Origin of the sequence: Bradyrhizobium huanghuaihaiense, assembly GCF_025200885.1 — a bacterium.
GTDB classification, from domain to species: Bacteria; Pseudomonadota; Alphaproteobacteria; order Rhizobiales; family Xanthobacteraceae; genus Bradyrhizobium; species Bradyrhizobium huanghuaihaiense.
This window is the reverse complement of record NZ_CP104172.1, coordinates 4,589,812-5,040,036: the sequence shown is the minus strand read 5'-3', so window position 1 is coordinate 5,040,036 and position 450,225 is coordinate 4,589,812. Positions and strand designations below refer to the sequence as shown.

At 64.6% G+C, this 450,225-nt stretch carries 436 protein-coding genes, 7 tRNA genes and 4 pseudogenes (2 of these 447 cut by a window edge); 246 read left to right on the top strand and 201 right to left on the bottom strand.

Annotated elements, in window-relative coordinates; translation table 11 throughout:
- Positions 1–1,251 carry the 5' portion of an MFS transporter gene (locus tag N2603_RS24160; protein WP_260384122.1) on the bottom strand. Its footprint begins 6 nt before the window's first position, so 1,251 of the gene's 1,257 nt are visible here — the first part of the coding sequence; the start codon lies at positions 1,249–1,251; its stop codon lies beyond the left edge, outside the window.
- A 56-nt stretch (positions 1,252–1,307) separates the two neighbouring features.
- Positions 1,308–2,561 (bottom strand): tyrosine--tRNA ligase, encoded by a 1,254-nt coding sequence (gene tyrS, locus N2603_RS24155; protein WP_260384121.1) that lies wholly within the window; start codon positions 2,559–2,561, stop codon positions 1,308–1,310.
- Between the two features lie 165 nt (positions 2,562–2,726).
- On the opposite strand from tyrS, the gene N2603_RS24150 reads away from it, so the two are divergent.
- The 3 genes from N2603_RS24150 (at position 2,727) to N2603_RS24140 (ending at position 4,930) form a co-directional block, all read left to right on the top strand.
- Complete coding sequence (locus tag N2603_RS24150; RefSeq protein WP_260384120.1) at positions 2,727–3,830, top strand: anhydro-N-acetylmuramic acid kinase; 1,104 nt, start codon at positions 2,727–2,729, stop codon at positions 3,828–3,830.
- A 90-nt stretch (positions 3,831–3,920) separates the two neighbouring features.
- The gene (locus N2603_RS24145; protein ID WP_260384119.1) at positions 3,921–4,598 is read left to right on the top strand and encodes a glutathione S-transferase family protein; all 678 of its coding nucleotides are present in this window, start codon (positions 3,921–3,923) and stop codon (positions 4,596–4,598) included.
- A gap of 8 nt (positions 4,599–4,606) precedes the next feature.
- Positions 4,607–4,930, top strand: a complete 324-nt coding sequence (locus tag N2603_RS24140) for a DMT family transporter (protein WP_260384118.1) — start codon at positions 4,607–4,609, stop codon at positions 4,928–4,930.
- A gap of 115 nt (positions 4,931–5,045) precedes the next feature.
- Here N2603_RS24140 and N2603_RS24135 read toward each other — a convergent pair whose 3' ends face one another.
- Positions 5,046–5,693, bottom strand: coding sequence for an alpha/beta hydrolase (locus N2603_RS24135; protein WP_018641706.1), 648 nt, complete (start codon positions 5,691–5,693; stop codon positions 5,046–5,048).
- Between the two features lie 340 nt (positions 5,694–6,033).
- Here N2603_RS24135 and N2603_RS24130 point away from each other — a divergent pair, with 340 nt between their 5' ends.
- From N2603_RS24130 to N2603_RS24095, 8 genes are all read left to right on the top strand, one after another.
- Positions 6,034–7,173 carry a cysteine desulfurase family protein gene (locus N2603_RS24130; protein ID WP_260384117.1) on the top strand — a complete coding sequence of 380 codons (1,140 nt, stop codon included), beginning with the start codon at positions 6,034–6,036 and terminating at the stop codon, positions 7,171–7,173.
- Positions 7,174–7,286: 113 nt separating this feature from the next.
- Positions 7,287–8,783, top strand: a complete 1,497-nt coding sequence (gene sufB / locus N2603_RS24125) for a Fe-S cluster assembly protein SufB (protein WP_260384116.1) — start codon at positions 7,287–7,289, stop codon at positions 8,781–8,783.
- Between the two features lie 61 nt (positions 8,784–8,844).
- Positions 8,845–9,597 (top strand): Fe-S cluster assembly ATPase SufC, encoded by a 753-nt coding sequence (sufC, locus tag N2603_RS24120; RefSeq protein WP_018641709.1) that lies wholly within the window; start codon positions 8,845–8,847, stop codon positions 9,595–9,597.
- 11 nt (positions 9,598–9,608) lie between these two features.
- Positions 9,609–10,931 (top strand): Fe-S cluster assembly protein SufD, encoded by a 1,323-nt coding sequence (gene sufD, locus N2603_RS24115; protein WP_260384115.1) that lies wholly within the window; start codon positions 9,609–9,611, stop codon positions 10,929–10,931.
- Positions 10,928–12,175 (top strand): cysteine desulfurase, encoded by a 1,248-nt coding sequence (locus N2603_RS24110; protein WP_260384114.1) that lies wholly within the window; start codon positions 10,928–10,930, stop codon positions 12,173–12,175. Before sufD ends, N2603_RS24110 begins: the two co-directional genes overlap by 4 nt.
- Positions 12,172–12,543: an SUF system Fe-S cluster assembly protein gene (locus N2603_RS24105; RefSeq protein ID WP_018641712.1), complete on the top strand. Its 372-nt coding sequence runs from the start codon at positions 12,172–12,174 to the stop codon at positions 12,541–12,543. Before N2603_RS24110 ends, N2603_RS24105 begins: the two co-directional genes overlap by 4 nt.
- Positions 12,544–12,592: 49 nt before the next feature.
- Positions 12,593–12,991, top strand: a complete 399-nt coding sequence (locus tag N2603_RS24100; protein ID WP_026311794.1) for a HesB/IscA family protein — start codon at positions 12,593–12,595, stop codon at positions 12,989–12,991.
- 201 nt (positions 12,992–13,192) lie between these two features.
- A complete protein-coding gene (locus tag N2603_RS24095) occupies positions 13,193–13,627 on the top strand; it encodes a TfoX/Sxy family protein (RefSeq protein WP_260384113.1) in 435 nt (144 codons plus the stop codon).
- Positions 13,628–13,760: 133 nt separating this feature from the next.
- Here N2603_RS24095 and N2603_RS24090 read toward each other — a convergent pair whose 3' ends face one another.
- The 3 genes from N2603_RS24090 to N2603_RS24080 form a co-directional block, all read right to left on the bottom strand.
- Positions 13,761–14,828 carry a GGDEF domain-containing protein gene (locus N2603_RS24090; protein WP_260384112.1) on the bottom strand — a complete coding sequence of 356 codons (1,068 nt, stop codon included), beginning with the start codon at positions 14,826–14,828 and terminating at the stop codon, positions 13,761–13,763.
- Between the two features lie 163 nt (positions 14,829–14,991).
- Positions 14,992–16,509, bottom strand: a complete 1,518-nt coding sequence (locus N2603_RS24085) for a DEAD/DEAH box helicase (RefSeq protein ID WP_260384111.1) — start codon at positions 16,507–16,509, stop codon at positions 14,992–14,994.
- Positions 16,510–16,809: 300 nt separating this feature from the next.
- A complete protein-coding gene (locus N2603_RS24080; RefSeq protein WP_260384110.1) occupies positions 16,810–17,796 on the bottom strand; it encodes a helix-turn-helix transcriptional regulator in 987 nt (328 codons plus the stop codon).
- Between the two features lie 188 nt (positions 17,797–17,984).
- On the opposite strand from N2603_RS24080, the gene N2603_RS24075 reads away from it, so the two are divergent.
- On the top strand, positions 17,985–19,499 hold the full coding sequence (locus N2603_RS24075; RefSeq protein ID WP_260384109.1) for a caspase family protein: 1,515 nt from the start codon (positions 17,985–17,987) through the stop codon (positions 19,497–19,499).
- A gap of 69 nt (positions 19,500–19,568) precedes the next feature.
- Here the strand turns inward: N2603_RS24075 and N2603_RS24070 are convergent, their stop codons facing one another.
- The 3 genes from N2603_RS24070 to N2603_RS24060 all read right to left on the bottom strand — a co-directional run bounded on the left by N2603_RS24070 (position 19,569) and on the right by N2603_RS24060 (position 23,388).
- Positions 19,569–20,456: a carbon-nitrogen hydrolase family protein gene (locus N2603_RS24070; RefSeq protein WP_260384108.1), complete on the bottom strand. Its 888-nt coding sequence runs from the start codon at positions 20,454–20,456 to the stop codon at positions 19,569–19,571.
- A gap of 70 nt (positions 20,457–20,526) precedes the next feature.
- A complete protein-coding gene (locus tag N2603_RS24065; protein WP_260384107.1) occupies positions 20,527–22,068 on the bottom strand; it encodes a M81 family metallopeptidase in 1,542 nt (513 codons plus the stop codon).
- Between the two features lie 9 nt (positions 22,069–22,077).
- Positions 22,078–23,388, bottom strand: coding sequence for an MFS transporter (locus N2603_RS24060; protein ID WP_260384106.1), 1,311 nt, complete (start codon positions 23,386–23,388; stop codon positions 22,078–22,080).
- Positions 23,389–23,520: 132 nt separating this feature from the next.
- Between N2603_RS24060 and N2603_RS24055 the strand changes: the two genes are divergently transcribed.
- Positions 23,521–23,856 (top strand): LysR family transcriptional regulator, encoded by a 336-nt coding sequence (locus tag N2603_RS24055; RefSeq protein ID WP_260384105.1) that lies wholly within the window; start codon positions 23,521–23,523, stop codon positions 23,854–23,856.
- Positions 23,757–24,434 (top strand): LysR substrate-binding domain-containing protein, encoded by a 678-nt coding sequence (locus N2603_RS24050; protein WP_260384104.1) that lies wholly within the window; start codon positions 23,757–23,759, stop codon positions 24,432–24,434. The genes N2603_RS24055 and N2603_RS24050 overlap by 100 nt, the downstream gene beginning before the upstream one ends.
- Before the next feature lie 80 nt (positions 24,435–24,514).
- Here N2603_RS24050 and N2603_RS24045 read toward each other — a convergent pair whose 3' ends face one another.
- Positions 24,515–24,799 carry a hypothetical protein gene (locus N2603_RS24045; protein WP_260384103.1) on the bottom strand — a complete coding sequence of 95 codons (285 nt, stop codon included), beginning with the start codon at positions 24,797–24,799 and terminating at the stop codon, positions 24,515–24,517.
- 179 nt (positions 24,800–24,978) lie between these two features.
- Here N2603_RS24045 and N2603_RS24040 point away from each other — a divergent pair, with 179 nt between their 5' ends.
- A complete protein-coding gene (locus N2603_RS24040; RefSeq protein ID WP_260384102.1) occupies positions 24,979–26,154 on the top strand; it encodes an FAD-dependent oxidoreductase in 1,176 nt (391 codons plus the stop codon).
- Between the two features lie 180 nt (positions 26,155–26,334).
- Positions 26,335–27,105 carry an outer membrane protein gene (locus tag N2603_RS24035; RefSeq protein ID WP_260384101.1) on the top strand — a complete coding sequence of 257 codons (771 nt, stop codon included), beginning with the start codon at positions 26,335–26,337 and terminating at the stop codon, positions 27,103–27,105.
- 102 nt (positions 27,106–27,207) lie between these two features.
- Here the strand turns inward: N2603_RS24035 and N2603_RS24030 are convergent, their stop codons facing one another.
- The 4 genes from N2603_RS24030 to parE form a co-directional block, all read right to left on the bottom strand.
- On the bottom strand, positions 27,208–27,978 hold the full coding sequence (locus N2603_RS24030) for an SDR family NAD(P)-dependent oxidoreductase (RefSeq protein ID WP_260384100.1): 771 nt from the start codon (positions 27,976–27,978) through the stop codon (positions 27,208–27,210).
- A gap of 20 nt (positions 27,979–27,998) precedes the next feature.
- Positions 27,999–28,184, bottom strand: a complete 186-nt coding sequence (locus N2603_RS24025) for a hypothetical protein (protein ID WP_018641722.1) — start codon at positions 28,182–28,184, stop codon at positions 27,999–28,001.
- Between the two features lie 216 nt (positions 28,185–28,400).
- Positions 28,401–29,183 carry an outer membrane protein gene (locus tag N2603_RS24020; RefSeq protein ID WP_260384099.1) on the bottom strand — a complete coding sequence of 261 codons (783 nt, stop codon included), beginning with the start codon at positions 29,181–29,183 and terminating at the stop codon, positions 28,401–28,403.
- A 402-nt stretch (positions 29,184–29,585) separates the two neighbouring features.
- A complete protein-coding gene (parE, locus tag N2603_RS24015) occupies positions 29,586–31,631 on the bottom strand; it encodes a DNA topoisomerase IV subunit B (protein ID WP_260384098.1) in 2,046 nt (681 codons plus the stop codon).
- A 274-nt stretch (positions 31,632–31,905) separates the two neighbouring features.
- On the opposite strand from parE, the gene N2603_RS24010 reads away from it, so the two are divergent.
- Entirely contained in the window at positions 31,906–32,436 is a 531-nt protein-coding gene (locus N2603_RS24010) for a DedA family protein (protein ID WP_018641725.1), read from the top strand.
- A gap of 37 nt (positions 32,437–32,473) precedes the next feature.
- On the opposite strand, the gene N2603_RS24005 is transcribed toward N2603_RS24010, so the two are convergent.
- Positions 32,474–33,475, bottom strand: coding sequence for an MBL fold metallo-hydrolase (locus N2603_RS24005; protein WP_018641726.1), 1,002 nt, complete (start codon positions 33,473–33,475; stop codon positions 32,474–32,476).
- 391 nt (positions 33,476–33,866) lie between these two features.
- On the opposite strand from N2603_RS24005, the gene N2603_RS24000 reads away from it, so the two are divergent.
- A complete protein-coding gene (locus N2603_RS24000) occupies positions 33,867–34,535 on the top strand; it encodes an FMN-binding negative transcriptional regulator (RefSeq protein ID WP_260384097.1) in 669 nt (222 codons plus the stop codon).
- Positions 34,532–35,515, top strand: coding sequence for an N-acetyl-gamma-glutamyl-phosphate reductase (gene argC / locus N2603_RS23995; protein WP_260384096.1), 984 nt, complete (start codon positions 34,532–34,534; stop codon positions 35,513–35,515). The genes N2603_RS24000 and argC overlap by 4 nt, the downstream gene beginning before the upstream one ends.
- Positions 35,516–35,628: 113 nt before the next feature.
- Here the strand turns inward: argC and N2603_RS23990 are convergent, their stop codons facing one another.
- On the bottom strand, positions 35,629–36,027 hold the full coding sequence (locus N2603_RS23990) for an MAPEG family protein (protein ID WP_018641729.1): 399 nt from the start codon (positions 36,025–36,027) through the stop codon (positions 35,629–35,631).
- Positions 36,028–36,168: 141 nt separating this feature from the next.
- Complete coding sequence (locus N2603_RS23985) at positions 36,169–37,992, bottom strand: PHA/PHB synthase family protein (protein ID WP_018641730.1); 1,824 nt, start codon at positions 37,990–37,992, stop codon at positions 36,169–36,171.
- On the opposite strand from N2603_RS23985, the gene N2603_RS23980 reads away from it, so the two are divergent.
- The 8 genes and pseudogenes from N2603_RS23980 to N2603_RS23945 form a co-directional block, all read left to right on the top strand.
- Complete coding sequence (locus tag N2603_RS23980) at positions 37,991–38,179, top strand: hypothetical protein (RefSeq protein ID WP_145831987.1); 189 nt, start codon at positions 37,991–37,993, stop codon at positions 38,177–38,179. The genes N2603_RS23985 and N2603_RS23980 overlap by 2 nt on opposite strands.
- Positions 38,180–38,244: 65 nt before the next feature.
- The gene (locus N2603_RS23975) at positions 38,245–38,520 is read left to right on the top strand and encodes a hypothetical protein (protein WP_026311798.1); all 276 of its coding nucleotides are present in this window, start codon (positions 38,245–38,247) and stop codon (positions 38,518–38,520) included.
- A gap of 214 nt (positions 38,521–38,734) precedes the next feature.
- Entirely contained in the window at positions 38,735–39,955 is a 1,221-nt protein-coding gene (locus N2603_RS23970; RefSeq protein WP_026311799.1) for an LL-diaminopimelate aminotransferase, read from the top strand.
- Between the two features lie 29 nt (positions 39,956–39,984).
- Positions 39,985–41,301: a homoserine dehydrogenase gene (locus N2603_RS23965; RefSeq protein ID WP_260384095.1), complete on the top strand. Its 1,317-nt coding sequence runs from the start codon at positions 39,985–39,987 to the stop codon at positions 41,299–41,301.
- An 81-nt stretch (positions 41,302–41,382) separates the two neighbouring features.
- Positions 41,383–42,384, top strand: a complete 1,002-nt coding sequence (gene glpX / locus N2603_RS23960; protein ID WP_018641734.1) for a class II fructose-bisphosphatase — start codon at positions 41,383–41,385, stop codon at positions 42,382–42,384.
- A 139-nt stretch (positions 42,385–42,523) separates the two neighbouring features.
- A complete protein-coding gene (locus tag N2603_RS23955; protein WP_260384094.1) occupies positions 42,524–43,243 on the top strand; it encodes a haloacid dehalogenase type II in 720 nt (239 codons plus the stop codon).
- A 33-nt stretch (positions 43,244–43,276) separates the two neighbouring features.
- On the top strand, positions 43,277–43,828 hold the full coding sequence (locus N2603_RS23950) for a hypothetical protein (protein ID WP_260384093.1): 552 nt from the start codon (positions 43,277–43,279) through the stop codon (positions 43,826–43,828).
- Between the two features lie 402 nt (positions 43,829–44,230).
- Positions 44,231–44,374, top strand: a pseudogene (locus tag N2603_RS23945) (sulfite exporter TauE/SafE family protein); the annotation flags it as partial.
- A 35-nt stretch (positions 44,375–44,409) separates the two neighbouring features.
- On the opposite strand, the gene N2603_RS23940 reads toward N2603_RS23945, so the two are convergent.
- Positions 44,410–45,072, bottom strand: a complete 663-nt coding sequence (locus N2603_RS23940; protein WP_260384092.1) for a TetR/AcrR family transcriptional regulator — start codon at positions 45,070–45,072, stop codon at positions 44,410–44,412.
- Positions 45,073–45,269: 197 nt separating this feature from the next.
- On the opposite strand from N2603_RS23940, the gene N2603_RS23935 reads away from it, so the two are divergent.
- Positions 45,270–46,475, top strand: a complete 1,206-nt coding sequence (locus N2603_RS23935) for an efflux RND transporter periplasmic adaptor subunit (protein WP_260384091.1) — start codon at positions 45,270–45,272, stop codon at positions 46,473–46,475.
- 5 nt (positions 46,476–46,480) lie between these two features.
- Positions 46,481–49,624: an efflux RND transporter permease subunit gene (locus N2603_RS23930; protein WP_260384090.1), complete on the top strand. Its 3,144-nt coding sequence runs from the start codon at positions 46,481–46,483 to the stop codon at positions 49,622–49,624.
- Between the two features lie 41 nt (positions 49,625–49,665).
- Here the strand turns inward: N2603_RS23930 and N2603_RS23925 are convergent, their stop codons facing one another.
- The 5 genes from N2603_RS23925 to N2603_RS23905 form a co-directional block, all read right to left on the bottom strand.
- The gene (locus N2603_RS23925; protein ID WP_260384089.1) at positions 49,666–50,352 is read right to left on the bottom strand and encodes an alpha/beta fold hydrolase; all 687 of its coding nucleotides are present in this window, start codon (positions 50,350–50,352) and stop codon (positions 49,666–49,668) included.
- Between the two features lie 166 nt (positions 50,353–50,518).
- On the bottom strand, positions 50,519–50,941 hold the full coding sequence (locus tag N2603_RS23920) for a cupin domain-containing protein (protein ID WP_260384088.1): 423 nt from the start codon (positions 50,939–50,941) through the stop codon (positions 50,519–50,521).
- Between the two features lie 31 nt (positions 50,942–50,972).
- Positions 50,973–51,716, bottom strand: a complete 744-nt coding sequence (locus tag N2603_RS23915; RefSeq protein WP_260384087.1) for an SDR family oxidoreductase — start codon at positions 51,714–51,716, stop codon at positions 50,973–50,975.
- 252 nt (positions 51,717–51,968) lie between these two features.
- Positions 51,969–52,940 carry an MBL fold metallo-hydrolase gene (locus N2603_RS23910; protein WP_260384086.1) on the bottom strand — a complete coding sequence of 324 codons (972 nt, stop codon included), beginning with the start codon at positions 52,938–52,940 and terminating at the stop codon, positions 51,969–51,971.
- 189 nt (positions 52,941–53,129) lie between these two features.
- Positions 53,130–53,795 (bottom strand): GntR family transcriptional regulator, encoded by a 666-nt coding sequence (locus tag N2603_RS23905; protein WP_026311802.1) that lies wholly within the window; start codon positions 53,793–53,795, stop codon positions 53,130–53,132.
- A 119-nt stretch (positions 53,796–53,914) separates the two neighbouring features.
- Here N2603_RS23905 and N2603_RS23900 point away from each other — a divergent pair, with 119 nt between their 5' ends.
- From N2603_RS23900 to N2603_RS23860, 9 genes are all read left to right on the top strand, one after another.
- Positions 53,915–54,709: an enoyl-CoA hydratase/isomerase family protein gene (locus N2603_RS23900; protein ID WP_260384085.1), complete on the top strand. Its 795-nt coding sequence runs from the start codon at positions 53,915–53,917 to the stop codon at positions 54,707–54,709.
- A gap of 10 nt (positions 54,710–54,719) precedes the next feature.
- Positions 54,720–55,973: a CaiB/BaiF CoA transferase family protein gene (locus tag N2603_RS23895; protein WP_260384084.1), complete on the top strand. Its 1,254-nt coding sequence runs from the start codon at positions 54,720–54,722 to the stop codon at positions 55,971–55,973.
- Between the two features lie 51 nt (positions 55,974–56,024).
- Positions 56,025–57,017 (top strand): Bug family tripartite tricarboxylate transporter substrate binding protein, encoded by a 993-nt coding sequence (locus N2603_RS23890; protein ID WP_260384083.1) that lies wholly within the window; start codon positions 56,025–56,027, stop codon positions 57,015–57,017.
- 193 nt (positions 57,018–57,210) lie between these two features.
- A complete protein-coding gene (locus N2603_RS23885) occupies positions 57,211–57,693 on the top strand; it encodes a tripartite tricarboxylate transporter TctB family protein (protein WP_260384082.1) in 483 nt (160 codons plus the stop codon).
- 11 nt (positions 57,694–57,704) lie between these two features.
- The gene (locus N2603_RS23880) at positions 57,705–59,243 is read left to right on the top strand and encodes a tripartite tricarboxylate transporter permease (RefSeq protein ID WP_260384081.1); all 1,539 of its coding nucleotides are present in this window, start codon (positions 57,705–57,707) and stop codon (positions 59,241–59,243) included.
- Positions 59,240–60,244 (top strand): 4-hydroxythreonine-4-phosphate dehydrogenase PdxA, encoded by a 1,005-nt coding sequence (locus tag N2603_RS23875; RefSeq protein ID WP_260384080.1) that lies wholly within the window; start codon positions 59,240–59,242, stop codon positions 60,242–60,244. The genes N2603_RS23880 and N2603_RS23875 overlap by 4 nt, the downstream gene beginning before the upstream one ends.
- A 135-nt stretch (positions 60,245–60,379) precedes the next feature.
- Positions 60,380–60,595, top strand: coding sequence for a hypothetical protein (locus N2603_RS23870; protein WP_080648038.1), 216 nt, complete (start codon positions 60,380–60,382; stop codon positions 60,593–60,595).
- Between the two features lie 131 nt (positions 60,596–60,726).
- Positions 60,727–61,788: a glycosyltransferase family 4 protein gene (locus N2603_RS23865; protein ID WP_260384079.1), complete on the top strand. Its 1,062-nt coding sequence runs from the start codon at positions 60,727–60,729 to the stop codon at positions 61,786–61,788.
- Between the two features lie 12 nt (positions 61,789–61,800).
- Positions 61,801–62,799, top strand: a complete 999-nt coding sequence (locus N2603_RS23860; protein ID WP_260384078.1) for a L,D-transpeptidase family protein — start codon at positions 61,801–61,803, stop codon at positions 62,797–62,799.
- A 29-nt stretch (positions 62,800–62,828) separates the two neighbouring features.
- Here the strand turns inward: N2603_RS23860 and N2603_RS23855 are convergent, their stop codons facing one another.
- A complete protein-coding gene (locus N2603_RS23855; protein WP_260384077.1) occupies positions 62,829–64,196 on the bottom strand; it encodes a TAXI family TRAP transporter solute-binding subunit in 1,368 nt (455 codons plus the stop codon).
- A 219-nt stretch (positions 64,197–64,415) separates the two neighbouring features.
- Entirely contained in the window at positions 64,416–65,492 is a 1,077-nt protein-coding gene (locus tag N2603_RS23850) for a methyl-accepting chemotaxis protein (protein ID WP_260384076.1), read from the bottom strand.
- Between the two features lie 285 nt (positions 65,493–65,777).
- Here N2603_RS23850 and recJ point away from each other — a divergent pair, with 285 nt between their 5' ends.
- The 3 genes from recJ to N2603_RS23835 all read left to right on the top strand — a co-directional run bounded on the left by recJ (position 65,778) and on the right by N2603_RS23835 (position 69,389).
- On the top strand, positions 65,778–67,619 hold the full coding sequence (gene recJ / locus N2603_RS23845) for a single-stranded-DNA-specific exonuclease RecJ (protein WP_260384075.1): 1,842 nt from the start codon (positions 65,778–65,780) through the stop codon (positions 67,617–67,619).
- 66 nt (positions 67,620–67,685) lie between these two features.
- Positions 67,686–68,495, top strand: a complete 810-nt coding sequence (locus tag N2603_RS23840) for an SDR family NAD(P)-dependent oxidoreductase (protein WP_018641756.1) — start codon at positions 67,686–67,688, stop codon at positions 68,493–68,495.
- Positions 68,496–68,591: 96 nt separating this feature from the next.
- The gene (locus tag N2603_RS23835) at positions 68,592–69,389 is read left to right on the top strand and encodes an aldolase (RefSeq protein WP_260384074.1); all 798 of its coding nucleotides are present in this window, start codon (positions 68,592–68,594) and stop codon (positions 69,387–69,389) included.
- A gap of 104 nt (positions 69,390–69,493) precedes the next feature.
- Here the strand turns inward: N2603_RS23835 and N2603_RS23830 are convergent, their stop codons facing one another.
- Positions 69,494–70,723, bottom strand: a complete 1,230-nt coding sequence (locus tag N2603_RS23830; protein ID WP_260384073.1) for a lytic murein transglycosylase — start codon at positions 70,721–70,723, stop codon at positions 69,494–69,496.
- A gap of 141 nt (positions 70,724–70,864) precedes the next feature.
- Between N2603_RS23830 and N2603_RS23825 the strand changes: the two genes are divergently transcribed.
- Complete coding sequence (locus N2603_RS23825; RefSeq protein ID WP_018641759.1) at positions 70,865–71,116, top strand: hypothetical protein; 252 nt, start codon at positions 70,865–70,867, stop codon at positions 71,114–71,116.
- An 84-nt stretch (positions 71,117–71,200) separates the two neighbouring features.
- Positions 71,201–71,383, top strand: coding sequence for a hypothetical protein (locus tag N2603_RS23820; RefSeq protein ID WP_026311804.1), 183 nt, complete (start codon positions 71,201–71,203; stop codon positions 71,381–71,383).
- Between the two features lie 6 nt (positions 71,384–71,389).
- Here N2603_RS23820 and N2603_RS23815 read toward each other — a convergent pair whose 3' ends face one another.
- The gene (locus N2603_RS23815) at positions 71,390–71,920 is read right to left on the bottom strand and encodes a MarR family winged helix-turn-helix transcriptional regulator (protein ID WP_018641761.1); all 531 of its coding nucleotides are present in this window, start codon (positions 71,918–71,920) and stop codon (positions 71,390–71,392) included.
- Positions 71,921–71,974: 54 nt separating this feature from the next.
- Here N2603_RS23815 and N2603_RS23810 point away from each other — a divergent pair, with 54 nt between their 5' ends.
- Positions 71,975–72,454, top strand: a complete 480-nt coding sequence (locus N2603_RS23810; protein WP_260384072.1) for a carboxymuconolactone decarboxylase family protein — start codon at positions 71,975–71,977, stop codon at positions 72,452–72,454.
- 20 nt (positions 72,455–72,474) lie between these two features.
- Entirely contained in the window at positions 72,475–72,978 is a 504-nt protein-coding gene (locus tag N2603_RS23805) for a cupin domain-containing protein (RefSeq protein WP_260384071.1), read from the top strand.
- A gap of 42 nt (positions 72,979–73,020) precedes the next feature.
- Here N2603_RS23805 and N2603_RS23800 read toward each other — a convergent pair whose 3' ends face one another.
- The 3 genes from N2603_RS23800 to efp all read right to left on the bottom strand — a co-directional run bounded on the left by N2603_RS23800 (position 73,021) and on the right by efp (position 76,299).
- The gene (locus N2603_RS23800; protein WP_260384070.1) at positions 73,021–74,007 is read right to left on the bottom strand and encodes a DUF808 domain-containing protein; all 987 of its coding nucleotides are present in this window, start codon (positions 74,005–74,007) and stop codon (positions 73,021–73,023) included.
- Positions 74,008–74,085: 78 nt separating this feature from the next.
- Positions 74,086–75,708: a M23 family peptidase gene (locus N2603_RS23795; protein WP_260384069.1), complete on the bottom strand. Its 1,623-nt coding sequence runs from the start codon at positions 75,706–75,708 to the stop codon at positions 74,086–74,088.
- A gap of 24 nt (positions 75,709–75,732) precedes the next feature.
- A complete protein-coding gene (gene efp / locus N2603_RS23790) occupies positions 75,733–76,299 on the bottom strand; it encodes an elongation factor P (RefSeq protein ID WP_260384068.1) in 567 nt (188 codons plus the stop codon).
- Between the two features lie 162 nt (positions 76,300–76,461).
- Here efp and epmA point away from each other — a divergent pair, with 162 nt between their 5' ends.
- From epmA to N2603_RS23775, 3 genes are read left to right on the top strand one after another with little or no spacing between them, the layout of a single operon-like run.
- Positions 76,462–77,526 (top strand): EF-P lysine aminoacylase EpmA, encoded by a 1,065-nt coding sequence (gene epmA / locus N2603_RS23785; RefSeq protein WP_018641767.1) that lies wholly within the window; start codon positions 76,462–76,464, stop codon positions 77,524–77,526.
- A complete protein-coding gene (locus tag N2603_RS23780; protein WP_260384067.1) occupies positions 77,523–78,617 on the top strand; it encodes a lysine-2,3-aminomutase-like protein in 1,095 nt (364 codons plus the stop codon). The genes epmA and N2603_RS23780 overlap by 4 nt, the downstream gene beginning before the upstream one ends.
- A 43-nt stretch (positions 78,618–78,660) precedes the next feature.
- On the top strand, positions 78,661–78,915 hold the full coding sequence (locus tag N2603_RS23775) for a hypothetical protein (protein ID WP_018641769.1): 255 nt from the start codon (positions 78,661–78,663) through the stop codon (positions 78,913–78,915).
- Positions 78,916–78,969: 54 nt separating this feature from the next.
- On the opposite strand, the gene N2603_RS23770 is transcribed toward N2603_RS23775, so the two are convergent.
- The 9 genes from N2603_RS23770 to N2603_RS23730 form a co-directional block, all read right to left on the bottom strand.
- Entirely contained in the window at positions 78,970–80,055 is a 1,086-nt protein-coding gene (locus tag N2603_RS23770) for a 3-deoxy-7-phosphoheptulonate synthase (RefSeq protein WP_311740411.1), read from the bottom strand.
- Positions 80,056–80,288: 233 nt separating this feature from the next.
- Positions 80,289–80,867 carry an HdeD family acid-resistance protein gene (locus N2603_RS23765; RefSeq protein WP_018641771.1) on the bottom strand — a complete coding sequence of 193 codons (579 nt, stop codon included), beginning with the start codon at positions 80,865–80,867 and terminating at the stop codon, positions 80,289–80,291.
- A gap of 70 nt (positions 80,868–80,937) precedes the next feature.
- Entirely contained in the window at positions 80,938–81,978 is a 1,041-nt protein-coding gene (locus tag N2603_RS23760; RefSeq protein ID WP_028151012.1) for a PrsW family glutamic-type intramembrane protease, read from the bottom strand.
- 313 nt (positions 81,979–82,291) lie between these two features.
- Complete coding sequence (locus tag N2603_RS23755) at positions 82,292–82,447, bottom strand: hypothetical protein (RefSeq protein ID WP_260384066.1); 156 nt, start codon at positions 82,445–82,447, stop codon at positions 82,292–82,294.
- A gap of 100 nt (positions 82,448–82,547) precedes the next feature.
- Complete coding sequence (locus tag N2603_RS23750; protein WP_260384065.1) at positions 82,548–82,790, bottom strand: hypothetical protein; 243 nt, start codon at positions 82,788–82,790, stop codon at positions 82,548–82,550.
- A gap of 135 nt (positions 82,791–82,925) precedes the next feature.
- Positions 82,926–83,924, bottom strand: coding sequence for an acyl-CoA desaturase (locus N2603_RS23745; protein WP_018641775.1), 999 nt, complete (start codon positions 83,922–83,924; stop codon positions 82,926–82,928).
- A 122-nt stretch (positions 83,925–84,046) separates the two neighbouring features.
- Positions 84,047–84,676 (bottom strand): PilZ domain-containing protein, encoded by a 630-nt coding sequence (locus tag N2603_RS23740; protein WP_260384064.1) that lies wholly within the window; start codon positions 84,674–84,676, stop codon positions 84,047–84,049.
- A 181-nt stretch (positions 84,677–84,857) separates the two neighbouring features.
- Entirely contained in the window at positions 84,858–85,502 is a 645-nt protein-coding gene (locus tag N2603_RS23735; protein ID WP_260384063.1) for a hypothetical protein, read from the bottom strand.
- Between the two features lie 1,744 nt (positions 85,503–87,246).
- Positions 87,247–87,321 (bottom strand) — tRNA-Glu (locus N2603_RS23730).
- A 224-nt stretch (positions 87,322–87,545) separates the two neighbouring features.
- Between N2603_RS23730 and N2603_RS23725 the strand changes: the two genes are divergently transcribed.
- From N2603_RS23725 to N2603_RS23715, 3 genes are read left to right on the top strand one after another with little or no spacing between them, the layout of a single operon-like run.
- Positions 87,546–87,800 (top strand): PilZ domain-containing protein, encoded by a 255-nt coding sequence (locus N2603_RS23725; protein ID WP_018641780.1) that lies wholly within the window; start codon positions 87,546–87,548, stop codon positions 87,798–87,800.
- 55 nt (positions 87,801–87,855) lie between these two features.
- The gene (locus tag N2603_RS23720; RefSeq protein ID WP_260384062.1) at positions 87,856–88,101 is read left to right on the top strand and encodes a porin; all 246 of its coding nucleotides are present in this window, start codon (positions 87,856–87,858) and stop codon (positions 88,099–88,101) included.
- 5 nt (positions 88,102–88,106) lie between these two features.
- Positions 88,107–88,268, top strand: a complete 162-nt coding sequence (locus tag N2603_RS23715) for a hypothetical protein (protein ID WP_212336736.1) — start codon at positions 88,107–88,109, stop codon at positions 88,266–88,268.
- Between the two features lie 135 nt (positions 88,269–88,403).
- Here the strand turns inward: N2603_RS23715 and N2603_RS23710 are convergent, their stop codons facing one another.
- From N2603_RS23710 to N2603_RS23700, 3 genes are all read right to left on the bottom strand, one after another.
- Entirely contained in the window at positions 88,404–89,042 is a 639-nt protein-coding gene (locus N2603_RS23710; protein WP_260384061.1) for a glutathione S-transferase family protein, read from the bottom strand.
- Positions 89,043–89,429: 387 nt separating this feature from the next.
- Complete coding sequence (locus N2603_RS23705) at positions 89,430–89,882, bottom strand: VOC family protein (RefSeq protein WP_018641785.1); 453 nt, start codon at positions 89,880–89,882, stop codon at positions 89,430–89,432.
- 136 nt (positions 89,883–90,018) lie between these two features.
- On the bottom strand, positions 90,019–90,678 hold the full coding sequence (locus N2603_RS23700; RefSeq protein WP_260384060.1) for an oxidoreductase: 660 nt from the start codon (positions 90,676–90,678) through the stop codon (positions 90,019–90,021).
- A gap of 220 nt (positions 90,679–90,898) precedes the next feature.
- On the opposite strand from N2603_RS23700, the gene N2603_RS23695 reads away from it, so the two are divergent.
- Positions 90,899–91,513 (top strand): hypothetical protein, encoded by a 615-nt coding sequence (locus tag N2603_RS23695; protein ID WP_260384059.1) that lies wholly within the window; start codon positions 90,899–90,901, stop codon positions 91,511–91,513.
- Positions 91,514–91,997: 484 nt separating this feature from the next.
- Here N2603_RS23695 and N2603_RS23690 read toward each other — a convergent pair whose 3' ends face one another.
- Together N2603_RS23690 and N2603_RS23685 are read right to left on the bottom strand one after the other, a co-directional pair.
- Complete coding sequence (locus tag N2603_RS23690) at positions 91,998–92,552, bottom strand: hypothetical protein (RefSeq protein ID WP_026311809.1); 555 nt, start codon at positions 92,550–92,552, stop codon at positions 91,998–92,000.
- A gap of 114 nt (positions 92,553–92,666) precedes the next feature.
- Positions 92,667–93,134 (bottom strand): cupin domain-containing protein, encoded by a 468-nt coding sequence (locus tag N2603_RS23685; RefSeq protein ID WP_260384058.1) that lies wholly within the window; start codon positions 93,132–93,134, stop codon positions 92,667–92,669.
- Between the two features lie 236 nt (positions 93,135–93,370).
- Between N2603_RS23685 and N2603_RS23680 the strand changes: the two genes are divergently transcribed.
- The 3 genes from N2603_RS23680 to N2603_RS23670 are packed head-to-tail and all read left to right on the top strand — an operon-like array spanning position 93,371 to position 94,397.
- Positions 93,371–93,880 carry a site-2 protease family protein gene (locus tag N2603_RS23680; protein ID WP_260384057.1) on the top strand — a complete coding sequence of 170 codons (510 nt, stop codon included), beginning with the start codon at positions 93,371–93,373 and terminating at the stop codon, positions 93,878–93,880.
- 53 nt (positions 93,881–93,933) lie between these two features.
- The gene (locus N2603_RS23675) at positions 93,934–94,134 is read left to right on the top strand and encodes a hypothetical protein (protein WP_260384056.1); all 201 of its coding nucleotides are present in this window, start codon (positions 93,934–93,936) and stop codon (positions 94,132–94,134) included.
- Positions 94,134–94,397, top strand: coding sequence for a hypothetical protein (locus N2603_RS23670; RefSeq protein WP_260384055.1), 264 nt, complete (start codon positions 94,134–94,136; stop codon positions 94,395–94,397). Before N2603_RS23675 ends, N2603_RS23670 begins: the two co-directional genes overlap by 1 nt.
- Positions 94,398–94,679: 282 nt before the next feature.
- On the opposite strand, the gene N2603_RS23665 is transcribed toward N2603_RS23670, so the two are convergent.
- Both N2603_RS23665 and N2603_RS23660 read right to left on the bottom strand, forming a co-directional pair.
- On the bottom strand, positions 94,680–95,174 hold the full coding sequence (locus tag N2603_RS23665; protein ID WP_260384054.1) for a hypothetical protein: 495 nt from the start codon (positions 95,172–95,174) through the stop codon (positions 94,680–94,682).
- A 169-nt stretch (positions 95,175–95,343) separates the two neighbouring features.
- A complete protein-coding gene (locus N2603_RS23660; protein ID WP_260384053.1) occupies positions 95,344–95,616 on the bottom strand; it encodes a hypothetical protein in 273 nt (90 codons plus the stop codon).
- Between the two features lie 313 nt (positions 95,617–95,929).
- Here N2603_RS23660 and N2603_RS23655 point away from each other — a divergent pair, with 313 nt between their 5' ends.
- Positions 95,930–96,265 (top strand): GYD domain-containing protein, encoded by a 336-nt coding sequence (locus tag N2603_RS23655; protein WP_018641796.1) that lies wholly within the window; start codon positions 95,930–95,932, stop codon positions 96,263–96,265.
- 77 nt (positions 96,266–96,342) lie between these two features.
- On the opposite strand, the gene N2603_RS23650 is transcribed toward N2603_RS23655, so the two are convergent.
- Positions 96,343–96,645 carry a hypothetical protein gene (locus N2603_RS23650; RefSeq protein WP_018641797.1) on the bottom strand — a complete coding sequence of 101 codons (303 nt, stop codon included), beginning with the start codon at positions 96,643–96,645 and terminating at the stop codon, positions 96,343–96,345.
- A gap of 190 nt (positions 96,646–96,835) precedes the next feature.
- Between N2603_RS23650 and N2603_RS23645 the strand changes: the two genes are divergently transcribed.
- Positions 96,836–97,027: a hypothetical protein gene (locus tag N2603_RS23645; RefSeq protein ID WP_018641798.1), complete on the top strand. Its 192-nt coding sequence runs from the start codon at positions 96,836–96,838 to the stop codon at positions 97,025–97,027.
- Between the two features lie 7 nt (positions 97,028–97,034).
- On the opposite strand, the pseudogene N2603_RS23640 reads toward N2603_RS23645, so the two are convergent.
- Positions 97,035–98,488, bottom strand: a pseudogene (locus N2603_RS23640) (carboxylesterase/lipase family protein).
- A gap of 192 nt (positions 98,489–98,680) precedes the next feature.
- Here N2603_RS23640 and N2603_RS23635 point away from each other — a divergent pair.
- From N2603_RS23635 to N2603_RS23625, 3 genes are all read left to right on the top strand, one after another.
- Positions 98,681–99,475, top strand: a complete 795-nt coding sequence (locus N2603_RS23635; RefSeq protein ID WP_260384052.1) for an AraC family transcriptional regulator — start codon at positions 98,681–98,683, stop codon at positions 99,473–99,475.
- 166 nt (positions 99,476–99,641) lie between these two features.
- Positions 99,642–99,938, top strand: coding sequence for an HU family DNA-binding protein (locus N2603_RS23630; RefSeq protein ID WP_018323108.1), 297 nt, complete (start codon positions 99,642–99,644; stop codon positions 99,936–99,938).
- 534 nt (positions 99,939–100,472) lie between these two features.
- Complete coding sequence (locus N2603_RS23625) at positions 100,473–100,610, top strand: hypothetical protein (protein WP_167533099.1); 138 nt, start codon at positions 100,473–100,475, stop codon at positions 100,608–100,610.
- 312 nt (positions 100,611–100,922) lie between these two features.
- Here N2603_RS23625 and N2603_RS23620 read toward each other — a convergent pair whose 3' ends face one another.
- Positions 100,923–101,237 carry a hypothetical protein gene (locus N2603_RS23620; protein WP_260384051.1) on the bottom strand — a complete coding sequence of 105 codons (315 nt, stop codon included), beginning with the start codon at positions 101,235–101,237 and terminating at the stop codon, positions 100,923–100,925.
- Positions 101,238–101,451: 214 nt separating this feature from the next.
- Here N2603_RS23620 and N2603_RS23615 point away from each other — a divergent pair, with 214 nt between their 5' ends.
- Positions 101,452–101,649, top strand: a complete 198-nt coding sequence (locus N2603_RS23615) for a hypothetical protein (protein ID WP_018641804.1) — start codon at positions 101,452–101,454, stop codon at positions 101,647–101,649.
- On the opposite strand, the gene N2603_RS23610 is transcribed toward N2603_RS23615, so the two are convergent.
- Together N2603_RS23610 and N2603_RS23605 are read right to left on the bottom strand one after the other, a co-directional pair.
- Positions 101,646–101,771: a hypothetical protein gene (locus N2603_RS23610; protein ID WP_018641805.1), complete on the bottom strand. Its 126-nt coding sequence runs from the start codon at positions 101,769–101,771 to the stop codon at positions 101,646–101,648. The genes N2603_RS23615 and N2603_RS23610 overlap by 4 nt on opposite strands.
- 78 nt (positions 101,772–101,849) lie before the next feature.
- Entirely contained in the window at positions 101,850–102,065 is a 216-nt protein-coding gene (locus N2603_RS23605) for a hypothetical protein (protein ID WP_260384050.1), read from the bottom strand.
- Between the two features lie 294 nt (positions 102,066–102,359).
- Between N2603_RS23605 and N2603_RS23600 the strand changes: the two genes are divergently transcribed.
- Complete coding sequence (locus tag N2603_RS23600; RefSeq protein WP_260384049.1) at positions 102,360–102,644, top strand: hypothetical protein; 285 nt, start codon at positions 102,360–102,362, stop codon at positions 102,642–102,644.
- 68 nt (positions 102,645–102,712) lie between these two features.
- On the opposite strand, the gene N2603_RS23595 is transcribed toward N2603_RS23600, so the two are convergent.
- Positions 102,713–102,883 (bottom strand): hypothetical protein, encoded by a 171-nt coding sequence (locus N2603_RS23595; RefSeq protein ID WP_018641808.1) that lies wholly within the window; start codon positions 102,881–102,883, stop codon positions 102,713–102,715.
- A gap of 366 nt (positions 102,884–103,249) precedes the next feature.
- Between N2603_RS23595 and N2603_RS23590 the strand changes: the two genes are divergently transcribed.
- The 4 genes from N2603_RS23590 to N2603_RS23575 all read left to right on the top strand — a co-directional run bounded on the left by N2603_RS23590 (position 103,250) and on the right by N2603_RS23575 (position 105,645).
- A complete protein-coding gene (locus N2603_RS23590; protein ID WP_260384048.1) occupies positions 103,250–104,011 on the top strand; it encodes an SIR2 family NAD-dependent protein deacylase in 762 nt (253 codons plus the stop codon).
- 198 nt (positions 104,012–104,209) lie between these two features.
- On the top strand, positions 104,210–104,872 hold the full coding sequence (locus tag N2603_RS23585) for a cold-shock protein (protein WP_260384047.1): 663 nt from the start codon (positions 104,210–104,212) through the stop codon (positions 104,870–104,872).
- Between the two features lie 117 nt (positions 104,873–104,989).
- Positions 104,990–105,472: a DUF192 domain-containing protein gene (locus N2603_RS23580; protein WP_018641811.1), complete on the top strand. Its 483-nt coding sequence runs from the start codon at positions 104,990–104,992 to the stop codon at positions 105,470–105,472.
- 96 nt (positions 105,473–105,568) lie between these two features.
- Positions 105,569–105,645, top strand: a tRNA-Pro gene (locus N2603_RS23575).
- A 52-nt stretch (positions 105,646–105,697) separates the two neighbouring features.
- Here N2603_RS23575 and N2603_RS23570 read toward each other — a convergent pair.
- A complete protein-coding gene (locus N2603_RS23570; protein ID WP_260384046.1) occupies positions 105,698–105,919 on the bottom strand; it encodes an RNA-binding protein in 222 nt (73 codons plus the stop codon).
- 151 nt (positions 105,920–106,070) lie between these two features.
- On the opposite strand from N2603_RS23570, the gene N2603_RS23565 reads away from it, so the two are divergent.
- A complete protein-coding gene (locus N2603_RS23565; protein ID WP_260384045.1) occupies positions 106,071–106,595 on the top strand; it encodes a hypothetical protein in 525 nt (174 codons plus the stop codon).
- A 770-nt stretch (positions 106,596–107,365) separates the two neighbouring features.
- On the top strand, positions 107,366–107,560 hold the full coding sequence (locus N2603_RS23560) for a hypothetical protein (protein ID WP_018641814.1): 195 nt from the start codon (positions 107,366–107,368) through the stop codon (positions 107,558–107,560).
- A gap of 12 nt (positions 107,561–107,572) precedes the next feature.
- On the opposite strand, the gene N2603_RS23555 is transcribed toward N2603_RS23560, so the two are convergent.
- The gene (locus tag N2603_RS23555) at positions 107,573–108,745 is read right to left on the bottom strand and encodes an OpgC domain-containing protein (RefSeq protein ID WP_260384044.1); all 1,173 of its coding nucleotides are present in this window, start codon (positions 108,743–108,745) and stop codon (positions 107,573–107,575) included.
- A gap of 251 nt (positions 108,746–108,996) precedes the next feature.
- Between N2603_RS23555 and N2603_RS23550 the strand changes: the two genes are divergently transcribed.
- The 3 genes from N2603_RS23550 (at position 108,997) to N2603_RS23540 (ending at position 110,654) form a co-directional block, all read left to right on the top strand.
- Positions 108,997–109,302: an ETC complex I subunit gene (locus N2603_RS23550; protein ID WP_018641816.1), complete on the top strand. Its 306-nt coding sequence runs from the start codon at positions 108,997–108,999 to the stop codon at positions 109,300–109,302.
- A 348-nt stretch (positions 109,303–109,650) separates the two neighbouring features.
- The gene (locus N2603_RS23545; RefSeq protein ID WP_260384043.1) at positions 109,651–110,142 is read left to right on the top strand and encodes an Lrp/AsnC family transcriptional regulator; all 492 of its coding nucleotides are present in this window, start codon (positions 109,651–109,653) and stop codon (positions 110,140–110,142) included.
- 224 nt (positions 110,143–110,366) lie between these two features.
- Positions 110,367–110,654: a DUF3551 domain-containing protein gene (locus N2603_RS23540; RefSeq protein ID WP_260384042.1), complete on the top strand. Its 288-nt coding sequence runs from the start codon at positions 110,367–110,369 to the stop codon at positions 110,652–110,654.
- Between the two features lie 91 nt (positions 110,655–110,745).
- Here the strand turns inward: N2603_RS23540 and N2603_RS23535 are convergent, their stop codons facing one another.
- A complete protein-coding gene (locus N2603_RS23535; RefSeq protein ID WP_260384041.1) occupies positions 110,746–111,774 on the bottom strand; it encodes an AraC family transcriptional regulator in 1,029 nt (342 codons plus the stop codon).
- 154 nt (positions 111,775–111,928) lie between these two features.
- Here N2603_RS23535 and N2603_RS23530 point away from each other — a divergent pair, with 154 nt between their 5' ends.
- The 4 genes from N2603_RS23530 (at position 111,929) to N2603_RS23515 (ending at position 117,664) form a co-directional block, all read left to right on the top strand.
- Positions 111,929–113,056 (top strand): isovaleryl-CoA dehydrogenase, encoded by a 1,128-nt coding sequence (locus N2603_RS23530; protein WP_311741559.1) that lies wholly within the window; start codon positions 111,929–111,931, stop codon positions 113,054–113,056.
- An 82-nt stretch (positions 113,057–113,138) separates the two neighbouring features.
- On the top strand, positions 113,139–114,743 hold the full coding sequence (locus N2603_RS23525; protein WP_260384039.1) for a carboxyl transferase domain-containing protein: 1,605 nt from the start codon (positions 113,139–113,141) through the stop codon (positions 114,741–114,743).
- 4 nt (positions 114,744–114,747) lie between these two features.
- Positions 114,748–116,751, top strand: a complete 2,004-nt coding sequence (locus tag N2603_RS23520; protein WP_260384038.1) for an acetyl/propionyl/methylcrotonyl-CoA carboxylase subunit alpha — start codon at positions 114,748–114,750, stop codon at positions 116,749–116,751.
- A 1-nt stretch (position 116,752) separates the two neighbouring features.
- Positions 116,753–117,664, top strand: a complete 912-nt coding sequence (locus N2603_RS23515; protein ID WP_260384037.1) for a hydroxymethylglutaryl-CoA lyase — start codon at positions 116,753–116,755, stop codon at positions 117,662–117,664.
- A gap of 207 nt (positions 117,665–117,871) precedes the next feature.
- Here N2603_RS23515 and N2603_RS23510 read toward each other — a convergent pair whose 3' ends face one another.
- From N2603_RS23510 to N2603_RS23495, 4 genes are all read right to left on the bottom strand, one after another.
- Positions 117,872–118,798: a dihydrodipicolinate synthase family protein gene (locus N2603_RS23510; protein WP_260384036.1), complete on the bottom strand. Its 927-nt coding sequence runs from the start codon at positions 118,796–118,798 to the stop codon at positions 117,872–117,874.
- A 73-nt stretch (positions 118,799–118,871) separates the two neighbouring features.
- Positions 118,872–119,855 (bottom strand): TRAP transporter substrate-binding protein, encoded by a 984-nt coding sequence (locus tag N2603_RS23505; protein WP_260384035.1) that lies wholly within the window; start codon positions 119,853–119,855, stop codon positions 118,872–118,874.
- 24 nt (positions 119,856–119,879) lie between these two features.
- Positions 119,880–121,145: a TRAP transporter large permease gene (locus N2603_RS23500; RefSeq protein WP_260384034.1), complete on the bottom strand. Its 1,266-nt coding sequence runs from the start codon at positions 121,143–121,145 to the stop codon at positions 119,880–119,882.
- Complete coding sequence (locus N2603_RS23495; RefSeq protein WP_425248926.1) at positions 121,145–121,768, bottom strand: TRAP transporter small permease; 624 nt, start codon at positions 121,766–121,768, stop codon at positions 121,145–121,147. Before N2603_RS23495 ends, N2603_RS23500 begins: the two co-directional genes overlap by 1 nt.
- 198 nt (positions 121,769–121,966) lie before the next feature.
- Between N2603_RS23495 and N2603_RS23490 the strand changes: the two genes are divergently transcribed.
- On the top strand, positions 121,967–122,644 hold the full coding sequence (locus N2603_RS23490; RefSeq protein WP_260384033.1) for a GntR family transcriptional regulator: 678 nt from the start codon (positions 121,967–121,969) through the stop codon (positions 122,642–122,644).
- Between the two features lie 121 nt (positions 122,645–122,765).
- Here N2603_RS23490 and N2603_RS23485 read toward each other — a convergent pair whose 3' ends face one another.
- From N2603_RS23485 to N2603_RS23475, 3 genes are read right to left on the bottom strand one after another with little or no spacing between them, the layout of a single operon-like run.
- Complete coding sequence (locus tag N2603_RS23485) at positions 122,766–124,124, bottom strand: TRAP transporter large permease (RefSeq protein WP_260384032.1); 1,359 nt, start codon at positions 124,122–124,124, stop codon at positions 122,766–122,768.
- Positions 124,121–124,675, bottom strand: a complete 555-nt coding sequence (locus N2603_RS23480) for a TRAP transporter small permease (RefSeq protein ID WP_018641829.1) — start codon at positions 124,673–124,675, stop codon at positions 124,121–124,123. Before N2603_RS23480 ends, N2603_RS23485 begins: the two co-directional genes overlap by 4 nt.
- Positions 124,672–125,694 carry a TRAP transporter substrate-binding protein gene (locus tag N2603_RS23475; protein ID WP_026311817.1) on the bottom strand — a complete coding sequence of 341 codons (1,023 nt, stop codon included), beginning with the start codon at positions 125,692–125,694 and terminating at the stop codon, positions 124,672–124,674. The genes N2603_RS23480 and N2603_RS23475 overlap by 4 nt, the downstream gene beginning before the upstream one ends.
- Positions 125,695–126,030: 336 nt before the next feature.
- On the opposite strand from N2603_RS23475, the gene N2603_RS23470 reads away from it, so the two are divergent.
- Positions 126,031–126,273: a pentapeptide MXKDX repeat protein gene (locus tag N2603_RS23470; protein WP_260384031.1), complete on the top strand. Its 243-nt coding sequence runs from the start codon at positions 126,031–126,033 to the stop codon at positions 126,271–126,273.
- A gap of 125 nt (positions 126,274–126,398) precedes the next feature.
- Here the strand turns inward: N2603_RS23470 and N2603_RS23465 are convergent, their stop codons facing one another.
- Positions 126,399–126,746: a DUF6481 family protein gene (locus tag N2603_RS23465; RefSeq protein WP_018641832.1), complete on the bottom strand. Its 348-nt coding sequence runs from the start codon at positions 126,744–126,746 to the stop codon at positions 126,399–126,401.
- A gap of 267 nt (positions 126,747–127,013) precedes the next feature.
- Here N2603_RS23465 and N2603_RS23460 point away from each other — a divergent pair, with 267 nt between their 5' ends.
- The 3 genes from N2603_RS23460 to N2603_RS23450 all read left to right on the top strand — a co-directional run bounded on the left by N2603_RS23460 (position 127,014) and on the right by N2603_RS23450 (position 128,544).
- On the top strand, positions 127,014–127,250 hold the full coding sequence (locus N2603_RS23460; RefSeq protein WP_018641833.1) for a hypothetical protein: 237 nt from the start codon (positions 127,014–127,016) through the stop codon (positions 127,248–127,250).
- 77 nt (positions 127,251–127,327) lie between these two features.
- Entirely contained in the window at positions 127,328–127,567 is a 240-nt protein-coding gene (locus N2603_RS23455) for a hypothetical protein (RefSeq protein WP_260384030.1), read from the top strand.
- 194 nt (positions 127,568–127,761) lie between these two features.
- On the top strand, positions 127,762–128,544 hold the full coding sequence (locus N2603_RS23450; protein WP_260384029.1) for a hypothetical protein: 783 nt from the start codon (positions 127,762–127,764) through the stop codon (positions 128,542–128,544).
- A 108-nt stretch (positions 128,545–128,652) separates the two neighbouring features.
- Here N2603_RS23450 and N2603_RS23445 read toward each other — a convergent pair whose 3' ends face one another.
- Positions 128,653–128,814, bottom strand: coding sequence for a hypothetical protein (locus tag N2603_RS23445; RefSeq protein ID WP_260384028.1), 162 nt, complete (start codon positions 128,812–128,814; stop codon positions 128,653–128,655).
- A gap of 287 nt (positions 128,815–129,101) precedes the next feature.
- Between N2603_RS23445 and N2603_RS23440 the strand changes: the two genes are divergently transcribed.
- Positions 129,102–129,254, top strand: a complete 153-nt coding sequence (locus N2603_RS23440; RefSeq protein ID WP_018641837.1) for a hypothetical protein — start codon at positions 129,102–129,104, stop codon at positions 129,252–129,254.
- A gap of 199 nt (positions 129,255–129,453) precedes the next feature.
- On the opposite strand, the gene N2603_RS23435 is transcribed toward N2603_RS23440, so the two are convergent.
- The gene (locus N2603_RS23435; protein ID WP_018641838.1) at positions 129,454–129,681 is read right to left on the bottom strand and encodes a DUF2171 domain-containing protein; all 228 of its coding nucleotides are present in this window, start codon (positions 129,679–129,681) and stop codon (positions 129,454–129,456) included.
- Between the two features lie 123 nt (positions 129,682–129,804).
- Between N2603_RS23435 and N2603_RS23430 the strand changes: the two genes are divergently transcribed.
- Positions 129,805–131,085, top strand: coding sequence for a hypothetical protein (locus N2603_RS23430; RefSeq protein WP_260384027.1), 1,281 nt, complete (start codon positions 129,805–129,807; stop codon positions 131,083–131,085).
- 40 nt (positions 131,086–131,125) lie between these two features.
- Here N2603_RS23430 and N2603_RS23425 read toward each other — a convergent pair whose 3' ends face one another.
- The 3 genes from N2603_RS23425 to N2603_RS23415 all read right to left on the bottom strand — a co-directional run bounded on the left by N2603_RS23425 (position 131,126) and on the right by N2603_RS23415 (position 132,859).
- Positions 131,126–131,347, bottom strand: a complete 222-nt coding sequence (locus N2603_RS23425; protein WP_026311818.1) for a hypothetical protein — start codon at positions 131,345–131,347, stop codon at positions 131,126–131,128.
- Positions 131,348–131,664: 317 nt separating this feature from the next.
- Entirely contained in the window at positions 131,665–131,883 is a 219-nt protein-coding gene (locus tag N2603_RS23420) for a hypothetical protein (RefSeq protein WP_020607815.1), read from the bottom strand.
- 304 nt (positions 131,884–132,187) lie between these two features.
- Positions 132,188–132,859, bottom strand: coding sequence for a hypothetical protein (locus N2603_RS23415; protein ID WP_260384026.1), 672 nt, complete (start codon positions 132,857–132,859; stop codon positions 132,188–132,190).
- Between the two features lie 101 nt (positions 132,860–132,960).
- Between N2603_RS23415 and N2603_RS23410 the strand changes: the two genes are divergently transcribed.
- Positions 132,961–133,083, top strand: a complete 123-nt coding sequence (locus N2603_RS23410) for a hypothetical protein (protein WP_260384025.1) — start codon at positions 132,961–132,963, stop codon at positions 133,081–133,083.
- A 164-nt stretch (positions 133,084–133,247) separates the two neighbouring features.
- On the opposite strand, the gene N2603_RS23405 is transcribed toward N2603_RS23410, so the two are convergent.
- From N2603_RS23405 to N2603_RS23395, 3 genes are all read right to left on the bottom strand, one after another.
- Entirely contained in the window at positions 133,248–133,544 is a 297-nt protein-coding gene (locus N2603_RS23405) for a helix-turn-helix domain-containing protein (RefSeq protein WP_260384024.1), read from the bottom strand.
- A 681-nt stretch (positions 133,545–134,225) separates the two neighbouring features.
- Positions 134,226–135,437 (bottom strand): tyrosine-type recombinase/integrase, encoded by a 1,212-nt coding sequence (locus N2603_RS23400; protein ID WP_260384023.1) that lies wholly within the window; start codon positions 135,435–135,437, stop codon positions 134,226–134,228.
- On the bottom strand, positions 135,421–135,876 hold the full coding sequence (locus tag N2603_RS23395) for a hypothetical protein (RefSeq protein ID WP_260384022.1): 456 nt from the start codon (positions 135,874–135,876) through the stop codon (positions 135,421–135,423). Before N2603_RS23395 ends, N2603_RS23400 begins: the two co-directional genes overlap by 17 nt.
- Positions 135,877–135,996: 120 nt before the next feature.
- Between N2603_RS23395 and N2603_RS23390 the strand changes: the two genes are divergently transcribed.
- From N2603_RS23390 to N2603_RS23315, 16 genes are all read left to right on the top strand, one after another.
- Complete coding sequence (locus N2603_RS23390) at positions 135,997–136,194, top strand: hypothetical protein (RefSeq protein ID WP_260384021.1); 198 nt, start codon at positions 135,997–135,999, stop codon at positions 136,192–136,194.
- Entirely contained in the window at positions 136,194–136,385 is a 192-nt protein-coding gene (locus N2603_RS23385; protein ID WP_260384020.1) for a hypothetical protein, read from the top strand. Before N2603_RS23390 ends, N2603_RS23385 begins: the two co-directional genes overlap by 1 nt.
- A gap of 200 nt (positions 136,386–136,585) precedes the next feature.
- Positions 136,586–137,935, top strand: coding sequence for an AAA family ATPase (locus N2603_RS23380; protein ID WP_260384019.1), 1,350 nt, complete (start codon positions 136,586–136,588; stop codon positions 137,933–137,935).
- A 196-nt stretch (positions 137,936–138,131) separates the two neighbouring features.
- On the top strand, positions 138,132–138,872 hold the full coding sequence (locus N2603_RS23375) for a hypothetical protein (RefSeq protein ID WP_260384018.1): 741 nt from the start codon (positions 138,132–138,134) through the stop codon (positions 138,870–138,872).
- Positions 138,873–138,877: 5 nt separating this feature from the next.
- Positions 138,878–139,822, top strand: a complete 945-nt coding sequence (locus tag N2603_RS23370) for a hypothetical protein (RefSeq protein WP_260384017.1) — start codon at positions 138,878–138,880, stop codon at positions 139,820–139,822.
- 36 nt (positions 139,823–139,858) lie between these two features.
- The gene (locus tag N2603_RS23365; protein WP_260384016.1) at positions 139,859–140,032 is read left to right on the top strand and encodes a hypothetical protein; all 174 of its coding nucleotides are present in this window, start codon (positions 139,859–139,861) and stop codon (positions 140,030–140,032) included.
- A gap of 12 nt (positions 140,033–140,044) precedes the next feature.
- The gene (locus tag N2603_RS23360; protein WP_260384015.1) at positions 140,045–140,419 is read left to right on the top strand and encodes a hypothetical protein; all 375 of its coding nucleotides are present in this window, start codon (positions 140,045–140,047) and stop codon (positions 140,417–140,419) included.
- A gap of 2 nt (positions 140,420–140,421) precedes the next feature.
- Positions 140,422–140,634, top strand: a complete 213-nt coding sequence (locus N2603_RS23355) for a hypothetical protein (protein ID WP_260384014.1) — start codon at positions 140,422–140,424, stop codon at positions 140,632–140,634.
- 91 nt (positions 140,635–140,725) lie between these two features.
- Positions 140,726–141,352: a hypothetical protein gene (locus N2603_RS23350; RefSeq protein ID WP_260384013.1), complete on the top strand. Its 627-nt coding sequence runs from the start codon at positions 140,726–140,728 to the stop codon at positions 141,350–141,352.
- A gap of 32 nt (positions 141,353–141,384) precedes the next feature.
- Positions 141,385–141,609 carry a hypothetical protein gene (locus N2603_RS23345; RefSeq protein WP_260384012.1) on the top strand — a complete coding sequence of 75 codons (225 nt, stop codon included), beginning with the start codon at positions 141,385–141,387 and terminating at the stop codon, positions 141,607–141,609.
- Between the two features lie 12 nt (positions 141,610–141,621).
- The gene (locus N2603_RS23340; protein WP_260384011.1) at positions 141,622–143,913 is read left to right on the top strand and encodes a hypothetical protein; all 2,292 of its coding nucleotides are present in this window, start codon (positions 141,622–141,624) and stop codon (positions 143,911–143,913) included.
- 58 nt (positions 143,914–143,971) lie between these two features.
- Positions 143,972–144,178 carry a hypothetical protein gene (locus N2603_RS23335; protein ID WP_260384010.1) on the top strand — a complete coding sequence of 69 codons (207 nt, stop codon included), beginning with the start codon at positions 143,972–143,974 and terminating at the stop codon, positions 144,176–144,178.
- Positions 144,179–144,182: 4 nt separating this feature from the next.
- The gene (locus N2603_RS23330) at positions 144,183–144,386 is read left to right on the top strand and encodes a hypothetical protein (RefSeq protein WP_260384009.1); all 204 of its coding nucleotides are present in this window, start codon (positions 144,183–144,185) and stop codon (positions 144,384–144,386) included.
- A complete protein-coding gene (locus N2603_RS23325; RefSeq protein WP_260384008.1) occupies positions 144,386–146,638 on the top strand; it encodes a hypothetical protein in 2,253 nt (750 codons plus the stop codon). Before N2603_RS23330 ends, N2603_RS23325 begins: the two co-directional genes overlap by 1 nt.
- 574 nt (positions 146,639–147,212) lie before the next feature.
- Positions 147,213–147,425: a hypothetical protein gene (locus N2603_RS23320; RefSeq protein WP_260384007.1), complete on the top strand. Its 213-nt coding sequence runs from the start codon at positions 147,213–147,215 to the stop codon at positions 147,423–147,425.
- Between the two features lie 416 nt (positions 147,426–147,841).
- The gene (locus N2603_RS23315; RefSeq protein WP_260384006.1) at positions 147,842–148,024 is read left to right on the top strand and encodes a hypothetical protein; all 183 of its coding nucleotides are present in this window, start codon (positions 147,842–147,844) and stop codon (positions 148,022–148,024) included.
- 847 nt (positions 148,025–148,871) lie between these two features.
- Here the strand turns inward: N2603_RS23315 and N2603_RS23310 are convergent.
- Positions 148,872–149,051: a hypothetical protein gene (locus tag N2603_RS23310; protein WP_260384005.1), complete on the bottom strand. Its 180-nt coding sequence runs from the start codon at positions 149,049–149,051 to the stop codon at positions 148,872–148,874.
- A gap of 213 nt (positions 149,052–149,264) precedes the next feature.
- On the opposite strand from N2603_RS23310, the gene N2603_RS23305 reads away from it, so the two are divergent.
- Positions 149,265–149,465 (top strand): hypothetical protein, encoded by a 201-nt coding sequence (locus N2603_RS23305; protein ID WP_260384004.1) that lies wholly within the window; start codon positions 149,265–149,267, stop codon positions 149,463–149,465.
- Positions 149,466–150,431: 966 nt separating this feature from the next.
- Here N2603_RS23305 and N2603_RS44755 read toward each other — a convergent pair.
- Positions 150,432–150,878, bottom strand: coding sequence for a hypothetical protein (locus tag N2603_RS44755; protein ID WP_311740396.1), 447 nt, complete (start codon positions 150,876–150,878; stop codon positions 150,432–150,434).
- Positions 150,879–150,884: 6 nt separating this feature from the next.
- Positions 150,885–151,308: pseudogene (locus tag N2603_RS23295) on the bottom strand (hypothetical protein).
- 265 nt (positions 151,309–151,573) lie between these two features.
- Between N2603_RS23295 and N2603_RS23290 the strand changes: the two are divergent.
- A complete protein-coding gene (locus N2603_RS23290; RefSeq protein WP_260384003.1) occupies positions 151,574–151,714 on the top strand; it encodes a hypothetical protein in 141 nt (46 codons plus the stop codon).
- Between the two features lie 830 nt (positions 151,715–152,544).
- Here N2603_RS23290 and N2603_RS23285 read toward each other — a convergent pair.
- A pseudogene (locus tag N2603_RS23285) lies at positions 152,545–152,710 on the bottom strand (30S ribosomal protein S6); the annotation flags it as partial.
- A gap of 763 nt (positions 152,711–153,473) precedes the next feature.
- Here N2603_RS23285 and N2603_RS23280 point away from each other — a divergent pair.
- The 3 genes from N2603_RS23280 to N2603_RS23270 all read left to right on the top strand — a co-directional run bounded on the left by N2603_RS23280 (position 153,474) and on the right by N2603_RS23270 (position 155,143).
- Positions 153,474–154,295, top strand: coding sequence for a hypothetical protein (locus tag N2603_RS23280; RefSeq protein WP_260384002.1), 822 nt, complete (start codon positions 153,474–153,476; stop codon positions 154,293–154,295).
- A 311-nt stretch (positions 154,296–154,606) separates the two neighbouring features.
- Positions 154,607–154,789: a hypothetical protein gene (locus N2603_RS23275; RefSeq protein WP_260384001.1), complete on the top strand. Its 183-nt coding sequence runs from the start codon at positions 154,607–154,609 to the stop codon at positions 154,787–154,789.
- A 72-nt stretch (positions 154,790–154,861) separates the two neighbouring features.
- Positions 154,862–155,143: a hypothetical protein gene (locus N2603_RS23270; RefSeq protein WP_260384000.1), complete on the top strand. Its 282-nt coding sequence runs from the start codon at positions 154,862–154,864 to the stop codon at positions 155,141–155,143.
- Positions 155,144–155,709: 566 nt separating this feature from the next.
- On the opposite strand, the gene N2603_RS23265 is transcribed toward N2603_RS23270, so the two are convergent.
- Positions 155,710–155,786: transfer RNA gene (locus tag N2603_RS23265), tRNA-Arg, on the bottom strand.
- Between the two features lie 404 nt (positions 155,787–156,190).
- On the opposite strand from N2603_RS23265, the gene N2603_RS23260 reads away from it, so the two are divergent.
- The 6 genes from N2603_RS23260 (at position 156,191) to N2603_RS23235 (ending at position 167,369) form a co-directional block, all read left to right on the top strand.
- Positions 156,191–161,395, top strand: coding sequence for an alpha-2-macroglobulin family protein (locus tag N2603_RS23260; protein ID WP_260383999.1), 5,205 nt, complete (start codon positions 156,191–156,193; stop codon positions 161,393–161,395).
- Between the two features lie 5 nt (positions 161,396–161,400).
- Positions 161,401–163,590, top strand: a complete 2,190-nt coding sequence (gene pbpC, locus N2603_RS23255) for a penicillin-binding protein 1C (protein ID WP_260383998.1) — start codon at positions 161,401–161,403, stop codon at positions 163,588–163,590.
- A gap of 50 nt (positions 163,591–163,640) precedes the next feature.
- Complete coding sequence (locus N2603_RS23250) at positions 163,641–165,383, top strand: ArnT family glycosyltransferase (RefSeq protein ID WP_018641847.1); 1,743 nt, start codon at positions 163,641–163,643, stop codon at positions 165,381–165,383.
- Position 165,384: 1 nt separating this feature from the next.
- Complete coding sequence (locus tag N2603_RS23245; RefSeq protein WP_260383997.1) at positions 165,385–166,230, top strand: phosphatase PAP2 family protein; 846 nt, start codon at positions 165,385–165,387, stop codon at positions 166,228–166,230.
- Between the two features lie 66 nt (positions 166,231–166,296).
- Positions 166,297–167,034 (top strand): glycosyltransferase family 2 protein, encoded by a 738-nt coding sequence (locus N2603_RS23240; protein WP_018641849.1) that lies wholly within the window; start codon positions 166,297–166,299, stop codon positions 167,032–167,034.
- Positions 167,031–167,369 (top strand): lipid-A-disaccharide synthase N-terminal domain-containing protein, encoded by a 339-nt coding sequence (locus N2603_RS23235; protein WP_018641850.1) that lies wholly within the window; start codon positions 167,031–167,033, stop codon positions 167,367–167,369. Before N2603_RS23240 ends, N2603_RS23235 begins: the two co-directional genes overlap by 4 nt.
- Before the next feature lie 9 nt (positions 167,370–167,378).
- Here the strand turns inward: N2603_RS23235 and N2603_RS23230 are convergent, their stop codons facing one another.
- Positions 167,379–169,070: a Na/Pi cotransporter family protein gene (locus N2603_RS23230; RefSeq protein WP_260383996.1), complete on the bottom strand. Its 1,692-nt coding sequence runs from the start codon at positions 169,068–169,070 to the stop codon at positions 167,379–167,381.
- Positions 169,071–169,202: 132 nt separating this feature from the next.
- The gene (metC, locus tag N2603_RS23225) at positions 169,203–170,387 is read right to left on the bottom strand and encodes a cystathionine beta-lyase (RefSeq protein ID WP_260383995.1); all 1,185 of its coding nucleotides are present in this window, start codon (positions 170,385–170,387) and stop codon (positions 169,203–169,205) included.
- A gap of 381 nt (positions 170,388–170,768) precedes the next feature.
- On the opposite strand from metC, the gene N2603_RS23220 reads away from it, so the two are divergent.
- The 8 genes from N2603_RS23220 (at position 170,769) to N2603_RS23185 (ending at position 183,022) form a co-directional block, all read left to right on the top strand.
- Complete coding sequence (locus tag N2603_RS23220; protein WP_260383994.1) at positions 170,769–171,785, top strand: amino acid ABC transporter substrate-binding protein; 1,017 nt, start codon at positions 170,769–170,771, stop codon at positions 171,783–171,785.
- A gap of 21 nt (positions 171,786–171,806) precedes the next feature.
- Positions 171,807–173,012 (top strand): amino acid ABC transporter permease, encoded by a 1,206-nt coding sequence (locus tag N2603_RS23215; protein WP_260383993.1) that lies wholly within the window; start codon positions 171,807–171,809, stop codon positions 173,010–173,012.
- The gene (locus N2603_RS23210) at positions 173,009–174,529 is read left to right on the top strand and encodes an amino acid ABC transporter permease (RefSeq protein WP_260383992.1); all 1,521 of its coding nucleotides are present in this window, start codon (positions 173,009–173,011) and stop codon (positions 174,527–174,529) included. Before N2603_RS23215 ends, N2603_RS23210 begins: the two co-directional genes overlap by 4 nt.
- An 11-nt stretch (positions 174,530–174,540) precedes the next feature.
- Positions 174,541–175,278, top strand: coding sequence for an amino acid ABC transporter ATP-binding protein (locus N2603_RS23205; protein ID WP_018641857.1), 738 nt, complete (start codon positions 174,541–174,543; stop codon positions 175,276–175,278).
- Between the two features lie 100 nt (positions 175,279–175,378).
- Complete coding sequence (locus N2603_RS23200; RefSeq protein ID WP_260383991.1) at positions 175,379–177,619, top strand: O-linked N-acetylglucosamine transferase, SPINDLY family protein; 2,241 nt, start codon at positions 175,379–175,381, stop codon at positions 177,617–177,619.
- A 125-nt stretch (positions 177,620–177,744) separates the two neighbouring features.
- Positions 177,745–179,988, top strand: a complete 2,244-nt coding sequence (locus N2603_RS23195) for an O-linked N-acetylglucosamine transferase, SPINDLY family protein (RefSeq protein WP_260383990.1) — start codon at positions 177,745–177,747, stop codon at positions 179,986–179,988.
- Between the two features lie 125 nt (positions 179,989–180,113).
- On the top strand, positions 180,114–182,351 hold the full coding sequence (locus N2603_RS23190) for an O-linked N-acetylglucosamine transferase, SPINDLY family protein (RefSeq protein ID WP_260383989.1): 2,238 nt from the start codon (positions 180,114–180,116) through the stop codon (positions 182,349–182,351).
- Between the two features lie 137 nt (positions 182,352–182,488).
- Complete coding sequence (locus tag N2603_RS23185; RefSeq protein ID WP_260383988.1) at positions 182,489–183,022, top strand: DUF805 domain-containing protein; 534 nt, start codon at positions 182,489–182,491, stop codon at positions 183,020–183,022.
- Between the two features lie 13 nt (positions 183,023–183,035).
- Here the strand turns inward: N2603_RS23185 and N2603_RS23180 are convergent, their stop codons facing one another.
- The gene (locus N2603_RS23180) at positions 183,036–184,070 is read right to left on the bottom strand and encodes a cysteine synthase A (protein ID WP_018641862.1); all 1,035 of its coding nucleotides are present in this window, start codon (positions 184,068–184,070) and stop codon (positions 183,036–183,038) included.
- Between the two features lie 765 nt (positions 184,071–184,835).
- Between N2603_RS23180 and N2603_RS23175 the strand changes: the two genes are divergently transcribed.
- From N2603_RS23175 to N2603_RS23145, 7 genes are all read left to right on the top strand, one after another.
- Entirely contained in the window at positions 184,836–186,320 is a 1,485-nt protein-coding gene (locus tag N2603_RS23175; protein ID WP_260383987.1) for an efflux transporter outer membrane subunit, read from the top strand.
- Positions 186,310–187,713: an efflux RND transporter periplasmic adaptor subunit gene (locus N2603_RS23170; RefSeq protein WP_260383986.1), complete on the top strand. Its 1,404-nt coding sequence runs from the start codon at positions 186,310–186,312 to the stop codon at positions 187,711–187,713. The genes N2603_RS23175 and N2603_RS23170 overlap by 11 nt, the downstream gene beginning before the upstream one ends.
- A 36-nt stretch (positions 187,714–187,749) precedes the next feature.
- Positions 187,750–190,899, top strand: coding sequence for an efflux RND transporter permease subunit (locus N2603_RS23165; protein WP_260383985.1), 3,150 nt, complete (start codon positions 187,750–187,752; stop codon positions 190,897–190,899).
- On the top strand, positions 190,899–194,006 hold the full coding sequence (locus N2603_RS23160; protein WP_018641866.1) for an efflux RND transporter permease subunit: 3,108 nt from the start codon (positions 190,899–190,901) through the stop codon (positions 194,004–194,006). The genes N2603_RS23165 and N2603_RS23160 overlap by 1 nt, the downstream gene beginning before the upstream one ends.
- Before the next feature lie 37 nt (positions 194,007–194,043).
- Positions 194,044–194,787: a tRNA-uridine aminocarboxypropyltransferase gene (locus N2603_RS23155; RefSeq protein ID WP_260383984.1), complete on the top strand. Its 744-nt coding sequence runs from the start codon at positions 194,044–194,046 to the stop codon at positions 194,785–194,787.
- 93 nt (positions 194,788–194,880) lie between these two features.
- Positions 194,881–194,954 (top strand) — tRNA-Cys (locus N2603_RS23150).
- A 176-nt stretch (positions 194,955–195,130) separates the two neighbouring features.
- Positions 195,131–195,277, top strand: a complete 147-nt coding sequence (locus N2603_RS23145; RefSeq protein ID WP_260383983.1) for a hypothetical protein — start codon at positions 195,131–195,133, stop codon at positions 195,275–195,277.
- A gap of 82 nt (positions 195,278–195,359) precedes the next feature.
- Here N2603_RS23145 and N2603_RS23140 read toward each other — a convergent pair whose 3' ends face one another.
- On the bottom strand, positions 195,360–195,554 hold the full coding sequence (locus N2603_RS23140) for a hypothetical protein (protein ID WP_018641869.1): 195 nt from the start codon (positions 195,552–195,554) through the stop codon (positions 195,360–195,362).
- A gap of 263 nt (positions 195,555–195,817) precedes the next feature.
- On the opposite strand from N2603_RS23140, the gene N2603_RS23135 reads away from it, so the two are divergent.
- From N2603_RS23135 to N2603_RS23060, 16 genes are all read left to right on the top strand, one after another.
- On the top strand, positions 195,818–196,081 hold the full coding sequence (locus N2603_RS23135) for a hypothetical protein (protein WP_260383982.1): 264 nt from the start codon (positions 195,818–195,820) through the stop codon (positions 196,079–196,081).
- A 432-nt stretch (positions 196,082–196,513) separates the two neighbouring features.
- Positions 196,514–197,428: an ABC transporter substrate-binding protein gene (locus N2603_RS23130; RefSeq protein WP_018641870.1), complete on the top strand. Its 915-nt coding sequence runs from the start codon at positions 196,514–196,516 to the stop codon at positions 197,426–197,428.
- Entirely contained in the window at positions 197,428–199,050 is a 1,623-nt protein-coding gene (locus N2603_RS23125) for an amino acid ABC transporter permease/ATP-binding protein (protein ID WP_260383981.1), read from the top strand. The genes N2603_RS23130 and N2603_RS23125 overlap by 1 nt, the downstream gene beginning before the upstream one ends.
- 43 nt (positions 199,051–199,093) lie before the next feature.
- Positions 199,094–200,335: an acetamidase/formamidase family protein gene (locus N2603_RS23120; RefSeq protein ID WP_260383980.1), complete on the top strand. Its 1,242-nt coding sequence runs from the start codon at positions 199,094–199,096 to the stop codon at positions 200,333–200,335.
- A gap of 262 nt (positions 200,336–200,597) precedes the next feature.
- Positions 200,598–202,928 (top strand): acetamidase/formamidase family protein, encoded by a 2,331-nt coding sequence (locus tag N2603_RS23115; RefSeq protein WP_260424238.1) that lies wholly within the window; start codon positions 200,598–200,600, stop codon positions 202,926–202,928.
- Positions 202,929–202,942: 14 nt separating this feature from the next.
- On the top strand, positions 202,943–203,326 hold the full coding sequence (locus tag N2603_RS23110; RefSeq protein ID WP_260383979.1) for a RidA family protein: 384 nt from the start codon (positions 202,943–202,945) through the stop codon (positions 203,324–203,326).
- Between the two features lie 401 nt (positions 203,327–203,727).
- Entirely contained in the window at positions 203,728–204,891 is a 1,164-nt protein-coding gene (locus N2603_RS23105) for a PspA/IM30 family protein (protein WP_018641875.1), read from the top strand.
- 10 nt (positions 204,892–204,901) lie between these two features.
- Positions 204,902–205,564: a YqiJ family protein gene (locus N2603_RS23100; protein WP_260383978.1), complete on the top strand. Its 663-nt coding sequence runs from the start codon at positions 204,902–204,904 to the stop codon at positions 205,562–205,564.
- A gap of 20 nt (positions 205,565–205,584) precedes the next feature.
- On the top strand, positions 205,585–207,279 hold the full coding sequence (locus tag N2603_RS23095) for a flotillin family protein (protein WP_260383977.1): 1,695 nt from the start codon (positions 205,585–205,587) through the stop codon (positions 207,277–207,279).
- 213 nt (positions 207,280–207,492) lie between these two features.
- A complete protein-coding gene (locus N2603_RS23090) occupies positions 207,493–207,861 on the top strand; it encodes a hypothetical protein (RefSeq protein WP_018641878.1) in 369 nt (122 codons plus the stop codon).
- A 133-nt stretch (positions 207,862–207,994) separates the two neighbouring features.
- Positions 207,995–208,069: transfer RNA gene (locus N2603_RS23085), tRNA-Asn, on the top strand.
- A 224-nt stretch (positions 208,070–208,293) separates the two neighbouring features.
- Entirely contained in the window at positions 208,294–208,473 is a 180-nt protein-coding gene (locus tag N2603_RS23080) for a hypothetical protein (RefSeq protein WP_018641879.1), read from the top strand.
- 141 nt (positions 208,474–208,614) lie between these two features.
- Complete coding sequence (locus N2603_RS23075; RefSeq protein WP_260383976.1) at positions 208,615–209,277, top strand: protein-L-isoaspartate O-methyltransferase family protein; 663 nt, start codon at positions 208,615–208,617, stop codon at positions 209,275–209,277.
- 207 nt (positions 209,278–209,484) lie between these two features.
- Positions 209,485–210,870: a TolC family outer membrane protein gene (locus tag N2603_RS23070; RefSeq protein WP_018641881.1), complete on the top strand. Its 1,386-nt coding sequence runs from the start codon at positions 209,485–209,487 to the stop codon at positions 210,868–210,870.
- Positions 210,871–211,173: 303 nt separating this feature from the next.
- Positions 211,174–211,956 carry a PopZ family protein gene (locus N2603_RS23065; RefSeq protein ID WP_260383975.1) on the top strand — a complete coding sequence of 261 codons (783 nt, stop codon included), beginning with the start codon at positions 211,174–211,176 and terminating at the stop codon, positions 211,954–211,956.
- Between the two features lie 140 nt (positions 211,957–212,096).
- Entirely contained in the window at positions 212,097–214,973 is a 2,877-nt protein-coding gene (locus N2603_RS23060) for a valine--tRNA ligase (RefSeq protein ID WP_260383974.1), read from the top strand.
- Positions 214,974–214,975: 2 nt separating this feature from the next.
- Here the strand turns inward: N2603_RS23060 and N2603_RS23055 are convergent, their stop codons facing one another.
- Positions 214,976–215,578, bottom strand: coding sequence for a DNA-3-methyladenine glycosylase (locus N2603_RS23055; RefSeq protein WP_260383973.1), 603 nt, complete (start codon positions 215,576–215,578; stop codon positions 214,976–214,978).
- 130 nt (positions 215,579–215,708) lie between these two features.
- On the opposite strand from N2603_RS23055, the gene lipA reads away from it, so the two are divergent.
- Positions 215,709–216,665: a lipoyl synthase gene (gene lipA, locus N2603_RS23050; RefSeq protein ID WP_018641885.1), complete on the top strand. Its 957-nt coding sequence runs from the start codon at positions 215,709–215,711 to the stop codon at positions 216,663–216,665.
- A gap of 6 nt (positions 216,666–216,671) precedes the next feature.
- Positions 216,672–217,154 (top strand): type II toxin-antitoxin system RatA family toxin, encoded by a 483-nt coding sequence (locus tag N2603_RS23045; RefSeq protein ID WP_260383972.1) that lies wholly within the window; start codon positions 216,672–216,674, stop codon positions 217,152–217,154.
- 127 nt (positions 217,155–217,281) lie between these two features.
- On the opposite strand, the gene N2603_RS23040 is transcribed toward N2603_RS23045, so the two are convergent.
- Genes N2603_RS23040 through N2603_RS23015 form a run of 6 tightly spaced genes read right to left on the bottom strand, consistent with a single transcriptional unit; the run spans position 217,282 to position 222,432 of the window.
- A complete protein-coding gene (locus N2603_RS23040) occupies positions 217,282–218,097 on the bottom strand; it encodes a c-type cytochrome (protein WP_260383971.1) in 816 nt (271 codons plus the stop codon).
- Positions 218,097–219,719 (bottom strand): b(o/a)3-type cytochrome-c oxidase subunit 1, encoded by a 1,623-nt coding sequence (locus N2603_RS23035; RefSeq protein ID WP_260383970.1) that lies wholly within the window; start codon positions 219,717–219,719, stop codon positions 218,097–218,099. The genes N2603_RS23040 and N2603_RS23035 overlap by 1 nt, the downstream gene beginning before the upstream one ends.
- A complete protein-coding gene (locus N2603_RS23030) occupies positions 219,706–220,281 on the bottom strand; it encodes a cupredoxin domain-containing protein (protein WP_260383969.1) in 576 nt (191 codons plus the stop codon). The genes N2603_RS23035 and N2603_RS23030 overlap by 14 nt, the downstream gene beginning before the upstream one ends.
- On the bottom strand, positions 220,278–220,454 hold the full coding sequence (locus N2603_RS23025) for a hypothetical protein (protein ID WP_018641890.1): 177 nt from the start codon (positions 220,452–220,454) through the stop codon (positions 220,278–220,280). The genes N2603_RS23030 and N2603_RS23025 overlap by 4 nt, the downstream gene beginning before the upstream one ends.
- An 8-nt stretch (positions 220,455–220,462) precedes the next feature.
- The gene (locus N2603_RS23020) at positions 220,463–221,713 is read right to left on the bottom strand and encodes a cytochrome c (protein WP_260383968.1); all 1,251 of its coding nucleotides are present in this window, start codon (positions 221,711–221,713) and stop codon (positions 220,463–220,465) included.
- 11 nt (positions 221,714–221,724) lie between these two features.
- A complete protein-coding gene (locus N2603_RS23015; RefSeq protein WP_018641892.1) occupies positions 221,725–222,432 on the bottom strand; it encodes a c-type cytochrome in 708 nt (235 codons plus the stop codon).
- Positions 222,433–223,326: 894 nt separating this feature from the next.
- Between N2603_RS23015 and N2603_RS23010 the strand changes: the two genes are divergently transcribed.
- Both N2603_RS23010 and N2603_RS23005 read left to right on the top strand, forming a co-directional pair.
- Positions 223,327–223,893 (top strand): SRPBCC family protein, encoded by a 567-nt coding sequence (locus tag N2603_RS23010; protein ID WP_260383967.1) that lies wholly within the window; start codon positions 223,327–223,329, stop codon positions 223,891–223,893.
- 2 nt (positions 223,894–223,895) lie between these two features.
- Positions 223,896–224,834, top strand: coding sequence for a YVTN family beta-propeller repeat protein (locus N2603_RS23005; protein WP_260383966.1), 939 nt, complete (start codon positions 223,896–223,898; stop codon positions 224,832–224,834).
- A gap of 93 nt (positions 224,835–224,927) precedes the next feature.
- On the opposite strand, the gene N2603_RS23000 is transcribed toward N2603_RS23005, so the two are convergent.
- Positions 224,928–225,854, bottom strand: a complete 927-nt coding sequence (locus N2603_RS23000; protein WP_260383965.1) for a nucleoside hydrolase — start codon at positions 225,852–225,854, stop codon at positions 224,928–224,930.
- Between the two features lie 34 nt (positions 225,855–225,888).
- A complete protein-coding gene (locus N2603_RS22995) occupies positions 225,889–226,530 on the bottom strand; it encodes an HAD-IA family hydrolase (RefSeq protein ID WP_260424237.1) in 642 nt (213 codons plus the stop codon).
- A gap of 100 nt (positions 226,531–226,630) precedes the next feature.
- On the opposite strand from N2603_RS22995, the gene N2603_RS22990 reads away from it, so the two are divergent.
- Together N2603_RS22990 and N2603_RS22985 are read left to right on the top strand one after the other, a co-directional pair.
- A complete protein-coding gene (locus N2603_RS22990) occupies positions 226,631–226,858 on the top strand; it encodes a DUF433 domain-containing protein (RefSeq protein ID WP_260383964.1) in 228 nt (75 codons plus the stop codon).
- Positions 226,859–226,868: 10 nt separating this feature from the next.
- The gene (locus N2603_RS22985; protein WP_260383963.1) at positions 226,869–227,195 is read left to right on the top strand and encodes a DUF5615 family PIN-like protein; all 327 of its coding nucleotides are present in this window, start codon (positions 226,869–226,871) and stop codon (positions 227,193–227,195) included.
- Positions 227,196–227,338: 143 nt separating this feature from the next.
- On the opposite strand, the gene N2603_RS22980 is transcribed toward N2603_RS22985, so the two are convergent.
- Positions 227,339–227,521, bottom strand: coding sequence for a hypothetical protein (locus N2603_RS22980; RefSeq protein WP_260383962.1), 183 nt, complete (start codon positions 227,519–227,521; stop codon positions 227,339–227,341).
- Positions 227,522–227,593: 72 nt separating this feature from the next.
- Between N2603_RS22980 and N2603_RS22975 the strand changes: the two genes are divergently transcribed.
- A complete protein-coding gene (locus tag N2603_RS22975) occupies positions 227,594–228,130 on the top strand; it encodes an RNA 2'-phosphotransferase (protein ID WP_260383961.1) in 537 nt (178 codons plus the stop codon).
- Position 228,131: 1 nt separating this feature from the next.
- Here N2603_RS22975 and N2603_RS22970 read toward each other — a convergent pair whose 3' ends face one another.
- Together N2603_RS22970 and uvrA are read right to left on the bottom strand one after the other, a co-directional pair.
- Entirely contained in the window at positions 228,132–228,701 is a 570-nt protein-coding gene (locus tag N2603_RS22970; RefSeq protein WP_260383960.1) for a DinB family protein, read from the bottom strand.
- Positions 228,702–228,827: 126 nt separating this feature from the next.
- Positions 228,828–231,803, bottom strand: coding sequence for an excinuclease ABC subunit UvrA (uvrA, locus tag N2603_RS22965; protein ID WP_260383959.1), 2,976 nt, complete (start codon positions 231,801–231,803; stop codon positions 228,828–228,830).
- A gap of 27 nt (positions 231,804–231,830) precedes the next feature.
- On the opposite strand from uvrA, the gene N2603_RS22960 reads away from it, so the two are divergent.
- Positions 231,831–232,058 (top strand): hypothetical protein, encoded by a 228-nt coding sequence (locus tag N2603_RS22960; RefSeq protein WP_145832241.1) that lies wholly within the window; start codon positions 231,831–231,833, stop codon positions 232,056–232,058.
- Between the two features lie 21 nt (positions 232,059–232,079).
- On the opposite strand, the gene N2603_RS22955 is transcribed toward N2603_RS22960, so the two are convergent.
- The 3 genes from N2603_RS22955 to N2603_RS22945 form a co-directional block, all read right to left on the bottom strand.
- Positions 232,080–232,826, bottom strand: coding sequence for an outer membrane protein (locus tag N2603_RS22955; protein WP_018642154.1), 747 nt, complete (start codon positions 232,824–232,826; stop codon positions 232,080–232,082).
- A gap of 234 nt (positions 232,827–233,060) precedes the next feature.
- Positions 233,061–233,729, bottom strand: a complete 669-nt coding sequence (locus N2603_RS22950) for an outer membrane protein (protein ID WP_260424135.1) — start codon at positions 233,727–233,729, stop codon at positions 233,061–233,063.
- Between the two features lie 231 nt (positions 233,730–233,960).
- Positions 233,961–234,722 (bottom strand): outer membrane protein, encoded by a 762-nt coding sequence (locus N2603_RS22945; RefSeq protein WP_260424134.1) that lies wholly within the window; start codon positions 234,720–234,722, stop codon positions 233,961–233,963.
- A 466-nt stretch (positions 234,723–235,188) separates the two neighbouring features.
- On the opposite strand from N2603_RS22945, the gene N2603_RS22940 reads away from it, so the two are divergent.
- The gene (locus N2603_RS22940) at positions 235,189–235,683 is read left to right on the top strand and encodes a single-stranded DNA-binding protein (RefSeq protein ID WP_018642151.1); all 495 of its coding nucleotides are present in this window, start codon (positions 235,189–235,191) and stop codon (positions 235,681–235,683) included.
- Between the two features lie 18 nt (positions 235,684–235,701).
- Here N2603_RS22940 and N2603_RS22935 read toward each other — a convergent pair whose 3' ends face one another.
- Positions 235,702–236,031, bottom strand: a complete 330-nt coding sequence (locus tag N2603_RS22935; protein WP_018642150.1) for a low molecular weight protein tyrosine phosphatase family protein — start codon at positions 236,029–236,031, stop codon at positions 235,702–235,704.
- Between the two features lie 329 nt (positions 236,032–236,360).
- Here N2603_RS22935 and N2603_RS22930 point away from each other — a divergent pair, with 329 nt between their 5' ends.
- Both N2603_RS22930 and gyrA read left to right on the top strand, forming a co-directional pair.
- A complete protein-coding gene (locus tag N2603_RS22930) occupies positions 236,361–236,759 on the top strand; it encodes a DUF2306 domain-containing protein (RefSeq protein WP_018642149.1) in 399 nt (132 codons plus the stop codon).
- A gap of 168 nt (positions 236,760–236,927) precedes the next feature.
- Positions 236,928–239,666 (top strand): DNA gyrase subunit A, encoded by a 2,739-nt coding sequence (gene gyrA, locus N2603_RS22925; protein ID WP_260424133.1) that lies wholly within the window; start codon positions 236,928–236,930, stop codon positions 239,664–239,666.
- A gap of 9 nt (positions 239,667–239,675) precedes the next feature.
- On the opposite strand, the gene N2603_RS22920 is transcribed toward gyrA, so the two are convergent.
- The 3 genes from N2603_RS22920 to N2603_RS22910 all read right to left on the bottom strand — a co-directional run bounded on the left by N2603_RS22920 (position 239,676) and on the right by N2603_RS22910 (position 242,969).
- Positions 239,676–240,617, bottom strand: coding sequence for a phosphotransferase family protein (locus N2603_RS22920; RefSeq protein WP_260424132.1), 942 nt, complete (start codon positions 240,615–240,617; stop codon positions 239,676–239,678).
- A 47-nt stretch (positions 240,618–240,664) separates the two neighbouring features.
- Positions 240,665–242,518 (bottom strand): potassium transporter Kup, encoded by a 1,854-nt coding sequence (locus N2603_RS22915; protein ID WP_018642146.1) that lies wholly within the window; start codon positions 242,516–242,518, stop codon positions 240,665–240,667.
- A gap of 193 nt (positions 242,519–242,711) precedes the next feature.
- Entirely contained in the window at positions 242,712–242,969 is a 258-nt protein-coding gene (locus N2603_RS22910; RefSeq protein ID WP_260424131.1) for a hypothetical protein, read from the bottom strand.
- A 268-nt stretch (positions 242,970–243,237) separates the two neighbouring features.
- On the opposite strand from N2603_RS22910, the gene coaD reads away from it, so the two are divergent.
- The 6 genes from coaD (at position 243,238) to queA (ending at position 246,840) form a co-directional block, all read left to right on the top strand.
- Entirely contained in the window at positions 243,238–243,735 is a 498-nt protein-coding gene (coaD, locus tag N2603_RS22905) for a pantetheine-phosphate adenylyltransferase (RefSeq protein ID WP_018642144.1), read from the top strand.
- Positions 243,736–243,772: 37 nt separating this feature from the next.
- Complete coding sequence (locus N2603_RS22900; protein ID WP_018642143.1) at positions 243,773–244,348, top strand: peptidylprolyl isomerase; 576 nt, start codon at positions 243,773–243,775, stop codon at positions 244,346–244,348.
- Between the two features lie 9 nt (positions 244,349–244,357).
- Complete coding sequence (locus tag N2603_RS22895) at positions 244,358–244,768, top strand: hypothetical protein (RefSeq protein WP_018642142.1); 411 nt, start codon at positions 244,358–244,360, stop codon at positions 244,766–244,768.
- A complete protein-coding gene (locus N2603_RS22890) occupies positions 244,765–245,229 on the top strand; it encodes a peptidylprolyl isomerase (RefSeq protein ID WP_018642141.1) in 465 nt (154 codons plus the stop codon). The genes N2603_RS22895 and N2603_RS22890 overlap by 4 nt, the downstream gene beginning before the upstream one ends.
- A gap of 140 nt (positions 245,230–245,369) precedes the next feature.
- The gene (locus N2603_RS22885; RefSeq protein ID WP_260424130.1) at positions 245,370–245,711 is read left to right on the top strand and encodes a DUF2185 domain-containing protein; all 342 of its coding nucleotides are present in this window, start codon (positions 245,370–245,372) and stop codon (positions 245,709–245,711) included.
- Between the two features lie 55 nt (positions 245,712–245,766).
- On the top strand, positions 245,767–246,840 hold the full coding sequence (queA, locus tag N2603_RS22880) for a tRNA preQ1(34) S-adenosylmethionine ribosyltransferase-isomerase QueA (protein ID WP_260424129.1): 1,074 nt from the start codon (positions 245,767–245,769) through the stop codon (positions 246,838–246,840).
- Between the two features lie 106 nt (positions 246,841–246,946).
- Here the strand turns inward: queA and N2603_RS22875 are convergent, their stop codons facing one another.
- The 4 genes from N2603_RS22875 to N2603_RS22860 form a co-directional block, all read right to left on the bottom strand.
- Entirely contained in the window at positions 246,947–247,984 is a 1,038-nt protein-coding gene (locus N2603_RS22875; protein ID WP_260424128.1) for an aspartate-semialdehyde dehydrogenase, read from the bottom strand.
- A 233-nt stretch (positions 247,985–248,217) separates the two neighbouring features.
- A complete protein-coding gene (locus N2603_RS22870; RefSeq protein ID WP_260424127.1) occupies positions 248,218–248,823 on the bottom strand; it encodes a PepSY domain-containing protein in 606 nt (201 codons plus the stop codon).
- Positions 248,824–249,072: 249 nt separating this feature from the next.
- Positions 249,073–249,819, bottom strand: coding sequence for a TetR/AcrR family transcriptional regulator (locus N2603_RS22865; RefSeq protein ID WP_260424126.1), 747 nt, complete (start codon positions 249,817–249,819; stop codon positions 249,073–249,075).
- Between the two features lie 130 nt (positions 249,820–249,949).
- Positions 249,950–251,107, bottom strand: a complete 1,158-nt coding sequence (locus N2603_RS22860; protein ID WP_260424125.1) for a patatin-like phospholipase family protein — start codon at positions 251,105–251,107, stop codon at positions 249,950–249,952.
- A gap of 232 nt (positions 251,108–251,339) precedes the next feature.
- Here N2603_RS22860 and tgt point away from each other — a divergent pair, with 232 nt between their 5' ends.
- Positions 251,340–252,488, top strand: a complete 1,149-nt coding sequence (gene tgt / locus N2603_RS22855; RefSeq protein ID WP_260424124.1) for a tRNA guanosine(34) transglycosylase Tgt — start codon at positions 251,340–251,342, stop codon at positions 252,486–252,488.
- 6 nt (positions 252,489–252,494) lie between these two features.
- Here the strand turns inward: tgt and N2603_RS22850 are convergent, their stop codons facing one another.
- Positions 252,495–252,713 (bottom strand): hypothetical protein, encoded by a 219-nt coding sequence (locus tag N2603_RS22850; protein ID WP_018642135.1) that lies wholly within the window; start codon positions 252,711–252,713, stop codon positions 252,495–252,497.
- 206 nt (positions 252,714–252,919) lie between these two features.
- Positions 252,920–254,026, bottom strand: a complete 1,107-nt coding sequence (locus tag N2603_RS22845) for an acyltransferase family protein (RefSeq protein ID WP_260424123.1) — start codon at positions 254,024–254,026, stop codon at positions 252,920–252,922.
- Between the two features lie 283 nt (positions 254,027–254,309).
- Here N2603_RS22845 and cysK point away from each other — a divergent pair, with 283 nt between their 5' ends.
- Both cysK and N2603_RS22835 read left to right on the top strand, forming a co-directional pair.
- The gene (cysK, locus tag N2603_RS22840; protein ID WP_260424122.1) at positions 254,310–255,287 is read left to right on the top strand and encodes a cysteine synthase A; all 978 of its coding nucleotides are present in this window, start codon (positions 254,310–254,312) and stop codon (positions 255,285–255,287) included.
- Positions 255,288–255,290: 3 nt separating this feature from the next.
- A complete protein-coding gene (locus tag N2603_RS22835) occupies positions 255,291–255,530 on the top strand; it encodes a BrnA antitoxin family protein (RefSeq protein ID WP_260424121.1) in 240 nt (79 codons plus the stop codon).
- A 174-nt stretch (positions 255,531–255,704) separates the two neighbouring features.
- Here the strand turns inward: N2603_RS22835 and N2603_RS22830 are convergent, their stop codons facing one another.
- The gene (locus tag N2603_RS22830) at positions 255,705–257,144 is read right to left on the bottom strand and encodes a caspase family protein (RefSeq protein WP_260424120.1); all 1,440 of its coding nucleotides are present in this window, start codon (positions 257,142–257,144) and stop codon (positions 255,705–255,707) included.
- A 201-nt stretch (positions 257,145–257,345) separates the two neighbouring features.
- On the bottom strand, positions 257,346–258,218 hold the full coding sequence (locus N2603_RS22825; RefSeq protein ID WP_018642130.1) for a DMT family transporter: 873 nt from the start codon (positions 258,216–258,218) through the stop codon (positions 257,346–257,348).
- A gap of 151 nt (positions 258,219–258,369) precedes the next feature.
- Between N2603_RS22825 and N2603_RS22820 the strand changes: the two genes are divergently transcribed.
- Positions 258,370–258,768 carry a RidA family protein gene (locus N2603_RS22820; RefSeq protein ID WP_260424119.1) on the top strand — a complete coding sequence of 133 codons (399 nt, stop codon included), beginning with the start codon at positions 258,370–258,372 and terminating at the stop codon, positions 258,766–258,768.
- Positions 258,769–258,818: 50 nt separating this feature from the next.
- On the opposite strand, the gene N2603_RS22815 is transcribed toward N2603_RS22820, so the two are convergent.
- From N2603_RS22815 to N2603_RS22805, 3 genes are all read right to left on the bottom strand, one after another.
- Positions 258,819–259,364, bottom strand: a complete 546-nt coding sequence (locus N2603_RS22815) for a hypothetical protein (protein WP_260424118.1) — start codon at positions 259,362–259,364, stop codon at positions 258,819–258,821.
- A complete protein-coding gene (locus tag N2603_RS22810) occupies positions 259,309–259,659 on the bottom strand; it encodes a hypothetical protein (protein WP_080648034.1) in 351 nt (116 codons plus the stop codon). The genes N2603_RS22815 and N2603_RS22810 overlap by 56 nt, the downstream gene beginning before the upstream one ends.
- A gap of 183 nt (positions 259,660–259,842) precedes the next feature.
- Positions 259,843–260,430 (bottom strand): formyltransferase family protein, encoded by a 588-nt coding sequence (locus tag N2603_RS22805; protein ID WP_260424117.1) that lies wholly within the window; start codon positions 260,428–260,430, stop codon positions 259,843–259,845.
- Between the two features lie 190 nt (positions 260,431–260,620).
- Here N2603_RS22805 and N2603_RS22800 point away from each other — a divergent pair, with 190 nt between their 5' ends.
- The 3 genes from N2603_RS22800 (at position 260,621) to N2603_RS22790 (ending at position 262,030) form a co-directional block, all read left to right on the top strand.
- On the top strand, positions 260,621–260,905 hold the full coding sequence (locus N2603_RS22800; RefSeq protein ID WP_018642125.1) for a hypothetical protein: 285 nt from the start codon (positions 260,621–260,623) through the stop codon (positions 260,903–260,905).
- A 335-nt stretch (positions 260,906–261,240) separates the two neighbouring features.
- Positions 261,241–261,459 (top strand): hypothetical protein, encoded by a 219-nt coding sequence (locus N2603_RS22795; protein ID WP_026311856.1) that lies wholly within the window; start codon positions 261,241–261,243, stop codon positions 261,457–261,459.
- Between the two features lie 163 nt (positions 261,460–261,622).
- Positions 261,623–262,030, top strand: a complete 408-nt coding sequence (locus N2603_RS22790) for a hypothetical protein (RefSeq protein WP_018642124.1) — start codon at positions 261,623–261,625, stop codon at positions 262,028–262,030.
- Here the strand turns inward: N2603_RS22790 and N2603_RS22785 are convergent.
- Complete coding sequence (locus N2603_RS22785; protein ID WP_018642123.1) at positions 262,027–262,326, bottom strand: hypothetical protein; 300 nt, start codon at positions 262,324–262,326, stop codon at positions 262,027–262,029. The two genes, N2603_RS22790 and N2603_RS22785, sit on opposite strands and share 4 nt — an antisense overlap.
- Before the next feature lie 199 nt (positions 262,327–262,525).
- Between N2603_RS22785 and N2603_RS22780 the strand changes: the two genes are divergently transcribed.
- A complete protein-coding gene (locus tag N2603_RS22780; protein WP_260424116.1) occupies positions 262,526–262,738 on the top strand; it encodes a hypothetical protein in 213 nt (70 codons plus the stop codon).
- 6 nt (positions 262,739–262,744) lie between these two features.
- Here N2603_RS22780 and N2603_RS22775 read toward each other — a convergent pair whose 3' ends face one another.
- The 3 genes from N2603_RS22775 to N2603_RS22765 form a co-directional block, all read right to left on the bottom strand.
- Complete coding sequence (locus N2603_RS22775) at positions 262,745–264,793, bottom strand: acetoacetate--CoA ligase (protein WP_260424115.1); 2,049 nt, start codon at positions 264,791–264,793, stop codon at positions 262,745–262,747.
- Positions 264,794–264,888: 95 nt separating this feature from the next.
- A complete protein-coding gene (locus N2603_RS22770) occupies positions 264,889–265,116 on the bottom strand; it encodes a hypothetical protein (RefSeq protein ID WP_260424114.1) in 228 nt (75 codons plus the stop codon).
- A 122-nt stretch (positions 265,117–265,238) separates the two neighbouring features.
- Positions 265,239–265,460 carry a hypothetical protein gene (locus tag N2603_RS22765; RefSeq protein WP_260424113.1) on the bottom strand — a complete coding sequence of 74 codons (222 nt, stop codon included), beginning with the start codon at positions 265,458–265,460 and terminating at the stop codon, positions 265,239–265,241.
- Positions 265,461–265,615: 155 nt separating this feature from the next.
- Here N2603_RS22765 and N2603_RS22760 point away from each other — a divergent pair, with 155 nt between their 5' ends.
- Both N2603_RS22760 and N2603_RS22755 read left to right on the top strand, forming a co-directional pair.
- Positions 265,616–266,707 (top strand): AI-2E family transporter, encoded by a 1,092-nt coding sequence (locus tag N2603_RS22760; RefSeq protein ID WP_260424112.1) that lies wholly within the window; start codon positions 265,616–265,618, stop codon positions 266,705–266,707.
- A gap of 92 nt (positions 266,708–266,799) precedes the next feature.
- A complete protein-coding gene (locus tag N2603_RS22755) occupies positions 266,800–267,192 on the top strand; it encodes an NUDIX hydrolase (protein WP_018642119.1) in 393 nt (130 codons plus the stop codon).
- Here the strand turns inward: N2603_RS22755 and N2603_RS22750 are convergent.
- Positions 267,189–267,473, bottom strand: coding sequence for a hypothetical protein (locus N2603_RS22750; protein WP_018642118.1), 285 nt, complete (start codon positions 267,471–267,473; stop codon positions 267,189–267,191). The two genes, N2603_RS22755 and N2603_RS22750, sit on opposite strands and share 4 nt — an antisense overlap.
- Before the next feature lie 156 nt (positions 267,474–267,629).
- Positions 267,630–267,869, bottom strand: coding sequence for a hypothetical protein (locus N2603_RS22745; protein WP_026311855.1), 240 nt, complete (start codon positions 267,867–267,869; stop codon positions 267,630–267,632).
- A gap of 644 nt (positions 267,870–268,513) precedes the next feature.
- Here N2603_RS22745 and N2603_RS22740 point away from each other — a divergent pair.
- Positions 268,514–271,618, top strand: a complete 3,105-nt coding sequence (locus N2603_RS22740; protein WP_260424236.1) for a DEAD/DEAH box helicase — start codon at positions 268,514–268,516, stop codon at positions 271,616–271,618.
- Between the two features lie 468 nt (positions 271,619–272,086).
- On the top strand, positions 272,087–272,788 hold the full coding sequence (locus N2603_RS22735; protein ID WP_260424111.1) for a hypothetical protein: 702 nt from the start codon (positions 272,087–272,089) through the stop codon (positions 272,786–272,788).
- A gap of 45 nt (positions 272,789–272,833) precedes the next feature.
- Here the strand turns inward: N2603_RS22735 and N2603_RS22730 are convergent, their stop codons facing one another.
- Entirely contained in the window at positions 272,834–273,076 is a 243-nt protein-coding gene (locus tag N2603_RS22730) for a hypothetical protein (RefSeq protein WP_260424110.1), read from the bottom strand.
- A 511-nt stretch (positions 273,077–273,587) separates the two neighbouring features.
- Positions 273,588–273,758, bottom strand: a complete 171-nt coding sequence (locus N2603_RS22725; RefSeq protein ID WP_260424109.1) for a hypothetical protein — start codon at positions 273,756–273,758, stop codon at positions 273,588–273,590.
- Between the two features lie 146 nt (positions 273,759–273,904).
- On the opposite strand from N2603_RS22725, the gene N2603_RS22720 reads away from it, so the two are divergent.
- Positions 273,905–274,090 carry a hypothetical protein gene (locus tag N2603_RS22720; protein ID WP_260424108.1) on the top strand — a complete coding sequence of 62 codons (186 nt, stop codon included), beginning with the start codon at positions 273,905–273,907 and terminating at the stop codon, positions 274,088–274,090.
- A 43-nt stretch (positions 274,091–274,133) separates the two neighbouring features.
- Here N2603_RS22720 and N2603_RS22715 read toward each other — a convergent pair whose 3' ends face one another.
- The 5 genes from N2603_RS22715 to N2603_RS22695 all read right to left on the bottom strand — a co-directional run bounded on the left by N2603_RS22715 (position 274,134) and on the right by N2603_RS22695 (position 279,013).
- A complete protein-coding gene (locus tag N2603_RS22715; RefSeq protein WP_260424107.1) occupies positions 274,134–274,292 on the bottom strand; it encodes a hypothetical protein in 159 nt (52 codons plus the stop codon).
- Positions 274,293–274,389: 97 nt separating this feature from the next.
- A complete protein-coding gene (locus N2603_RS22710) occupies positions 274,390–274,548 on the bottom strand; it encodes a hypothetical protein (protein WP_018642108.1) in 159 nt (52 codons plus the stop codon).
- A 584-nt stretch (positions 274,549–275,132) separates the two neighbouring features.
- Positions 275,133–275,208, bottom strand: a tRNA-Lys gene (locus N2603_RS22705).
- Positions 275,209–275,533: 325 nt separating this feature from the next.
- Positions 275,534–278,203 (bottom strand): glycosyltransferase, encoded by a 2,670-nt coding sequence (locus N2603_RS22700; protein WP_260424106.1) that lies wholly within the window; start codon positions 278,201–278,203, stop codon positions 275,534–275,536.
- A 216-nt stretch (positions 278,204–278,419) separates the two neighbouring features.
- Positions 278,420–279,013: a beta-1-3, beta-1-6-glucan biosynthesis protein gene (locus N2603_RS22695; protein WP_260424105.1), complete on the bottom strand. Its 594-nt coding sequence runs from the start codon at positions 279,011–279,013 to the stop codon at positions 278,420–278,422.
- Between the two features lie 326 nt (positions 279,014–279,339).
- Between N2603_RS22695 and N2603_RS22690 the strand changes: the two genes are divergently transcribed.
- Positions 279,340–280,899 (top strand): glycoside hydrolase family 17 protein, encoded by a 1,560-nt coding sequence (locus N2603_RS22690; RefSeq protein ID WP_260424104.1) that lies wholly within the window; start codon positions 279,340–279,342, stop codon positions 280,897–280,899.
- On the opposite strand, the gene N2603_RS22685 is transcribed toward N2603_RS22690, so the two are convergent.
- From N2603_RS22685 to N2603_RS22675, 3 genes are all read right to left on the bottom strand, one after another.
- Positions 280,859–281,239: a hypothetical protein gene (locus N2603_RS22685; RefSeq protein ID WP_260424103.1), complete on the bottom strand. Its 381-nt coding sequence runs from the start codon at positions 281,237–281,239 to the stop codon at positions 280,859–280,861. The two genes, N2603_RS22690 and N2603_RS22685, sit on opposite strands and share 41 nt — an antisense overlap.
- 153 nt (positions 281,240–281,392) lie before the next feature.
- Positions 281,393–282,529 (bottom strand): HNH endonuclease, encoded by a 1,137-nt coding sequence (locus tag N2603_RS22680; protein WP_260424102.1) that lies wholly within the window; start codon positions 282,527–282,529, stop codon positions 281,393–281,395.
- A 140-nt stretch (positions 282,530–282,669) separates the two neighbouring features.
- Entirely contained in the window at positions 282,670–284,025 is a 1,356-nt protein-coding gene (locus tag N2603_RS22675; protein WP_260424101.1) for a hypothetical protein, read from the bottom strand.
- A 174-nt stretch (positions 284,026–284,199) separates the two neighbouring features.
- Here N2603_RS22675 and glmU point away from each other — a divergent pair, with 174 nt between their 5' ends.
- Entirely contained in the window at positions 284,200–285,567 is a 1,368-nt protein-coding gene (gene glmU, locus N2603_RS22670) for a bifunctional UDP-N-acetylglucosamine diphosphorylase/glucosamine-1-phosphate N-acetyltransferase GlmU (protein WP_260424100.1), read from the top strand.
- Positions 285,568–285,612: 45 nt separating this feature from the next.
- Positions 285,613–285,798 (top strand): hypothetical protein, encoded by a 186-nt coding sequence (locus N2603_RS22665; RefSeq protein WP_260424099.1) that lies wholly within the window; start codon positions 285,613–285,615, stop codon positions 285,796–285,798.
- 9 nt (positions 285,799–285,807) lie between these two features.
- Here the strand turns inward: N2603_RS22665 and N2603_RS22660 are convergent, their stop codons facing one another.
- Positions 285,808–286,026: a hypothetical protein gene (locus N2603_RS22660; protein ID WP_260424098.1), complete on the bottom strand. Its 219-nt coding sequence runs from the start codon at positions 286,024–286,026 to the stop codon at positions 285,808–285,810.
- 221 nt (positions 286,027–286,247) lie between these two features.
- Here N2603_RS22660 and glmS point away from each other — a divergent pair, with 221 nt between their 5' ends.
- From glmS to panE, 4 genes are all read left to right on the top strand, one after another.
- Complete coding sequence (glmS, locus tag N2603_RS22655) at positions 286,248–288,074, top strand: glutamine--fructose-6-phosphate transaminase (isomerizing) (RefSeq protein WP_260424097.1); 1,827 nt, start codon at positions 286,248–286,250, stop codon at positions 288,072–288,074.
- 79 nt (positions 288,075–288,153) lie between these two features.
- Complete coding sequence (locus N2603_RS22650) at positions 288,154–288,924, top strand: DUF502 domain-containing protein (RefSeq protein ID WP_018642068.1); 771 nt, start codon at positions 288,154–288,156, stop codon at positions 288,922–288,924.
- Between the two features lie 104 nt (positions 288,925–289,028).
- Entirely contained in the window at positions 289,029–289,886 is an 858-nt protein-coding gene (locus N2603_RS22645) for an NAD(P)-dependent oxidoreductase (RefSeq protein ID WP_260424096.1), read from the top strand.
- A gap of 235 nt (positions 289,887–290,121) precedes the next feature.
- Positions 290,122–291,051, top strand: coding sequence for a 2-dehydropantoate 2-reductase (gene panE, locus N2603_RS22640; protein WP_260424095.1), 930 nt, complete (start codon positions 290,122–290,124; stop codon positions 291,049–291,051).
- Here panE and recG read toward each other — a convergent pair.
- The gene (gene recG, locus N2603_RS22635) at positions 291,048–293,156 is read right to left on the bottom strand and encodes an ATP-dependent DNA helicase RecG (RefSeq protein WP_260424094.1); all 2,109 of its coding nucleotides are present in this window, start codon (positions 293,154–293,156) and stop codon (positions 291,048–291,050) included. The genes panE and recG overlap by 4 nt on opposite strands.
- A 193-nt stretch (positions 293,157–293,349) precedes the next feature.
- Here recG and N2603_RS22630 point away from each other — a divergent pair, with 193 nt between their 5' ends.
- Together N2603_RS22630 and mfd are read left to right on the top strand one after the other, a co-directional pair.
- Positions 293,350–293,640, top strand: a complete 291-nt coding sequence (locus tag N2603_RS22630) for an FAD assembly factor SdhE (RefSeq protein ID WP_260424093.1) — start codon at positions 293,350–293,352, stop codon at positions 293,638–293,640.
- Positions 293,637–297,155, top strand: coding sequence for a transcription-repair coupling factor (gene mfd / locus N2603_RS22625; RefSeq protein WP_260424092.1), 3,519 nt, complete (start codon positions 293,637–293,639; stop codon positions 297,153–297,155). The genes N2603_RS22630 and mfd overlap by 4 nt, the downstream gene beginning before the upstream one ends.
- 131 nt (positions 297,156–297,286) lie before the next feature.
- Here the strand turns inward: mfd and N2603_RS22620 are convergent, their stop codons facing one another.
- The 3 genes from N2603_RS22620 to N2603_RS22610 form a co-directional block, all read right to left on the bottom strand.
- A complete protein-coding gene (locus N2603_RS22620; protein ID WP_260424091.1) occupies positions 297,287–298,510 on the bottom strand; it encodes a GGDEF domain-containing protein in 1,224 nt (407 codons plus the stop codon).
- 85 nt (positions 298,511–298,595) lie between these two features.
- On the bottom strand, positions 298,596–300,098 hold the full coding sequence (locus N2603_RS22615) for a class I adenylate-forming enzyme family protein (RefSeq protein WP_026311849.1): 1,503 nt from the start codon (positions 300,096–300,098) through the stop codon (positions 298,596–298,598).
- Positions 300,099–300,102: 4 nt separating this feature from the next.
- The gene (locus tag N2603_RS22610) at positions 300,103–301,959 is read right to left on the bottom strand and encodes an extracellular solute-binding protein (RefSeq protein WP_260424235.1); all 1,857 of its coding nucleotides are present in this window, start codon (positions 301,957–301,959) and stop codon (positions 300,103–300,105) included.
- A 259-nt stretch (positions 301,960–302,218) separates the two neighbouring features.
- On the opposite strand from N2603_RS22610, the gene N2603_RS22605 reads away from it, so the two are divergent.
- On the top strand, positions 302,219–303,046 hold the full coding sequence (locus N2603_RS22605; protein WP_260424090.1) for an invasion associated locus B family protein: 828 nt from the start codon (positions 302,219–302,221) through the stop codon (positions 303,044–303,046).
- Positions 303,047–303,123: 77 nt separating this feature from the next.
- Here N2603_RS22605 and hspQ read toward each other — a convergent pair whose 3' ends face one another.
- Entirely contained in the window at positions 303,124–303,456 is a 333-nt protein-coding gene (hspQ, locus tag N2603_RS22600; protein ID WP_018642057.1) for a heat shock protein HspQ, read from the bottom strand.
- 106 nt (positions 303,457–303,562) lie between these two features.
- Here hspQ and N2603_RS22595 point away from each other — a divergent pair, with 106 nt between their 5' ends.
- On the top strand, positions 303,563–304,516 hold the full coding sequence (locus N2603_RS22595; protein WP_260424089.1) for an AEC family transporter: 954 nt from the start codon (positions 303,563–303,565) through the stop codon (positions 304,514–304,516).
- 247 nt (positions 304,517–304,763) lie between these two features.
- Here N2603_RS22595 and N2603_RS22590 read toward each other — a convergent pair whose 3' ends face one another.
- Positions 304,764–305,948, bottom strand: coding sequence for a UbiH/UbiF family hydroxylase (locus N2603_RS22590; protein WP_260424088.1), 1,185 nt, complete (start codon positions 305,946–305,948; stop codon positions 304,764–304,766).
- 87 nt (positions 305,949–306,035) lie between these two features.
- On the opposite strand from N2603_RS22590, the gene pcsA reads away from it, so the two are divergent.
- The 3 genes from pcsA to N2603_RS22575 all read left to right on the top strand — a co-directional run bounded on the left by pcsA (position 306,036) and on the right by N2603_RS22575 (position 308,585).
- Positions 306,036–306,803: a phosphatidylcholine synthase gene (gene pcsA, locus N2603_RS22585; RefSeq protein WP_260424087.1), complete on the top strand. Its 768-nt coding sequence runs from the start codon at positions 306,036–306,038 to the stop codon at positions 306,801–306,803.
- Positions 306,800–307,534: a TerC family protein gene (locus N2603_RS22580; RefSeq protein WP_018642053.1), complete on the top strand. Its 735-nt coding sequence runs from the start codon at positions 306,800–306,802 to the stop codon at positions 307,532–307,534. The genes pcsA and N2603_RS22580 overlap by 4 nt, the downstream gene beginning before the upstream one ends.
- Before the next feature lie 76 nt (positions 307,535–307,610).
- Positions 307,611–308,585: a quinone oxidoreductase family protein gene (locus N2603_RS22575; protein WP_018642052.1), complete on the top strand. Its 975-nt coding sequence runs from the start codon at positions 307,611–307,613 to the stop codon at positions 308,583–308,585.
- A gap of 106 nt (positions 308,586–308,691) precedes the next feature.
- Here the strand turns inward: N2603_RS22575 and N2603_RS22570 are convergent, their stop codons facing one another.
- Both N2603_RS22570 and N2603_RS22565 read right to left on the bottom strand, forming a co-directional pair.
- Positions 308,692–309,888 carry an acetylornithine transaminase gene (locus N2603_RS22570; protein ID WP_260424086.1) on the bottom strand — a complete coding sequence of 399 codons (1,197 nt, stop codon included), beginning with the start codon at positions 309,886–309,888 and terminating at the stop codon, positions 308,692–308,694.
- Positions 309,889–310,170: 282 nt separating this feature from the next.
- Positions 310,171–311,319, bottom strand: a complete 1,149-nt coding sequence (locus tag N2603_RS22565; protein ID WP_260424085.1) for a tetratricopeptide repeat protein — start codon at positions 311,317–311,319, stop codon at positions 310,171–310,173.
- Positions 311,320–311,443: 124 nt separating this feature from the next.
- Between N2603_RS22565 and N2603_RS22560 the strand changes: the two genes are divergently transcribed.
- The 3 genes from N2603_RS22560 to N2603_RS22550 all read left to right on the top strand — a co-directional run bounded on the left by N2603_RS22560 (position 311,444) and on the right by N2603_RS22550 (position 313,331).
- Positions 311,444–312,391, top strand: coding sequence for a hypothetical protein (locus tag N2603_RS22560; protein WP_260424084.1), 948 nt, complete (start codon positions 311,444–311,446; stop codon positions 312,389–312,391).
- Between the two features lie 156 nt (positions 312,392–312,547).
- Positions 312,548–312,979, top strand: coding sequence for a MerR family transcriptional regulator (locus N2603_RS22555; RefSeq protein WP_212336369.1), 432 nt, complete (start codon positions 312,548–312,550; stop codon positions 312,977–312,979).
- Complete coding sequence (locus N2603_RS22550; RefSeq protein WP_260424083.1) at positions 312,912–313,331, top strand: carboxymuconolactone decarboxylase family protein; 420 nt, start codon at positions 312,912–312,914, stop codon at positions 313,329–313,331. Before N2603_RS22555 ends, N2603_RS22550 begins: the two co-directional genes overlap by 68 nt.
- 275 nt (positions 313,332–313,606) lie before the next feature.
- Here N2603_RS22550 and rimO read toward each other — a convergent pair whose 3' ends face one another.
- The gene (gene rimO, locus N2603_RS22545) at positions 313,607–314,926 is read right to left on the bottom strand and encodes a 30S ribosomal protein S12 methylthiotransferase RimO (RefSeq protein ID WP_260424082.1); all 1,320 of its coding nucleotides are present in this window, start codon (positions 314,924–314,926) and stop codon (positions 313,607–313,609) included.
- Between the two features lie 189 nt (positions 314,927–315,115).
- Here rimO and N2603_RS22540 point away from each other — a divergent pair, with 189 nt between their 5' ends.
- The 6 genes from N2603_RS22540 to N2603_RS22515 all read left to right on the top strand — a co-directional run bounded on the left by N2603_RS22540 (position 315,116) and on the right by N2603_RS22515 (position 321,858).
- Positions 315,116–315,679, top strand: a complete 564-nt coding sequence (locus N2603_RS22540) for a hypothetical protein (RefSeq protein ID WP_260424081.1) — start codon at positions 315,116–315,118, stop codon at positions 315,677–315,679.
- Positions 315,680–315,895: 216 nt separating this feature from the next.
- Positions 315,896–316,486: an ANTAR domain-containing response regulator gene (locus N2603_RS22535; RefSeq protein WP_008564898.1), complete on the top strand. Its 591-nt coding sequence runs from the start codon at positions 315,896–315,898 to the stop codon at positions 316,484–316,486.
- Positions 316,483–317,646, top strand: a complete 1,164-nt coding sequence (locus tag N2603_RS22530) for a CmpA/NrtA family ABC transporter substrate-binding protein (protein ID WP_260424080.1) — start codon at positions 316,483–316,485, stop codon at positions 317,644–317,646. Before N2603_RS22535 ends, N2603_RS22530 begins: the two co-directional genes overlap by 4 nt.
- A gap of 337 nt (positions 317,647–317,983) precedes the next feature.
- Positions 317,984–319,765, top strand: a complete 1,782-nt coding sequence (locus N2603_RS22525) for a NirA family protein (RefSeq protein WP_260424079.1) — start codon at positions 317,984–317,986, stop codon at positions 319,763–319,765.
- Entirely contained in the window at positions 319,762–321,369 is a 1,608-nt protein-coding gene (locus N2603_RS22520; RefSeq protein WP_260424078.1) for a sulfite reductase subunit alpha, read from the top strand. The genes N2603_RS22525 and N2603_RS22520 overlap by 4 nt, the downstream gene beginning before the upstream one ends.
- Positions 321,370–321,705: 336 nt before the next feature.
- The gene (locus N2603_RS22515) at positions 321,706–321,858 is read left to right on the top strand and encodes a hypothetical protein (protein WP_035666020.1); all 153 of its coding nucleotides are present in this window, start codon (positions 321,706–321,708) and stop codon (positions 321,856–321,858) included.
- 120 nt (positions 321,859–321,978) lie between these two features.
- Here the strand turns inward: N2603_RS22515 and N2603_RS22510 are convergent, their stop codons facing one another.
- Genes N2603_RS22510 through pxpB form a run of 3 tightly spaced genes read right to left on the bottom strand, consistent with a single transcriptional unit; the run spans position 321,979 to position 324,547 of the window.
- Positions 321,979–322,749, bottom strand: a complete 771-nt coding sequence (locus N2603_RS22510; protein WP_260424077.1) for a LamB/YcsF family protein — start codon at positions 322,747–322,749, stop codon at positions 321,979–321,981.
- 32 nt (positions 322,750–322,781) lie between these two features.
- Positions 322,782–323,819: a 5-oxoprolinase subunit C family protein gene (locus N2603_RS22505; protein WP_260424076.1), complete on the bottom strand. Its 1,038-nt coding sequence runs from the start codon at positions 323,817–323,819 to the stop codon at positions 322,782–322,784.
- Positions 323,816–324,547, bottom strand: a complete 732-nt coding sequence (pxpB, locus tag N2603_RS22500; RefSeq protein WP_260424075.1) for a 5-oxoprolinase subunit PxpB — start codon at positions 324,545–324,547, stop codon at positions 323,816–323,818. Before pxpB ends, N2603_RS22505 begins: the two co-directional genes overlap by 4 nt.
- A gap of 259 nt (positions 324,548–324,806) precedes the next feature.
- On the opposite strand from pxpB, the gene N2603_RS22495 reads away from it, so the two are divergent.
- Positions 324,807–325,505, top strand: coding sequence for a ribonuclease activity regulator RraA (locus N2603_RS22495; RefSeq protein ID WP_011087336.1), 699 nt, complete (start codon positions 324,807–324,809; stop codon positions 325,503–325,505).
- 17 nt (positions 325,506–325,522) lie between these two features.
- Positions 325,523–325,927 (top strand): (R)-mandelonitrile lyase, encoded by a 405-nt coding sequence (locus tag N2603_RS22490; protein WP_260424074.1) that lies wholly within the window; start codon positions 325,523–325,525, stop codon positions 325,925–325,927.
- A gap of 139 nt (positions 325,928–326,066) precedes the next feature.
- Here the strand turns inward: N2603_RS22490 and N2603_RS22485 are convergent, their stop codons facing one another.
- The 4 genes from N2603_RS22485 to N2603_RS22470 all read right to left on the bottom strand — a co-directional run bounded on the left by N2603_RS22485 (position 326,067) and on the right by N2603_RS22470 (position 329,016).
- A complete protein-coding gene (locus N2603_RS22485; protein WP_260424073.1) occupies positions 326,067–326,423 on the bottom strand; it encodes a hypothetical protein in 357 nt (118 codons plus the stop codon).
- 179 nt (positions 326,424–326,602) lie between these two features.
- Entirely contained in the window at positions 326,603–327,520 is a 918-nt protein-coding gene (locus N2603_RS22480) for a DUF2147 domain-containing protein (protein ID WP_260424072.1), read from the bottom strand.
- Positions 327,521–327,719: 199 nt separating this feature from the next.
- Positions 327,720–328,220, bottom strand: a complete 501-nt coding sequence (locus tag N2603_RS22475; RefSeq protein ID WP_063710344.1) for a hypothetical protein — start codon at positions 328,218–328,220, stop codon at positions 327,720–327,722.
- A 1-nt stretch (position 328,221) separates the two neighbouring features.
- The gene (locus tag N2603_RS22470; RefSeq protein WP_260424071.1) at positions 328,222–329,016 is read right to left on the bottom strand and encodes a transporter substrate-binding domain-containing protein; all 795 of its coding nucleotides are present in this window, start codon (positions 329,014–329,016) and stop codon (positions 328,222–328,224) included.
- Between the two features lie 114 nt (positions 329,017–329,130).
- Between N2603_RS22470 and N2603_RS22465 the strand changes: the two genes are divergently transcribed.
- Entirely contained in the window at positions 329,131–329,628 is a 498-nt protein-coding gene (locus tag N2603_RS22465; protein ID WP_260424234.1) for a DUF1993 domain-containing protein, read from the top strand.
- A 57-nt stretch (positions 329,629–329,685) separates the two neighbouring features.
- On the opposite strand, the gene N2603_RS22460 is transcribed toward N2603_RS22465, so the two are convergent.
- The 6 genes from N2603_RS22460 to N2603_RS22435 all read right to left on the bottom strand — a co-directional run bounded on the left by N2603_RS22460 (position 329,686) and on the right by N2603_RS22435 (position 335,812).
- Complete coding sequence (locus tag N2603_RS22460; RefSeq protein ID WP_260424070.1) at positions 329,686–330,177, bottom strand: hypothetical protein; 492 nt, start codon at positions 330,175–330,177, stop codon at positions 329,686–329,688.
- Positions 330,178–330,347: 170 nt separating this feature from the next.
- A complete protein-coding gene (locus N2603_RS22455; protein ID WP_260424069.1) occupies positions 330,348–331,337 on the bottom strand; it encodes a hydroxyacid dehydrogenase in 990 nt (329 codons plus the stop codon).
- A gap of 35 nt (positions 331,338–331,372) precedes the next feature.
- The gene (locus N2603_RS22450) at positions 331,373–332,473 is read right to left on the bottom strand and encodes an ABC transporter ATP-binding protein (RefSeq protein WP_260424068.1); all 1,101 of its coding nucleotides are present in this window, start codon (positions 332,471–332,473) and stop codon (positions 331,373–331,375) included.
- Between the two features lie 6 nt (positions 332,474–332,479).
- The gene (locus N2603_RS22445; RefSeq protein ID WP_260424067.1) at positions 332,480–333,391 is read right to left on the bottom strand and encodes a carbohydrate ABC transporter permease; all 912 of its coding nucleotides are present in this window, start codon (positions 333,389–333,391) and stop codon (positions 332,480–332,482) included.
- Positions 333,391–334,329, bottom strand: coding sequence for a carbohydrate ABC transporter permease (locus tag N2603_RS22440; RefSeq protein WP_260424066.1), 939 nt, complete (start codon positions 334,327–334,329; stop codon positions 333,391–333,393). The genes N2603_RS22445 and N2603_RS22440 overlap by 1 nt, the downstream gene beginning before the upstream one ends.
- A gap of 142 nt (positions 334,330–334,471) precedes the next feature.
- The gene (locus tag N2603_RS22435; protein ID WP_260424065.1) at positions 334,472–335,812 is read right to left on the bottom strand and encodes an ABC transporter substrate-binding protein; all 1,341 of its coding nucleotides are present in this window, start codon (positions 335,810–335,812) and stop codon (positions 334,472–334,474) included.
- A 504-nt stretch (positions 335,813–336,316) separates the two neighbouring features.
- Here N2603_RS22435 and N2603_RS22430 point away from each other — a divergent pair.
- On the top strand, positions 336,317–337,135 hold the full coding sequence (locus tag N2603_RS22430; protein WP_260424064.1) for a Spy/CpxP family protein refolding chaperone: 819 nt from the start codon (positions 336,317–336,319) through the stop codon (positions 337,133–337,135).
- 112 nt (positions 337,136–337,247) lie between these two features.
- Positions 337,248–337,625: a response regulator gene (locus tag N2603_RS22425; protein WP_260424063.1), complete on the top strand. Its 378-nt coding sequence runs from the start codon at positions 337,248–337,250 to the stop codon at positions 337,623–337,625.
- Between the two features lie 131 nt (positions 337,626–337,756).
- Here N2603_RS22425 and N2603_RS22420 read toward each other — a convergent pair whose 3' ends face one another.
- The 3 genes from N2603_RS22420 to glk form a co-directional block, all read right to left on the bottom strand.
- Positions 337,757–337,912: a hypothetical protein gene (locus N2603_RS22420; RefSeq protein WP_260424062.1), complete on the bottom strand. Its 156-nt coding sequence runs from the start codon at positions 337,910–337,912 to the stop codon at positions 337,757–337,759.
- Positions 337,913–338,056: 144 nt separating this feature from the next.
- On the bottom strand, positions 338,057–338,260 hold the full coding sequence (locus tag N2603_RS22415; protein ID WP_260424061.1) for a hypothetical protein: 204 nt from the start codon (positions 338,258–338,260) through the stop codon (positions 338,057–338,059).
- 150 nt (positions 338,261–338,410) lie between these two features.
- Complete coding sequence (gene glk / locus N2603_RS22410; RefSeq protein WP_260424060.1) at positions 338,411–339,388, bottom strand: glucokinase; 978 nt, start codon at positions 339,386–339,388, stop codon at positions 338,411–338,413.
- A gap of 268 nt (positions 339,389–339,656) precedes the next feature.
- On the opposite strand from glk, the gene pncA reads away from it, so the two are divergent.
- From pncA to N2603_RS22360, 10 genes are all read left to right on the top strand, one after another.
- Entirely contained in the window at positions 339,657–340,283 is a 627-nt protein-coding gene (gene pncA, locus N2603_RS22405) for a bifunctional nicotinamidase/pyrazinamidase (RefSeq protein WP_260424059.1), read from the top strand.
- A gap of 16 nt (positions 340,284–340,299) precedes the next feature.
- Positions 340,300–341,415, top strand: coding sequence for an alpha/beta fold hydrolase (locus N2603_RS22400; RefSeq protein WP_260424058.1), 1,116 nt, complete (start codon positions 340,300–340,302; stop codon positions 341,413–341,415).
- Between the two features lie 142 nt (positions 341,416–341,557).
- Positions 341,558–343,591 (top strand): NAD(+) synthase, encoded by a 2,034-nt coding sequence (locus N2603_RS22395; protein WP_260424057.1) that lies wholly within the window; start codon positions 341,558–341,560, stop codon positions 343,589–343,591.
- A gap of 36 nt (positions 343,592–343,627) precedes the next feature.
- On the top strand, positions 343,628–344,011 hold the full coding sequence (locus tag N2603_RS22390; protein ID WP_260424056.1) for a GrlR family regulatory protein: 384 nt from the start codon (positions 343,628–343,630) through the stop codon (positions 344,009–344,011).
- 459 nt (positions 344,012–344,470) lie between these two features.
- Positions 344,471–345,286: a sugar phosphate isomerase/epimerase family protein gene (locus tag N2603_RS22385; protein WP_260424055.1), complete on the top strand. Its 816-nt coding sequence runs from the start codon at positions 344,471–344,473 to the stop codon at positions 345,284–345,286.
- 29 nt (positions 345,287–345,315) lie between these two features.
- Positions 345,316–346,953 (top strand): ABC transporter substrate-binding protein, encoded by a 1,638-nt coding sequence (locus N2603_RS22380; RefSeq protein WP_260424054.1) that lies wholly within the window; start codon positions 345,316–345,318, stop codon positions 346,951–346,953.
- A gap of 2 nt (positions 346,954–346,955) precedes the next feature.
- Complete coding sequence (locus N2603_RS22375; protein ID WP_260424053.1) at positions 346,956–347,939, top strand: ABC transporter ATP-binding protein; 984 nt, start codon at positions 346,956–346,958, stop codon at positions 347,937–347,939.
- Positions 347,936–348,922, top strand: coding sequence for an ABC transporter ATP-binding protein (locus N2603_RS22370; RefSeq protein WP_260424052.1), 987 nt, complete (start codon positions 347,936–347,938; stop codon positions 348,920–348,922). Before N2603_RS22375 ends, N2603_RS22370 begins: the two co-directional genes overlap by 4 nt.
- On the top strand, positions 348,922–349,851 hold the full coding sequence (locus tag N2603_RS22365) for an ABC transporter permease (protein ID WP_260424051.1): 930 nt from the start codon (positions 348,922–348,924) through the stop codon (positions 349,849–349,851). Before N2603_RS22370 ends, N2603_RS22365 begins: the two co-directional genes overlap by 1 nt.
- The gene (locus tag N2603_RS22360) at positions 349,848–350,708 is read left to right on the top strand and encodes an ABC transporter permease (RefSeq protein WP_260424050.1); all 861 of its coding nucleotides are present in this window, start codon (positions 349,848–349,850) and stop codon (positions 350,706–350,708) included. Before N2603_RS22365 ends, N2603_RS22360 begins: the two co-directional genes overlap by 4 nt.
- Positions 350,709–350,758: 50 nt before the next feature.
- Here the strand turns inward: N2603_RS22360 and N2603_RS22355 are convergent, their stop codons facing one another.
- Both N2603_RS22355 and N2603_RS22350 read right to left on the bottom strand, forming a co-directional pair.
- The gene (locus N2603_RS22355; RefSeq protein WP_260424049.1) at positions 350,759–352,183 is read right to left on the bottom strand and encodes a SagB/ThcOx family dehydrogenase; all 1,425 of its coding nucleotides are present in this window, start codon (positions 352,181–352,183) and stop codon (positions 350,759–350,761) included.
- A 46-nt stretch (positions 352,184–352,229) separates the two neighbouring features.
- Positions 352,230–354,044 (bottom strand): TOMM precursor leader peptide-binding protein, encoded by a 1,815-nt coding sequence (locus tag N2603_RS22350; RefSeq protein ID WP_260424048.1) that lies wholly within the window; start codon positions 354,042–354,044, stop codon positions 352,230–352,232.
- Here N2603_RS22350 and N2603_RS22345 point away from each other — a divergent pair.
- From N2603_RS22345 to N2603_RS22320, 6 genes are all read left to right on the top strand, one after another.
- On the top strand, positions 354,024–354,479 hold the full coding sequence (locus tag N2603_RS22345; protein WP_260424047.1) for a hypothetical protein: 456 nt from the start codon (positions 354,024–354,026) through the stop codon (positions 354,477–354,479). The two genes, N2603_RS22350 and N2603_RS22345, sit on opposite strands and share 21 nt — an antisense overlap.
- Positions 354,480–355,381: 902 nt before the next feature.
- Positions 355,382–356,251, top strand: coding sequence for a VOC family protein (locus N2603_RS22340; protein ID WP_260424046.1), 870 nt, complete (start codon positions 355,382–355,384; stop codon positions 356,249–356,251).
- Positions 356,252–356,429: 178 nt separating this feature from the next.
- Positions 356,430–358,280: a dihydroxy-acid dehydratase gene (gene ilvD / locus N2603_RS22335; RefSeq protein WP_260424045.1), complete on the top strand. Its 1,851-nt coding sequence runs from the start codon at positions 356,430–356,432 to the stop codon at positions 358,278–358,280.
- Between the two features lie 220 nt (positions 358,281–358,500).
- Positions 358,501–358,824 carry a hypothetical protein gene (locus tag N2603_RS22330; protein ID WP_260424044.1) on the top strand — a complete coding sequence of 108 codons (324 nt, stop codon included), beginning with the start codon at positions 358,501–358,503 and terminating at the stop codon, positions 358,822–358,824.
- 525 nt (positions 358,825–359,349) lie between these two features.
- A complete protein-coding gene (locus N2603_RS22325) occupies positions 359,350–359,535 on the top strand; it encodes a hypothetical protein (protein WP_018642006.1) in 186 nt (61 codons plus the stop codon).
- Positions 359,536–359,910: 375 nt separating this feature from the next.
- Positions 359,911–360,693 (top strand): hypothetical protein, encoded by a 783-nt coding sequence (locus N2603_RS22320; protein ID WP_260424043.1) that lies wholly within the window; start codon positions 359,911–359,913, stop codon positions 360,691–360,693.
- A gap of 51 nt (positions 360,694–360,744) precedes the next feature.
- Here N2603_RS22320 and N2603_RS22315 read toward each other — a convergent pair.
- Positions 360,745–360,834: transfer RNA gene (locus tag N2603_RS22315), tRNA-Ser, on the bottom strand.
- 456 nt (positions 360,835–361,290) lie between these two features.
- A complete protein-coding gene (locus tag N2603_RS22310; RefSeq protein WP_260424042.1) occupies positions 361,291–361,797 on the bottom strand; it encodes a hypothetical protein in 507 nt (168 codons plus the stop codon).
- Between the two features lie 448 nt (positions 361,798–362,245).
- Between N2603_RS22310 and N2603_RS22305 the strand changes: the two genes are divergently transcribed.
- Both N2603_RS22305 and N2603_RS22300 read left to right on the top strand, forming a co-directional pair.
- Complete coding sequence (locus N2603_RS22305; RefSeq protein ID WP_260424041.1) at positions 362,246–362,524, top strand: hypothetical protein; 279 nt, start codon at positions 362,246–362,248, stop codon at positions 362,522–362,524.
- Positions 362,525–364,919: 2,395 nt separating this feature from the next.
- The gene (locus N2603_RS22300) at positions 364,920–365,111 is read left to right on the top strand and encodes a hypothetical protein (protein ID WP_018641976.1); all 192 of its coding nucleotides are present in this window, start codon (positions 364,920–364,922) and stop codon (positions 365,109–365,111) included.
- A 50-nt stretch (positions 365,112–365,161) separates the two neighbouring features.
- Here N2603_RS22300 and N2603_RS22295 read toward each other — a convergent pair whose 3' ends face one another.
- Positions 365,162–365,386 carry a hypothetical protein gene (locus tag N2603_RS22295; protein WP_260424040.1) on the bottom strand — a complete coding sequence of 75 codons (225 nt, stop codon included), beginning with the start codon at positions 365,384–365,386 and terminating at the stop codon, positions 365,162–365,164.
- A 253-nt stretch (positions 365,387–365,639) separates the two neighbouring features.
- Here N2603_RS22295 and N2603_RS22290 point away from each other — a divergent pair, with 253 nt between their 5' ends.
- Positions 365,640–365,960 carry a DUF1476 domain-containing protein gene (locus N2603_RS22290; RefSeq protein WP_035666119.1) on the top strand — a complete coding sequence of 107 codons (321 nt, stop codon included), beginning with the start codon at positions 365,640–365,642 and terminating at the stop codon, positions 365,958–365,960.
- A gap of 17 nt (positions 365,961–365,977) precedes the next feature.
- Here the strand turns inward: N2603_RS22290 and N2603_RS22285 are convergent, their stop codons facing one another.
- Positions 365,978–366,448, bottom strand: coding sequence for a GNAT family N-acetyltransferase (locus N2603_RS22285; protein WP_260424039.1), 471 nt, complete (start codon positions 366,446–366,448; stop codon positions 365,978–365,980).
- Positions 366,449–366,489: 41 nt separating this feature from the next.
- Positions 366,490–367,068, bottom strand: coding sequence for a TIGR00645 family protein (locus tag N2603_RS22280; protein WP_018641972.1), 579 nt, complete (start codon positions 367,066–367,068; stop codon positions 366,490–366,492).
- A gap of 217 nt (positions 367,069–367,285) precedes the next feature.
- Between N2603_RS22280 and N2603_RS22275 the strand changes: the two genes are divergently transcribed.
- Positions 367,286–367,516 carry a hypothetical protein gene (locus N2603_RS22275; protein WP_145831707.1) on the top strand — a complete coding sequence of 77 codons (231 nt, stop codon included), beginning with the start codon at positions 367,286–367,288 and terminating at the stop codon, positions 367,514–367,516.
- Positions 367,517–367,543: 27 nt separating this feature from the next.
- Here the strand turns inward: N2603_RS22275 and N2603_RS22270 are convergent, their stop codons facing one another.
- Positions 367,544–367,672, bottom strand: a complete 129-nt coding sequence (locus N2603_RS22270) for a hypothetical protein (protein WP_018641970.1) — start codon at positions 367,670–367,672, stop codon at positions 367,544–367,546.
- A gap of 807 nt (positions 367,673–368,479) precedes the next feature.
- Between N2603_RS22270 and N2603_RS22265 the strand changes: the two genes are divergently transcribed.
- A complete protein-coding gene (locus N2603_RS22265; RefSeq protein ID WP_260424038.1) occupies positions 368,480–369,415 on the top strand; it encodes a septal ring lytic transglycosylase RlpA family protein in 936 nt (311 codons plus the stop codon).
- Between the two features lie 48 nt (positions 369,416–369,463).
- Here N2603_RS22265 and N2603_RS22260 read toward each other — a convergent pair whose 3' ends face one another.
- The gene (locus tag N2603_RS22260; RefSeq protein WP_260424037.1) at positions 369,464–373,948 is read right to left on the bottom strand and encodes a beta strand repeat-containing protein; all 4,485 of its coding nucleotides are present in this window, start codon (positions 373,946–373,948) and stop codon (positions 369,464–369,466) included.
- Positions 373,949–374,467: 519 nt separating this feature from the next.
- Here N2603_RS22260 and N2603_RS22255 point away from each other — a divergent pair.
- The 4 genes from N2603_RS22255 (at position 374,468) to N2603_RS22240 (ending at position 376,772) form a co-directional block, all read left to right on the top strand.
- Positions 374,468–375,010 carry a phage tail protein gene (locus N2603_RS22255; RefSeq protein WP_018641968.1) on the top strand — a complete coding sequence of 181 codons (543 nt, stop codon included), beginning with the start codon at positions 374,468–374,470 and terminating at the stop codon, positions 375,008–375,010.
- 107 nt (positions 375,011–375,117) lie between these two features.
- Complete coding sequence (locus tag N2603_RS22250) at positions 375,118–375,645, top strand: phage tail protein (protein WP_018641967.1); 528 nt, start codon at positions 375,118–375,120, stop codon at positions 375,643–375,645.
- Positions 375,646–375,681: 36 nt separating this feature from the next.
- Complete coding sequence (locus N2603_RS22245; RefSeq protein ID WP_260424036.1) at positions 375,682–376,230, top strand: phage tail protein; 549 nt, start codon at positions 375,682–375,684, stop codon at positions 376,228–376,230.
- Between the two features lie 23 nt (positions 376,231–376,253).
- Positions 376,254–376,772, top strand: a complete 519-nt coding sequence (locus N2603_RS22240) for a GNAT family N-acetyltransferase (protein WP_260424035.1) — start codon at positions 376,254–376,256, stop codon at positions 376,770–376,772.
- Between the two features lie 77 nt (positions 376,773–376,849).
- Here the strand turns inward: N2603_RS22240 and N2603_RS22235 are convergent, their stop codons facing one another.
- Complete coding sequence (locus tag N2603_RS22235; RefSeq protein ID WP_260424034.1) at positions 376,850–377,806, bottom strand: alpha/beta fold hydrolase; 957 nt, start codon at positions 377,804–377,806, stop codon at positions 376,850–376,852.
- Between the two features lie 152 nt (positions 377,807–377,958).
- On the opposite strand from N2603_RS22235, the gene N2603_RS22230 reads away from it, so the two are divergent.
- The 6 genes from N2603_RS22230 (at position 377,959) to N2603_RS22205 (ending at position 384,668) form a co-directional block, all read left to right on the top strand.
- Positions 377,959–379,221, top strand: a complete 1,263-nt coding sequence (locus tag N2603_RS22230; protein ID WP_260424033.1) for a D-alanyl-D-alanine carboxypeptidase family protein — start codon at positions 377,959–377,961, stop codon at positions 379,219–379,221.
- Positions 379,222–379,223: 2 nt separating this feature from the next.
- Positions 379,224–379,910 (top strand): dTMP kinase, encoded by a 687-nt coding sequence (tmk, locus tag N2603_RS22225; RefSeq protein ID WP_018641962.1) that lies wholly within the window; start codon positions 379,224–379,226, stop codon positions 379,908–379,910.
- Complete coding sequence (locus N2603_RS22220; protein WP_260424032.1) at positions 379,907–380,953, top strand: DNA polymerase III subunit delta'; 1,047 nt, start codon at positions 379,907–379,909, stop codon at positions 380,951–380,953. Before tmk ends, N2603_RS22220 begins: the two co-directional genes overlap by 4 nt.
- A 111-nt stretch (positions 380,954–381,064) precedes the next feature.
- Complete coding sequence (metG, locus tag N2603_RS22215) at positions 381,065–383,068, top strand: methionine--tRNA ligase (RefSeq protein WP_260424031.1); 2,004 nt, start codon at positions 381,065–381,067, stop codon at positions 383,066–383,068.
- A 12-nt stretch (positions 383,069–383,080) separates the two neighbouring features.
- A complete protein-coding gene (locus tag N2603_RS22210; RefSeq protein ID WP_018641960.1) occupies positions 383,081–383,857 on the top strand; it encodes a TatD family hydrolase in 777 nt (258 codons plus the stop codon).
- 13 nt (positions 383,858–383,870) lie between these two features.
- Positions 383,871–384,668 (top strand): MBL fold metallo-hydrolase, encoded by a 798-nt coding sequence (locus N2603_RS22205; protein ID WP_260424030.1) that lies wholly within the window; start codon positions 383,871–383,873, stop codon positions 384,666–384,668.
- Between the two features lie 66 nt (positions 384,669–384,734).
- On the opposite strand, the gene N2603_RS22200 is transcribed toward N2603_RS22205, so the two are convergent.
- The 5 genes from N2603_RS22200 to N2603_RS22180 all read right to left on the bottom strand — a co-directional run bounded on the left by N2603_RS22200 (position 384,735) and on the right by N2603_RS22180 (position 394,224).
- The gene (locus N2603_RS22200; RefSeq protein ID WP_260424029.1) at positions 384,735–386,108 is read right to left on the bottom strand and encodes an autotransporter outer membrane beta-barrel domain-containing protein; all 1,374 of its coding nucleotides are present in this window, start codon (positions 386,106–386,108) and stop codon (positions 384,735–384,737) included.
- A gap of 241 nt (positions 386,109–386,349) precedes the next feature.
- Positions 386,350–387,999, bottom strand: coding sequence for an acyl-CoA synthetase (locus tag N2603_RS22195; RefSeq protein ID WP_260424028.1), 1,650 nt, complete (start codon positions 387,997–387,999; stop codon positions 386,350–386,352).
- A gap of 21 nt (positions 388,000–388,020) precedes the next feature.
- Positions 388,021–389,910, bottom strand: a complete 1,890-nt coding sequence (locus N2603_RS22190) for a TRAP transporter large permease (RefSeq protein ID WP_260424027.1) — start codon at positions 389,908–389,910, stop codon at positions 388,021–388,023.
- A gap of 15 nt (positions 389,911–389,925) precedes the next feature.
- Positions 389,926–390,957 carry a TRAP transporter substrate-binding protein gene (locus tag N2603_RS22185; RefSeq protein ID WP_260424026.1) on the bottom strand — a complete coding sequence of 344 codons (1,032 nt, stop codon included), beginning with the start codon at positions 390,955–390,957 and terminating at the stop codon, positions 389,926–389,928.
- Between the two features lie 375 nt (positions 390,958–391,332).
- Positions 391,333–394,224 (bottom strand): ATP-dependent Clp protease ATP-binding subunit, encoded by a 2,892-nt coding sequence (locus N2603_RS22180; RefSeq protein ID WP_260424025.1) that lies wholly within the window; start codon positions 394,222–394,224, stop codon positions 391,333–391,335.
- A 682-nt stretch (positions 394,225–394,906) separates the two neighbouring features.
- On the opposite strand from N2603_RS22180, the gene N2603_RS22175 reads away from it, so the two are divergent.
- Complete coding sequence (locus tag N2603_RS22175) at positions 394,907–395,401, top strand: phosphate-starvation-inducible PsiE family protein (protein WP_260424233.1); 495 nt, start codon at positions 394,907–394,909, stop codon at positions 395,399–395,401.
- A gap of 249 nt (positions 395,402–395,650) precedes the next feature.
- Here the strand turns inward: N2603_RS22175 and N2603_RS44955 are convergent, their stop codons facing one another.
- From N2603_RS44955 to N2603_RS22160, 4 genes are all read right to left on the bottom strand, one after another.
- Positions 395,651–395,908: a Lar family restriction alleviation protein gene (locus N2603_RS44955; RefSeq protein ID WP_080648031.1), complete on the bottom strand. Its 258-nt coding sequence runs from the start codon at positions 395,906–395,908 to the stop codon at positions 395,651–395,653.
- Positions 395,909–396,169: 261 nt separating this feature from the next.
- Entirely contained in the window at positions 396,170–396,709 is a 540-nt protein-coding gene (locus N2603_RS22170) for a DUF4863 family protein (protein ID WP_260424024.1), read from the bottom strand.
- A complete protein-coding gene (locus tag N2603_RS22165; protein WP_260424023.1) occupies positions 396,688–397,458 on the bottom strand; it encodes a nitroreductase in 771 nt (256 codons plus the stop codon). Before N2603_RS22165 ends, N2603_RS22170 begins: the two co-directional genes overlap by 22 nt.
- Positions 397,434–398,642: an ABC transporter substrate-binding protein gene (locus N2603_RS22160; RefSeq protein WP_260424022.1), complete on the bottom strand. Its 1,209-nt coding sequence runs from the start codon at positions 398,640–398,642 to the stop codon at positions 397,434–397,436. Before N2603_RS22160 ends, N2603_RS22165 begins: the two co-directional genes overlap by 25 nt.
- A 222-nt stretch (positions 398,643–398,864) precedes the next feature.
- Between N2603_RS22160 and N2603_RS22155 the strand changes: the two genes are divergently transcribed.
- Positions 398,865–399,842, top strand: a complete 978-nt coding sequence (locus N2603_RS22155; protein ID WP_260424021.1) for a LysR family transcriptional regulator — start codon at positions 398,865–398,867, stop codon at positions 399,840–399,842.
- A 29-nt stretch (positions 399,843–399,871) separates the two neighbouring features.
- On the opposite strand, the gene N2603_RS22150 is transcribed toward N2603_RS22155, so the two are convergent.
- Entirely contained in the window at positions 399,872–400,819 is a 948-nt protein-coding gene (locus N2603_RS22150) for an AraC family transcriptional regulator (protein WP_260424020.1), read from the bottom strand.
- Positions 400,820–401,016: 197 nt separating this feature from the next.
- On the opposite strand from N2603_RS22150, the gene N2603_RS22145 reads away from it, so the two are divergent.
- From N2603_RS22145 to N2603_RS22120, 6 genes are read left to right on the top strand one after another with little or no spacing between them, the layout of a single operon-like run.
- Positions 401,017–402,237: an amino acid ABC transporter substrate-binding protein gene (locus tag N2603_RS22145; RefSeq protein WP_260424019.1), complete on the top strand. Its 1,221-nt coding sequence runs from the start codon at positions 401,017–401,019 to the stop codon at positions 402,235–402,237.
- A gap of 57 nt (positions 402,238–402,294) precedes the next feature.
- Positions 402,295–403,170, top strand: coding sequence for a branched-chain amino acid ABC transporter permease (locus N2603_RS22140; protein WP_260424018.1), 876 nt, complete (start codon positions 402,295–402,297; stop codon positions 403,168–403,170).
- Complete coding sequence (locus N2603_RS22135) at positions 403,167–403,604, top strand: ABC transporter permease subunit (protein WP_260424017.1); 438 nt, start codon at positions 403,167–403,169, stop codon at positions 403,602–403,604. The genes N2603_RS22140 and N2603_RS22135 overlap by 4 nt, the downstream gene beginning before the upstream one ends.
- Positions 403,601–404,836: a branched-chain amino acid ABC transporter ATP-binding protein/permease gene (locus N2603_RS22130; RefSeq protein WP_260424016.1), complete on the top strand. Its 1,236-nt coding sequence runs from the start codon at positions 403,601–403,603 to the stop codon at positions 404,834–404,836. Before N2603_RS22135 ends, N2603_RS22130 begins: the two co-directional genes overlap by 4 nt.
- On the top strand, positions 404,829–405,560 hold the full coding sequence (locus N2603_RS22125; protein WP_260424015.1) for an ABC transporter ATP-binding protein: 732 nt from the start codon (positions 404,829–404,831) through the stop codon (positions 405,558–405,560). Before N2603_RS22130 ends, N2603_RS22125 begins: the two co-directional genes overlap by 8 nt.
- A 19-nt stretch (positions 405,561–405,579) precedes the next feature.
- Positions 405,580–407,031, top strand: coding sequence for an aldehyde dehydrogenase (locus N2603_RS22120; RefSeq protein ID WP_260424014.1), 1,452 nt, complete (start codon positions 405,580–405,582; stop codon positions 407,029–407,031).
- 19 nt (positions 407,032–407,050) lie between these two features.
- Here the strand turns inward: N2603_RS22120 and N2603_RS22115 are convergent, their stop codons facing one another.
- The 4 genes from N2603_RS22115 to N2603_RS22100 all read right to left on the bottom strand — a co-directional run bounded on the left by N2603_RS22115 (position 407,051) and on the right by N2603_RS22100 (position 412,633).
- Positions 407,051–407,866 (bottom strand): hypothetical protein, encoded by an 816-nt coding sequence (locus N2603_RS22115; RefSeq protein WP_260424013.1) that lies wholly within the window; start codon positions 407,864–407,866, stop codon positions 407,051–407,053.
- 222 nt (positions 407,867–408,088) lie between these two features.
- Positions 408,089–409,162, bottom strand: coding sequence for a hypothetical protein (locus N2603_RS22110; protein WP_260424012.1), 1,074 nt, complete (start codon positions 409,160–409,162; stop codon positions 408,089–408,091).
- 132 nt (positions 409,163–409,294) lie between these two features.
- On the bottom strand, positions 409,295–410,584 hold the full coding sequence (fsrB, locus tag N2603_RS22105) for a siderophore utilization protein FsrB (protein ID WP_260424011.1): 1,290 nt from the start codon (positions 410,582–410,584) through the stop codon (positions 409,295–409,297).
- 57 nt (positions 410,585–410,641) lie between these two features.
- Positions 410,642–412,633: a TonB-dependent siderophore receptor gene (locus tag N2603_RS22100; protein ID WP_260424232.1), complete on the bottom strand. Its 1,992-nt coding sequence runs from the start codon at positions 412,631–412,633 to the stop codon at positions 410,642–410,644.
- Positions 412,634–413,310: 677 nt separating this feature from the next.
- Between N2603_RS22100 and N2603_RS22095 the strand changes: the two genes are divergently transcribed.
- The gene (locus tag N2603_RS22095) at positions 413,311–413,868 is read left to right on the top strand and encodes a helix-turn-helix domain-containing protein (RefSeq protein WP_260424010.1); all 558 of its coding nucleotides are present in this window, start codon (positions 413,311–413,313) and stop codon (positions 413,866–413,868) included.
- A gap of 9 nt (positions 413,869–413,877) precedes the next feature.
- On the opposite strand, the gene N2603_RS22090 is transcribed toward N2603_RS22095, so the two are convergent.
- Positions 413,878–415,866 carry a primary-amine oxidase gene (locus N2603_RS22090; RefSeq protein WP_260424009.1) on the bottom strand — a complete coding sequence of 663 codons (1,989 nt, stop codon included), beginning with the start codon at positions 415,864–415,866 and terminating at the stop codon, positions 413,878–413,880.
- Positions 415,867–415,881: 15 nt separating this feature from the next.
- On the bottom strand, positions 415,882–417,072 hold the full coding sequence (locus N2603_RS22085; RefSeq protein ID WP_260424008.1) for a serine hydrolase domain-containing protein: 1,191 nt from the start codon (positions 417,070–417,072) through the stop codon (positions 415,882–415,884).
- 169 nt (positions 417,073–417,241) lie between these two features.
- On the opposite strand from N2603_RS22085, the gene N2603_RS22080 reads away from it, so the two are divergent.
- Positions 417,242–418,234, top strand: coding sequence for a helix-turn-helix domain-containing protein (locus tag N2603_RS22080; RefSeq protein ID WP_260424007.1), 993 nt, complete (start codon positions 417,242–417,244; stop codon positions 418,232–418,234).
- A 154-nt stretch (positions 418,235–418,388) separates the two neighbouring features.
- On the opposite strand, the gene N2603_RS22075 is transcribed toward N2603_RS22080, so the two are convergent.
- The 5 genes from N2603_RS22075 to N2603_RS22055 all read right to left on the bottom strand — a co-directional run bounded on the left by N2603_RS22075 (position 418,389) and on the right by N2603_RS22055 (position 423,586).
- Positions 418,389–419,162 carry a MetQ/NlpA family ABC transporter substrate-binding protein gene (locus N2603_RS22075; RefSeq protein ID WP_260424006.1) on the bottom strand — a complete coding sequence of 258 codons (774 nt, stop codon included), beginning with the start codon at positions 419,160–419,162 and terminating at the stop codon, positions 418,389–418,391.
- A 29-nt stretch (positions 419,163–419,191) separates the two neighbouring features.
- On the bottom strand, positions 419,192–419,857 hold the full coding sequence (locus N2603_RS22070; RefSeq protein ID WP_260424005.1) for a methionine ABC transporter permease: 666 nt from the start codon (positions 419,855–419,857) through the stop codon (positions 419,192–419,194).
- Positions 419,847–420,971, bottom strand: a complete 1,125-nt coding sequence (locus N2603_RS22065; protein ID WP_482151230.1) for a methionine ABC transporter ATP-binding protein — start codon at positions 420,969–420,971, stop codon at positions 419,847–419,849. Before N2603_RS22065 ends, N2603_RS22070 begins: the two co-directional genes overlap by 11 nt.
- A 242-nt stretch (positions 420,972–421,213) precedes the next feature.
- Entirely contained in the window at positions 421,214–422,686 is a 1,473-nt protein-coding gene (locus N2603_RS22060; protein WP_018641931.1) for a DASS family sodium-coupled anion symporter, read from the bottom strand.
- Between the two features lie 141 nt (positions 422,687–422,827).
- Positions 422,828–423,586, bottom strand: coding sequence for a hypothetical protein (locus N2603_RS22055; protein WP_260424003.1), 759 nt, complete (start codon positions 423,584–423,586; stop codon positions 422,828–422,830).
- Positions 423,587–423,648: 62 nt separating this feature from the next.
- Here N2603_RS22055 and nthA point away from each other — a divergent pair, with 62 nt between their 5' ends.
- From nthA to N2603_RS22040, 3 genes are read left to right on the top strand one after another with little or no spacing between them, the layout of a single operon-like run.
- Positions 423,649–424,275, top strand: a complete 627-nt coding sequence (gene nthA, locus N2603_RS22050; RefSeq protein WP_260424002.1) for a nitrile hydratase subunit alpha — start codon at positions 423,649–423,651, stop codon at positions 424,273–424,275.
- Positions 424,272–424,931, top strand: a complete 660-nt coding sequence (gene nthB, locus N2603_RS22045; RefSeq protein ID WP_018641929.1) for a nitrile hydratase subunit beta — start codon at positions 424,272–424,274, stop codon at positions 424,929–424,931. Before nthA ends, nthB begins: the two co-directional genes overlap by 4 nt.
- A complete protein-coding gene (locus N2603_RS22040) occupies positions 424,931–425,308 on the top strand; it encodes a nitrile hydratase accessory protein (protein ID WP_260424001.1) in 378 nt (125 codons plus the stop codon). Before nthB ends, N2603_RS22040 begins: the two co-directional genes overlap by 1 nt.
- A gap of 150 nt (positions 425,309–425,458) precedes the next feature.
- Here N2603_RS22040 and queC read toward each other — a convergent pair whose 3' ends face one another.
- Positions 425,459–426,196 carry a 7-cyano-7-deazaguanine synthase QueC gene (queC, locus tag N2603_RS22035; protein ID WP_260424000.1) on the bottom strand — a complete coding sequence of 246 codons (738 nt, stop codon included), beginning with the start codon at positions 426,194–426,196 and terminating at the stop codon, positions 425,459–425,461.
- A 126-nt stretch (positions 426,197–426,322) separates the two neighbouring features.
- On the opposite strand from queC, the gene mazG reads away from it, so the two are divergent.
- Positions 426,323–427,183 carry a nucleoside triphosphate pyrophosphohydrolase gene (gene mazG / locus N2603_RS22030; protein ID WP_260423999.1) on the top strand — a complete coding sequence of 287 codons (861 nt, stop codon included), beginning with the start codon at positions 426,323–426,325 and terminating at the stop codon, positions 427,181–427,183.
- A 142-nt stretch (positions 427,184–427,325) separates the two neighbouring features.
- Here the strand turns inward: mazG and hflX are convergent, their stop codons facing one another.
- The 12 genes from hflX to N2603_RS21970 all read right to left on the bottom strand — a co-directional run bounded on the left by hflX (position 427,326) and on the right by N2603_RS21970 (position 441,725).
- On the bottom strand, positions 427,326–428,705 hold the full coding sequence (hflX, locus tag N2603_RS22025) for a GTPase HflX (RefSeq protein ID WP_260423998.1): 1,380 nt from the start codon (positions 428,703–428,705) through the stop codon (positions 427,326–427,328).
- An 11-nt stretch (positions 428,706–428,716) separates the two neighbouring features.
- The gene (gene hfq, locus N2603_RS22020) at positions 428,717–428,965 is read right to left on the bottom strand and encodes an RNA chaperone Hfq (RefSeq protein WP_007591126.1); all 249 of its coding nucleotides are present in this window, start codon (positions 428,963–428,965) and stop codon (positions 428,717–428,719) included.
- A gap of 289 nt (positions 428,966–429,254) precedes the next feature.
- Positions 429,255–430,625, bottom strand: a complete 1,371-nt coding sequence (ntrX, locus tag N2603_RS22015; protein ID WP_018641924.1) for a nitrogen assimilation response regulator NtrX — start codon at positions 430,623–430,625, stop codon at positions 429,255–429,257.
- 17 nt (positions 430,626–430,642) lie between these two features.
- Positions 430,643–433,066 (bottom strand): sensor histidine kinase NtrY-like, encoded by a 2,424-nt coding sequence (locus N2603_RS22010; RefSeq protein ID WP_260423997.1) that lies wholly within the window; start codon positions 433,064–433,066, stop codon positions 430,643–430,645.
- Between the two features lie 197 nt (positions 433,067–433,263).
- Positions 433,264–433,728, bottom strand: coding sequence for a hypothetical protein (locus N2603_RS22005; protein WP_260423996.1), 465 nt, complete (start codon positions 433,726–433,728; stop codon positions 433,264–433,266).
- Positions 433,712–434,632 carry a DUF2950 domain-containing protein gene (locus N2603_RS22000; protein WP_260423995.1) on the bottom strand — a complete coding sequence of 307 codons (921 nt, stop codon included), beginning with the start codon at positions 434,630–434,632 and terminating at the stop codon, positions 433,712–433,714. The genes N2603_RS22005 and N2603_RS22000 overlap by 17 nt, the downstream gene beginning before the upstream one ends.
- Positions 434,629–436,314: a DUF3300 domain-containing protein gene (locus N2603_RS21995; protein WP_260423994.1), complete on the bottom strand. Its 1,686-nt coding sequence runs from the start codon at positions 436,312–436,314 to the stop codon at positions 434,629–434,631. The genes N2603_RS22000 and N2603_RS21995 overlap by 4 nt, the downstream gene beginning before the upstream one ends.
- Before the next feature lie 115 nt (positions 436,315–436,429).
- Positions 436,430–437,425, bottom strand: a complete 996-nt coding sequence (locus N2603_RS21990; RefSeq protein ID WP_260423993.1) for an ABC transporter substrate-binding protein — start codon at positions 437,423–437,425, stop codon at positions 436,430–436,432.
- Between the two features lie 109 nt (positions 437,426–437,534).
- Positions 437,535–439,412 carry a sensor histidine kinase gene (locus N2603_RS21985; protein ID WP_260423992.1) on the bottom strand — a complete coding sequence of 626 codons (1,878 nt, stop codon included), beginning with the start codon at positions 439,410–439,412 and terminating at the stop codon, positions 437,535–437,537.
- A gap of 228 nt (positions 439,413–439,640) precedes the next feature.
- On the bottom strand, positions 439,641–440,051 hold the full coding sequence (locus N2603_RS21980) for a hypothetical protein (RefSeq protein WP_260423991.1): 411 nt from the start codon (positions 440,049–440,051) through the stop codon (positions 439,641–439,643).
- Positions 440,052–440,074: 23 nt separating this feature from the next.
- A complete protein-coding gene (locus N2603_RS21975) occupies positions 440,075–441,307 on the bottom strand; it encodes an HlyD family secretion protein (protein WP_260423990.1) in 1,233 nt (410 codons plus the stop codon).
- Complete coding sequence (locus tag N2603_RS21970) at positions 441,300–441,725, bottom strand: hypothetical protein (protein ID WP_260424231.1); 426 nt, start codon at positions 441,723–441,725, stop codon at positions 441,300–441,302. Before N2603_RS21970 ends, N2603_RS21975 begins: the two co-directional genes overlap by 8 nt.
- Before the next feature lie 162 nt (positions 441,726–441,887).
- On the opposite strand from N2603_RS21970, the gene N2603_RS21965 reads away from it, so the two are divergent.
- A complete protein-coding gene (locus N2603_RS21965; protein WP_260423989.1) occupies positions 441,888–442,343 on the top strand; it encodes a hypothetical protein in 456 nt (151 codons plus the stop codon).
- A gap of 27 nt (positions 442,344–442,370) precedes the next feature.
- Positions 442,371–443,171: a polyphosphate kinase 2 gene (gene ppk2 / locus N2603_RS21960; RefSeq protein WP_260423988.1), complete on the top strand. Its 801-nt coding sequence runs from the start codon at positions 442,371–442,373 to the stop codon at positions 443,169–443,171.
- 70 nt (positions 443,172–443,241) lie between these two features.
- Here ppk2 and N2603_RS21955 read toward each other — a convergent pair whose 3' ends face one another.
- The 5 genes from N2603_RS21955 to N2603_RS21935 form a co-directional block, all read right to left on the bottom strand.
- A complete protein-coding gene (locus N2603_RS21955; protein WP_018641912.1) occupies positions 443,242–443,676 on the bottom strand; it encodes a hypothetical protein in 435 nt (144 codons plus the stop codon).
- A gap of 15 nt (positions 443,677–443,691) precedes the next feature.
- Positions 443,692–445,392, bottom strand: coding sequence for an aspartate:alanine exchanger family transporter (locus N2603_RS21950; protein ID WP_260423987.1), 1,701 nt, complete (start codon positions 445,390–445,392; stop codon positions 443,692–443,694).
- Positions 445,393–445,410: 18 nt separating this feature from the next.
- Positions 445,411–448,167, bottom strand: coding sequence for a decarboxylase (locus N2603_RS21945; RefSeq protein ID WP_260423986.1), 2,757 nt, complete (start codon positions 448,165–448,167; stop codon positions 445,411–445,413).
- Positions 448,168–448,315: 148 nt separating this feature from the next.
- Positions 448,316–450,019, bottom strand: a complete 1,704-nt coding sequence (locus tag N2603_RS21940) for a SulP family inorganic anion transporter (RefSeq protein ID WP_260423985.1) — start codon at positions 450,017–450,019, stop codon at positions 448,316–448,318.
- Positions 450,019–450,225 carry the final stretch of a YoaK family protein gene (locus N2603_RS21935; RefSeq protein ID WP_260423984.1) on the bottom strand. The gene runs 471 nt beyond the window's last position, so 207 of the gene's 678 nt are visible here — the last part of the coding sequence; its start codon lies beyond the right edge, outside the window; it ends in the stop codon at positions 450,019–450,021. Before N2603_RS21935 ends, N2603_RS21940 begins: the two co-directional genes overlap by 1 nt.

The window sequence follows — 450,225 nt, the reverse complement described above, 5'->3', positions numbered from 1 at the left end:
TCGCAAGGCGGGCACAATCAGGAATGGAATCATCCCGAGGATCACGCTCGCAAGTGCGAAGGCGAGCAGCGCGTTGTAGCCGTGGGTCGCGTCATGGATCAGGCCGCCGCTCCAGGAGCCGAACGCCGAGCCGAGGCCGCTGCCGATCGAGATCGTGCCGTAGATGGTGCCCATGCGCTTGCCTTGGAAGATCCGCATTGCGGTCGCGCTGATCAGCGGGCCGCGCGAGCCCATCATGCTGCCGAAGCAGATGACGAAACCGGTGAGCAGGAGAATGTTCGGCGAATACTGCAGCAGCCAGAGCAGGATGATGCCGAGGATCGAGATCGCGTAGCTCAAGAGCACGGACGGCCTTCGCCCGATCAGGCCGTCGAGCGCAGACACACCGAGCATGCCGAACACCAGCACGACGCCCGAAAAACCCCAGGCGGTCGCGGCCTGGAGCGGCGGGAAGCCGGCATCGATCAGGTAGGCCACGATCTGGGCTGCGATCGCGTACATGCCGACGGCGGTGAAGAAGAAGGTCGAGAACAGCGCCCAGAAGGCGTGGTGGCGCATCGCGCCGAGCAGCGTCCAGCCGTTGTCGACGAAATCAGGATCGGTCTTCTTCACGACATGCGGCGAGCCCGCGGCGAACAGCCGCCACGGCAGCAGCAGCAGCGGCACCAGCAGGCCCAAGGCGGCAAGGCCGAACAGCTGGTAGGTGTCGCGCCAGCCGATGTGATCGATCAGCAGCTGCGAGGCCGGCAGCAGCGCCAGCACGCCGCCGCCCATCGCCGAATACACCACCGACATCGCAGTCGGCAGGCGCGGCCCGAACCAGCGCCCGAGCAGGATCGAGTTCGGCACGATGCCGATGAAGGCGATACCGATGCCGACGCAGAGGCCGATCGAGAGCTGGAACTGCCACAGATGCTGGGCGTGCGCCGCGATCAGGAAGGCCGCGCCGAGCAGCGCTAAGCCGAGCGCATAGACGATGCGCGGTCCGGAATGATCGAACAGGCGTCCGACGAAGGGAGCGGTGAGGCCGCTCGCGAGCCAGGTGAGCGAATAGACCGAGACGATCTGCGCGCGGTCCCAGCCAAAACTTTCCGAGATCGGCTTCAGGAACACCGTAAAGCTGTCGCCGAGCCCGCGTCCCAGCACGGCCAGCGTGAAGCAGAGCGCGAGCACGGTGAGCGCGATGCGCACGGCACCTTGCGGCGCCACACTTTCGTTCTTGGACACTTCCTTGGGCGTGTTCTGGTCCATTGCCGGTCAGGGAGCGCGCATCCGTGCGCCCTGACAAGCATCAAAAGCTCATACGCCTATGCAGGCTTGATGAGGACGTGCTTCTTCTTGCCGAAGGACAGCTTGACCACGCCTTCAGGCGTCAGATTGGCCGCTGAGAGCGCCATCTTCTCGTCGGTGACCGGCGCATCGTTGACGCGCAGGCCGCCGCCCTTGATCTGGCGCCTCGCTTCGCCATTGGAGGCAACCAGGCCCGCCTTCACGAAGGCGTTGAGCACGCCGAGGCCGGCGTCGAGTTCGCCGCGCGGAATTTCCACGGTCGGAAGACTCTCTGCGAGCGCGCCTTCCTCGAAAGTGCGGCGTGCGGTTTCGGCCGCTTCGTTTGCTGCGTCGCGGCCGTGCAGCAGCGCGGTCGCCTCGGTCGCGAGCACCTTCTTGGCCTCGTTGATCTCCGAGCCGCCGAGCGCCTCGAGCTTCTTGATCTCGGCCATCGGCAGCGTCGTGAACAGTTTCAGGAACTTGCCGACGTCGGCGTCCTCGGTGTTGCGCCAGTACTGCCAGAAATCATAAGGCGAGAACTGGTCGGCATTGAGCCACACTGCGCCTTGCGCGGTCTTGCCCATCTTGGCGCCCGACGCCGTCGTCAGCAGCGGCGTCGTCAGCGCGAACAGCTGATGGGTGCCCATGCGGCGGCCGAGATCGACGCCCATGATGATGTTGCCCCACTGATCGGAGCCGCCCATCTGCAATTTGCAGCCGGTGCGCTTGGCGAGCTCGACGAAGTCGTAGGCCTGGCAGACCATGTAGTTGAACTCGATGAAGCTCATCTCCTGCTCGCGCTCGAGGCGCAAGCGCACGGAGTCCATCGTCAGCATGCGGTTGACCGAGAAGTGCCGGCCGACGTCTCGCAGCATCTCGATCCAGTTCAGCTTGGTCAGCCACTCCGCGTTGTCGAGCATGATGGCGTCGCTCTTGCCATCGCCATAGCGCAGCACCTTCGCGAACACGCCGCGGATCGATTCCTTGTTGGCCTCGATCTCGGCGACGGTGCGCATCGCGCGCGTCTCGTCCTTGCCCGAGGGATCGCCGACCATGGTGGTACCGCCGCCCATCAGGGTGATCGGCTTGTTGCCGGACTGCTGCAGCCAGTGCAGCATCATCATGGTCAGGTAGTTGCCGATGTGCAGCGAGCGGGCGGTGCAATCGTAGCCGACATAGGCGGTCGCCTCGCCCTTGGCGGCGAGGGCGTCCAGCCCCTCGAAATCGGAGCATTGGTGGATGAATCCACGTTCCTGCAGGGTGTTGAGGAAATCCGATTTAAAAGCAGTCATCTGTCGGCGTGCCTGACAATTCTTGGTTCACTGTTTCGGGAGCAATTTAAGGGTCTTCCGTGGGAACTCGGTTGCTGCCCGCCACTTGGCGCTGTGGCATTATAAGATGTGTCCCTCTGGCACAAGATCGGCATGCCGGAGGGGGTCTGTTGAGGACGCTGATCCATGATGTTGACGGCACTCGGTTTGATGAGCGGCACCTCGCTGGACGGGGTCGATGTCGCGCTGATCGAAACCGATGGAAAGCTGGTGAAGGCGTTCGGGCCGTCCGGCTACCGGCCCTATAGCCCGGCCGAGCGCGACCTGCTGCGCCAGGCGCTCTCCGAGGCGGTGCACCTGCAGCAGCGCTATGCCCGGCCGGGAATCCTGGCCGAGGCCGAGCGCGCGGTGACACTGGCGCATGCCGAGGCGGTGGCCGCCTTCGTCGCCCAGAACCGGATGCGGCCGGAGGACATCGACATCGTCGGTTTCCACGGCCAGACCGTGCTGCACCGCCCCGAGAAGCGGCTGACGGTGCAGATCGGCGATGCGCCGGCGCTGGCCAGGGCGATCCATATTCCCGTCATGCACGACTTCCGCGCCGCCGACGTCGAGGCCGGCGGGCAGGGCGCGCCGTTCGTACCGGTCTACCACCGGGCGCTTGCCAATTCGCTGGAGCGCGAGGGGCCGATCGTCGTGGTCAATATCGGCGGCGTCTCCAACATCACCTATATCGACGGCAACGATACGCTGATCGCCTGCGACACCGGGCCGGGCAACGCGCTGCTCGACGACTTCATGTACCGAACCATGAACCAGGCCTTCGACGCGGAAGGCAAGTTCGCGGCGCTCGGCAAGGCGGATGAAGCCTGGATCGCCCGTGCGCTGGAGTTGCCGTTCTTCGCAAGCCCGCCGCCGAAATCGCTCGACCGCAACGACTTTGCCGCGCTCAAGCTCGGCGACGTGGCGCCGGCCGACGGCGCGGCCACACTCACCGCCTTCACCGCTGCCGCGATCGCCCGAATCATCCCGCTGCTGCCGCGCCGGCCGCGCAGCTGGATCGTCTGCGGCGGCGGCGCCCGCAACCTCACCATGCTGCGCATGCTGCGGGACCGTGTGGGATCGGCCAGCGTCGAGGCCGCCGAGACGCTCGGCTGGGCTTCCGACGCCATCGAAGCGCAGGCCTTCGGCTTCCTGGCCGTGCGCGGCATGAAGGGCCTGCCGCTGTCCTATCCGGCGACCACGGGCGTGCCGATGCCGATGACGGGTGGGGTGATCGCGCGGCCCTGAGGTGGGGCGGTTAATGCAGATGCATGGATCTTGACATGTAAATGCATCTATGTTTGATGCAGTTGCATCTAACCGCCGGGATCGTTGCCAATGACCGCTTCACTGAAACTGATCAGCCACAAGCTTTGTCCCTACGTCCAGCGTGCCGTGATCGCGCTGAAAGAGAAGGGTGTACCGTTCGAGCGGATCGACATCGATCTCGCCAATAAGCCCGACTGGTTCTTGAAGCTCTCGCCGCTCGGCAAGGTGCCGGTGCTGGTGGTGACGACGGAGAAGGGCGAGGTCGCGCTGTTCGAGAGCAACGTGATCTGCGAGTACATCGAGGAGACGCAAGCAGGCCTCAAGCTGCATCCGGCGGATGCCCTGAAGCGGGCCGAGCACCGCGCCTGGATGGAGTTTGGCTCGGCGATCCTCGGCGATGTCTGGGGCCTGGAGACGACGACGGATCCGGCGACGTTCGACAGCAAGCGCCAGGCGCTTGCAGCGAAATTCGCCCGTGTCGAAGCGGCGCTCGGTGCAGGGCCCTATTTTGCAGGCGAGACGTTCAGCCTCGTCGATGCGGTGTTCGCGCCGATCTTCCGCTATTTCGACCTGTTCGACGAGCTGACCGAGCACGGCATTTTCCGCGATGTGCCGAAGGTCCGGGCATGGCGGACAGAACTCGCCAAACGTCCGAGCGTGCGCACCGCAGTCGGGGCGGACTATCCGCAATTGCTGCGCGCCTTCCTCGTTCGCCACGACGCGCATCTGCTCAAGCTCGCGGCCTGAGCGCGCCGATGTCGTCCTCTGTGGCCTGGCTGATGCTGGTGGTCGCCGGCGCGCTCGATGTCGGCTGGGCGATCTCGATGAAGTACGCGGAAGGCTACACGCGCGTGGGCTGGACCATCGTCTCGCTGGCGCTGCTCGTCGCCTTCGTCTTCCTGCTCGGGCGGACGCTGAAGGTGCTCGAGGTCGGTGTAGCCTATTCGGTGTGGACCGGCATTGGCGCTGCCGGCACTTTCGTCATGGGCGTCGTGCTGTTCGGCGAGAGTTTGAGCGCGATGAAGCTTGCGGGCATCGCGCTCGTCTTGATGGGGATCGTCGCGCTGAAGCTGGCTTGAGCGGCGTGCCTAGCTTCGTAGCCCGGATGGAGCGAAGCGTAATCCGGGGTCTTGCCACAAGCGGCAGGTGTCCCGGATTTCGCTTCGCTCCATCCGGGCTACAAAGCTGCGGACGTTACCGCACGTTCGCCAGGCGCATGTCGAGATACGCCGTGATGGTTTCCATCAGCGGCTCGAGCTTGGCGTCGAAGAAGTGGTTGGCGCCGGGGATGATCTGCTGGTCGATCACGATGCCCTTCTGCGTCTTCAGCTTCTCGACCAGGGTGTTGACGTCCTTCGGCGGCACCACCGCGTCCTTCTCGCCATGCACGATCAGGCCCGAGGACGGGCAGGGCGCAAGGAACGAGAAGTCGTAGAGATTGGCCGGCGGCGCGATCGAGATGAAGCCTTCGACCTCGGGGCGGCGCATCAGGAGCTGCATACCGATCCAGGCGCCGAAGGAGAAGCCGGCGACCCAGCAGGCGCGCGCTTCGGGATTGATGGTCTGCGCCCAGTCGAGCGCCGCCGCCGCATCGGACAATTCGCCGGTGCCGTGGTCGAACGAGCCCTGGCTGCGGCCGACGCCGCGGAAATTGAAGCGCAGCACCGAGAAGCCGCGATGTGCGAAGGCGTAGTAGCACTGGTACACGATCTGATGGTTCATCGTGCCGTGAAACTGCGGATGCGGATGCAGGATCATCGCGATCGGCGCGTTCTTCTGCTTGGCCGGGTGATAGCGGCCTTCGAGGCGGCCAGCGGGGCCGGCGAAAATGACTTCAGGCATCGATGATCTCTTGATTGATGTGCTGGAACGAGGATCCTCGGCAATCAACCGATTGTGGCTTCATCGGCGGATGCCGACGAAAGCGCGAATGAAGGGTGAGAAGGCGTGCGCCTCGCGGTGATGCGCAAACGGCGCACGGTGACTTGACGGCCGCGTTCTAGCATGGGCGCAGGGGCAAAAAGCAAGCATCTTGAACATCGGCCAATAGGCTCAAGGCGTTAGCGTGTCATGGGCGCGTCACCGGGACAGGCAGGTTCGGAATCAGGTTGCCAAGGGCGCGGCCGCGGCCCATGTCGGGCGGGAGGCGAGCCTCTGTGAAAGCAAGGTAATATATTACTCTATGCCGACCCGTGTGTATCTCGACTGGAACGCGACGACGCCGCTTCGCCCCGAGGCGCGCGCCGCGATGCTCGCGGCCTGGGAGCTGATTGGCAATCCCTCCTCGGTCCATGCCGAGGGACGCGAGGCGCGGCGGCTGGTCGAGGACGCCCGTGCCGCGCTCGCCGCTGCAGTCGGTGGGTTGCCGCGCAATGTCGTCTTCACCTCCGCTGGGACCGAGGCCAACGCGCTGGCGCTGTCGCCTGGACTGCGGGGACCGGCCGGCGGTCCCGTGGAGCGGCTGCTGGTCTCGGCGGTGGAGCACGCCTCGGTGCTGTCAGGCGGTCGGTTCCCGGCGGACAAGATCGGCCATGTCGGGGTGACGCGCGCCGGCGTGGTCGATCTCGACCGTCTGAAGTCGCAGCTGATGGACGGACCGCCTGCGCTGGTCTCGATCATGGCGGCCAACAACGAGACGGGCGCGCTCCAGCCGGTCGCGGAGGCGGCGCAGATCGTTCATGAGGCCTGCGGCCTCCTGCACGTCGATGCGATCCAGGCGCTTGGCAAAATGCCTTTTAATATTAACGTGATAGGCGCGGACCTTGCGACCTTTTCTGCGCACAAGATCGGCGGCCCCAAGGGCGTCGGCGCGCTGGTCGTGGCGGAGGGGATTGCCGGGCTTGAGCCCGTACTCCGGGGCGGCGGGCAGGAGCTGAACCGGCGGGCCGGAACCGAGAACGTTGCCGGCATCGCCGGCTTCGGCGCCGCTGTGGAGGCCGCGCTTCAGGCTCTGCCGGAGGATGCGGAGCGCATGGCAACCCTCAGAGACCGCTTGGAAAATGGCATCGGAGCGATCGCCGGGGCGACCGTCTACTCGAAGGACGTGGCGAGGTTACCCAATACCACTTTGTTCACGGCGCGCGGCCTCAAGGCCGAGACCGCGGTGATCGGCTTTGACCTCGAAGGGGTCGCAGTGTCCTCCGGTTCAGCGTGTTCCTCCGGCAAGGTCCAGCCGTCCCATGTGCTGTCGGCCATGGGGTACGACCCCACGGTGGCGCAGGGAGCAGTGCGCCTCAGTCTGGGCTGGTCCACGGAACCTGAGGACATCAATAGGGCGTTAGAGGCTTGGCGAAAGCTCGGTAATACCCTACTTAGAGGCTAAGCGACGAAACACGGCTCGAACGGTTCTAAGCCCGTGCTTTCTGCCAAAAAACATCGTAATACTCGTCCGAGTTTGATCCACCGCGGTCCTTGAAACCGCGAGCGGAGGATGGAATGCCAGCCGTACAAGAGACGGTCGAGCGCGTGAAGCGCATCGACGTCGACCAATATCGTTATGGGTTTGAGACCCTGATCGACTCCGAGAAGGCCCCCAAGGGGCTGTCGGAAGAGATCGTAAAGTTCATCTCACAGAAGAAGAACGAACCCGCCTGGATGCTCCAGTGGCGGCTCGAGGCGTATCGGCGTTGGCTGACCATGACCGAGCCGACCTGGGCCCGCGTCGACTATCCCAAGATCGACTTCCAGGATCTCTATTACTACGCGGCGCCGAAGCCGAAGAAGTCGGTCTCCTCGCTCGACGAGATCGATCCCGAGATTCTGAAGACCTACGAGAAGCTCGGCATCCCCTTGCGGGAAGTCGCCATGCTCGAAGGCGTCGAGCCGAAGGTGGGCGAGGAAGATCCGGCGCGCCGCAAGATCGCGGTCGATGCCGTGTTCGATTCGGTCTCGGTTGCGACCACGTTCAAGGCCGAGCTGAAGAAGGCCGGCGTGATCTTCATGCCGATCTCTGAGGCGATTCGCGAGCACCCTGAGCTCGTGCAGAAGTACCTCGGCTCGGTGGTTCCGACCTCGGACAATTTCTATGCGACGCTGAACTCGGCAGTGTTCTCCGACGGCTCGTTCGTCTACGTGCCGCCGGGCGTGCGCTGCCCGATGGAGCTGTCGACCTATTTCCGCATCAACGAGCGCAACACCGGCCAGTTCGAGCGCACGTTGATCATCGCGGACAAGGGCTCCTACGTCTCCTATCTCGAGGGCTGCACCGCGCCGCAGCGCGACGAGAACCAGCTGCACGCCGCCGTGGTCGAGCTCGTTGCGCTCGACGATGCCGAGATCAAGTACTCGACGGTGCAGAACTGGTATCCCGGCAATTCGGAAGGCAAGGGCGGCATCTACAATTTCGTCACCAAGCGTGGCGATTGCCGCGGCGCCAACTCCAAGATCTCCTGGACCCAGGTCGAGACCGGTTCGGCGATCACCTGGAAATATCCGAGCTGCATCCTGCGCGGCGACAACTCGCGTGGCGAGTTCTACTCGATCGCGATCTCGAACGGCTTCCAGCAGGTCGACTCGGGCACCAAGATGATCCATCTCGGCAAGAACACGTCGAGCCGCATCATCTCCAAGGGCATCGCCGCCGGAAAGTCGCAGAACACCTATCGCGGCCTCGTGACCGCGCACCGGAAAGCGACCGGCGCGCGCAACTTCACCGCCTGCGACTCGCTGCTGATCGGCGACAAATGCGGCGCGCACACCGTGCCGTATATCGAGGCCAAGAACTCCTCGGCGACGTTCGAGCACGAAGCGACGACCTCGAAGATCTCCGAGGACGTGCTGTTCTACTGCATCCAGCGCGGCCTTTCGCAGGAAGAGGCCGTCGGCCTTGTCGTCAACGGCTTCGTCAAGGACGTGCTGCAGCAGCTGCCGATGGAATTCGCGGTGGAAGCGCAGAAGCTGATCTCGATTTCGCTCGAAGGGTCGGTCGGCTGATCGCTGACCCCGGCGGCGCGCTCCGGCGCTCCAACATCAATTGAATAGACTGGATACCAAGATGGCTTTGCTTGAAGTGAAAGACCTGAAGGTTCGTGTCGAGGAGCGTGAGATCCTCCACGGGCTGACGCTGACCGTGAACGAGGGCGAGGTGCACGCGATCATGGGGCCGAACGGCTCCGGCAAATCGACGCTCTCGCACGTCATCGCCGGCAAGCCCGGCTACGAGGTCACCGACGGACAGATCCTGTTCAAGGGCGAGGATCTCCTCGAGATGGATCCGGACGAGCGCGCCGCCAAGGGCGTGTTCCTGGCGTTCCAGTATCCGGTCGAGATTCCCGGGGTCGCCACCATGACGTTTCTGCGCACCGCGCTGAACGCGCAGCGCAAGGCGCGCGGCGAGAGCGAATATTCGACCCCGGACTTCCTGAAGAAGGTGCGCGAGGTCTCGAAGTCGCTGAACATCCCGCAGGACATGCTCAAGCGTGGCGTGAACGTCGGCTTCTCCGGCGGCGAGAAGAAGCGCAACGAGGTGCTGCAGATGGCGCTGTTCGAGCCGAGCCTGTGCATCCTCGACGAGATGGATTCCGGCCTCGACATCGACGCGCTGCGCATTGCGGCCGACGGTGTCAACGCGCTGCGCTCGCCGGGGCGTGCGATGGTCGTCATCACCCACTATCAGCGGCTGCTGAACTACATCGTGCCCGATTTCGTGCACGTGATGTCGAAGGGCCGCGTCGTGAAGAGCGGCGGCAAGGATCTGGCGCTGGAGCTGGAAGCGTCCGGCTACGCCCAGTTCGAGGATGCCGCGTAAGGAATTTTGCGATGAACGTTGCTGTGGCAAAGACCGGGAACGGCCGCGCGGTGAGCGATCTCTTCGCCAGCGCCGAAGGCCGCCTGCCGGGTTCGCCGTCCGTGATCGCAGTGCGCCGCGAGGCGTTCGAGACCTATGAGCGTCTCGGCCTGCCGCATCGCCGGATCGAGGAATGGAAATACACCGATCTGCGCGCGCTGGTCGGCGAGGTGCTGCCGCTGGCGGCCAGCCCTGATGCAGCCGCGTTGAAGCGTGCCGCGGAGGCCGTGAAGGCCCATGCGATCGCGGGCGCCCGCAAGCTGGTGCTGGTCGACGGCGTGTTCGCGGCCGATCTGTCCGACCTGAAGGCGCTTGCCGCCGAGGTCAGCGTCGAGACGCTGCGCGAGGTTCTCACGAACGAGGCCAATCCCGCCGCCGGCGATCTCCTCCAGACTGCGTCGACCGATGCGGTCATCTCGCTCAATGCGGCCATGGCGACGGACGGCGTCGTGGTCTCGGTGGCTGACGGCACCCATTTGTCCGCGCCGATCCAGGTCATTCATGTCGCGACCGCGGCTGGTGCGTCCGCGTTCACCCGCTCGCATCTGCGGATTGGCACAGGCGTGCGCGCCACTGTCGTAGAGAGCTTCGTCGCAGCCGGAAAGGCCGGCGGCTATCAGGTCAACGATGCGGTGATCCTCTGGGTCGGCGACGACGCCGATATCGCGCATATCCGCCTGATGGACGATGCGCCCGATGCGGTGAACGTCACCTCTCAGTTCGTGACTGTCGGCGCGAACACAAAGCTCAATTTCTTCAACATGACGACCGGCGCGGCGGTCAGCCGCCTGCAGGGCTTCATTACGTTCTCGGGCGAGGGCAGCGAGCTCTCGGCCAATGGTGTGAACCTGCTGCAGAAGACCGAGCATGGCGACACCACGCTGGTGGTCGACCATGCCGTGCCGAACTGCGTCAGCCGCGAGGTCTTCCGCGCCGTGATCGACGATCGCGCCCACTCGGTGTTCCAGGGCCGCATCATCGTGCGTCCCGACGCGCAGAAGACCGACGGCAAGATGATGACCCGCGCGCTGCTGCTCTCGGACGAGGCCGAGGCCGACAACAAGCCCGAGCTGGAAATCTTTGCCGACGACGTCTCCTGCGGCCACGGCGCCACCGCCGGCGCGCTCGATGACAGCCTCTTGTTCTATCTGAAGGCGCGCGGCCTGCCGGAGAAGCAGGCCCAGGCGCTGCTGATCCAGGCCTTCGTCGGTGAAGCCATCGAGCAGATCGCCGATGACGGTTTGCGCGAGCACGTGATCGGCATTGCCGAGCGCTGGCTGGAGCGGCGGTCATGAGCACGCATCCGGCGGTCAAGAACGGCGCCTATGACGTGGCGCGTGTGCGCCAGGATTTTCCGGCGCTCGCGATGCAGGTCTACGGCAAGAAGCTGGTCTATCTCGACAACGCAGCCTCCGCGCAGAAGCCGCAGTCTGTGCTCGACCGCATGACGCAGGCCTATACGAGCGAATACGCCAACGTGCATCGCGGCCTGCATTACCTCGCCAATGCCGCAACGGAAGCCTATGAGGGCGGCCGCGCCAAGGTCGCGCAGTTCATCAATGCTGCGCGCACCGAGGAAGTTATTTTTACCCGCAACGCGACTGAGGCGATCAATCTGGTCGCCTCGTCCTGGGGCGGTCCGAACATCGGTGACGGCGACGAGATCGTCATCTCGATCATGGAGCACCACTCCAACATCGTGCCGTGGCATTTCTTGCGGGAACGCCAGGGCGCCGTGATCAAATGGGCCCCGGTCGACGACGAGGGCAATTTCCTCATCGACGAGTTCGAGAAGCTGCTGACGTCGAAGACCAAGCTGGTCGCGATCACGCAGATGTCGAACGCACTCGGCACCATCGTGCCGGTCAAGGACGTCGTGAAGATTGCCCATGCCCGCGGCATTCCCGTGCTGGTCGACGGCAGCCAGGGCGCCGTGCATATTCCGGTCGACGTCCAGGACATCGGCTGCGACTTCTACGTCTTCACCGGCCACAAGGTCTACGGTCCGACCGGCATCGGTGTGCTCTGGGCCAAGTACGATCACCTCGTCGCAATGCGTCCCTTCAACGGCGGCGGCGAGATGATCCGTGAAGTGTCGCGCGATGTGGTCACCTATGGCGACCCCCCGCACAAGTTCGAGGCGGGCACGCCCGCGATCGTCGAGGCCGTCGGCCTCGGCGCGGCCATCGACTACGTCAATTCGATCGGCAAGGAGCGCATCGCCGCGCACGAGCACGACCTCGTCACCTACGCCCAGGATCGCTTGCGCGAGATCAACTCGCTGCGTCTGATCGGCACGGCGCGCGGCAAGGGCCCGGTGATCTCGTTCGAGCTCAAGGGTGCCCACGCCCACGACGTCGCAACCGTGATCGACCGCCAGGGCATCGCGGTGCGCGCCGGCACCCATTGCGTCATGCCGCTTTTAGAGCGGTTCAACGTCACGGCCACATGCCGGGCTTCGTTCGGCATGTATAATACGCGGGAAGAAGTCGATCATCTGGCACAGGCGCTGCTGAAGGCGCGGGATTTGTTCGCATGAGTGACACGGCCGAAATCAAAGCCAATCCGATGGAGACCCATTCGGCTCTGCCGCCGGAGGAGACCGAGCGGCTGACCCGCGAGATCATTGCCGGGCTCAAGACCGTGTTCGACCCGGAAATCCCCGCCGACATCTACGAGCTTGGCCTGATCTACAAGGTCGAGATCAAGGACGACCGCTCCGTGGACGTGCAGATGACGCTGACGACGCCGAACTGTCCGGCCGCCGGCGAGCTGCCGACCATGGTCGAGAACGCAGTCGCCAGCGTCCCCGGTGTCGGCGTGGTCGACGTCAAGGTCGTCTGGGAGCCGCCGTGGTCGCCCGAGCGCATGAGCGACGAGGCCCGCCTCGTGCTCAACATGTGGTGACGGTCTCAACGCGCATTGAATTCGTTCTGCAACGGACCACATAAATAACATGACACAGGCAACACCAGCATCCTCACCAAAACCCCGGCGGCCGCGCCCGCAGGTGATGCGGCTGACGGATGCCGCGGCCCAGCGCATCACCGAGCTGACCCAGCGCGCCGATTCCGAGATCGTGGGCCTGCGCGTCGGCGTGAAGAACGGCGGCTGCGCCGGTCAGTCCTACACCGTCGAATACGCCCACGAGATCCGCCCGACCGACGAGGTCGTCGAGGACAAGGGTGTCAAGATCCTGGTCGATCCCAAGGCCGTGCTGTTCCTGCTCGGCACCGAGATGGACTACAAGGCCGACAAGATGCAGGCCCAGTTCGTCTTCAACAACCCCAACCAGGTCTCCGCCTGCGGCTGCGGCGAGTCGGTCGAGCTGCGGCCGGCGAAGATCGACGGGTAAGTCCGGCTCTCGCGTTTTACCCAGCCGTCGTTCTGGCCTAGTGCGCAATTGCGCACGGGAGCCAGGACCCATACCGCGTGATCTCTCGATGACGGGCGGTGTTAGTACCACGCTTTCTTGGCCGCCAGTCTTCGCTAAACTCCTCCCTGTGGTTATGGGTCCCCGCGTTCGCGGGGACGACGCTGGGGAGAGAGTTGGGCCATGGACCGCGAATTCCTGATCGACCTGTTCGCCGATGTCGGCCCCGTCACCATCCGAAAGATGTTCTCCGGCTACGGCATCTCCGCCGACGGCACCAATTTCGCGCTGTCGCTGCGCGCCGGCCTGTTCTTCCGCGCCGACGAGGTGACCATCCCGGATTTTGAAGCGGAAGGCTCGAAGCCGTTTCAGTACGCGACCCGTGCCAAGACCGTGGTGGTCAACTCCTACTGGGAGCTGCCCGCGCGCCTGTTCGACGATTCCACCGAGCTTGCCCAATGGGCGAGGGCGGCGCTCGCCGCCGCCCAGCGCGCCAAGGTGAAGAAGCGGCCGAAGGGGAAGAAGGCGGCGAGCAAGTCTGCGAAAAAGGCGGCGCCGAAGAAGGCTGCAGCCAAGAAGCGTTCGCCCAAGAAAGCAGCCAAGAGAACGGTGCGGTAGGGTGGGCAAAGCGACCCGTCCGCCGTACCTCGAACAGCGAAGGCGGAAGCGTGCCCACCATTCCTTGCGCCGGCCCTGCTGGTGGGCACGGCGCTGCGCGCCTTTGCCCACCCTACGGCAGTTGCTGAAAGCCTCACGCCACCCGGCTGTGGCTCTCGATCGCGAATTCAGGATCGGCTTCGCAGATCACGCGGTTGCGGCCGTTGCGCTTGGCGGCGTAGAGGCAGGCGTCTGCACGCTCGATCAGCGCGTCGGTGTCGTCGCCCTGCTTGAGCATGGAGACCCCGACGGAGATGGTGACGCGTCCGAGGATCTCGCCGGTCGATTTCTTCTTCAATTCCTTCGCCATCACCGCGCGGCGGATGTGATCGGCGACGGTGAGGGCCTGGCGCAGCGCGGTGTTGGGCAGCACCACCGCGAATTCCTCGCCGCCGTAACGGGCGGTGATGTCCTGGCCCTTGATGGTCTGCTTCAGCGACAGGCCGACGAGCCGCAGCACCTGGTCGCCGGTGAGATGGCCGTAGGAATCATTGAACGACTTGAAGTGATCGATGTCGAACAGCAGCAGCGAGAGCGGTTCGCCCGAGGCGAGCGCACTCTGCACCGCCGTGCCGATCATGCGGTCGAAATATTTGCGGTTGCCGAGGCCCGTGAGCGGGTCGGTCAGGCTTTCGGCGCGGATCGCCTCGAGGCTCTGCTGGAGATTGCTGATCTCGTTCTTCGACAGCGTCAGCCGGTCTTCGAGCGCCTTGTTGGTCTCGCGCATCTCGCTGGTCGAACGTATCAGCGTCTCGACGATCGCCTTGATCTGCTCGCGGCTCTTGGCCGACGACAGCTTCTCGGATGCGCCCGACAGGCTGGCATCGTAGGAGCCGGTCATGCCGAGCGCATCGCTGAGCACCCGCATCACGTCGTCGATCTCGCCGATGACGCGCGCGCCGACCTTGTCGATGCGATCGGTGGTCTTGATGTGGGAGAGGTAGGTTTCGTAGATCTGCTCGAGATCGGCTTCGGTCAGCTTGCCGTGGCGCGCCAGCGTCTCGTTGACGATCTTGTTGAGCGGCGCGTTGTAGCCGGTGGCATAGACGTACCAGATCTCATAATTGCGGGGGATTGCGGTCTGGCGAAGCGAGCGGATCTGGCCGAGTGCCACTTCGGCGAACGCCATCGTGCGTTCGTGTTCGTCGAGAACCTTGACCACGGAACATACCCCACAGCGGTCGGTGCGCCATCGACCGCAGCAATACTTAAATTATGTTCGTAGGCTAACGGACGATTGTGAACGCCCCGTAAATATACGTTCACGAATGCGTCTGAAAAATTGTGCGGAAGTCTGTCTCAACCAGCCGGAAGCGCGTCGCGCTTCAGGCGCCAGCGGGGGAGCGAACGGGCCGCAACAGGAACGCCGGCAGGTGCGAATGATCGCCCGGCTCGGTGTCGACCTCGCGTTGGCGGCGCGGCTCGGGACGGCCGATCGACGGCACATGCGAATTGTTGGCCTGCGCCCGCGCACCATGACGCGGCTCGGATGATGGCCTGGCTTCGCGCGGAGGCCTTGCCTCGCGTGCAGGCCTCGCCTCGGCGGCGGGCCGTGCTTCGGCTGAGTGCCTTGCCTCGCCACGCGCTTCGCGCGGCTCGTGGCTGCGCTCACGATCGCGGCCGCCGCGTTGCGGCTTGCCGCGTCCGCCGCGCGAACGCTCGCGGCCGCGCTGCTCGCGCGGACGCTCGGTCGCATCGCCGGCTTCTGCGTGCACTTCGTAATCGCCTTCGGCGCGCGGAATGCTCTGGCCGATCAGCTTCTCGATCGCCACCATCGATTTCTGGTCGAGCGGCGTCACGATCGAGATCGCGGTGCCGGTGCGGCCGGCGCGGCCGGTGCGGCCGATGCGGTGGACATAGTCGTCGGCGTGGTGGGGAACGTCGAAATTGAAGACGTGGCTGACCTCGGGAATGTCGAGGCCGCGGGCGGCGACGTCGGAGGCGACGAGGAGCGGCAGCTCGCCCTTGCGGAACTGGTCGAGCGCGGCCATGCGGGCCGGCTGGTCCATGTCGCCATGCAGCGCGCCGACGCTGAAGCCGTGCTTCTGGAGCGATTTGTGAACGATCGCGACCTCACGCTTGCGATTGCAGAAGATGATCGCGTTCTTGAGATCCTTCGCCTCGCGCAGCAGACGGCGAAGCAATTCCCGCTTCTCATGCGCTTCGCGTCCGGCGGGCACCTGGGCCTGGGTCACGGTCACGGCGGTGGTGGCGGGGCGGGAGACTTCGACCTTCTGCGGATTGTGCAGGAAGGCTTCGGTGATGCGCCGGATTTCCGGCGGCATGGTCGCGGTGAAGAACAGGGTCTGCCGGGTGAAGGGGACGAGCTTGCAGATGCGCTCGATGTCGGGGATGAAGCCCATGTCCAGCATGCGGTCGGCTTCGTCGATGACGAGCAGCTCGACGCCGGTGAGCAGGAGACCGCCGCGCTCGGTGTGGTCGAGCAGGCGGCCTGGGGTTGCGATCAGCACGTCGACGCCGCGCATCAGCTTGGCATCCTGGTCGCCGAAGGAGACGCCGCCGATCAGGAGGGCGACGTTGAGCTTCTGGCCGGCGCCGTAGCGGTCGAAGTTTTCCTTCACCTGCGCCGCGAGCTCGCGGGTCGGCTCCAGGATCAGCGTGCGCGGCATCCGCGCCCGGGCGCGGCCCTTCTCGAGGATGGTGAGCATCGGCAGCACGAAGGCCGCGGTCTTGCCGGTGCCGGTCTGGGCGATGCCGAGCACGTCCTTGCGCGCGAGGACGTGGGGGATCGCCTGTTCCTGAATGGGGGTGGGGTTGGTGTAACCGGTGGCCGCCACTGCGGCGAGGACTTTTTCGGACAGTCCGAGATCTGAAAAGGACATTGAGCCTCTGGTCGAAACCGCCGTTCGGAATCGAGGGTAATAAGGCTGGTCGCGTTCCACCCCGAAACGGCGCGCTCTCAAAGAAGCTGGGGGTGCTGACTCACGCGAACAAAGCGCAAGGCCCAGGAATCGCTCTTCGATCTGAGCCGCGTCGCCCCGGAACATAGGCGGGAATTGGCCAAAGTCAATGGAGCAGGCGCGGGAAGGCCCTAAAAACCCTGAGGTTTTTGCCCAAATCGCGGGCGCGGCTGAGGTTTTCCGCCTTAACCATGGGCCTGGGGCGGTTGCCGCAGAGACCGGCTAATGCCCTTCGGAACCCTGGGCCCGGAAGTCGCCAGGGGCCATGCCGTAGGCGGCGTTGAAGACCCGGTAATAAGTCGCCAGGCTCTCGAAGCCGCAGGACGTCGCGATGTCGGCGATCAGCCGGTCCGGCGCCTCGCGCATCAGGCGGCGGCTCTGCTGGAGGCGCTCGTCGGTCACGGTCTGCGAAAAGCTCCTCTCGGCGGCCTCGAACAGCATATGCAGGTGCCGGACGGACACACCGAGCAGATCGGCGACCATTACCGGAGCGAGATTCGGGTCTTGCAGGTTGCGCGCGATCAGGCGCCGTGCCCGAGACAGGCGGGCTGTCCGCAGGGCAGCCTGTCCGAGCCGGCTACCCGGCCGCACGATGCCGCGCTCGATCAGTGCCAGATGCGCCAGAGCCTGCACCAGGGCGGCCTGAGCCAAGGAGGAGGCCTGGGCGCCGTTGGCCCCGTCGTCAGCTGCGGCAACCTCATCGAGATCGGCAAAGCAGGCCCCGAGCAGGGGCGCCAGGCCGGGATCGTTGAACGTGCGGGGCGACAGCTCGCGCATCCGCTTGTCTTGCGCCGGGATGTTCCTCACGGGGATCTTCAGGATCCGCAGATGGAAGCCGCCCTCCCCGAGCGGGACGGTGCGATAGGGCAGGTCGGTATGGCTGGTGGCGAAGCTGCCATTGGCGATCGAAAAATCGCCGCCGCGCATGCCGCCGAACCAGCCGCCGCTGCCGAGCTGCTGGTAGACGCAGATGCTGTCGCTGGGCGCGTAGGCGATGTCGGTGGTGCTGCGCTCCACCTTGTAGTGCGAGGCCTTCAGCTCGACGAGGCCGGCGCCGCCGAGCTGGCGCAGCGAGAATTCGCCGTAGAAGTCCGCGCGTCGCTCGCGCTCCAGCTCGGCGGTGACGCCAAACAGGCCCTTGGACCGGACTTCGCGCCAATAGTCGAAGCGGTCATGCGGCTCGACCTCGTCGGTACACCAGCGATACACGGCAGCCCCTCGCGTCCGGTGCGATTGCCCGGGAAAATTAAGAAAGAGCAGATTCCGATGGAATCTGCCATAGGCCAGACGGGGGAACCGAAGACCCGGCTGTTGAACCCTCGCTGCGGCTGGGCCGACTATCACATCAACGGCAGGGGTTCCGACCAGCGAGGCCGTTCACTAACGGGATGTTTGCGATGACGCGTCGGCTTTTCAGAATTCTGGCGGCCCTCGGCCTCGTGGCCAGCCTCTGCGGCATCGCGCTGCCAGCTCACGCCGCGAAGCGCGTCGCGCTCGTCGTCGGCAACAACGATTACAAGAACGTGCCGAAGCTGCTCAAGGCGGTCAACGACGCCCGCACCATGGGCGATACCCTGAAGCAGCTCGGCTTCTCCGTGATGGTCGCCGAGAACCAGAGCCGGCAGCAATTCTCCGAGACGCTGCTCGCCTTCGACCGGACCGTCGAGCCCGGCGACACCGCGTTCTTCTTCTACGCCGGTCACGGTTTCGAGATCGCGGGCCAGAACTATCTGCTGCCGACCGACGTGCCGGCGGCGACGGAAGGACAGGAAGAGCTGGTGCGCGACGCCTCGATCCTGGCCGACCGTATCGTCGAGCGTCTCCAGAACAAGAAGGCACGGACCTCGATCCTGGTGTTCGACGCCTGCCGCAACAATCCGTTCGAACGATCAGGCACGCGCGCGGTTGCCGGCGGCGGCGGGCTCGCGCCGATGACGCAGCTGCCCGAAGGCGTGTTCTCTGTGTTCTCGGCAGGGCCCCGGCAGACCGCGCTCGATCGCCTGTCCAACGACGACGCCAATCCCAATTCGGTGTTCACGCGCACTTTCGCCAAGCAGCTGCTCGAACCTGGCGAGAACCTCGTGCAGGTGGCGCAGCGCACCCGCCGTCTCGTCAGCGAGATGGCCGACACCGTCAGGCACAAGCAGGTGCCGGTCTATTTCGACCAGATGGTCGACGACGTTTTCCTGGGCGGCATCGCCAAGGACGCGGCCGCCGCGCGCCCGGCCGACCCGCCGCCGCAGAAGGTGGCGGCGCTGCCGCCGGTGTCAGTGCCGCGCGTGAAGGAGGAAACCACCAACGCGCCGATCGCGAGCTTCTCGCGCCACAATGGCGGCTGGAGCGTGGTGTTCTCCTTCGCCGATCCGACACTCGGTATTTCCTGGCGCATGGCCGGCAACGGCGATTTCCGCGAGACCGGCTTCATCGACACGCTCGATCCGCGCACGCGCAAGCGGATGCCGAACCCGTCGATCGAGCTGCCGCCGGACGCTGTGGCGGGCACCATCGAGGTCCGCTATGTCGATCAGGCCGGCGACATGCAGGGGCCGTTCCCGATCAGGTTCGATCCCGAGGCCGCGCTGATCCGCGACCAGCGCAAGATCCTCGACATGACCGCGACGAGCTGGCTGTCGTTCCGCGAGTTCAACGGGCTATTGGTCTATTACACGCATCTCGTCTCGTATCGCTGCGCGATCCGCGAAGTGCGCATCGGCATCGACACCGCCGTGCCCAACCAGGTGCTGAAGATGCCGAATTGCGACATGCGCGATCCCAGCGCGATCAGCGCCGGCATGCCGCTCTACATGAAGCTCGCCCCGGCCACGCAGTTCGTCTCGGTGGAGCTGACCTATCGCGACGGCAGCGTCTCGGAGATCAAGAGTTTTCGGGCCGCGAACCGCAGCAACAATTGAGCGATCCGGTGGGAGTGGCGAGGCGGCTTAAATATCCGCCCACGCTCCGCCAAATCGTGCGGTCAGCTCTCAGATTGGGGCGGTCAGATATCGCGAGTAGAGATCGGTGCGCCTGTCTGTGGCGAGCCCGACATAGCTCCGGTAGCGGGCAACGTCGTCAAGATCGATTTCCGCTCGTATGACGTCCTCGTCCTCCGAGGTGGACTGCGCGAGTACCTTGCCGTCCGGTGCGACGATGACGCTTCGCCCCATGAAGGCGCAATGACCCTGCGTGCCAGCGCGGTTGCAACTGAGAAAGAAGACGCCATTCTCGGTCGCGCGGGTGTAGGCGCGGTGCGTGAATATCTGCTCATCTTCCAGGGGCTTGTCCTTGGGGCGGAACGACGCCCAGATGTTCGTGACGATCTGCGCGCCCTGCAGCATCAGCGCCCGCGTCAATTCCGGAAACCGGATATCATAGCAAATCTGCATGCCGATCGGCCCCAATGGCGTCCGCTGCACCGAGATGCTCTGGCCGGCAATGAAGTAGAGCTTCTCCAGGTGCCAGCGATGGATCTTGTGATACACGCCGAGTACGCCCTGTGGTCCAATCAGGATCGAGGCATTGAGCATGACGCCCTGCTGCACCGGATGACGAAGAGCCAGCCCGGCGACAACATGGAGCGAGTGCGCACGGGCCAGGTCGCACAGCGATGTGATGAACGGCCCGTTCACCGGTTCTGCGGCCTGAAACAATCGGAAGGCATATTGATCTGATCCGCCGGAATCTGGGCTGAACGGGGCGCCGGGCGTCAGCGGCTCCACATATCCCGTGTTCGACAGCTCCGGGAATACGATCAACTGTGCGCCTGTCTTTGCCTCCGACAGGATCGCCGCCCGCATTCGCTCGAGGTTCGTCTCCGGCTCCAGCACTTTGGCGTCGAATTGGATCAGGCTCACGCTCACCTTGCTGGTCATGACTTGTTCGTTCTCCCGTGGCCGGCCCGACGATCCGCGCGTGTCACCCTGGGCTCCTGTTCAGACGACATCAAGGGACGCTTTCGGGAGCCAGAGGAAATACGCGATGCGTATCCAGCCGCTCGTAGGGCAGGAGTCGCAAGTCGGCGACGCCGTGATCCGGTGTATCCACAATCAGAATGTCCTCCGCCAATGGCTCGTAGAACGCGCGGAAATGGGTCTTGGAACGAAGCACGATGATGTCGAAGTCTTCGGGGCGTAACCCGAACACCCCGAACGCATCGCCATCGACCGCGAAGGCAAAAGCGCTGACGACACTCACCGACATGCCATCGATGTCGAGCAACGCCGTCATTCCGAGGTCGACGGGCATGCCATGCATGTAGGAGCCCGTCACGCGGTACGATTTCGGGCCTGCCCACAGCACGCGCGCGGTGACGTCGAGCGTCGGCCCGGCCTTCTCCGAGCTGTGGCCGCCAAGCTCGAGCTTCACTATCGCACCAACGCCGGCTTCGGACGCCTTCTGCGCCGCGGCTGAATCCCAGAGAAATGGCACGGCAGCCCGCGGGACGCGGCGCTTGAGCAGCTCGGCCAGCAGGTAAGTTGAATCGTTCATTCGGTCTGCGTGCTCGACCAGGACATAGGGGCGTCCCGCCGCCTTGCGCGTCGTCAGGCCTGCGCACGCCCGCGAGACCGCCGACTCTGCGGTGTAGACGTCGAACGGCCTGTAGAGTGCATGCCGCTCGTTCCAGATCCGATCTGAAAGATGATCCGCGACCCTCTGAGCGCGGTCGGAGTCGCCGTCCGTGACGCACAACACCGAGAATCCGGCATTGTGCGCGTCTGCATAGGAAAAGCCCGCCATCAACGAAATATCGGTGTAGCGCTCGCTGTCGCGTTCGATTTGCTGTCCTTCCTCGATGATATCCGCCAGGGGGCGCAGCGCGGTCGCGCTGAAGATCGATGGGACGAGCACGCCTGGTTTCGCGATCGCCCACGCCGGCGTAATCTGTCCCCGCAGCGTGCGCAGCATGCAGGTGGCGGCGCGGCGTCCGGTGTCACCCGTATCCGTGTGCGGGGATTTTCGATAGGCGAACGCGGCGGTTGCGTTCTTCAGCGTGTCTGCGTCGATGTTGCCATGGTAGTCGAGGGCGACGATCAAGGGCTTGTCCTGCCCCAGGGCGGCGCGGACTGTGTCGATGATGAAGCGCTCGGGGTCCGGATAGGAAGCCGTCCAGCACGCGCCGTGGAGGAAGAGCAGCACGCCATCCAGGCCCGACAGAGCGCGGACACCGGCTGCCATCTCGTCCGCGTAACGTCTGACGGCCTCGTCGGTTGCGGGCCCGACGGCACCCAGGGCCGTGTACACGAGGGGAGCCAGCTCCACGCCGTCTTGTTCGCAGACCTCGATGAAGCCACCCATCACGGTGTTGGTGCCTCGGAGTTCTTCGACGATGCGGCTCCCGCGCAGGGCCACCTGCTCGAAATCGTCCCAGGTCGAGGGGGTTGGCAGGAAACTCACGGACTCGATATGAAATCCGGCGGTCGCAATCCGAAACGGTTTGTGCAGGCCATGCTTTGGGGTGGAGGGCATTGGAGCCTTGAAGGCCATGTCGCCCCCTCAGGCTGAGACGATATGCCGGGCCATCAGGTGCCGCGGAATCGCAAAGATCAGCCCAGCCGCGGCGAACAGCGCGATCGCCAGCAGCGACACACCGGCCGTCATGCTGCCCGTGAGTTGACCGAGGAGCCCGAGGACCGCCGGACCGGCAAAGCCCGCGATCGCCGCGCCGATATTGACCAGTCCGGCGCCGCTGGCTGCCGCGGTTCCGGCAAGCACGCGCGATGGCAGGCTCCAGAACATCGCAAGCGTGCACTGGATGCCGGAGATGCCGACGGTCATGCACAGGAGGGACAGCACTGGCACGTCTCGCGTGGTCACACCCGCGATCAGAGCGATGCCGCCAGCGATCAGGGGCAGCGCGGTGTGCCAGAGTCTCTCGCCGGTTTTCACCGAGTGGAACGAGTTGAGCAACATGGCGCAGGCGGCAACGAGGTACGGCACCGCAGTCACGATGCCGATCTGGAAGTTCGTCAGCCCGCCTATTGATTTGATCATGCTCGGCATCCAGAACACGAGGCCGTAATTGCCAAGGTTGTAGAGAAACGTCGTCGCGAACAGAATCCACAGCGTCGGCTCGCGCAACGCCGGCAACAAGCTCGTCTGCTTGTCCCGGGCTTCCAGGGCGAGCTCTCGCTGCACCAGGGCTTTTTCGCCGGGCGTTAACCAGGCAACATCGTCCGGCCGTTCGACGATCGCCCTGATCGCGAACAATCCAAGCAACAACGCCGGGAGTCCCTCGAGCAGGAACATCCATTGCCAGCCCTTCAGGCCGTAGCTCCCGTGCGTGACGTCCATGATCCAGCCGGACACCGGACCGCCGAGGATGACCCCGAGAGGCAGGGCAAGGAACAGCAAGGACATCACCTTGCTCAGCCTGTACGAGGGAAACCACAGGCTGAAGCAGGCAATGACGGACGGGAAGAAGGCTGCTTCGGTGACCCCAAGCAGAAAGCGAAGTGCGTAGAAGCTGGCTTCGTCCCGCGTCAGCAGGGTCGCCATAGAGACAAGCCCCCATGCGATCATCGATGCCGCGATGCAATTGCGCGGGCCGTAGAGCTGAACCAGGTAGCCGGCGGGCACCTGGAGCAGGAGATAGCCGATGAAGAACAGGCCTGCGCCGAGACCATAAGCGGCCTCGCTCAGACTGAGGTCACTGACCATGCCGAGCTTGGCGAAGCCGACGTTCACCCGATCCAAATAGCCAAAGAAATAGCAGGCGAGAATGAACGGCATGATGTGAAGCACGATCTTCCGGTACGTCGCGTCCGCTCCGGTCACATCGGGTGTTGCGGCCGCGGCGATCGGCATGGTCGGCGCAAGTTGCTGCTGGGTGGGCATCGGTGCTACCTGTTCCCTTTGGTTTGACTATCCGCCAGGATGGTAGGAACCGCCATCATTGAGGTCCAATGCGGGTTCGCTTGCGACTGATGAGACTCCCGCATGAAAGTCGAGAACGCTGAACTCGAGGCCTTCGTGGTCGCGGCAGAGCTGCTGAATTTCCAGCGTGCCGCAGAGAAACTCCATCTGACCCAGCCTGGCCTGTCGCGCCGGATCCAGAAGCTGGAGCAGACGCTGGGCGTCGAGCTGTTCAGCCGCACCACGAGGTCGGTGGTCCTCACCGGAGCTGGACGCCATTTCCTTCCAATGGCTCGCCAGAGATCAACAACCTCAACGGGATGCTGGATTCGATCCGCGAGGTCGCTGAGAAGCGCTTCGGCAAGATACGGGTGGCCAGCATTCCGACCGTCGTGTGCCAGGCCTTTCCGTCCTTGCTGAGGACGTTCACTGAGCGGCATCCGAATGTCGGTGTGCAGGTCTTCGATGGCAACCAGGACTTTGTCGTTCGCCAGGTCTTGTCGGGATTGGCCGAGTTCGGCATCGGTGTGGATCCGGGCACAGACCCGGATCTAACGTTCGCACCGTTGTTGGCAGATCGTTTCGTTCTGGCCGTGCACAAGGACGACGCGCTGGCCGCTCGTCAGGAGGTGACGCTGCAAGAGCTGCAGGCGATGGCAAAGGTTCGGCTCGTCATTGGCGGGCGCGACAGTGGCAACAGGCTCCTGCTGGAAGTGTTGCTCGGAAATGCCGCCCTAAAGCTGCGGTGGTTCTACGAAGTCGAGCACGTTTCCTGCATCCTTGGCCTTCTGGAAGCAGGCGTCGGCTGCGCCATCTTGCCGGCCATGGCCCTGCCGACAAACCCCAGCTCCAATATCCGAGCCGTTCCCGTCTCTGCCCCTGAGATCAAGCGTACCGTTGGCGTCATTCGCCACAGGTCGCTCAGCATCTCGCCGTTGGCCAGTGAGTTCCTCGACCTGGTGGCTCGGCATCTCGGCTCCGAGCCGGTGAGCCAATGAATCGTCGTGGTGCTGGCAAGCGCCGACCGTTTCCGCGATCTTTTGTATCGGGGGCCTCGAAGAGGGCGGGTATCGGTCTGCTATGCCTGTCGCTTCCGGATGAAGCGCTTGATCGACTCAATGGCTTCCATCAACGGAGGCGTCAGCGAGAAGAACGCGCCCATGGCGATCGAGATGACGACGTGGCGCAGCAGGAGCTTCTCCGGCTCCTCGAACGGATAGCCGTTCTGGTTGATGGGCACCGTCGCAAGCGTGCCGGTCGGGCCCGGGTCGGGGGTCCGCGGCTTGCGTGGTGGGATCATGATCACGACGAAAAGTACGTTGATCAGGATCCAGACGCCGAGCAGTATGAGGATCGTCTGCACTGCAATTCCCTGAAGGCAAATCGAATTTTGCAGAAACGCTAACGGGCATTCGCAATCGCGGCAAATTAAACTTGCTTGCTGCACCGCACAGAAAACTTAAGTCGTAAATGAGGACGGCCTTGAACCCGAGTTCCTCCGTAAGAGTCCGGTGTTGTGTCGTCGGCGGCGGGCCGGCCGGCATGATGCTCGGCTATCTGCTCGGGCGTGCCGGTATCGACGTCGTGGTGCTGGAGAAGCACGCGGACTTCTTCCGCGACTTTCGCGGCGACACCGTGCATCCCTCGACGCTTCAGGTGATGGACGAGCTCGGCCTGATCGACGGCTTCCTGAAGCTGCCGCATCAACGCTTGCAGAAGATGGATGGACTGTTCGGCGGTACGCCCGTGCGGATCGCCGATCTCGGCCGGCTGCACACCAAATACCCGTTCATCGCCTTCATGCCGCAATGGGACTTCCTGAGTTTCCTGCGCGAAGAGGGCCGGCGCTTCGCCTCGCTCAAGGTCATGATGAACACCGAAGCCGTCGACCTGATCCGCCGCGGCGACACCGTCGCCGGCGTGCGGGCAAGGACGCCGGACGGCATCATCGACATCGAGGCCGATCTCACCATCGCCTGCGACGGCCGGCATTCGACGGTGCGTGAGCGCGCCGGCCTCGCGGTCGAGGAGATCGGCGCGCCGATGGACGTTCTGTGGTTCCGCGCCGGCCGCAAGGCTGACGAGACCGAGAACCTGTTTGCGCGCATCGAGCCCGGCAAGATGATGATCACCTTCGATCGTGGCGACTACTGGCAATGCGCCTATGTCATCGCCAAGGGGCAGCACGATGCGGTGAAGGCGAGGGGATTGCAGGCGCTGCTCGACGACGTCGTGCGCATGGCGCCGATCCTCAGGTCCGGCATTGCCGAGGTGAAGAGCTTTGACGACGTCAAGCTGCTCACCGTCGCGATCAACCGCCTCAAGCGCTGGACGCAGCCGGGCCTGCTTCTCATCGGCGATGCCGCGCATGCGATGTCGCCGGTCGGCGGCGTCGGCGTCAATCTCGCCGTGCAGGACGCGGTCGCGACTGCCAATCTGCTCGCGGACAAGCTCCAGCGCGGCCGCCCGACCGAGGATGAGCTCGACGCCGTGCGCCGCCGGCGCGAGTTTCCGGTGAGGATGACGCAACGCATGCAGATGGTCGTGCAGAACAACATCATCAGCGGCGCCTTGCAGGGCGGCGAGCGTCCGCTGAAGGTGCCGCTGATCGTGCGCCTCATCACCGCGCTGCCGTGGCTGCAGGGCATTCCGGCGCGACTGATCGGGCTCGGCGTGCGGCCCGAGCACGTGCAGTCGAAGGCCGCGCCGGCATCCTAAGCGCTGCAATTCGGTAGGGATAATGTCGCGTTAAATCGCGCGTGATGCGTTGCGTGCGTGCAACAGCGCGCGCGGATTCACGAGCCGCAATTTGCCAATCCGGCGTCTTAACTTTCTTGATTCAAATTTGAGTAAGAGTTGCGTGTGAGCGTGCGCCCATCAAAGGACACGGGGTATACCATGCGTAACAAGTTGATTGCCGCCTTCGCCTGCACGAGCGCTCTGGTTTCGACCGGCGCTGCGTCCGCCGCCGATCTCGGTGCGCGCTACACGAAGGCGCCTGCCTATGTCGAGCCGCTGTTCAACTGGACCGGTTTCTATGTCGGCGGCAACATCGGTGGCGCATGGACCAACGAGCAGTTCATCAACAACGGAATCGGTGCGCCGTTCGGCGATCTCGTTCCGGGGCAGGGCTTTCGCCAGCGTGGCGCGGGCATCATGGGCGGCGCCCAGATCGGCTACAACTGGCAGGCCAACAACTACGTGTTCGGCATGGAGGGCACCATCTCCGGCCTCGACAACAAGGGCTCGTTCACGAACACGGTGTTCGGCGCGGGTGACGACGTGTTCTCCTGGCGCGCCAACGTGCTCGCCACCGTGGTCGGCCGCGCCGGCTTCGCCGTGCAGAACAATCTCTTCTACATCAAGGGCGGCTACGCCGGCGTGAACAACCGCCTCAGCGTCAGCGACACCGTTCCGAACCCGTCCACGGGTTCGGGCGGTCAGACCCATTGGGCCAATGGCTGGACCATCGGCGCCGGCTGGGAGTACGGCGTGACCCGCAACTGGATCGTCGGCCTCGAATACAACTACGCGGCCTTCGGCAGCCAGACCTATCAGCTCGGGGGCACCTCCGGTAACTACACCTTCGACGCCAAGCCGCGCGATATCCAGTGGGCCGTCGTTCGCGCGAGCTACAAGTTCGACGCACCGGTCATCGGGCGCTACTGAGCAACGAACGACCAATCAGCAAAAGAAGACGATCTCTGCCAAATTCAAAGCCCCGGCATTGCCGGGGCTTCTTTTTTGCGTGCAGCTTTCGTGCGGAAAGCCTCAGGCCATCACCGAGAATCCGCCATCGACGGGGATCGCGGTGCCCGTGACGAAGTTGGACGCGGGCGAGGCGAGGAACACCGCGATGCCGGCGAAATCGTCGATGGCGCCCCAGCGCCCCGCAGGCGTGCGCGCCAAAACCCGCTCGTGCAGTCCCGCCACCTGCTGTCGCGCGCCGCGGGTGAGGTCGGTGTCGATCCAGCCCGGCAGGATGGCGTTGACCTGGATGTTGTCGGGTGCCCAGGCATTGGCGCAGGCGCGCGTGTACTGCACGATGCCGCCCTTGCTCGCCGCATAGGCGGTCGCAAAGCTCGCGCCGAAGATAGACATCATCGAGCCGATGTTGATCACCTTGCCGTTGCCTGACGCCTTCAGCGCCGGATAGGCCAGCTTCGAGCACACGAAGGCGCTGGTGAGGTTGGTGTCGATCACCTTGTTCCACTCGTCGAGCTCGAGCTCGTGCGGCGGCTTGCGGATGCTCATGCCGGCGTTGTTGATGAGAATGTCGATGCGGCCGAATTCCTTGAGGACGCGGTCGATCATGGCGGCGACTGCCGCATTGTCGGTGACGTCGGTGGCGACCGCAATCGCCTTCACGCCACGCTGCCTGAGATCGGCAACGGCCGCGGCCGACTTGGCTTCGTTGCGTCCGACCACGGCGATATCCGCGCCGGCATCGGCAAGTCCGTGCGCCAGGCCAAGCCCGATGCCGCCATTGCCTCCTGTGACGACCGCGACCTTGCCGCGAAGATCGAACCGGTTGGATGTCATGTTGTATTCCCTGGTTTCTTCTATTGGTTGCTCTGCCAGATCAGCACCAGTCCGAAGCCGGCCATGGCTGCGCCATAGCCGGCCCATTGCAGCTGGTTGACCATGAAGCTCGATCGCGGCCAGGGAACGGTGCCTGTGCCCTGTCCAATCCAGAGCAGGCCGACGGCAGTCGCAAACAGGCCTGCTACAAGCAGAAATCTGCGCATGCATTCCTCCCTCGGTCTGCTTCTGTCGCGATCCACGGCGTCAACGATTGCCGCGGTCACGAAAACTTAGCCCAGACTAGCCGTAGCTTCGGTTCGGATACAATGGGCCGCGGCTGCAAGGCTGCGAGGAGGACGCATGTCCGCGCGCAAGGTGATCCCCACAACGAAAAAGCCCCGGACGATGCCGGGGCTTTGACGTCTGAATGTGAGATCAGATCAGTACTTGGCGACGACCGGACCGGTCCAGTTGAAGCGGTAGACCAGCGAGGTCGAGATCGTCTGGTTCCAGCTGTTCGCACGGATGCTGTTGGCGAGCGGCACGTTGCCGACGTCGGACAGCTCGGTCTGGGTCTTGGCGTTGTAGAAGGCCGAACGATACTCGGTCTTCATGAACCAGCCGGGCGAGGTGATGCCGAAGAAGTTCAGGCTGTTCTCGACGCCGCCGCCGATGAACCAGCCGTTGCGGTTGTAGCTGCCGAGGTGAGCACCGGCCGGCACGCCAGCCAGGGTCAGGAAGTTTGTCTGGCCGAAGTGAGCGCCGGAGTAACCGCCGTTGACGTAGGAGAGAACGTTCGGAGCGACCAGCCAGCCGAGGCGAACACCAGCGGCCCAGGAGTCTTCCAGCTTCTGGTTGCCGGTCCAGCCATTGATCGGATCCTGAACCGTGGCGCGGATGCTGCCGAACTGACCGTCAGCAAACACGCCGGCGACCCAGGTGCCGCTGAACTGCCAGTCGTAGCCGAGGCCGACGGTGCCGAACCAGCCCGAGCCACCCTGACGCTGGGTGATGGTCAGCGGAACCGCGCCGACGGTGCTCTGGACGCTCTGGTCGGCGTTCGAAAGACCGCCGCCGCCACCGCCGAAGATGTAGAAGCCGGTCCAGTTGGCGACGGGAGCCGCCATCGGAGCCTTGACGTAGGGACGGGCCGCGAGGTCGGCCGCCGAGGCCGAACCGGTCATCGCCGCAACCGCGGTCAGAGCCAGCAAAATCTTCTTCATGATAAAATCCCCAACCTTGGTAGCAGGCGCGAGCGCACTGAAGTCCGTGTCATCTGATGTCCGGACTATAGACGTTTCCGGCCGAAAAGCTGTTGCGTGGCAGGCACAGTCGTCGGAAAACGCCGGTCGGGAGGGGTTTGAGATGATGATGTCGGGTGTCAAGAAAACAACATAATATCAGTATGTTACGAAGATATCCGAGTTGCGGACCCGGGTAAGTTTTCGTTAGGAAATTCGGCTTTGTCTGAAATGGAGGCAGTCCTGCCTCAGTCTTGGGGCCGCTGAGTCGCTGGCCGAGTCGCGCTTCGGCAGGAATCGCTGGGACGAGCGATATCGTCCCCACATGAAAAAGCCCCCGGACCTGACGGAGCCGGGGGCTTTGTTGGACTGGAGCGCGTGACGTCAGACGTCGAGCAGCTCCTCGCTGGCAAATTCGGCCTTGTCCGAGATGAAGGCGAAGCGCGCTTCGGCCTTGGTGCCCATCAGCCGCTCCACCGAATCCGCCGTCGTGTCGCGGTCGTCGGCGAGCAGGACCACCTTGAGCAGCGTCCGCTTGCTCGGATCCATGGTGGTTTCCTTGAGCTGCGCCGGCATCATCTCGCCGAGGCCTTTGAAGCGGTTCACCTCGACCTTGGCGTTGGCGTTGAACGCGCTCTTGAGCAGCGCCTCCTTGTGCGCGTCGTCGCGGGCGTAGACCGATTTGGAGCCGTGGGTCAGCTTGTAGAGCGGCGGCACCGCGAGGAAGAGGTGGCCTTCGTCGATCAGCCGCGGCATCTGCCGGTAGAAGAAGGTGATCAGCAGCGAAGCGATGTGGGCGCCGTCGACGTCGGCGTCGGTCATGATGATGATGCGCTGATAGCGCAGATCCTCTTCGCGGTAATGCGCGAGCTGACCGCAGCCGATCGCCTGCACGAGGTCGGATAGCTGCGCGTTCGCGGTCAGCTTGTCCTTGCCGGCGGAGGCGACGTTGAGAATCTTGCCGCGCAGCGGCAGCACCGCCTGGTTCTTGCGGTCGCGCGCCTGCTTGGCGCTGCCGCCTGCCGAGTCGCCCTCGACGATGAAGAGCTCGGAGCCTTCGGTGCCGGCATCGGTGCAGTCGGCGAGCTTGCCGGGCAGGCGCAGCTTCTTTCCGGCGGTCTTGCGCGCCGTCTCTTTCTCCTGGCGGCGGCGCAGGCGATCCTCGGCGCGGTCGATCACGAAGTCGAGCAGGCGGTTGGCCATGTTCGGATTGCCCGACAGCCAATGGTCGAACGGATCCTTCATCGCCTGCTCGACGATGCGCTGCGCTTCGGCGGTGGCGAGGCGATCCTTGGTCTGACCCTGGAATTCGGGCTCGCGCACGAACACCGAGAGCATCACGGCCGCGCCGACCATCACGTCTTCGGAGGTGATGGAGGCGGCGCGCTTGCCCTGGCCGACGCGCTCGGCGTGATCCTTCAGGCCGCGCAAAAGGGCGCTGCGCAGGCCGGATTCGTGCGTGCCGCCATCAGGCGTCGGCACGGTGTTGGTGTAGGAGGACAGGAAGCCGTCGGCATCCGCGGTCCACGCCACGGCCCATTCGCAGGCGCCATGCGCGCCGTTGCGGCCCGACTTGCCCGAGAAGATGTCCGGGTGCACCAGCGTGTCGGCGTGGATCGCCGCGGCAAGATAATCCTTGAGGCCGCCGGGGAAGTGGAACGTGGCCTCCGCCGGCACGTCCTCGACGCCCTTGAGCAGCTCGGGCGCGCAGTTCCAGCGGATCTCGACGCCGCCGAACAGATAGGCTTTCGAGCGCGTCATCTTGAACAGGCGCTGCGGCTTGAACGCGGCCTTGGCGCCGAAGATGTCGGTGTCGGGCTTGAAGCGCACGCGCGTGCCGCGGCGGTTGTTGACCTTGCCGAGGTCTTCGAGCTTGCCCTTGGGATGGCCGCGCTCAAAGCTCATGCGATAGAGCTTCTGGCTGCGTGCGACCTCGACTTCGAGGCGCGAGGAGAGGGCGTTGACGACGGAGATGCCGACGCCGTGCAGACCACCCGAGGTCTCATAGACCTTGCTGTCGAACTTGCCGCCCGAATGCAGCGTGCACATGATGACTTCGAGCGCCGACTTCTTCGGGAATTTCGGGTGCGGATCGATCGGGATGCCGCGGCCGTTGTCGGTGACGGTCAGGAACCCGTCTGCGCTCAGCTCGACTCCGATGAAGGTCGCGTGTCCCGCCAGCGCCTCGTCCATCGAGTTGTCGATGACTTCGGCGAACAGGTGATGCAGCGCCTTCTCGTCGGTTCCGCCGATATACATGCCGGGCCGACGCCGCACCGGTTCGAGGCCTTCGAGCACCTCGATGTCGGCCGCGGTGTAGTCGGCTTCACCGCCGCTTCCGCGCGGCGCCGCCTTCGCGGCGGTGCGGGGCTTGGGCTCATCGCCGCCGAAAAAATCGTCTTTTGCTTTTGGCTTCAACTGCTTGGACATATATCTTGATGTGCTTAGGGTGCCGCATGGGCGGCGAATCGGTTAAGCGGACTATGCCACTTCTGGCTTGGAAAGGTTACCGCCGGGGGCGGCCAAGCGGCGTGGTTACGGGCCAATCCCGGCGATTTTACACCGCATTGCCATTAGTTCCCGGCAATTTGACGTCCCGGGCCGGTTTTGACGGGCTTTTGTGACTTGATGTCACACAAGCCCTTGGCTTACCAGTCGTTTTCATCGAGCAGCACCTTGAGCGAGCGGGAAGGCTATTTTCGGAATGGAGCAGTTTGCGCACGCCCTGGCCGATTTCGTGCGCGCTCACCAGGCCTGGGCGGCTCCGATCGTCTTCCTGCTGGCTTTCGGGGAGTCGCTCGCCTTCATCTCGCTGTTGGTTCCGGCCTGGGGCGCTCTGGTGGCGATCGGTGCGCTGATCGGGGTGAGCGGCATCAACTTCTATCCGGTCTGGATCGCCGGCGGCCTCGGGGCGGCACTGGGCGACTGGGTCTCCTATTGGTTCGGCTACCGCTACAAGGAGCACGTCGCCGAGATGTGGCCGCTCTCGCGCTATCCGGAACTCCTGCCGAGGGGCGAGGCCTTCGTGCGCAGCTGGGGCATACCCAGCATCTTCATCGGCCGCTTCTTCGGCCCCCTGCGGGCCTCGGTGCCGCTCGCAGCCGGTATCTTCGAGATGCCCTATTGGAGCTTCCAGATAGCCAATTTCGTCTCGGCCCTGATCTGGTCGGCGGCACTGCTGCTGTTCGGCGACGTGATCGCGAAGATCATGGAATGGATCTGGCGCCTGATCTGACCGGGCTGGACCGCCCGGTCAGGGCGTCAGGCGCAGTCTACAGCGAGGCGTTCCAGATCGAGGGGATCCAGCGATAGCCGGAGCCGTCCTTTTCCTTTTCAACGCGGACGAGGCCTGGGAAGGCGGCGTGGAAGGCCTGGATCGGCATCTTCTCGGCGATCGCCATGTCGTAGAGCTTGCGCCGCGTCTCCTGGGCGAGCGGCTTGTCGACATCAGAGGCGATGTTCCATTCGGGATGCTTGACGAACAGGAACGCTGCGCCTGCAGTGATATCGACCTGCACCAGCACCTTCTCGGCGCCGGAGGCGACGATGAAGGAATTGTGGCCCGGCGTGTGGCCGGGGCTCGCCACCGAGGTGATGCCGGGCGCGACCTCCTTGCCAGCCTCGTATTGCGTGACCTTGCGACCGAGCGCGTCGAACACGCGGCGGATGTTCTTGAAGTTGTTCTCGAGGATCGGATTGCCCATCCCCTTGCTCATCTCGCCGTCGTCCATCCAGAACTTCCATTCCACCGCCGGCACCATGATCTCGGCATTGGGGAAGGCGGGCTTGTTCTCGGCCGCCAGCAGTCCGTTGATGTGGTCGCCATGGAAGTGGGAGATGATGACGGTGTCGACCGCCGCGCGGTCGATGCTGGCGGCTGCAAGGTTGTTGTGGAACTGGCCGACCTTGCCCTTGGTCTGCGTGAACTGGTCGGGCCCGAGACCGGTGTCGATGACGACGAGCTTCGGTCCGGTGTTGACGACCACGGGGTTGAACGTGTGGGTGACCTTGTCGGTCGGCAGGTGATGTTCGGCGAAGACCTTGTTGATGTCGTCCTTGCTGGCGCCGGCCGCGTAATTGTCGGTCAGATTGACGGTGGCAACGCCGTCGCAGACCACCGTGACCTGGTGGCTACCGACATTGTAGCGATAAAAGCTCGCATTCTGAGCGGTCGCCGCGGGCGCGGCGGCGCTCGCGGGTGAGGTCTTCACGAAAGGCAGCAGCGCCGAGGCGGCGGCGCCGGCCAGCGTTGCGCGACGGGTGATCTCGGTCATGGCGATGTCCTGAGGCTGGGTTGCTCTGACGGCGCGGACCGGCGGGATTGCCGCCGTCCTTCTTCCGGAACCCCTTTCGCCAAAGGAAATTCCGCTGCAGCCGGATGACATCCTGCCGTCCCGACCTGCGGCATCCTGCCGTCAGCCCGGACCGATAGCCCGGACCGATTTGGGCTTGACCCTGGAACCCGCGGGCCTTATAGCCGCGCGCCATGATCAACGCCGCGACCATCCTGTTCGCCCGTCGCCGCCGCCGCACTTTAGCGGTTTGGGCGGTCGATCGCGTTTGAGATCATCGTCTTTGCCGCTGGATCCGATCCGCGGCATTCTCTCTCCTGTCAGCGCGATCTGATCCGGCGGCTCCCACAAGGAGGCCCAGCAGGAGACCACGATGTACACGCCACCCTTTTTCAAGCAGGACCGCGCCGCGAGCCTGAAATTCGCCGAGGAGCGCGGCTTCGGCACCATGTGCGCCTTCGACGGCAAGAGGCCGATCGCCTCGCCGTTGCCGTTCTATTTGACCTATGCGGCTGACGGCACGCCGCAGGCCGCCTTTCATGTCGCCCGTCACAATCCGCTGCTAAAGCTGGCGGACGGCGCGGCCGCCTGGATGCTCGCGGTCAACGGCCCCGATGCCTATGTATCGCCGGACTGGTACGTCTCGCCGGATCAGGTCCCGACCTGGCTCTACCAGTCGGTGCACCTGAGCGGGCCAGTACGGCCGTTGTCGGATGAGGAGCTCGCGGTGCAGGTCGACACGCTCAGCGACAAGTTCGAGAATTGGCTGCTGCCGAAGAAGCCATGGACCTCGGGCAAGATGACGGCGGGCCGGCTGGAAGCGATGAAGAAGGGAATCGTGGGTCTGGTCATGACGGTCGAAGAGATCGAGGGCAGCTTCAAGCTCAACCAGCACAAGTCCGACGCCGACTATACGGCGATCGCCAATGCGCTCGGCGCGCAGCCCGCGGCCGACGCCAGGAAAATCGCGCAACTGATGCAGGACGTGAGGCCGGAAGCCTTTGCGGCCGAGACCAACAAGCTCGAAAGGAGCGTTCCATGAGCCTCACGGAAACCACGAAAACCCCGACCACCGGCGCGGCCAAGAAGCCCGCCACCGTCTTCGTCGACGGCGGCTCCGGCACCACCGGGCTCGGCATCAACGAGCGGCTGAAGCTCCAGAGCGACGTCGCGGTGAAGACCATCGCCGACGACAAGCGCAAGGATCCCGCCGCCAAGAAGGCGCTGATGGAGGAGGTGGATCTCGTCATCCTCTGCCTGCCCGACGATGCCGCCAGGGAAACGGTGGCGCTGGTCGACAGCATGGGTTCTTCGGGGCCGAAGGTGCTGGACGCCTCGACCGCCTACCGGGTCGCACCCGACTGGGCCTATGGCTTTCCGGAGCTGACGGCGGACCAGGCCGGCAAGATCAAGGCCGCGAAGAAGGTGTCCAATCCCGGCTGCTATCCGACCGGCGGCATCGCACTGCTGCGGCCGATCGTCGATGCCGGCCTGTTGCCCCCGGATTATCCCGTCACCGTCAACGCGGTGAGCGGCTATTCCGGCGGCGGCAAGTCGATGATCGCGAGCTTCGAGGACGGCAGCGCGCCGTCCTTCGAGCTCTACGGTCTCGGCTTCGAGCACAAGCACCTGCCGGAGCTTCAGCTTTATTCGAACCTGACGCGGCGGCCGATCTTCATTCCCTCGGTCGGCAACTACCGGCAGGGCATGCTGGTCTCGGTGCCGCTCCAGCTCGACACGCTGCCGGGCAAGCCTGGCGGTGCCGACCTTCAGGCCGCGCTGGCCAAGCGGTATGCCGGCTCGAAATACGTCAAGGTGATGCCGCTCCAGAACGAGGCGACCAAGGGCGGCCGGCTCGAGCCGGAGGCGCTCAACGAGACCAACATGCTCGAGCTCTACGTCTTTGCCAGCGACAAATATCACCAGGCCCTGCTGGTCGCGCGGCTGGACAATCTCGGCAAGGGCGCCTCGGGCGCGGCCGTGCAGAACATGCGGCTGATGCTGGGCTTGCCGGAGGAGTAGGGAAGGCCTCTATCCTCCGTCATTCCGAGCGAAGCGAAGCAATCCAGAACTTCCACCGTGGAGATAGTCTGGATTGTTTCGTCGCAAGGGCTCGCAATGACGTGGAAAGTGCTTCAAACCACCTTGAAGATCGCCAGCGCCAGCACGGCCTGCGCGAGGAAGCCGACGGTGAAGGCGAGGGTGCGGAACACCGGCAGGCCGAGCGCGTACACGATCAGATGGGCGACGCGGGCCCAGAAATAGACGGCGCAGGCGAGCACGGTCCATGTCGTGGAATAGTCGATCGCGTTCAGGATCAGCACCAGCGGCGCGAAGATCACGAGGTTCTCGACCGCATTGTCATGCGCGAACATCAGCCGGTTCGCCCATTCGGCTTGCGGCTTGTCGCCGCGCGACGGATTGGCCATGGCTCCGGAAAGGCCACGAACCTGGCAGCGGTTGATGATGTAGGGAACCCAGAGGATCCCGGTCAGGATCACCGTCAGTGTCAGCCAGAACAATTCGCGCGTCATAGTCCGGTCCCCTCTGTCGTCGCCGTGGTGAGAGCGAGTCTATACAAGAGCGCAAGAATGCGCCATGCGCACGGAAGCTTTGGGCCCTTGTTGGCGCATGATCTCTTCGGAAAACCGCTGCGCACTTTTCCGGATCATGCGCTATGCGCGAACCCTGACATAGCTGCCGGGCGCGTCCTCGATCGGGGGCAGCGCCTCGCTGCCGACCACGCGCGCCGGGACTTCCTCGGGATCGAGGCTGCCGAGCCATTCGCGCCAGTCCGGCCACCACGAGCCCTTGTGCTCGACCGCGCCCTTCATCCAGTCCGCGACCGTGACGTCCTTGATGTTGTCGTTGGTCCAGTACTGGTACTTGTTCGAGGCCGGCGGATTGACCACGCCCGCGATGTGGCCCGAGCCGGACAGCACATACTTCACTGGCCCGCCGAAGAATTGCGAGCCGTACAGCACCGACTCGGCCGGAGCGATATGATCCTCGCGGGTGGCGAGGTTGTAGACGGGCACCTTGACCTTGGAGAGATCGAGCAGGGTGTTGTCGAGCACCATCGTGCCGGTCGAGAGCCGGTTCTCCAGATAGCAGTTGCGCAGGTAGTAGGAATGGTTCGCCTGCGTCATCCGCGTCGCATCGGAATTCCAGTGCAACAGGTCGAACGCGCTCGGCTGCTGGCCCTTCAGATAGTTGCTGACGACATAGGACCAGATCAGGTCGTTGGAGCGCAGCATGTTGAAGGCCATCGCCATCTTCGAGCCTTCGAGCACGCCGGCCGCCTTCATGTCGTGCTCGAGCGCGGCGATCTGCTCCTCGTCGACGAAGACAAGGAGATCGCCCGCATGGGTGAAGTCGACCTGCGCCGCGAAGAACGTCGCCGAGCTCACGCGCTGGCGGCGCTTCTCGGCAAGCCAGGCCAGCGTGGTCGCGAGCATGGTGCCGCCGACGCAATAGCCGGCGGTGTGGACCTTCATCTCGCCGGTGACCTTCTCGATCACGTCCATCGCCGTGAGCGGGCCTTCCTTCATGTAGTCTTCCCAGCTCTTTTTGCCGAGCCGCTTGTCGGGATTGACCCATGAGATCACGAACACGGTGATGCCCTGGTCGACGCACCACTTGATGTAGGATTTCTCCGGCTTGAGATCGAGGATGTAGAACTTGTTGATCCAGGGCGGCACGATCAGGAGCGGGGTGCGCAGCACCGTCTCCGTGGTCGGCGAGTACTGGATCAGCTGCATCATCTCGTTCTGGTAGATCACCTTGCCCGGCGTCGTCGCCATGTTGACGCCGACGACGAGATTGTCCGGATTGGACTGGCGGATCTTCAGCATGCCCTTGCCGGCCGAGATGTCCTCGGCCAGCATCTTCAGGCCGCGCGCCAGGTTGCCGCCGCTGCTTGCCATCGTCTCGCGCAGCACTTCCGGATTGGTCAGCACGAAGTTCGAGGGCGAGATCGCGTTGGCGACCTGCTGGACGTAGAACTCCGCCTTGCGGCGGGTGTGCGCATCGAGGCCGTCGGCGTCGCGCACCAGCTCCTGCGCCCATTTCGTCGTGAGCAGGTAGAGCTGCATCACGAAATCGAAGAACTGGTTCGACTTCCATTCCGGATCGGCGAAGCGCTTGTCGCGCGGCGAGGGCGCGATCGCCGGCTCGGCGTTCTGGCCGGCCATGCGGCGCGCTGCCGAGCCCCAGAGGTCGAGATAGTCCTTGGCGAGCTTGGTCTGCAGATCGGACGAGCGCGAGGAGTCCGACAGCCAGTATTCGGCGACCGCGGTGAAGGTCTTGACCATCTCGGTGAGCTCGGGCGGCGGGCGGTCCTGCACCTCGCCGCTCTCGCGCGGCTTGAGGTAGGCGGCCAGCGCCTTGCCACCGCTTTCCATCGCCTGCGCGACGTTCATCGCGAAGGCTTCCGCATCGAACTTCGTCTCGGACTGGTTTGCCCCGGAGCTGGGCTTGTCGGTCGTGGCGGTACTCATGGCCAGAACAGTAACGATTCATTCCGTATTCGTCACCGCGAAGCTCGCAGGTTTGGCGTTAAACACGCGCGAAGATGTGCTGCACTGCGACAAGTTTTCCTGGTTCCGTCATAATCAGGCCGCACCGCTCGGCTTGGTAGTGCCGGGCTGTTTTCTCGCTCGCACCATTTGGGCAGCAATGGTTTGAGCTTGGGCGCGGTGTCGGGTAGGCTTATCCGGGGCCGTGCTTTGGGACGAGTAGGGGATTCCCAAGTGTTGGCGTTAAGGGACCTGCAAAAGACGCTGCCGATCCGCGGCGCGCTGCTGATGGTGGCGCTCGCCCTGGGCGGCTGCTCTAGTCAGCTCGCCGATCTCACGCCTGCGGATGCGCAGGCACATCCAAAGGAGCCCGGCAGCTATTTGCCGGTGCACGATCTGCCGCCCGACCGCGATCAGGCGATCATCCCGCCGGATCAGCGCGCCAAGATCGAGGCGGAGCTTGCCGCGGCGCGCGATCGTCAGGCCGTTGCCGCAAAAGATGCCAAATGAGGCAGTGCAAGGTAATCGCTGGCGCCCCCGCCTTGCCGTGCTAAAAGACCTGAGTTCAGCCGAGAGTCAGGGCGAACGACTTCAGCTTCCGCCGTCGAAAATTGCTCTAAGTATCTGATTTTGAGCCATTTAACGGCCGGGCCGGGCGCTTTTGCGATCGGCGCTCGTGGCCAGTCGATTCTGTCCTGACCGGTTGCCCGGAGCCCAGAGAGCCATGGAAGAATTTTACCGCATCCGCCGCCTTCCGCCTTACGTGTTCGAGCAGGTCAACCGGGCCAAGGCGGCCGCGCGGAATGCCGGCGCCGACATCATCGACCTCGGCATGGGCAATCCGGATCTGCCGGCGCCGCCGCATGTGCTGGAGAAGCTCAAGGAGACGCTCGGCAAGCCGCGCACCGACCGCTATTCGGCCTCCCGCGGCATCCCCGGCCTGCGCAGGGCCCAGGCCGCCTATTACGCCCGCCGCTTCGGCGTGAAGCTCAATCCCGACACCCAGGTGGTGGCGACGCTCGGCTCCAAGGAGGGCTTTGCCAACGTGGCGCAGGCGATCACCGCGCCCGGCGACGTCATCCTCTGTCCGAACCCGAGCTACCCGATTCACGCCTTCGGCTTTTTGATGGCGGGCGGCGTGATCCGCTCGGTGCCCTCGGAGCCGACGCCGCAATTCTTCGAGGCGGTTGAGCGGGCGATCGTGCATTCGATCCCGAAGCCGCTGGCGCTGGTGGTCTGCTATCCCTCCAACCCGACCGCCTATGTCGCGAGCCTCGACTTCTACAAGGACCTCGTCGCCTTCGCGAAGAAGCACGAGATCCTGATCCTGTCCGATCTCGCCTATGCCGAGGTCTATTTCGACGAGAACAACCCGCCGCCCTCGGTGCTCCAGGTGCCGGGCGCGATGGACGTCACCGTCGAGTTCACCTCGATGTCGAAGACCTACTCGATGGCCGGCTGGCGCATGGGCTTTGCGGTCGGCAATGAGCGCGTGATCGCAGCGCTTGCCCGCGTCAAATCCTATCTCGACTACGGCGCCTTCACGCCGGTGCAGGTCGCCGCGACCGCGGCATTGAACGGCCCCGACGATTGCATCAAGGAGATGCGCGACACCTATCGCAAGCGCCGCGACGCGCTGGTGGAATCGTTCGGCCGCGCCGGCTGGGAAATTCCGCCGCCGGAGGCCTCGATGTTTGCCTGGGTGCCGCTGCCGGAAGCCTTCCGCAGCGTCGGCAGCATGCAGTTCGCGACCCTGATGGTGGAGAAATCCGGCGTCGCGGTGTCGCCCGGCGTCGGCTTCGGCGAGCACGGCGAAGGATATGTCCGCATCGCCATGGTGGAAAACGAGCAACGGATCAGGCAGGCCGCGCGCGGCGTGCGCCGCTTCCTTGAAAGCGGCATCGAAACGTTGCACAACGTCGTTCCGCTCGCCAACCGGCGCTAATTCTCTTCGACAGGTTTTCTGAAAGCATCATGGTCGCACCCCTGAAAGTGGGCATAGCGGGGCTCGGCACCGTGGGTGCCGAAGTCGTCCGTTTGATTGAAACGCAAGCGCGCGTGCTCGCGGGGCGCAGCGGCCGCGGTATTCGCGTCGTCGCAGTCACGGCGCGCTCGAAGGCCAAGAAGCGCAGCATCGACCTGCGTGGCGTCGAATGGGCCAAGGATCCGCTTGCGCTCGCCACCCATCCCGAGGTCGACTGCTTCGTCGAGCTGATGGGCGGCGCCGGAGATCCTGCGCTCTCCGCAGTCGAGGCGGCGCTCAATGCCGGCAAGTCCGTCGTCACCGCCAACAAGGCGCTGCTCGCCAAGCACGGCATCAAGCTGGCGAAGTCCGCCGAAAAGCACGGCGGCGCGCTGAATTTCGAGGCAGCCGTCGGCGCCGCGATTCCCGTCATCAAAACGTTACGCGAGGGTCTTGCCGGAACCGGCATCAACCGCGTCTACGGCATCCTCAACGGCACCTGCAATTACATCCTGACCCGGATGGAGCAGGATGGCCTCTCCTTTGCCGAGTGTCTGAAGGATGCACAGCGGCTCGGCTATGCCGAGGCCAATCCGTCCTTCGACGTCGACGGCCACGACACTGCGCAAAAACTCTCGATCCTCGCCAGCCTCGCGTTCGGCACGAAAGTTGCTCAAAGCGCGGTGTATGTCGAAGGTATCTCCTCCATCGCGCCGGAAGACCTGCGCGCCGCCGACGATCTCGGTTACCGGCTCAAGCTGCTCGGCGTTGCCGTTCGCACCGCCAAGGGCATCGAGCAGCGCGTGCATCCGACCATGGTTCCCAAATCCTCCTCGATCGCGCAGGTGATGGGTGTCACCAATGCGGTCACGATCGATGGCGAGGGCATTCCGCCGATCACGCTGGTCGGCCCCGGCGCCGGTGGTGCTGCGACGGCATCGGCCGTCGTCGCCGACATCGCCGATGTTGCGCGCGGCATCCGCGCCAATCCGTTCGGCCGGCCGATCGCGCATCTGCGCGACACCAAGAAGGCGCCGATGGAGCGGCATGAAGGCGGCTACTACATCCGCCTGCTGGCGCGCGATTTCCCGGGCACCGCGGCTGCGATCGCGACCCGGCTTGCAGAACAGAAGATTTCGATCGAGTCGATCGTGCAGCGCCATCCCAATGGCGGCGCTGCGTCCGCTGACGGCAAGGCGGTCCCCGTGCCCGTCATCCTGATCACCTATGCAACGCATGAGGATGCCGTGCGCCGCGCGCTCGCCGCCGTGCAGAAGGACAAGGTCATCAGCGGACGGCCGCAGGTCATAAGGATCGAGAAGAACTGACACGGTTCGAACGAACTGTTGGTGTTACGAGTTGATACGGACGGAGATTTCCGTCCCAAACGTCTTCGAAGGAGTTAGCCGATGTCGACCCATATTGAAGTCCCCCCGCACGCCTTGCTCGAGCGCATTCTCACGCTGGAGATCGTGCGGGTGACGGAGCGGGCGGCGGTGTCGTCGGCGCGACTGCGCGGGCACGGTAACGAGAAGGCGGCCGACCAGGCCGCGGTCGACGCCATGCGGCGCGAGCTGAACAAGCTGCCGATCCAGGGCACCATCGTGATCGGCGAAGGTGAGCGCGACGAGGCGCCGATGCTCTATATCGGCGAGCAGGTCGGCCTCAAGGCCGGCCCGCAAGTCGACATCGCGGTCGACCCGCTCGAAGGCACCACGCTGTGCGCCAAGAACATGCCGGGCTCGATCGCCACCATGGCGATGGCCGACGGCGGCACGCTGCTGCACGCGCCCGACGTCTACATGGAGAAGCTCGCGATCGGTCCCGGTTACGACAAGGGTGTTGTCGAGATTGATGCCTCGCCCGCCGACAACGTCCGCCGCCTCGCCAAGGCCAAGGGTGTCAAGCCTGATGGCATCACCGTTCTCGTGCTCGACCGTCCGCGCCATGCCGGCATCATCGAGAGCGTGCGCTCGACCGGGGCTGCCGTGCGCCTCATCACCGACGGCGACGTCGCCGGCGTGATCCACTGCGCCGACCCCGACAACACCGGCGTCGACATGTATCTCGGCACCGGCGGTGCGCCGGAAGGCGTGCTCGCTGCCGTGGCGCTGCGCTGCATCGGCGGCCAGATGCAGTGCCGCCTGATCCTCGATTCCGAGGAGAAGCGCGAGCGTGCCGCCAAGATGGGCGTCAACGATCCCAAGATGATCTACGGCATCGAGGACATGGCGCGCGGCGACTGCCTGTTCGCCGCCACCGGCGTCACCACGGGCTCGCTGCTCTCGGGCGTCAAGTTCCGCAAGGACGGCGTGATCGAGACCGAGACGGTGGTGATGCGCTCCGTCACCGGCACCGTGCGCTACATCAAGGCCGAGCACCGCGAGCTCGCGAAGTTCCACCTGGACTAAGCAATGCAATAACAACAGCCGTCATTCCGGGGCGACGCGTAGCGTCGAGCCCGGAATCCATAACCACCAGCCGGGGTTATGGATTCCGGGCATATGCCTCACGGCGCATCCCGGAATGACGAGCGTGGAGGAAGCGCACATGTCCGACCTTTCCGCCGTCAAAGCCCTCGTCTTCGACGTGTTCGGCACGGTCGTGGACTGGCGCACCAGCCTGATCACCGACTTCATGTGGTGGGCGAAGGGCCGCGGCATCAGCGCCGACTGGACCGCTCTGGTCGACGGCTGGCGCGGCATGTATGTCGCGTCGATGGACGACGTGCGCAAACATCCCGAGCGCGGCTATGTCATGCTCGACGATCTGCACCGCCGCTCGCTGGAAAAGCTGGTCGAGAAGTTCGAGATCAGGGGCCTCACCGAGGCCGACCTCGATCACCTCACCAAGGGCTGGCACCGCCTCAATCCGTGGCCCGACAGCGTCGCCGGCCTGACCCGGTTGAAGACGAAATTCGTGATCTCGCCGCTGTCGAACGGCAACGTCGCGCTCCTCACCAATATGGCGAAGTTCGCAGGGCTTCCTTGGGATCTCATCATGTCGGCCGAGCTGTTCGAGCACTACAAGCCCGATCCCGAAACCTATCTCGGCGCCGCACGGCTGCTCAGCCTCGAGCCCGAAGAAGTGATGATGGTCGCCGCCCACAACGGCGATCTCGCCGCTGCGCAGAAGTACGGTCTGAAGACAGCGTTCGTGGCGCGTCCGACGGAGTACGGTCCGCTGCAGAAGGTCGATTTCGAGGCGACCGGCAACTGGGACATCGTCGCGAAGGACTTTGGCGGGATCGCCGACAGGCTGGGGTGCTAGGCGCGGTCCGGGCGTCTTGAAGAAGGTGACCGAATGAGCCGACCCGCCGCGATCACCGCCGCCGATGCGATCAGCACCTATATCCTGGCGAAGGATGGCAACCTTCCGCAGTTGATGACGCGCGCTTTCGCTGACGATTGCGAGCTCGAAATGATCGTCAAGACCGACGCCATTTCGTTTCCAGGCGCGGCGAAGGGACTCGAGCAGGTGACCCAGGTGCTGGTTACTGGCTTCGGCGAGCAGTACGAAAATGTGCGCACATTTTGCCTGTCACGTCCCGGCGCGGACCATCTGCCGCACGTCCGTTGCGACTGGCTGGTCGGAATGTCGGCGAGGCAGGGCGGTGCCGTTCGCGTTGGTTGCGGACATTATGACTGGCATTTCGGGGCCGGCGATGGCCGCGTGGCAAAGCTGGTGATCGAGATCGAGGCCATGGTCCTGCTTCTCGCCGAGACCTCCGAGCCGGTCATGCGCTGGCTGGCGGCGTTACCATATCCATGGTGCGCGGGCGTCCAGGCCAGTGCGGCTGTTCCGGATATCGACGCGTTGCAGCCGATCGCGCGCTTCCTCGGCAGCCGGAACTGACCGCGCGACCAATCCTCTCAGAACGACGAGTGACGAACACTCACCTCCGGCCGGAGGCGAGGGCGCGTCGTGCTGCCGGCGGAAATTGCACCGAGATCAATGTTCTTATTGTACCGATATCCGGATCGGATCATATTCCGGGCAATGAGCAAATTGCACCGGGTCGCCGGTGCCAGCGGAGTGACGACGTTGCCACTGAGTTATCTCGATCTGTTTCTGGCATTCCTCGGATTGACGTTTGGACTGCCCTCTGTGCTGCCCGGTCTGTTTTTCCGAAACAAGGACGGTCGGCCCCCGAGGTCGCAAGCGGAGTGACGGCGTTGTCCGGACGCGTCTGATGCACTTGGACGCGACGGACTTGGACGCGACGGACTTGGACGAGACGGACTTGGAGGTGCGCAGATGGCACTGACGGTCACCACTGTCCTCATCGCCTTTGCCGGGCTGTTCCTGATCTGCTTCATGAAGGGCGCATTCGGCGGCGGGTTCTCGATCGTCGGCATTCCGCTGCTGTCGTTCGTGATGGACCCGGTCACGGCCGGCGGCACCGCGCTGAAGCTGTTGTGGGACGGTGTGTCCGGCTATCTCGCCTGATCCTCGGGTGCACAGAACGTCGCAATGGCAAGGTCGATCCGCCGCTCCAGCACGCGGCGGTTGAGCTTGAACCCCGTGTCGGTCAGCAGCCTGAAATGATCGTGACCGAACACCATGCCGAACAGCATTTCGGCGATGAGGCGCAGCGGCACGCTCTCGAAGCGGCGTTCCAGGCGAATCGTCTTGAGCAACTCGACGATATGCTCCGTGCCGCTCTCCATGATGACCTCGGCGAACATGCGCCCCAGCTCCGGCGAGGCCTGACGTTCGCCGATGATCAGGCGCTGCAGCGCGATCTCGCCCGGCGATAGCGCCACGTCCGCTGCCTCCCGGAGCATGTTTCGGAGCCGGGTCACCGGCGATCCTTCCGCAGGAGTGTCGGCGTAATCGGCTTCGGGCAGGCTGCGGAGCAGCATGGCGCGGAACAGCTCGGTCTTGCTCGCGAACAATTTGTAGAGCGTCTTCTTCGACATGCCGGCGGCGCCGGCGATGTCGTCCATCGTCGTCGCGGCAAAGCCCTTGCTGGTGAAGGTGTCCTTCGCCGCCGCCAGCAAATGCAACAGGCGCGCATCGGGCGCGGGAAGGGCGACGTCCCGTTCGGGGGGCGGACTGCCGCCGGCTTGTCGGCGGCTGACGGATTTCCTCGCCATGCAAAACCTGTCGTTCAGTTGGGGGCAGTTCACGACTGCTTGAGCGGACGCATCGGGGCAGCCTAGCACTTGACTTCAGAGAAGGAAACTCCCAAGTTTCCTGATGGAAACTACAGAGTTTCCAAATGTGTCAATGTAAATGGCCTCTCCTAGAGGCCCTCAACCTCACCCCAAACCTTATCCCATGGATCGACATCATGCGTCCCCCGATCGCTCGCGCCGTTCCGTTACTCGCTCTGCTGTCGCTCGCAGCCTGCGGCGAGCAGAGCCAGCAAGCGGGACCACGGCAGATGGTGCCGGAGGTCGGCGTTTTGACCTTGAAACCGCAGGAGGCGAAGATCTCGACGGTCCTGCCGGGGCGGGTCGTCGCCTACCAGGTCTCCGAGGTCCGGCCGCAGGTCACCGGCATCCTGCTCAAGCGCGATTTCGTGGAGGGCGCCGAGGTGAAGGAAGGCGATCTGCTCTATGAGATCGACCCCGTTCAGTACAAGGCCGCGCTGGCGAGCTCCGAGGCCGCGGTACAGCGGGCCGAGGCGACGCTGGTCAGCGTCAAGCTGAAGGCTGCGCGCAAGACCCAGCTTCTGCAGACCAATGCGGCGAGCCAGCAGGACGTCGACGATGCCGTTGCCGCCTACAAGCAGGGCGAGGCCGACCTGAAGGCGGCCGAAGCCAACCGCGAGACCGCCGCGATCTCGCTCGACCGCACCAAGGTCACCGCCTCGATCTCGGGCCGGATCGGCAAATCGTCGATCACGCCCGGCGCGCTGGTCACCGCAAGCCAGGCGACCGCCATGACGACGGTCCAGCAGCTCGACCCTGTCTACGTCGACCTCGACCAGTCGACCTCGGAGATGGAGCGGCTGCGCAACCAGATCGCGAGCGGAACGCTCAAGCGCCCGGCCGACGGCGTGCAGGTCGAATTGCTGATGGAGAGCGGCAAGACCTACGGCCACAAGGGCAAATACGGCTTCACCGATGCGAGCGTCAATGAGAGCACCGGCTCGGTCTCCTCGCGCGCGATCTTCGCCAACCCGGAGCGGGCGCTGCTGCCGGGCATGTATGTGCGCGCGCGCGTCGTCGCCGGCGTCGATCCGAACGCGATCCTGGTGCCGCAGCGGGCGGTGTCGCGCAATCCGCTGGGGCAGGCGGTGGCGATGTTCGTCGACAAGGACGGCAAGATCGAGCAGCGCACGCTGGATCTCGGCGAGGACGTCGACGGCAACTGGCTGGTGCGGTCGGGCGCCAGGGCGGGCGACCGCCTCGTCGTCGACGGAACGCAGAAGGCGCGTCCCGGCGCACCCGTGAAGACGGTCGAGGTCACGGTCGATCCGGCAACGGGCCTCACCGTGAATCCGACGCGGCAGGCCGATGCGCGGCCCGCACCCGCCACAACCGAGCAGTAATCGTCATGTCGCATTTCTTCATCAAGCGGCCGATCTTCGCCTGGGTCATCGCCATCCTGATCATGCTGGGCGGCGTTCTCGCGATCATGCGGCTGCCGATCGCGCAATATCCGCAGATCGCGCCGACCGTGGTCACGATCACGGCGACCTATCCCGGCGCCAATGCGGAGACGGCCGAGAACTCGGTGACCAAGGTCATCGAGCAGAACATGACGGGCCTCGACTATCTCCAATACATGTCGTCGTCGAGCACCTCGACCGGCGTCGTGCAGATCTCGCTGACTTTCACCAACGAGGCCGATGCCGACATCGCCCAGGTGCAGGTGCAGAACAAGCTCCAGCTCGCAACCCCCTTGCTGCCGCAGGTCGTGCAGCAGCAGGGCATCAAGGTGGTGAAGTCGTCGGCGAGCTTTTTGATGGTGCTCGGCTTCGTCTCCGAGGACGGAAGGCTCGCCGCCAGCGACATCGCCGATTATGTGGCGTCGTCGGTCAATGATCCCATCAGCCGCGTCGCCGGCGTCGGCCAGGTCACGCTGTTCGGTGCCGAATACGCCATGCGCATCTGGCTCGATCCCGACAAGCTGACCAAGTACAATCTGATGCCGGGCGACGTGATCGCGGCGATCCAGACCCAGAACACACAGGTCACGGCCGGCCAGCTCGGCGGACTGCCGTCGGTCGGCGGCCAGCAGCTCAATGCTACCATCACCTCGCAGAGCCGCCTGCAGACGGTCGAGCAGTTCAAGGACATCATCCTGCGCACCGCGACATCGGGCCAGACGGTCCGCATCGGCGACGTCGCGCGTGTCGAGCTCGGCTCGAAGTCCTACGATTCCGCCGCGCGCTACAACGGCAAGCCGGCCGCCGGCGTGGGCATCAGCCTTGCGACCGGCGCCAATGCGGTCGCGACCTCGGAAGCGGTGAAGGCGCGCGTGGCCCAGCTCGGTGCCACCATGCCGGAGGGGCTCCGCGTCGTCTATCCCTACGACACCACGCCCTTCGTCAAGCTGTCGATCGAGAAGGTGATCCACACGCTGTTCGAGGCGATCGCGCTCGTCTTCGTCGTGATGTTCGTGTTCCTGCAGAGCTGGCGCGCCACCATCATTCCGACCATCGCGGTGCCGGTGGTGCTGCTGGGAACGTTCGGCGTGCTCTCGCTCGCGGGCTATTCCATCAACACGCTGACGATGTTCGCGATGGTGCTGGCGATCGGCCTTCTGGTCGACGATGCCATCGTCGTGGTCGAGAACGTCGAGCGCGTCATGGTCGAGGAGCATCTCTCCCCGCGCGAGGCGACCGAGAAATCCATGCGCGAGATCACCGGCGCGCTGGTCGGTATCGGCGTCGTGCTGTCGGCGGTGTTCATCCCGATGGCGTTCTTCAACGGCTCGGTCGGCATCATCTACCGGCAGTTCGCGCTGACCATCGTCACGGCGATGCTGCTCTCGGTGCTGGTGGCGCTGGTACTGACGCCGGCCTTGTGCGCGACCATCCTGAAGCCGCCGAAGCATCACGGCACGCAAGCCGGCTTCTTCGGCCTGTTCAACCGCGGTTTTGACCGCATGGCGGACGGCTATCAGCGCACCGCAGGCGCCGCGATCAGGCGCATCGCCGGCGTGATCATCGCCTTCGTCGCGATCGTCGCCGCCATGGTCGTCCTGTTCCAGCGGCTGCCGAGCTCGTTCCTGCCCGAGGAGGATCAGGGCACGATCATGACCCTGATCCAGCTTCCGGTCGGCGCGACCTCGGCGCGCACGCTCGACGTGATCAAGCAGGTCGAGCATCAGTACCTCGACAACGAGAAGGATGCGGTGGAGGGCGTGTTTGCGGTCAGCGGTTTCAGCTTTGCCGGGCAGGGGCAGAATGTCGGCCTCGCCTTCGTCAGCCTGAAGCCTTTCGACGAGCGCAAGAGTCCTGCGACCTCGGCGCAGGCCGTGGTTGGCCGCGCCATGGGCGCGTTCATGAAGATTCGCGACGCCATGGTGTTCGCGGTGCTGCCGCCCTCGATCCCCGGCTTCGGCAATGCCGGCGGCTTCGACCTCTACCTCCAGGACACCGGCGGCAATGGTCACGAGGCGCTGATCCAGGCGCGCAACCAACTGCTCGGCCAGCTCGCGGCGGACCCGCGCGTGGCGCAGGCGCGGCCGAACGGCCAGGACGATACGCCGCAATTCAACCTCGACGTCGACCAGGCCAAGGCCACCGCACTCGGCGTGAGCCTGAGCGACCTCAACACCACGCTGTCGGCGGCGTGGGGCGGCGCCTATGTCAACGACTTCATCGACCGCGGCCGCGTCAAGCAGGTCTATGTGCAGAGCGACGCGCCGTTCCGCATGGACACCAGCGACATCGGCCGCTGGTACGTCCGCAATGCCTCAGGCTCCATGGTGCCGTTCTCGGCGCTCGCCACCGATCGCTGGAGCTTCGGCTCGCCGCGCCTCGAGCGCTACAACGGCGTTGCCGCCGTCGAGCTGCAGGGACAGGCGGGGCTGGGAATCAGCTCGGGCATCGCCATGCAGGCGGTGGAGGAACAGATCGCCAGGCTGCCGAAGGGCTACGGCCATGAATGGACCGGCCTGTCGTTCCAGGAGCGGCTGACCGGCAGCCAGACGCTGTATCTCTATTCGATCTCGCTGCTGATCGTCTTCCTCAGCCTCGCCGCGCTCTACGAGAGCTGGTCGGTTCCGTTCGCGGTGATGTTGACGGTGCCGATCGGCGTGCTCGGCGCGCTGGTGGGGGCGACGCTGTTTGGCCAAGCCAACGACGTCTATTTCCAGGTCGGCCTTTTGACCACGATCGGTCTCGCCTCGAAGAACGCGATCCTGATCGTCGAATTCGCGCTGGAGCAGATCGCCGCCGGCCGCAGCCTGGTCGAGGCGACGCTGCACGCCGCGCGCCAGCGCCTGCGCCCGATCCTGATGACCTCGCTCGCCTTCATCCTCGGCGTGCTGCCGCTGGCGGTGGCGACGGGCGCGGGCTCGGCCAGCCAGAACGCGGTCGGCATCGGCGTTGCTGGCGGCATGATCGCGGCAACCGTGCTCGGCATCTTCTTCGTGCCGGCGCTGTTCGTGCTGGTCCGCAAGATATTTCCGGGCAAGCGGACCCATGCCACCGCAAATCCCGTCGCCGCTGCGGAGCCCGCGGAATAGATCAGAGGCCCGGGTGACACGCGTCGCCGGGCCTGCCGATGTCAGCTCTTGGAGACCGCGCCCACGGCCTTGCGGATCACGTCCAGGACCACATCCGGCTTCGACAGCATGGGGACGTGGGAAGACGCGACTTCGGTCACCATGGCGTTCATGCGCTTCGAGACGGAGCGCTGCAGGTCCGGGTGAACGGTCTGGTCCTGGGTCGCAAGCACATACCAGCTCGGCTTGGATCTCCACGCCGTGCCACCGATCTTCTGGTTGAAGAGGTCTGCCACCGGCGCTCCTTGAGTCGCATAGACCAGCTTCTGCTCGGCCTCGGGCAGATCTCCCGCGAAATATTTGAGGCCGCTTGGCTTGAGCCAGATGCGCCCCTGCGGCGCATCGAGATGGCTGAACACCTCCGTCGTCGGAAACTTGGCAAGCTGGCTCTGGGAGGTTTCGTCGGCATCGGGCGCGAGCGCGGCGATGTAGACCAGCGCGGCGACCCGCGGATCGGTTCCGGCGTGCGTGATCAGCGTGCCGCCGTAGGAGTGGCCGACGAGGACCACGGGCCCCGGAACGCGGCCAAGACATGCCGTCACCGCGGCAACGTCGGTTGCGAGTGAATCGAGGCCGTGCTGGCTCGCCATGACCTCATGGCCTTCGGCCTGCAACGTCGGAATCAGCTTGCCGAAGCACGATCCGTCAGCCCAGAGGCCGTGTGCGAAAACGATGCCGGGTTTGGTCATGATGGTCTCCATTGGCTGCTTGAGGGCGAGCGCATTGCTCGTGGAACGTGAAGCAGGAGAGCTTTACGTCTAACGCGCCATCAATTCAGCCGACAGAGGACGGCAAGGATAATCGGGCGAATGCGAAATTGCACATCGAGCCCGTTTGGCGGCCCTGCAGCTGGCGCTACTTCGAGATCGGCGTCGTGAGCTCGGTGTCTGCCGTGTCCACCACGAACACTGCCAGCAGCTTCGCAGGCTCGGTGTCGCTGGCGTTGGAGCTGACGGCGTGGCGATCGCCGGGCTTCTCGAAAAAGTTCTCGCCCTTCTGATAGACTTTTGCGGGCTCGTCATTGACCTGGCTTCGGATCGCTCCCTCCAGCACCGTCGCATAGATGAACGCGGAACGCGCGTGGATGTGGGCCGGTGAGAAGCCTCCGGGACCATATTCGACCAGCACGCCCTTCATGCTCTTGCCCGGAACATTCGGCAGAGCATGGTCGAACACCACGCTCACCTTGGCCGATTTCGCTGCCGGCTGCGCCTCGGCGGCCTGTGCCGGCAGGAAGACGACGGCGCACGCGGCCGTCGCGATCAACAGTCTGCGCATGGGATGTCCTTCGTTGCCGTGACCTGAATCCTCAGACCGTCGCCAGCCATGCCGCGAGCGGCGTTTTCCCAAGCCTGGCCTCGCCGAGCGGGACCAGCGAGGTGTCCTCGATGGGGGAGCCGTAATATCCGGCCTTGGCGTCGCCCACGACGGGGCGGCTGTCGCCCGCCGCCTTCAAACGGCGCGCGACGAATTCGTTGAAGGGCGCCTTTTCAGGTCCGGCGATATCGATCGTGCCGTTGAGCGGTTGCCCCGTCGCGACCTCTGCGAGGCAAGCGGCCACGTCGTCGGATGCGATCGGCTGAAACGCCGCCGAGGGAACGACGACCCGCCCGTCAGCCGCGCCGGTCTCGGCGATGGCACCGAGGAATTCGAAGAATTGCGTGGCGCGCACGATCGAGTAGGGCACTGACGATGCCTTGACGATGCTCTCTTGCGCGAGCTTGGCCCGGAAATAGGCGATATCGGGCGAGCGATCGGTGCCGACGATCGACAGCGCGACGTGATGCTTGACGCCCGTTGCGGCCTCCGTCGCCGCGAGGTTCTTGCTCGACTTCTGGAAGAATTCGAGCACGGCGGCGGGCTCCCAGGACGGCGCGTTGGCGACGTCGACCACGACATCCGCGCCAGACAGCGCGGCCGCGAGGCCTTCTCCGGTGACGGCATTCACGCCCGATTTCGGCGAGGCGGCCACGGCCTCGTGGCCCTGCTGCTTCAGCTTCGCCACGAGCTTGGATCCGATCAAACCGGTACCGCCGATCACGACGATCTTCATGGCATGTCTCCTCGGCATTTTCGAACGCGCGTGGGTAAGGGGCCTTACGCTCTCGCGTTCATGAATGATGCGAGCAGAGTCTTAGCCGAGCAATGCGGCGGGCTCTTGCCTGGAACGGGCCTGCCTTGCCGAAAAATGCTCCAGATGTGTTCGGGGAGGGGAATTGGTCAGCGATCATTCCCCTCCGTCGCGCGCGCGGATCAGATAACGGCGCCCCGGCCGCGCACGGCGACCCGGGCGCGATGTCACTGGCTACAGCGTCATCTGCATCGGTTCGGGATAATAGTGGAAGCCGTCACCGGCCTTGGCGACGTGGCCGTAGCCGGGCCAGGCGAAGTGATAGGACATCACCGGCGTCTTGTTGGCCGCCAGCATGGTCAGCAGTTTTACGCGCGATTCCGCTGCCTGTTTCGGGTCGGTGTCGTAGGAGAATTCCATCCGCGGCCGCTCCAACAAGAGCACCGAATGGTGCGAGAGGTCGCCGAGGAAAGCGAACGACTTGCCGGCCGAGGAGACCATGAAGATGGTGTGGCCGACGGTGTGACCGGGCGCCGCGATCGCCTGCACGCCGGGCAGGAATTCCTGACCGTCCTTGAAGAACACGATGCGGTCGCGCACCGGCAGCAGGTTCTTGCGCGCGTGCACGACGAAATCCTTGGCCGCGCTCCCCATCTTGCCTTCGTCGGTCCAGAAGTCGAAATCGCTCTGGGAGATGTAGATCTGTGCGTTCGGGAACAGCGGCTTGTTGTTGGCATCCACGATGCCGCCGATATGGTCGATATGCGCGTGCGAGCAGACCACCGCATCGATGTCCTCCGGCTTGATGCCGGCCTCCATCATGCTCTTCTGCTGCCGGCCAGTGGTGGCGCCGAACATCTTGGATGAGCCCATGCCGGTGTCGAACAGGATCAGCTTGTCGCCGGTGTTCACGATCGGTGAGTTCTGCTCCAGCACGACGTTGTCGGGCGACAGGAAATTGTCCGCCAGCATCTTCTTCACCTCTTCCTTGGGAACGCCGGTGAAGGTGCCGGAGGGATCGCCGAGCGGCAGCGGTCCGTCGGATACGACGGTCACTTCGGCATCGCCGAGAACAAAGCGGTGCCAGTAGGGCGTCTGGGTGCCGAGCTTGGGCGCGCGTGCGATCGCACTGCTGCCAAGAAGCGCGCTGGCACCAAGGCCGGCACCGAGCGCGAGCAGGGACCGACGCGAGACATCAAGTGTCATCCGTTCCTCCATTTTCTGTTTTGATCCGCGCGATTTTCGCGCGTGATGCGGCCTTAGGCCGGCAGTGCGATGCTGCGCTGGTTCAGACGCGCTCGCAAGAGGAAACGGATTGGCGGTGATCGCAGGTGAGCAGGAAACAATCAATGATTGTGTCGCGATTGTGTCCGCTGAATCGTCGCTGCAAAAAGCTTACGCGATCCGCAAGCCGAGGTCGTTTGCTTCGGTCTCGGCAAAGCCGGCCTGCAAGACCTCCTCGCGCTTGTGGCGCAGATGCGCACGCAGGATGTGGGAGAGGCCGGCGCCGTCGCGGCGCTGCAGCGCGTTCAGGATCGCCTCGTGCTCCTTCACGGCGAGCGCCCAGCGCTGCGGCGTCATCGGCGTGACGTAGCGCGCGCGGCGGATGCGCGCGGTCACGGAGGCATAGAGCCCCGCGAGGACGGGATTGTCGGCCGCGGCGACGATGGCCTCGTGAATGGCACGGTTGCCGCGATAGTACTGGATCAGATCGCCCTCGCGATAATGCCGCACCATCTCGTCATGCGCGGCGGCGATCGCGCCGATCTCGGCGTCGCTGATGCGCTCGCAGGCGAGCTCGCCGGCGAGCGCTTCGAGGCCCTGGCAGACCTCGAACAGGTCGCGCATGTCCTTGTCGGTCAGCTTCGCCGCGCGCGAGCCGCGATGGGGCAGGAGCTGCACCAGACCTTCGGCGGCGAGCACCTTGAGCGCCTCGCGCAGCGGCGTGCGCGAGATCTCGAGCCGCTCGCACAGCTCGCGCTCGGGAATCCGCGCGCCCGGGGGGATCTCACCGTCGAGCAGGATGGCGCGGATGCGGCCGACGACCTCCTCGTGAAGCATGGGACGTGTGGCTCCAGTTTGAATTCAAAAATCCCGGAAAGCGTGAAAATTTGGAAGTTCCGGCTTGCTAATCGCAAATTTTGCATTCAAAAATGTAAAAAACAAGAGGACATGAGAAAATGGACCTGGCTGCGGAGGCGGACGACCTCGTTTTTGAATGCAACGACGGCATCGGGCGGATCACCTTCAACCGCCCGCAGGCGCGCAACGCCTTCACTTTCGCCATGTACGAGCGCCTCGCCGCGATCTGCGAGGAGGCCGACGGCGATCAATCGATCAAGGTGCTGGTGCTGCGCGGGGCTGGCGACAAAGCCTTCGCCTCCGGCACCGACATCAACCAGTTCCGCGAATTCAGGACGCCGCAGGACGCGATCGACTACGAGAACCGGATCGACCGTGTGCTCACGACGCTCGAGCACTGCCGGGTGCCGACCATCGCCGCGATTAACGGCTTCTGCACCGGCGGCGGCGCCGGCATCGCAGCGGCCTGCGACCTCCGCATCGGCACCAAAACAGCAAAAATCGGATTCCCCATCGCCCGGACGCTCGGCAATTGCCTGTCGATGTCCAATGTCAGCCGTCTCACCGCGCTGATCGGTGCCGCCCGTGTCAAGGATCTCATCTTCACCGCGCGCCTGGTCGACGCTGCGGAGGCCGCGAGCGTCGGACTGCTCGGCGAGGTCGTCGACGACATCGCAGCGCTCGACAGGCGCGCTGAGGAGGTCGCCCGGCTACTCGCCAGCCATGCGCCGCTGACGCTGAATGCGACCAAGCAGGCGGTCGCCCGCCTGCAACGGCGGCTGACCCCGGACGAGGGCGAAGACCTCATCCTGATGTGCTACACGAGCCAGGACTTTCGCGAAGGGCTCGATGCTTTCCTCAACAAGCGCGCGCCGCAATGGCGCGGGCAATAGGACGCCCCCGATGCAAAGTTCGCAATCCACCTCTCGCCGTCCGGGACCGCTGGCCGGCCTCAAGGTCGTCGATCTCACCCATGTGATGGCGGGGCCGACCTGCACCCTGATGCTCGCCGACATGGGCGCCGACGTCATCAAGATCGAGAAATCGCCCAACGGCGATGACACCCGTCATTCGGTGCCGCCGAAGATCGGCGAGGAGGCGGCCTCCTTCCTGATGATGAATCGCAACAAGCGCGGCATCGTGCTGGACCTCAAGACCGACGGCGGCAAACAGGTGCTGCGGCGCCTGATCGCGGATGCGGACGTGCTGGTCGAGAATTTCGCGCCCGGCGCCATGGAGCGCCTCGGCTTCGGCTACGAGGATCTGCACAAGCAGTATCCAAAGCTGATCTACTGCTCGCTGTCGGGCTTCGGCCGCACCGGCCCCTACAAGCACCGCAGGGGATTTGACCTCGTCGCGCAGGCGATGAGCGGCATCATGAGCTTTACCGGCGAGCGCCCGGATGGCCCGCCCGTCAAATGCGGCCCGCCGCTGTCCGACATCACCGCCGGTCTGCTCGCGAGCATGGGCATTTTGGCCGCCTACACCCATCGCCTCAAGACCGGCGAGGGGCAGTGGGTCGAGACCTCGCTTTACGAGGCCGCGCTGGTGCAGACCTATTGGCAATCCACCATCGCACTCGCCGCGGGTACCGCGCCGCGCGCGATGGGCTCGGCCCATCCGCTCAACGCGCCGTATCAGGCGTTCGAGGCCTCGGACGGCTGGCTCGTGGTCGGCGGCGCCAACAAGAAGCACTGGCTCTTGATGCTAGAAGCGCTCGGCGCGAGCGAGCTCGCCGCCGATCCGCGCTTCGTCAACGGTTCCGACCGCATGGCGAACTTGAAGGAGCTCGAAGCGGTCCTGAGCGAGCGCTTCCGCAACCAATCGCGGGCGCATTGGCTGGCGGCACTCGACGAGAGAGGCGTGCCGTGCGGCCCCGTCCACGACATGCTGGAGGCGCTCAGCGACCCGCAGACGCTGGCGCGCGAGATGGTGGTCGAGGTCGATCATTCCACGCTCGGCCCCGTGAAGACGATCGGGCTTCCCGTCAAGTTTTCGGAGACCCCAGGCAAAGTGCTGTCCGGCGCGCCGGTCTATGGCGAGCATACGCGCGAAGTGCTGGCCGAATACGGGTTCGACCAGACACAAATCGAAGCGCTCGAAAAAGAGGGCGCCATTGTTTCGGCCCTGGAAAGACGCGAGGAACGCGTCGCCTGACCGGACGTCGATACGACAAGAACAAAAGATAAAAATCAGCTGGAGGAAATCATGGGTCGGCCGTCAATATTTCTGCTCTCCGCAGCCGCGACCGTGCTCGCCGGCACCATGCCGGCGCTCGCCGCCTGGCAACCGCAAAAGCCGATCGAGTTCGTCGCCACCGCCGGCCCCGGCGGCGGCACCGACAATCTCGCACGTGCGGTGCAGAACATCATCACCAAGCACAAGCTGACGGAGCAGCCGATCGTCGTCGTCAACAAGGGCGGCGGCAGCGGCGCCGAAGGCTATGTCTACGGCAAGGCCTCGGCGGGCGATCCCTACAAGGTGATCTTCGGCACGTCGAATGCATGGCAGCAGCCGCTCGTCTCCAAGGTCGCCTTCAACTACACCGATCTCACCCCGATCGCGGCGATGGCGCAGGACGAGTTCCTGCTCTGGGTCAAGCAGGACGCGCCCTACAAGAACGCGGGCGACTATCTGAAGGCGGCCGCGGCGGGCGAGTTCAGGATGGGCGGTGCGCAGTCCAAGGACACCGACGAGGTGCTGACCCGCATGATCGAGAAGGCGGGCAAGGTCAAGCTGACCTACATCCCGTTCAAGAGCGGCGCCGAGACCGCCGTGCAGCTCGCCGGCGGACATCTCGATTCCCACGTCAACAATCCCAGCGAAAGCATCGGCCAATGGCGCGGCGGCACGCAGCGGCCGCTGTGCGTGTTCAGCCCGAAGCGGTTGCCGCAAGGGCCCAAGGTCACCGCGACCGAAGGCTGGAGCGATGTTCCGACCTGCGTCGAGCAGGGCCTCGACATCAAGCAATATGAGCAGCCGCGCACCGTGTGGCTGCCCGGCAAGGTCACGCCGGACCAGGCCGCGTTCTACGTCGATCTGATGAAGAAGGTGCAGGCAACGCCGGAATGGAAGGACTACATCGAGAAGACCTCCCAGGTCGACACGTTCCTGACCGGCGCCGAGTTCGACAAGTTCATCAAGGAGGACCTCGAGCACGTCAAGCAGGTCGCGGGCGAGCAGGGCTGGCTCGTCAAGTGAGGCGGGGCGCGCCTCAAACTCCTCCGTCGTCCCGGCGAACGCCGGGACCCATACCGCGTGATTTATCGAGGAGGGGTGGTCGTCGTACCGACTTGGCTTCCAGTCCTCGTCAAACTTCTCCCTGGGGTTATGGGTCCCGGCGTTCGCCGGGACGACACCCAATGCTGGGTCCGCCGCTCGCCTGGAGCCCTCGATGATCTCACGCCGCGCGCTTGAGCTTGCGACCGCCATCCTCACCGGCAGCTTCGGTGCGGCCGTCGTCGTCTCCAGCCTCGACAACGGCATCGGCTGGTCGAGCGCGGGCGTGGACGCCGGCACCTTTCCGTTCCTGACCGGCATCATCATCGTGCTCGGGAGCCTCTACAATCTGGTGCGCGGCGTGCTGCCGGCTGCCTCGCTGGCAAATGTGCCCATCGCGATCACGCCGCTCGAGTTGCGCCGGCTCGCCGGCCTGTTCGTGCCGGCCGCGATCTTCGTCGCCGCCATCCCGCTGCTCGGCATGTATCTCGCCTCGGCGGGCTATGTCTTCGCGGTGCTGGCGATCCCGAGGCACCAGTCCGTGCCGCGTGCGCTGGCCACATGTCGGGCCACGGCGCTCGCGCTCTACGTCGTGTTCGAGCGCATGTTCCAGGTCAGCCTGCCGCACGGCGCGCTCGCCGCCGCGCTCGGATTCTGAGGGGGAGGCCGATGGACAATCTCCAGGAGCTCCTCCACGGTTTCACCATCGCGGTGACGGTGCCGCATCTGGTGCTGATGGCGGTCGGTGTCCTGCTCGGCATTCTCGTCGGCGTGCTGCCGGGGCTCGGCGCGCCGAACGGCGTGTCGCTGCTTCTCCCGCTGACCTTCGGCATGCAGCCGGTCTCGGCGATCATCCTGCTCTCCAGCATGTATTGGGGCGCGCTGTTCGGCGGCTCCGTCACCTCGATCCTGTTCAACATTCCCGGCGAGCCGTCCTCGGTCGCCACCACCTTCGACGGCTATCCGATGGCGCGCGACGGCCGGCCCACCACGGCACTCGCCACCGCCTTCGGCTCGGCGGCGTTCGGCGCGCTGATCGGCGTCATCCTGATCACCTTCCTCGCATCCTGGGTGGCGCAGGTCGCGCTCGCCTTCGGACCGCCGGAGTATTTCGCGGTCTATTTCCTGGCCTTCGCCAGCTTCGTCGGCATGGGCGGTGCGGCCCCGATCAAGACCGTTGTGGCGCTTGCGATCGGCTTTGCCATCGCCGCCATCGGCATCGACACGGTGTCCGGCAGCGTGCGTCTCACCATGGGGGTCGACGAACTCGTCAAGGGCGTGAGCTTCGTCGTTGCGGTCATGGGCCTGTTCGGCATCGGCGAGCTCCTGGTCGCGGTCGAGGAGGAATTTCATGCCCGCGCCGTGTCCTCGAAGATCGATTGGCGCGAGGTGTTTCGTGCCGTCGGCCGCCTGCCCAGGCACAGCGTTGCACTGCTGCGCAGCGCCGCAATCGGCTGCTGGATGGGGATCACGCCGGGCGGCCCGACCGCGGCCTCCTTCATGAGCTACGGCCTCGCCCGCCGCTTCTCCCGCCGCGGCCGCTATTTCGGCACCGGCGAGGTCGAAGGCATCATCTCGCCGGAGACGGCTGATCATGCCGCCGGTACCAGCGCGCTCTTGCCGATGCTCTCGCTCGGCATTCCCGGCTCCGCGACCGCCGCCGTCATGATGGGCGGGCTGATGATCTGGGGCCTCAATCCCGGGCCGATGTTGTTTGTCGACCAGAAGGACTTCGTTTGGGGCCTGATCGCCTCGATGTATGTCGGCAACATCGTCGCCGTCGCGCTGGTGCTGCTGACCGTCCCGGTCTTCGCCGCCTTGATGCGGATTCCCTTCGTGGTCATCGCGCCGCTGATCGTGATCATCTGCGTCGTCGGCGCCTATTCGGTGTCGAACTCCTATCTCGACGTCGTCATGATGCTCGGCTTCGGCATCGTCGGCTATCTCTTCAAGAAGCTGTTCTATCCGCTGGCGCCGCTCGTGCTCGCGATCGTGATCGGCGACAAGGCCGAGGATGCGTTCCGTCAGTCCATGCTGCTATCCAAGGGCTCTCTGGGTATCTTCTTCGCGAACAAGCTGGTGACGTGCCTGATCGTGGGCGGGATCGCCTTGCTGCTGCTTCCGCTCGCGTTGCAGCTCGCGCGCCTGCTGCGCAAGCCCGCGCCATCCGCCAACGAGACGACAGTTCAGGAGAAGGTGATCATATGACCGCAAAGCCGCTCGTTGCACTGGCGATGGGAGATCCCGCGGGCATCAGCCCGGAGCTGACGGCGAAGCTGGTCGTGCAGGACGACATCCGCGCCCGCTGCCGCCTCGTGGTGATCGGCGACCGCCGCATCTTCGACCAGGGTGCGCGCGTGGCGGGCGTCACGCCGGAGCTGACCACGGTCGGACAGGGCACGGAATTTCGTGCGGCACATGGCGATGCGCTGTTCGTCGATCTCCGCCATCTCGATCCCACTGACGTGGAGCCGAAGACCGCGACGCTTGCCGGCGGGAAATTCGCCCTGGCGAACTACAAGCACGCGCTCGAACTCGGCCGCGACGGCCGTGTCGATGCCGTCTGCTTCACCCCCTTCAACAAGCAGGCGATGCGACTTGCCCGCGCCGAGTATGACGACGAGATCGCATTCTCGGCCGAGGTGGTCGGTCTCAAGACGCCGGCGAGCGAATTCAACGTGCTCGACCGGCTCTGGAACGCACGGGTCACCTCCCACATTCCGCTCAAAGACGTCGCTGCGAATCTGTCGAGCGAGCGCATTCATCGCGCGCTCAAGCTGACCCATGCCTGCATGCGCAATGCCGGTTTCGCGCGGCCGCGCATCGCGGTCGCCGGTCTCAACCCGCACGCCGGCGATGGCGGCAATTTCGGCCGCGAGGAGATCGATGTGATTGCGCCCGTGGTCGCAGCCGGGCAGCGCGACGGCATTGCCGCCGAGGGGCCGTTCCCGGCCGACACCGTATTCCTGCGCGCCAAGGGCGGCGCCTTCGATGCGGTGCTGACGATGTATCACGACCAGGGCCAGATCGCGATGAAGCTGATGGGGTTTGATCGCGGCGTGACCTTGCTCGGCGGCTTTCCATTCCCGATCTGCACGCCCGCGCACGGCACCGCTTACGACATCGCGGGACAAGGCATCGCATCGATCGGCGCCAGCCGCGCTGCCTTGCTGCTCGCTGCGGAGATGGCGGCGCGACGCACCGTCTGATCTGCACGCACCAAGGGAGCGCGTGCTGACTGCGCTCGCCTTGCGCGAAGGATTAGACTTTCGGGAAATACTGGAAACTTCCGCCGCCGCAACGAGTTGGCGTTCCATGAACATCTCCACCTCGGAGCTGGGAACATGGTCGACGACGGCCCGCTACGAACAGCGGTTGATACCGCATGGTGCGTGTACCGCGCCCGGCATCGCGATGTCGATGCTGCGGATGGCCGTCGCTGTCTCCTCGAGCGTCATCTGCAAGGGAGGCGGGAAGCGCGCGAGAGTAACGGTGATGCCCAGGACCTCGCGGGGTTCGGGCTGGCCTATCTCGAGCGGCTTTCCGGTGACGAATGCTAGGGATCATTGAGAGCCTTGCGAGTCGCTTGGCGAGCGGAAGCGCAAGGCCGGATTGGACATTGCTTGCGATTTCGAACCTTCTGTCCGCAGCCATCGTGCTGATCCTCCGTTCAGCGGTGTAGCAGGCTCTCATGCGCATCGCTCAGCTCGCTCCCCTCGCCGAAAGCGTCCCTCCGAAGTTCTACGGCGGCACCGAGCGGGTGGTCGCGTGGCTGGTCGATGAGCTTGTCAAGCTCGGCCACGACGTCACGCTGTTTGCGAGCGGCGACTCCCGAACGACCGGCAAGCTTCACCCGGTGTGGCCCCGTGCGCTGCGTCTTGGCCGGAAGGGCGCTGATCCCAGTGCTGCCTGCGCGATGCTGACGGAAGCGATTGCGAAGCGAGCGAGGGATTTTGACGTGATCCACGCCCACATCGATTGGCTGCACCTGCCGTTACTCAGTCGCCTCGGGGTGCCGTTCCTGACGACCCTGCACGGCCGCCTCGACTTGCCGGGACTGCCTGACGTCGTTCGGCAGTTCCCGGATGCAAGCTTCGTGTCCATTTCCGATCACCAGCGTCTGCCGCTTCCGGATGCGAAATGGAGCGAGACGATCCAGCACGGATTGCCGTCGGAGCTGTTGCGTCCCTTTGATGAGAAGGGATCCTATCTGGCGTTTCTGGGCCGCCTCACGGCAGACAAGGGTCCGGAGGACGCCATTCGTATTGCGCGCGCATCCCGCATGCCTCTCCGCATCGCCGCGAAGATTCCGCGCGCCGAGACCGCCTACTTCAAGAAACACCTCGAGCCTCAGATCGACGGCGAGACGATCCAGCTTGTCGGCGAAGTCGACGACGCGAAGAAGCAGCCCTTCCTCGCCGGAGCCGCCGCTCTGCTGTTTCCGATCGATTGGCCGGAGCCTTTCGGCTTGGCCATGATCGAGGCGATGGCCTGCGGAACTCCGGTGATCGCCTATAGCTCCGGATCGGTCCCGGAGGTCATCGAGCACGGCCTGACCGGCTTCATCGTCGAGAACGAGGAGCAGGCCGTCAAGGCGGTCGGTGAATTGGGCAAGCTGGATCGAAGGAGGGTGCGCGCCCGCTTCGAGGAGCGCTTCACCGCACGCCGAATGGCGCGACAATACGAAGACCAGTACCGCGAGCTGATCGGCACTGCAGCCGGAAGATTCGACATGCAACGGTTGGAAAGTTGAAAGGAGCCGGCGATGTCGCTGACGAAAACGGGGCAGATCTGCATCTTTCTTGTCTTCGCCCTGGCGACGTCGCCGGCGTTCGCCGCCGAGATGACCGCGGACGCCATCAATTCCGCCGAGCCGTCGAAGAAGACGCTCTCGAACGAGAAGCCGACCCCGGCGGGCGTGCGGCTGCAGGTGCTGCTGGACAGGGCGCATTTCTCGCCCGGCGAGATCGACGGCAGGTTCGGCGAGAACGCCAAGAAGGCGCTGCGCGCCTATGCGGAAGCCCGGCAATTGCCGGGTTCGGACACCCCGACAGAGGAGATCTGGAAGGCGCTGCGGGCGGATGACCGGCCGATCACGCTGACCTATGCCATCACCGAGCAGGACGTGGCGGGTCCTTTCCTGAGCAAGCTGCCCTCGAAGATGGAGGACATGAAGGACATCCCGAAGCTCGGCTACATCAGTCCGCGCGAAGCCCTGGCCGAGAAATTCCACATGAGCGAGCAGGTCCTGGCGGCGCTCAACCCCGGGCGCCGTTTCGATCGTGCCGGTGACACCATCGTCGTCGTCGACACCGCGAGCGCAGGCGAGGGGGCGCCTGCCAGGGCTGACCGGGTCGAGATCGACAAGGTCAGGCAGACCGTCAAGCTGTTCGACAAGTCGAATGCGCTGATCGGATTCTATCCGGCGACCGTCGGCAGCGAGGACAAGCCGTCGCCCTCAGGCACGCTCAAGGTCACCGAGATCAGCAAGAACCCGTTCTATCGCTACAATCCCGCTTATCACTTCAAGGGCGTCCATTCGCGCAAGCCCTTTACGATCAAGCCCGGTCCGAACAATCCGGTCGGAACGGTGTGGATCAACCTGTCTGCCGAAGGCTACGGCATTCACGGCACGCCTTCGCCGGACAAGATCTCCAAGGCGGAATCCCACGGCTGCGTGCGTCTGACCAATTGGGACGCCGAACGCGTCGCGGGCAGCGTCGCGAAAGGCACGCCGGTCGCGTTCGTTGCGAACGCGATGTGATGCTGTGACCGTCATCGGGAGACGCAGGCCTAAACTTGCGATTGGCCCTCGGCGGGAGGCGTTGACTGCAAATGGCCGGCGTTCAGCGCAGCCTTACGGTCATGGATGAGATTTTCGAGACGGTGCGCCGCCACGTTCAACGTAGCTGCATCCAGCGTGTTCTCATCCCCATCGGACTTCGCGCGCTGCGCGCGGAGCACGTTGTCGATCTGGTTTTCGATCTCCGAAAGTTCCGCCTCGTTTTGCGAGCGCCGTATTTTGCTGCCGAGCGCATAGAGCGCGTCGAGTGCCGGCTGACGCGGCCTGGCTTCGCCGGCCCTGAGAAAGTGCCAGAGTGCAGCGACGACCGACGCCAGTGCGCCCAGGGCCATCGGTGCCAGGAAGATCGCGTTGCTCCACTTGTCGAGAAAGGACTGCTGGCTGCCGTTGTAGTACTCCGCGGCGCCGGCATGAACCGGGAGATAGGCGCCCGCGTCGGTATCGGGCGCCTTGAATTGCGCGAGAATCGGCCAGTCCGGCAAAATGTCCCTGCGCGCAGCCGTGAGAGCCTGCGTGAGGTCGGCGATCGTGTCGTTGTCGAGATCTTTCTTGCCGACCACATAGTAGTTCACGCGCAAGGTGGTCACGTCATCGCTGGGGATTGGAGGCGATCCGCGCAATGTTCCCTTGGGAATGTCGAAGCTTTCATAGGCGCGCTCTTTCTCCGCGATCGCTCCGGCGTTCTCGATCGGGATCAGCACCGGCGCGGTCTTGGCGTTCTGCGGGAACAGCCCCCGCACCAGCGACAGATATTTCTCGCTCAGCGGCATGACGAACAGCACCGCACGCACCTCCTTGCTGTCGAAGGCGCGGCGGACCTCGTCCAGTGCAAGGTTTTTGAACACGACGTTGGCGCGGTCAAGATCATAGGATTTGGTGAGGACATGAACGATCCTCTGATTGGTGTCCCCGGCGACAACACCCACGGTCGCGCGCTTCAGGCCGGCGACATCCGCGATGGCTGACCCGGGGGGCGCAACGAGCATGGCCACGGCCTCGGCGAGAATGACAATGGCTTGCGCCTGCGACAGGTCGCCGACGTCGCTGCGAACCACGGCGAGATCGGTCTTGCCGGACGAGAATGCGGTCGCCGATTCGAGCGGGCCGCTGGTCTCGACCACCTTGAGCCGCACCGGCGCTTTGTTGACGACAAGGCGGCTGGCAAGCGCAGACACGATCTTGGGGGCGTCGCCATCCAGCGAGCCCACCGCAATCGACAGTGTGACCGGCTGCGCGTACCAGCGATACGCCAGCACGCCCGCGCCGGTCGTGAGCACGACGAGCGCCGCGACCGCGACGATGCGAAGCCAGATCGGCAGCCTGCCGGCATCAATGCCAAATTTCGACAGCTCGTCCATGGCGCCGCTCGTCCGGGAAGATTGCGCGTCTGAACGAGCATCATTTGCCGGACGGCAGTCCCGTGTTGATTTGCATCAAGACGCCGGCCGACCGGGGCGCGGGGGGCGGCCTCGTCAAAGCTGTTTCGACGAGCGAAAAACACGAGCAAAAACAACCCTCCGCCTACTGTGCATGGGGTTGTTTTCGTCGTTTTGTTGTGGGGCGGCGCGGCGCGCGCCTTACGCGCCGCAGACGATCACGCCGTACCAGCCAAGGCCCCGATAGGTCTCGTAGCCGGGCGTCGCATGGAAGGCGACCATCGTGCCCGAGCGGTCGTGATAGAAGCCGGAGCGCTGGCCGTTCAGCGACAGCGAGATGCGCTCGCTGAGAATGCCCTGGCCGTCGGAGGCGGCGATGACGCGGAGGTTCGAGTCGACCAGCAGCACGCGGGCCTTGTCGATGTCGCCGACGCGGACGCCCTGCACGATGGCGCGAGCCTGCGGCTCCCAGTCGAAATGGATGGCGAGCACGCCGATCGGCGCGCCGTTGGCCTGGCCGCCGGCGCGGACGCTGGCGCAATAGGTCGCGACCTGCGCGTTGCCGAGCAGCGCCTGGTTCTCGACGTCGCCGGCGACATAGTCGTCGCCGGAGCGCAAGGTGCGCGCCTCGCGAAACCATTTGGTGTGGGCGACGTTCTGGCCGACCACGCGGAAGCGGTCGGCGCGGCCGTTGGCGATGACGTTGCCGTCGAGGTCGCAGAGCCAGAGGTCGAGATAGACGGTGTAGGCGCCGAGGATCACGCCGAGGCGCTGCGAGGCATAGGAGACCGCGGCCGGTGCGGGCGAGGCCGCGCAATCGACCACGGCCGAGTCGGTCGCCCACCAGCGCACGTCGCAGGTGCGCTCATAGAGGTTGCGGTCGATCAGCTCGACCGCGTTGAGCGACAGGTCCACCATGCGCTCGCCGCGCGAGCGCTGGCTCATGCGGTCGATCGAGGCGACGAGGTCGCCGGTGCGTTTGGTCAGCTGGGTCTCGAGCTCGCGGGCGATGGTCTCGACCTGCTGGCCGACGCCGCGCACCTCCTGCGCCACCACCGCAAAGCCCGCGCCTTGTGCGCCGGCGCGCGAGCTTTCGATCAGCGCGTTCAGCGCCAGCATCTTCATCTGGTTGGTGATCTGCTGGATCGCCTTGGTCTTGTCGACCGCGATCTGATTGACCTCCGCGGTCAGGCGATTGATCAGCGCGGAGATGTCGGAATCATCATCAGTGAGTTCGGTAGCGATCGGCTTGGCTTTCAGACCCAGCGCAGCAGACATCGGGGACTTCCCTTGGCAATGAGGCCAGATCTGCAATGAACCCGGAACAAAATCACGTCAGATCGAATACGATTCTTTTTCGAGGATTCCGCCTAACGCCTGCTTAATTTGCTGTTCGGCGGAATGCCTAAATGATAGTCACTCCGGCCTGCCTGCCGGCCATCCACTGCTTTGTGCGGCCCGGCCGTTGCAAATCGCCGGGGTTTCCCGGCCAATCCCCTAAAGCCAGTACCGGGCCGCCAGCGTGATCGCCCGGACCCAAGTTCCCAACCGATAGCCCTCGTCATGACGCCGCCTGCCACAGCCTTGCCCGTCGAAGCGCCCCAGGCGTTCCTGGGCGTCGCGCGTTCGCTCACCGACAAGCTCTGGCGCGACCGGCTCGACGCCCGCGGGGCGGCCCAGGCGCTCGCCATCGTGCAGCGGCACCAGCTGCCGGAACTGCTGGCGCGGGTGCTGGCGGGACGCGGCGTCGATATCGACGCCGTCGCCGACTTTCTCGATCCGACCATCCGCAAGCTGCTGCCGGACCCCTTCACGGTGACGGAGATGGAGGCCGCCGCCAAGCGCATCGCGGATGCCGCGGTGAAGGGCGAGAAGGTCGCGATCTTCGGCGACTACGACGTCGACGGCGCGACCTCGTCGGCGCTGCTGGCCTGGCACCTGCGCCACTGCGGGCTCGATCCGCTGATCCACATCCCCGACCGGATTTTTGAGGGCTACGGCCCGAACGTCGAAGCGGTTCGCGGCCTGGCGGCGAAGGGCGCGACGCTGCTCGTCACCGTCGATTGCGGCACCACCAGCATCGAACCGCTTGCGGAAGCAAAACGGCTCGGCATGTCCGTGGTCGTGATCGACCACCACCAGGCCGGCGCCGAGCTGCCGGAGGTGGACGCACTGGTCAATCCGAACCGGCTCGATGATCTCTCGGGCCTCGGCCATCTCGCCGCCGTCGGCCTCGTGCTGGTGACGCTGGTCGCGGTCAATCGCGAGCTGCGCCAGCGCGGCTTCTGGACGAGCGAAATGCCCGAGCCGGATCTGCTCGGCATGCTGCATCACGTCGCGCTCGGCACCGTTGCCGACGTCGCGCCGCTGATCGGCCTCAACCGCGCCTTCGTCGCCAAGGGTCTGATCGCGATGCGGCGCCGCGATCATATTGGCCATACCGCGCTGATGGACGTGGCGCGGCTGAACGGTCCGCCGGAGGCCTGGCATCTCGGCTTCATGCTGGGGCCGCGCGTCAATGCCGGTGGCCGCATCGGCCGCGCCGATCTCGGCGTGCGGCTGCTGCTCGAGGGCGACAGTGTCGAGGCGGCGCGGATCGCGGCCGAGCTCGACCGTCTCAACAGCGAGCGCCGCGTCATCGAACAGGCGGCGGAAGCGCAGGCAGAAGCCGAGGCGCTGGCTTCGATCGGTCTCGAGGACAAGCTCGGCGTCATCGTCACGGCGTCCGAAGGCTGGCATCCGGGCGTGGTCGGTCTCGTTGCCTCGCGCCTGAAGGAGAAGTTTTCGCGGCCCGCTTTCGCCATTGCGCTGGAGCCCGGCGGCATCGGCACCGGCTCGGGCCGCTCGATCGCCGGCGTGGATCTCGGCAAGGCGGTGCGGCAGGCGGTCGCCGATGGTATTCTGCTCAAGGGCGGAGGCCACGCGATGGCCGCGGGCGTGACGCTGCGGAAAGAGAAGCTCGCCGAATTCCGCGCCTATCTCGAAAACGCGCTGGCCCAGGACGTCGCCGAGGCGCGTCACGTCAACGAGCTCTACATCGACGGCGCGGTCTCCGCGCGTGCGGTGACGCCGGAGCTGGCGACGACGCTCAATCGCGCAGGTCCCTTCGGCAGCGGCAATCCCGAGCCGGTGCTGGCACTGCCGGCGCACCAGCTCGTGTTTGCCGACGAGGTCGGCCAGGCGCATCTGCGCCTGCGCTTCAAGTCAGGCGACGGCGCCATCGTCAACGGCATCGCGTTCCGCTCGGTCGGTCAGAAGCTCGGCAATGCGCTGCTCGCCAATCGCGGCCAGCAGATGCATGTCGCGGGTTCATTGTCGGTCGATCGCTACCAGGGCGCCGAGCGGGTGCAGTTCCGCGTCGTCGACGTCGCGCTACCGGACCAGGGGCCATCCGTGATTAGATGACGCAAGATCCCGATAAGAACATGCGTCAGAATTAGATCGCTCAAACAACAAAAAAAGGGAGTGAACATGGCAGGGCAGGTTGAGGGCAAGATCGCGCTAGTGACGGGCGGCGCCTCGGGCATTGGCGAGGCCATCGTCGAGCTGTTCGCGCGCGAGGGCGCGACTGTCATTGCGACCGATATCGACGAGCTGCGCGGCCCCGAGCTCGCCAGGCGCGTCACAAAAGCCGGCGGCAAGGCGATCTTCCTGGAGCAGGACGTCACCAGTGAGGAGCGCTGGATCGAGGTCGTCGCCGAGATCGCAACGCGCTACGGCCGGCTCGACATCATGGTCTCCAATGCCGGCATCGGCATTGCCGTGCCTTCCATCGTCGACATGACGTTGTCTGACTGGCGCAAGCAGAACGCGATCAACCTCGATGGCGTGTTTCTCTCGGTCAAGCACTGCCTGCCCTTGATGCGCAAAACCGGCGGCGGCTCGATCGTCATGATGTCCTCGCTCGCGGGCCTCCGCGGCTCGCCGGGCCTCTCGGCCTATTCGCTGACCAAGGGCGGCGTGCGGCTGTTCGCCAAGTCGATCGCGATGGAATGCGCGGCCGCCGGCGACGGCATCCGCGTCAACTCGGTCCATCCCGGCATCATCGACACGCCGATCTGGGGCAAGATCCCGACCGGGGCGACCGGTGCCGGCCAGAACGCCCCGATCGATCCTGAGGAGCGCGCGCGGGTCGTCACGCCATTGGGCCGCGCCGGGCAGGCCGCGGAGATTGCCTCCGGCGTGCTGTATCTGGCCTCCGATGCCTCGCGCTACGTCACCGGCAGCGAGCTCGTCATCGACGGGGGCATGAACGCCGGCGGCGTGCCGCGGCGCGCCTGAGCGGCGCAGGGCAGGGCGGCGGTCGCAGGGGCTGACGCGCAGACGCGGCCCCTGTACAACGCGGGGAGCTTTCGACCGACAAAGGTGTCCTTCGCCATGGCGCACAGCCTTCATTCGCCTTCTTCCTCACCTGCGCCCTTCCGCTCCAACCGGCCGGACCTTGCCACCGACGCGATCCGCACCGCGCGCGAGGACCTCGCCGCCTGCTTCCGCATGGCCGCGCGCAACGGTTTTGAGGAGGGCATCTGCAACCACTTCTCGGCCGTCGTGCCGGGCCATGACGACCTCTTCCTGGTCAATCCCTACGGCTATGCCTTCCGTGAGATGACGGCGTCAAAGCTCCTGATCTGCGACTTCCACGGCAACGTGCTCGACGGCGAGGGCGTGCCCGAGGCGACCGCGTTCTACATCCATGCCGAGATGCACAGGCTGCTGCCGCGCGCCAAGGTCGCCTTCCACACCCACATGCCCTATGCGACGGCGCTGTCGATGACCGAAGGCGATCCGTTGATCTGGGCTGGCCAGACCGCGCTGAAATTCTACGGCCGCACGGCGGTCGACCGCGACTATAACGGCCTCGCGGTCGACAACCGCGAAGGCGCGCGCATTGCCTCCGCCGTCGGCGATGCCGACATCGTCTTCATGAAGCATCACGGCGTGATGGTGCTGGCGCCGACCATCGCGGAAGCCTGGGACGATCTCTATTATCTCGAGCGCGCCGCCGAGGTGCAGGTGCTCGCGATGTCGACGGGGCGGAAAGTGCTGCCGGTCGATCCCGCCATTGCGGCAGAGACCTACAGGCAGATGCGCGAAGGCGATTCCGAATCCGCGCGGTTGCATCTCGCCGCGATCCGGCGCCAGCTCGACGCGGAAGAGCCGCAATACAGGCATTAGTGATGGCGGCGTAGCCCGGATGGAGCGAAGCGCAATCCGGGGGCGGCAACCGCGGAAGCAAAGTCCCGGATTACGCTTCGCTCCATCCGGGCTACGGGCTCGCGCTACGACCCCTGCCGCAGCTTCGCCAGCACCTTCAGCCCGCCATAGCCGTCGGCCGGCGTGATCCCTGCGCGCTGCTGAAAATCCTTGATCGCCTTCATCGTATCGTTGCCGACGCGGCCGTCGGTGCCGCCGGTGTCGAAACCGGCCTTGGTCAGGCGTGTCTGCATCTCCTGCACCTCCGCGAGCGTCAGCGCGCGCTCGGAGCCGGGGAAGGGCTGGATGAAGGGCGGCGCGCCGAGGCAGCGGTCGCCGAGATGGCAGATCGCCAGCGCATAGTTCATCGAGGGATTGTAGCTCTTCACTGAGTAGAAGTTCGGCCCCAGCAGGAAGGTCGGTCCGCCCGCAACCGGCGTCCACATCTGCGCCGATGCATTGGGCTGCGGGAACGGCTGGCCATCGGCACGGGTGACTCCAGCCGCCTGCCATGCCGCATAGGTGCGGCTACCACTTGCCTCGCCGGAGGCGCGCACCTCGTAGCCCCAATGCTCGCCGCGATGCCACTTGCCGCGATTGACGAGATATTTTGCGGTCGAGCCCAGCGCATCGTCGGGCTTGCCGAACGGCGAGACCTTGCCGTCGCCGTCATAGTCGATGCCGACATTGAGCCAGACCTCGGGCATCCATTGCGAATGCCCCATCGCGCCGGCCCAGGAGCCCTTCATCTCCTCGGGCGTGCTCCAGCCCTTGTCGACGATGCGGAGCGCATTGATCAGCTCGGTCTCCCAATAGGCCTTGCGGCGCGGCTCGTTCCAGGCGAGCGCGGCGAGCGAGGGAAATACCGGCGTCATGTGGTTCTGCTGCACCAACGGATCGCCATAGGCGGACTCGACGCCCCACAGCGCCAGCAGCGTGCCGCGCTCGACGCCGAAATCGCGCTCGATGCGCGCGAGCAGCGCCTCGTTGTTCTTCAGCGCGATCTTGCCATTGATGATGCGCCAGTCCGAGACGCGGCGGTTGATGTACTGCCAGACCTGCTCGTGGAATTCGGGCTGGTTGCGCATCTGCTTGAACACGCTCATGTCGGGCTCGACCCGCGCCATCGCGCGTTGCCAGGTCGCAGCCGAAATGCCCTTCGCCATCGCCCGTGCGCGGAATGACTCGCGCCATTCGTCGAAGCCGGCAGGCGCGGCGAGGACACGCGTCGGCAGCGCCAGCAAAGCGGCTGCACCGAGCGTCGACTGGAGCAGGGCGCGGCGGGTGTGAGGGGGCGAGGAATCAGCTTGTTTCATGGACCCATTCTAGCGGGAAACAGGATGTCTGTGGGGCGGTTCCTGGAACACGAAGACCGGGCGCCGGGCCGGGCGGAACAAACTGTCGCACTGCTGCATTCCCTCCGAACATGGTCTGTTCAGCGAAGTATTAGAGGTGGGATGAAGATACGCGCGCATGCGGAGAGTCACGTCGTCGAACTCGACGACGGATCGCAATGGCAGATCTTCCCCGGCGACCTCGCGACCACGCTGAGCTGGAAGCCTGAGACCGATCTGCACCTGGAGCCGAGCGGCGACCGGTTGAGTTCGCACGTGCTGGTGAATGCTGCGGACCAAACCCGGGTCCGCGTGATCGCGGCAGGCGAGAGCTGGCCGGACGGCGAGGTTAAGGAATCGTTGAAGGGGGGATAGGCCGCCCTACCGCAAGCCTGCATATCCCCAAATTTGAGTCTGGCGCTTTACGGGCGGTTCGCTCTTGTCCAGCAAGATGCGCGCATGCGGGAGCTGTTCGATATCATCCGTGCCAATCCCTGGCCCTTCGGCGCCGGCTTGTTCGTCGTGATCCTGATGATCATCGCCGAGAACTTTGGCCGCGGCATTCAAGGCGATGGCGCCGCCGGCGATCTCCCGGATTTTGATGGCGGCGGGGGATGCGGCGACGGGGGCGGCGGCGACTAGGCCCGCCTAGTCCTCCTGCAAATCGGCCGCGATGCCGGCAAGCCAGCGCCGGACCGCAGTTTCCGCCTTGGCATCCAGAGTCCGGGCAAGACGCTTCTCCAGCGCGATCACCCGCTCCCTGCAGGCCTTCAACAGCGTCGCCCCGCGCGGCGTCAGCGTCCATTGCTGGATGCGGCCATGGACCGGATGGGGCGTCATCACAATCGCGCCGTCACGCTCGAGATTGCGGATGATGACACCGACGGTCTGCGGCGTCAGGAAGGTGAGGCGGGCAACATCCGCGCCCGACAGGCCTGGATAGGCGTTCAGCATCGTCAGCACCGCGAATTGCGGCGACGTCACGCCGAGATCGGCGAGCGTCCGCTCCATCGTCAGGCGAACCGCGGCATGTGCCTGACGCAAGAGATAGCCGAGATAGCCTTCTTCGCCGCGCTTGCCTTCGCCGGGAGCGGGCACGCGCACCGCGCCGTCATCGGCAGGCGCCGGCGTCTTCCGCGAGGTTTTCGATCTTGTGATGCCGGGCGTCTTGCGTAACATATAAGTGCTCTTATACAGTATCAGTGCTCTTACAATAACACGAGGTGCACGGCAATGTCACACGCCCGCAGCGAATACGAGGATTTCAAGCGGATCGCGCCGGACGCGTATGATCTGGTGCTGGCGCTGGGCCAGCTGGCGGCCAAGGCGGGCCTCGACAAGCAGCTGCTCGAGCTGGTCAAGCTGCGCGCCTCGCAGATCAATGGCTGCGCCTTCTGCGTTCAGCATCATGTCCTGCTGTCGGAGCGGATCGGCGTGCCCGTCGACAAGCTCCATCTGGTCGCGGTCTGGCGCGAGGCACCGATCTTTTCCGCACGCGAGCGGGCGGCCCTGGCCTGGGCCGAGGCGCTGACCCGTCTGCCCGATGGCGTCAGCGAGGAGGTCTACGCGGAAGCGTCTGGCGAATTCTCCGAGGCGGAGCTGACGTACCTGACCTCGGCGGTCGCATCGATCAATGTCTGGAACCGTTTTGGCGCGGCGTTCCGCTGGACGCCTGCGAAGCGGCCGGCCGCAGCGGCCACCGCTGCGTCCTGACGGAAACGAGGGAGATCACGATGACAGCCATGAGCTTTTCAGCCGTGCAACGTCCGGCGCCGTCACGTTCGGCGACGCTCGCGGTCGTCGCAGGGCTCGCCTGCGCGTTCGCGATCGGCAAAGCGCTGCCGCTGACGATCGACACGGTCTCCGGCGCACTGGCGCCGCTTTGCGCCACTGCGCCCGAGAGCTCGCCGCTCGACAAGGTCGAGCCGATCGGCTCCTACGCACTGCCGAACGTGCCGGGCAAGCGCGTCACCATCGTGCGCGTCTTCTACGGTCCCGGTGGATTTTCGCGGCCGCATCGCCACGCCGGCTCGGTGACCGCCTACATCACCAAGGGCGAGATCCGCTCCCAGCTCGGCGGCGGCCCGGTCGAGACGTTTGGTGTCGGCCAGTCCTTCTTCGAGCCGCCGGGATCGACGCATCTCGTATCGGCGAACGCGAGCGCCACGGAGCCGGCGGAATTGATCGCGGTCTTCGTGGCGGACGAAGGTGCGCAACTCACGACGTTTTTGGAGTGATATGTAGCCGGGATGGAGCGCGGCTTGTCGGCTTCGGCCCCTTCAGGCCGTCTGCGATCGCCTCAACAGTTTCCATGCCGGCGAGAGACCGTATTCGACGGCCGGAATCGCAAGTGCGCCGACGAGCAGACCAAGTGCGCCTGAGATGGCTGCCTCGACCGACCATTCGATGATGCCGGCGACGGATGGAAGGACGTGTGCGGCAGTCTCGGTTGCGGTATGGACCGTGCGGCCGATCGCGGGCGGGCCGTATTTCTCGATGCCATGCAGGATGATGCCGCCGCCGACCCAGATCATGGCGGCGGTGCCGACGGTGCTCAGCACTGTCAGGAAAGTTGGCATGCCGCGGACGAGGCTGCGTCCAAGCAAGCGGATCGCGCCGCCAACGACTGAGGCGCCGTCATAGCGCGCAAGGGCCAAGCCGACATCGTCCGCCTTCACGATCAGAGCGACCACGCCATAGACTCCGGCAGTGATGCAGAAGCCGACCAGCGCCAGCACCAGCGCCTGCGTCCAGATGCTACCCGCCGGGAGCGCCGCAAGCGTGATCGCCATGATCTCTGCCGACAGAATGAAATCCGTCTTGATGGCGCTCGCGACCTTCTCGTCCTCGACCGACCGGGCATTCAGCGCAATCGGCTGGAGCTGAGATTCGTGCTCGCGCGCATGATGCGGCATCACCGCTTCGAGCACTTTCTCGGCACCCTCGTAGCAGAGAAAGGCTCCGCCCAGCATGAGCAGCGGCGTGACCGCGGCGGGAAGGAAATAACCGAGCAGCAGCGCAACGGGCAGGAGAATGAGCAATTTATTGCGCAGCGATCCTACTGCAATCTTGCCGACGATCGGCAGTTCGCGCTTGGAGGCAAAACCGATGACGTAGTTCGGCGTAACGGCCGCGTCGTCGATGACCACGCCTGCCGCCTTTATGCCAGCTTTGGCAGCCTGGCTCGCCACATCGTCGAGCGAGGCTGCGGCGACCTTGGCAATCGCCGCGATGTCGTCGAGAAGACCGAGCAGTCCGACACTCATCAATGCAATTCCTTCTTCGTTCGAGCCGGGAGTGTGCGCGACAACGCGCTCATGCACGGCATTAGAACGAGCGAGCCGTCAATTCTCCTCGCTGCTCGATCCCTCGCGCAGGTCCGGCTTGATCACGTCCTCCGGCAGCGCATGGGCCACCGGCTGGGCCGTGACGGCGATCTCCGGGCCGATCTCGCGGCCGCGGGCACGGATCAGGCGCTCATAGGCCGAAACGAGCGTGACGTAGGGGCTGACCCAGATCCAGCCGTCGCGGGTGAACACCTGGACGTCGAAATGCAGATGCATCGACGTGCCGGCGGGGTGGTCGAGATAGTTCGAGACGACGCCGATCTTCTCGCCCTCAGCGACGAGGCGGCCGTTGAGGACGCCATCGGCATTCATCGCCTGCGGATTCATGTGCATGTAGCGGAAGCGGATGTGCTCGGTCCGGCTGTTGACCTGAAGCGTCGCGGCCTGGTCCTTGGAGGAACGGATCACGACGGCGTCGCGCACCGCGACGACGGCGCGCTGCTTGCGATCGCAGGGTTCGCGGCCTTCGCCGGGCGGCGGGCATTCGGCGGCACGGATGTCCTCGCCCTGATGGCCGTAACCGCCGGCGCATTGCCAGACTTCGAAGCTGCGGGATTCGCAGAAATTGTCGCGCCAGGGATAGGCGGTCAGGCCTTCGCTCTTGTCTCGCCTGGCGTAGGACTGCGAGCGCACGAAGGCGGGCGCCTTCTCTAGCGGAAAGCGGATTTGCGCATAGGCCATCACGTCGGGATGGCCGCTCTTGTTGCGATAGCCGGTGTTGGGAATGATGTCGCCGCTCGGACGATAGCTGAAATCGGGTGAGCGTGCCGCGGGGCGATCGAGAATGTTGGACGCAATATCCGTCAGCGGCCGCATGCGCTGGCCGCCGGCGATGTGCAGCGCCTTCAGGAAGCGCTCGGCAACCGGATAGGCTTCCTTGCAGGCAAGGCGCCTCGGCTTTGCGACGCTATCGAGGCACTGGATCGACACCACATAGACGACGCCGAAGCGCGTGAAGGCGTAGCGGACGTAACCTTCGCGGATGAATCGGCGCAGGTCCGGATAGGTTGCCGCGAGCGGCTTGACCGGCTCGCCCTTGCCGCCGGTGGGATCGGCGATGTCGTAGAGCAGCGCCGAGCCGGTGATCTGCACCTCGACCGGTCTTGCGAACACACGTGAGGGCATGCCGTCGCCGGCGCCAGGCTCGAGCGAGAAGGTCGCGCTGTAACCGGCGGGACCGGCATCGAACATGTCGACGGGACTGAAGTCGGCCTGGTAACGCGACAGCGACAGGCTCGATGGCGCGCCACTACGCCGGGCCTCGAGATAGGCGCCAGCGTCGAACGGCAGCAGCACGGGCACGGCACTGCGGGCAATGCCGGTGAAGAATTGCGAGGAAACACCGTTGAGCTGCACCAGGGCCGGCGTCGCGCGCGGATCGTAGCGCGGCACCGAGCGGCGGGGCACGAAGATGAAATCGCCGGCAACCTGGGGGTGGCTGTTGATCTCGGCGCGAAGCTGGTCCAGCGCTGCGCGCCAATCGACGCGCAAGGCCGTGAGTGAGGGGCTGCGGAACTCGTCCGCGGCGAGCGGTGGGGCAATGAGAAGCGACAGCGACGCCACGAGAAGCGAGACGAAGCGGAAACTCTTCCCAACCACTGTCTCGCCCCCCGGCGGCACCTGTTCCGATCCTCGATTGCTGGCTTAGTCCTTGGCGCGCTCGGAATAGGAGCCGTCTTCGGTCATCACCACGATGCGGGTGCCGACCGAGATGTGGGGCGGCACGGCGGTGCGGATGCCGTTGGACAGCACCGCGGGCTTGTAGGAGGACGAGGCGGTCTGCCCCTTGGTCACGGGCTCCGTTTCGACCACTTCCAGCGTCACGCGCTGCGGCAGCGCCATCGACACCACGTTGACGTCGTGGGTCGACAGCTTGACGGTCATGTCTGGCTGAAGATAGGCAGCCGCGTCGCCGACCACGTCCTTGGAGACCTGGACCTGGTCGTAGGTCTCGGGGTTCATGAAGTGGAAGCCGTCGCCGTCTTCGTACAGGAACGTGTAGTTGCGCTCTTCGATCGTGGCCTTTTCGACCTGGTCGGTGGTCTTGTAGCGTTCGGAGATCTTTACCCCGTCCGAGATTCGGCGCATTTCGATCTGGCTGACCGGGGTGCCTTTGCCGGGATGGATGTTCTCGGCGCTCACGACGACATAAAGCTTGCCGTCTTGCTCGATCACGTTGCCCTTGCGAATAGAACTGGCGATGACTCTCAAAGCTGTATTTCCTGCTTGCTTGGCCCGGCTGCGGCCAGGACGTGGTCAAATTGATGGGGGACTTGGGGCCTCAAATCGGACCTCGGCGCCCGTTTCGGGCCGCAACATACTGATTTTGCCGCTGGATGCCAGCTTTTTGCTGGACTGCGGAGCCGTCGGTTAATGGCTGGGGACAAGCCGATCTCGCCGTTCTGGTCGCCCTCCCGGCACCTCGACCGGCGGCCGTTCCTCCAGGCCAGGGGCGCCGTAACCGGGGCTCTACGGGGCTTTTTCGCCGAACAGGGGTTTATCGAGGTCGAAACCTCGGTCCTCCAGGTTTCCCCGGGCAATGAGACCCATCTGCACGCCCCCCGGACCGAGATCATGCGGCCCGACGGCAGCCGGGCCAGCCGATACTTGCGGACCTCGCCCGAATTCGCCTGCAAGAAGCTGCTGGCGGCCGGGGAGCCCCGAATCTTCGAGTTCGCCCGGGTGTTCCGCGACCGCGAGCGCGGCGACCTGCATCTGCCCGAATTCACCATGCTGGAATGGTACCGGGCCAGCGCCCCCTATGACGCCATCATAGCCGACACCGTCGCCGTCATCGCCCGTGCGGCGCAGGCGACCGGAATCGGGACGTTCTCCTTTCGGGGCCGCACCGCCGACCCCTTTGCTGAGCCGGAGCTTCTGACGGTCGCCGGTGCCTTCGAGCGGTTCGCGGGAATCGATCTGCTGTCGACAATCTCTGCCGGCGAGGGTAACCGTGCCGCGCTCGCCCAAATGGCCGCTGGCAAGGTCCGCGTCGCCGGGGACGACACCTGGTCGGACATCTTCAGCAAGGTCCTGGTCGAGCATGTCGAGCCGCATCTCGGGCAGGGACGTTTGACCATCCTGTTCGAATACCCATCTCCAGAGGCGGCGCTGGCGCGGGTGAAGGCTGACGATCCCCGGGTCGCCGAGCGGTTCGAGGTCTATGCCTGCGGCGTCGAGCTTGCCAACGGTTTTGGCGAGCTGACCGACGCCGAGGAGCAGCGCCGCCGCTTCACGGACTCGATGGCGGAAAAGCAGCGCCGCTACGGTGAGGCCTATCCGCTCGACGAGGATTTTCTCGCCGCAGTCGCCGAGATGCCGGAAGCGAGCGGTGTCGCACTTGGATTCGACCGGCTGGTGATGCTGGCGAGCGGCGCAACACGGATTGATCAGGTAGTGTGGACGCCGCCTGCAAATGAAACGTTAAGTGAGACATGACGAAGACCAACCTTGCACGCACCCTGCGCGAGCCCGCCGAGCTCGTGGCCGAGCAGCTTGCTCCCGCCGCGGCGCTGCCCGCGCTCGAGCGCGTCGCCGCGCGCTATGCGGTTGCGATCACGCCGGCGCTGGTGGAGCTGATCGACACCTCCGATCCCGACGATCCCATCGCGCGGCAATTCGTTCCGACCGCCGCGGAACTGGAGATGCGGCCCGGGGAGAACGCCGATCCGATCGGCGATCACCCGCATTCGCCGGTTCCCGGCATCGTGCATCGCTATCCCGATCGCGTGCTGTTCAAGCTGGTTCACGTCTGCGCGGTCTATTGCCGGTTCTGCTTCCGCCGCGAGATGGTTGGGCCCGGCAAGGAGAATGCGCTGTCGGAAGACGCGTATCGTGCGGCGATCGACTATATCCGCGCGCATAGCGAGATCTGGGAAGTGATCCTGACCGGCGGCGATCCCTTGATGCTGTCTCCGCGTCGCATGAGCGAGATCATGGCCGATCTCGCTGCAATCGGTCACGTCAAGATCATCCGCCTTCACACCCGCGTGCCGGTTGCCGATCCCGCGCGCATCAGCGACGAGATGGTCGCCGCACTGAAGGTTCCCGGCGCGACGACCTGGGTTGCCCTGCATGCCAATCATGCGCGCGAGCTCACGGAAAGCGCCCGTGCCGCCTGCGCGCGGCTCGTCGATGCCGGAATTCCCATGGTCAGCCAGTCCGTGCTCTTGCGCGGCGTCAACGACAATGTGGCCGCTTTGTCGGATTTGATGCGAGCTTTCGTCGAATGCCGGATCAAGCCCTATTATCTGCATCACGGCGATCTGGCGCCGGGCACAGCGCATCTGCGAACGACGCTCGCGGAGGGACAGGAATTGATGCGGCAGCTACGCGGGCGGGTGTCGGGACTGTGTCAGCCTGACTATGTCATCGATATTCCCGGCGGCGCCGGCAAGTCGCCGGTCGGGCCTAATTACGTGTTGGCGGCACAAAATACCGCACCCGACGCACGTGATGCGGAAGCCGAAACACGTTATCGTATCGTCGATTATTGCGGCGAGGTTCATCTTTATCCGCCCGAGACCTGAGCGGTGATGGTGGGAGCGCCCGTTGAGAACGGAGGATAAGGACATGAAGAAGATCATGCTGGCAGCATCGCTCGTGGTCTTGCTCGGCGGCACGGCGGTTGCACAAACCGGCGGCTCCAAGGGATCGACATCAAGCGGCGCGTCCTCCGGATCGGTGTTGCCGGCGCCCGTCGGTCATCGCCAGCCGCGCGCCAGCGATGTGCCGAGCGAGAAGAACCTGAGCGATCCGAACAATCCCGTGAACAAGGAAGACGCTCTGCTCGACAAGAAGATCAAGAGCATCTGCCGCGGCTGCTGATCACAACAGCGGGCAGGGCGCGAACAGCATCGCCCCGCCCGCCCTTGTTTGGCCTCAGGCCGACCGCTCGTGCAGTCCCGCGCGCTGGGCGTTGCGGCGGATCTCGACCGCGTCAGCGAGCTGTTCCAGCGCGGTTGCCGTGGTCGCCCAGTCGATGCAGCCGTCCGTGATGCTCTGGCCGTAGACGAGCGGCTTGCCCGGCGCGACGTCCTGGCGGCCGGCGACGAGATTGCTCTCGATCATCACGCCCATGATCCGGTTCTCGCCACCCGAAATCTGGCCGGCGATGTCCGCCATCACCAGCGGCTGGTTCTCCGGCTTCTTGCTCGAATTGGCGTGGCTCGCATCCACCATCACCAGCGGCGCGACACTGGATTTCGCCAGCTCGTTGCAGGCCGCCGCGACGCTCGCCGCATCATAGTTCGGCTCGCTGCCGCCGCGCAGGATGATGTGGCAGTCCTCGTTGCCCGCGGTCGAGGCGATCGCCGAGCGGCCGAGTTTCGTGACCGCCATGAAATGATGCGGGTGCGAAGCCGACTTCACCGCATCGGCGGCAATGCGAACATTGCCATCGGTGCCGTTCTTGAAGCCGACCGGGCAGGACAGGCCGGAGGCCAGCTCGCGGTGGATCTGGCTCTCGGTCGTGCGCGCGCCGATCGCGGCCCAGGACACGAGGTCGGCGATGTATTGCGGCGTCGTCATATCCAGGAATTCGGTGCCGGCGGGCAGGCCGAGATTGTTCACCGCCGACAGCACGTTGCGCGCCAGCCGCAGGCCCTTGTTGATGTCGAAGCTGCCGTCGAGATCGGGGTCGTTGATCAGGCCCTTCCAGCCGACGGTGGTGCGCGGCTTCTCGAAATAGACCCGCATCACGATCTCGAGCTGGTCGGCGAGGTCCTCGCGCAAGGCGGCGAGACGTTCGGCGTATTCAAGCGCGGCCTTGGGATCGTGCACCGAGCAGGGCCCGACCACGACCAGCAGGCGGTCGTCCTGGCCGGTGAGGATGGCATGGATGGCGTTGCGCGCGGCCATGACCACACGGGTCGCCGTGAGCGTGCGCGGGACCTCCCGCATCACCTCATCGGGCGTGCTCAGCTCTTTCAATTCGCGGATACGAAGATCGTCTGTCGTGCTCAGCACGGCGGGCTCCTGTCTGTTTTAGAACCTGCCGGCCAATAAAAAAGCCGCCAGGTCTGGCGGCTGTTCGGACGTTTGCTTCAATATTCTAGATTGAGCGCGATCCTCCTGCCGCCAGCAAGCTGTCGTAGCTAAAGTACCAAAAATAGCTGGTGGCGACGGTGATCATGGAGGCGATATAGCGTGCCGTTGGCGCCTTGTCACCCCCCAATCGGCCTGTCGGGCGACGAGAGCCCTCAGGTGTTGCTGTTGCGTGCCGCCAGCGCCATGCCGATCAGGGTGGCGCCGCCGAACAGCAGGTTGATACCGACGAGAACCCCGATCGCCCATTCCGCCGAGCTCGGCAGCCCCGTGATCACCATGAAGGAGATCGCGATGTCGACGAGGCCCGAGATCAGGAGCCACGACCAGCGGCTGTTGAGCTCGCGGCGGTGCTCCAGTGCGTACATGATGGTGGCGACGCCCTCGGCGAGGAAATAGGCGCCGAGCACGATGGTCAGCGTCAGCACGGCCTGCATCGGCCGGGCCAGCAGCAGCATGCCGGCGAGGCAGGCCAGCGCAGCCGAGATCAGCGACCACCAGAAGCCCGGCGTGCTGCGCGCCCAATAGGTCACGATCAGGCCGCCGATGCCGCTGATCAAGAATACCCAGCCGAGAAAGATCGCGGTCGCAAGGCTCGCGAGCGGCGGCACGATCAGCGCGGCAATGCCGAGCACGGCGAGCAGGATGCCTTCGAACAGGAAGGCCCTCCAATGCGCTTTCACCGCCTGGCTCATCGCGGATTGCAGCCGTGAAAAATCCTCGGGCGATGGCATGGGTGACCCCCAAATTGGCTGCCGATGCGTCCAATCTACCCTGTGCGCAGCGCGCTCGCCAACCCGTGCGTCAACCGCCGCCGTGCGCAGATGAAAAACCTTCGCCACTGGTACGAACGCGGTTGCGGCCAAGAATGTAGATCGCGATCGTGACGATCAGAAGTGCGAGGCCGAGCAGGATCGAGACGAAGCCAATCGGGATCAGGGCCAGCGTCAGATTGCGTTCGGGGTTGATCAGCCAGTGGTGGATCGAGGTCAGCACGAAGGCGAGGCCGAGGAAGCCGACGCCGCCACCGGCCAGCAGCAGCGCCCACATCCGGCGCAATTGGCTGAGCCGCTCCCGTGCGATGTCGGTGCGCGGCGCGTGATGGCGCGCGACGCGCCGGACCAGGCGGATGGCGAACGCGATCGAGCTGAACCCGATCAAAAGGCTCGCGCCGCCCAGCCACATCCGCAGGGTGGGATCGAGATCCGGCATTCGCTGCAAGGTCAGCAGCGGAAAGTCGAAGGCCGAATGCAGGGCGAGCGGTCCCGCAAAGATCAGGAGACGGCTGGACAGGCGGGCCCAGTCGCGATGGTGGCGGTTCGCGCCCAGCGCCGTGCCGGCCCGCGCGATCGTCAGGTAAGCGCCGGCGATGATGCCGAGCGCGCCGTGGAACGGCACCGTCAGCACGCTGCGCAAGGCGGCCAGCGAGCGCCACATCTCGGCGTGCTGGACGAGGTAGGCGAGGTTCTCGTAGGCGGCGAAGCCGAGGCCGACTGCGGCGCCATACACCACCGTGTCCATCGGATTGGCGAACGTCCGCCGCTTGGTCGAGGAGACCAGCACGATGGCGATCACCTTCACGGCTTCTTCCGGCAGTGCGACCCCGAATACCGAATGCATGGCCAGGGCCGCCCAGGGGTTGTCGGGGGCCGCGACCATCTTGGCGAAGGGGGCTCGGGCGAGGCCCAGCAGGGAAATGCTGGCTGCGCCGAGCAGGAACGCGGTCCAGACCTGAGCCGGTGGGCCAGGGCGTTCCTCGGCGGCAATGACGAGCCAGAGCATCAGCAGCGCCGGGGCGATGGCGGCAGTTCCGATGACGGTGGGTAACGCTTCAATCAGGTACATCGGCGCCGAAAATAGGTTCCCTTGATCCGCTTAGCTACTTCTACCGATGCGACCATGTGTCATGCGTAGGCTGTCGCTTCGCTTAACCAGCGCGACAGCAAACGTTCATCAGGGGCGCGATGTGTAGAATACAAGCGCAATCAATTGCATGACAAAGCCACTTCGTCATCAATGGCAATAGCGGCGCCTTGCGGCGGGGTGCGAATTGGCAAATCAGATCAAGGAAGTGCGCAGGTTTCCTCGATTCACGATGGATGTCCGTGTCCCGAGCCGGATTGCCCGCTTGGGGGAGCGCACGGCGGCGCGGGTCGGCCTAGTCGCGCTCCGTCGTGCGGCCGCGCCGTGGTGAAGCGATCCGGCGGGCCCGCACTTGCTCCAGCTCCCAGAAGGCACGCACGAGGCACGTGCCGAGGCAGAGGATGATGAGCAGCAGCAGGAAGGCCTGGTCGACGGCTGGGATGTGTATCATGACACAGATTAAGCAACGCGCATGCCATGCGTTCCCACATTGACCTGCGCTGGGTGAAGCCGGGCCTTTCGCAAACTGCCTGGAGCCCGCGTTCCCGGCTTCAGTGCGTGGTGAACGGCGGCGGCCCTTGCGGGGCGATGTCGAAGGCGCCGAGATGGAATTCCTCGCCGACAAACGAGTCCGCCTCGGCATGGTGCGCGAGCAGCGTGAATGCGGCGTCCGGGTATTGCTTCCAGATATCGAGATCGTCGGCGGTAATGGTGAGCCAGCCGAACGTGTACATGTAGCGGCCGGGCTCGGTAACCCGGCCGACCCTGTCCCAGGTGATCTTGTTGACTGGCATCCGGTCCCCCGATCGCAAGTCCGCAAAAGACGTCCGGCATGCGGCACGGACCGTCAAAAGCTGATCCCGCAATGGGGCCGCGATAGGGCGGCGATGCGGAGGCAAGACGGCCGCAACGCGGCCGCCGCCTGCCGGTCACCGCGCCGTCGAGGCCGCCTGCGCTTCGGCCCGCTCCAACTGGCGGTGCGAGGCGTGGAAGACGTCGTGGACGAGGCCGATCTTTTCCAGGCCCAGGATGATCAGGCCGTTGAGATCGATCTCCCACCAGGCGTGCGAGATATAGGCGTCCCGCGGGAAGCGGTGATGGTTGTTGTGCAGACCCTCGCCGAAGGTGAGGATCGTGGTCACGAACTCGTTGGTCGAGGCATCGTCGACCTCGAAGCGGCGATAGCCGTAGGCGTGGCAGACCGAGCCGGTGAGCTGGCTGGTGAGGATCAGCAGATAGGCGCGGAGCAGGCCGGAGAACAGCACGCAGCCGATCATGCTGTGCACGCCACCGAAGGTGTAGCCGATCACGCCGGGGATGAAGACGGCCGACATCCCGTACCAGACCCAGCGGGTGCGCACGAAGAACATGGCGATGGGGTCGGCGAGGATGTCCTTGGCGTAGTACTCGTTGTCGGTGGTTGCCTGGTCGAACACCCAGCTGCCCTGGGCATGCAAGAAGCCCTTGAGTGCGCTGACATAGCGATTGCCGAAGCCGTCGAATTGCGGGCTGTGGGGATCGCCGACGTCGTCGGCGTAGAGATGGTGGCGACGGTGGTTGGCGACCCATTTGGCGATCGAGCCCTGCACCGCCATCTGCGCAATCGCGCAGAAGAAGACGCGCATGATCGGGCCGGTGCGGAAGCTGCGATGCACGAACAGGCGGTGCATGCCGGCGCCGATGCCGAAGGTCGTCAGCGCGAACATCCAGACGAACGTAAACAGCTCGACCTTGCCGACGCCCTGCGTGACGGCCCAGATGATGCCCGCGACCGCGCCGACATAGAGGATGCCGAGCAGGAGATAGCTCTCGCGCAGCTTGGCCTGGACCAGTGGGCCCTCGGTGACGACGCCGGGCGGAAGTTGCGGCGTGGCCGCGGTGACGGCGGTCTTTGCGATTTCAGCCGGGGCGGCCTCGGCGATGGACATTCCGGGAGTTCCAATACTCAAGGCCCGCACTGATTGCGGACGTATTGGGTCACACCCTATCGCGCAGGGGCCTCCGGCTCCAGCGGTTAGTTAAGAAAGAGTTAAGATCGGCCCGGCCGGTATCAGGCTGACTGCGCCAGGGGCGCCGCGCGCACGATCAGGCGGACGAGGTCGTCGCGCGACTGCTTCTCGGCGAACTTGACCGCAAAGCCGTTGTCGAATTTGCGGATGACGCGCCCGACGCAGGCGCCGATCGCAAGCGCGGTTCCCACCGGCGGGTCGTACTCGCAGGATATGGCGACGCCGGCCGTGGAGACGTCGATGATGAAGCAGGGATGGATGCTGCCGTCGGCGAGCGTCAGCAGTGTATGCGAGACCTGCGGAACGAAGCGGGCGTCACGCCGCAGCTCCAGGACGCTGGCGTCCTTCTGCTTCTTCTCGAGCCAGGTCAGCTTTTCCGACATCCAGGCCCGCCGCGCCCGCGTCATCTCGAGCTCCATCAGGAAGCCCGCCTTCAGCGTCGCGCTGATGGTGCACTGGAATTCGCCGAAGTCCTGGAAGTAGGAGGTCACGCGCTCGCCGACCTTGCCGACGACGGGCACGTCCACGATCATGCGGAACGGCGAGACACGCTTGGTCCGGCAGGCGAAGGTCCGCAGCTTGCCTTCGCAGTCGTACCAGCGCGGCAGCGAGTAGCTGCCGCTCACGGTGACTTCCACTGCGCGCTGCCTGAGGAACTCTGCGACGGACATGAGGGCCAATCGTGGTTTCGGAGTGTTTCCGTAAATCCACGGTAGTCATCAAATTCTAAGCAAATGATACCGTCGCTCAGTAGTGGGGGTAAATTTCCGGTAAATGCGCGGGGCGTTGTGCGCCATGATGCTCTCACAACATCGTCATTGCCGAGTGCGGCAGAAGCAGCGGCTGCGGCACCTATCCGAACAGCACCACCAGAGCCAGCAGGCCGAGCGCGATCAGGAATTTGATCGTTGTCCAGATCAGACCATCTGACCGGTGCTCCAATCCGCACCACGCCACTGCGCGCCGGATCGCGAGCGAGCCGAACACTTCGAGGCAGGCGAACAGAAGGGCGATGCCGGCGATGAACGACCATGACTCGGCCGGGGGCATCCATCGCGCGACCAAGGCAGGGACCGAGCCTTTGAGAGCGCCGAGCAGTGCGAACCATCCGAACCAGGATGCAAAGCCCTTGACGATATCGGGCCCGATCGCACCGGGCTCGAACCGGATGCCCGTCGCAGCGAGGATGCGTTCGATCCGCTCGCCGTCGGTCAGGAACAGAAATGCGCCGAGGTAGAGCGGAATGCGCGACATGAAGAGGAAGGCGATGATGCCGAACAGGGTGACGTGGGCGACGACGTCGATGAGGATCTCGACGCCAATCGTGCGCGATCGCTTCGGCGCGGCCTGGCGCTGCGGCACCGATCTGGCGCGCGCCATGTGCTCCAGCATCTTGGCGCGCCGGCCCGGCGCGTAGGGGACGGCGCGATGCATCCAGGACGGCGGCTGCGCGACAAAGCCGCGCTGGCTGTCCGAAGGGGATTTGGGCTGCTCCATGGGCCTGCACCGGTTCCAATCGAGCATTGGTCGGGGGCTGGGGGCAGGGAGTTCATGCGCGGCTGCGGATCTCGCCGCGCGATGTCCGCGATCTCAGAGGCCCGTCGTACCGGGACGGTGCGGGGGCGTGGATGCAGCCTCGGATGCGGCGGCTGCGATACAGATGACGCTTATGGGTCTGCGCTTGGCCCTGGTTCGCGCGCGGACGATGCGGGAGGATTCGCAGGCAGATGAGCCGATGGCGCAGTTGGCGCCCCGGGTGCCGTGTGTTGTTGCGGCAACAATGCGGTTGGCAGCGCGGGGTCGGCTGCTCGCGACGATCCGAAGATGTATCCGATGATGGATCCGAGAAGGGCCGTTGTTGCCTCGGCGTTCAAGCGCGTGGCGACGGCTATGACCAGTATCGTGGGCAGTATGAAGGTCAGTCCGAGGATCTGGAGAGTGTATTGACCCAATCTCACACTCCAGAGATTTTCCCGTCTCGCCAGATCGGTTCTCAATATCTGCATGAGAACGAACAGGCCGCCTGCCAGGATGACCAACGCTAAGCCGCACACTGCGGCGAGATCGAATGATGTCGGGGTATACGGAGCGCCGGGTGGTGTGGAGATCGTCGGCGTGTCTGACGGGGAAGGCATGCGAGGATCCTTTCCAGGTGTTCGGGGCGCGGCTTCTGGCTTGGGCGTCTCGGTCGACGTGGGCGTCGCGCATGGTGTGGGGGACGGCGCGGGCGTGGGGCACGCCGTGGGCATTGGGGACGGCGCAGGTGTCGGGGACCGCGTGGCGGTCGGGGCCGGCTTGGGACAATCCTCTCCGGTTGCTGCGGGGACGCATCTGGTTTCGCCGTCTTTACCATCTCGCCCGTCTTTGCCGTCTCGGCCGTCCTTGCCGTCCAGACCATCTTTGCCATCCCGACCGTCCTTCCCGTCTCTGCCGTCGTGACCATCTCGACCGCTTTGATGGTCTTGGCCGTTGTCACCGGGCGGGGTGTGTTGAGCGTCCCGACCGGCTCTACCGGGGGCACCGTCTCTGCCGTCTCGACCAGGCTCGCCGTCTTTCCCGTCGCGGCCGGGTTGACCGTCCTTGCCGTCTCGCCCGGGTTGGCCGTCGCGACCGGGCGCGCCGTCTTTGCCGTCGCGACCAGGTTTGCCGTCCTGCCCATCTCGGCCGGGCTCGGAAGCCTTGCCCGACCCGCCCTCGGACTGCGGCGCGATCACGACGATCAATAGCGAGGGGGGTGGATCGGATTTCGGCGGCGGCTGGGCGCACGGTCCACTGGGCGGAGGCTTGGCGTGGATCCGTTTGGGTGGTCGGCACGAGCCATGGGCGGTGACGGTCCGGGCATAGCGTCGACGTTGCCGTGCGTCAGTCTTCGGAGCCGCCGCGATCGTGGTGCCGGTGTCGCAGCGCCTCATCTCGCAGGGTCGGGGTTTCAGGAAGTCCAGCGTTTCGAACTGGGAAGCATGCGCGCTGCCGCCGGCTGTGATCGCGATCGACACATACCCAATGAAATAGAACAAGTATCTGACGGCGTGATGCGACATTGCCGGTGACGACAAGGAGCTAAAGGCAAGCTTGGCGACCCTCAATAGCGCATAGTCGATCATCAACCAGACCGCGAATCAAGTCCGCCGTGAAACGTGGGGTAAGGAGACGTGATCGGGGGCGGACGGCGCACGGACCGCCATGGCGGTTGGCCGCAGGAGACGCTCGCAAGGCGGAGTGATGGAGGGGTTTTGGCGCGTGGCGCTCCCTAGCGGAATCGAACCGCTCTCTCCACCGTGAAAGGGTGGCGTCCTAACCGATAGACGAAGGGAGCAAACGCTAAGCCCTGCCGCTTTGGGCGGCACGGCCGCCGACCGGTCCGAGTGGGCCCGGCGGCTTGCAGCGGCGAACGTATAGTGGCCTTTGCGGCTGCGGGCAAGCCGTTCGGGAACGTCTTTTGGAACCGGTCGATAGCCTCGCCCCGGGATCATTCGGAGGCGATTTCAACGGTTTCTTAGGGTTCCCTGAGCTAGCGCTGGAGGAGGAGAGTTTTCGCCGATGCCACAACCCAAGAAGCGCGCAGCCCGCAAGCTGCTGTCGCGGCATGCCTGGATCACGCTCGACGGCGGGTTCGCGGCACGGCATTGCCTGGTCCAGGACATCTCCGACACCGGCGCGAAGATCACGATGGACGAGGACGCGAGCCAGCTGCCCGGCGTAATCCGGATGGCGTTTGCGCGCGATGCCCGCACCGGGCGGAGCTGCCAGGTGATCTGGCGCCGCGGCAAGTCGGCCGGCGTCAGGTTCATCTGACCTCGCCCGGGCCGGCCGGATGGCGCGCGGCAGCCGTCCGGGCTAGAAGGTCGGCATGCGTGCACCGTTCCTCATTCTCATCACGTTGCTCATCGCCTCCGCCGCCAAGGCCGAGGCGCTGCGGCTTCCGGCATCCGAGCCGCCGCGGGCGGGCAAGGCGTTGCCGCTGAAGGGCGCATCCACCACGGCGAAGGCGAATGCCTGCGCATCGTATGGCGCCGGCTTCCATCTGGTCGAGGCGACCGGCACCTGCGTGAAGATCGGCGGCGCGATCAGCGTCGACGCCGCGGTCAGGCGCTGACGCACATGCCGCCGGACCTGTTGCGGCTCGATATCGTCGTCCCCGTGCTGATGTACTGCGCGCTGCTGTGGTGGGTCGGCCGCGGCCTCAGCTGGACGGCCAAGCTCGCCACCGCAGCGGTGACGCTGCTGCTGATCATCTGCGTGGTGCTGGTCGAGCGGCGCTAGTTGCGGACGCCAAAATAAAAAAGTGCGAAAACAACCCCATGCACAGTAGCCGTCAAGCGTGACGGCGACGGCGAAAGTTTGCGGCCAAAGGGCGATTTCCCGTGCGCGCGTCGCGCATTAAGCCGCGCCGCCGCGTCACGACATCGGCGGTGCGACGAACTGTGCAAATCCACTTCGTTTGCCGAGCTCGGCGAGCCAGCGCGTCAGGTTCGGCTGGGCCGGCCGGCTGATGCCCTCGACGCCGAGCCAGCGCCTCGCGTAGGAGCCGATCGCGATATCGGCGAGCGTGAACTGCTCGCCCTCCATGAAGCGGCGCGTTGACAGCAGGCGGTCGGCGATCGCCCAGACCTCGGCGGCGGCATCGGCATCGCGCTGCACCTGGATCATGTCGCGCTCAGTGGGTGCCGTGCGCACGATGCCCCAGAACACCGGGCGGTCGACCGGCTGCACCGCCGACAGCGTCCAGTCGAGCCAGCGGTCGACGCTGGTGCGGCTCTTCGGCGCCTCCGGATAGAGCGGCGTGCCGCGCCCATGCGCGAGGCAGAGATAGCGCATGATGGCGTTCGACTCCCACAGCACGAAGTCGCCCTCGACCAGCGTCGGGATCCGCGCATTGGGGTTCATCGCGAGATACTCGGCCTCGCGGGTCTTGCCGTATTGCATGCCGGCGTCGATGCGCTCGTAGGCGAGGCCAAGCTCGGTGAGGCACCACAGCACCTTCTGCACGTTGACCGAATTGGCGCGGCCCCAGATCGTCAGCTTGGTCTCAGGCATGAAGCTTCTCCCGCGGCGCTTTTCGATGTCGTAGCCCGGATGGAGCGCAGCGCAATCCGGGGTCTGTTCGCGCGGCCAGACTCTCCCGGATTGCGCTTCGCTCCATCCGGGCGACGATCCACCGCCGCGCGGGTGATAGCGGAATTTCGCCGTGCCAGCATCGGCGATTGCGCCGAGCCCCTCATGCAAAAAGCTCCGCCCGAGGCGGAGCCCTTTATCGCAAACTGAGCCTGAAATCAGTGGCCGAAGAACAGCCACAGCAGGATGATCACCGGGATCGGCACGCCCAGCATCCACAACAAGATTCCGCGTCCCATCGCGTTCTCCTCCAATCGCTTTGTCTTGGGGTGAACGCAGGCCGCGAGGGCTTGTTCCTACTGAGACGGCCTACCAATGGCCGGTGTTCGGCATCGAAACCCACGGCTCCTGCGGCGGCTTCGGCTCGCCCTTCTGCAACAGCTCGATCGAGTGCAGGTCCGGCGAGCGGACGAAGGCCATGTTGCCGTCGCGCGGCGGGCGATTGATGGTGACGCCGGCCTTCTGCAGCTTCTCGCAGGTCGCGTAGATGTCGTCGACCTCATAGGCGAGATGGCCGAAGAAGCGGTCCTCGCCGTACTTCTCCTCATCCCAATTGTAGGTGAGCTCGACCAGCGGCGCGCCGCGCGTCTGCGGCTGCTTCTTCAGCGCCTCGAGATCGTCCGCCGAGCACAGGAAGAGAAGCGTGAACCGCCCCTTGTCGTTCTCGATCCGCCGCACCTCCTTCAACCCCAGCGCATCCTGGTAAAACTTCAGCGCGACATCGAGATTGCGCACGCGCAGCATGGTGTGGAGATAACGCATGGTTGTTGCTCCCTTTGACAGTCGGAGGGTTTTGCTTTGGGCCGGGACGGCGGGGATAGGAGATAGCAGGAAAAGGGGAGGAGGGGCAGGGGGAGGGGGCAAATGCGTGAAGGCGGTCCGTTCGCCTCAGGCCGCGTCACGTCCGAAGCAGTGCGGACATCTCTTTCCAATGATAGATCCGGACCTTCTCCGTTTGATGCCGCGTGGCCTTTGCGATGGCATGCGCGATCTCGTTGCCGGTGAGCCCGCGGTACCGGTTGGCCGGGCCAACGAGCAGCGGATTGAGCACGCCCCATATCGCGATGATGAGACGTTCACGCGGGCGGTCCTCGTCGCGCTCGCCGAGGATCATCGACGGGCGGAAAATATGCGTGTGCTCGAAATCGAGCGCGAGAATGTCCCGCTCCACCTCACCCTTGGTCCGGACATAGAACACGGAGGAAGCCGCATTGGCGCCGACAGCCGTGACCAGAAACACCGACCGCGCGCCGTTCGCCTTGGCGATCTCTGCCGCCAACACCGGATAATCATGATCGATCTTGTAATACTCGGCTTCGTCAGGTGTGTGCTTGCGCGTCGTTCCCAGCGCGATGAAGACTTCGTCCGCGACCAACTGCGGCTTCAGCGCGGGGAGCGAAGCGAGATCGCCGATCAGCACCGTGAGCTTCGGATGGTTGACTGCGAGCGGCTTGCGGGCCACCGCGATGACCCGCGAATAGTAGGGGCTGTTCAGGAGGTCGCTCAGCAAATGCGAACCGATGAAACCGGTCGCGCCGAAGAGGAGCGCAGCTTTCATTCAAGCCACCGTTAGTGTTGATTGCCTGATCGCTTGTTGAGGGCCGGGGGAGTGGATGCCGAAGGCGGAATTGAGGTGACAAATATGGTGACAGTGCTGTCACCGCAATACTCCGACCATGATCAGCAACAACTACCGCGACGGTCATCTTCGTATGCTGATTGCAAATATCATAGATAATGCTCTAAAGTAGAGTCATTGCCGGGGAGGAGAAATTGTCTTGTGGGATTCGGTCCTTAATTGGGTGTGCGTGATTTCGCCTGCCATTGGAGCGTCTGCACTCGGATTCATTGCGCTCGTTACATTGGTTGCGTGGCGTGGTGGCACGATAAGCAAGATCAAAATTCCAGGGCTGTTCGACGTTGATTTGTCAAAGCCGATCGTGTTCGCCGGGCGTCCATACATGCCGGTCATTGCTGTGCTAGCCGCAATCGCAGCCTCCGGGCTGGCCTATGCGCAAACTGGCGATGCTTGTACTCGTTGCCTGGGCCTGCCGGGCGAAACAGCCTGGATATATGTCGGACGTACCGACCGAACAGGGAAATTCGATCCACCATCTATCAAGGCTGAAAACGGCGCAGCCATTATCGACGTGAAGGCGGGGACGTGGATCACGCTTATTCAGTCGCGCAGGACTATGATCCTGGACTACGACACCTTGGGCACGAAGCGCGCCCTCGATAGTCCTTTCATGCTGAACGGCAAGGTGACGTACACATGTAAATCGCTGTCAGTAGGCCAGCGATTGCTTGTAGCAGATAGGAAATTGGCCGGCCCTAACCCGGATGATCAGCATCTCTGGTTCCGCATTCGAACGACACCGATCGGCGGATAAAGAAGGAGTTCCGGCGACGCTGCGCACTCAACGGGGGGACGGTGGCAGTACATCCAATTCCAGCTGGAGTGATTTGAGTGCACTGTCACCTCAATTCCAAATTAGTCGAAGCTGTTGCCGGTAGGCTCCCAAAAAGTTCGTCTCACTCCCTGCTTGTCGCCATAGAGCACGCGGAAGTTGGTTTGATACTGCTTCTGAAACGCGTCGACAAATACGAGCTGACCAAAAATGGCCAACGGTCGATTGCCGGAGTCCAAGCCTGCGATGTCGGGGGCGTCAAGTATGGGGCCTTCAAGACGAACTGAAAAATCGTTGTCGGGGAAGAGTACAAATTTCTCGGGTCGCGGTGGTTCTGTAGGCAGGTCCGCGGAAGGGTCCTCTATGAAACGCTTGGAATTGGTGCGGTCGCACGGCACTTGGCTGCTTCGGGCTCGCCATTCGTCATGCTCTACCCCTCATATATGAAAGAAGTTTCTGGAGCCTGCTAAGGGCTCTTATCGGACTCCAGCTTAGCGCGCTCCATCTGGGCTTCGATCATCACCTTGGCTATATGACCCCGGATATCATCGCAAAGCGCGCTGAGCTGCCGGACCTTTTCCGCGGTGAAGGAATGTGCAGCGCCACCCTTCGAGTCAATAAAGTCCCGCATGAAGTTGGTATTATTCTTTGGGGATCCAACTCTAAAGGTCTGTACGGGTGCTTCTCCGAATCCAAAGTGAAACGTCGTGCCGTGCACGATCAGGTTTCGTTGCGGGACTAACTCCTTAAGGCGTGCGAACTCCTTCTCCAAGATTGTGCGATGCTCTTCGCTGAATGGTTCAGCTGCACATTTCTCGATCAGAAGTTTCAAGCGCTGCCCGAACGTGAGCGGCAGGAACTCCTCCCAAGTTTGCTCGATGGTTTTTTTGTCGCGGTCACAGACGAGCAGTAAACCCGCAAGGTTGTTCTCGAGATGAGCGCATGCGGTGAGAAATTCTCCCATTGCAAGGTGTAGGACATCGAGTTGACTGCGTATGGCGTCGAGATCACTGCCGCTCAAGCGAGCCCCCTTGGTTGGTGTCGTGTGTCGCACTTGGATTAGAGCGGGTCCTCCCCGTAGCTGATTTCTATGAGCGAGGCGGCGCGAATCATCGGGATCAAGTTCACCCTTGCCCTACTTCTCCTCCGCCGCTGTCGCTGTCGCCGGGCCTTCGCCCATGATCAGCAGCACGGCGTCCTCGTCCTTGGCGCCGTCCCAATGGACCTGCTTGCCGGTGTGGGTGACGAAGCTGCCTGCGGGCATCGGCACGGTGCCGTTGTCGGGGTCGAATTTGGGGCCTGAGCCGACCCACCAGGTGCCTTGCAGCACCACGATGTAGCGGTCGTTGGGGTGGAAGTGGGGGCGGCTGAAGTGATTGCCCTTGGTCCACTTGTTGTAGACCATGTAGAAGCCGGGCTTGCTGGGATCGCCGACCACCACCGCCGTCTGCGCGCCGCGTGCATCGACCGGGCCCCAGGGGATCTGGTCCGGCAGTTTGTAGGTGACGGCGGCGGGATTGAGCTCGGCGGCGGAGGCGATGCTCAGTGTGGCGGCGAAGGTGAGGGGCAACAGCAAAAGGCGCCGGGCGCTGCTGGTCGTCATGATGACCTCCCTTTGATCGGGCGTCCGTTGCGTGCGCCCTGTGGTTGCAGGGGATGCTAGCCCGTCCAGCCGCCAGCGCAAGACGCGTGGTGCGCATGCGTGATCGTCTGCGAGGCCTTGCCGACGGGAGGCCGGGATGGCCGGCATCATGAACCCGGGTGGAGTTCGCTGCGACGAAGGCCTGAATCGAGGGTCTTGGCATCGCGTCGCATGGGGCCGATTTTTGAGAATGATTCATGAATTGGGAATCGATCGCCATCAGCCTCACGTCAACCTTGACGGTGCGGATGGCATTGGCGGCAGTTTCTGCCGTCGTGCTGCATGAGCTTGGTCACCTTCTGTTTGGTCGAATTGCCGGCGTTCCAATTCTGGGCGTTGTCATCGGGGAAGGTCGACGACTGTTCGCGTGGCGAATTGGCGCAATCACGTTCGCGGTCCACGCCATCCCATTCAGCGGCTATGTCGAGCATGACGAATATGACGGCGGCCCGTTGACGACCGCGGTGCTCGCCGCCGGGGGAATAGCCGTCAATCTCCTCGTCGGCATGTCCAGTCTCGCGTTCTACCTGTCAGGCGAGCCACATTGGGTCGACAGGATGCTTTGGGCCATCGCACTCGCCCATTTCGGGCTCGCGGCATGGAATCTCGTTCCGCGACAATTCGAGGACGGCAACAAATCCGATGGCCTGCTCATGTGGAACGCGTGGCGCTCGTCGAGGCGAGGCAAATCAGCTGCTGGACAATAGACCGTCAAACCCCCGGCAGTTGAACCCCGCCGGAGGTGAGGCGACTAAACGCCATGGCCGCTTTCCTTGCAGAACTCCTGTTTGATCTCGTCGGAAGCCTCGTCGTTAGCTGGCTGAGACAGGCCTTGGTGGCCGTTTGTGCGTGGCTGGACACGAAGATTCACGGCCGCGCGGCACGCTTTGTCGTGGGCGGCCTGCTCGGGGTCGCCGCCTATTTCCTCATTCCTGTTATCACCGGGCTGCTGGGTCTTTGATGCCCTCCGTGAAGACAAACCTCTTCATCGCATTGGCCATCGGGGCGCTCGTCTCGGGGGTGCTCCTCGCCATCGAGCCGCTGACGGACTTTGCTTATCTTTCGCTGGAGTGGCCCGGCATCACCGTCGCGTATTTCTTCTGGGGGGCGATCGGGGGACCCACCTTCCTGGGCATCGCCATTTCGTGGCTCGTGAATGCGCTCATCTACGGTCTGGGTGCTTTCGTCATTCTCAGCACTGTAAAGGTGCTGAGGGAGGCATGAAGCGCTGGCTTCAGAGGTTAGGCTGGGTTGCGAGGGTTGCAGCGATTTGCGGCACCGTCGCGTGGCTTGTGCTTCTGACGAACTCTCCGCAAGCACCTGATGCCGCGCATCCCGAGCGTTACGCCCACCGGCACGACGTCAGGTATGTGAGCGAGGGGACAGAACTGGCTCTGCGAATCCTGCTCGGCTCATCGTTCACTCTGGCCCTGGTGGCGTTTGGATGTCACTTCGCGACCAGGGACATGCGAGAGTGAAATAGCCCGGCGGATTTCGGATCATGCTCTAGCGCCTTGATCCGTCCTTGCCGCGCCGGGCCTCCTCGGCCTCGTCCACGAGCGTCAAGGCGGCGCCGTCGTAGCTCAGCCTCAAGCCACGGCCGACGGTCCATATCCATCCCTCGCGGGCGTCTTTGGTCGGCTGGGCGTTGAACTGGTCGGAGATCGACTTGACGGCGGCGTCTTGCGCCCCCGGATTGTTCAGCTCCGCATGGACGCGCCAGATCGGATGCCTGTCGTCAACTGCGTCGCTGTCGATGGTGACCTTGGCGCCATCGACCGCGCATTCGAGGGTGTAGGTGTCGCGAAGCTGGCGGCAGCGGTAGCGGCGTTGCGTGACGACCTTGTTGGTCTCCTCGAACGTCATGCCGGGCGAGAAGCCGAGGATGTCGGACTTTTTCACATTGGCGAGCGAGGCGGGCTTCAGAAAGTCCGGCTGGATCGCCACGAGGGCGGCAATGGCAACAACGATCAAGCCGGCAACAACAATGGCAATCTTCATCAGCCCCTCGCGAGAAACATCCGAACATACAACAGCCGGAGCCTTCTGCCAGTCGGGCCTGGCGTGATCATGATGGGATCGACGCAGTGACAGTGCGCGCAATTGACAATGGCCGCGCCGCCTTGTGGGGAGCGACGCGGCCGCGAAGCAAGCCGTACAGGAAACCGGCTTACTTCATGTTGCTGCGTGTCTTGGTGCCGCCCTGGTCGCTGCCGGGGCCGGAGCCGCCCTGGCCGGATGCGTCGGGCCGTACCATTCCGCTCTTGTCCATTCGGTCGCGGCTCATGCCGGTCGTGCCCGTGGTGGTCGAGCCCTTGTGCGGCTTGGTCATGCCGGGCTTCTGCATGTTGTCGGACTGCGGGGCGGGGCCCGTCTGGGTCTGGGCGAGGGCGGAGCCGCACATCAGGCCGAGCGCGGCGGCGGCAACGAGGATCTTCTTCATCTCGAACTCCTGGTTGGTTGTGTTGGCCAACGGGAATACGGAGGCCGCGTTCCTAACGGGACCTTCAGGCGGAAGAAATTCTTCGGGAGGTTTGTGGACACCATTTTGGGGCGGCTCTCGAAACCGCCTTTCACGCGCGCGCTCGCTGAGGTATGTTCCCTGCGAGCCGCCAACGAGGTGTGCCGAAACCTCGTCAGTACCTGGCGGCGTTTATGCCCACGGCGGGCGCTGTACTCCATTTATTTCAGATCCACCGTCGCGACGATCAGCATCGTCGCGATGCGCGTCTTCATTTCAGAACGGAGTAACCCACATGCATTTCTGTCTCACAGGTCAATACACGCCGCGCGCTCTCAATGCCATTTTGGAAAATCCCACGACCGATCGTCAGGAAGCGGCGCGGAAGCTGGTCGAGGCGGCCGGCGGAAAGCTGGTCTCGATGTACAGCGTCGCGGCCGACGGCCCCGGCGTTCTCGTGATCTTCGACGTCCCTGATCCCAGCGCGGCGCCGGCGATCTCCGGCCTCACCGTCACCGCGGGCACCTTGCAGAACGTGAAGCTGACGCGCCTGTTCACGCAGGACGAGATCAAGCAGGTGCGGCAGAACGCAGCCAAGTTGCGCTCGTCCTACAGCGCGCCCGGCAGCTGATCGTTCGAACTGCCTCCACACCATGCGAGGCCGCCGACCGCCGCATCGAGCGGCGGTCTCGCGAACTCATTCTCAGGCTACGCGGCCATCCGCTGCGCGACGGGTGTCGTCAGGTACTTGAGCGCTTTCGCATGCTCGAGATCGGGCACCGCGATGGCCGTGTGGCTGTAGATCGCATGGGTCCGCGATGTCGCGATCCGGTCCAGGATCTCCTTGCCCTTGATCACGTGCAGGCCCATGCCTTCCGCGGACGGGAAGATCGCCAGCACCACGTCATAGGCCGCTATCACGGCTCTCAGCGCCTCGGCCTTGTCCTCGGCGACATCGACAAAAACGCGAACATCGGCTGCGAGTTCACGCAGCTCGTCAAAATCCAGCACTGTGGGATACTCCAACGCAACGATACCTGATGGAAGCTTGGATGCGTTAGGTTACTGAAGTCTCAACAAGGCGCCTCTCATCACAAGTTTCACGGTGAGGTGACTCCCTGGAGCCCTCCGCCGGCGGCGGCGCAGATGAACCAGCCCGAAGGCCGGCGCGACCAATCGCGCATCAGAAGGTCTTGATCCCATGAGCTGGAAGAAGAAATACGCGATTGGTGCCCTGATCGCCCTGTTCGCTTTCGCGGCGATGGATTCCTACGATCGCCCCAACAGAGATGTCCGCTTTGGCGCCGTTGTTGCCATGGCGGCGGCATGGCCGGTGACGGTGTCGCTCATCCTGGGCTGCGCTGTCGGCGAGATGGTGCGCGAGGGCGTCTAACGAACGTCTATGCGATCTCCCGCCAGCGCATCGGAAGCGTGCCGTTCTCCCTGAAACTGCCGAGGAAAGCGAAGCGATCGGCTTGCGGATTGGAGCCGGGCTCGATCGTCATGCCCAGGATCTGCACGATGTCGGTCGCATCATAGGCGGGCCAGGCCGGCAGTCCGGGCCCGTTGGGATTGCCGCGGGTGGCGAAATTCACCCAATAGCTCATTATCGTCTGCGACAGCGCCCGGTCGGCCTCGGCCGGCGGCGTGGTGCTACCGACGATCTGCTGCGGTGTCAGCGTGCCGAACACGTAGGGGATCTCGGTGACGTGCGAGGCGATCGGCGTGTAGGGCGAGGTGTAATTGAAATGGTAGCCGTAGGTCGGCGCGCCGCGGCTTGCGCGATGCAGCCGCAGCCATTGCCAGCATTGCTCACCGATCACCATGTCGCCCGTGAGCGCGGCGGCGGACGCCTTGGCCTCGGCGTCGGTGTCGGCAGGATAAAGCTTTAGAAAATCCGCAAGACGGACCTTGCCGAACATCGCTTCGGCCGAGCTGCGAAAGGCTTGCGCGGATTGCGCAGGGAGAGATCGCGCCATGAACGGGAATTCCTCCGCGCCGTTCCAGCCGGCCAGCAGCGGGATGTGCACGTGTTCGCCGTGCAGGAAGCGTCGCGCGGGCACATCCGGTATCACATGACGATCGATGCTCGGTGAGAACGCGGCCGTGACATGGTCGCGCTGAAAACTCCAGGGCGCGGCGGCGATCAACTGATCGGCGGGCAGGGTACGCAAGGCTGCGATCGATGCGTCGGCTTGCCGGCGCGCGAAGGCGAGGCCGCGTGCGCGGGCTTCGTCGAAACCTTGCAGCGGCCCATGGCGGCCATCCCAGAACGCGCCGCTCTGGCCGATGGCCTTGTGAAACAGGCCATGGGCGAGCGGCGAGGCCATCAGGATGCCGACGGCCATGGCGCCCGCGGATTCGCCGAATAAGGTGACGTTGTCCGGATCGCCGCCGAACGTCGCGATGTTGGCCTTCACCCAGCGCAGCGCCGCGAGCTGATCCTGCAGGCCGTAATTGCCTGATGGCGCTTCCGCATCGAGATCGGGATGGGCGAGGAAGCCGAGGACACCGAGGCGATAGTTGAAGCTGACGACGACGACGCCCTTGGCCGCCAATAGGCGGCCATCGGTAGCGGGATTGGCCGAGGAGCCGAATTGAAAGCCGCCGCCGTGGATCCAGGCCATCACCGGCCGCTTCTCGTCCACCTCTGTCGCAGCGGTCCAGACATTCAGAGTGAGGCAGTCCTCGTTGCGCGGGCCGGGGCGAGGATCATTCTCGAGCGGGAGAGACATCCCGCGCCGAAGGTGAGCGCATCGCGCACACCCTGCCAGGGAGACGGCGGCTGCGGTGCGCGCCAGCGCAGCGGCCCAACCGGCGGGGCGGCGTAGCGGATACCCTTGAACGCCAGCACGCCGTTTGCGTCGCGCTCCCGGCCACGCACATGGCCGGCCTGGGTGCGAACGAGCGCGCCCAGGTCGGCGGCTTTGGGGACGGTGAGGGCGGGCACGGTCGCATCTCCTGTTCGGGGCGACCCTGGATTTATCGATTTTCCCGTTGGATGAATTTGCGTATTATCGCAATCGATCGTCAAAAACAGTCAAAGATGCGACAGCCGCTTCGTTATCCCTGGCTCGACCTCGATGTGGACGACCGGTCCGCGCCGGTGATTGCCGTGCGCGTCGATGCGGACGGCACGAAAGGCGAGGTGCCCGATCACAGCCATCGCAAGGGGCAGCTCGTGGTCTCGTTCGGCGGCGGCGTCACCTGCCGCGTTCCGGACGGGCTGTGGATGGTGCCGCCGCATTGCGCGGTCTGGATTCCCGGCTGCATGGCGCACAGCAATCGCGCCACGGCGAATGCGCGGCTGTTCTTCGTGTATGTCGAGCCGGAGCTGGTCGATCTGCCGGACCGCTGCTGCACCATTTCGATCTCGCCCTTGCTGCGCGAGTTGATCATTGAGTTGTCTGACGGCGCGCAGCATGACGAGGCGAGGCGGGAGCGCCTGATCGGCGTGCTGCTCGGCGAGTTGCCGCGCATGCCGGTGCAGCAGCTGCATCTGCCGTTCTCCGACGAGCCGCGGTTGAAGCGGATCGCCGCTGCGCTCGCGGACAATCCCGCAGACCGTCGCACGCTGGCGCAATGGGCGGGCCAGCTCGCGCTCAGCGAGAGCAGCCTTGCGCGTCTCGTGGCGAAGGAGACCGGGCTGACCTTCGGACGCTGGCGCCAGCAGCTGCATCTGATCGTCGCGATCCGCGAGCTCGCCGCGGGCGTGAGCGTGCAGCAGGTCTCGGCCGCGCTCGGCTATGAATCGGTCACGGCCTTCATCACGATGTTCAGGAAGGCGCTGGGCAAGCCGCCGGCGGCGTATATCAACAGCGTCGCCCGCGAGCAAAAGTGACGGGAATCACGTGAAACTGCGGCTTGCGTTTTCGGGCTCGATAGGTTCTAAGCCCGGTGACTTCCTGACCGCCGGCATGACCACGAAGCGCGCTGCGCGGTTTTGTCATGTGCCCGGCAGAGTGACCTCAACGCTCACGCCCACCCAATTCAGAAGGATTCCAGACATGGCGAAGATGACCAAGACTCAGTTGATCGATGCGATTGCCGAGGGCACGCAGCTCTCGAAGAACGACGTGAAGTCGGTCATCGAGTACATGGCCACCGTCGGCTACAAGGAGCTCAACGAGTCCGGCGAGTTCGTTATTCCCGGTTTCGTGAAGATGTCGGTCGTGAACAAGCCGGCGACCGAAGCGCGGATGGGCGTCAATCCCTTCACCAAGGAGCCGATGCAGTTTGCGGCCAAGCCGGCGAGCAAGTCGGTCAAGGCCTCGCCGCTGAAGGTGGCCAAGGACGCCGTCTGATCCGGCGCTCGCGCGCTGCCTTTGCGTGCCCGAAGCCCCGTTCCGATGGATTCGGAACGGGGCTTTCGCTTTTTGATTTGAAGCGCAGGCCGGCCTCGCGCCGTCCATAGAAAGCGAAAACCCCGCCTGGGGGAAGCGGGGCTTTCTGATGGGGGAAGCCTGGGGGAAGCTTCTAATAGTTAGACGCGCCAGCCTGCCAAAAGGTTCACGGTCTGACGAAGAGATCGTGCTCGGCTCAAAAGAAAAACCCCGCGCGATGCGCGCGGGGCTTTCCAAACTGACGGCGATGGGATTTCAGCGCCTGGCCGTCAGTCATACCCCAAACTTAAGGTTGAAAATCCAAAAATCAACAGCGCCGCGGTGACGGAGTATCTTCGTCAGGCGGCGCTGCGATGTTGACTGGGCGCTGAAATCCCCAGCTTTCATGAGTCTCCGCAGCGCCCGGAAGGTTCAAAAGAATTGCACGGAAATCTCGCGGAAGGGCTGGACTATATGTTCTCTTTTTGTTCTAGTGAGCCACCCTGGAGGTGACTCATGACCGTCGAAAAACAGCGCGAAGTGATCCGGCTCTGGAACGAGCTCAGGAAGGTCGAAGGCCCCGCCGCGGAAGAGCTCCGCATCCAGATCCTCGAATGCTTTTCCGAGAAGGGCAAGGCCAAGCGAGCGGCCTGAAGGACGTTTGCCCGACATCGACGACATCGGTCAGGCGCGGTCCCGTTCTCATGGCGCGCGTTTGATCTGATATCGCCGAGGCGCGCGCGTGCGTTGAGTCTTTGATCGCGAGGCCGGTGACGGGACGTGGCGCTGCGTTTCCGCCTGCTCGCCGCCGGTCGCTTAGGAACTATCATTCTGCACCAGCGTTCGCGCAACATGACATGCCCGCGATGCGCCAGGCCGATGACGGCGAGCTCGGCCAACAGCTTTCGATGCGAACCCTGCCGCGAGATCGTGTTCGCGGTCGTCTCGACATTCGTGCCGCCGAAGTCATCTGGCGCCGATGCAGCCGCGCCGCGCAACTTCATCGATCGTTAGGAAACGCTGCGCGCTGATTTTCTCGACTCCGATTCGTTCTTCGAGAACGAAATGGAGTCGGATGCAGAACAAGTCGCGGTTGCCCGAATCCGATGCGAAAGCCGAGACCCGCCATCGGTGCTGCATTTGGCGCAGCGAACGCGCTCGGGTGGCGATGACTTGCCATTCGCGCGCACGGTCCACATCTCTTGTTAAGAGTTGCTCCGCGCCGGTTTCTTCGATTCCGATTCGTTCTTCGAGAACGAAGTGGAGTCGAATCTGGAACAAAGCCGGACGGCGAATGCAGGTCGATCGCCAACGAGCCCACAGTGCAACAGCGCCTGCGCGAATTCCTAACGAAAGCTTGCGCGCTAGCCGATAACCCTATTCGGTTAGGTTAAAAGCCCAATCGCGTTGCGATCGCCGCGCACTGGAGTAGGTATCTTGGAAAGACAAGCAAGAAACGGCTTCGCCAAGAAGCAACTTTTCCAAGATCGACGTCATGACGCCTTTTTCAGAACCGTCCTTTTATCAAGGCGATCGGCACACCTACCGGCGGGTCGCCATCGTCGGCTCGCTGTTCTGCCTCGCTTTCGTGGTGATCAGCTTCTCGCTGCGGCCGCAAGCCGAGGACATCCGCCTCGCGGTCAAGGCCGACAGGCTGGTGCGCACGGCGGGCCAGGCGCCGCGCGCCAATTAGCGCTCGTCGGTGTGGCTCGGGTCGGTCGCTTGCGCATCGCCGCACGAAGCGCCGCGGGTCGCAAGCGCCACGAAGCCGGCGAAGCCGGACAGGTTGAGCAGAACTTCGAGCCAGGCGGGCATGTCGGGCCTCGCTTTTCGTGAAGACAACCTCAACGTGCGAAAGGGCCGCTTGTTCCGCCCGGGCGAGAAAAATCCCGGCTAGAGCCGGGATGTGGGGTCGAGCCGCCGGCCGAGGGCCGCGACGGATTCGGATGAGGGCTGGTCCTTGAGGAACTCGGCGATGGCCCGCGCGAGCTCGCCGTCGCTCATCGGCGTCGGCGGCGGGCGCAGCGCGCCGACACCGAAATTGCGCACGATCTCCTCGTAGTGCTGATCATCGGATTTGGGAACGAGCCTGCGGATACGGGCCAGCAAAGCGGATATCGGCAATCCTTCCTCCTCGGCATCCGCCCCGCTGGCAGCAATTAGCGCCTGCTGCCATTTGCTCCCGTGGAACTGAAAACCCCGCCAGCATCGCGGAGGATACTGACGGGGCTTCCGTGCTTTTGCCTCTACCGGATAGCGGAGGCTCTGCACTTGCAGTCTTAATGCGAGCGATGCGACTTCGTTCCGCCTTCGCCGCCATTTTTTTGACAGCCCTCGGTTCCGCCGCGCGCGCAACCATCGCAGGCGGCCGGCGTTGTGCTTCCTGTTGCGAAGGAGGAGATCATGAAGAAGACACTGGCAGTTCTCGCCACCGTCGCAGCCGTCGGCGTGACCGCGGTCGCGGCTCCTGCCCCTGCCGAGGCGCGCGGACGCGGCATCGGTCCGGGCCTGGCGTTCGGCCTTGCCGCCGGCGCGATCACCGCGGGCGCGGTCGCCGCGTCGCATCCGTACGGCTATTACGGACCGGGCTACGGCTACTATGACGGGCCGAGCTATTACTACGGACCGGGCCCGTACGCCTATGACGGCGGCCCGTACTATCGGCGCCACTACTATCGCCACTGGTAAGGGTTCAATAACGCGAAAAGCCCGGAGCGATGCTCCGGGCTTCTTCATGCGTATGGATCAGACGTGTCTTACGGCCAGAGCGAGGGCCGTTCCACCTTGCGGGCATTCTCGAGCGTCGACACGAAATACTCTTCGCGCTCGCGCTTGAATTTCTCCTGGGTGGCACGGAAGGCGGCGACACGGGCGGCGATCTCTTCGCGTTCGCGGATCTTGCGTTGTTCGTCTTCGGTCATGTCCATCCCCTCTGTTCGCACTTGGACTTTTTCTACGGGACTAATGTCTACGTGTTTACTCAAGCGCTGCCGCCGCATCGCGCTGAGTCGCATTCAACACATGCATTGGCGCTTCTGATTGGGGCGTCAATGGGGAGGAGGCATTGCAGGATTGTGATAAGCGACGGGCGGAAAAAATTGCCGAGCGCACTTCTTTCCGCACGTCTTGTTCGGCGTGGATAAGAGCGTCAGCAATCTTGTCGCTTGGCTGCGACGCAGCTAGCGAACGCGCGCCGAATCTGCAGCAGGGCAGGGCGCGCCTGTCGAGATGACGGCAACGTCCGGCGTGGGCCATGCTATAGAGCCATGCACGAAAGTCAGGATGGCTGGCCCATGATTGCATCAGATCTTCGCAGCGGCGTCGAACGGCTCGGCGACATGATCGCCGAAGCCAGGACCATCGTGCCGTTCACCGGCGCCGGCATCTCGACCGAATGCGGTATCCCAGACTTCCGCTCGCCGGGTGGAATTTGGACGCGCTACCGCCCGATCGAGTTCGGCGAGTTTGTCGCCAGCCAGGAGGCGCGCGACGAATCCTGGCGCCGCCGCTTCGCGATGGAGGAGGTTTTCGCGGCGGCCAAGCCCGGCCGCGGCCATCGCGCGCTGGCATCGCTCTACCGCGCCGGCAAGGTTCCCGCGATCATCACCCAGAACATCGACAATCTGCACCAGGCCTCGGGTTTCGCCAGCGAGCACGTGATTGAGCTTCACGGAAATACCACCTATGCGCGCTGCATCGGATGTGGGCAGTCCTATCAGCTCGACTGGGTGAAGCGACGATTCGACGAAGACGGCGCCGCGCCCAACTGTACCGTGTGTGACGAGCCGGTGAAGACGGCCACGATCTCGTTCGGCCAGATGATGCCTGAAGATGAAATGCAGCGCGCAACCGAGCTGTCGCAGCATTGCAACCTCTTCATCGCGATCGGTTCCTCGCTCGTCGTATGGCCGGCGGCCGGCTTTCCGATGATGGCGAAGAACTCCGGTGCACGTTTGGTGATCATCAATCGCGAGCCGACAGAGCAGGACGACATCGCCGATCTCGTCATCCGCCACGACATCGGCGAAACCCTCGGGCCCTTCGTCGGTAATTGAGGCGTTAGTTTGATTCGCGGCTGTGCAAGCTGTTCATAGGTCCCGGCGAATCTCTTTTTTGTCTATGCGTCGCAACCGGGAGTGTTATCTTTTGAGTCGAAAGATTCGCGTCGCGTCGAATTGAGAACATTCTCTTAAGACGCGTGATTCGAGCGCCGCCAATGTGGCGGGTTGCATGGCAGTGTGGGGTCCGGGGTTATGGGGTCGTCGGACGGATTTGAGTCCAAGAAGCTTGGAGTTCCTGGGCAGGGCGCTTCGCCGGGGCGGTTGACGCCGGGCGAGCACGGCGGCGCTGGCCGCGACACTGCGCTCAGTCCCTTCACCGGATTGGGCGAGGCCAGCGCCAATCTCGTCGAGGTGACCGGCGTCATCAAATGGTTCGACGCCTCCAAAGGCTACGGCTTCATCGTTCCCGACAATGGCTGGCCCGACGTCCTCCTGCACGTTACCGTGCTTAGGCGCGACGGCTTCCAGACCGCCTATGAGGGCGCACGCATCGTCGTGGAGTGCATCCAGCGCGCCAAGGGTTACCAGGCATTCCGCGTCGTCTCGATGGACGAGTCGACTGCGATCCATCCGGCGCAGATGCTGCCGCCGCGCACCCATGTCACGGTCACGCCGACCAGCGGGCTGGAACGGGCCCAGGTCAAATGGTTCAATCGGCTGCGCGGCTTCGGCTTCCTGACCTGTGGCGAGGGCACGCCCGACATCTTCGTGCACATGGAGACACTGCGCCGCTTCGGCATGACCGAATTGCGCCCCGGTCAATATGTGCTGGTCCGCTTCGGGCCCGGCTCCAAGGGCATGATGGCGGCCGAGATCCATCCCGAGACCGGATCGCCGGGCCTGCAGTCGCACTAAGGCGCCAGTTCCCGCAATCGTGAGCAGAGGCGCGCTGGCCAGCCAGCGCGCCTCTGGCTTTTGTGATGGTCGCCGCGTAAGGACTGGTTCAGTCCCACCCGCCTCGAGTACCGTCCCATGAACTTTGATCGAAAGGCCGTCTGGTCCATTGCGAGGGGCTGGCTGGTCGCCATCCTCGTCGCCACCTTTGCCGCCGCAAGCGCACCGGTCGGCGCCGCCAGCTTCCAGCCGCTCGAGATCGTCACGAAGAACGGCGTGCAGGTGTTCTCGGTGGAGATGGCGACGACCGAGGAGGAGAAGCAGACCGGCCTGATGTACCGCAAGGAGCTCGCCGACGGCAAAGGCATGCTGTTCGACTTCAATCCCGAACAGGAAATCTCGATGTGGATGAAGAACACCTATGTCCCGCTCGACATGATCTTCATCCGCGCCGACGGCCGCATCCTGCGGATTGCGGAAAACACCGAGCCGCTGTCGACCAAGATCATCTCCTCGCGGGGCCCCGCCCGGGCGGTTCTGGAGGTGGTGGCGGGAACGGCGCAGAAATACGGCATCCGCCCCGGCGACCGTGTCGGCCACCCGCTGTTCGGCAGCAAATAGGGTCGTCCAAGCGGGGCGTTGCCAGCCTTGCGGGCGCCGGTTTGTAAGCTTGCTGACGCCTTTGGAAGCGTGTATCGACGGGGCTCGCTGGACATTCGGGGTATAGCGCAGCCTGGTAGCGCGGCAGTTTTGGGTACTGCAGGTCGTTGGTTCGAATCCAGCTGCCCCGACCAGTCCCGGTGTCGATGCCTCAAAGCGAGGGCCTGACAGCCCGCTAGCGTCCCATCAGAACAGCAGCCAATCGACGAGACGCCAGGCGATCCAGGCGAGGGCACAGATCCAGCCCAGCATGACGATCGCCGCGACGCCGAGTCCGCAGAGCGCGAACAGTGAGCTTCCGCTCTCCGGTGCCTCGGAGAGTTTCTCGGTCGTATCGATCTGGCTCACTGCGCCCCCTTGCCTTGCGGCCTTCTCTTCATTGGTCTCTGCTCGGTCGAAGAAATTCACCGGCCGCGCTCCAGCTCACACGGACGTGAGACGAGATGACTATCCATCCATGAGGGCGCGCGTTGATAGCAGCCGCGCAGATCTCCCGGACAGGTGGGAAGAAGCTGCAACGCGCAGGGCGGCGTTTGGTTGCTGCGGTCGAGGCGGGAAAATGTCCGCTGCGCCGAATTTTTCACGCCTCCAGCGCCTGCTTCGCCCGCCCGCCGCGTTGAAGCAGAAGGGTGGCTACGCAACCGGCGTTGCGCCCGAGGCTCCCTGGGACGAGGTCTTCATGTCGATCAGTGCGATTGCATCGGCCAGCGCGGCGGTGACGACGACGCCGTCGACCGCTACGGCGTCGTCCTCCGCGGCATCTTCGACATCGGCGGCTTCGTCGAGTTCGGCGGCGTCATCGACGTCGGCGACATCCTCGTCGCAGTCGGCGGGCGGAAGCTCGGGATCGGGAGGCGGTGGCAGCTCGGCCAAGACCATCGTCAGCGAGGTCTCGATCACCATCGATGGCGTCACCACCACCACGATCACCTATTCCGACGGCACCACGGAGGTCGAGACGTCCGCGAGCTCGCAAGCCGGTCAAAGCGGTCAGGCCGGGCAGACCTACAACGCCCAAGGCGCACTCGGCGCCAATGCCCAGAATGCATCCGCCAGCGCGTCCAGCGCCAGCGCTGCGGTCTAGCCAGGGTTGATCGCCGACGCAGGGCAGGCGGCATTCTGATGGTGTCCTGAATCGCGCGCGAGCGGCATGTCCGAAGCTGGCCAAAGCCTTGGCGGTCATTGTCCGCATCGCACGACTTCCGCGCGATTTTTCAAGGCATTGGCGAGGGCTACGGGGCGCAGAATTAGCAAAGATTCATCGAACCTTTGGCTTGTCGCCACAGACATATCAGTGTTGGGGATTTCAGCGCCCAATGCCTAAACGGACGCCGCCAAGCGATGATATTCCGCTTGCGCGGCGTTGCGCTTTTCAGACCGAACGCGATCAGCTCGACGCGTGCCAGCCGGGCGGAAACGGTACGAGCGGCCAGACCATCTGGTTGTCGTTGGCGGGCTTTGGCGGTTCCTGAACGGACGTCCTGAGTAATGGGGCAGGCGGTACCGATCGCGCCGCCAGACGCAAACATACACAGTGCAAGCTCATCGCGGTTGTCCCCGCCAGTAAGTCATTTTTCAAAATGCAATGTCAGTTCAAAATCGCCACGCGTCCAAAACGGCGCGCTCATCTCAAATCGCGCATGCATTCTAGAAAAACCGGCGCCGACTTTCAACCGCTCCGGCCATCCGTTCACGGCAGGTAAGGTTGATCGGTTAGGTTAAGGGCGAGCGGTTGTTGCGGCCGCCTCAAGGGGCGTTATCAGATCGGTCCCGGCTCGCGATGGACTGCCTGAAATCCGTGCTCACACAAGATCACAGTTCGTCGCGGCGCGCGTATCCTGTGAGTTCTGCGTCATGTCTTTCGATCGCAACTTCAAAACCGTCAGCAAGCAGTCGAGCTGGACCGAAATCTGGCACCTCTGGACCGTGATCGTGCCACGCCGCTCGATCAACGGGCAGCTCGTCTACGGCAAGGTCTGGCGCCGGCACGACGGCCGCGACTGGATCTACAAGAAATTCACCGAGTTCGACGGCGAAGAGGCGGCGTAGCTGCCGCCTCTCTCAGGCGGCCTTCGGCTCTGCTGCCGGCTTGGCCGGCGGCGGCTTCAGCGGCTTGTCCTGCTTCTTCGACCACGAGATGTAATAGGCCACGGTCGTCATGATCGCGATGCCGGCGATGCTGACGAAGAGCTGCGCGAACAGCGAGCCCGAGCTCATCGACAGTTCGAAATGGCCGACGAAGGACAGGAACACGCCGACGCAGAACACCGCGAGCGACTGCTGGCCGCACACGATCAGCGGGTCGAACACCTTCCATTCCAGGCCCGGCCAGTCCTTCGGCACGAAGCGGATCACCAGGATCACGATCACGACGAAATGCAGGAAGCGGTAGGGCGCGAGGTTGGTCTTGTCGTTGGGGTTGAAGGCCGAGAACAGCCATTCCGGGAACATGCCGCCGAAGGTGGGGAAGCGGCCGGCCATGGTCATGATCAGCGCGAACAGCATATAACCGAGACAAAGCCACAGCGTGATCGGCGAATTGATCAGCGTCATCGAGCGCCGCGCGCCGCCCATCGCGCACCAGGCGCCGAACACGAACAGCACCTGCCAGCAATAGGGGTTGAAGTACCACTGGCCGGCCGGATAGGCGGTCAGATTCCAGCCGAACTGGCGCGCGGCGAGCCATAGTACGATCGACAGCGCCATCGTCAGGTCGGGTTTGCGCAGCATGAACCACAGCACCGGCGGGAACAGGCCCATCAGCACGATATAGAGCGGCAGTACGTCGAGATTGAGTGGCTTGAAGCGCAGGAACAGGCCCTGGCGCAGCGTCTCGGTGGCGTTGTCGACGAGGCCGGCGACGTTGAACTCGTTGATCATCTCGGAATCGCCGAAGCGCAGCGCGAGATAGCTGATCGATGCGATGTAGATCACGAACAGGATGATGTGGGCGACGTAGAGCTGCCAGACCCGCTTGGTGAGGCGGGTGGCGCCGACGATGAAGCCGCGCTCCAGCATCATCCGCGCATAGACGAAGGAGGCGGTGTAGCCGGAGATGAAGACGAACAGGTCGGCGGCGTCGGAAAAGCCGTAATTGCGCGTGGTGATCCAGTTCACCACGTTGTCGGGAATGTGGTCGAGGAAGATCGCCCAGTTGGCGACGCCGCGAAACAGGTCGAGCCTGAGGTCGCGGCCTTTCTCGGGGAGCGTTGCGCTGACGTTCAGGAAGGCCATGCGACGGGAGCTTTCGAAGGGGGCGGACAGGCTGAGGTCGGAGAGGCAGTGCCACCGGGCCGGATCCCGGCGCGGAAGGCGGGTACGCAATTGTCACGGTGCAGCATAATGACTATACCGTCGGAGAGGGTTACCGGGGCCGGAATCACCAATCAGTTCCCGATCGGTGTCTCTATACTATCCCCGAGGTTTCCACCAACTGCCACCCTGACGCATCGAAATCGAACGAAAAGACGAGGCCCGGACCACCCATGACCGCACGCATTTTCAAGCCCGCCAAGAACGCGATGCAATCCGGCCGGTCCAAGACGAAGGAATGGCAGCTCGACTACGAGCCGGAGCAGCCGCGCGCGGTCGAGCCGCTGATGGGCTGGACCTCGTCGGGCGACATGAAGCAGCAGATCACCCTGCGCTTCGACAGCAAGGAAGAGGCAGTCGCCTATTGCGAGCGCAAGGGCATCGCCTACCAGGTCATCGAGCCCCAGGATTCGATCCGCCGCCCGGTCGCCTATGCCGACAATTTCTCGTTCCGCCGCGGCGAGCCCTGGACGCATTGAGGGGCGGCACCCTCTGTCATTCCGTCATGCCCGCGCCTGTCCCGCCTGCGGGGCCGAACCCCCTTCGGCGAGGCGAAGGCCCGGGCATCTGCGTTTTTGGGACCGCATGAGCCTGGCCTGCATGGTTCGAGACGCCTGCTTTGGCGGGCTCCTCACCATGAGGGTCTGATATCTTGCCGCGAAGCGTGACCGCATCCTGAGGGGTCGCCGGAGGCGGGCGTCTCAAGGATGGGCCGCAGGTAAGCTTCCCGCCGCGCTTTTCTAGCCGCGGCGACGCTTAAGGTGGTTGGCACCAAATCCGCCCCGTGCTTCGCTGCCGCGCATGACACGACCATGGCGAGGTGGGGGATGGCGGGGCGTGACCAGCTCGACGGCGTCGACCTGAAGATACTTTCCGAGCTGCAGCAGGACGGGCGGGTCCGCAACAACGAGCTGGCGCTGCGCGTCGGCGTCTCCGCGCCCAACTGTCTGCGGCGGCTGAAATCGCTGTTCAGCCGCGGCGTGATCCGGGCGGTGCGCGCCGTGATCGACGAGCGGCTGCTCGGCTATGAGGTGGTGTCGTTCGTCTCGATCCAGCTCGGCAGCCAGGCCCAACCAGTGCTGGAGGCGTTCGAGAGCTCGATCGCCGTGATCCCGCGGATTCAGCAGTGCTGGCGGATTTCGGGCGACACCGACTATCTGCTGAAATGCGTCGCGCCGAGCGTCGAGAGCATGCGCCAGCAGCTGCTGCATTTCGCCGCGATGCCCGATGTCAAGAATGTCCGCAGCTTTCCGGTGCTGGGCGTCGCCAAGGACGTGCCGCTGCCGTTGCAGGAGATTGCGGCGGCGCCGGCGAGCTAGTCGATTCGCGCGTTCTCTCGCGCCGATCGACCGGTGATTTCACAAAAGCCGAAGTATAATGCTTAGTAACTCACCTAACTGTGACATGTGATTTGCGAAGCCCTGCAATGCGCTGAACCGTGATTGTCGGTTCCGGCAGGCGGCCTACATCCGGGGTTTGAACCCTCGCGCCTGCGTCGCATGCCGAGGATGCTTTTGTGGGACCCTAAGCAGGAAAAGACATCATGACATCGACTTCGAAGACGATCGCAGCGTCTGCTGCGACGCTGTTTGCGTCTGCGTTTCTTGTTCTGTCGGCGCCGGCCGCGAAGGCCGACGATTACTGCATCACCAACGGCGCCCAGGCCGCTCACGGCTGCGGCTATCCGACGATGGAAGCCTGCCGTCAGGCGGCGGGCGGCATTGGCGGCTCGTGCTCGCAGGCCGGCGGCTCGAAGACCAGCAACGACGCGCTCGCCTTCCAGCCGAAGCAGACGAAGCAACCCAAGGCTCGCTCGGGCGCGCAGAACTAAGGCCTGAATTCAAAGCCTGATCCAGGACATTGCGGCCTCCGAGAGTGATCTCGGGGGCCGTTGGTTTATGACAAGCAGGTAACGGGGCGCCTCAGCGATATCTTCCGCGAAACTCGCGCGGGGAGGTGCCGGTCCAGGTCCGAAACGCCCGCGAAAAACTCTTCTCGTTGCGGAAGCCGGCGATCTCCGCGATGCGCTTGATCGGCACCCGGCCGCGCATCAGCTCCTGCTTGGCCAGCTCGAACTTTGCTTCTTCCTTGAGATCGCGCAGCGAGGTCGCTTCCTCGCGCAGGCGGCGGTGCATGGTGCGGGTGGAGAGCGCGAGCTCGCTCGCGACGTCCTCGGCGCCGAGGACCCGTCCGCGCGCATTGCGCAGCACGCGGCGGACGCGCTCGACCAGCAGCCGGTCGCGCCGATAGGGCAGCACGGTCAGCCTGAGCGCGCCCTTGAGCATGTTGTCGAGATCGGCGGCGCTGCGGGTCAGCGGCAGCGAAAGATAGTGCTTGTCAAAGACGATGCGGGCATGGGCCGCGTCGAAGCGGATGGTCCGTGAGAAGATGGTCGGATAGACGGAGACGTGGCCGGGCTCGGGAAATGGAAACTCGGCGGTGCGGAGCGCGATCCTGGAATCCACCGCCCAGCAGGAGAAGCCGAGCACGTAGCGGAGCAGGGTGACGAGGCAGAATTCGCGAAAGGCTCCGAGGTCGCGCTGCTCTCGGATCGACACGATTGCGGTCTCTTCGCCGACCTCGAGATCGAGCAGCACGTCCTCGGTGAGCAGGCGGTGATGCCGGCACCAGCGCTTGAGCGCGACCTCCAGCGTCGGCGCCGTGATCGAGGCGCGGCACAGCATGCCATAGGTGCCCCATGGCAGCCGGCGCGAGAACCAGCCGAGCGCCTCGTCGTCGAGCTCGCGCATGGCGTGGCCGGCGAGGGCCTCGAACTGGAGGGCCGTGATCCGCCCATCCGGAGAATTGACAAGGTCTGGCGCTATTTGACCCCGCTGCAGCGCCTCGGCCGGGTCCAGTCCGTACCGCGCATAGGCGGCCACCACGCCGCGGACAAAGGCGGCGGGGGTCACGGCGCGGCGCGGGATCGCGGTTGCGGCTTGGAAAGGCATCGGATTCCTCTCGGAAATCCTCGCCAAGTTTGGCGGAAAATGCAACCTTTTCGACTGCAGAAGGGCCCGGTCCCCGCTAGGTTCGGTCTCAAATTAGGGAGGAATCGCCGTGAACATCCCGAGCATCGATTTCGATCTGGGCGAAGACATCGGCATGCTGCGCGACACGCTCCGCGCCTTCGTGGAGGCGGAGATCACCCCGCGCGCCGCCGACATCGAGAAGGCCAATCTGTTTCCGGCGGACCTGTGGAAACGCCTCGGCGACCTCGGCCTGCTCGGCATGACCGCGCCGGAGCAATATGGCGGATCGAACATGGGCTATCTCGCCCATATCGTCGCCATGGAGGAGATTTCGCGCGGGTCCGCCGCTGTGGGGCTGTCCTACGGTGCCCACTCCAACCTCTGCGTCAACCAGATCCGCCGCAACGGCAGCGACGCCCAGCGCCAGCGCTATCTGCCCAAGCTGATCTCCGGCGAGCATGTCGGCGCGCTGGCTATGTCCGAGCCCGGCGCCGGCTCCGACGTGGTCTCGATGAAGCTGCGCGCCGACAAGCGCGGCGACCGCTACGTGCTCAACGGCTCCAAGATGTGGATCACCAATGGCGGCGATGCCGACGTGCTCGTGGTCTACGCCAAGACCGATCCGGAGGCCGGCCCGCGCGGCATGACCGCCTTCCTGATCGAAAAGGGTTTCAAGGGCTTCACGCACGGCCAGCATCTCGACAAGCTCGGCATGCGCGGCTCCAACACCTATCCGCTGTTCTTCGACGAGTGCGACGTGCCGGAGGAGAACGTGCTCGGCAAGCTGGGCGAGGGCGTCAAGGTTCTGATGTCCGGCCTCGACTATGAGCGCGCGGTGCTGTCGGGCGGCCCGCTCGGGATCATGGCGGCCTGCATGGACGCCGTCGTGCCCTACATGCACGAGCGCAAGCAGTTCGGCCAGCCGATCGGCGATTTCCAGCTGATGCAGGGCAAGCTCGCCGACATGTATGCGACCTGGCAGGCCACCCGCGCCTATGTCTATGCGGTCGGGCGCGCCTGCGACCGCGCCGACCACGCCCGCAGCCTGCGCAAGGATGCGGCGGCTGCGATCCTCTATTCCGCGGAGAAGGCGACCTGGATGGCGGGCGAGGCGATCCAGGCGCTTGGCGGGGTCGGCTATACATCCGAATTCCCGGTCGGTCGTCTCTGGCGCGACGCAAAACTCTACGAGATCGGCGCCGGTACATCCGAGGTGCGCCGCATGCTGATCGGCCGCGAGCTGATGGCCGAGACCGCGTAAGCTCCTTGCAATTTGGAATTGCCGCGGAACTGGGCCAACCTGTCCGCGGCCCCTTAGACATCACCAGCCACGCGGGACTTGCATGCCGCTCCATTCCAGCATCGATCCGTCCTCATCAGATTTTGCGCGCAACGCCGAGGCCATGCGCGGCCTCGTCGCGAACCTGCGCGAAAAACTCAGCCAGGTCGCCGGCGGCGGCGGCGAGGCCTCGCGCAACCGCCACACCGCGCGCGGCAAGATGCTGGCACGCGAGCGCGTCGACCTCCTGGTCGATCCCGGCACCTCGTTCCTGGAGCTGTCGCCGCTTGCGGCCTACGGGCTCTATGGCGGCGACGTGCATTCGGCGAGCGTCGTCACTGGGGTCGGCCGCATCGCGGGCCGCGAGTGCGTGATCGTTGCCAACGACGCCACCATCAAGGGCGGCACCTATTACCCGATGACCGTGAAGAAGCATCTGCGCGCGCAGGACATCGCGCGGCAGAACAATCTTCCTTGCATCTACATGGTCGATTCCGGCGGCGCCTTCCTGCCGTTGCAGGACGAGATCTTTCCCGACGAGCGGCATTTCGGCCGGATCTTCTACAACCAGGCGCAGATGTCCTCACAGGGCATTCCGCAGATCGCCATCGTGATGGGCTCCTGCACCGCGGGCGGGGCCTATGTGCCGGCGATGTCGGACGAGAGCATCATCGTGCGCAACCAGGGCACCATCTTCCTCGGCGGCCCGCCGCTGGTGAAGGCCGCGACCGGCGAGGTCGTGAGCGCCGAGGAGCTCGGCGGCGCCGACGTGCATTCGCGCCAGTCGGGCGTCACCGACCACTATGCCCAGAACGATGCCCATGCGATCGGCATCGCCCGGCGCATCGTCGGCACGCTGAAGCCATCGGCGCGGCCGAACCTGAACATGCATCCGCCGCGCGATCCGCTGTTTGCGGCAGAGGAGATCTACGGCGTGGTGCCGGTGGACGGCCGCAAGCCCTTCGACGTGCGCGACATCATCGCCCGCGTCGTCGACGGCTCGGAGTTCGACGAGTTCAAGAAGCTTTACGGCACGACGCTGGTGTGCGGCTTCGCCCATATCTGGGGCCATCCGGTCGGCATCATCGCCAACAACGGCATCCTGTTCAGCGAGAGCTCGCTGAAGGGCGCGCATTTCATCGAGCTGTGCTGCCAACGCGGCATTCCCCTGGTGTTCCTGCAGAACATCACCGGCTTCATGGTCGGCAAGAAATACGAGGCCGGCGGCATCGCGCGCGACGGCGCCAAGCTGGTGACGGCGGTCGCGACCGCCTCGGTGCCGAAGTTCACCGTCGTGATCGGCGGCTCCTACGGCGCCGGCAATTACGGCATGTGCGGGCGCGCCTATTCGCCGCGCTTCCTCTGGATGTGGCCGAACGCGCGCATCTCGGTGATGGGCGGCGAGCAGGCCTCGATGGTGCTGAGCCAGGTCCGCCGCGACAACATCGAGGCCAAGGGCGATAGCTGGTCGAGGGAAGAGGAAGATAAATTCCGCGAGCCCATTCGCGCGCAATATGAGAGCCAGGGGCACCCGTATTACGCGACCGCGCGGCTCTGGGACGACGGCGTGATCGATCCCGCCGACACGCGCCTCGTGCTCGGTCTTGGCCTCTCGGCGGCATCGAATGCGCCGATCGAGCCGACGAAATTCGGCCTGTTCAGGATGTGATGCGATGGACCGCTCAATGCTTTACCGGCGTTTTCGCACCCTCCTGATCGCCAACCGCGGCGAGATCGCCTGCCGCGTCATCCGCACCGCGCGTGCCATGGGCCTGCGCACGGTCGCGGTCTATTCCGAGGCCGACCGCGACGCCATGCATGTCGCGCTCGCCGATGAAGCCGTGCTGCTCGGGCCCGCCCGCGCCCGCGACAGCTATCTCAATGTCGAGCGGCTGATCGAGGCCGCGAAAAAGACCGGCGCCGAGGCCGTGCATCCCGGCTACGGCTTCCTGTCGGAGAATGCGGAGTTCGCGCGGGCCTGCCTGGACGCCGGGCTGGTGTTCGTCGGCCCGACCGCCGGGATGATGACGGCCATGGGCTCGAAATCCGGCTCAAAGGAGCTGATGGAGAAAGCCGGGGTGCCGCTGGTGCCCGGCTATCACGGCGAAGCCCAGGATGATGCGACGCTGGCGAAGGCGGCCGAGAAGGTTGGCTTCCCCGTGCTGGTCAAGGCGTCCGCCGGCGGCGGCGGACGCGGCATGCGGATCGTTCGCTCGGCGGCCGAGCTCGGGCCCGCGATCGTCAGCGCCAAGCGCGAGGCCCTGGCCGCGTTCGGCGACGATCGCATGCTGATCGAAAAGTACGTCGACAATCCCCGCCACATCGAAGTGCAGATCATCGGCGACAGCCACGGCAATCTGCTCTCGCTGTTCGAGCGCGAATGCACGTTGCAACGCCGGCATCAGAAGGTGATCGAGGAAGCGCCGTCGCCGACGCTGAACGCTGCGCAGCGCGAGACGGTCTGCGCCGCCGCGCGAAAGGCGGCGGGCGCGGTGAGCTATGTCGGCGCCGGCACCATCGAGTTCGTCTCCGACGGCAAGGACGTGTTCTTCATCGAAATGAACACGCGCCTCCAGGTCGAGCATCCCGTGACCGAGCTGATCACCGGGATCGACCTGGTCGAATGGCAGCTGCGCGTCGCCTTCGGCGAGGCGCTGCCCTTGAGGCAGGACGAGATCAAGCTCAACGGCCACGCGATCGAAGCGCGCGTCTACGCGGAAAATCCGACCAAGAACTTCATGCCGTCGGTCGGAAAGATCTCGACCTGGCGCCTGCCGGCGGAGACCGGGGGCTTGCGCATCGATGCCGGCTATCGCGAGGGGGATACAGTCTCGCCTTACTACGATGCGATGCTGGCAAAAGCGATTGCGTGGGCGCCGACCCGGGATGTTGCGATCGATCGCCTCAACCGCGGCCTGGAAGAGTCCGATGTCCGCGGCATTATCACCAACATTCCGTTCCTGTCGGCGCTGATCACGCACCCGAAGGTGCGGACCAATGCGATCGACACCGGCTTCATCGAGCGCGAGCTGGCGATGCTGACGTCCGCGGCGCCTGCGCCCGGCGAGCTCGAGCTCTGCGCAGCGGTGGCCGCAATCGTCAACGAGGAGCGGCAAGCCGCGCAGGCCGAGGCGAACTCTCCGTGGCAGACCTTTGGCTGGCAGCCGGTCGGCCGCCGCCAGCGCAGCTTTGCCTTCCGCGTCGGACATGGTCCGGAGCAAAAGATTACGCTGAACTACGGCAGCGGGCCGTCCACCCTGATGATCGGCGAGCGCGAGCTGGCCTTCACGATCGCGGCGAAGGACAGCGGCTTCGATCTCACGCTCGACGGCGTGAAATCGTCCGTCGCGGCCGTGATCGACGGCCATGAGCTCTACCTGCGTACGCGCAACGGCCGCTTCGACCTGCACTGGGTCGATCCGTTCGGCGGCGAGAGCGAGGAGCATGTCGGAGAGGACAAGATCGCTGCCCCTTTGCCGGGCACGGTCGTCGCCGTGCTGGCCGAGGAGGGCGCCAAGCTCGACAAGGGCGCGCCGATCCTGACGCTCGAAGTGATGAAGATGGAGCAGACGCTGCGCGCGCCCTATGCCGGTCTGCTGAAGTCCATCAAGTGCAAGGTCGGCGACATCGTGCAGGAGGGCGTCGAGCTCGCCGTGGTCGAACCTTCAGGGGAATGACATGAGCGATCCTGTCCGCATCATCGAGATGGGGCCGCGCGACGGCCTCCAGAACGAGAAGACGCCCGTCACCGTCGAGGCCCGCATTGCCTTCATCGAGGCGCTGGTCGGGGCCGGTCTCGATACGGTCGAGGTCGGCGCCTTCGTCTCGCCCAAGGCGATCCCGCAGATGGCAAGCTCCGATGCCGTGCTGCGGGGCGTCAGCCACATCAAGGGCGCCGAATTCCACGTGCTGGTGCCGAGCGAGAAGGGCTATGACGCCGCGCGCGCCGCCGGCGCTAAGGTGGTCTCGGTGTTCGCGGCAGCCTCCGAAGGGTTTTCGCGTGCCAACATCAACTGCACGGTCGCGGAGTCCATCGAGCGGTTCAAGCCGGTGCTGGCGCGCGCCAAGGCCGACGGCGTGAAGGTGCGCGGCTATATCTCCTGCGTGCTCGGCTGCCCGTTCGACGGTGAGATCAAGCCGAAGGCCGTCGCCGATCTCGCGAGCACGCTGTGGGATCTCGGCTGCTACGAGATCTCGCTCGGCGATACCATCGGCGTCGGCACGCCAAGCAAGGCGAAAGAAATGTTGCGCGCAGTCAGCGCCAACGTCCCGCCCGCAAAACTCGCGATGCATTTCCACGACACCTACGGCCAGGCGCTCGCCAACCTGTACGCGGGGATGGAGGAGGGCGTCCGCGTCATCGACGCCGCCGCCGGCGGGCTCGGCGGCTGTCCCTACGCGCCGGGCGCGACCGGCAATGTCGCGACCGAGGATGTCGTCTACATGCTCGAAGGCATGGGCGTCAGGACCGGCGTGAATATGGAGAAGCTGCTGGCGGCGACGAACGCGATGAGCGGCGTGCTGGGGAAGCCGCCGGTGAGCCGCGTGGCATCTGCGCTGAATGCGAAGAAGAAGCGAGCGGCGACGTAATTCTCCGTCATTGCGAGCGCAGCGAAGCAATCCAGAGTCTTTCCATCGAGGCGGTCTGGATTGCTTCGTCGCAAGAGCTCCTCGCAATGACGACTGAGAGAGCTGCCGTAGGGTGGGCAAAGGCGCGAAGCGCCGTGCCCACGATCTTTCGCAATCATCGGCAGGTGGTGGGCACGCTACGCTTTGCCCACCCTACGAAACCTCGGCCTAGGCCGCCTTCAGCCCGACATCGGGCAGCTGCGGCCGGTTCTTCAGCGCCTTGACCATCATGGCCTCGACCTCGGCCTTCTCCTGCGGCAGCAGGGCCAGGCGCGGCGGGCGGGTCAGCGCGGTGCCGCGGCCCATGATGTGCTCGCACAGCTTGATGCACTGGACGAGGTCCGGGCGGGCATCGAGATGCAAGAGCGGCATGAACCATTCGTAGAGCGGCATCGCCTCGGCCAGGCGGCCGGCCTTGGCCAGGCGGAACAGCGTCTCGCCCTCGCGCGGGAAGGCGTTCGACATGCCGGAGACCCAGCCCACGGCGCCCATGGCGACGCTCTCGACGATGACGTCGTCGAGGCCTGCGAACAGCACGAAGCGGTCGCCGACCATGTTCCTGGTGTCGATGAAGCGCCGCGTGTCGCCGGAGGAATCCTTGAAGCACACCACGGTCTCGACATCGGCGAGCGAGGCCAGGATGTCGGGGGTGACGTCGTTCTTGTAGATCGGCGGATTGTTGTAGAGCATCACCGGAAGGTCGGTCGCACTGGCGACGGCTCGGAAATGCGCGGCGGTCTCGTGCGGCTTGGACGAGTAGACCAGGGCCGGCATCACCATCACGCCGTCGATGCCGACGCGCGCGGCTTCCTTGGCGGTCTCGACCGCAAAGGCCGTGGTGAATTCGGCGATGCCGCACAGCACTGGCACGCGGCCGGCCGCAACCGACTTCGCCGTCTCCATGATCGCGACCTTCTCCTTGCGCTCCAGCGAGGTGTTCTCGCCGACCGAGCCGCAGACGATGAGACCGGAGACGCCGTCGCGGATCAATCCGTCCATCACCTTGGCGGTGGCATTGATGTCGAGTGAGAGATCGTCGTGGAATTGGGTGGTGACGGCCGGGAAGACGCCTTCCCAGGCAACGCGGCGGCTCATGGTTTGACTCCAGGTAAATATGCCGGCGGGGGGCTGGAGCCGCCGGCAGTTGTGAAAGGGATGGCGGATGGGATCAGAGCGTCGCGCCGATCTTGCGGAGCTCGGCGAGGACGGGTGCCTTGGGCAACCAGATCTTGTCGAACTCGGCGATGACGGCTTCGGTGTCGCCGGCGGGGACCTGGCGGATCGGGATCGGCGCGTTCTTGAAGTTCTCGATCAGCGCCGGCTCGTTGCCGGCGAGTTCGTCGATCTGCGCATCCAGCGTCGTCTTGATCGTCTTGGTGATCAGCTCGCGGTCGGCTGCGGGCAGCGACTGCCAGACCCGGCCGGAGACGACCGCGGCCATCGGCATGAAGACCGCGTTCATCTGGAGAATGACCTTGGACACCTTGTCGAAGCGCTGGTTCCAGGAGAATTCGAGATCGGCCTCGAGGCCGTCGACCTGGCCGTTGGCCATGGCGTCGAACACCTGCGGCGTCGGGATTGGCGTCGGCGCAGCCCCGAGCGAGGAATAGAAATCGCGATAGACCGGCGTCGGGTTGATGCGCAGCTTCATGCCCTTGATGTCGGCGAGCGTGTTCAGGTCCTTGGAGGAGAATACCGCGCGCATGCCGGTGATGCCCCACCCGAGGCCGATCGTGCCGGTCTCCTGCGGCAACACCTCGAACAGTTTGACGGCCGCCGGATGCCGGACGAATTTCGCCACCGCCGGCGTCGAGCGGACGATGTAGGGCGCGTTGATCGCCGCGATGTGCGGCACGCGCGAGCCGAGCTCGGCGGCCTGGATGAAGCCCATGTCGAGCGCACCGGACTGCAATTGCTGCATCATCGCGGGCTCGTTGCCGAGCTGGCCGGAGTGGAACACGGTCAGGGTCAGGCGGCCGTTGGTTGCGGCCTTGAGCTCATCGCCGAATTTAAGCGCGGCCTTGTTCCAGGAATGGCCGTTGGGCGTGATCAGCCCGAGGCGAAATTCCTTGGCCTGGGCAAGCGCCAGCGAGGGCGCGAACACCGATGCGGCGGCACTGGCGGCGAGAAAGCGGCGGCGTGAAAGCGGCATGGTCGGGCTTCCTTTTGGATGGGCCTATTTGACGAGGATCAGCGAGAGCGAGGGGTAGAGCGAGAGCAGCACGAGGAGGACGCAGGAGATGACGAAGAACGGCAGCGTCACCATGAACATCTTGCCGGGCTTGGCGCCGGTGACGGCGGCCGCGACGAAGAAGCAGAGCCCGACCGGCGGCGACAGCAAGCCAAGCACGAGGTTGATCACCACCACGACGCCGAAATGCCTGGGATCAATGTGATAGACGTCGGTCGCGACCGGCAGCAGGATCGGCACCGTCATGATCAGGCCGGGAATGCCGTCGATGACCGTGCCGATGATCAGCAGGATGACGTTGCAGATCAGCATGAAGCTGACCGGATCCTTGGCAGCCGACTGAATCCAGCCGGCGGTTTCCTGCGGCACCTTGCCGAAGATCAGGACCCAGGAGAACACGGCCGCGGCGGCAACGAGGAACAGCACGATCGCCGAATAAATGCCACTGCGCAGCATCATTTGCGGCAACTGTGAGAACTCGAATTCCTTCGTCCAGTATTTGCCGACAAGCGCCGCGGCGACTGCGCCGACAGCGGCGGATTCCGTGGCGTTGGCGAGGCCGCTCAGGATCGTGCCGACGATGACGATCGGGATCAGCAGCGTCGGCGAGGTCCGCAGGATCGTCATCAGGCGCTGGCGCGGCGTCTGATAGTCGGCGCGGGGATAGTTGTACATGTATCCCATAAGCGCGATGACGAGGCAGAACATCACGGTGAGGATGACGCCCGGCACGATGCCGGCGATCAGCATGTCGCTGACCGAGACCTGCGCCAGCACGCTGTAGACCACGAACATCACCGAGGGCGGGATGATCGGGCCGAGCATGCCGCCATAGGCGGTGAGGCCAGCCGCAAAGGTCTTGTCGTAGCCCTTCTTCTCCATCTCCGGCACCATGATCTGGGCCATGATCGCGACCTGTGCGGTCGCCGACCCCAGGATGGAGGAGATGAACATGTTGGCGAGGATGTTGACGTAGGCGAGCCCGCCCTTGAGCGAGCCGACGAAGGCCATCGCCATGTCGACGATGCGCCGCGTGATGCCCCCGCCGTTCATGATCTCGCCGATCAGGATGAACAGCGGAATCGCGATCAGGCCGTAGCTGTCGACACCGCCGAACAACTGGAGCGGATAGGACTGGAACAGCACTGGATTGCCCGAGGCGGCGATGTAGACGAGGCCGGCAAGGCACAGGCAGAGCCCGATCGGCACGCCGACCAGCATGATCGCGACGAAGGCGGCGGACGTGACCATCAGTTGACCCCGTCGAGCTCGGAGAGCTGAAAACCCTTCGGCGGCGTGCGCGGGACCAGCTCGAGATCTTCGAGGAGATTGGCGAGGCCGTGCACGGTCATCGACACCGCGAAGATCGGCAGCGTCAGATAAAGCACCCAGGTCGGCCAGTTCAGAGTCTGGGTGTGCTCGGTGTAGAGGAAGTTGAAGGTTTCGGCCGCGAGCTTGCGCCCGTCGAACCCGGCGCGCGCGAGCCCGACCGGGTCCATCCAGAGCACGCAGGTGATGGTCAAGGCTACGCCGAACACGACGACGAGGCCGGTCGAGATCACCTTGGCGATCTTCTGGTGCTGCGGCGAAAGCCGCTCCGTCAGCATCGTCACCGCGAAGTCGAGCCGCAGCCGCGTCATCGCGGACGCCCCGATGAAGGTGAGCCACACCACGCAATAGACCGCGGATTCATCGATCCAGTAGACCGGGAAACGCGCGTAGCGGGTGACGACGTTCACCAGGATCAGGCCGGTGAGCAGGTACATCAGGCCCATCAGCGCCAGACGCTCGAAGGCGAGCAGGGCGCTCGACATCCGGACGACCGTACGTCGGAGGCTGAGTGCGCGCGTGGCCGGCATGGTCTGCTCGATCATGAAGAGGCCCCAACCCCCGAAGATTTGTCGTGCGATTGCCAAATGTATAATTTATACATTTGGGGTGTCAAACGGGAATTGCGGTCATTTCGGCGGCAGGACGCGCTTTTGCTGGGCTCTGGCTTTTGCCGGGCAGCTCAACATGCAAGACAGGGACCGCCTGGGACGGACGAGTCGGAAGCAGGGACGGAACGTCAGATGAAACAGCCTCTGAAGCATCGCACCCTGTCGGCTGCGATTGTCGATCAGCTCAGGCAGGCGATCCTCGACGGCACCTATCCGGCGGGATCGCAGCTGCGCCAGGACGCGCTTGGGGATGCCTATGGCGTCAGCCGCATCCCGGTGCGCGAGGCGCTGTTCCAGCTCGAGGCTGAAGGGCTGGTGCGGATCGTGCCGCAGAAGGGCGCCATCGTCTCGGAGCTGTCACTGGATGAGATCAACGACGTCTTCGACCTGCGCCGCATCCTGGAGCCGCGATTGCTGGCGCAATCGGCGCCGCGTTTCACTGCCGAGGATTTCGACGGACTCGACGACATCCACAAGAGTTTCGAGAAGGCGATCAAGGCGCGCAATGTCAGCGAATGGGGCCAGCTCAACGCCGATTTCCACATGGCGCTCTACGTTCACGCGCCGCAGCCGCGCACCCGCGCGATCGTGCTGTCACTGCTGCAGACCAGCGACCGCTACACGCGCCTGCAGCTCTCCAATACGAAAGCGATGGGCACTGCCGAGAAGGAGCACGCCCAGCTGATCGCGCTCTGCCGTGCGGAAAAGGTCGAGGAGGCCTGCCGGTTCCTGGAGCGGCACATCGAGGCCGTGCGCAAGGATCTGCTGCAGGTGGTGGCGAACGCGCCGAAGGCGCGGCGGAAAGAGTGAGTAGGTTCGTCGCTGCGCCCGTAGGATGGGTAGAGCGAAGCGAAACCCATCAATTCCGCCCGCTCGGGAAGACGATGGGTTTCGCTTCGCTCTACCCATCCTACAACAGTTGTGGTTGCCGCTACCTGCTCCCGTCCGGCCCCATCACGAGATCCGGCAGCCAGGTTGAAATCCCCGGCACGAAGCACAGCAGCAGCACCGCGAGCATCATCAGCAGCACGAACGGCAGCGTGCCCCAGATCACCTCCCGCAGGGGAATATCCGGCGCGACGTTGCGGATGACGAAGATGTTGAGGCCGACGGGTGGATGGATCAGGCCCATCTCCATCACGATGGTCATGACCACGCCGAACCAGATGATGTCGAAATTGGCGGCGCGGAGCGGCGGCAGGATGATCGGAGCCGTCATCAGGATGATCGAGACCGGCGGCAGGAAGAAGCCGAGCACGACCACCATGACCAGGATCGCGAACAGCAGCTCCCAGCGCGGCAGGTGCATCGCGACGATGGATTCGGCGACCGATTGCGAGATGTGCAGATAGCTCATCACGTAGGAATAGAGCAGCGACATGCCGATGATCATCATCAGCATGGTCGATTCCCGGATCGTCGATTTCATGATGGGCGCAAGGTCGCTCGGCCGCCACACGCTGTAGATCGCAGCGATCAGCGCCAGCGCCAGGAGGCCGCCGAGGCCGGCGGTCTCCGACGGCGTGGCATAGCCGCCATAGAGGGCGATCATGACGCCGGTCAGCAGCAGCACGAAGGGAATGACGCGCGGCAGCACGCTGAAGCGTTCGGCGAGAGTGTACTCGTCGCGCTGCAGGATCGGAGCTTCCGGGCCGCCGTTCTTGTAGATTGCTTCAGCCGCCTTGTATTCCTGGCGGAAGCGGATCACGGCATAGGCGCCGAACAGGGTGACCAGCAAGAGGCCGGGACCGATGCCGGCGAGGAAGAGCCGCCCCAGCGACTTTTCGGCGGCGACCGCGAACAGGATCATGGTGATGGACGGCGGCAGCAGGATGCCGAGCGTGCCTCCGGCGGCGATGATCCCTGCGGCAAAGCCGCCGGAGTAGCCGCGCTTGCGCATCTCGGGGATGCCGGCCGAACCGATCGCCGAGCAGGTCGCCGGCGAGGAGCCCGCCATCGCCGCGAACAGCGCGCAGGCGAACACGTTGGCGACCCCTAAGCCGCCGGGGACGCGATGCAGCCAGGCATGCAGCGCCGAGTAGAGATCCTGGCCGGCGCGCGATTTGCCGATCGCCGCGCCCTTCAGGATGAAGAGCGGGATCGACAGCAGCGTGATCGAGGCCATTTCCTCGTAGACGTTCTGCGTCACCGTATCGAGCGAGGCCGTGGGCATGTAGATGCCCATGAACACGACCGCGACCGCGCCCAAGGCAAAAGCTATGGGCATGCCCGAGAACATGATGACCAGCGTCGCGATTCCGTAGGCGAGGCCGATGCCGAAAACGCTCATGGCCGCCGGCCTCCAGTAAAGGGCAGCGCAAGCTGCACGAGAATCTGGACGCAGAGCAGGCTCATGCCGAGCGCCATCAGCGAATAGGGAATGGCGAGCGGCGGCGACCACATCGAGTTCGAGACCTGACCATCGACATAGGCCTCGTGGGCCAGCGTCCAGGACTTCCAGGTGAAAAAGGCGCAGAACAGGAACGTAGCGGCGTCGACCAGCCAGAGCCGAACCCTGTTGGCGAGCGGCGACAGCAGGCCGACAAAGGCCTCGATGCCGATGTGACCGCGGCTCTGCTGCACATAGGCGGCGGTCATGAAGGTGGCGCCGACCAAGAGGAACACGGCGGCCTCGTCCTGCCAGTAATTGGCGGCCTTGAACAGCGCGCGGCTGAGCACGCTGTAGCTCAGGATGGCGCAGGCTGCGACCAGCGCGATCGCGGCGAACACGACGATGATGCTGTTGAGGACGGCGAGACCGCGATCGATCGCCGCCGCGGGGCCCGACCCTGCGGCTGCGCTCGTCTGGTCGTCACGATCCGGAAGCGGACCGTGGCTCATGCCGCAACGTCGGTGGCAAGCTTGAGCAGGTTGGCCGAGGTTGCGGTCTTGGCGCCGTAATCCTTCCAGGCGGTGTCACGAGCGATGTCGCGCCACTTGCCGACGGTCGCGGCATCGAGCACCGAGACCTTGGCGCCGGCCTTCTCGTAGACCTTGGCAACCTCGACATCGTCGTCCTGCGCGCCCTTGCGGCCGAAGGCTTCGAGCTCCTGACCCACGGTGAGCAGGACGTCCTGCTGGTTCTTCGGCAGCTTGTCGAAGATCGCCTTCGACATCATCAAGGGCTCGAGCATGAACCAGTAGGAGGCGCCTGCGCCAGATGTCAGGCACTTTGCCACCTCTTCGAGGCGGAACGAGATCAGGCTGGTGGAGGAGGTGATGCCGGCATCGCAGGCGCCGGTCTGCATCGCCGCGTAGATCTCGTTCGACGGCACCGACAGCACCGAGGCGCCGGCGGTCTGCAGCACCATGTCCATCTCGCGCGAGCCGCCGCGCACCTTCATGCCCTTGGCATCTTCGGGGGCGACGATCGGCTTGGAGCGGCTGGCGACGCCGCCGGCCTGCCAGACCCAGGTGAGCAGGATGATGCCCTTGTCGGCGAGGAAGTCGGTCAGCGCCTTGCCGACCGGCTCCTTCTTCCAGCGCAGGCCCTGGTCGTAGGTGGTGACGAGGCCGGGCATCAGGCCGATATTGGTCTCGGGCAGCTCGCCGCCGGCATAGGGCATCGGATAGAGCGAGATGTCGAGCGCGCCCTTGCGCATCGCAGAGAACTGCGCGTTGGTCTTGATCAGCGAGGAGTTCGGATAGATCTCGGCGGCGATGTCGCCATTGCTGCGTTTGCTGACTTCAGCGGCGAACATACGGCAGAGACGGTCGCGGAAATCGCCCTTGTCGATGGTGCCTCCAGGGAATTGATGCGAGATCTTCAGCGTGGTGGCGGCATGCGCGGTCCCGGTACCGAAGCGCAAGATGGCGGGTGCAGCGACGGCGGTCGCGATCAGATGGCGGCGCGTAATCATGGTGTGATCCCCTTGAACGTTTCTGTTCTTGTTGGTGTGATTTGGGTCGGGTCTCTTCAGACCGGCGTTCGGGCCCATCCTAGCCGGTCTTCGAGGCGATGTTCTCTCATCTGATAGTTCGAGACCGAATGCCGCGGCAAGGGCCGGTCGTGCTGCGCTGCACACTTGCCGTCCTGCTGCTCCGGATGAAGGCCCGATACCGCAGATGCGATTGCGGCGAATGCGCGGCCCGGAGAAATTTATCGGCGCGGCCGTAACAACTCCGGCGGTCGATCCGTCGAGATCAATTAGCGGCGTTCGTCGCTGACAAACACCATTTCGAAGGGAAGATGATCCATGACCATTCCTACCCGTATCGCGCTCGGCGTCTCGGCTGCCGTTCTCTCGCTTGGCCTCGCGCTGTCGCCGGCCGCTTTTGCCCAGGACAAGATGGGCAAGGATGACGGCATGATGAAAAAGGACACGATGTCCAAGGACGGCATGAAGAAGGATGCCATGTCCAAGGACGACGGCATGAAGAAGGATCACATGTCCAAGGACGGGATGAAGAAAGACGACGGGATGATGAAGAAGAACTGATCTTCGCCATCGTCGCGGCGTTTGCGTCAGGCGGACGCGCGCGCCCGAAAGTTCGGGGCGGTCACGCGGACCGCCCCGAAAAGTGATGTCTCAGTTCAAATTCAAATGAACGTGAGCCGCGAAGCTTACTTGCGCTTGGCCTTGCGGGCTGCGTAGCGCGCGTCGCGCTTCGCCTTCTGCTCGGCCTCGAGTTCAGCCTGTCTGGCGACCGCTTCCTCGGCCTCGCGGGCGACGCGCGCGGCTTCCGCCGCTGCGGCTTCCTCCGCGATACGCTTCTGCTCGGCCTTTTCGGCCTCGCGCGCAGCCTTTGCCTCGGAGCGCTTGGCCGCGAGAGCCTCGCGTTCAGCACGGCGCGCGGCAACCGCCGGATCGTCGGGGCCCGGCTGCGACTTGAATTTGTTCAAAAGATTTTTGCGTGCTTCCTGCGCGGCCTTTTGCCGGTCGGAAAAGCCTGGTTCCCTGAATCCACTCATCGACGAGCCTTGTCTTCCTCGCTTTCAATCCTACATCACTGCCTGTTGGTACGTCGGCTGGGCATAGCAGGCGCAACGCGACGCAGAAGCGTGTACATCGGCGCGCGTCGCGAAGCCACCCATAATCGCAGCCGATCAGGTAGACGAAAAATCGCTCCCCCGACGATCTCTCGTAGCCCCGAAAAACTGCCGAATTGTGATGTCCCTCATAGTGGGCGTCCTGACGCAACGCCTAGCGTCCGCCCCAATTCGAGACGGAGCACGGGCATGACCATCTTTCGGCTGAGCCTCAAGGCGCTCGCGCTCATCCTCGTGGTGGCGGTGCTGGCGGGTGCCGCACTGCTGTTTGCCCGTCCGCAACCGATCGAGAACACCGTCCTGGGCGCCGACTGGGAGTGCAGCCAGACCGCCTTCGTGCTCACGACCTGCGCACCGCGGGCCCGCGAGGCAATCCCGGCTGTCGAAACCTCGCGCAAGGATGCGATCCGCCAGACCCGGGGCTGAGCCGGAAGGTCCGGCCGGGATGTGACGCCACGTCGCAGAGGTGATAAAGCGGGCTCACCCCGTGCGATCAGGTTGTCATGTCGAGCCCTGCGTCCAAGCCCGAACCGGGCGAGAAGCCCAAATCTCCGCCAAGGCCTCAACCCACAAGGCCTCAACCCGGCGACAACCGCCGCGGCGCCATTGCCGGCCTGATCATCGCGCTTCTGATCCTCGGAATCGGCTGGTGGCTCGCCCGCGATCTCACCTCGGCCAGCAAGATGCAGGATTGCCTGATGTCGGGGCGGAGCAATTGCAACGTCATCGAACCGGCGCGTTAGCGGCGCTCGACACGACCCGCCGCGGCCCCTGGGCCGAAAAATTGCCGTGATCTTAACCATTTGTAACGGGACTTGGCCGATCACTTGGCCGATCAAGCAGGTCAGTCATGTCAGCCGGCATCACCCCGGCGCGAGGCGAATCGTCTATCGCGCGCGGGACCACGGCAAGCGAGAGAGTAGGGGGTCAAGCACGCATGAGTGCGTCCAGTCGCAAGACAATCATCATTCCCTTGGTTTCGGCCATGTCATTGCTCGCAGTCTCGGCGCAGGCGCAGGAAGCCAGGCCGCCCAGGGACGCGGGCCCGCCACCGGCCGGGCAGGGCGCCGGCGCGCCGCCCCAGACCAATCAGAACATGCGCAAGGGTCCGCCGCCGCAGCAGGCCGCCCGGCCCGCGCAGCAGCCCGGCGGCCAGCCGCACGCTGGCGGCCCCGGTCCCGGCCCGCACCATGCCGGCGGCCCACCGCCCGGCCGCAACTACGCGCGTGGCCCCGCGCCGGAGCGCGACTGGGGCGGACACGCCTATCGCGGCAATCGCGCCTGGGATGGCGGGCGCTGGCGCCACGAGGTCCGCAACGGCCGCTCCGGCTGGTGGTGGGACGTCGGCGGCGTCTGGTATTATTATCCGCAGCGGATGGCCGGTCCGCCCGCCTACATCTCGGATGATTATTACGACGACGTGCCGGTGGCCTATGCCCCGGCGCCGCCTCCGGTCGCTTACGAGCCGCCACCTCCGCCGCCGCCGGCCGATCCCGGCGCAAGCGCGCTGGGCGGTGCTATTGTCGGCGGCGTGCTCGGCGGCCTGATCTCGGGTAACGCCACGGGTGCAGCCGCAGGCGCGGTGATCGGCGGCGCCACCGGCGCGATCGCCGGCGCCACGGCAGCCTCGCGCCCCGGCTACTACGTGGCCCAGGGCAATTGCTACTACCGTTATCCGAACGGCCAGTATGTGCAGGCCGATCCGCGCGCGTGCTACTGAGCTTCTGCGCAGGATCTGAAACCGAAGAGGCGGGCGAAAGGCCCGCCTCTTTTGTTTTCGTGCCGGTCGATCCAGTTGCGCGCGGACGAGGGCTGACCGCCTGCCGTGTCAGGACACCAGCCAATTGAAGAACGCCATCGCGCCCCAGACCAGGCCTGCGATCCAGGCCAGCGTCACGAGACCGATCGTCGCAAGGCACACGATGCCGAACAGGTCGGACCTCTGTCGTTGTGTCGGAACCCTGGCTTCAGCGGTTGCTTCCTGTGTCATGACGGGAGACCTCCCACGCCGTCTCGCGCTCCCTTGGCACGCTCCCTTGGCAGCGCTGAAGTGCTGTTTAGCGCGAGAGGCCGTGCGCAGGCTGTGAGGCAATTCACAGATCGGAATGAAGCCGCCTCCGTTTACCGGCGCCGGAGAGCGTCTGAAACCGCGAGTGCAACTTCTCTGGTACCACAATCAAAGCGTGCTTGAATCGCTCATAACAACGTCGGTCCTCCGCAATCATACGGACGAAATTGCCACGCACTTGTCCAGATCGAGCGGCTAAAATCGGACTCATGTGCAACAAGTACGACCCGCAGCACGAGGCCGAGGCCGCAATGAAGCGCGCCGCAGCGGCCGAAGGCGCCGACCGGCAACGACTGATCGAGCTCGCCATCGCCTGGCATCAGCTTGCCCGCGAGCGGCGCGACGATGAGCCGACGGAGTAGCGATCTCATTTCGTGATCGGCAATCTCGCGCTCGTGTTCGCCCCGGGCGCGTGACCGAGGAAGCACGCGCGATCAGCGCTACGACAATTCCATATTAACGATTGCGCAGCGCTGATTTTCGCGGTCGCGATTCGTGCTTTGCGAACGAAGCGGAGTCGGATCGTGAACAAACGAAACGTCGCCGAAGGGCTCTGTGTTGTCACGCAGCTTCCGACTTCGGGACCGCGTCGGCATTGACCGAAAGCTTGACGACATCGCCCTCGATCGCGCCGATATATTTCGTGTCGATGTAGTGGTGATGGTCCTTGTGGCCCTCCGGGCTGTCCTTGCGCGTCAGCTTGATCCGGTTGCCCTCGAGGCGGTCGACGGTGCCGACATGCACACCGTCCTTGCCGATGATCTTCATGTGTTCCCTGATTTTCGGCATGATGTCCTCCTTTCGCAGTCTCAACGATGCAGACGGCTGTTCGTTGCTCCGCGCAGCGCGCCGCAGTTTGGACCCCAAAGGCGCGCCGAACGTTGAAGGAGAGTTGCAGCCGACAAGCGTCATATGGAGACCATCAAGGCCTATCTGGAGCGGAAGCGCGATGAGCTCAGGTTGCTGAATGGCTGCCTGAGCAGCCCGCGGCCCGTGCCGTGTCCGCGCTCGGTGGACGAGGTCATCAGGGCGAAATTCCAGCTGACCGCCGCGCTGCGCGCCGAGCACGCACTGCACGACTGGAAGGCGACGGAGACCTCCTGGTCGGCCACGGCGTCTCCGACCAGCGGTCCGTTCACCTTCAGCTACGACTATCAGCGTGCGGATCTGAAGGTGAACGGTCCCTCGTTCTACGAACGCGAGCCCGGCTGCAGCAGCGAGACGATCTATACCGGCTCCGGCATGGCCGCGATCTCGGCGCTGCTGTTTGCCGCCACCCGGATCGTCGCCAGGGCTGAGATCCTGGTTCTGCCGGGCTCCTACGGCGAGACGCTGGAGCTGATCGAGCGCTTCGTCCCGGAGCTGCGGCTCGTCACGTTGAGCTTGCCGCTATCCTTGGCTGGCGCCGGCGCGCCGCGAATACTTCTGCTGGATTCCTGCGTCTCGGCCGGCGCGTTCGAAGCAGCGCTACGCTGCGATGGTTCTGGTCTCGATCTCCTGATCTTCGACACAACATGCTTTGCCGGCCGGTCGGGTCGCATCCGGCGTGTCTTGCGCTGGGCAAGGCGAAGCGGAATCCCCGTGGTGATGGTGCGAAGCCACACCAAGCTGGATTCGCTCGGGGCGGAATACGGCCGGCTCGGCTCCGCGGTATTCGTCCGCTGGAGCGAGGAGGGCGCGCCGACGAATGGCGCAATGCCCGAACGCCTCGCGGCGGAGACGCGCGATGCCGTCCGCCTTCTCGGCGGCGCGGCGCTGCCGGCACATTTCCCTCCGTTTGTTGGCACGGCGGACTATTGGGCCTTAACGAAGCGGCGCGTCGCAGCCATCTTGCGCAATGGCCGCCATGCGGCCCGACTTTTCTCGCGTGAGCTTGCCTCGCTCGCGGCCGAGCTCCACTTCACCCACGGCCTCTACGTTACGCTCCGCAGCAGGCGTCCCCTCGATGAAGCCGGCGCGCGGCAGGCCGCAGACGCGATGAGCCGAGATCTCGGCCGGGATGGCTTCCCGATCCGCCACGCCGGCAGCTTCGGTTTCGACTTCGCCGCGACCGAATGGTTTCACAATGCGACGACGGACGAGTACAGCGTCCGGGTGGCGGTCCCGGATCTGCCGACCGAGCTGTGGAATGATCTGGCGGCGGCGGTCGCCGAGTGGTGGCGGACGCACGAGCAGGCGGGTGGGGACGGATGAATGCGCGGCTAGGTCAATAGCCGCGGGCCGTGCGCCTGGATCAATCGATCGCCAGGCATTCTTCCGGGTGAGGCTTCTGGTGGTCGCGACGCGCCCACGCCTGAACGGCAAAGGCGAGCTGATGCTGACTGGCGGCCGCGTCCGTGATGGAAGCCCGCGCCGTTTCGATGCGTTTTGCAATCATGCCTGAGTTGACGTCCACGCCAGCGTCGATTGCCAGAAACGCCATAGCGATCACGGCAACCGCAGATGCGATAGCCATTCTCGTCCATTCAGTTGGCGGCATCGGAGTCCTTTTCGGGCGCACGTCGCCCGACGCGTAGATAGGGGTCGTCTGTTCAGTTGAAAGGTCTGGGCGAGGGTACCCACGCGTTCGTGAAGGTGTCGCTGCGATGAAGCCCGCGCCTTGCCTGCTTTACGAGCAGCGTGACGTCAGCGGGTGCCTGCTCGGCGTCCTGACCGCGACGTTGTCATCGCGCTGCTGTCGCTCACTCTCGGCGGTCTTTTGCTGCCGTGTTGGGATGGCAGACGACGGCGGCGAGCTTTTTCGTTCTGATCGGCGGCTGCTTTCGCTTCAGCTCACGGCGAGACCGGGCAGGGCTTGGGATGGTGCCCGAGCGCCTGCGCTTTCCAGTACGCCGCGCTGCACTGAACCGCCTTGAAGTCTTGCTTCAAAAGGTAGTAGTCGGCGCCGAATTTGATCAGACCTGCGATCATCGCGAATCCTGCAAGGTACAGCAGCGCGTACCCCCAATGGCCGACGCTTCCCCGCTCGATACTCGCTTCACGCATTCCCATGCCACAGTCTGATTCCGAGCAGGCGTCTAGCACGGCAACTGCTGGCCAAGCAACCGCGCGGCCAAATGTCTTTGATTGCCAACGGTATTTCGGTGGCGATCCCGGCAGGACTCGAACCTGCAACCCGCGGAGTAGAAACAATTTAGCCAGGCGGCAAAACCCGCTTGTGCTTCAACGGGATAAGTAGCTCGGGGCGCTCGGTTCGGGAATTTTTCGGGACCGGCTCGAGGCCGCCCTCGCGCAGCTGACCGCCAGGTCGGCGCTGCCGAGGTCGTCGGCGTTGCCGGATAGCCGGTCGGGGATTTTACCGGTGGCGGGCGAGCTCGGCTTCGGTTCCTTCGATAATGCGGTCGAACTCCACGAGCAGGGAATCTGCGATCTTCTCGACCTCGCCGCCGCGGCTGGCGATGAGTTCCGGGCCGCGGCCCGCATCGGGGAGCGTCCGGTACAGCACCGGGTCCAACGTGCCGGACAAAGCGAACAGTCTTCTCCGCAGTTCGTCGACGTCTCGCGCGAGCGTCTGTGGGAAGTATTGCAGGTTTTGCCAGAGATCGTCGAGGTGAGGCGTGTTCCTGAAGTGACGGGTGGCAGTGTCGAGCGCTCGCTGCCGAGGCTCAAATTTGGCCCCACTCATAAGGATGGTGTCGAGCTGCCTCGTGGACTTGGGGAGGTAAATGGCCATGAGGACAATCAATCTGACCTCATAACGGGCTCGCGTCAGAATGCCGAGCTTTCGGTACGCCAGTTCGCGTTCGGCAAGACGTCGATCAAGTCGAGTTTTTTGAGTTGCTGTCAGATAGGCCAGCGACGCGGCGAGCAAGGCAATCACGGCCGCAAGGGTCGGCTGGAAGTCCTTGAGAACCTCGTAGATTGGTGGGGCGCTGGCTCGGTCATAGCCTTCAGGTTGCACGTCGGCCTTTCGGTTGTCGAGAGGCCCACGTGGCCGCCGAAACAGGCCTGCAATCGGCTTTTCCACTGAATCCGGAGGCCATCCGCGCCACCTTGCGCGATCCCAGCGAAGAACGTATGCCCGAAGGGCGGCCGCGATGATTTCCTTTTATGGAGAACCTCGCGCCAATGTCCGACCACCAGCTACGTTTCAAAGGCCCTGGCTTCGACTTCGACGCAAAGGGCTGGATGGCGATCCTTGCAGCGATCGTCATTGTGGGCATGCTTGTCGCTCCGCACTTCTGGCGCTGAGCCTTTCTTGATAGCCAGTTGGCCTTGCACGGTCGGCTCTTGCTCGCCTCGAGATCCCGCGCGGCCACAAAGCCGCCGCGGCTCTATCCACCGAAAACCGTGTGCCTATTCATAGGTGAGGGGCGAATACGTTGTCCGTTGCGAGTCTTAACCACGAGTCCTGGTCAATCTCCCACGTTCCGGTTGCTTTTCTTCACGATCTTTCCCTGCAGCGTCGTAGCAAGTTCGATCGGCAGTCCGGATAGTTGGCCGCGATAGATCCAATCGAGCGAAACTCCTGTGGCCACACACACCTTGATCGCTTGATCTATGGAAATTCGATTTATCCCACGTTCGTAATTGTTCCAAGCTTGCGGCCCGATCCCGACGAAGCGGCACCAATCGGCTTGCTTAAGCTTCATCGATTCGCGGGTGCGCCTGAGACGTTCTGCGAGCAATTGAAGTTCGGAATTTCCTGACACAACACTACCCGATAATCGGAGCCCGCCAGCCGACCCACTCTGCCTATTCCGAATTTCAGAAGACAAGTTTCACGCCCCGTGTATGGCGGCAACTATAGGGGGCTGCGGCCTTGTCATCAACCAAAGGGTGCTGAAGCCTAAGTGGCTGTTTCTGCACCGTTTTATCTGCGGCAACCCACGGATGAGAACTCCGCTACTCTATCAAATGCCAAGGTGGGGGATTGACGAATCATTTCAGCATGATCCGAGCGGCTCTTACTGCAGCATCGGCGCCGGTGGAATCGGTTCGGTAATTTTTCCGGGAATTGGGCGCTCAAATACCGGCTTGCACCGGCTTACAGTTCTGATTTTTGAGAGATTTCGATTTTAGCGTAATCCAAAATATGCTTATTTCACAGGGACTTCTTGGAATTTCTTGGCGATCCCGGCAGGACTCGAACCTGCAACCCGCGGAGTAGAAATCTTTTGGAGCGCGAGCAATATCAACGGCTTGGGGCGCTCGTGTTGCCGCTGTGTTGCGCCGCGCGAATCGTGGCATAATGCAGCGATTGTAGGAGCAACGATCGGCCTGAAGGCGGTATGCCAGCCAAACTCGCCGAGCAACGCCCCGACCCCCCGCTAGAGCCAGCTACACCCGCAAGACACCAGCTTAGACCCAGAGGTCGCTCAGATTGGGCGGCCTCACGTCTTCCCGAGTAGGCGGAATTCCACGCCTTCGGCTGCGCGTTGATCGGCCTCGGCATCGGCAAACAAGTGGCCGTAGACGTCGAACGTCACCTTGATTGAGCTGTGGCCCATCAGCCGCTGGATCTGCTTCGGGTTATAGCCGTTCTCGATCCATAGAGAGGCGCAGGCGTGCCGCAGCGAGTGCATGCCGTACTTGCCCGCCGCCATGGTCTCCGCGTTACCGGCGGCGTCCAGAACGGGCTTGCCGGCCTTGTCCAGCACCGGCCTCGTTTCTGTGAGGCCGGCAGCCACCAAGATAGGGTCAAGGCCGCGCTCGAGCAGGTTTGAGTGGGATTCGACCTTCCCGAGGCCGTTGGGGAAAACAAGATCGAGCACCTTCACGGGCTCGCCGGCGGAATCCGTTTTCCCAGTATCGCGCTTCGGGCAGAGGAGCTTCCACTCGCGCAGCGCGTTGAGCACGATCGGCGGGCAGGGGATTGATCGATAGGCGGCCTTGGATTTCAATTTGCCGATCCGGTGTGACGCATCGGCGCGCTGGTTTACGTTGATCTGACGAGCCTCGAAATCAACGTCAGCCCAGCGAAGGCCGCGGAGTTCGCTCGCGCGGAGTCCACAGAAGATCGCGACCAGGATCACCGGGCGCCACCGCCCCTGCGCCTTCGCAATGATCGCCTGCAACTCGGACTTGGTCGGAATGACCGGCCTCGGATCTTCCCGATCGGGTAGATCGAGCTCGATCCCTTGAGTCGGCGCGGTGTTCGCCAACCCACGTCGGCGGGCCTCCTTGAAGATGGCACCAAGCGACCGCACAACACGCTTGATCATCTCGGCTGATCGGCCAGCCTCGCGCAGCTGATCGGCGAAGCCGTTGACGGCCGGGACCGTGATTTCCGAAAGCTTCTTGGCGCCGATAAAGGGCAAGATGTGCAAGTCTACATGCTCCTCGTATCCTTTAACGGTCATCGGCTCTAAGCGCTTCTCGCCGCAGCGCTTGATCCAGAGGGCGGCAGCTTCCTTCACTGTCGGTGAAAGGCTGCCCGGCGTGTGGATACCGCGGGAGACGTCGTGACGCGTCTCAACCAGCCATGCCTCGGCATCGGCCTTGCGGGCGAACATCCTGAACCGGCGCTCGCCGGCACCATCGACGTACCCAGCCTGCCAACGGATGAGACCGGAAGGGAGCCTGCGCTTACGGACGGTCGCCATGCAACCTCTCCCTTAGCTGTCCGAGATTGATCACAATGTGTGCGTCGACCGTGAGGCTGCCTGCAATGTACTTCCCGAGCTTCTCAGGGCTCGTCAAACTGACGTAAGCATCCCCCCGCGAATCGCGCCCGATCACGAGCAGCGTGTTGCTCTTCGATTGCGACTTAAAATATTCGCGAACGTGCCGGAACATCTCCGGAAAACCATGAACCTTCACGACCTGGAGGCCGATAGACTCGGTAAGCGCCGACAGGACGATTGCCTCAAACAAGGCAACTTCTGGATACAGACGGCTTCGACCTGTGCCCGGGTTTTTCTCCCCGATGGGTTTGAGCAGGCCCTCGCGGGTCCAATTACGGATCCTGTCGCCGACGACCCGCTGATCCTCGCCCGGCTTGCCGATCCTTTCGGCGATCTCGCTCACTGAATAGGTTGTCACTACGCCAATCCCCTTGAAAAGATTGGTAGAGGATAACGAAGCTCTTCCACTTGCACAATGAAAATTTCGGTCTTATATCGAAAATAGTGAATAAGCTTCGTTATCCAAGGAGAAGGGTAGATGAATGCAGACCTAGCCAACGACATTTTGCGCGGGGTGAAAAATATCGCGAATTTCATCAACGAAGATGCGCGGGCCACCTACCACAAATTGGCTACGGGCGCCCTGCCTGGCGGGAAAGAGGGAAACCAGTGGATCGCATCGAAGCGTGTCCTGGTCGAACATTACGCCAAGATCACCGCCGGGAAGGCCGCGTAATGGTCCCGGACTTTCAAGTTCAAGAGCGCGACGACGGCCTTTTCGAAATCGTCTCCGGCGACATCACGAAAGGCCCGTTTCCAACACGGCTGTTCGCGTCGAAGATCGCGTCCGGCGAACCTCCTGAGCCGAAAGAGGCTGTCAGGTTTCGGCATTTCAGGACGTTGAGGGAGGTGCGCATTGCCCCCTGATGCAGAACGGGCCGCCTTGGCAGGCGACCCGATCGCAATTTCAACAGTGCTCGCAAAGCCTGAAGAAATTGCCACGACCCCCGCGGAAATTCAACAGCGGCGTTTGGCAAGGTTGTTCTTTCTGCCGCCTGCGACAGCCGCGACGATTGCTCACCTCGTTTGGGGGGCGCGATGACGGGACGCGGTGTGGAGGTGCGCCGATGAACGCGCCGGGACCCATCAGCGAAGCTCAGCGAGCACTCAGGAACGTCGCCAGAGATGTGGCGATTGCCGCGCGGGATGACCGGCTATCCGCGCTCCGTAAGGCTGCTGACACCGTTCGCCCGTTCGTGGGCGATGGTTGGCTTAATGCGGCTGTGGTGGTCGACAAGATCTACGAGGTCGCCCAAATGCACGGGCTGTCCGGCGAGCCCGGTGGGGAGCGAGAAGCCGAGATTATGGATATTGCCCGGAGCGCCACCAACATCCAGGCACCTGCGGCGGAAATCGACGCTGCTCCCCCGAGCCTGATCACCGTCACTCCGGCGGCTTGGAAGGGCACGGAGCAACCTACCCAACGCTGGCTCGCCACATGCCGCATTCCATCCGGCGATCTAACTCTATTCTCCGGAAACGGCGGAGCCGGCAAAACGGAAATGATCGTCCAGCTGCTGGTCTATCTCGCGGCGGCCCTTGGCGATTGGCTTGGCTGCGTCATCGAAAGCGGTCCAGCGCTGTTTTTGTCATGTGAGGAGCCGGAAGGGAACATCAGGGAGCGCATCGAACGCATTTGCAAGCATCGCGGCATTGATCCTCATACAATCCCTGATCTTCATCTGCACTTCCCGGACCTGGAAGATACTTGGCTTGTTACGGTCGACCGTTTCGGGCGCGTGATCAAGACCGCGCTGTTTCTGGCGTTAGAAAGCTGGGTCGCTGAGAACAAGCCTCGCCTTGTCGTCATCGATTCCATCGCTGCGGTCTTCGATGGCGAGGCGGTTGCCCGCAGGCAGGTTCGCGCCTTCCTCGCGATGCTGCGAAAACTCGCAAGGGATCACGACGTCGCGATCGTGCTGCTCGACCATCCAAGCGTCCGCGGAATGTCGGACGGCTCGGGGACGGCCAACAGCGTCGATTGGCGTAACTCGGTGCGGTCCATGCTCCACCTTTCCGATCCGGACAAGGAGGACCAGGACATCCGCCAGCTCGAGGTCAAGAAGTCGAATTATGGCCGCAGCGGCGAAAAGATCACGCTGCGCTGGGGCGGGCTCACCTTCGTGACTGACACGCTCGGCGCATCGTCACCGCACCGGGCAGCGGCCGATCGGGAGGTCGACGAGCTGTTCCTGCGTCTACTCGACAAGCGTCTCGCGCAGGGACGGCCGGTTCACGCCAAGAACGCCAAGGGCAGCGCGCCGTCCGAGTTCGCTGACGATCCCGAAGCCGGCGATGTCACGGCAGAGGCTTTCCGCCGCGCGATGGAGCGCCTGTTCAGCGCTGGCAAGGTCAGGACGGTCGAAACCGGACCCGCCAGCAAGCGGCGCCAGCATATCGAAAGGGTGGAGGCATGACCCTTCCAACGCCCTTCCAACGCTCTCCGGGCCGTTCCAACGCCTATACCAACTTGTATGCCGACAATCTTCCAACAGCTTCCAACACCCCTTCCAACGGGTGTTCTCCAACCCCCTATAACCCCAGTGCGTTGGAAGCGCCCAACGCGGCCTTGGGTGGCCGCTGGCGCTTCCACCGCCCGGAAGGGGCTGCGCCATGAACTCGGTGCTGTCGGATCTGCACGCCGTGGCGATCGAGGCCGATGCCGAACTCGGGCCGCAGTGGTGCGCGGATGCTAAGGCGTCGCGGGCAGTCGACGCATTCGCTGGATTTTTCCGGGTCGACGCGGCGGCGCTGCGGCAGGATGTGGCCGCTGCTGCTGCCTATTCCAAAAACTTGCTGGTGGTCCGCCGGGAAGATCGGAAGATCGCGGCGGAAGGCAAGCGGGCTCTGAATCTCATCCGCAAAACATTGCCTTTGGCTCGGCAACTCTCTCGCTGGGACCCAGAAGGACTCGCGAGGAGCACAACATCCAGGAGCGGCGGCGAGCCGATCGGGGCTGCTATTCGAAAAGCAGGGGATTTCGCCGAGGCGCTCGAATCGTTGGAGGCCAATCTAAACTACATCCGCCGGACCGGCGGTGGCGGTTCAGAACAGGATCGGTTAGCGGCGGCACTGATCGAGCGACTTGCGCGCATTTGGACGCGGCACACGAACCGGCCGGCCCCCGGCGGCGCCAGCGGGCCGTTCGTCGACTTCGTTGCGGCGGCGTGGGCCGACCTGGGCTTTTCTGAGTTCAAGGGCCGTAGTGGGGCGCCGCTGCCGTTGGTCGACGCTATCGGTAATAGGGTGGTCAAATTCAATCGGCGGCACAATCGCGAAAAAAATAATGAGGCATTGTGCCATAAGAACCGCGGGCTGATCCATGCATCATCACGCTCAACGAAGCTGGAGTGATTTGCATGGCCGTACCGAAAACATCCATCGCCAACCTCGAAGCAAAAGCGCAGGAGACGCAGAGCGAACTTGCTGCCGCTGAGGCTGCGTTCGCCAATGCGGTCCAATCGATGGAAGCACCGCCGATCGAGTTGTCCGATGACCAGATCGGCGATCTCGTCGACATCAAGAACATCGCCGAAATCCGGCTCGTCAAAGCTCGAGCCGCGCATCGCCGCGCCGACCATGCTTTGACGGAAGCCAAAGCCGCGGCGGCGGAAAAGGAGCGGAAGGATAACCTCGCCCGCGTGCACTCAATGGGATCGGCGGCGCAGGAGCAAATGCAACGTGCCATCGCCGGGGCAACGAAGGAATTGCGCAAGGCGATGCGCATGATGGCGGAGGCGGAAATCGCCAGAGAGGTTCTGAACCAGCAGCTTCCCGAGGGCGAGCGGATATCGTCTTTCGAGATCGCCGTTTTGAGTGCTCCGACGGTTCCGCGTCGAGAGATTTCACGAAAACGCGAACTGCTCTGGGTCCACCCGAGTGGCCGACCTTACGACGAAGAGATCGCCCGTCGGATCCGAGACAATGGCGACGGCACCGCGTCTCTGTCTACCCAGGGCGGCCCGTACACCACGGCGACTACTACGCACATCACCAAGCGGCAGTACTTCGACGTCATTACGTTTGCCGACTGGATTCCTTCGAGGGGCGATTCCTCCTTGGCACAGGTGCTCTCCTTGCCGGGTCTCAAGGGCGGCCCCCGTGGTTGGACGCCGATGCGTTACGTCTCGCCTCAGGGCGTGCTCAGTGAGCTCGATCGCGTCGAGGCGTACACCAGCAACGATCCAGAACCGGACATCCGCACAGAACTGGAGATGGTCTCCCCAGTCTTCGATGACGTCGAGTCACTGAAGACTTGGGAGGCGGCGCAGCGCAGTAAGCAGCCCGCCGAGAAGGCGGCCTAAGTCAACCCATCCAAAGGATCGACGATGACCCAAACGATGCCATCCGCTTCTCAGGTCTACGCAGCCCGCCGGGCGGCCCGCGAGGCGCGCGCCACCACTCAGCCTCCCTCGGTGGCGGTAAGCCGTCCGAGCCTTGACGCGGCTGCGATCTATGCGCGGCGCCGGCAGGAAGCTCAGCAGCACGGCCGGGAAGCCGGCTACTTCAGCTAAGGGAGTTGCAGCATGACGGCGCCAGCATTTCAAATCACGAGCATGACCCGGGTGTCCCGGCCAATCTTCCTCCCAAAACTTCGGGTTAATATCGTCGCGTATTTCGATTGTGTGATCGGAGGCCTCGAGCTGTTTGGCTGTTCGCTGTGCCGAAGGATGGTCGACAACATTTTGACCATTTCTGGTCCGGTCGCGCCGCGGAAGCATTCGACGGTCCGCCGGGCCGCAGTCTTCAGGGACGAGCTCCTGAAGGAGGCGGCCACACGGGCGGCCGAAAACATTTACGCCTCTATGGGCGGCGGCAACGTCACGGAATGGACGCCTCGTCTCGTAGAGGGCGCAAGTGTTGTCCGGCTGTCTGCAGCATCCGCGCGCGCAGGGGCTTGAGCATGGTGCAAGTATCCAGCCCCGAGCAGGTCGTCGACGACCGCACGAAGGCCATCCTCAGCTCACCCTTGGCCGCGGACCAAGAGTCGCTTGCCACTCACTTGGCCACCGAGACGAACCTCTCTGTCAAGGCGGCCCTTGAGATCATGGCCATCTCGGCACGCAACATCAGGCCGGCGGTCGATCCGCAGGGCAACAGGGTTTTCCGCCGGTGAGCGGGTCCTCCATGGGCTGTGAAGCAGTGCGGAGGGACGAGGCATCCGGCTCGTCCAGCGTGACAGGCTTTTTCGAAGGTGAACAGCGACGGTGAATAACGATATCGGACTGAGCTTGAGCGCCCTGGCCAAGGTGCTACGCCGAGCGAAGAGCGGACTGCATAAACTAGCGAAAGCTGGGAAAATTCCACGGCTTGCGAACGGCAGGTTCGATTTGGCCGCCGTTCAACGCGCTCTGGAAGGCAACCTTGAACCCAGCAGGGCGAGGCGTTCTCCAAGTGAACAGTCCGGTGAACAGGTGAACGGGAGAACGACTGGCGCGATATCCGGCTCAGCCGATGCGGAGCAAGCTGTATCGTTGATCCAACAGGTGCTGGAACGCGAGAACGCCTACAAAGGTACCATCGATTTTAACGCCGCGCGGACGGCCGAAACCATCGTCAAGACCTATAGCCGGTGGCTCGACAACGAGGAGAGGTCGAGGCGACTTGTCGACGCCGATACCATGAAGGACACGGTTTCCGTGCTGGCGCGAGAAGACCGCGATCGGTGGACAAACTGGCCGAGCCAGATCGGACCACTCCTCGCTTTTGAGATCGGAAGCGACCCGGTCAAGACGATCATCGAACTCGAAAAGCATGTTCGGCAGAATCTTGCAGATATGGCGGGCGAACAAATGGTGCGCGCTGCCGTCGAGGCGAAAATTGAGGCGCTATGATGTTGGTCATCCCTCCGAATTGGCGACAGCCCTTGCTTCCGGTCGAGCGCATAATCCTTGATGGGCTCATTCGCGCTGGTGGCTCGCTTCCCCTGCCGGTCGCGGACGAAGGCACCGACATTGAAACCATCAAGCTCCTCACCATGCTGACGGCCATGGCAATCGACGGTGCCGTTGAGATCGCCCAGGGCGACGCTGTCAACACCTATACCATCACCGATGCGGGTCGAGCGTTGCTCGACATACGGCCGCAATAGGAGTCCCCCAGAATGGCTAAAGGCAAAAACGAGATCCTGCTCTCGATCGCGCTGGAAGGCGACCAGGAGATCAAGAGCAAGCTGAAGGCCGTCGGCGACGAGGGCAAGAAGTCGCTGGCGGATATCGAGCGGCAGGTTGGCCGTGCGGGCGAGAATGCCGGCCGACGATTTGCGGAGTCCGCCACGGGCCCGCTATCTAAAGTGAAGGAAGCAATCTCGCCGCTGTTCGAGGGCGGCGGCTTCGGTGGCCTGCTTAAAGGCCTCGGCGGAGCCGCGCTTGGCGCCGGCCTCCCTGCAGCACTGACTGGCCTCGCCGCGCAGCTCGCGAAAATTCGCGAAGAAACGGAATTGACTGAGAGCCGGTTCAAAGCGCTCGGCGCCAGTGGCGACGCATTCAGCAAGCTGCGCGATAGCGCTCGCAAGGTTGGCGCGGACCCGAAGGATTTGGCCGGCGCCAATGAGGACTTCCTGTCGTACAAGCGGCGACAGGAGTTGCAGTCGCCCTATGGCGTCGCCGATGTGAATGAAGAACAGTTTCGCAAGGCTCAGCGCGCGCTGATCGCCGGTGGCGTGCTGGATGGTGCCTCTACCTCGGATGCTGCGCAGCGTGCGCGCTCGTTCCTGGGTGACCTCTACGCGCCTCATGATGTCGGCAATGGCGAATTGGCGCAGGGGCTGACGGCAGGCGGGCTGAAAGCGTTGGGGCCGGTGGGTGGTAATCGCCTGGCGCGCGCCCTCGGCGGCGAGCTCGGCATCCCGATCCGCAATGCCGAAGAACTCGATTTGTTGCTCGGCCAGCGCGACGCGCAGGGCCGGACGGGGGTCATCCGTCCTGATGCTGTGTTTCGAGCGTTGCAACATGACGAGCCCTCGGCGGTCAAAGAGGCGGATAAGCGGCGCACGTTCGGCGAGCGGGTGAGCGGCAGCCTTGGCGAGCTGCAGCGCACCTTCGGCGACATCCTCGGAGGACCAAGCGGCAAGGTCGGAACCGACGCCGGCAAGACGCTAGAGACCGGCATTGATGCGCTGACGAGAGGCGTCCAGGGCATTCGGCCGACGGCGGAAGCGTTCGGAAAGTCGGGCCGCGAGCTTGGCGATCGGACCGGAATTCCCGGCTTAGGCAGCGCTGGCGAAGCGCTCGGCACTGCCGAAGGTTTGACTTACGGCATCATCCGCGACAGTGCTCGGGGCTATGGCCGCATGGGCAGCGTGATTGGAGACCTTCTCGGCAGCACGCCGATTGGCGGCTTCCTGGGCCGTGCGCTGGCTGATCCTGGCGCCTTGCAGGAACGGACCCGGCCTCCGGAGGGGCCGAGCGCATTGCAGCCCTTGCCGCCATCGCAGGCGCAACCGCAGCCGACCCAGCAGCAGACCAGCGCGTGGGATAGCTTCATCCAGAATCTGAACGCAAAACTCAACGACCTCGGGCCGCCCCAGGACACCAAGGTGCGGGAGCCGGTCGATAGCCTCGGCATCCGCGGCGACCTAGAGGACAATTCCAAGAATGTCGCCGGCACGGTCAATGAGGTGGAGGGCAGCCTTAAGCAGCTTGCCTCGGCCTTCACCGACGCCGCCGCGAGCATCTCGGCCGCTGCCAAGGGGACCGGCACCGAGGAGCCGGTGCAGGCCGCCGCAGGCGGTGGCTGGATTCGTCGCTTCATCGGTGGTGGGGGCGTCAGCGGCCCCGGCACCTCGACGTCCGACAGCATTCCGGCGATGCTCTCCGATGGCGAATATGTCATCAAGGCGGAATCGGCGCGCAAGCTCGGACGCGGCGCGCTGGATTACCTCAATGCAGGCCATTATTCCCGCGGCGGCCGGGTGGCGCATCTGCGCGGCGGTGGTTTATCGTCGGACTGGTTCGATCCCGAGCTGACTGACGAGGAATCCATCAATCTGCTGAACGAAACAGTTCTCAGCCCGCAGCAGTTGAAACTCGTCCAGTTGAACAACGCAAAGACGCCGGAAGAAAGCATCCGGCTGCTCAATCGCTTCGTCCTGGGGCGATCCGGCGGTGGCCCGGTCGGTCATTTCGCCGACGGCGGCACCGTGTCGCTGCCCGGCTTCGACGTCGGCGGCCCCGCGATGGCGCACGAGACGGCGAGCGTTGCGGATATCGGCGACGGTGGTGCTGGGCCTTGGGGCGACCTAACTCATGTCGGTACGGCCGACCTGCGCACCGACAGGGGCGATGTCCGCGTGACCGGCAAGATCTCCGCACTGAAGGAGATCTCCGACGCCGCACGCGATGCCGCCAACTTCCAGACCGGGCCGAGCCCTGGCTGGGCTTATGGCGGCCGGTAAATGGCGGCAATCGAAGTTGCGACGCTGAAGCACACAACGATACCAAGAAAGAGCACACATGAACCTTGAATCCATCGTCCGCCCGTTCCAGACGCCGGACAACGCGCCGGCCAAGCCGTTCTTCACCGCAGGAAGGGCGGCCCCGCAGAACATCATCCTGCAATTCGGCCGCGGCGGTGGCGGCAAGGTGCTGAATGGCTCCTCGAGCTACACGGCCACCTTCTACATGATGCAATACGTCAACGAAAAGAGTCAGGCGTTCTAGCACCATGACATGCATCAAGGCGAAAGCGGCATTTGATGCCGCCTGCGCGGCACAAGCAGCGCGAATCCGGGCCTCCGAGGGCCTGGGACCAGAAGTGTCCGTCGACCTCGAACTGACACCTGAAATTCTGGCGCTTTTCGAAGAATACGAGGCCGCGCTCGCCGCGGAAGGCAAACGCTCATCCTTGATCGTGTGGACCGAGGACTGATGACGGACAGGCCGCCAAGCCGAAAGACACACATTACCCGTGTCTACGGCACCAACAAGAAGGGCGAGATCCTCCCCGACATGTATGCCGACGTGGAGCGCATGGATGTCATCAAGAGTCGAACTCAAACCACGGAAGCACAGTCGCAGGGAGTCGTCCGCCGGCTGCGATGGTGCGACGATCCGACCAAGGACGATTACGACCCGAAGGGCAACAAAAACCGCAAGACTGAGGTGCTCAAGGTCTGCGATCCCGAGGCCACCGAAGACGTCAACGATCCCGACGAGTGGATTCCGATCCGCGTCATCAAGTCCGTCAAATCGACTGGCGGAAACGGCCGTGGTGAGGAATATCAGGACAATTTTCTCAACGAAGCAGTTCAGTCTGCTCGCGTAGCCAAGGTCCGACGCGTCGTCGGCTACGCGACGAACATCGACAGGGTCGCAGAGCGAGCGGTCGACGCCGATCCGGATCTTAGGGAATACGTCGTTTCGAGCGAGCAATACACGAAGGACATCGAAACCAAGGACAAGGGCCAATACGTCGAGGTCGAGATCCCGCTCAGCCTGAGGCACCGCGGGAACTCGCTGTCGGTCGACGTGCAGGCGCGAAAGACCAAACTGCTCAATGACTACCTGATCGAGGAAAGCGAGCCTGCGAAGCTGACGGTCAGGGGCAACAACGACCTCAACCCGCCGTATCGGCTCGACCCGTTCCAGAATATCGTCAACATCAACTGGGGCGGCCTAGCGGTAAAGTTCTACGAGCGAGAGAGCCACGCAACGCTTGCGACGCTCGTCCCCGACACCAGGAAGTTCACGCAGTCGATTTGGTTCCGTGCGCCGACGAAGTCGGTAGAGGCGGCAAAGGCGGAATACATCGCATGGCGGGACGGTCCAGGCGCCCCGCGTCCGCTTCTATGCGGCATCGTGCCAATCATGGTGTCCGGACCACCGACGAAGCAGAAGCAGGTCAATGCGTCTGGCGGCGAGACGCGAACAATCGGCCTCACGCATTCGCAGGATTATCTGCGCTCGTTCGGAGGAATCTATACGCCGACGGGCTCCTTGGTTGACCACGACAACACCGTCACGCTGCCAGCATTCACCGGAGAGACTGAGACTGTTGATCCGTCCTACATCGGCATCGACTGCACCGGCGACTATCCCCAACTGTCGATCAACATCGTCATGCCGCGGGGCGATGCTCCAACGTATGAGGGCACGAGCGCGTTCGGACTCGGGACCACAAACAACATTCCTGACGGAGGCCTTTATCTCGGCTCGGTCGGCGACGGTGTGCTGATCACCGACGGGCCGCTCGCTCCGAACGATGACTGGTATTCCGACGCGCTGGACACGACGGCGGATATTTACCTGGGGCAGATCCCGGAGACGTACCGAACGCTTCAGGCCAGGCGGGCCGACGCACCTTTCGACAATTCAGACCCCGACTACAACGGGCAGCGTGTGACGCCGGATCACTGGCACCACCTCCTGTTGTCGTTGGACGTGTCTGAACCTGTGAAGACGGCAGGCGCCTTCATCGTGCAGGAGGCGATCTCGCCACCGGAAGGGCCTGCCGTCGGCTACACAATCATCAGCGGCTCATTGGCGACGCGGGAAACGGTGGGCTCGCGTTCGTCGAGCGTTTCGAAAATGTACCTTGCGTTCGATGACGTGAGCCTGACCCGTGGCGAGCTGTCTTGTTATCACCCGCAGGGCCACTCCGATCCAAACGCGATCGGTCCGGTCAATGCCTATACCGTGGCGACGGACACGGCCTACGACTCGACGGCGACCAGCCCGATCAACTTCGGCCGCATCCAAACGATCCGCAGTGTCGGCGCACAGGGAAGATATGAGTACCGGCCGAGCGGGATTCCTTTTGCCGGTGGCGAGGATCAGGACGGCTTCGGTTTCCCGACGACAGGCGCTTATGTCGATGCCGTCAAGGAGATCGAGCTCGGTGAGTATCAGCTCTTCCTCGGGAGCGCGCTGGACACAGGCGTCGAGGAAAATCGTCGCGCTTTCATTACGGATGAGGGCAAGCCGGCTGCGCTGTCAAAGGCCGCCGAGCTAGTGGGCAGGAAGCCCAGCGTGCTGGTGCACGGATCTGGCAACTGGAAGAAGGCGCGCGACACTGGCGCCATCGCAGCAGCAGCAGAGCCACCGAGCCCAGAAGGCACCCACGACGGGCGCATCGAGACCTATCGGCCCAATCCGAGCTTGCACGGCGAGCAGGGGGAATGAAGCGGCCCAGTAACCGATTTTCCGGGCCGCGCCGGCCCTACTTCGGCGGCGCCGGTTGTGAACAACTGACCTCATTGCAGAGAACCGAGCGGTAGTCAGCCGTCGGCGTATCCGCAGTCATCACGTTTGAGCCGGTCTGGTTGACGATGGTGATCCCGCCCGGGCCGGTGCTCCCTATGCCGCCCTGTTGCCGGGCTGGCGGCAAATAGAGTTTGACGTCGTGTTGCTCTCTGGCGACTGTGATCGTACCCCACGTTCTCTGACTGCCGTCGTTCGCCTCGAATGTGATCTCGGACGTTCCAACCAGTCGGGGCCGTCAGGGACCGCTTTGGTCGCGGTGGGCAGGCAGAACTCGAATGTGCTGGGCATGAGAACGAGATAGTCACGCGGTCGCGAATATACGACACCTTGCGGCAAGCTTGGCGAGGACGGCCCCGGCCATGGGGGCTTTTGAGGTGTGGAGGCCGGGGCCGCTGGAGGTTGCTTGGACCTTGGGGAAGGCCAAGCGTCCCAATCTAGGAAAAACCGGCAATCAGCTCTGTTCGCTTCCGCACATTGGCTATACGTTCCTGTCGTGGAACGGAGTAGCTGCAATGAAAGACATGCAGGCTCAGTTGAAAAGTTGCGGTCGGACGCGGCTGAATGCGCCCTCATCCGCGACTTGGCCACCGATCCTAAGAAGCGAGAATTATTTACCCGGTTGGCGGATCATCTGAGCGTCCTCGCCGGCGAAGTCGAGCGCGCGCTTGCGGAGAGTGCGCAAACTCCGCTCCTCGACGATATTTAGTTTTGCGGGAACTTTCGGCAACTTGGCATACTGATCATTCCTCAAGTGAGGAGGTGGCTTTGAAGCGAGAGCTACGGGAATTTCGCAGGTTGGAACGCGCCTGCCGCGAGCACGCGGCCATCGCTCCCATGGAAATCGAGCGTGAAGCTCTTCTGAAGGTGGCTGAGGATTACCGGAGGGCTATCGAAATCCTCCAAAAAACGCGTAGCTCTCTCAAGGTCGATGGCGCACCCACACCGCAGGCTTGTCGGCCCTTCGGCTTCCGGCGATCGGTGACGACGCGCAGTAGCCCCGGCGCGGTCCGGGAGCCGGGAATAATAGGTAAGGGTTAACGATCACCATCGCTTCCCGGGCGTGCTGCGCTGATCGTAGGGCTTTAGTTAGGCACCTTGGTCGGGCGGGCGGATTGTACGCCCATGAGCGATGACGCTGCGAGATATCTGCGCCAAGCGAAGGACTGCCTCGATGAGGCTCAGAAAGCGACGAGCGAAGCGGACAAGGAGGCTTGGCTGAAGCTGGGGCAAGAGTGGTTGGTCATGGCCACGGTCCGACGAGAATTAAGCATCAATATCCCCGCGGAACGGCTCGCTTTAACATGAGTTAATTTCCCGGTTCAGGACGTGGGTGGGAACGAGTCGTTTAGGGCGCGGCATGCGGCCTCTCCACGTCCCTTATCCGGCCGCCCCAGGTACTGGCCGAAATAGGAACAACGGAGGCGATTGCCAAGTTTTCCCGGTGGCCCAGTTCGTGATCTGGGTCAGAAGGTGCCTTGGCCCCACCTCACCGATCCTTTGTGAGGCTGGGGCTTCTTTTCCCTAGTTCATCTTGCGGCGGAACTTTTTGATTTGCCGCTCACTGAGCGGCTTACTTTGCATCGATCCTATAAACGTCGCCCGGACCGAGGTTTAGTTCCTCGAATATCCTTTGCTGTTTATCCGTAAGGATCGCTGGGACAACTTCCGCCGTCCAGCCTTCGGGAACAGCGGCGAGGACCAGAGTTAGCGCCTGGCTAGGCTTGGCTAAGGCTAGCCACATCTGCCTCCTTGGCGGCGCGTCGTCTGAGGCCACCTCAACGATAGTGAACGAACTGCCGAACGACTCCGCCATCGCTGGCTAATGCAACAGCGCGTCGCTAGTTGCTGTCTGGGGGCAGTCGGACGGGGCCAACTATCAACCGATAGGTGGGCACCCAAGCGGTGTTCCACGATTCCATCGTAGCGCCGCAAACCGAGCAGTCGAAGCTGGCTATTTCCCGGGAAGGGGCCATCGCCTCAGTGCGGCTGTAAACGGCGCCGCACTGACAGGACCGATGATGAGATTCTGGCATGCGCCTTTATGCGCCTGAAAAACAAAACCGGCCACCTATCAATTCAAACTAGGCCACTGAAGCCGGAAACAGGCCGGCGCCCGTAGCAACGCCGCAATTTTGGAAATTCCAATGCGGCCTTACTCGTTCGGCGGCTCTGGATGCCAGACGACGGGCATTGAAACCCGCAGCAATTCCTCAGATCGCGCCAGCGCCTCACGCGATCTGGCAATCATCCGCTGCGTCATCTCGTGTGCAGCATCCGAGCGCTCGCGGCGCGCCCGAAGATAGCAGTCCAGTGCGGCCTTGTCGTAAGGCACGAGGGCGTCCTCCGCTGCCTGCCAGACTTTAACTTAAGTTAGATTAGGACACTCCGCGATTCAACTCAGGACTCACTGAGGGTCAAATACGGACAGTACCCAGCTTCGCGACATCCACCCTGGGTACTGTCCGTATTTGACCCCGAGTGTCCTAATTTAATTTTTGTGGTGTCCTAATTTCGCGGGGGTACGATGGCCCCCAGGGGGCCGACCATGAAAGACATGCTCGAACATCTCGCGATGTTGCGCGAGCAGATCGTTAAGTGCGAGCGGTTAAGGAACACGGCCAGGTCGCAAATAAAGCGCGCTGCCTTCGAACGTGTAGTGGCCCACTACAAGGTTCTTGCTGGCGAGCTGGAGCGGGCAATCGAGCAAGAACGGAAGAAAGCTCCGAAGCGCGAAGCCAAAAGGTAAGGCCGCCTCAGTTGGCGGCCTCTTATCCTCAGGTGTCCTAATCCGCCTGGGAGTGCGGGAAAAAGGCCCCAGCTCGCGGGGTACGGGGGGCATTGGAGCTGGGGCCACTCAGGGTTACCCTTGGGGAAGGGCATCGGGAAAACTTAGCAATAGCGCTAACGTTCCTGTCCTAATTCGGAATTGCCGCGCGATGGCCTCGCCAACGCCCGGCGGGGCGTGGCGAGGCCGCCTGCGCTCCGGGGCACCAGGGCTGGATACTGCCCGGAGGTTTGCCGATCCTATCCCTGCCACCAGACAATAACGATTGCCCGAAAGGGGCACTCATTCGGAGTGTCCTAATCTGCCAGCACGAGTGTCCTAATTAGGACAGCACCAAGTTGCTGTGGGTTGGGCTCAGCGCGTTACCTGCGCTTGTGCTTGCTTGCTGATGCTACCTGGGTATAATCTTGCGGCGTGCCGTTCTTGAGGAACCTGATATTTGAGATTTGGCACCCTGTGTGGTCGCTGTGGTTCAGTCAATTTTGAGAACTCATTTTTACAGTCGCGTTTTGGAATGCCCATGTCCTGTAAAGCAATCGTCTCAGCTTATGTGCGCTTGAGGAACCAGCGGGCCCTCGAGGATATGAGAGATCTTCGGCGCGAATTGCTCGAATCCATGTCCGCCTCCGCGACGAACTATCTTCACGATGATCTCCGATTAATCGAAGACGGGTTGGAACAGCTCCGCCGAACTTGGGAAGCGCACAGTACCGGAACCCATCGTTTGCACCGCACTGACAGCTGGCATCGCACATCTGAGGTACGCCGGTTGCTCAAGAGCTAGTTGCCCGGTAGCAACCACCCCGCCTTCAATCGAGGTTAAGATCGGGCATGAGCAGAGAACTACTAGTGCGTGTAGTTGTCATTGGCGCTGGTGCTTTCACCGTGGCTGCCGCAGCGGCGCTACTCTTTGGCCTTTGATCTATCTCAATTAGCGCACGCGAGCCGCCCGCATCCTCCCATATGGGAGGAGGCGGCGACAATGACAATTCGGCCTTGGACGTTGCATGTGCTGGCGTGGGGTGCGGCCGCTGTGGGCTTGGCAGCCATTATTTCCATGAGCCTGTAGGGGCCGAGTTTCTGCTTCCTCAGCTCGCCGGCGTGCGCCAGCAGATCCTCGCCGGCCTTCTTCAGCCGCACATAGGTGCCGCTCTCATGCAGCTCGAGCCAGCCCTGCTCGATCGCGAACCTGATGCCAGCACCGAACTCGGGGCCGGTCGCCTTGCAGCCGTCCTTTGACAGGAACGGCGCGTTGATCTTCTCGATGTGGATGCGGCCGTCCTGGACCGCCTCGATGCTCTTCGCAAGCTCCAACAGCTTACGTGCTGCAGTTTCGGGGTTAGAGTAGGGCCGTTCGGCCGCAAGTCTTGTCATTATGTTTTAGCGCTCTTCGGTCGGGTGAACCCACTTATGGCGTGATCTGCCTTGTCTCGGTAAGCTTGATCATTCGAGCAGGCGGGGCGTAGCGGGTGGTGCGGCAGGACCGACATTTGAGAGAAGCTTCGAACTTCCAGAGCGGCGTGTTCTTGGGCCGGCGGATGGCGTCGAGCGGCAGGCTGGCGCGCGTCTTACAGCGAGCGCATTCGACTTCCAGCCAGCCAAGCCCGCCATTGAGGCACTGGCCGATCGTGGGCGAGGGCTGGGCAGGGCCACCGTAGCCTTCCATGCGGACCGACCAGGCTTCGGCTTCCGCCCGATCAGCCTCGCGAACCGCTTGCTCGGCACGCTCCCGCGCTCCCTGGGCGTGGATCTTCGCGCCCATGATCCGGCCGCCCCAGATGACCTCTCGCGACTTGGTGCTCATCGCGGATAGATTCCGCGGGGAAGCAGGAGACGCAAGCCGCTAGGAATTGAAAGGAAAGCGAGGGCACGCCTATGGCTCGGTCAAGGCAAACCTTCGGATCGCATCTGGACGATTGGGGACCTGATCGACGCGGTGCTGCCGCTGGAGCCGAATCGGTCGGTGCGCGTGAATCTATCCCCGGTACACTACGGGGATTGCGTAACGTCGGCCATGATATCCTTGGTTGCGGCTCAATTCTGAGTCGTTACCAAGCGGAGTTGCTCCCATGGGAAAGAACGAGAAGACGAGCAAGAGCGTTGGATCGCTGGCATCGAAGCTCCTGAAGAAGCCTGCGACCGCCACGGCGAAGCAGGTCAAGACTCTCGCCGCGTCAGTCCTTACGCAGCGGCCTGACAAGAAGAAGTAAGTTTCTCCAACCGCACAACAGCGGCCGTCGGGATGGTGATCAATCCCGACGCCTGATCCCATTCTCCACGCGCCTCAACATCATTGATGCGCGCGATAATCGAACAGCATCACAATACGCTCGACCTCTTGAGCAAACCATTCGATCTCTTTCGTGACCGTCAGCCCCGCCAATTGAGCCGGGTTGCTGAAAGTGAGGCGATTGGTGATGCTGAATTGGCAGGGACCGTCGGGGATGAAAGCGACGACAGGCTTATCTACGTCGACTTCCAGGGGCCCGCCAGGTTTCCCAATTGCCACTTGTACAGTTCCGTTGCGGAGACCGAATCCAGAGTTGCCCGCGCCCTGTACTCCAAGCTCGATGTGTTTGCGATTGCGATCGAGGTCGTGAAAGCCAAACAGCTTCGGGTTTGCGTCGCCGTGTGGCTGGAGATCCGTGATTATCTTCTGGTCGGCCGCAGAGAGCTTCCTTATCTTTTGCAGGCCGTCTGCAGCGAAAACGCTGGCGTCTTTGGAGATCGGGAAATACACATTGGAGGTGCTCTTCCCGTTCCTAATGGCGAGTCGAGTCGCAAGCGAATCCAGACAAGATCGTAGTTCATTGATGATCTGTCCTGCCGGCGTAACGATCGAGATCGGTGGCGATTCCAGCAGTCTTGCTTTGATGACGTGCCACGGCGGTTCGCTTGTATCCTCCCACACCCGAATGCTCTTCTGCAGGTATGAGTTAACATCCTTCATCAGGGCCGCGTTTTGCTGCTTGCAATGAGCAATCCGTTCTTTGATTTGCCTTAGGTCGTCTGCCATATCACTTCCAATTTGCTCATTTAGGCCCTCGCGCTCGCCGCGGAAGCCGCCGTCACGCTCGCGGTCACGATCGGCCTTGCGCATCATCGCGGACGGGCCTTCCTCGAGCTCCTCGACGCGGACGCTGAGATAGCGGATCACGTCTTCGCTGATGCGCTCCTGGCGACTCGATCTCGGTGATCGCCGCGGAGTTATCGAAGCAAAGCGGTAGAGCTAGAAGAAAATTAGGAAAGATTGGAGCAGTGCGGCGCCTGCCGCACAGGCGGCGGCAAGAGCATTGTATCGACTTTGCTTTGCAAGACTGACGTGGATCTCGTCAAAAACATCGAACAGCGATCCCTTCAGTGGCCCGGGCGGTATACGTTCCGGTGTCCTTGTAAGGCTTGCGATGAGCCATAGAACGGCCGCTGCTAGCCCCAAGACGCCGGATAGAGCCTGTATGGCAAATGTCACGATTTCACCTTTGCCCTCAGTCCCAACTCCACCAATCTACGAATGGCCTCCGGGCGGCCGGGTAGGTCGTCCTGTCGGCGGCGCCAGTCGTCAATCTGCTTTGCCAGGTCCTTTTGGACGCGCACACCCACGAGCTCCCCGGTTTCGGCCGCGCGGGTCTTTCGTGTTTTCGTGTTAACATGAGTTGCTTTGGGCATGCTCTCATGTTATCATGAGGACAAGCCGAGGGGAAGATTGCAGCCTCCGCCTCGGCTCTAACCCAAGTCACAGAGGACCGAAATCCAATGACCCAAGCTGATCGCGTGTATAGCACGCCACCCACTAGCTCGTCCGCAATTCTGAACGCTCCGAACAGCGCCGGCGGCGCTGTTGAATTGTCCTCACGCTGCCTGATTCCAACCAGCCCCATTGGCGCATGTCAGGCCATCCCGGTGGACGACGAACCTTCGAAGCCTTCGAAAATTCTCTCTGCTGGGGCGCAGATCAGCAGGAGACTACTCATGAACATGGTCGTTAGCACGGCTGCGGTTGTCGGCGCATCGATCGTCCCCGAACCCGCGGCGCCGTTACTGCTATCTGACAATCCGGACGCGGTCGACGCCGAAGCGTCGGCAGGGGAGCCTGAAGTCCGCATGACTTTAGCCGAGCTTCGGAGGGGTCCCCTGGTTCACGAGGGGCCCTTTCCCGAATATCCGCCGGAGATCTTTGGGAAGCTGCCTGAGGGGTTCGTTCTTGAAGAACAGCTCATCGAAATCTTGTGCTTCTGGCATCGCAAGTCAATCGAGGTGGTCGACAGCATGTCACTGTCGGGCGCGGCGGACGACGAAGAGGAGTTCGCCGCCGCTTGCGCGATCAAGAACCGGATATTGCAGGCAGCCTTGTCCGCGCGCGCGACGCGATCCAGCGAGGTAGCTGCCCAGCTCGGGGCGGTGGTCGCCGAGATCGATTGCCTAGGCGCCGGGGTTGGTATCGATGAGGTCCTAGACGTTGATCATATCCAGAAGCTGTCCGCTGAACTGAGCGAGGCAACGTCGCCGATTGTTCCCAAGAAACCTGTTGGGGCTCTGCAGGAGGGCAATAAACTGACGCGCGCAGGTCTGCTTGCTCGCTATCAGAGCTTCCTTGTCCAAGAGCTGGAGACGGTAAGTTGGCATCTATACGGCGAGCGGGACTACGCCAAGCACTGCGTGATGTTCGATGACGCGGTGAATGCGCGGTGCCGTTCGCCGGACTATCCCCTCTTCGACGAGCGAGGTCTCCCGGAGCGGGCTCGCGCCGTGCTCGAAAGTCTGAAGATCGACACGGAGACGGCCGACGCCTGACGAGAGGGGCAAACCACGACGAAGGCCGCAGCGAACTCAATCGCTGCGGCCCGCGCCGTATCAAAAATTCCGGGTGAAATAGGTAAAGTGAAATATGTGGCCAGCCCCGGTAAGGAAAAATTAACCGAGATGGAGGCACGCGGCGAATCATTTCACGCCGCGGAACCGGGAAAAACAGGCAAGGGTTAACATTGCATCCGAGCGGCGCTTGGCGCTGTTCCGACCTCAACGGCCCTAGCTGAACGCCCTGGTTGGCTTGGATTTGACTTTGGTTGTTCCGAAGGGGAAGCTCCGAAGCAAGGGGGCGCGCCATGCAGGACTATCTAACCCAACTTGAAAAGCTGCGGAAGGATGCCGCCGAATGTTCGCTGATCCGCGATCTTGCAACTGATCCGGCTAAGCGCGAACTGTTCGACCGGCTCGCCAACCACCTTACGATGCTTGCCGACCAAGTCGAAATGGCGATGCTCGAGCGAAAGAGCGGAACCAAGTAAGCCCCTTCCACCGGAACCGGCCGGCTTAACATAAGTTATCCTCTCAGACCGCATTAGCGGGGAGAGGATCGGATGTCCCCAGACGACCGGGAATGGCTACACGCGTACATCAAAGCCCGCATCGAAAGGCACCGCGTCAAACAGGATTTGACGAACGACATGCTTCGTCGGTCACGCGAGGCACTTGCGCGCTCCGAGGAACTGTTGAGGGGGCCGGTGCCGGTCATCTGGCATCCCGAGCCGCCCGAAGAGACCGCCGCAGTCCGCGTCATCTCAGTAGCTCTTGCGCTGGTTCACGATCGCACGCCGCAGATTCCTCCGCTCGAAGTCGGGCCGGACGTCGGCACCGCGTGATCCGCAGCCCTGGCAGACAAACCGCGGCTCGAGATCGGATAGGCGAATATCGTCCGGCCAGCGATCCGCGCTCAGAGAGCAATATGACGGCCGCAATGGCAGTAGACCAAGACGCCGCGCAGGCCCATCCCACGCATCTCGCCGAAGGTAATCTTCAGCGGCCGGCCATCGGCGTGCGTAGGCGTATGGCGTCGAGGTAGGGGCCAGGCATGCCGCCATCGAAGCGCGACGCGGGCCAGAGTCAAATTGTCGATCTGTGGGGTAGCGGAAGGTGGGCGAGCTACTGCCGGTCGTGGGTGGGGAAAAGGTCGCTGTGACGGGCGGGGCGACGCGCGTCACGCTGGATGGAGCGACCAGGCGATCGCCAGCGACCGAGCGTTAGGGCAACGATTGCGTAAGAACATTTCGAGAAAGTCGATGTTGCGTCCGTGTTGCGCGGAGTGATCTGTAACCGTTGGTAAGCCCTTGTTTTTGTTGTCAGCGCCTCGCAACGTCTTGCAACACGAAATCGGCACATAAAACGAAGCCGATACTGCAAAAACCTAATCGTTTACAGTGGTTTGCACTGGCGATCCCGGCAGGACTCGAACCTGCAACCCGCGGAGTAGAAATCCGCTACTCTATCCAGTTGAGCTACGGGACCGTCTTGAGCCACCCGGTTTAGGCGGCTGGCCGTTCATCTAGCATGCCAATATGAAAAATTCGGTGTTTCGCCAAGTCTGAACCGAACCGTTTTCCTCAATGCCGCGACAAAGCGGAACGGTGGGGTGTCAGGGTGCCGGGTTGAGCGGTAGCGGACTGGACGATGGATCACATCGCCGGGAACGCTGAACAGCTTCCGGGACACGGCCGCCGGTCGACTGGCTAGGTGTTGCTGCGCCATCAGGACGGCGTGCGCGGCGGTATCTGGACTGGTCTCCTCTGGGCCTGCCTTGTCATGGCGAATGCGACGTTTTGCACCTCTGGTTCCATCGCCTTGAGTCCGTCACCTTTCCGCGCATTTCTTGCGACAAGCGGCGTTTGTCCGCGATTTCCGGGAGTCCATCCATGATCGGTCTTGTTCGCGCCGTCACAATCTGCGCCGCGCTGGCGCTCGGCCTCAACGCGGCGCAGGCCGCCGACAAGGCCTTCAAACGCGACGATCTAGCCGATTCCGCCATCAAGCTGGAGGCGCAGATCAAGAGCGAGGCGGGCCCGGTCGCCAAGACCAACGCGACGCTGCGCACGGATGCCGACGCCGCCTTCAAGCGCAACGATTACCGCACGGGCCTGTCGGTGCTCGGGCAGATCGCAGCCACCACGCCTGACGATGCCGGCAACTGGCTGCGGCTCGCCAAGGTGATCTTCCAGATCTGGCCGAAGAACTCGAGCGAGCAGACCTTCCTGCTGGAGCGCGCCTCGACCGCGGCCTATATCGCTTATCAGCGGGCCGGCAATCCGGGCGAGGAGGCCGACGCGCTCGCCGTGCTCGGCAAGTCGCTGGCCGAACGCAAGCTGTGGCGGCCGGCGCTGGATTCGCTGCGGCTGTCGCTCGACCTGCGCGAGGTCGCCGATGTCCGCGGCCAATATGAGAAGCTGCGCGATGAGCACGGCTTCCGGCTGCTCGACTACACCGTGGACTCGGATTCGGCGAGCCCACGCGCCTGCTTCCAGTTTTCGGAGGAGCTCGCCAAGCGCACCGACTTCGCGCCGTTCCTGGCCCTCGCAGGGCAGGACAAGCCGGCGCTGTCGGCCGAGGGCAAGCAGCTCTGCGTCGACGGTCTGAAGCATGGCGAACGCTACAACATCAACCTGCGCGCCGGCCTGCCGTCCACGGTGAAGGAGGGGCTGCCGAAATCGGCCGAATTCAACATCTATGTGCGCGACCGCAAGCCGTTCGTGCGCTTCACCAGCCGCGCCTATGTGCTGCCCAGGACCGGCCAGCGCGGCATTCCCGTGGTCAGCGTCAACACGCCCGCGGTCAACATCAACGTCTTCCGGATCGGCGACCGCAACCTGATCAACACGGTGGTCGACAGCGATTTCCAGAAGACGCTGACCAAATATCAGCTCAGCGACCTCGGCGACGAGCGCGGCGTCAAGGTCTGGTCGGGCGAGCTGTCGACCGCGATGACGCTGAACCAGGACGTCACCACGGCATTCCCGGTCGATCAGGCGCTCGGCGAGCTCCAGCCCGGCGTCTACGTCATGACCGCCGCGGCCAAGGGTCCGGGCTCGGACGACGAGTACCAGCTCGCCACGCAATGGTTCATCGTCTCCGACCTCGGCGTGTCGGCCTATTCCGGGAATGACGGCATCCACGTCTTCGTCAATTCGCTAGCCTCGACCGATCCGGTCGGCAAGGCCGAGGTGCGGCTGGTTGCCCGCAACAACGAGATCCTGGCGACGCGCAGGACCGACGAGTCCGGTCACGTGCTGTTCGAGGCGGGCCTTGCGCGTGGCGAGGGCGGCCTGTCGCCGGCGATGCTCACGGTGACTGGCGAGAAGGCCGACTATGCCTTCCTGAGCCTGAAGACCTCCGCCTTCGACCTCTCCGACCGCGGCGTTTCGGGGCGCGCCGTGCCCGCCGGCGCCGATGCGTTCGTCTATGCCGAGCGCGGCGTCTATCGCTCCAGCGAAACCGTCTTCCTCACTGCGCTCTTGCGCGACGGGCAGGGCAATGCCGTGACCGGTGGTCCCATGACGCTGGTGGTCGAGCGCCCTGACGGCGTCGAATACCGCCGTGCGGTGCTGCCCGACCAGGGCGCCGGCGGCCGCACGCTGTCTGTGCCGCTCAACTCGGCTGTACCGACCGGCACCTGGCGCGTGCGCGCCTTCACCGATCCGAAGGGTGCTTCGGTCGGCGAAACCACCTTCATGGTCGAAGACTATGTTCCGGATCGGATCGAATTCGACTTGTCCGCCAAGGACAAGCTGATCAAAGCTAACGCTCCAGTGGAGCTTAAGGCGGACGGCCATTTCCTTTATGGCGCGCCGGCCTCGGGCCTCGCGCTCGAAGGCGACATGCTGGTCGCGCCTGCGGCTGAGCGGCCCGGCTTTGCCGGCTACCAGTTCGGCGTTGCCGACGAGGAGACCACTTCGAACGAGCGCACTCCGCTGGAGAACCTTCCCGAGGCGGACGCCAATGGCGTTGCGACCTTCCCGGTGACGCTCGACAAGCAGCCCGCCTCGACGCGTCCGCAGGAGGCGCAGATCTTCGTCCGCATGGTCGAGACCGGCGGCCGTGCCGTCGAGCGCAAGATCGTGCTGCCGGTCGCGCCCACTGCTGCGCAGATCGGCATCAAGCCGCTGTTCGGCGACAAGAACGTCGCCGAAGGTGACAAGGCCGAGTTCGACGTCGTGTTCGTCTCGCCGGAAGGCCAGAGGCTGCGCCGCGACGGCCTGCGCTACGAGCTCCTGAAGATGGAGTCGCGCTACCAGTGGTATCGCCAGAACAATTACTGGGAGTACGAGCCGGTCAAGTCGACCTCGCGCGTCGCCGAGGGCGATGTGACCATCGCCGCCGACAAGCCGGCGCGCATCTCGCTGTCGCCCCAGCCCGGCCGTTACCGGCTGGATGTGAAGTCGAACGATGCCGATGGGCCGGTGACCTCGGTGCAGTTCGACGTCGGCTGGTACTCTGACGGCAGCGCCGACACGCCGGACCTCTTGGAGACCTCGATCGACAAGCCGCAATACGCCTCCGGCGACACCATGACGGTGTCGGTCAACGTCCGCAGCGCCGGCAAGCTCACCATCAACGTGCTCGGTGATCGCCTGCTGACGACGCAGACCATCGACGTCAAGGAAGGCACCGCTCAGGTGAAGCTCCCGGTCGGCAAGGACTGGGGCACCGGCGCCTATGTGGTGGCGACGCTGCGCCGTCCGCTCGATGCCGCTGCCCAGCGCATGCCGGGCAGGGCGATCGGCCTGAAATGGTTCGGCATCGACAAGCAGACCCGCACGCTTGCCGTGAAGCTGGCGCCGCCTTCGCTGATCCGGCCCAACGCGATGCTGAAGATCCCGGTCAAGCTCGATGGGCTCAATCCGGGCGAGGACGCCAAGATCGTCATCGCCGCGGTCGATGTCGGCATCCTCAACCTCACCAATTACAAGCCGCCGGCGCCGGATGATTACTATCTCGGCCAGCGCCGCCTGAGCGCGGAGATCCGCGATCTCTACGGCCAGCTCATCGACGGCATGTCGGGCACGCGCGGCCAGATCAAGTCCGGCGGTGACGCAGGCGCAGCCGAGCTGCAGGGCTCGCCGCCCTCGCAAAAGCCGCTGGCGCTCTATTCGGGCATCGTGACGGTTGGTTCCGACGGCACCGCGGAGGTGAGCTTCGACATTCCGGAGTTCGCCGGCACCGCGCGCGTCATGGCGGTGGCGTGGACCGCCACAAAACTCGGCCGCGCCAATACCGACGTCGTGATCCGCGACCCCGTGGTGCTGACCACGACGCTGCCGCGCTTCCTGCTCAATGGCGACCACGGCACGGTCAATCTCGAGATCGACAATGTCGAGGGCCAGGCCGGCGACTACGTCATCAACGTCAAGACCGGCGGGCCGGTGAAGATGACCGGCAATCCCGCCACCACCGTCAAGCTCGCCGCCAAGCAGCGCAATTCGTTCTCGCTCGCGCTCGATGCGACCGCGGCGGGGCAGGCGACGCTCGACGTCGACATCAAGGGACCGAATAGCCTCGCGCTGGCACGGCACTATGCGTTCGACGTCAAGGCGGCAACGCAGGTGCTGGCGCGGCGCTCGATCCGCACCCTGGCGAAAGGCGAGAGCCTGACGCTGACCTCGGACATGTTCTCCGACCTCGTGCCGGGCACCGGCAGCGTCTCGGTCTCGGCCAGCCTGTCGACCGCGCTCGATGCGGCGACGATCCTGAAGGCGCTCGACCGCTATCCCTATGGTTGCTCGGAGCAGATCACGAGCCGGGCCATGCCGCTGCTCTATGTCAACGAGCTCGCGGCCGGCGCGCATCTCGCCATGGACACCGAGGTCGACCAGCGCATCCGCGACGCGATCGAGCGGCTCTTGGCCCGTCAGGGCTCGAACGGCTCGTTCGGTCTGTGGTCGGCGGGCGGCGACGATGCCTGGCTCGATGCCTATGTGACGGACTTCCTGACCCGGGCCCGCGAGAAGGGCTTTGCGGTGCCGGATGTCCTGTTCAAGAACGCGCTCGACCGCATCCGCAACTCGGTCGTCAACGGCAACGAGCCGGAGAAGGACGGTGGCCGCGATCTCGCCTACGGCCTCTACGTGCTCGCACGTAATGGCGCAGCGCCGATCGGTGACCTCCGCTATCTCGCCGACACCAAGCTGAACAACCTCGCGACCCCGATCGCGAAGTCGCAGCTTGCCGCGGCGCTGGCCCTGGTCGGCGACCGCAACCGCGCCGAACGCGTCTATGGCGTGGCGCTCGACAGCCTCGCGCCAAAACCGGTGCTGGAGTTCGGGCGCACCGACTATGGCTCGCAGCTGCGCGATGCCGCAGCGCTGGTCTCGCTCGCCAGCGAAGGCAACGCGCCGAAGGCAACGTTGACGCAGGCGGTGTCGCGGGTCGAGACCGCGCGCGGGCTGACGCCCTACACCTCCACGCAGGAGAATGCGTGGCTGGTGCTGGCAGCGCGGGCGCTCGCCAAGGAGAACCTCTCGATCGAGGTCGACGGCCAGCCGGTCAAGACCGCGCTCTACCGCAGCTACAAGGCGGACACGCTGAGCGGCAAGCCGGTGAAGATCACCAACACCGGCGATGCGCCGGTGCAGGCGGTGGTCTCGGTGTCGGGCTCGCCGGTGACGCCCGAGCCGGCCGCGTCGAACGGCTTCAAGATCGAGCGCAGCTACTACACGCTCGACGGCAAGCCCGCCGACATCAGCAAGGTCAAGCAGAACCAGCGCTTCGCGGTGGTGCTGAAGATCACCGAGGCGAAGCCCGAGTACGGCCACATCATGGTGTCCGACTATCTGCCGGCGGGCCTGGAGATCGACAACCCGAAGCTGGTCTCGTCGGGCGACAGTGGCACGCTGGACTGGATCGAGGACGGCGAGGAGCCTGAAGACACCGAGTTCCGCGACGACCGCTTCACCGCGGCCGTCGACCGGGCCTCGGACTCCAAGTCGGTCTTCACCGTCGCCTATGTCGTGCGCGCGGTCTCGCCCGGCAAATACGTGCTGCCGCAGGCCTATGTCGAGGACATGTACAATCCCTCGCGCTATGGGCGGACGGGCACGGGGACTGTCGAGGTGCGGGCGGCGAAGTGAGTGAGATGATGGCTGAGGCTGACAGCAAGACTCGTCATTCCGGGGCGGTGCGCAGCACCGAATCCGGAATCTCGAGGTTCCGGGTCTGGTCCTTCGGACCATCCCGGAACGACGGCGGAGCGAGGGGTGGCCGCCTGCGCCTCCTCTCAGCCGCCGCCTTCACCCTCATCCTCGCCATCGGCGCCTTCGTTGCCTGGGTCTACTCCCTCGGTCCGCTCCCACTCGACGAGGCGCGGCAGGTCTCCACCACCATCGTCGATCGCAACGGCAAGCTGCTGCGCGCCTATGCGATGGCGGACGGGCGCTGGCGGCTGCCGGTCGATGCCAAGACCAATGTCGATCCGACCTATCTGAAACTGCTGTTCGCCTATGAGGACCAGCGCTTCTACGCGCACAACGGCATCGATCCGCTGGCGTTGGGCCGCGCCGCCTTGCAGCTTGGAACGCGCGGCCACATCGTGTCCGGCGGCTCGACCATCACGATGCAGCTTGCCCGTCTGATGGAGCCGCGGCGGCAGCGCTCGCTCTACGCAAAGCTGCGGCAGATGGTGCGCGCGATCGAGATCGAGCGCAGCATGAGCAAGGAGCAGATCCTCGATCTCTATCTGGCGCTCGCGCCCTATGGCGGCAATCTCGAAGGCATTCGCGCTGCCTCGATCGCCTATCTCGGCAAGGAGCCGAAGCGGCTGTCGCTGGCCGAGGCCGCATTGCTGGTCGCGCTGCCGCAGTCGCCGGAGACGCGCCGGCTCGACCGCTATCCCGAGGCGGCGCGCAAGGCGCGCGATCGCGTGCTCGACCGCATGGTCGAGGAGCATGTGGTCAGCGCAGGCGACGCCAGGCAGGCCAAGGCCGTACCTGTGCCGGCACTGCGCAAGCCGATGCCGATCCTGGCGCCGCACGCCTCCGACACGGCACTGTCGACGGTCAAGGACACCCCGATCATCAAGCTGACGCTGGATGCGAACTTGCAGAAGGTGCTGGAGCCGTTGGCGCGCGACCGTGCCATTGCGCTTGGACCCAACATCTCGGTCGGCATCATCGTGGTCGACAATGAGAGCGGCGACGTGCTCGCGCGCGTCGGCTCGGCGGATTATTTCGACGAGACCCGGGCAGGGCAGGTCGACATGACCCGCGCCATCCGCTCGCCCGGCTCGACGCTCAAGCCGTTCATCTACGGACTCGCCTTCGAGGACGGTTTTGTCCATCCCGACAGCCTGATCGACGACCGCCCGGTCCGCTTCGGCTCCTACGCGCCGGAAAATTTCGACATGACCTTCCAGGGCACGGTGCCGGTGAGGAAGGCGCTGCAATTGTCGTTGAACGTGCCGGCCATCGTGCTGCTCGACCGCGTCGGCTCGAGCCGGCTGGCCTCGCGGCTGCGGCAAGCCGGCGGCAATCTGATCCTGCCCAAGGACGAGACGCCCGGGCTTGCCATGGGCCTCGGCGGCGTCGGCGTAACGCTGCAGGATCTCGCGCAGCTCTATGCCGGCTTCGCCCGGCTCGGAACCACCAAGCCGCTGCGCGAGATCATCGCGACCAAGGACGACCGCGAGCCGTTGCGGCTGCTGGATCAGGTCGCGGCCTGGCAGGTCGGCAACGTCCTGCTCGGCACGCCGCCGCCGGAGAACGCGGTCCACAACCGGATCGCGTTCAAGACCGGGACCTCCTACGGCTATCGCGACGCCTGGTCGGTCGGCTTCGACGGCCGCGTGACCATCGGCGTCTGGGTCGGCCGGCCCGACGGCGCGCCGGTTCCGGGCCTGATCGGACGTGTCGCCGCGGCACCCATCCTGTTCGACGCCTTTGCCCGGAGCGGGAAGACACAGGCACCCTTGCCGAAGCCGCCGAAGGGAACCCTGGTCGCCAGCAACGCAAAGTTGCCGTTGCCGCTCAAGCGGTTCCGCCCGGTCGGAGAGCTGGTGCGGACCGGCGGCGAGCAGGCGCTGCACATCCAGTTCCCGTTGAACGGCTCGCGGATCGACGTCGATCGCTCGGGCGGGCCCGAGAGCGCGGCCATGCCCGTAAAAGTCGCCGGCGGGGTTCTGCCGATGACCGTGATGGTTAACGGAACCGCACGCGGCGAGATCGACGGCCGCCGCCAGCGCCTGATCGATCCGCCCGGCCCGGGCTTTGCACGGCTTACCGTGATCGATGCCACGGGCGCCGCGGACACAGTTGTCATTCGAATTCAATGACCCTGCCTTAAGCGGTTGTGGCGATGGCGGTTTCAGCGTAAGCGGAACCAATGGCCGAGACCTACCCAAGCCCCCGTTTTGGAGCGCCCCGTGAGCCGAAATCGCCCGTGAATCCGGGCAGCCGGCTCGTGTCCATGTTCGATATCGCCACGGCCAGTCACGCTCGCGCGGTCGCCTTTCTGGTGCTGTGCGCGCTGCTGCTGTTCCTGCCGGGCTTCTTCACCATCCCGCCCGTCGATCGCGACGAGGCGCGCTTCGCCCAGGCCACCAAGCAGATGGTCGAGAGCGGCGACTATGTCGACATCCGCTTCCAGGAGGACGTCCGCTACAAGAAGCCGGTCGGCATCTACTGGTTGCAATCGGCCGCCGTCGAAATCGCATCGGCGCTCAAGCTGCCGAAGGCCGAATTGCGGATCTGGGTCTACCGGCTGCCGTCGCTGATAGGCGCGATCGGCACCGTGCTGATGACCTATTGGGCTGCGCTCGCTTTCGTCACGCGGCGCGCTGCCGTGCTCGCGGCGCTCCTGATGTGCGCCTCCGTGCTGCTCGGCGTCGAGGCACGGCTCGCCAAGACCGATGCGATGCTGCTGTTCTGCGTCACGGCAGCGATGGGCGCGATGGCGCGGGCCTACCTGTCCTGGCAGCGCGCCGAGGACGAGACCCATCCGCCCTGGAGCTGGCCCGCGGTGTTCTGGACCGCGCTCGCGGTCGGCATCCTGATCAAGGGCCCGCTGATCCTGATGTTCGCCGGCCTCACCATCGTCGCGCTCGCGATCCTGGATCGCGATGCCTCCTGGCTGTGGAAGCTGCGCCCGGTCTGGGGCCTGATGTGGATGCTGGTGCTGGTGCTGCCCTGGTTCGTCGCCATCTTCTGGCGCGCGGGCGATGCCTTCTTCGCCGATTCCGTCGGCGGCGACATGCTCAGCAAGATCGGCGCCCAGGAATCCCACGGCGCGCCGCCCGGCATGTACCTGGCGCTGTTCTGGATCACATTCTGGCCCGGTGCGCCGCTCGCGGCAATGGCGGCGCCTGCGGTGTGGCGGGCGCGGCGCGAGCCCGGCGCGCAATTCCTGCTGGCCTGGTTGATCCCGTCCTGGATCGTGTTCGAGGCGGTGCTGACCAAGCTGCCGCATTACGTGCTGCCGCTGTATCCGGCGATTGCGATCCTCACGGTCGGGGCGCTGGAGCGGCGCGTGCTGTCGCGGTCCTGGCTGATGCGCGGCTCGGCCTGGTGGTTCGCGATCCCCGCGGCGGCCTCGATCATCGCGGTGGTCGGCGCGGTCATGTTGACCCGGCAGCCGGCCTTCGTGGCCTGGCCGTTCATCGCGGCTTCGCTGATCTTCGGCCTGTTCGCCTGGTGGCTGTTCGACACCAATCGCGCCGAACGCTCGGTGCTGAACGCGCTGGTCGCGGCCCTGATGCTGGCGGTCGTGGTCTGGGGCATCGTGCTGCCGTCGCTGACCCCGCTGTTTCCGAGCATCGAGATCGCGCGGGCGCTTCGCAATGTCACCTGTGTCGGGCCGAAGGCGGCCGCCGCCGGCTATCACGAGCCGAGCCTCGTGTTCCTCACCGGCACGCAGACGCTGCTGACCGACGGCTCGGGCGCGGCGGACTTCCTGCGGCAGGGCAGCTGCCGCTTCGCACTGATCGAGCAGCGTTCCGAGCGCAGCTTCGTGCAACGCGCCGAGGCGATCGGGCTGCGCTACAAGGTCGGCGCCCGCATCGACGGCTACAATTTCTCGCAAGGCCGCGCGATCTCGATCTCGATCTTCCGGTCGGAAGGCACCGAGTAAGATGTCGGCCCCGACAAATATCGCACCTCGCCCGGGCTATCCCGCGCAACTACTCACGGTGTCGGGACGTGCGCTGGCACAGCTCGTGCGCTCGCCGTCGCATTCGCGCCGCGCCGAGGCCGCACGCAGGCTGGCACGGCACTCGCTGTGGCTCAGCATGGCGGGCGCGGCCCTGGTCATCGCGCTGATGCTGGCGTTCGACTTGACCGAGATCCAGTTGATGCCGGTGCGCGGCACGCCAAGCCTGTGGCCGATCCGCATCCTCACCGATTTCGGCAAGGACGAGTATGTGCTTTCGGCGCTGGGCGCCGCGCTCGTGGTCGTGGCGCTCGTCGCGGCGGGGCTTCACGGCACTCGCCGCGCATTGCTGCTGGGCTTGGGCACGCGGCTGCAATTCTTGTTTCTGTCCGTTGCCGTCTCCGTGTTCGTCGGCGAGATCCTGAAATATCTCATCGGCCGCGGACGTCCGTTCGTCGGCGGCAAGGCCGATCCGTTCAACTTCATCCCGTTCGAGGGGACGGGAGCCTATGCCAGCCTGCCGTCGGGGCATGCGATCACGGCGTTCGCGCTGGCGTTTGCGGTCTCTGCACTCTGGCCGCGGCTGCGGGTGTTCATGTTCACTTACGCGATTGTGATCCTGCTGACACGGCTCGTGCTGCTCGCGCATCACCCGAGTGACGTCACGGCCGGTGCCTTGGTGGGCATCGTCGGCGCCATGACCGTCCGCTACTGGTTTGCGGCGCGCCGGCTCGCCTTTGCCATCCGTGCCGACGGCACCATCGTGCCGCTTCCGGGGCCGGCCACAGGGCGCCTCAAAAGGGTTGCCCGCGGGGCATCCGCCCCATAAAAGCGGCTGCCTGCCGGGGCCGCCGGTTCCCCGAGGGGCAGGCCAATTCCAACCACGAGTCTCGATTTGTCGACGTTCCAGCCATCGGTTTCCATCGTCGTTCCCGTGCGCAACGAAGCCGACAACATCGCGCCCCTGATCGAGGAGATCACGACGGCGCTCGACGGTCGCTGGGATTATGAGATCATCTACGTCAATGACGGCTCGACGGATGCGACCGGCGAGCGGCTCAAGGCCATCATGGCGCAGCGGAGCAATCTGCGTCAGCTCCGCCACAGCAGATCGGGCGGCCAGTCGGCTGCGGTGCGCAGCGGCGTGCGCGCCGCGCGCGGGGTGATCGTGGCAACCCTCGACGGCGACGGCCAGAACAATCCGGCCTTCCTGCCGGACCTGATCGCTGCAGTTGAGAAAGGGGCGGGGCGGGTCGGCCTCGCTGCGGGGCAACGCGTCGGGCGCAAGGATACCGGCTTCAAGAAATTCCAGTCGCGCGTGGCCAACAGGGTCCGCAACGCGATCCTCCAGGACGGCACGCGCGACACCGGCTGCGGACTGAAGGCGTTCCGCCGCGAGGTGTTCCTGATGATGCCTTATTTCGATGGGCTACATCGCTTTCTGCCGGCGCTGGTGCGCCGCGAGGGCTACGACATCGCCTATGTCGACGTGGTCGACCGTCCGCGCCGTTCCGGCGTGTCCAACTACGGTTTCTTTGACCGTCTCTGGATCGGCATCATGGATCTCGCCGGCGTGTGGTGGCTGATCCGCCGCAAGAAGCCGACACCAGATGTGACTGAGGTGAACGCATGATCATTCAATACGGTCAGGCGCTGAGCAACTATCTCTACGACGTCTTCGTCGCCAAGTTCGACTTCTGGCTCGCGTTCGGTCTCGTCGCTCAGCTGTTCTTCACGGCGCGCTTTCTGGTGCAGTGGATCGCGAGCGAGCGCGCCGGCAACAGCGTGGTGCCGATGGCGTTCTGGTTCTGCTCGATGGGCGGTGGGCTGATGACGCTGGTCTATGGCGTCGTCAAGCGCGAGCCCGTGATCATCCTCGGCCAGTCGCTCGCGACCATCATCTACATCCGCAACATCATGCTGATCGTCAAGAACCGCGGCCGCGCCTCGAAGACGCTGGAGCGCTGAGCGCGGATGCTAGCGCGGCAGCACCGATGCCGCGCCTGAGGCGGGCAGGGTAGCGTTCTCCGCCTCGGTCCTGCGATAGGGCTCGCCGGCGGCATCCAGCACGGGATAGGCGACCGAGCAGATATGGGAGTGAATGCGCCGCAGATCGCGCAGCACGTCGAGATGCAGCGAGGTGGTCTCGATGGTCTCGGGCCGCCCCTCGCGCAGGCGGTCGAGATGGCGCTCGACGGCGGCGAGCTCGGTGTTCTTCAGCGTGGTCTTCTCCATCAGCAGCTTGCGCGCTTCGTTGGCGTCGCCCGACATGAACACGCCGAAGGCGATCCGCAGCGATTCCATGGTGCGCTTGTGGAAGGCGGCGAGCTCCTCGGCGCCCTCGGCCGAGAACTGGAGGCGGCGCTTGATCTTCTTGGTCGCAAGCTCGCTCAGGCTCTTGTCGATGATGTCGCCGATATGCTCGAGGTTGATGGCGAAGGAGACGATCTCCATCGCGCGCCGTCCCTCGCTCTCGTCGAGGCTGCCCCGCATCAGCTTGGTCACGTAGAGCTTGATGGCCTCGTCGAGGCCGTCGACGGCATTGTCCATCTTCGAGACCTGGTCGACCAGCGCGCGGTCGCCCGTCATCATCGCGGCCATCACCTTGCGCAGCATGATTTCGACGAGGTCGCCCATGCGCAGTACTTCGCGGGCGGCGTCGGTCAGCGCCAGTGACGGCGTCTCGAGCGCACTTTCGTCGAGATAGCGCGGCCGGGCCGGGTCGGTCTCCTGCACGCGATCGGGCAGCAGCCGCGTCAGCAGGCGCGACATGGTGTCGAGCAGCCCGATGAAGACGATGGCGGTGCCGGCGTTGAAGGCGATGTGGAAGACCGCCGTCATCTTCGCCAGATCCGGCTGCCAGGCATGCAGGTGCGCGGCGATCACGCCCAGGAACGGCAGGACGAGCGCGATCCCGACCACGCGGTTGATGAGATTGCCGACCGGCAGGCGATAGCTCGCGGGATCGTCGCGCCGGGCGCCTTCGAACACGGGATTGATGGCGCTGCCGAGATTGGCGCCCAGCACCAGGGCCAGCGCTGCATAAGGCGTGATGAACTGCGAATAGGCCAGCGACATGATCAGCAGCACGCTGGCGACGCTCGAATGCACCGCCCAGGTGACGAGCGCGGCGATGACGATGCAGAGCACGGGATCGCCCGTGATTGCCGACATCACGACGCGCATGCCGGGTGCGTTCTCCGCCGGCGCCAGCGTGTCGAGCAGGATGTGCAGTGACAGCAGCATCAGGCCGAGGCCGATGCAGACGCGGCCGATGTCCTTGATCCGGGAGCGCGGGCCCGAGCGGAAGGCGACAAGGCCGAGCACGAACAGGACGGGCGCGACAGCGGCGATGTTGAACGACAGCACCTGCACGATCAGCGTCGTGCCGACATTGGCCCCCAGCATGATGGCGAGCGCGGCGGCAAGGCTGACGAGGCCTTCGGCCGCGAACGAAGAGGTGATCAGGGCGGTCGCCGTGCTGCTCTGGAGCAGCGCGGTGAGCCCGAGGCCGGCCGCAAATGCGCTGATGCGGTTGCCCAGCGCCTTGCCGAGCAGCCGCCGCAGGTCGGGACCGAACGCGCGCAAAATCCCGCTGTGGACCATGTGCAGTCCCCACAGCAACAGCGCCACGCCGCCCATCAGATCGAGCAGAACCAACGTACCCATGCTCCGTGTCCGGATTGGAGTCGATTGGTGAGGCTAGCGCCAAACGTCTGCGGATCAACCCTTTGTTGGCGCGTCGGCGTTAACGTTTGCCTCGGTTGCCCGTTCCCGCGGCGCAATGCCTTGTGAGCAGGCTCAGATTGCCGCCTTGAGGGCAGCGAAGCCGCGATCGAGATCGGCCTTGAGGTCGTCGGTGCTCTCGAGTCCGATGTGGAGACGCAGAGTCGGGCCGCCCGGCGCCCACTTGGTCGCGGTGCGATAGGCGTCGCAGTCGAAGGGAATCGCAAGGCTCTCGAAGCCACCCCAGGAAAAGCCCATGCCGAACAGCTTGAGCGTGTTGAGCATGGTGTCGACGGCCTTCTGCGGCGCCGGCTTCAGCACGATGCTGAACAGGCCCGACGCGCCAGTGAAGTCGCGTTTCCAGATCGCATGACCGGGATCGGTTTCGAGCGCCGGATGCAGCACGCGCGAGACCTCCGGTCTTGCAGCGAGCCAACGCGCCATATCGAGGCCCGAACGATGATGTTGCGCGAGGCGCACCGACAGCGTGCGCAGGCCGCGCAGTGCGAGAAAGACATCATCCGGGCCGGCGCAGACGCCGAGCAGGCGGATGCCTTCTGAAATCTGAGGCCAGGCCTTGGCGTTGGCCGAGATGGTGCCGAACATGATGTCGGAATGGCCGCCGATATATTTGGTGGCGGCCTGCATGGAGATGTCGACGCCCTGCTCGAGCGAGCGGTGATAGAGCGGCGTCGCCCATGTGTTGTCGTCGATGACGAGCGCGCCCTTTGCATGCGCGACCTCGGCGATGGCGCGGATGTCGGGCATCTCGAAGGATTGCGAACCCGGCGCCTCCACCAGCACGGCGCGGGTGTTGGGCTTGAACAGCTTGTCGACGCCAGCGCCAATCAGCGGATCGAAATAGGTGGTCTCGACGCCATAGCGGGTCAGCATGCTGTTGCAGAAGTTGCGCGAGGGCCGATAGACATTGTCGACAACCAGAATATGGTCGCCGGCCTTCAGCACCGAGAGCAGGGTGGTGGAGATCGCCGAGAGCCCCGACGGCACGATGCCGACGCCGGCGCATTGCGGCCCCTCCAGCGCCATCAGCGTGTCCTGGAACGCCCTGGTCGTCGGGGTGCCGTGGCGGCCATAGGTGAACTCGCCGCGGTGGGCATGCAGATCCTCGGCGGTCGGATAGAGCACGGTCGAGCCATGGAACACCGGCGGATTGACGAACCCCTTCTGCGCCTTGGTGTCGCGGCCGGAGGTGACCAGCCGGGTCTCGGCCTGTTGCTGGGAGGGGTGCGAGGAATCCATGCGTCTGCTTTCAAAACCGCGTTTCCGCCGGGCGCCTTGCGCCCGTGCGGGCCGGCCGAAAGGCCGCTGTCGTTAATAACAGAACACAGAAGAGTCCCGTCAACCCCTTGACCCGGCTCGCCAGTCGTTCTGTGATGCGCAGGTGCTATTCAGTCGCCGCATGTTGAGGGGCCTGCCGCGACCTTCGATCCATCGTCTGACCGGACCTGGCGCCACGGCCATCATGGCGGGCGCCTGCGGCGGGGATTAAGGTATGGCCTCCCGGGATCGGCGAGTGTTCGGCAAGGTTTCCCAGCATGACTCTTGCAGGGCTACCCCTGGCAGAGACGATCCTGAGACAACATTCCTGACCTTGAGACGACCTTGAAAGGCCTTCAGCCCATGAAACGCGTAACCCTGGCTCTCACTCTCGCTCTTGCCGCCGGCCTGTCCGCCCAGGCCGCCGATGCGCAAACGCTCAAGACCGTCAAGGACCGGGGCACCCTGTCCTGCGGCGTCAGCCAGGGCCTGCCGGGCTTCTCCTCGCCCGACGACAAGGGCAACTGGACGGGGATCGACGTCGACCTCTGCCGCGCCGTCGCTGCGGCCATCTTCAACGATCCGACCAAGATCAAGTTCGTGCCGCTGTCCGCCAAGGATCGCTTCACGGCGTTGCAATCCGGCGAAGTCGACGTGCTCTCGCGCAACACGACATGGACCATCTCGCGCGACACCTCGCTCGGCGCCAATTTCACCGGCGTCACCTATTATGACGGGCAGGGCTTCATGGTGAAGAAGTCGCTCAAGGTGAATTCGGCGCTCGAGCTGAACAGCGCCTCGGTCTGCGTCCAGACCGGCACCACCACCGAGCAAAATCTGGCCGACTACTTCAAGGCCAACAACATGAAGTACGAGGTGATCGCGTTCGCCACCAACGACGAAACCGTCAAGGCCTATGAAGCCGGCCGCTGTGACGTCTTCACCACCGACCAGTCGGGCCTCTACGCCAACCGCCTCAAGCTCGCCAATCCCAACGACCACATGGTGCTTCCCGAGATCATCTCGAAGGAGCCGCTCGGGCCGATGGTGCGCCACGGCGATGACCAGTGGTTCGACATCGTAAAATGGACGCTGTTCGCCCTGGTCACCGCCGAAGAGCTCGGCATCACCTCGAAGAATGTCGACGAGAAGGCCAAGCTGGAAAACCCGGAGCTGAAGCGCGTGCTCGGCAGCGACGGCAATTTCGGCGAACAGCTCGGCCTGACCAAGGACTGGGTGATGCGGATCGTGAAGGCGACCGGCAATTACGGCGAGGTGTTCGACCGCAACGTCGGCGCGGGCTCGCCGCTCGCCATCAATCGCGGCCTCAACAATCTCTGGAACAAGGGCGGTCTTCAGTACGCGCCGCCGATCCGCTGATCTGCACGATCCGCGGCTGCGATGAGCACCGAGGCCCGCAAACCGCCACCCCAGATCGCGCTGAAGATCAGGCGCGCTCTGGGGGGCAAGTCCGGCTGGAACGGCATCGTCGTCCAGTTTGCCTTCGCGGCGATCCTCGGCTGGATTGCCTATGAAATCGTCTCCAATACCCGCGCCAACCTCGAGAACCAGCACATCGCCGCCGGTTTCGGTTTCCTGCGGAACAATGCCGGCTTCGACGTCAACCAGACGCTGATCTCCTACACCGGCTCGGACACGTTCCTGCGCGTGTTCGTGGTCGGGCTCTTGAACACGCTCGTGGTCTCGGTGGTCGGCATCGTCTTCGCCACCGTGATCGGCTTCATCGTCGCGCTGTGCCGGCTGTCGCCGAACTGGCTGCTGTCGCGGGTCGGCGAGATCTATGTCGAGATCATCCGCAACCTGCCGCTGCTGTTCCAGATCCTGTTCTGGTACCTGGCGGTGCTGGCGGCCCTGCCCAATCCCAGGCAGAGCATTTCGCTGCTCGGCATCGCCTTCATCAGCAATCGCGGCCTCGTCATTCCCCGTCCGATCGGCGAGAGCGGGTTCGAGCCGTTTCTGGCGATACTGGCCCTCGGCATCGTCGTCTCGCTGGGCTTACGCTTTTACGCCCGGCGCGCGCTGTTTGAGCGGGGGCAGGTGATCCGCATCTGGCCCTCCGTGCTCGCCTTGCTGTTCGGGCTTCCGCTGGCCGCGATGCTGGTCTTCGGTCTGCCCTTTACCTTCGAGCTGCCGCAGCTCAAGGGGTTCAATTTCGCCGGCGGCTCGCGGATCATCCCGGAATTCGTGGCGCTGACAGTGGCCCTGTCGACCTATACCGCGGCCTTCATCGCGGAGATCGTGCGCGCCGGCATCCTGTCGGTGCACAAGGGGCAGATGGAGGCGGGCTCCTCGCTCGGGCTCAGCCGCGGCGCCACGCTTCGGCTGATCGTCGTGCCGCAGGCCATGCGCGTCATCGTGCCGCCGCTGACCAACCAATATCTCAACCTTACAAAGAATTCCTCACTGGCGGTCGCGATCGGCTATCCTGACCTCGTCTCCGTGTTCGCTGGCACCTCGCTGAGCCAGACCGGGCAGGCGATCGAGATCATCGCCATGACGATGGGCGTCTACCTCCTGATCTCCCTCGTCACCAGCGCCGTGATGAGCGTCTACGGTTGGCGCGTCAGCCGGAGCCTTGGCGCATGACCGATATCGCCTCATCCTCCTTCGTCCGGCACGATCTGGTGAACGAGCGTCCCGCGCCGGTGAAAACCACGGGCTTTATCGGCTGGGTGCGGACGCGCCTGTTCAACTCGCCGACCAACATCCTGCTCACGATCCTCGGCGCCTTGCTGCTCTGGTTCACCATCGTTCCCAGCGTGCGATTCCTGATGGTGGATGCGGTCTGGAGCGGCAATGACCGCACGGCCTGCCTCACCGAGAACGTCGGCTTTGCGGTCGGCGCCTGCTGGCCCTATATCCAGGCCAAGCTGCCGCAACTGATCTACGGCTTCTATCCCGAGGCCGAGCGCTGGCGGGTCAACCTCACGTTCGCCCTGGCGGCGGTCCTGCTGGTGCCGATGCTCGTTCCACGCCTGCCGGCGAAGGGCTTGAACGCCGGCCTGTTCTTCTTCGCCTTTCCCGTCGTCGCATTCTTCCTGCTGCATGGCGGCGGCATCAAGGGCTTTGGCCTGAGCTGGACGGCCGGCCTGCTGGAGCTGTTCGACGACAGCATCATCGGCGCCGGAAACGTCCTGCTCAACCTCAGCAAGACCTCGGCCGTCGCGCCGCTGCTGTGGGTCATCGGCAACCTGATCGTGCTGGTTGGCACGGCGATCCATTGGCTGGTCTTCCCGCTGATCTGGCTGCGCGACCAGATCCAGGGCTCAGGCCAGTCGGTCTGGGTCGACTTCGCCGTCACGACCGCCGTCGTCTGCCTGATCGCCTTCTTTCTCGGTGGCGGCTTGCGCACCGGCTGGCGAGCGCTCGCATCAAGCTTCGCAACTTTCGTCGCCATTGCAATCGTCATCAAGCTGATGGGGCTCGACCACGGCGGACTGCCCATCGTTCTGACGAATTTGTGGGGCGGGCTGCTGGTGACGCTGGTGGTCTCCGTCACCGGCATCGTCACCTCGCTGCCGATCGGCATTGCGCTCGCGCTCGGCCGCCGCTCGACCATTCCGCTGATCCGGATATTCTCGATCGCCTTCATCGAGTTCTGGCGTGGCGTGCCGCTGATCACCGTGCTGTTCTTCGCCACCTACATGCTGCCGCTGTTCCTGCCCGGCAATTTCACCGTCGATGGCCTGGTGCGCGCGCTGATTGGCATCGCGCTGTTCACGGGCGCCTATCAGGCCGAGAACGTCCGGGGCGGGCTTGCCGCGATCCCGCGCGGGCAGGGCGAGGCCGCAGCGGCGCTGGGACTGTCCTGGTGGAAGACGACCTCGCTGATCGTGCTGCCGCAGGCGCTGCGCCACGTCATTCCGAACCTCGTCAACAGCTTCATCTCGCTGTTCAAGGACACCTCGCTGGTCTCGATCGTGGCGCTGTTCGACCTCCTGGGCTCGCTTCGCGCCTCGTTCTCGGATCCGAAATGGTCGACGCCATCCACGGCGTTCACCGGCTTTGCCTTCGCCGGGATCATCTACTTCATCTTCTGCTTTGGAATGTCGCGCTACTCGCTGTTCGTCGAGCACCGCCTCAACGCCCACCGCCGCAACTGATCGAGGCCATCATGTCCGACCCCATCGTCAAGATTTCCGGCCTGAACAAATGGTACGGTGAATTCCATGTCCTGCGCGACATCGACCTCGAGGTCAAGAAGGGCGAGCGCATCGTCATCTGCGGGCCCTCGGGCTCCGGCAAGTCGACGCTTATTCGCTGCATCAATGCGCTGGAGGAATTCCAGGAGGGCGAGATCGTCGTCGACGGCATCGAGCTCGGGCCCAACCTCAAGCACATCGACGCCGTGCGCCGCGAGGTCGGCATGGTGTTCCAGAGCTTTAATCTATTCCCGCACCTCACAGTGCTCGACAACTGCACGCTGGCGCCGATCTGGGTGCGCAACATCCCCAAGAAGGACGCCGAGGAGACCGCGATGAAATTCCTGGAGCGGGTCAAGATCCCGCACCAGGCCAACAAGTTTCCGGGCCAGATGTCCGGCGGCCAGCAGCAGCGCGTCGCCATCGCCCGGGCCCTCACCATGAACCCCAAGGTGATGCTGTTCGACGAGCCGACCTCGGCGCTCGACCCCGAGATGGTCAAGGAGGTGCTCGACACCATGGTCGACCTCGCCGAGGAGGGCATGACCATGCTGGTCGTCACCCACGAGATGGGGTTTGCCCGCGAGGTCGCCAACCGCGTCGTGTTCATGGACGCCGGCCAGATCATCGAGGCCAACACACCGAACGAGTTCTTCGCCAGTCCCCAGCACGCCCGCACAAAGCTGTTCCTGAGCCAGATTCTGCGGTGAGCGGCTGCAGTCCGGCGGCCGCGCCGGCCTGACCGGCACGCAAGCTTGGCACCATGCGAATCGGCTTGGCTCTTTTCGGACCATCCTCCGGAGAGAAACCTTGCAGAGCAGTCTCGGCGCGCGCGCCTACCAGAACGCGCGATTGCAGAAGAAGTTGAGGAAGCAGGCGGACGCCGTCATGTCCTTCGCCATCGAGGCGCTGGGGCAGGGCAGGCTTGACGAGGCAGAGACACTCTGCCGCGAGATCCTGAAGGAGGTTCCGGATCATTTCCACGCCACGCACCTGCTCGGCCTGCGCGCGTTCGACGGCGGGTGGCTTGAGGACGCGCAATTCCTGCTCCAGCGTGCGACCATGCTCGATCCGCGTTCGCCCGATGCGCACAGCAATCTCGGGGCTGTGTATTTCGCGCTCGAGAAATTCAAGGACGCCCGCGCGTGCCAGGAGAAGGCGATTGCGCTGAAGCCGAATTGTCCGATCACCCTGACCAATCTCGGCAATACGATGCTGCACCTCGGTCAGGCCAAAGAGGCGATCGAACTGCACGAGCGCGCCATCAGGCTGAAGCCGGACTATGCCAACGCATTCTGCAACCGCGGCATGGCGGAACTGATGATCGGCCAGTTCGAGCGCGCCGGGAGGAACTTCGATCGCGCCCTGTCGCTTCAGCCGGCTCATGCGGAAGCGATCGCCGGCAAGGCCATGGTGAGCCTCGAGCTCAGGCACTTCGAGGCCGCGGAAGCCGCCTTCGACGCTGCGCTCGCGCTCAAGCCGGGGTCGCCGAGAATTCTGGTGCAGCGCGGACGGCTCCATATGACCCTGTACCGGCTGGAGCAAGCGGCCGCGGATTTCGACGTCGCGCTGGCGCAATCGCCGCGGAACGAGCTCGCGCTGTGCTGGAGAGCGCAAGTCGATCTTTTCGTGAGGAACACGGCGGGGGCGATGGCGCGCGTCAAGACCCTGCTCGAGGTCAATCCGCAATCCGAGGCGGGCATGTCGCTCCTGGCCTCTTGCTATGCGAACCAGGGAGACGTCCCGACGGCGCTCGAATATCTCGATGCGGCCCTGGCGATCGCGCCGGACTTTCCCGAGGCCATCGGATACAAGATTTTCGTGCTGGATTACCTGCCGGAGGCCGATTTCGTGGTCCAGCAGGCGGCGCGAAAATATTGGTGGGATCAGATCGGCGCCAAGCTTCCGCAAAGGACGCTGTCGCCCCGCGATCTCGACCCGGACAGACAGATCGTGATCGGATATGTCGCATCCGAATTCAGGCAGCATTCGGCGGCGTACTCCCTGTTGCCGGTGCTGCGCCATCACGATCACGCCGAGTTCAAGATCGTCTGCTATTCCTGCTGGCCGTTGCAGGACGGGATGACCGAGAGATTCAAGCCTTTCGCAGACGTCTGGGTCGATGTCGCGCAGCTGTCGGACGACGAACTGGCCGACCGGATCCAGGCCGACGGGATCGATATCCTGATCGACGTGTCCGGGCATACGACCGGCAGCAGGCTCCACGTGTTCTCGCGCAAGCCGGCCCCCATCCAGGTCACGGGTTTCGGACACGCCACCGGTACGGGCTTGCAGACCATGGACTATGTGCTCGCGGATCCGGTCTTCATTCCGCAATCGGCGCGCCATCTGCTGGCCGAAAAGGTCTATGACCTGCCGTGCCTGATCACGATCGATCCCATCCTGGACGTGCCGCCTTCGGAGCCTCCCGTGCTCCGCAACGGCTATGTGACCTTCGGTGTGTTCAACCGCATCCTGAAGATCTCGGACGAGGCGATCCGGGTGTGGTCGAAGGTGATGCGCGAGGTGAAGGGATCGAAGATCGTCATCAAGAACGGGCTGCTCGACGATCCCTTGCTGCGCGACGGCCTGATCGCGCGGTTCGTGGCACAGGGCATTGCCGAAGAGAACATCATCTGCATGGGCTCGACGACGCGCAACGTGCATTTGCGCGCCTTTGCCGAGGTCGACATTTCGCTCGATACCTTCCCGCAAAACGGCGGCATCAGCACCTGGGAATCCCTCTATGCGGGCGTGCCTGTTGTCGCCAAGCTCGGCAGCGGCTCCTCAGCGCGGGCCGGCGGGTCGATCGTGGCGGCCATCGGTCTCGACGACTGGGTCGCCGAGGACGACGAGGGCTATGCCGCGATCGCGATCAAATATGCCGGCCAGCCAGCGCATCTGGCCAAGCTGCGCGCGGAATTGCCGGCCCAGATCGCAAATTCTCCCGCCGGCAATGTCGAGATCTACACGCGCAGGGTCGAGGCGGGGTATCGCCAGTTCTGGCGCGACTATTGTGCGTCTGCCTCGGGGAGCGGTGAGGTTGCGTAGGCAGACCGGCTGCGCCGCATGACCAGACGCGAACACATCCCGGGGGCGCTGCCGGTCGAGCCGGCCGGCTGGCCAAGCCTGCGAATCAGCTAGACTCTCATCGGGCCATCCTCCGGAGAGCAAACTTGCAGAGCAGCGGCGCCGGCGCGCGCGCATTCCAAAACGCGCGATTGCAGAAGAAATTGAAGAAGCAGGTGGACGCCGTGCTCTCCGCCGCGGCGAGCGCCTATGGCCAGGGCAAATATGCCGAGACCGAGGCGCTCTGCCGTGAGATCCTGAAGGCGCTTCCGGATCATGTCGACGCCATGCACCTGCTCGGCATGTGCGCGCATGACGGCCGGCGCCTGGAGGAGGCGAAGGAGCTGCTCGAGGGCGTGATTGCACTCGATCCGCGTCTGCACGATGCCCACAACAACCTCGCAACCGTGCATTTCGACCTCGGCAATTTAGAGGAGGCGCGGCGGTGCCAGGAGAAGGCCATCGCGCTGAAGCCGAATTTCGCGGTGGCGCTGACCAACCTCGGCAATACGCTGATGCATCTGGGGCAGTACCAACAGGCGATCGAGCTGCACGAACGCGCAATCAAGATCAAGCCGGACTATGCCGATGCGTTCTGCAATCGCGGCATGGTCGAGATCGTGCTTGGACAGATCATGCGCGCCAAGGAGAGTTTCGATCGCGCCCTGCTGTTCCAGCCGCGTCACGCCGAGGCCATCGTCGGCAGCAGCATGGTCTGCACGGAACTGCGGCACCACGAGGAGGCGGCAGCCAAGCTTGCCATGGCGCTGGCGATCAAGCCGGGCGCGCCGAGGATCCTCGCCCAGCGTGGGCGGCTCAGTTACGAGTTGCAGCACCTGGAGCCGGCGCTTGCGGATTTCGAGGCGGCGCTTGCGATTTCGCCCAAGCTCGAACTGGCTCTCCGGGGCAAGGCACAGGCGTGCCTCGTGATGGGAAAGACCGCGCAGGCGATGGCGGCCGCAACCGCCTTGATCGAGCAAAATCCGTGCTCCGAGATGGGGTTGGCGCTGATGGGCTTCGCTTATTCGAACCAGGGAGAGATGGACGCCGCGATCGAGTATCTCGATCGCGCGCTGGCGATCCGCCCGGACTATGGGGATGCGATCCGGGGAAAGATCTTCCTGCAGGACTACCGCGCCGAAGCCGATTTCGCGCTCCAGCAGGCGGTGCGACGAGATTGGTGGGACTTGATCGGCTCCAAGCTGCCGCGGCGGAAGCTGCCGAAGCGGCCGCTCGATCCGGACAAGCAGATTGTGGTCGGCTATGTCGCTGCCGAATTCCGGCAACACTCGGCGGGCCTCACCTTGCTGCCGGTGCTGCGCCACCATGACCACGCCAACTTCAAGATCATCTGCTACTACTCCTGGCCGGGAGCGGACGAGTATACCGCCCGGTTCAAGGAACTGGCGGACGTCTGGGTCGACGCCTGGCAGCTCTCGGACGACGAACTCGCCGATCGCATCGAGGCCGACAATGTCGACATCCTGATCGACGTTTCAGGCCACACGACCGGTAACAGACTGCAGGTCTTCGCGCGGAAACCGGCTCCCATTCAGGCCACCGGGTTCGGACACGCGACGGGCACGGGCATGCAGACCATGGACTATGTGCTCGCGGACCCCATTTTCATTCCGCCACCGGTTCGGCATCTGTTTGCCGAAAAGATCCACGATCTGCCGTGCCTGATCACGATGGAGCCAGTCTCCGATATTCAGCCGTCCGAGCTGCCGATGCTCCGCAACGGCTACGTCACCTTCGGCGTGTTCAACCGCATCTACAAGATATCTGATCACGCGATCAGCGTGTGGTCGCGCCTGATGCGGGAGTTGCCGGGATCGAGGATCATCCTGAAACATGGCTTGCTCGATGATCCCCTGCTGCGCGACGGCCTCGTCGCACGCTTCGTGGCGCAGGGCATCGGCGAGGAAAATATCACCTGCCTCGGCACCACCTCGCGCAACGACCACCTGCTGGCCTTCGGCCAGGTCGATATTTCCCTCGATACGTTTCCGCAAAATGGCGGCATCAGCACCTGGGAGTCGCTCTACACGGGTGTTCCCGTCGTGGCCAAGCTCGGCAACGGCGCCTCCTCGCGCGCCGGAGCCTCCATCGTGGCCGCCGTCGGTCTCGGCGATTGGGTCGCCGAGGATGACGAGGGCTATATCGAGATCGCCAAGACATTTGCTTCGCAGCCCGCGCTTCTGACGAAGTTGCGCGCGGATCTGCCGGCCCAGATTGCAGCTTCGCCCGCCGGCAATGTCGAGATCTACACGCGTGAGCTTGAGGCCGGTTATCGCCAGTTCTGGCGCGACTATTGTGCGGCCGCCTCGGACAGCGGCGACGCTGCGTAGGCGGGCCAGACGCACCTGCGGTTCCTGGGTCCGGGACATTCTAGAGACGTTGCCGGTCCCGCCGACCGGCCGGCCACGCATGCGAATCAGCTAGACTCGCCGCGGGCCATCCCCGGAGAGACACCTTGCAGAGCAGCGCCGGCGCGCGCGCATTCCAGAATGCGCGATTGCAGAAGAAATTGAAGAAGCAGGCGGACGCCATCATCTCTGCCGCGGCGAGCGCCTACGGCCAGGGCCGATATGCCGAGACCGATGCGCTCTGCCGCCAGATCCTGCAAGCCGTTCCGGACCATTTCGACGCCACGCATTTGCTCGGCCTGTGCGTGCAACAGGGCGGGCGCCTGGAGGAGGCGCAACAGCTGCTCGAACGCGCGATCGCGATCGATCCGCGTTCGCATGAAGCCCATAACAATCTCGCAACCGTGTACTTCGTCCTGCAGAAATTCGAGGCCGCCCGCGCCTATCAGGAGAAGGCGATCACGCTGAAGCCGACTTTTGCGCCGGCCCTGACCGGGCTCGGCAATACCTTGCTTCACATGAACCAGCCCGGACAAGCCATCGAGATGTACGATCGCGCGATCAGGCTGAAGCCTGACTATGCCGATGCGTTCTGCAATCGAGGCCTCGCCGAGCTGGCGCTGGGCCAGTTCGACCGCGCGAGGCAAAGTTTCGAACGCGCGCTGTTGTTCCAGCCTCGTCACGCCGAAGCGCTCGTCGGCAAAGGCGTGGTCGGCATCGAGCTCAAGCACTACGACGAGGCGGAAGCCGCGCTCGCAGCGGCGCTCGCGATCAGGCCCGGCTCGCCGAAGGTCCTGGCGCACCGCGGACGGCTCAATCTTGCGCGGTCGCGGCCGGAACAGGCCGCAATGGATTTCGATGCCGCACTTGCACTTGCGCCGAAGCTCGAGGTGGCCTTGCGAGGGAAGGCGGAAGTTGCGCTGAGCACGGGGAATACGGCGCAGGCGATCCTGGCCTGCAAGACGTTGCTGGAGGAAAATCCGCGCTCGGCCATCGCGCTCGCGCTGCTGAGCGCCTGTTTTGCAAACCAGGGAGAGATCGCCGCCGCGATCGAGCATCTCGACGCCGCGCTGGCCATTGCTCCGGATCCGGACTTGATCGCGCGGAAGATCTACTTTCTCGACTTTCTCCCCGATGCCGATTTCGCGGTCCAGCAGGCCGCGCGAAAATATTGGGGCGAGACGGTCGCCGCCAGAGTGCCGCAAAGGCAGCTCTCATCCCGGCAGCTCGATCCCGACAGGCGGATCGTGATCGGCTATGTCGCTGCCGAGTTCTGGTACCATTCGGCGGCGTTCGCGCTGCTTCCGGTGCTGAGCCGTCATGACCACGCCAAGTTCGAGATCATCTGTTATTCGTGCTCGCCGTCGCGCGACGAGATGACCGACAAATTCATGGCGTTGGCGGACGTCTGGGTCGACGCCTGGCAGCTTTCGGACGACGAGCTGGCCGATCGCATCGAGGCCGACAAGGTCGATATCCTGATCGACGTGTCCGGGCACTCGACCGGCAACAGGCTTCCCGTTTTCGCAAGGAAGCCGGCCCCCATCCAGGTCACGGGCTTCGGGCACGCGACCGGCACGGGCCTTCGGACCATGGACTATGTGCTCGCGGATCCCGTCTTCATTCCGCAATCGGCGCGGCATCTGCTGGCCGAGAAAGTCCATGACCTGCCGTGCCTGATCACGGTCGATCCCATCCTGGATGTGCCGCCTTCGGAGCTTCCGATGCTCCGCAACGGCCATGTGACCTTCGGCGTGTTCAACCGCATCAACAAGATCTCGGACGAGGCCATCCGCGTCTGGTCGAAGCTGATGCGCGAGGTGGCGGGATCGAAGATCATGATCAAGCATACCCTGCTTGACGATGCCCTGGTGCGCGATGGCCTCCTTGCACGTTTCGTGGCGCAAGGCATTGCCGAGGACAACGTCATCTGCCTGGGCTCGACCCCGCGCCAGGAACATCTGCAGACCTTTGCGAAGGTCGACATCTCCCTCGATACGTTCCCGCAAAACGGTGGCGTCAGCACCTGGGAATCTCTCTATGCGGGCGTTCCTGTCGTCGCCAAGCTCGGCCACGGCGCCTCGTCGCGCGCCGGCGGCTCCATCGTGGCGGCCGTCGGTCTCAATGACTGGGTCGCCGAGGACGACGAGGGTTATGCCGCGATCGCGTGCAAATTCGCGGCGCAGCCCGCTGCTTTGGCGAAGCTGCGCGCGGATTTGCCGGCTCGAATCGCGGCGTCGTCCGCCGGCAATGTCGAGATCTTTACGCGCGAGGTTGAAGCGGCTTACCGCCGGTTCTGGCGCGACTATTGTGCCGCAGCCGCGCAGGGCGGCGAGGGCGCCTGACCCGGGCGAGCCAAAGCGAACGCCTCAAATTGCGCGGGCCGCTTTAGTTCTCGGGAAACCATGGACCGCCGCGCGGTCGCGCCGCTTCACCGCTCCGAAAGCTATCGCTGCGCATATTGCGCCAAAAAGGTGCGCCAATGCTCGGTTTCCTGTTCGGCTTCAATGCCCGTCTCGGGCGCTTGCATTTCTTCCTGGCGACGGTCGCGCTTGCGGTCCTGATGACCGCGATCTGTTTTGCGATCGCGATGGCCGTCCTCCGCGACACCTCGCCTGGCATGATCCGGCCGGACGAGCTCGTGAAGAACCGGGCGATCATCGCTGCGATGGTGTTGTTCGGAGCCGCCACCTTCACGCTGCAATCGATGCGCATCCGCGACATCGGCTGGGACCCGGTCTGTGTGGTCCCCGCCTGGATCGCGCTGATGGTCGTCGATCACGTCGTTGCGGGTCGGTTTCAGGCCTGGGCGATCGGCCAGGAGCACCAGGGTACGGCCGTCGGCGCGCTGGTCAATCTCGTGCTGATGCTCGCGCTGACGTTCTGGCCGAGCGCCGACAGTGAAGGTTCTTATGCCGGACCTTTCCAATCGCGCACGCACGCGACCTCGCCGTCACTGACGAACGAGCGCCTGGCGCGCGTGTCGCAGGGCGCGTCGCGCCCGACCTGGCGTTGATGCAGCTCGAGAACTAAACGAACGGCGGCTTGATGTTGCTGCGCTTCTCCAGCCATTCCGGCACCGGAAGGTTCTTGGCGCGCATGAAATCCGCGTTGAACAGCTTGGACTGATAGCGGCTGCCGGAATCGCACAGCACGGTGACGATGGTCTTACCCGGCCCAAGCTGCTTGGCGAGGCGCATCGCGCCCGCAATGTTGATGCCGGTGGAGCCGCCGAGGCACAGGCCTTCGTGCAGGAGCAGGTCGTAGATCACCGACACGGCCTCGGTGTCCGGAATCAGGAAGGCATCGTCGACCTTCGCGGTCTCGATCACGGGCGTGACGCGGCCGAGGCCGATACCCTCGGTGATGGAGTCGCCCGGGGTCGATTTGGCCTGGCCGTTCTTGAACAGCTCGTACATCGCAAACCCTTGCGGATCCGCGCAGGCGTTGACGATGCCGGGGTGCTTCTCCTTGAGATAGCGGCTGGTGCCGGCCAGCGTGCCGCCCGTGCCGACCGAGCAGATGAAGCCGTCGATCTTGCCGCCGGTCTGCTCCCAGATCTCGGGTCCTGTCGACTCGTAATGCGCCTTGGCGTTGTCGAGGTTGTTCCACTGGTCGGCGAACAGCACGCCGTTCGGCTCGGTCTTGCGCAACTCGTCAGCGAGCCTGCGGCCGACATGCTGGTAATTGTTGGGATTGGCGAATGGAAGGGCCGGGACCTCGATCAGCTCGGCGCCGCACAGCTTCAGGAAGTCCTTCTTCTCCTGGCTTTGGGTCTCCGGGATCACGATCAGCGTGCGGTAGCCGCGGGCGCTGGCGACGACCGCCAGGCCAATGCCGGTGTTGCCGGCGGTCGCTTCCACCACGAGGCCGCCGGGCTTGAGCTCACCGCGCTTCTCTGCCTCCAGGATCATCCATTTGCCGGCCCGATCCTTCACCGACTGGCCGGGATTCATGAACTCCGCCTTGCCCAGGATGGTGCAGCCGGTCAATTCCGAGGCGCGCTTGAGCTTGATCAGCGGGGTGTTGCCGATGGCTTCGACAACGTTGGTTCGAAAGGTCATGTCGGGGGAAATCACTGGCAAAGGGTTGATCTGATTGGCCAGAACCTAGTGCCTGGGAGGCCAAAGGGGAAGGCTTTTGCGCTGCGGCGAAAGTCCCGACGCGGCTCGCGGAGCGGCGATATTCCCGCGCAAAGAACCGCGCGAATGATGCCGGGATGCGATCCCGGATATCGGCGGAACGAATATGCCCGGTGACCGTCGGGGGATGGGAGAGATCAGTCGTCGCAAGCAGCTCTGATAGCCAATCTCTATCGCGTGCGAGCCGGACCGTGATCGGGTGCAAGCCGCTTGGCCGCACGCGGTTCCTGGCATGCGGCACGCGGACATGAAGCCGCGGTGGCCGGGTTTTCATGCTCGAGCGCCGGCGGTCTCGCGCGAGTGGCCGGCTGCCGCTTGAGACGGAGCTGAGGGCCGCGTGCAGCTCGTTGCTGACCGATGCAGCCGGATAAAGCCAGTCCCATTGGGTGTGGCGCCAATATCACATGAAATCTTGGTAAGCTTGAACGCTCTTTCCGATGCTGTGAAAAGTCGAAAAGTCTCTGCAAGACAGGCATATTTTGTATTTGCTTGATCGCGTCGGGAAGGCGCGGGGCCAGCCATCTCGCATCTGCGGGACTGTCCCGCTGTTCCCCGCCCGGCTAGTATGAAGCTCAAGGTTCCGCAGAAAGCATCAGCTGTGAACGAGTTGCCAAAAGCCCCCCGACCGTCCGGCCGCGAATCGGTTAATCCGGCTTCGCGGTGGCGGCTTGATCTGCCCGGCGGGGGGTGGATGTGACACAGCTTGTTCCGGTGATCGCCGTCTGGCGGTCTCTAGGGTCTGCGTCCCGGACGCGCCGTGCAGCGCGCTGGCTTGCTGTCGCGTGCCTCGCCGCAAGTTCTGGCGCATGCGTGCTGACGCAGGATCTTCCGGATTCCGCGCTCGATGTTCCCACGCAGTACAAATATGCCGGGAAGGGCGATGCGCCGCCGTCGCTGGACTGGTGGCAGGGCTTCCGTTCCGCCGAGCTGACGCAGCTGATGGAGGAGGCGCAGACCGTCAATCTCGATATCGCTGCCGCCGTCGCGCGCATCGTCCAGGCTGACGCTCAGGCGCGGCAGGCCGGCGCGGCGTTGTTGCCGAGTCTGTCTGGCACCGGCCAAGAAACCTATTCGCGCACCTCGGGCTCCTCGGCCTCGGGGCTCACCAATGGCGGCCGTGAGGTCGTCAACTATCAGGCTTCGCTCAGCGCGAGCTACCAGCTCGATTTCTGGGGCCAGAACCGCGATGCGCTGCAGACGGCGGAAGAGACGGCGAATGCCAACCGTTTCGATCGTGACGTCGTCGCCCTGACGACGCTCGCCGGCGTCGCCAACGCCTATTTCCAGGTGCTGGCCTCGCAGGACCGCCTGCGTACCGCCCAGAGCAACATCGCCAGCGCGCAGCGCATCCTCGATGCGATCCGCGAGCGCCGCAAGGCCGGCACCGGCACCGACCTCGACGTCGCCCAGCAGGAGAGCGTGCTCGCCAACCAGAAGGCACTGGTGCCGCCGCTGCGCCAGACGCTCGACCAGAACGTCAACGCGCTCGCCGTGCTGGTGTCGCGGCCGCCGGAGAGCGTCCGCGTGCTCGGCGGCTCGCTGAACAAGATCGCCATTCCGCGCGTCACGCCCGGCCTGCCGTCGGAGATCCTGACGCAGCGGCCGGACATTCGCCGGCAGGAAGCGCAGCTTGCGTCTGCGACCGCGAACATCGGCAATGCCCGCGCGCAGTTCTTCCCGACCATCCAGCTCACCGGCAATGGCGGCTATCAGAGCTCGGCGCTGGTCTCGCTGTTCCAGCCGCATGCGGCCTTCTTCCAGCTCGTCGGCAGCGCCACGCAGCCGATCTTCGACGGCGGCAAAATCCTCGGCAATTTCGAATTCGCCAAGGCGCGGCAGGACGAGTTGCTCCAGACCTACCGCAAGACCATCATCCAGTCGTTTGCCGACGTCGACAACGCGCTGTATTCGATCAAGCAGACCACGATCAAGCTACAATTGCAGCGCGATGTCGTTACCTCGTCGAAGCGCGCCTTCGATCTCGCCGAGCAGCAATTGCGCGCCGGCACGGCCGACATCGTGACCGTGCTGAACGTCCAGCAGACACTATTTCAGGCCGAAGACGCGTTGTGGCAGGCCCAACTCGCACGGCTTCTCGCCATCGTCAGCCTGTATCAGGCGCTCGGCGGCGGCTGGGAGCCGCGAATGGAGAAACCGGTCAATGCTCTTTAAGCCGGATACCAAGCAAGACGCGAAGGAGGGCAAGGCGACCAGGTCGCGCGGCCGCGGCTTCGTCATGACCCTGATCACGCTCGCGATCCTCGGCGGCCTTGGTTACATCGGCTGGACCGTCATGCACCAGCAGCAGGCGAACAACCGCAACCAGCGGCCTGATCTGCCGGTGCCCGTGCTGGCAGCGACCCCGCGTATCCAGGACGTGCCGGTCTATCTCGACGGCGTCGGCGCGATCCGCGCGCTCAACACCGTCACCGTGCGCTCGCAGGTCGACGGCAAGCTGATCGCGGTCAACTTCACCGAAGGCCAGGACGTCAAGAAGGGCGACGTGCTCGGCGAGATCGATCCAGCGCTCTACCAGGCGACGTACGATCAGGCGGTCGCCAAGAAGGCGCAGGATCTGGCCCAGCTCGCCAACCAGCGCATCGACCTTGCGCGCTACGAGCAGCTCGCTGCCTCCAATGCCGGCTCCAAGCAGCAGGCCGACACCCAGCGCGCGCTGGTCGCGCAGACCGAGGCGCTGGTCAAGGCCGACCAGGCCGCGATCGACAATGCCGCGGCAACGCTCAGCTACACCAAGATCGTGGCGCCGCTGTCGGGCCGCGCCGGCCTGCGCCAGGTCGACCAGGGCAACATCATCCATGCGGCCGACACCACCGGCCTTGTGGTGATCACGCAATTGCAGCCGATCGCGGTGTGGTTCAGCCTGCCGCAGCAGCAGATCATGCGGGTCAATGCGGCCGCCGCAAAAGGCACGCTCGCGGTCGACGTGTTCGGTAATGACGGCATCACTGTGATCGACACCGGCAAGCTGACCGGCATCGACAACCAGGTCGATCAAACGACCGGCACGCTCAGGCTCAAGGCGGAATTCCCCAACGCCAATTACCAGCTCTGGCCCGGCCAGTTCGTCAATGTCCGCCTCAAGGTCGAGACCTTGACGCAGGCGCTGGTGGTGCCGACCTCTGCCGTGCAGCGCGGCCCGATCGGCACCTTCAGCTATGTCATCGGCGAGGACAATGTCGTCTCGGCGAAGCCCGTGACGGTGACGCAGCAGAACGAGCATGACGCCGTCATTGCCAGCGGCCTGTCGGCGAACGACAAGGTCGTCACCACGGGCTTTGCCAATCTGTCCGACGGCTCCAAGGTGATCGTCGGCCGCGACGACCAGACCCCGTCGGCCGATCTCGCCCCGCGCAAGCGCTCACGCGGACCAGACGCCCAGAAGAAGGATGGCGCCAAGGACGGCGTCAAGGAAGGCCAGAAGGATTCGCAAGGTAAGGACGGCGAGTTCCGCGCCAAGCGAAACAGCAGCGAAGGCGACCAGAAAGGACAGACCGGTCCGGCACCGGGGCCGGGGGCATCGGGATCTGGAGCCAAGCAGCCATGATCCCGACAACAGCCGCCTAGGCGGCAGGCGTAATCCATGGGAGTCTCCGAACCCTTCATCCGCCGGCCCATCGCGACCTCGCTGCTCGGTATCGCGCTACTGATCGGCGGGCTGCTCGGCTATTTCTCGCTACCGGTCTCGGCGCTGCCGCAGGTCGACTTCCCGACCGTGCAGGTGACGACGCAGCTGCCGGGCGCGAGCCCCGACGTGATCGCCTCGCTGATCACGGCGCCGCTGGAGCGGCAGCTCGGCCAGATCCCGTCGCTGTCGGCGATGAACTCGACGAGCTCGTACGGCGTCAGCCAGATCTCGCTGCAGTTCGACCTCAACCGCGATATCGACGGCGCCACGCAGGACGTCCAGGCCGCGATCAACGCGGCGGCCGGCGTGCTGCCCAAGACGCTGCCTTACCCGCCGACCTACGCCAAGGTGAACCCGGCCGATGCGCCGGTCATGACGCTGGCGCTGCGCTCGGACACGATATCGTTGCGGGTGATGAGCGACATCGCCGACACCATTCTGGCGCAACGCTTGAGCCAGATTTCAGGGGTGGGGCGCGTCTCCGTCCTCGGCGGGCTGAAGCCGGCCGTGCGCATCCAGGCCGATCTTGCGCGGCTGGCGGCCTACGGCATCGCCATGGAAGATCTGCGCACCGCGATCGCCAATGCCAACGTATCAGGGCCGAAGGGCTCGCTCGACGGCGCGCAGCAATCCTACATCATCGCCGCCAACGACCAGATCGCCGCGGCCGAGGCCTATAAGCCTGTTATCATCGCCTACCGCAACGGCTCGCCGGTCACGATCGCCGACGTCGCGCAGATCGTCGACGGCCTGGAGAACGACCGCACCGGCGGCTGGTACCAAGGCACGCCGGCCGTCATCATCGACATCCAGCGCCAGCCGGGCGCCAACGTCATCGACGTCGTCAGCCAGATCCGCGCCGAGATCCCGAAGGTCCAGCGCGCCATTCCGGCCGGCGTCAACCTCACCATCGTCTCCGACCGCACCGTCACCATCCGCGCCTCGGTGCGCGACGTGCAGTTCACGCTGATCCTCAGCGTGGTGCTGGTGACGCTGGTGGTGCTGCTGTTCCTTCGCTCGCTCAGGGCTACGCTGATCGCGGGCGTCGCGCTGCCGCTGTCGCTGATCACCAGCTTCGGCATCATGTATTTTGCCGGCTTCAGCCTCGACAATCTGTCGCTGATGGCGCTGACGATCGGCACCGGCTTCGTGGTCGACGACGCCATCGTCATGATCGAGAACATCGTCCGTCATATGGAGAACGGCGACGGGCCGATGGAAGCCTCGCTCAAGGGCGCCAGCGAAATCGGCTTCACGGTGATCTCGCTGACGGTGTCGCTGATCGCGGTGTTCATCCCGCTGCTGTTCATGTCGGGTCTCGTCGGGCGCATGTTCCGCGAATTCGCGCTGACGCTGACCATTGCGGTCGTGACCTCCGCCGTGGTCTCGCTGACGCTGACGCCGATGATGTGCTCGCGGCTGCTGAAACACGCCCATGAGGAATTGGCGGTACCGGGCCTTGCCGCCATCAGCCGTTTCATCGACCGCACCGTCGAGTTTTATCGCCGCACGCTGCTTGTGGTTCTGCAACACCAGCGCCTCACGCTGGTCGTGACCTTCGTAACGCTGATTGCGACCCTCGTTCTCTACGTGGTCGCGCCAAAGGGCTTCCTGCCACTCCAGGACACCGCCTCGATCACGGCGGTGACGGAGGCGGGACCCGACGTCTCGTTCGCGGAGATGCAGAAGCGGCAGGCCGAGGCGGCTGACGCCATCAAGGCTGACCCCGATGTGGTCGGGGTCGTCTCGGTGATCGGCGCGGGTTCGGTCAACCCGACCACCAATGTCGGCCGGCTCGTCATGACCCTGAAGCCGCGCGGCGAGCGACGCGACGATGTCGGCGTGGTCGTGACCCGGCTGAAGCAGCGGGTTTCGGGCATCCCCGGCATGACCGTCTATTTCCAGCCGGTACAGGACGTGCAGATCTCGACCCAGTCGAGCCGCTCGCAATACCAGTACACGCTGACCGGCACCGATGCGGCGCTGGTCTCGGAATGGGCGCGCAAGCTGGTTGCGGAGATGCGGCGCGATCCCTTGTTCCGCGACGTCTCCTCGGAGGCGCAGGAGGGCGGGCTGCGGGCGCAGCTCGATGTCGACCGCACCCGCGCCGGCCAGCTCGGAGTCAGCCTGCAGGCCATCACCGATACGCTCAACGACGCCTTCGCGCAGCGGCAGATATCGACCATCTACGGCCAGGCCAACCAGTACCGCGTGGTGCTGGAGGCGCTGCCGATGTACCAGCGCGATCCCTCCATTCTGTCAAAACTCTATCTGCCGGGCGCGGCGAGCACGATCGTCGGCGCGCCGAGCGCGCAGGTGCCGCTGTCGGCGGTGGCGACGCTGAAGCGGACCACGGCGCCGCTCGCGATCTCGCACCAGGCGCAATTCCCGTCGATCTCGCTCAGCTTCAACCTCGCACCGGGCGCGGCCCTCGGCGATGCCGTCGAAGCCGTGAAGACGATCGAGACCCGGATCGGTATGCCCAACAGCATCGTCGGCGTTTATGCCGGCGATGCCGCCGAATTCGCCAAGGCGCTCGCGGGACAGCCCTGGCTGCTGCTTGCTGCGGTCATCACGATCTACATCGTGCTGGGCGTGCTCTATGAGAGCTACATCCACCCGATCACGATCCTGTCGACGCTGCCCTCGGCCGGCGTCGGCGCCATCCTGGCGCTGGTGCTGTGCGGGCAGGACCTCTCCGTCATCGGCCTGATCGGCATCATCCTGTTGATGGGCATCGTCAAGAAGAACGCGATCATGATGATCGACTTCGCGCTCGAGGCCGAGCGCGGGCAGGGGATGTCGCCCAACGAGGCGATCGTGCAGGCGTGTCTCTTGCGCTTCCGCCCGATCATGATGACGACGCTGGCGGCGCTGTTCGGCGCGCTGCCGCTGGCGATCGAGAGCGGCACCGGCGCCGAGCTGCGCTTTCCGCTCGGCATCTCCATCATCGGCGGCCTGCTGCTGAGCCAGCTGCTGACGCTCTACACCACCCCCGTGATCTATCTCGCGCTCGACCGCATCAACCGCCGCCTCGAACAGGCGCTGCCGCCGGCCGAATCCGGCGGTCCGCCGGTTGCCGGCGCGACCGAGGGGATGCAGTGATGGCATCGATCTCGGAGCCCTTCATCCGCCGTCCGGTCGCAACCACCTTGCTGTCGATCGGGTTGTTCCTGCTGGGTGTCGTCGCCTACGAGTTCCTGCCCGTCGCCTCGGTCCCGAACGTCGACTTCCCCGCCATCTTCGTCTCGGCCAGCCGGCCAGGCGCCGATCCTTCCGTGATGGCGGCGACTGTGGCCTCGCCGCTGGAGCGGCGGTTAGGTGAGATATCAGGCATCAACCAGATCACCTCGACGTCGTCGCTCGGCGTCTCCAACATCCAGCTCCAGTTCGACATCGGCCGCAACATCGACAAGGCCGCGCGCGACGTGCAGGCCGCGATCAACGCATCGCTGGTGGACCTGCCGAGCGATCTGCCGACGCTGCCGCGCTTCCGCAAGGCCAACACGGCGGGCGCGCCTGTCTTCGTGCTGGCGCTGACCTCGAAGACGCTGTCGGCGAGCGCGATCTACGACGTCGCCGACACGGTGCTGGCGCAGCGCATCTCCCAGGTGCCGGGTGTGGGCGACGTGACCGTCTCAGGCGCCGACCAGCCGGCGGTGCGTGTGCAGCTCAATCCTGTGGCGCTGTCGAATGCCGGCATTGCCACCGACGACGTCCGGACTGCGATCATCAACGCCAATCCGCTCGGCCCCGTCGGCATCTTCAACGGCGAACGCCAGAGCGAGACGCTGTCGCTGAACAAGCAGATGCGCACGGCAAAGGAATTCCGCGACATCGTCATCAAGAGCTCGAACGGCAATTTCGTCCGGCTTTCCGACGTCGCCGACATCGAGGATTCCGTCCGCAACGCCCGCTCGATCGCCTGGTTCAACAAGCAGCCGGCGGTGCTGATCCAGATCACCAAGCAGGGCGATGCCAACGTCATCGACACCGTCGACCGGGTGAAGGCGCTGATCCCCCAGCTGAAGCAGTGGATTCCGGCTGGCGTCGAGATCTCGACCCTGGTCGACCGCACCGGTACGATCCGCGCCAGCGTGCTGGACATGCAATGGACCCTGCTGGCGACTGCGTTCCTGGTGATGGTCGTCGTGTTCGTGTTCCTGCGGCGGCTGACGCCGACGATCGCGGCCGGCATCTCGGTGCCGCTGGCGCTGGCCGGCACCTGTGCGGGCATGTGGGTCGCGGGCTTCTCGATCGACAATCTGTCGCTGATGGCGCTCGCCATCTCCGTCGGCTTCGTGGTCGACGATGCCATCGTCATGATCGAGAACATGTTCCGCAACCTCGAGCACGGCATGCGGCCGTTCCAGGCAGCCCAGGAGGGGGCAAAGCAAATCGGCTTCACCGTGGTCTCGATCAGCCTGTCGCTGATCGCGGCGTTCACGCCGCTGATCTTCATGGACGGCATCGTCGGCCGGCTTTTGCGCGAATTCTCGCTGACGCTGACCTTCGCGATCCTGGTCTCGACGCTGGTGTCGCTGACGGTGACGCCGATGATCTGCGCGCATTACATCCGGCAGACCACCTCCGGCACCGCGACGCTGTTCGACCGGATCATCGAGGGCTCGCTGTCGCGCATCGTCGCCTTCTACGCGCGGTCCTTACGGACCGTGCTGGAATATCCGATGCTGACGCTGCTGGTGTTCTTCGCCACCATCGGTCTCACGGTGACGCTCTACATCAAGGTTCCCAAGGGTTACTTTCCGACCGATGATTCCGGCTTCGTCATCGGCGCGACGCGCGCCTCGGCCGACATCTCGTTCCAGTCGATGCTCGGCCTGCAGCAGCGCCTCGCCGACATCGTGATGCAGGATCCGGCCGTGGCCGGCATCGGCTCGACCGTCGGCAGCGGAGGCGGGGGCCCGGGGGCGGCGACCTCGAACCGCGGCACCATGTTCATCAGCCTGAAGCCGCCGGAGGAGCGCGACCACGTCTCGACGCAGGTGGTGATCGACCGGCTCCGGCGTGCGTTGTATCCGGTGCCCGGCATCCGCCTCTTCATGTTCGCCGCCCAGGACGTGCGCGCCGGCGGACGGCAGAGCGATTCCGACTACCAGTACACGCTCTCCTCGACCGACCTCGACCTGTTGCAGAAATGGGCGCCGATCGTCGCCAAGCGCATGGAGAGCGTCGAAGGCATCACCGACATATCGAGCGACCGCGATCCCGGCGGGCTTCAACTGACCTTGTCGATCGACCGCCAGAAGGCCTCGGCGCTCGGCGTCCGCGTCCAGGACATCGACAACGCCCTCAACAACGCCTTCTCGCAGCGGCAGATCTCGATCATCTACACCCAGCGCAACCAGTACATGACGGTGCTGGAGATTGACCCGAAATTCCAGGTCGATCCGTCCAACCTCGATCGCATCTACGTCGCCGGCGCCGGCGATACGCAGGTGCCGCTGTCGGCGGTCGTGCGCGCGACGCGCGGGCTGGCCGCGCTCGCGGTCTATCATTCGCAGTCGTTCCCCTCGACCACGGTGTCGTTCAACCTCTTGCCCGATGTGCCGCTCCAGGCGGCCACGCAAAACATCCAGCGCGCGGTCGAGGAGCTGCACATGCCCGAAGGCATCCGCGGCAGCTTTGATGGCAATGCCGGCGATTTCGCCAGGACCAGCGGCCGCCAGCCGCTCTTGATCCTCGGCGCGCTGGTGGCGATGTATATCGTGCTCGGGGTGCTCTATGAGAGCCTCGCCCATCCGCTCACGATCATCTCGACGCTGCCCTCGGCCGGCCTCGGCGCGCTGCTGGCCCTGCAGGTCACCAACACACCGCTGACGGTGATCGCCTTTGTCGGCATCATCCTCTTGATCGGCATCGTCAAGAAGAACGGCATCATGATGGTCGACTTCGCGCTCGATGCCGAACGCCAGCGCGGCCTGTCCTCGGCGGAGGCGATCTTCGAGGCCTGCCAGGCGCGCTTCCGGCCTATCCTGATGACGACCATGGCGGCGCTGTTCGCCGGCATTCCGCTGGTGGTCGCCACCGGTCCCGGCACCGAGCTGCGGCGACCGCTCGGCATCACCATCATCGGCGGCCTGTTCGTCTCGCAGATCCTGACGCTCTACACCACGCCAGTGATCTACCTGCTGATCGACCGCCTGCGGCGCCGCTCCGGGCCGCGCCCGGTCCCTGCGCCGGCGGAATAGGTTGTTGCAGCGCTGCGCGAAGCGTATAGCGGCGACCATGTCGAACCCATCCGAGACGACGGCCGCCGCGCCGGCCGAGCCGATCCCCGAATGCCCACACTGCCAGAAGCCGATGCCGCTGTGCATCTGCGACAGCGTCACGCCGATTGAAAACCGCCTCTCGCTGTTGATCCTGCAGCATCCGCAGGAGCAGGACAGGGCGCTCGGCACCGCGCGGCTGCTGGCGAAGCATTTTGCCGATGCAACGGTGCGCGTCGGCTTGTCCTGGCCGAGCCTGTCCAAGGCGCTGGGGAGGCCGATCGAGAACGCTTCGCACTGGGCCGTGCTCTATCTCGGCTCGGCGCGCGCGGCCGATCTCGAGGCCGAGGCCGAGATCGTAGCGCTGAACCGCAAGGGGGAGGTTGCGGACAACCAGCGCGCGCTCCTTGGCAAGCTCGAAGGCGTGGTGCTGCTTGACGGCACCTGGAGCCAGGCCAAGGCGCTGTGGTGGCGCAATCCCTGGATGCTGAAATGCCAGCGCGTGATCCTCAACCCATCGCGCCCTTCGCGCTACGGACGGCTGCGCAAGGAGCCGCGCAAGGACGGTCTCTCGACCATCGAGGCGGCCGCGTCGATCCTGTCCAGCCTCGAGCGGCGCCCCGACATCGCCGAGACCCTGCATGCCAGTTTCGAACGGATGCTGACCCGCTACCGCGAGGTCCAGGCCGAGATGCCGGAGCTGGCGCCAAAGCCGGCCGCAAAGGGCCGCCGGCGCGACTTCCGGCGCGGCAAGCGCGCCTGAGCTTGGTCCACATCGGAAGAGGTGATCACCGCCAAAGTCGGACGAAGGCGGTTGCCTAAGCCATTGATCCCCTATATTGGTCCGCCCTTACGGGGCCACGTGGCGGAGTGGTTACGCAACGGTCTGCAAAACCGTGTACACCAGTTCAATTCTGGTCGTGGCCTCCATCACAAATCTCTGATCTTCCAGCAAAAATCTGATTTCTGCGCGGTTCCGCCGGGCTGCGCGCGCCTCGCGCCACCGGGTTTGCCCGGGGCTTGGCGGCAAGGTGCGATTCAGGCCCTCTGGCATAGACTTCGCATCTGCGAAGGGACGCATTCCCAACCCTGGAGCTGGAGAGCACGTGGGCGACGTCGTTCGATTTGTCCCGAAATCCGAGCTGGAGCGGGCCCGCCTCATTGCCGAGGCGCGCGCAATCTATGACAGCATCTTTCCACCGGCTGCACGCGACCGGGCGCCGCAGGACGGCGAGGAGCGCGTCAAGACTTGATCGGGGCCGCGCCGGTCCCCGGCGCTCGGCGATGCCGAACCGCCTGCAAGGGCGGGCGCATCAGGTCACGGCAAGGCGGGCCTCAGCAGGCCGCGTACCAGCCGTCCGGAAAGGGCAGCAGGGGCCAGGCGCCCTCATTGTCGTTGGCGGCTTTGGGTGTTGCGGCGTACGACCAAGAGCGGGGCACGAAATTCTCCTCCGGCTCAGGCGCGAAATCTTCGTTGATCATGGCGTCCCGGACGGCATCCAGCAGCAAGTTGAATTCGGCTTCGCTCATCACACCCTCGCAGAACGCGGATGGCGCAATGTCGCAAAGCCGGTTTGTTACCCGATTGAGCCGATCGTTCGCATTTTAACGATCCGGCAATCGGGTCCCGATTGGTTAGCGATTCCTGAAAAAATCCCCGCGGGAACCTAGGCGTCCTTGGCCCGCCGCCAGTGTGAAAGAGATCACATTCTCGGCGGTTTATTTCTCCTACTCCTTCGCAACGACCGGCCAACGCGGGCCGGGAGCGGGCGGGCAGAACGGGAGACTTGGTCATGAAGACGAGGTTCTTGCGGTTTGCGGGCGTGAAGAGCCGGGCGCGCCGCGCCTCGACCGTCGGGCTGTTCCTGACGCTGTTTGCCTCCGCCGCTCAGGCGCAGCAGGGGACACCCGAGCAGCGCCGGGCCTGCACCCCCGACGTCTACCGGCTCTGCGCCGGCGAGATTCCCAACGTCCGCGCCATCACCGCGTGCCTGCGCCGTAACCGATCAAGCTTGAGCGAGGCTTGCCGCACCGTGTTCGATCAGGCCGGCGGCTGACATGCCAGCCCTGTGAGTTTGTGCGCAGCAAGTGGCTCGTGCGGTCTCGCGAATCCGGCATAGTCAGCCTGTGGATATGCTGCGGACAGGCTGTGAAGTGCTGTGGATATCGGCCGCAGATCCGTTCGCGCCAGGCCGTATTTCCGTCAGCAGGCGTCATATCTCTGTCAAATAGCCTCACCAGATGATTCCGGAATCGTGCTAATCGCTACGGCACCCAGGATCATTTGGTTCTCCCGAATTCGGAATCCCGCACCCGCGTCGATTTGCGACCAGCGAACAGTTTTTATGCAGCCGCTTGCCCAAATCGCGGGCCGCCTCCGTCCAATTTTTTGTACGCCCGCGGACAAGCTTTCCGGTTCGCATCCCACCTAGGCTCGCTCCCGAGATCTGGAACATGGCTGATGCCATGGCAATTCGAGGGAGTTGGAGATGGAGACACGGGTATTGCCCCAGGCGCGGGGGATGTCGCGCGCATTGCCGTGGCGCAAGGCCGCGCTCGGCGCAGCCATCGCTTTCGGCCTCGTTGCCGCCGCACCGCTGAGCGCACAGGCCGCAGCGCCCGCCGCCTGCGCCGCGCTCCAGGAGAAATATCCGGACTGGAAGGGCAAGACGCTCGTCAACGCCATCAACCCGCACACGCCGGGCTATGAGACCATCGATCCCAAGGATCCCAGCAAATATATCGGCTTCGACATCGATCTCGGCGAAGCCATCGGCGAATGCCTCGGCTTCAAGCTGACCTACAAGCCGGTGACGTTCGCAGCCCTCCTGACCACGCTCGCGGCGGGACAAGCCGACATCGTCATCTCCGACATCTACGCCACCAAGGAGCGCGCCAAGGCCGCCGACTTCATCACCTATTCGAAGGTGTTCGACGGCGTGCTGGTCGCCAAGGGCAATCCGAAGGGCATCAACGGCATCAACATGTCGATGTGCGGCGCGGCCGCCGCCGAGAACACCGGCTATGTCGAGGTGCCCCTGATCCAGGCGCTGATCCCCGAGTGCAAGAAGGCCGGCAAGGCGGAGCCGACCATCCAGCTCTACGACAACAACGCCAACTGCATCCAGGCGATCCTCGCCGGCCGCGCCGACACCTATGTCAACGACGTCAACACGGTCGACAGCGCGGTGAAAGCCTATCCGGACAAGCTGGAGAAGGCGATCGCGGTGACGATCCCATACTCGGTCGGCATCGCCGTTCCCAGGGACAAGCCGAAATTCCGCGACGCCGTGCTCGCTGCGCTGATCGAGGTGCAGAAGGCCGGTACGCACATGGAGCTCCTGAAGAAGCATGGGCTCGATGTGAACAACTTCAAGGAGCCGGACATTCTGACGGCCGACTGATGTCGCTGTTCCTCCACTACCTGAGCATGCCGTATCTGCTCGAGGGCATCGAGCTCACCCTCGAGGTGACCGCCCTCGGGCTCGGCGGCGGATTGATCCTCGGACTGATCCTCGCCGGCATGCAGCTCTCGCGCTTCTGGCTCCTGGCGGCGATCGCCAGGGCCTACACCGTGATCTTCCGCGGCACGCCGCTGATCCTGCAAATGGTGTTCGCCTACGACGCGCTGCCGCATATCGGCATCAAGCTGCCGGCGGTGCTGGCCGCCGGTCTCGCGCTTGCCTGCAACGAGGCACCGTTCATCGCGGAGATGCTGCGCGCGGGCGTGCTCGGCGTCGACCGCGGGCAGGTGACGGCGGGGCAGGCGCTCGGCATGACGCCCCGGATCCTGATGTGGCGGGTGATCGCGCCGCAGGCGATCCGCACCATGATCCCGGCCTTCGGCAACGAGGCGGTGAGTGCACTGAAAAATTCCTCGCTCGCCTCCGTCGTCGCGGTCCAGGAGCTGACGCTGCGCTCGACCCAGCTGGCGTCCTCCACATTCGACTTCTTCTCGATCTTCTTCGCTTCGGGCCTGCTCTATCTCGTGCTGACCGCGACCATCAGCGGCATTCAGCTGTTCGTCGAATGGCTGCTCGATCTCGACCGCGCGAAAGGGCGTGAGCGCAAGCTCGCCGATTATCTGCCCTGGCACCGTGTCGACCTCGTCGCCAGGCTGGAGCCTGCCGATGCCACCGCGATCGATCCCGAGCCCGCTGAAGCAGAGCTCGCGGATACGCCACCGCTGGCCCTGACCCGCGAGGAACGCGCCCGCCGCGCCGCGACGATCGCGCGCAACAACATCGCGGTCGAGGTCAAGGATCTCACCAAGAGCTACGGTCCGCAGAAGGTGCTCGGCGGCCTCGACCTCACGGTCCGCGTCGGCGAGGTGGTGGCGCTGCTCGGTCCCAGCGGCTCCGGCAAGAGCACGCTGCTCCGCTGCATCAACCATCTCGAAAACTGGGACGCTGGCACCGTGCGCGTCGGCGGCCGGCGCCTCGGCTTTGGCGAGGACGGCAAGCCGCTGTCGCCGCGCGCCATCGCCAACGAACGCGCCAGCGTCGGCGTCGGCATGGTGTTCCAGCAGTTCAATCTGTTCGCCCACCTTTCGGCGAAGGAGAACATCGCCGGCCCCTTGCGCTGGGTCCACGGCATGACCCGCATCGACGCCGACCGCCGCGCCGGCGAGCTGCTCGACCGCGTTGGCCTCTCGCATCGTGCCGATGCGCTGCCGCGACATCTCTCCGGCGGCCAGCAGCAGCGCGTCGCCATCGCCCGCGCGCTTGCGCCGAACCCGAGCGTGCTGCTGCTGGACGAGCCGACCTCGGCGCTCGATCCTGAACTCGTCAACGAGGTGCTGGAGGTGATCCGGCGTCTCGCCATCGACGACGGGCTCACCATGATCATCTCGACCCACCAGATCCGTTTCGCCGACGAGGTCGCCGACCGCGTCGCTTTCCTGAGCGGTGGCGCGATCATCGAGGAGGGGCCGGCGCACGAGGTGCTCTCGAGCCCGCGCAATGCGCTGACGGCGCGTTTCCTCAGCGTGATGGAAGCCGACAAGACTCCGGAGGCGGTGCGATGAGCGGCGCATCCACAAGGTTCAAGACTCCCGAAGAGGCCATCTCATGAAGCATGTCACGCTGCCGGTTTCGCCGAAAACCGTCCACTGGGGCTATTTCTCCAAGAAGGTCACCCCAGCCCTGACGCTGCGCTCCGGGGATCGCGCCACCATCGAGACGCTGACGCATCATGCCAACGACGACTATGAACGTATGATCCAGGGCGATCCCGGCGCCGAGAGCGTGTTCCAGTGGACGCGCGAGCACAAGGCCGTAGCGCGCCGCGGCTCGGGCCCGGTCGAAGGCCCGTTCATCCGCGGCGCAGGCGAGGGGATCGGCGTGCACCTTCTCACCGGCCCCGTGGCGATCGAAGGCGCCGAGCCCGGCGATATTCTCGAAGTGCGCATCCTCGATATCCGGCCGCGGCCGAGCTGCAGCGCCTGCCATGCCGGTCGCTGCTTCGGCTCCAATGTCGCCGCCAATTGGGGCTTTCACTATCACGACCTGATCGAGGAGCCGAAGCCGCGCGAGGTCGTCACCATCTTCGAGCTCGACACGTCAGGCGAGCCCTATGCGAAGGCAGTCTACAACTATGTCTGGACGCCGCAGACCGACCCCGACGGCATCGTGCATCCGACCATCGACTATCCCGGTGTCCGCGTCGATCACGCCACCATCAGGAAGCGCGAGAACATCCTCTCCAGCGTCAAGGTGCCGGCACGATTGCATTTCGGCACCATGGGCCTTGCGCCGTCGGAAGCCGATTTCGTCAGCTCGATCCCGCCGGGCTATACCGGCGGCAATATCGACGACTGGCGCATCGGCAAGGGCGCGCGGATGTTCTATCCGGTCGCCGTGCCGGGCGCCTACTTCTCGGTCGGCGATCCCCATGCCGCGCAGGGCGATAGCGAGCTCGGCGGCACCGCGATCGAGACCTCGCTGACCGGCGATTTCGAATTCATCCTGCACAAGAAGGCCGATCTGGCCGGCACCAACCTCGAAGGTCTCGACCATCCGATGCTGGAGACCGATCACGCCTGGTCGTTCTACGGCTTCACCTATCCGAACTATCTCGCAGCGCTCGGCGCTGACGCGCAAACCGAGATCGCCAATCACTCGAGCCTCGACCGTGCGATGCGCGATGCATTCAGAAAACTCCGCCGGTTCCTCATGACCGTGCACGGCCTCAGCGAGGACGAGGCGATCTCGCTGATGTCGGTCGGCGCCGATTTCGGCGTTACCCAGGTGGTCGATGCCAATTGGGGCGTCCACGGCACGATCCGCAAGAACATGTTTCGATGCGACTGATGCGTGTTCAGTCCCGTAGCCCGGATGGAGCGAAGCGTAATCCGGGACAGCGTCAATGGCGGCCCGAATCCCGGATTACGCTTCGCTCCATCCGGGCTACGCAACCTCATGCTGATATCGGGCTCCAACACATTGAGGAACAGCGCGTTTTCTGGATGAACAGGTGACCAACGAAGCCCATCTGCGGCCCGTCGCTGCGACGGATGACCGCGTTCGACTGGCACAGAGGTTGCTTCGATCGACCGCAATCTGGGTCGATCCGATGAGCTTCCGGCCGTTCACGAGCGAGTCCTACGCGCAAGACGACCGCCCCGAAGCCTGGCGGGACGTGCTGGCGGCGGTCGGCCTGCAGCCCGCAGGTAGTCATTCCTTCTTCGACGGGCACGCAACCGCCTCGCATCGCCAGGCCGCAGGCGTCGCGCTGACGCGCATGGCCGCGGGCGCGCAGAGCATCGCGCCTCTCTTGCAAGCCAACGAAGACCTCCCCATCGCGCTGATGCCTGTCGAGGACGGCATGGTGCTCAGAAGCGCCGGCGGGCACCGCATCGTTCCCGTCGGCCATCTCGTGCTGCTGCCGCGCAGCGGGGATTGGAGCATCGTGTTCCAGCGCGACATGCGCGCCATCGTGCTGTCGGTGACGTCGGAGGCGTTGCACGGACGCCTCTCGGGCAAGCCGCGGCTAGGCGAGCCCCGAGTCGTTCCGCCCAGTGGGTTCGCCGAGGTGTTCTCGCGCCTCATGGACGCGACCGCGCGCACACTCGACACCTTGAGCGATGCCGAATGGAATTCGCTCGCGCAGTCGCTGGTCGACCTGCTGCTGACGCTCGCGCATCAACTGGCGGCGTCGACGTCCGACGCCGGGTCGAGCGCGACGCAGGCGGCTCTGCTGCACCGGATCTGCCAGACCATCGAGCGCCGGCTCGACGATCCCGATCTTGTGCCGGCGCGTGTTGCGCAAGCCGAGGGCATTTCCGAGCGCTACTTGCAAAAGCTGTTCGAAACGGTCGGCGACAATTTTACCCACTACGTTCGCGAGCGTCGGCTCCAGCGCGCCTGGGCGGATCTCTCCAACCCGACCGAGGCCCATCGCTCGATCTCGGAGATCGCCTACGCCTATGGCTTCGGCGACTCCGCGCATTTCAGCCGCGCCTTCCGTCATCGCTTCGGCCTGCCGCCGCGCGAGTTTCGCCAGCAGGAGGCGGAGCGGGCGACCTCGCAGCATGGCGTCGCCGGCCAGCGCGGCTGGCCACAGGAGGCGCTGGCACAGCTCCGCGCACATCAGAGCGTCGAGGCACGCAGCAACGTCGCCCGTGCCGGCGCCGAGGAGCGCGCGACCACGGAGCGCAGGCATCATCATCTTCCGGTCGAGGCCGGCCGCGTTCATTGGGGCTATTTCAGCCGCTCGCTGCCGCCGCAGATCGAGATCGCATCAGGCGACACCATCACCATCGAGACGCTGACCCAGCACGCCTCCGACGCACCGGAGATGATGATCGCGGGCGATCCCGGCGCCGAAAGCGTGTTCGGTTGGACGCGGAACAAGAAGAACGTCGACCGCCGCGGCGCCGGACCCATGGATGCCAGCGTGTTCGGCCGCGGCGCCGGCGAGGGATTTGGCGTGCACATCTGCACCGGGCCCGTCGCGGTGAAGGATGCCCAGCCCGGCGACGTGCTCGAGGTGCGCATCCTCGACATCGTGCCGCGCGCAAGTCGCAGCCCGAGCCATGCCGGGCGCGTGTTCGGCTCCTCGGTGGCGGCCTGGTGGGGCTATCACTACAACGAGTTTCTCGGCGGTCCCAAACCGCGCGAGGCCGTGACCATTTACGAGATCTTTGACGATGTGGACGCGCCGCATGCCCGCGCGCTCTATTCCTATCGCTGGGAGCCGCAGACCGATCCCTTTGGCGTGGTGCATGCGACCTACGACTATCCCGGCGTTCCCGTCGCGCCCGGCACGATCAAGCGCCGACACGCCGTGCTCGACGGCATCCGCATTCCATTGCGGCCGCATTTCGGCGTGATCGCGGTGGCGCCGCGCGAGGTCGATTTCGTCGATTCCGTGCCGCCGTCCTATTTCGGCGGCAATCTCGACAATTGGCGGCTGGGGAAGGGGGCGACCGTCTATCTTCCGGTCTCGGTGCCCGGCGCGCTGCTATCGGTCGGCGATCCCCACGCCGCCCAGGGCGACGGTGAGCTCAGCGGTACCGCGATCGAGTGCTCGATGACCGGCACCTTCGAGGTGATCCTGCACAAGAAGGCCGATCTCGCCGCTCGTCCCTTCGCCGATCTCTCGTATCCCCTGATTGAAACCGCCACCGACTGGGTGCTGACCGGCTTCAGCCATCCCAACTACCTCGCGGAGTTCGGCGCGCAAGGACAGAGCGAGGTCTATGCAAAGTCTTCGCTCGACCTCGCCATGAAGGATGCGTTCCGCAAGATGCGGCGCTTCCTGATGAACACCAAAGGGCTCAGCGAGGACGAGGCGATTGCACTGATGTCGGCCGCCGTCGATTTCGGCGTGACGCAAGTCGTCGACGGCAATTGGGGCGTGCACGCCATCCTCAGCAAGCGCCTGTTCCAGGACGCATCGTAACAAGGACAGCTCAAGTGAAATTCCACATGATCAGCGACGGCCCGAAGCCGGTCGCGCCTTTCAGCCACGCCGTCGAGACCGACGGGTTTGTCTTCGTCACCGGCCAGATGCCCGACACGCCGCAGACGCCGGGCGTGCTGCCCGACGGCATCGTCGCGCAGACCCGCGCGGTGATGGAGAACCTGAAGGTCGTTCTGGCCGGCCTCGATCTCGACCTCGAGCACGTCGTGATGGCGCGCGTCTACCTGACGCGCTTCAAGGAAGACTACGCCGCGATGAACGAGACGTATCGCAGCTTCTTCGCGCCGGATCGCTTGCCGGCCCGCACTTGCGTCGGCGTCACCGGCCTCGCCTATGACGCGTTGATCGAGATCGACCTAGTGTGCCGGCGGCCGTGACAGGCCGCCTCGTTTCGTAGCGATGTGACAAAGCAAAGCTCGGGCGAGATAGGCCGCGAGGATGCGGAAGTGTGTCTGCGATCTGAAGTGAGAGTTGACGAGGAGAGGTGGCGCGTCAGACTCCGTCATTGCGAGCGCAGCGAAGCAATCCAGAATCCCTCCGCGGAAAGACTCTGGATTGCTTCGTCGCAAGGGCTCCTCGCAATGACGACCGAGACGCTTGGTGCATTTCGCCTCAAATTGCAATCAGTGCGTGCAGAAAGTCTTGATTGGCCGTGATCTAGGAGTGATCCGCCGCCTTGAACGCGGCCCCGGGCGACAGCGACTAACCCCTAGAGTGCACAAGGATCAGTGGAACGTGATCGCATCTCCCCTTCCTAAAGCACCAAAATGGTGCTTTAGTGCTTTCCATGAGCCAGTCGCCCCGAAACGCGCCGTCCGCGCTGCGTTACAGGCTTGCCCCTGACCCGGCCGCCAAGGCCGCCATCGAGGCGACATTCCAGGCCTATGACCGCATGATGGAGATTCTCGACGAGGTGGCGCGGACCCATAACGTGGGGTCCAACGTCGTCCTGCTCCACGCCCACGCCTATGAGCCGATCCGCAAAGAGACCGCGCTGCCCTCGCGCCTGGTGACGCTGGGCCTGCGCGACCGCAACGAGTATCGCGCGGCGCAAGGCCGCCGCCTGCCGCTCGACGACAAGCTCGCCAAGATCAAGGGCCCCGCCACCATTTCGATTGCGACCGTGCAAGGGCGCTTCAGCGTGCCCTTCGACTACGCCGGCTATGCCGAGGGCTGGGGGCAGAGCGTGCCCGCGCACCTCATCCGCACCGACGACGGCTTTGAAGTTCACTACGGCGTCACGCCGAACAGCCTGCCAGAGGAGGAGAACGCCATGGATACCATTGCTGCCGCCCCCGACAACTTCCTGTCCCGGGTCGGGCGTCTGATTGCCGGGATCGCCTATGACGCAATCGAGCAGGCGGAGGGCAAGAACAAGCTCAAGGTAGTTGGACAGGCCATCCGCGAGATCGAGCGCGCCGAAAGCGAGGCGCGCGACGCGCTCGCGGCCGCTCGCGCCGAGGAATACCGCCTCAACGCGCGCCGTACCGAGATCGAGCGCGAGATGACCGATCTTGCGCCCAAGATCGAAGGCGCGATCACTGACGGCCGCGACGATCTCGCCCGCGCCGGCATCGCCCGGCAGATGGACCTTGAGGCGCAGTTCGAGGTGCTCTCCCGCGCCATTGACGAGAACAACGAGAAGATCGAGCAATGCGTGACCTCGCTGCGCGCCGTGCTGTCGGCGCTCCAGGATGCCGAGCAGCGCCGCGCCGATCTCGAAAAAAGCGAGGCACATGCCAGCCATCAGGCCGCGACGTCGCCCCGGAAGTCCGGCGGGGCGTCCGCAACAGCCAAGGCCTTGCGGGCGGGCAGGGCGGTGGCGCGCGCGACCGGCGTGCCGCAGGGCATCCCGTATTCCAGCGACATCGATGAACTGAGCGCGCTTCATCGCGACAAGGAGATTGCGGCGAGGCTCGCACGGTTGAAGTCGCGCTCCTGAGTGCCGTGTCATGAGCGCATTGCTCGAACACGTCATGTCGCCCGAGGTCAGGCCGTTCGCGATCGCGGCGGCCATGATCGTCATCGTCGGCACGCTCGAGGTGATCACGATGCTGATCGGGGCTTCCCTCAGCGAGATGCTCGGCACCAGCATCGATTTCAGCCATCCCAGCGACAACGGCGTCCTCAACGCCATCTCCTGGATCAATGTCGGCGGCGTGCCGCTCTTGATCTTCCTGTTGCTGGCGCTCGGCGCCTTCTCCATCACCGGCTTCCTGATCCAGGACGTCGCACGGATGGTCGCCGGTCCCTTGCCGGCGACGGTCGCCTCGCTCGGGGCCGTCGCGGTGTCGGTCCCGCTGGTGCGCGCCGCCAGCGGCGCCATCGCGCGGATCATTCCCAAGGACGAGAGCTATGTCGTCGGCCTTGGCGATCTCGTCGGCCGCGTCGGTGAGGTCGTCGTCGGTCCGCTCGACCAGGGGCCGCCCGGCCGGGTCAGCGTCGCCGACGTCCACGGCAACCGTCATTTCGTCCTGGCGGTCGCGGCACCTTCGTCATCGCCCCTGCCGCAGGGAACCCTGGTCCTGCTGGTCGATCGCGATGGCACCCGCTTCGTGGCGGTCAAGGCCGAGGATGAACTCAAACCGTCCAAGCCACCTCTAAGCAGCAGCTAAGTCATTCATTGGAGAAAGTCATGTTCGACATCGCAGTCCCGGCCATGATCGGCGTCGCGCTGATCGTCGTCCTGGGGATCGTCTTCACCATTCTCTACAAGCGCGCCACGCGTGACGAGGCGTTCGTGCGCACCGGCCTCGGCGGCAAGAAGGTCGTGCTCGACGGCGGCGCCATGATCCTGCCGATCTTCCACTCCTATGCCAGCGTCAACCTGAAGACGCTGCGGCTCACCGTGGAGCGCAAGGAGCGGGAATCCCTGATCACCAAGGATCGCCTGCGCGTCGACATCGTCGCCGAATTCTACGTGCGCGTCCGCCCCGACGAGGAAAGCATTGCGCTGGCGAGCCAGACGCTGGGCGCGCTGACCAACGATGCCGAGGCGCTGCGCAACCAGGTCGAGGCGAAATTCGTCGACGGCCTCCGTTCGGTTGCCGCGACCATGAGCATCCTGGAGCTTCAGGAGAAGCGCTCGGACTTCGTCAAGCACGTGCAGTCAACAGTTGAGTCCGACGTGAAATCGAACGGGCTCGAGCTTGAATCGGTGTCCCTGACCAAGCTGGACCAGACCGACGTCAAGTTTTTCAACCCCGAGAATTTCTTCGACGCCGAAGGTCTCACCCAGCTCAAGACCGTCACCGAGACCCGCCGGCGCGACCGCAACGCCATCGTGCGGGACAACGAGGTGGCGATCGCGCAGAAGGACCTCGAGGCGCGGCAGCAGACCCTCGGGATCGAGCGGACCAAGAAGGAAGCCGAACTGTCGCAGGAACGCGACATCGCCAACAAGACCGCAAGCACCCGCGCCGAGGTGGCGACCGCGACCCAGACCGCGCGCCTGACCGAGGAGAACGCCCGCATCGACACCGACAGGGCCGTTGCCGAAAAGGAGGCGGGCGCCAAGCAGGTCAAGGAAACCGCTGTCATCGAGTCGGACCTCGCAATCAACAAGCGCAAGACCGACGCCCAGCGCGAAATCCAGATCGCCACCCAGGAGAATGAGATCCAGATCGCGGCCAAGAGCAAGCAGACCTCCGAAGCCGTGGCCGAAGCCAAGACGGCTGAAGCAGTCGCCGTCTCGGCGGAGGAAAAGGTTCTGACCGCACGCGCGGTCGAGGTCGCCGATCGCGCCCGTCTCACCCAGGTGCTGGCTGCACGGACCGAGGCCGAGCGCAAGTCGACCGAGCTGATCGTTGCCGCCGAGGCCGAGAAGAAAGCCTCGCTCGACCGCGCCGAAGCCGTCAAGACGCTGGCGACAGCCGAAGCCGAATCCAACAAGATCAAGGCGGTCGGTGTCCGCAACATCGGTGAAGCCGAAGCTGCCGTCATCACCATGAAGAACGAGGCGCAGAACAAGCTCGGCAGCAACGTCATCGATTTCGAGATCGCCAAGAAGCGGATCGAGACCATGCCCTCGGCGCTGGCCGAGATGGTGAAGCCGATCGCGAACCTCAAGGATGTCCGCATCCTGCACACCGGCGGTGCGTTCGGCGGCAATGGCGCAGGTAGCGGCAACGTCGGTTTCGGTGAAGGCCTTGCCGGCGAGCTGCTCAAGGTGCACGCGCTGCGTCCGATGATCGACGAGATCCTGCGCCAGAGCGGCTTTGCGCCGGGCGACGATCCCGTGAAGGCGCTGGTCGGCGCCGTGACCGGCAAGAGCAACGGCGCCGCTGTGCCGGCTCCCACGCCTGAGAAAACAAACAGCGCCGATCTATGAATGCCGGTTCATTGCTGCTGAGAATTCGAAACGATAAGAACAGGCCCGTTGCGCGTCTCGCGTCGCGCAGCGCGCCGGAGTGCGGATCGATCGCGTATTGAATCCGTCGATCGCACTCCGGACGACTCTTCGAGGCAACGCCATTTGTTGCCGCGGCGCCTGCGCCGATCGACGTCAGGCGCTTACAGCCTGTTTCGATCGGGAGCATTTCACATGAAGTATTTTCTGTCCGGACTGATCGCGATCAGTCTTTCGATCGCGGCCACGGGGTCGTTCGCTGCCGATGCCCGCAACGTTACCGTCGTCAACGAGACCGGCTATGCCATCAAATTCCTCGGCTTCAACGCGCCGGACGACGGCCTGGACGAATGGGAGAACGAGCTCGATAAGGTCTTGCAGAACCAGGCGAGTACCTATGTCGAGTTCGACGAGGACGACGAGGGCTGTGTCTGGAACATCCGCGTCGACTGGCAGAACTATGACGAGGCCGTGCTCTGGAAGAACGTCAACCTCTGCAAGTTCACCGCGCTCCGCCTGCGCTACGATTCCGGCACCAAGACCACCTCGTTCGTCGCGGAGTAGTTTCGCCTGTGAGATGGGGAGGGGGCCGGCCCGGCCCCTTCCTCGGACGCGTTGCGGAAGATGACGAATTCGTCCTTTGCAAGCGCAACCGGCTTTGTTATACGCACCGCGCGCGGACGACAGTTCGCCCTTTTCCTCGGTAGCTCAGCGGTAGAGCATCCGACTGTTAATCGGATGGTCGCTGGTTCGAATCCAGCCCGGGGAGCCAAATTCCGCTGTAAATTCATTGACTTGTGAGTCGTCGCTGATGCGACGCGTGATTCTGCTCGAGTCATCTTTCAACTCTTGTCTCAACACGTGGTGGCCCGATCCACGCAGAATCGCGTTCAAGCAGTTGTGTCCGGCAACGCCACCGCAGCCGCCGGGATGGCACCAAATCGACTTAATTCAAATCGAGCTTCGCTGAGCCGGACTCTTACGGAGCTGATTCCCATGCCCGACATCCAGATCGACCGCGCCCAACTGGCTCCCTCGATTCTGCCGGCCGACGTTCCCGAGCTCAGCGACGACGAATGCCTCGCCTGCCTGGCGCGTGCGGTCGAGACCCCCGATTCGGCGCGGCTGGATGAGGTGGCCGCCCTGATCGGCCGCCTTGCGGTGACGATCGAATAATCCGTCCTGTTCCCTGATGCGGGTGAGTTGCGGGAGCCTTGGCCGGCTAGCGCCAACGGCCATGTTGCGTTTTCGCCGAGCATGTTCCAAAGATGCCGCCAACTTCCGTCCGCGGCATCGTCCGCATCTCAGGATCCGCAAATGTCCGGTTTCTCGACCGCGCGCCTCAAAATGGTCGATGGCCAGGTGCGCACCAATGACGTCACCGATCGTCGTATTCTCGATGCCATGCTCACGGTTCCGCGTGAGGCCTTCGTGCCGGCGAGCCGGCAGGCCTTGGCCTATCTCGACCTCGACCTCGATGTGAGCGAGGGCCCTGCCAAGCGGTTCCTGATCAAGCCGCAGCTGACCGGCAAGCTGCTCCAGGCCGCCGAGATTGACGAGGGCGACAGCGTCCTGGTCGTCGGCTGCGCCACGGGCTACCTCGCCGCGCTGGCGGGCAAGCTGGCGCGTCAGGTCACCGCGACGGAGTGCGATTCGGCTCTGGCCGCGAAGGCCAGGGAGGCCTTTGCCACCCTCGGCCTCGCCAACGTCACCTGCAAGGCCGCTGCCTGCACCGAAGGCGATCCGTCTGCCGCACCCTATGATGTGATCATCCTCAATGGCGCCGCCGAGGTGACCCCGGAAGGGCTGCTCGGGCAGCTCAAGGAAGGCGGGCGCCTGGTGGGCGTGTCGGCCGAATCGCGGCCGCCGCGGGCGGTGATCGTGACCCGGACCCACGGCGAATTCGGCCATCGGGCGCTGTTCGACGCCACAGCTCCGGTCCTTCCCGGGCTGGAACGCGCCGCCGCCTTCGTCTTCTGACGGCCCAAAGCCCGTTAAAATCCCGTTCTGAATCAGAAGTGTGGCCGGGATGCTGCACGTGAAGAGTTTCCACCGAGAACTACCTTGAGGTAGTTCCGTCGCGGCCATCCGCGTCCTATGTTGCGGCGGGGCAACGACTCCACTCGGTAGACGGTAACCCGGCTCGCGGGCACGAGCCGGGCGTTAAAATGAAACGGAAATTTTGGGATGCATGGGGTGAAGCTCTTCACCGGAGCTGCGGTTTCGGTCCTGCTGCTGGCGCTGGCCGGGCCGACGCCTGCCTTGGCGGACACGATCGAGGCCGCCTTGGTGCGCGCCTATCAGAACAATCCGCAGCTCAACGCACAGCGCGCGCAGGTGCGCTCGACCGACGAGAACGTGCCGCAGGCTTTGTCCGGGTATCGCCCCAAGGTCGCACTGACCGCGAGCGGCGGCTATCAATATACGGATTTGCAGAGCGGCGTGGGGAGTAATGCAATCCACGGATCGGTGTTGCCTCGCAGCGTTGGCGTTACCGCTACGCAGACGCTCTACAATGGCAACCAGACCGCCAACCGAACGAGGGCGGCGGAGAGTCAGGTGTCGGGCGCACGCGAAGCGCTGCGCAGCCTCGATCAAACCGTGCTGCTCCAGGCCGCGACGACCTATATGGATTATCTGCGCGATGCCGCGACACTGGAAGTCCAGCGCAGCAACGTGCGCGTGCTCGAGCAGACGCTGAAGCAGACCCGTGATCGTTTCAACGTCGGCGAAGTGACGCGCACCGACGTTGCGCAATCGGAAGCGCAACTGGCGGCCGGCAAAACGCAGGCGCTCACCGCGGAGGCGAACCTCACCACGACGCGGGCGAACTTCCGCCGCATCATTGGCAACGAGCCGACGAACCTCGCACCGGGCTCGCCGGTCGACCGGTTCCTGCCGTCAACGCTCGCTTCGGCGGTCGAGCTCGGTCTGATCGAGCATCCCAACGTCACGGCCGCAATGTATGGCATCGACGTCAATTTCCTGCAGGTCAAAGTTGCCGAAGGTGCGTTGCTGCCGACGGTTACGGTCCAGGCAGCGGCCACGCAGTCCAACGAACAGTCCTTGATTCAGTTGCGCTCGTTCAACGCATCCGCGATCGCGCAGGTCTCGGTGCCGATTTATCAGGGCGGTAGCGAATATTCGCTGATCCGCCAATCCAAGGAAAACCTGGCGCAGCAGCGTCTCAACCTCGAAACCACGCGCGACCAGACTCGTGCGAACGTGGTGCAGTTCTGGGGGACGCTGCAGGCCGGCAAGGCGCAGGTGCAGTCTGCGCAGGCGCAGGTGACGGCGTCCGAGATCGCACTCAACGGTGTGCGCGAGGAAGCCAAGGCCGGTCAGCGCACCACGCTCGACGTGCTCAACGCGCAGCAGGCGCTGGTCAATGCGCGCGTCGCGCTGGTGACCGCGCAGCACGACCGCGTGGTGGCATCGTATAACGTCCTTGCCGCCGTCGGCCGTCTGGCGCCCCAGGTGCTTGGTCTTTCGACCACGGTCTACGATGCAAGCGTTCACTACCATCAGGTCCGCGACAGCTGGGGCGGCGTACGCACGCCTGACGGGCGCTGATCCCGTAGTCATCCGGTCGGCCTCGCGAACAATTGCGGCCGACCGGTGCTTTGCTTGCAATCATCAAAATCCCTGACATAGCCTTGCCAAGAAGATGCGGATCGATTCGCTCCGCAACCGATATCGTATGCGTAGAGCTTGAGTGCCGAGGGCAGGGCACGCCGCCGCACGTTGAGCCGTGATCTGGGGACAAGTCGGGCTGCCGCGGCGAAAATGTCGGGGCGCTCGTTGCGGAACCGGCCAATCCTGTCGTGCTTGGTGTAAAACAACGCATGCGAGGGCGTTGATGATGTGGAGTCGGAGATGACGCAGCCTGCAAAGGTCACAGAACCCTCCATGGAGGAGATTCTGGCCTCGATCCGGCGCATCATTGCCGACGACGAGGCCAAGCCGCCGCCGGCCGAAGCTGCGAAGCCCGAGAAGGCTGCGACGCCCGCCGCGCCGCCGAAGCCGATGAACGACATTCCGCCATCCAAGGTCGCTCCGCCCAAACCTGCCGCCGAAAAGCCCGCACCGCCGCCGGCCCCAAAGCCGGCTCCCGCGCCGCCGCCGCCCGCGCCCGCTGCGGATGCCGGACCGAACAGCCAGGACGATATCGACGCGCTGCTGGCCGGGCTCGACGCGGCCACGCCTGCGCCCGAGGTCCGTGCTCCAGAACCGGAGCCGGAGCCCGAGCCTGAACCCGACGTGCTCGAATTGACCGACGAAATGGCGATGGACCCGGCGCCGACACCGCCTCCGCCGCCGCCAAGCTTCCGCAAGGTCGAGCCGCGCGACGATCTCGAATTCGCCGAATCGCCGCCGCCGCGTCCGGCACCTCCGCCGTCCTACGCGCCGGTGGACTTCGATGCACCGCCGCTGCCGCCGCAACAGCCGATCCTGGCGCAATCGACCGTCTCCGCAGTCGAATCCGCCTTCAACTCCCTGGCCCATACGGTCCTCAGCAGCAATGCGCGGACGCTGGAGGATCTGGTCAAGGAGATGTTGCGTCCGATGCTGAAGTCCTGGCTCGACGACAACCTGCCGGGCCTGGTTGAACGCATCGTGAAGGCCGAAATCGAGCGGGTCTCGCGCGGCGGCAGGTAAAGCCGGCCGCAGGGCCCTCATAAAGCCCGGCTTACAGGTCATATTCGGCTCCGGACCGGACCAGAAAGCGCTGTTGCCGCCTCGCTTTCCGCTGACCTTTTCGTTGACTTGGCCCCCGCGCGCGGCTTTCTAGCAGCCCCATGATCGAGAAAAATTACCAGCCCGCCGATATCGAAGCCCGCATGTCCGTCGTTTGGGAGGACAGCCTTGCCTTCAAGGCCGGCCGTCCCGACCGCCGCGACGCGGTGCCCTTCACCATCGTGATCCCGCCGCCGAACGTGACGGGCTCGCTGCACATGGGCCACGCCCTCAACAACACGCTCCAGGACATCCTGTGCCGGTTCGAGCGCATGCGCGGCCGCGACGTGCTGTGGCAGCCCGGCACCGACCATGCCGGCATCGCCACCCAGATGGTGGTCGAGCGGCAGCTGATGGAGCGCCAGCAGCCCGGCCGCCGCGAGATGGGCCGCGAGAAGTTTCTGGAACGGGTCTGGCAGTGGAAGGCCGAGAGCGGCGACACCATCATCAACCAGCTCAAGCGGCTCGGCGCGTCCTGCGACTGGTCGCGCGAGCGCTTCACCATGGACGAGGGCCTGTCCAACGCCGTCGTCAAGGTGTTCGTCGAGCTGCACCGCGAGGGCCTGATCTACAAGGACAAGCGGCTGGTGAACTGGGACACCAAGCTCCTGACCGCGATCTCCGATCTCGAAGTGCAGCAGACCGAGGTCAAGGGCAGCCTCTGGTATCTGCGCTATCCGATCGAGGGCAAGACCTTCAGCCCCGAGGATCCCACGACCTTCATCGTGGTCGCCACCACGCGTCCTGAGACCATGCTCGGCGACACCGGCGTTGCCGTCCATCCGGAGGACGAGCGCTACCAGAAGCTGATCGGCAAGAACGTCATCCTGCCGCTGGTCGGCCGCAAGATCAAAATCGTCGCCGACGAATACTCCGATCCCGAGAAGGGCTCGGGCGCGGTCAAGGTGACGCCGGCGCACGACTTCAACGATTTCGAGGTCGGCAATCGCCACGGCCTGCGCCGCATCAGCGTGCTCGACAAGGAAGGCTGCCTCGATCTCCTCGACAACGAGGATTACCTGCGCGACCTGCCGGAAGGCGCCGCGCAATTCGCCGAGGAGTTCAACAAGGTCGATCGCTTCGCGGCGCGCAAGCGCATTGTCGAGCGGCTGGAATCCTTCGGCTTCGTCGAGCGGATCGAGCCGCACACCCACATGGTGCCCCACGGCGACCGCTCCAACAGCGTGATCGAGCCGTACCTGACCGACCAGTGGTATGTCGACGCGAAGACGCTGGCAAAACCGGCGATCGCGGCGGTGCGCTCGGGCGAAACGACCTTCGTGCCGAAGAACTGGGAGAAGACTTATTTCGAGTGGATGGAAAACATCCAGCCCTGGTGCATCTCGCGCCAGCTGTGGTGGGGCCATCAGATCCCGGCCTGGTATGGGCCCGACGGCAAAGTGTTCGTCGCCGAGACCGAGGAAGAGGCGATCAGCCACGCGCTCGGCTATTACGTCGAGCAGGAGGTCATCACGGTCGAGCAGGGCCGCGAGATGGCGCTCGATCGCAACAAGCGCGAAGGCTTCATCACGCGTGACGAGGACGTGCTCGACACCTGGTTCTCCTCGGCGCTGTGGCCGTTCTCGACGCTCGGCTGGCCCGACGATACGCCCGAGGTGCAGCGCTATTACCCGACCAATGCGCTGGTCACCGGCTTCGACATCATCTTCTTCTGGGTTGCCCGCATGATGATGATGGGCATGCACTTCATGAAGGAGATCCCGTTCTCGACGATCTACATCCACGCCCTCGTCCGCGACGAGAAGGGCGCCAAGATGTCGAAGTCGAAGGGCAACGTCATCGATCCGCTCAACCTGATCGACGAATATGGTGCGGACGCGCTGCGCTTCACGCTGGCCGCGATGGCGGCGCAGGGCCGCGACATCAAGCTCGCCACCAGCCGCGTCGAGGGCTACCGCAATTTCGCGACCAAGCTCTGGAATGCGTCCCGCTTTGCCGAGATGAACCATTGCGCCGTGCCCGACGGCTTCGAGCCGGCCAAGGCGAAAGAGACGCTGAACCGCTGGATCGCGCATGAGAGCGCGCACACCACGCGCGAGGTGACCGAGGCGATCGAGGCCTATCGCTTCAACGATGCCGCCGGTGCGATCTACCGCTTCGTCTGGAACGTCTATTGCGACTGGTATGTCGAGCTCGCCAAGCCCGTGCTGCTCGGCCCGGACAGCCCCGCCAAGGACGAAACCCGCGCCATGGTGGCCTGGGCGCGCGACGAAATCCTGAAGCTGCTGCATCCCTTCATGCCCTTCATCACCGAAGAGCTGTGGGAGGTGACGGCCAAGCGCGACGGTCTGCTCGCGCTGGCGCCGTGGCCGCTGAAGCCGGCTGAGCCTACGCCGGAGCAACTCGCGATGCTCGCCGCGGCGGCCGGCCCGACCGATCCGCTGATCTCGCCGGCCCTGGTCCTGCCGATCTTCGACCATGCCGACTTCACCGATCCCAAGGCGGAAGCCGAGATCGGCTGGGTCATCGACTTGGTCACGCAAATCCGCTCCGTGCGCGCAGAGATGAATATCGCGCCGGCGACGCTGACGGCACTGGTGCTTGCGGGCGCGTCGGTCGAGACGAAGGAGCGCGCGCCGCGCTGGACCGACGTCATCAAACGCATGGCGCGGCTGTCCGACATCTCCTTCGCCGACCGTGCACCTGACGGTGCCGTTCAGCTGCTTGTGCGCGGCGAAGTGGCTGCGCTGCCGCTGAAGGGCGTGATCGACGTTGCCGCCGAGCGCACGCGTCTCGACAAGGAGATCGGCAAGGCCGACGCCGACATCAAGCGCGCCGAGTCCAAGCTGGCGAACGAAAAGTTCGTCGCCAACGCGGCCGAGGAGGTCGTCGAGGAGGAGCGCGAGAAGCGCGAGGCGGCGCTGGCCCGCAAGGCCAAGCTGCTGGAGGCGCTGGAGCGGTTGAAGCAGGCGTCGTAGGCCTACTTCGGGAACGGCTTGCTCAAAAACTTCGAGCCCCTGACGCCATAGCGCCAGGGCAGCTCGACGGCCTTGGTGATGCCGATCCGGATGCCGGTCGCGATCTCCAAATCCTCCGTGCGTGCATGCAGCGCGATTGGCGGCCGGTCCAAGGGCAGCGTGTTGTGCGCGATGGTGATGCCGAGCGCCTCCGTCAGCTTGCCCGGGCCCGAGCAGAGCGCGTGCAGATCCTGGAGATGGCGGCGCCGGCGCATCGCAGCCAAGCCATGCGTCGGCTCCAGTGCGCGGATCAGGACGGCGCTGGCCGAGCCTTCCTCCTCGCAGACGAAGTTCACGCACCAGTGGATGCCGTAGGAGCGGTAGACATAGGCATAGCCCGGCGGGCCGAACATCACCTGGTTCCGCGGCGTCGGGCCGTTGTAGGAGTGCGCCGCCGGCTCGGTATGATGATAGGCCTCGACCTCGACGATGATCCCGCCGACGCCGTCGACCAGCATGGTCGCACCGATCAGGTCGTGGGCGACCTCGCGGACGTTGCGCGCGAAAAAGGCGCGCTTCAGGGCCTGGCCAAGCCGAGGTGTGGAAGGTTTCGAGACTGGAGCCATTCGAGGTGAGAATCGCCTGAGAACAGAGCAGGATATTGCCCATATCTGCCATGTTCCCTGAAGTGGTGCGAGCCGGGTTGCGATGCCGGGCCAGACCGACTAGGTAGGACCTGAACAGACCGGATACCCTATGGTCGTTATTGTCGATACCATCTCGAACCCGCTGCGCCCGCGCCACCCTGAAAAGGTGAATCGCCCTGATTCCGCTTCGCCGCCGAAGCCGGACTGGATCCGCGTACGCGCGCCCAATACCCGCGGCTATGCCGACACCCGCAATATCGTGCGCGCCAACGGCCTGCACACGGTGTGCGAGGAGGCGGGCTGCCCGAACATCGGCGAGTGCTGGGACAAGAAGCACGCGACCTTCATGATCATGGGTGACACCTGCACCCGGGCCTGCGCCTTCTGCAACGTCAAGACCGGCCTGCCCAACGCGCTGGATGCGGCGGAGCCTCAGAACGTCGCCGAGGCCGTGGCCAAGCTGGGTCTCGCCCACGTCGTCATCACCTCGGTCGACCGTGACGACCTCACTGACGGCGGCGCCGAGCATTTTGCCCAGACCATCGGCGCCATCCGCGCCGCGTGCCCCTCGACCACGATCGAGATCCTGACGCCCGACTTCCTGCGCAAGGAAGGTGCGCTGGAGGTGGTGGTCGCGGCGCGGCCCGACGTGTTCAACCACAATCTCGAGACCGTGCCGTCGCGCTATCTCACGGTGCGGCCCGGCGCGCGCTACTTCCATTCGATCCGCCTGTTGCAGCGGGTCAAGGAGCTCGATCCCACCATCTTCACCAAGTCCGGCATCATGGTCGGCCTCGGCGAGGAGCGCCATGAGGTGCAGCAGGTGATGGACGATCTGCGCTCGGCCGACGTCGACTTCCTGACGATCGGGCAATATCTGCAGCCGACCCGCAAGCATCACGCGGTGATGCGTTATGTGCCGCCGGACGAGTTTTCGTCCTATGAGAAGATCGCCTACACCAAGGGCTTCCTGATGGTGTCGGCGAGCCCGCTCACCCGTTCCTCGCATCATGCCGGCGAGGATTTTGCGAGACTGAAGGCCGCGCGGGCAGCTAGCGCCCGCTGAACCGATATGCCCAAATTTTCGAGCAAGCGCCGTGTCAATCACAGCGCATCCGAGATGTTTGATCTGGTCGCCGACGTCGAGCGCTACCCGGAATTCGTGCCCCTGTGCAGCGCACTGAAGGTGCGCCAGCGCATGGCGAAGCCCGACGGCACCGAGGTGCTGGTCGCGGACATGACGGTGTCGTTCAAGCTGGTCAAGGAATCCTTTACCAGCCGCGTGACGCTCGACCGCAGCAATTTGAAAATCCTCGTCGAATATCTGCAAGGTCCGTTCAGTAAGCTCGAAAATCGCTGGACGTTCGAGCCCAAAGGCCAGGAGGGGGGTGAGGGCGTCTGCGACGTCGGTTTCTTCCTCGCCTACGAGTTCAGGAGCCGCATGCTGGCGATGCTGATGGGCTCGATGTTCGACGCCGCCTTCGCGCGGTTCTCGGCCGCGTTCGAGAAGCGGGCGGATGTGATCTACGGGCGGCCGAAGCTGGCGTCGACGTAGAGCGTACCCTCTCCACCGTCATTGCGAGGAGCGAAGCGACGAAGCAATCCAGAGTCTTTCCGTGGAGGGATTCTGGATTGCTTCGCTGCGCTCGCAATGACGATGGGGAGGCAGGCGTGCCAAACCCTCAATCCACCGCCTTCACCACATCAGGCGGCTGTGAGGCGTAATACGCCGCGGCCTGCTCGATCTCCTGCGGCGTCATCGCGCGCGCGATGTTGCGCATCTGCTGGCTGATGTCGTTGCGGCGCTCACTGGTCGCGAAGGCGTGGAGCTGCGCCTTCATATAGGCCTCGGACTGGCCTTCCAGCCACGGGCTGCCGGTCTTGTTGTCGAGGCTGCCGTGACAGGAGCCGCAGGGCGCGATCCCGCGCATCGGCGCGCCGTAGATGACGATGTTGGGTTTGGGAAGCTGCGGCGTCGGGTGATAGGCGGGCAGCCGCGGCAGGTAGGCGTAGTAGAGCGAGAGATCGGCGATCTCCTGATCGGTCAGATTGACGGCGAACGGCGACATCACGGCATTGGCGCGTGCGCCGGAGCGGAAATCGTGCAGCTCCTTGTAGATCACGGCCGCGTACTGGCCGGCGAGGTTCGGCGAATCCGCGCGGCTGATGCCGGTCGGGCCGTGGCAGATCGCGCAGCGCTGCGCCAGCGTGGCGCCGCGGCCGATCGCCTCCTGGCTCGGACGGGCCAGCGTGTTCGACGTGAGCACGACCTCGGACAGGCGTTTCTCGTGTCCAGGTGCCGCAACGACCGGCGCGCGCTGCGGCACGCCGGCGGCGCTGCAGATTGCGTCCCAGACATTGGCGAACTGGACCCAGGGCTGGGCGAAGGGCAGCACGATGAAGCCCACAATCGCGGTCACGATCAGAATCGCAGCGGTGATGCCGACGCCGCGTGTGAAATGCGGATTGCTGAAGGTGAAGAGGTCGCGCGCGCTCATCACTGCGCTCCCACATAGACGGCCGGCACCGACGTGCCCTCGGTCATCGCCAGCGTCAGGATCGGGTAGCCGTAATTGGTGAGGGTCAGCGCGATCATCAGCGCCACCCAGAGCGCGTGGGTGTTGAGCGCGATCGGCACGGTCGCGGGCTGGTGCACGGCCAGCGCAAAGCGATAGGGTCCGGCCTCGGCCTGAGGTGCGCGCATGCCGCGGGCGAGAATGACCAGGAACAGGATTCCCGACGCCAGCAGGATGAAGCCGCCGATTGCGGAGAAGGTGACCGAGAGCGCCTGCGGCGCGATCGCGGGATCGCCGAAGTCGAAATAGGCCATGCGGCGCGGCATGCCGAGGATGCCGACCCAGTGCCACGGGAACGTGGTGACGATCATGCCGATGAACCACAGCCAGAGCTGGGTGCGGATCAGGCGGAGGTCGATGAGCTCGCGCCCGGTCAGATGCGGCCACAGATCATAGGCGATCGCGAAATACATGATCACGATGGCGCCGCCGAAGATCAGGTGGAAATGTCCGGTGATCCACTGCGTGTTGTGGATCGACGCATCGAGCTGATAGCTCATGTTAATGAGGCCGCCGGCGCCGCCGAAGCCGAGCATGACGAAGGAGAAGGCCAGCGCCAGCATCATCGGATTGTCCCAGGGCAGGGCCCTGATCCAGCCGAACATCCCGCGACCGCCACGCAACCGCGCCGCGATCTCGACCGAGGCGCAGATCGTGAACACCGTCAGCAGCGTCGGCAGCGCGACCAGTGCGGTGAAGGCCGAATGGATGAACTTGAAGCCGGCGCCGACCATCGGATCGGCAAAGGTGTGGTGCATGCCGATCGGCATCGCCACCACCAGGAACAGGATGAAGGAGATCCGCGCCATGCTGTCGGAATAGACGCGGCCGCCGATCGCCCGCGGCACGATGGTGTAGTAGGCGATGTAGGTCGGCATCAGCCAGAAATAGACGATGGCGTGCAGCGTCCAGGAGAAGAAGACGCGGGCGAGGCCAGCGTCGATCGTGGCCTTCAGTCCCGCCGCGACGGGAATGATTTGAAGCAGCAGCTCGAGCGCGGCGCCAACGGCGGTCCAGGCCCAGAGGTAAGCACCCGCGACATTGGCGAACATCGCGAGCGGCACCGGCGCGCCGGGATGGGCCTTGCGCCAGACGCGCAAATTGATCGACATCAGCGCGACCCAGATCCAGGAGCCGACCACGACCAGAACGACGCCGAGATAGTAGAAGACGTTGCCAATCAGCGGCGGATAGAAGGTGTAGAGCACCGAAGCGCGCCCCAACGCGACCGGAATCACCGCCATGACGCTGCCGATGACGATCAGCCAGAAGCCGGTCCAGGCCCAGCGCACGCCGACCAGGCGCTGCTCCAGCGCGGACTCGCTGATGGCATAGCCAAAGCCCATCGCCACCAGGGTCGGGAAGACATAGCCCATCACCGTGCCGTGCGCGGTCAGCGAGCGGTAATAGAGCTCTGGGTTGGACAGCCAGGTGCCGATCGGGCTGCGGATGAACATCTGCCAGGCGCCGAGCGTCAGCGCGACGCCGAACACCGCAAAGGCGAGCCAGAAATGGGCGAGGATGAGCTTCCTATTGACCAACACAGCTCAGCCTCCCGCCGCCCTTCGCACGACCCGCGAAGTCGGTCTTGTCGATCACCTTGACCTTGCCCCACATGCCCTCATGGCCGAAGGAACAAAACTCCTGGCAGGGCATCAGATAGTCTCCGGTCCTCGCAAAGCGCATCAGCTGCTCGGAGACGTAGCCCGGCACCAGCATGGTGTTGATATTGGTGCCCTGGATCAGGATGCCGTGCACGACGTCGGCGCTGGTGGCACGCAGCGTGATCGGCGTGTCCACGGGCACCACGATGCAGGCCGGCGTGAAGGAATATTGCTGGCCGATCGCGCGCACGGTGACGTTGCCATTGGCCTCCAGCACGCTGCCGAGATTGCTCTCGACGAATTCGCCGGACAGATGAATCCGCGAGGGATCGGTGGTCTCGACGCGCGGCTGCGGCATGGTCGCGCGGTGGATGCCGGCGAAGGCCGCGAGCAGCGCCATCATCACGATGATGATCACGGCGATGGTGGCCCAGCGCCGCTCGACGCGGGCCGCGACCTCGGCGCTGGCGCTGCCGTTTCCATGGGTTTCCTCAGTGCTCATTGCAGCGGCCCGCGCGGCAGGAAGACGAACAGATAGAAGGCGAGCCACATCGCGACGACGCAGGCCGTCGCGATGCCGGCGAGCACGATCGCTCCGGAGGGGCCTTGTGCCACGACCTCTTCGACGGCCTGGTCGGCGGCGGCTGGGCTGGTCGGCGGATCGGAATTGATCATGACGTCTCTCAATTCAGCGGCGCGGAGCGCAGCTCGTTGGCCTCGCGCGCCGAGACCGGCGTGCCGCGATTGCCCCAGGCGGTGCGGATGTAGGAGACGACGGCGGCGACCTCATTGTCGGAGAGGAGCCCTGTGAAGGGCGGCATGCCGTAAGGCATCGGGTTGCCCTTTGTGCCCGGCGGATAACCGCCATTGAGCACCATGCGGATCGGGTTGACCGCCGACTCCATCTCGATCGACTGGTTGTTGGCGAGCGGCGGCCAATGCGGCGGCTTGCCTTCGCCCTGCGTGCCGTGGCAGCTCGCGCAGTTCTTGTCGTAGACGGTCTTGCCGAGGCTGATCAGCAGGCTGCTCTCGGTGGTCGGCAACGCCGAGCTTGCCGGCGGCGGCGGGGAGGGCTCCGAGATGCCCTTGAGGTACACCGCCATCGCGCGCGTATCCTCGTCGCTGAGATACTGCAGGCTGTTGTGCACGACCTCGGCCATCGGGCCGTAGACCACGCCCCGTGCCGAAACGCCGGTCTGGAGCAGGTCGGTGATGTCCTTGATGCTCCAGTCGCCGAGTCCCGCCTCGCGGTTGGAGGTCAGGGACGGCGCGTACCAGTTCTGCATCGGGATCAGGCCGCCCTTGAAGGCGTCCGATTTCGAAGTGCCGCCGAGCGCGTTGATCGGCGAATGGCACATGCTGCAATGGCCGAGGCCTTCGACGAGATAGGCGCCGCGATTCCATTCTGCCGACTTGGCCGGGTCGGGCTTGAACTCACCCTCGCGGAAATACAGCGTGCGCCAGCCGAGGATGAGCTGGCGGTTGTCATAGGGGAAGCGCAGGTCGTGCGGCTTGTTCTTCTGGCTCACCGGCGGGATCGAGCGCAAATAGGCGAAGATCGCGTCGCTGTCGGCGCGCGTGACCTTGGTGTAGGAGGCGAACGGCATCGCCGGATAGATCAGCCCGCCATCGGGGAAGCGGCCGCTGTGCATGGTCTTGTAGAAATCGTCGGCGCTCCACTTGCCGATCCCGGTTTCGGCATCGGGCGTGATGTTGGAGGTGTAGAGCGTGCCGAACGGGGTCGGCATGGCACGGCCGCCGGCAAACAGACGGCCCTCCGGCGCGGTGTGGCAGGCGGTGCAATCGCCGGCGCGCGCGAGATATTCGCCGCGCGCGATGATGTCGCCGGGTTTGTCGCTTGTCTTGTCCTGCGCCTGCGCAACCGTCGTGAGCGCGGTGAAGGCGAGGATTGCGATCGACAGTTTCGAGCCCATCATCCGCCTCGTCAGTTGGGCTGGCTGCCGCAGCCGAACGGCAGCGCGTAGGTGCCTTTCGGCACGGGAGCCGGGTTGGCAGGCGCGGGACGCGCCGCGAGCCAGGCTGCGACGGCGGTAACATCTGCTTCCGTCAGGTGTCCGGCGACGAGCTGCATGCAGTCGGGCGACTTCGCCGTGCGCGTGCCGTATCGCCAGGCGCCGAGCTGCGCGCTGATATAGGCGGCGCGCAGGCCGAGCAGGCCGGGAATTCCGGGCTGCATGCCCGTAAGGCCCGGGCCATGACAGCTCACGCACGCCGGTATGTTACGACCGGCGTCGCCGCTGGTCGCGAGCAATTCGCCCTGCGCGAGGACATCCTTGCTGACCTCGCTCGGCGCCGGCTGCGGCAGCGGCGGATGCTCGCTGGCGAAATACTCCGCCATCGCTTCCAGATACGGATCGGGCAGAAACTCCAAGAGATAGTTCATCGGCGGATATTTGCGCCGGCCGCTGCGGAAGGCGAGGAGCTGGTTGTAGAGATAGCCGGCGGGCTTGCCGGCCAGCCGCGGGAAATAGACGTCGCTGGTGCCTTCGCCCTTGTTGCCGTGACAGGGCGTGCAGGCTTCCACCCGCGCCGCCATCGTATCCGGCGGCTGGTTGGCCGTTTGTGCGGCCGCACCATCAAACGCGGCCAAAGTGACAATGACGGCGGCCGAGGCCGCGGTGCGAGCGAACACTTGCGTCGCCCTCCACAAGACTGGTCCGGTTGATTCCGGATCACAAGGTAGAGCGGCATTATTGCGCCAATATTTTCCTGCGCAAGATCAGGCACGTGTGACGACGTTTGGTCGCGCCTGCACATTTATGATCCCGATCGTTTTCGACAAAAATTGCGTGCTTTTTGGAAAGCAGACATGACACTTTGATCTCGCGACGCGTTTCGTCCGAGCTTTGCTTCGTCGTATCGCGCTCTCTTTGTCAGAAGGCGCAGGGAAGGCCGGGTGCCGGCCGGGCACCCACGGTCCACTGTGCGAAGGTTGCGCTACAAGAGGCTGCACAGCGGCATACAGGTGAAGCCCAACACACGGCCTTCCCTGCGCAGTGGTTTGACGGCTTATGTCGTGCTCTCCCCGGGGAGCGATGCACTATTGCCCCCGTCGCCCTGCGGATGGCTGATGCGCGCGCCCGGTTGGGTCGCAGCATCACAGCAGGACTTGGCGCACAGACCCCGGGCGCCAGGACCACACGATTTTGCCGTACGCAGGCTGCACCGGTCGTGCGCGCGCTAGTGTTTGCTCACGGCGTGAGCCGCCCTGCAAACCACCTTCGCGCCGACGCCGCCTGCGTCCACCACGTCCCATCCCGCGTGTCGTGACGATCGCGAACGCCCCTCGGACCGGGCTGGGATGGCTGCAACATGCGATAAATCCGAATTCGCGTAAAGCGAATTGTTTTCGTCCTGATGCATTGACCCCGGTCTTGTGTGTTTTGCCCGTCGGGCAACGCAAGCTATGGCGTGAACGCGACTCCGCCTCCGCCATGCCACGAACCGGTCTCCCCTCGGCCCCAAAATGCGCTACGATGATCCCAGCGCGCCTCAAGTCGCGCAGATTGAAGAGTGAGGAAACGAGATGAGGATGAGAAGCGGAACGGCGCTCGCCGGGGTGGCGGCGCTGGCGGTGGTGGGGATGGCCCTGACGACGGCGTTTGGGCCGGCCTGGGCCCACGGACCGACCCGGCAGAAAGTGCGGGAATCCATCGAGATCAACGCAGCCCCGGCGAAGGTTTGGGCCGTGATCGGCAATTTCCAGGACATGAGCTGGCTGCCGCCGGTGACCAAGACCGAGGGCGAGAAGGGCAACGAGATCGGCGCGACGCGGAAGCTGACGCTGACGGGCGGCGCCACCGTGGACGAGGAGCTCTACAAGTTCGACGCCGCCGCGATGACCTATTCCTACCGGATCACCTCCGTCGACGTGAAGGTGCTGCCGGTCACCAACTATTCCTCGACGCTGACGGTGACGCCGAGCGCCGACGGCAAGGGCGCGACGCTGGAATGGGCCGGGGCGTTCTACCGCGGCTTTCCCAACAACGATCCGCCGCCCGAGCTGAGCGACGAAGCCGCCAAGACCGCGGTGAGCGGGCTCTACAAGGCCGGCCTCGAGGCGCTGAAGAAGAAGATCGAGAGCGGAAGCTGACCGTGCGGGTCCTGGTCCTGGCGGCGCTCGCCGCCAGCATCGCCCAGGCGTCAGCCGAAGAGGCGTTCGTCACCAACCAGCTCAGCGACGATCTGATGGTCGTGGACCTCGCGACCTCGCGCAGCGTTGCGACCATCCCGATCGGCGGCAAGCCGGCCGGCGTCGCCGTCAGTGCCGACGGGCGCTTTGCCTATGTCACGAGCCCGGATGCCAAGGCCGTGACGGTGGTGGACGCCGCCGCGCGGCAGGTGACGGGGCGGATCGAGGTCGGCGGCGGGCCGCTCGGCATTGCCGTGGCGCCTGACGGCCGTACCGTCTATGTCGCCGACTGGTACGCGGCGGCGGTCCGGGTGATCGATGCCGCGAGCCGCAGCGTCACAGCCAGCATCGCGGTCGGCGCCTCGCCGTCGGGGCTGTCAGTGACGCCCGACGGCAAGCTGCTGCTGTCGGCCGACCGCGACGACGACAGCGTCTCGGTCGTGGACGCGGCGACGCGCCAACGCAAGGCGGTGATCAAGGTCGGCACGCGCCCGTTCGGCGTTACCATCGATGCCGAGGGCAAGCGCGCCTACACCGCCAATGTCGGCTCCGACGACGTCTCCGTGATCGACATCGCGGAGGCGCGCGAGGTCGGCCGCGTGCCGGTGGGAATGCGTCCCTATGCGGTGGCGCTGACGCAAGGGCGCGGTTTCGTCACCGACCAGTATGGCGGCACGGTCAGCGTGTTCGAGCTCACGAGCCTGAAGCCGATCAAGGGCATCAATGTCGGCGACTACCCCGAAGGCATTGCGGCAACCGCCGACGGCAAGCGCATCATCGTCGCCTGCTGGGAGAGCAATACGCTAAGCATCATCGATGCGGTCGAATTGAAGGTGATCGGCGAGATCAAGACCGGCGACGGCCCGCGCGCGTTCGGGGCGTTCTTGCGCAGGACGGAGTAGGGGATGTCTCGTAGCCCGGATGAGCGAAGCGATATCCGGGACAGTGCCATCCTTATCCACCGACGCTCCCGGATGTCGCTTTGCTCATCCGGGCTACGGCACCTTCGACGCGGCGAAGTCTCGCAACTTCACGAAAAAATCCTTCAGGATCGGGTTGCGGTCCACATAGATCACGTAGCGGATCGGATGCCGCCTGCGGTCGACGCTCCACGTCATCTGATCCGTGAGGACCGGAGCGGGGATGATCACGCTCGGTGCCCACATGGGATTGAGCAGCCAGCCGACCGGCGCCATGTCCCAGATTTCGTTGGCCCAGCCCATGTGGTCGGGCGCATACTCCTTGAAGCGCATGGCGAGAAACGCGCCGATGCTGCCGTGGGGTTCGACGTAGCGTTCGATCTCCGGAACAGTCGAGTGAAGACGCGAGGTGACGCCCATGCAAGGCACGAGGACGAGCGGCACGCCGCTGTCGAGCAGCGCCTGCGCGCCGCCGACGTCCTGCTTCAGATTGAACTCGACCGTGTGGGGCCATTCCAGCGCATGGCCGCCGAGCCAGACCACGACGATCCGGTCGATGATATCGGGCGCCCTCAGCAGCGCAGAGGCGACGTTGCTGATGGCGCCGATGGCAACGACGTAGAGCGGATTGTCCGGGGTGCCCGCGCGCGCCCGGGTGATGAGGTCGTCCACGGCGGGGGCCGTCCGCGCCGTCTTGCCGGGGCCGACATAGTCGGTGACGCCGCGATGAACCAGGCCTTCCGGCGCGACGTTCAGGCGATCCAGCAGGCGCAGGATTTCCTGATAGCTCAGCTCCATGCCGTGGCCGGGACTGTCCGCGCGCGCATTGAAGAACGGCGCGGCGTAGATCGCTTCGACTGAGAGGCGGTCCTTCGACAGCAGCATCTGCACGAGCGCGAACTGGTCGTCGATCTCGTTATAGGTGTCGGTGTCGAGCACGACCCGCAACCGGCCGACCGGCGGCTCCAGGAGCTTGAGGCGGCTTGCGTCCGTGAGTGTCATTGACGTCTCCCCAGCCGTGCGCTGCGATTGCGGATCAGACGCTCTGCTGGATCCGGCAGACCACTTCGGCAATCTCCTCCATCTGGGCGAACATGTGATCGGGCGCAAGCGCCCGCAACGCCGCCGGCGCGGCATAGCCCCAGCTGACCGCGCCGCAGGCTATCCCTGCGGCCCGCGCGGCCTCGATGTCGCGCACCTCGTCGCCGATCGCGATGACGCGGCCGGGGTCCACGCCGGCGCGCCGGACGACGCGGCGGAATTTCGCGGCCTTGCCGAACAGCGATGCCGAGCAGTCGTAATGCGAGAATAGCGCGGCAGCCTCGCCGAGCTTCTCGCGCGCATTGGCCTCGCTGTCTGACGTCACCAGCGCAAGCTGCACGCCGTTCTCCGCCAGCGTCCGCAGCATGGTCTCGACGCCCGCAAACAGCGAAATCTCAGCTGCTGCCTCCGCCTTCAGCCGCCGCGCATGCCGCGCGATCGCCGGCAGCTTCCACAGCGGCACTTCGAGCCGGGTGAGGATCTCGCGGCTCGAGGCATGCCGCAGCCCCTCGATGTCCTCATCGGCGACACGGCGAAAGCCGAAGCGATCGGCAACGTCGTTGATGACGCGCAGGAACCAGGGAAAACTGTCGGCGAGGGTGCCGTCGAGATCGAAGATGGCGAAGGAGTAGGGCATGGGGGAGAGGAAGTACCGGATGGACTCGCGCATCGGGTCCAGCCGACGACGCGCTGACAGATGCGATCGGAGATGCTATATTAAGGCCCAGAGGTGACAGATGTCGGAGCTACTGGCAAGGATTGCGGTTGATCCCCAGCGTATGCATGGACGCCCCTGCGTTCGCGACCTGCGCGTCACGGTTGCCGACGTCCTGGGGCTGCTGTCAGCGGGACAGACGCGGGAGAGCATCCTCGAAGACTATCCGTATCTTGAAGAGGCCGATATTGACGCGGTGCTCGCCTATGCTGCCCGTCAGGTCGATCACCCGATCATAGCGGCCAAATAGCTTGCCATACTTGATCGATGCCAAGCTTCCTCCGGCACTCGCGGAAGCCATGCGTCGCGCTGGATACGATGCGGTTCATGTGGCCGAGTTCGGGATGGCAAACGCGATCGACGGTGTGATCTGGAACGAAGCCATTTCTCGATCGGCCGTTCTCGTCACCAAGGATCGCGACTTTTCGCTTCTCCGCGTTGCAAAGGGTCAGGGACCGATCGTGCTATGGGTGCGCGTCGGCAACATCGACAATCGCGCGCTGATCCGCCAGTTTCTAGGCGCGATGCCGCAAATTGTCGAAGCCGTCGCGCGGGGTGAGGCGGTGATTGAATTCGTCGGCAGCTAGCGGGACCGCAACCTGCGGACTTCAACATTGACGTCGAGATCAATGTTACTGACGCAGGTCTGGGTCGTCCGATGTGAGCCGCCTTCAAACCAGTGGCCATCGCGTGCCCGGGCGCCACTGACGTTGGCCAGCTTCAGGCACCGCTATTGCGGCAGCGGTCCGCTGCTCTCGCCGGCAAACTGCCAGGCCAGCACAGCTTCCTCCCCGCTCTTGCTGGTGCCGATGATGTGCGGGCAGAGCTCGCGGTAGTGGCCCTCGTAGATACAAGTCACCTGCTGCTCGGCGAGGATGGCTTTCCGGAAGAGAGTATAGGGTCGACTGGGCATCGCTCCCTCCAGATCGCTCATCTGGCCTTGTCAACCACTTAAGTGTAGAGGTGCGGAACCGGAAGGGACGCCATGCCGATAGATGACACCCAGCTCAGCAAATTTCTGAGCTTCGTTTTGCGCCACAAGCCTGATGCGATCGGGCTTGTGCTGGACTCGCAGGGGTGGGCCAGCATCGACGACCTGATCGCCAAGGCAGATGCCGCCGGCACAACGTTTGACCGCGACGATCTGCTGCGTGTCGTTGCAGAGAGCGACAAGAAGCGTTTCTCGCTGTCAGCCGATATCGAGCGCATTCGCGCTGCGCAAGGCCATTCCGTCTCCGTTGAACTTGGCTTGGCGGCGCAGGAGCCGCCGTCGGTCCTGTATCACGGGACCGCAACCCGGTTCGTCGAAGCGATCCTGTCCGAGGGACTGAAGCCGCAGGCGCGCCAGCAGGTGCACCTGTCCTTCGATGAGGCGACGGCGCAGCGCGTCGGTCAGCGCCACGGCAAGCCGCACGTCTTCAAGGTCGATGCCGGCGGTATGCATGCCAAGGGATTCAGGTTTTTTCGCGCGGACAATGGCGTGTGGCTGACCAACCATGTGCCGCCGGAGTTCCTGGCGTAGCCTATATCTGCGATTTCCAGACGGTCGCCTCGGTCCAGCCGAGTTCGGCGAATTCGGCAGCCCGGAGCGGCGCTTCGCCTTCGGCAAAGAACTCGTCGAGCTGTGGCGGCGCGACGGCCGTCTCGGACAGCATGGCGTGCGCCTGTCCGCGATGATGGATCTGGTGCTGGAACAGATGCATGAGCAGCCGGTCGCGGCGCTCGGTCTGAACGCTCGTGTCGCGGTTGATCTTCACGACGTCATCGAGCCGCGCGGGCGTCAGCGCATCGCAGATGGCAATCAGGCGCTTGTCCATCGTGGCTTGCGCAGGCTTCAGCGCAGTAAGGGCAGGAAGGGGCACTTCGTTCTTCCAGGCCGCAGGTCCGAGCCAGCCGCCCTCAAGCGCATCGATGTAGAAGAGGTCGATGACGTAGATGTGGTTCAGCGTGCGCTGCAGGCTTGGAAAGAAGCCGGTGCGGTGAGCTTCGAATTCCGACTGAGGTAGCGCGGCGCAGGCCGTGAGCAGGCGATGGTTCGCCCAGGCATTGTTGTGGGCGAAGGCGCGATAGGTCTGCACGAGTCCTGCGGACATGTCGGTTCTCTCCCCGATCCTTGGTGGTTCGTCGAGCGAGAATGACGAAGCGCGGTCCACCGTCTCACGAGAGGGCGTGGCGGATTACGCTTCGCTAATCCGCCCTACGGCTTCGGTTCAAAGCGCCTACTCCGCCGCCTCACTCGTGCTCCGCCGCTTCGGCTTCCGCGCCTTCTTCAGCACCGGCTCCAGGAATTTGCCGGTGTAGCTCCGCGGTGCCTTGGCGATGTCCTCCGGCGGGCCCCAAGCGACGATCTCGCCGCCGCCGTCGCCGCCTTCGGGGCCGAGGTCGATGACCCAGTCGGCGGTCTTGATGACTTCGAGATTGTGCTCGATGACGACCACCGTGTTGCCCTGCGCGACCAACTCGTGCAGCACCTCCAGCAGCTTCTTGACGTCGTGGAAGTGCAGGCCGGTGGTCGGCTCGTCCAGGATGTAGAGCGTGCGGCCGGTGGCGCGCTTGGACAGCTCTTTTGCCAGTTTGACGCGTTGCGCTTCGCCGCCCGATAGGGTGGTCGCTTGCTGGCCGACGTGAATGTAATCGAGTCCGACGCGGTGCAGGGTCTGAAAAGTCTCGCGCACGCGCGGCACCGCCTTGAAGAACTCGGCGGCTTCCTCGACGGTCATGTCGAGCACGTCGGCGATGCTCTTGCCCTTGAACAGGACTTCCAGCGTCTCGCGGTTGTAGCGCTTGCCCTTGCAGACGTCGCAGGTGACGTAGACGTCGGGCAGGAAGTGCATCTCGATCTTGATGACGCCGTCGCCCTGGCAGGCCTCGCAGCGGCCGCCCTTGACGTTGAAGGAGAAGCGGCCGGGCTCGTAGCCGCGCGCCTTGGCTTCCGGCAGCCCGGCGAACCATTCGCGGATCGGCGTGAAGGCGCCGGTGTAGGTCGCGGGGTTGGAGCGCGGAGTGCGGCCGATCGGCGACTGGTCGATGTCGATGATCTTGTCGATATGCTCCAGGCCCTCGATGCGGTCGTGCGGCGCGGCGCCTTCGCTGGCGCCGTTCAGCTTGCGGGCGATGGCGCGGTAGAGCGTGTCGATCAGGAGCGTCGACTTGCCGCCGCCGGAGACGCCGGTGACGCAGGTGAACAGGCCGAGCGGAATCTCGGCGGTGACGTTCTTGAGGTTATTGCCGCGCGCGTTGACCACCTTGATGGTGCGGCGGTGGTTCGGCGGGCGCCGCTCCGGCACCTCGACCTCGAGCTCGCCGGTCAGGTACTTGCCGGTCAGCGATTTCGGGTTGCGCATGATCTCGGCAGGCGTGCCTTCGGCAACGATGTTGCCGCCATGCATGCCGGCGCCGGGCCCGATGTCGAGCACGTAGTCGGCAAGCCGGATGGCGTCCTCGTCATGCTCGACCACGACCACGGTGTTGCCGAGGTCGCGCAGCCGCTTCAGCGTGTCGAGCAGGCGGGCGTTGTCGCGCTGGTGCAGGCCGATCGAGGGCTCGTCCAGCACGTAGAGCACGCCTGTGAGCCCCGAGCCGATCTGCGAGGCCAGGCGGATGCGCTGGCTCTCGCCGCCGGACAGCGTGCCGGAGGAGCGGGACAGGGTGAGGTAGTTGAGGCCGACGTCGAGCAGGAAGGTCAGGCGCTCGCGGATCTCCTTCAGGATGCGGCCGGCGATCTCGTTCTGCTGCTTGTTCAGCGCCTCGGGCACGGTCTCGAACCACTCGCCGGCCTTCTTGACCGACAGCTCCGAGATCTCGCCGATATGCTTGTCGCCGACCTTGACGCAGAGCGCCTCGGGCTTGAGCCGAAAACCCTTGCAGCCCTCGCAGGGCACGTCGTGGAAATACTTTGCCAGCTCCTCACGCGCCCACTCGCTCTCGGTCTCGCGATAGCGGCGGTTGATGTTGGTGATGACACCCTCGAACGGCTTCTTGGTGTCGTAGGAGCGCACGCCGTCCTGGTAGGAGAACTTGATCTCGTCCTCGCCGGAGCCGTAGAGGATGGCGTCCTTGGTCTTCTTGGCGAGATCCTTCCACTTGGTGTCGAGCGTGAACTTGTAGTGCTTGCCGAGCGCGGTCAGCGTCTGCTCGTAATAGGGCGACGACGACTTGGCCCAGGGCGCGATCGCGCCCTTGCGCAAGGAGAGCTCCTTGTCGGGAATGACGAGGTCCTCGTCGACATGCTGCTCGACGCCGAGGCCGCCGCAGGCGGGGCAGGCGCCATAGGGGTTGTTGAACGAGAACAGGCGCGGCTCGATCTCGGGAATGGTGAAGCCGGAGACCGGGCAGGCGAACTTTTCCGAGAACAGGATGCGCTCGGGCCCGCTCTTGTCGTGGATTTTTGCTGTCTTCTTCTTTTCCTCGACGGGCGCGGCGGCCGGCGCGTCGGCGAACTCAATGACGGCGAGGCCCTCGGCGAGCTTCAGCGCGGTCTCAAAACTCTCGGCGAGGCGCTGGCCGATGTCGGCGCGCACGACGATGCGGTCGACCATGACGTCGATGTCGTGCGGGAATTTCTTGTCGAGCGTCGGAGCTTCCGCGAGCTCATAGAAGGTGCCGTCGATCTTGACGCGCTGAAAGCCCTTCTTGAGCCATTCGGCGAGCTCTTTGCGGTACTCGCCCTTGCGGCCGCGCACGACGGGGGCGAGCAGATAGAGGCGCGTGCCTTCGGGCAGCGCCAGCACGCGGTCGACCATCTGCGAGACGGTCTGGCTCTCGATCGGCAGGCCGGTGGCCGGCGAATAGGGCACGCCGACGCGGGCCCAGAGCAGGCGCATGTAATCGTAGATCTCGGTGACGGTGCCGACGGTCGAGCGCGGGTTCTTCGAGGTCGTCTTCTGCTCGATCGAAATCGCCGGCGACAGGCCGTCGATCTGGTCGACATCGGGCTTCTGCATCATCTCGAGGAACTGGCGGGCATAGGCCGACAGCGATTCGACGTAGCGGCGCTGGCCCTCGGCGTAGATGGTGTCGAAGGCGAGCGAGGATTTGCCGGAGCCGGAGAGGCCAGTGAACACCACCAGCTTGTCGCGGGGGATCTCGACGTCGATATTCTTGAGGTTGTGCTCGCGCGCGCCGCGGATCGTAATTGCGCGCAGGCTGGAGCCCGCGTTCTGTTGTTGGCGCTTCGCCTTGATCACTTCATCCATCCGAGTTGCCCTCAAGGAAGCCCAAAGGTGCGCGATCGCGCCAACAAAAAAGGCGCGCTGCGCCCGGAACCGGGATCGGCGCCGATGGGTATGGCAGCGAACGTAGGAAGAACGGAGACGGATTTCCAGAGGGAGTTGCGAATCGTCAACGGAATGTTGGCGCGCTGGCGGCACGTGGCAGCAGCGGGGCTTGCGGAACTGCTTTGGAACGTTGCCGCCAAGCAAAAAGGCCGGCACGAGGCCGGCCTTTCGTAACACGAGGGCGTTGGAGCAAGACTAGTACTTGGCCACCACCGGGCCGCCGAAGGTGTAGTTGAGGCGGACGGTGCCCATGTCGACGTCCTGCTTGATACGGTCGATACGGTCGTTGATGCCGACAATCGTGAACGAGTTGTTGCGCTTGCCCATGAACAGATGGTCGTACTCGATCGCAACGGACCAGCCCGGCGCGAAGCCGAATTCGAGGCCGGTGCCGACCGCGCCGCCCCAGCGCGTCTCGCTTGCGCTATCGAGGACGACGCCCCCCACCGTACCGTTGTACTTGGCGTGCGTGACGGCCGCGCCACCCTTCACGTACCAGAGCACGTTGTTCCAGGCATAGCCGACCTGGCCGGTGAACAGGCCAAGCGCGTCGATCTTGGTCTCGTTGACCAGCGGTGCGAGCACCAAGCTCGTGTTCGAGCCCTTCAGGTTGGCCCAGTCACCCTGGGCTTCAAGGCCGAACACCCAGCTGGCCGATTGCCAGCGATAGCCGATTTGGCCACCGACGACGGCGCCGGTCGCATTGTGACAGCCTTCAGCCGTGTCCGGACCCGCGACGCCGAAGATATTGTTGACGTCCCAGCAATTGCGGCTCGAGGCGCCACCGGCGTTGGCACCGATGTAGAATCCGCTCCAATTGTAGATCGAGGCCACAGCCACCGGCGCCTTGGTGTAGGGGCGGGCCGCAAGATCGGCCGCCGAGGCCGGTGTCAACGCGCTGAGTACGAACAGGCTGGCCGAAGCCAGCAAAACCTTCTTCATCTGATTCCCCAGTTCCGTTTCTCTTTGTTGCCTTCCGCAAGGAAGAGCAGCGGACCCTATGAGCCAACTGACGTTCACAGCTTTACACCAATAAAGCCAAAGGTTGTGTCACCGGGGAGCCACATCTCGCCGAAAACGCTAAGTGGCGGGTTGGCGCGTACTGCTACGCGCGCAAAAACAAAAAGGCCGGCGCGAGGCCGGCCTTTCGTAACGCAAGAGCGTCGGAGACGAAGCTTAGTACTTCGCGACGATCGGGCCGCCGAAGTGATAGTTCACGCCGACCTGCACGGTGTGGAAGTTGATCGTGCCGGACGCCAGAGGAGCGCCGAGGTTCGAGAAGTAGTTCTCGCTGCCGAGGCTGCGATAGAGGTACTCGCCCTTGACCGACCACTGCGGAGCGAAGAACGCCTCAACGCCCGCGCCGACGGTCCAGCCCGAGTGCCACTTGCTGTCCGACACGGACACGCCCAGTGCGGAGACAGTGATCTTGTTGTCGATCCAGGCGTAACCACCGGTGCCGTAGAACAGGACGTTGTTGACGGCCCAGCCGATGCGGCCACGGACGGTGCCGAGCGCATCGGTCTTGGACGACACGGTGATGCCGAGAGCGGTCGCCGAGGCGCTGACATCAGCCCAGGAACCATCGGCCTCGATACCGAACACGACGTTGCCGGTCTGCCAGTTGTAGCCGGCGGTGCCACCGACGAAGCCACCCTGCATGCGGGGGCTATTGGCGTCTTCCCAAGCGCCGCCGCCAACGACACCGAGGTAGAAACCGGTCCAGTTGTAGACCGAAGCCACAGCCACCGGAGCCTTGGTGTAGGGGCGGGCCGCGAGATCAGCCGCCGACGCGGGGGCAGCCAGAGCGAACAAACAGGCCGAAGCCAACAAAACCTTCTTCATTTTCAACCTAAATCCCAGTCCCAGTTTCTGTTGTTGCCTTCCGTGAACGGAAGGGCATCGGACGCCGTGGTCCAACTGGCGCCGTGCTTACACCAGCGAAGCCGCAAGTTGTGTACCAAAAAAGCCACAACAGTCACAAAACGTCATAATCGCTGACTGATTAGACCCTTCGCACGCAGCAAAAAGGCCGGCACAAGGCCGGCCTTTCGTCAGAAAAGACTATGCTTGCGATCAGTACCTGGCGATCGCCGGGCCGCCCCAACGGTAGTTCACGCGGACGAGGGCGAGATCGACGTCCTGACGGACGCGTTCGGTCTGAACGAAGACTCCGCCCAAGGTGAAGTCGACGTTTCGAGTGCCGAGGAAGATGTGATCGTACTCGAAGCCCACCGACCAGTTCGGAGCGAAGCCAAATTCGACGCCCGCGCCGACCGTTCCGCCCCAGCGTGTTCCGCTGGCCGAACCGAAGATCGTGCCAGCGCCCACAAAGGTTGGCGCGATGCGGAGATCGTATCTGTCGTCCACGACGGCGCCGCCGCCCTTTACGTAGACCAAAACGTTATTCCAGGCATAACCGACCTGACCGGTAATCAAGCCGAAGGCATCGACCCGCGTACGGTTCTCCTGACCTGGCGCGGTCGGGCTGGTGTTTCTTCCACTGAAGTCAGCCCAGTTGCCCTGGCCTTCCACGCCAAACACCCAATTGGCCGACTGCCAGCGATAGCCGACCTGACCACCGATTGTGCCGCCCGTTGCGTTATGGCAGCCGTCGTTGATCAGCGTACCGGTGACTGGGGTCACGAAGTCCCAGCAATTGCGGCTGGAGCCCCAGCCCCCGTTGATGCCGATGTAGAAGCCGCTCCAGTCGTAGATGGTCGCGACCATCGGGGGCGGAGCCTTGGTGTAAGGACGCGCCGCCAGATCCGCCGCGCTCGCGGGAGCCGACAGGCCCAACGCCACAGCACCGATTGTACCAATTAAAATCTTATTCATTGCAGTCTCCCCGGGTAAGGTCCGCTTCTTGAGGGTCCCCCGAAGCGGCCGATCAGGCGCGACGCCCATATGAACTCAATTCCGAGGCAACCGTAGCTTAAGCGGGAGGCAGAGTCCGTCTCCGAAATGCAACAGTCACAGGGCAAGTGCGAGGCAGCTAACATGATGAATGTTAAGTAGTTTTCGCCGATTTAGGGAACCCGAAAAAGTTCCATCCGGAGCGCATCATTTGATAGGCATGTGGGCACCGCCCGGGGCGAATATTCCGCACCCACCCAGAAAGAACAAATCTGGAACAGACCGGCAGGCGGTGCTATATGTGGGGATAACCCGAGCGCTGATGGGCTGATCGGTCTGCGCAAGCGTATAGGGTCGCGTCAAACAGGTTGCAGCGGACCGCGGGGCGCGGTGCGGCCTTGCGAATGCAGCCTTACGAATTCAGTGGCATTTGGAGTGGAGAGCGGCGATGGCGGGAAGCGTCAACAAGGTCATTCTGGTTGGAAATCTCGGCAAGGATCCTGAAATCCGCCGCACCCAGGACGGGCGGCCGATCGCGAATCTGAGCATCGCGACCTCGGAAACCTGGCGCGACAAGAACAGCGGAGAGCGCAAGGAAAAGACCGAGTGGCACCGCGTCGTGATCTTCAATGAAGGGCTCTGCAAGGTCGCCGAGCAGTATCTGAAGAAGGGCGCGAAGGTTTACATCGAGGGCGCGCTCCAGACCCGCAAATGGACCGACCAGAGCGGCGTCGAGAAGTACTCGACCGAGGTCGTGCTCCAGGGCTTCAACTCGACGCTGACGATGCTCGATGGCCGTGGTGGCGGCGGCGGAGGCGGCAGCTTCGGCGACGAGCCGGGCGGCGATTTCGGCTCCTCCGGTCCGGTCAGCAGCGCGCCGCGCCGTCCCGTTGCCGCCGGCGGCGGCCGCAACAGCGACATGGACGACGACATCCCGTTCTGAGGGCTGCGGGAGAGCCGGCTAATCCCGGCGCAGATAACGGCCAACTCGGTTTTCAAGGATCCGGACCAGGGCAGGATCCATGAATTCATAGTCGTCCGGAATGTCGAGGCAGATGACCCGCTTGTTGTTCAAGCTGGATCGGAATTTCCGGTTCAGCTTGTTGCGGTGGGTCTTCTCCATGACGAAGATGATGTCGGCCCATTCGACCTGCTCGGCGGACAGCAGCACGTCCGCGCCGTTTGCAATGCCGGCCGAGTCGGTCTCGATCCCCGGCCAAGTCGAAAACACCTGTTCGGCGGTAGGGCTGCGGAGGCGATTGGCGCTGCAGACGAAAAGCACGTTGGTCACTTTACCGCTCTTGGTGATGATCGATCAGGTGTCCGTAGGAATGTCCGGCCGGAGCTTTGCGGGCAGGCTCCCCGAGTTCCTACATAAATACCCCTTGTTGGTCGATGGAATCGATGACGTCCGCTCTGCCGCTGGTCGGGAACGCTCCTGTATCGCGTGTCCGCTCGCGTGAAGTGGCAGGATTTCTTACCAATCAGCAGGTAAAGCTCGGGTTTTCCGCGCTTGCCTCACGTGCAACCTCAAGTCTTTGACGGGGCGCGATGTGAATGGTATTAACTTCATGTTAATCCTATTCACATCGGTCGCCGTGCGACCTGACGGAGCTCCGCATGAGCCTTGCGCCGCTGCTTGAGGCCGCGCCAGCGATCCCGCTGCATGCCTTTGCCGCCATGGCCGCCTTCGTGCTCGGCCTCGTCCAGTTCTCCGCCCCCAAGGGCACGCTGCCGCACCGAACGATCGGCTGGATCTGGGTGGTCCTGATGCTGGTCGTGGCCGCCTCGTCGTTCTGGATCCACCAGATCCGTCTGGTCGGGCCGTTCAGTCCGATCCATCTCTTGTCGATCTTCACCCTGGTGGTTCTGCCGCTGGCGGTATGGCGGGCGCGCACGCACCGTGTCGCCGACCACCGGCGGATGATGATCCTCATCTTCGCCGGAGCGCTGGTGGTGGCTGGCCTGTTCACGCTGGTGCCCGGGCGCGTCATGCACCGGGTGATTTTCGGCGCGTAAGGGGTGGTTCCGCCCGGTCCGTTCCGGCGCCGTCCGGGGCAGTGTGGGGAAGGGCGTAAGTCTCTGGAAAAACAGTCGGAAAAAGCGCTTCCCGAGGCCCGGCAAGGGTGGTTATCAGGGGTGTGATGCGCTATATGATTCCCAGACAAAAACTCACCGGATTCCCCCTTGGCTGACGACGACAACAAGCCCGGCGACCAGCCGGCGCATCCCTCGGACATTCGCCCCGTTTCCATCTACGAGGAGATGAAGAAGTCCTATCTCGATTACGCCATGAGCGTGATCGTGGCGCGTGCGCTGCCCGATGCGCGCGACGGGTTGAAGCCGGTCCACCGCCGCATCCTGTTCGCGATGCACAATCGCGGCGACACCCCGGACAAGAAGCACAAGAAGTCCGCCGGTGCCGTCGGCGAGGTCATGGGTAAGTACCACCCGCATGGCGACCAGGCGATCTACGACGCCCTGGTGCGCATGGCGCAGGACTTCTCGATGCGCGCGCCGCTGATCGACGGGCAGGGCAATTTCGGCTCGGTCGACGGCGATCCGCCGGCGGCAATGCGCTACACCGAGTCCCGCCTGACCAAGATCGCGCTGAAGCTGCTCGAGGACATCGACGACGACACCGTCGACTTCCAGGACAATTACGACGGCTCCGAAAGAGAGCCGGTGGTCCTGCCGGCGCGGTTCCCGAACCTGCTGGTCAACGGCGCCGGCGGCATCGCGGTCGGCATGGCCACCAACATCCCGCCGCACAATCTCGGCGAGGTGATCGACGCCTGCGTCGCGCTGATCGATAATCCGTCGCTGACCATCGACGAGCTCATCAACATCATCCCGGGCCCGGATTTCCCGACCGGCGGCATCATCCTGGGTCGCCAGGGTATCCGCAGCGCCTACCATCTCGGCCGCGGCTCGATCGTGATGCGCGGCAAGGTCACCTTCGAGACGGTCCGGAAAGAACGCGAGGCGATCGTCATCACCGAGATCCCGTATCAGGTGAACAAGGCGACGATGGTCGAGCGCATCGCCGAGCTCTACAAGGAAAAGAAGATCGAGGGCATCTCCGACCTGCGCGACGAGTCCGACCGCGACGGCTATCGCGTCGTCGTCGAGCTCAAGCGCGATGCCGTGCCCGACGTCGTGCTGAACCAGCTCTACAAGTTCACGCCGCTGCAGACGAGCTTCGGTGTCAACGCCGTCGCGCTTGATTCCGGTCGTCCGCAGACCATGACCCTGAAGGACATGCTGACGATCTTCGTCGGCTTCCGCGAGCAGGTCGTCACCCGCCGGACCAAATACAAGCTGCGCAAGGCGCGCGAGCGCGCGCATGAGCAGGTCGGCCTCGCCATCGCGGTCGCCAACATCGACGAGATCATTCGCGTGATCCGGACCTCGCCCACGCCGGCTGCGGCGCGCGAGACCCTGATGACGCGCGACTGGCCCGCGCGCGACGTCGAGGACATCATCACGCTGATCGACGATCCGCGCCACCGCATCAATGCGGACGGGACGATCCGCCTGTCGCTGGAGCAGGCGAGGGCGATCCTGGAGCTGCGCTTGGCGCGCCTCACCGCGCTCGGCCGCGACGAGATCGGCGACGAGCTCTCCAAGCTCGCCGGCGAGATCAGCGACTATCTCGAGATCCTGCGCTCGCGCGCGCGCATCCTCGACATCATCAAGAGCGAGCTTGCCGAGGTGAAGGCGGAGTTCGCGACGCCCCGCCGCACCGTGATCATGGAGCAGGAAGGCGAGGTCGAGGACGAGGACCTGATCCAGCGCGAGGACATGGTCGTCACCGTCTCGCACGCCGGCTACGTCAAGCGCGTGCCGCTGTCGGCCTACCGGGCGCAGCGCCGCGGCGGCAAGGGCCGCTCCGGCATGCAGACCCGCGACGAGGATTTCGTCAGCCGCCTGTTCGTGGCCTCCACGCACACGCCGGTGCTGTTCTTCTCCTCGCGCGGCCAGGTCTACAAGGAAAAGGTCTGGCGGCTGCCGATGGCCGCGCCGAATGCGCGCGGCAAGGCCATGATCAACATCCTGCCGTTGGAGCAGGGTGAGCGCATCACCACGATCATGCCGCTGCCGGAGGATGAATCGACCTGGGGCCAGCTCGACGTGATGTTCGCCACCACGGGCGGCAACGTCCGACGCAACAAGCTGTCCGACTTCGTCGACGTCCGCCGCTCCGGCATCATCGCGATGAAGCTCGACGACAACGAGGCGATCGTCGACGTGCAGATCTGCACCGAGCGCGACGACGTGCTGCTGACGGCTGCCGGCGGCCAGTGCATCCGCTTCCCCGTCACCGACGTGCGGGTGTTCACCGGGCGCACCTCGATGGGTGTGCGCGGCATCGCGCTCGGCGAAGGCGACAAGGTGATTTCGCTGGCGATCCTGCGCCACGTCGAGACCACCTCGGACGAGCGCTCGGCGTATTTGAAGATGCGCCGCGCGGTCGCGGGCGAGGCCGCCTCGGAAGAGGCGCCAGCGGATGCCGAGGCCGAGGAGACCTCAGGCAGCTTCCAGCTTCCGCAGGAGCGCTATGTCGAGATGTCGGCGCAGGAGCAGGTCGTGCTGACGGTCTCCGTCAACGGCTATGGCAAGCGGACCTCGTCCTACGAGTACCGCACCACGGGCCGCGGCGGCAAAGGCATCGTCGCCATGAGCGTCAACAACCGCAACGGCAATCTCGTGGCGTCCTTCCCTGTGGAGGAGGCCGACCAGATCATGCTGGTGACCGACAAGGGCCAGCTGATCCGCTGCCCGGTCGAAGGCATCCGCATTGCCGGCCGCTCGACGCAGGGCGTGATCGTGTTCGACACCGCCGAGGACGAGCACGTCGTCTCGGTCGAGCACATCACGGAAGAAGCAGAGAGTGGCAACGGCGAGGGCGGGAACGGGGCGTGATGCCCTGTTCTATGCAGCGCTCGCGAGCTCCTTGGTAAGATCGGCAAGCATCTCTCGCTTGCCGATCTGGGCCATCCAGCACCAGAGCTCCAACGTGCAATACATGTGGTAGAGCGCGAGCGTCTGCTCCCAGGCGGGGTGCGCGATCGTGCCATAGCCGGCGAGCAATCCGTCGCGCTTCGGCGCATCCTTCGGCGTGAAATAGTACAGCGCTTTCGCGATATCCATCAGCGGATCGCCGGATGTCGCATTCTCGAAATCGACGATACCCGTCAGATGCGGTTCGCCCTCCGGCGTCACCAGCACGTTGCCGGCATGGAAATCGTAGTGGCACAGGCGAGGGGTGACGGCTGCCTCGAACAGATGTTGCTGTGCTGCAACGCTGCCTCGCAGGCGCGCGGCCAGCGCGGGATCACCGCCGCGCGTGCAGAACTCCGTCAGCTTCCTCTCGAACTGCGCAGACATGTAGGCGTGGTTGCTCGGATGCGCCGTCCAGACGCCGTTGGGGCCGATATAGCCAAAGCTGTCGAGGGCGACGTCGTTGATCCGGCGCAGCGCCGCGCCCATCTCGGCATAGATCGCAAACAACTCGGCCTCCGACAGCGTCGCCTCGCGCCGGCCGAGTATCGCGCCGTCGAGCCTGGTCATGAGCACGTAGTTGAGGTCGATCGCCGTTCGCGTGTCGTCGGCAAGCAGGATTTTGGGAATGGACGTGCTGAGATCTCGCAGGAGTCCCAGGACGTAAACCTCCTTCGCCATCTTCCACTGCAGCGATGCAGGGTAGACCTTGAGGATGCAGGCGGGCGCATCCGCCAGCGTGATCTCGAGCACGGTGCTGATCTCCCCGCCATGTAGCTCGGTGATGCCGAGCACCGACGCGTGCGGAGCCATCCGACGGACAATCGATTGCGCCTGATCGACCGTGATTGCCAGCCGAGGTTTCAGTTGCAAGGGCGCATCGTTGGACATTTGCATTTACTTCGCGGGGGCCGCGGCGCCTAGATCTCCAGCTCCGTGCCGAACTCGACGACCTGCCTGGTCGGCACGCCGAAGAACGCGGCGGAGCGTTCGGCGTTGCGCTGGAGGAAGGCGAACACGCCTTCGCGCCAGACCCACATGCCCGGGACGTCCTCGCGCGGGATGATGGTCTCGCGGCCGACGTAGTAGGTGATGTCGGCGAGATCGATGCCGGGCAGCTTGCCCTGGCGGCACGTGAGAGTCAGCCCTTCGTAGATGGTCGGGTTCTGCATGAATCCGTAGCGCAGAACCACGCGGGTGATGCCCGGGATGATTTCAATCACCTCGGCGCGTTCCTCGTCGGGAATGTGCGGGGATTCCTCGATCAACACGGTGACCAGCAGCACGCGTTCGTGCAGCACGCGATTGTGCTTGACGAACTGGGTCAGCGCGAGCGGCACGCCGCGCGCCGCCGACGCCAGGAACACGGCGGTGCCGGGGAGCCTTGCGCTGCATTTGTTGACCGCGGTCTCGATCAGGTCCTCCTCGGGCTGGCGCAGCCGGCCGCGTGCCGCTTCGACCAGCTTCACGCCGGCACGCCAGGTCAGCATCAGGAAGGCGACGAGGCCGGCGAGCAGCAGCGGAAACCAGCCGCCCTCGAACAGCTTGATCGAATTGGCGGAGAAGAAGATCACGTCGATCACGAAGAAGAAGCCGTTGACCGCAACCACGAGCCACGGCGAATAGCCCCACTGGATCGCAACGAGGGCTGCGAGCAGTGTGGTGATCGCCATCAGCAGCGACACCGCGATGCCGTAGGCGCCGGCGAGCGCGTCCGAGGTGCCGAAGCTCAAGACCGCGCCGAGCGTTGCCGCCGCCAGCAGCCAGTTCACCAGCGGCACGTAGATCTGGCCGATCGCATGGCTGGTGGTGTGGCGGATCTGCATGCGCGGCAGGAAGCCGAGCTGGATCGACTGCTGGGTCAGCGAGAACACGCCGGAGATGATCGCCTGCGAGGCGATCACGGTCGCGACCGCCGAGAACGCGACCAGCGGATAGTGCAGGGCGTCCGGGCAGAGCTGGAAGAACGGGTTCTCGATCATGGAGGGATCGGTGATCAAGAGCGCGGCCTGGCCGAAATAGTTCAGCACCAGCGCGGGCAGGCAGATCGCGAACCACGCGAGCCGGATCGGCATGCGGCCGAAATGCCCCATGTCGGCATACATGGCTTCGCCGCCGGTCACCGCGAGGAAGGCCGCGCCGAGGATTCCGAACGAGATGTGGAAGTCCTGGTGGATCAGGAAGTTGAAGGCATAGAACGGGCTGAGCGCGGCCAGCACCGCCGGCGCCTTGACGATGCCGTGGATGCCGAGGGCGGCGAGCACGACGAACCACGCCAGCATCACCGGGCCGAAGATGCGGCCGATGAAGCCGGTGCCCTGCTTCTGCATCATGAACAGGCCGATCAGGATGACGACGGTCACCGGCACGACCACCGGCGCCAGCGAAGGCGCGTCGACCTTGAGGCCCTCGATGGCGCTGAGCACGGAGATCGCCGGCGTGATCGCGCCGTCGCCATAGAGCAGGGCGGCACCGACGAGGCCGACCACCAGGAGATGCGCCCGCCAGGTGCCGGGTTGGGCGTTGCGCGCGTGGAGCAGGGCCAGCAAGGCGACGATGCCGCCTTCGCCGCGGTTGTCCGCGCGCAGGATCAGCAGCGCATATTTCAGCGAGATGATCAGCAGCAGCGCCCAGAGGATCAGCGAGGCAACCCCCAGGACAGCGTCGTGACTTAGCGTGCCGCCATGGGCAGCCGCCTTGGCGGCTTCCTTGAGGGCGTAGAGCGGGCTGGTGCCGATATCGCCATAGACCACCCCGAGGGCGCCCATGGTCATGGCAAGCGGCAGCGGATCAGGGTGATGGCCGGAGGCGACTGCAGGCGTACTGGACAAAGGCACCCCCCGATGGGATCGCGCCCGCCGGGCCATTCCGACGGGCGCGAGCATCACGCAGTCTGCGACGAGACGTCGCAAATATCCATGGGGTTTATCTTGAGGGGCTCTCCTGACGCGAAACTGACAGAGCCGACTACGGCGTGCGGTCGGCGGTCACGAGGCGGGCCTCGCGGACATCGGCCTTGCTGCCGGCGCGGCGCAGGCAGGACGCCTCGAAATTCGGCCAGGCCTGCTGCGAGCAGTCACGGCCGATGGTGCGGATATCGAGCCGGTCGCTCTTGGCGAGCGGCTGCGGCACGCTGGCTTCGACCGTCGGGGCAAAGCCGGGCAGGAGGGTGAGGGCTGCGGCAACACACGCAGAGAGTGCGATCGCTGAAAGCGCCTTGATCATTGACTGTCCCCTGTGATGCGGCCGCCTACGCCCAGTCTGCGGCCCGTCGTTCGTTGGCCGGATTAGTAACCATGGCCAGTTTCCGGACGTCTTCGCGGAGGTTGGAAATGGTTTCGTTCGCACTCTGTTTTGTTTCGTGGCCGCCCCCAGGACGAAACAAACCGGCCCTGGCCGACACCTCCAGCTGACATTTTCCGGCAAACGGGCAGAAACGGACAAGGAACCTCCCCGGCTTGCCGGGCCGGGCCGGGCGCGGTAGGAGGGGACCATGCCGCGCATCGCCTTCTATCCGGGTTCCTTCGACCCCATCACCAACGGCCATCTGGACGTGGTCCGCCATGCCGTTCCGCTGTGCGACAGGCTGGTGGTCGCGATCGGCGTCCATCCCGGCAAGAAGCCGCTGTTCTCGACCGAGGAGCGCCTGAAGATGCTCCAGGACGTCTGCGGCCCGATCGCGGCCCAGGCCGGCTGCGTGCTCGAAGCCGTGACGTTTGACGATCTGTCGGTGACCGCGGCGCGCAAGCACGGCGCCACCATCATGATTCGGGGCCTGCGCGACGGCACCGACCTCGATTACGAGATGCAGCTTGCCGGCATGAACGAGGCCATGGCGCCCGAGGTGCACACGGTCTTCCTGCCGGCCTCTCCCATGGTCCGCCCGATCACCGCCACTTTGGTGCGCCAGATCGCAGGGATGGGCGGAGATGTCTCGACCTTCGTGCCGCCGCTCGTTGACACCCTGCTCAAGGCCAAATTCGCCGGATAACGGCGCGCTTCCTCAATTCATCAGATCCGGAGTTTTCATGATCCGTCGTCTCGCAATTCTTGCCACGATCTTTGCCGCGCTCATTGGCGCGGCGCCGGCGATGGCGCAGCAGCTGCCGGCGAACCTCGACAAGGCCAATGCGCTGGTCATCGACACCACCAAGGGCCGCATCGTCATCAAGCTCAGGACCGATCTGGCGCCGCAGCACGCCGAGCGTCTCAAGACGCTTGCGCGCGAGGGTTATTACAACAACGTGCCGTTCCATCGCGTCATGGACGGCTTCATGGCGCAGACCGGCGACGGCGAGAAATTCAACGGCACCGGCGGCTCGAAATATCCGAACCTGAAGCAGGAATTCTCCAAGGTGCATTTTGCCCGCGGCATTGTCGGCATGGCCCGGCGCGGCGACAGCGTCGACACCGCCAATTCGCAGTTCTTCATCATGTTCGCGGATGGCGGCAGCCTCGATGGTCAGTACACCGTGATCGGCGAGGTCGTGCAGGGCATGGATGTCGTCGACAAGCTGAAGAAGGCGCCTCCCGGATCAGGCAGCGGCACCGTCACCGATCCCGACAAGATGGTGAAGGTGCAGGTCGCTTCCGACATCAAGTAGGGACACGCGATGGCGCGCTGCGGCAACAGGCTTCTGGTCGCTGCCGCGGTGCTGCTGCTCGGTGTCTCAGGCGCGAAGGCCGAGGGCGCACAGGTCAACACCATCCAGGACGTCTTCCGGCATCTGCACACCTGCTGGAAGCCGCCGCCGCCCGCCAGGGCCCGCCCACTCGACATCACCGTCGTCGTGAGCTTTAACCGGGACGGAAACATTCTGGGCCATCCGCGGATTACCTATGAATCCGCGGAGGCCTCCGACAACGACCGGCTGCAATACCGGATCGCGGTGATGGAGGCGTTGCAACGCTGCACGCCGATGCCATTTACCGATGCAATGGCCGGCGCCGCGGCGGGGCGTCCATTCGCGATCCAGTTCCGTAACCGCAAGACTTCACCCCCAACGCAAGAGAGACGAGTATGAGCGTCACCGAAAACACCTTGATCCTCGAGACCACGCAGGGCCCCGTCACCATCGAGATGCGGCCCGACCTCGCGCCCGGCCATGTCGCGCGCATCAAGGAACTGGTTCGCGAGGGCTTCTACGACGGCATCGTGTTCCACCGCGTGATCGAGGGCTTCATGGCCCAGACCGGCTGCCCGCACGGCACCGGCACCGGCGGCTCCGGCAAGAAGCTGAAGGCCGAGTTCAACAAGGAGCCGCATGTGCGCGGCACCGCCTCGATGGCGCGCGCCGCCAATCCCGATTCCGGCGACAGCCAGTTCTTCATCTGCTTCGACGACGCCCGCTTCCTCGACAACCAGTACACGGTGTGGGGCAAGGTCACCGAGGGCATGGAGAACGTCGACAAGATCAAGCGCGGCGAGCCGGTGCAGAACCCGGACAAGATCGTCAAGGCGCGGATGGCCGCGGACAAGGAGTAAGTCCATCTCCTCATGGTGAGGAGGCGCGAAGCGCCGTCTCGAACCATGAAGGCCGAGCTGTAGCAGCGGGGCCTTCATCCTTCGAGACGCGCGTTCCGCACTCCTCAGGATGAGGAGCGACCGGCTGACGGAGGTCCTGCTTGATAGCAAAGCAATTTGTGATCGCGGCTCAGGACATAAGACCGCTCGCCACGGGAAAGGGGGCGTGCTTGGCCTCTGATCGGATTACGGTCAGCGGTCAGCGCGTCGGTTTCATGTATCGGGAGGCGCCCGACAATGCCTCCGACAGCGGCTGGCGCTTCTTTTCAGGCGAGGAGAGCCAGGACTTCGCCGATGATCCGAATAATTTCGAGATCTACGATGTGAACACGATCGCCAACTACGATCCAGACATCATCCCGCTTCTGGAGGCGCCGGCTTTCTCTGCCTTCGAACGCGAGTCGGAATCGTCGGCGTTCGTTCGCACCGACTTTCCCGGGTGATGCGGGCAGGCTGCCAAAATTGTCCGATGGGCTGAAGACTATCCAACCAAATTCCATGCGCACTGATCTCTTCGACTTCGACCTGCCCGCCGAGCGCATCGCGTTGCGCCCGGCGAGTCCGCGCGACTCCGCGCGGCTGCTGGTCGTGGAGAATGGTGCGTTGCGCGATCAAACCATCGCCGACCTGCCGCAATGGCTGAGGCCCGGCGACCAGCTCGTCGTCAACGACACCAAGGTGATCGCAGCGCAGCTCAAAGGCCGCCGCATCGGCCGCGAGACCGAGCCGAAGATCGAGGCGACGCTGATCAAGCGGCTCGACGGCTCGCGCTGGCAGGCGTTGGTAAAACCCGCCAAGAAGCTCACAGCCGGCGACCGCATCCGCTTCGGCAATGAGGGCAAGGTTTGCCTGCTCGGCCATCTCGATGCCGAAGTCGAGGCCAAGGGCGTTGAGGGCGAGGTGACGCTGTCGTTCTCATTCCACGGCCCGGCGCTCGACCAGGCCATCGCCGACCTCGGCAGCCCGCCGCTGCCACCCTACATCGCCTCCAAGCGCACGCCTGACGATCAGGATCTTGCGGATTATCAGACAATGTTCGCGGCGAACGAAGGCGCGGTTGCTGCCCCAACCGCGGGGCTGCATTTCACGCCCGCGCTGGAGCAGGCGCTGCGCGCGCGCGAGGTCGGCATCAACCGCGTCACACTGCATGTCGGGGCAGGGACCTTCCTGCCGGTCAAGGTCGACGACACCGAAGGCCACAAGATGCACGCCGAGTGGGGCACCATCCCGGCCGAGGTGGCCGAGCGGCTCAACAGCGCGAATAGGAATGGCGGCCGCATCGTCGCGGTCGGCACCACGTCATTGCGTCTGCTGGAGAGCGCAGCGAGCGAAGACGGCACCATCCAGCCGTTCGCGGCCGAGACCTCGATCTTCATCACCCCTGGTTATCGCTTCCGCGCCGTCGATATCCTGATTACGAATTTCCACCTGCCGAAGTCGACGCTGTTCATGCTGGTGTCGGCCTTCTCGGGGCTGGAAACGATGAAGCAGGCCTATGCGCACGCGATTGCGAGCGGGTACCGGTTCTATTCGTATGGGGATGCCTGCTTGCTGTTTCGGGCAGAGCCGTAGGGTGGGCAAAGGCGCATAGCGCCGTGCCCACCATCAAGTGCACGGGACGTAATGGTGGGCACGCTTCGCTTTGCCCACCCTACGATACCGGTTGCTACGACACCGGTTACGCCATCACCCGCTGCGGCAAGAGCTCGGCGATCTGCACCGCGTTCAGCGCGGCGCCCTTGAGCAGCTGATCGGCCGCCACGAACATCGAGATCGAATGCCCCGAGGGATCGCTGAGGTCCTTGCGGATGCGGCCGACCAGGACGTCGTCCTGGCCCGAGGCGTCGATCGGCATCGGGAAGTAGTTCTTGACGCGGTCGTCGACGACCTTCACGCCCGGGGCCTGCGCCATGATGGCGCGGACCTGGTCCTCGCTGATCGGCTTCTCGCATTCGAAGGTGATGGCCTCGCAATGGGCGCGCAGCACCGGCACGCGCACGCAGGTCACGCCGACCGCGATGCTCTCGTCCTCGAAGATCTTGCGGGTTTCCTTGATGACCTTGGTCTCTTCGTCGTTGTAGCCGGTCTCAGGATCGACCGCGGTGTTGTGGTTGAAGAGATTGAAGGCGTAGGGATGCGGCATCACCTTCGGCGTATAGACCTGCCCGTTGAGATTGGCGCGGGTGGATTCGACGAGCTCCTCCATCGCGGCAGCGCCGGCGCCGCTAGCCGCCTGGTAGGTCGAGATGATCACGCGCTTGATGCGGTTCTTCTGGTGGATCGGCCAGAGCGGCACCAGCGCGGTGATCGCGGCGCAGTTCGGGTTGGCGATGATGCCCTTGTGGTCGCGGATGCGGTTCGCGTTGATCTCGGGGATCACCAGCGGCACGTTGGGATCCATGCGGAAGGCGGAGGAATTGTCGACCACGACGGCGCCCGACTTGACCGCGATCGGTGCGAACTTCTTGGAGATGCTGCCGCCGGCGGAGAACAGGGCGATGTCGACGCCCTCGAAGGCGCGTTCGGTCAACTCCTCGATGACGACATCCTTGCCGCGGAACGACACCGTCTTGCCGGCCGAGCGGGCGCTCGCGAGCGCCTTGAGCTTGCCGACGCGAAAGCCGCGCTTGTCCATGGTGGCGATGAATTCGGCGCCCACCGCACCGGTGACGCCGACAATCGCGACGACGGGATCGTTACTCACTTTGTCCTCCATTGCATTTGAGATTCAGACAACAAAAAAGCCCCGGACCATCGAGGGCGGGGCTTCGGTAGAGCTGATGCGTTTAAGTCGACGACCTACGCGCGCACGCCTCCCCGGGCCCCTGGGGCCGTGGTGGTTTTGGTCGTGCGTTTGGTGGTCGTGAACATGGCGGCGACTTATGCGGGAGAGTTTTGCGCCCGTCAATGGCTTTTCGGCAGGAATGTGGCCGGGCGACGGACCTGCCGCTATTTGGCGCGCGCGCCCGGCGGCTCCAGGATGACCTCCTTGAGGTCGTCGCCGCTGATCACGACGATCGCAAAACTAAGCCGGCCGCGCTCGCGCACGAGGCCGCCGCTGATGGCCTTGCCCGACGCTGCGCGCTCGGCGACGCGTACGGCGTCGGCGAGGCGGTGCCTGATGGCGCCGAGCGCTGCGAGGTTGCTGCGGTCCTCGAGGTCGAGCTCGGCGAGCGGCAGGGCGGCTTCGCCGCCGACGAGCTCGCCGGTCGCGGCGTTGATGGTGTGGCGCCAGATCCGGTCGTTGTGCAGGGTCTTCACCCGGTAGACCGGCACGCGGGCAGCCCCGTCGAAACTCACATCCGCCGTCGTGGCGCCGGCGTGGCGGGCCTCGGCAATCGCCATGGCCTGACTGATCGAAATCGACGAGCTGCGGAAGCGCTCGATCTCGCGGCTGACTGCTTGGCGGTCGGCCTCGGCATCACCATCTGTCTCGCTGTGAAGGGCGGTGGGTGTACTTCCGGCCGAGACGATCGCCTGCGCCGGCGCTGCGACGAGCAACGCCGACAGGGCGGTCGTGAAAAACGTCCAGGCGTATTGTCGTGCTGCCTTCATGCTCGAAACCCTCGGCCAGCGAGTGTGCCGGATGATCGTAAAGATTTCGCGGCCGACCTTGGGCAAGGCCGGCCGCGGAGCGTCGTAGCAGGTTGTGCCCGCCGCGGCGTTCGAAACAGCACGAACCTCTTTGGGGCTGGTGAAAAAGCGGTCAGTGCTGCTATAACTAAACCATACCGTATCGTTTTATTTTGGTCAATGCCGTTGCGCCGGTCCCCCTTGGGGAAAGACCGCCAGCTCACGAAATTGTCAGCGGGAGGAACGGCGCCGCGGCGTGCCCTTGGCGGCGTCCTTTACGCGATCGGCGGGGCCCAGCGCACCGGCCAGGAACAGCTTGATCGCGGTGCGCATCCGCTTTTCCGCGGATTTCATCTCGAGCGCCGTTCCGAACGTCGCCATGCGGTGAGTGTGGCCGACGACGACGTCGAGAAACACCTCGGCTGCGATGGTGGTGTCTTCGATGTCCAGCGCGCCTTGCGCCACCAGATGGTCGAAGAAGCGCGCCGTGGTGGCGACGGCCTTGAGCCAGCCTTCCTCCTTGCCGAGCTTGGCGACGTCAGGGAAGTTGATGGCCTGCGACGTCATCATGCGGCTGAAGGCGACGGCATCGGGCCCGCAGGTGAAGGTCAGCATCTCGCGCCCGATCTCGACCAGCCGCTGCTCGACCGAAATGTCCGAGGCGCTGGAGAGCTGCGTTTCCGCGGCAGCCGACAGCGGCGCAAGCCAGCGTTCGATCTCGCGCCTCAGCACGGCCGCAAACAGGCCACGCTTGTCGCCGTAGCGGGAATAGACGGTCGGCTTGCTGACCCGCGCCGCCTCAGCGACCGCATCGAGCGAGGTCGCGTCAAAGCCGCGGTCCAGGAACAGGCGGGTGGCGACCTCGATCAGCCGCTGGTCGCGCTCGATCGCGGCGGTCTTGGTCGGCCGCCCGCCGCGCGATTTCGGCACCTCGCGCCGCGGCGATGCCGATCGTGATTTGGTCGCAGTCAATCCCATGCCCAATGATTCCTGCGCGTTGCCTGTCATTCGCTCTATATCGCGCAGGAGCGGGGGCGTCATCGCGAATCTGGCCGAATTGGCCGTATCCTCAACGGTTTCGATAGGACCTCGTTCCGTCACGACGGGCTTATGGGAGCGCCGAGGTCCAGGCCTGGCCGGAGGCGGCCTTCTCATATCCGTACTGATAGAGCGCCCGCATATAGGCGGTATCGAAACCTTCCGAAGGAGCCGCGGGATAGTCGCGCGCGATGTAGGAGAGATGGAAGCCCAGGCGGTTGCGTTTGGCGAAATCGTAGGTGGAGAAGATGATCGAGCGGGTCTGCGACTGCGTGATCGCCGACAGGCTGCGCGAGGCGACGTCGATCGTGCTGTTGGACACCAGCTCGAAATTGCGCTCGATCTTCTTGTTGACGAGGATGTAGATGTCCATCTTCGCGGTGCCCGGCAGGCGGCTGCCCTGGAACAGCAATGCTTCCGGAAGCGTCAGCACCGGTGCCGTCACGCCGCCATCGACATGCATCTCCTGGAATCTGCGGCCCTGGCCTTCGGCATCGATCATGATGGGCGGAAACACCAGCGGAATGCTGGCGGAGGCCGCCATCACGTCGCGAAACAGCTTGAGCGCCTCGGGCGTGCCGACGGCCGCGATCTTGCCCATGTCCCAGATGGCGGTCCGCTGGGTGTCGAGATCGGTCGTCACGATCAGCAGCCTGCGGCCCCTGGCGTTCTCGCGCGCGACCTGCGCCATGATTTCAGGCCCGACATAGCGGGCGACCAGCTCGCGCAGCCGCGTATTGCCGAACAGGCCGGAGCCGAACAGCACGCGCATGATGCTGGGATCGTTCAGGAGGCTCTCCGCGATTCCGCTGGTGTAGACCTCCTTCAGCGTGTCGTCATATTGGGAGCCGAGAAATGCAAACGGCGCGATCAGGCCGCCGGTGCTGACGCCCGAGACGACCGAGAAGGTGGGGCGAGTCCTGGCTGCGGTCCAGCCGTTGAGCACGCCGACACCGTAGGCGCCGTCGGCGCCGCCGCCGGACAGCGCCAGATAGGTCTTCGTCGCCGTACTGGTGTCCTTCTCGAAGCTGAACTTCGTGACCGGCTCGTCGGCGTAGCGGCGGAGGCCGTCGATATCGAGCACGCGCGATGCGCTGGCCTCGGCGGCGGTATAGGGCGTGCGGGGCAGGGAGGTGCAGCCGGCCAGGGCCAGACTTAAGGCCAGGACCAGAAGTCCGGTCAGGCGGGCGGCGGTCTGCCATATCCGGTCATGAGAAGGGCCGGACATTTCGGTCGAACATGAAGCGGAGGGCATTGTCGGCGGCTGGCGATCACACAAATATGGCCGCCGGCAGATTCACCGCGGCATCTCGTCCAGGCCCCACGGTAAAACTACACTGTATCGTTTTATTTGGCAAGCCGTGCGGAACATGAAAGTCCGCGTCAAATCTGTCCCAGTCTGACGCATCCTGTGGTTCGGGCGGGTTGATCGGCCTCGCCCGGCACGCAATAAGCACGCCATGAATCTCCCCGACACCAATCTTCCCAATCATTTCGAGCTGCTCGCCACCGATGGTGCCGCGCGCACCGGCCGCCTGACCACGCCGCACGGCATGGTGCGGACGCCGGCCTTCATGCCGGTCGGGACCGCCGGCGCCATGAAGGGCATGCACTGGCGCGAGGTGCGCGAGGCCGGCGCCGACATCGTGCTCGGCAACACCTATCATTTGATGCTGCGCCCCGGCGCGGAGCGGATCGCAGCCCTCGGCGGCTTGCAGCGGTTCACCGGCTGGAACGGGCCGATGCTGACGGATTCCGGCGGCTTCCAGGTGATGTCGCTGGCGGACTTGCGCAAGGTCAGCGAGCACGCCGTCACCTTCCGCTCGCATATCGACGGCGCCAAGGTCGAGCTGTCGCCGGAGCGCTCGATCGAGGTACAGCGCTTCCTCGGCTCCGACATCGCCATGCAGATGGACGAATGCGTGCGGCTGCCCGCCGAACGCGACGACATCGACCGCGCGATGCGGCTGTCGCTGCGCTGGGCCGAGCGCTCCAAGCGTGCCTTCGAGAGCGCGCCCGACGGCTACATGCTGTTCGGCATCGTGCAGGGCGGCGATATCCCGCAGCTTCGTCATGCCAGCGCCCAAGGCCTCGTCGAGATCGGCTTCCACGGCTACGCCATCGGCGGCCTCGCCGTCGGCGAGCCGCAGGAGGTGATGCTGGCCATGATCGACGAGACCGCGCCGATGCTGCCGAAAGAGCGGCCGCGCTATCTCATGGGCGTCGGCACGCCCGACGATATCCTCGAAGCGGTGAAGCGCGGCATCGACATGTTCGACTGCGTGATGCCGACGCGCAATGGCCGGCATGGCGTGGCCTTCACGCGCTTCGGTCAGGTCAATTTGCGCAACGCGCGCCACGCCGACGATCCGCGCCCGCTCGATGAAGAGAGCTCATGGCCGTCGACGCGCAACTGTGCGCGCGCCTATCTCCATCATCTCGTCAAGGCGGGCGAGACGCTGGGGGCAATGCTGCTGTCCGAGATCAACGTCGCTTACTACCAGTCCCTGATGCAGGGCATCAGGGACGCGATCGCACACGGAACGTTCGATGAGTTCTATCAGCGTACGCGCGAGGATTGGGCGAGGGGCGATATCGCCCCGCGCTGAGCAACGTCAATTGCAGACGATCCGCTGCTTGACGGCATGCTTGGTCACGAAACCGTAGCCGCAATTGTCGCAGGTCCAGAGATAGCTGATCATGTGGTCCGAGACGTAGGCGGATGCTTCGGCGGCGACCATGGAGTCGGCACAGACGGGACAGGTGGGCAACTCGCTGCAACGCGGATCGCGGTTCAGCGCGACGGTCGACATCACTTCAGCAACTGCTGACATCGTGGTGACCTCCCTGCTTTGAGACGTAAGTCTAACATAAGCAGAAGTACTTGACGAGGTCGCAACACAAACGCGCTGGCTTTTATAAAATTGCCGTCACCACGACGTGACTGCTGGCTTGTTTCGCAGCCCGGGTATCGCAGCGCAAACAATTCGCGTGCATTGCGATAATTCGCGGCGCTGCTTCACGTCGCCATGATGCTCGATTACTGCGCCGCACCCTGCCGGCCAAGAGCAGGCTCGAGCACGACCGGCTTGCTGTGGCCCGAGCGGAGCCTGCGTGCGAACGAAATCCAGGGTTTTTCGACGAGGGAATATGTCATCCAGCTGACAAGGATCGAAGACATCACGACCTCGGCGACGAAGACGAGCCATGCCAGCGGCCCGTCGCCAGGCCACGCGTAATGATGAACCCAGACCATTGCGAACGGCGACATCAGGTAGACCGAGTAGCTGATGAGGCCGACGAACGCGAGCGGACGCCAGGCCATCCGCTCGCCGAATGCGGCAAACACAATGAAAACGACGGCAGCGCTGACATGGGCCGCCGCGATCGAATAGCTGTAGAAGAAATTGTCCTCATACGCCCCGCCATAGCGCCTGCCGGCCAGCGTGATCGCGAAGACTGCGTAGAGCGCCGTGCAGACGGCGACATGCCGCCATCGTAGCGTTCCGCCGACGACAGTGTCGCGAATGATCTTGCCGAGGAACATCGCCGAAAGGTTCAGTCCGATCTCCATCATCACCCAGGCTGCCCGGTCCTCCACCAGGACGGCGACCGCTGCCCCGGCCAGCGCGGTCGCAACGACGATCGCGACGGCGGTGAGGCGTCGGGTCAGCAGACCTGCCGCGAAGAGGATGGTGCAGGCGACGTAGAACAGCAGCTCGATCGTCAGCGTCCAGTAGAAGTCCCAGAGGTGACGGACCTCTAGGAAGCTCTGGAGCATCGTGATGTTGGCGACGATCTGCGACAGGGGATAGGTCCTCAACTCCACCGCCTGCATCGTGACGAGCCCGATCGCGATCGAGGTCCAGTAGGCCGGATAGAGGCGGAAGAAGCGACTGACCGCGAAGTCGTTCACGGGAGACGCGCTGGCGGGAAAGCTGAAGGGAATGACGAAGCCGCTGACGAAGAAGAACAGCGCGACACCGAACCGGCCGAAATTCATGTAATAGCCGATCGCGTCGTGGAAGATCGAATGGTACGCGCCGGTCGGGTGTTCCCGCACGATCACCTCGAGCGCGTGTTGAACGACCACCGACAAGACGGCGATGCCGCGCAGGGTATCGATGAAGGCGAGCCGTTGATGCATCAGGCGTTCTCTGCGCTCCCGCCGCCTGCAACGGACGTCGGCTGTCGGGAGGGTATTTGGCTAAGGCACAAGCGATGATCGGAAGGCTGGACGCTGGTCCGGCACTTCACCATGGCAATCGTGAACAGATTGACAACGGCAACGGGCAGGGCGGTAAAGTCGGGCCTCCTGCAAATGGCGGCCGGCCGGGTCACGGGATTGCCGCTTGCGTGTCGCCACAAGCTGTCTGTAACTGCGGAACAGCTGCGACAGCGGTCCAATTTGTCGCCAAAGGGAGTTCCTGATGGACGCATCGTCCAAAACGAGTGCAGCGCACCAACCCGGCCGCGGCCGGATCTACGATTCAATCGTCGAGGCTTTTGGCGACACGCCTTGCGTGCGCTTGCGACGCCTGCCGGGCCAGCACGGGGTGAACGCGACGATTTTGGCAAAACTTGAATATTTCAATCCCGCCGCGAGCGTGAAGGACCGTATCGGTGCGGCCATGATCATCGCGATGGAGAAGGCCGGCATCATCAAGCCCGACACCGTGCTGATCGAGCCGACCTCCGGCAATACCGGCATTGCGCTCGCCTTCGTGGCGGCTTCGCGCGGTTACCGGCTCAAGCTGGTGATGCCGGAATCCATGTCGATCGAGCGGCGCAAAATGTTGGCCTTTCTCGGCGCCGAGCTGGTGCTGACCCCGGCTGCGCAAGGCATGAAGGGCGCGATCGCCGCCGCCGAGGAGCTTCTGAAGACGACGCCGAACTCGGTGATGCCGCAGCAGTTCAAGAATCTGGCCAATCCCGAAGTCCACCGCCGCACCACGGCCGAGGAGATCTGGAACGACACGGCCGGCAACATCGACTTTTTCGTCGCAGGCGTCGGCACCGGCGGCACCATCACCGGCGTCGGCCAGGTGCTGAAGCCGCGCAAGCCGTCGCTGCGGGTGATCGCCGTCGAGCCGGAGGAGAGCCCGGTGTTGTCAGGCGGCCAGCATACGCCGCACAAGATCCAGGGCATCGGCGCAGGCTTCGTGCCTGACATCCTCGACCGCTCGGTGATCGACGAGATCGTGAAGATCAACTCGACCACCGCGATCGACACCTCGCGCGCGCTGGCGCGGCATGAGGGCATTCCGGGCGGCATCTCCTCGGGCGCGGCGATCGCCGCCGCGCTCCAGATTGGCAAGCGGCCGGAAGCTGCGGGAAAGACCATTCTGGCCATCGTGCCGTCGTTCTCGGAGCGGTATCTTTCGACAGCTCTGTTCGAGGGAATCTAGGACATGGCGGATCAACCGAGACGGCCGCGCACGCTTGGCGATGCCAGGAGCGAGGCTGAGGCGGCGTTCAAGAAGGTGACGGCCAAGGTCGCGGCAGCGCCGCCGAAGCAGAGCGCCGTTCCTGGCATCAAGGAGCAGGTCACGCTGCGCATCGACCAGGACGTGCTGGAGTTCTTCCAGGCGGGCGGCCCCGGCTGGCAGGACCGCATCAACGAAGCGCTGCGAAAGGCGGCGGGGAAATAAGGGAGCTCGTCATTGCGAGCGTAGCGAAGCAATCCAAAATCTTTCCACGGGGACAGCCTGGATTGCTTCGTCGCAAGGGCTCCTCGCAATGACGGAGTTTGCTGCGACACTGTCCGCACCAACGAAAAAGCCCGGCGCGAGCCGGGCTTTTGTTTTTGAACCTGCCGTCCTGCCTCAACGGCGGAACATGCCGCCCATCATGCCGCCGACGACACCGCCGACGAAGGCCGCACCGGCGGCATCGCCGGGGCTGCTGCTGCGCTGTTGAGGTGCCGGTGCCGGCGCCGGCGCGCTGCTGGCTGCGGGGGCGCTGGCACGTCGGGCCGCCTTCTGGCTGCTGTCGCTTGCGGTCGGCGGTGCGGCCACGACCTCGGAGAGCAGGGCCTTGTGCTGGGGTTTGTTGAGGTAGCCTGACGAAGGATAGCCGCGCGCAGCCTGCCAGCGCTTGAGCACCACGCGGGTCTCGTCGCTGAAGACGCCGGTCTGCTTGGTGTCGAAGCCGAGCCCGGTGAGGCGACGCTGCACGTCGCGGCGCTGGTTCTTGTCGAGGCCGATCTGGTCCTCGGTGAGCTGAGAGGCCTCATCGGTAAAGGCTGCGGGATCGACGCCGGAGTTGAGCGTGCGGGTCGCGGTCGAGGGGCCGCTCTTGATAGCCGCGAGACGTGCCAGCGCCAGCGCCTTGAACTGACCGTTGGGATAGGCGGAAAGGTAGGCGTTGAGCTCTTCCGGCTTGTTGCTCTCCTTCACCGAGCGCCAGTATTCGAGCTCGACACCGTCCGAGCTTCCATTCGCCGTCGGCAAGATGCCAGAAGCGGTCGGCGCCGCGTTGGCAACCTGCGTGGTCGGAGCCTGGTTGAGATATACGGCGCCGATCAGGTTGGTGTGGCCCCAGGGCAGCTGGCCCTTGTGGGTCTCTTCATTGACCTGGGCACGGACCGACGTCATCGCCTGCTGGATCTCGACGCCGGGCTTGGTGATGTTGTCGATCAGCGCGCGGGTGAACGGGCTGTTATTGCCCTCCTGGCCGTCGAGCGCGGTCTGGCCCGGGCCGGTCGCGAACGCGATCAGCGTGCCTTCGCCGGACTTCATCTCGGCAAGACCGCTCTGCACGTTGACGCTGCGGGTCGCCGAGTTCGACTTGATCTTGGCGGCGAACGGATTGTCGCGGCAGGCATCGAGGAAGACGAGCTTGACCTTGGCATCGCCCATGGTCTGTTCGAGCGTCAGGTCGATGTTGATGGCGGCGCCCAGCTTGACGTCCATCTCCGTCTTGATGTCGGCATCGACCGGCAGCAGGTAGTTGGTGCCGCCGACGGCGATGCCGTGGCCGGCATAATAGAACAGCGCGATATCGGAGCCCTGCGCCTTGCGACCGAAGTCGAGCAGCTTCTCCGTCATCTGGTCGCGGGAGAGATTGGAGCCCTCGATCACCTCGAAGCCGACATTGCGCAGCGTCGCCGCCATCGTCTTGGCGTCGATCGGCGGGTTCGGCAATTGTGCGACGTTCTTGTAGGAGCCGTTGCCGACGACGAAGGCGACGCGACGGTCCGCCTTCGCGGCACTGACCGACAGTGCCACGCACATGAGCGAGGCGAGCAGGGTGAGATAGCGCATTCTGAAATCCCCAGAATCGAATTGCAGGCAGCAACAAATTGGCGGCGAACCTACACGAAGTGCCCGACTTCGCGCCACCAAAACGGCGGTACGTCGCGTTCAACCCGCTGCTGTGTGGCCGAATGTGCACGATGGAGGGGCTCTCCAACGTGATCCAAATCACACGGCCACTTGGTTTTGTCGCACGAGGCGGCGCGAGGTTCACTGCGCGCGAGCGGGAACCGGCGCCGGCTTCAAGTTCAGGAGATTGCCGCACAGGATCAGCGCCGCGCCGAGGACGGTCCAGGCGTCGAGCCGCTCCGAATACAGCAACCAACCTGCGGTTGCGGTCAGCGGAACCCGGAGGAAGTCCATGGGAACCACGATCGTCGCATCTGCATAACGCATCGCGCTGGCGAGGCAGTAGTGCGAGAACGTGCCGCAGACGGCGATCACGCCGACCCAGGCCCAGGCGTAGGCCGACGGCCAGGTCCAGACCAGCAGCGTCGGCACGAAGCCCGCGACCGACTGCACCACCAGCATCCAGAACAGGATCGACAGCGCGCTTTCGGTGCGGGTCAGAGATTTGACCAGCGCCATCGACACGCCAAATCCCATGGCGGCCCCGAGCGCGATGAGTTGGCCCGGATTGATCTCGCCGGTGGCCGGCCGCACGATGACGATCACTCCGACGAGGCCGAGCACGATGGCGGCGATCTTCCACGGTGTCATGCGCTCGGAGAGGAAGCTCGCCGCGAGGATCGCGGTCCAGATCGGCATGGTGAACTCGATCGCCACGACCTGCCCGATCGGGATCAGCGTCAGCGCAAAGAACCAGCCGAGCTGGGCGACATAGTGCACGAGGTTGCGCGCGACGTGGTGTTGCAGGCGCGATGTCCTGAGCACCTTGAAGCCGCCGGCGCGATAGATGATCGGCGCCAGCAGGACGAAGCCCGCCAGCGACCGGATCTCCATGATCTCGAAAACGTTGAGCTCGCGTGTGGTCTCGCGCCCGGCCACCGCCATGATCAGCATCAGCGACAGCCAGCCGGCCATCCACAGTGCGGCCATCGTTTTGGACGGTGTCGTGCTCATTGCGGCGGACGCGGGAAGGGGTGGAATCCGAAGGGACGGCCGGTATCGGCGACATCGCCGCCGTTTGCAACGGCCAAATCTGCGGATGCAGCGATGCAGGCCGGCGTGTTAAGGCATCAGCGAACAACGAGAAAATCGGGAGATCTCGCTCATGCGTATCTTGCAGCCGGCCGAATGGAAAAAACCGCGCGGCTTTTCCCATGGCGTCGTGGTCGAGGGGCCGGGCCGGTGGGTGGTGCTCGCCGGCCAGACCGGCGGCGACGAGGTGGGCAATTACGCGCCTGACATGGCGGCGCAGGTCGGCGTAGCGCTGCAGCGGATCATCAAGCTGTTGGGCGAGGCCGGCGCGGGTCCCGAGCACATCGTCCGCCTGACCTGGTACCTGACCAGCCGCAGCGAATACGAGGCCGCAGGTGCCGGTATCGGTGCGGTCTGGAAGGAGACGCTCGGGCGTAATTTCCCGCCCTCAACGCTTCTCTATATCGGCGGCCTCGTGGACGAGCGGGCCAAGGTCGAAATAGAGGTCACGGCGTTCGTCCCGGGCACATAAAAAATCGACCCGGCGAGGCCGCCGGATCGATCGTCGTGTCGGCTGGTGGCTTACTTCGACAGCGAGATGTTGGCGCCGCGGAACTGGCTGTCCGCGCGCATCGAGACGCTCTGCTTGTTGCCCGATGTCTTCAGCGAGATGTTGGCGTTGAAGCCGGCGGTCGAGGCGACCAGATCGTAATTGCCGCCAGCGCCACGGCCCTGGAGCGATCCGGAGATGTTGCGGCTCGCCTCGGACCAGCTGCCGGCGATGGCGCCGCCCTCGGCCCTCACGTTGGCGCCGAGGTTGAACTTGTAGGCGTCGCTGGCACAGGTCAGCGACATCTCCATGGTCGGTCCGATCGGGGCGTATTTGGCCCGGCAGCGGATCCGCTCGGTCGAGCCGTCATCCAGCGTAACTGTGCCGCCGCCGCTCCAGCTGCCCGCCAGCGGGGCGAAGGGGCCGGACTGGGCCTTGCCTTCAGAGCTGGCAAACCCCGCCGCAAACAAAACGGCGGCCGCAATCAGCAGCCGCCGGTTCCGGGCACGAGCCTCGATTGGTCTATTGGCGCGATGCTTCCCACCGCCCGCTGCACGGTATGCCTGCAGATGCTCCATTCCACTTCCCCGATCCGGCGTTGCCGTTGAGTTGACCGTTGGCATATGCACCATTGATCGAAACTTTCACAAGTCCCCCACTGCCGATGGTGCCGGAAACGTTAGCGCCGGGCGCGGTGATCTTGCCGTCGGCAACCGTCAGCATCGAGCTCGCGGTCGGCTCGCACGAGCCGCTCTTGGTCACGATGGTGACCTGCCAGTTGCCGTCATAGGGGCTCTGGGCGAAGGCGGGAGCGGCGAGGGTGCCGGTGAAAACTGAAGCGGCACAGAACGCCGCGATGCGAGCAAAACGCATGAATTCCGTCCTTGAATTTGTCTGATATGCTGACGCTTATTCGGACGAAATGTGACGGAAATTTGTTGCGACGCCAAATCGAAAATTGTTCCTGTGGAAACAATGGTTTATTTGCGTTCTCGACTCCAATTTTCGAAGCAGAATCAAGGCCCCCTCACGTTAAGGGTAAACGTCAGCAGAGACTCAAGACAGACTCGGCGCGGACGTCGCGAACTGCTCGTCCTGGACCTTGGACGGCAGTGCCTTGTGAACCTTGATATAATCGATCACGTCGGCCAGCAATTTGAGCCCGAGCGGCGCGAGCGCACGCTCCCAGAGCTCGCGGGCGGTCTCGCCCTTCTTGACGAAGCACCAGTCCTGGGCGGCGATGGCGCCGGCATCCATGCGGTCGGCGAGATGATAGATGGAGCCGCCGGCGATCGGATCGCCCTCCTTGATGGTCCATTCCACAGCGGCCTTGCCACGGTGACGCGGCAGCAGCGACGGGTGGTAGCCGATCCCGCCGTACGTGGCGGCGGCGAGCGCGTCCTTGCCGATCCGGGCATGGCTATGTGCGGTGATGATCAAATCGGTGTCAGGAGCGATCTCGGAGGCCACCACCAGCTTCGGATTGGCCTGGACCACGACCTCGATGCCGGCGGCCTTGGCCGCTGTGGCCAGGCGATCCTCGGCGTCGGCCACGACGACCCGTGCGATCGAGACGCTGTGCTCCCGGAGCATGTTGAGAGTGGTCACACCGAAATGGCGGGAGCCGACGAGGGTAATTCGCATGGGGGTCCGATCCGTTTCGCAACTGCGTCATACCCCCGATAACACGTCCGGGCGCCGTGTCACCACCCGCGGGCCGTTTGCAGCGGTTATCAACAATGCACCGGGCGCGGGACGTGCTGATTTCCGCGATTGCGCGGCCGATCGTTCCGGTGCTTCCATAGGCGTATTGCAGCCTATCAGGAGCGAGTGCATGCGAAGCGCGTGGTTTTTTCTTCTCGCGACACTGCTTGCGGCCGCTCCAGCCCACGCCGGCGGGCCGTACCCGGCAGTGCCGCCCGAGATCGGGGTGGCGCCGTTTATCGGCCCGACCTGGGATGCCTATCGCTGTGCTGAAGGGCTGCCCTACAATTTCTACCACGGCGCCTATTACGGCGAGGAGCCGCCGGCGATCTATCGCGGCTATGCCTATCGGCCGTACTACCGTTACAGCGCCTATCGCAAACCGCTGCGGACATATTTCTGCGTGACGGATTAGCGTTGCCGGGCGGCCACGGTCGGACGGCAAATGGCGTCATGCGGTTCCTGTGTTTCATTCCGAACTGAAGCGATCCCCGTCTGCCGCTAGAACATATCCAACCGGGGCTGGCGACATTTCAATCCGGATCCATTTTCAAACCCGGCTGTAGCCGCTGGCGCAAATGCCAGCGGCTTTTTCATGCCGTGCGTCACGAAATCATCTGACGGTAATACGTTCTCAACCAGCTTGTCGTATCGACGAATCCGTCGCGGATTTGTATTGCGTACCGCGACACCGAAAATGTCCCGCCGGCGTGGGTGCGCCGTGCGGGCCTTTTCGCCGGGACCGATTTCATGCCGAGCGCGATTGAGCAGATCGTGGACGCCTATGTGCGTCTGAAGAACCGTCGCGGGCTCGACCAGCTGATGATGCACAGGCAGCGGCTCGCGGTCGATCTGAAGAGCAGGTCCGGCTATGATTTCAGCCTGCCGATCGGCCAGATCGACGAGGAGATCGCGATCATCGAGGCGGGTCTCAGTCGGCTGAAGGCGGCGAATTCCCCGGCAGCGTAGCGCGGCTCAGCGAGGTGAACTCTTGCCCGGACCGAGGTGCTGCGCATCGTCGCTGGTCGCTTCCGGTTCATGCACGGTTCAGCCCGGCCATGTCTCTATCGGCAGGTCATTCCGTGGGACACGAATCCTGCTAGGCCTGTCCCGGTAATTTGGAGGAGACGTTATGATCGAGCTTGCGTTGGCCGGCCTGATTGCGTTTGCAAGCGCGCCTGCGGCATCGCCGGCGCCCATTGTGGAGCAGGTTCAGTTCCGCGGTGGTCCAGGTGGGCAATGCCCGGAGGGGTATGATTTCAACCACTCGAACGGCCGTTGCTATCCGAACAACTATCATGCGCCCGGCTACTACACGGCTCCCCAGCCGACGTACCGACGCGAACTCTGCCCGCAAGGGTACGACTACAATTATTCGAACGGCAATTGCTATCCGAACCGTGCGCGGGCGCCCGGCATGTACGGGCAACCCGAGTATGGGCGCCGCGGCGGACTTTGCCCCGAAGGCTACGACTACAATTACTCGAACGGCAATTGCTTTCCGAACCGCGCACACGCCCCCGGCTTGTACGGGCGTTAGGACTTCCCACCGTCGATCACCGTGAACAACGGTCGGGCCTTGGTCGGCTCGACCAGCAGCTCCTCGACCATGGCACTCGCGGCCTCGACATATTTCCGCGTGGGCTTGTCCAGGGGCCGCTGCGCCTCGTCGTCGAGCGCGACCTTGGCGGCTTCAACCAGCTTGCGCATGCGCTCGGCATGATCGTCGCCTGCGGTCAGAGTCGCGCGCGCCAGCGAGCGCAGCACGAACAGCTCGCCCTCGAGGCGGAGCAGGCGGTCGTTGAGACGGGCAAGGATGGCGTTGAGGTCGGCCATGTCAGGTGTTCAGCGCAGAGGATCCGTCCCGATCTAGCGGCGATCGGTGAACGGAGTCCAAACGGCACCGGCGCAATTGGGCTGATCGTCCGCCTGTCGCGGTGCCGCCGTTGTGACCGGTCGTGACGGCGCGTATGCGTGGGCCAAGCATGGTTCCCGCACCACATGTCAGCCTGGGTGGACGTTTGGAGCCCATGCGATGCGGTTTATCCCGATTGTGATCCTCTTGATGTCGGCATGCGCGGCTGCCGCCGCCGCGCCGGCGCACCGCGCCCGCCCGCACCACCCCGTTGTCGCCCGTCCGGCCGAGGACGCGCCGGTGCCGCCCGGCTGGTACAAATTTCCCGGGTGGCCGCCGATCCCGCCGTCGGAGAACAGGAATCTCGATCCCTCCAATTTCGGCGGAGGCTGATCGACACTACGCCGCGGTCCGCGCCAGATAGTCGCGGGCGAAGGCGAGGTACCAGTCGAGGCAGGCGGGGTTGGCCATCGCCTCCTTGTTGATGACCTTCTCGACCGGCTGGCCGAGCAACAGCTTCTTGATCGGCAGCTCCTGCTTCTTGCCGGACAGCGTGCGCGGGATCTCGGCGACTGCGAAGATTTCATTCGGCAGGAAGCGGCGTGACAGGCCGGCCTCGATCGCCTTGTTGATCTTGGCCTGCATCGCGCCGTCGAGTGCGACACCTTCGCGCAGCACCACGAAGAGCGGCATGTAGCTGTCGCGGCCGAGATATTCGAGGTCGACGACGAGGGAATCGAGCACCTCCGGCAGCGCCTCGATCGCGGAATAGAGCTCGCTCGTGCCCATGCGCAGGCCGTGGCGGTTGATGGTGGCGTCGCTGCGTCCGTAGATGACGCAGGAGCCGTCGGGATTGATCTTGAGCCAGTCGCCGTGCCGCCACACCGGCCCGCGGCCGCTGCCGTCGAAATTGTCAGGATAGGTTTCGAAATAGCTGGCGCGATAGCGCGCGCCGCCCTTGTCGTTCCAGAAATAGAGCGGCATCGAGGGCATCGGTTCGGTGCAGACGAGCTCGCCAACCTCGTCGATCACAGCGCGGCCCTGTTCGCTGAAGGCTTCGACGGCCGCGCCCAGCAGGCGGCACTGCATCGCGCCCGGCGTTTGCGGCAGCTCGCGGTTGCCGCCAATGAAGGCGCCGGCGAAATCAGTGCCGCCGGAGATGTTCGCCCACCAGATGTCGGCCTGCGCCTTGCTGCCGTTGGTCTTCGAGAGCGCTGCGAAGCGCGCGTTGAACCAGGCTTGCGTGTCGGCGCTGAGCGGCGAGCCGGTCGAGCCGAGGCAGCGCAGCCGCGACAGATCGCCGGCAGCGGTCAGATCGATCTCGGCCTTGGCGCAGTTGGCAAAGAACGCCGCGCCGGCGCCGAAAAAGCTCGCTTTCGACTGCGCCACGAAGCGCCACAGCGTGGTCCAGTCCGGCTTGTCCCGGGTGCCGCCGGGGCTGCCGTCGAAGATGCAGGAGGTGGTGCCGCCGAGCAGGCCGCCGACCTGGCTGTTCCACATGATCCAGCCGGTCGAAGAGTACCAGTGGTAGCGCTCGCCGAACGAGTTTGGGTGATAGGAGCAGCCGACGTCGTTGTGCAGGCCGAGCAGCGCCAGCACCACGATGACGATGCCGCCATGGCCGTGCACGATCGGTTTCGGCAGGCCGGTGGTGCCGCTGGAATAGACGATCCAGAGCGGGTGATCGAACGGCAGCCACATCGGCTCGAAGGCGTCGATCGCGGCGCCCGTCCTTGCCAGGATATCGGCGAGCAGAGCGTCCGGCGCGGCGGGCGCGTGGGCCTCGCTGTGCAGGATGACGTGCTCGACGGTGGGGAGCAATCCTCGGAGCTCGGCCAGCACATCATGCCGGTCGTGGCGCCGGCCGGCATAAGTGACGGCGTCGCAGGCGATCAGCACTTTCGGCTCGATCTGCTTAAAGCGGTCGATCACGGCGGGCGCGGCCATGTCGGGCGCGCAGACACTCCAGACCGCGCCGATGCAGGCGCTGGCGAGAAAGCCGATGATGGTCTCGGGGATGTTGGGCAGATAGGCCGCAACACGGTCGCCTGGCTTGACGCCTTTCTCCTTCAGATCCAGCGCGAGCGCCGCGGCCTTGCGCCGCAGCTCCGGCCAGCTGGTTTCCTTGAGCTTGCCGTCCTCGCCGCTGCTGACGATCGCGGGCAGGCCGGCGGCATCGGCCGCCTCGACATGCCGGAACACCTGCCGGGCATAGTTGACCTGCGCACCCGGAAACCAGACCGCGCCCGGCATCTTGCGCTCGGTGATGACGGCCGCAAACGGCGTCGGCGATTGCAGATCGTAGTAATCCCAGATGCTGCGCCAGAAGCCGTCGAGGTCGCGCACCGACCACTGCCGCATGTCCTCGTAGCTCGCGAAGGACAGGCCGCGCTGTTCGGCGAGCCAGTTGCGGTAGAGGGCGATCTGCGAAATGAAAGGAGCGGTCATCGCGTGTCGGTTTCGATTGCGGGGAGGGAAGTGTAGCTCGCACCGCAGACGAGCAGAAGCCATCGTTCGTGCCGACCGCAATGGCTGCCTTCAGCCTACCACTCCACGCCCGCCCAGCGGCGTCCGAACACCGGCGGCTTCGTCTTCACCGCCTGCCAGCCGAAGAAGTGATGCTTGCCGGACCAGCTGTGCACCACACTGCTGCAGATGTTGCACCTGAAGTGGCCGACATGCTCCTCAGCATGCTCCTCCCTTGTCGCGGTGTAGTTCATGCTGCAACCGGTGCAGGTGAATTCTTCGATCGTCCAGATGCTGTTGGCCATTGCACGCGCTGTTTCTTGGGACCTCGATGCAGGGTAGAAGCGGGCGTTTGCATCGGCGTAAACCTGTCAGGGGAAATCCGGTTAATCGCCGTTAGCCAAGCCGCGCCGGCGTTACGGCAGGATCAGCCCTCGGTCCGGCCCGGCCGCATGTCCCGGTCGATGCACATCTGCACGCGCCGGATGGCGAGCAGCGGCAGCCTGCCTTGCACCCGGCCGGTGCGGACCTTGTCATCGATCGCGTATGCATAGTGCCAATAGCCGGGAGCCCCGTTTCGCTTGACCGAAAAGCGGATGCCGCGGTGAATTCCCGCATGCTGATCGGGCGCTCGGGGGCGGTGCGGCATTGTCTCGGAATGCTTTTTCGGCCGATGCGTTCCTAATCCGGCGGTCGGCGGGTCCGAAGCGAATGGCGGTCGTCTTGACGCCCGCCCCGGGGCTGGCAATAACGGCCCGTGCAAGTGCCGGAACCCGCGTCGATGCCGCAAGGAAGGTCGTGCCCGTGAAAAGCCTCCGTCAGCTCCTCACGGGAGAGGACATCATCCAGCTCGTGATCCGGCTCGGCCTGCTCGCCCTCCTGATCATCTGGACCTTCCTGATCATCCGTCCGTTCGTGCCGATCCTGGCCTGGAGCGGCGTGCTTGCGGTTGCGTTCTATCCGGCCTTCAGCTGGGTCGCCAAGATCCTCGGCGGACGCCCCAAGACCGCGGCGGCGATCCTCACCCTCATCACGCTCGGCATCGTCATTGGCCCCGCGACCTGGCTCGGCATCAGCGCGGTGGACGGCGTGCGCGAGCTGGCGCACCAGCTTGGTACCGGCGACCTCGCGCTGCAGTCGGCGCCGGAGCAGCTCAAATCGTGGCCGCTGGTCGGCCCCTGGCTCTATGAGCTCTGGGACCAGGCCTACACCAACATCCGCGCAGTGCTGCGCGAGGTGGCCCCGTATCTTCAGCCGCTGGCGGGGCCGCTGCTGTCGCTCGCGGGCGATGCCGGCGTCGGGACGCTCCAGTTTCTGGTCTCGGTGTTCGTGGCGGGCTTCCTGTTCCCGCATGGGCCGCGGCTGGTCGCGGCCGGCCGCAGCTTTTTGTTCCGCATCGTGCCCGAGCAGAGCGAGCATTTCCTGGGGCTCGCGGGTGCGACCATCCGCGCCGTGGCGCAGGGCGTGATCGGCGTCGCGATCGTACAGGCGCTGCTGGCCGGCATCGGCTTCAAGCTCGCTGCCGTGCCGAGCGCGGGCCTGCTCGCCTTCATCGTGCTGCTGCTCTCGATCGTGCAGATCGGCGCCTTCCTCGTGCTGCTGCCTGTCATCATCTGGATCTGGACCGCCAAGGACGTCACCACGGCGCTGGTGCTGACGGTCTTTCTGGTCCTGGTCGGCTTCATCGACACCATGCTGAAGCCGCTGGTGATGGGGCGCGGCCTGAGCACGCCGACCATCGTGATCTTCGTCGGCGTGATCGGCGGCACGCTCGCCCATGGCATCGTCGGCCTGTTCATCGGGCCGATCATCCTGTCGGTGGCCTGGGAGATGATGATGGCCTGGATCAGGACGGAGGACCGGGCGGACGCAGGGGCGGGCGCCGGCGAAGGCTGATATCGCAGCCTGTGATCAAGACGCGGCCCGAACTTGTCTATCCAACTAGACAAGTTACGATCGGGACGATTCTATTCTCGATTGCGACAGCAATGGCAAAGTCTTCCAAGCTGGTTGCCGCAAAGCGCGGCAAGGTATTGTTGGTCAGACGTCGGTCGGACGGCCTGTGGATGTTCCCGGGCGGCCGCAAGCGCGCGCGCGAGTCAGATAAGGATTGCCTGCGGCGGGAGATCAAGGAGGAGCTGCCCAAGCTGAAGCTCGGCAGGGTCAGCCTCTGGAAGGAAGTGAAGGCCAGGAACAAGCGCTCCGGCCGCAAGATGAGCGATGCGATTTTCATCGCCAAGGGTGCCAAGGGCAGGCTGGCGATCGGCGACAAGAAGGAGATCGACCGCGCCGCCTGGCAGAAGCCGCGCGGCATCCGCCTGACGCCGACATCGCGCTACATCCGTGACCGCCTGTTTCCGAGGAAGCGGCGGCGCACCTAGTCCTCTCGCTCCGCCGATTGCGTCCGGCCGGCGAACGACCTCGACCGCGCCAGGCGCGGCTCCGGCGCGGCGCGCCTCACAGCCTCGGCCTCGCGCTGCTCCTTGCGGACCTTGCGCGCATTGCGCATCGCGCGCTTGACGAAGGGGTGCATGGAATCCTCGGCGAAGAACAGCACCACCTCGCAACTCGGACATTGCCGGGAATAGCCGTCCTGCAACCGCATGGCGCGATCGCGGAACATGACCTTGCAGCGCGTGCACTGAATCTGGACGAAACTCATGCGCGACCGACAATGACTGATGGAAATGGACCATCAGCTGATCGCAAATGTCTGAAGAAAGCCTGAAACCCTTTTGCGAATTAACCGCCAGCTTGCCGCAAGCCGATGCAGCGGGCGCGAGCATGTCGGCGATGCTCGCGTCACGCGCGCGCGAAGCTATTGCTTGGCCGCCATGGTCTCCAGACAATGATTGAGAAAAGCGGTGCGATCTCTAGGCAGCACCTTCTCGAGATCCGCCTTGAGCGCGCATTCGCGCTGCCGGATCTGCTCGGCACGGCGCTTCTCGGCGGCTTCGCGGAATTCGGGGGCGACCTTGCTGGGATCGACCAGCGCCTGCGAGCGGGCGGGCGGGGTTGCAAGCAGCACGATGGCGGCGATGAAAATGAATGGTCTCAAATAAGCCTCCATAAAAAAAAGGCATCCTAGCGCGCGGCGTGCTGACGCTCAAACCGGAGTCCCGCGGTACCCCGTTCCGCCGCAGCTGCGCTGACAGGGCGTGTGAACCAGTTCACAAGCGCTCGACCAGTTCGCTGCTATGAAAGTGTCATTGCCTGACCAAATCATTTTCAACGAAACGCCCCGGCGTCCAAGCGCCGGGGTTTTTCGTGCTGGCGATGCGGTCCTCGATCGCATTAGCCTTTGTTCAAGTGAGACACGATCCCACGCTGCGTTGTAAGGTTCGGACGGGACCCGGTTCCCCTCTGTCGATGCACGGAACGTTGCCGCGAGGCGTGCGTTCGCCGGGCAAATCCCATATGCATGGCGGCGCGTCGCCGAATCGAAACGCGGGCGGCGCGCGTTCAGTTGCGGCGGTTTACGACCAGAAACGGATTCACGTGAGGCTTGCAAAGAAGGCGCGGGCGGCCAAGGCATCGCTAAAGAAGGCATCGCCAAAGACCAGCATATCGCCCAGGACCAGGACATCGCTCAAAGCCAAGACATCGCTGAAGACCAAGGCGTCGCTCAAGACCAAGGCGTCGCCAAGGAAGAGCGAGGGGGCGCAGCGCGCCACGATCTCGTCGTCGTCGCCCCTCGGTTCGATGGCGCTTCATCTGCTCGCGCAATGGAAGCAGTCCGGACCCAGCGGCATCGTGTTTCTCGCCGAGAACGAGAGCAGGGCGGAGCGGCTCGGCAGCGTCATTCACGCGCTCGATCCGTCCTGCGAGGTGCTGGTGTTTCCGCGGCTGAACACCTTGCCGTTCGATCAGCTCGAGCCTTCGCACGAGCTTGCGGGGCGCAGGGCCTCCGTGCTGCGGCGCCTCGCAAGATCCAGGAAGCCACTGTTTCTCGTCTCGACCGCGGAGGCGGTGATGGAGCGCCTGCCACCGCCGGCGAGCCTGTTGCGCCTCAGCGTCAGCCTGAAGGTGGGCGGCGCGTTTTCGGAGCGGGAGCTCGAGAGCCGCCTCGAGTCCCTCGGATACGATCTCGACGACGAGCCGGACTATCCGGGCGGCGCGCTGTTTCATGGACAGACCTTCGAGATATTTCCCGCAGGCGCGCTCGGTCCGTTCCGGATCGAGCATTCTGATCGCGCGATCGACCGGATCGTGGCGTTCGATCCGAAAGAGCACGACATCATCTTCGAGACGAAGGAGCTCGTGGTCGATCCGATGTCGGAGCGGCTTGGCTTTGCTGGCAAGGGCGGCAAGCGCGCGAGCCTGTTCGACTATTGCGGACGCGCCAAATGGATCGCCGATGCAGGGGTCCCTGCGCATGCCGATGGCTGGCTCGATACGATCGAGGACGCCGCGCCGCGCCCGGAGCGGGAGCGCGAATATCTCGGACGCCGCGACTGGAAGCAGCTCTCCAGGGGCATGAAAGTGCTGCCGCGGACCGCATCGTTCCAGGCCGTGCCCGAATTCTCGAAGCTGACATCCGCAAGGAAAGCGCTGCGCGCCTTCGTCGAGGAGACGCGGCGGTCCGGTTCGCGGCTGATCCTCGTCGCCGCGCAAGCGGACGATCTGCGCGTGATGGAGCGGATGAGCGGCGTCAAGGCGCAGCGCTGCGAGGATTGGGACGAGGCCGCGCGCGGGGGAAGCGGCGAGGCGGCGCTTCTGGCCGATCTCGACGCGGGCTTCGTCGTGCCGGGGCGAAAGCCTCTCGTCGTCGTGACGGCGTCCGACGTGCTCGGCAGCCGGGCGCATCATGCGCAGCCGATGGCGCGCGCCTGGAGCGCGGCCTTCGACCATGCCGACGTGCCGGAGCAGGGCACGGTGGTGGTTCATCTCCAGCGCGGCCTTGCCGTGCTCGACGGCCTGCAGACCGTCAACACCGGCGGTGGCGCAATGCGCGAAATGATCCGCCTGAAGCTCGCGGGCGACAACGCGGTTCTGGTGCCGCCGACCGATCTGGCGCTCATGTGGCCTTACGCCGCCGAGCTCGGCAAGCTCGCGCTCGACAAGGCGGACGGCAGCACATGGTGGGCACGGCGCAGCGAGGCGGAGCGCGAGATCCAGATCGCCGGCAAGGTGCTAGCCAAGCACATCAGCCAGCGCCGCCGGCGGCGCGCGGACAAGCTGGTGCCGCCGGGATCGGCCTACGAGAAGTTCGTCGCGCGGTTTCCCTATTTCACCACGACCGACCAGGCCAAGGCGATCCACGACGTGCTGGATGATCTTGCCTCCGGCCACCCCATGGACCGGGTGGTCTGCGGCGACGTCGGCTTCGGCAAGACCGAGGTGGCGCTGCGCGCGGCGGCCGCTGTGGTGCTGTCCGGCAAGCAGGTGGCGATCGCGGTGCCGACGACGGTGCTGGCCCGGCAGCATGTCGCAACCTTCCAGAAACGCTTTGCGCCGTTCGGCATCGAGGTCGGGAATTTGTCGCGGGCCACGTCCGGCGCGGAGCTGCGCGAGACCAGGGAGGGCCTGCGCAGTGGCCGGATCAAGGTCGTGGTCGGCACGCAAGCGCTCACCGCCAAGGACGTGAAGTTCGACGATCTCGGCCTCGTCATCATCGACGAGGAGCAGCATTTTGGCGCGGCCGAGAAGGCAAAGCTCGCCGGCCTCGCCAAAAATGTCCATGTGCTGATGATGAGCGCGACGCCGATCCCGCGGACGCTCGCCGCGGGCCTTGCCGGCTTCCGCGATCTCAGCGTGATCGCCTCGCCGCCGGTGCACCGGCTTCCGGTCGCGACCAGGATCGCGCCGCTGTCGGATGCCGCCATCGCCTCCGCGCTGCTGCGCGAGCAGCGCCGCCACGGGCAGAGCTTCCTGATCTGTCCGCGCATCCAGGATCTCGACCCTATGCTGGCCCGGGTGCAGGCGGTGGCGGGCGACCTTCGCATCGTGTGCCTGCACGGCAGGCTGGCGGCGGACGAGATCGACGACCGCATGATGAGCTTCGTCGAGGGCAGGGCCGACGTCCTGCTCGCGACCAACATCGTCGAGAGCGGCCTCGACATTCCCCGTGCCAACACCATCGTTGTGTGCTGGCCCGAAAAGTTCGGCCTCGCCCAGCTGCACCAGCTGCGCGGACGGGTCGGGCGCGGCGGCATCCGCGCCTTCGCCCATCTCTTGACCGAGACGGAGTCCGGGCAGTCCGAGAAGCGGCTCGCGGTGCTCGAGGAGTTCAGCCGGCCGGGCGCCGGCTTTGCCATCAGCGAGCGCGACCTGGATCTGCGAGGCGCGGGCGATCTGTTCTCGGAGCAGCAGTCCGGCCATGTTCAGGTGTTCGGGCCCGTGCTCTACAGCCACCTCCTGAAAATGGCCTCGGAGAAGCTCGACGAGGAGCGCGCCGCGGTGTGGGTGCCCGACCTCAACCTGCCGGTCGGGGACATGCTCCCCGAGACCTATGTGCAGTCCGAGCCCGTGCGGCTCGAGCTCTACGCGCGGGCCGCACGATGCAGCAACGAGGACGATCTCGAGGACCTCGAGGAGGAAACCTCCCGCCGCTTCGGACCTTTGCCGAAGATCGCCCGCGACTTCTTCGTCGCAGCGAAACTCAGGATCGAGTGCAAGCGCCGCGGCATCATCCGCCTCGACGTCGGCCCCGGCGCGGTGGCCGCGACGTTCCTGCCCGGACGGTTGCGGAAGTCGAGAGGAAAGTCCCTCCAGCGCGACGGCGACCGCGTCGTCTATCACAGCCCGATGCGCGATGCGCCGTTCGAGCGGGTGGAAGAGTTGTTCGAGGCGCTGGACGAGGGGTAGGGCGGCCCCCTAAAAATTTGAAAACAACCCCATGCACAGTAGCCAAGTGCTGTTGGCACAATGTGTTCTGCAGCCGGCGCAAGGGCCGGCGCGGGCCGATGATCAGGTTGAACTGCTCTCCATCGCGTCGCATCGTTCGACGCCATGCTTCCGGCTCGCAGCCGGTTTGACCCGTCGGGCAAAACAGTGGCATTCTGTCACCTTCGGAAAATCCGCCGCGGAGACGGCTGCTTCGTGCGGAGGGCGGTGTTCGGTGGGCCGCACGACATCCATTGTCAGCTTGGCCCCCGGCTATGAGTCATCCCGTCGCATGGACCCCGTATTCGGTCGGAGTGACCGGGCCCGCCCGCTAACGTGGAATTAATCCAAAAAGCTCACAATTTTAGGCAGTTGTGTATGGGTGCTGCGTAAGGGAGGCGTCGCGACGACGTTCCGGCGACGGCTTCCTTTTGCTCGCTCATGAGGTCAATGCAGATGACCACGACATCCGAAGCGCAAGGCCTCGTCGAACAACTCGACCCCGCAGCCCTTGCGGCCGCCGCAGCACCCGAACCCGAAGCTCCGGAAGCTCCCGTGCCGACCAGGCGGTCCAGCCGGAAATCGGTGCTGGCGCTCTCGGTATGTGCCCTCGCCATCAACGGTTCGGCGGCCATCTATACATGGCCGTCCGATCTTCCGTCGCTCAATGTCCGCAAGTTGGCTGAACTGTTTCCGCGCCCGGAATCGTCCGCGCCAAAGCCGGATCCCGTCGTCGCGGCCTTGAAGGATATCCAGTCGGCCCAGCAGCAGCACACGGCTTCGCTGCAGGAGAACAACGCCTTGGTGCAGCAAAATGCAGTTCTGCAGCAGCAGGATACGTTGGTGCTCCTGTCCCTGCGACAGAGCATCACGGACGAACGGGTCGATGTGAGGAAGATATCGTCGCAGCTGTCCACGCTGATCGCGAAGGTCGACGCGCTACAGAATACGATGATGTCGGACGTTACGTCCTCCATCCGGAGAGCGAATGCGCGCTTTGGACTGTCCGCAACGATGCGCAGGCGGATGGCGCGGGAATCGAAGCCTGTAGGGCCTATAGAGCCTATACGGCCTATAGGGCCTGTAGGGCCTGTGTCGGTTGGAGGAGCTCCGCTGAGCGTGCCGGCTACGGCGTCGGCTCCGGAGAGCTGAAGGCGTTAACTCCCTGACTGAACAAGGTTGGCCGAGTGCAGCCCGTCACTTCGAGGCGTGGTCGATCTTGTGCTGCAAATGCCCGGTGTCGTGATCGCGACGTAACTGGCTCAGCGACGTCTCGTTCAACTGAAGCAGCACCTCGCTGAGTTGGGTCGTGTCGGGATAGCCGGCCGCAAAACCCTTTCCGTAGATCTTGCGCAACGTGCCGACCAGCGTGCCGCCATGCTTCTTGCTGATCCCACCATCCTTGTCGCGGTGGCGACCATCCAGGCCATGTTCCTTCATGTATTTCTCCCTGTGCGGCGTCTTGAGCGCCTGGAGAGAGCGTGCTCCTAAACGAGTTGATTGGCAACGGCATGGCGCGCGGCAGTTGAGGGCTGGTCCGGGCCGCCGCAACAGTGTTGCCGTCACCTGTCCATCGCTGAGCTGTGATGCCGCGTTGGATTGCGGCGGGATCGTTGACGCATCACATCAACCCGGGCGGCGTTCGATTGGAACTGGTATGATGCGCTCTGTTCTGGCCTTGGGTCTGTTGATTGTGCTGTGCGCGGCTGCGAACGCAGCGACGGCGCATCGCTCCCGCACACATCATCCGCGCTATCCCGCGGTCGATCGTTTCGGCGCAGACGAAGATCCTCGGGCACGCTTCGCGGTCCCCGGCTGGAGCGATGAAGCAACGCAGCGCTGGCTGAACAGTGCCTCGTCCAATGTCGGCCGAGGCGGATAGCCACCGCGATCGGTTGCGTTGTCACCTCGCGCCGCCGATCCGATGGGGTGGTTGGCGAAGGCGGAGTGGCTAGGCGGCCTGTTCCTCGAATGAGGTGTAGACCCGGCCCGTGGGATCGACGACCTGAACGTCCCAGCACCCGTCCTCGACCAGTTCCCTGGCCTTCTTGAGGGCGGCCGCAAGCGACGGCCGCTTGAGGCTGACGACGCCTGCCGTGTCGAAACCGTTGATTTCAAACATGCCGCTCCCTCCTGTTTCTCGAATCCTACACCTTTCTTGCGTGTTGTCTCGCGGCGTTTTGGGGGAGGCCTCCTCCGCAAGCTGGATTGACTCTGCAGCTTCCCTGTCGAATTATTCGGGAAAAAGTGGCAATCGGGCAATGAGCGATGAAAGACTACAAGGCTCAGCTAGAGAAGTTGCGCACGGACGCTGCCGAGTGCGCACTGATCCGCGATCTTGCGACCGACAAAGCCAAGCGTGAGCTATTTGATCGGCTGGCCAATCATCTGACCGTGCTCGCGGAACAGGTCGAGCTGGCGATGCTGGAGCGACACAAAGGCGCTGGAACGTAGGGCCCCTTCGGCAGCCGGGTGACGGCCGAGGCGAGCGCGGGGGTTACCGGGTCGGAGACGCCTTCCATCCATAGGACTGACGCGGGATCTGACCAGTGACGTCGAGATCCTTCTCGTCAGAGAGGCGCCAGGCCGCCACGCCGAAGCAGACGGTCAGAACGACGGCGGTCACTAGCAGCAGCATCGATAGAAACTGGCTCACACCTACACCCCTGAACGCGACGCATGAGCGGAGCGACCATGGAACGTCGATTCGGAAAATGCAGGCGCGCTGACCCAACGCCGATTTTCCCCATCACTCACGCCGGACCAAAAGCGCTCACGAGTCCAATCGTGATCGGGACCAGCGCCACGACGGTCCAAAGGACGGGCGAGCCAGAGGAAAGGCCAGCGATCAGTATCCAGGCACCGAAGCCCACGAGGAGCACTGAGATGGCATAGGCAACAGCTTTGTCCATCGTTCGATCCACGAGCAACACAGGACCGATTGCGACTGTAAGAGTCCCCGCGCTTGGAAACGTTCCTAATGCCTCGCGGCGGGCGCGGTGGATGGGGACGTAGGGACGGTGGTCCAGCACGCTTAAGTGCATCGGATCGTCGAAGGGCTGCCTCCAGTCTCGTTCGGTCATTCGTTGCGCAAGAGTTTGCTATTCCTGTCCGTAACAGTACCGACAATGTTGTGAAGCGAACAGAACGCGCTTCGATCTGTGAGTAGGCTCGAAGTCGCTTGAGCTTCCCCAAGGTCCAAGCACCCACGGCCCCGGCCTCAACGCCCACCACGAAACCCCAGCCGGGGCCGTTTTTCTCCCGCTATCGATATCCCCATCGCCGGCGAACCGGTCGGGGGGCCCTCCGCGGCTCTTGAGGATCGCTTCGAAAGGCGATGACGGATCGCAGCAACGAGTGATGGGTTTCGCAAGAGCTCAACCCGTCCTACGTCCTCCTTCGCACATGACAGCCACGTTTAAGGTCGTCGCCCTGACCGAGGACAGATCCGTCGATATGATTTGAAATGTTGGGCTCATTGTCATTGAGCTGGCTGTGGTGAGCGCGCTGGGGCTCGAACCCAGGACCCCGTGATTAAAAGTCACGTGCTCTACCGGCTGAGCTACGCGCTCCCATGGCCGCTGATGGCTTCGAAAAGAGATCGCCATCGTCTTCGGACATTCGAGAAGCATGTCTTGCCGCCACGCTGAACTCGCGTTGCGGGGAAAACCGGCTGTTTCCGGATCATGCTTTCGGCCCGGGCTGTGTAGGGGGAGTGGCTGCGGAGGTCAATAGCGGGGGTGGCTGCCGAAACTCGTGGCAGGAGCGGGGATTTGCTTACGGTGCCCGCAGCTTAAGGCGGGATTTTCAACCCGATTGGCGGGGCGCCATCCACGCCGAACTGCCGTATGGGACGCCGGCGCGGGGGGCTCGCCCGCGCCGCGATGTCTTCGGCCGTCAGTTCGCCTCCCGCCGCACCTCGTTCGGCACCGGCTGCGGCGTGCCGGCGGGGGTCGGCAGGGCGACCGGGCGCAGGCCGATCAGCTCGGCGGTGCGGATCGCGCTGTCGCGCCAGAACTGGAACGAGTTGATGCGGCTGAGCTCGAGGATGGCGATCGCGACCGCCGCCAGGAACGGCAGGCTTTGCAGCACCAGGACGCCGGCGAAGATGTAGATCTCGGTGATCTGCCGGAAACTGTTGGACGCGACCAGCACGCCGGCGCCGACCAGGAGCAGGATGCCGATCACGGCCTCCCAGAACGCCTGGAACTCGATCGACATCCGCGACAGGCCGCCCTTGGAGGTGCGGGCGAAGGCGATGTGCTCGGTGATCAGGCCCTGCGCAACCGCGCGCGACACGGTCCACTGCACGCTCATCGCCGCGATCATGGCGCCCAGCATCTGGCCGGGCTTGATGGCGACGCGGGCGCGGTACATCGACAGGAAGTGCGCCAGCGAGACGATGAAGGCGCCGATGATCGGCAGCGTCAGGATCTTGTCGGGAATGGCGATGTCGGCAAAGGCGACGATCGGCACCCAGACGAGGTTGAGCAGGGCCACGACCACGCCGAGGCTTTCGGCGCCGAGCCAGTTCAGCCAGCCGAGGCCGTATTCGCGCTTCTGGTCGGCCGTCAGCCGGCTCTTGCCGGGCAGGAAGTTCCGCCAGTGCTTCTTGACGATCTGGAGGCCGCCATAGGCCCAGCGGTGACGCTGCTTCTTGAAGGCCTCGTAGGTGTCGGGGAGCAGTCCCTTGCCGTAGCGGTGGCGAGTGTAGTGCGTGGTCCAGCCGAGCTCCTGGATCGCAAGGCCGAGATCGGAGTCCTCGCAGATCGTGTCGCTTGACCAGCCGCCGGCCATGTCCATCGCGGCGCGGCGGATCAGGCACATGGTGCCGTGCACGATGACGGCGCCCACCTCATTGCGCTGGACCATGCCGATGTCGAAGAAGCCGGCATATTCGCCGTTCATGATGTAGTGCATGATCGACAGGTCGCCGTCGCGATGCTCCTGCGGCGCCTGCACGAGGCCGACGCGCGGGTCGGCGAACGCCGGCACCAGGTCCTTCAGCCAGTCGGGATCGACGACATAGTCGGCATCGAGGATGCCGATGATCTCGGCATCGACGGCGGTGCGGTCCATCGCGATCCGCAGTGCGCCGGCTTTGAAGCCCTGCACCTTCTCGGCGTTGATGAACTTGAAGCGTTCACCGAGCGCGCGGCAGTGATCCTGGATCGGCTGCCAGAACGCGGGATCGGGCGTGTTGTTGATGATGACGACGCATTCGTAGTTCGGATAGTTCAGCCGCGACAGCGCATCGAGCGTCTGCTTGAGCATGTCGACCGGCTCGAAGTAGGCGGGGATGTGGATCGACACCTTCGGATAGTAATTCTCCGGCACATTCTCGACCGGCTTGCCCTTGGCGAGCAGCCGCTGCGGCGGGCGGCCGAAGGCCACCGCCGCGATCTCGTCGATGCGCGCCATCGCAATGAGAACAAGAGGAACAAGGAGGATCATGCCGAGCGTCAGCGCGAAGGCCGAGCCGAAGATGAAATAGTGGCTGTTCCAGAACGCGAACACGGTCGCCGCCCAGGCGCCGACGCCGTTGGCGGTCGCCGACAGCAGGAAGGCCTGCTTTGCGGTCGGCTTTTCAAGCCGCAGGATCGGCAGCGACAGCAGGACGCCGACCAGGAGCGCGATTCCCATCAGCTTCCAATAGTCGGGGTTCTCCACCGGGCCGGTCCAGGCGAATTTCGGCTCGCGGCTGGCGTTGAGAATGCCCCAGTACGGACCGACGCCGCCTTCGAAGAATTTCCAGGGCTGATCGATGGCCTCGACGATGTTGTATTCCATGCCGATGGCTTCGGCGCGGCTGACGAAGTTGCGCAAGGTCAGCGCCTGCTGGAACGGACCGGGGTCGGCGTTGCGTAAGTTGTAGCCCTGGCTCGGCCAGCCGAACTCGGCGATTACGATGCGCTTGCCGGGGAACAAATTGCGCAGCAGGTTGTAGCGGTCGACGGCCTGGTCGACCGCCTGGTCCGAGCGGAAGTTTTCCCAGTAGGGCAGCACGTGGGCGGCGATGAAATCGACGTTGGAGGCAAGGTCGGGATTGTCGCGCCAGATGTTCCAGATCTCGCCGGTCGTGACGGGCACGCGGACCGAGCCCTTGACCTTCTTGATCATGTCGATGAGGTCTTCGACCTTCTGCTCGCCGCGGTAGATCACCTCGTTGCCGACCACGACGCCGACGACGTTGCTGTTCTTGCGGGCGAGCTCGATGGCGGCCTTGATCTCGCGCTCGTTGCGATCCTTGTCCTTGTCGATCCAGGCGCCGACGGTGACCTTGAGGCCGAACTCGGCCGCGATCGGCGGCACCAGCTCCACGCCGCCCGTCGACGAATAGAGGCGGATCGCGCGCGTCATCGTCGACAGCGTCTTCAGGTCGGCGCGGATTTTCTCCACGCTCGGGATGTTGTCGATGTCGGGGTGGGCCGAGCCTTCGAACGGCGCGTAGGAGACGCTGGGCAAGAGGCCCCTGAAATCGGGAGCGGGTTCCTTGTCGCGCAAGACTCCCCACAGCCCAGCGTGAAGCACGGACACGAGCAACAGAACGGCGGCGACAACGCGCATCGCGGCTAAACCAAAAGGGGCTGAGGTGGCAGGGAAGCGGACCCGACCCCGAGATCCGACCAAGTCCGCGGCAAATGGAGCATACCTCTGCCGCGCGGTTTCACAACTGTCATGGGCTCATGTCCTTATGAGGGCATGGGCTTTTCGAACGAGGCGCGGCAGTGCCAACCGCGTCTATGGCCGATCGTTCCTGAACGAGAGCTGAAACGATCGCGACTATTTCTGGGGCGCCGGTGTCGGGCTTGCCGCAGGCGAGGGGCTCGCGGCCGGCTGCGGGGCAGGCGCATTGCCGGCGGTCGGCGCTGCCGGCTGGGACGCGCTAGCTGCTGCCTGCTGCGGCTGGGAGGCCGGGTTGATCCAGCATGCGTGCACGCGGCTATCCAGGGTCTCGGCGACCTTGGGATCGATCTGGCCGCCGAAGCGGGTCAGGCAGCGGAACGCCGCCTGGATATGGCCGCCGGGGCAACCGAAGCGGTCGTAGAGGTCGAGATGGCGGAACGCGGTATCGAGGTCATCCCGCCACATCAGCCGCACCACGCGCCGGCCGAGCCAGACGCACTCAGGGTTGCCGGCCGGGCCGTTGATGACCTGGGCGGCTTCGGCGAATTCGTCGGTGCGGCGCTGGTTCTGGGCGGCGTCCTTGGCGGCGTCGGCGGGCTGGGCGGCGGCCTTGCCCTGGTCGGGGGCCGGCGTGCCGCTCTGGGCGGAGGCACCATTAAGGCCGGCCAGACCAAGAAGGGCGGATACGGCCAAGGTGGCGGCGAACTGCCGCAGGACCGCATTTCGTGACTGACGCACCCGTTGCCGCATGAATTCCCCAACTTCTCCACTGACCGCCCGCGTCAGGATCCCGCGGACGCGCCGTGATGGCGTCCAAATGGGTCTCCAATGCGGCGGAAAAATCCCGCCGAGTCCCATGACCTGTATTTCGAATTTTGTCCAGCAAAGTCACAATCCTAGGCCTCTGTCGAACGGCCGCAGGTAAATTCCCTGGGGGCGCGGAGGATCCACCTGGAGTGCCCCCTTGGCAGACGGCGTGCGAGCAGGTAATCGACGGCCCTTCGCGGAGGACGGAACCGATTTCTCTTCGTACGCCACTGGCGCTTCTGCTCGTTTCACTGGGTGCGATTGCTGCCGTGTGGTGGTGGCTGGCCACGCCAATCACGCTCGCGCGCGCCCCGATCGATCCCGCCGAGAAGGTTCAATGCGTCTCCTATGCGCCGTTCCGCGGCGAGCAGTCGCCGCTGAACGCATGGACCCATATCGAGGCCGACCAGATCGAGCAGGACCTGCGCCAGCTCAAGGAGATCACCGACTGCGTCCGCACCTATTCCATGGAGAATGGGCTCGACCAGGTTCCGGCGATCGCCGCCAAGGTCGGCGGGATGAAGGTGCTGCAGGGCATCTGGCTCTCCAGCAACCGCACCAAGAATTTCGAGCAGGCCGCGCTCGCTGTCCGTCTCACCAAGGACTTCCCCAGCGTCATCACCGCGGTGATCGTCGGCAACGAGGTGCTGCTGCGCGGCGAGATGACGACCGCCGACCTCGTCTCCATCATCCGCTCGGTGAAGGCGCAGGTCAGCGTGCCCGTCACCTATGCCGATGTCTGGGAGTTCTGGCTGAAGAACCGCGAGGTCTATGACGCCGTCGATTTCGTCACCATCCACATCCTGCCCTATTGGGAGGACTTTCCGGTCAAGGCGAAATTCGCCGCCTCCCATGTCGAGGCGATCCGCGAGCGCATGGCGGTGGCGTTCCCCGGCAAGGAGATCCTGATCGGCGAAACCGGCTGGCCGAGCGCGGGGCGCATGCGCGAGGGCGCGCTGCCGTCACGCACCAACCAGGCGCGCGTCGTTTCGGAAATCCTCAGCCTTGCAAAGGCGAACAAGTTTCGCGTCAACCTGATCGAGTCCTACGACCAGCCGTGGAAGCGCAAGCTGGAAGGGACCGTTGGCGGCTATTGGGGACTCTATGACTCCGTGCGCCGGAACCTGAAATATCCGCCGGGCCAGCCGATCAGCAATTTCCCGTACTGGAAATGGTACATGGGCGCCGGCATGGGCCTGTGCGTGCTGGTGTTCGCGGTGGCGCTGATCACGCTGCGCCGGCGGCCGTGGACGCCGCGCTTCTCGGCCTGGCTCGGTGTTGCGATCTCGGCAACGACGGCGGGGAGCCTGCTCGGGATCGGCGCCGACAAGATGTTCTATGAGAGCCTCGGCCTCGGCGGCTGGGTGCATTGGGGCGCGCTGCTGCTCGCCGGCATCCTGTCGCCGATCTTCTGCGCGCAGGCGATGGTGATCGGCCGCAGTCTGCCGACCTTCCTCGATCTGCTCGGTCCGCGCGAGGGCCGGAAATGGTCGAAGCTCACCGCCGTGCTCGGCCTGACGCTGGCGGTGACCGCGGTGATCGCGGCCGAGACCGCGCTCGGCTTCGTGTTCGACCCGCGCTACCACGACTTCCCCTACGCCTCGCTGACGATGGCGGTGCTGCCGTTCGCGCTCTTGATGCTGAACCGTCCGCAGATCGGCCAGCGTCCGATTGCGGAAGCGGTGTTCGCCGGCGTGCTCGCGCTGTCGGCGGTCTATGTCCTCATCAACGAGGGGCGCGACAACTGGCAGTCGCTGTGGACCTGCGCGATCTATCTCTTGCTTGCGCTCACGCTGTGGCGGGCGCGGGCCGAGCAAATCCAAGAATGAGCAGGCCGATCGCAAGGCCCGACAGCACGACATTGTAGAGCACGATGCCGAGGCCGGCGGCGATGATGCCGACGGTCAGCAGCACGATCGACGGCCGCATCAGGTTGAGCGTCGCCACCACCAGCGCGACGATGCCGAACACCGAATTCTTGAACAGCACGGTCGACACCGCGCGCGCCTTGCAGATCAGCGTCTGCAGGCCGGCGTCGCAGGCAAGGCCCACGGTCGAGAGCTCGATGCCGAGATAGCGCAGGTAAAGCGCATAGCCGACGGATACGAAGCCGACGACGATCAGGAACTGCACCTGGTAGGGCGTGAGGCGGAAGGGCTTCTTTGTCATGGCCGCAATATGGTCGGGATGGGGGAAGGGGGCAACAGGGCAGGTGGAGGTTTCCTGCGGATTCGGCCGACTTTTGGCGATTGCAGTGATCCGCGAAACACGTCTCTATCCGCCGTCCGGCCCCGCCTACGCAGGGGGCATCACAAATCGATACTATGAGGCGTCCCATTCGGCACGCGGATTTTCTTCCGGTAGCTCCGGCACGTTGTCCAGATCCAAGTACGGTATGCGCCACGGCCGTTCATCATTAAATGGCACGTTCCAAGTTTGGCAAGAAAGGCAGCGAATGGTCACGCCGTCGGGTATATCGCCTCCGCGGCACACGATACGATCGCAGCGCGAGCACATAAAATCGGTCAATCCAGGTCGAAATCGGATTTCTTGACCAACAAGCGGAGTGATGCGTTGGAAGGATAAGACCGTCCTTGAAGTTGCTTTCATCATCTTTCGAACGAGCCTATGGGGGTGGTCGTTGTGTATCCCGCTCACGGCAACGTAGTCCGGGAACCCAAGATCGTTAAACAATCTTATTCGCACGACATAGAATCGGCGGCCATGATGGGTTTCCATGTCGAGCCGGATGGCATGCCGCGGGCTTGCAGCCGGTCTGTCCTTAACTGATCCGCCAACTAGCCAGTGAATTGGAGTTTCGGGCGCTCCCACGAGTGTTGGGGTCAGAAGAGGCTGAAAGTTTGTGTCACCTAGCTCGGCGACGGTAAACGCATGAGCAATTTTAGCGATCATTCGTCCGAAGCGGACCGGATCCGTTCGACCTGTCGGGACTGAAATTCCGGAATCTTGCAAGACCGCAAAAAGCTCTCCGTTTGGTGCTGAGAGCATTCTTGGCGTGGGGCCGGTCCAAGCAGGATGATTCTGGGGAAATTGAAAATACATCTCCAGATTGCTCTGACGCAGCGGATACGGGAGCATGAGTTGTGGGAGGGGAAATTTGGGTAACAGCAGATGAACAGGATACTCAGCGATAGGAATTTGGACCGTCTTCTCCGATCCGTCAGGCATGATCTTTTGGGCTGGTAGTGTCTTCGGTCTATCTTTAGGGCGTTTCGTTGGGAGGTCGGCCTGATATCTAAACGGGCCTAACATGTTCTTTTGGCAGAATTGTTCTGTTCGATTGATAACGCGTTCACACTCAGCGCAACTCGCTTCTGGTAAGATAAGATCTCCGCCCAGCCCCTCGGGGATGATGTGCTCATCACCAAGCTTTGTTCTCCTCTGTGAGTAGGAGGTGTCGCCGCAATAGATGCAATGCTTAACCGGCGCGTATCTCATGGAGCAAATCCTGAGGAGAGTAGTGCGCGATGGAGCGCCCCGTGCATAACGTTGACGAAGCTTAGCCGGCCCTTTGCGATCGCCAGCCTCCCTAGTCAGGCAGGGCTCACAACTGATCGGTCTAAACGATAGCGGGCACTCTACCGCCTGAAGAACGACGTCAGCGTCGATCCGGCCGACGCCGTCTCCGGCTTTGCCTGCGGCGCGGGCTGCTGTGGTGCAGGGGCAGGCGCCGGCTCCTCGCGCTTCGATGAGCGCTTGGAAGAGTAGCTGCGGCGGCGCTTGTCCGGTTTTGCGTTTGGTGCGGGCGCGGGTGCAGTCTCGGCTTGAGGCGCCGCGTCCTGCGTCTTCTCGGCGTTGTTCTCCTGAACCCGGTCCTGGGACTTCTCTTGTCCCTTCTCTTGCGCCTTCTCCGAACCGCCACGCATCGACAGCCGTTGGCCGTCGAACACGGTGGTCTCGCAGTGGCGGCTGCTCTCGGATAGTCCGGCGCAGAGCTTTGCGGCGGCGGCGGCGTTGATCAGCGGACCGGCCCCCAAGCGCAGCTGCATGCCGTTGCCACCTTCCTTGATCATGATGATCGGACGTAGCGCCGCGACTTCCGGATTGGATTTGGTCAAGCCGCGCCAGAGCGCGCGCAGGCCGTCGATCGAGTTGGCGCCGCCGAGGTCGATCGCAAAGCGTGTCTGCTGGACCGCGATCGCCGGCGCCTCGGCTTCGGCTGCCTCCGGCGCCTTGGCTGGTGCGGCCGCGGCGACTTCGGTCGGGGCCGGCGTGGGCTCCGGCTTCTTCTCCGTCTCGGGCTGAACCAGTCTGGATGCGGCGGGATCGGGCGGCGCCATGATCGACTTGGACGGCACCAGCGGAAGCATCGGCAGCGCCGAGGTCGTTGCCGGCGCCTGCGAGACCAGGGAGGCGGCAGCAGCGGTCTGCGGCGGCGGATTTGCCGGCTCCTTCGCTGCGTCCTTTATGGACTCCTTTGCCTGGTCCTTGGCGGCCGCGCGCGGCTTGTCGCCAGGGGCCGCCGGCACCGAGGCCACCGGCCCGACGCTGGGCGCAGCCGCCGCCGGCTGCGCGTCAGGGGCCGGTGTGTCCTGCGGCTTTGCGCTCTGCCTGGCGATGGCGCCGGTGACGGAATCGAGTCCTTGCTCCAGCACGGTGACGCGTGAATAGAGCCGGTCGCGATCGGTGTTCAGCGTCTCGATGGCGGCGGCGAGGCGGCGGGCCTCGTTCTGGCTTTCCTTGGTCAGCAGCTGCAGCCGGTCGGCCTGGCGCGCGAGATCGGCTGAGGCGACCTGGTCACGGCGCCAGCCGAGCTGGGCCTGGTTGGCCATCACGGCAACGACGACGGCGCCGACGGCGGCCACGCCCCACGAGCCCAGCCGCCACATCATGCGGCGGTCGAACGCGCTTTCCTCGGCCAAAAGTCCGGAGAACAGCCCGCCGGTCTCCTTGGTGCCGAAGGCGTCCGCCAGTGGGTCGGAATCCTTTGCCATGAACGTTAAATGCCCAGCCCTGTCCGGCTTCCCCGAATCAATCAGGGAACATTAACAGGAAAACTCGGTCGCACTTGAATTCCGGGCGTTTGCGGGGGTAGCAAGGCGGCAGCTCACGAGGGCGGCGCGCCGCCTGCCGCGCCAATTGATTCGGCCGTATCTGACAGGATTCCGATGACCGCCCGTTCCAGCCTCACGATCGTGCTCGCCGCCGGTGAAGGCACGCGCATGCGGTCGAGCCTGCCGAAAGTGCTGCATCCCGTCGCTCACCAGAGCCTGCTCGCCCATGTGCTCGCCGCCGCACCGAAGGGAACCGGCACCTCGCTCGCTGTCGTGATCGGACCGGATCATCAGGCGGTGGCGGATGAGGCGAAGCGCATCCGCCCCGACGCGCTCACCTTCGTGCAGAGCGAACGGCTCGGCACCGCGCATGCGGTGCTGGCGGCGCGCGAGGCCATCGCGCGCGGCGCCGACGATCTCCTGATCGCATTCGGCGACACGCCGCTGATCTCGGCCGAGACCTTTGCGCGGCTGCGCGCGCCGCTCGAAAGGGGCGCGGCGATTGCCGCGCTCGGCTTCCGCGCCGCCGATCCCACCGGCTATGGCCGCTTCATCGTCGAGGGCGACCGCCTGGTCGCGATCCGCGAGCAGGCTGATGCGAGCGAAGCAGAGCGCAAGATCGATCTGTGCAATGCCGGCGTCATGGCGATCGACGGCCGCCGCGCGCTCGACATCCTCGACAAGATCGGCAATGCCAATTCCAAGGGCGAATATTATCTGACGGACGCGGTCGAAATCGTCCGCAAGCAGGGATGGGAGTCCGTGGTGATCGAGACCAGCGAAGACGAAGTGCGCGGCATCAACACCAAGGCGCAGCTCGCCGAGGCCGAAGCCGTGATGCAGACGCGCTTGCGGAAGGCGGCGATGGAGGCCGGCGTCACGCTGATCGCGCCCGAGACCGTGTATCTGTCCGCCGACACGGTGTTCGGCAAGGACGTCACCATCGAGCCGTTCGTGGTGATCGGGCCGGGCGTGTCGATCGCCGACGGCGCCGTGATCCATTCCTTCTCGCACATCGTCGAGACCACGCTCGGCAAGAAGGTCTCGATCGGCCCCTATGCGCGGCTTCGTCCCGGCACCTCACTCGGCGACGGCGCGCGCATCGGCAATTTCGTGGAGACCAAGGCGGCGACGCTGGAGGCCGGCGTCAAGGTCAACCATCTCTCCTACATTGGCGATGCCACGGTCGGTGCCAATTCCAACATCGGCGCCGGCACCATCACCTGCAACTACGACGGCTTCAAGAAGCACAAGACCATCATCGGGCAGGGCGCCTTCGTCGGCACCAATTCCTCGCTGGTCGCGCCGGTCAAGATCGGCAACGGCGCCTATATCGGTTCGGGCTCGGTGATCACGCGCGACGTGCCCGACGATGCCATGGCGCTGGAGCGCAACCAGCAGACCATCCGCGAAGGCGGTGCGGCGCGCTATCGCGAGATGAAGACGGGCGGCAAGAAAACCGAGAAGAAGCCGGAGAAGTGAGCGGCCACGTGCCGGCGCCCGATCGGTGTTGCCAGGGCTGCGCTCATGGACGACGACCTCGTCGACGATCCGATCTCATTCCTCGTCAAGCGCGTCGGCATGCCGCCGGGACGATGGGTGCTGGAACAGATCGGCGATCCCCGCCCGACCGAGACCGCGTCGCTGGTCACTGGACTTGCGTTCTGGGCGTTCGTCGTTTTCCTCGTCTTCGCCCTGGTGCTGGGATGGTGAGGCGCGCCGCTATTCGTCGTCGGCGAATTCCGAGAAGATCGCGCGGGTGAGGCGCCAGCCGCGCGGCTTGGCGCGCTTGGCCGGCTCGCCTTGCTTATGCTTGATGAAGACCGGCTTGCTTTCCTTGCCGCGCTGGGGCGGCGGCCAATGGGCGAGGTGCGTGCCCGAGGTCTCGCTGGCACGCAGATACAACGACGACAGACCTTTGCGGTCGGATGAGCCTTTCATGGCCTTGTTCTCCTACCCCGGAATCGTTGGTCAAACTTGTTGACAACAAGTTAACGTGCGGGGTTAAAGGCCGGCCACATCGACGCAGACAGAGCAATGGTGCCGGCGAATGCTGTCTCAATCAGCAATAATTATTGAGTATATGGTTCCCTCGGAATTTCGCTAAAAACTGAACGCGTCGTTTTGGCGATTTTTCGACGATTTGGGGGATATTGATCCGCATGTGCGGGATTGTCGGCATTCTCGGGCGCGAGCCGGTTGCAGAGCAATTGGTGGATTCGCTCAAACGTCTTGAATATCGCGGCTACGACTCCGCGGGCGTCGCCACGCTCGAGGGCAAGCATCTCGAGCGCCGCCGCGCCGAGGGCAAGCTGAAGAATCTGGAGAAGCGGCTGGAGGCCGAGCCGCTCAAGGGAACGACCGGCATCGGCCACACCCGCTGGGCCACCCACGGCAAGCCGACCGTCAACAATGCCCATCCGCATGCGACCGAGCGCGTCGCCGTGGTCCACAACGGCATCATCGAGAATTTCCGCGAGCTGCGCGAGGAGCTCGAGAAGAAGGGCACGGTGTTCCACACCGAGACCGACACCGAGATCGTGCTGCATCTCGTCGACGATCTGCTGACGCGCGGCAACAGGCCCGTGGAAGCGGTGAAGCTCGCGCTGGGACGCCTGCGCGGCGCCTTCGCGCTCGGCTTCATCTTCGCCGGCGACGACGACCTCATGATCGGCGCCCGCAACGGCCCACCGCTCGCGATCGGTTACGGCGACGGCGAGATGTATCTCGGCTCCGATGCCATCGCGCTCGGCCCGTTCACCGACACGATCAGCTATCTCGAGGACGGCGACTGGGTCGTGCTGACCCGCAAGAGCGCCACCATCTTCGACAAGGATGGCCACGCCGCCCAGCGCGAGAAGATCAGGCATGCGGCCTCGACCTCGTTGGTCGACAAGGCCAATTACCGCCACTTCATGGCCAAGGAGATCCACGAGCAGCCGGAAGTGGTCGGCCACACCCTGGCGCGCTATGTCGACATGGCGACCGAGCGGGTCGCGCTGCCGGTCAAACTGCCGTTCGACTTCAAGACCATCCAGCGCATCAACATCACCGCCTGCGGCACCGCGAGCTATGCCGGCTTCGTCGCAAAATACTGGTTCGAGCGCTTTGCGCGCGTGCCGGTCGAGGTCGACGTCGCCTCCGAATTCCGCTACCGCGAGGCGCCCTTGCGCAAGGGCGATCTCGCCATCTTCATCTCGCAGTCCGGCGAGACCGCCGACACGCTGGCGGCGCTGCGCTACGCCAAGGGCGAGGGCGTGCACACGATCGCGGTCGTCAACGTGCCGACCTCGACCATCGCGCGCGAGAGCGAGACCGTGCTGCCAACGCTGGCCGGACCCGAGATCGGCGTCGCCTCGACCAAGGCCTTCACCTGCCAGCTCATGGTGCTCGCCAATCTCGCGATCGCGGCCGGCAAGGCCAGAGGCGAATTGTCCGACGAGGACGAGACCAAGCTGGTCCATGGCCTCGTCGAGGTCCCGCGACTGATGTCGGATGCGCTCACCACCGAGCTGCAGATCGAGAAGCTCTCGCGCGAGATCGCGAAATCGCGCGACGTGCTTTATCTCGGCCGCGGCACCAGCTTCCCGCTGGCGCTCGAAGGCGCGCTGAAGCTGAAGGAGATCTCCTACATCCACGCCGAAGGCTATGCCGCCGGCGAGCTCAAGCACGGCCCGATCGCGCTGATCGACGAGACCATGCCGGTTGTCGTCATCGCGCCCTATGACCGGGTGTTCGAGAAGACCGTCTCGAACATGCAGGAGGTCGCCGCCCGCGGCGGCAAGATCATCCTGATGACCGACGCCAAGGGCGCGGAGGAGGCGACTGTCGACTCGCTCGTCACCATCGTCATGCCCGACATGGCGGCGGCGTTCACGCCGATGGTCTATGCCGTCCCGGTGCAGCTGCTCGCCTATCATACGGCTGTCATCATGGGCACCGACGTCGACCAGCCGCGCAATCTCGCGAAGTCCGTGACCGTGGAATAGGCAGAAGGGACCGGGCTGCACTCTTCCAAAACCTGCTAGAAGACCCTAGCTTGAGTGCAGCGACTGACCTGGAACCCGAATGACCACCCGCGACGACGTCCCCGCGCCGCTTGATCCCGCTCCGGAACCGCATACCGGCCTGATGGGCCGCTTCCGCAATTACTTCCTGACCGGCCTCGTCGTGACGGGGCCGATCGCAATCACTCTTTATCTCGTCTGGTGGTTCGTCACCTGGGTCGATGGCGTGGTGCGGCCCTTCGTCCCGCTGGCCTATCGGCCCGAAACCTATCTGCCGTACGGCGTTCCCGGCTGGGGACTGATTGTCGCATTCTTCACGCTGACGCTGGTCGGCTTCCTCGCCGCGAACCTGATCGGCCGGACGCTGGTCGACGTCGGCGAGACCTTCCTCGGCCGCATCCCGGCGGTGCGCGCGATCTATCGCGGGCTGAAGCAGGTGTTCGAGACGCTGTTCTCGGGCAAGGGCTCGAGCTTCCGCAAAGTCGGCCTCGTCGAGTTTCCCTCGCCGGGCATGTGGTCGATCGTGCTGATCTCGCAATCGCCGAGCGAGGACATCGCCCGCAGCCTGCCTGGGCAGGAGGAGCACGTCTCGGTGTTCCTGCCGTGCTCGCCGAACCCGACCACCGGCTTCTTCTTCTACGTGCCCAAGAGCAAGATCATCGAGGTCGACCTCAGCGCCGAGGATGCCGCAACCCTGATCATGTCGGCCGGCGTGGTGCAGCCGGGCTCGGCGCCCGACCCGAAGAAGGCGGCTGCGCTCGCGGGCATGGCCAATGCCGCGCGCATCGCCAACGCCTCGACGCTCCAACCTCAGCCTGCGAAGGTGGAGTAGGGCCATTCCGCTGCGGGATGGCCGCATTCACGCAAGGACTCGCATCCTCTGCTAGTCTCCGGTCGGTCTGAGCGCCTCGCTCGGAATTCGACCTGGAGTGCACGATGTCAAAGACCATTGCGATCCTCGCACCCGGCGCCATGGGCAGCGCCGTGGCCCGCCGTCTCAGCGAAAACGGCGCGCGCGTGCTGACCTCGCTGAAGGGGCGGAGTGAGGCGACGCAGAAGCGCGCGGCGGATGCCGGCATGATCGGCGCCGAGGACGACGCGATCGCAGACGCCGACATCATCCTCTCGATCGTGCCGCCGGGCGAGGCCGTTGCACTCGCCGAACGCCTGGCCGCGCTGATCGTCCGGCGCGCGAAGAAGCCCGTGGTCGTCGACTGCAACGCGGTCAACGTCGACACCGTGCAGCGGATCGAGGAGATCATCGGCTCGGCGCAGGCGCCGTTCGTCGATGGCGGCATCATCGGCTTTCCACCGCAGCGAGGTGGCAAGAGCCCGGCCTTCTACATGTCCGGCGAGCATGCGAAGGACGTCGCTGTGCTGAAGGATCTCGGCCTCGACGTGCGGATCGTCGAAGGACCGGTCGGCGCGGCCTCGGCGCTGAAAATGTCCTATGCCGGAATCGTCAAGGGTCTCGCCGGCATCGGGTCGGCCATGGTGGTTGCGGCAACGAAAGCGGGCGCGGCCGATGCGCTCCGCGACGAGCTCGCGCTGAGCCAGCCCGCGATCCTGGCCCGGCTCGAAGTGGCGTTGCCGGACATGATTCCGAAAGCCTATCGCTGGGTTGCGGAGATGCGGGAGATTTCCGGCTTCCTGGGCGCCGATCATCCGGCCAGCCAGATCTATGAGGGCTTTGCGCGCTGGTTCGAGCACCTCGCGGAGGATGCGAATGGCGAGGCGGCGGATGCGGAGCTGATGAAGGCATTCGCTGCGAGTATCGCGCGGAAGAAGACCTAGTCGTCAGGAGCTGCCGAAACCTACTCCGGAAAGCCCTGGATGTCCCGGTCGCGCCTCAAGCGCACAACGTGTGCCGAGCTCCACCCACATCGTCATTGCGAGCGAAGCGAAGCAATCCAGAGTCTTTCCGCGGAGGGATTCTGGATTGCTTCGCTGCGCTCGCAATGACGAGGAGGAGACGTCGCAAGCTCCATCTGCTACTATCTTGCTGAAGCAGACACGTGCAGGAATTCGAATGAGAGTGCTGGTGATCGGCGCGGGGGCGCTTGGCGGCTATTATGGAGGCTGCCTCGTCCGCGCGGGCGGCGACGTGACCTTTCTGGTGCGGCCCGCGCGGGCCGAGCAATTGCGGCGAAAGGGACTGCAGGTCGTGAGCCCGCATGGCGACTTCGCCGTGCAGCCGAAGGTCCTTCTGGCAAGCGATCTCAAGGAACCGTTCGACGTCGTGCTTGTCGGCGTGAAGGCCTACTCGCTCGACGATGCCATGAGCCAGTTTGCGCCCGCCGTCGGCCCCAACACGATGATTTTGCCGATCCTCAACGGGTTGAAACATCTCGACGCCCTGACCACAAGGTTCGGCGCCGCGCGCGTCCTCGGCGGGCTCGCGAATGTCAGTGCCGGGCTCGATGCGGATGGCCGCGTCATCCAGTTCATGGCCAACCAGACGATCGTCTTCGGCGAGATCGAGGGGTCGCTCAGCGAGCGTGCGCTCGCCCTGGAAAAGCTGCTCCAGGTCCCCGGCATCGACGTGCGCGCCAGCGAAGCGATCATGCAGGACATGTGGGAGAAGTTCGTCCAGCTCTCGACGCTCGCCGGCATCACCTGCCTGATGCGCGCAAGCATCGGAGACATCCTCGCCGTGCCCAACGGCGAACAGTCGATCTTCCGCCTGTTTGCGGAATGCTGCACAGTTGCGACGGCCTCAGGTTTCGAGCCACGTGCGCCGTTCATCGAGTTCGACCGAAAACTGTTCACCACGCTGGATTCGCCGCTGAAGGCCTCGATGCTGCGCGACATCGAGCGCGGCTCGATCACCGAAGCGGAACATATTTTGGGCGATATGGCCAATCGGGCCCATACGCTCGGCATCGACACGCCGCTGCTGGACCTCGCCCGCGCGCATGTGGCCGCCTACGAGATCGGGCGGCGAAGGGCAGGGAGCTAACCCGCGCCGATCAGCGGGATCGCTTCGTCCCGCTCGTACAGATACAGCAGGCAGCGCAGCGCCTCGCCACGCTCGCCCTTGAGCTTGGGATCATCCTTGAGGATGCGCAGCGCCTCGTCTCTAGCCTGGGTGATGAGCTGGCCGTGGACCTCCGAGCGCGCGATGCGGTAGCCGGGCAGGCCGCTCTGGCGGACGCCGAGCACGTCGCCTTCGCCGCGCAGCTTCAGGTCTTCCTCGGCGATGCGGAAGCCGTCGGTGGTCTCGCGGATCACTTTCAGCCGTGCCTTCGACATCTCGCCGAGCGGCTCGCCATAGAGCAGAATGCAGGTCGAAGCTTCCGAGCCGCGCCCGATGCGGCCGCGCAGCTGGTGCAGCTGGGCAAGGCCGAAGCGCTCGGCGTTCTCGATCACCATGATGGTTGCGGCGGGCACGTCGACGCCGACCTCGACCACGGTGGTCGCAACCAGAAGGCCGATCTCGTGAGCGGCGAACTGGGCCATCACCCGGTCCTTCTCGGTGCCCTTCATCTGGCCGTGGACGAGGCCAACGCGGTCGCCAAAACGTTTTTGCAGGCTCTCGAAACGCTTGGTCGCATTGGTGAGATGCTCGGTACCCTCGGCCTCGGATTCCTCGACCAGCGGGCAGATCCAGTAGACCAGCTTGCCGGTTTCGAGCGCGCGGCCGACACCCTCCATGACCTCACTGATGCGGCTCATCGGCACCGCGCGAGTGTCGATCGGCTGGCGGCCGGCGGGTTTTTCGCGCAGCTCGCTGATGTCCATGTCGCCGAAATAGGTCAGCACCAGCGTGCGCGGGATCGGCGTTGCGCTCAGCACCAGCACGTCCACGGCTTCGCCCTTGGATGTCAGCGCAAGGCGCTCGCGCACGCCAAAGCGATGCTGCTCGTCGACGATGGCGAGCGCCAGATCGTGGAAGATCACGTCGTCCTGGATCAGCGCGTGGGTGCCGACGAGCAGATCGATCTCGCCCTCGGCAAGCTGGCTGATGATCTCGCGCCGCTCCTTGCCCTTTTCCCGGCCGGTGAGGATTGCAACGCGCATTCCGGCGCGTTCGGCGAGCGGCGCGATGGTCTTGATGTGCTGGCGCGCCAGGATTTCCGTCGGCGCCATCAGCGCGGCCTGCTTGCCGACTTCGGCCACTGCGGCGGCCGCGAGCAGCGCCACGACTGTTTTGCCCGAGCCGACGTCGCCCTGCAGCAGGCGCAGCATGCGCACCGGCTGCTTCAGGTCCTCGGCGATGGCGGCCGCGGCGCTGCGCTGGGAGGGTGTGAGCGCGTAAGGAAGGGCGTCGATGATCTTGTTGCGCAGGTGCCCGTCGCCGGCATTGCGGACACCGGCGGGGCGGCGCAGCTGCGCGCGGATCAAGGCGAGTGCAAGCTGGCCGGCCAGGAGCTCATCGAAGGCGAGGCGCGACCAGAAGGGCTGGTCGGGCAGGATGTCCGTAAGCTCGACCGGCTGGTGCACCCGCGTGAGCGCTTCCGCGATTGGCGGGAAGTGGCAGCGGCGCAGCACTTCCGGGCTGATCCATTCCGGCAGAGCGGGGAGCTTCTGCAGCGCCTGCGCGATCGCGCGGCGGAGCGAACCGAGCGCGAGCCCCTCCGTCAGCGGATAGACCGGGTCGATCCCGGAGAGCTTTGAGATCGCCTCTTCATCGAGCACGCGATCGGGATGCACGATCTGCGGAATGCCGTCGTACATCTGCAGCGTGCCGGAGACGTAGCGCTTCTCCCCCATTGGCAGCAGCTTCTCGACATAGCCGGGCTTGGCGCGGAAGAAGGTCAGCACGACATCGCCGGTGTCGTCGCTCGCGTAGACCAGATACGGCGCGCGGGCGTTGCGCGGCGGGGGCGGGCGGTGGCGATCGACGGTGACCTCCAGCGTCACCATGGTTCCAACGGCCGCGTCGCGGATTTTTGGCCGCGCCCGGCGGTCGATGACCTGGCTGGGCAGATGCAGCAGCAGGTCGACCAGCCGCGGCGTCTCGCTCCGGCCGAGCAGGTACTGCAGCAGCTTGTCCTGCTTCGGACCGACGCCGGGCAGGCTGGTCACGGGAGCAAACAGCGGATTGAGCAGGCTGGGGCGCATTCTCGCAACATTCGTCATGCGCGGGCTTGACCCGCGCATCCATCTTTTCAATGACGATGGATTGCCGGGTCAAGCCCGGCAATGACGGTCCCCAAACAATTGCAATAACAAAGGGCTGACACCGGCGGTCCGAGTGGCTATATCACCCCCGCCCGGCACGTCCGGGCTTTCTGCGTTTGACTGGATTTGAGACATGACGGGAACGACACGATCGAGCAGCGGGCTGGACGAGCGCCGCAAGCGGCTTTTGTTCCGCTGCTGGCACCGCGGCACGCGCGAGATGGACCTGATCCTCGGCCGCTTCGCGGACGCCGAGATCGGCAACCTGTCCGACACCGAGCTTGATCAGCTCGAGACCCTGCTCGAGGTCAACGATCCCGATCTCTATGCCGCCATCACCGGCGACAAGGTGCTGCCGGCCGACGTCACCGGCGCGCTGTTCGCCCGCATCAAGGCGTTTCCGATCGCGGACGGCAACGCATGAAGCAGGGGATGAAATCGCCGGCCGAGCTGCTCACGCCCGGCCGCGCGCTGACGCTCGCCAATGTCGCCGAGGGCGCGGAAGGGCTCGTCGTCTCGGATCTCGCCCGCGCGACCGCGGCGCGGCCGAAGAAGCCGGCGGTCAGCCTCGCCGTGGTCTGCCGCGACGGCGGGCGCATGCAGCAGCTCGAACGCGCGCTGCGGTTCTTTGCGCCCGATCTGCCGGTGCTGACCTTTCCGGCCTGGGACTGCCAGCCCTATGACCGCGTCTCGCCGCATGGCGGCATTCTTGCGCAGCGCCTCACCACGCTGGCGCGGCTCGCCTCGCTCACCGGCAGCGACAAGCCGCTGATCGTGCTGACCACGGTGAACGCCGTGGTGCAACGCGTGCCCGCGCGCGAGCTGGTCGCGGCGCAAGCGTTGTCGGTCGCGCCCGGCAATGTCGTGCCGATGGACACCGTCGTCGCCTGGCTCGAGCACAACGGCTACAACCGTTCCTCCACCGTGCGCGAACCGGGCGAATATGCCGTGCGCGGCGGCATCCTGGACCTGTTTCCGGCCGGCCTCGAGCAGCCGGTCCGTTTCGACTTCTTCGGCGACAGCCTGGAATCGATCCGCTCCTTCGATGCCGAGACCCAGCGCACGCTGCTCGACATGCGCTCGCTCGATCTCGTGCCGGTCTCCGAGTTCCAGCTCGTCACCGATACCATCCGCCGTTTCCGCATGGGCTATGTCGCCGAGTTTGGCGCGCCCGAGCGCGATGATGCGCTGTACGAAGCCGTCAGCGAGGGCCGCCGCCATCCCGGCATGGAGCACTGGCTGCCGCTGTTCCAGGACCGGATGGACACGCTGTTCGACTATCTGCAAGGCGCACCCGTCGCGATCGAGCCGCAGGCCGAAGATGCCATCCGCGAGCGCTTCAAGCAGATCCAGGACTATTACGAGGCCCGCCGCGACGCCATGGAGCATCCAGGCGGTGGCGCCATTTACAAGCCGCTGCCGCCAGACCGGCTCTATTTGACCGACGAGGAGTGGACCAAGCGCGAAAGCGGGATGCCACTGGTGCGGTTGACGCAGTTCTCGGTCCCGGCGGACGGGACGAGTGTCGTCGATGCCGGCGCGCGCAAGGGCCGCGACTTCGCGCCGGAGCGCAACGACACCACCGTCAACGTGTTCGAGTCCGTCGTCAGCCACGTCATGGCGCTGCAGGCGCAGCGCAAGAAGGTCGTGATCGCGCTGTGGACCGAAGGCTCCCGCGATCGCATGACCTCGATGCTGCGCGACCACAAGCTCGCGCATACCACCAGCGTCAACGCCTGGCGCACGGTGCAGGCGACCCCGCGCAACGAGACCATGCTCGCCGTGCTCGGCCTCGAAAGCGGTTTCGAGACCGACGAGATCGCCATCATCAGCGAGCAGGACATTCTTGGCGACCGCCTGGTGCGGCCGCGCAAGGCGAGCCGCAAGCTCGACAATTTCATCTCGGAGGTGACGAGCCTCGCCGCCGGCGACATCGTCGTCCATGTCGAGCATGGCATCGGCCGCTTCATCGGCCTGCAGACGCTCGACGTTGCCGGCGCGCCGCACGACTGCCTCGAGCTGCACTATGCCGCCGAGACCAAGCTGTTCCTGCCCGTCGAGAACATCGAGCTCTTGTCGCGCTACGGCTCCGACCAGACCACGGTCGAGCTGGATCGCCTGGGTGGCTCCGGCTGGCAGACCCGCAAGGCGAAACTGAAGAACCGCATCCGCGAGATCGCGGGTGAGCTGATCAAGATCGCTGCCGCGCGTCATCTGCACGAGGCGCCCAAGCTGCCGGTGCAGCAGGGCCTTTATGACGAGTTCTGCGCGCGCTTCCCCTATGACGAGACCGAGGACCAGTTAGGGGCGATCGAATCGACCCTGAAGGACCTCGAGCTCGGCCGTCCCATGGATCGGCTGATCTGCGGCGACGTCGGCTTCGGCAAGACCGAGGTTGCGCTCCGCGCGGCGTTTGCCGTTGCGCTCGAAGGCAAGCAGGTCGCGGTCGTGGTGCCGACCACGCTGCTCGCGCGCCAGCACGCCAAAACCTTCACCGAGCGATTCAAGGGCTTTCCGGTGAACGTGGCGCAGGCCTCGCGCCTGATCGCGACCAAGGAGCTGAACCAGGTCAAGAAGGGCATCGCCGACGGCTCCGTCGACATCGTCGTCGGCACCCACGCGCTGCTCGGCAAGGCCATCAAATTCCGCGATCTCGGTCTTGTCATCGTCGACGAGGAGCAGCATTTCGGCGTCACCCACAAGGAGCGGCTGAAGGCGCTTCGTTCCGAGGTGCACGTGCTGACGCTGTCGGCGACGCCGATCCCTCGCACGCTGCAGCTGGCGCTGACCGGCGTCCGCGAGCTCTCGATCATCGCCTCGCCCCCGGTCGATCGCTTGGCGGTCCGCACCTTCGTCGCCCCGCATGATCCGCTGATGATCCGCGAGGCGCTCTTGCGCGAGCGCTATCGCGGTGGCCAAGCATTTTACGTCGTCCCGCGCATCGACGACCTCGCCGAGGTCAAGGATTTCCTCGACAAGAACGTGCCGGAGATGAAGGTCGCGGTCGCGCACGGGCAGATGCCGCCCGCCGTGATTGAGGACATCATGACCGCGTTCTACGACGGCAAGTTCGACATCCTGCTGTCGACCACGATCGTCGAATCCGGCCTCGACATTCCCAACGCCAACACGCTGATCGTGCATCGCGCCGACATGTTCGGCCTGGCCCAGCTCTATCAGCTCCGCGGCCGCGTCGGCCGCTCCAAGCTGCGGGCGTACGCGCTGTTCACGCTGCCGGCGCAGCAGAAGATCACGGTGCAGGCCGAGCGCCGGCTCACCGTGCTGCAATCGCTGGAGACGCTGGGCGCGGGTTTCCAGCTCGCCTCGCACGATCTCGATATCCGCGGCGCCGGCAATTTGCTCGGCGAAGAGCAGTCCGGCCACATCAAGGAGGTCGGCTTCGAGCTCTACCAATCGATGCTGGAGGAGGCGATCGTCAACCTCAAGGCCGGCGTCTCCGAGCCCGCCGCCGACCGCTGGTCGCCGTCGATCACGATTGGCATGCCCGTGCTCATCCCCGAGGATTACGTCAGCGATCTCTCGGTGCGGCTGTCGCTGTACCGGCGCCTCGCCGATCTCGACACCGAGGAGGAGATCGAGAATTTTGGCGCCGAGATGCGCGACCGCTTCGGCGTGCTGCCGGACGAGGTGCGCTACCTGTTCAAGGTCGCCGCGATCAAGGCGTTCTGCCGAAGGGCCAATGTCGAGAAGATCGACGCCGGCCCGAAGGGCGCTGTCATCGTCTTCCGCGACAATTCCTTCGCCTATCCCGATCGCCTCGTGACCTTCATCCGCAGCTACGGCCAGGCCGCCAAGGTGCGGCCCGACATGAAGGTGGTGTTCTTGCAGGATTGGGAGACGCCGGAAGACCGTCTCGCCGGCACCACCGAGATCATGCGCCAGCTGGCGCAGCTCGCGGAGAGCAAGAAGGCGGCGTGAGGCTCAGGTCTCACCACGTCATTGCGAGGAGCCCTTGCGACGAAGCAATCCAGTAGCTTTCCGCGGAGGCAGTCTGGATTGCTTCGCTTCGCTCGCAATGACGATGTTCGTTGCGGCAGCCGGCAAGAAAACTACGACGCCGCCCTCGACGCATCGGCCGAAAGCCGCGCCAGCAGCGACCTTGCCGTATCCGACGGCGACAGCGAGTCCACGCTGACCACGGGATCGCTGCGCATCTCGTGCTTGCCGTTCGACGTATGCCGCATCACCGCCGAGAGGCGGCGCGCGATCATATGCGCGGTGCGGAAATCGGTCTCGGCGAATACGACGATGACCGAGCCGTCCTTCTGGGCCGCACCGAAATCCATCTGCCGCATCAGGCGGCTGAGGATGCGTGCGGCATCGAGTTGGGCGCGGGGATTGTTGGGATCGAAGGCGAAGCGCGCCACCGACAGGCCGCCGCCGCGGGCCAGCGCCTGTTCGACCGCCTTGGCAAAGTCGCGGGCGAAGGCTTCCGTCGTGAGCAGGCCGCTGCGCGGGTCGAGCCAGCCGCCGGCGTCGATCGAGCGCAGCGTGCGGCTCAGCTGCGCTTCCATCGCATGCTGGCGGATCAGCGGCAGCGCGTTGGCGGCGACCTTCGCCGGCTCGCCAGCGATCAGTTCGAGATTGGGCAGGTCGTAGCTTTGCACGAGCTGGTGCGCGGTGACGACTACGGGCAGGGTGCGGAAGCGGGTGTCCTCGGCGAGCACGGTGAGGAAGGCGTCGGTCACGCGCGCGGTAAACCCTTCGGCGAGCACGACGCCGTCGATGTCGCGGGTGTTGAGATGTTTCGCCGCCGCCTCGATCGAGAGCGCGCCGACCACGCCGACGCGCTCGCCGAGTGCGACGGACAGCGCGGGATAGGCCGCTCCGCGGCCGATCAGCAGCACAGTGGCATCGCGCGACGGATCGCCCGCGGGCAGCGCAATCTTCGTCTCGGGCAGTCGGCGCAGCACCGTCGAATGCAACGTGCGGACGCGCAGCGCAGCGCGTAAACGCGCACTCAGGCGATCGGGATAGCCGGCGCGCGAAGCAAAGGGCAGGGCGTTGTGCGGCAGTGTGCCCGCCGCATCGAGGGCCACGAAGGGAAGGTAGGGCGATTGGTCGGCGATCTTCCTGGCGAGCAGTGCCAGATGCGGTTCATGTCCGCTGTGCATCGCGGCGAGGACCGCAGCCGGCTGCACCTGCTCGACCGCCCGCGTCGCGCTGGCCCAGTCGGTGTCGACCACGGGGAAGAGCCGGGCCTCGTCCAGCGCCGCAACGAAGGCGGGGCGCTCGGCATTGGACACAAACAGGATCGGGCCCGCCTGGGACATCGAAAAACTCTGATCACGCAACAGCTGCCGCGCAATTTAGTTTGGCCGCCTTAATGCGGCGTCAACGGAGCCGGCGAAACTGTGCTCAGCCCGGCCCGGAGCGGTCGCGAAATGCCTCGACCATCAGGGGGTTAAGCCCGAGCTCGCTGAGCGCCTCGCGGGCGCGGGCATTGTCCAGGGCCCGCCCTGCCAGCCGGTGGCCGGAGAGGCGGTCGGGCAGCGCGGTGAGCAGGGCGCCCTGGCCGAGCCGGCGCGCCCATTCCTGGAGGTCGTTGGAGAGGAAGCGGTACCCGCCGACAGCCATGATGCCGGAGGGGGGTGCGGTGATACAGATCGCGCCGCTCGCCCGGTCGAGCCGCGCCGCATAGCCGGTATCGACATAATCGCGCGGCGGCTGCGCGATCAGCGTCTCGCCGACCGGTTGCGGCGGGGCATAGGCCGCGATCGGCACCATCGCCCCGCGCAGGCCGAGCGTGCCCTTCGGCGTCAGCAGGATCTCTCCGGCGATGGAGGAGCCGGCCTGCTCGCGCGGCGCGCCGTGCGGCCCGGGCATCACCGGCACCGGCATGCCGTCCTCGCCGCGGCGGGCGCCGAACAGTCCGGCCTCGCCGAACAGGTAGACGTCGGTGAGCGGCGCATGCGGCGCGATCCAGGCATCGCTCGCCGCCACCTGCTCCGGAGCGCGCCACAGGCCGACGACGTTGCGTAACGTCGGCATTCGTGCCGCGAGGTCGGCATCGCCCAGCCGCAGCGCGAGCTGCGCCGGCGCGATCAGCACCTCGCATTCGTGCTCGTTGATCTGCTGCTCCAGCACATCGTTCTCGAACGGATGATGCAGCGCCAGCGTGCCGCCCGACAGCAGCCACACCGCCAGCGAAGAGGCGAGGCCCGCAAACGACATCGGCGTGAACGCCGCCATCACGGTTGCGCCCTGCTTGATGTCGGCTTCGAGCGACATCGCGAGAGCGCCGGCGATCAGGCTGAAATGCGGCCGCGGCACCGGGCGAAAGCCCTCCGCCGTGACGTCGAAGGAGATCATCGCCGCCTTGCGGCCGTCCTGGATCACGGCGCGCGAGGTGCCGGGCGGTCGGGCCAGGACGTCGTCGAGCGAGGCCATGCCTTCGGGCAGGTCGCGTCCGAAGCCGTAGACATGACGGATCGAGAACGCCTCGGCGGCGGCGTGCATCGCGAGGTCGGCATAGCCGACGCCGTCGACCGTGCTCATGGTGACGATGGCGCGCGCCGCGGTGCGGTTGAGCGCCGCGGTCAGCTCCGCATGCCGCCACAGCAGCGGCAGCACGGCAACGACGAGGCCGGCGCGATGGGCGGCGAGCACGGTGAGCACGAACTCGACCGTGTTGGGCAACTGGATCGCGATGACGGAATTGGCCGGCAGGCCCGATTCGACGAAATGGGCCGACAATGCCTCGATGGCGGTGTCGGCCTCGGTGTAGGTCATCCGCCGCGGCTGATGTCCGGTGATGCGCGCCTTGTTGAGGGGATCGAGCAGAGCGGTGGCGTGCGGCTGCCGCATCAGCGTGCGCTGAAACAGCGTGTCGAGCGTCGGCGATACGGCTGGCTGGTTCACGGCGTTACTTCGTTTGCGTCGCTTGAGGCTCACCCTTGGACCACCACGTCTCCGGCAGGTAGCCGGACAGCGCGGTGGCCTTTGGCCGTTCTATCCGATTCCAGCGCGCGATCCATTGCTCGGATACGTTAAACAGCGGGATTGTGTAGCAGCCCGCGATCAGGGCGCGGTCGAGCGCGCGCACCGCCGAGACGAATTCCGTATGTTCACGGGCCTCCAGCAGGGCGCCGATCATGGCGTCGACGGCGGGATCCCTGGCGCCCATGTAGTTGCGGGTGCCCGGATTGTCGGCGGCAGCGCTGCCCCAATAGAAATACTGCTCGTTGCCGGGCGACAGCGACTGGTCCCAGCGGTTCTGGATCATGTCGAACTCGTAAGCGAGCCGGCGCTGGTCGAATTGCACGGGATCGACCGCGCGCACGCTGGCCTCGATGCCCGCGCGCCTGAGGTCGCGCTGGAAGGCGAGCGCGATGCGCTCCTGGTCGCGGGTCGTGACCATGACCTCGAAGGTGAAGGGCGCCCTGGTCGTGCGGTTGCGCAGCACCGTGCCGTCGAGATCGTAGCCGGCTTCCGACAACAGTTTCAGCGCGGCGCGCAGCGTGGTGCGATCGCGGCCCGAACCATCGGTCACGGGCAGGCGGTAGCTGCCGTCCATGATGTCGGGCGGGATCTGCGCGGCGAACGGTTTGAGCAGTTCGCGCTCGCGCGCATCCGCAGGCCTGCCATAGGCCGACAGCTCCGAGCCGGCGAAATAGCCGGCGACGCGCGAGTAGAGGCCAAAGAAGTAGTTGCGGTTGACCAGCTCGAAATCGAACAGCAGCGTCAGGGCCCGGCGCACGCGGATGTCGGCAAAGATCGGACGGCGGGTGTTGAAGACCAGGAATTCGGAAGGCTGCGGCACGCCGGGCTTGACGGTGTCGCGGATCACCTCGCCGCTTCTGGCGGCCGGAAAGTCGTAGCCGTCGTGCCAGCGCAGCGGCTCGTTCTCGACGCGGAAATCGTAGAGGCCGCGCTTGAAAGCCTCGAACTGTCCGTTGGCCTCGCGGAAATAATCGAGCCTGATCTCGTCGAAATTGTAGAGCCCGCGATTGATGGCGAGGTCGCGGCCCCAATAATCCGGATTGCGCGTGAGCGTCACGCTGGCGCCGGGTTTCACCGCCGTGACGCGGTAGGGGCCGGAGCCAACCGGCCCCGTTAGCGTCGTCTCCTCGAAGGTCGCGACATCGACCGCATGCTTCGGCAGGATCGGCATCAGGCCGAGGATCAGCGGCAGCTCCCGGTCATTGGCCCCGGTGAGATCGAAGCGGACGGTGAGGGGATCGGTTGCCTCAGCCTTGGTGGCCTTGGCGTAGTATTGCCGCAGGTTCGGGCGGCCGCGGTCGCGCAGCAGCTGCCAGGAGAACAGCACGTCCTCGGCCGTTACCGGCTTGCCGTCGGAGAATCGGGCGCGGGGATCGAGGCGGAACGTCACGAAGGTCCGGTCGTCGTCAGTCTCGACGGTCCTGGCGAGCAGGCCGTAGAGCGTGAACGGCTCGTCCTGGCCGCGCGCAAGCAGGCTCTCGACGACGTAGCTACGCATCTGATGCACGGGCAATCCCTTCACGATGAAGGGATTGAGACTGTCGAAGGTTCCGAGAATGCCCCAAGTCAGCCGGCCGCCCTTGCGGGCATCGGGATTGGCGTAGGGCATATGGGTGAAATCGGCGGACATCGCCGGCTTGCCGTGCATGGCGATGGCATGGGCCTCCTCGGCCCGTACGGCGCCCGCCGACAGGCCCCAAGTGAGCGCCGAACTGAGCGCAAGGGCAAGGATGCAGAGGCGGAGACCGGGGCCCTCGAAGAGGCGCTGGAACATGAACATCGGCACACGTTGATTCGAGGACCGGCAGGCCTGAATCCTATCACAGGGAATTTCACTGGGCGCAGCTGCGGATGTGGCCAAAGACGCTTGTCGGCATTGATCTTTTCGTCGGCCACGCTAAGAAGGCACCCAATCGCGCAAGAGCGCCGAGCCCGTCACGTATCCGCCTCATTTGACGGGGAGAGAGCCGCGCCCAAAGCGGCTTGTTCGGTGCTTCGGAGCGGTTCGGGCGCTTCCCGTTCAGAAAGGGTTTTCTGCAATGAATTTCTGTTATTTGGCCGCGTCCGTCCGGCCGCGCGGGCGACTTCTCGCCTTGTTGACGGCGACGGCATTGGTCGTCCCGTTTGCCGCCGAAGCCCAGACCCCGGCGCCGGCTCCCGGTGCGCCCGCCGCGCCCAAGGCGGCTCCGGCGGCTCCTAAGGCCGCTCCGAAGGCTGCCCCCAAGGCTCCGGCCCCAGCGGCCCAGGCGCCCGCCCAAGCTCCTGCCCAGGGCGCTCCGGCGCAGCAGGGCGCAGCCCAGCCCGCGGACCAGCAGATCCAGCTGATCTACGCCCCCTGGACCAAGTTCTGCCTCAAGGGCCAGGACGCCAACGCCAAGCAGGTCTGCTTCACCGGCAAGGACGGCCGCATCGAATCGGGCCAGCCGGTCATCGCCGCCGTGATCATCGAGCCGGAAGGCGAGCCCAAGAAGATCCTGCGCGTGACGCTGCCGCTCGGCATGCAGCTGGTCCACGGCACCCGGATCATCGTGGACAGCAACGCACCGCTGCAGCAGCCCTATGTGATCTGCTTCCAGAACGGCTGCATGTCCGATTACGAGGCCACGCCCGAGCTCATCGCCAGCATGAAGAAGGGCCAGAATCTGGTTGTCCAGGCGATCAACGCCAACGGCGCGCCGCTGACCCTGCCGCTGCCGCTCGCCGGCGAATTCCAGAAGGCCTATGACGGTCCGCCGACCGATCCGAAGGTGTTCGAGGAAACCCAGAAGAAGCTCCAGGAAGAGCTTCAGAAGAAGGCTGACGAGCAGCGCAAGAAGCTCGAGCAGCAGGGTGGCGCGCCCGGCGCTCCTCCGACCGCCCAGAAGTAATTGGGATCAAATCCCGGACATGAAAAAGGCGCTCATTCGAGCGCCTTTTTTGCTGGCCCGCCGTGTCCGGGCGAGGATCAGTTCAGCGACGGATTGCGCGGGCGGTAGCCGCCGGTCTTGTCCTTGATGAAGATCTCGGCGACCTGGGAATGCCGGACCGGCTCGCCGGAATCGTCCGGCAGCAGGTTCTGCTCGGAGACATAGGCGACGTATTCCGACTCCGCGTTCTCCGCGAGCAGGTGGTAGAACGGCTGGTCCTTGTGGGGCCGCACCTCCTCGGGAATCGACAGCCACCACTCCTCGGTGTTGTTGAATTCCGGATCGATGTCGAAGATCACGCCCCGGAACGAGAAGATCCGGTGGCGGACGACCTGTCCGATCTGGAATTTGGCGGTCCTCGCTTTAATCATTCCCCGTCGATAGACCAGGATTGTGGCCGATGCTAGTGGCCTTAGCGGGAATTAACCTTCGCGTAAGGGGCGGATAGCCCCCAAGTCCTCAGAAAACACTTCATCAATGGTCGATATCCTCAACCTGGCTCTACCTTATTTCGGCCTGATCTTCGTTGGTTTCGCCTGCGGCAAGGTCAAGGCCTTGCCGGAATCGGGCCTCGCCTGGATGAACTTCTTCCTGCTCTACGTGTCGCTGCCGGCGCTGCTGTTCGCGATCATGTCGAAGACGCCGTTTGCGGAGCTGAACAACCCGCCGTTCCTGATCGCGACCACGCTGTCGACGGTGGCCGCGTTCACGCTCGCGCTGGTCGTCGGCAAGGTGCTGGGACGCCTGACATTGCGCGAGGCGACGCTTGCTGGTCTCTCCGGCGGCTACGGCAACATCGGCTACATGGGACCGGGGCTGGCGCTCGCGGTGCTCGGGACAAAGGCCGCGGCGCCGACCGCGCTGATCTTCTGCTGCGACAGCATCTTCCTGTTCACGATCGTGCCGCTCCTGATCGAGCTCTCCGACCGCGACCATCCCTCCATCGTGCACGCGTTCGGCGTGGTGCTGAAGCAGATCGTGCTCAACCCGCTGATCATGTCGGCCTGCTTCGGCGCGGCGGTGGCGGCGCTCCACATCGAGCTGCCGGTCGCGCTCGACCGCACCATCACCTTCCTCCAGAACGCAGCCGCGCCGACTGCGCTGTTCGTGCTCGGCGTGACCGTGGCGCTCCGCCCGTTCGACCGCGTGCCGTGGGAGGTGCCCGGCGTGATTGCGGTCAAGCTCCTGATTCATCCGCTCGCGGCGTTCGGCCTGATGCTGGCGTTCGGCCCGTTCGCGCAGCCCTGGGCCGCGACCGCTGTGCTGATGGCCTCGCTGCCGCCGGCACTGAACGTGTTCGTCATCGCACGGCAGAACGATGCCTGGATCGAATCCGCCTCCGTTGCCGTGCTGCTCGGGACGTTTGCGTCGGTGGTCACGCTCACCAGCGTGATGTGGGCGATCCAGACGGGACGGCTGGCGTTTCCGTGAGCGCGTGCGCAGCGCGATGGGATTGAGGTTCGTCGTTTGCCGCTCGGCAGGTGCGCTCCCTCTCCCACTTGCGGGGGAGGGTTGGGGAGGGGGTGTCTCCGCGTCGGGACTGTCAGAGGTCTGCCGAGGAAATCTCTGGGAGGAGAGAGCCCCCACCCGGCGCTACGCGCCGACCTCCCCGCAAGCGGGAGAGGTTGCACCGTGCCTGCGGCCAATCCCTCAATTCAAAAATTTTGGCTTCGTAGAGCTACCTTCGCCAGGTCGGCGTCAGACCTTCGCGCATGGCGAAACGCCGGAGCGGGCCGATGGCGCCGAGCAGGTGCATGCCGACGGCGCGGACCGGCTGGAGCGGCAGGAAATCGTTGAGCAGGGAACGGTTGGCGATGTCGATCGCAAAGGTCCGGCTCAGGATGTCGGGCCGCCGGGCGCGATCATAGCGCTTGAGCACGTCGTCCGCGCCGGGATCCTGGCCCGCCGCGAGCGCTTCGCCCGCAAGCCGCGCAATGTCGGCGGCATCGCGCAGGCCGAGATTGAGGCCTTGGGCGCCGATCGGCGGGACCACATGGGCGGCTTCCCCGACCAGCGCGATGCGGTCGCGGCCGAAGGATCTTGGACGCTCGATCGCCAGCGGAAACAGGTTGCGGCCGGGCTCGACCGTCATGCGTCCCAGGATCGAATGCGACTGCTTCTCGATCGCGGCGGACAGCTCCTCGTCGCTCAGGCCGCGCAACCGCGCGGCGTCCGCGGGCGCCGAGACCCAGACGATGCTGGAGCGGTCGCCGGGCAGGGGCACGAACACGCAGGGCCCGTGCGGCGTGTGGAACTCGGTCGAGACGTTGCGATGCGGCCGCGCGTGGCTGACGTTGAAGGTCAGCGCGGTCTGCGTCAGCTCGCGCTTCGTCACTGCGATGCCGGCGGCCTCCCGGCACAGCGAATGCCGGCCGTCGGCGCCGACCACGAGCCGGGCCGAGAGGAATTGCGCGGAGGCCGTGCGGATCGCGATATCGTCGGCTTCGATGACGACGCTCTCGGCCTCGTCGTCGAAACGGACGATCCCGGGCAGCTCGGCCGCGCGCTCTTCCAGCGCCAGCATCAGCGAGCGGTTGTCGATGTTGTAGCCGAAGGCGTCGAGCTCGATTTCGTGACAGGAGAAACGGACCTCGGGGCTGCGGAACAGCCGGCCGGTGTCGTCGACGAGCCGCATCACCTCGAGCGCGGCCGCCTTGTCCCTGCAGCGCTGCCAGACATCGAGGCTCTCCAGGAGATCGACGGAGGCCCCCAGCAGCGCGGTGGTGCGATTGTCGGCATAGGGCAGGCGCCGTGCCACCAGCGCGGTCCGTGCTCCGGCCTGCGCCAGCGCAATGGCCGCGCTAAGGCCGGCCGGTCCGCCGCCGATCACGGCTGCGTCAAAAAGTGTCGATGCGTCTGTCATGGAACGACAAATGACACGCCCCGCGGCAAATTCAAGCCCACCTATTTTTCCTAGGTTTTATGGCGAATTGTGTGGTCGGGCGCCGCAATGGCTTATGTGCAAATCGGCCCCATTCTGATAGCAGAAGCCATGGACAGCCGAGAGGATTCCCTGAAGCCGACACCCGCGATCCGTGCCGCGGCGTTCTCGGTGCATATCTTCACCGCCTTCGGTGCGGCGCTCGCGCTGCTCGCGATGCTGGAGGCCGTGCGCGAGCACTGGGCGGCGATGTTTCAATGGCTCGGCGTCGCGCTGATCATCGACGCGATCGACGGTCCGATCGCGCGCCGGCTCGACGTCAAGAACGTGCAGCCGAACTGGTCGGGCGACGTGCTCGATCTCGTGGTCGACTTCGTCACCTATGTGTTCGTGCCGGCCTATGCGATCGTGGCGAGCGGGCTGTTGCTGCCGGTCGCAGCGCCCTTGCTCGGCGTCGCCATCATCGTCACCAGCGCATTATATTTCGCCGATCTGCGCATGAAGGCCGACGACAATCACTTTCGCGGCTTCCCGGCGCTATGGAATGCGGCGGCGTTCTATCTGTTCCTGCTGCACTGGTCGCCACTGTGGTCCACGCTGCTGGTCACGGCCCTGGTGGTGCTGACCTTCGTGCCGTTCCATGTGCTGCATCCGGTCCGCGTCGTGCGGCTGCGCTGGCTGACGATGTCGCTGATCGGGCTCTGGGCGGTGCTGTCCCTCTACACGCTGGAGATGGATTTTCACGTCGGTATCGGCGTGACCGCCGCGTTGTGCGCGATCGCGCTCTGGATCAGCTTCAGCGACGCGTTGATCCGCTTCGCAAGATCCTTCGCATGATGCATCTGATCACCAGCCCCGAGGCGTGGGCCGCGCTGCTCACCCTGACCTCGCTCGAGATCGTGCTCGGCATCGACAACGTCATCTTCCTGTCGGTGATCGTCTCGCGCATCCCGGAGCAGCAGGCGAACCGCGCCCGCCAGATCGGGCTCGCGCTGGCGCTGATCTTCCGCATCATCCTGCTCAGCGTGCTGGTCTGGCTGATCGGCCTGACCGCGCCGGTGTTCTCGTTTGCAGCTAACGACTTCTCCTGGCGCGACCTGATCCTGATCGGCGGCGGCCTGTTCCTGATCGCGAAGGCGACGCACGAGATTCACGCCGAGGTCGAGGCCGATGACGACGAGGGCGATGAGCAATCCGGCGGCAGCGCCTTCTTCTGGGTGATCGTCCAGATCGTGATCATCGACATCGTGTTCTCGCTGGACTCGATCATCACCGCGATCGGCATGGCACAGGACATCGAGATCATGATCGCGGCCGTCGTGATCGCCTGCCTGATCATGTACATTTCGTCCGGGCCGGTGTCGCGATTCGTCGCCGAGCATCCGACCACGAAGATGCTGGCGCTGGCCTTCCTGGTGCTGATCGGCGTCGCGCTGGTCGCGGACGGATTCAAATTTCACATCCCGCGCGGCTACATCTATTTCGCAATTGCGTTCTCGGCGGCGGTCGAATTCTTCAACGTGCTGGCCAAGCGCAACCGCAGGAAGGCGCGCAGGGCGTCGGTCTAGCCGTTCCCGTGGGCGTTGAGTTGACAAGGCCGGCGCGATGCCTTTCGCTCAGCCTTGGAGAAGAGGAGGTCAGGCGATGACCAAAGCCGTCCGGGTGCACAAGGTCGGGGGTCCCGAAGCCCTGGTCTATGAGAGCGTCGAGGTGCCGGCGCCTGCTGCCGGCGAGGTGCGCATCCGCCAGCACGCGGTGGGCCTCAACTTCATCGACGTCTATTATCGCACTGGCCTCTACAAGGCGCCCGGGCTGCCCTTCATCGCCGGCAACGAGGCCTCGGGCGAGGTGGTTGCGGTCGGGCCGGGCGTCACGCATTTCCATCCCGGCGACCGCGTCGCCTATTACCACAACCTGGGTGCCTATACCGGCGAGCGCAACCTCCCCTGGGAGAAGCTGGTCAAGCTGCCCGATCACATCACCCACGAGCAGGGCGCCGTGCTGATGCTGAAGGGGCTGACGGTGTGGTATCTCCTGCACAAGACCTTCAAGGTCGAGCCGCACCACCGCGTGCTGATCCACGCCGCCGCCGGCGGTATCGGCCTCTTGGCCTGCCAATGGGCGAGGGCGCTCGGCGCCCATGTCATCGGCACCGTCGGCTCCCGCGAGAAGGCCGAGCTTGCCGAGGCCAATGGCTGCGACCACGTCATCCTCTACAACGAGGAAGACTTCGTCGCCCGCGTCAAGCAGATCAGCCGCAACGAGGGCTGCGACGTCGTCTATGACGGCGTCGGCAAGGCGACCTTCCCGGGCTCGCTGTCCTGCCTGAAGCCGCGCGGCATGTTCGTCTCCTTCGGCAATGCCTCCGGTCCCGTGCCGCCGTTCTCGATCGCCGAGCTCAACAATCACGGCTCGCTGTTCGCGACGCGGCCGAAGCTCAACGACTATATCGGCACGCGCAAGGAACTGCTGGAAGGCGCCGACACGCTGTTCGCCGCCGTCATCAACGGCAAGCTGCACGTGCCGATCAACCATGCCTACGCGCTGAAAGATGCCGCGAAGGCGCACATCGATCTCGAAAGCCGCAAGACCACGGGCGCGTCGATTTTGAAGCCGTAGGTCTTTCGGCATCGACGGTTTCGTAGGGTGGGCAAAGGCGCGGAGCGCCGTGCCCACCATTCTTCATTGCGGTGAGAAATGGTGGGCACGCTTCGCTTTGCCCACCCTACGCGACGCGCCGTGCCGCCCCAGCTTTCGTCAAGATCCCGTCGAGACAATCGATCATCTCGGCGATCTCTCCCTTCGTGACATTCAGCGCCGGCATGAAGCGCAGCGTATCCACCTGCGGCGCGTTCAGCAGCACGCCGGCCTCGAATGCCTGCGCGACGATCCCTGGCGCGATCGGCAGCTTGAGGTCGAGCGCCAGCAGCAGGCCGCGTCCCCGCACGCCGCCGAGGCCGTGCCGGGCCGAGACCTTCTGCAGCTCGCTTTCGAGCAGGAGGCCGGTCTCGGTGACCGACTTCAGGAAGTCGGGTTTAGAGACTTCCTCCAGCACCGCGAGCCCCGCCGCGCACATGATCGGGTTGCCGTTGAACGTGCCGCCCTGGTCGCCATGCTCGAAGCACGAGGCGCGCTCGGTCGCGAGCAGGGCCGCGAGCGGCACGCCGCCGCCGATGCCCTTGCCGAGCGTCATGATATCAGGAGCGATGCCGGCGTGCTCATAGTGGAAGAGCTTTCCGGTCCGGCCCATGCCGGTCTGGATCTCGTCGAAAATGAGCAGCAGGCCGTGCGCCTCGGTCAGCGCGCGCAGCTCCCGCAGGAACGCATCGGTCGCCGGCCACACACCTGATTCACCCTGGATCGGCTCGAGCATCACGGCGACGGTGTTGGCGTTGATCAGCTTCTCGACCGAGGCGATGTCGTTCAGCTTCGCCTTCTTGAAGCCCGATACCTTCGGCTCGAACAGCGGCTCGAACGCCTTCTTGCCCGAGGCCGACATCGTTGCCAGCGTCCGGCCGTGGAAGCCGCCTTCGAAGCTGATGATCTCGAACGCGCCGTTCCTGTGCAGGCTGCCATATTTGCGCGCGAGCTTGATCGCACCCTCATTGGCTTCCGCGCCGGAATTGGCGAAGAACACCTGGTCGAACGCGCTGTTCTCGACCAGCGCCTGCGCCAGCTTGAGGCTCGGCTCGTTGTAGAACGCCGGACTCGGCGTCAGCAGCCGCTTGGCTTGCGCGGCGAGCGCGTCGGCGATCGCCGGCGGGGAGTGACCGAGGCAGTTGACGGCCCAGCCCTGCACGAAATCGAGATAGCGCTTGCGGCCGTCGTCCCAGAGGTAGGAGCCGGCGCCGCGGACGAACACGGCCTTGGGCCGTGCGGTGATGTCCATCAGCGCGTCATACGGATGGGTGGCGGTGGTCATGTCGAACTCCTCTGGAGGCAGGTGGAAAAAGGCGCGCGAAAAGCAAGAAGGCCGCACTTTGCGGGTGCGGCCTTCTCGAAAACTGTGCTGAATTCAGGTGTTCAGCGGCGTCGTCGGACATGGCGCAACCCATCATCGTCGCGGGTGCGACGACGGAAAGCTGCGCGGCGGTGGGTCCGAGAGTTGATCATGGGGCGCGTCCCTACAGCCGAATGCCAGGACTTGTCAAGCGGGGCGTTTTGCAAGATTCCCGCCCGGCGTGCATCGGCGATGACGAGTTCTTCACTCTACGCCGTATCGGGCGAACACATCGGCAATGCCGGCGTTGATCGCTTTCGCCGCTGCGATGTCGCGCTCGGCGCCCTCATTGTCGCCCTTCTTCCGCTTCGCAAGTCCGCGGCCGTAGAGTGAGCTGTCGAACTTCGGCCTGGTGCCCAGCGCTGCGTCATAGTCGGCAATCGCCGCGTCGGGATTGCCGAGCTTGAGATAAGTCAGAGCGCGGCTGTCGAGCGTATCGGGGTCGTTGGGCGCCATCCGCAGCGACTGCTCGCAATCGGCCAGTGCCTCGTGCAGACGTCCGAGGATCGCGCGCGTCATGCAGCGCGAATTGAACACGCCGGAATAGATCGGATTGGCCTTGATCGCGCGGTCGTAATCCTCCAGCGCGAGCGCATAATCATGCGTTTCGAAATACATGCTCGCACGCGCATAGGCGTCGAGGTCGTTGTTCGGAGAGAGCTGGAGCGACCTCGCGAAGTCGGCCAACGCGCGGGCACGGTCGCCGCGGTCACGATAGATGCGGGCACGGTTGCCATAGGCCGGGCCGTAATTCGGGTCGAGCTTGATCGACATGTCGAGATCGGCGAGCGCTTGATCGGCCTTGTCGTGCTCGCGATAGGTCGAGCCGCGGTTGTAATAAGCCAGCGCGAATTTCGGATCGAGCTTGATGGCCCGATCGTAATCGGCGATCGCATGCGCGTAATCGTCCTTGCCCGAGTATGAATTGCCGCGGTTGTTGTAATATTGGGGATCACCGGGCTCGAGCCGGATCGCGCTCGTATAGTCGGCGATGGCATGGTCGCGATCGCCGAGATCGTCATAGACAATGCCGCGATTGTACCAGGCGATGGCGTCCTTGGGATCGAGATCGATGGCGCGGTTGAGGTCGGCCACAGCGCGCTCCCTGTCCCCCTTGCGCCGGAAGATTTCGCCGCGGTTGGCAAGCGCCCGCGCATGGGATGGGTTGGTTCTCAGCACCGCCGAGCAGCCGGCGAGGCGCTGCTCGTCGCTGATCTTGTCGGTGGCAAAGCACCATTGCCGCGCCTGCGCCGGTGACGGGGATTGGGCAGCGGCGGGAAGCGCGAGCAGGATCAATGCTGTGCCAATCGCGTACAGCCCGCTCCGAATACCAACCTTGTGATTGTTTTTCATCGATCACCGCATAGAAACCATTGAGCCTCTAGCGCGTTTGTGATCAACGGACGCCAATTGGTTCGAACCGAATGCGACTCGGCTCAGACCAAGGGAGACGGGACCAACCAGACAGTTTTCAGCCTTGTCCGATACCCCTTACCCGATTGATCTCGACAGCATTCGCGGCGCGTTTCCGCCGGGAATCGAAGCGCCGCCGCTGCTGGTCGACTTTGCCACCTGGCTCAAGGGGCGCCCCTGGGGCAGCGTCGGCTGCTTCTCCCTGCAGGGCCAGTTCTCCGATTCCGCGCCGATCGTCGACGGCAGTCCGTTGCGCGACAGGTTCTCGCTGTTCATGCGCTTGCCCGACGGCTCGGCTGTCGGCGGCTGGTATGGCGCCGGTCTCGACCGCGACAACCCGCCGATCGTCGGACTGGGATCGGAGGGCGATTACGAGTTGCTCGCACCGAGCCTCGACGGGCTGCTGGCAAAATTGACGTCGCAGCAATTCGACAAGGCCTGGAGCGATCTCAAGCCGCACGAGGAGGTCGAGTGCCAGACGGTCGAGCTCGCGCAATGGCTCGCCGAACGGCCGACCGGCGAGGCGGCTGCGCCGGACGACGGCGCATCCGAGCTGCCCGATTTCCGCGGTTTCGTTGAGAAGTGGAGCCGGGATCGCGAGGACTATTGGGCCAACCATCGCCTGATGGCCGAACTCGGCTGGCGGCTTGCCGCCCATCTGCCCAACGGCAAGAATCCCTGGGACAAGACGCGTTTCGAGATCGCGATCGTCGGGACCCAATACCAGGCCCGCGTGCTGACGCGCGGACCGCAGCCGTTCGAGGAAGCAGGCTCGATCGAATCCCTGCTGCGCGATCTGCGCGAGGGGATGCGCCGCGCGCAGCCCGAGCTTGGCTTGTGGTACGTGATGAATTTCGGACTCTATGCCGATGGCCGCATCATGCCGAGCTTCGAATACGATCTGCGCCCGACCATCGACGGCGAGCCGGCGAAGCTGTCCGAGGCGAAAGCCGATCTCGCCCGCGCCCCACGCCCGGAGCGCTGGGTGCCGAAATGGCTGGCGGCATCCTGAAGCTCGGAATCCCGTGATGCTGCCGCCCGCCCGGCGCGCCGAAACCACTGCTGTCGTGCCAACTTGACTTCGCGGGAACGGCACCTTCGATCCCCCTTGACTTAGAGCGCGCTCGAAGGGGTATCTGTACGTGCGTCAGTACGAGAACAGGCACCCATGAAGATCGGCGACCTCGCAAAACGAACCGGCTTGTCGACTCACACGTTGCGTTATTACGAGCGCATCGGGCTGCTGCCCTACGCAGACCGGGATCGTTCCGGCCAGCGTGACTTTGACGCATCGATCCTCACATGGATCACGTTCATCGGTCGGCTCAAGACCACGGGAATGCCGATCCGGGACATGTTGCGTTATGCGGCGCTTCGTGATGAAGGCGAAGCCACCGGGCCAGCCCGGCGGCAGATGCTGGAAATCCACCGGGAACAGGTTCGCACGCAGATTGCCGAACTCCAGGAATGCCTGCTCGTCCTTGATACCAAGATCGCCGGCTATGCCGGCGACGAACAGAGGACGAAGGAAAATGACGCACGCCCAAACACAAGCCGAAAGCCGCTTCGATCGCGGCCAGCGGGCCCTGTCACGCATTGACGGCAGAGCCGGCGAAAAGGTCGTCGCCTCACTCGCCGACATCGCGCCGGATTTCGCACGATACGTGATCGAGTTTCCCTTCGGCGACATTTACAGCCGCCCGGACCTCGGCCTGCGCGATCGAGAGATCGCGACGATCGCCGCGCTGACGGCGCTCGGAAATGCCGCGCCTCAGCTCAAAGTGCATATCGAGGCGGGTCTGAATGTCGGGCTGTCTCGCGACGAGATCGTGGAAATCATCATGCAGATGGCCGTCTATGCGGGCTTCCCGGCGGCGGTGAACGGGCTGTTGGCAGCCAAGGAAGTGTTTTCCGCGCATGACGGACGGCAGGCGCCGGGAGAAGCGACATGACGAGCCGGTATCGCTGGGTGCCGAAATGGCTGGTGTGACTGCATCCACATCATCATCGCGAGCGCCGCGATCTCGAAAGCGATCCCGTCATCCTGAGGTGCGAGGCTTGCGATGCGAAAGCATCGCAAGCAGAGCCTCGAAGGATGGGCGGTCGGGATGTAGCCGGGCCGTCGTCCTTCGAGGCTCGCTCTACGGCGCGGTTGCGCCGCAGAGCGAGCGCCTCAGGATGACGGTGACGGAGCGGTCATCGCTGCGCCAGCAATGACGGGTTACCCTCAAAACCCCGCGACGCTGCCGTGCAGGTCGTACTGGTCGGCGCGCTCGATCTTCGCGGTGACGATCTCGCCGACGCGCAACGGGCGGCGGCTCGACAGATAGACCGCGCCATCGATCTCCGGTGCATCGGCCTTGGAGCGGCCCTTGGCGACGGTCGGGCCGACCTCGTCGATGATGATCTGCTGGCGCGTGCCGACCTTGCGCTTCAGCCGCCGCGCCGAGATCTTCTGCTGGCGGGCCATCAGCGCGTTGTAGCGCTCCTGCTTGACCGCTTCCGGCACCGGGTTCTCGATCGCATTCGAGGTGGCGCCAGCGACCGGCTCGTATTTGAAGCAGCCGACGCGGTCGATCTCGGCCTCATCGAGCCAGTCGAGCAGATAGGCGAAGTCGGCATCGGTCTCGCCGGGGAAGCCGACGATGAAGGTCGAGCGCAAAGCGAGATCGGGGCACTCTTCGCGCCAGCGCTTGATCCGCGCCAGCGTCTTGTCCTGCGCCGCCGGACGCTTCATCGCCTTCAGCACCTCGGGGCTCGCATGCTGGAACGGGATGTCGAGATAGGGCAGCACCTTGCCCTCATTCATCAGCGCGATGACCTCGTCGACATGCGGGTAGGGGTAGACATATTGCAGGCGGACCCAGGCGCCGAGTTCGCCCAGCTCGCGCGAGAGGTCTAGGAATTTGGCGCGGACCTGGCGGTCCTTCCACGGGCTCTCGGCGTATTTCAGATCGACGCCGTAAGCCGAGGTGTCCTGCGAGATCACCAAGAGCTCCTTGACGCCGGCGCCGACCAGGCGCTCGGCCTCGCGCAGCACGTCGTCGGCCGGACGAGAGACGAGGTCGCCACGCAGCTTCGGGATGATGCAGAAGGTGCAGCGGTTGTTGCAGCCCTCGGAGATCTTCAAATAGGCGTAGTGGCGCGGCGTCAGCTTGATGCCCTGCGGCGGCACCAGGTCGAGATGCGGATTGTGCGCCGGCGGCAGCGCGCGGTGCACGGCGTCGAGCACGCTCTCATATTGCTGCGGGCCGGTGATGGAGAGCACGCCCGGATAGGCCTGCTCGATCTGCTCGGGTTCCGCGCCCATGCAGCCTGTTACGATCACCTTGCCGTTCTCGGCCATGGCCTCGCCGATCGCCGACAGCGACTCCTGCTTGGCGCTGTCAAGGAAGCCGCAGGTGTTGACGATGACGATGTCGGCCCCGTCATGCTTGCGGGCGAGCTCGTAGCCCTCCGCGCGCAGGCGCGTGATGATGCGCTCGGAATCCACCAATGCCTTGGGACAACCGAGTGACGTGAATGAAATGCGGGGCGCTCTGTCCATGGTATCGCCTGGAGCCTAGATCTGAATTGTCCGGATTTAGCGATCCAACTAATTGAACCGATGGCGAAATTCAATAACTAACCTATGGGCCGGTTCCGATCGTGTGAGTGCAGGAGCCGAGATGGATTGCTCAACGTGCACGTTTTCGTTGTTATTCTGTTCTTGCGTATTCCACGGAGCTAAACTGCGATGCGCCGCTTCATCTTCAGCATGGTTTTCGCTGTTATTTCCTGGAGCGCGATGTTTCCGGCGCGGGCTGAAGTCGACAAGATCTTACGTGTTTGCGACGGGCAAAAAGGCCTGTGCCCGGAATTCAGGCCGCGCGTGAAGGCGCCCGACGGGTGGGCGAGGGACGAGGCCGCAAGCCTCAAATACGGCGCCTCCATGTTCGTGCCCAGGGGGAAGGGATTCGGTAACGCCGAAGCAATCATCTATGCCGAAGGCCGCTACAACAAGGATCGGACCGAACTGGTTCAATGGGTCGCAACCAGCGATCGGGATTGGGCGGCGACGTCCGGCAAGAATGCCAAGATCACCTCGCTTCCCTCGGCCAGCCCCGGTGTCATCATCAACCGGTACGACAATCCGTCCCTGAAGGATCAACCGTTCGAAGTGATCGCGCATTACGTTGATGTCGACAAGGACGGCAATTCCTACGTCGTGCGCCTGGCGGTCTCCGGCAAGAACGAGAGGGCGGTGTTGGCCGCCGTGCCACTTCTCGACAAGATGATCGTTGGCGCGAAGATTCCGTGAGGGCACAAGCCCAGATGACAGCTGCCGTCGGGCGGGAGTGAGAGGCTCCGAAAGTTCACATTCGTTGTCTCACGAAGCTGACCTTGGGCGCAGCCGTCTGATCGAGATCTGATCTGCCTGATTGACCGGCCTGAGCTAGTCCCAATTGCCCATAATTACAACCCTTTGCATCGCCCCCCGGCGTGCTATGGATGAATCACCTGCCGTGAGTGAGCCATGAGCGCCGAACAGTCGCCCAAAATCGTGATTGTCGACGAGAGCCCGATCCGGGCTGCGATCCTCGAAGAGGGGTTGCGGGAGGCCGGATTCACCCAGGTCGTCCATATCCGCGAGATGCAGAGCCTGCTGGCCCGTATTTATGCGGTGGATCCCGACATCATCCTGATCGATCTCGAAAACCCCAGCCGCGACGTGCTGGAGGCGATGTTCCAGGTCAGCCGCGCGGTGAAGCGGCCGATCGCGATGTTCGTCGACCAGAGCGATTCAGCCTCGATCCAGGCCTCGGTCGAGGCGGGGGTATCGGCCTACATCGTCGACGGGCTGAAGAAGGAGCGCATCAAGCCGATCCTCGACCTCTGCGTGTCCCGTTTCAACGCCTTCGCAAAACTCCAGGAGGAGCTCGAGCGCACCAAGTCGCAGCTCGAGGACCGCAAGATCATCGAGCGCGCCAAGGGCATCCTGATGAAGGTGAAGGGCCTCACCGAGGACGAGGCCTATGTGCTGCTGCGCTCGACTGCGATGCGCGAGAAGAAGAAAATCGGCGAGATCGCCCAGTCGATCATCACCGCATCGGAGATGCTGAAATGACTGGACCGCTCCGCATCGGGTTCATCCCGCTGGTCGATGCCGCAGCCCTGATCGTCGCCGTCGACAAGGGTTTTGCCGCCGCCGAAGGGCTCGATGTCGAGCTGGTGCGCGAGGTGTCCTGGTCCAACGTGCGCGACAAGCTCAATATCGGCCTGTTCGATGCCGCGCATCTGCTCGCGCCCGTCGCGATCGCGTCCTCGCTCGGGCTCGGTCATGTCAAGGTACCCATCGCCGCGCCCTTCAATCTCGGCATCAACGGCAATGCGATCACGGTGTCTCCGACGTTGCATGCGGCACTGATGGAGGAGATCGACGGCGACCGTTTCGATCCGATGGCCACCGCGAAGGCGCTGGCGAAGGTGGTCGCCAAGCGGCGCAAGGCCGGGGCCGATCCGCTGACCTTCGGCATGACCTTCCCGTTCTCGACCCACAATTACCAGCTGCGATTCTGGATGGCGGCGGCTGGCGTCGATCCCGATGAGGACGTCCGCCTCGTGGTGCTGCCGCCGCCCTACATGGTCGAGAGCCTCAAGAGCGGCCATGTCGATGCCTTCTGCGTCGGTGCGCCCTGGAATTCGGTCGCGGTCGATCTCGGCATCGGCCACATCCTGCATTTCGTCTCCGACATCCTCGTGCGCGCCGCCGAAAAGGTGCTGGCCGTACGTCAGGTCTGGGCCGACAAGAATCCGGACGTGGTCGCAGCCCTGGTTCGTGCGGCGGTGAAGGGCGCCGAGTTCATCGAGCAGCCTGCGAACCTCGCTGAGGCGGCGCAGATCCTGGCCCAGCCGGAGCGGATCGGCGTCGATGCCGAAGTCATCCAGCGGACCCTTACGGGACGCCTGAAGATATCGCCGGACGGCACCTTCCGCGAAAGCGGCCGCTATCTGCTGGTCGGACGCGAAGGGGCAGGGCGCCCCGAGCCGGTGCAGGCCGCATGGCTCTACGCTCAGATGGTGCGCTGGGGACAGACGGCGCTGACGTCTGACGGCGTCAAGACCGCCATGGCCGTGTTCAGGCCGGATCTCTACGACGCAGCCGTCGGCCGCCAGCCGCCCGCTGAGGCGCCCGCGGCCTTCGGCGCGTTCGCCGGACCCGCCTTCGATCCCGACAACATCCGGGGCCACCTCGAGGCCTTCGAGGTCGGCCGCTGGAAGGCTTGATTCGTCCCCCTGCATCGTTTTTGAGCATCGGGTGGCAGCGGCTAAATTTTAGGCCGAGTGCTCGAATTTCGTGTGAGTTCCGGGACCGGCATCTTCCGGGGCCGCCCATATTCCATTGAAACGTCGACAGTTTCCCTTTCAGGAAAGCTGGCACGCAACTTGTATGTTGCACTGCGGCCAGCTTGTCATTGGTGCCTGCTGAGCCAAGTCCCACAGCAACGAAGCTGATTGGACCGTCGGGTTGCGAAGCAGGCTCTAGAGCCAGCCGAGTGCCCCGCGGGTCGCGCAATTGTCCGTCGATACCACCGAGGTGGCCGCAGGAGCTTCGTTACCGACCATGAAAATCGATACGGTCTCAGTCGACTTTACCGACGAGCAGAAACGCTATCTCGAAGGCTTCACGACCGGCCTGCAGATCAGCCGCGTCGGGCGCGGCCTTGGTGGCGGTGGCGGCAAGGCGAATGCCGAGCCGACCGGCCCTGATGCCATGCACATCAAGGCGCAGGACAAGATCATCGCGTCGGGCAAGAAGCTCGCCGACCAGGAGAAGTTCAAGCGCGACGAGCATCCCTTCGATGCCTATCCGCGGCTTCGTCAGCAGGCGCTCGACAACACGCCGCCGAGCCCTGCGGACAATTTCCGCTGGCGCTATTACGGCATCTTCTACGTCGCGCCGACACAGGACTCCTACATGTGCCGCCTGCGTATCCCGAACGGCATCATGAAGCACTGGCAGCTGTCGGGCCTTGCCGATCTCGCCGACGAGCTCTGCGGTCCCTACAGCCATGTCACCACGCGCGCCAATCTCCAGCTGCGCGAGATCCCGCCGAAGCACGCGATCAGAATGATCGAGGGCATCCAGGATCTCGGCCTGTGCTCGCGCGGCTCCGGCGCCGACAACATCCGCAACGTGACGGGAACGCCGACTGCCGGCATCGATCCGCAGGAAATCATCGACACGCGGCCCTATGCACGCGAGTGGCACTACCACATCCTCAACGACCGCTCGCTCTACGGCCTGCCGCGCAAGTTCAACGTCGCCTTCGACGGCGCCGGCAAGATCGCGGTGCTGGAAGAGACCAACGACATCGCCTTCACGGCCTATGAGGTGAAGGACGGTTTCGGGGTCGAGCCCGGCGTCTGGTTCCGGCTCGGTCTCGGCGGCATCACCGGCCACAAGGATTTTGCGAAATATTCCGGCATCATCATCAGGCCGGAGCAGGCGACCGCCGTCGCGGATGCCATCGTGCGCGTCTTCATCGAGCACGGTGATCGCACCAACCGCAACAAGGCGCGGCTGAAATACGTGCTCGATGCGATGGGCCATGACGGCTTCCTCAAGCTGGTCGAGGAGCGGCTGAAGACGCCGTTCACGCGCGTGCCGGAAGAGGCATTCGCGCCGCGGCCGGCCGCGGACCGCATGGCCCATATCGGCGTGCACAAGCAGAACCAGGACGGCCACAACTGGATCGGCGTGTCGCTGACGCTCGGCAAGCTCAGCTGCGATCAGATGCGCGGCCTCGCCAAGGTCGCGCGCGACCTCGGCGACGGCGAGATCCGCCTGACCGTCTGGCAGAACCTGTTGATCTCGGGCGTGCGCGACGAGAATGTCGAGCTTGCCATTGCCGCGATCAAGCAGATCGGGCTTGCGGTCGAGGCCTCGCACATCCGTGCCGGCCTGATCGCCTGCACCGGCAATGCCGGCTGCCGCTTCGCGGCGTCCAACACCAAGCGCAATGCCGCCGAGATCGGCGACTGGTGCGAGCCGCGCGTCGCCATGGACAAGCCGGTCAACATCCATCTGACCGGCTGCCACCATTCCTGCGCACAACACTACATCAGCGACATCGGACTGATCGGCGCGCGCGTGCCGGTCAATGAGGAGGACACGGTCGAGGGTTATCACCTCTTCACGGGCGGCGGGTTCGGCCCCGATGCCGATGTCGGGCAGGAGGTCTATCACGACCTCAAGGCCGAGGATGCGCCGAAGACGGTCGAGGCGCTGCTCAAGGCCTATCTCGCCCATCGCGCCTCGCCCGATGAAACCTTCCTCTCCTTTGCGCGCCGCCACGACGGCGAAACGCTGCGCAAGCTTGCCGATGCACAGGTGTCCGCATGAACCAGATCACGCCTCCGCCGAAACTCGACATCATTCCCGCCAGCGCGCCGTTCTCCGACGCGCAGCGCTCCTGGCTGAACGGCTTCTTTGCCGGACTTTTGTCGCCTGACGTCGCAACGCCGCTGTCGGCGGAGCAGGGCGCCGCCGTCATGCAGGCCGGCGACGGCGACGACGGCGAAGCGCCATGGCACGACCAGACCATGCCGATCGCCGACCGGATGAAGCTCGCCGAGGGCCGCCCCCTGCGCCGCAAGATGATGGCGGCGATGGCGCAGCAGGATTGCGGCCAGTGCGGCTACAATTGCCACGATTATTCGGAGGCGATCGCGGGCCGCAGCGAGGCGCGGCTCAATCTGTGCGTTCCCGGCGGCAAGGAAACCGCGCGGATGCTGAAGTCGCTCTACGAGGAGCTGGACAAGGCGCCGGCGGCGAAAGCGCCCGAGAAGACTGACGCGGTGGCTGCGCCCGCCGTGACCGTAACCATCGCCGAGCCGGGCCGTTCGCGCGACAATCCGACCGAAGCGACCTTCCTGTCGCGCCGCCTTCTCAACAAGGGCAAGTCGGAGAAGGAGACCTATCACATCGAGTTCGATCTCTCCGCGAGCAAGCTCGACTACGTGGTCGGTGACTCCTTCGGCGTATTCGCGCGTAACGACGTCGGTCTCGTCGACCAGATCATCGCGCTGCTCGGCGCCTCGCACACCACCAAGGTCAACGGCAAGACGCTGCGCGAGGTGCTGATCGACGACGTCTCGCTGTCGCCGGCGCCGGATTCGCTGTTCGAGCTGATCTCCTTCATCACCGGCGGCGCGCAGCGTGAGAAGGCGCGGGCGCTGGCGCAGGGCGAGGATCCCGATGGCGACGCCGCAACCCTCGACGTGATGGCGGCGCTGCAGAAGTTTTCCGGCACGCGTCCGCATCCCGAAGCGTTCGTCGAGGCGCTGGAGCCGCTGCAGCCGCGGCTCTATTCGATCTCGTCCTCGCACAATGCGACGCCGGGAAAACTGTCGCTGACGGTCGATTCCGTGCGCTACGTGATCGGCAAGCGCAAGCGTGTCGGCGTCGCCTCGACCTTCCTCGGCGAACGCATCGCCGATGGCGAGAAGCTCAAGGTCTATGTGCAGAAGGCGCACAATTTCGGCCTGCCGCAGGATCCGAAGACGCCCATCATCATGATCGGCCCCGGCACCGGCATCGCGCCGTTCCGCGCCTTCCTGCTCGATCGCAAGGCGACCGGCGCGGCCGGCAAGAACTGGCTGTTCTTCGGCCATCAGCGCAGCGATTGCGATTTCTTCTACCAGGAAGAGCTCAATGCGATGAAGACCTCGGGCCAGTTGACGCGGTTGTCGCTGGCCTGGTCGCGCGACGGCGAGAAGAAGTTTTATGTGCAGGACCGCATGCGTGAGGTCGGCCGCGAGTTGTGGACGTGGCTTGCCGAGGGCGCGCATCTCTACATCTGCGGCGATGCCAAGCGCATGGCCAAGGACGTCGAGCGTGCGCTGGTCGACATCGTCGTCCAGTTCGGGGCGCGCTCGACCGATGAGGCCGTCAGCTTCGTCGCCGAGCTCAAGAAGACCGGCCGCTTCCAGGCTGACGTCTACTAAGCTGCCGCGGGATCAGCTTCGGGAAACCCGTCGCCACTTGCTCGGTGCCGTAGGGTGGGCAAAGCGAAGCGTGCCCATCACTTCGTTCTCGTGGGCACGGCGCGCGAAGGGCGCGCCTTTGCCCACCCTACGAGAGCTGTCATCCCGCCGTCATCCGGGCCGGTTCCAACTGGCTCGGATCTTAACGAATAAGATTCTCGGAACCCTGACCTCAGAAGAATTTGCGCCTGCGATGGCGCCCTTTCGGAGAACCGTCATCGCTATTTCCGCCGCCATCTTGCCTCCCGCCAGGGTTGATCCTTCATACTCCCGCAAATGGGGCGTTGGAGATCGACCATGCGCGAACTATCGGCGGAAGCCAGACTGCACTTCTACGCGCGCTCGCTCTCGCGTCGGACCGGGGCGAGCGCCCATCATCTGGCGCTCTACAGCGCCTTTGCCGTCATCGCCGCGATCGTGTTCGGCACGCTGTCGGTGCATCCGTTCTGACGTCTCGCTCGGTCTCGTAGGGTGGGCAAAGCGAAGCGTGCCCACCACCTGTCTCAATCATGCAGAGATCGTGGGCACGGCGCTGTGCGCCTTTGCCCACCCTACGGCACCTGACGTGCCTCACGCCCCGCGCTTGAACGGCGCGACCTCGATCCCGGCTTCCTTCAACGCCTGACGCAAGGTCCGCGCGATCTCAACCGCGCCATGCGTATCGCCGTGGACGCAGACCGTATCCGTGCGCATCTTGATGACCTTGCCGGTCACCGACACCACCGCGCCGTCCTGCACCATGCGCACCACGCGGTCGGCGATCATCTTCGCATCGTGCAGCACCGCGCCGGGCTTCTTGCGCGAGACGAGGTTGCCGTCGTCCTCATAGGCGCGGTCGGCGAACACCTCGTGCACCATCGGCAGGTTGGCCGCTTCGCCGGCCTTCACCAGCTTCGAATTGGCGAGCACGACGAAGATGAGATTGGGGTCGACCGCCCTAATGCCGGCGGCGATCGCCTTCGCGGTCATGTCGTCCTCGCAGGCGACGTTGGAGAGCGCGCCATGCGCCTTCACATGCGTGACCTTGTGGCCGGCGGCGGTCGCGATCGCCTGCAGCGCGCCGATCTGATAGGCGACGAGGTTTTCGATCTCGGAAGCCTTCAGGCCAGCGATCGGATGCCGGCCGAAACCGTGCAGGTCGCGATAGCCGGGATGGGCGCCGACCGAGACGCCGCGCGCTTTCGCAAGCTCCACCGTCCGGCGCATGATGTCGGGGTCGCCGGCATGGAAGCCGCAGGCGACGTTGACCGAGCTTGCGAGCTCGATCATCGCGGCGTCGTTGCCCATCTCCCACGCGCCAAACCCTTCGCCGAGGTCGCAATTGAGGTCGATCGTCTTCATGGGTTGCTCTCCGCCTCTGGTCTTGCTGCCGCTTACGGTTCCGCCGTGACCTGCCAGGTTCCGGCATCGACCGCGCTCACCGCGTAGCCGGCAACGTTAGCATCGCTGAGCGCCTCGATGTTGAGCTCGACGGTGTCGGAGGAGCGCAGGCGGTCGGGCAGGCTGCGGATCAACTGCGCGAACTTGCGGGCCTCGTCCTGCGCCTCCGCCATGCTGACCTGCTTGAAGCGGAACGCGGTTCCCGCCGAAGTCTGCGCCAGCCGGCCGACATCGGCCGTGATCACGGTTGCGATCTTCGGATAGCCGCCGGAGGTGCCGCGGTCCATCATCAGCGCGATCGGCGACCCGTTGCCAGGCACCTGGATGCTGCCATTGACGGTGCCGTCGGAGACGATGTTGTGACCGTGCAGGTGCTTGATCGCGGGGCCTTCGAGCCGGTAGCCCATGCGGTCCGATGTCGCCGAGATCTTCCACTCGCTGTCGAGAAAGAGCGCCTTGTTGGCATCGTCGAACTCGTCGTCCTGCGGCCCCAGCAGCACGCGGATCGGACCTGTCGCAGGCTTCGGCAATTCGATGCGCAGCTCCGGCGCGCCGCTTGCAGCATCGACCGTGAACTCGTCGCCGGCCTGGAGCGGGCGCGGGTAGGGGCTGCCGAGGCCGGCGCGGGCATTCACCGCGAGGCTGCCGAACACCGGCTCGCCTTTGATCCCGCCTTCGATCGCCAGATAGGTGAACGCCCCGCCGCGGGCAAAACCCAGCGTCAGCGTCTCGCCGTCCTTCAGCGTCACCGACGTGTCCATCGCGACCGGCCGCCCCGCGACATCGGCGTTGCGTGGCGCGCCGGCAATGGCGACGCGCACGGCGCCGTCACGGGCTGTGAAGGTGGCGCCGAACGGGCCGATCTCGACAGCCGCCGCGAGCGGCTCATTGCCGACCAGCGTGTTCGCCGCCGCGAGCGACAGGCGATCCATCGCGCCACTGACCGTCAGGCCGTAGCGCTGCGCACCGTGGCGTCCGCCGTCCTGGACGGAGCTTGCAGGGCCGATGCTGGCGACGACGAGCCGGCTCATGCAGTCACCTGCTCGGCGACGATCTCGCCGGCTTCGGCGGCGCGGTCCATCTCCTCGAACGTCTTGTGGTCGATTGCGAAAAACGTCACGCGGTCGCCGGGTTCGGTGAGGAAGGTCGGATTGCGGTGGAGCTGATAGGTTCTGACAGGCGTGCGGCCGAGCAGGTGCCAGCCGCTCGGGGCGGCCAGGCACTGGATGCCGGCCTGGATGCCGCCGATCGAGATCGTGCCGGCCGGCGTCAGCAGCCGCGGCGACTGCCGCCGCGACATGTGCAGCGATTTGTCGAGGCCGCTGAGATAGGACCAGCCCGGCGTGAAGCCGATCATGGCGACCTTGTACTCACCGCCTGCGTGCCGGGCGATGATGTCATCGGGCGTCGTGTTCAGCGCCTTGGCGACGTCCTCGAGGTCGATGCCGTGCTCGCCGCCGTAGGCCACGGGAATGCGCCAGCGGCGTGCCTTGGTGGCCGGCGGCAGCGGCCGGGTCGCGATCGGGAGGATCTTTTCGCCGAGCGCGTCGAAGTCGATCCTGCTGGGGTCGTAATGCACCAGCAGCGAGCGATAGGTCGGCACGGTCTCGGTGATGCCGTCGATGGGGCTCGCTGCGAGCGCTTTGTCGAGCGCCAGCACGCGCTGGTTGGCGTCGTCATCGATGGTGCGGCTGAACTCGACCGTGACGGCACTGTCGCCACTGGGCAGGAGGCGGGGCGGGGGAAGCGTCGCGGTCATGAGCTGTCGAAGAGCTGTCGAAATCGGGCTTCTCAGGAAACGCGGGCTCAGCGTTGAGTTCCGCGCGTCCCTGCTTCGCGTAAATGCGCCCGCAAGTCCAATAAATTAATGCAGGGGCAAACGATAAACCCTTGTTATCGCGTCGCATAACGGCCTTGCGGCCTTGCATTCTTGTGGGTCTTTTGGCCCTTGACGGAAACCGCTCGGCTCGCAAGATGCGCGCGTTCTTTTCCCGCCTATCCGGAGCTCGTTCTCGTCCATGTCGCTGTCCCCCGAAGCCCGCAAGACCCTCGCCGGCATCACCACTGCCACCATCACCACGGTCCTGTTGAAAAAGGGCCTGCGCAACGTGTGGATGCGCGGCGCGCGTCCGCTGCGCCCGGGCCTGCCGCGCCTGGTGGGACCTGCCTTCACGCTGCGCTTCGTGCCGGCGCGCGAGGATCTGGCGACGCCTGAATCCTGGTCGTCGCCGATCTCGACCCGCACCGCGATCGAGGCGATGCCCGAGGGCTGTATCGCCGTGGTCGATGCCATGGGCATCACCGATGCCGGCATCTTCGGCGACATCCTCTGCGCGCGCATGATGAAGCGCGGCGTCACCGCGCTCGTCACCGACGGCGTGGTGCGTGACGTCGAGGGCGTGCTCGGCACCAATTTGCCGGTCTGGTGCGACGGCTACGCCGCGCCGCCGTCGGTCGCGGGCCTGACCTTCGTCGGTTGGGGCGAGCCGATCGGCTGCGGCGGCGTTGCCGTGTTCCCGAACGACATCGTCGTCGCCGACCAGGACGGCTGCGTGCTGATCCCGCAGGCGATGCTCGACCACGTGCTCAATGAGGGCGTCGAGCAGGAGCGCATGGAAGCCTGGATCGTCAACGAGGTGAACAACGGCGCGGTGCTGCCGGGCCTCTATCCCATGAACGCCGAGACCAAGGCGCGCTACGCCGCCAGCAAGAAGTAACGGAAGCGAGGACCCCCATGGAGATCACCGTCGCAGGCACGCGGCCGACCCGCCGCGCGCCCAAGGAAAACTTCACCGGCACCGTGTGGCAGGACCCCGTCATCATGGCGCCCGCGCCGGCACGGCTGAACTGCTCGCGCGTCGCATTCGAGCCGGGCGCACGCACCAACTGGCACCATCATCCGCTCGGGCAGACGCTCTACGTCATCTCCGGCGTCGGCCGCGTCCAGTCCAAGGGCGGACCGATCCGCGAGATCCGCCCCGGCGACACCGTGTGGATCCCGCCGGGTGAATTGCACTGGCATGGGGCATCGCCGACCAACGGCATGTGCCACATCGCGATGCAGGAAGCGCTCGACGGCGTCTATTCGACCTGGCTGGAGCCGGTGACCGACGCGGAGTACGGCGCGGCACTGGGCTAATTTGCGTGCCCCGGACAAGACGCATCGCCCTTGGCGATGCGTCGCCGAGCCGGGGCCCAGAGTCTTGTCGTGACAAAGAGTGCTGGGTCCCGGCTCAGCGGCGCAGCGTTGCACGCTGCACCGCGTCCGGGACACAGTTTTACATCCTCTCCGCCGTCCACGTGCCCGTGCACATGGCGCCGCGCCAGGTGCCGGAGCCCGAGGTGCCGCTGAGGTGACCGAAGCCGACCGCTCGCTTGATGCCGCTGCTCAAGGTGACGTTGATGTTGCCGGCATCCGCCACCCGGCCGGAGGCGTTCACCGTGGCGCTGCCTGATGCGATCTGACCGTTGTTGATGCCGATTGCGACGGTCGCGCCGTTGCCGCAGGTCTCGCTCGATGACGAGATCCGGACATTCCATGTGCCGTCGAAAGTGCTTGTCGCAGCATCGGCCTGCGTCAGCGGGAAGATGATGGCGACGAGAGCAGCGAAGAGTCCTTTGCGAATGCCGTTCATGGCACGCCTCTGTGGTTGACCATGCGGAGGAACGTGGCACGGCGCGCGGAACCGGCGATGTGAGGGGGCTCACGCCGGCGGCAGGCTCTGTGAGGTGGCACACATCCTGACGGCACGCGCAAAAGCAAAGGGGCCCGGATTGCGGGCCCCTCGTTGTGGTCAGAGCGTCGAAGCCGAACTCAGTTCACCCGCGTCCAGGTCTGGCCGCCGCAGAACATGCCGCCGAAGGCGCAGCCCTGCACGCGCAGCCGGTCGGTGCCTTTCATGGCGATCGTGGAGTCGTAGGTCGATCCGCTGTTGGGATCGAGGATGCGACCGGACCATTTCTGGTCCTTGTTCTGATCCTTGCCGGGCTTCATGTTGATCAGAACCTGCTCGCCGTTCTGGTTCGACTTGCTGTCGACCGAATAGCCGCAGAGATTGCTGCCGCACTGCTCGATGCGGACCTTGCCTTCCTTCTCCTCGGTGAGCCAGACGCCGAGCGGCGAATTGAGATCGCGCGTGGATGCGCCTGCCGGAGCCGGGGGAGCGACGGCTGCGGACTGGAGCGGCGCGGGCGCAGGTGGCGGGGGCGGCGCCGGAGGTGCCGCGGCCACGGCCGGGGCTGGCGGTGGCGCCGTGGGCGCGGGAGGCGCAACAGCCACAGCAGCCGGGGGTGGTGCCGCGGGAGCTGCCTGCTGCTCCACGGGAGCCGGAGGCGGTGCTGGTGGAGGCGCGACAGCCGTAGCGGCCGGCGCAGCAGTGGCGGTCGCCGCCGGTTGTGGTGCAGGGGGCGTGGGAGGCGGCGCCGCCACGACGGGCGCGGGAGCCTGGGTGGCTGCGGGAGGCGCTGCTGCGGCCGCAGGGGGCGGCGCCGGTGCGGCCGGCGACTGCGGATCGGTCTTGGCCTCCTGCGGCGCCTGCTGGCCCGGGCTCGTCTCGTTCTTCTTGGCCTTCTTGGCCTTGCCTTGCCCGGTGTTGTCGTACACGCCGGGAATCTGCACCGTGCCGCGGTCCGGATCGATGCGGATGGTGCGCCCGCCATATTCGAAGGTGTACTGCGCTTGCGCAGCGGTGCTCGCCAAAAGGAATGCGGCCGCGGCCAACAGCTTCTTCATGTCCGTCTCCTGAGCAGGTGGTCCCCGCGTCGACGCTTACGCTCCGGCCCCGTCGCGTAGCGTGATCTAGATCACTTTCAAGCTATGAGTCGTCCTCTCACCGATCTTGGTTCAATGGTGCGGAACTCTGCCCGGAGTGGGGCGGGGCGGCGCCGGGCCCAATGGCGCGCCTGACCGGTAAAAAATCAGCGCGCCGCGTCTACTTCTGCGGACAACCCGCATTGGCCGCCTGTTGGGCGCGGGCAAGCGCTGCGTCGTTGGCCTTATCGGCATGGACATCGACCGAACCAACGAGGCAGGCATTTGCGCCACTGATCGCGAACACGGAGAGCTCCTGCAGCTCCTTCTCGTCCTCATCGACCCGTCGCCAGGTGCGGATCACCGCGGCCCTTGGTACGCCGGCACGCATGATCCACTGCACCTTTTCGCCGAACGACTTGCCGGCGCCGCGCCATTGCGCGGTCGGCCCGGACACCTTCTCAACTCCGCGCCGAGGCGCAATCGTGACCGATACGATGTTGCCTTCGTCGGCAAAGCGCACCACGTAACCGGCCGGACCCGGGCACGTCCAGAGGCCGAGCTCGTCGGTCGACTCGTCCTTGCATGCCGGCCCGGTTGCGGGTGTGAACTTCGTCTGCGCCAGCGCACCGTGGACCCCGCTGATCCCGAGCACAATTGCGACCGCTAATTCCCTCCGCATGTCAGTCGAACCAGGCGGCGTAGATCCTCTTGTAGCTGCCGTCTTCCATGGAAATGTGCAGCCACTGGTCGACGAAGTGCTTCAGCGCCATGTCGCGCTGGAGCCAATAGGCCTTCTCGGAGAAGTCGAACGGTTTCTCGGGATGCACCGCGCAGAGCACGCCTTGATGCTGCTTCTGCTGGTAGCGCGTCTCGGAGGCGTCGGTCATCATCAGATCGGCGTTGCCCTTGGCGATCTCGTCGAAGATCACGGTGTTGTCGGGGAAGACGGTGATCTCGGCGTCCTTGATGTTGGCGCGCGCGAAGCGCTCGTTGGTGCCGCCGGGATTGACGATGACGCGGGTGCCCTTCTTGTCGATATCGGGGAGCGTCTGGTACTTGCCGACGTCGGCGCAGCGCGTGATCGGCGTCTTGCCCTCGCGCATGATCGGCGTCGAGAAGAAGCCCTTCTTCTGCCGGTCGAGCGTCACCGACACGCCGCCCATGGCGATGTCGAACTGATCGGCCTCGAAATCCTTCATCAGCTTCGGCCAGGCCGTCGGCACGAACTCGACCTTGACGCCGAGCGCCTTGCCGAGTGCCTCCGCCATGTCGACGTCGAAGCCAGAGAACTGCTGCGTGGTCTTGTCGAGATAAGTGAAGGGCTTGTAGTCGCCGGTCATGCCGACGCGCAATGTGCCGCGCTTCATGATCTCGTCGAGGCGCGAGGGCGCCGCCTGCTGGGCGTGGGCCGAAAGGTTCATCATCAGCGCCACGGCCAAAGCCGCCAAAACTCGAACGGATATTCGAACGGTCATCTCTTTTCCACCCATGCCCGAGCTGTCATTGTACAGCTCATCTGACCTGGATTTAGACCAGATGCCCGTCGCTGGCGAGGCAGAATTGAAAGGAAGCTTGGGGTGACGATTTCGATGTACGAGGCCTCGGTTGGCCTCTTCGTGCCTTATCTGCGCAATCTGTCCGTGCTGCTCGACAAGGGCGTCGCCTATGCCGAAGCCCGCAAGTTCAATCCGGCGGTTTTGCTCGGCATGCGCCTCGCGCCGAACATGTACGATCTGGCGCAGCAGGTCGGCGAGGCCTGCCGCCACGCCACGGTTGCGCCGGCCCTGCTGGCGCAGCGCGATCCGGTGGTGCTGCCGGTGCTGGAGCACGACATGGCCGGGCTGCAGGCGCGCATTGCGACGTCAATCGAGTTCATCGAGAGCCTGCCGCGCGCGGCGATCGATGCCGCGGCGGAGCAGAACGTCTTCTTCAGGCTGAAGAACGGCACCGAGCTGCCGTTCACCGGGCGAACGCTGCTGCTGACGTTCAGCGTCCCGCAGTTCTTCTTTCACGTCACGACCGCGTACGACCTGTTGCGGCACGCCGGCGTCGAGCTCGTGAAGAAGGATTATCTCGGAAGGAAGTAGGGGATTCGCGTTGACCTCTCCCCGGCGGAGAGAGGTCAACAATATCTGAAGCAGACTTCAGGCTTCGCCCTTGCGCTCGTAGTCGGCGAGCGAGCTGCGGCCGGCGATCTCGCTGCGCAGCAGCTCGAAGCGCTTGTTTGCCTCCTCCTCATGCATATCGACGAAACGCACGGCGGCCTCGCTCGTCATGGGGCCGCTGACCACGGGCGCGGACTGCTCGCCGATGGTCTCGTGGACGTAGTACTGGCCATCATCGCCGCGATGCACCGTCCATTTGAGACGGATTGCCACCATCGGTCCGGGACCGACCTTGCTGTAGCCGTCGGCATCGGTGTGCTCCGGCACCAAGGGCTGCTCGTCGACCACCGGATGGTCCTCAACCGCATGATGTTCCTCGGCGTGTTCTTCGGCGGCCGGCTGCTCACCGACGACGACGTATTCGGTCTCGCGGATGATCTCGGTTTCGCGGACGACGAGGGCCGGCTCGGGGTGCTCCAAAATGCTGGCGATGGTCGCCAGCGCGTGGTCGGTCGGGTCGATCTCTGACAAGGGTCCATCCTCCAGCTCGACGCGGCCGGCAAGTCTGTCCCACTGCCGCCGCGGCCGGGAACATTAGGCGCGTTTGATTAAGGCTGAGTTGGGGCCCGATCTGCACCAAAATGGGACGCTTTCTGGCGTCCCGAAGGCGGGCGGAGGAGGCCGCCTGCCTTTTGGTTCGCTCAGCCCAGCACGTCCTGATTAATGACGTTCTGCCGGATCGGATCGCCGTCCAGAACGCTCAGGATGTTGCGCGCGGTCTGCTCGCTCATGCGCTGGACCGCCTCGACCGTGACGCCGGCGACGTGCGGGGCCATGATGACGTTGGGCAGCGCGAACAGCGCGTTGCTGACCGGCGGCGGCTCCACCTCGAACACGTCGATGCCGGCCCCGGCGAGCTTTCCGGACACCAGCGCGTCATAGAGCGCCGCTTCCTTCACGATGCCGCCGCGCGCGGTGTTGATCAGATACGATCTCGGCTTCATGCGGCCGATCCGGGCTGCGTCGAACAGGCCGACGGTCTCCGGCGTCTTCGGGCAGTGGATGCTGACGAAGTCGGCGTGCGGCAGCGCGGCGTTGAGGTCGGTGACCGGCTCGCAGCCCGCTGCCCTGATGTCGGCAGCTCCCTTGTAGGGATCGTAGACCTGCACCTTCATCTCGAACGCCAGGCAGCGCTTGGCGGTGCGGCTGCCGATGCGGCCGAAGCCGATGATCAGCGCGGTCTTGCCGTAGAGGTCGAACGGCAGAATGCCGAGCCGGTCGGCCCATGTGCCGTCCTTGACGCAGGCATGCAGCTCCTGTGCGCGCTTCGCCAAGGTCAGCATCATGAACAGCGCCGCTTCCGCGACCGAGGGCGAGTTGGCGCTGCCCGCCACCATCAGCGGCACCTTGCGGCGGGAGAGGGCCGGCACGTCGACGGCGTCATAGCCGACGCCGATGCGGGTCACCACCTTCATGTCTTTTGATGCCTCGAGCTCGGTCTCGCCGAAGGCGGTGGCACCGAGCGCGACGCCATGGACCGGCGCATGGCTCTTCAGCAGCGCCTCGAAATCCTTGGCGGAGATCAGGTTGGAAAACTCGACGAGCTCGATATCGTCCCGCTGGGTGAGGAGGGCGCGTGCCCCTTGCGACAAAGTTTGTGTAACGAAAATCTTCTTCTTGTTGGTCGCCATCGCTCCCCTGCCTGCTCGCGTTTCTTAAGCCGGCGTCACAACACGACGCCGGTTTCTTCGTTTAGCAGGTGCATGTTGTTGAGGTCCATCGCCAAACGCATGGGAGCCCCGTCCGTAGCGCCGGCATTGGGATCGACGCGGCCGCAGACCGGCGTGCCGTCGAGCCCGAAATAGACCAGGGTCTCCATCCCCATCGGCTCGGTGACGTCGAGCACGGTGTCGAAGGTCTCGACCCCCGGCGCAAGATGCGCATGCGATTCGGTGAGGTGCTCGGGCCGGATGCCGAGCAGCAGCTTGTCGGTGCGCGGCAGCGCGTTGTAGCGCGCGGCGCGGGCCGGCGGCAGCGCGAAGGCAATGCGGTCGGTGAGGCGAAGCTGAAGCGCACCGCCGACATCCTCGAGCCGGCACGGGATGAAGTTCATCGCGGGCGAGCCGATGAAGCCCGCCACGAAGCGCGTCGCCGGCTTGTGGTAGAGCTCGTTCGGCGTGCCGATCTGCTCGATGCGGCCCTTGTTCATCACCACGACGCGATCGGCCAGCGTCATCGCCTCGACCTGGTCGTGGGTGACGTAGACGGTGGTCGTGCGCACCTTCTGGTGCACCTTCTTGATCTCGATCCGCATCTGCACGCGCAGCTTGGCGTCGAGGTTGGACAGCGGCTCGTCGAACAAAAATACCTTGGGATTGCGCACGATGGCGCGGCCCATCGCGACGCGCTGGCGCTGGCCGCCGGAGAGCTGCTTCGGCTTGCGGTCGATCAGGTCGGTGATGTCGAGGAGGCGGGCGGCTTCCGTCACGCGGGCCTTGATCTCGGCCTTGGGATAATGCTTCAGGCGCAGCCCGAACGACATGTTCTCGGCGACCGTCATGTGCGGGTAGAGCGCGTAGTTCTGGAACACCATCGCGATGTCGCGGTCCTTCGGCGGCACGTCGTTGACGACGTCGCCGCCGATCATGATGTCGCCGTCGCTGATGTCCTCGAGCCCGGCGATCATGCGCAGCGTCGTCGACTTGCCGCAGCCGGAGGGGCCGACCAGCACGATGAACTCATGATCGGCAATGTCGAGGTCGATGCCGCGCACGGCTTCGACGTCATCGTAACGCTTGACTACCTTCCGCAATGCAACGTCAGCCATGAGTCATCAACCCTTTGTCGCACCGGCGGTCAGGCCGGCAATGTAGTAGTCCATCAGGAACGCGTAGATGATCAGCGGCGGCGCGGCGCCGAGCAGCGCGCCGGTCATGATCTGCCCCCAGTTGAACACGTCGCCCTTGATCAGCGTGGTGGTGATGCCGACCGGCAGCACGAGCTGATCCACCGACGTCGTGAACACCAGGGGATAGAGGAACTGCGCCCAGGACACCGTGAACGCGAAGATGGTCGCGGCGATCAGCCCGGGCAGTGCGACCGGGATGAAGATCCGCGTCAGGGTCTGCAGCCAGGAGGCGCCGTCGATGAGAGCGGCCTCATCGAGCTCCTTCGGGATCGAGGCGAAATAGCCGATCATGATCCAGGTGCAGAACGGCACGGTCAGTGTCGGATAGATGAACAGCAGCACGTACCATCGGTTCAGCAGCGTGATGCCGGTGTACTCCTGGACCACGCCGAGCATCTTGAACAGCGGGATGAACAGAAGGCTGTCCGGGATCAAATAGGTGAGAAAGACGCCGGTGGCCAAGGTCGCCGAGCCCCAGAACTTCATGCGCGCCAGCGCGAACGCCGCGGGGATGCTGATCAGCATGGTCACGATCACGACGATGATCGAGATCATCGACGAATTCCAGAAGAACCGCAGGAACTGGTTAGAGGTCAGGAGCTCGACATAGTTCGCCAGCGTCGGATGGAACACCCACCAGGGATTGGTGGCGGCAGAGATCTCCGCGCTGCTCTTGAGCGAGGTGATCAGCATGTAGATCGGCGGCGTCAGGAAGAAGATCGCGAACAGCACCAGGAAGAAATAGGACCAGCGCAGCGCCCAGGTGCGGTCGCGGCTCATGCTGCCATACTTGACCTTGCGGGAGGGGCCGGCCTTGTCGATTGCAACCGTGCTCATCAGGCTTCGTTCCCGCGTTTGTTGACGTCGCGCAGGATGAAGATCGCTGCGACGGCGAGGATCGGCACCATGAACAGCGACACGCAGGCGCCGAGCGGAATGTCGCTGCTCTGGATGCCGACCTGGAATGCCCAGGTGGCGAACAGATGCGTGGTATCCAGCGGGCCGCCTGATGTCAGGATGCGCACGATGTCGAAATTGGCGAAGGTGACGATCAGCGAGAACAAGGTGGTGATCGCGATGATATTGCGCATCATCGGCAAGGTGATATGCCAGATCTTCTGCCACCAATTGGCGCCGTCGATCGCCGCGGCCTCATAGAGCTGATCGGGGACCGACTTCAGCGCGGCGAGATACATGATCAGGAAGAACGGCGCGCCGTACCAGACGTTGACGAGGATGACGGAGAAGCGCGCCCAGAAGGTGTCGCCCAGCCATGGGATCGGACCGACGCCGAAGAAGGAGAGCGTGTAGTTGAAGGCGCTGTAGGATGGATCGAACAGCCACAGCCAGGCCAGCGTGCTCATCGCCGGCGGAATCACCCAGGGCACCAGCAGCATGCCGCGCCATTTGCGCTGCTTCTTGCCGGGAATGTTGTGGACGAAATGCGCGACGATGAAGCCGATCAGCGCCTTGAAGATCACGGCGGTGATCGCAAAGATGCAGGACTGCTGCACCACCATCCAGAACGTCTCGCGCTTGAACAGGAAGGTGAAATTGCTGAGGCCGACGAATTTCGTCATCGCCTTGTTCAGCGTCGCAAGATAGAGCGAATAGAAAGCGGGATAGAGCACCAGCATCGCGATCAGGAGGATCAGCGGCAGCGTCAGGAAGAAAGCAACCGTCGATTTTCGCCCGAGCGCATTGCGCAGGCTCTTTCCCTTGCGCGCGCCCGTCGCACGGGCGACGCGACCTCGCTCAACGACGACATCAGCCATGTCAGCTTCCTCAAGTCAGCATTCTTGCAGACATTCCGACCGCGAGGCCGGCCGGTGGGTCGGCTTCGCGATCATGCGGATCGGATGACGGGGATGCGGGCGGCCCACGCACACAGCGTGAACCGCCCTGGCACATCCCGGCCTAGCTCCGCATGAAGCCTTCGCACTCGCCTTCCGCCCAGGCGAGCGCCTGCTCCATCGTCTCGCCGCGCGCGAAACGCAGCGCCATCTTGGTCAGCGTCGCCTGGAAGTAGATCTGCTGCGCGATCTTGGGCGGCGCGGGCGACGCCGCGATCGACAGCGTCTGGTGCTTGTAGGGGTCCGGATAGTGGAAGAGCGTTCCCTTCGGCGGGCCTTCTTCCGCCCAGGTCGGGAATTTGCTCATGTTCGCGTAGGCCGGCAGGTCGTAGCCGCCGCTCACCGCAACGAACTTCTCGATCGACGATGGCGAGGACAGATGAACGAGCAGGCTCTTGGCCGCCTCCTTGTTCTTGCCGAAGCTCCAGACGCCCCAGAAGTAGGGCAGGTACGGTGCGAACCGTCCCTTCGGACCGGACGGGAAGCCGTGCGTCCAGCACTGCTCGGCGACCTGCGGCGCGTCGCGCTTGGCAACGGCCCAGGCGCTCGGCGGATTGAGGATCATCGCGCCGCGCCCGGAGATCAGCCATTTGTTGTTCGAGGCGTCGTCCCAGGACGGTGCATCCGGCGGCAGGAAGGCGATCAGCTTCTTGTAGAACTCCATCGCCTGGCGAACCTGGTCGGTCTTCACCGTGATGTCGCCCTTGGCGTTGACGAGCTCGGCGCCGAACGACTGGAAGATCGCGCCGGCGGTGTCCACGCTGTCGGTGGTCTCGCCGAGACCGATGCCGAACGCGAAGCCCGCCTTGTGGCAAGCCTCGGCCGCCTTCAGGAAGGTCTCCATGGTCCAGTTCTCGACCTTGGGCGGGCCGCCGGCCGGATACATCTCCTGCACGTCGATGCCGGCATGCTTCTTCATCAGATCGATGCGGGAGCAGGGGCCCTTGATCTGGCTGCCGGGCGTCGCGGGCGTCGCGAGCCATTTGCCGCCCGACTGTCCGAGATATTTGACGGTGCCGTTCACCTCGCCATTCTGCTTGAGCAGCGGCTCCATGATGTCGTTGAGCGGCTCGAGATTCTCGGCATAGGCCTGCGGCCACCAGCTCGGCATCTGCAGGATGTCATGGCCGGACTTGGCCTGGGCCTCGGCGGCGGCGGTCAGCTCGATCTTCTTGTTGTTGCTGGTGATGTAGTCGATGGAGACTTCGACCTTCTCCTTCGCGGCCCATTCGTTGACGAGATCGGTCGAGGCCTTGTTGGCGCCGGGCACCCAGTGGTCCCAGAAGCCGATCGAGAGTTTGCCGGCAGCGTAGGCGCCCCGGACATAGGGCGCCGTGATCAGCGCCGCGGAGGACATTGCAGTGGCAGCCACAAATTGACGTCGCGTCAGTGTCTTTCGTGACATCTCGTTTCCTCGCTTGGGTGTTTTATTGTTCTGGTGTTTCCTCTTAACTCTTCCGAGTTTGCTTTTGATTTTCTTGTTGGCGTTTCTTGTTGGTCGTTGCTTGCGAGCACCGTCGGCGTCGATCTGGATCGCGCGCCGCGCAGCAAATTGGTAGCGCGATCAGATCATGATTGATCGCGTCTGTCGAGAAAGCCGAAGGCGCTTGGTCTAGAACTAACGTTGTGCCCGAATGCGCGGCAGTGCCGCTTGCATCGCGCGCCGGAGGTGAATCGCGCTCCCTCGTTTTTTGCGACGCACACATCGCGTGAGCCACTCGGGAACGATCCGTGCGCAATTACGCCGCAGTTCCGAATAAGCCTCCATAACCGCCTCGCGCGAAACACTTTTCGGGCGTGGACAGCAATCGGGTGCGTCTGGACCTTTAAGCGGCGAAAACGATAGAGTTGCAACCATCGGGGTAGCTCCCACCCCGACAAGCCAGTCAGTTCGATGATGGAGACGAGAATGATCCACCCGGCGCCGCCAGCGCGACATTACTTGCGACGATCGCTCGCGCTGGGGTCAGTGCTCGCGCTGCTGCTCGGTGGCGCCGCAGTCGCGAACGCTCAAGGATTGGTCAAAGGCGTCCAGGAAGGGGCGGCTGCCGGGAATAAGGCGGCCGGCCCGGTCGGTGGCGTGCTCGGCGGCGCGATCGGCGGCGTGGTCGGCGTCTTCACCGGCGTGCTCGGCGTCGGCAACAACAACAATGCCAATCAGGCGCCGGCCGCCAAAGATGCCAGCAAGGATGCCGGCAAGGACGCCAAGCAGCAGGGCGCGGGCAAGGACAAGGATGCCAAGAGCGCCAAGGAGAACGCCAAGGCGGGCAAGGGCGCCAAGGCCAGCAAGGAAGCCAAGAACGCGCCGAGCGCGCCGCAGGACAAGGACAATAAGGACGTCACCGTCCTCACCCAGCCCGGCGCGCCGCAACAGACCGCCGAGCAGATCGTGGCCAACAGCGATTCCTATATCGAGCGGATCAAGACCGAGCTGAACCTCACGCCTGACCAGGAGAAGCACTGGTACGGCTTCTCGAGCGCAATGCACTACTTGGGGCATAATGGTGCAGAGCGACTCAACCTGCGGGTTGCGCGCGCCAAGCGCGATCCGCCCGACGACATCATCGAGCAGATGCGCAACGAGGCGCAATTCCTGATCGACCGGGCGGCTGATCAACGCAACGTCGCCGACGCCGCCGAGCCGCTCTATTCGAGCCTCGATGACAAGCAGAAGCAGGTTTTCATCCAGGAGATGGTGCGCCTCAGCCACGAGCGCGGACTGGATTGATCAAGTTGAATCGGATTGCGGGCGCCTGAATTAACGGCGCCCGCCACGAATTCGTGAATCCTCTCCGCAATTCGGGTATGATTAGCTTCGCGAGGCTGACTGCGGGGTTGATATGGCGGACGGACTCTCCGTTTTCCTGGTCGAAGACGAGGCGTTGATCCGGATGATGATGGCAGACATGGTGGTTGAGCTCGGCCACCACGTCGTCGCGGAAGCGGACAATGTCCGGGACGCGAGCGCCTTTGCGATGACCGCGCAATACGATTTCGCCATCCTCGACATCAATCTCAAAGGTCTCTACGTCGATCCCGTCGCCGACCTGATCGAGCGCCGCGGCAAGCCGTTCCTGTTCGCCACCGGCTACGGGCCCGAATTGCTGCCGTCCTTGCTCCGGCGCAGGCCGATCCTGCGCAAGCCGATTTCGATCGATCAGCTCAAAGCGATGATCGATTCGTTGTTTCCGGAAGCCACAACACCGGCGCCGCTCTGAACAACGACGAAGCGCCGCGCCGGGCGACGGCGAAGACGCCGCGCCGAGCGACGGCAAGTGCCGCGCCGGGATCGCGAACGAAAATGGCCGCCCGTGGGGGCGGCCATTTCACGAAAGAAATCCGTCGCGGCTCAGATCAGGCCGGCACTGAGATCGATGCCGCGCGCCATCAGGCCGAACGAGGCGAAAAGGCCCACGCAGCAGAACAGCAAGATGGTCTTGAACGAAGAACTGGCGAAACGCGTTTCGGCGACGGCCGGCATCGCGGCGAGCGAAATCATGCTCATGTTCATTCCCCCCTTTGTTGATCCTGAATTGCATCAGGTGAGGGAACTCTTAGAGCAAAAAGTTTGACGTGAGCTTGCGAGGGATCCTTAACGGAATCGCAACCGGCACGCATCAGCGCGCGTGCTGTCCTCGGATCGCAAGTCTCAGCTGCGGCCGTTCCTCAGTACGGTAGCGATGGTCTGGGCGGTCATGGCGGCGCGATCCGAGGCGCGCTGGGCGGCCAGCCGGTCTCGCGCCTTCTCCTCGATCAGGAGCTCGATCAGGGCGAGCCGCTTGTCCTCGTCGTCCGCCTCGGTCAGCAGGCGGTGATAGCGGTGATAGTCGAATCCAACGTCCTGCTTACGCATGTCACGCCCCCCGCAACCAACGCCACACACTCGGCGGATTGTTTCCCATGGGAAACAATCGGGCAAGCACGATCCTGCGTGGAACCTGGCTTTGGATGCAATCAGCTGTGAATTAGTTAACGGACCGGGACGGTCTCCGCCGGCTGCGCTTCAATCCGGATTGTGGTCGGCGAACATCTTCAGGCCGAGGAAGCTCGCATCGGGTCTGGTGACCAGACGGGTCGGAATGTTGCGCAAGTAATCCTGGAAGCGTCCCTTGGCTTCGAAGCGGGCGCGGAAGGCCGAGGCGGCGAGGAACTCGGGAAAGCGCGGGACAATCCCGCCGGCGATATAGACGCCGCCGCGGGCGCCGAAGGTCACCGCGAGATTGCCGGCGACCGAGCCGAGGGTGGCGCAAAACATCTCCAGCGTCGCGCGGCTATGTGCACAACTGCCGTCCAGGGCCGCCTTGGTGATGGCAGCGGCATCGCGCTGCGGTACCTGGGCGCCGTCGACCTCCGCGAGAGCTTCGTAGAGGCTTTGCAAGCCCGAGCCGGACAGCGCGCCGCGCTCGATCGAGACATGGCCGAGGCGTCTGCGCAAGCACGCGATCACGCGCTCCTCGCGCTCGTTCTCGGCCGGCAGCGTCGCATGTCCGGCTTCGGTGACGACGGCCAGGCGCGCCCCGTGGCGCTCGACCAGGCAGGAGACGCCAAAGCCGGTTCCAGGCCCGACCACCAGCAGCGGTTCTCCAGGCAAGCCGTCCTGTCCGCCGAGCGGGATCAGATCGGCAGGCTGCAAGGCGGGCAGGGACCAGGCCACAACCTCGAAATCGTTGAGCACGTGGACGCTGCCGAAGCCGAGCGCCGGCTGGAGCTCGTTGCCGTCGATGACCCAGGGGCTGTTGGTCATGACGCAGCGGTTGTTGGTGACGGGGCCTGCCACGGCCAGCACGGCCCGTCGCGGCGGCTCGCCGCCAGACTTGCGTGCCAGCACATCGACGATGGCTTCCCGTACGGTCGGGAAGTCGGCGACCTTCACGTAATCGATCGGCCCTGTCTGGTCGCCATCGCGCTGGCTCAGCGCGAAGCGCGCATTGGTGCCGCCGATATCGGCGAGAAGAATTTGTCCTGTCTTGCCGATACCCATGGCTCTGTGGCTGCCGCGGCCTTGCCGGCCCTCGGGAACCCCTGCCTCCGTTCCTGATCCGATCCGCAACTGCGCGGACGGTCCGAGAATCCTCGCTTGATTGTGCCTAGTCAACACGGACAAGGCCAAACCGTTGCATCCTGGCATGCCTCCTGGTCGTCAGCGCGCTATCGCCCACGCGGTCGGTGGTTGCGAAGTTGCGCCGGAAGGTCGACATTGGACGCAGCATTCGGCGCTCGGCGAGGGGTGGGTGGAATGGGACCTTGCGATGAAGATTTCTGACCGCGACGTGCTGCTGGTGATCGATGTCCAGAACGATTTCTGCACCGGCGGGGCGCTGGCCGTGCCCGACGGCGAGAAAGTCGTGCCCGCCATCAATCGCATCGCCCAAAAATTCACCAATGTGGTGCTGACCCAGGACTGGCATCCGGCTGATCACGTCTCCTTCGCGCCAAACCACGCGGGCAGGCAGCCGTTCCAGACCATCGAGCTGAACTATGGCACCCAGGTGCTCTGGCCGTCGCATTGCGTGCAGGGCACGGCCGGCGCCGAATTCCACCGCGAGCTGGATGTCACCAGGGCGAGCCTGGTGGTGCGCAAGGGCTTTCGCCGCGGTATCGATTCCTATTCAGCGCTGTTCGAGAACGACCACAGGACGCCGACGGGCCTGCTCGGCTATTTGCGCGAGCGCGAGCTGAAGACCGTCTTCGTTGCGGGTTTAGCGCTGGATTTCTGTGTCCGTTTTTCGGCGGAGGATGCCCGCAAGGCCGGGTTCGAGGTCGCGGTGATCGAGGATGCCTGCCGCGGCATCGACCTCGACGGCTCCGTGGCGGCGGCCCATCGGAGTTTTGGCGAGCTCGGCATTTCCGTCATCAGCTTCGAGGCGTTCCTGTGAGGAGTGCGAGATAGACGTGGCGCAGAAGACAGGCAAACAGCCGGGTGGACCGGATCACATCCCCGACGACCCGCTGCTGTGGCCGTTTGCAGCGGCGCGGCTCGCTATGGATGCCTGCTTCTGGTGGATGGAGCGTGGGCCGGCAGAGCCGGCCGACACCAGCCTGCCGTCGACGACGCCGAGCAGGGTCGCACTGGAGCTTGCGACCATGCGCCTGCGCGATTGCACGATGGACCGGTCCGGCCAGCCGGCGCTGGTCTGCGCGCCCTATGCCTTGCATCGCGCCCTGATAGCCGACTTCGCGCCCGGGCACAGCGTGGTGCAGTCGCTGCAAAATGGCGGCATCGACCGGGTCTATCTCACCGACTGGCGGTCGGCGACGTCAGATATGCGCTATCTCTCGATCGACAGCTATCTTTCGGATCTCAACGTCGCCATCGACGAGATCGGTGCGCCGGTCGATCTCGTCGGGCTGTGCCAGGGGGGCTGGCTGTCGCTGCTCTATGCCGCGCGCTTTCCCGCCAAGGTGCGGCGACTGGTCCTGGCGGGCGCCCCAGTCGACCTGTCGATCGACTCGGCAATGTCGCGGCTCGCCCGCAACGCGCCCGGTATGGTCTACGACCAGCTCGTCGCGCGTGGCGGTGGCAATGTCAGCGGCGAGGAGATGCTGCGCTTCTGGTCGAAAACGCCAAGTCGCGAGGATATCGCAGCCGCTTTGCAGAGGGAGCTCTCGGACGAGGAAGGTGCGGCACTGCTCGCGCGCTTCGATCAGTGGAATGTGGAGACCCTCGATCTGCCCGGGACTTATTATCTGGAGATCGTCAACTGGATTTTCCGGGAGAACCGGATCGCCGGCGGCGACTTCGTCGCGCTTGGCCGAAAGGTTCGTCTCAAGGACGTCAAGGCGCCGATCTTCCTGCTGGCCGGGCTTGACGACGAGGTGGTGCCGGCGACGCAGGCGCTCGCCACGGCCCAGCTTGTCGGTACGCCGCCCGCCTTCATTGCGGCGGCGTCCGAGCCGAGCAACCATCTCGGCCTGTTCATGGGTGCGCGGACCCACGCGCATGCCTGGCCCCGGATCGCGGAGTGGCTGCGGAACGATCTGTCCGGCGTCCTGGCCCGCAGCGCCTGATATCGCCAGCGCTGGACCGGCCGGGGCGCAAATCCGTTATGCATGATGGCGGATGGCCTGCACGGGGCTGAATCGATGGGCTACATATGACCGGAGCTGACGGCGGCGGCCGGCCGGAAGAGATTTAAGGGTACTGCGCTCGATGACTTTCCACTCGATCTACACCCACGGATTTGCGCGCGTGGCAGCCTGCGTGACCACCTCCCATGTGGCCGATCCCGCGGCCAATGCGAAGGCGATCCTGGCGGCGGCCAATGCCTGCCACGAACAGTCGGTGGCGGTGGCCGTGTTTCCCGAGCTGTGCCTGTCCGGTTATGCGATCGAAGATCTGGTGAAGCAGGACCCGCTGCTTGATGCTGTGGAGCGCGGGCTCGCCAGCATCGTCGAGGCCTCGACCGCTCTAATGACCGTGCTGATCGTGGGTGCGCCACTGCGCTTTGGCCACCGCATCTACAATTGCGCCGTCGTCATCCATCGCGGCAACGTCCTTGGCGTCGTGCCGAAATCTTACCTGCCGACCTACCGCGAGTTCTACGAGGGACGCCATTTCGCCTCCGGCGCCGGCATCGCCGGCGAGGCCATTGCCTTTGGCGGTCTGCACGCGCCGTTCGGCGTCGACCTGCTGTTCGCGGCCGAGGACGTCCCGGGCCTGACCATCGGCGTCGAGATCTGCGAGGACATGTGGATCCCGGTGACGCCGGCCTCGGAGCTCGCGCTGGCGGGCGCCAGCGTGCTGATCAATCTCTCGGGCAGCCCGATCACGATCGGCCGGGCCCGCTCGCGCGCGCTGCTGTGCCAATCGACCTCCGCGCGCTGTCTCGCGGCCTATGTCTATTCCGCCGCGGGCGCCGGGGAATCGACCACGGATCTGGCCTGGGACGGCCAGACCTCGGTCTACGAGAACGGCGTGCTGCTGGCTGAAGGCGAGCGGTTCCGCCAGGGCGGCCAGATCACCTATGCCGATGTCGACCTCGATCTGCTCCGGCAGGAGCGCGCGCTGATGGGCACGTTCGACGACAACCGGCGCCAGCGCGAGGCCTTCTTCCGCAAGGTGACGTTCGCCCTGAAGCCGCCGGCCGCCGATATCGGATTCCTGCGCAAGGTCGAACGCTTTCCCTTCGTGCCGAGCGACGAGAGCCTGCTCGAGCAGGATTGCTACGAGGCCTACAACATCCAGGTCGCCGGCCTCGTGCAACGCATGCGCGCGACCGGCACCAAGCGCGTCGTGATCGGCGTCTCGGGCGGCCTCGACTCCACGCATGCGCTGATCGTCGCCGCCAAGGCGGTCGATCTGCTCGGCCTGCCGCGTGAAAACATCCTCGCCTACACCATGCCCGGCTTCGCCACCGGCAGCGAGAGCAAGACCAATGCGCTGGCGCTGATGAAGGCGTTGCAGACGACGGGGCAGGAGCTCGACATCCGCACCACGGCGACGCAGATGCTGAAGGACATCGGCCATCCCTTCGGCAAGGGCGAGAAGGTCTACGACGTCACCTTCGAGAACGTGCAGGCGGGCCTGCGCACGGATTATCTGTTCCGCCTCGCCAATCATCACGGTGGTATCGTCATTGGAACCGGCGATCTCTCCGAGCTCGCGCTGGGCTGGTGCACCTATGGTGTCGGCGACCAGATGGCGCATTACAACGTCAACGCCGGCGTGCCGAAGACGCTGATCCAGCATCTGATCCGCTGGGTGATCGCCTCGAAGCAGTTCAGCGGCGACGTGAACCGGACCTTGGGCTCGATCCTTGCCGCGGAAATCTCGCCCGAACTGGTGCCCGTGCAGCCCGGCGAGAAGCCGCAGAGCACGGAAGCCTCGGTCGGCCCTTACGAGCTGCAGGATTTCAACCTGTTCTACACGCTTCGCTTCGGCATGCGGCCGTCCAAGATCGCCTTCATGGCGCTCCAGGCGTGGAGGGACGTCGGCAAGGGCGAATGGCCACCGGCGTTCCCGAACGACAAGCGCAGGGCCTACGATCTTCCCGAGATCCGGCGCTGGTTGGAGGTGTTCCTGCGCCGATTCTTCGCCTTCAGCCAGTTCAAGCGCTCGGCCATGCCGAACGGTCCGAAGGTGTCGGCCGGCGGTTCATTGTCGCCGCGCGGCGACTGGCGTGCGCCGTCGGATTCGAGCGCCGCGGCCTGGCTCGAGGATCTCGAGCGCAACGTGCCGAACTGATTGGCGCGGCGGATCGATATTGCTGGGAGCGATCTGATGTCGGCCGGTGAAAGCGCGGAAGCGGGTGAAGGGGCCAGCGTCGTCAACGGCCTCTACATCTTCGACATCGAAATGCGCGACGGCAAGCGCGGGCAGGCGAAAGGCGTGGTCGTGCTCTGCGACGGCCGCATCATGGGTGGCGACAGCTATTTCTATTACACCGGCAGCTACACCTTCCGGAACGGCAAGTGGCGCGGTGACATGATCGTCAATCAGCACACCGAGGCAGTCGGCAGGACGCTCGCCTTCGGAGGCAGGGAGGTGACCTGCGGTTTTTCCGGCGACTATTTCCCCGGCGGCGCCGAAGTCGAGGGAATGGCGCTGGTCGGCAAGACCAGCGTGACGTTCACGGCGCGGCTGACGCTGAAGGATGCGATGTGAGCTGACGCTCACCTCGAGCTTCGTCGCGGCAAGCATATGTGGATTCAGGGATATGCTGGCGTGCTCGCGCTGCTGGAAAGCGCGAGGTCCGGAGTGCCTAGGAGTCCGGACCTCGCAACCTTGCCCCAGCCTTCGATCCCCCGCCCCATGTGGTCCCCCAACCCCTTGGTGCGCGATCAGAGGGTGATGCCCCTGGAAGTGGCCGCCGATCGATGTCGCGCGATGTACGCGAGATCGAAATAGGATTCCATTCCGGATCACTACGGACACGATTGAGCTTGCTTCTGCGGCAAACTGCACGTGCCTGCATCGACGGCAGCACGGCTGCACAAGATCGATGCTGGCGATGCGCAGGATGTCCACATCTGCTCGACGCGGCCGAATCTCGGTTTCACGGGCCTGTCATTGAACTGGTCTAGCGCTGCTCCTCGTCATCGCTGACGACCGAAGGAGCAAGCCATGTCGAAGCCGGTGTTGGGCGCCGCATTGTCCATCAGATCGATCCCCGCGCATCGCGACTGGCTCCTCGAGCGGCAGCGCGATCTCGAGATCCAGGATTTTTTCCGCGCCGATCTGCTCGACGGTGACTGGCGTAGCGCGGCCGGCGAGATCAAGCAGATGCTTGCCGGTCACACCGGCCGGCTCGGCATTCATGGGCCTTTCTGGGGCTTCAAGATCGACAGCCACGACCCGATGATCCGCCAGGCCGTGACCAAGCGCCTGCTGCAGGGGCTGGAAGCCGCCGAGTTCCTCGGCGCGACGCAAATGGTGATCCATTCGCCGTTCACGACCTGGGACCACAACAATCTCGATCTGTATCCCGATAACCGCGCAAATATCGTCGAGCGCGTCAAGGCGACGCTCGCCGAAGTGATCGCGCGCGCCGAGACGATCGGCTGCGAGATCGTCATCGAGAACATCGAGGACAAGGATCCGCGCGACCGCGTGCGCCTCGCCAAGGCGCTCGAAAGCAACAAGGTCCGCGTCTCGCTCGATACCGGTCATGCCAACTACGCCCACATCTCCACCGGCGCGCCGCCGGTCGACTATTACGTCGAGACCGCCGGTGACATGCTGACGCATGTGCATCTCCAGGACACCGACGGCTTTGCCGACCGGCACTGGGCGCCGGGCGAAGGCAATATTCCGTGGGTCGCCGTGTTCCGCGCGCTGGGACGGCTGACCTCCAACCCGCGGCTGATCCTCGAGCTCCGCAACCACGACGACGTCCGCAAGGGCGCAGCCCATCTCGCCGCGCTCGGTCTCGCCGAATAACCGACATCACAGAGGGCAGGGCTTAAGCCATGAGCAAACTCACCCGTCGCACCATCCTGAAGTCCGGCGGCGCTGCCGCGAGCACGCTTCTCCTGCCGCGCTTTGCGATCGGTCAGGCCGACAACCGTCCGTCGGTGACGATCGCCGTACAGAAGGTGACCAATTCGAACGTGCTTGACGTGCTGCGCGAGCAGTCCAATGTCGGCGAGCGCGTGTTCTTCTCCTCGATCTGGGAGGGCCTGATCTCCAAGAACTGGCGCGGCAGCCTCGAGGCCGTGCCGGGCCTCGCCACCGAGTGGCGCCGCATCGACGACCAGACCGTCGAGGTGAAGCTGCGCCAGGGCGTCAAGTTCCACAACGGCGACGAACTCACGGCCGAAGACGTCGTCTTCACCTTCAGCCGCCAGCGCATGTTCGGCGAGACCGAGGCCAAGAGCCGCTCCACCATCCAGGCCTTCGAGAAGATCCCGACGCCGCGTCCCGGCAAGGAGCTGCCGCCCGATGTGCCGGCCGTCGCCCGCCGTATCTGGCCGGACCTCGTCCGCGTCGACGCCGTCGACAAGTACACGGTGCGCTTCTACAACGCGACGCCTGATGTGACCATCGAAGGCCGGCTGTCGCGCTACGGCTCCGACATCATGAACCGCCGCGCCTGGGAAGAGTCCGCGAGCTATCTCGACTGGGCGCGCAAGCCTGTTACGACGGGTCCGTACAAGGTCGTCGAGCTCAAGCCCGACGTGTCGCTGACGCTGGAAGCACACGACGAATATTGGGGCGGCCGCCCGCCGCTCAAGCGCATCCGCTTCCTCGAAGTGCCGGAAGTGGCAAGCCGAATCAACGGCCTCTTGTCGGGCGAATACCAGTTCGCCTGCGACATCCCGCCGGACCAGATCGCCGGCATCGAGAAGAATGCCGCCTTCGAAGTGCAAGGCGGCACCATCCTCAACCACCGCCTGACCGTGTTCGACAAGAACCACGCCGTGCTCGCCAATCCGCTTGTCAGGCGCGCCTTCACCCATGCGATCGACCGCCAGGCGATCGTCGACAGCCTGTGGGCCGGCCGCACCCGCGTGCCGAAGGGCCTGCAGTGGGAATTCTACGGCGACATGTTCAACGCCGACTGGAGCGTGCCGGCTTACGATCCGAAGCTCGCGCAGGATCTGCTCAAGCAGGCGAATTACAAGGGCGATCCGATCCCTTACCGGCTGCTCAACAACTACTACACCAACCAGGTCGCGACCGCGCAAATCCTGGTCGAGATGTGGAAGTCGGTCGGCCTCAACGTGCAGATCGAGACCAAGGAGAACTGGTCGCAGATCATGGAGCGGGCGCCGACCCGCGCCGTGCGCGACTGGTCGAACTCGGCTGCTTTCAACGATCCGGTGTCCTCGCTGGTCGCCCAGCACGGGCCGAACGGCCAGCAGCAGCAGATCGGCGAATGGACCAATGCCGAGCTGAACACGCTCTCGGAATTCCTGGAGACCTCGACCGATCGCGCCGCGCGTAAGAAGGCGTTCCGCCGCATGCTGGAGATCGCCGAGCGCGAGGACCCCGCCTATACGGTGCTGCACCAGAACGCGACCTTCACGGCTAAGCCGAAATCGATCAAGTGGAAGGCCTCGCCCGCCTTCGCGATGGATTTCCGCGCCGGCAATTTCGAGGCCTGAAGGTGTCGCCGCTGGTCAGCATCGAAGGCCTGAGCGTCGCTTTCAACGGCGTGCCGGTCTTGCGTGGTGTCGACCTCGCTCTCGGCAAGGGCGAGGCCCTCGGCCTCGTCGGCGAGTCCGGCTCCGGCAAGTCGGTGACGTGGCTCGCCGCACTCGGCCTGCTGCCGCGGCATGCGAAGATTTCGGGCTCAGTGCAGCTCGACGGGCGCGAACTGCTGGGCGCGCCGGCCGCCGAGCTCGACCGCGTCAGGGGCGGGCGGGTCGCCATGATCTTCCAGGATCCGGCGAGCGCGCTCAACCCGGTGCTGACCATCCGCAAGCAGCTCTGTGAGGCGCTGGCGCTGCATCGCGATCTCCAGGGCGAGACCGTGAAGGCCGAAGCGAAGCGGCTGCTCGATCTCGTCGGCATCCCCGATGCGGCGCGGCGGCTGTCGGCCTATCCGCACGAATTCTCCGGCGGTCAGGTCCAGCGCATCATGATCGCGATGGCGCTCGCGGGAAATCCGGACCTCCTCATCGCGGACGAGCCGACCACCGCACTCGACGCCACCATCCAGGCGCAGATTTTGGAGCTGCTCTCCACCATCCGTCGCGAGATGGACATGGCGATGGTGCTGATCAGCCACGATCTCGGCGTCGTCGCCGAGAACTGCGACCGTGTCGCGGTGATGTATGCCGGCCGCATCGTCGAGCAGGCCCCCAGCAACCAGCTCTTCGCCGATCCCGTCCACCCTTACGCGCAGGGCCTGATCGGCGCGCTGCCGCCGCTCGACGGACCGCGCCGTCGTCTCACCGCCATTCCCGGCACCGTGCCCGATCCCGCGCACATGCCGACCGGTTGTGCCTTTGCGCCGCGCTGCACGCTGGCGACCGATCCGTGCGGTCTTGCGGCACCAACCCTCGCGCCCATTGCCAATGACCGCACCGTCGCCTGCATCCGCGCCGAGGCCTCTCGCCGCGCACTGCTCGGGATCGCCGCCGAATGAGCGCACCGCTCGTCGAGGTCCGCGCGATCTCCCGCAGCTACAGCATGCGCTCCGGAATGTTCGGCCGAGCCACGGCCGTGCATGCGGTCGACGGCGTGTCGCTCACGATTCCCAAAGGTGAGACGCTGGGCCTCGTCGGCGAGTCCGGTTCGGGCAAATCCACCACCGGTCGCATCGTGCTCGGCCTCGAGCCGCCCGACCGCGGTGAGGTGCGGTTTGGCGGCAAGCCGATGGCCGCGCTAGGGATGGCCGCGTGGCGCACGCAGCGGGCCCGCATGCAGATGATCTTCCAGGACCCGCTGGGGGCGCTGGACCGGCGGCTGCCGGTCGCCACACAGATCCGCGAGCCGCTCGACATCCACGGCGTCGGCACACCCTCGATGCGCGAGGAGCGGGTGCGCGAATTGCTGCGCGCAGTCGAGCTCACGCCGGCGCATGGCGCGCGCTATCCCGGCGCGCTCTCGGGCGGACAGCGCCAGCGCATCGTGCTGGCGCGGGCGCTGGCGACGAAGCCGGATTTCCTGGTCTGCGACGAGCCGGTCAGCGCGCTCGACGTCTCGATCCAGGCGCAGGTGGTGAACCTGCTTTGCGATCTCCAGGCGCAACTCGGGCTGACTTTGCTGTTCATCAGCCACGATCTGCGCGTCGTCAGGCAGATCAGCAACGTCGTCGCGGTGATGTATCTCGGCCGCATCGTCGAGGTCGGCAGCGCCGACGATCTCTTTGCGCGGCCCGAGCATCCGTATACCCAGGCGCTGGTCTCGGCCTCGCCCGCACCAGGCCGTCGCAGTGCCGGCCGCATCGTGCTGGCTGGCGATCCGCCGAACCCGGCCGCGCGCCCGCAAGGCTGCGCCTTCCATCCGCGCTGCCCGCACGCCATCGCGCGCTGTGCGAGCGAGGTGCCGGCGCTCTCGGCCGTCGGCGGTGACAGACAGGTCGCCTGCCATCTCGTCACCGGCGCCCAAACGCGGGACGCGGCGTGATGGGACGCTATTTCGCCATTCGCATCGGGCGCGCAGCTCTGACGATCGTGCTCGTCGTCACCTTTGCCTTCGTCGTGCTGCGGCTGTCGGGCGATCCTGCCCTGATGATTTTGGGACCGGAGGCACCGCCCGAGGTGATCGCCGCCTTCCGAAAAGCCTGGGGCCTCGATGATCCCATCTGGTTCCAGTACCTCGATTACTTCAGCGCGATCGCCAAAGGCGAGCTAGGCCGCTCCATGCGCGACGGGCGGCCCGCGATCGAGCTGGTGCTGGAGCGCATCCCGGCGACGCTTGCGCTGACGCTGCCGGCCTTCTTCTTCAAGGTCGCGCTCGGCGTTCCCGCCGGTATCTACGCGGCGCTGCATCGGGGCTCGGGAATCGATCGCGCGGTGATGATGACGGCGGTCGCCGGCTTCACCGTGCCGAGTTTCGTCCTCGCGCTGCTGCTGGTCCTTGTCTTCGCCGTGCAGCTCGGCTTGCTGCCCTCGGGCGGACAGGACAGCTGGCGCCATGCCATTCTGCCGATCACGACGCTCAGCCTCGGCGGCGCCGCGGTGCTGGCGCGCTTCACCCGCAGCGCGATGCTGGAGGTGCTGGGCCAGCCCTATATCCGCACGGCCTCCGCCAAGGGCGTGCCGTGGCGCAAGGTGGTGACATCGCATGCGCTGCCGAACGCGGCGATCCCGACCGTCACCATTCTCGGCTTCATGGTGGGCACGCTGATCGCCGGCGCGGTCGTGGTCGAGAGCGTGTTTGCCTGGCCGGGAGTAGGGCGGCTTCTTGTCGTTGCGGTTGCCAATCGCGACCTCGCGGTCGTGCAATGCATCCTGCTGCTGGTCGCGATGACCATGGTCACGTCCAACCTGGTCGTCGACTTCCTCTACGGCTTCCTCGACCCGCGCCTGCGCGCCAAGGGGGCCCACGCATGACCGACGCCACGCTGAAGGACACGGCTGTCCGCCGCCGCATGAGCCTGCCGGCGATTCCGGTCTCAGTCGGTCTCGCGATCACCTGGATCGTCGCGATGCTCCTGATCGCTGCTTTTGCCGAGAAGATCGCCCCTTACGGCTTCACCCAGCTCGATTTGCGCAACCGCCTCGCGGCACCCGGCAATGTCGCGCACTGGCTCGGCACCGACGAGCTCGGCCGCGATGTGCTGTCGCGGCTGCTCGTGTCGATCCGCATCTCGCTGCTGATCGCCTTCGGCGCCACCGCGATCTCGGCCATCGTCGGCACAACGCTTGGCTTCCTGGCCGCGCATTTCCGCGGGGCCGTCGAGCAGCTCGTGCTGATGCTGACCGACTTCCAGGCCAGCATGCCCTTCCTGATCATGGCGCTCGCGGTGCTCGCCTTCTTCGGCAATTCGCTGCCGCTGCTGATCGGCCTGATGGGCCTGTTCGGCTGGGAGCGCTATGCCCGCATCGCCCGGGGCCTTGCCATCTCCGCCAATGCGCAAGGCTATGCCGCAGCCGTCCGCCAACTCGGGGCGACGCCGTCGCGGATTTACCTCCGGCACATCCTGCCCAACATCGCCTCGACCCTGATCGTCTCGACCACGCTGGTCTTCCCCGAGGTGATCCTGATGGAATCCGGCCTGTCCTTTCTCGGCCTCGGCGTGCAGCCGCCGATGACCAGCCTCGGCAACATGGTCGGCTATGGCCGCGAGTACCTGACCCGGGCCCCCTGGATCATGCTGGCTCCGGCGACAACCATCGTCGTGACCACGCTGGCGGTCTCGGTCATCGGCGACTGGCTGCGCGACCGGCTGGATCCGACGCTGCAATAGCGCGACTGGCTGGAGCCGTGGGCCGATTTGCCGCCGCTTCTAGCCTTGGTCTAGCCTTGGACCTCCGGCTTCTTGCCGCGCCCGAGCGCGAATTGACCGACCGGGCCCTCGATATGGAATTCCAGCTCCGTCATTTTCGCGAACAGATCGATGTTGGTGCTGCCAATGGCGCAGCCGCCGAGGCCCATGTCGGTCGCCGCCAGGTAAAGCGTCTGAATCAGGCTGCCGACATCCTTCAGGATCAACGAATATGCGATCGAGCTGTATTTCCAGGAGACCCGCCCAAAACGCGCCGCGATCGTGATGAGGATTTGTGGCTGACCCGGCGCGTCCATGGCGAATTGGGCAGCGGCCAAATGCGCCTTGAGTTGTTGGGGGGAGGCGCTGATCGCGACTAGCGCATGGCTCCCTGCATCATAGTGGTAGAGTCCGCGCGCAAGCCCGTCGCAGTTCGCGACGGTAAGGTACAATTCGAGTTCGTACGCGCTGCCCGCCGACGGATAAGGCCTTGTGCTGTAGGTGACTTCGGAACCGCCCTCGAAATACGGTTCGCTCTTCCATTCGGACACGACGCGTGCGGTGGTGTCGAGAAACTGTGCGAGTTCGCCGAGCGTGACCGGATGCTTGTCGTCGAAATCCCGTGTTGAATGGCGTTCGCGCAGCAGCTTCGGGAAGTGGGAGTTTGGCTCCGCGGAGGAGAATTTGCGCAGGTCAATCTTGCTGCCGGCCCAGGGCGGACGCACCGCCGGTGACGGCGGAACGACGCCGGCATAGGTGAAGGCGGCGCCGACCGGGTTGGCTTGCCGACCCTCCGTGCTCCGCGTGTGAAACACCAGATCGTGGAAATCCCAGAGAACGAGATTGCCGTCGCCTTCATTCACCCGCAAGCCGTCGCCGCCTTTCGCATCGAGCTTGAGCAGGATCTGGCTGTCCAGCAACAGTTCGAGCAGATGGAGGGTGGAGGAAGCCATCTTCTGGTTGAGCTTGCCGATCTTCCGAGGCTGCGACAGCGCAGCAAGGGTGGCGGCGATGGCGGGATCGCCAATCCGGAACAACGCGCCGGCGCGTGGCGATTCCAGCACCAACTCGTTGCCGCGCCGGCGCAGAAAGGCAAAGCGCGATAGCACAATGGTGTCACGACTGCCCAGCTTCGCGCGCCGCGGCCAGTATTCGGGGACTTGGGGCTCGATGACCACGAAGTCCTGCGTGCCACGCGAAGAGGAGAGGCGGTATTCCAGAAGCCCTTGCCGGGCCAAGCGATGCACCAGTGCGTCGATTTCCCTGGCGAGGATGCTCTTGCCTGCAAAAGACGCGAGCGGAAGGCCGGTGCTCAGATGTCGCGCCCGGTCTATCGCAGCCTCGCTGAATTGCCCGAGGTTGACGGAATAGTCGCCGAGAGAGGCGGCGATGTTTCCGTCCGGCTGCATCTGGAGGGAAAAGCGATGGCTCAATCGGGCAGCAATCTCCGGCGCCATCTTCCTGGTCGGCTTTTTCCGGGGAGCACGCACGACGAGCAGGCCTTCAGGTGTGTGGAAGGAATGAAGTCAGATCGCTTTCGAGCCGCGGCCGGTCCAACAATCCGAGCCTCACCGGCACATCGTAAAGGCGGCCCGGCGCGAAGCGGCGATAAAAATGACGCAAGCCGGGAACGAGCACTCGGACGACCGGAACGTCTACGTCGGGACGTGTCTGGTCGAGGACGAGGAAATCGTAGCCCGCACGGGCGGCGATCTCGACGCAGGCGATGGCCTGGTCACGCGTATTGCCGTGAAGCTCGAGGCTCGGCGCCGGGGGGACGATCGGGCGATCGCTCGGTGTCAGGAACGGGTAGTCTTCCAGGCGCAGCGGGGTAACACCGTCGAGGGTCGGCTTTTCGCCGCTCGCACCGCCCATCATGCTGACGGACATGAATTGGGTCAGCTCGGTGAGGGAGCGCAGCAGGGCTATGCGGCGGTCGAAATGCGCGCCGGAGCCGAACTCGATATGCTCGTCTCCATTCTGCATCCAGTGCATGATCGCCACGTAAGTCGGAACGCCGAGATCGGTGGTGACATCGAGCACCCACAGCTTGCGCCCGGCTTCCGTAAATTGAGTCCGGAGATCCCGGACATAGAAATCGTCGAACTGCTCGAGGTCGACCTCGGCGCGCTGCACCCGGTTGTACCACCAGATCGCGTAGGCATCGCGCTCGATCAGTTCGAGGAAGCCCTGGACAATCGCTTCGTCGCGGGTGTTGCCGGCCGCGCAGCCGTTGGAATCCGTATGGAAGCCGCCATAAAAGAAGTACAGCAGCCCCGTCGGCAGATATTTGAAGCGTTTGTCGCGCAACGATGAGACGGGCGACCACTCGGTCCTCGTCGAAGGATCGAACGGCTCTGGAACCGGATGGGGATCGTCCGGTTGCTGGAGAAATCTGTTCTTGAACTGCGTTTCACTGAAGAGCTGGACATCGTTGGGAAGAAGCGCGTCGCCAGGCGCGAAATCGGCAAATCGACGCATCGTCCTGATCTCATCGCCCTGGAAAATGCCCGAATAGCGTTCGATCGATTCCATCAGCGCGCTGGCTTCGCCCTGCTCGGCGGTCGAGCCCTTGCCAAAACTGCCGCCGCTCAATCCGGACCTGAGCTGGTCGATGCTGTGGGCGGGCGCGGAGAAATTATGCTGCGCGAAGTAGTTGGTGTTCATCGGCAGGTCGACGTCGATTCGTTCGAGCCTGGTCACCACCCCTGTCAGCGGGCTCACATGCTTGCGGAAGCGCGACACCGTCGACCGCGACGTCACGGTGCGATATCCACCGCTGGTCATGACGAGCCTCTTGCCCTCGGCAATTTCGACCAGGGCCGGAGATCGGCGCGGGTTGTTCAGCTTCCTGCTGCCGCAGGTCGGACATTGTGGACGTCGCGTCACGTAGTGCTTGGCGATGGCGGCGCCGGTGAGGTCGAAACTTGCGATGTGATCGCACAAATCGGTACGAAAATCCGATGCAATTGCCTTGGCGATTTCGACGGCCGCAAAATGGATTCCAGTCTGGCCGACGCTTTCTCTGACGAGCGGCGATATGGCAACCGCACGCGCCGGTCCCCGATCAAGAAACCCCTTGATCTCCCGGTTGCGGATCATGCGATCGAACAGGCAGGTCCAGCAGGCGCTCTCGCCCGGTTTGAACACGGGCCCGACCAGCGGAAACGCGCCGGATGGCTGCACCAGCAGCCAGGGCGTCTTGCCGGCCACGCGTTCCTGGTTCAGTTCAGCAAGTCGCCGGTCGAGATAGTCGTTCGCCAGCGTGATCGTGAACTTCGGCGCTCGCTTGGCGATTTGAACACCGAGCTTGCTCAACGCCGCGGTCAGCTCCCTGGCGCCTTTGACGTCAATCGTCTCGATCTGGACGGGGCAATTGCGAAGATTTTGTTCGGCGACCTCCAAAGGGATGCCGAGGCTCGCCAGGAAACCGCCGACGGCGTCGTCGAATGCTTTTGGGTTCCGCGCAACGACATATCGGCGATCGAGGAGCCGCTTGATCGCTTCCTCGATCTTGTTGGCCGGAAAGTGCTTCGAAAGCTGGCCAATGATCTCCGGCCAAGCCTTGCCATGTTTTCCGATCGCGGTGGCCAAGGCGCAGTAGAGCTCGCCGTGCAGGAAGAACTTGCGGTCCTCAGAATAAAGGCAGACCGCGTCGGGAGGCAGTACGTAAGCGGTGAAGTTCGGTGCAAATCGGAGAATGTCTTTGCGGGTCTGCCGCGCAACGCGGGTCTTGCCAATTGCAGTCATTGAGTCAGCACGCTGATCCTGTTGCCGTCACGCCAGATCGCCGGCGCAAGATGGATCGTCACGACCGCGCGCCGGCATTTTCCCAGAGAATTGAAACGAATTCAGCTCTCACCCGCAAGCCGCCGATGCGAGCGTCGTAGCGAAATCAAGCAATTGGCCGGACCCTTTCTTGAGGCCGGCCAATGACCTATCAACCCGCGAATTTGACGTTCGGAACGCGCCGGGGGTCTAGCACCAGCGGCAGCGGCCCCACGATGCGCAGCAACCCGCGCATGATACGGCGCATCCCACCACACCAACGCCACAGCCGACAGCACAACCCGCACATCGGCAACCAACGCCACATCGGCAACCACGGCAACCTCGACAGCCTCTGCAGCCGCGGCAACCGCCGCATCCGCGCCATGCCAGCTGCACGCGGCTACCGGCGTTTTCCTTGTCGAAGAGATGGAAGGTGGCGAGGCTGACGTCAGCCATTTCCTCTTCATCGAGCGTGATTGCCTGACCCGTTCCAGAGTGCGGCAATTGTTGCACGTCGGATGTCGGCACGGCGGACGCCGATGCGCCTCCCGCCAGCGAGAACGTCAACCCTGCCGCTCCGAACGCCGGCACGGCGACTTTGGTTACTCGCTTCTTCCCTTTAGAGGTCTTCTTCGCCTGCCGCATGGTCGACCCTCCGAGCATTGCAAGAAGCATCCCAGCCGCGGTAAGTCTACGCTCAGGAAATAACGCGAGCAACAATTACGCGCACAAAAGCGCGGCGCTGCACGTTCGGATGTATTCATCTTCATGAACGGCAATCAGCACAGCCAGTTGACACAACGCGTCAACGATCCACGCTCTCGGTGCGCGTGCAGCTTGCTGCAGTGCCGCAAGCGCATCGAATCTTGAACGGAGAGTTCTGGGTGGCAGACCGATCAGGGTGTTTCGCTTGGTATGAACTCCTGACCACGGATGTCGCAGCGGCGGGCGCATTTTATCGCAAGGCCGTCGGCTGGGGCGTGAAGGATGAATCGACCCCGGATCTACCTTACATGGTGCTTCGTAGCGGCGGCGCTCCGCTGGGCGGACTTATGGTTATCCCGGAGGAGGGGCGGAGATTGGGGGCGACGCCGCGCTGGATGGGATACGTCGCCGTCGATGACCTGGACGCGACCGCCGCGCAGATCAGGCGTCTTGGAGGCACGATCCTTGTGCCGCCGACCGACACCAATATTGGTCGCATAGCAGTCGTTGCCGATCCGCAGGAGGCGACGTTCGGGCTGATCAAAGAACCGACCTATGGCCGACGGAAACCGGGCCGGCTGGACGAGCCGGGGCGTATCGGCTGGCATGAGTTACTGGCTACCGACCGGACCGTGATCTTCGATTTCTACAGAGAACTATTCGGTTGGCAGAAGGCCGATGCTCAAAGCGAACCAGCGGCCTGGTATCAATTGTTTTCGGCGGGTGGCCAGACGGTCGGCGGAATGCTCACGAAACTTCCGAGCGTAACGCAGCCGAGCTGGCTGCATTACTTCAACGTCGACGACATCAGTGCTGCCATGAAACATGTGAACGCTGGCGGAGGCCGGATCCTTCAGGGTCCGATCGAATTGCCTGATGGCTGCTGGATCGCACGATGCGTCGATCCCCAGGGCGCCTTGTTTGCATTGCAGGGGGCCCGGGGTCCGACCAGCATTGAGCCATCCTCGGCTTCGGAAATCGGCTGGTCCGCCAAGTGGGGGGGCATTGCCTCCCAGGGGAGAATTGTGCTGCCCAAGCCGAAGCGCTAGCTGCAGCGTCTCTGTCCGGCGCTGACGCGACCCTGCAACAGCCCGCGCCGGGAGCAGGGGAGCCCTGTCCGGCCCAAGTTCCCGTTGCGCCGGCCCGGCCCGTGCGGTATCCGGCCGGAAAGGCCTGAGGCGGCTCCCATTTTCCCGCCCGGCCCCAAACCCGAGGACGGAAACCGCCATGCCAGCCTATCGCTCCCGCACCACCACCCACGGCCGCAACATGGCGGGCGCCCGCGGCCTCTGGCGCGCGACGGGCATGAAGGACGCAGATTTCGGCAAGCCGATCATCGCGGTCGTCAACTCCTTCACCCAGTTCGTGCCCGGCCATGTCCACCTCAAGGACCTCGGCCAGCTCGTCGCCCGCGAGATCGAGCAGGCCGGCGGCGTTGCCAAGGAGTTCAACACCATCGCAGTCGACGACGGCATCGCCATGGGCCACGACGGCATGCTCTACAGCCTGCCGTCGCGCGAACTGATCGCCGATAGCGTCGAGTACATGGCCAACGCGCATTGCGCCGACGGCCTCGTCTGCATCTCCAACTGCGACAAGATCACGCCCGGCATGCTGATGGCCGCGCTGCGGCTCAACATCCCCGCCGTGTTCGTCTCCGGCGGGCCGATGGAGGCCGGCAAGGTCAAGCTGCAGGGCAAGACCAAGGCCGTCGATCTCATCGACGCGATGGTGGCCGCGGCGGATTCCAAGGTCAGCGACGAGGACGTCAAGGTGATCGAGCGCTCGGCCTGCCCGACCTGCGGCTCCTGCTCGGGCATGTTCACGGCGAACTCCATGAACTGCCTGACCGAGGCGCTTGGCTTGGCGCTCCCCGGCAACGGCTCGGTTGTCGCGACCCATGCCGACCGCAAGCGGCTGTTCGTCGAGGCCGGCCACACCATCGTCGATCTCGTCCGCCGCTATTACGAGCAGGACGATGCGTCGGTCCTTCCGCGCAACGTCGCGAACTTCAAGGCGTTCGAGAACGCGATGACGCTGGACATCGCCATGGGCGGCTCGACCAACACCGTGCTGCATCTGCTCGCCGCCGCCCATGAAGGGCAGGTCGCCTTCACCATGCAGGACATCGACCGGCTGTCGCGCCGCGTGCCCGTGCTGTGCAAGGTCGCGCCGTCCGTCGCCGACGTGCATGTCGAGGACGTGCATCGCGCCGGCGGCATCATGGGCATTCTCGGCGAACTCGACCGCGCCGGCCTGATCGACACCTCGGTGTCGACCGTGCACGCGCCGACCATGAACGATGCGCTCGAGCGCTGGGACATCAAGCGCTCGAAGAGCGAGGCGGTGCGCACGTTCTATCGCGCTTCGCCGGGCGGCATCCCGACGCAGGTCGCCTTCAGCCAGGAGCGGCGCTACGACGAGCTCGATGCCGACCGCGAGAAGGGCGTCGTGCGCGATCTCGAGCACGCCTTCAGCAAGGACGGCGGCCTCGCCGTGCTCTACGGCAACCTCGCGCAGGACGGCTGCATCGTGAAGACCGCCGGCGTCGACGCCTCGATCCTGAAGTTCTCGGGCCCCGCGCGCGTGTTCGAAAGCCAAGATGCCGCCGTCGAAGGCATTCTGGGCGGCAAGGTCGTGGCCGGAGAGGTCGTGGTCATCATCTACGAAGGCCCGCGCGGCGGCCCCGGCATGCAGGAGATGCTGTATCCGACCAGCTATTTGAAATCGATGGGCCTCGGCAAAGCCTGCGCGCTCGTCACCGACGGGCGCTTCTCGGGCGGCTCCTCGGGCCTGTCGATCGGCCATCTGTCGCCGGAAGCCGCCGAAGGCGGCAACATTGGTCTGGTGCGAACAGGCGACGTCATCGCCATCGACATTCCGAACCGCAGCATCACGCTGGAGGTCTCCGACGAGGAGCTCGCCAGCCGCCGCGCCGCGGAAGAGGCGAAGGGCGATGCCGCCTGGCAGGCGACGGGCCGCAAGCGCAACGTCTCGACCGCGCTGCAGGCTTATGCGGCACTCACCACCAGCGCCGCGCGCGGCGCTGTGCGCGAGGTGAAGCGTCGCTCGAACTGAGCGCTGCATCGCTCGCGCCTCACGTGCATGGTCAACAAGTTCTGAACGGCCGGCGAAAGCCGGCCGTTCGCATTAAGGATGCCTCGACGAACTTCAGCACAGCAAGGTATTACGGCGTATACTGCGGCCACCTTCGCAAATCCATTTCGGGCAACTGGGGCACCGCATAATGTCTCGTACTCTTGCTGTCGTTTTCTCAACAGTCGTCGCCGCGATTTCGATGACGGACGCAGCCTCCGCCGGCTGCTACAATTGCTACACGCCGCCGCCGTGCACGACCTGCTATCAGCAGCAATACGTTCCGCCGCAATACCGCGCCGTCGATGAGACCGTGATGGTGTCGCCCGGCTCCGTCGTCGCGCATCGCACGCCCGCGCAGTACCGCACCGTGATGGTGCCGCAGACCGTGATGGTGGCGCCGCCGGGCGTCCAGTACGAGCGCATCCCGCCGCAATACGCCACGCGCCAGCGCGTCGAAATGGTCTCGCCGGGCTATTCCTACTACGCCCCGGTGCAGATGGGCTGCGCATCCTGCGGCTACTGACGCCGACGCAGCAGCGAACGAATTTCGCGCGGCGCTCCCTCGGGCGCCGCGCTTTCTTTTGGCCGCAAGCAACGGGGCCCGGACCTGAAGCAGAAACTCCAGCCGGACCCCGCGACCGGCAACGCCCTGGGCGGTGTCGACGGTCCCGCCAAGGCTAGGGCACCTGGCTGACACTCGCCTGACAGAGCGATTTCCATGGGACGAGGGGAGGCCGCCGCGAGCCCGCCAATTTCGCGTTGGCTTGCGCGGTCGATCATGGGGTTATCGACAGCCACAGGGCGGCCCCGGCTGTGGTGGGGGGCTTTTGAGGTAAGGCCGGGGCCGCTGGAGGTGCTTGGACTCTTGGGGAAGGCCAAGCGATCGATAGCTTACTCCGCGCTTCCGGCGCGGTTCTGTTCGCTTCAACACATTGCGATGCCATTTCAGAGCGGAACTTTGCCATTTTTTCCCGATCCGATTCACACAGATTAATGCAAGCAGAAGCATGGCCGCCTTTCCTTGCTCGTCGAGCAACCGGGGTCACCAATGACTGACAAAGAGCCGATGCAGAGCAGGTTTTTCATTCGAATGGGAGGCAAAGGTTGGATGGTCTACGATCGAGAGCGGATGGGCCCAGCACTGATCGGGACCGACATGGCGGCCAATTTGACGAAGGAGCGCGCCGAACAGTTGCTACGTATCCTGATGTCCCCGCGCGCGGGGGGCCGCTAAGCAGCGGGCGCAACAACGAGCGCTTGTCGCGTTTTGAGGAAACGGCCCCAACTCAGTGACAGGAGGAGCTGGGGCCAGAGTTGCCGGGCGAGCAAGGCTTACGCTTAGCCCGGACTCAACGTTTGCCATCGAACCAAGGTCGCTCGCGATGGGGCAACCGGCGTACCTCGGATTTGCAGTGCTCTAGATTCCCCTCCGTGTCGGTGCAACCGAAGGGTCCCGTGGTGTCAGCTTGCCAGGTTCGGCGGAGCTGTTCTAACCCATTGGCGGAACGAAACCGCACGCCCTTTGATCTTCTCGGTTGCCGGTTCGCTCGCGTCGATCAGATATGGGTTCAGCCTTGGTGTTGCGACCCTGACCATTCACAGAGAGAGAATGACCCCTGTGCTTCAGACTGAACGGCATCTCAATCTCGACCCGGACATATTTTGCAGTGACGACGCACTCGCCTACGAGCGCAGCCGGACGCGTTTCGCCGCCGGTCAAGGCATGTTGCTCGACGATGCCTACCGTTTGGCGCATCTGCCTCTGGTCGCTCCGCACGATCCTCGCGTGATCGCAGCGAAGGAGGGCACCTCTTACGACAGGGGACGCCACCCCACGGCCTACTCCGTGGTGTTGCCCATCTCGGCCGGCGCACTCGAAGCCTCGCCGGCCTACCAGGCGCTTGATGCGGAACTGCGGACGGCTCCCTTTGCGAACAAGGTGGCGTGGCACGTGATGGACAGGCGGCGGGAGCGTCTGCACGCCACCATCTGCGGTGGCCTCGGCTCCGAGCCGCCGGCCATCGAGCCCGCCCGTCGCTCGGCTCTGACCGGGCTCGGACCCATCCGGGCCGAGGTCCGGGGGCTGTTCTCCGGGAATGTGAATCGGGGACGGCTCTATCTTCGGGTCTATCCCGAGCAGCGCGATGGCGCGAACCTCTTCCATGCGGTCCAGCACGTGCTCGGTCGCCCGACGACGGATCTCTACGTGGTCGGACTCTGGAACCTGATGGACGATCTCGACGCCGACGAGGCCGCAATTCTCGCGGCGATGATCGAGCGCTGGTGGTCACGGAGCTTGCTGCGGGTCGAGGCGGACGAGCTTTGGCTGCTCGGCGCACGCGATGACCTCGTGCTGGATGGTGAGATCAGCGCGCGCTTGGCGCTGCGTTGAGGTGCCGGTCGATATCGCTGTGAGGCCGGGCCGGGCGCAATGGCTCGATACTGGCGGAAGGGGTGGGATTCGAACCCACGGTACCCTTGCGGGCACGCCGGTTTTCAAGACCGGTGCCTTAAACCACTCGGCCACCCTTCCATCTCAACAATTTCAAGTGCTTAGCGGTAGGTTCTGAGAGAACAAACCACGAAATTGGCACCCGAATGGCACCTAGCGTGCCAGCGCCGCATTGATCGCCGCGGCCGCCTTGCCGTCGTCGTTCCTAAACAAGTGGGCGTAGACACGCAAGGAGATGTCTGGCTTCGCATGCCCGAGACGTGCACTCCCGCCATGGCACGCGCCGCCGCTTTGGGACGATCTTGAGGGGCCGCCCCCGTATGGTGGTGGGGGACTGATGATCAGACGCGGCCCGCGGCGCTGGAGATCAGGCGCCACATTCTTCGCGCGAGCGTGAAGGTAGGTTGAGATGGGTGGGACAACCAACAATAACAGTATGAACATCACCATTTCCGGCGATGCCAGCAGAGACGAGGTCGGGATGTTCCAGGCCGGGCAGGCCTGCCAGGCAGCTAGCGGCGGTGGGTCGACAGATCCCTAGTTGCCCATGGCCCGCATAGCGTTGTCAGTCATCTGACGGCGCCAGGACGCGCGCTCTTTGAAACGCGCCTTGGCTAGCATCGCCACGCTGACGAGCAGGAGAAAAGCCACGGTACCGATGGTAGCCATCGTCGTCTCCACGGTGATCCCTCTTCTGAGAATCTGAATCAACCCGGGGCTGTTTTCAAGGGCAAAGCTGCGGTTGGCAAAAAAGCCGCTAGGGGGCGTTGGCCCGTAGCAGATTAGACAGGCCGCTCTCACCCGAAACCGGCTCAACCGAGAAAAAGTGGTAATTGGACCTGGGAAATCAGATTCAGCGGATAGATGAGGTAACTTCTCAGTGAGCGCACAAAAGACGCGCTGCTCTGTGGATGCACCGCCCTCGCTTTTCGCGAGCGAGGGCGAGGCCTTTTCAGGGTGAAGTCTATCGCCGATTTTTGTTTCTCTCACAGAACAGAAGCCCTGCCACTCTTGATTTGGGCGCCGATGCTCCGCCTCCGGCATCTGCAACTGTAAAGCTTGGGCTTACTCCATTTGCGCCCAGCTGGAATGTATTGCCGACCCCGGCAACAAGAGCCCCGGCAGCAGGTGCATACTCCTGCCACCCTTTCGGACAGCTGGGCAGATTGAACGCCAGAACAGTGTGCTCCGGTAAGTCTTGTGCGTCCGCCGGGAAGCAGGAAACGCTCAAGAAGACGATCGACATCACGGCAGCAATTCTCATGATTAAATCCTTTCAGTTAAAAATGCCCCGGAGCAGCATAAATTGAGCGATATTTTTATGCCTGCCTAAACAGGAAGCTGTTGCACAACATTGAGCCAGCCCATGCAGACGTCTAGGAGAGATTGGTGCGTAACGCGGGTCGCTGCCTCAGTAGTGGCTTCATAAACATTTAAGAGCATGCATAAATGCTGGTTTGGTGATTTAGATTCGTCGAAAAGGTTTTTCCGAATGGCATTAGCAGCCGACCATCATGATCTGTTTCGTTTAATCCTGGCATTTCAGAAGATCAAAGACCCGGACCTGCGCCGAATGATTCTTCAGCATGTAGAGACGTTGGAACAGCAGCGGACGACGCGGGGAGATCATCAGTCAGCCGACGATCTGAGGATGCCGCCTAAGCGTTTTGCTGATGACTCGGCAACCAAGAGCGGTGTCGCACAGCCGGAGCCGGACCTTGCCGTCAACTGCGCTGGCCTTCAAATGTTAGCCGGTCCAGTTTCAGGATAGAGCGGCCAGATCGAAACACAGCTTGGGCCTTCCTTTTGCCTCCGGGACAATCTGGCACAAACTGCATAGCCAGGCCTGAGGTAACTTAGGTTAGGATAGGGCATGGGTAGAGAGCTACTAGTGGGTGTGCTTGCCATTGGCGCTGGTGTTTTCACCGTGGCCGCCGCAACGGCGATAATCTTTAGTCTTTGATTTATCTCAAGTAGCTCACGCGAGCCGCCCGCATCCTCCCATCCGCTGGGAGGCGACAATGACAATGCGGCCTTGGATGTTGCATGCGCTGGCGTGGGGTGCAGCCGCCCTGGGCTTGGCAGCCATCATCTCAATGAGCATGTAGGCGTCGGCTTGGCCCGATCTTTGTTAACTGCACTTGGTCTACGAAATACATCGGCCTTGCGTCTGCTGGTGATGTCATCGACTTCACCGTTGACCTTGATTCATACCTCGGCGTACTGGTTGCGCTTGCGCCTTTTAGGCGGTTTGGGCGCGCCATCCCGCTTAGTCGCAAGGGGCGACCGCGCCGAGCTGGCGGGAGACGTTTACGGGGGGCTGTCGGCAGTGGGGCGGCGTTGCAGGGCTTCGATAGCGTTCCGATAATACTCCGCCACCTTGAGAAGACCCTCGCGCTCAAGGTCGAAGGAAGCAATGGCCGCGTGCTCTCTGCAAGCGCGTTCGAGTCTGCGGAATTCCTCTAATTCCCGGTTCACCGGCAGTTCCTCAGACGGAGGGATGACGACAGCTGGATCATCAGCAGCAGAGGCAACGTACCCAATTGCCGAAAGTTCCCGCATTATCAAATGTCAACCTGCAAGCGAAACCTGACCTTTGGTACAGCATGGTCCGGTCCTGGGGGCTACCTGCGCGCGAGCTCGCGAAGTGCGGGGCTCAGGCACCGCAGGCTCTTGGCCGCCTTGAGGAGACGGTCACGGACAATCAAGCGAGCCGGCAGAAGCTCGCCGATGAGTTCGCGGATCTGCAGCGCAAAGTGGCAGCGCAAGGCGGTGAGCGGAAGCTGTTATATCCGATCGGCTCGGAGCGCTCAGTTGGCGCGTCGACGCCCTGGATTCCGCGAACGCCGCCATCAACAATCCGGGGCAAAAGGCAGGCGGGGGAGAAGTTACGACCCGTGCTCTAGCGCTGCGCGGCTCCAGCCATACCAGATCGACCGCGACTGCCGTCACAGTGCTGCGACACCAAGGGGCGCTCATTGCGTCTTAGCGGGGCGAGAATTCGTACCTCTCCAGTCGCTCAATGGCTGCCTGGCGTTCGTGCTGGCCAAGCCAGACCAGCGCCAAAAGCAGCGTGCCGCAAAGCGCCGCAAGCCCGAAAACCAGACGCTTCATTGCCTGTGAATTCGAGTGCGCGGGTAAGGTTCCTGACGAGGAAGGGCATTGACCGGCTCGGTGATGGGTTGTCCTTCTCGAGGACAAATGCGTTGAATGTCTTCGCGGGGGAGGACGCTTTTGTTGGCCTCGTGAACGACGCGCCTTGCGGGAAAAAGTGGCAACGACCGATCGGGAATCATGTAAGCTCCACGGTGCGGCCGTGTCCATTGAAGCCCCTATCGGCCGCAAATCTGGGAATGCACGGCCTTGCTTTCTCTGCCCGGAGAGAGCGGGGCCGTTTTTATGATGGAGACCGTTTGGGACTGCGCAGGACGTCAGTCCGGTTGCGACACAGGTCGCCAATTCACAAAATCGAACTTGCCCTGCGATGGGTGGACGACCGTTTTGGAGCGGGCGCAGCAGAACCTGCGAGGCTCATGGTCGTGTCGGGAAATCGAGATGAGAGTAGGCCCGGCTGGCGATCCCGAATGACGTCCCCAGTAAACCTGCCGGCCCAGCGGGTCTTTCTGGTCAGGCGAGGCAGGCCAGGATGGCAAGCACGACGTCGGCGCCGAGTTCGCCTGAGTACATCCAGAAAGCAATTCCAGCACCGAGCGTAAGCGCCATCACCTTGAGAGCAATCATCGTCAGTCTCCCCTTGAAACACCGGGAAAAACTAGCAGCGCTCTGTTTCCGGGATGCTTCGCGCGGGCAGGCAAGTGGTTTCCTTCACCGAACCGTTATCGGCTCGCGTCCCTGGCAGCGGTGACGGATTTTCCGAAAATGCCGGGATGCCACTGTTGTGCCTGACGGGCCAGACGGGCCTTCGTGGGTGCATAAAAAGTCGTTGTGCCAACACGACTTAGCTACTGTGCATGGGGTTGTTTTCGCCATTTGCTTGAGCGGCCTTCAGGTGGGATGGACGGCTCCGATTCCGCTGTGGGCGGGCCGGCCGGTCCGGGCGTGAGCTTCTGCCGGTATCACCCTGAAAAGGCAGGCATTTCGGTTCGCCTCGCAGCACGCGGGATCCGACACGCGGAACTCATTCCTCACCTCCGCGTTGTCTCGCCATGACTGAAGACCTTTCCTTCCGACGCAAACCCCTGACCCCCGAACAGCGCCAGGCGCGCGATGCGGCTCGCCGGATCGAGGCCGAAAAGGCCATGCGCGATCACGAAGCGGCGCAGAAGGCGTTTTACGCCAACAAGGAACGGCTGAGGGCCGAGCGGCTCGCACGTGAAGCTGCGGCCGCGAAGGGCTGACGGCGCCCGGCCGCAGCCCGCCGATATCGCCTGGATCCACCGCCCGACGCCTAGTGCCGCTTGGACGTGCTCTTCACGCTCAAGGCCAGCTTGAGCGCCTGGACGGCTTCTGCGAATGCACCGCGGGGCGATTGTGCCTCGATCGCTTCGGCCGCGACGCGGCAGTCGTTGGCGACCTTGAGCAACCCGCTTCGTGCCAGGTCCATGGTGGAAAGGGCGGCCTGCTCCAGGCAGAGGCGTTCAAGTCGTCGAAACTCCCGCAGCTCTCTGTTCATGCGTCAGCTCTCGATGTCCCCCGGCCATGCGGCGCTGAGTCTGCTTAATAGACGGTTAACGCTCTCCGGTAGCTGATCTGGCTGGCACGGAGCTGGCGGCAGCGGTGAACACACGCGCCTGTTGCACGCGGCAGGCTTGACGGCGTTTGCCTTCCGCCGGAAGCTTCAAATGATCCTCAACTGACGCGAAATACGGAGACGTTCGCTTCCGGCCAATCCGATCCCCTTCAGTGACAACGCAATGGAGCTGACCATGACCACGTTCGACAAGCGCGAGCAGGGCTTCGAGGCCAAATTCGCCCATGACGAGGAGCTCATGTTCAAGGTGACGGCCCGGTCCAACAAGCTGCTTGGCCTCTGGGCCGCCAGCCAGCTCGGCCTCAGCGGCGATGCCGCAGCCAGCTACGCGGCGGCGCTGGTGACGGACCATCTGGAGAGCCGGACGATCGACGAGGTCCTGGACAAGGTGTCGGCCGATCTTGCCGGCAAGGGGGTGGCGCGCGAGCAGGTCGCCCAGAAACTCCAGGAATGCCTGCATCAGGCCATGCAGCAGCTCGAAGCAAAAAAAGAGTGAGCGCCGCGGGCCCTTGCTCACAGCTCCATGTAGATGATCTCGATGGGCTCGCCGCCGAGGCCGTGAGAGAACTGGCCTCGGCCCATTTTTCTGAAGCCGTAACGTCGGTAGAAGGCTTCGGCGTTGATCGTGGCTTCAAGGCGGATCGGCCCGCTATGGCCGAGCCGCGCCCGGGCCACGCCGATGTCGAGCAGCCGCTGCCCCACACCAGAGCCGGCCGCCGCGGGCAGCACGAACAATCGGGTGACCTCGCCGGGCTCGGCATCGACGAAGCCGATGACGACGTCGTTGCGAAGACAGACGGTCATCCGCCCCTTGGCGATGAGCTCTTCATAGAACCGGGGCGTCCGTTCGCCCATCCAGTTCTCGATCTGGGCCGGTGAATAACATCCGCGCGAAAGACCCGCGATCGAGGCCTTGGTGATGTCAAACACGGTCTCCGCGTCGTCCGCGCACGCCGGCCTGAAGGAGATGTCGTCAGCGGGCATGGGGACTCGGGAGCCGGACGGTGTATCGCAACTCGAACGCCTCACTCGGCGTGCCTGCGCATTCCGGAATCGCTGAGCTTGTCGACATAGGCAATTCCGAGCGCCGAGACGATGAAGGTGATGTGGATCAGCACCTGCCACATCACGCCGGTCTCGGTGAAGCCGGCGCGGCTCGAGCCGAGATTGCCGGCCTCGATGAAGGTGCGCAGCAGCGCGATCGAGGAGATGCCGATGATGGCCATGGCGAGCTTGATCTTCAGCACGCTCGCATTGACGTGGCCGAGCCATTCCGGCTCGTCCGGGTGGCCCTGGAGGTCGAGCCGCGAGACGAACGTCTCGTAGCCACCGACGATGACCATCACCAGCAGGTTGGAGATCATCACGACGTCGATCAGCGCCAGCACGCTCATCATGATCTGTTGCTCGGTGAGATCGATCGCGTGCCAGGAGAGGTGCCAGAGCTCCTTCAGGAACAGCACGATGTAGACGCATTGCGCCACGATCAGCCCGAGATAGAGCGGCAGCTGCAGCCAGCGCGAGCCGAAGATGATCATCGGCAGCACGCCGAGGCGCGGCGAGGGCAGGCGGGGTTCGGTCCTTGGCTCAGGCTCAACCGACATTCGGGCAGCATCCTCGCGAGCGGAGACGATCTCGCTTTTCTGTACCCCGACAAGATGGCCGGCGGAAGACGTGCGGTGCGCCTGGCAAGGCTTGCCGGCGATCGCGCCGTTTCGTGCTAGCGTGGACGCGGCCCTCGGGCGACGGCCCGGATCAAGGAGGAGTGACGTGCCGAACAGCTTTGGCGGCGGGCTCGGGAGAATCGCGCTTGTTGTGGCGATGATGCTCGGTGCAGGCGGGGTGTCGGCGACGCCGCTGACGCCGTTTCGCTACGAGGCGCAGGCGCAGCGCCATTGTCCGCATGACCAGGTGGTCTGGCTGGATTTCAGGAAGGGCGTCTACTACGCCCGGGGCCAGAAGCGTTACGGCCAGGGTTTTGACGGCAGCTTCGTCTGCCGTAACGAGGCCCGCGAGAGCTTCTATAGGCGGTCATTGCTCGGCCTGCGCTGAGCGCGTGACCAGCCCTTCGGAACGCCGTTACTTCTGGCTCGGCAGCTTCACGGGGACGTGCGGGGCGGTGCTGATGATGCGGGGGCTTCCGTCGGGATAGGTGCGGTCGCCGCGGATCAACGATTCCAGAACCAGAAAAAATTTCTCAGCAAGCATTTGCGTCACCTTCGTTGGTGATGGCCTCTTGAAATGAGTCGAGGCGCCAAACGCAGAAATTCAATCAACTAAAAGAGAGCAGGGCAATCCGGAACGGACGGCATGCTGCGTCGCGGTGTAGCTGTGGTTAGAAATAAGGAAAGTCGTGGTCGTGCTCAGGCGAAGGCCAGTGCCACCAGGCTCGAGCACAACAGCACCAAGCCGCCTGCGGTCAATGCCAGGAAGCCATCGGATACGAGGTCATGGTTACGCATGGGACACCTGCCGCTCTCGTCTTCGATGCCCGGTCGGATCGATCAAAAACTGTCCGAACGTGCCGCCGTGAAAGAGGTGATGCTTGCCGCCCGCGCGAGTGCCTTCAGGCCCTCGTCCGGTAACCTTCAAACGCATGGGCCAGGAAAATCCCCGCGCTAACCAGACCCATCAGTGCCGAAACCGTCTCGATCATCGTTAAATTCCAAATCCCGCCCTTGCATGCGAGAGAACGCGTGCGGCCTTGCACAGTCAAAAGAATTCCAGTGAGCGGCGCGACAATGGGGGTGGAGTGAGGATTTGGCGCAACAGAATGTCCAGGAGTGGCACAGAGCAGGCGGCCTGCGCTCCGTAGATCAACGGGGACAAACGAACGGGGTGTTTACCATCTCGGCGTGATCGCCGCGGGCTCCCCATTTCCGCCGTGTTCGGGTTGCGTTATCGTTACCACATCCGATGCGGTGGTGGGCCGCTTCGGAGCAAAGGACCGGACAGCGCGTGCCCGTCACCCAAAGCGGGTTGGGTACGCCTCCGGCGGAATGGTATTTGGGGCGAATGGGGATCCGACGGTCAGATTCGGTTTTGCGGGCCGCGCGTGGAATTGCGGCGGCCGCGACCTGCCTCGCGCTCGCCAATTGCGCCTCCTCCAACAAGTTCGCCAGCCGTGTCGATCCGAAATACGGCGTGTCCTCGAGCCCCCGGGTCGTGGCCTGGGGCGATCCGGTCCCGAAGGGCGGCGGCACCTATCGCGTCGGCAAGCCCTATGTGGTGGCCGGCAAGACCTACGTGCCGGAGGAGGACGTCAACTATCGCGCCGAGGGCATGGCGTCCTGGTACGGCGACGACTTCCACGGCCGTCTGACGGCCAATGGCGAAGTGTTCGACATGGGCTCGCTGACGGCGGCGCATCCGACCCTGCCGATGCCGTCCTATGCGCGGGTGACCAACGTGTCGAACGGCAAGTCGCTGATCGTCCGCGTCAATGACCGCGGGCCCTATCACGGCAACCGGCTCATCGACGTCTCGAACAAAGCCGCCGAATTGCTTGAATTCAAAGGAAACGGCGTCGCCAAGGTCCGCGTCGAATATGTCGGCCGGGCGCCGCTCGAGGGTTCCGACGACCGCCAGCTGATGGCGACCCTGCGCACCGGGATCCCGGCGCCGTCGCCCTCGATGGTCCGCGTCGCTTCGGCGAAGCCCTTCGTGCCCGAGCTGCCGTCATCGACCCGCGGCGCCATTCGCGGCGAGGTTCCGATGCCGGAGGGACGGCCCTACAATCTCGGCAACACCTCCGCCGACATGGCCTCGCTGAACGCGACCTCGGAAATGTCGGCCTCGAGCCGCAGCCGGGGCCGGGCGCTCCAGAACGCGCGCGCCGTGTCCTATGACGAGGACGGCCGCTACAGCAGCGAGAGCGCTCCGTCTGCCGCCTATGCCTCGGACGGCGCCGCCGAAGCCCGCAGCATCCTCAGCGGCCGCGGCCTCTACTAAGCCCGGAACATTCGGCGAGCAGCGGCGCTGCCCGCTGCCGACTTGCGCTCAGAACGGGATGCGCGCGCGTCCCGTGAACGTCCAGATCTGCGTGTTGCCGCCGATGCCGCCGAGCTCGGCGCCGAAGCCGACGGTGGCGCCGCTCGCGAGCCTTGCGCCGAGGCCGCCGGTGACCCGCGCCGACCAGCCCTGGAGCAATGGTGTCGAAGCCAGCGGGATGCCGCCCGCGGCAATGATTGCGGCGGCATCGTCCTGGGTGAAATAGTAGTCGGCGTAGACACCGGCATAGGGCAACAGCAGCACGCTATCGAGCCACGGTATCGGGTAGGAGACCCTGCTACCGGCAGAGGCGCGGCCGCTGGAGAAGGTGCGGGCGGCTTGCTGGGTGCCGAGCGAGTCGACATAGGCGTTTTCCCGCTCCCAGATCGCGTAGACCTTGGCCGACGGTTCGATATTGAAATTGGCCCAGTTGTAGCTGCCGGTGAAGCCGGTCGCGAATATCCAGCGATTGCCGTTGAAATTGCCCACGGCCGTGCCCGCAACGCCGTTATAGCCGATGCCGGAATAGGTCACCGCTGCGTCGTAACGCAGCGTCGGGATGATCTTCCAGCCGAGATAGGCGCCGACGGTCCAGCCGTCGCCCTTCAGCTTTCCGTTGATGTCGGTCTCCGTGTAGCTGAAATTCTCGTAGCCGCCGACCACGCCAACCAGAAGATTGGGAGCGGCCCGATAGGTCAGCCCGGACACCAGGTTGATCTGCTGGCCGTAGAGCGTCGCCTGGGTTGCGCCCTGACCGATATTGCCCGACGAGCCCCAACGGTCGATGCCGGTGCCGCGGACGTCGATCCAGAACAGCCAGTCCTTCTGCTGCTTGAAACGCGCGATTGGTGCCTTGGTCGGCGCCGCCCGATCGATTGCGGCGAAGGCGTCGTCGATCCGCGAAGACCCGCGGCCGGTCCCGCCGGAGCGTCCGTTGCCGGCATAGGCATTGGAGCTCTGCGGATCGATTGGGCGACCGGTCGGCGGCTCGTCATCGCCATCGGGCGCAGCGGCGAAGTTGACGCGCACCCCGCCGCCGCCCGGCGTGATGTATTGGCCGCCGTTGCTGAAGCCTTCGGAGATCGCGGTGTCGATGGCACCGGAGATCGCCTGTCCCGAGCTTTGTGCGACGATCTTGGTGACGTTGAGCTGAAGCGCGCGCAGCCTGGCGCTGTCGGCGGGAATATCGACCGACTGGGTCAGGGCCGGCGAGGTCGAGGCATTGAACGCCGGCGAGACGCTGTAGGTCGCGGTGATCGTGTGATTGCCGACGGTGAGCGTGGTCGTCGCGAAAGTCGCGACACCTGCCGACAATGTCGACGTTCCGATCGGTGCGCCGCCGTCGTTGAACGTCACCGTTCCCGTCGGCGTTCCGCCTGAACTGCGTACGGTGGCCGTGAAGGTGACGGACTGGCCGTAGCTGCTCGGATTCTGCGACGAGGTCAGCTCGGTCGTCGTCGTGGAGGACAGATAGGTGAACCGGTCTGCGGCCGAGGTGGGCGAGGTGCCGCCGATCGTGGTCACCGTGATGTCGACCGTGCCGGAGCCTGGCGGCGAAGTCGCCGTGATCGACGTTGCCGAGTTCACCGTGAAGCTCGTCGCGTTGTTGGTGCCGAATTTCACCGCCGTGGCGCCGGTAAAGCCGGTCCCGGTGATCGCCACGGAGGTGGCGCCCACCGCAGGGCCGGATGTCGGCGAGATCGAGGTAATGGACGGCGCCGGCGAGTAGTTGAATTGATCCGATGCTGATGTTGCGGATGTCCCTCCGGGCGTTGTCACGGTGATATCGACGGTGCCGGCGCCGGGCGGCGAGGTCGCGGTGATCGAGGTCGCCGAATTGACCGTGACGCTCGTCGCATTCGTCGTTCCGAACTTGACGGCGGTCGCACCGGTGAAATTGGTGCCGGTGATCGTCACCGACGTGCCGCCGGCCAGCGGTCCGCCCGTCGGCGAAATCGACGTCACCGTCGGCGTGCCGAAATAGGTGAACTGGTCCGCCGCTGACGTCGCCGAGGTGCCCCCGGCCGTCGTCACCTTGATGTCGACGACACCGGCCCCGGGCGGCGAGGTCGCGGTGATCTGGGTCGCGGAATGGACTGTGAAGCCCGTCGCAGCCGCCGCGCCGAACGTCACTGCGGTCGCACCGGTGAAATTGGTGCCGGTGATCGTCACCGACGTGCCGCCGGCCAGCGGTCCGCCCGTCGGCGAAATCGACGTCACCGTCGGCGTGCCGAAATAGGTGAACTGGTCCGCCGCTGACGTCGCCGAGGTGCCCCCGGCCGTCGTCACCTTGATGTCGACGACACCGGCCCCGGGCGGCGAGGTCGCGGTGATCTGGGTCGCGGAATTGACTGTGAAGCCCGTCGCGGCCGCCGCGCCGAACGTCACTGCGGTCGCGCCGGTGAAATTGGTGCCGGTGATGATCACCGACGTGCCACCGGCCTGCGGGCCGAGAGTCGGCGAGATCGAGGTGACGGTTGGCGAGGCCACATAGGTGAACTGGTCGGCGGCCGATGTCGCCGAGGTGCCACCTGGATTGGTCACGCGGAGGTCGACGGTGCCGGTCCCGGCCGGCGAGGTTGCCGTGATCGATGTCGACGAATTGACCGTGAAGCCAGTTGCCGCTGTTGCTCCGAACGTCACGGCCGTCGCGCCGGTGAAATTGGTGCCGGTGACGGTGACGGTGGTGCCGCCCGCACCCGGACCTGACGTCGGTGAGATCAAGGTGACGGTCGGCGCCGGGACGTAGGTGAACTGGTCCGCAGCGGAGGGCGCCGACGTCCCGCCTGCAGTCGTCACGGTGATGTCGACGGTGCCCGTACCCGCGGCTGATGTCGCCGTGATCTGGGTCGCGGAATTGACGGTGAAGCCTGTGGCAGCCGTTGCGCCGAACGTGACTGCGGATGCGCCGGAGAGGTTCGTGCCGGTGATGACCACGGTCGTGCCACCGGTCTGCGGACCTGATGTCGGCGAGATGGAGGTGACGGTCGGCGGAGCAGCATAGGTGAACTGGTCCACCGCCGAGGTCGCGGAGGTCCCGCCAGGTGTCGTGACCCTGACATCGACCGTTCCGGCGGCGCCTGCCGGCGAGGTCGCGGTGATCGATGTTGCCGAATTGAACGTGAAGCTCGCGGACGTTGCGCCGAACGTCACGGCCGTGACGCCGGTGAAATTGGTGCCGGTGATCGTTACCGAAGTGCCGCCCGCCGTGGGTCCGCCCGTGGGTGAGATCGAGGTGACCGTGGGAGCAGCAATATAGGTGAACTGGTCCGCGGCAGAGGTCGCCGAGGTGCCGCCGGCTGTCGTTACCCTGACATCGACCGTGCCGCTCCCGGCAGGCGAGGTCGCGGTGATCTGGGTGGCGGAATTGACGGTGAAGCCGGTCGCAGCCGTTGCGCCGAACGTCACCGCTGTCGCGCCCGTGAAATTGGTGCCGGTGATGGTCACGGTAGTGCCGCCGCCAGCGGGGCCTGTCGTCGGCGAGATCGAGGTGACGGTGGGCGCGGCGACATAGGTGAACTGGTCGGCGGCAGAATTTGCCGACGTTCCGCCCGCAGTCGTCACCGTGACGTCGACCGTGCCCGTGCCTGCGGGCGATGTCGCTGTAATCTGTGTATTGGAATTGACCGTGTAGCCCGTGGCATTGGTCGCGCCGAACTTAACGCCTGCAGCGCCGGAGGTCGTGCTGAAATTCGTGCCGGTGATGATGACCGTTGTGCCGCCGCCCGTTGGGCCGGTGGTCGGCGAGATCGAGGTCACAGTCGGCGCGGCGACGTAAGTGTACTGGTCGGCCGCGGATGTCGCGGTGGTCACGCCGTTGTTGGTGACCGTGATGTCGACCGTGCCTGCGGCGCCAGCCGGCGCGACCGCCGTGATCTGCGTCGCGGAGTCGACAGTGTAGCTGGTCGCGTTGGTGGCGCCAAACTTCACGCCTCCGGAGCCGGTCGTTCCGGTGAAGTTGGTGCCAGTGATCACGACGCTGTTGCCGCCCGCCAATGGGCCGGACGTCGGTGAAATCGATGTCACCGTGGGCGTAGGCAGGTTGACAGTGATGGTGAAGGATGTGTTGGTGAATTGAGATACGCCACCGCAGGTGGCGGATGGATTTCCGCTGTTGTAGGTACAGCCGCTCGCGTACCAGAGCGTGATCGTGTCCGTGCCTCCCCCGGAGAGGGAGTTGAGCTGGATATCGTACTCGTCGACGTGAAAGGAGTCCGTTCCGGGATTGACGGCCGTGATCGTATAGGTTGCTTTTGTCGACGCATAGGAGAGCGCTGTATACGACAGAGTGGTCCCCTGGACCGGAAGGAAGTTCTGGGCATCCACATTCGGGTTCGAGCCGTTGGATGTACCGTAAAGTCCGACGCGAACCTTTCCGTCGGTGACACAGAGACCGACCGTGTTCCCGGTGGCGTTGATCGTGATGGTCGCAGCGCTTGTCGAGCCGCTCGTAAAGTTACACGTCGCATGCGCCGCCGCCATGGCGCTGATCATCAAGATTGTCGCGAGGCAAATGCGTTGAGCTGCGCGCCAAAGGCGGAGCAAAATGCCCTGTCGACCGGTCCGGCTGCTATGCGCCGATCCTGCCAGCTCCCCGCTCATTTCTGGCACGGCCACCGCAATTGCGTGACTCACCGGCCCCCCTTCGCGGTACCCTTTCGAAGAGCTCCGCCCTGAAATCCCTGATTGTGTAAATTTTCACGTATATCGTTGCGTGCATTTGGCTGAGACGCGGTGCACAACGCAAGCGGGCAGCCGGCCAAATCGTCGAGAGCCCCGCCCGCGACGCAACTTTCCAGCGAACCGTTGCGCTGCGGCAACAAAAGCGTGATCACTCAACGATACATCACATGATGGCGAGCGCATTTCAGGTTGCGCTGGAGCTTGACTGTTGCCGCGCGCTGTTTAACAATCTTGACGAGTAGATCGGTTGCCGTTCATTTTTTAATTTAGAAGCTGTCGTCGTCGCCTTGCGACACGACGGGGCGCCTGATCTTTTTTTGGGGAGGGGGCATGCCGTATCAGCCAGTTCTCGGCCAGATCATGCCTTTTGCGGGCGCCATCGTTCCCAGAGGCTGGGCGCAATGCAACGGTGCGTTGCTGGCCATCCCGACCAATCAGGCGCTGTTCTCGCTGCTCGGCACGTATTACGGCGGTGACGGCGTCCGAACCTTTGCACTTCCGGATCTTCGGGGCCGCGCCATTCTCGGCTCGTCCGGCGGCAGCGGCCAATATCCCCTGGGCATGACCAGCGGATCGATGTCGGTCACGCTCACCGTGCCTCAATTGCCTGCTCACAATCATCTGATCCAGGCTGTTGCAACGCAGGGAAGCGGACGTGGTGCTTCGGCCGCCAACAATATCTTCGGTACGAACACGCTGCCATCCGATAATCCGAAGGCGATTTTTGGACCAGCCGGGAGCGCGGACACGCCATTGGCATCCGGCACCAATCTGGTGAACGAAGGCGGAGGCGCGCCGCACAACAACATGCAGCCCTATCTCGCCATCAGCTATCTGATCGCGTTGCAGGGAATTTATCCGAGTCGAAACTAGGCGGCTGCGCAGCGACATTTTCGCAGCCGAGTTCTTCTCACATCAATTTCGAAGATTGGCGCATCCCCCGATCGGATGGGGACGCCCCGGGCAGAGGATCAGAGGCGATGTCAGATCCGTTTGTTGGCGAGATCAGGTTGTTCGGCTTTCCGCGGGTGCCCACTGGCTGGTTTGCCTGCAATGGTCAGGCGATGTCGATTTCGCAATACCAGGTGCTTTATACCGTGATCGGCACCACCTACGGCGGCGATGGCGTCAACACCTTCAATCTTCCCGATCTTCGCGGCCGCGTTGCGATCGGACAGGGACAGGGGACAGGCTTCCCGTTCTATGTGCTGGGCCAGATCGGAGGAGAGGAAACGCATACGCTGGTCGAAGGCGAAATGCCGACCCATAGTCACGCGCTGATGTCCTCGACAGGGACGGGAGAGACATCCGAGCCCGGACAGACGGTCCATCTTGCCACCGCATCAACCGGCAATCTCTATGCGCCGACGGCCGACGCAGCACCCTACGCGACGATGGCCGCCTGCGTCACTCCGGCGGGCAACAGCATCGGGCACGACAACATGATGCCGAGCGTGGTTGCCAATTACTGCATCTGCAACGACGGCCTCTTCCCTTCGCCCGGCTAGCCTGCGCCGGTCCGTATCCAGTCTCGAGGAGACACCATGTCAAGTCCGTATGTCGGGGAAATACAGGCCTTTACGTTTCAGTTTGCCACAAACGGCTTCAACTCTGCCTGGCTGCCATGCTTTGGCCAGCTCGTTCCCATTCAGGCTTACAGCCCGCTCTTTTCGCTGATCGGGACTTATTACGGTGGCAATGGCACGACCAATTTCGCCCTGCCGAATCTCAACGGTTCGGTCGCGATCAGCCAGGGGCAAGGTCAGGGGTTGCAGAACTACGTCATCGGCGAGGCCGTCGGCAGTCCGACGGTCAACCTGAGCTCGGGCGAGATGGCCATTCACACCCACGCCCTGCAGCTCGGCGCCGGCAACGCCCCGAACGCCGCCCCGGGTCCCGGAACGTCGTCGACCATGGTTGCGATCGATCCTCAGTTCAACGGCTTCATCGCTCCGCCCGGCAACCTCACCCTGGCGGCCAATGCCGTCACGCTGACCGGGCAGGGGCTCCCCCACGACAACATGCAGCCGACCCAGGCGATCATCTGGTGTATCGCCTATGCGGGAATCTTTCCGTCCTTCGGCAGCTCCTGAACGTGGCGGCGCTGCGTGACGGCATGATCGACGGCATCTCGCCCGACATCGTCCCGGACGATCCGGCTCTGCGGCTTCGGTGCGATAGCCCGATCGATGCGCCGTTCATCCGGCATCTCTTCGAGGAGGTGAGGACAGCCCAATTTACCGCGACGGGCTTGTCCGGACCGATCGTCAGGCAGATCATTGCGCAACAGTTCCGCAGCCAGATGGCCGGCTATGCCACCCAATTTCCAGGCGCGATTTCACTGATCGTCACGCGAGACAGGGTCGCGATCGGCCGGCTGCTGCTTCATTGTGCGCGCGAACGCTGGCACATCATCGACTTCGCTCTGCTGCCGGCCGATTGCGGTCGAGGCGCCGGCACGAAGATCTTTGAGGCTCTCGGAGCGGACGCGCGGCGGCAGGGCGTCTCGGCGCTGACGCTCACGGTGCTCGCAGGCAACCAGGCCGCGCGCCGGTTCTACCAGCGGCATGGATTTGCCGAGACCGGGATGTTGGGGGCAGCGCACCTCGCGATGCGGAAGGATCTTGCGGCCTAATGCATGATCCCGGACCCGGCGGGCCGCGCTAGCGCAAAGTGCGACGCGGTTTTCCGGAAAGATCATGCGTAAACGCTTTAGCGCGCCGATGCCTCGCGCAAGAATTTCACCAGCGCCGCATTCACCTCTTCGGGCCGCTCCTGCTGCACCCAATGGCCGGCGCCCTCGATGATCAGCTTCCGTGTGAGATTGGGCAGCACGCGTTCCAGCTCGTTGACGCGCTTGGCCCCGATCAGCCCAGTGATGACGGCGTCCTTCGAACCGGCAATGAAGAGGGACGGCTGGTGGATCTGCGCATCCTGCCAGGGCGCCGTCAGTTCCCAATTGCGGTCGAGGTTGCGATACCAGTTCAGCCCGCCGCGGAAGCCTGACTTGCGGAAGGCCTCGGTGAAATAGGCGAGGTCAGCCTCGCTGAGCCAGGCGGGCAGCGGCTCTCCGGCGGTCGCGTGGCCGAGAAAGCCCTTCTCTTCCTGCACGAACATGGCGGCGGTGGGATCGGCGAGGCCGCGTCCGCCGAGCACGATGCGCATGGTGCGGGCGACGTCCCGCTCCAGCTCGGCCTCGGCGACCCCTGGCGCCTGGAAGTACTGCCAGTAGAAGTTGGTCACGCCGCCCTCGCGCAGCAGGTCGAGCGGCTTGCCGCGGCCGCGGAATGGCGGCGGCACGCTCAGGCCCGCGACCGCCGTGAAGATGTCGGGTCGAAACAGCGCCGCGTGCCAGGCCACCGGCGCACCCCAATCGTGGCCGACCACCATGGCCCTGGTCTCGCCGAGCGCCCGGACGAGGCCGACCACGTCGCCGACGGTGTCGAAGATCGAGTAGGCGTTCACCTCGGCCGGCGCCGCGCTCTGGCCGTAGCCGCGCATGTCGGGGGCGACGACGTGAAACCCGGCGTCCGCCAGCGCCGGGATCTGGTGGCGCCAGGAGTAGGACAGTTCCGGCCAGCCGTGGCAGAGCACGACCAGCGGACCCTGGCCGGCTTCGCGGATGTACAGGTCGATCCCGTTGGCCTTGACCGTGCGGGTGGAGGACATCGCTTTTCCGCCTTGTTTCAGGGGTTTGGTCGATAAATATAAGGTGTCACGATAGGGGCGTGACGAGAATCATGCAAACTCGGGTGCCGGTGCCGGCCTCGTGTTGTTCGTACCGGTTCCAACTGTTAGAACGCCGCTCTCAGGGCTTCGCCATGGCATTTCGTCTTTTTTCGCTCCACCGCCCCCGGTTCACCGCCGGAGCGATGGCGCGCGGGCTGATCGCTGCTGTTCTGGTGGCGGCGATTGGCTGGGGTGGGGCGCTCTATGCGGCCAACCAGAGCGTCCAGGGCGCCAAGAAGACGGAAGACGCCGGCTTCGACGGCGATGCGCCCACCGCGATCCTGATCGAGGCGTCCAGCGGCAGCGTGCTGTTCGAGAAGAATGCCGACGAGCTGCGCGCGCCGTCCAGCATGATGAAGCTGATGACGGCGGAAGTCGTGTTCAACGCCATCAAGAAAGGCGACATCAAGCTCACCGACGAGTACCGGATCAGCGAGAACGCCTGGCGCAGGGGCGGCGCGCCCTCCGGCGGCTCGACCATGTTCGCCGCCATCAACAGCAAGGTCTCGGTCGACGATCTCCTGCATGGCGCGATCATCCAGAGCGGCAACGACGCCTGCATCGCGCTCGCCGAAGCCATGGCAGGCAACGAGCGGATCTTTGCCGCCGACTTCATGACCAAGCGGGCGCGTGAGCTCGGCATGACCAAGTCGACCTTCGGCAACTCCAACGGTCTGCCCGACCCGGCCAACAAGATGACGGTGCGGGAGCTGGGCATCCTCGCCCGGCACATCATCCTGGACTTTCCGGAGTTCTACAAACTATTTGGTGAGAAGGAGTACACCTGGAACAAGATCCGTCAGCCCAACCGCAATCCGCTGCTGAATTCGATGGAAGGTGCTGACGGCCTCAAGACCGGCTACACCAAGGAGGGTGGCTACGGCATGGTCGGCTCGGCGGTGCAGAACGGCACCCGGCTGATCGTCGTCATCAACGGCCTGGAAGACCCCGAGGACCGCGCCACCGAAGCCAAGAAGATGCTGGAATGGGGTTTCCGCAACTTCGAGACCCGCACTCTGATCGCGGCCGACCAACCGGTCGGCTACGCAAAAGTGTTTGGCGGCGAGAGCCGCTCGGTGAAGCTGGTCGCCAAGATGCCCGTGAAAGTGATGGTGCACAAGAACGGCAGCGACAAGCTGATCGCGCGCGTGGTCTATAAGGGGCCGGTACGGGCGCCGGTCGAGGCCGGTCAGCAGGTCGGCGTGGTCAAGGTCTGGCGTAGCGGCAACATCGCGGTGGAGACGCCGGTCTATGCAGGTGAAGCGATCGGCACCGGCTCGACCATGCGGCGCGCGATCGACGGTGCCAGCGAGCTCGTGATCGGCATGTTCCGCGCGGGCGCCGAGAAGCTCTGATCATGAGTGAGAGCAAGGTACAGCGACCGTCCGGACGCGGACGCTTCGTCACCTTTGAAGGCGGCGAGGGGACGGGCAAGTCGACCCAGATCAAGAAGCTCGCCGACCGCCTCAAGGCGGCCAGGATGCGCATCCTCGTCACGCGCGAGCCGGGCGGATCGCCGGGCGCCGAGATCATGCGCCATCTGGTGCTGTCGGGGATGGGTAAGCTGCTCGGGCCCGAAGCCGAGACGCTGCTGTTTGCCGCCGCGCGCGACGATCATGTTCGTACCGTGATCCAGCCCGCGCTGAACCAGGGCGCGTGGGTCCTCTGTGATCGCTTTGCAGACTCGACGCGGGCGTATCAGGGCAGCCTCGGCCGCGTCCCGATCGGGCTGATCAACGCGATGCAGCGCGTCACCATCGGCGATCTCAAGCCGGATCTCACCATCATCCTCGACCTGCCGGTCGAGATCGGCTTGCAGCGTGCCGCGGTACGCCGCGGCGCTGGCACGCCCGACCGGTTCGAGAGCGAGCAGCTCAGCTTTCATCAGGGCCTGCGCGAAGCCTATCGCAAGATCGCTGAGGAAGAGCCCGCGCGCTGCGTGCTGATCGACGCCAATTCCGATCCTGACACCGTCGCAGACCGCGTCTGGACCGCGTTGCGCGAGCGTCTCCTTCCCACGACCGCCTCGGTGATCTCAGCATGAGCCCGCGTCAGGCCGAGCGTGAGACCGCCATTCCGCATCCGCGCGAGACGAGCCTTCTGTTCGGCCATCGCGAGGCCGAGACGGCGCTGCTGACGGCCTATCGCAGCGGGCGGATTCCGCACGCCTGGCTGATCGGGGGAGCGCAAGGCATCGGCAAGGCGACGCTGGCCTATCGCATGGCGCGCTTCGTGCTCGCGCACGGTCAGCCGCTTTCGCCGGCCGTGCAGACCGCCGAAAGCCTCGCGATCGATCCCGATGACGCCGTGGCGCGGCAGGTCGCGGCCGGCTCGCATGGCGGGCTGCTGACGCTGGAGCGCACCGCCAATGATCGCGGCGTGATGCGCACGGTGATCACCGTCGACGAGACGCGCGAGACGATCGGCTTCTTCGGCTCGACCGCTGCGGCGGAAGGCTGGCGCGTCTGCATCGTCGACACCGTCGACGAGCTCAATCCGAATGCGGCCAACGCGCTTCTGAAGATCCTTGAGGAACCGCCGCAGCAATCTCTGTTCCTGTTGGTGAGCCACGCGCCCGCGCGCGTGCTCGCCACGATCCAGTCGCGCTGCCGGAAGCTGCGCCTGCGGCCGCTCGGAACGGACGAGGTGATCGGTGCCGCGGCCACTGCCGCCGACCTTGCTCCGACCGATCTGGCGCTGCGCGAGGCCGCGGAGGCCTCCGAGGGCAGCGTCGCACGCGCCCTGACGTTGCTTGGTGGAGACGCCCTGAAACTGCAGCAGCGCACGGCAGCGCTGCTGGCGCGACTGCCGCAGGTCGATCCGCGCGAACTGCATACGCTCGGCGATTCGCTCGGCACCAGCGACCGCGTTGCGCTCGCGGCCTTCATCGACGGCATCGACCGCTGGATCGCGGAGCGCCTGCATGCGGACGAAGCCAACGCCAACCAGAACCTGCCGCGCCTTGCGCGCCTAGCTGAGGTATGGGAAAAGATCGTCCGCGCCGCGCGCGACACCGAAACCTACAATCTGGAGCGAAAGCCCTTGGTTTTCTCGGTGTTCGGCTGGCTGGCGGACGCAACGCGCTAGAGCATGATCCGGAAAAGTGTGGAGCGGCTTTCCGAGAGGATCGTGCTCAAAACAATGACCTAACGCAGGTTCGTTTCCAAATTTTGATACAGCCGGGTAAAGGAATTCGTCGTGGCAACGCGAGCTAAGAAAACCGTCAAAGCCAAGAGCAGCAAGAAGAAGGCTGCCAAGAAGGCCGAAAAGAAAGCCGCGAGAAAGGCCGTGAAGGCGCGTGCGTCCAAGACCGCGAAGAAGGCCAAGAAGGCCGCTGTAAAGAAGGGCGTGAAGAAGAGCGCCACGAAGACGGCAAAGAAGGCCGGGAAGAAGGCTTCTAAGAAGCAGGTCATCGCCAGGAAGGCTTCGAAGAAGACCGCTGCCAAGAAGCCGGCCAAGACTCCGGCCAAGACTCCGGCGAAGAAGGTTGCGAAAAAGGCGGCTGCGCCTGCCGTGATATCCGCGCCGGCTCCGGTTGCCGCGCCCCCGAAGGCCGAGAAGCCCAAGGTTTCGAAGCCCAAGGTGTCGAAGCCGAAGGCGCCGCCTGCGCCAAAGCCCGTCGCAGCTCCGCAAGCCGCCGCGCCGGTCGCCACTCCGGCGCGCGACAACGTCTTCTACATCACGACCGCGATCGCCTATCCCAACGGCAGCCCGCATATCGGCCACGCCTATGAAGCGATCGCCACCGACGTGCTGGCGCGCTTTGCGCGGCTCGACGGCAAGGACGTGTTCTTCCTGACCGGCACCGACGAGCACGGCTTGAAGATGGTCCAGACTGCGCAGAACGAGGGCCTGACGCCCGCAGCGCTCGCGACCCGCAATGCCGGCCGTTTCAAGGAGATGGACGAGCGGTTGAACGTGTCGTTCGACCGCTTCATCCGCACCACCGAGGAACAGCACCATCGCTCGACCCAGGAGATCTGGCGTCGCATGGAGGCGAACGGCGACATCTATGCCGATACCTATTCCGGCTGGTACTCGGTACGCGATGAGGCCTATTACGCCGAGGATGAGACGCGCCTGAACGACGACGGCGTGCGCCTCGGTCCGCAGGGCACGCCTGTCGAGTGGGTGGAGGAGAAGAGCTATTTCTTCCGCCTGTCGGCCTATCAGGACAAGCTCCTGAAGCTGTACACGGACAATCCCGATTTCATCGGCCCGGACTCGCGCCGCAACGAGGTGGTGAGCTTCGTCAGGAGCGGCCTGCGCGATCTCTCGATCTCGCGCACCACGTTCGACTGGGGCGTCAAGGTGCCCGGCGACGAGGAGCACGTGATGTATGTCTGGGTCGACGCGCTCACCAACTACATCACCGGCATCGGCTTTCCCGACGAGAGCGACGGGAACTGGCGCTACTGGCCGGCCGATGTGCACATCATCGGCAAGGACATCATCCGCTTCCACGCGGTGTACTGGCCGGCGTTCCTGATCTCGGCCGGCATTCCCGTGCCGAAGCGGGTCTATGCCCACGGCTTTCTGTTCAACCGGGGCGAGAAGATGTCGAAGTCGGTCGGCAACGTCGTCGACCCCTTCAACCTCGCCGAGCAGTATGGCGTCGACCAGATGCGCTATTTCTTCCTGCGCGAGGTGCCGTTCGGGCAGGACGGCAACTACAACCACGAGGCCATCGTTGCGCGCATCAATGCCGACCTCGCCAACGATCTCGGCAATCTCGCGCAGCGTTCGCTGTCGATGATCGCCAAACAGCTCGGCGGCGTGCTGCCGGAGCCGGGCGAGTTCAGCGACAATGACAAGGCGATCCTGGCGATGGCCGACGGCATGATCGCAGCATCGCGTGAGGCGATGGCGACGCAGCAGATCCATCACTGGCTCAACGCGGTGTGGGCCGTGGTCGCGGAGGCCAACCGCTATTTCGCGGGCGAGGCGCCGTGGGCGCTCGCCAAGACCGATCCCGCCCGACAGAAGACGGTGCTTTACGTCACCGCCGAAGTGGTGCGTCAGATCGCGATCCTGGCCCAGCCGGCGATGCCGACTGCATCGGGTTTGCTGCTCGACAGCCTCGGCATTCCCGCGGACGAGCGCAATTTTGCGACACTCGGCGGCGCCAAGCGCATCGTGCCCGGTTCGACGCTGCCGGCGCCGACGCCGGCGTTCCCGCGCTATATCGAGCCGGCGGCCTGAGGCGTTCCGACGATGTTGGTCGACAGTCACTGCCATCTGGATTTTCCGGACTTCGCGGAAGATCTCGACGGGATCGTGTCGCGCGCGCGTGCGGCCGGCATCACCCGCATGGTCACGATCTCGACGCGGGTGAAGAAGCTCAACCAGCTTCTGCCGATCGCCGAGCGCTACGAGGACGTCTATTGCTCGGTCGGCACCCATCCGCACAACGCGGATGAGGAAGACGGCATTTCGCCGGACGAGCTGATCGCGCTGACGCAGCACCCCAAGGTCGTCGCGCTCGGCGAGGCTGGGCTCGACTATTTCTACGACAACGGCTCGCCGGAAGCGCAGGCGAGGGGCTTTCGCGCCCATATCGCCGCGGCTCGCGCGACCGGCCTGCCGCTGGTCATCCATACCCGCGAGGCCGACGCGGATTGCGCCCGCATCCTGGAAGAGGAGGCCGCACGCGGATCGTTTCGCGCCGTGCTGCATTGCTACACCGGCGGGCGCGAGCTGGCGCTGAAGGCGGTGTCGCTCGGACTTTATATCGGCTTCACGGGCATCCTGACGTTCAAGAAGTCGGAGGCCCTGCGCGCGCTTGCGGCGGAGCTGCCCGCTGACCGTATTCTGGTTGAAACAGACTCGCCCTATCTTGCGCCGGGCAAGTTCCGGGGCAAGCGCAACGAGCCGGCCTACGTGGTCGAGGTCGCCAAAGTGCTCGCCGAGACGCGCGGCGTGTCATTCGATGAGATCTCACGCCAAACAAGCGAAAACTTCTTCCGCCTGTTCTCCAAGGTGAAAGCTTGAGACTGGAAGCCGCATGACGTTGACGCTGACGATCCTGGGCTGCGGCTCCTCCGCCGGCGTGCCGCGCCCGGCCCTCGGTTGGGGCGCCTGCGACCCCAGCAATCCGAAGAACCGCCGCCGCCGCTGTTCGCTGCTGGTCGAACGGAAGTCCGAGCACGGCACCACGCGGATCGTGATCGACACCTCGCCGGACCTGCGCGAGCAACTGCTCTCGACCAATGTCGACCACATCGACGCGGTGTTCCTGACCCATGAGCACGCCGACCAGACGCACGGCATGGACGATCTTCGTTCGGTCGTCATGCACATGCGCCGCCGTATCCCGACCTATTTCAACCTGTCGACCGCCAAGGACATCATGGCGCGGTTCTCGTATTGCTTCATTTCACCTGAGGGCAGCGACTATCCGCCGATCCTGACGCGGCATTCGATCGAGGCGGGCGAAAGCCAGACCATTCTGGGGAAGGGCGGCGCGGTGACGATGATGGCCTTCCTGGTGCAGCACGGCGCCATTCCCGCGCTCGGCTATCGCATCGGGGACGCCGCCTACACGCCCGACCTCAATGACATCCCGCGCGAGAGCTGGGGCGCGCTGGAGAATCTCGACCTCTGGATCGTCGACGGCCTGCGCTACACCAGTCATGTCAGCCATTTCAGCATTAACGATGCGCTGTCCTGGATCGAACGCTTCAAGCCGAAGCGCGCGGTCATCACCAACATGACGGCCGACGTCGATTATGAGGTGATCAGGCAATCGCTGCCTGCCGGCGTGGTGCCGGCCTATGACGGCCTGCAGCTGGAGACGCATTAGAGCGTTTTCGAGCCAAGCGGCTATCGGTTCGCATCAAGAAAACGCGTCAAACCGAAAAGAGCGCGCCTACCAGGCGTAGCGCAGCGCGACCTTGCCCGTGTAGGCACGTACCAGGCTCGACACTTCGCTGTCGAGGCTCGCCGAGGCGGACCAGCCGTTCACGGCGCGCAACTCGAGCGCAATCCCGGTGAGCGCCGCGTTCGGCGCCAAGGCTGCGCCGCTCGCGGTCAGGCTCTGACCGGGCAGGGACAGGAGCGCCGCCGGGATCGATTGACCTGCGCTGAAGTCATGCGCCCAGGCAAGCCGCCCGCGCAGGCTCACCACGCTTCCCGGCAACACAAGCTGCGTGCTCGTGCGCAGGCCGAGCTCGGTGCGGCTGTCGGTGAAGCTGTCGCTGCCGGGCCCGGTCGAAAATGCGTTGTCCCCCTCGGGCGGCTGCGCCCCGCTCGAGGAGGGCAGGCGGAAGGTGGTCACCTGCGCCGCCGCATAAGGTGTGATGCCGAACCAGGCTGTGGCAAGACGATAGCCGCCTTCGACGCGTCCGGAATAGGCGTTGGCGTTGATCGCCGCGGCGAGCTGTCCGGAGCCGGCCGGCGTCACCGGATGATCGTTGCTGATGGCTTGCCAGCCATAGGCGAGACCGGTGGCGACATAGGCCGATCCGACGCTGTGCCGGACGAAGGCGCCGGCCTGGAACAGATCGGAGCGGCCATTCGAAAAATTGTTGGTGAAGCCGGTGCCGCCTCCAGCCAGCGCAAAGCCCATCCGGGTTTGCGGCGACAGCGAATAATCGGCGCCGGCCACGGTGCCAAAACTGCGGCTGGTCGAACCGGTGCCGCCGGTCGATACCTGCGAGCCGCCGAAACCCGCAGCCCAAACGTTCCAGTGCGGGGCCGCGAGCGCTGGCCTGCCGTAGATCGCCCCATAGGCCTCGCGCCCGATGCCGCCATGCGTCCGGTCGTTTCCGATATCGGCGTAGGCCGCCAGCTCTGCGTCCAGTTCGGCCGGACCGATGCCGCGGCCATCGATGGCGGGATCGAGCAGGGCGAGCGTGAACTGCCTCATCGCCAGGAAGGTGGCCCGCGCCGTCTCGCCGCGCGGAGCACCATCGGAGCCGCCGCCAAAGGCCTGTCGCATGCCGAACCGTACCGCGCCGGCAAATCCCGGCGGCTCGCCGTTCCAGCCGTAGTTCGGTGGCATGCCGCCGCCATTGCCGTTGCCGAACGGCGCTCCGCCAAAACCGGTGGCCTGCGGGCCGCCGAACATGGGGCCATTCATGCCGCCGAAATTATTGAAACCGTTTCCGGGCGCATTCGGACCAGGGGGAGCGAAATTCTCGGCGCCCCCGAACGCGCCGAACTCGCGCATCACCTGCGCATCCGCCGCGCGCGGCATCAGCAATCCGGCCGTCAATAGCAGCAGCGCCAGACGCGCACGCACGTCTGCGCTCAAGACACAAACCGCATGAAGCGCCCCAACCGCGCCGGACGCCGGCCGCGCAGCCCGCGCGACGAATCAGGTGGAATCAGCGACTCCGACGGAGCTGAATCGTAAATGCGTCTCTAACGTTTTCCAATCTTTTCCTGGTGTGTCTTGATGTCGTCGATCCCGCACAAACGGTTTCTCGACGATGCGGCAATCGCCGTCGAGACGCGGTCAATGTTTCCCAATGTGTCCAGGCTCAGGCCGAGATCGCCTTCACTGATCCCACTTCGTTGCGCAGCAGGAATTTCTGGATCTTGCCCGTGGACGTCTTCGGGATCGGTCCGAACACGACCGCCTTCGGCGTCTTGAAGCCGCTCATCTGCGAACGGCAGAAGGCGATGATCTCGGCCTCGGTCGCGCTGGCGCCGTCCTTCAGCTCGACGAAGGCGCAAGGCACCTCGCCCCATTTCGGATCGGGCTTGGCGACGACGGCGGCGAACAGCACGGCCGGATGCTTGTAGAGGATGTCCTCGACCTCGACTGACGAAATGTTCTCGCCGCCGGAGATGATGATATCCTTCGAGCGGTCCTTGATGATGACATAGCCGTGCTCGTCGAGCACGCCGAGATCGCCGGTGTGAAACCAGCCGCCGGCGAAGGCTTCAGTCGTCGCCTTCTCGTTCTTGAGGTAACCCTTCATCACGATGTTGCCGCGGAACATGACCTCGCCGATGGTCTCGCCGTCGCGCGGCACTTCCTGCATGGTCTGCGGATTGATGACCGTGACGCCTTCCTCGAGCGGGTAGGGCACGCCCTGCCGCCGCTTCATGCGCGCGCGCTCGGGCGCGGGAAGCTCATCCCAGCCGGGTTGCTCGGCACAGACGGAGGCGGGGCCGTAGACCTCGGTCAGACCATAGACATGCGTCAGCTTGATGCCGATGCTCTCTGCGCCTTCCAGCACGGCGACCGGCGGTGCGGCGCCGGCGATCAGGCCGACGACGCGGCGCGCGGCACTGCCTTTCGGCGCGTCGGGCGCATTGATCAGCGTGTTGTAGACGATCGGCGCGCCGCACATGTGGGTGACGCTGTGCGTCTTGATGAGCTCGAAGATTTTCGTCGGCTCGACCTTGCGCAGGCAGACATTGATGCCGGCAGCGGCCGCGATGGTCCAGGGGAAGCACCAGCCGTTGCAGTGGAACATCGGCAGTGTCCAGAGATAGACCGGATGCTGGCCGAGATTGCCGGCGAGGATGTTGCTGACGGCATTGAGATAGGCGCCGCGGTGATGGGTGACGACGCCCTTGGGATTGCCCGTGGTGCCCGAGGTGTAGCTCAGCGCGATGGCGTCCCATTCGTCCTGCGGCAGAACAGCGTTGAAGCCGGGATCGCCTTGCGCGACAGCGGCCTCATATTCAATCTCGCCGATCCGCTTGCCGCCCTTGAAGGCGGCATCATCGACATCGATCACGAATGGCTTTGGCCCGCTCATCTGCGCCAGCGCATCGGTGATGACGCCCGAAAATTCGGGATCGACCAGGATGATCTTCGCGCCGCCATGATCGAGCTGGAACGCGATCGAGGGCGCATCGAGGCGGATGTTGAGCGCGTTGAGCACGGCGCCGGTCATCGGCACGGCGAAGTGCGCCTCGTTCATCGCCGGGATGTTCGGCAGCATCGCCGCCACGGTGTCGCCGACGCCGATGCCCTTGCCGGCGAGATACGAGGCAAAGCGCCGGCAGCGTTCATAGGTCTGCGCCCAGGTGAAGCTGCGGCCTTCATAGACGGTGCTGACGTGATCGGGATAGACCGCCGCGCTGCGCGCGAGGAAGCTCAGCGGGCTCAGCGGTACGTAGTTGGCTTGCGTCTTTTCGAGGCCGATATTGTACGGGTTCTGTCGCTCAATCATCGACACCCTCCTTAAACCGCGTCAAAGAAATCCGATCGAGATCCAAGGGAAGATCGCAACGATGATCAATCCCACGAGCAGCGCCAACAGATAGCCCCAGATCGGCCTGATGCCTTCGGCCGGATCGACGCGTCCGATGGCGCAGGCGGCATAATAGCCGACCCCGAAGGGCGGGGCGAATAGCCCGATACCCATGGCCAGAATGATCACCATGGCATAGTGCACCTCGTGCACGCCGACGGCGCGGGCGATCGGAAACAGCAGCGGCCCGAACAGCACGATCGCGGGAATTCCCTCCAGCACGCTGCCGAGGATGGTGAAGGCCAGGATGGAGACGGCGATGAAGGTCGCAGCCCCGCCCGGCAATCCCGTCATGGCGGATGCCAGCGAACGCGAGAAGCCAGATTGCGTCAGGCCCCAGGCCATGCCGGTGGCCGTGCCGATGATCAGGAGGATCGCACCCGACAGCGCCGCGGTCTCGACCAGCATCGGAAACAGCCGCCGCCAGTCGAAGCGGCGGTAGACGAGCAGGCCGACCAGCGCGCCATAGACGATGCCGATGGTGGAGACCTCGGTCGCGGTGGCAATGCCCTCGACCACGGCGTAGCGGATCACGAAGGGCAGCGCGAGCGCGGGCAGGGCAATGACGAAGGTCTTGCCGATCTCGGATGCCGTGGCGCGGCGGACGTGGCTCATGTCCTCGTGGCGGTAGCGCCACCAGACCAGCATGCAGAGCGTGATCGCGAGCACGACGCCCGGCAGCAGGCCGCCAGTGAACAGCGCCGCGATCGAGACGCCGGTAACCGAGCCGATGGTGATCAGCACGAGGCTCGGCGGGATGGTCTCGGTCTGGGCGCCGGTTGCAGCCAGAAGCGCGACGAGATCGCCGGGCTTGGCGCCGCGTTGCTTCATCTCCGGGAACAGAACGGGCGCGACCGCCGCCATGTCGGCGGCCTTGGCGCCTGATATGCCTGAGACCAGGTACATGGCGCCGACCAGCACATAATGCAGGCCGCCGCGGACATGGCCGAGCAGGCTGGCCAGGAAGGCCACCATGGCCCGCGCCATGCCGGTCATCTCGATCAGAAGGCCTAAGAACACGAACAGCGGCACCGAGAGCAGGATGAGGTGGCTCATGCCCTCGTCCATCCGCCCGACCAGCACCATCACCGGCGTGCGCGTCGTCAGCGCCAGATAGCCGAAGATCGCCAGCCCAAAGCCGAACGCAATGGGAACGCCGGCAAAGACGCAGAAGCCGGCGACGCCGACGAAGAAGATGACGAGGTTGAGATTGCCGAGCGGCCGCAAATATGGCTGCGCCAGCCAGAACAGGCCGACGACGACGGCAACCGAGATTACGGCCGCAAGCACCATCCGGTAGTCCGCGGCGCGCAGCAGCCGCAGCAGCGCGAACGCGGCCATCAGGCAGATGCCGGCCGGCAGTGCCGCGGCGCGCCACATGTTCGAGATCTGCAGCGCCGGCGTCGTGATGAAGCTTTCCTCGTAGGCGTAGTCCCAGGATGGCCAGACGATCAGCGCCAGGAATGCCAGCGCCGCAGAGGTCGCGATCAGGTCGAGATAGGCCCGCATCGCAGGTCCCGCGCTCGCAACGACGGCGGTCATACGCATGTGCTCGGAGCGGCGGAACGCGACCGCCGCGCCCAGCATGGCGAGCCACAGGAACAGGATCGAGGCGAGCTCGTCCGACCAGATCAGCGGCCGGTGCAGGCCATAGCGCGCGACCACGCCGGCGAACAGGATCACGATCTCGGCGACCACCAGAATGGCCGCCGGGATTTCGACCAGGAGGCCGAGGAGGCGCTCCGTCGAGGTCAGCAGAGAGGATCGGCGAGGGGACTGAACAGCCGCCTCGCCCGCCACTTCGGTCACCTCGACCTCGACATGAGCCATGACGGCCCCAACGCGTTACGACAGCTTGCCGACGGCCTTTTCCAGGAGGTCCCAGGCCTGGTCGCCGTACTTGCCCTTCCACTCGGCATAGAATCCGGCGGTCCGCAGCTTGTCGCGGAACGGCGCGACAGTGGGCTGGTTGAAGGTCAGGCCCTTGGCCGCGAGCTCCTGCTGCAGGTTGGCATTGAGCTTGGCGGTGTCCTCGCGCTCCTTGACGGCGGCGGCGTTGATGTTCTTGGCGACGATGGTGCGCACGTCCTCCGGCAACGCGCTCCAGGCGCGGCGGTTGGCCAGGAACCAGAAGCCGTCCCACATGTGGTTGGTCAGCGAGCAGTACTTCTGCACCTCGTAGAGCTTGGCGGTCGAGATGATCGCCAGCGGGTTCTCCTGGCCCTCGACGATCTTGGTCTGGAGTGCCGAATAGACCTCGCTGAAATTGATCGAGGCGGGCGCGGCGTCGAACGCCTTGAACATCGAGGTCCACAGCGGCGACACCGGGACGCGGATCTTGAAGCCCTTGAGGTCATCAGGACCGGTAATCGGCCTGGTCGAGGACGTGGTCTGGCGGAAGCCGTTGTCCCAGATCTTGTCCATGACCTCGAGGCCGGCCTTCTTGATCTCGCCGCGGACATGGGCGCCGAGGTCGCCGTCCATGGCCTTCCAGACCGTGTCGTAGTCCGGGAATGCGAAGCCGATGCCATTGATGGACGCGGCCGGCACCAGGGTCGACAGGATCAGGCCCGACAGCGTGAAGAACTCGACGCCGCCGGAGCGGATCTGGCTCAGCATGTCGGTGTCGGAGCCGAGCTGGTTGTTCGGGAAGATCTGGAGGTCGAACTTGCCGTTGGTCTCGGCCTTGATCGCCGCCGCCATCTCCTTGGCGCGCACGTTCAGCGGATGGGTGTCCGGCAGGTTGTTGGCGTATTTGTAGGTGAACTCGGCGCTCTGGGCGCGGGCCACATGGGGCGCGCCAATGCCGCCCAGGACCGCGGTCGCGGCGGAGGCCTTGAGAAGCGTGCGTCGGGAAAAGCGCGTTGAAAAGACCATGGGTCTGCTTCCTCGGAAGGATTGTTTTTGTTCTGAGATGCAAACCTATACGGACGTCACGTCGGAAGGTCATCTGCGATCTCGCGAAGCTCGCTTATTGCAGCCGGACAACGTCACGGCAATATCGGCTTTCGCCACATCAGGCGTGACAAAAAAGTACGAAAACAACCCCATGCACAGTAGCCGTCAAGGGCTGGGACAATGGTCGAGCGCCGGACCGGAAACGGCGCCGGAACGAAGGTGCGATGTCAGGAATTCTGCCTAAATATCTGATCCAATTGTATATAAAGATATTCCATAATATACCTTATGCGAATTAAGGATATGGTGCAGCGGGCTTGGTGCGGCCTGTCACCTCTCACGTTGACCGACGGTCTATGATGCCTTTCTCGGCCGGTGCGAGCCTACCTGACGTTGGGAGGGCTTGCCGGTCGACGACGCTCCTTGCGCCGCAAGCGGCTCCGCTTGCTCGCGCGCCACGGAGGTGCTCGGCGCCGGCGGCACGACACGCTGCGGCTTGGGTCGACGCTCGAAAGTGACCTTCTGCTCGTTGCCGTCCCGGCGCACCGTGACGCGGTCGCCGTCCTGAACTTCGCCGGCCAGCATGGCGCGGGCAAGCTCGGTCTCGATTTCGGAGCGAATGAGACGGCGCAGCTCACGCGCGCCGAATTCGGGCTGGTAACCGACCACGGCCAGATGGTCGACGAGCGTCGGGTCGAATTCCAGGTCGACGCCCTGGCCATGCGCCGTCCGCTTCACCCGCTCGAGCTGCAGATTGACGATGTCGCGGAGCTGCTCGCGCGTGAGCGAGTGGAAGACGATGATCTCGTCGATGCGATTGAGGAACTCCGGCCGGAAGTGGCCTCGCAGGATCTCCATAAGGTCGCGGCGGAGCCGTTCCTGTGCCTCCTTGTCGCTTGCATCCAGGCGCAGCTGCCGGGCGATCACGTCGGCGCCGAGATTGCTGGTCGCTATGATGATCGTGTTGGTGAAATCCACCACGCGGCCCTTGCCGTCGGTCAAGCGCCCGTCGTCGAACACCTGCAGCAGGACATTGTAGACGTCGGTATGCGCCTTCTCGATCTCGTCGAGCAGAATGACGGAATATGGCCGGCGCCGAACGCGCTCGGTCAGCTGCCCGCCTTCTTCATAGCCGACATAGCCGGGCGGCGCGCCGATCAGCCGGGCGACCGTATGGCGTTCCCGGTATTCCGACATGTCGATGCGGATCATGGCGTCCTCGTCGCCATAGACCGCCTCGGCCAACGCTTTGGCCAGCTCGGTCTTGCCCACCCCGGTCGGTCCCAAGAACAGGAAATTGGCGACCGGCCGCCGGCCTTCGCGCAAGCCCGCCCGCGCCAGCCGCACCGCGTCGCTCACCGCCTTGACGGCTTCGTCCTGGCCGATGACGCGATGATGCAGCTTCTCTTCGAGCTTGATCAGCCGCTCGCGCTCTTCGGTCGTGAGCTCGGTAACCGGAATGCCGGTGAGCTTGGAAACGACCTGGGCGATGTGCTCGGTGCGCACCTCGGCCGACGCCGAGCCCAGGCTCCGCTTCCAGCGCTCCGTCGACTGCTGCAATTCCTTTTCCTTCGCCTCGTGCTGGGATTGCAGATCGGATGCGCGGTCGAACTGCTTGCGCGAGGTTGAGTAATCCTGCTCGCGCTTGAGCTGCCGGACTTCGGACTCCAGGTCCTGCACCTCCACCGGCCGCGCCGTCGCCGACATCTTCACGCGCGCCGCCGCCTGGTCGACCAGGTCGATGGCCTTGTCGGGCAGATAACGGCCGGTGACGTAGCGGTCGGAGAGCTCGGCGGCCGCGATCATCGCTTCGTCGGTGATGGCGACCTTATGATGCGCCTCGAGCGTGTCGCGCAGGCCGCGCAGGATCATGATCGTCTGCGCCACGCTGGGCTCGGGGATGAAGACCGGCTGGAACCGCCGCTCCAGGGCGGCATCCTTCTCGATGTGCTTCTGGTATTCGTTGAGCGTCGTCGCGCCGATCAGGTGGAGCTCGCCGCGGGCAAGTGCTGGCTTAAGCACGTTGGCAACGTCGAGGCCGCCCTCACCGCCGGTCGATCCGGCGCCGACGATGGTGTGAATCTCGTCGATGAAAAGGATCAGCTCGTCCTGACGGTCGGTCACTTCCTTGAGAATCTGCTGCACCCGCTCCTCGAACTCGCCGCGATATTTCGAGCCGGCAACAAGTGAGTTGATCGCAAGCTCGACCAGCCGCTTGCCGCGCAATGCTTCCGGGACTTCGCCGGCGACGATGCGCTGAGCCAATCCCTCGACGATCGCCGTCTTGCCGACGCCGGGCTCGCCGATCAGCACCGGATTGTTCTTCTTGCGGCGGGCCAGCACCTCGACGGTGGTCTCGATCTGGCTGGCGCGGCCGATCACCGGATCGAGCTTGCTCTCGCGCGCGAGCTTGGTCAGATCGCGGGAATATTTGTCGAGCGTCGGCGTGTTGGTGGGCGCACCGACTTGTCCTTCCTCGGCGCCGCGGCCGACGACTTTGACCGCCTGCTGGCGGATCGCCTGCGGCGTCAGGCCGTACCGTCGCAACACATCACCCGCAACGCCCTCCTCCTCGGCGAGCCCGATCAGGAAATGCTCGGGCCCGACATAGGAATGACCAAGCTCGCGCGAGACCGCGAAGGCATGCCCCAGCGCGCTCTTGACCCGCGGGGTCACGCCGATCTCGCCGCCCTCCTCCATCTTGGTCTTGCCGCGCGGAGCTTCCTGCTCGATCTGCCGGCGCAGATCGTCGACCGAGACCTTGAACTGTCCAAGAATCGTGCGCACCACTTCGCTGTCGAGCAGAGCGAGCAGGAGGTGCTCGGTATCGACCTCGCCGCGGCTGAACTCGACCGTCTTTCGCGCCGCCGTTTGCAAAAGTTCCTGGGCGTGCTCGCTCAGGCGCTCTTCGGCACTGCCGCCTCGCCGGCTGTGGGATGGACGGGACGATTGCGAGGAGCGGATCGGTATGGTGGCGGCGTCCGCGTCCCGATCGGCGCCCGCGGTTTCCGCATCAGGGCCGCGGGATGATCGGCTGCCGAAAAAATCGTCGCCGAAGAAATCCTCAAACAGGCCACCGCGCCCGCCGAACAGGGATTCGAGTGGAGAGCTTTGCCTTTGTTGGCGCGCCAAACGCCGGTAATCGACTTCACAGAGGTCGAGAACCTGTGTGTCGCCGTCGCTGGTGGTCACCTGCGCGCGGACGGTGGCGGGCCGAATCCCACAAATATCGCATCGCTTGGCCATGACCGCCTCTCCCTGACTGAACGATTTCCGTAGTTGTTGTGTGCAGTTCCGCGCGTGCGACGCCTGCGCGCACAAGCTTCGCGATCAAAAGTCGCCGCGGCCCGCGGGGTCATTGATGGATCGCAAGGGCCGGCATGGAGGCTTCAGGCGGAGAACGCGGCCAGAGTGAAAGAGTTCGGAAACAATTTGGCGCAATCGCGCGAAGGCAGAAAACAGTCGAAATGTGCCGGCTGCGGCATGCCCCCCTATCCCTCCCCCGTCTCCGCACTGCAGGAGATTATGCTCTTTTGCTGAGGTTCGCCGATGGCACTCCGTCATTTCGCTGCTACGCGGCAATTCAGTCGCATTCGGACTGAAGCGGACATTGGGCTGGATTTATGAGTACACGTCCTCTAGCTGGCGGAGGGAGCGCGACTGGGATCCAACGTTCTTCGGCTCTTCATTGAGCTTTTCGACTTTTGGAACCGAAGGCCACCCGAGGACGGGGGAGCGCTTTATCCATGCTTGATCCATACTTGCGTCAGCCTTAGCCCAGAGCCGACATCGTGAGTGCTCCGCTGCAACGAGGGCAAAGCGGAAAATATATGCTCGCACTGAGTTCTTTCAGCTTGACCCATAGCGGGCGTCACGACCGTACGGCATTATCTGTGAAAATCATCCTATGCCTAAAGCCCGCTGGCTGATGGAGCCGACGATGTCCTTGGAAAAGGAATTCTCTGATCTGCGTCTGTCGTTCGAGCCGCTGACGCTCTACCAGAAATTCGAGCAAGTCTGCATCCTGATGCTGACCATGCTGATCGCCATCATCATTGTCCTCGCGCTGTGGAATCTGACGCTGAAAATCCTGCTCAGCATCTGGGCAACCAATTTCGATCCGACCGATTATGGTGTGTTCCAGACGGTGTTCGGTATGATCTTTACCGTCATCATTGCACTTGAATTCAAGCGCTCCCTGTTGGTGGTCGCGGAGCGGCGCGACAGTGTTGTGCAAGTACGCTCTGTCATCCTGATTGCGTTGCTGGCGGTGGTACGCAAATTGATCATTCTCGATCTTTCAAGCACGGATGCCTTCCATCTGCTGGCGCTCGCCGCAGCCATCCTTGCGCTGGGCGCCGTCTATTGGTTGGTGCGCGACCAAGGGCAGCCGCGCGAAATCATCGCGGCGCGAGACGCATGAGATTGCATTGCAAGGCGGTCGCTACAAAAGCTGACAAAACGATTTCAAATTCGAAGTTCCTGGCCTTGTGCGAGGAAACAGGTTGCCAGCAAACCGACCTGCACTTCTGTTGTTGGCCCAAAGGTTGCCGCGGCCCCCGGCCGGAGACGTCGCTCGACAGACGGTTCCAGCAAAAGGAGCTACCTACCGCTGGGCATTCGCAATGCAAAGCGAAAAACCAGATCGTCCAGCTATTGATTGAGAGCTAGATTAGCCAGAGGTCGCTGCAGCCGTGTTCGTTCCAGGGGGCGTGGCGCGTTTGTTCCAGCGCTCGGCCGCCTGTGTAACGGTCGGCGCACTGGGGCCGAACGCCCAACATTTCCGGCATGCCACGAATTTCGGCACGATGTCGCTGTTGATCCAAACTTCCGAGCCGCCGCAGAAAGGACAGGGCTGCAGCGGTTGCACAGAAACAGGGAATCCGTGCAGTGGATCGATAGCAGCGCTATGAGTGAGTTTCCTAGGCATGCAATTTCTCGTGTTCTCATCGCAAGGCGCAGGGAGGCACGGCGCCCTTGCCAATACACGCTGGACGGCTCGATGGCGAGGGCGAGTTCGAGCCTCGAGGTGCACGTCGTGAATTACTCAGAGTCTATCCCGTTCAATCATGGCGCGCCGCCGTTGCAGCCCGGGATCGTCGCGTCGGATGGCCGCTCTGCGGACCCAATGGTGCGTTCTTCAACACGGGTGAAGTTCGCGAGGCGTCGCCCGAGATCGTCCGGCCGGCGATCAGGACGGCGCCGCGAAGTCGTAGGAGATGCGTCCGGCGGGCAGATAGAACAGTGCGATGACGGCGCCGCCGCGGACCTCGGGATAGTGACGGCTTCCGGGATCGGGCGCGGTCCAGCCGGGCCCCTGCCACCCCTGCAGCCCCTTCAGCTCGGCGCCTTTGTCCAGCGGCGCGACCAGGTTCAGTTCCCCGTATGGGTGGCCATGATATTGCCCGCGCAGCACGTCGTGGTCGTCCTCGTCCTTGAAGCGGCGCGGATCGGCGCTGTTCATGTAGACCGCCGTGATGCTGAACTGGAACGTCTCGGGCACCGGCTCCAGGATGCGGCTGCGCCGGTAGTTCGGACCTTCGACCTCCTGGTTGGCTGCCCAGCCTTCCTGGACCCCGAGCCTGATCAGGCGCGCCAGGTCCTGGTAGAGCTGGCTGCCCTCGCCGTATTTTTGATTGAGCCAGCGCTCCATCTCCGCGCCGGGTGTCATGTCCTTGACCTCGCGCAGAAACGGAATGCTGCACTGAATCAGCTCGTCTCGGCTTCCCATGGCCTTGTCCTTTCCATTTGGGTTGCACTTTGTTCTTCGAAGCCAGCGAAAGCGGCGAACTCTGCGATGTCGGCGCGTGGCATCAGCCTGCCCTTGTCAGCGTCCCTGGCGCGGCCGATCGAGATGCCGCACACCACCATCTGCTCCGCCGGGATCGACAGCAGCGGGCGCAGGATCCGGTGGTATTTCGAGAACGTCTCCTGCGGACAGGACTGAAGCCCATGGCCTGCCGCGGCCAGCAGCACGTTCTGGACGAACATGCCGAGGTCGAGCCAGCTTCCGACCTGCAGGCGCCGGTCGATGGTGACGATGAGCCCGACGGGCGCGCCGAAGAACGCGTAGTTCTTGGCGGTCTGGCCGCTCCTGGCTTGGAGATCGGTCTGGGCGATGCCGAGCGAGCCGTAGAACAGCCGGCCAAACTCCTGGCGTCGCCGCAGGTAGGGTTCGGGCAGGTCGCTGGCGTAATAGCTGTATTCCGATACGTGCGCGTCGCGGGCGGTTTCGTGCGCCTCGCGGAGAGCCACGGACACCTTGTCCCTGGCGGTGCCCGCCAGCACATAGACATGCCAGGGCTGGATATTGGCGCCGCTTGGCGCAAACCGCGCCACGCGCAGGATCTGCTCGATGGTCCCTCGCCCGACTGGCGCGTCTGAGAAATCGCGGCACGCAACGCGGCCTGCGATGATCTCGTCGATCGGGCTTCGCGCAGCCGCGGCCGCGCCGGTCATGGCTTCTTCAGGAGCGGACATCCACCCTGCTCCATCGGCCGGAAAGCCTCGTCACCCGGAATCGTTGCCAGCAGCTCGTAATAGTCGAACTTGTATTTCGACTGCTCGGGCGACTTGACGCGGAACAGATACATGTCGCGGACCAGCCGGCCGTCCTCGCGGATCCGGCCATTCTTCGTCATGAAATCGTTCACGGGCGCCTCGCGCATCCTGGCGGCGACGGTCGGCCCATCCAGCGTACCCGCCGCCTGAACCGCTTTGAGGTAGTGCATCACGGCACCATAGGTGCCGGCGTGGATCATGGTCGGGACCTTGTGGGTCTTCGCGATGAAGCGCTTCGACCAGGCACGCGTGTCATCGTTCAGGTCCCAGTAGAAGGCCGAGCTCAGCATCAGGCCCTGGGCGCTCTGCAGTCCGAGGCTGTGAATGTCGGCGATGAAGACGAGCAGCCCGACCAGCTTCTGCCGCTGGGTGATGCCGAATTCGCCGGCCTGCTTGACGGCGTTGATGAAGTCGCCGCCGGAATCGGCGAGCGCGATCACATCCGCCTTCGACGACTGCGCCTGGAGCAGGAAGGACGAGAAATCCGGCGTGTTGATCGGATGCTTCACGGCGCCGCGGATCTTGCCGCCCATGGCGTCGATGACCTGGCGGCTGTCGGCCTCGAGTTGGGCTCCAAGAGAGTAGTCGACCGAAACGAAGAACCAGGAGCTTGCGCCGAGACGCGACATCGCCCGCGTCGTTCCCTGCGACAGCGCGTAGGTGTCGTAGGTCCAGTGAATTCCGGCCGGCGAGCATTCGTCGCCGGTGAGGCGGGACGTCGCGGCGCCCGTGGCGAGGAACAGCTTCTTCTTGTCGCGCGTGATGCCCTGCACCGCCAGCGCTACCGCAGAATTCGGCACGTCGAGAATGACCTCGACGTTTTCATTTTCGAGCCAGCGCCGGGCGATGGTCGATCCCACATCGGCCTTGTTCTGATGGTCTCCCGCGACGATCTGGATGCTGCGCCCGAGCACCTGGCCGCCGAAGTCGTCGACCGCCATTTGCGCCGCGACCACCGAGCCCTGGCCGCCATTGTCGGCGTAGAGCGAGGACATGTCGGTGAGGACGCCGAGCTTCACAGGACCATCCTGTGCAATCGCCTGCGCCGTGAGAAGCGTCAGTGCTAGTCCAAAAGCTCCGATCGACATCCCGCAGGATTTCATTGCGCGTCTCCTCCAAATCCGGCGCCGGGATCATGACGGGATCGCTCGATTGCGGAAGTGAAACTCTTGCAGAGTGATCCTGAACCGCCTTCAGTTTGGTGGGGCGAGCGGCCAGGCATCGCGCTCCGGGGCCCTGCTCGGTTGCGTCGGCTGCGTGGTTGGCCTTAACTGCAAGCGATCGCAATGAAGCAACGGGCGCGCGATCCGCCTCGAGACGCGCACGTGGCTGTTTCCTTCAAGACGCTGGACCTGAACCTGCTCAAGGTCTTCGACGCCGTGATGGAGGAGCGGAGCGTGCTGCGGGCGAGCCAGAGGGTTGCCCTCAGTCAATCCGCCGTGAGCCATTCGCTCGCCCGGCTGCGCGAGATGCTCGAAGACGATTTGTTCGTGCGCACGGCGACCGGCATGCAACCGACCGCGCGCGCGCTGACGATGGCTCCGCAGGTTCGCGAAGCGCTGCGATCGCTCGAAGCGGCGGTCGAGCAGCCGCGCTTCGTTCCGGCGGCTTCCACCAGGCAGTTCACCCTCGCCGCCAACGACTTCACCACGATGGTGCTGGCCTCACCGCTCCTGAAGATACTGAAGGCTGAAGCGCCGGCGATCGACCTGATCATCAAGCCGGTGACGCGGATCGACCTCGCGGAGCAGATCGACCTCGGCCGCATCGACGTTGCGATCGGCGTCTTCTCGGATCCGCCGAGCCGCTTCCGCACCTCGCTGTTGTTCGAATATGACGACGTGCTGATCGTGGGCGGCAAGCGCAAGCTCGGCCGGATCACCAACGCGACGCTGGCGCGCATGCCGCTGGTCGTCGTCTCCTTCGGCGGCGAGCAGGAGGGAGCGATCGGGGGCTTCATCTCCGAGCGCGGCCTCGCCAGGCGATCGGAAATGTATGACCGCGCAGCGCTCGAACGGGCACTGTCCGAAAGCGACCGGCCGCCGCGAATAGCTGTTTCGCTGCCGCATTTTCTTGCCCTGCCCGCCCTGCTCGCGGACTCCGAGTTGGCGGCCATCGTTCCGCGTCCATTGGCGCGGGCATTCGAACGCGCCCATGCCGTCACCGCGTACGAGCTGCCCTACGCCACAACTCCGGTCGAAGTCCGGCTATTGTGGCACGAACGTATCGAGGGCGAGCCGGCACATGACTGGCTTCACGACGTCCTCAGGCGCACGACTGAGGACCTCCGGCACCGACGCTAGCTGGAGACGCTCACCTGTCCAGTTGGCGCTTACGGCCAGTCGGCAAAGTTGAGCGTCGGCCGCGATCGGCCGGCTCGCACGCGCGCCGCAACGCGCCGGCGCCAGACACCCGGTGCCTCGCCGGTGTGCTTGCGGAAGAAGCGGCTGAAGTAGGCGGTGTCCTTGAAGCCCAGCGCAAAGGCGATCTGCTTGACGGCTACGGTGCCGGCCTCGAGCCGTGTCGCGGCTTCCTTGACGAGGCGCTGCTGGATCAGTTCGCTCGGTGATCGCTTCAGCTCGCGGCTGCACAAAGCGTGCAGGCGGTCCGGCGTCATGCCGAGCAGGTTGGCGTAATCGCTCACGCGCAGGTGCTGCTGATAGCGCTCCTCGAGCAGTCGGCGGAAGCGTGTTAGGATTTCGGCACTGCTCCCCTCCTCGTCCCGATCGTCGGTCGCGCTGGCGAACAGGCGCCAGAAGCGCAGAACGCACAGCGTCAGTTCGGCCGACATGATCGATGCCGCGCCGCTGCGGGCAGGCGAAGCGATCTCGGCAGCGATCGCCGCGATCGAGCGTGACATCGTGGTGACGAGGTCGGGCTCGACCGGCCGGGCCATGATGCCGGCGGCGGCTTCGAGCGCGAGATAGGCTGGTTCGGCCGATGGCGGCAGGTAGCGATGCCACACGCCCGCGCGCAGTTGCAGCAGCTCGGCGGTGGCCCCGGCCGGCACCTCGAGCCATTCGGCCGACCCCTCGAGCCATTCGGCCGACCCCGCCGGCAGCCAGACAATGGCCGGGCCGGTAAACGCCGTCGTCTTGCCGGGCCGGCCGACCTCGGCGGCGGCTCCAACGTGCAGGCAGAGCAGATGGATGAACGGCCGCGCCGCTTTCGATGTCAGCATCCAGCGCCGCGCAACGTAGTGCGAGGCGATCAGCTCGGCGCCGACGGGCGCAGCGCCGCTCGCGGCCGCTGGACCGGCGCCCGCGACGCCTCGACGCACCTGGCCATCGCGACCAGAACCGTCCAATCTTTCGCCGGATCTGTCCATTGTGCGAACAAACCCCTCGGTGCTTGCTAGGTCAAGTCCTGGTCGCGGCCGGCTTCATAACCCGCGCCGAAAAGAAACCGGGACCAGAGGAACGGCCCACTCACATCGCTAGCGGACACCGCTGGAGTGAAACACGAGGGAGGATCGACATGTTTTCGGCGAACCGTCGAACGTTGCTGCGCGTCACGGGCCTTGTGGCTGTCGCCACGGCGCTGGGGAGCTTTGCGTCCGCGGCCGATGCGCAGGAGAAGATCCGGATCGGCTATGCCATCTCCAAGACCGGCCCCTATGCCGGCGGCGCCGGTATCACCACCCTGCCCAATTACGAGCTGTGGGTGAAGGACGTGAATGCCGCCGGCGGCATCAAGCTCAGCGACAAGAAGCTGCCGATCGAAGTGGTCGAATATGACGACCGCAGCAGCTCGGAGGAATCCGTCAAGGCGATCGAGCGTCTCGCCAACCAGGACAAGGTTGATTTCATCCTTCCGCCCTGGAGCACGGGCCTCAACCTTGCAGTTGGCCCGACGCTGAACCGGCTCGGCTACCCTCACCTTGCGGTGACGTCGGTGACCGACAAGGCGCCGGAGCTTGCCAAGCGCTGGTCGAACGCGACATTCTGGCTTGGGACGTCGGCGCAGATCTCCGAGGGCCTGGCGGACCTGCTCGGCAAGCTGAAGAGCGAGGGCAAGATCGGGGCGAACATCGCGATGGTCAGCATCGCCGATCAGTTCGGCATCGAGCTCTCCGCAGCGGGCCGCGAGGCTTTCAAGAAGCACGGATTTACGCTGACCTATGACAAGACCTATCCGATGGGCGCGCAGGATCTTCAGCCGCTGCTGAAGGACGCGATCGCGTCGAATCCGGATGCGTTCGTCGCCTTCAGCTATCCGCCGGATACGATCGCGCTGACCGAGCAGGCGCAGCTCCTGAAATTCAATCCAAAGGTCTTCTACGTCGGTGTCGGTACCGCCTTCCCGCTCTACAAGGGCAAGTTCGCGGCCAACAGCGAGGGCGTGATGGGGATCGGCGGCTGGAACGCGGACTCGCCGCAGCTGAAGGATTATCTCGCGCGCCACAAGGCCGCGACCGGCAAGGAGCCCGATCGCTGGGCGAGCTCGATCACCTATGCAAGCCTCCAGGTGCTGCAGCAGGCGATCGAAAAGGTCGGCAAGCTCGATCGCGCCGCGGTCGCAGCGGAAATCCGCTCGGGCACGTTCGACACCATCATCGGCAAGGTCAAGCTGAAGGACGGACTGCTCCAGGACGTCTGGAGCGTCGGCCAGTGGCAGAATGGCGAGTTCTACGCGCTCGCGCCGGCCTCGCTGCCGGGCGCGCGTGCGCCGGTCGTGCCCAAGGCACAGTGGCAGTAAGGCCGTTGGCAGGCCTTGCGCTGCGAGGCCTGCCGTCCGCTTAAAGGGCTCGGTTTCATGCTGCTCGTCGACATCATCCTGCCGGGCCTCGTGCTCGGCGGCATGTACGCGCTGATCGCGCTCGGGCTGACGCTGCAATACGGCGTGGCGCGGATCATGAACCTGTCCTACGGGGAGTCGCTGGTCGCGGCGGCCTTCGGCGCGTTCTCGCTCTACAGCGGCCTTGGCCTGAGCCCGCTGGCCGCGCTGCTGCTGGCGGTCCCGGTCGCGATGCTGCTGAACTGGCTGCTCTATCGCTTCCTGCTGGAACGGCTGATGCGGCGGGGCAAGGACCGCGGCGCGCAGGAGATCGACAGCATCCTCGTGACCTTCGGCGTGCTGTTCGTGATCCAGGGCGCCATGCTGGTCGCCTTCGGCGGGCAGTATTACAGCTACAGCTATCTCTCCATTCCGCTGACGATCATGGGCTCGACGCTTGCGGTCAATCGCCTGGTCGCGCTGCTGTTCGCCGCCGTGGTTGGCGGCGCCGTCTATCTCGCTCTCACCCGTACGCGGATCGGCACCGCCGTGCGCGCCATCGCCGTTGACCCGAACGCCGCGCGCCTTGTCGGGATCGACGTGGCCGCGCTGTCAGGATTTGCGTTTGCCTTCGGTGGCGGCCTCGTCGCCGTCGGCGGCGTGCTGGTCAGCATGTTCCTGACCTTCAACGCCGCGATGGGCGTTGTCTTCACCATGGAGGCGCTGGTCGTCGTCATCATGGGCGGCGTCGGCAACGTCCTGGGCGCGCTGGTTGCGGGGCTGCTGCTCGGCGTGGTCGAGACCGCGGTGGCACGGCTGGTCGATCCCGGGCTGACGCTGGCCGCGACCTACGCGCTGTTTCTCGGCGTGCTCCTTATCAAACCCACCGGCCTGTTCGGGAGAGCCGCGTCGTGACCGGGCCTCTGCGTGCATTGTTATGGTGTGCCGCGCTTGCCCTGGCTGCGGCCGTTGTCACCTATCCGCTCTATGCCAACGGCTACTATCTCGCGCTCGGCATCAGCGTCCTCTATTTCACGATCCTCGCAACCGCCTGGGCGATGTTCTCGGGTCCCACCCGCTACATCTCGCTGGCAACGGTCGCCTTCTTCGGCCTCGGCGCCTACACCGCTGCGGTGCTGGGTGAGACCATGCCCTGGCCGGTCGTGCTGCTGGCCGCGGCCGGCGTAGGCGCCCTCACCGCCGCCATCACCGGACTCTCGACGCTGCGGCTGTCAGGCATCTATTTCGTGATCTTCTCCTTCGGGCTTGCCGAGCTGATCCGGCAGCTCGTGATCTGGTACGAGGTCAACATCCACAAATCGGTCGGCCGCTACTCTTCAGCGCGGTGACGCAGGACATTCTCTACTGGCAGCTGCTGGGCCTGACCGCGATCGTCTTCCTGGTCGGCTGGCTGCTCGGGCGCTCGCGCTACGGGCTGGCCTTGCGCGCCATCGGCGCCGACGAGACCGCGGCCAGCCATTCCGGTATCGATGCGACGCGGATCAAGCTCGGCGTCTTCATCCTGAGCGCGACGTTCATGGCGATGACCGGCGCGGTGATGGCGCCGCGCTGGACCTATATCGATCCCGCGATCGCCTTCAATCCGACCATCTCGTTCCAGGTCGTGATCATGGCCCTGCTCGGCGGTGCCGGCTCGCTGTTCGGCCCCGTGCTCGGCGTCGTTCCGCTGGTGCTGCTGTTCGAGGTGCTGACCGCGACGCTGCCCAATCATTTCAGCATCGTGCTCGGCATCATCTTCATCCTCATCGTCATGGTGCTGCCGAACGGCGTGATCGGCCTGTTCGGGGCGGGCCGCTGGCGCGTTCCGGCAGGTCATCCCGCCGCCGTATCCGTCCGTAAGACGGATGCAACGCTGCTCGCGGTCGACGGCGTCAGCAAATCGTTCAGCGGGCTGCGCGCCGTCGAGGACGTCAGCTTCACGGTCGCGCCGGGCGAGATCATCGGCATCATCGGCCCCAACGGATCCGGCAAAACCACGCTGCTGAATACGCTGTCGGGCGCCTTGCGCCCCTCGTCGGGCACGATCCGGTTCAGCGGTACCGTCCTCAATGGTCTGCGCGCGCACCAGATCGCGCGGCTCGGCCTTGCGCGTACGTTCCAGCTGGTGCGGGTGATGCCGGACCTGACCGTCGCCGAGAACGTCGCTGCGGCGCGGCTGTTCTCGACGTCAAGCGGTTCGGACGCGACGGGACGCGAGCTGCTGGACCTGGTCGGGCTCGGCACCATGCACGAAGCCCCCGCGGGCGAATTGACCTATATCGACCAGAAGCGGCTCGAGCTTGCCCGTGCGCTGGCGCTGCAGCCGCGCCTCGTGCTGCTCGACGAATGGCTGGCGGGCCTCAACCCGAGCGAGCTCGAGACCGGCATCGCCCTGATTGCGAAACTGCGCGAGCGCGGTCTCACCATCATCATGGTCGAACATGTCATGGATGCGATCCGCGCGCTGTGCGGCCATTGCATCGTCATGAATGCCGGCAGCGTGATCGCGCGCGGCACGCCGGACGATGTCCTGGCCGATCCAAAGGTCGTCGCCGCCTATCTTGGAGGTGACGATGCTTGAGGTCGCCGCCCTCTCCCACTTCTATGGCAAGCACCAGGCGCTGGCCGACGTCGGGCTCGGCATCACCAAGGGCGAGATCGTCGCGATCCTCGGCGCCAACGGCGCCGGGAAGTCCACCCTGCTCAAGAGCATCGCCGGGCTGGTCAGGCCCGTTCCGGGCGCAAGGATCACGTTCGAGGGACAGAGCATCGGCGAGCTGCCCGCCCATCTGATCGTGGAGCGCGGCATCGCCCTGGTGCCGGAGGGACGCGGCGTGTTCGGCGACCTGACCGTTGCCGAGAATTTGCAGCTCGGCGCCTACCCCGCCCGCGCCCGCGCCGGCGAAGCGGACCGGCTCGCAAGGATCCTGCAACTGTTCCCGCGCCTTGCCGAGCGCATGACCCAGGCCGTCCGCACCATGAGCGGCGGCGAGCAGCAGATGGTGGCGATCGGCCGGGCGCTGATGTCGAACCCGCTGCTGCTCCTGCTCGATGAGCCCTCGCTCGGCCTGTCGCCCCTGCTCAGCCGCGAGGTGTTTCGCGCGCTGGCGCAGATCCGCGCCGGAGGCGTGGGTGTGCTGCTGGTCGAGCAGAATGCACGCGCCAGCCTCGACATCGCCGATCGTGTCTACCTGATCGAGTCCGGCCGCAACGCCGGCAGCGGACCAGCCGCTGCGATGAGAAACGATCCCGAGATCCAACGCGCCTATCTCGGCAAGGCGCGCGCCGCATCGTCCCCACATTGATCACCCCATGGAGAGCGCCATGAACGCAATCGACCTTCTCATCGGCGGCAAGGACCAGTCGGCCAGCAATCAGCGCACCTTCCAGCGCCGCAATCCGATCTCCGGCGAGGTCGCGACAACAGTGGCCGCGGCCTCGATCGACGATGCGATGCGCGCCGCCGATGCTGCGGCCGCCGCCTTCCCGGCCTGGTCGCAGCTCGGCCCCTCCGAGCGCCGCAAGCGGCTGAGCGCAGCCGCCGACATCCTCGCGCGCCGGGCCGCGGAGTTCACCGCGCTGATGGTGGCCGAGACCGGCGCCACCGCGGGCTGGGCCGGCTTCAACGTGCATCTCGCCGAAGGCATGCTGCGCGAGGCCGCCGCCATGACAACGCAAATTTCGGGCGAGGTCATCCCGTCCGACAAGCCCGACAATCTCGCAATGGCCTTCCGCCAGCCGGTCGGCGTCGTGCTCGGGATTGCGCCGTGGAATGCACCGGTCATCCTCGGCGTGCGGTCGGTCGCGATGCCGCTTGCCTGCGGCAACACGGTGGTGCTGAAGGCCTCCGAGATGAGTCCCGGCGTGCACCGGCTGATCGGAAGCTGCCTGACCGAAGCCGGCCTTGGCGACGGCGTCGTCAATGTCGTGACCAATGCGCCGGAAGATGCGCAGGCCGTGGTCGAGGCGCTGATCGCCCATCCCGCCGTCCGCCGCGTCAACTTCACCGGCTCGACCCGGGTCGGCCGTCTGATCGCGCTCGCTTGCGCCAAGCATCTCAAGCGCGCGCTGCTGGAGCTCGGCGGCAAGGCCCCGCTCGTGATCCTCGACGATGCCGACCTCGATGCGGCCGTGAATGCCGCGGCCTTCGGCGCCTTCATGAACCAGGGCCAGATCTGCATGTCGACGGAACGGATCGTCGTCGACGACAAGGTGGCGGACGCCTTTATCGCCAAGTTCGCGGCCAAGGCGAAGAGCCTGCCCCACGGCGATCCCCGCAAGGGCAATGTCGTGCTCGGCTCGCTCATCAGCGATGCCGCCTGCGACCGCGTACGCGGCCTGATCGACGACGCCGTCGCCAAGGGTGCGGTGCTTGCGGCAGGCGGACACGGCAGCGGCACGATCATGCCGGCCACCATCGTCGATCACGTCACCCCGGCGATGCGCATCTATGGCGAGGAAAGCTTTGGTCCGGTCGTGACCGTTGTGCGGGTCAGCGGGGTGGATGAAGCGGTCCGGGTTGCCAATGACACCGAATACGGCCTCTCCTCCGCCGTGTTCGGCCGCGACATCGCGCGCGCAATTGGCATCGCCAAGCGGATCGAAGCCGGGATCTGCCACGTCAATGCGCCGACCGTGCATGACGAGCCGCAGATGCCGTTCGGCGGCACCAAGGCATCGGGCTACGGGCGCTTCGGCGGCAAGGCTGCCATCGACGAGTTCACCGAGTTGCGTTGGATCACCGTGCAGACCGGGCCTCGCCATTACCCGTTCTGAAGCAAGACGGCCGTTCGCCTCAGCGCAGCGGCAACAGGTCCAACTGGCTCTGCGCCTTCTTCACCGCCGCCGCGAACCAGGCCTGGCTTGGCGCCTCCTTGGCGAAGCATTTTGTGTAGGCGTCCATGGCCTGGTCTTCCTTGGCCATGGCGTCCTGCGGGGTCTTCCTGGACATCATCTGCTTCCAGACTTTCTCACAGGCCGGGATCTCGGCCGTCTTCACGGCGTGGCTTGCAGAGAGGAAAAAGATCTTGTCGCCCTTTATCACGACCACGCCGATTTCGCCCGGCGGGCCCTTCAGATCGCCGTTGCCGCGCACGCCCAGCACGGCGACCGCGGCGCTCGCGCCTGCGGGTTTTGTAACCGGCAGCTCCGCATATTTGGCGAAGGCGGCGTCCTGGATTGCCTGATAGTAGAAGCGGTCCGACCTGATCGCCGCGCCGATCTCCTGCGGCATGCCGTCCTCGCGGTGCTCGCCCAGCCAGTGCTTCAACAGCCCTGTCGTGGTCACCACGGCCTGCATCTTGTCGCCCTCGGAGGCGAAGCCGAGGCCATCGAGATGACCGAAACCTGAATCGCCATTGAACAGGGTATCGACGTTCGACTTGCCGTCAGCCGGGAGGCCCTTGATCGTGACCGGGCCCACCAGGCCGCGCAGGACGCGTGCCAACTCCTCGAGCGCCGCGTCATGCTGCTTGAAGGTCTCGTCGTTCTCCTTGGCCTTGGAGAACTTTGCGATGTAGCGGTCGCGCAGGTCGAGATAATTCTGCTCGGGCGCGCCCGCCCGCGCGGGTATGGCCAGGACGAGCAGGCAGAGCAAGGCGAGCGATCTCATGCGATGTCCGAAAGGCTGGAAGCAATCTCCAGTCTTGGTGCCGGTGCCCCGCGTGAAGGTTCACCGGCAGGCCAGGACCTGCACAGGCCAGGACTTGCACAGGCCAGGACTTGCACAGGCCAGGACTTGCACAGCCAAGTCTTGCACAGCCAAGTCTTGCACAGGCCAAGACTTGCGGCCCGCCGCCCCTCTCCCCCTGCTCCGCAGGCGTCTACGTGGCGCCTATGCGCGCTTCTTGCTTTTCCTGGCGCGGGTCTTGGCTGTCTTCTTGCCCGCCTTCTTCACAGCTGCGGCTGTCTTGCGCGACTTGGCAGGCGATTTGGCAGGCGATTTGGCCGGCGACTTCTTCTTTGCGGAGGTCTTTTTCGCGGGCTTCCTGGCGACCGCGACCTTCCTGCGCGGCGCGGCCTTCTTCGCCGCCCTGGTCCGTCCGGCTTTCCGTGCTCTGGTCCGCCGCGCGCGCGGTGCGGTCGGGGCCGCCGACGTTACCGCTACGTCGGCCTCTGCCTGCTCCGCACGGACGCCCGCGAGCGTCGTCTGGAGGGCCGCGTCCCAGGCCGCGAGGTCGAAATGCTGGGGGTCGTCGTGGTCGCCCACGCCCAGATCCAGCACGCAATGGTAGACCGGGACCATCCATTCGCCGCGCCTGACGCCGGCGATGACATATTGCAGCGCGAGCCTGGCATATTGGGCGGGCGTGAATCCGGGGTCGGGCGACTGGAAGTCCTGGGTGCCGGGGCCCATGCGCGGCTGCACCAGTTCGTGATGCAAGAACAGTCCCCTGAAGCGGGTACTCGGCTTTTCGAACTGGGTCGCGCGCCAAGGCGTGCCGTAGGTCCGGTCCGTCCGTGTCTCGCCGAGGCGCGTGATGTAGATGTGCGTCTTGCCGTCAGGCAGACCCGAAAGCTTGTTGCCGGACCAGGCGGCCGTGTTGATGAAATCCGGGTCGAAGTCTTGTCCGGCCCCCAGTTTGAAGCTGGTGTCGTGGATGACGAAATAACGCGCAAGCGGTGCGTTCGGGTCGTCGGAATTGGCGTGGCAGATGCGATCCGTCACCGAGCCGCCCACGGTGCTTTCGGCAATCCCCTGCGTCTGAAGGAATGATCGCAGCTGCGCCTTGGTCACCCCCAGCGCTGCGGGACTGGCGAGCAGGCCGGACAGCACCGGCGGCAGATCGGCTGGCGCCTCGGCCACGATGCCGTGGGGCTTGACGGTGCGAAGCAGGCACCGGGCCTGATCCAGCGGCGATCCCTCGAATGACAACTGAGCGGAGTTGAAGTGACAAGGCGTGGTCATTGGACGCTCCCGGCGAATGATCACCCGCGCTGCGTGGCAGCGCGTTCACCCTTGCAACCTTACGGAAAGGCGCGGCGCGTCACAACTTTTATTTGAATGCATTGGTGGGCCCGGACAGACTTGCCCGGCGCCCTACTCAGCCGGCGTGAGCTGCCGGTTCAGGCGCAGCGCAGCGGTCTCGCGCACGCGGACACGGGCGCGGCGCTTACGCCACCAGATCACGACCCCGGTGACCGAGAGCGCGGCCACGACGAGGCCCATGATCGAGATCAGGATGCGGCCGGGCAGCCCGACGATCCGCCCCGAATGCAGCGGAAACTGCGCCTGCACGAAGATGTCGGCGGCGGTGCCGACCCAGGGCAGCCGCTCGCCGATCGGACGGCCGTCCTCGCTGTCGTAATAGAGCTGCGCCGGGCCGACACCGCCGGCGCCGTGATCGTCGCCGGGGTGAAAGAAGGCGGCGGCGTAGACGCCATGGGCCGGGCCGTAGCTGAGCGCGCCGACCGGGGTGGTCCAGCCACGCGCCTTGCCGTCGGCGGCCGCGCGGGCGGCGATCTCGGCGAACGTCATCCTGGGCTCGATCGGGTTATCGAGATCGCGATAGGGCCGCTGCTCATAGGGTGTCGGCGTGTAGTTCGACACCATCTTCATCAGCGGCGAGAACACCTCGAAATAGAGGTTCAGCGAGAATGCCGTGAAGGCGATGATGAACAGGACGCCCCAGGTCCACAGGCTGAAGGCGCGGTGGATGTCGAAATTGATCCGGTAGGCGCTGCCGGAGGTCTTGATGGTCCAGGCCGGCGCCCAGCGCGCCCAGAAGCCGCGGTCGAGCTGTCGCGTGACCTCGGGCGCCCGCGCCGCCTTGGCGCGTCGCCGCGACGGCAGCGTCAGATAGAAGCCGACGAAGCAGTCGATGGTCCAGATGATGGCGATGATGCCGAGCACGCGCATGCCCCAGCGGTCGCTGCCCCAGAATTCCGGGATGTGCATCGTGTAGTGCAGCTTGTAGAGGAACGAGACGAAGTTCTCGCGGGTGACGGGCCACACCGCGCCCCAATAGCGGCGTCCGAGCTCGGCGCCGGTGTTGGGATCGAGGAACACCTGGTTGTAGTCGAGCGGATAGCGCTTGCCGGTCGCGGGATCGATCCGCGGCATGATGAAGAACCACAGCGAGTGGCCCTCCTCCGGCGTCATGAAGAGGTAGACGACGCGCGCCCGTGGGTCGCGCTGCTCGATCATCTTGGCGAGCTCGATCGACGGGATGGCCGGGCCCTTGGTCGAGACATCGAAGAGATGGCTGTTCAGGACGTCGTCGATCTCATGGTCCCAGGAGATGATCGCGCCCGTGATGCCGGAGAAGAACAGGAATCCGGCCGTGAGCAATCCCGCCCAGCGATGTAGTTTGCCGAATATTGCTCTCATCTCTTCTCTCATCCAGCAGGTCCGGCTTCCCATTGCCGGACCATCTTCAGTTCGAACTCACCAGCGGTACGTCAGCTTGCCGATCGCTTTACGTCCCTCCGCGTAGAAACAGCCCGACAGGTTGTAGCAGGCGGCGACGTAGCGGGTGTCGGCGAGGTTGGTGACATTCAGCGACAGGCGCCAATTGTCCCTGGTGTAGGCAAGCAGCGCATCCAGCACGGTCGAGGCTCCCACCTTGAACGTGTTGGCGTCATCGCCCCATGTCGCGCCGACGTAACGAATGCCGCCGCCGAACTGCAGGCCCGCCAGCGGCCCGTTCTGGAGCGTGTAGTCGCTCCACAGCGAGGCGCGATTGAGCGGCACGGTGACCGGCGCCTTGCCGACATTCACCGGATCCTGCGTGACCATGGCATCGACATAGGCATAGGCCGCACGCAGGTTCCAGCCGTCGGCGAGCGACATCGTGCCTTCGAGCTCGATGCCGCGCGATTTCACCTGCCCGGTTTGTTCGGCATAGGTCGCTGCAGGCACGTAGGTGACGACATTGTCGCGCGTCAGGTCGAAGGCGGCGAAGGTGAACAGCGCGTTCCAGCCGAGTGGCTGGTACTTGACGCCCACTTCGTATTGGACGCCCGTCTCGGGATCGAGCATCTGTCCGCCAAAACCGGTCGCCAGCACCGGCAGGAACGATTCCGAATAGCTGAAGTAAGGCGCGATGCCGTTGTCGAAATTGTACATTGCCGCGGCGCGGCCGGTGAAGGCTGAAGCATCCTTTGAGACCGACGTGTTGGCGATTCCGTTGTCGACCTGCGTCGTCACGAAATCCTGGCGGCCACCGAGTTGGAACGACAGCCGGCCGAGCTTGATCTGGTCCTGCGCATAGAGGCCGACCTGCGACTGCTTGACGCCGGTCTTGTCGCTCGCCACGGCGTTCACAGCGTAGTCGTAGCTGTACACCGGGTTGAAGACGTTGACCGTGGGCGCCGACGTTGTGACGCCAAAGGCGGTGTCGCGGAACGTGGTGTTGCGATAGTCGACCCCGACCAGCGTGGTGTGGCTCAGGATTCCGGTCGTGAACTTGCCCTGGAGCTGGTTATCCACCGCAAAGGAGTTGATATAGGAGTTGCTGTAGCTGCCATAGCGCGCGAGCTGCCCCGCGGCCTCGTCGGTATAGCCGCCGCCGTAAAACACCTTCTCCTCATTGTGCTGATAGGCGTAGCGCAGGTTCTGCCGAAACGTGATGTTGTCGGTGAAATCGTGCGAGAGCTGGTAGCCGGCGGTCGCGATCTCGGTGTTGAAGGCGTCGAAGCTCGGCACGCCCGCGAAGAACGAGACCGGAATGGTGCGGCCGTTGTTCGGCCACACCGTGCCGGAGGCTGGCAGGAACTGGAGTCCCCACCCTGCCCGGTCCCTCTGATAGTTGGCGAGCACGGTGAGGGTCGTGTCCTCGTTCGGCTTGAAGGTGACGGCGGGCGCGATGAAGACGCGATTGTCCTTGCTGAAGTCGACCTGGGTCTCGCCGTCGCGCACGACGCCGGTCAGGCGCCACAGCACGGTGCCTTCCTTGTTGGCCGGGCCGCCCATGTCGAACTGGCCCTGATAGCGGTTGAAGCTGCCGCCGGAGATCGAGACCTCGCCGAACTGCTGCGCCGTCGGCAGTTTTGTCACGTAGTTGAGCAGGCCGCCGGTGCCGCTGCCGCCATACATCGCGGAAGACGGTCCTTTGAGAACCTCGAGGCGTTCGGCGCCGTAGGGATCGAGCCCGTTGAAATGCACGTAGTTGCTGGAGGGGATTCGCAGGCCGTCGATGTAGAGGCCCGGCATGGTCATGTCGAAGCCGCGGATCTGGAGGCCGCCGAAGCGGGTGTCCGAGCCGCCATTGACGTCGCCGCTGACGCCGGCCGTGTAGCGCAGCGCCTCGCCGATCGAGACCGCGCCCTGGTTTCGGACCTGGTCGGTGGTGACGACGGAGATCGACTGGGGGGTCTCGATCAGCGGCGTGTCGGTCTTGGTGGCGGTGCCGCTGCGCGTGGCGACGAACCCGCGCACAGGTCCGCCGGCGCGTTCGCCCGTCGCGCCATTCGACGCCGACTGGGCTGGTGCGGCCTGCTGCGCGGGAGCACGACGATTGGCGCGGGAGGTGCGCGTCGATGCCGATCGTCGCGAGGCCGCGGTCGCCGCAGGACGTGCGCGATGGGCCGGCGCGTCAACGGTGACCGAGAAAATTTGCGTCTGCGCCTGCACCTGCACGGGACCAAGGGGAAGGAGGAGAGCCGCTGAGCTGACGGCTCCGAAGAAGAGCACCTGAAGCTGTCGATGGCGCGTTTCAAAACGCGCAGGAAGTTGGAAGTCAGTCACGTCTTAGCAGCCCCACGCACTGCCGGCTTCGCCGGTATCGTTTTTGATGCCTCGCCCTAACGCAGGCGATTTCGGAGCGCGATAGGAACCGGGTTAGAACCTCTCCAGACCTGTGCGCGGCACGTGCGGCGAATGCGCTCAGGCGCAGAGAGAGCGGATTTGGAATCCTTCTAGGCGATGTGGTCAATGCGACGAAGCGCGAGCACAAGTGACATCGCAAGCGGGCGCGGAGAACGAATCCTTTACCATGGCCTCGGCGCTCGATTGAGCCTGAGGAACCGTGGGGGTAGAATCTGTTGCGGGATATTTCATTTGCATTGCAGACCGTGCCGCAACGTTCTGTGCCGGCGCATCCGGGGGCGACGTCCATGAGCGAATTGCGCGCTGCGACCAGGCAATCAACCGCGAGGACGGGGCTGGTCGAGTTTGACGGCGCCAGGGGCACCGTCAGCATCCCCTGCACGATCGCGGACGTCTCCGGCACCGGAGCAAGGCTGAAGCTCGACTGGTCGCTGGCGTTTCCGAAAGCGGCCACGCTGATCTTTGCCGATGGCCTGCGAAAGACCTGTCGTGTCGCCTGGCAGAAGCGGCGGCTGCTGGGTGTCGCCTTCGAGGACGGCGTTGCGAGCCTCGACGAGCAGGCTCTGATGATGACCGAGGAAGAGCAGACGTTGCACCGGCGGCATATCGGCGCACAGGTCCGCGGCGCACGCGAGGCGCGTGGCTACACCGAGAGCCAGATGGCGAACCTCATCGGTATCTCGCCCGATGATGTGTCGCGGGCCGAGCGCGGTGAGATCAGCATCCCGCTCCACCAGCTCACGCACATTGCCGATCTGCTGCTGGTCGACCTCGACAGCCTGGTCGCAGGCCCGGCGTCGATCGCTCTGCCTCCCGTCGGCGACACCGAACTGGCGGCGGGCTGACTACCGCCGCTAGTCCTTGTCGCAGCACGAGGCGGCGCCCTTCCCTTCGCCCGCGAGCACGCTGCGGCTGTTGCGCTCCGGCGGGATGTCGAAGGCCGCATTGGCGGCGAAGAAGCCGGTCGGCTTCAGCATGAAGCCGGCATATTCGACCGGCATGATCGGAAAATCCTCGGGCTTGCAGACATGGGTGTGGCCGAAGGAGTGCCACACCACGAGGTCTGTATTCTCGATGTTGCGATTCTGCGCGGCGTAGCGCGGCAGGCCGTCGCCGCCGGCATGGACGTTGGGATAGTCGCCGCTGGCATATTTCTCGTCCCTGTCGAAGGCCGTGACCCAGACGTGTTTGGTGGCGAAGCCGCCGCGCTTGCGCACGTAGCTGCCCTCCTGCGCCAGCATCAGCGGGCTCGGATTGACGACGAGCTTGTAGGCCGGCGCATTGCCGACCGAATTGATCTGGTTGGGATTGCTGATCTTCCAGAACCGGCCGGTCTCGCCATTGGCGACCGCCGCGGCGTCGCGCTCGCGCGACAGCACGCGCGTCGTGGTGTCGAACACGTTGCCGTGGGGATTGTCGTGGCCCCAGGGTCGCGGCACGAAGTCGTGCTCCGTCACCGTGTTGCCGCCGCCATCGAGATCCATGTGCAGGCGCACGTTGAAGAAGTGCTGGTGCGTGGGACCGCCGAGATTGTCGTCGACCATGCCGCCCCATCTGTACGTTTCGCCTGATGGCACGGCCGCGGTCTGGATGATGCCGGTGAGTTTTGTCTCGAGCTGGATCGTGCCGTCCTGGTAGAGGTACCAGTAGAAGCCGTAGTCGTAATTGCCGACGGTGGCGAAGAACGAGATCACGAGGCGGCGCGACCTGCGCACCTCGAACAGGCCATTACGGAATTCGTAGTGTTTCCAGGCAATTCCGTAGTCTTCTTCATGCATGCAGATAGCGTTCTGCATGACGAAGGGCTCGCCCTTGCTGTCGGCGGCGGGCACGTCGAAATAATGGATGTTGCCGAGGCAGTCGCAGCCGAGCTCGAGCGCGTTGGCGAGCATGCCGAGCCCGTATTCGCCGGCATCGAAGGCCGACTTCCAGAAATGGTTCGCGGTCGGATCGGCGTAAGGCACCACCATCTCGGTGACGCTGGCGCGATGGATCAGCGAGCGCTTGCGCGCGCCGTCCTGATAGGCGAGCTGATGCAGCACCAGGCCTTCGCGCGGGGTGAAGCCGACGCGAAAGCTCCATTTCTGCCAGTCGACCTTCCAGCCATCGACGCGAAAGCTCGCACCCTCCGGCTGCTCGATATGCAGCGGCTTGATGTCGGTGCGCGGGTTTTGGACTTCATGCGCGCCGTAATTCCGCTTCTTGCGCGGGATCGGCACGATCGGGTCTTCGTCGGTGAGATCGATCACCTTTCCCCCGATCAGATCGACGACGGCGACCACGCCCTCGATCGGATGGGCATAACCGTTGTCCTGCAGGTGCTCGCGAAAATAGCTGACGGCCCGCACGATGCGGGCGCCGCGCTCGAACTCCTTGTCGAAGAAGCCCGACGAGAACGGATCGACCTGGACCAGCTCGATGTCCTTGTCGCTGAGCCCGCGCCGGACCATCGCCGCGCGCCATCTGGCGTCGGCCTTCACTACGGCCTCACACTTGAAGAACTCTTCCAGCATCACCGGAGGCTGCCCGTAGGGCGCCTCGCGGTTCGGAATGGTTTTTCGCGCGACGATCTCGCCACGACTGAGATCGACGACGTGCTCGATCGCCTCGCCCGTGGCCACGTCCAGCGTCAGCACGAAAGCGCGGCGCCCTGCCCCGCCTGCGGCCAGCTCCTGCTTGGTCGGCTCTTCCAGCCGTACCGTCGGGAAGCGGCAGTTCTCCGGTGAGGTCGCGGCGGCACGCACCAGGATACAGGCTGCGGTGATCTCTTCAGCCGTCAGCGGATCGAGCGGATGCGGCGCAGCAGCCTGCGCTTGCGGTTTGGCTTTGACGGTATCGAGCATGGGCATGTCCAAAAGTCAGGCGAGATGCGCGGTGATGGCGCTGAGGGCGGCAAACCAGCGCTGATCGATCGGCACGTCCATCGCCTTGGGCTGCGTCGCGAGCTTGACGATGACGGTATCGGAGTCGAGATCGACATAGAGGTGCTGGCCGTGAATGCCGATCGCGGTGAGCGCGTTGCGTGACGGATCGATCGTGAACCATTTGCTGCGGTAGCGCGCGCCCGGGAAGAACTCGGCGAGGTCGCCGTCGGCCCAGGCCTTGGGATCGCCGTTCTCGCGGATGTCGTCGATCCACCAGCCGGGCACCACCTGCCGCCCCTCGACCACGCCGCGGCAGCGGATCATCTCGCCGAAGCGGATGAGGTCGCGTGCGGTGACGGAGATGCCGCCGGCGATGCGGCCCATGCCGTGGCTGTCGAGCGTGAGGGAGCCGTCCTCCTCCGCGCCCAAGGGCTGCCAGAGATATTCGGAGAGGATGCGATGGTATGGCATGCCGCAGGCGCGCTCATAGACCCAGCCGAGCACTTCGGTATTGGTCGAGACGTAGTGGAACACCTTGCCGTGCGGCTTGCCGGTGCCGCGCAGCGTAGTGAGATAGGCGCGCTGATGACTGGGATCGACGCCCGGAGGCGGCACATCCCAGCCCGAGGAGAAGCGATAGCGCGCGACGTCGCCCACGGGATCCTCGTAATCCTCCTCGAAATTGATGGCGACGGCCATGTCGAGCAGGTTGCGGACGGTGCAGCCGCCGTAGACGGACGTTTCCAGCTCCGGGACATAGCGCACCACCCTCGCCTCCGGATCGAGCAGCCCGCGCGCGGCCAGAATGCCGCCGAGCGTGCCGGCGATCGACTTGCTGATCGAGCAGATCAGATGCGGCGTGGTCGCGGTCATGCCGTCGCCGTACCATTCGTGGATCAGGGTGCCCCGGTGCATGACGAGCAGCGTATCGGCGAAGGTCTCGCGCAATGTCGCCTCGACCGTGGTGGGCTTGCCGTCCGGCGCGGTGAAGCCGAGCTTTTGCAGTTCGCGCGGGGCGCTTGGCATCGGCGACGGATGCGTGGAGCGGCGGACCTCGGCCGTCGGCAGCACTTCGCGGGTGTGGGTGAAGCCCCAGCGGATCGCAGGAAAGCTGCGCCAGTTGGCGCGGGTCACCAGGGCCTCTGACGCGGGCGGGCTGCCGCGCATGATATCGGTCGGTCGCATCTCGATCCCTCCGCGAAGCAAAATCCCGACTGCGATGTCGGAACGGGAAGCCTGCACCGCGGCGTGGCCAGGCGTTATCGAAATCCCGCAATATTTTGCTGGACAGGGGCGCGGGGCATGCCAGTCTTGACGTAGTTCCTGCCTGGCTGGAAAATTCCGACGTATCGTCATGGCCTTAAGCGCAACTCTTCCGATTCAGGACTCGGCTGCCTGCCTGCTCCAGGCCAGCAGCTCGGATGTCGACGAGCACTGCGCCTCGCTCGGCCGCTGGCACCTGAGCTACGACCAGATCAGCGCCGGCGCCTTCCAGGGCAGTTTTACCCAGCTCTCCCTGCCCCGCGTCGAAGTCTTCCGCGAGATCACGAGCCAGCAAGTTCGCCAGTATGGCCAGCTTGGCGCGGACAGTTTTGGGATCGGTCTGCCCTGGGATGGCGACGGCGAGGTCAATTGCAACGGCGCCAGTGTTGCGGGTGCCCAGGTAATCGCCTGCATCGACGCCGAGGTCGATATGTGCACGCCGAAGGCGTTCGAGCTACGCGGCGTCGTCGCCAGCGCAGCGCTGATCGAGGAGCTGGCGGCCTGTCTCGACATCGCGCTGCCGCGCAGCGTCTGGCATCAGTTGCGGGTGATCGAGATGGCGGAGGCGCCGGTTGCGCGGCTGCGCGCGCTTCTCGCCGCCATTCACGAGACCATCACGACGGCACCCGCGCAATTCGACGATCCCGCGGCACGGCAGGTGCTGGAGGATGCCCTCCTCGTCGAGATCATGGACATGTTGCCGACGGCGCGGCCGACCGATCCCGGCCGCAGCGCCGCTGCACGCAGACGCACCGTCGATCGCGCCCGCGCACTGATGCATGGCAGCGCCGACCGCTCCCTCTCATTGCTCGAGGTCTGCAAGGCGGTCGGCGCCAGTCCGCGCAAGCTCGGCTATTGCTTTCAGGAGGTCTTGGGCACGAGTCCGATGCACTATTGGCGCGCGATGCGGCTGAACCGGGTGCGGCGCGATCTGAAACGCGCCGGCGGCGCCGCCGAGACGTCCATCTACGACATCGCCGTGCAGCACGGCTTCTGGCACTTCAGCCAGTTCTCGCTGGATTACAAGCGCCACTTCTCCGAAAAGCCCTCGGAGACGCTGCGGCGCGCCAGGCTCGCGGCCTGACGCGCGTTTCCCAAGCGATTGCGGCCATCCTTCGAGACGCCCTCAGGATGAGGTCACGTTTCGCGGCGAGATATCAGAACCTCATGGTGAGGAGCCCGCCAAAGCGGTCCGGACGATGCTCCGCATCGCCGGGAGAACCATGCAGGCCGATCCCTTACCACGTCGGCAGATACGTGCCCTTGAAACGCGTCTCCAGAAACGCCTTCACGGGCTCGGAGTGATAGGCCTCGATCAGCTGCTTCACCCAGGGCTTGTCCTTGTCCTCCTCGCGCACGGCGAGAATGTTGACCCAGGGACCATCGGGGTTTTCGCGGGCGATCGCGTCGGTCGCCGGATTGAGGCCGGCCTGCACCGCATAATTGTTGTTGATCGAGACGACGTCGACGTCCTGCAGCGCGCGCGGAAGCTGGGCGGCATCAAGCTCGACGAAGCGCAGCTTCTTCGGGTTGTCGGTGATGTCGGCGATGGTCGAAGAGACGTTGTTCGGGTCCTTCAGCCTGATCACGCCATGCAGCGCCAGGATCATCAGGCCGCGCGCGCCGTTGGAGGGATCGTTGGCGATCGCTACGCGCGCTTCTTCCGGCAGATCGGCAAGCTTCTTGTATTTCTGCGAGTAGACGCCCTGCGGCGAGCCGATCGTGTTGGCGACCTTGACGATCTTCCAGCCGGTCTTGGAGATCTGGTTCTTCAGGTAGGGCTCGTGCTGGAACGAGTTGGCTTCGAGGTCCTTCAGCGCCAGCGCCTGGTTCGGGATCACGTAATCGGTGAACTCGACAACCTTGATGTCGAGGCCGCGCTCGGCGCCGACCTTCTTCACGACGTCGAGGATTTCGGCATGGGGACCGGCGGTGACGCCGACCCGGATGGTTTCGGCCTGAGCCGAGGTCGCAAGCAAGGCTGCAGCCGCAAGGGTTGCGAGAAAACGCATTGATGTCTCCAGTTTCGAAAAAGTTGGGTTCAGCGATGCCGCAGCCGGCGGTTGACCCGGCGCGCCAGATAGTCGCCCGCGCTTTGGACCAGCTGCACCAGCGCGATCAGCACGACGACGACGGCCAGCATCATCTCCGGCATGAAGCGCTGGTAGCCGTAGCGGATGCCGAGATCGCCAAGGCCGCCGCCGCCGACCGCGCCGACCATGGCGGAATAGCCGAGCAGGCTGACCACCGCGAGCGTCAGCGCCAGCAAGAGGCCCGGCAGCGCCTCGGGGATCAGCACCTTGAGCACGATCTGGATCGGAGATGCCCCGAACGAGGACGCGGTCTCGATCAGCCCGCCATCGACCTCGCGGATCGCGGCCTCGACCAAGCGCGCGATGAACGGCGCCGAGGCGATGGTCAGCGGCACGATCGCCGCGGTCGAGCCGATCGAGGTGCCGGCAATGAGCCGCGTGAACGGGATGATGGCGACGACCAGGATGATGAAGGGCGTCGACCGCGTCGCATTGACGACGGCGCCGAGCAGACGATTGACGATGGGCGCCGCGAACAGCTCGCCCTTCCGGCTGGTCGCCAGGAAGACGCCGAGCGGCAGGCCGAAGGCGGTGCCGAGCAGCGCCGCGATGCCGACCATGTACAGGCTCTCGCCCGTGGCCTGGATGATCAGGTTGATGAGTTCAGGCGACATAGCCAAGATGCTCCGCCGAGAATTGATACTGAGAGAGCCAGGCGAGAACCCGCGCCTGCACGTCCTCGCTGCCGGGGACACCGAGAACGAGCGAGCCGACATGCTGGCCGCCGATCTCGTCGATGCGGGCCGACAGCAGCGCCACGTCGAGGCCGAGCTCGCGCGCGAGCCGCGCCACCACCGTGTCACCGGCCCCTGCTCCGCGCACCTGCACGCGGATCACGGCCTGTCCGCCCGCGGGCGGCTCCGCCACGATCCGGCTCGCCAGTGAGACCGGCAGGCTGTCGCCGACCACTTCGGCCAGGAAGGACTGCGTGATCGGATGTTTGGGATGGGTGAAGATGTCGGCGACATGGCCGCTCTCGACGACGTGTCCGGCATCGAGCACGACCACCTCCTTGGCGAGCTGGCGCACCACGGACATTTCGTGGGTGATCAGCACGATGGTCACCCCCAGCTCGCGGTTGATGTTGGCGAGCAGGTCGAGGATCGCGCGCGTGGTCTGCGGATCGAGTGCCGACGTCGCCTCGTCCGACAGCAGCACGCTCGGCCGCGTGGCGAGGGCTCGCGCGATGCCGACGCGCTGCTTCTGGCCGCCGGAGAGCTCGGACGGATAACGGTCATGCTTGTCGGCGATTCCGACGAGCGCGAGCAGCTCGGCTACACGCACGCGGATGTCGGCCTTGGCCCAGCCGGCGATCTCGAGCGGCAGCGCGATATTGTCGGCAGCCGTGCGCGAGGACAGCAGGTTGAAGTGCTGGAAGATCATGCCGATCGAGCGCTGCGCCAGCCGCAGTTCGCGACCCGCGAGCGCCGAGATATCGCGGCCGTCCACGATCACGCGGCCCGTGGTCGGCTTCTCCAGGCCGTTGATGAGCCGCACCAGGCTCGACTTGCCGGCGCCGGATCGGCCGATCACACCGGTGATGGAACCGCGCGGAATGGCGAAGTCGATGTTTTGCAGCGCGTTGACGCCGGGCTTGCCGCGATAGGCTGGATAGGTCTTCGAGATGCCTTCGAAACGGACCATCGCGTCCGGCTCGGTCGCAGCGGGTGAAATCGCTTCAAGCGTTTCGATCGGGTTTCCGATCGCGAGCGATTGGTGGGCGTTCATGGAGGCGGCCTTCATGCACAATAGTTCGCTGTCCCGGGGCACGGGAACCGGGTCGCATCGAGCGACGGGGAGTGAAACGTCGGTGAGGGTCCGGAAGGAACGCGCTGCACCGCAGCACGCACCATCGCCTTTTCCGGTCTTTCTTGCAATTTCAGATATTTGCGGGGGGATGGACGAAGATTTCCCAATCCCTCCCCGGAGAAGAATATTCCTCCGCCGGGGGTATCAGCCTCCCGCCCGGCTCACCGCATCTGCAACCAGGGCAGCACAATCAAGAGCAGGCCGGCGAAATAGAGCAGCCCGAAGATCAGCCCGAAGCCCCAGAACTGGCCCTTCCCGATATAGCCGCTGCCGAAATACATCGGCGCGGGGCCCGTCGCGTAAGGCGAGATCACGCCCATCAGGCCGAGCGAATACATGCAGAGCATGGCCAGCGTCGTGACCGGCAGGTCGGGGATGCCTGATCCGACCGCGAGCACCACCGGCAGCACGGCGGCCGCATGCGAGGTGATGCTCGAGAAGAAATAGTGGATCCAGAAGAACAGCGCGACCAAGAGCAGCATCGCGGTCGACGGCGACAGCCCCGCGAGCGGTTTTGCGTATTCGGTCGCGAACCATTTGATGAATCCGATCTCGTTGAGGCCCGAGGCCAGCGTCAGCAGCGAGGTGAAATAGAAGAATACCTCCCAGGCGCTCTTCTCGCTGACGATGTCGGCAAACTCGATCACGCCGGTGACCAGCATCAAGGAGATCACGATGAACACGACGGTGGTGGCGTTGACGAAGTTCGAGCCGAGCACGGGCACGTGGATGTCAGGGCTCGAGCCCGCGATCCACAGGAACATCGCGAGCACGATCAGCGCCAGCATGATCCATTCGTTGCGCGACATCGGCCCCATGGCCGACAATTCTTTCGCCGCCCATTCGGAGATCTCCGGGCTGCGCTTCACCTCCGGGCGGCACACGAGATAGCTGAGCAGCGGCACGAGCACCATCAGGAGGATGCCGAGCGGCGCGAAGCCGATGAACCACTGGCCCCAGCTCACCTCGACCCCGGCGGTCTTCTTGGCGATCGCCAGCGCTGCCGCGTTGGGCGCGAGCGCGGTGAAGAACAGCGAGCTGGTGATCGCGGTCGCGGCGAAAGCCGTCCACATCACATAGGTGCCGATCTTGCCGGCGGTCGGTCCGGGCTCCGAGCCGTAGATGCGGGGAATGTTGCTGATGATGGGATAGACGATGCCGCCGCTGCGCGCGGTGTTGGAGGGCGTTGCCGGCGCCAGCAGGAAATCCGACATGGCAACCGCGTAGCCGAGGCCGAGCGTGTTGCGGCCGAGCCGCTGCACCAGCACCAGCGCGATGCGCCGGCCGAGCTGGCTCTTGCGGTAACCGATCGAGAACACGAAGGCGCCGACGATCAGCCACACCGTGCTCTCGGCAAAACCCGCCAGCATCCAGCGCAGCGATTTGCCGGGATCGGGATCGATATAGCCGGCGACGCCGGCGACCGTCAGGCCGATGAAGCCGACCGCGCCGACCGGCATCGATTCCAGGATGAGCCCGGTGATGACGGCCGCGAAAACGGCAAAATAGTGCCACTGATTGACGTTGAGCCCCGTGGGCACGGGCCACAGATAGATCGCCAGCCACACCACGAGCGGCGCGATCAGCTTCCAGCGAAACCCTTTTGCTTCAGGCGCCTGCGAACCAGCGGCCATGGGCCCTCCCCTCGATTGCCGTCACATCGTGCGCCCGTTGGCCGGGCCGTTTTTGTCCCAGCTCGGCGTATACGAACTGTCTGCAGCGCGATCAATGGCCAGACTCGGGTTCTGTCGCTCCGCGCCCGATTTTCCGTAGGCTCACAAATGCCCGGTGCGCCGATGCTCCGGCTCACTGCCGTGGACCGGAAACCGGATGGTGGTGCCGACGGTGATCCAGTTGGCGTTCTCGCCGGTGATGTTGCGGCCGTAGATCACGTCGACGGAGAATATCTCGTTGGGCCGGTAGCGCACACCGGTCTGGAAGCGCGGTTGCACGACGCTCGCGGTCTCGGCGGTGCCGGCCTGCCCAAACGTCTCGATCGTCCATTCCAACGTGTCCGTGAACTTCCAGTCGAAGCCGATGCCATAGGTGAAATAGTGATGGTCCACCGTGCGGTCCCACAGCCAGCCGGCGTTGACGTTGATACGCGTCGTCTCGGACAGGCGGTAAGTCGCAGGTATGACGGCAAAGGCGGTCAGCGCCTCGCCGGTCGCCACGTCGAATGATCCACCGCCATAGGCCGACAATCCCCAGCGGCCGACGCCGGTCGGGATGAAATTAGTCTTGGCCTTGGGCGCAACCGTCGTGCTCCAGTCGCCATCGCTGCGGCCACGGATGGTCTGCATGCTCAGTTCGATCGGCCTGAAGGGATCGACGACGCAGGAGGGATTGGCGACCGCCAGGAAATCGGTGTTGCTCGCCGCCGACATCCAGCTTTCGACCTTGCAGGAGCCGACCTCGGAGATGTCGGCGGCATCCACCGCATAGGCGCCATTCGCCGCGTGCGCATCCCGTGCCGCAAGTGCGACAAGCGCCGCAATTGCAGCGGTTATTCCGGTTCGTCCAGCCAAGCCCATGGCACGATGTTAGCAGAGTCTTCGCCTCGACAAGGCCCGGATTCTGGGACTATCTTCGCGCCATGAGCGAGCATCATCACGACCACGATCACGACCATTCCGAATTGTCCGAGACCGAGCTGCGCGTGCGCGCGCTCGAGACGATCCTGACCGAAAAAGGCTATGTCGAGCCGGCCGCGCTCGATGCCATCATCCAGGCCTACGAGACCAAGATCGGCCCGCATAACGGCGCGCGCGTCGTCGCCAAGGCCTGGACCGATCCTGACTTCAGGAAGGCGCTGCTGGAGGATGGCTCCAAGGCGATCGGCACGCTCGGTCATGTCAGCCGCGTCGGCGATCATCTCGTCGTGGTCGAGAACACGCCGGAGCGGCACAACATGGTCGTGTGCACGCTGTGCTCCTGCTACCCCTGGGAAATGCTGGGGCTGCCGCCGGTGTGGTACAAGGCCGCGCCCTACCGCTCGCGCGCGGTGAAGGATCCGCGCGGCGTGCTCGCCGATTTCGACGTCAGCTTGCCGAAGGACATGGAAATCCGGGTCTGGGACTCCACAGCCGAGACCCGCTTCCTGGTGCTGCCGATGCGCCCCGCGGGCACCGAAGGATGGAGCGAGGAGCAGCTCGCCGAGCTCGTCACGCGCGATTCCATGATCGGCACCGGCTTTCCCAGGACGCCGGGAGCACCGTCATGAACGGCGTGCACGACATGGGCGGCATGGACGGGTTCGGCAAGGTCGAGCCCGAGCCGAACGAGCCGATGTTTCACGAGGAATGGGAGTCGCGCGTGCTGGCCATGGTGCGCGCGATGGGCGCGGCCGGCGCCTTCAACATCGACACCTCGCGCTTCTATCGCGAGACGCTGCCGCCGCACGTCTATCTGTCGAGCTCCTACTACAAGAAATGGTTTCTCGGGCTCGAGGAGATGCTGATCGAGAAGGGCTACCTCACAAGGGAGGAGGTCGCTGCCGGTCACGCGATGCAACCGGCCAAGGCACTCAAGCACGGCAAGTTCGATCTCACCCAGGTCGAGCGCATCATGGTGCGCGGCAAGTTCGCCCGCCCTGCTCCGGCGGCGGCAAAATTCAACATCGGCGACCGCGTCCGCGCCAAGAACATCCATCCGGCGACGCACACGCGGCTGCCGCGCTATGTCCGCGGCCATGTCGGCGTGGTCGAGTTGAATCACGGCTGCCACGTGTTCCCGGATTCGGCGGCGATGGAGCTCGGCGAGAATCCGCAATGGCTCTACACCGTCGTGTTCGAGGGGCGCGATCTCTGGGGCGAGGACGGCGATCCGACGCTGAAGGTCTCGATCGACGCGTTCGAGCCTTATCTGGATCCGGCGTAATGAGTGGTAGCGCTGCTGCCGCCGCGACGGCGGCCATTCCAAGCATTCCCCGTGACGACGACGGCCCGGTGTTCCGCGCGCCATGGGAGGCGCATGCGTTCGCGATGGCGTTGACGCTCCACGAGCGTGGTGTGTTCACCTGGCCGGAATGGGCCGCAGCCTTGGCCTCCGAGATCAAGCGCGCGCAGGCCGCCGGCGATCCTGATACGGGCGAGACCTACTATCTGCACTGGCTCGCCACGCTGGAAGGCCTCGTCGCGCGGAAAGGCGTCGCCTCGATGGACACGCTGCACCGCTATCGCGACGCCTGGGACCACGCCGCGGATCGCACGCCCCACGGCAAGCCGATCGAGCTCAGGGACGAGGATTTTCGGTAGGCCTTCGCCATCGCCGTACTGTAGCCAGTCGCTCCGCCGTCATCCTGAGGTGCGAGCCTTGCGATGCCCAGCATCGCAAGGTGAAGCCTCGAAGGATGGGCTCCAAGCGCGCTTGCGGCCCATCCTTCGAGGTGCGCAAGAGCGCGCACCTCAGGATGACGACGCTGGGCGTGGCGCTACCTCCCCGCCATACTCCCGCCACCCCTTCGCCCGCAGGCTGCACGCCGGGCACTCCCCGCACCCATATCCCCAGTCGTGCTGCGCGCCGCGTTCGCCGAGATAGCAGGTGTGGGACTGCTCGCGAATGAGGTCGACCAGCCCGTCGCCGCCGAGATCATGCGCCAGCTTCCAGGTCGCGGCCTTGTCGATCCACATCAGCGGCGTGTGCAGCTCGAAGGGCCTCGCCATGCCGAGCGAGAGCGCGGCCTGCATGGCGCGGATGGTCTCGTCGCGGCAATCGGGATAGCCGGAATAGTCGGTCTCGCACATGCCGCCGACGATGTGGGTGATGCCGCGCCGGTAAGCCAGGGCGGCGGCGAAGGTGAGGAACACGAGGTTGCGGCCCGGCACGAACGTGTTGGGCAGGCCATCGGCCCCCATCGCGATGGCGACGTCGCGCGTCAGTGCCGTCTCCGACACCGCCGCCAGCGTCGGGATCGACAGCGTATGGCTCTCGCCGAGCTTTGCGGCCCAATCGGCGCGGAGGCCCTTGATGCCGTCGAACAGCCGGTCGCGGCAGGCGAGCTCAATGGCGTGGCGCTGGCCGTACTCGAACCCCAGCGTCTCCACGCGGGCAAAGCGGTTCAGCGCCCATGCAAGGCAGGTGGTGGAATCCTGGCCGCCGGAAAACAGCACCAGCGCGGTTTGCGAGGAAAATGCGTCACTCATGGCCCGCGCTTTAGCACTGCGCACCCCGCCCGCCAATCGGTGGAAATCGGCCTGTTCCGTATGCCGGCGCTGGGAACGGCGGGCCGCTTTTGGCATAACGCTTTGGACCCAGGAGACCGCCCCGCAATGACCCCTTCCCGCGACATTTCCCGCCTGATCGAGATCATGGCGGCACTGCGTACGCCGGTGACCGGCTGCCCCTGGGACCTCGAGCAGGATTTTTCGACGATCGCGCCCTACACGATCGAGGAGGCCTATGAGGTGGTCGATGCCATCACCCGCGGCGATCTCGACGATCTCAGAGAGGAGCTCGGCGATCTCCTGCTCCAGGTCGTGTTCCACGCCCAGATGGCTGAGGAGCGGAACGCCTTTGCCTTCGGGGACGTGGTCGAGGCCATCACGCGGAAAATGATCCGCCGTCATCCCCATGTCTTCGCCGACAAGGACGGCAACCTCGCCCCGCACCACGTCAAGGAAGTCTGGGACCGCATCAAGGCGGAGGAGAAGGCCGAGCGCGCCGCACGCCGGCCGCCGGAGGAGACGCCGACGCACAAGTCGCTGCTATCGGGCGTGAAGACCGGCCAGCCCGCTTTGACCCGCGCCATGGAGCTCCAGCGCAAGGCTTCCACCGTCGGCTTCGACTGGAATGACCCGCGCGCGGTCCTGCAAAAGATCCGTGAGGAAGCCGACGAGATCGAGGCCGCGCTCGACCGCAACGACAAGCAGGAGATCGCCGAAGAGACCGGCGATTTGATGTTCGCCCTCGTCAACCTCGCCCGCCATGTCGACGCCGATCCGGAAGCCGCGTTGCGCGCGACCAACGCGAAGTTCGAGCGACGGTTTGCGTTCATCGAGCGCGCGCTGGAGGCACAGGGCCGGACGCTCGAGCAGGCGTCGTTGGCGGAGATGGACGCGCTGTGGAATGCGGCGAAGGGCGAGGCGCAACAGCTAACGACAGCTGAGAGAAGCAACCAGGCCCGCCGCTAACCCCGCCGTCGTCCCGGCGAAGGCCGGGGAGGCAATTTGGCGAAGACTTGGGGTTATGTGTGGGGCGGTACGAAGACCGAACAACCTTGATGGATCACGCGGGATGGATCCCGGCCTTCGCCGGGACGACCAAACTGATCGATCAAGCCACGCGCGGCACGGCGTCGAACCTGTTCACCACGATATCCCGCTTGGTCTCATCCACCCGCACGGTCATGTCGAAGCGGCCGTCGTGCAGCTCCTTGGCCAGCACCTCCGAATTGCGGTGCAGCCAGGAGATGCCGGCGCCGTCGGCGGCGTCGATGGAGAGATCGAGCGTGGTGCGCTTGGCGGCTAACCGTTCCTCGATCGCGGCAAGCAGTGCGTCGATGCCCTCGCCCGACACGGCGGAAACGAGCATCGCCGGATGATCCTCCGGCCGGCGCGCGGCGATGTTCAGAAGCTCTTCGCGCTGCTGGACGTCGTAACGGTCGATCTTGTTCCAGACCTCGATGATGCGGCCTGAGTCATCGGGATTGATGCCGAGCTGGCGCAGCACCGCGTCGACGTCGCTTTGCTGGGCCTCGGCATCCTCATGCGAGATGTCGCGCACATGCAGGATGACGTCGGCCTCAAGCACCTCCTCCAGCGTGGCGCGGAAGGCGGCGACGAGCTGGGTCGGCAGGTTGGAGATGAAGCCGACGGTGTCGGACAGCATCGCCTTGCCGCCATGCGGCAGGTTGAGCGCGCGCAGCGTCGGGTCGAGCGTTGCGAACAGCATGTCGGCGGCCTGCACGTCGGCGCGGGTCAGGCGGTTGAACAGCGTCGATTTGCCGGCGTTGGTGTAGCCGACCAGTGCCACGACGCGATACGGCACGCGCTGGCGGCCGGCGCGATGCAGCCGCCGCGTCGCCTGCACCTTCTTCAGCTCGCTCTCGAGCTTGGTGATGCGCTCCTGGATCAGGCGGCGGTCGGCCTCGATCTGGGTCTCGCCCGGACCGCCCATGAAGCCGAAGCCACCGCGCTGGCGTTCGAGATGGGTCCAGGATCGCACCAGGCGCGAGCGCTGGTAGTTGAGATGCGCGAGCTCGACCTGGAGCGAGCCCTCCTTGGTCTTGGCGCGGCGGCCGAAGATTTCTAGGATGAGCCCGGTGCGGTCGAGCACCTTGGCGTGCAACTCCTTCTCGAGATTGCGCTGCTGGATCGGCGCCAGCGCGCAATCCATCACCACGAGCTCGACGTCGAGGCTCTTGGCCAGCGCGGCGATCTCCTCGACCTTGCCCTTGCCGATATAGGTGGCGGGCCTGATCTGGCTGATCGGCGCGATGATCGCATCGGCAATGACGAGGTCGATCGCGCGCGCGAGGCCCGCGGCTTCATCAAGCCGGGCCTCGGCGTCGCGTTGGACATGACTTTCCGATTGCGCGTCGGCACTTCCCGCGCGCACTCGCAAATAGGGACCGATGACAAGCACCCGCCCCGTCTGCTTAGCCCCTGCCGACCGCGGACGGTCGGCGTCCCCGTCGAAATTCCGGGGTTCCAATCAGATCACTCTCAAGCCGGCTGATCCTCGCCGCCTTCGAACAACTGGATGGGCGCGCCCGGCATGATGGTCGAGATCGCATGCTTGTAGACAAGCTGCGAGTGACCGTCGCGCCGAAGCAGCAAACAGAAATTGTCGAACCAGGTCACGATGCCCTGGAGCTTCACTCCGTTGACCAGAAAGATCGTCAGTGGCGTCTTGGTTTTGCGAACGTGATTAAGGAAGGTGTCCTGCAGGTTTTGTGCGCGGTCTGCCGCCATTGTTTTTTTCTCGCTTTGAGTTTCTTTTTATTGCGCCGGATGCGGCCCTCTTTGTGAAATTCGGGGCCTCCTCCGGTTGCCGCTCCTCATGAGATCCCCCTCGGAGGAACAGCGGTTCGATTAGAGGACAGGTCGGGTTATTAGGCAAGCCGCTTCACGCGGCAGCCCGTGCTCTATTGCCCCGAAAAACTACGGAAATCGATGATTTTCCTCGTTTATCCCTGACGAGCGGCCGCGATGTCGCGGCGTTTTCTGTATGCCGACCGGTATCCACTTCACTCGGAACGTTTCAGCCGACGCCGAGCGCCTTCAGCTTGCGATGCAGTGCCGACCGTTCCATGCCAACGAACTCAGCCGTTCGAGAAATATTTCCTGAAAAACGGCTGATCTGTGCAATCAAATAGTCGCGCTCGAATACTTCGCGCGCCTCGCGCAGCGGCAGGCCCATGATGTGCTCGCCATTGTTGCTGGTCGGCATCGCCGGCACCATCGAGCCGACGTCCTGCGGCAGCATGTCGGCGGTGATGATGACCTCCGGGCCGCCGGCGGCCAGAATCATGACTCGTTCAACATTGTTGCGGAGCTGGCGCACATTGCCGGGCCAGACATGCGATTGCAGCACCGCCATCGCGTCCTGCCCGATCTGGCGCTTGGGCAGGCCGCTGCCGGCCGAGATCTGCTCCATGAAGTAGTCGATCAACTCCGGAATGTCCTCGCGCCGTTCCGACAGCGCGGGCACGCGGATCGGGACCACCGAGAGGCGGTGATAGAGATCCTCGCGGAAAGTGCCCGCGGCAATCTCCTCCTCGAGGTTGCGGGCGGTGGAGGAGATGATGCGGACGTCGACCTGCACCTTGCCGGTGCCGCCGACGCGCTGGAACGACTGCTCGACCAGCACGCGCAGGATCTTGTTCTGGGTCTCGCGCGGCATGTCCGCGATCTCGTCGATGAACAGCGTGCCGCCATGCGCCTCTTCGAGCGCGCCCGGCTTGCGCGGCTGCTCGCCGTTGGACTGCTCGATGCCGAACAGCTCGTGCTCCATCCGCTCGGGCGTGATCGCGGCGGCGTTGATGACGACGAAGGGACCGTCGGCGCGGCCCGAGGCCGCATGCAGCGTGCGTGCGGTCAGCTCCTTGCCGGCGCCGGCGGGGCCGACGATCAGGATGCGGCTGTTGGCCTTGGCGGCGCGCTCGATGGTCTGGCGGAGCTGGTTCATGCTGGGCGAGCGGCCGACGAGCTGGCTGGCGCTCGGCGCGAGCTGCTTCAGCTCCTTGACCTCGCGCTTGAGCCGCGAGTTCTCCAGCGCGCGATTGGCGACCAGGATCAGGCGGTCGGCCTTGAACGGCTTCTCGATGAAGTCGTAGGCGCCGCGCTTGATCGCGGCCACCGCGGTCTCGATATTGCCGTGGCCCGAGATCATGACGACCGGGAGATCGGCATTGTCCTTTTTGACCTGCTCCAAGAGCTGCAAGCCGTCGAGCTTGGAGCCCTGCAGCCAGATGTCGAGGAACACCAAATGCGGCCTGCGATTGGCGATCTCGGCGAGCGCCGAGTCGCTGTCGCGTGCGGTCCTTGTGACGAACCCCTCGTCTTCGAGAATGCCCGCGACGAGATCCCGAATATCGGCTTCGTCATCGACAATCAGAATTTCACTAGCCATGGGTCGCGCCTGTCTTGTCAGCTGCCTGTTGAGGCTTCGATTTTCGTTGAATCATTGGTCTTTTCGTCCGGCTCTTTGGTTCCGGCCGCCGGCTCTTTTGTTTCCGGCGCCATGTCCTTGACCGGATCGCTGGCTTGTGCTCCGGCCGCGTCCTTCGCCGTCTCGGGCGTGGCTACCTTCACCGCTTCCTTGGCCGGCGCCTGCTCGGCTCCCTCGGCCTTCTTGGCCTGGCCGGAAATCGCAAAGCGCATGCGCATCCAGGCGCCGCGCTGGCCTTCGCGGAAGTCGGAGGCGTCCTTCAGCTCGATGCGCCCGCCATGGTCTTCCAGCACGCGGCCGACGATCGCAAGGCCAAGGCCGGTGCCCTTGGCGCGCGTGGTCACATAGGGCTCGAGCAGCCGCGAGCGCGCGACCTTGGGCAGGCCGATGCCGTTGTCGATCACGTCGATCAGCACGTCGTCGCCGTCGCGCGACACCACGACGTCGATGCGGCCTTTGCCGAGCTCCTCCGGCGGGACCTGCTCGATCGCCTCGGTGGCGTTCTTGACGATGTTGGTGACCGCCTGCGAGATCAGCCGCCGGTCGAACTGGGCCCGGAGCGGGTCCTCCTTGAACTCGGCTTCGATATCGAGCTCGGGATGAGCGACCTTCATCAGGAACACCGCCTGCCGCACGGTGTCGGCGACATCCTCGCCCTCCATCACGGGCTTCGGCATCCGCGCAAAGCGCGAGAACTCGTCGACCATTCGCCTGATGTCGTCGACCTGGCGCACGATGGTGTCGGTGCACTGGTCGAATATCTGCTTGTCCTTGGCCTCGGTGATGTCCTTGCCGAACTTGCGGCGGATGCGCTCGGCGGAGAGCTGGATCGGCGTCAACGGGTTCTTGATCTCGTGGGCGATGCGGCGCGCCACGTCGCCCCAGGCCGAGGTACGCTGTGCCGAGACCAGCTCGGTGATGTCGTCGAGCGTGATGATGTAGCTGTCGTGCGGCTGGTTCTTCTCGGCGCTGACGCGGACCGAGAGGTTGCGCTCGGCGCCGTCGCGGGTGATCGTGATCTGGCCCTGCACCAGGCGCTGGGTCCCTTCCCGCGCCGTCTTCATCATCTCGTCGAGCTCGGGCAGGACGTCCGAGAGCGGATGGCCGAGCGTCTCGGCTTCGGAGTGCCCGATCAGCTTCTCGGCGGAGCGGTTGAGAATGCCGACGCTGCCCGAGGTATCGACGCCGATGATGCCGGCGCTCGCCGAGGACAGCACGGCCTCGATGAAGCGGCGACGGCTGTCGATGAGATCGCTGGCATTGACGAGCTCGTCGCGCTGGCTGCGCAATTCCTGCGTCATCTTGTTGAAGGTCTCGCCCAGCTGGGCGAGGTCGCCTTCCGACTGGTCTACCGGCACCTTCACATGGAGATCGCCGGTCGAAACCGTATGGGCCGCGTTCATCAGCCGCCGGATCGGCGCCACCAGCGAGTTGGCGAAGTTCAGCCCGATCAGCACCGAGGCCATCAGGATGGTCAGCGCGATCACCGCGAACATCAGTGCGAAGGCGACCTGGATGCCGAGCCGTCGCGACTCGATCTGGGCATATTCGGCGACGCTGACCTCGGTCTGCTTGAGCTGGTTCACCACATTCGGGTCGAGCGGCCGCGCGACGTAGAGGAAGGTGTCGTTGAAGGCACGCAGGCGGATCACCGCGGCGACGAAGCTCGCATCGGGCAGCACCGCGATCTCGGGCTCGTTCTCGTTGACGTTGCTGAGGAAGTCCGGTGCCGGCGGCGAATAGGCCAGCCGCATGCCGGTGTCGGCAGATTCCAGGATGTTGGTGTTCTTGTCGATGATCATCGCGCCCGGCAGATTGCGGGAGCTGGCGCTGGCGGTCAGCATCTCGCGGAATGAGCGCCGGTCCTGGTCGTAGAGCGGCCTCGCATGCGCGATGTCGTTGGCCATGCCGAGAATGTCGCCGCGGATCAGCTGCGCATGGTCCTGCATGTAGGCGCGCGCGATGTTCAGCGAGTTCTGGATGACCTCCTTGGTCGGCCCCGAGAACAGCCGGTCGAGGCCGCGCTCGAGGGTGACGTTGGCGACGACGGAGACCAGCACCGCCGGCAGCACCGCCACGATCGAGAACAGGCTGACGATCTGGACATGGAGGCGCGCCGCCGCCCTGCCCCGCCGCCGCGCCAGGATGAGCTGCCAGAGCTCGCGGACGATAATCCCGACCAGCAGCAGGATCGTGCCGGCATTGATCAGGTAGAACGAGCGGACCACCTCCGGCGTCGGGTCGATCCGCGTCAGGCCGGTCAGGACCAGGAAGGTCAGCAGGCCCGACAGCAGCGCGAGCGCCACGGCAAAGGGCGCCAGCCAGCGTCGCGGCGACCAGCGTCGCGGCTCTTCGGCTGGGGCCGTGTCAAAGGATGCGGCCGAGGTATCTGCGCTGGTCATTCCGACAATGGTGCTGAAAACGGGTCCGCGGCGGGCGGAGACTGATGTATTCGTACCACATTGTTGCCGAGACACTACAGTGTCAATTAGTCACGTAATCTCAGTAGCTTACCGAATTCAACTTCTTCTTTTGGCCACGATTTACCAAAATGGAGCAGTCGGGATTCGACAGTCGTCGACGAGTTCGGGCGACTGTCTCACTTCAGCGAAATCGTGATCTGGCTGATGTTGGCTGCGAGCTCCAGGCCCGCCTTTGGACCCTGCAACACGAGGGTCACACCCTTTTCGTTGCGCAGCTGAACGCCGTTGATGCCGCCAACCAGAGCGAGGCCGCCGCCGACGGAACTGTACGTCCCGGCAAAGTCGGCGACGTCCCGGATCCCCGACGCCCGTCCCTCGAACCGGCCAACGCTCGCGCCGGCAGTGATGCCCAAGCTCAGGCCGCCGACGGTGAAGGGATAGTTCCGGCCGCGATAGTTCAACACGCCGCTGCCCGCACCGCCGCCGACCAGAAGGCCCGCCTTGACGAACTTGACGCGGACGTGACCGCTCGCCTGCGCGAAGGAAGGCGTGGCCGGCATCGCAAGCAGGACGAGCACCAGCGCCGCGAGGCCGGCTGCGATGGCGCGCAGGACGCGGACCGGCCTAGGGCTTCTCGGCATCGACTTTCTTCCACGTCTGGTCGGGATCGAACAGCGTCATGCGCGGCGCGACGAAATCGGTCCGCGTGCCAAGATCCTTCTGGTAGACGGTGCCGGCATGGTTGACCAGAAAGGTCATCACGCCGGAATTGCCGTACTCCGCGGGCCAGGCGATCAGCGCATAGCCGCCGATCATCTTGCCCTTGACGACATAGTTGAGCGCTCCGCCGGGCGCGTTGGAGCCCTGGCCCTTCAGAATGTGGAAGTAGTAACCGTGATAGGGCGCCGGCTCGTCGCCCGCGCCTTGCTTGTAGCCCTCGGCCGCAGCCTCCGCGACCAGCGCGCCGAGTGGACTGGGATCGGCATCATCACGCCAGAACAGGCCGTCCTTCTTGCCGGCCGTGGAGAGGAAGCGCTGCGCGTAGACGCCTGCGCCCTCGCCGCGATCCTTGTCGGCATATTCGTTCTGCGCGTCGACATAGGCCAGCGCGGTCTGGATCGCATCGAGCTCGTTACGGCCGATGCGGCGGCGAAGCACCTCGATGCGGCCTTCGTCGGTGTCGAATTCCCAGCCGGTTTTGGTGTTGACCAGCGGAATCGGGAACGGGAAGTCGTCCGGTCCGAGCAGCAGCGTGGCCGTCTTGTTGCCTTCGGCCTTGATCGCGTGCTTGGCCTCATACATCGAGACGAACCGCGCGCGTATGTCGGCGTCGGCGACCTCGTCGCCGGACGAGACGATGTCGTCCGCCGCCCTGCCCAGCACTTTCAGGAGGTCGCGCGGACCGCTCTTGGCCGCAGCAGCGAGTGCAGCGGCCGCGTCCTCCGGCGTCTTGTAGGATTCCTGCGCCTGCGACACCGATCCCAGAAGCGCCAGCACCATGATGCCCGGCAGTACCGCGCGACAAAGCGACATCAGACCGATCATGGCGCGACCTCCGCAGGAATCTTCGCGCCACCGGCGAGCCAGTCGCTGTAGGTGCGGAATTTCAGACCAAGCTTTTCGTAATGGACGCGCAGATAGCCGTCGCTGCCGCGGGTCACCGCATCAGGCATGACGCTTTCAACCTCCTGCGCCATGACGCCGACATAGGCCTTGTCGCTGCCGATATAGCTGAAGCGATAATAGCCGAGGCCGTTGCCGAGATGTCCAAGCAGCGCGATGTCGTGCTTCAGCGCGATATCCGAGCGCCGGCCACCACCGCCGCCGCCGCGTCCGCCTCCTCCAAAGCCGCCACCTCCGCCACCACGCATTGCCATTCCGCCCCCGCCACCGCGTCCGGCAAAGCTCGGCCCACCGCCGCCACCGCGCGGCATGCTCGCCATGCTGGCGCGACCGCGCGCCGACGCTGCAGCCGCCGACCGACCGGAGGAAACGTTCATCGCGCCGCCGCGATTGCCGCCGCCGCCGCGATTGGCCGCACCGCCGCCGGCTCGGTTCGCAGCCTTTGCACGATCTCCGCCACCCTTGGCGCGGTCACCCCCGCCTTTGGCGCGGTCACCGGCACCGGCACGATCGCCGCCGCCGGGCCGGTCGCGCGTCCCTGCACTGGGGCGATCCCCGGCGCCAGGACGATCGCCGCGATTGCCGGCGCGATCACCGGGGCCGCCACGATCGCCTGCACGATCGCCCGCGCGGTCTCCGGCACCCTGGTTCGGACGGAGCACCTGATTGCCGTCACGACCGCGGAAATCCATCCGGTCCGATACGCCGGCCTTCAGATTGTTGTTGCCGAAGCGCTGCTGAACATTGGTGTTGTTGTAGCGCACACCCTGGCGATGCGTCGGATTGTGCTGCCAGCCGTTGGCGATGTTGGTGGTGCGATGATTGACGTAGACGTTGCGGTTGCCCCAGTTGCAGCCGCCGCCCCAGTAATTGCCCCAGCGTCCGATCGCCCAGGCCGTGCCGAAGGCGAGGCCGGCGGCAACCACGCCGGCGCCGATATAGGAGGGATAGCCCCAGTAATACGGCGGATATTCCGCGTAGGGCCAGGTGCCGTAGACCGTCGCCGGGTCGTAGTATGGCACGTACATCTCTGCAGGATCGGCCTGCTGGATGACGACGACCTGCTTGCCTTCCTGCGACTGGACGCTGACCTTCTGCTGCTTGGTGGTCACCAGCTTCTTGTTGTCATAGGCCTTGTTGCGCAGGCGCTGGATCGCATCCATCACGTCGGGCTGCTGGGCGAGAAAGGCATCACCCAGCTTCTGGGTCCAGTCGAGCTTGTCGCTCATCATGGAAAGAACTTCGGCCGTGCTCGCGAGCGCCTTGACGCTGTCGTCCCAGCCCTGCTTGTCGACCTCGGTCTTCAGCGCATCGCCCTTCAGCGTCTTGCGTTCCTTCAGCCAGCGGTCGGCCTGCACCACTTCGAGCGGATAGGTCGAAGCGGCCAAAACGTTGGCGAGCAGCTCGTCGGGATAGAGCGCGATCGGTGCAACCAGGGCCTCGAGCTGTTCCGGCTTCAACAGCTCGGCAGCCGGTACTTGCGCGGTTGCAGGCTGCGCCTGCGTGCTCGGCGTCGCCGGCTTGTCCGCCGTCTGGGCAATTGCCGCAGCCGGCATCGCCAGCATCAGCGCAATTGCCATCAGGGTCTTGCCGCAGCGAGACATTCCACCCTCCATCCAACATTCCGACCGCGAAGATCGGGGCCACGGCATGGGCGTTTGTTGATCGAGATCAACGAAACGGGAGCCGCCGCTTCTGTTGCAACGCGAGACCAAGGCGTCACTCGATCAGCTCGGCCTCCATCAGGAGCCGGCTCGGTACCGTCAACCCAAGCGCATTGGCGGCCTTCATGTTGATGACGAGCTCGAACTTGCTGGCGAATTGCACCGGAAGCGTGCGGATGTCCGCACCCCGCAGGATGCGATCGACATAACCGGCACCATCGCGAAACTGCTGGGTCAGATCGGCACCGTATGACATCAGGCCACCATTGGCGGCGTAGAAGCGGACCGCGAAGATGGCCGCCACCCGGCGCTGTGCCAGCAAGGGAATCGTCATCGCGCTCTGTGCGCCGAAGAAGCCGCCGTCCGGCAACACGACAAGGCCGGCTCCATTGCGCGCCGCCGCCTCGATCACCCCCGCGATGTCGGCTCCGCTCCGAACGCTCGCGCCGGCGATCTTCATGCCGAGACGGCCTTCCATCTGGTGCGCGGCATCGATGTAGAATGGCGCATAAGGTGCCGAGTCCGGATTGAACAGAACCGCGGCGTGAGTCATGCCGGGCACCATGTCCTTGAGCAGGCTAAGCCACTTCCCGCTCATCGAGTGCTCGTAGAGCGAGAAGCCGGTCAGATTTCCGGTCGGTCGCGCCAGATTGGCAACCAGACCGGTCCCGACCGGATCGGAGAGCCCGACGAAGACGATCGGAATTCTCTGGGTCGCATCGCGCAGTGCCCGGGTCGTGCCTGTGCTGGTCGCAAACAGGACGTCCGGCATGGTGGCGACGAGCTCGAGTGCCTCCAGTTTCTGCCGCGCCGGATTGGGACCCGGCCAGCGTATTTCGAGCCGATAGTTCTGGTTGGCAATCCAGCCGCGATCGGCCAGCCCCTGCTGGAACGCATCGACTCGCATCTGGGCACCGGGATCGCCCGCAACATTGCCGGTCAGCACGCCCACCGACGGCATCGACTGCCACGGTGCCCTCTCCTGCCCTCGCGCGGAGACCGGAAACACAGCCGCAGCGCCAAGCAGAGCCATGAACTCGCGGCGTCTCATGATCAAACCACCACCCCCACCATGCCCGCGTCCAGCCCGGCCATGACGCAACCGCGAAAGGAAACGGCCTCAGCGGGCTGAAGGTTTGATCGAGATCAACATACCGCTGTCAGCGAATGAGCGGCAGCCTGATCGTGAACAGGGCTCCGCCCGACGGCTGGTTCTCGGCGGCGATCGTGCCGTGATGGGCCTCGATGATAGTCTTCACGATCGCAAGTCCCATTCCCATTCCTTGCGGCTTGGTCGTGAAGAACGGATTGAAGACGTTTGCGAGATCCGCGGAAGCAATGCCTGGACCGGTGTCGGAAATCCTGATCTCGGCCTGGCTGCCGGCCCGCATGGTCGACACGGCGATGTCGCGCTTTTTCATGTCGGCGTCCGAGACTGCATCCATCGCATTGATGATCAAATTGAGCACGACCTGCTGAAGCTGCACGGGATCGCCCTTGACGTGCAGATCCGCGAGCACGGGCATGTAGGCCAGCGCGATGCGGCGTCCATCGGCGACGGCGCTCACCAGCCCGATCGCCTCCCGCACCGTGTCGTTCAGCTCGATATCCCTGACCTCGAACGGGGTCTTCTTCAGGACGCTGCGCAGCCTGCGGATCACCTCGCTCGCCCGCTGGTCATCCCGTCTGATGTCGGCGAGGATCTGCCGGATCTCGTCGATATCGGGCGGGGCGGCCCTGAGCATGAGCTCCGCCGTCTCGGCGTTGGTCAGGATGGATCCGAGCGGCTGGTTCAATTCATGCGCGATCGAGGTCGTCAGCTCGCCAACGGCCGAGTACCGGGTGACGTGGGCGAGCTCCGCCAGCCGCTGGCGCGATTCCACTTCAGCGAGCCGGCGGCGGCGGCGCTCATGCAGCAGCCCGCTGATGAGCCCGGCCTGCACCAGGAACACGGCCGAGATCATCAGCATCTGCCAGCGATAGCGCTCCCAGATGTTCGGTTCGCGAAACAGGATTTCGCTGCCGGGAGGCAAGCGGCTCTCGCTGATGCCCCAGCGCTGCAATTCGCGCCAATCATAGCGCGGCGGCGCGAAGCCGAGCGGCTCATAGGTGATGCTCGAAGGTTTTGCGCCTCCGAGAACGCGGAGAGCGACGCTGACGGTCCTCGAACTCGTTTCCGCGACCGAATGCATGGGGCCGCCGACGGTGCTGCCGCCGAAGAACGGGTCCTGGTAGGAAAAGATCGGCGCATTCGCAACCGCGTGCAGGCTGCGCAGGGCGATGTCGCTCTCGTGGACGATCCCGGCTGCGTCAACCGACATCAGGCCCCAGAACAGCACCGTGTGCGGGGGAAGACTCGATGCACGTTTCAGGATCTCCTCGAATGACAGGTCCGAATACCAGATCAGCTCCAGCCGCCCGCCCATGGGCTTCAGCTCGCGTTTCACCTCCTCCATCCAGAACTTCTCGAGCGGCGAGGCACCGATCACGATTGCGACCGCCCTGGTATCCGGCAGCAGCTGAAGGATGTTGGCGAATGCAGCCGTGAAATCGTTGCGGATCGCCACGACGACGTCGTTGTCGGTAAGATCGGCACGGTCGATCAGCCGGTACTCGACCGCGGAAAGAATCAACGGCGTGTTGGGGAACAATCTTGCGCGGTATCTCTGCGCAAACCGGGCGGCAGGCGCACCAATGGTCAACACGATATCGGGCAACGATCCCTGGTAGAGCGATTGCAGATATTCGACGAAGGGCGCCTCGGGACCAGGATTATTGAACCGCGCCGTCAGCAGCGCATGCTCCTGTATGTCGAGTGGCCACGGCGATTGCCGCTCGAGCTCGGCCTTGATGTCGCGTGCGTATTCGCTCCACGGCCGAAACTCGCGGCCAAAGGAATGCAGCAAGAGCACACGCTTGAGCTCACCGCGCAGGCTCCGCTCGACACCACTTGCCTGATCTGGCGACATGCACGCGGCGACGAACAAGCCCAGGCAGAACAGCACGGCAGGCCATGACCTGACCGAGTCAGAGGACATGCGTCCGCTCAGCTCCAATCCCTGCAGCTTCCGGTGGCTGCTTTCCGGACAATTCTAGCGGTAATCGTCGCGCACGGACAGTCCGTGAGAGCACGTCTCGGCAGCGTGTGGTGATGCGTCCGTAGGCATAGCTCATCGGCACGAACGAACGTCCCGCCCTCGCCTGCGCCTCTGCGCGGCGGGGCGTGCCATTCCAGGACAATCCCGCGGCAAATGTGCAGCGCGTCGCTAGGAGGCCGGGCAACGGAAATAGCGGATCTCCATGTCCTCCATGCCCGGGAACAGCCGGATGATGCTGTTTGCGTCCAGCTCCTTCAGGCTCAACTGAATGCTGGAGAGCATTATGTCGGTCGCGCAGGCTGCAATCAGATTGACGTTCGGACCGTTGTCCTTCCTTGCCTTGATCCGGCAGCGCGCGAATTTTCCGACGATTTGATCTCCGTCGACGATGAAGCCGCCGCCATAGACGTCCGACATGTCGGTGAAGCCGAGCTGCGCGCCGTTGCGCGCGAACACCTTGCTGCAATTGTCGGCATCGCCGGCCCAGGCGCCGTTGAGGTCGAGAGCCTCGGCGCTGGCGGCCGCAAAGACCAGCGAGATCAACGTCGCGCCGAGTGTCACCAATTTCCGTGAAGCCATGTGATCCGTCCTTTTCTCACCGTTCAATGGCCACTCAGCACGAGTGTCTGGATCGGCAGCAACAGCGCCTGGATCCGCAGCAACATCGCGTGCACGAGGCCAACGCCGTCCACGACGTGCAGTGCGATCTTCCGGCTGGTCGGCGTGTCCTTGGCCGAGATTTCCTCGTGGTTGCTGGTGTAGGCGTTGACGATACAGCTCGAGCCCGGCGTCACGCCCTCGAGCCCGCCTTTGTAGAGCGGCTCCAGGAACACGAGGATCGTGCCGGGACGAACGGCGTTCTGCGCTTCCAGCAATTGCTCGCCGGACCGGAATTGGCCGGCTGCGATGTAGTCCTGGACGGTCGTGATCACCATCGGGATGATCACCCACGGCTTGGAAATGCAGGTCGCCTCCGCCACCATGCCGGTCTGCATCACCTGCGCCTCGATCTGGCCGAAGCCGGCCTGGAGAATCTTTCGGCCGGCCTCTTCCGGAATCAGGACGCCGGCCGGGCGCATCAGCTGGTTGACGACATCGCCGGGGCGAACCAGGAACTGCTCGACCCGCCCGTCAACGCCGGCACGGACGAGCGTCTTGTCGAGATCGACCTGGGCCTGGTCGAGCGCGGCCGCCGCGCTGGCCTTTTGAGCCGGCAGCAGGGTGGAGATCTGCAAGGATGCGGATTGCTTGGCGGCGGTGGCGGCATCGACACCGGCCTGGCGCTGATCGACCAGGACCTGGAGCTTCTCGATATCACGCTGCGGAACGATGCCGGGGTTGCGGCGCTGGAGTTCGCTCTTAACCTCGAGCTCGTCCTTGGCCTGCTGGTAATTGGCCTTCGCCTCCGCGATCTGCGCCTCGGCCTTGGCCACGTCGGCCTCCGCCGCCTGCATGGCGGCATCGACCTCTGCAACTTTTCGCTTGGTCGTCTCGAATGCAGCCTGCTGCTTCGAGCTGTCGAGCGTAAACAGCACGTCGCCCTTCTTGACCGGTGCGCTGAAGCCGACCTTGACCTCGGCAACACGGCCCGAGCCTTCGGGAAGGATGGGCACCGTGCGGAAGTACAGCGTCGCCGACGACGTCGACGGGTGGAAGTAGAAGATCATCGTGATCAGCGACACCGTCAGCATCAGGCAGGCGGTGATGCCCCAGCGCAGCTCGTACCAGACCGAGAAGAAGGTGATCTCCTTGCCGAAGCGTTTGCCCTGGACGTAACGGCGGTAGAGATAGTCGGGCAGGATCGTCAGCAGCGAGCAGAACATCAGCTCAAACATGGCTGTGCTCCTTCTCCTTGGCGGGTCCCGGCTTGTCTGCCGGAGGCGGCGGCGCCGCAGCCTCGACCGGGACATCGCCGCCATCGGTCGCCGGCGTCGCGTCGGCAATCTTCTCGACAGAGCCGGCTATGCTGCGCAACGGCGTGCCGAAGTCGGGCAGATCGATCAACGCGAGCAGGAGACCCGCGACCCAGAAAATGTGCATGTGCGTGAACAGCGAGATCAGGCCGAGCACGGCGACGAGCTCGAACTGCAGCTTCTGCGACTTGTGCGCCATCCGCTCCGGCAAGCTATGCAGCTTCCAATAGAGCGTGCCGACCCAGAGCACGGTGCCGATCAGGAACACGCCCATCACCACCATGAGCGGATCGGTGCCGCTTCCCGGCGCGAGATAGAACGGCAGATGGTGCGGAGCCATCGGATGAAGCTGGTCGCTCAAACGTCTCTCCCGTCAGCGGAAGGTCCACTTGCGGCACTGTGTTCGGGCCGCTTCCAATTTGCTTGATTTGAATCAAGAGAACGCCCGTTGCCGGACATAGCGTCCCGGGAACTGAATACACAATCCAGGGGAGCCGCCGCCATGCCCGGCCTCGACGAACTCATTCCCAGTGCCACACAGATCCGTAAAGAGGCCGCGCTCAAGGAGGCCGAGAAGGCGGAAGAGTATGTCCGTCTCGCCGCGGCCGCCGAGGCCGAGAAGCGCGCCCTGATCGAGCGGCTGAGCAAGCCTTCCGGCAAGACCGAGGAGGAGAAGATCAAGCTCGCCTCGACGATCATCCAGCGGGCGGTGCGAAACGGGCTCACCGAGGTCCTGGTCTATCGCTTTCCCAACACGCTCTGCACCGACAAAGGGCGCGCCATCAACCAGATGGAAAAAGGCTGGGAGAATACGCTGACCGGCATCCCCAAGGAGATCTTCCAGCTCTGGACCGACTATCTGAAGCCGCGCGGCTATCGCATCGCCTATCAGATCATCGATTTTCCGGGCGGCGTGCCCGGCGACATCGGCGTGACCATTTCATGGGGCGACGAGTAGCGGCCGGGAGCCGCGGAAGGACGGGGCATGGCCAAGGACGATTCTGCCGGGCGAATGAAGCGGAAGGACTACGAAAAGGAGCTCGAAAAGCTCCAGGTCGAGCTGTGCCATCTCCAGGAATGGGTCAGGGCCCAGAAACTGAAGGTGATCATCATCTTCGAGGGACGCGATGCCGCCGGCAAGGGCGGCACCATCAAGGCACTGACGGAAAAGGTGAGCCCGCGCGTCTTCCGTGTCTGCGCCCTGCCCGCGCCTTCCGACCGGCAGAAATCCCAGCTGTTCCTGCAGCGCTATATCGAGCAATACCCGGCCGGCGGCGAAATCGTGATCTTCGACCGCAGCTGGTACAACCGCGCCGGGGTTGAATATGTCATGGGCTTCTGCTCGCCGGCCGACCACAAGCGCTTCCTGGAATTGTGCCCGCTGGTCGAGAAATTCGCCGTCGACGCCGGCATCATCCTGATCAAGCTCTGGCTCGAGGTCGGGATGGAGGAGCAGGAACGCCGCTTCACGGCGCGCATCGAGGACCCGCTGCGGCAGTGGAAGCTGAGCCCGATGGACACCGAGTCGTTCGGGCGCTGGTACGACTATTCGCGCGCGCGGGACATGATGTTCGAGGCGACCGACACCAAACATGCGCCGTGGCGACTGATCCGCTCCGACGACAAGCGGCGCGCGCGGCTCAACGTCATCTCGCACATCCTGAGAACCATCCCTTACAAGAAGGTCAAGCGGGACAAGGTCAAGCTGCCGCCGCGATCGAACAAGGGACGCTACAACGACCAGGCCAGCCTGCGCGGACTGAAGTTCGTCGAGGAACGGTACTGAACCGCGCGATATTGAAAAGCGAAACGGGCTGCGGTGACGCAGCCCGTTTGCCGTGAGGCCCTTGTCGGGCCTATTTCAGCCGGATCGTCACGCCGCCGACCGCGGCCGACACTTCGGCGCCGACCCTGGGACCGGTGAGCTGAAGGATCACACCATTGCCGTTCTGCAACTGCACGGCACCGGCGCCAGCTGCGACCGCACCGCCGGCTCCGCCCACCGCATAGGACCCTTCGATCGACGCGGGCCCCTTCAGATTGATGGCCTTGCCCACGAACTTGCTGGTCGATGCGCCGATGGTGAAGCCGACACTCATGCCTGATACGGTGAAGGGATACTTCTTGCCCCTCAGAAGCAGCACGCCCTCCCCGCCGCCGACGCCGATGACGAACCCGCCCTTCGTGAAGACGACCGCAACGTCGCCGGTCTCGGCACGCGACGGCGTGCTGAAACCGGCAATGGCTGCGAGCGAGGCGACAAGGACGGCGCCGATGGTGAACTTTCTCATGACGTTTTCTTCCCCCTATTGAGCCAGGATCATGGCGAAGTAGCCAAACACGGTGAGCAGGATGCCCGAGACGGCATAGCCGACCGGGAATCCGATCCAGGGCACCGAGCTCTGGATTTCGACGGCCGCCTCGCGGCACGGACCGGAATGCGAGCGCGCGCCGGCGACGCCGCCCATCAGCACCGCCGGATTGATCTTGAAGACGTGGTAGCCGATCGCCCAGACGATGAAGGGCGGGATCGTGCAGGCGATGAAGCCGGCGATGAATATCTTCAAGGCAACCGCGCCGGTGAGCTGCGCCAGCAGCCCCGCGCCGGCATTGATGCCGACGATGGCCACGAACACGACGAGGCCGAGATCCTCCAGCACATTCCGCGCCGCATTCGGCGTGTTGCCGAAGAAGCGCAGGCGCGACACGACCGAGGACACGATCACGCCGGACAGCAAGAGGCCACCGGCGTTGCCGAGCCCGATCTTGGCGCCGAACGCCGGGAATTCGATCATGCCGATCAGGAAGCCGACGATCATGCCGACCGCCAGGGTCAGCAGATCGGTCGAGGTGTTGGCCCGCGCAATGCGACCCCACATCTCGCCGAGCTCGTTGACGGCGGACTTGAGGCCAACCACCGAGACGATGTCCATCCGCTCCAGCTTGGTCTTGAGACCGGCCGGAATCTGCACGCCGCCGCGCTCGACCTTGGTGACCTGCAGCTGGCCGGCGATCGCGGTATCGCGGAAGGACTCGAAAGTGCGCCCCACCATCTCCTTGTTGGTGATGAGGATCTCCGCCTGGTCCATGGGAATGCCGAGTGTCTTGGCATCGGCGACCTCCGGACCGATCAGGCCCATCTTCTCGGTGAGATGCTCGGTCGAGCCGCCGAGCGCGACGATGTCGCCCTTTTGCAGCACGAGTTCGGGATCGGCCCCTTGCGGCTCGCCGTTCCTTCCCACATTGACGATGCGGTATTCCGGATTGACCGCGCGGAATTTCGCGATGCTCATGCCGACCGTCGCCGGATTTTCCAGCCGGTAGGCGCGCAGGCCGAACTGGCGAAAGCCGGTCAGGCCGCCGCCTTCGAGATCCTTGACGCCGAACTCCTGCTCATATTGCTTGGCGGCGGCCTTGGCATCGACGCCCCACCAGCGCGGCAGATATTTGCAGATCAGGATGATGCCGACGGTGCCCCAGATATAGGTGATGCCGTAGGACAGCGCGATCATGCCCGAGGCTTCCTCGGGCTTCATCCCGGCTGGAAGCTTGACGACGCCGGAGGTGATGGCCTGCTCGGCCGAACCGATCGCCGCCGACATGGTCTGCGACCCCGCGAGCATGCCGCCGGCCGCACCGGGCGGCAGCGAGAACATCTTGGCGCTGATCACGACAAGTGCGAGGCCAATGACGCTCGACACCACGGCCAGGAGACAGAATTTGAGGCCGTCGCCCCTCAGGCTGTTGATGAAGGACGGTCCGACCCGCAGGCCCACGCCGTACATGAAGAGATAGTAGAACAGGCTCTTGGCAAAATTGTTCAGCTCGAGCTTCACGCCGTAGGTGGAGGCCCACACCGACAGACCCGCGCCGACCACGATGGCGCCGGCGACCATGCCGAGGCCATAGCCCTTGATGCTGGCCCGCCCGATATAGACGGCGAGACCGACGACGAAGAACAGCAGCAGATACGGGTTCTGCTGCAGGAACGTGAAGAACGCCTGCATGTTGGTCCCCTCCAAGCCTTATGACGCGGCCTTCAGCTTCGGCTGAGCACCGGGCTTCGGCCGGCCGAGTTTCGCCAGGGCCTCCGCGCGCACGAGCTTCAATCCCTCCTTGGCGTCGTAGCCATGGATCTCCTTCACATCGAGCTTGCGCATGAAGTCGATGGTTTCCTGGGTGATGACCTGGCCGGGCACCATGATCGGGAAGCCCGGCGGATACGGGATCACGAAATTGGCCGAGACCAGCTCCGGTCCGGCCTTCAGACGCCGGTCGATCTCGGGATCGTTGAGGCGGATGTGCTCACAGCCGGCGACGTCATAGGCGGCGTAGAAGCCGCTGCGGATGTCGCCTTCGTTGGTCTTGGCGCCGGCATCGCCGCGGAAGCTCGGGTGGAAATGCGAGAAGTTCGGCAGATCGGGCACGTCCTTCATCAGGCTCGTCACCCGCGCCTCGAAGGTCTTCCTGGCATTGGCGCCGCCCTGGGCAAGGCCGCGGTCGAGCTCGCCCGCGATCTCGGCGAGCACGCGGATCAGATGCGCAACGTCGCTGCGGGTGTTGTTGATGTTGGACTGGACCAGCACCGAATTGCGCGAGGTCTTGTTGACCTGGATGTTGTACTCGTTGGCCAGAATGCTCTTGAACTGCGTGCCGTCAAAGCCGGCCATGCCGCACACCAGCGTCATGCGGGTCGGGTCGAGGCAGAATTCGTCCTCGTCCAGGCTCTTGAGCGTGTTGGCCCAGTTGACGCCGGCGGCGAGAAAGTCGGTGAAGCCGCTCTGGCGATATTGCGCCGGCACCATGGCGTCGGCGCCGAGGATGCGGAAATATTTCGAGATCAGCGGATTGTTGTTGACCGCCTGGCGAATGGCGAATGCGATCTCGATCGCATTGGCGACGAGGCCATATCCCTCCAGCTCCATCTGCCGCCGCGAGATATCGAGGCTGGCGATGAGCTGCTGGTTCGGACTGGTCGAGGCATGAGTAAACACCGCCTCCTTGAATTGCTGCTCGACCGTGTGGAATTCGACGTCCTTGACCGAAAGCATCGAGCCCTGGCGGATCGCCGACATCGACTTGTGGGTCGAGTTGGTCTGGTAGACGCGCAAGCGAATCTGTCTGGGATCAGGGATCAGCCGGGTCTTGAGCAGCAGCTCTTCCGACGGGTTCTTGCCGAGTTCGGCCTGCTGCTTCTCATAGGCCGCGACCGACTTGGGATCGCGCATCCACGCCTCGATCTCGTTGGCGGCGCCAAGACCGGTGCGGCGGCGCAGGAACGGCGAGAAACGCGCGAAGCCGAACCAGGCTTCGTCCCACAGGAAGATCAGGTCGGGCTTGATGGCGAGGCATTCCTCCATCACCCGGCGTGTGTTGTAGATGTGGCCGTCGAAGGTGCAGTTGGTCAGGTCGATCAACTTGACGCGGTCGAGCCGGCCGTCGGCCTTGGCGTTCAAAAGCGCCTGCTTGATGGTCTTCAGCGGCACGGCGCCATACATCGAATATTCCGTCATCGGGAAGGCTTCGACGTAGAGCGGCTGCGCGCCGGCCAGCACCATGCCGTAGTGATGCGACTTGTGGCAGTTGCGGTCGACGATCGCGATGTCGCCGGGTGCGAGCAGCGCCTGAACCGCCATCTTGTTCGATGTCGAGGTGCCGTTGGTGACGAAGAAGACGCGGTCGGCGCCAAGCGCCCTCGCCGCCTTCTCCTGCGCCTTCTTGATGTTGCCGGTCGGCTCCAGCATGCTGTCGAGGCCGCCGGTGGTGGCGCTGCTCTCGGCCAGGAACAGGTTCGGGCCGTAGAACTCGCCCATGTCGCGGATCCAGTCGGACTTGAAGATCGACTTGCCGCGGGCGATCGGCAGAGCGTGGAACGTGCCGATCGGACGCTGGGCGTATTTCTTGAGATTGTCGAAGAACGGCGTGTCGTAGCGATCCTGGATACCTTCGAGGATCGACAGATGCAGCTCCAGCAGCTCCTCGACCGAATAGAAGATGCGGCGGACAACGTTGGCGTCGGGATTGCCGGCGAGCTCCTCCACGTCGCGGTTCGAGATCATGTAAAGGTCGAGCTCGGGCCTGACCCGCTTGATGATCTGCGCGAGCCGCAGGGCGGACGCGTCGGTTTCGTCGTTGAGGCCGGCCGCGGCGGCCATGATCGAGCGGAGCACCGGCGCATTGTGCCGCGAGCGCAGACCAAAGCCCTCGTTGATGACGACGGCGCCGATGTTCGGATTGAGTAACGTCGCGCAGAAGGCATCCTCCAGGCTGCCGACGATGACGGACTCATAAATGAACGCATCGACCGGCCGCCGCAGCTTGCGCCATTCCGCGGCCAGTGCCGGCCATTGGCTGGATGATACGCCGGTGACGATCAGGGTCTCGAAATAGGGCCGGCGCGCCGCATGTACGCCGAAGCTCGGCGGTGCCAGCTCGGGCGCATCGCCATTGCCGTCGTCCTTTGCGCTCCAGTCGCTCGCATGCTGACGGAAGGATCGCGTCGCCAGCGCCTGGGCAATTCTCGTCGCGAGGGCGAACGATGTCGCACCGTCCCCGGCGACTGCTGCTTCCCGCAACGCCGCCATCAGTTGCGGACCGGGATAACCGTGATACTCCTCCGTGACCGAAAGCTCGGCCAACGCCGTGTCATAGGCGGCGCGATTGCCGACGCGAGCCCAGACTTTCGCAGCCTCCACCAGGTCACGCCAATCGTCTGCGCGGGCGCCGGGGCCCGAGAAGAACTTGTCGATGCGCTTCTGTGCGGGGTTGGTGTCCTTGGACATGTCTCTCTCCCGATCGGTGCGGGCCATTGGGCGAAGGTGATGGCGGACAGTGAGTGCGGCGCGGGGGGCTCCATTGATCCAAGTCAACGGTCGCGCGTTATGATGGGACGAGCTGGATCCGACGCTCTTTGCAACGCAGCACGTCGTGTCAGGCGGTGCGTTGCGCCGTTCCGGCGCGATCCTCGCCGAGGACGCTGTCGAGCGAGCGCAGCCACTGGCTGCTGTCGGTCCTTTCCGCCAATCCCTCGGCGCGCAGGAGATCGCGTAATTGCGCGTGCGCGCCCACGATGCAGAAGGAGATCCGGCGCGCGGCAAGCTCATCGCTCAGATCGCGCAGCATGCGCGCGCCGGCGAGATCGATATAGGGCGATGCCGAAAGGTCGCAGGCGACCAACCTGATGCCGGCGGAGCCCCGCAGCGCGACCAGCGCAGCATCGAGGATCGTCTCGGCATTGATGTAAAGCAGCGAGGCTTCGGGTCGGAACGCGATGACGCCGACCAGCGGCTCGACGTCCTCATGCCTGGCGCTGTCGGAATAGCGGCCGCTGCCCGGCAGCCGGCCGAGAAACGCCACGTTCGGCCGGGAGGCCCGCGCCAGGAGCAGGAAGATCGAGGCAATCGATGCCAAGAGGACGCCCTGGAGGATGCCGAGCAGCAGCACCGAGACCAGCGCGATGGACGCGGCAAGGAAGTCGATCCGGCTGACCTGCCACATTCGCATGAGTGCGCCGATATCCACGAGCTTGTAGACCGCGGCGAAGACGATGGCTGCGAGCACCGCCTTGGGCAAATTGGTCAATAGTCCTGTAAAGAACAGCAGGCAGAGCCCAAGGGTCACCGAGCAGATCACCAGCGCCAGCGGCGTTCGCGCGCCGGCACTGTCGTTGACCGCGGATTGCGACAGGCCGCCGGCGACGGGATAGCCGTGGCCGAAGGCCGCAGCCAGGTTCGCGGCGCCCAGCCCGAGGAATTCCTGGCGCACGTCGAGCGTATAGCCGTGCTTGGCGGCAAAGCTGCGCGCGGCGGAGACACCTTCGATATAGGCCAGCAGCACGCAGCCGGCGGCGAGCGGAAACAGATCGTCGAACTCCAGCAGGCCGAAGGTCGGAATCCCCACCGCCGGCAGCCCCTCCGGTATCTTCCCAGTAACGGGCACTCCCATCGCCGCAAAGCCTGAGATCGTCGCGACCAGGATCGCCAGCGCCACAACGGTGATGCCGACCGGCTTGCCCGGCAGCCGCCGTTCCCCGAGCAGCAGGAGCAGCAGTGCGACCGCGCCGATCGTCAGCACCAGCAGATCGGTCTGGCCGAGCTGCCCGATCAGCTTGATGGCCCGGTCGAAGAAATTGTGACCGCCACCGGCGACGCCGAGCAGGCTCGGCAACTGGCTCATGATGATGGTGAGCCCTGCTCCGGCCTTGAAGCCGACCAGGATGCTGTCGCTGACGAGGCGAACGAGCACGCTGAGCTTGAACAGCCAGGCGATGAAGCACAGCACCGCCACTGCAAATGCCGCAAGGCTCGCGATCTGCGCATAGCGCACGGCGTCGCCACCCGCGAGCGCGCCGACGGTGCCGGCTATCATCAGCGAGATCGCCGAGGTCGGGCCGATCGCAAGCTGCCTGGACGAGCCGAGCAAGGCGTAGCCAAGGCCGCCGAGCATGTAGCCGTAGACGCCGACCTGCGGCGGCAGGCCGGCGAGCGCCGCATAGGCCAGCGACACCGGGATCGCGTAAGCGGCGAGCGTGATGCCCGCGACGGCGTCGGAGGGCAGCCATTCGCTCCGGTAGGCAGCCAGCCAGCCGGCCGGCGGAAAGAACCGCATCCAGTTTGCGTCAGGCGGCGCGCTCATCACATCACCTCACGTGGTGTCGCTTCGCAGCGCAAGAGGACAATCAGCAGCGCAACCACGGGAATGCCGAGCGCGAGGTCGGGAAAGGCCTTGGTGGCAAAGGCGCCGGCAGCCGCGCCGCAGCCGAACACCGCGCACAGCGCGAAGAAGATGGCCGACTTGCGCAGCGTGCCGAGCGGCGCCCCTCCGTAGACGACTGCAAAAAT

Bases quoted from the DNA above. Each gene is read 5' to 3' on its own strand.
- tyrS (WP_260384121.1), bottom strand. From the start codon at position 2,561: ATGACTGCTTTTAAATCGGATTTCCTCAACACCCTGCAGGAACGTGGA.
- N2603_RS24150 (WP_260384120.1), top strand. From the start codon at position 2,727: ATGATGTTGACGGCACTCGGTTTGATGAGCGGCACCTCGCTGGACGGG.
- N2603_RS24145 (WP_260384119.1), top strand. From the start codon at position 3,921: ATGACCGCTTCACTGAAACTGATCAGCCACAAGCTTTGTCCCTACGTC.
- N2603_RS24140 (WP_260384118.1), top strand. From the start codon at position 4,607: ATGTCGTCCTCTGTGGCCTGGCTGATGCTGGTGGTCGCCGGCGCGCTC.
- N2603_RS24135 (WP_018641706.1), bottom strand. From the start codon at position 5,693: ATGCCTGAAGTCATTTTCGCCGGCCCCGCTGGCCGCCTCGAAGGCCGC.
- N2603_RS24130 (WP_260384117.1), top strand. From the start codon at position 6,034: ATGCCGACCCGTGTGTATCTCGACTGGAACGCGACGACGCCGCTTCGC.
- sufB (WP_260384116.1), top strand. From the start codon at position 7,287: ATGCCAGCCGTACAAGAGACGGTCGAGCGCGTGAAGCGCATCGACGTC.
- sufC (WP_018641709.1), top strand. From the start codon at position 8,845: ATGGCTTTGCTTGAAGTGAAAGACCTGAAGGTTCGTGTCGAGGAGCGT.
- sufD (WP_260384115.1), top strand. From the start codon at position 9,609: ATGAACGTTGCTGTGGCAAAGACCGGGAACGGCCGCGCGGTGAGCGAT.
- N2603_RS24110 (WP_260384114.1), top strand. From the start codon at position 10,928: ATGAGCACGCATCCGGCGGTCAAGAACGGCGCCTATGACGTGGCGCGT.
- N2603_RS24105 (WP_018641712.1), top strand. From the start codon at position 12,172: ATGAGTGACACGGCCGAAATCAAAGCCAATCCGATGGAGACCCATTCG.
- N2603_RS24100 (WP_026311794.1), top strand. From the start codon at position 12,593: ATGACACAGGCAACACCAGCATCCTCACCAAAACCCCGGCGGCCGCGC.
- N2603_RS24095 (WP_260384113.1), top strand. From the start codon at position 13,193: ATGGACCGCGAATTCCTGATCGACCTGTTCGCCGATGTCGGCCCCGTC.
- N2603_RS24085 (WP_260384111.1), bottom strand. From the start codon at position 16,509: ATGTCCTTTTCAGATCTCGGACTGTCCGAAAAAGTCCTCGCCGCAGTG.
- N2603_RS24075 (WP_260384109.1), top strand. From the start codon at position 17,985: ATGACGCGTCGGCTTTTCAGAATTCTGGCGGCCCTCGGCCTCGTGGCC.
- N2603_RS24070 (WP_260384108.1), bottom strand. From the start codon at position 20,456: ATGACCAGCAAGGTGAGCGTGAGCCTGATCCAATTCGACGCCAAAGTG.
- N2603_RS24065 (WP_260384107.1), bottom strand. From the start codon at position 22,068: ATGGCCTTCAAGGCTCCAATGCCCTCCACCCCAAAGCATGGCCTGCAC.
- N2603_RS24060 (WP_260384106.1), bottom strand. From the start codon at position 23,388: ATGCCGATCGCCGCGGCCGCAACACCCGATGTGACCGGAGCGGACGCG.
- N2603_RS24055 (WP_260384105.1), top strand. From the start codon at position 23,521: ATGAAAGTCGAGAACGCTGAACTCGAGGCCTTCGTGGTCGCGGCAGAG.
- N2603_RS24050 (WP_260384104.1), top strand. From the start codon at position 23,757: ATGCTGGATTCGATCCGCGAGGTCGCTGAGAAGCGCTTCGGCAAGATA.
- N2603_RS24040 (WP_260384102.1), top strand. From the start codon at position 24,979: ATGATGCTCGGCTATCTGCTCGGGCGTGCCGGTATCGACGTCGTGGTG.
- N2603_RS24035 (WP_260384101.1), top strand. From the start codon at position 26,335: ATGCGTAACAAGTTGATTGCCGCCTTCGCCTGCACGAGCGCTCTGGTT.
- N2603_RS24030 (WP_260384100.1), bottom strand. From the start codon at position 27,978: ATGACATCCAACCGGTTCGATCTTCGCGGCAAGGTCGCGGTCGTCACA.
- N2603_RS24025 (WP_018641722.1), bottom strand. From the start codon at position 28,184: ATGCGCAGATTTCTGCTTGTAGCAGGCCTGTTTGCGACTGCCGTCGGC.
- N2603_RS24020 (WP_260384099.1), bottom strand. From the start codon at position 29,183: ATGAAGAAGATTTTGCTGGCTCTGACCGCGGTTGCGGCGATGACCGGT.
- parE (WP_260384098.1), bottom strand. From the start codon at position 31,631: ATGTCCAAGCAGTTGAAGCCAAAAGCAAAAGACGATTTTTTCGGCGGC.
- N2603_RS24010 (WP_018641725.1), top strand. From the start codon at position 31,906: ATGGAGCAGTTTGCGCACGCCCTGGCCGATTTCGTGCGCGCTCACCAG.
- N2603_RS24005 (WP_018641726.1), bottom strand. From the start codon at position 33,475: ATGACCGAGATCACCCGTCGCGCAACGCTGGCCGGCGCCGCCGCCTCG.
- N2603_RS24000 (WP_260384097.1), top strand. From the start codon at position 33,867: ATGTACACGCCACCCTTTTTCAAGCAGGACCGCGCCGCGAGCCTGAAA.
- argC (WP_260384096.1), top strand. From the start codon at position 34,532: ATGAGCCTCACGGAAACCACGAAAACCCCGACCACCGGCGCGGCCAAG.
- N2603_RS23990 (WP_018641729.1), bottom strand. From the start codon at position 36,027: ATGACGCGCGAATTGTTCTGGCTGACACTGACGGTGATCCTGACCGGG.
- N2603_RS23980 (WP_145831987.1), top strand. From the start codon at position 37,991: ATGGCCAGAACAGTAACGATTCATTCCGTATTCGTCACCGCGAAGCTC.
- N2603_RS23985 (WP_018641730.1), bottom strand. From the start codon at position 37,992: ATGAGTACCGCCACGACCGACAAGCCCAGCTCCGGGGCAAACCAGTCC.
- N2603_RS23970 (WP_026311799.1), top strand. From the start codon at position 38,735: ATGGAAGAATTTTACCGCATCCGCCGCCTTCCGCCTTACGTGTTCGAG.
- N2603_RS23965 (WP_260384095.1), top strand. From the start codon at position 39,985: ATGGTCGCACCCCTGAAAGTGGGCATAGCGGGGCTCGGCACCGTGGGT.
- glpX (WP_018641734.1), top strand. From the start codon at position 41,383: ATGTCGACCCATATTGAAGTCCCCCCGCACGCCTTGCTCGAGCGCATT.
- N2603_RS23955 (WP_260384094.1), top strand. From the start codon at position 42,524: ATGTCCGACCTTTCCGCCGTCAAAGCCCTCGTCTTCGACGTGTTCGGC.
- N2603_RS23950 (WP_260384093.1), top strand. From the start codon at position 43,277: ATGAGCCGACCCGCCGCGATCACCGCCGCCGATGCGATCAGCACCTAT.
- N2603_RS23940 (WP_260384092.1), bottom strand. From the start codon at position 45,072: ATGGCGAGGAAATCCGTCAGCCGCCGACAAGCCGGCGGCAGTCCGCCC.
- N2603_RS23935 (WP_260384091.1), top strand. From the start codon at position 45,270: ATGCGTCCCCCGATCGCTCGCGCCGTTCCGTTACTCGCTCTGCTGTCG.
- N2603_RS23930 (WP_260384090.1), top strand. From the start codon at position 46,481: ATGTCGCATTTCTTCATCAAGCGGCCGATCTTCGCCTGGGTCATCGCC.
- N2603_RS23925 (WP_260384089.1), bottom strand. From the start codon at position 50,352: ATGACCAAACCCGGCATCGTTTTCGCACACGGCCTCTGGGCTGACGGA.
- N2603_RS23920 (WP_260384088.1), bottom strand. From the start codon at position 50,941: ATGCGCAGACTGTTGATCGCGACGGCCGCGTGCGCCGTCGTCTTCCTG.
- N2603_RS23915 (WP_260384087.1), bottom strand. From the start codon at position 51,716: ATGAAGATCGTCGTGATCGGCGGTACCGGTTTGATCGGATCCAAGCTC.
- N2603_RS23910 (WP_260384086.1), bottom strand. From the start codon at position 52,940: ATGACACTTGATGTCTCGCGTCGGTCCCTGCTCGCGCTCGGTGCCGGC.
- N2603_RS23905 (WP_026311802.1), bottom strand. From the start codon at position 53,795: ATGCTTCACGAGGAGGTCGTCGGCCGCATCCGCGCCATCCTGCTCGAC.
- N2603_RS23900 (WP_260384085.1), top strand. From the start codon at position 53,915: ATGGACCTGGCTGCGGAGGCGGACGACCTCGTTTTTGAATGCAACGAC.
- N2603_RS23895 (WP_260384084.1), top strand. From the start codon at position 54,720: ATGCAAAGTTCGCAATCCACCTCTCGCCGTCCGGGACCGCTGGCCGGC.
- N2603_RS23890 (WP_260384083.1), top strand. From the start codon at position 56,025: ATGGGTCGGCCGTCAATATTTCTGCTCTCCGCAGCCGCGACCGTGCTC.
- N2603_RS23885 (WP_260384082.1), top strand. From the start codon at position 57,211: ATGATCTCACGCCGCGCGCTTGAGCTTGCGACCGCCATCCTCACCGGC.
- N2603_RS23880 (WP_260384081.1), top strand. From the start codon at position 57,705: ATGGACAATCTCCAGGAGCTCCTCCACGGTTTCACCATCGCGGTGACG.
- N2603_RS23875 (WP_260384080.1), top strand. From the start codon at position 59,240: ATGACCGCAAAGCCGCTCGTTGCACTGGCGATGGGAGATCCCGCGGGC.
- N2603_RS23870 (WP_080648038.1), top strand. From the start codon at position 60,380: ATGGTCGACGACGGCCCGCTACGAACAGCGGTTGATACCGCATGGTGC.
- N2603_RS23865 (WP_260384079.1), top strand. From the start codon at position 60,727: ATGCGCATCGCTCAGCTCGCTCCCCTCGCCGAAAGCGTCCCTCCGAAG.
- N2603_RS23860 (WP_260384078.1), top strand. From the start codon at position 61,801: ATGTCGCTGACGAAAACGGGGCAGATCTGCATCTTTCTTGTCTTCGCC.
- N2603_RS23855 (WP_260384077.1), bottom strand. From the start codon at position 64,196: ATGGACGAGCTGTCGAAATTTGGCATTGATGCCGGCAGGCTGCCGATC.
- N2603_RS23850 (WP_260384076.1), bottom strand. From the start codon at position 65,492: ATGTCTGCTGCGCTGGGTCTGAAAGCCAAGCCGATCGCTACCGAACTC.
- recJ (WP_260384075.1), top strand. From the start codon at position 65,778: ATGACGCCGCCTGCCACAGCCTTGCCCGTCGAAGCGCCCCAGGCGTTC.
- N2603_RS23840 (WP_018641756.1), top strand. From the start codon at position 67,686: ATGGCAGGGCAGGTTGAGGGCAAGATCGCGCTAGTGACGGGCGGCGCC.
- N2603_RS23835 (WP_260384074.1), top strand. From the start codon at position 68,592: ATGGCGCACAGCCTTCATTCGCCTTCTTCCTCACCTGCGCCCTTCCGC.
- N2603_RS23830 (WP_260384073.1), bottom strand. From the start codon at position 70,723: ATGAAACAAGCTGATTCCTCGCCCCCTCACACCCGCCGCGCCCTGCTC.
- N2603_RS23825 (WP_018641759.1), top strand. From the start codon at position 70,865: ATGAAGATACGCGCGCATGCGGAGAGTCACGTCGTCGAACTCGACGAC.
- N2603_RS23820 (WP_026311804.1), top strand. From the start codon at position 71,201: ATGCGGGAGCTGTTCGATATCATCCGTGCCAATCCCTGGCCCTTCGGC.
- N2603_RS23815 (WP_018641761.1), bottom strand. From the start codon at position 71,920: ATGTTACGCAAGACGCCCGGCATCACAAGATCGAAAACCTCGCGGAAG.
- N2603_RS23810 (WP_260384072.1), top strand. From the start codon at position 71,975: ATGTCACACGCCCGCAGCGAATACGAGGATTTCAAGCGGATCGCGCCG.
- N2603_RS23805 (WP_260384071.1), top strand. From the start codon at position 72,475: ATGACAGCCATGAGCTTTTCAGCCGTGCAACGTCCGGCGCCGTCACGT.
- N2603_RS23800 (WP_260384070.1), bottom strand. From the start codon at position 74,007: ATGAGTGTCGGACTGCTCGGTCTTCTCGACGACATCGCGGCGATTGCC.
- epmA (WP_018641767.1), top strand. From the start codon at position 76,462: ATGGCTGGGGACAAGCCGATCTCGCCGTTCTGGTCGCCCTCCCGGCAC.
- N2603_RS23780 (WP_260384067.1), top strand. From the start codon at position 77,523: ATGACGAAGACCAACCTTGCACGCACCCTGCGCGAGCCCGCCGAGCTC.
- N2603_RS23775 (WP_018641769.1), top strand. From the start codon at position 78,661: ATGAAGAAGATCATGCTGGCAGCATCGCTCGTGGTCTTGCTCGGCGGC.
- N2603_RS23765 (WP_018641771.1), bottom strand. From the start codon at position 80,867: ATGCCATCGCCCGAGGATTTTTCACGGCTGCAATCCGCGATGAGCCAG.
- N2603_RS23760 (WP_028151012.1), bottom strand. From the start codon at position 81,978: ATGTACCTGATTGAAGCGTTACCCACCGTCATCGGAACTGCCGCCATC.
- N2603_RS23755 (WP_260384066.1), bottom strand. From the start codon at position 82,447: ATGATACACATCCCAGCCGTCGACCAGGCCTTCCTGCTGCTGCTCATC.
- N2603_RS23750 (WP_260384065.1), bottom strand. From the start codon at position 82,790: ATGCCAGTCAACAAGATCACCTGGGACAGGGTCGGCCGGGTTACCGAG.
- N2603_RS23745 (WP_018641775.1), bottom strand. From the start codon at position 83,924: ATGTCCATCGCCGAGGCCGCCCCGGCTGAAATCGCAAAGACCGCCGTC.
- N2603_RS23740 (WP_260384064.1), bottom strand. From the start codon at position 84,676: ATGTCCGTCGCAGAGTTCCTCAGGCAGCGCGCAGTGGAAGTCACCGTG.
- N2603_RS23735 (WP_260384063.1), bottom strand. From the start codon at position 85,502: ATGGAGCAGCCCAAATCCCCTTCGGACAGCCAGCGCGGCTTTGTCGCG.
- N2603_RS23725 (WP_018641780.1), top strand. From the start codon at position 87,546: ATGCCACAACCCAAGAAGCGCGCAGCCCGCAAGCTGCTGTCGCGGCAT.
- N2603_RS23720 (WP_260384062.1), top strand. From the start codon at position 87,856: ATGCGTGCACCGTTCCTCATTCTCATCACGTTGCTCATCGCCTCCGCC.
- N2603_RS23715 (WP_212336736.1), top strand. From the start codon at position 88,107: ATGCCGCCGGACCTGTTGCGGCTCGATATCGTCGTCCCCGTGCTGATG.
- N2603_RS23710 (WP_260384061.1), bottom strand. From the start codon at position 89,042: ATGCCTGAGACCAAGCTGACGATCTGGGGCCGCGCCAATTCGGTCAAC.
- N2603_RS23705 (WP_018641785.1), bottom strand. From the start codon at position 89,882: ATGCGTTATCTCCACACCATGCTGCGCGTGCGCAATCTCGATGTCGCG.
- N2603_RS23700 (WP_260384060.1), bottom strand. From the start codon at position 90,678: ATGAAAGCTGCGCTCCTCTTCGGCGCGACCGGTTTCATCGGTTCGCAT.
- N2603_RS23685 (WP_260384058.1), bottom strand. From the start codon at position 93,134: ATGACGACCAGCAGCGCCCGGCGCCTTTTGCTGTTGCCCCTCACCTTC.
- N2603_RS23680 (WP_260384057.1), top strand. From the start codon at position 93,371: ATGAATTGGGAATCGATCGCCATCAGCCTCACGTCAACCTTGACGGTG.
- N2603_RS23675 (WP_260384056.1), top strand. From the start codon at position 93,934: ATGGCCGCTTTCCTTGCAGAACTCCTGTTTGATCTCGTCGGAAGCCTC.
- N2603_RS23670 (WP_260384055.1), top strand. From the start codon at position 94,134: ATGCCCTCCGTGAAGACAAACCTCTTCATCGCATTGGCCATCGGGGCG.
- N2603_RS23665 (WP_260384054.1), bottom strand. From the start codon at position 95,174: ATGAAGATTGCCATTGTTGTTGCCGGCTTGATCGTTGTTGCCATTGCC.
- N2603_RS23660 (WP_260384053.1), bottom strand. From the start codon at position 95,616: ATGAAGAAGATCCTCGTTGCCGCCGCCGCGCTCGGCCTGATGTGCGGC.
- N2603_RS23655 (WP_018641796.1), top strand. From the start codon at position 95,930: ATGCATTTCTGTCTCACAGGTCAATACACGCCGCGCGCTCTCAATGCC.
- N2603_RS23645 (WP_018641798.1), top strand. From the start codon at position 96,836: ATGAGCTGGAAGAAGAAATACGCGATTGGTGCCCTGATCGCCCTGTTC.
- N2603_RS23635 (WP_260384052.1), top strand. From the start codon at position 98,681: ATGCGACAGCCGCTTCGTTATCCCTGGCTCGACCTCGATGTGGACGAC.
- N2603_RS23630 (WP_018323108.1), top strand. From the start codon at position 99,642: ATGGCGAAGATGACCAAGACTCAGTTGATCGATGCGATTGCCGAGGGC.
- N2603_RS23625 (WP_167533099.1), top strand. From the start codon at position 100,473: ATGACCGTCGAAAAACAGCGCGAAGTGATCCGGCTCTGGAACGAGCTC.
- N2603_RS23615 (WP_018641804.1), top strand. From the start codon at position 101,452: ATGACGCCTTTTTCAGAACCGTCCTTTTATCAAGGCGATCGGCACACC.
- N2603_RS23610 (WP_018641805.1), bottom strand. From the start codon at position 101,771: ATGCCCGCCTGGCTCGAAGTTCTGCTCAACCTGTCCGGCTTCGCCGGC.
- N2603_RS23600 (WP_260384049.1), top strand. From the start codon at position 102,360: ATGAAGAAGACACTGGCAGTTCTCGCCACCGTCGCAGCCGTCGGCGTG.
- N2603_RS23595 (WP_018641808.1), bottom strand. From the start codon at position 102,883: ATGGACATGACCGAAGACGAACAACGCAAGATCCGCGAACGCGAAGAG.
- N2603_RS23590 (WP_260384048.1), top strand. From the start codon at position 103,250: ATGATTGCATCAGATCTTCGCAGCGGCGTCGAACGGCTCGGCGACATG.
- N2603_RS23585 (WP_260384047.1), top strand. From the start codon at position 104,210: ATGGGGTCGTCGGACGGATTTGAGTCCAAGAAGCTTGGAGTTCCTGGG.
- N2603_RS23580 (WP_018641811.1), top strand. From the start codon at position 104,990: ATGAACTTTGATCGAAAGGCCGTCTGGTCCATTGCGAGGGGCTGGCTG.
- N2603_RS23565 (WP_260384045.1), top strand. From the start codon at position 106,071: ATGTCCGCTGCGCCGAATTTTTCACGCCTCCAGCGCCTGCTTCGCCCG.
- N2603_RS23560 (WP_018641814.1), top strand. From the start codon at position 107,366: ATGTCTTTCGATCGCAACTTCAAAACCGTCAGCAAGCAGTCGAGCTGG.
- N2603_RS23555 (WP_260384044.1), bottom strand. From the start codon at position 108,745: ATGGCCTTCCTGAACGTCAGCGCAACGCTCCCCGAGAAAGGCCGCGAC.
- N2603_RS23550 (WP_018641816.1), top strand. From the start codon at position 108,997: ATGACCGCACGCATTTTCAAGCCCGCCAAGAACGCGATGCAATCCGGC.
- N2603_RS23545 (WP_260384043.1), top strand. From the start codon at position 109,651: ATGGCGGGGCGTGACCAGCTCGACGGCGTCGACCTGAAGATACTTTCC.
- N2603_RS23540 (WP_260384042.1), top strand. From the start codon at position 110,367: ATGACATCGACTTCGAAGACGATCGCAGCGTCTGCTGCGACGCTGTTT.
- N2603_RS23535 (WP_260384041.1), bottom strand. From the start codon at position 111,774: ATGCCTTTCCAAGCCGCAACCGCGATCCCGCGCCGCGCCGTGACCCCC.
- N2603_RS23530 (WP_311741559.1), top strand. From the start codon at position 111,929: ATGCTGCGCGACACGCTCCGCGCCTTCGTGGAGGCGGAGATCACCCCG.
- N2603_RS23525 (WP_260384039.1), top strand. From the start codon at position 113,139: ATGCCGCTCCATTCCAGCATCGATCCGTCCTCATCAGATTTTGCGCGC.
- N2603_RS23520 (WP_260384038.1), top strand. From the start codon at position 114,748: ATGGACCGCTCAATGCTTTACCGGCGTTTTCGCACCCTCCTGATCGCC.
- N2603_RS23515 (WP_260384037.1), top strand. From the start codon at position 116,753: ATGAGCGATCCTGTCCGCATCATCGAGATGGGGCCGCGCGACGGCCTC.
- N2603_RS23510 (WP_260384036.1), bottom strand. From the start codon at position 118,798: ATGAGCCGCCGCGTTGCCTGGGAAGGCGTCTTCCCGGCCGTCACCACC.
- N2603_RS23505 (WP_260384035.1), bottom strand. From the start codon at position 119,855: ATGCCGCTTTCACGCCGCCGCTTTCTCGCCGCCAGTGCCGCCGCATCG.
- N2603_RS23500 (WP_260384034.1), bottom strand. From the start codon at position 121,145: ATGGTCACGTCCGCCGCCTTCGTCGCGATCATGCTGGTCGGCGTGCCG.
- N2603_RS23495 (WP_425248926.1), bottom strand. From the start codon at position 121,768: ATGATCGAGCAGACCATGCCGGCCACGCGCGCACTCAGCCTCCGACGT.
- N2603_RS23490 (WP_260384033.1), top strand. From the start codon at position 121,967: ATGAAACAGCCTCTGAAGCATCGCACCCTGTCGGCTGCGATTGTCGAT.
- N2603_RS23485 (WP_260384032.1), bottom strand. From the start codon at position 124,124: ATGAGCGTTTTCGGCATCGGCCTCGCCTACGGAATCGCGACGCTGGTC.
- N2603_RS23480 (WP_018641829.1), bottom strand. From the start codon at position 124,675: ATGAGCCACGGTCCGCTTCCGGATCGTGACGACCAGACGAGCGCAGCC.
- N2603_RS23475 (WP_026311817.1), bottom strand. From the start codon at position 125,694: ATGATTACGCGCCGCCATCTGATCGCGACCGCCGTCGCTGCACCCGCC.
- N2603_RS23470 (WP_260384031.1), top strand. From the start codon at position 126,031: ATGACCATTCCTACCCGTATCGCGCTCGGCGTCTCGGCTGCCGTTCTC.
- N2603_RS23465 (WP_018641832.1), bottom strand. From the start codon at position 126,746: ATGAGTGGATTCAGGGAACCAGGCTTTTCCGACCGGCAAAAGGCCGCG.
- N2603_RS23460 (WP_018641833.1), top strand. From the start codon at position 127,014: ATGACCATCTTTCGGCTGAGCCTCAAGGCGCTCGCGCTCATCCTCGTG.
- N2603_RS23455 (WP_260384030.1), top strand. From the start codon at position 127,328: ATGTCGAGCCCTGCGTCCAAGCCCGAACCGGGCGAGAAGCCCAAATCT.
- N2603_RS23450 (WP_260384029.1), top strand. From the start codon at position 127,762: ATGAGTGCGTCCAGTCGCAAGACAATCATCATTCCCTTGGTTTCGGCC.
- N2603_RS23445 (WP_260384028.1), bottom strand. From the start codon at position 128,814: ATGACACAGGAAGCAACCGCTGAAGCCAGGGTTCCGACACAACGACAG.
- N2603_RS23440 (WP_018641837.1), top strand. From the start codon at position 129,102: ATGTGCAACAAGTACGACCCGCAGCACGAGGCCGAGGCCGCAATGAAG.
- N2603_RS23435 (WP_018641838.1), bottom strand. From the start codon at position 129,681: ATGCCGAAAATCAGGGAACACATGAAGATCATCGGCAAGGACGGTGTG.
- N2603_RS23430 (WP_260384027.1), top strand. From the start codon at position 129,805: ATGGAGACCATCAAGGCCTATCTGGAGCGGAAGCGCGATGAGCTCAGG.
- N2603_RS23425 (WP_026311818.1), bottom strand. From the start codon at position 131,347: ATGGCTATCGCATCTGCGGTTGCCGTGATCGCTATGGCGTTTCTGGCA.
- N2603_RS23420 (WP_020607815.1), bottom strand. From the start codon at position 131,883: ATGGGAATGCGTGAAGCGAGTATCGAGCGGGGAAGCGTCGGCCATTGG.
- N2603_RS23410 (WP_260384025.1), top strand. From the start codon at position 132,961: ATGTCCGACCACCAGCTACGTTTCAAAGGCCCTGGCTTCGACTTCGAC.
- N2603_RS23400 (WP_260384023.1), bottom strand. From the start codon at position 135,437: ATGGCGACCGTCCGTAAGCGCAGGCTCCCTTCCGGTCTCATCCGTTGG.
- N2603_RS23390 (WP_260384021.1), top strand. From the start codon at position 135,997: ATGAATGCAGACCTAGCCAACGACATTTTGCGCGGGGTGAAAAATATC.
- N2603_RS23385 (WP_260384020.1), top strand. From the start codon at position 136,194: ATGGTCCCGGACTTTCAAGTTCAAGAGCGCGACGACGGCCTTTTCGAA.
- N2603_RS23380 (WP_260384019.1), top strand. From the start codon at position 136,586: ATGAACGCGCCGGGACCCATCAGCGAAGCTCAGCGAGCACTCAGGAAC.
- N2603_RS23375 (WP_260384018.1), top strand. From the start codon at position 138,132: ATGAACTCGGTGCTGTCGGATCTGCACGCCGTGGCGATCGAGGCCGAT.
- N2603_RS23370 (WP_260384017.1), top strand. From the start codon at position 138,878: ATGGCCGTACCGAAAACATCCATCGCCAACCTCGAAGCAAAAGCGCAG.
- N2603_RS23365 (WP_260384016.1), top strand. From the start codon at position 139,859: ATGCCATCCGCTTCTCAGGTCTACGCAGCCCGCCGGGCGGCCCGCGAG.
- N2603_RS23360 (WP_260384015.1), top strand. From the start codon at position 140,045: ATGACGGCGCCAGCATTTCAAATCACGAGCATGACCCGGGTGTCCCGG.
- N2603_RS23355 (WP_260384014.1), top strand. From the start codon at position 140,422: ATGGTGCAAGTATCCAGCCCCGAGCAGGTCGTCGACGACCGCACGAAG.
- N2603_RS23340 (WP_260384011.1), top strand. From the start codon at position 141,622: ATGGCTAAAGGCAAAAACGAGATCCTGCTCTCGATCGCGCTGGAAGGC.
- N2603_RS23335 (WP_260384010.1), top strand. From the start codon at position 143,972: ATGAACCTTGAATCCATCGTCCGCCCGTTCCAGACGCCGGACAACGCG.
- N2603_RS23330 (WP_260384009.1), top strand. From the start codon at position 144,183: ATGACATGCATCAAGGCGAAAGCGGCATTTGATGCCGCCTGCGCGGCA.
- N2603_RS23325 (WP_260384008.1), top strand. From the start codon at position 144,386: ATGACGGACAGGCCGCCAAGCCGAAAGACACACATTACCCGTGTCTAC.
- N2603_RS23315 (WP_260384006.1), top strand. From the start codon at position 147,842: ATGAGCGATGACGCTGCGAGATATCTGCGCCAAGCGAAGGACTGCCTC.
- N2603_RS23305 (WP_260384004.1), top strand. From the start codon at position 149,265: ATGAAAGACATGCTCGAACATCTCGCGATGTTGCGCGAGCAGATCGTT.
- N2603_RS44755 (WP_311740396.1), bottom strand. From the start codon at position 150,878: ATGACAAGACTTGCGGCCGAACGGCCCTACTCTAACCCCGAAACTGCA.
- N2603_RS23290 (WP_260384003.1), top strand. From the start codon at position 151,574: ATGGGAAAGAACGAGAAGACGAGCAAGAGCGTTGGATCGCTGGCATCG.
- N2603_RS23280 (WP_260384002.1), top strand. From the start codon at position 153,474: ATGAACATGGTCGTTAGCACGGCTGCGGTTGTCGGCGCATCGATCGTC.
- N2603_RS23275 (WP_260384001.1), top strand. From the start codon at position 154,607: ATGCAGGACTATCTAACCCAACTTGAAAAGCTGCGGAAGGATGCCGCC.
- N2603_RS23270 (WP_260384000.1), top strand. From the start codon at position 154,862: ATGTCCCCAGACGACCGGGAATGGCTACACGCGTACATCAAAGCCCGC.
- N2603_RS23260 (WP_260383999.1), top strand. From the start codon at position 156,191: ATGATCGGTCTTGTTCGCGCCGTCACAATCTGCGCCGCGCTGGCGCTC.
- pbpC (WP_260383998.1), top strand. From the start codon at position 161,401: ATGATGGCTGAGGCTGACAGCAAGACTCGTCATTCCGGGGCGGTGCGC.
- N2603_RS23250 (WP_018641847.1), top strand. From the start codon at position 163,641: ATGGCCGAGACCTACCCAAGCCCCCGTTTTGGAGCGCCCCGTGAGCCG.
- N2603_RS23245 (WP_260383997.1), top strand. From the start codon at position 165,385: ATGTCGGCCCCGACAAATATCGCACCTCGCCCGGGCTATCCCGCGCAA.
- N2603_RS23235 (WP_018641850.1), top strand. From the start codon at position 167,031: ATGATCATTCAATACGGTCAGGCGCTGAGCAACTATCTCTACGACGTC.
- N2603_RS23230 (WP_260383996.1), bottom strand. From the start codon at position 169,070: ATGGGTACGTTGGTTCTGCTCGATCTGATGGGCGGCGTGGCGCTGTTG.
- metC (WP_260383995.1), bottom strand. From the start codon at position 170,387: ATGGATTCCTCGCACCCCTCCCAGCAACAGGCCGAGACCCGGCTGGTC.
- N2603_RS23220 (WP_260383994.1), top strand. From the start codon at position 170,769: ATGAAACGCGTAACCCTGGCTCTCACTCTCGCTCTTGCCGCCGGCCTG.
- N2603_RS23215 (WP_260383993.1), top strand. From the start codon at position 171,807: ATGAGCACCGAGGCCCGCAAACCGCCACCCCAGATCGCGCTGAAGATC.
- N2603_RS23210 (WP_260383992.1), top strand. From the start codon at position 173,009: ATGACCGATATCGCCTCATCCTCCTTCGTCCGGCACGATCTGGTGAAC.
- N2603_RS23205 (WP_018641857.1), top strand. From the start codon at position 174,541: ATGTCCGACCCCATCGTCAAGATTTCCGGCCTGAACAAATGGTACGGT.
- N2603_RS23185 (WP_260383988.1), top strand. From the start codon at position 182,489: ATGCTCGGTTTCCTGTTCGGCTTCAATGCCCGTCTCGGGCGCTTGCAT.
- N2603_RS23180 (WP_018641862.1), bottom strand. From the start codon at position 184,070: ATGACCTTTCGAACCAACGTTGTCGAAGCCATCGGCAACACCCCGCTG.
- N2603_RS23170 (WP_260383986.1), top strand. From the start codon at position 186,310: ATGCTCTTTAAGCCGGATACCAAGCAAGACGCGAAGGAGGGCAAGGCG.
- N2603_RS23165 (WP_260383985.1), top strand. From the start codon at position 187,750: ATGGGAGTCTCCGAACCCTTCATCCGCCGGCCCATCGCGACCTCGCTG.
- N2603_RS23160 (WP_018641866.1), top strand. From the start codon at position 190,899: ATGGCATCGATCTCGGAGCCCTTCATCCGCCGTCCGGTCGCAACCACC.
- N2603_RS23155 (WP_260383984.1), top strand. From the start codon at position 194,044: ATGTCGAACCCATCCGAGACGACGGCCGCCGCGCCGGCCGAGCCGATC.
- N2603_RS23140 (WP_018641869.1), bottom strand. From the start codon at position 195,554: ATGAGCGAAGCCGAATTCAACTTGCTGCTGGATGCCGTCCGGGACGCC.
- N2603_RS23135 (WP_260383982.1), top strand. From the start codon at position 195,818: ATGAAGACGAGGTTCTTGCGGTTTGCGGGCGTGAAGAGCCGGGCGCGC.
- N2603_RS23130 (WP_018641870.1), top strand. From the start codon at position 196,514: ATGGAGACACGGGTATTGCCCCAGGCGCGGGGGATGTCGCGCGCATTG.
- N2603_RS23125 (WP_260383981.1), top strand. From the start codon at position 197,428: ATGTCGCTGTTCCTCCACTACCTGAGCATGCCGTATCTGCTCGAGGGC.
- N2603_RS23120 (WP_260383980.1), top strand. From the start codon at position 199,094: ATGAAGCATGTCACGCTGCCGGTTTCGCCGAAAACCGTCCACTGGGGC.
- N2603_RS23115 (WP_260424238.1), top strand. From the start codon at position 200,598: ATGAGCTTCCGGCCGTTCACGAGCGAGTCCTACGCGCAAGACGACCGC.
- N2603_RS23100 (WP_260383978.1), top strand. From the start codon at position 204,902: ATGAGCGCATTGCTCGAACACGTCATGTCGCCCGAGGTCAGGCCGTTC.
- N2603_RS23095 (WP_260383977.1), top strand. From the start codon at position 205,585: ATGTTCGACATCGCAGTCCCGGCCATGATCGGCGTCGCGCTGATCGTC.
- N2603_RS23090 (WP_018641878.1), top strand. From the start codon at position 207,493: ATGAAGTATTTTCTGTCCGGACTGATCGCGATCAGTCTTTCGATCGCG.
- N2603_RS23080 (WP_018641879.1), top strand. From the start codon at position 208,294: ATGCCCGACATCCAGATCGACCGCGCCCAACTGGCTCCCTCGATTCTG.
- N2603_RS23075 (WP_260383976.1), top strand. From the start codon at position 208,615: ATGTCCGGTTTCTCGACCGCGCGCCTCAAAATGGTCGATGGCCAGGTG.
- N2603_RS23070 (WP_018641881.1), top strand. From the start codon at position 209,485: ATGCATGGGGTGAAGCTCTTCACCGGAGCTGCGGTTTCGGTCCTGCTG.
- N2603_RS23065 (WP_260383975.1), top strand. From the start codon at position 211,174: ATGACGCAGCCTGCAAAGGTCACAGAACCCTCCATGGAGGAGATTCTG.
- N2603_RS23060 (WP_260383974.1), top strand. From the start codon at position 212,097: ATGATCGAGAAAAATTACCAGCCCGCCGATATCGAAGCCCGCATGTCC.
- N2603_RS23055 (WP_260383973.1), bottom strand. From the start codon at position 215,578: ATGGCTCCAGTCTCGAAACCTTCCACACCTCGGCTTGGCCAGGCCCTG.
- lipA (WP_018641885.1), top strand. From the start codon at position 215,709: ATGGTCGTTATTGTCGATACCATCTCGAACCCGCTGCGCCCGCGCCAC.
- N2603_RS23045 (WP_260383972.1), top strand. From the start codon at position 216,672: ATGCCCAAATTTTCGAGCAAGCGCCGTGTCAATCACAGCGCATCCGAG.
- N2603_RS23040 (WP_260383971.1), bottom strand. From the start codon at position 218,097: ATGAGCGCGCGCGACCTCTTCACCTTCAGCAATCCGCATTTCACACGC.
- N2603_RS23030 (WP_260383969.1), bottom strand. From the start codon at position 220,281: ATGAGCACTGAGGAAACCCATGGAAACGGCAGCGCCAGCGCCGAGGTC.
- N2603_RS23025 (WP_018641890.1), bottom strand. From the start codon at position 220,454: ATGATCAATTCCGATCCGCCGACCAGCCCAGCCGCCGCCGACCAGGCC.
- N2603_RS23020 (WP_260383968.1), bottom strand. From the start codon at position 221,713: ATGGGCTCGAAACTGTCGATCGCAATCCTCGCCTTCACCGCGCTCACG.
- N2603_RS23010 (WP_260383967.1), top strand. From the start codon at position 223,327: ATGAGGATGAGAAGCGGAACGGCGCTCGCCGGGGTGGCGGCGCTGGCG.
- N2603_RS23000 (WP_260383965.1), bottom strand. From the start codon at position 225,854: ATGACACTCACGGACGCAAGCCGCCTCAAGCTCCTGGAGCCGCCGGTC.
- N2603_RS22995 (WP_260424237.1), bottom strand. From the start codon at position 226,530: ATGCCCTACTCCTTCGCCATCTTCGATCTCGACGGCACCCTCGCCGAC.
- N2603_RS22990 (WP_260383964.1), top strand. From the start codon at position 226,631: ATGTCGGAGCTACTGGCAAGGATTGCGGTTGATCCCCAGCGTATGCAT.
- N2603_RS22980 (WP_260383962.1), bottom strand. From the start codon at position 227,521: ATGCCCAGTCGACCCTATACTCTCTTCCGGAAAGCCATCCTCGCCGAG.
- N2603_RS22975 (WP_260383961.1), top strand. From the start codon at position 227,594: ATGCCGATAGATGACACCCAGCTCAGCAAATTTCTGAGCTTCGTTTTG.
- N2603_RS22970 (WP_260383960.1), bottom strand. From the start codon at position 228,701: ATGTCCGCAGGACTCGTGCAGACCTATCGCGCCTTCGCCCACAACAAT.
- uvrA (WP_260383959.1), bottom strand. From the start codon at position 231,803: ATGGATGAAGTGATCAAGGCGAAGCGCCAACAACAGAACGCGGGCTCC.
- N2603_RS22955 (WP_018642154.1), bottom strand. From the start codon at position 232,826: ATGAAGAAGGTTTTGCTGGCTTCGGCCAGCCTGTTCGTACTCAGCGCG.
- N2603_RS22950 (WP_260424135.1), bottom strand. From the start codon at position 233,729: ATGAAGAAGGTTTTGTTGGCTTCGGCCTGTTTGTTCGCTCTGGCTGCC.
- N2603_RS22945 (WP_260424134.1), bottom strand. From the start codon at position 234,722: ATGAATAAGATTTTAATTGGTACAATCGGTGCTGTGGCGTTGGGCCTG.
- N2603_RS22940 (WP_018642151.1), top strand. From the start codon at position 235,189: ATGGCGGGAAGCGTCAACAAGGTCATTCTGGTTGGAAATCTCGGCAAG.
- N2603_RS22930 (WP_018642149.1), top strand. From the start codon at position 236,361: ATGAGCCTTGCGCCGCTGCTTGAGGCCGCGCCAGCGATCCCGCTGCAT.
- N2603_RS22915 (WP_018642146.1), bottom strand. From the start codon at position 242,518: ATGACCATGGGCGCCCTCGGGGTGGTCTATGGCGATATCGGCACCAGC.
- N2603_RS22910 (WP_260424131.1), bottom strand. From the start codon at position 242,969: ATGATCAAGGCGCTTTCAGCGATCGCACTCTCTGCGTGTGTTGCCGCA.
- coaD (WP_018642144.1), top strand. From the start codon at position 243,238: ATGCCGCGCATCGCCTTCTATCCGGGTTCCTTCGACCCCATCACCAAC.
- N2603_RS22900 (WP_018642143.1), top strand. From the start codon at position 243,773: ATGATCCGTCGTCTCGCAATTCTTGCCACGATCTTTGCCGCGCTCATT.
- N2603_RS22895 (WP_018642142.1), top strand. From the start codon at position 244,358: ATGGCGCGCTGCGGCAACAGGCTTCTGGTCGCTGCCGCGGTGCTGCTG.
- N2603_RS22890 (WP_018642141.1), top strand. From the start codon at position 244,765: ATGAGCGTCACCGAAAACACCTTGATCCTCGAGACCACGCAGGGCCCC.
- queA (WP_260424129.1), top strand. From the start codon at position 245,767: ATGCGCACTGATCTCTTCGACTTCGACCTGCCCGCCGAGCGCATCGCG.
- N2603_RS22875 (WP_260424128.1), bottom strand. From the start codon at position 247,984: ATGGAGGACAAAGTGAGTAACGATCCCGTCGTCGCGATTGTCGGCGTC.
- N2603_RS22870 (WP_260424127.1), bottom strand. From the start codon at position 248,823: ATGAAGGCAGCACGACAATACGCCTGGACGTTTTTCACGACCGCCCTG.
- N2603_RS22865 (WP_260424126.1), bottom strand. From the start codon at position 249,819: ATGGGATTGACTGCGACCAAATCACGATCGGCATCGCCGCGGCGCGAG.
- N2603_RS22860 (WP_260424125.1), bottom strand. From the start codon at position 251,107: ATGTCCGGCCCTTCTCATGACCGGATATGGCAGACCGCCGCCCGCCTG.
- tgt (WP_260424124.1), top strand. From the start codon at position 251,340: ATGAATCTCCCCGACACCAATCTTCCCAATCATTTCGAGCTGCTCGCC.
- N2603_RS22850 (WP_018642135.1), bottom strand. From the start codon at position 252,713: ATGTCAGCAGTTGCTGAAGTGATGTCGACCGTCGCGCTGAACCGCGAT.
- N2603_RS22845 (WP_260424123.1), bottom strand. From the start codon at position 254,026: ATGCATCAACGGCTCGCCTTCATCGATACCCTGCGCGGCATCGCCGTC.
- cysK (WP_260424122.1), top strand. From the start codon at position 254,310: ATGGACGCATCGTCCAAAACGAGTGCAGCGCACCAACCCGGCCGCGGC.
- N2603_RS22835 (WP_260424121.1), top strand. From the start codon at position 255,291: ATGGCGGATCAACCGAGACGGCCGCGCACGCTTGGCGATGCCAGGAGC.
- N2603_RS22830 (WP_260424120.1), bottom strand. From the start codon at position 257,144: ATGCGCTATCTCACCCTGCTCGCCTCGCTCATGTGCGTGGCACTGTCG.
- N2603_RS22825 (WP_018642130.1), bottom strand. From the start codon at position 258,218: ATGAGCACGACACCGTCCAAAACGATGGCCGCACTGTGGATGGCCGGC.
- N2603_RS22820 (WP_260424119.1), top strand. From the start codon at position 258,370: ATGCGTATCTTGCAGCCGGCCGAATGGAAAAAACCGCGCGGCTTTTCC.
- N2603_RS22815 (WP_260424118.1), bottom strand. From the start codon at position 259,364: ATGGAGCATCTGCAGGCATACCGTGCAGCGGGCGGTGGGAAGCATCGC.
- N2603_RS22810 (WP_080648034.1), bottom strand. From the start codon at position 259,659: ATGCGTTTTGCTCGCATCGCGGCGTTCTGTGCCGCTTCAGTTTTCACC.
- N2603_RS22805 (WP_260424117.1), bottom strand. From the start codon at position 260,430: ATGCGAATTACCCTCGTCGGCTCCCGCCATTTCGGTGTGACCACTCTC.
- N2603_RS22800 (WP_018642125.1), top strand. From the start codon at position 260,621: ATGCGAAGCGCGTGGTTTTTTCTTCTCGCGACACTGCTTGCGGCCGCT.
- N2603_RS22795 (WP_026311856.1), top strand. From the start codon at position 261,241: ATGCCGAGCGCGATTGAGCAGATCGTGGACGCCTATGTGCGTCTGAAG.
- N2603_RS22790 (WP_018642124.1), top strand. From the start codon at position 261,623: ATGATCGAGCTTGCGTTGGCCGGCCTGATTGCGTTTGCAAGCGCGCCT.
- N2603_RS22785 (WP_018642123.1), bottom strand. From the start codon at position 262,326: ATGGCCGACCTCAACGCCATCCTTGCCCGTCTCAACGACCGCCTGCTC.
- N2603_RS22780 (WP_260424116.1), top strand. From the start codon at position 262,526: ATGCGGTTTATCCCGATTGTGATCCTCTTGATGTCGGCATGCGCGGCT.
- N2603_RS22775 (WP_260424115.1), bottom strand. From the start codon at position 264,793: ATGACCGCTCCTTTCATTTCGCAGATCGCCCTCTACCGCAACTGGCTC.
- N2603_RS22770 (WP_260424114.1), bottom strand. From the start codon at position 265,116: ATGGCCAACAGCATCTGGACGATCGAAGAATTCACCTGCACCGGTTGC.
- N2603_RS22765 (WP_260424113.1), bottom strand. From the start codon at position 265,460: ATGCCGCACCGCCCCCGAGCGCCCGATCAGCATGCGGGAATTCACCGC.
- N2603_RS22755 (WP_018642119.1), top strand. From the start codon at position 266,800: ATGGCAAAGTCTTCCAAGCTGGTTGCCGCAAAGCGCGGCAAGGTATTG.
- N2603_RS22750 (WP_018642118.1), bottom strand. From the start codon at position 267,473: ATGAGTTTCGTCCAGATTCAGTGCACGCGCTGCAAGGTCATGTTCCGC.
- N2603_RS22740 (WP_260424236.1), top strand. From the start codon at position 268,514: ATGGCGCTTCATCTGCTCGCGCAATGGAAGCAGTCCGGACCCAGCGGC.
- N2603_RS22735 (WP_260424111.1), top strand. From the start codon at position 272,087: ATGCAGATGACCACGACATCCGAAGCGCAAGGCCTCGTCGAACAACTC.
- N2603_RS22730 (WP_260424110.1), bottom strand. From the start codon at position 273,076: ATGAAGGAACATGGCCTGGATGGTCGCCACCGCGACAAGGATGGTGGG.
- N2603_RS22725 (WP_260424109.1), bottom strand. From the start codon at position 273,758: ATGTTTGAAATCAACGGTTTCGACACGGCAGGCGTCGTCAGCCTCAAG.
- N2603_RS22720 (WP_260424108.1), top strand. From the start codon at position 273,905: ATGAAAGACTACAAGGCTCAGCTAGAGAAGTTGCGCACGGACGCTGCC.
- N2603_RS22710 (WP_018642108.1), bottom strand. From the start codon at position 274,548: ATGGACAAAGCTGTTGCCTATGCCATCTCAGTGCTCCTCGTGGGCTTC.
- N2603_RS22700 (WP_260424106.1), bottom strand. From the start codon at position 278,203: ATGCGCGTTGTCGCCGCCGTTCTGTTGCTCGTGTCCGTGCTTCACGCT.
- N2603_RS22695 (WP_260424105.1), bottom strand. From the start codon at position 279,013: ATGCGGCAACGGGTGCGTCAGTCACGAAATGCGGTCCTGCGGCAGTTC.
- N2603_RS22685 (WP_260424103.1), bottom strand. From the start codon at position 281,239: ATGACAAAGAAGCCCTTCCGCCTCACGCCCTACCAGGTGCAGTTCCTG.
- N2603_RS22680 (WP_260424102.1), bottom strand. From the start codon at position 282,529: ATGAGATACGCGCCGGTTAAGCATTGCATCTATTGCGGCGACACCTCC.
- N2603_RS22675 (WP_260424101.1), bottom strand. From the start codon at position 284,025: ATGGCAAAGGATTCCGACCCACTGGCGGACGCCTTCGGCACCAAGGAG.
- glmU (WP_260424100.1), top strand. From the start codon at position 284,200: ATGACCGCCCGTTCCAGCCTCACGATCGTGCTCGCCGCCGGTGAAGGC.
- N2603_RS22665 (WP_260424099.1), top strand. From the start codon at position 285,613: ATGGACGACGACCTCGTCGACGATCCGATCTCATTCCTCGTCAAGCGC.
- N2603_RS22660 (WP_260424098.1), bottom strand. From the start codon at position 286,026: ATGAAAGGCTCATCCGACCGCAAAGGTCTGTCGTCGTTGTATCTGCGT.
- glmS (WP_260424097.1), top strand. From the start codon at position 286,248: ATGTGCGGGATTGTCGGCATTCTCGGGCGCGAGCCGGTTGCAGAGCAA.
- N2603_RS22650 (WP_018642068.1), top strand. From the start codon at position 288,154: ATGACCACCCGCGACGACGTCCCCGCGCCGCTTGATCCCGCTCCGGAA.
- N2603_RS22645 (WP_260424096.1), top strand. From the start codon at position 289,029: ATGTCAAAGACCATTGCGATCCTCGCACCCGGCGCCATGGGCAGCGCC.
- panE (WP_260424095.1), top strand. From the start codon at position 290,122: ATGAGAGTGCTGGTGATCGGCGCGGGGGCGCTTGGCGGCTATTATGGA.
- recG (WP_260424094.1), bottom strand. From the start codon at position 293,156: ATGCGCCCCAGCCTGCTCAATCCGCTGTTTGCTCCCGTGACCAGCCTG.
- N2603_RS22630 (WP_260424093.1), top strand. From the start codon at position 293,350: ATGACGGGAACGACACGATCGAGCAGCGGGCTGGACGAGCGCCGCAAG.
- mfd (WP_260424092.1), top strand. From the start codon at position 293,637: ATGAAGCAGGGGATGAAATCGCCGGCCGAGCTGCTCACGCCCGGCCGC.
- N2603_RS22620 (WP_260424091.1), bottom strand. From the start codon at position 298,510: ATGTCCCAGGCGGGCCCGATCCTGTTTGTGTCCAATGCCGAGCGCCCC.
- N2603_RS22610 (WP_260424235.1), bottom strand. From the start codon at position 301,959: ATGTTCATGTTCCAGCGCCTCTTCGAGGGCCCCGGTCTCCGCCTCTGC.
- N2603_RS22605 (WP_260424090.1), top strand. From the start codon at position 302,219: ATGAATTTCTGTTATTTGGCCGCGTCCGTCCGGCCGCGCGGGCGACTT.
- hspQ (WP_018642057.1), bottom strand. From the start codon at position 303,456: ATGATTAAAGCGAGGACCGCCAAATTCCAGATCGGACAGGTCGTCCGC.
- N2603_RS22595 (WP_260424089.1), top strand. From the start codon at position 303,563: ATGGTCGATATCCTCAACCTGGCTCTACCTTATTTCGGCCTGATCTTC.
- N2603_RS22590 (WP_260424088.1), bottom strand. From the start codon at position 305,948: ATGACAGACGCATCGACACTTTTTGACGCAGCCGTGATCGGCGGCGGA.
- pcsA (WP_260424087.1), top strand. From the start codon at position 306,036: ATGGCTTATGTGCAAATCGGCCCCATTCTGATAGCAGAAGCCATGGAC.
- N2603_RS22580 (WP_018642053.1), top strand. From the start codon at position 306,800: ATGATGCATCTGATCACCAGCCCCGAGGCGTGGGCCGCGCTGCTCACC.
- N2603_RS22575 (WP_018642052.1), top strand. From the start codon at position 307,611: ATGACCAAAGCCGTCCGGGTGCACAAGGTCGGGGGTCCCGAAGCCCTG.
- N2603_RS22570 (WP_260424086.1), bottom strand. From the start codon at position 309,888: ATGACCACCGCCACCCATCCGTATGACGCGCTGATGGACATCACCGCA.
- N2603_RS22565 (WP_260424085.1), bottom strand. From the start codon at position 311,319: ATGAAAAACAATCACAAGGTTGGTATTCGGAGCGGGCTGTACGCGATT.
- N2603_RS22555 (WP_212336369.1), top strand. From the start codon at position 312,548: ATGAAGATCGGCGACCTCGCAAAACGAACCGGCTTGTCGACTCACACG.
- N2603_RS22550 (WP_260424083.1), top strand. From the start codon at position 312,912: ATGACGCACGCCCAAACACAAGCCGAAAGCCGCTTCGATCGCGGCCAG.
- rimO (WP_260424082.1), bottom strand. From the start codon at position 314,926: ATGGACAGAGCGCCCCGCATTTCATTCACGTCACTCGGTTGTCCCAAG.
- N2603_RS22540 (WP_260424081.1), top strand. From the start codon at position 315,116: ATGCGCCGCTTCATCTTCAGCATGGTTTTCGCTGTTATTTCCTGGAGC.
- N2603_RS22535 (WP_008564898.1), top strand. From the start codon at position 315,896: ATGAGCGCCGAACAGTCGCCCAAAATCGTGATTGTCGACGAGAGCCCG.
- N2603_RS22530 (WP_260424080.1), top strand. From the start codon at position 316,483: ATGACTGGACCGCTCCGCATCGGGTTCATCCCGCTGGTCGATGCCGCA.
- N2603_RS22525 (WP_260424079.1), top strand. From the start codon at position 317,984: ATGAAAATCGATACGGTCTCAGTCGACTTTACCGACGAGCAGAAACGC.
- N2603_RS22520 (WP_260424078.1), top strand. From the start codon at position 319,762: ATGAACCAGATCACGCCTCCGCCGAAACTCGACATCATTCCCGCCAGC.
- N2603_RS22515 (WP_035666020.1), top strand. From the start codon at position 321,706: ATGCGCGAACTATCGGCGGAAGCCAGACTGCACTTCTACGCGCGCTCG.
- N2603_RS22510 (WP_260424077.1), bottom strand. From the start codon at position 322,749: ATGAAGACGATCGACCTCAATTGCGACCTCGGCGAAGGGTTTGGCGCG.
- N2603_RS22505 (WP_260424076.1), bottom strand. From the start codon at position 323,819: ATGAGCCGGCTCGTCGTCGCCAGCATCGGCCCTGCAAGCTCCGTCCAG.
- pxpB (WP_260424075.1), bottom strand. From the start codon at position 324,547: ATGACCGCGACGCTTCCCCCGCCCCGCCTCCTGCCCAGTGGCGACAGT.
- N2603_RS22495 (WP_011087336.1), top strand. From the start codon at position 324,807: ATGTCGCTGTCCCCCGAAGCCCGCAAGACCCTCGCCGGCATCACCACT.
- N2603_RS22490 (WP_260424074.1), top strand. From the start codon at position 325,523: ATGGAGATCACCGTCGCAGGCACGCGGCCGACCCGCCGCGCGCCCAAG.
- N2603_RS22485 (WP_260424073.1), bottom strand. From the start codon at position 326,423: ATGAACGGCATTCGCAAAGGACTCTTCGCTGCTCTCGTCGCCATCATC.
- N2603_RS22480 (WP_260424072.1), bottom strand. From the start codon at position 327,520: ATGAAGAAGCTGTTGGCCGCGGCCGCATTCCTTTTGGCGAGCACCGCT.
- N2603_RS22475 (WP_063710344.1), bottom strand. From the start codon at position 328,220: ATGCGGAGGGAATTAGCGGTCGCAATTGTGCTCGGGATCAGCGGGGTC.
- N2603_RS22470 (WP_260424071.1), bottom strand. From the start codon at position 329,016: ATGACCGTTCGAATATCCGTTCGAGTTTTGGCGGCTTTGGCCGTGGCG.
- N2603_RS22465 (WP_260424234.1), top strand. From the start codon at position 329,131: ATGTACGAGGCCTCGGTTGGCCTCTTCGTGCCTTATCTGCGCAATCTG.
- N2603_RS22455 (WP_260424069.1), bottom strand. From the start codon at position 331,337: ATGGCGACCAACAAGAAGAAGATTTTCGTTACACAAACTTTGTCGCAA.
- N2603_RS22450 (WP_260424068.1), bottom strand. From the start codon at position 332,473: ATGGCTGACGTTGCATTGCGGAAGGTAGTCAAGCGTTACGATGACGTC.
- N2603_RS22445 (WP_260424067.1), bottom strand. From the start codon at position 333,391: ATGAGCACGGTTGCAATCGACAAGGCCGGCCCCTCCCGCAAGGTCAAG.
- N2603_RS22440 (WP_260424066.1), bottom strand. From the start codon at position 334,329: ATGGCTGATGTCGTCGTTGAGCGAGGTCGCGTCGCCCGTGCGACGGGC.
- N2603_RS22435 (WP_260424065.1), bottom strand. From the start codon at position 335,812: ATGTCACGAAAGACACTGACGCGACGTCAATTTGTGGCTGCCACTGCA.
- N2603_RS22430 (WP_260424064.1), top strand. From the start codon at position 336,317: ATGATCCACCCGGCGCCGCCAGCGCGACATTACTTGCGACGATCGCTC.
- N2603_RS22425 (WP_260424063.1), top strand. From the start codon at position 337,248: ATGGCGGACGGACTCTCCGTTTTCCTGGTCGAAGACGAGGCGTTGATC.
- N2603_RS22420 (WP_260424062.1), bottom strand. From the start codon at position 337,912: ATGAGCATGATTTCGCTCGCCGCGATGCCGGCCGTCGCCGAAACGCGT.
- N2603_RS22415 (WP_260424061.1), bottom strand. From the start codon at position 338,260: ATGCGTAAGCAGGACGTTGGATTCGACTATCACCGCTATCACCGCCTG.
- glk (WP_260424060.1), bottom strand. From the start codon at position 339,388: ATGGGTATCGGCAAGACAGGACAAATTCTTCTCGCCGATATCGGCGGC.
- pncA (WP_260424059.1), top strand. From the start codon at position 339,657: ATGAAGATTTCTGACCGCGACGTGCTGCTGGTGATCGATGTCCAGAAC.
- N2603_RS22395 (WP_260424057.1), top strand. From the start codon at position 341,558: ATGACTTTCCACTCGATCTACACCCACGGATTTGCGCGCGTGGCAGCC.
- N2603_RS22390 (WP_260424056.1), top strand. From the start codon at position 343,628: ATGTCGGCCGGTGAAAGCGCGGAAGCGGGTGAAGGGGCCAGCGTCGTC.
- N2603_RS22385 (WP_260424055.1), top strand. From the start codon at position 344,471: ATGTCGAAGCCGGTGTTGGGCGCCGCATTGTCCATCAGATCGATCCCC.
- N2603_RS22380 (WP_260424054.1), top strand. From the start codon at position 345,316: ATGAGCAAACTCACCCGTCGCACCATCCTGAAGTCCGGCGGCGCTGCC.
- N2603_RS22370 (WP_260424052.1), top strand. From the start codon at position 347,936: ATGAGCGCACCGCTCGTCGAGGTCCGCGCGATCTCCCGCAGCTACAGC.
- N2603_RS22365 (WP_260424051.1), top strand. From the start codon at position 348,922: ATGGGACGCTATTTCGCCATTCGCATCGGGCGCGCAGCTCTGACGATC.
- N2603_RS22360 (WP_260424050.1), top strand. From the start codon at position 349,848: ATGACCGACGCCACGCTGAAGGACACGGCTGTCCGCCGCCGCATGAGC.
- N2603_RS22355 (WP_260424049.1), bottom strand. From the start codon at position 352,183: ATGGCGCCGGAGATTGCTGCCCGATTGAGCCATCGCTTTTCCCTCCAG.
- ilvD (WP_260424045.1), top strand. From the start codon at position 356,430: ATGCCAGCCTATCGCTCCCGCACCACCACCCACGGCCGCAACATGGCG.
- N2603_RS22330 (WP_260424044.1), top strand. From the start codon at position 358,501: ATGACGGACGCAGCCTCCGCCGGCTGCTACAATTGCTACACGCCGCCG.
- N2603_RS22325 (WP_018642006.1), top strand. From the start codon at position 359,350: ATGACTGACAAAGAGCCGATGCAGAGCAGGTTTTTCATTCGAATGGGA.
- N2603_RS22320 (WP_260424043.1), top strand. From the start codon at position 359,911: ATGACCCCTGTGCTTCAGACTGAACGGCATCTCAATCTCGACCCGGAC.
- N2603_RS22310 (WP_260424042.1), bottom strand. From the start codon at position 361,797: ATGCCGGAGGCGGAGCATCGGCGCCCAAATCAAGAGTGGCAGGGCTTC.
- N2603_RS22305 (WP_260424041.1), top strand. From the start codon at position 362,246: ATGGCATTAGCAGCCGACCATCATGATCTGTTTCGTTTAATCCTGGCA.
- N2603_RS22300 (WP_018641976.1), top strand. From the start codon at position 364,920: ATGACTGAAGACCTTTCCTTCCGACGCAAACCCCTGACCCCCGAACAG.
- N2603_RS22295 (WP_260424040.1), bottom strand. From the start codon at position 365,386: ATGAACAGAGAGCTGCGGGAGTTTCGACGACTTGAACGCCTCTGCCTG.
- N2603_RS22290 (WP_035666119.1), top strand. From the start codon at position 365,640: ATGACCACGTTCGACAAGCGCGAGCAGGGCTTCGAGGCCAAATTCGCC.
- N2603_RS22285 (WP_260424039.1), bottom strand. From the start codon at position 366,448: ATGCCCGCTGACGACATCTCCTTCAGGCCGGCGTGCGCGGACGACGCG.
- N2603_RS22280 (WP_018641972.1), bottom strand. From the start codon at position 367,068: ATGTCGGTTGAGCCTGAGCCAAGGACCGAACCCCGCCTGCCCTCGCCG.
- N2603_RS22275 (WP_145831707.1), top strand. From the start codon at position 367,286: ATGATGCTCGGTGCAGGCGGGGTGTCGGCGACGCCGCTGACGCCGTTT.
- N2603_RS22270 (WP_018641970.1), bottom strand. From the start codon at position 367,672: ATGCTTGCTGAGAAATTTTTTCTGGTTCTGGAATCGTTGATCCGCGGC.
- N2603_RS22265 (WP_260424038.1), top strand. From the start codon at position 368,480: ATGGGGATCCGACGGTCAGATTCGGTTTTGCGGGCCGCGCGTGGAATT.
- N2603_RS22260 (WP_260424037.1), bottom strand. From the start codon at position 373,948: ATGATCAGCGCCATGGCGGCGGCGCATGCGACGTGTAACTTTACGAGC.
- N2603_RS22255 (WP_018641968.1), top strand. From the start codon at position 374,468: ATGCCGTATCAGCCAGTTCTCGGCCAGATCATGCCTTTTGCGGGCGCC.
- N2603_RS22250 (WP_018641967.1), top strand. From the start codon at position 375,118: ATGTCAGATCCGTTTGTTGGCGAGATCAGGTTGTTCGGCTTTCCGCGG.
- N2603_RS22245 (WP_260424036.1), top strand. From the start codon at position 375,682: ATGTCAAGTCCGTATGTCGGGGAAATACAGGCCTTTACGTTTCAGTTT.
- N2603_RS22240 (WP_260424035.1), top strand. From the start codon at position 376,254: ATGATCGACGGCATCTCGCCCGACATCGTCCCGGACGATCCGGCTCTG.
- N2603_RS22235 (WP_260424034.1), bottom strand. From the start codon at position 377,806: ATGTCCTCCACCCGCACGGTCAAGGCCAACGGGATCGACCTGTACATC.
- N2603_RS22230 (WP_260424033.1), top strand. From the start codon at position 377,959: ATGGCATTTCGTCTTTTTTCGCTCCACCGCCCCCGGTTCACCGCCGGA.
- tmk (WP_018641962.1), top strand. From the start codon at position 379,224: ATGAGTGAGAGCAAGGTACAGCGACCGTCCGGACGCGGACGCTTCGTC.
- N2603_RS22220 (WP_260424032.1), top strand. From the start codon at position 379,907: ATGAGCCCGCGTCAGGCCGAGCGTGAGACCGCCATTCCGCATCCGCGC.
- N2603_RS22210 (WP_018641960.1), top strand. From the start codon at position 383,081: ATGTTGGTCGACAGTCACTGCCATCTGGATTTTCCGGACTTCGCGGAA.
- N2603_RS22205 (WP_260424030.1), top strand. From the start codon at position 383,871: ATGACGTTGACGCTGACGATCCTGGGCTGCGGCTCCTCCGCCGGCGTG.
- N2603_RS22195 (WP_260424028.1), bottom strand. From the start codon at position 387,999: ATGATTGAGCGACAGAACCCGTACAATATCGGCCTCGAAAAGACGCAA.
- N2603_RS22190 (WP_260424027.1), bottom strand. From the start codon at position 389,910: ATGGCTCATGTCGAGGTCGAGGTGACCGAAGTGGCGGGCGAGGCGGCT.
- N2603_RS22185 (WP_260424026.1), bottom strand. From the start codon at position 390,957: ATGGTCTTTTCAACGCGCTTTTCCCGACGCACGCTTCTCAAGGCCTCC.
- N2603_RS22180 (WP_260424025.1), bottom strand. From the start codon at position 394,224: ATGGCCAAGCGATGCGATATTTGTGGGATTCGGCCCGCCACCGTCCGC.
- N2603_RS22175 (WP_260424233.1), top strand. From the start codon at position 394,907: ATGGAGCCGACGATGTCCTTGGAAAAGGAATTCTCTGATCTGCGTCTG.
- N2603_RS44955 (WP_080648031.1), bottom strand. From the start codon at position 395,908: ATGCCTAGGAAACTCACTCATAGCGCTGCTATCGATCCACTGCACGGA.
- N2603_RS22170 (WP_260424024.1), bottom strand. From the start codon at position 396,709: ATGGGAAGCCGAGACGAGCTGATTCAGTGCAGCATTCCGTTTCTGCGC.
- N2603_RS22165 (WP_260424023.1), bottom strand. From the start codon at position 397,458: ATGTCCGCTCCTGAAGAAGCCATGACCGGCGCGGCCGCGGCTGCGCGA.
- N2603_RS22160 (WP_260424022.1), bottom strand. From the start codon at position 398,642: ATGAAATCCTGCGGGATGTCGATCGGAGCTTTTGGACTAGCACTGACG.
- N2603_RS22145 (WP_260424019.1), top strand. From the start codon at position 401,017: ATGTTTTCGGCGAACCGTCGAACGTTGCTGCGCGTCACGGGCCTTGTG.
- N2603_RS22140 (WP_260424018.1), top strand. From the start codon at position 402,295: ATGCTGCTCGTCGACATCATCCTGCCGGGCCTCGTGCTCGGCGGCATG.
- N2603_RS22125 (WP_260424015.1), top strand. From the start codon at position 404,829: ATGCTTGAGGTCGCCGCCCTCTCCCACTTCTATGGCAAGCACCAGGCG.
- N2603_RS22120 (WP_260424014.1), top strand. From the start codon at position 405,580: ATGAACGCAATCGACCTTCTCATCGGCGGCAAGGACCAGTCGGCCAGC.
- N2603_RS22115 (WP_260424013.1), bottom strand. From the start codon at position 407,866: ATGAGATCGCTCGCCTTGCTCTGCCTGCTCGTCCTGGCCATACCCGCG.
- N2603_RS22110 (WP_260424012.1), bottom strand. From the start codon at position 409,162: ATGACCACGCCTTGTCACTTCAACTCCGCTCAGTTGTCATTCGAGGGA.
- fsrB (WP_260424011.1), bottom strand. From the start codon at position 410,584: ATGAGAGCAATATTCGGCAAACTACATCGCTGGGCGGGATTGCTCACG.
- N2603_RS22095 (WP_260424010.1), top strand. From the start codon at position 413,311: ATGAGCGAATTGCGCGCTGCGACCAGGCAATCAACCGCGAGGACGGGG.
- N2603_RS22090 (WP_260424009.1), bottom strand. From the start codon at position 415,866: ATGCTCGATACCGTCAAAGCCAAACCGCAAGCGCAGGCTGCTGCGCCG.
- N2603_RS22085 (WP_260424008.1), bottom strand. From the start codon at position 417,072: ATGCGACCGACCGATATCATGCGCGGCAGCCCGCCCGCGTCAGAGGCC.
- N2603_RS22080 (WP_260424007.1), top strand. From the start codon at position 417,242: ATGGCCTTAAGCGCAACTCTTCCGATTCAGGACTCGGCTGCCTGCCTG.
- N2603_RS22075 (WP_260424006.1), bottom strand. From the start codon at position 419,162: ATGCGTTTTCTCGCAACCCTTGCGGCTGCAGCCTTGCTTGCGACCTCG.
- N2603_RS22070 (WP_260424005.1), bottom strand. From the start codon at position 419,857: ATGTCGCCTGAACTCATCAACCTGATCATCCAGGCCACGGGCGAGAGC.
- N2603_RS22065 (WP_482151230.1), bottom strand. From the start codon at position 420,971: ATGAACGCCCACCAATCGCTCGCGATCGGAAACCCGATCGAAACGCTT.
- N2603_RS22060 (WP_018641931.1), bottom strand. From the start codon at position 422,686: ATGGCCGCTGGTTCGCAGGCGCCTGAAGCAAAAGGGTTTCGCTGGAAG.
- N2603_RS22055 (WP_260424003.1), bottom strand. From the start codon at position 423,586: ATGGGCTTGGCTGGACGAACCGGAATAACCGCTGCAATTGCGGCGCTT.
- nthA (WP_260424002.1), top strand. From the start codon at position 423,649: ATGAGCGAGCATCATCACGACCACGATCACGACCATTCCGAATTGTCC.
- nthB (WP_018641929.1), top strand. From the start codon at position 424,272: ATGAACGGCGTGCACGACATGGGCGGCATGGACGGGTTCGGCAAGGTC.
- N2603_RS22040 (WP_260424001.1), top strand. From the start codon at position 424,931: ATGAGTGGTAGCGCTGCTGCCGCCGCGACGGCGGCCATTCCAAGCATT.
- queC (WP_260424000.1), bottom strand. From the start codon at position 426,196: ATGAGTGACGCATTTTCCTCGCAAACCGCGCTGGTGCTGTTTTCCGGC.
- mazG (WP_260423999.1), top strand. From the start codon at position 426,323: ATGACCCCTTCCCGCGACATTTCCCGCCTGATCGAGATCATGGCGGCA.
- hfq (WP_007591126.1), bottom strand. From the start codon at position 428,965: ATGGCGGCAGACCGCGCACAAAACCTGCAGGACACCTTCCTTAATCAC.
- ntrX (WP_018641924.1), bottom strand. From the start codon at position 430,625: ATGGCTAGTGAAATTCTGATTGTCGATGACGAAGCCGATATTCGGGAT.
- N2603_RS22010 (WP_260423997.1), bottom strand. From the start codon at position 433,066: ATGACCAGCGCAGATACCTCGGCCGCATCCTTTGACACGGCCCCAGCC.
- N2603_RS22005 (WP_260423996.1), bottom strand. From the start codon at position 433,728: ATGCCGAGAAGCCCTAGGCCGGTCCGCGTCCTGCGCGCCATCGCAGCC.
- N2603_RS22000 (WP_260423995.1), bottom strand. From the start codon at position 434,632: ATGATCGGTCTGATGTCGCTTTGTCGCGCGGTACTGCCGGGCATCATG.
- N2603_RS21995 (WP_260423994.1), bottom strand. From the start codon at position 436,314: ATGTCTCGCTGCGGCAAGACCCTGATGGCAATTGCGCTGATGCTGGCG.
- N2603_RS21990 (WP_260423993.1), bottom strand. From the start codon at position 437,425: ATGAGACGCCGCGAGTTCATGGCTCTGCTTGGCGCTGCGGCTGTGTTT.
- N2603_RS21985 (WP_260423992.1), bottom strand. From the start codon at position 439,412: ATGTCCTCTGACTCGGTCAGGTCATGGCCTGCCGTGCTGTTCTGCCTG.
- N2603_RS21980 (WP_260423991.1), bottom strand. From the start codon at position 440,051: ATGGCTTCACGGAAATTGGTGACACTCGGCGCGACGTTGATCTCGCTG.
- N2603_RS21975 (WP_260423990.1), bottom strand. From the start codon at position 441,307: ATGTTTGAGCTGATGTTCTGCTCGCTGCTGACGATCCTGCCCGACTAT.
- N2603_RS21970 (WP_260424231.1), bottom strand. From the start codon at position 441,725: ATGGCTCCGCACCATCTGCCGTTCTATCTCGCGCCGGGAAGCGGCACC.
- N2603_RS21965 (WP_260423989.1), top strand. From the start codon at position 441,888: ATGCCCGGCCTCGACGAACTCATTCCCAGTGCCACACAGATCCGTAAA.
- ppk2 (WP_260423988.1), top strand. From the start codon at position 442,371: ATGGCCAAGGACGATTCTGCCGGGCGAATGAAGCGGAAGGACTACGAA.
- N2603_RS21955 (WP_018641912.1), bottom strand. From the start codon at position 443,676: ATGAGAAAGTTCACCATCGGCGCCGTCCTTGTCGCCTCGCTCGCAGCC.
- N2603_RS21950 (WP_260423987.1), bottom strand. From the start codon at position 445,392: ATGCAGGCGTTCTTCACGTTCCTGCAGCAGAACCCGTATCTGCTGCTG.
- N2603_RS21945 (WP_260423986.1), bottom strand. From the start codon at position 448,167: ATGTCCAAGGACACCAACCCCGCACAGAAGCGCATCGACAAGTTCTTC.
- N2603_RS21940 (WP_260423985.1), bottom strand. From the start codon at position 450,019: ATGAGCGCGCCGCCTGACGCAAACTGGATGCGGTTCTTTCCGCCGGCC.